A 332,272-nucleotide genomic window follows, 5' to 3' on the forward strand; every position below is an offset into this window, starting at 1 on the left:
TGCCTTTGGCTCTTTTTCTGATCGTTGCCCGGCTTTAGTGGCCTTTGATGCCGCCCAGCCCCCTAAAAGCCTGAAAGACACGCCACTTTTAAATTCGTAAATTCACAATCACGGTCAACTAGCGGCTATGCGTAAACATACGGTTATTAACACTATGTGCGAAGGTGAACTTGTATCTCGTTAGCTGTCTTTCGGCTTAGGCAGCTTAAGTATACTACAAGATAAACAAAGTATAGTAGTTTTGCTATTCTTCAGGGTGGCTGTGTTTAAAAGGTTGTGTTATAGAGAGTAATATAGTATTTAAATGCAAATACAGAGGTTTGGGAGCTGAATATACATGGTGTCTGCAGCCCCAGGCTTTCTTAATGTATGCGTTATAACCAGAATATACTCGTTTATACACGTCTACAAACAAAAGCCCCTGCTAAGTATACTTGGCAGGGGCTTTTGTTTGTAGACTTTATTTAGCGAATTATGCTTGTCGCCACTTTATGGTGCAGCCAATGGCTTTTGTGTTAGGCTGGCTAACGGTTTTTCCAGCTACCATCTCGTCGAGGGCTTCCTCAGCATACTTCTTCTCCACTTTAGAAGCGTCGCGGCTATTATCGTCTATAGTGCCAATGTAGGCTACTTTATATTTGCCGTCTTTCTGCTTCTGTACAATATACAGGTGTGGTGTGCGGGTGGCGCCGTAAGCTTTTGTTATCTCCTGGCTTTCGTCGTGCAGATAGGCAAACGGGAAGCTCTTCTCTTTGGCACGCTGCTGCATGTGGGTATAAGAGTCTTTTGGCGACACGTTTACATCATTCGGGTTAATAGCAATAACCGGGTAGCCTTTAGGTGCATACTTTTTATGCAGGTCTATGATGCGGTCTTCGTATGCTACAGAGTAGGGGCAGGTGTTGCAGGTAAAGGTAACGATAAAGCCCTTGGCATCTTTGTAGTCGGCCATGGATACCATTTTGCCGTCTACGTTCTTCAGTTTAAAGTCGCGGGCAGTGTCGCCAACCTGGTAACCGTTGTCGGCAGGAGCAGCTGCCAGAAGTACGCCCACAAACAGCAGGCAGATAAAGTACACGAAAGGTAGTTTAGACTTTCTCATAGAGGTTAAGGTTATGGTTTATACTTAGTGATCAGTTTCTGCAATTCTTCCTGCGATAGCTCCTTCTCTACAAACTCGTACTGCTTACGCTTGTTGTTGAACACTATGGTGGCAGGTATAGCCCCACTCCACTTCGGCTCCAGCTTATCTATCCAGGTGTTGGCATCTACTTCATCGAGCAGCATCACATCAGACTTTAGACTACGTTTCTTCACAAAGGGTTTAACGCGGGTGTTCAGGTCTTCGGCGTGGTCCATACTTACCAGAATTACACGCACGGGCTTGTTTTTGTATTGCTCGGTAAGCGCCTCAAAGTATGGCATCTCTTTAATGCAGGGTTTGCACCACGTGGCCCAGAAATTTACCACATACAGGGTATCATGGGGGGCGTTGCGAATCTTTTGCAGATCGTTATACTTTATCACCTTCACCTCCTGGGCAAAGGCAGGTGCAAGGGCAAGTATAAATAGTGCTGTGGCGGCTGTCAGTTTTTTTATAAAAGTGAAGTTCATGCTTATAAAACGAAGATTAGGCTAAGGCTATTGCTTATACGATACTTTAACAATTTAGCTTTTAGTTCGTTATTGTAAAAACAAATTTTAACCTATAAACAAACTTAAACATGGGTAATACATTAGAAGGAAAGAAGATTGCTATACTAGTGGAAGAGGGATTTGAGCAGGTAGAACTTACTGAGCCGCTAAAGGCGCTGAAAGAGGCAGGTGCCGAAGCGCATATTATCTCCCCGAATAAAAACAGCGAAATAAAAGCCTGGAACCGCACCGAGTGGGGTGATAAGTTTACAGTTTATAAGAAACTGAGCGAGGTAAATGCCGATGATTACAACGGGCTGGTATTGCCAGGCGGCGTAATGAACCCCGACAAGCTGCGCACAAACAAAGATGCCGTTAGCTTCGTGGATAAGTTTATGACATCAGGAAAACCGGTAGCAGCCATATGCCACGCCCCCTGGACACTGATAGAAACAGGCAAGGTAAAAGGCAAAAAAATGACCAGCTACCATACTTTAAAAACCGACCTAAAAAATGCCGGCGCTGAATGGGTAGACGAGGAAGTAGTGGTGGATAACGGATTAGTAACTAGCCGCAACCCCGACGATATACCTGCCTTTAACAAGAAGATGATAGAAGAGTTTGCTGAGGGCAGGCACGACAGGTAAAATCTCATCAGCTATACTTCACCAAGAGCCGCACTTTATACTTTAAGGTGCGGCTTTTTTATTGTCAGGATTTTAAGATGAGCAGGATTGCCTTAGGAAGAGGTTATTTACTGTCATCTTGAATACTCTTGAGGCGAGAGCCGAAGAGAGCCAGCGGAACTGTGAGAGATCTCTTTAGGATCAGGGTATTAACCTAAAGAAATCCGAGGCTAAATTCTCCAGCATCACCACCAGCACTACATCCAGCAGCAGCAGGAAAAAGCCCTGCAAAAAGATAGACCTGCCCCAGCCCATTAATCGCTCCGGCCTTAAGTGTGCCGTTTGGGAGCGTTGTTTCAGGTAAGCCCCCAACAACAGGTAAGCTACATCTAAGCCCACGTTCAGGTACAACACCTTTTTATACCACACATGTTGTTGTATACTTTCCACCACATCCATAGCCGCCTCGTTCAGCGATATAATGTTGTGTAGGGCAATGCCGGCAATGATCAGGTTCACGATGTTCCAGTACAGGTTCATCTGGTAGAAATACTTAGGAGAGCGGGTAGTGGTGGTTAACTTAAAGCTTGCCAGTAGGATGTTCAGGATTGCCCAGCCGCCAAGCACCAGCATGCCCACCCGAAGTATACTTTTCTGCTCCAGGTTTACAGTTGCCAGTGCGCCGGTTTGTGCCTGCGCAGCTAAGGCAAGCAACAGCAACGGCAGCAAGCAGAGGTATTTTCTCATTCTTTATACTTTGTTGTTTAGGGCTTGAAACGAACTTTATGCGTGTTTAGCATAAAACCCGTGCAAAAGAGCAAAGTATAGGGTGGCTTTTTAAGGCTGGTTTGCCTGTGGTTTGGCTACAATATCAAACCCAATGTTTACTTCCGGCCGGATGGTCTGGTCGCCAAGCGATTTGTCGGAGCGGTACACCAGGCCCCACTGGGTGCGGTCTATGTTAAAGTTGGCTTTGGCTTTGAGCAGGCTGTCTTCCAGAGTAACTTTAGCCGGAAATGTAATGCTTTTTGTCTGGTCTTTGATCGTAAGGTTGCCGGTGATAAAGTGTGTTGGTTTCTTTACGCGCAGGGCATCGTCGGAGGTAGGTCTGGCAGCTGGCTGTTTTACAAGTGTGCTGTCGTAGGGGGCAATGCCAGTCAAATCGAACCTAGCGGTGTTATACTTCTCCACGTCAAAAAAATCAGCAGACCGGAGGTGTTTGGTAAGTTTGGCGTTGCCGTTCTCGTCTATGCTTTTGTCGTCGGAGCGCAACAAGGTCATGTCTATCATAATGGTGCCGCTAGTAAGCAGGCTGTCGTCCATGTGCAGTTCGCCCTCTTTTATTTTAAAGATGCCGTTGTGGCGGCCTGTCATCTTAGCGCCGATCCAGGTTAGCTGGCTTTTAGCGGTATCAATGGCATAGGTAACAGAGGGAGCCGCAGTAATGTTTTTAGGAGCAATAGCTTCGCCGATCAGGGCTTCGTCTGTTTTAACAGATGTGTCGCAGGCGGTAAGGGCTGTAAAGCTGAAGAGCACAGTAAAAAGACAGTACTTTAATATGTTCAGGTGGTTTGGACTCATATAATTATGGGTTTTACAGGCCATGCCAGGCCATATGCGCCTGCATATAGTACGCTATTACGGTTTAAAACGATATTTAGAGCCTTTTAGTACCCTTAAGCAACAAGTACACTTGGTGTTACATCAGAAGATGCCGATGCCTAAGTATACTTCTATGGCCCCTGCTTTTATGTCTTGGTTCACGTCTCGCCCAGCCTTATCGGTTTTGATCAGGTCTGCCAGCCCGAGGCTGTAGCGGGCACCTAGCCTGAAGCGGCTTATGCGACCTTCAAACCCTGCGGCCACACCATAATCAAAGGTATTGTAACGCTCCAGGTTTACCTCTTTATCTTCTTCATGTGCCTGTATCATAGTGGAAACCTGTGGGCCCAAGTGTATGCTCACGTTGTCGGTTAAGTTGAAAACTGCCAGGATAGGCACCTCTATGTAATCGAACCTGAAGGTAGAGTCGTTGCGCTCATAGCCTCTGCGGGAGTAAAGCGCTTCTGGCTGTATAGAGAAAAAGTCGCTAAGCGGAAACTGTAAGAACAGCCCGGCATGCCATGTGGTATACCTGTCTATGTTGCCCAGCAGGTCTTTGTCGCTTCCGTTTATCTCGGCAAAGTTAACACCACCTTTTATACCAAATCCGCCATTTGGTCCGCTTAGTCCGCTTAGCATATTATGGTCTTGCTGTTGGGCAGTAGGTCCTCCGCCTTCCTGTGCCTGGGCCGCGAAAGTATATAAGAGTAAGAACAGTGCGGTAAGTAGTTTTTTCATAGTATAGCTTCTTATTAAGGTTTATAAGCAGGTATAGCTTATACCTGATACACCATATACTCTGATAGTTACCTATAAAGTTGCACAACGTGTAAAAGCTGTTCCGGAAACGAAATAACGCTCCACAGATACGGCACCGCTTTGCATGGTTAAGGCTTAAAGAGTTTAAGAAAGTCCGGGTAAATTTTTTAGCAATCGAAACCTGTAAAGTATACTTTTTGACCTGATAATATGAAATTGTTAAGAATTGTTGTGTCGCTTTACATAGATTTAACAGCAAATGGTGGATAACTTTTGTTAATAAACATAGTTATCCACATTTATCCACAACTAAAGTTATTGATACTGATGCAAGGGAGAGGCTGTGTAAAAGGTTATCCACTTTGCACTTTTCTGTTGCTAAACAGCTTAGCTTTTGCACACTTTTGTAGAGGCGCAGGCGCTAAGTATAAACCTGCACTGCCGGATAATTGTTAGCTTTGTGTTATGCTAAAAATTGCCTGGTCAGAGATATTTGCGCACAGCCTGCCAGAGGGGCACCGCTTCCCGATGGCGAAGTATGATTTGCTTCCCGAGCAACTGCTCTACGAGGGCACCATTACCAGTGCCAACCTGTTTGAGCCGCAGCCCTTAGCCGAGCAATTTATACTTGATACCCACGACGCAGATTACTGGCACCGGCTAAAGCACCTGCAACTAACCCCGTCTGAAATCCGCAAAACAGGCTTTCCGTTGTCTGAGGAGTTGGTAAACCGCGAGGTGGTTATCATGAACGGTACCTTGCAGGCGGCATTGTTTGCGCTGCAGTATGGAGTAGGCATGAACATAACTGGCGGCACGCACCATGCTTTTACCAACAGGGGAGAGGGCTTTTGCCTGCTAAACGACATCGCCATTGCCGCCAATTACCTGCTCAAGTATGAAAATATAAACAGGATTTTGGTAGTTGATCTGGATGTGCACCAGGGTAATGGTACGGCACAGATTTTCGAACACGAGCCACGTGTGTTCACCTTCAGCATGCACGGTGGCCACAATTATCCCTTCCATAAAGAAAAATCAGATCTGGATGTGCCTTTGGCCGAGGGAACAGACGACAAAACATACCTGAGTTTGCTGCAGCATCACTTGCCTCGCTTGCTAGACAAGCATGAACCGGAGTTTGTGTTTTTTCAGTCGGGGGTAGATGTGCTGGCGACAGACAAACTAGGAAAGTTGGGTATGAGCATAGCCGGCTGCAAAGAGCGCGATCGCATAGTGCTGGAGCTGTGCCATCGCCATAAATTACCGGTGGCTATAAGTATGGGAGGCGGCTACTCCAAACAAATTGCCCACATCGTAGAAGCCCACGCCAACACGTTCAGGTTAGCTCAGCAAGTATACTTTTAGGAGGTAAGAGTTTTGAATAAGTGATTGAATGAATTATGCAGGTGTTCATTCTGCCTGTCTTTTCTGCTCCTGGAAATCCTGATTCAAAAATCAGACAACCAATAACCGAATTACTCCCTAGTTTTGAGTTTATCGTCGTCGCGTTTGCGGCCGGGTATGATGCTGCGGAGCATAATGTAGATCACCGGTGCTAGGGCCAGCACAAGTATAACATACAGCACCAGCTTCAGTGCCTTCACAAAAAGAGAGATCACCACAGCTGATATCGCAATTGAAACTATGAACAGGAGCCAGAACCTGATATTGTCTTTTGTCATACTTAGCTATACCTTAAAAGCTATGGATAAGTTGATTTTGACTGGAGAATGAACTGAGCTTATAGATGATGAGTGAAAGAGTAGTTGCTAAAAGTTTTCCTTTGAAGAGGTTAGGAAGATGAACGGCAACCAGAGCAAATAACCAGCTATACTTTCTCTAGTACCAGCTGCCATCTGAATGCCCACATCCATTTCAGGCTATACTTGTCGATGCCTGCCTGCTCCACTAAATGCTCCAACTCCTCGCGTTTAAAAGCTCGCCACACTGAAAGCGGCGCATCGTTCTTCACAAGCCTTGAGCCAGAAAAAGCGGACGTGATATATTTGATAGAATAGTAGGCCAGCCAATGCCGGTGCAGGTCGTTGATAATAACGGCCATACTTGCCTGCTGATAGAGTTGCCGGAACAGCCGCACGAGCTGCTCATCAGTAAAATGATGGCAAAACAGGCTGCATACGATCACATCATACTGCTGCGCTGCAAATGCCTCCGAGAAAACATCATACTGGGCTACACTTATCTCCGGGAAATCGGCGCAGTGACTGCGGGCATACTGCACCATAAAGTCGTTGGCGTCTATTCCCTCCAAATCAACTTTTATACTTCTACGCCTGGCCCACTTAGCTATACTTTTCAACGTGTCGCCGCCGCCGCAGCCAATATCAGCAATGCGTAACGTGTAATTTTCTGGTAGCTGCAGTTTATCCAACGCATCCAATACCACTTTATGCCCACCCAACCAGTTATTGATAACCTCCAGCTCCGTCAGGTTACGGCGCAGTTCCTCACCGGATAGGGTCAGGTCGTCCATCAGTTCCAGCTCATTAGACCTATACTTTAGCATAGTGCACCTTTAGCAGCATAGATTCTAGGGTAAGGCCAGGGCCGAAAGCGAAGCTGAGCACAGGCTCGTTCTGCTCTTTTGGAGTTAAGTTTTGCATCAGGGCCTTCAGTACAAACAGCACCGTTGCCGACGACATATTACCGAAATCGCGCAGCACCTGGTAAGCAAAGCGGTTGTCGTCTCGGGTCATACCTAATTCCTGCTCAATCACTTCCAGAATGCGTCTGCCGCCAGGGTGTATGGCAAAAAGATTTATTTCTGAAATAGTTGTTTTGAGCCCCTGCAACAGCCGCTCCGTCAGTTCTTTTATTCCTTTTTTGATGAGATCGGGCACGTAAGAGGAGAGGGTCATCTCAAAGCCGGTATCGCCGATGTGCCAGGCCATATCGCTTTTTCCGGCAGGAGCCAGGTCGCAGTGGAAAGACTGCAGCTCCAAGCACACTTCCTTGCAAGGTAAACCCTGCATCAGCACGGCTGCGGCGCCGTCGCCGAACAAAGCATTGGATAGCAGGTGATCAGGCTCGTCGTGTTTCTGAAAATGGATGGTACAGATCTCTGTGCATACCAGCATCACTTTTGCCTCCGGGTTGGCTCTGCAAATAGAATCGGCAAGTTTGATGGCGTTAAAGGCGGCATAGCAGCCCATAAAATTTACGGCAGTGCGCTGTACACAAGAAGATAGTTGTAGCCGCTCTACCAGGTCTATGTCCAGGCCGGGGGCGTACATGCCGGTGCAACTAACCGTAATCAGGTGCGTGAGGTCCTGCATGGCAACAGAAGATTGCTCCAGGCACTGGCGTATTGCTTCCTCCGATAGGTTAACGGCATGCTTCCGATACATCTCCATGCGCTGCTGCACGGTTGGGAAGGGCTCCAGTGTTGGGGTGTTAGGGTAAAAGGTAAACTCTCCGTTGCGGCGGGTATAATCCTCCAATACGCTGTAGCGCTGGCCTATACCAGATACTCTGTAAAGTGCCTTTAGTTTTCGTGTTTCCTGCTCGTTAAATTGCAGCGCCTCGGCCATAAAATCAGCTACCTGCATCTGAGGTATTTTGTGGGGTGGGTTGGCAGTGCCTATGGCGCAAATGTAGCTCTTCATGTTTGTGTCGTTTTCGCGTTCTGTTTATCGGCAGGGAAGTATAAGCTCTGGCTGATATGCTTACGTGTATAAGCCGATTAAGAGACCAAATGTTTAAAGTAGGCAAGCAAGCCAGAAGCATTAACGGCTCTTTCGCTTAAAAGCACCAAAACAGAACATGCCATTAAGTACGCAAGCAAACCTGTATTAGATGTATTCGGCTAAAAAGGCTGGCCATGTGTCTGGCGCATAATATACTTTACAGCAGCAGGCAGGCGCTTAAGCACACCAATTGCCACTTCAGACAATACCGGGGCACCAAATAATTGCTGCACGGTGCGGCCCACCTGCAGGCGTCTTTCAAACTGTTTTTTCCAGGCTAAAGTATACCGCTGCTCCAACTGCTGGCGGTTGCGGCCATTGCTAAAATAACGCACCACCTCTTCTGCTGCCAGTTTACCCGAATGAATGGCCATGGCCATGCCGTTGCCGCACAAAGGTGTGATCATGCCGGCTGCGTCGCCACACATGAGCATGTGCTCCTCCACGCAGGTTTTTGTTGCAAAGGAGATTTCGTTTATCACCTCTGGTTTAGCATACAGAAAATCAGCCTCAGTAAAAATGCGTCGCAGGTGTGGGTTTTGGTAAAGTATGGCCTGCTCCATGGCGGGTATGGTGCCATGCTGCTGCAGGTTACGGCGGGTGGTAAGGTAGCAAAAGCAGTAGCGGTTATCTTCTACAGCCGATATGCCTGCGTACCCGTCTTTGAAATTGTGAAGCGCGATCTGGTCTTTGGGCTGGTGGTAGTGCAGGTGGTATTTTACGCCAATATACGGAGAGCGGGAAGTAAAGAAATTACGTGCCAGTTGCCTGTCGAGGTTAGTACGTTTGCCATATGCCCCCAGCACCACTTCTGCTTGCATACTTTCTCCGTCTGATAGTTTGAGATTAAAATAGTTATCTGCAAAAGTGACATCCTGTACAGAAGTATTAAGCTTAAAGGTTACCCCCTGCTGTTGTGCCAGCTTATACAGGTAATTATCCAACGTGAAGCGGCTCAGCCCAAAGCCTCCTAAATCCAGGTTGGCCTCCAAAATTTTCCCGCTTGGTGAGGTAAGAAAAAATTTAGAGATAGTTGCCGGCGAAAGTTGTTCAATTTCTGCACCTAGACCAGCCAGGTAAGGCAATACCTCATTAGAAACATACTCGCCGCACACCTTGTGGAACGGATATTCCTTTTTTTCGATAACAGTTACGGAAACACCATGACGTGCCAGATGCAGAGCACTGGTAAGTCCGGCTAGTCCGCCACCGATAATAATTACCTGCTTCAATGGTTTATTCTTTTGCTTTATTGTTTAAGTACAATTTAGTATACCGAATTTTAGTGAATGCACCTTTTTTATAGTGTATAATGCAAGAACAATTTATTGTGTAAGCCGTTAATTAAATTGGAACGACTTTTGTAACTTTGAAGGAGAATATACATTACGTACATGAAGAAACTTATACTTACGCTTTTTACAATTTCAACAGTGCTTTTAGCGCAGGCACAGGCCAGGACAGGTGTTGCTGGGCCGGTGCAGGAGACCGAAAAAGCACTGCAGGTAGACCAGCAGGATGAAGAGCTTGCAATCTATCCAAACCCTAGTAATGGCGTTTTCACCATATCTGTTGCAAACCTGCCAGCCAAAAAGGCAGAGTTACGCATCATAAACGTTATCGGTAACGAGATTTACCGCGAAACGTTGACACGCGGCGATGGTCAATTCTCTAAAACAATTGACCTTACTGGAAAAGCAAAAGGCCTTTATTACGTGAAGCTCGAAACAGACAATTACAGTTCTGTGAGAAGAGTTGTGGTAAAGTAATGGATATAGACTCGTGAAAGAGGCGGCGGTTTCTGCAAAGAGGCTGCCGCTTTTCTATTTAACTAAAATGTAACACCAGAAGCGAGAAATTAGCAACTCGCTTTTTTTATATTTGCCTGAATCAAATCCTATCACTGCTACTGTTATGCTTCATAAGTATACTTATTTCCGGTTGCTGGCCTTTACGCTGCTCCTCTTAAGTGCCTGCCAAAAGCCTGCCACTACTACACAAACCCAAGATTCACTTACCACGCTTGCCTTCGGGTCTTGCAACCGCGAAGATCTGCCACAACCGCTGTGGCAGCCAATCATCCAGAACAAACCACAGGTATGGGTATGGTTAGGCGATAACATTTACGGAGACTCTGATACCATGGTAGTGCTGCAGCGCAAGTATAACATGGTGCTACAGGAGCCCGGTTATCAGCAACTGCAGCAGGAGGCAAAAGTAATTGGCGTTTGGGACGACCACGACTATGGTAAAAACGACGCTGGCAAAGAGTATAAGATGAAAGAGGAAAGTGCGCAGTTGTTCTGGGATTTTATAGGTGAGCCAGCTAACAGTCCGCGCCGCCGGCAGGAGGGCGTTTACAGTGCCCATACGTATGGTCCTGCCGGAAAGCAGGTAAAAGTAATATTGCTCGATAGCCGTTATCACCGCGATTCGTTGGTACGCATTAACAGGGTATACCAGACAAACTATACCGGCGATATACTTGGCGAGGAACAGTGGCGCTGGCTGGAGCAGGAACTTCGCAACAGCACCGCCAGCATCAACATAATCGGCAATGGCATACAAATACTACCCGAGGAGCAGGTATTCGAAAAATGGGCTAACTTCCCAAAAGCACGCAAGCGCCTGCTAGATCTGATTGCTGCCTCTAATGCCAAAGGGGTTATACTTGTAAGCGGAGACCGGCACATTGCAGAGATATCTAAAACTACACCACCAGGTATGAGCTATCCGCTGTACGAAGTAACCAGCAGCGGCATGACGCATGTGTACAGCGGCAATGTGGTGGAGCCAAACAAGTATCGGGTAGGAGATCTGATCAAGCAATTAAACTTTGGCGTTTTAAACTTCCACTGGAACGACAAGCAGGTGAAAGTGGAGATGCTGATAAAAGGCGAAGAGAACAAAAACCTTCTAGAGCATACGGTAACTTACTAAGCACAACAAGTATAAATAAAGGCGGCTTTGCGTAGCAGGGTCGCTTTTTTTTGTGCTTATAGATTTAACTTTTGTGAGCAGCTTGTGTCAAAAGCAAAATAACGGAAAACACTATGAGACAGAACATCCTCTTAAAAACTTTACTGGTAGCAAGCTTCGGATTTATAGCAGCTGGAGCCATGGCGCAGGAGCAGCAGCAGGGACCTGCCAACCGGCAGGAGATGGAAGCACAGCAAACAGAAAGACTTACCAAACAGCTAAGCTTAAATGCCGAACAGGTTACAAAACTGCAGGAGATAAACAAAAGCTCCAGAGAAGCCATAACCGCTTTGCGCAACGACCAAAGTATGGCACGAGAGGACAAGATGGAAAAAATGAAAAGCCTGCGCGCTGAGCGTGAAGCCGCCATTAAAGCTATACTTACCGCAGAGCAAGTGCAGAAGTTTGAAGCTATACAGCAGAACCAGCAAAACAGGCAAGGGCAGCAACAGCAGCAGGGAGGTAGAAGAAGAAGGGCTAACTAACTTATGCCCTGTTAAGCTAAGCGGCCTGCCAAGTTTTACTTAGCAGGCCGCTTATTTTTATATACAATGGCAAGGTAAAGCTTTGTTTTTAGTAGTTCTTCTCCGGAAGTATAGTTTTAGGAACATAGCCTGTTAACACGGCAGTGTCTTTGCGGATGCGGGCATGCACAAAAATAGCATGCGTAGAGTCCAGCACATGAATGCTCTGAGATGTATCAAAACTTGTAAGGGATGGGCTCTGAAAATCGGGCTTCGCATACAACTCACCCCCGATAAGTGGCCTGGTTGCAAAAAGTACATCAGCCGGAAGTGGAGCATCTATACCTGTTTCGCTTGCCATGGTAGCCTCCGAAGCATCCTGTTCAACAGCATTGCGCTTGTTTTCGCGGCAAGATGCAGCAAGTATGATAACAAAGAATCCTGAGAGTAGAAGTATCCTCATGTAGGGTAGGTGTACTGGTAGTGCTCTGATAAGTTACATTAAATTAGAATCTTATCAAAACTTGTGATGGTTAACCGAGGACGTAAGTAAAGTGGCCCTCACAGTTCAATTATCGAACTCGCTAAAGCAAGAGTTCAGTCAAATCTACGAATTAAGCTCTATTCTGTCAGTAAGCCCGTTAATGCCTACAAAACATAAAAGTGTTTTAAACGTGCTACAACGCTAATTACATCCTTTACTATACCCGAACCAGTTAACTACTTTAAAATTATTGAAAGCAATAACTGAGGTCAGACCCAAACTGGTAAGGATAGACATAAAACAGCACAATAGGTGAGGAGGCGCGAGCCTCTTCTACGGAACTGCGTCCGCGTGAAATTTAACCGTTTTTAAATCCTATAAAAAAGAACTTTCCTTCGTGCCTGTATCTGCCTTTGTGGACAATAAGGCTTATGAGGGATGGGTCGGCAAATCGGTTTCCCCTCCCTTGCTTTTGTAGCAGCCTCAAGGCAGCGTGGCCGATTTTAATAATTTTTTGCCAACGTGTTCGTGTATACCCTGTGCGAGGCTGTCAGCCGAAGCATAAGGTATAAACCCTGTTGGGCTATCGTTATTCTTCTTTTTCTTCTGATTCTTTTGTGTTATTGGAAGCATAGGTATCAATTAATTCTCTGCACTTCCTAAGAACATCGGCTTTGAATATCCTGTTGGTTTCGTCAAACTCTTTCTCAAATTCAATGAGCTTTTCAATATTCCATTGGAGCCTTTCTGTTCCAACAGGTAAATCATCAACATTTAAATCATAGTCTCGGAAAATGCTCACATCTACATCATCAGTCTTTTTGTAGGGCTCTAACCAACTGATGATTTGATTCATTTTATAAACTCCTAAAGGTATAGCCACTTGATTGGAAATAATTGCTCGTGCATTAGATACCATCTTGTTAATGAACCTTTGCCTTTCCTTTTCTTCTGGAGTCATTCGAGATTTCTATGATTGTAATGCAGCCCAACGGATTAGTACATGCTGTGAACGAGGCGTAGCCGAGTATGGAGCATGTGCCGGGTTACAACCTGTTGTTTAATAAAAAATAACTTCACCGTTTCTGATGCCTTCTTCATAGTTTTGAACTATGGCTTTCATTAAGTCAGCAAAATCGTTAGCAAATATTTCATATTCTTCTTCATTCTCGTGGTCCCATCTGATAATTTGGTACTCTCCATTCTTATCTTTAGTATTTGTATCAAAACACAGTATTCCCCAGTCTGAGTAATTCGCAAAGGGTATCATTCCTTTGTTAAAGAGGTACTCTTTTGGCCAACCATTAAACACATTTTCAAGCATTACCCTTTTCCATTCTTTCGGTACAAGTGGAGTAAACATCCACACATTACTTATTGGAGCAAGTTCATAGAAGTTCTTATACTTAAGGTATTGTTTGAAAGAGTTTGGCAGTGGGTGTTTGATTTCAGATTCCAACGCCTCAATTTCTGAGTCTTTTATCAAACTGTCAGATGGTTGCCACGGAATCATATCTCCCTTTTCAGGTCTGGATTCATCCACCAATAAATTGTCAACAATCTCTGATTTGCTTACATAGAATGAGTCAAACTCAGGACTTGTCATGTTCTGAATAGAAAAGTCTACAAACTTTCTTATATAGTCGAAATTCATGTTTTCAATTTGTTGTAACGTGTTCGTGTATACCTTGTGCGAGGCCATCAGCCGAAGCATATGGTATAAACTGTGTTAGCTGTTGGACTTTATTATTTCATTTATCACGTGTTCTTGGTGACCCATTGCGACTTGCCTTCTTATGGCTTCTATCAGCTCTACTGCTTCACTAATAGAGAGGTTCTTGAACAATTCTCGACGGTCACTTACCCCGTAGCGCTTCTGCAGGATAGCGAATCTCTCTTCTAAGGTCTCCGAGAGCTTTGTGTTTAAGGAGAGACTATTTATTTCTTGGTTCAGCCTTTCTAATGTTGCAAAGAAAAACTCGTGGCTGTTGTTTCTGAAAGCTGTCTCGCCGTAGAAGTAGTCATCAACATAGTTGAAGGCTGGCGCATTGTAGTACAATGCTTCTGTAGTATATCCGCCTGCCGCAGAAATTAACTCGTCTTTGATTAACTGCAGGCTATCATCGAACTGCAGAAAGGGTTTGATGGATTCAGCCAGCTCGGCAGAGTTCTTCCCCTTGATAAGCTGTAGGCTCTGCTGGTAAATCTGTTCGGACCTTAAATCCAGTACTCTGATTTTTATGGCTGACTCGTTGATTCTACTTTCTTCATTGGAAGAATCATCCGAATTACACGAAAGGGTGATGGCTAATAGAGGCAAGTAGTAGAAAAACTTCATAAAGTTGAGTGGTTTTTTAATTGGTGTACCAGCTAACGTCTAGTATAGAAGGCGAACAAGGCGTAGCCGAAGAATGCCTTATATGCCTTGTTGGCGTTTGTTGTTCTTATTTTTCTCTTATGATGTTAGCTAAGCCAGTCAGGTTATCTCTTAATTGCCACGCACGGTCTATATAAGAATGAACATCAGAGTCCAGCAGATTGCTTCTTTCTAGCATTGTCTCTTCTATCAATTCACTGAATAAAGCATAAATATTGTGGGTGATATAATTTCTCTGTTTGCAAGTTTCTTCCAGTGCCACAGCTAGATTTTTATCGATAAGATTATGTTTTTTCCCAATTTTAATCAGTTGCCCAAGAGTTGAGCGGCTATTATATTCTTTGATCCCATTACGACTTAAAAAGAGTATCATTTCAGCTTCTAATCTCCCAGCAGCCAAAGCGACTCTGCCTAACTCTGCACTAAATTCTTCACTTTCAAATAGCAAATTAAAGAATTCGATGCCTTCGGCTTGTACACCTTTATACATTGATTTTATACCCATAATTAAAATAAGAGTGCTGATATATGAGGTGAGATAAGTACAGCCGCAATCTTAACTCTGTACTAGTTTATAATCCATTTTGATTATTTCTTCTGCTCGTCCCACATTTCCTGAACCCTGCCCCACCACTCAGCAGCCCATTGCTTCAACTGGTCAAGTGTTAGAGGCTTATCAAATGAATCAAAGATGCGGTAGTCCGTAGCTGTCAAAGTCAATTCGCCACCAGCAATTTCTTTCGAGCTGTTGCAATGAAGCACATAAGAATCTGGTTGGGTATAGGTATAGCTTTGAACTTCAAGTCCCAATTCTTCTATAGTCTGTGGGGCATTTGTTGTTCTTATCTCTGTCTCCCGAAGTGCAAGAGGCTTTAATTTGTTAGCTTCATCGTCTTTGAACACAAAGTACTCACACAGTAAATTCCTACACCCTGACAGCTCAACTTTTATCTGGTATTCTAAAATGGCAGGATTCCATACCTGCCCCCAAGGAATCACAAACTCCAAGGTCAACGCTTCGCCGTCTTTGCTCACGCTCTGTATCTCAAAATCGTGAAACATTGAAAACAGTTCTTCTATCTCTTGTTGTCTATTCATGATTCCAATACACGCCAACTACTGGATATGCGTAAACATACGCTTATTGACACTATGTACGGAACCGTCCTTTCCTGCTTTTGGCTCAGCAGTTGGCTTCTTCCCTGTGTTTCAGCGGTTCCGTGCATCATATTTTGCTCATACAATATAGGAAGTTTTGCAGAAAATCTTAATCAAATCTGACAGCTTTTGACACAGTAGCGGAGAAAAGCAGGCAAAAGCAGGAAAGCTGCTGCTCAACATCTCTTGCTTCAACAACTCGACTGGCGGAATGGGGCGTTAACACCGGCCTGTAACGCCCTTTTGCTGCCTAGGCTGCGCATACAGCCTGCTAGACCTATCCGTGTATAAACGCTTATAAACGCGTATACGCGGCTAAGAGAGCTGACAAGCAGTGAGACTTCGCCCCAAGTAAAACGGGCGCTGGCGGCTTGTACTGGAGGGGTGGGTTGATAATTTGGTTTCCCCTGCCTTGCCTGCGCCATAGCCTCAAACCACCGCGTATTAATTTCTTATTTTTTTAGACGTGCCTGCTTATTTTAAATTTTATTTAAAATTTTCATTAGTATGGCACCTACGCGCCTTCATTGGCAGGAATAATTAAAGTAACTACCCCATTCATTTCCGTCTACATCCTTATGAGTCACTTTGGTGGGATAACCAGCCTCGTTGTACTCGTATCTGGATGTGCCGGAACCTTCGGCTATAACTTGCCCATCCACACCTCTTCTCGTAACTTTCGTCAGGTTATGAATAAAGGGATAGTAAGTCATATGCATCGCACGTACTGCCGCCGATACCCCCAAAAAACTATGCTTGTTGTCGTACTCATACTCGTATGTGTTGCCTTTTTGTCCAGTGTCACTGTAATTAATGCTTCTCCTGATTAAGTTGCCTTCGTACTCGTACAGCGTGTACCCATAAGTCTTGCCCGGTGTAGTCTTGTATGACTTCTTTAATTGATTATTAGAGGTGTATTCATAGTGGCGACTTAAGAACTCAGTAAGTACTCCGTAACTTTTGCTATAATGGGACACTTTAGATACTTGCCCGGTAGAATTATAGGAGTAAGTCAAGTATCCTCCTAGGGTACCGGCTGGGGTATGAGTATTTGTCTTTACCAACCTATCTTGATCATCATATTCGAACAAGTAATAGCCTTCAACTTCCCCTTTTGCATTAATCACCTCTTCTTTAATAGGCTGGCCTTTGGCATCGTAGATAAATTTGTAACTGTAGTCCGAGTTGTCATACCGGAACCCCGTCAACAAGCAGGCCTCTGTGTTGAGAGGACTAGGGTTGGTGTCATCTCCTTCATAGTCTTTTGAGCAGGAGATAAGACACAGTATAAAAAGTAGTAGGAGAGGGGAAAGCTGTTTCATGATCAAAAAAGCATAATTGGTCTTTTTAAATTTATAATATTTAAATTAATTTACGTTGACTAACCAAAGAGGTATATTATACTACAGTTCATTTACAGCCTCTTGTAATTCATATGTCCCTTCACTTTATAGATTTGTGCAGCCAATACCGACTGTACGCGTTTGCCACATACCGCGACATGGCGGCGGCCAAAAGCCATACGGGGCGCGTGGTACTGGGCAAGGCGCTGGAGCGGGAGATAGAAGCCAAGCACTACGTCCGCGATGTGGGCACCGGCTAAAAAAACTACCTCCGCACGGACACGGCAGACCTCAAGCCAACAGCGCTAGCGTCGCTTATAACGGCCTTGCAGGCGCTTTACAGGCTCAACGGCTACTCGGCTAAGTACATTGTAGTAGAACGCCTCCTGTAGCTTAATTTTAGCCGTATGCCCTGTCTTGCTGTTTTTATGTAAATGACAAATGATAAATGCTGCCGTCTAAAGTACAACGCACCTTCCTAACTAATCAAATGCGCTGAAAATAAGATTATCTATTTATTTGAATACTTATTTTTAATTGCTATGTTTATATTGTTTAGCACCAAAGTGCAATATCTGTTCATCCTCGTACCTTAACTTATAGCAAACTTTTATGGACTTTATTGATGTGATCAAGGCATTAGCCGAGAAGGTTAGCCGAATGAAAGAAACAATTCAAACGGAAGAGGCGACGAAAACTGCTTTCGTTATGCCCTTTATCGCTGCGTTGGGGTATGATGTGTTCAACCCTTTAGAAGTAATTCCTGAATTCATCGCGGATTTGGGAATAAAGAAAGGTGAGAAGGTTGACTACTGCATACAAAAAGAAGGGCAGCCAATTATCATAGTGGAATGCAAGCACTGGAAAGAGGAGTTAAACGTCCATAATTCACAGTTGCACCGTTACTTTCATGTTTGTAGTACCCGCTTTGGCATACTTACAAACGGTATTATTTACAGGTTCTATACAGACTTAGAAGAGCCTAATAAGATGGATAACAAACCTTTCTGGGAGTTCGACATAACGGATATGAGCGAGGCTGCTATAGCTGAACTTAAAAAATACCAAAAGAAGACCTTTGATGTAGACCAGATTCTGAGTGCAGCGACGGAGTTAAAGTACACAAGGGAGATCAAGAAGCTACTAGCGTCTGAGTTTAATGTGCCATCTGAACATTTCGTGCGCCTGTTTGCAAAGCAAATATATTCTGGCCCGGTAACGGCAAAAGTAATGGAGCAGTTTACTCCAATGGTAAAAAAGTCGATTCAGCAGCATATTAGTGACCTGATAAGCGACCGACTGAAATCGGCTCTATCCAATGAGACAGAAGCGGCCAAAAAAGAGCAGGAGCAGGCGCTGGAAAATGTAGTAGCAGCTACAGAGGCAGTAAAAGTAGAGTTTACTGAAATAGAGCAGGAGGGCTATTATATCATTAAGTCAATATTACGGGTCAAAATAGATGCAGCAAGATTGTCCTATAGAGATACGACGCGTTACCTGAACATACTTTTAGACGATACTATCAGAAAAACAGTATGCAGGCTGCATCTGAACGGCACGAAAAAGTATATTGGGTTGATGGATGAAGAAGGAAAAGAGACAAGGTTTGAAATCGAAAATATAGATGATATCTATAGATACACAGACCAACTCCTGAAAACCGTTATGCGCTTTGAGGGAAAAGTTGAGCCACAGGAAATTTAATCCAAAGTAACACGCTAAATAAATTGTATAGTAAGCCTCTTGCAACAGTATTGCAGGGGGCTTTTTTATTGCCGTCGAATAAGAAGATGAACTTATTATCTTTTAAATAGATTATACATGTATGTAAGGTTTTATCACAGAGATATGAAGGCATCTAATTTTCAATTAAAGGTGAAGTCGGGTTCTATTTCATTGCCAGTTTTAAAAGTAGGAGATGTTGAAGCCGCAGGTAAAGCGAAGTTGACCGCTAATAGAATTTCAATATTCGACTTATACATTCACGAGAAGACACACCGATTAAATTCTGATGAAATATCCTATAGGGTACTAAATAATTGGGAAGAGCAAGGGTTGGTCAATTCTAAGAGAGACGTGGAAGGAGGATGGAGGTACTATAGTCTAGTAGATTTAATCTGGTTGCACTTAGTCTTAGCTATGAGGAAATTTGGTTTGCCTCTTAAAGATATCCTCAAAGTAAAAAAATCAATCGAAAAGGTATCGCCTAAAGTTAGAGAAGACTTATCATCACTTGACAACGCAATACTAAATGTGATAGAACAGCGTAAGCCTATTTATTTAATTGTGTTAGAAGATGGCACCGGTCACTTGCTGAGTGAAGAACAGTATTTGGCGGACTACCTTTCCTTTAACTGCTTGAAAATAGGAGTGTCAAATATGATTAGGAAACTCATCAGTTTACATGATTTAGAAAACATATCAAAGCTGCAAGAGGAGTTGAGCGATGAGGAGGCAGAGTTACTGCAAGTCATCCGAGAAAACAATTATGAGAAAGTAACCATCCAGTATAAGAGTGGCAAAATAAGCACTGTGGAAGGGTTAGAAAGGTTAGATGCGAATGTTAAGTTAATGGAGGCACTAAAAAATCATCCATATACTGAAATAAAGGCAATAAATAAAAGTGGTAAAACTGTTGCAGTACTGCGTACTGTCAAGCATAAGATAAATAAAAGAGGATAAGGCACCTCAGTAATCTCGTTTTACTCTGATGACCGGACAAGGCACCGGAGCCAGAGTGCAAGATTTTATAAATGCTTTCTATTGAAAAGTGTCAAGAAATATTAAACCAGAATGGTAGAAGTTACACCGTTAATGAGGTAAAGAAACTAAGAGAGACTTTACTGCAACTAGCAAGGCTGGAGGTTGAAGTTCACAGAAAACGAAAAGAGCAGAGCAATAATGGAAAACGTAGTAATCTATACAAGAGTATCGACTGACGAACAGGCTTACGGCTATAGTCTGGGGCATCAGAAAGAACAGCTAGAAAAATACTGTGTTGATAAGGGTTATGATATTGTTGCGCATTATCAAGATGATTGTTCTGCAAAGACTTTCAATAGGCCAGAGTTTAGTAAGATGCTTAGCTACCTAAAGCAGAACAAAGGTAAGGTTTCTAAGCTGCTTGTGTTGAAGTACGATAGATTCTCAAGAGATTTAGCAGGTGGCTCCAGTATGTTACAAGAACTAGCATCTTACGGTGTTGAGTTAGTTGCTATAGAGCAGCCTTTAGATAAAAGCGTACCAGACCATTTAGTGATGCAAGCTGTATATATGGCTATCCCACAGGTAGAAAACATGAGGCGGTCAATGAATACTGCTTCTGGTATGAGGAAGGCTCTAAAAGAGGGGCGTTTTATGGGGAAAGCTCCTTTAGGCTATCGTAATAGCAGGGATGTAAATAATAGGCCGGTAATTGAGGTAGTGCCTGAGAAAGCGAGTTTGGTAAGGGAGGCGTTTGAGCTATTTGCAACAGGAATGTATGATAAAGAGGAGTTGCGTCGTAAACTAAAGCCAAAGGGGCTAACACTTACAAAGACCTGTTTTGCGCAAATGTTAAGACAGCCTGCCTATTGTGGTAAAATAGTAGTTAAAGCAAAGGATAATGAGCCTGAGTTGACAGTTACCGCTATCCACGAGCCAATTATTGATGAAACACTATACAATAAGGTTCAAGAACAGCTTAAAAGGAGGGTAAAGCGTAAAGCAAAACCTAAAAAACTAGTGGCAGAGTTGCCGCTGAGAGGAAATCTTATCTGTCCAGATTGTGGTGGCAATCTTACTGGGAGTGCATCAAAGGGTTCTGGAGGAGTATACCAGTATTATCATTGTCAGTCTCCTTGTAGAGTACGTTTTAGAGCCGATGTAGCGCATTTACACTTTGAACAATGGCTCAGGTCACTGAATATCCCATCAGAGATTGTAGCTCTTTATTTGGCTATTCTAGAGGATGAATTCAACGCACTGGAAAAGGACAGGTTTAAAGAAATACAAGTACTCAAACTCCAACGAGATGAGAAGGACAAGCTATTAACAGAGGCAGCATTGAAACTACTTAAAGGCGAGATTTCATATGAAATATTGTCAAGAGTGGATACATCTCTGAGGCAGGAAATTAATGCGCTGAGTATGCGTATCCATGATTTGGAGGTACAGGAAAGTGGGTTTAAGCACTATATGAGGTACGGTATGACCTTACTTTCTGATTTATCAGGTTACTATACAAGTGCGGAGTTAGATGTAAAGCAAAAACTAGTTAGTTCGATATTCGGAGGAAAACTTGTTTATCAGAATGGAAATTATCGAACTAATGGTCAGAGTGAGGTAATGTCGCTTATAGCTAATTCTAAAGCACTTTTGGGAGGTAAAAAGAGAGGCTCATCGTCTGAGAAAGCAGAGGAGGTCGGTAAAGTGGCCCTGCCAGGAATCGAACCTGGATCTAAAGTTTAGGAAACTTCTATTCTATCCATTGAACTACAGGGCCTGTTTAAACAGGCTGTAAAAGCAAATTTAAGGCAATTAAACTATTGTGCAAAGTATTGTTGCTTATTGCGCAGTACCCGTCTCAGACCCCGGAATAGTATTTGGGCCATAGTATAATACCGCAATGGCAAAAGCAATAACAGTAAGCACCAGCCCTACCATAAAAATAGTGTAGGAAACACGCAGGATTTTATACTTCTTGTTAAGCACCTCTCCCAGGTAATAGATGTCAGTAATCATGTTGTTGTACAGCGATTTTTTATCGCGCATGATTTCATGCATACCACTCTGGAAGTCTTCAAGTGGCAGGCGGGTAAAGTTGCCGAAGAACAGCAGGTTTATCTTACGGCTGTTCATCTTGTCTTTTTTGAAAGAGAAACTCGTAACCTCCGGCTGTGCCGAGATGATGGCAAAAATTACAGAGCCCAGTGTGGTTAGTACAAGCGTTCCTACAGGTATAAGCAGCGTGCGGTGCTGTGCAAACTCGCTGCCGGTGGCCGATGTCTTGGCACTCAGGTAAGTAATGATCACAGAAAGTATAATGGCGTTCAGGCTGATCATCATGTTCGCCTTGTTATCAGCAATAGCACTCAGGTTAAGGTGCGTGCGATACGTGTTGCGGAACATAGTCTCAATGCCACGCTTTGGCTGGGCCAGTGTTTCGCGGTGCTTCTTCTCCTGCTTCTTCTTTTTCTTTACCTCCTTCTTCAGCTGCTTGCGCTGCTCTTGTATATTAAGGCCCAGCTGCCCGGCAAACTTACGCTGCGCCTGGTTTGTATGGAAAGTAGTTGAAAGCAGGAAATCTATCTGGAACTGCGCCCACTCCCTGTCCGTGAAAAACTTATCCTGGAAAATCTCCCACTCTACGCGTAGGAGCTCGGCAGTAGCAAAAAAGGTTTCCTTGCCAATGTTAGACATGTCGGCATCTACCAGAAGCTCTTCGAGCAGGCCCTTTGGCTGCTGGTCGTGCTTTGTAGACATGATAATACGACAAACGCGATCAATGCGCTCCTCAGGGTAATGCTGTTCCTGCAGCCAGGCAGTGGCTATTTTAACGCTGGCAGCTTCATGGTCGGCATAGGTATCAACATAGCCCGCATCATGAAACCACGCTGCCAGCGCCAGGTCCTGTAGTTCGTCCTCTTTTAGTTCGCTTCGTCTGCCCAGGTCCTCGGCCTCTGCTACAGTTTCGTAAGTATGCTTGTAGTTATGGTAAACAAGCTTTTTAGAGAGCCGCTCTTTAAATAGCTTAAAGATAAACTCACCTGCCTGTTTAACAATATTCTGATCTTTCATAGTATAGTATGTGCTGCCATGCCGCACACTGCAACCAATAATGTGAAGGGAGTAGCGCATGAATGGCATACGGTATTCTGCGGTTACGGTAAAAACGTTTTTTTGTTAGTAAACAGTCCGTTTCAAAAAGCGATTGAAACCCAGTTATCGGCAAACAACTAAATATAATTTGGTTTCGTTTATGAAATCCAACCTCGTTTCCCTTTAAAGGTTGTGCGCAGTAACAGTGGCTTAAACTCTGCAGCAGGCACGGTGTTATATACTAGTCCGCTTGGCTGGCTTGAAGAGCTGTTTTAGAAGTTTTAGGATGGATGTTGTTGCTTAGTTGCAGGAGCAAGTGTCGGTGGAGTTTGGCTGCAGATGGCGCACATGCGGGGCATGCTATAGTACTGTAAACCTATGATCAAAAAACTACTCACTAAGCGGCGGCTATACATAAAGTATACTTGGCAGGCGCTGCTCATGTTCGCTCTTACTGCTTGTGTATCTACCGAGCCTTATTACAGCCGCAATGCTCTTAACTGGGAGCAGGAAAAGCCAGATCCTCAAAATAACCTTCTCTATACCGTGTTCCTTATCGGGGACGTAGGAGCTCCTGAACTGGAAGGGGAACCATCAATGCTTCTGATGCGCAAGCAGATGGAAGAGGCAGGCATGAACAGTGCTACCATCTTTCTGGGAGACAATGTATACCATAACGGTTTACCTCCGGTAGGTGCTTATGACCGTGAAATATCAGAAGAGCGCCTTAAAGCGCAGTTAGATATCCTGAAAGGGTATGAAGGCGAGAAGTACATGATACCCGGCAACCACGACTGGAACCATAGTGGCCGCGGTGGCCTAGAGTATGTGATACGGGAGCAGAATTTTGTGAATGAGTACCTGACCGAGGAAAATATAGTAGTTGGCGGCGACTTCTTTGTGCCGGGCAACGGGTGTCCGGGGCCATACGAAGTAAAGATCAGCGACGACCTGGTGCTGATAGCCATTGACTCGGAGTGGTGGCTGCACCCCTTCGACAGGCCGTACGGCGACAACAGCAACTGCGGCGCAGCCACAGAACTGGACTTTTTAGTGCAACTGGAAGACATCATTGAAAAGAACAGCGGCAGCGACATTATGATCGTAGCCCACCATCCGTTGTTTACAAGAGGCAACCACGGAGGGTTCTTCACACTGCGCGATCACTTGTTCCCGTTTACCATGCTCCGCGATTGGATGTACCTGCCTATGCCTGTCATCGGCTCTATCTATCCGTTCGCTAGAAAGTATGGTGGCATCCTACAAGACATTCCGCACCCACGCTACCAGGCATACATAGAGGGGCTGCTAAACATCTTCGATAAGTATGACAACATTGTATATGCTGCCGGTCACGAACACTCGTTGCAGTACTTTAAACACAACAACCTGTCTCATATTGTAAGCGGGTCCGGATGTAAGATACAGCACGTTAAAGGAGGCGGAAATGCCATGTATACACAGGCCGTAAAGGGTTTTTCTAAGGTGCTTTACTATGAGAACGGAGAAGTATGGACGGAGTTCTGGGAGCCGGTTGGTAAAGGCGAAACAGGCAAGATAACTTTCAGGACAGCCCTTTATGCCAAGAAGCCACGCAAAGAAGTACCGCTGGTACAGGATAACACAAATTACGCCGACAGCACCATTACCCTGGCTGCTAACAATGCCTACAAAGTATCGGGGTTACGCGAACAATTGCTTGGGGAGCATTACCGGGAGGAGTGGAGCACGCCAGTGACAGTGCCGCTGCTAGACATGAAGAACGAGCTAGACGGGCTAAGGCCGTACCAGAAAGGCGGTGGCAAGCAAACGGCTTCGCTTAAGGTGCGCAATCCAGATGCAAAGGAGTACACGCTAAGAACCGTTGATAAAGATCCTGCTAAAGTTTTACCGGATTACCTGCAGGAAACAGCTGCACGGGATCTGCTGCAAGACCAGATATCAGCGCAACACCCTTACGGTGCCTTAATTGTGCCGAAACTAGCCGATGCCGCTGGCGTTTTCCACACAAACCCTAAACTGGTTTACATACCCAACACGCCATACTTGCGGCAGTACATGGATGAGTTTGGTAACACACTGGCCTTTTTAGAGGAAGACGCCGACGAGAACCATGAAGAAACAGCTAGCCTTGGCTTTGCAAAAAATCTTGTTGGTACAGATAAGCTGCTGCAGGAGTTGCGCCAGGATAACGACAACGAAGTAGACCAATCAGAGTTTGTGCGTGCCCGCCTGCTGGACATGCTCATCGGAGACTGGGACAGGCATGCCGGCCAATGGCGATGGGTAGAACGCGAAAAAGAGAACGACAAAGGCAAACTGTACATACCCGTACCCGAAGATAGGGATCAGGCCTTCTTCAAGATTGACGGTATACTTCCCTGGCTGGCAACACGCAAGTGGGGTGTTCGAAACGTGCAGAACTTTGACTATGACTTTGATGATGTGGTTGGCCTTAACCTGAGTGGCCTGCCCATGGATCGTACCTTCACCTCCAGGATTACGCGGGAACAATGGCTAAAGCTGGCGCAGGATGTGCAAAAGGGCCTGACGGATAAAGCAATTGAGGCTGCTGTGGCAGAACTGCCGGATGAGGTACAAAAGATTTCTGGTTCTGAGATCGCAGGCAAATTAAAATCAAGACGCGAAAAACTGCCTGCAGCTGCAGAGGAATATTATACTTTTTTAGCGAAGTATGTAGACATTGCCGGTAGCGACAAGCATGAGCGCTTCGAAATACAGCGCCTTAATAATGAGCAGGTGCAGGTAACAGGCTACAAAACCAGCAAAGAAGGCGAGATACTGGAAGAGCTTTACAAACGCACTTTCCTGACGGCAGAAACAAAGGAAATACGCATCTATGGCATGGCCGGCCAGGATCAGTTCATACTTACCGGCGATGTAGAAGAAAGTATATTGGTACGTATTATAGCCGGTGCCGACGAAGACATCATCACCGATTCCTCAAGTGTGAGTGGACTGAAAAAACATACCATTGTGTATGACACAAAAGAGGGTAACACTTTTACGTTTGGGCCAGAGACAAAGGATAAAACAGAGGTATTCCCTGAAGTTAATTTCTATGACCGTGACAACTACCAGATCCCATACTTTGGGCCGCGCCTTTCGGCAGAGTATAACGTAGACGATGGTCTGTTTTTAGGAGCCGGTTTGCTGCTGCGCACGCACAAGTTCCGCAAGGTGCCCTATGCCTCAGAGCATCTACTGGAGGCAAACTATGCCTTCCTGACAAACTCCTTTAATGTTAGGTATGCCGGAGACGTAAAGAAGGTCGTGGGTAACTGGAACATGGCTTTTAACGGATTGCTGCAAGGTCCTAAGTATCAACGTAACTTCTACGGCATAGGCAACTATACAACACAAGCCTCCGACCTAGACGACAGTTACTACAGAGTAAGGTTTGAAAGGTTATCTGCAAATGCATCCTTATACCGTGATTTTACCTCATTCTTTAAAATTGGTATAGGACCTACTTACGATCGCTTTAAAGTAGTATATCCTACTCGCGAAAGTTTTCTGCTGGACCAAGCCCGTGCAGGTAACCTACAACCAGGAACTTATAATCCGGTAGCAGATGAGTTTAACGCGCAGCACTATGCCGGTGTGGCAGCCTATGCTAACATGGAGGTGTTAGGTGGAACTACGTCATCAAATAACCCATACATTGGAATGCGCTGGTACAATAAACTCAGCTTTAATAAAGAGCTCGGAGGCGAAGGGTTAAGTTATACAAACATCAGTTCTGAGTTTAGATTTTATGTGAGTCCTAATTTTCCGTTTCAGCTAACCTGGGCTGGCCGCATAGGAGGCGCGCACAACTTCGGAGATTATCGCTTTTACCAAGCCAACACACTAGGTGGCACAGAAAACCTGCGTGGCTACAGGCGCACCCGCTTCTCAGGGCGCAGCAGTGTGTATGCTAACGGCGAAGCCCGCCTAGAGCTATTTAGGTATAACTTATACTTGGCTCCAGGCAAAATAGGAATACTGGGCTTAGTAGATACTGGCCGCGTTTATACAAAAGAAGACCCTAAACAAGCTTTTTTCCGTAGTCTGCATACAGGCTATGGAGGCGGCGTTTGGGTGGATGCGCTGAACCGATCAGTGTTTTCGCTTACCTATACGATAGGGGAAGAGGATAAACTCTGGATGCTGAACTTTGGATTCTTTTTTTAACACAAAGCAGATTTAAAAGTATAAGAGAAGATGCTAAAGCCACACAGTGCTTTGTCTGTTTTATACCTTGACGCAATTTGAACTATGAAAATACATAAACCACTCCTGCTTTTACTTGCTGTAGTTTTCTTCTTTCCAGATGTTTGGGCACAGGCCCCAGAGACAGAGGCTATCGATATCTTTGCTTCGCCAGGGGTACGCGGTATGGGCAAACCAAGAGGTGTAGTTATAAGCTATGAGCGCCTGCCTAATTTTAGTATAGAGTCAGAGTCTGATGACCCGCGGCTGGGCAATGGAGAAGGGCAGATAAGGCGACACAACAAATTTTCTGTCATAGCTTTGGCGCCACTAATCAACAAGCCCCAAACAAAATTGATTATGGGCTTTAATTATGACCTGGAGGAGTTCAATTTTAAGGGGCTGACAGAATCCTCTTATAGCCTGTACCGGTACCTAGAGGACAAGAATCTAAAGAGCATTGGTTTGCAGCTGGCTTACCTGCATTCACTAAACGAGCGAAACTTTTACTTAATCCGTGTGAAAGGCGAACTTAACGGAGACTACACTCGCGACAATATAAACATAGCAGATTATCTAAAGGCCACCGTTGACCTGGCCTACGGCTGGAAGAAAACAGAAGATTATGCTATTGGTGTTGGTTTACAGTGGGGGTATACATTCGGCCGTCAGAGAGTTTTTCCAGGACTACTTTACAACAAGACATTTAATCCGAAATGGGGTGTTGAATCAATTTTTCCGGCCAATTTCAGGTTACGTTATAACGCGAATGAGAAGACCTTATTTTATACAGGCTACCGCCTGGAGGGCGCCAGTTACGACATTTTTGCAGATGAGACGGAGTTGCAACGGTATAACGAGATAGAATTGCGCCGTACTGACATCAAAGGCTTATTACGTATGGAGCGTGAAATCTATGACTTTCTATGGTTTGCTGTGGAAGGCGGTTATCGACGTTACTACAGGCACCGCATTTTTGATGAGGTGGGCTCAAGGGACGAACTGATTACAAATGATATAGGTGGTGCAGGATACGTATCGGTAGAGCTATACCTGGTGCCACCCCGCAAATGGATGAACAACAGTAATTAGATTTCATCTTCCTATATAACGAGTAAGGGCAGCCATACTTTGGCTGCCCTTACTCGTTTATTCTTTATAAATTACTCACAGACCGGAGACGTGTCTTCAGGTATCAAGCTGCGTAGATAGTCGTAAGAAGCATACTGTGAGCGTATATCCGACTGATTCGTTGATGATAGATAGGTGTTATCAACATTGCGTGCCTTCGTGTCATCTTGCAACTGATAATCTATCAATGTTCTTACCTCATCAATCAGGTCTTGCTGGTACAGGGGGAATCCTACCTCTACACGTCGGCTCAGGTTTCGCGTCATCCAGTCGGCAGAGGCTACGTAGTATTTCTCTTCGCCGTTGTTGTGGAAGATGTATACCCGAGCATGCTCTAGGTAACGATCTACGATGCTACGTACCTCAATATTCTCGCTAATGCCTTCAACACCGGGTAATAAACAACAAATACCGCGCACCAGCAGCTGTATCTTTACTCCTGCCTGGCTTGCTGTATAAAGTTTTTTGATCATGCGTTCGTCTTGCAGCGCGTTCATCTTCAGAATCATACTTGCAGGCAGTCCTTTCTGAGCATTTTTTATCTCTTTATCGATAAGTTTTACAAAGCTCTGCCGCATGTTTATAGGAGCTACCAAGAGGTGTTTGAACTTCTTGTCTGGCTGTCGGTCTATAAAAAATTCGAATACCTGCTCCATGTCTTTTGTAAGGCGCGTGTCTGAGGTAAACAGGGCATGGTCGGCGTAAATCTTGGAAGTATCTTCGTTGTAGTTGCCCGTGCTCAGGTAAGCATAGTTTACTAATTTCCCGTTCTCGTTTCGTGTGATCAACCCCAGCTTAGAGTGTACCTTCAGGTCAGGTACTCCGAAAATAACGTTGGCACCGGCTTTCTGTAGCTTTCCTGCCCAGAATATATTTGATTCCTCGTCGAAGCGTGCTCTTAGCTCTACCACCACCGTTACCAGCTTTCCGTTTTTAGCAGCCTTAACCAGTGCTTTGGCTATCGCAGATTTATCAGCAACACGGTACAGTGTGGCACTCATAGCCGTTACTTTTGGGTCTACTGCTGCCTCGTTAAACAGGCGCAATACATAGTCAAAAGACTGGTATGGGTAATGCACGAGATAATCCTTTTTCTGCATGGCGGCGATCATACTTTTCTCCTTGTGCAGTTCCGGGTGGATTAGCGTAGGCTGTGGCTTATACTTTAGCTCAGGCAGGTTAAAGTCAGGGAAGTTAAAGAAATCCCGGAAGTTGTGGTACTTGCTGCCCTCTACCAGCTCATCTTCTGTGATGGCAGTGTGGATCATCATGCGGTCCAGCAGGTCCTTTGGTGTTTCAGGGTCGTAAAGCAGGCGTGCGGGATAGCCAGTTTCGCGCTTCTTCAGGCTTTTGCGAATCTTAGCCATCAGGTTCCCCGACACTTCTTCCTCAATATCAAGTTCAGCATCGCGGGATACTTTTACGGCATGAGCATGAAACTTGGTATACTTCGGAAACATCAAAGGCAAGCAGAAGCGGATTACATCATCGATGAACATAACATAGCGCTTACCTTTTACAGTTGGAAGCTTCACAAAGCGGCTGCCCAGCTTCTTTGTAGGTATCTCCAGCATGGCAAAACGGTCCGGCCGTTGCTCCTTCTCGGTTGGCTCCAGCATGTGAATACCCAAGTATACTGTCTGGTCTTTCAGGAAAAGGTGCGTGTCAGTTGCGTCAAGTATAATAGGCAGCAGATGCTCTTCCAGTGTCTCGTGGAAGTATGTTTTTACCCACTCCTGCTGCTCATTGTTAAGCTCAGTTTCGGTAAGCAAATGTATATCGTGCTCACGGAGGTCGGCAAGTAAGCTCTCCCGGAACACATGTCCGAATTCTTCCTGCTGGCGCTTTACCTCCTGTATTACCTGGTCAAAGGTGTCAGAGGGGTCTTCGTCCAGCTTTTGGCGCGTCTTCTTTTTAAGCTTGATGAGGCGCTTCAGGGTGGCTACCCTTACTTTGAAATACTCATCTAGGTTAGATGAGAAAATAGCCATGAATTTAATGCGCTCAAGCAGGGGTACGCGTTTGTCTTTTGCCTCCTGCAGCACTCTGTAGTTAAAGGCAAGCCAACTCAGTTCTCTGTTTGTAAAGGGATATTCCGGAGCGGATTTTGGCTCTTTTGTATTATCTTTTTCCATTGTTTCGGGTGCAAATTTTAGGTTGTGCCCCGGCTATTTGTAGTTCTTCGGGAAGTCGTAGAAAAGCAGCGTAGCGTTCTCTTTGCTGATGTCGTACCAGCTGTCGCAGTCGAACTCCAAGGCTACAATGCCGGTGGTGGGTAAGCTGGCAATGTGTTCAGGGCTAAGCATGTTGGCAAATTCAGAAATGGGTTCATTATGTCCCACTAACATCAAAGAGTCTACATCAGCCGGGGTAGTATGAACTACATCTAAAAGATCATGCTTGTCAGCGCCATAAATACTGTCGGCTACCACTATGTCTTCTGCCTCATAGTTCATTTCTCTGCCAACTAAAGTAGCCGTAGAAATAGCACGCACAGCAGAACTGGAGACTATCAAAGCAGGTATAGCGCCCCTGTTATTAAGCTCGTGGCCCATGAGCTGGGCATCGCTGCGGCCTCGCTTGTTCAAAGGGCGATCATGGTCGCTGAGTTCCTCAAAGTCCCAGCTTGATTTAGCGTGCCTCAGGATATATAGCGTCTTCATAAGTTGTTTCTGTTACTGCCATTGTTGCCACAAACGGCAACATTAGTGGCTTTGCTACTTACTGAAACTACGGGTAATTTGTTGTGTTACCTCACCTTAGTGCTCCACTAATAACAGGAGTGGGAGTCTGTGCTGTCGTTTTTTACCTGGTCCAACCACCCTTGCCCCTCCTTATCCAAGGAGGGTAGCCTGCTGCTACTGTATCTTCTTTCATCACCACAGTTAGGATGGTTGAACAAGAGGAAGCAAAAACAAAAAGAGGAAGCTACTGTTGTAGCTTCCTCTTTTTCTAAAGTATAGATTTATACTTTACACGTTGTTAGGGTAACGCTCAAAATGCAGTTCGGCAACGCGGCGCTGCAGCTCTTCGCGCAACTCTTCGATATTGATTTTATTCGTAGCCGAGATAAAGAGGGCAGGGGCATGCTCCTTAGCCATGTAAGTAGCTTTTAAATCGTCGATAGACGGACGAACGTCAGCTTCCTCGTCTTTTAGCTCCTCTTCGCGCTGCTTCAGGTACTGGTCGATTTTATTAAACACCAACAGCACCGGCTTGTCGGCAGAGTTAATGTCTTTCAGTGTCTCGTTTACAACGGCTATGTGGTCTTCAAACGAAGGATGCGAGATATCTACTACGTGCACCAGCAGATCTGCCTCACGGATTTCATCCAGAGTAGATTTAAACGACTCGATCAGCTTGGTAGGCAGCTTACGGATAAACCCTACTGTGTCAGAAAGCAGGAACGGTATATTTTCAAGTACTACTTTGCGTACAGTAGCATCTACAGTGGCAAATAGTTTGTTCTCGGCAAACACCTCAGATTTAGAGAGCAGGTTCATCAAAGTAGATTTGCCCACGTTAGTATACCCCACCAGCGCCACGCGCACAATGCCGGCACGGGCCTTGCGCTGCTCAAAATTCTGTTTCTCAAACTTCTTCAGGCGCTCACGCAGCAACGATATTTTGTCGCGCACAATACGGCGGTCCGTCTCAATCTCCGTCTCACCAGGTCCTTTCATACCGATACCACCTTTTTGCTTGGATAAGTGCGTCCAGAGGTTAGTAAGGCGTGGCAGCAGGTACTGATATTGGGCCATTTCTACCTGGGCGTGAGCCTGTGCTGTTTTGGCGCGTAAAGCAAAGATGTCAAGTATAAGCAAGCTGCGATCTACGATCTTTACCTGCAGCTCGCGCTCAATGTTACGCACCTGCGAAGGACTCAGGTCATCGTCGAAGATCACCATATCAATGTTGTGCTCCTTTACATAGGCGTTGATCTCATCCAGTTTACCGCTGCCCACAAAAGTGGCACGGTCAGGCTTGTCCAGCTTCTGAACAAAGCGTTTTACAGTCTGGGCTCCGGCAGTTTCGGTCAAAAAAGCAAGCTCATCAAGATACTCCTGGGTTTGCTCGTCGGTTTGGCGGTAGCTTGGCACGGCTACCAGCACCGCAGTCTCCTGCGGTTTGGCGGTTTCGTAATATTGTTTCTTACCCATTAATCAATCTTTAAGGTCATAGTATAGGCGGCCAGTGCCTCCACTTCTTGCTCGGATAGCTGGCTTCCGAAGCCCGGCATCAGGCCGCGGCCATTCTCGACTACGTTAATACGGTCTTGAAGGCTTAAGGTACTTACTTTTAAATTGGCTGCACCACCTAACCCTTTTGTACCGTCCGCCCCATGGCATGTTTCACATACCTGTGTATAAATCGCCTTTGCATTAGCTAGTTGTGCATCTTCCAGAGAGGCTACAATTTCTTCGGGTGCACCGGCTGTTGCCGAGTCTATTTCTGCGGTTTCGGTGGCATCTGTAACAGGTGTACTGTTGTAATCTGTGGTAGTGTTCTGTAAAGAGCCTGAGCTGCTAATGGTTAAGCTCTTAGTTTCTGCCAATCCGTAAGTATAAAAAAACAGCAGCAGCGATAGCCCTGTAAACAATTTGTTGTGGCGTTTGATACCAACTATGCCCAAAGGTATAGCCAGTAATACAAGAACGATTTTTATGATCAGCCACCCCGGCATACCCTGGTGCAGGTATAACAGATAACCGCCGGTAACAAGTATAAGTGTACCAAAAACGATGTCTAATGCTTTAGTGTAGCGCTTGGCTTTATTCAATTGCTTGTGTTCGTTCAGGAACAGCAATATGGCCTTATAAGTAAACAGGATCAGGAAAAGTATAACTACCAATACGTGCGTGTGTAGCACGGTGACGGTCTCTTGCATGTTATGGATATGTGCGTATTAAAGATAAAGGGCGCAATTTAATTTAAAATTTCTGATGCTACTGCTAAAATGGCTAACTTACGGCTTTTGACTTAAAGAATCTTATCTTTGCGAGCCTATAGAGCACGTATGCGGATCGCCATTGTTATAAACACTTCTTGGAACATCTTTAACTTCCGGCTGAGCCTGATAAAGGCTTTGCTGGCAGAGGGGCACGAGGTGGTGGCAATTGCACCAAAAGATGCTTACTCGGGACGGCTAAAAGAAGCAGGGTGTAAGTTTGTGCCGGTAGAGATGGAGCAGGGTACTAACCCCCTCACCGATATACGGCTGATCTGGCGCCTTTATCAAACCTATAAGCAAGTAAAGCCGGATGTGGTGTTGCATTACACGATCAAACCGAACATTTACGGAGCTATTGCTGCCCACTGGGCAGGGGTGCCAGCTATTAATAATGTTTCTGGCTTGGGTACTGTGTTTATCACCAAAGATTATATCTCAGGTATTGCCCTTAGGTTATACAAATATTCTTTTAAGTATCCGGCCAAAGTTTTCTTCCAGAACCAAGACGATAGGCGACTTTTCCTCCGCAACAAATTAGTTCGGGCAGGTATAACTGAAGTGCTGCCGGGCTCAGGTATTAATCTGCAGGAATTTGTGCCTGCCGAGAAATATGTCCGAAATGCGCCCTTTGTTTTTCTGATGGTGGCGCGTGTACTCTACGATAAGGGGGTAGTGGAGTTTGTGCAGGCAAGCAAACTTGTGCAGGAGCAATACCCACAGGTAAAGTGCCAGCTGTTGGGGCAGGTGGACGAAAAAAGCCGCTCCGGCATCAAAAACGCTGAGCTGCAGGAGTGGTTAGCAACCGGAGTGATAGAGTATTTAGGAGCAACAGACGATGTAGCCAGCGTGATAGCCAACGCAGACTGTGTGGTGCTGCCTTCCTACCGCGAAGGTACCCCACGCACTTTGTTAGAAGCCGCCGCCATGGCCAAGCCTCTTATCGCTACAAATGTGCCAGGCTGCCGCGAAGTAGTGCAGCAAAGTATAAACGGTTACCTATGCAAGCATCGCAATGCAGAAGATCTTGCAGATAAAATGCTGCAGATGCTGGCATTAAACGATGAAGAACTGGAGCAAATGGGGAGGGCCAGCCGCCAGATTGCCGTTACCCGCTTCGACGACCGCTTCGTGATAGATAAATACCTACATGCCATTGAAGAAGTAACAAGGCAGGTGAAAGTATAAATTAGAATGAGAGACTGAGTGATTGATTTTTCAGAGGGGGGAGTTATCAGCTTACAGTCGTCAGGCACACTAGCAAATGCATTAAAATATTAGAACATTAACCACACATGGATCACACACTTTACCACATAGAGGGACTAATAGAATTTAAACCACGCGTTTTCAGAGATGACAGGGGGTATTTCCTGGAAACGTTTAGCCAAAAATGGTTTGAGCCGTTTGGCATCAATCCAATCTTTGTGCAGGATAATCAGTCCGTATCAGCGAAAGGAGTTTTAAGAGGGCTGCACTTTCAGAAACCGCCACATGCACAGGGAAAATTAGTGAGGGTATCTACTGGCAAGGCCTTGGATATCGCTGTGGATCTGCGTAAAGGCTCTCCGACTTACGGGCAGCATGTAACCTGCCTTTTAGATGCCGAAAAGCATAACCAGTTTTGGATTCCGGAAGGGTTTGCGCATGGCTTTGTAGCGTTAGAGGATAACACCACGTTCCTGTACAAATGCACAGATTTTTACACTCCGTCTGCTGAAGGCGGCCTGCTGTGGAATGATCCAGCATTGGGCATTGAGTGGGGAATAGAAAATCCGCTTGTGTCGCCGAAGGATGAGATTCTGCCAGTAATTACGCAGTTCGATTCTCCGTTCTAGGATTGGTGATCAAGATGGGTGATTGATTAGATAGATTTTCCCTGATATAAATGAGAAAACGCCAGCAGTTTATACTTGCTGGCGTTTTTAATATTATACCTGATAGCTGCCGCTTAACCTCCTTTTACCAATATCCTTACAAGAAGTCAAAATCTGCCTTTTAAAGCACATCCAGCAGCGTTTCCAGTCCCATGCCCCTGGAGCCTTTTACCAGCACGTAGCTATCTGAAACCGGGTGTTCCTGCAGCCATTGTTGTAGCTCAGGTTTGGTTTCAAAGTATAAAAAGTCATCATTTACATCGGCTGCATACTTCATATCTTTGCCACAAAGCAACACCCTGTCAATAGCTTGTTCAGCTACTACCTCTCCTAAAGCTTTGTGTTCTGCAGCGCTTTCTGCACCCATTTCAAACATATCGCCAAGTATAACCATCTTATAAGGGGCCGTCATACTTCCGAAGTTGCGCACTGCAGCAGCCATAGAGGTTGGGTTGGCATTATAAGCATCCAGTAAAATGGTGTTACTGCCTTTATGGACTACTTGGGAGCGGTTGTTTACCGGGCTGTAGTTGGCAATCGCCTCATTTGCTTTGCTAAGCGGTAGACCAAAGTATTTGCCAATGCAAGCGGCAGCGGCCATGTTCTCGTAGTTGTAGCTGCCAACCAGTTGGGTTTTTACCACATTGCCCTCTTCATCTTTATACACTACAAAAGGCGATGCCTCCAGCAGCTCTGAGTGGTAAAAGTCCTCAGGACCCGGATAGGTTACTTTGTTCTGGATGCGGCGGCTCATGCGCATGAGGTGCTCGTTGCCGGTGTTTATAAACACAGTTCCACTGTGGGCATCCAGGTGCAGGTACAGCTCGCTTTTGCCGCGTGCTACACCTTCTAAACTGCCAAAACCCTCCAGGTGCGCCTTGCCAATGTTAGTGATCATACCGTGGGTAGGCATGGCTATGCTGCTAAGCAAAGCGATCTCACCAATATGGTTAGCACCCATTTCAATGATCGCCATCTCATGCTCAGGTGTAATGCGCAATAGCGTAAGCGGTACACCGATGTGGTTATTCAGGTTGCCCTGTGTATAAAGCGTATTGAACTTCTGGCTGAGTACGGCATAGATCAACTCTTTGGTAGTGGTTTTGCCGTTGCTGCCTGTAATGCCGATAACAGGTATACTTAGCTGCCTGCGGTGGTGGCGAGCCAGGTCCTGCAGCGCCTGCAGGGTGTCTTCTATCACAAACACATTGTCAGCTGCCATAGCTGGGTCGTCTACAACGGCATATTTTGCGCCTTTCTCCAGCGCCATAGCTGCAAATTTTGCTCCTTTAAAATTGGGGCCGTTCAGGGCGAAGAACATGCTCTGGTTCTGGTCGGCACGGGAATCTGTGCTAACGTGGCGGCACTCCAGGTACTTTTGGTATAGAAATTCGATGCTGTTTTGCATGAAATAATGTATTTTTAGCGTAACAAGATGCTGTGCAAGTCTAAGTATACGTTAAAAGTATAGCTTGCCTCCTGGTTGGCAATATACACCCAAATCATCAAAGACTAAATACAGCAAACAACTAGAGTTATACCCGGTTAAGCCTATATCAACCTGCAGCGTTATGCCTTTACTATGAAAATCCTGTATGCCCTTCTGCTTATACTTTTAGCCCATGTTCACGTCAGTGCTCAGGGCAATGTTCAGGAAAATGAAAACCTGCAGTTCCGGTTGCGCCAGGATGTACCTGTAACGATTGCTGGTAAACAGTTGTCAGATCCTTGGAGCGGAGGCCTGAATACACCGCAATTCTCTACCATCGACCTGAACACAGACGGGCAGGAGGATCTGTTTATTTTTGACAGGCAGCTTAAGAAAGTATACACCTGGCTGGCTGTGCAGCAGAGTGGGCAGTGGAAGTATAAATATGCACCGGAGTATGAGATTTTTTTCCCGGCAGACCTGGAGAACTGGGCTTTGCTGCGCGACTACAACTGCGATGGTCTGAAAGACATTTTCACCAGCACCCCATTAGGCATAAGAGTGTTTAAGCAAGAGTCTGCAGCAAACGGCAGACTAAAGTTTACCCTATCCGAAAGTGCATTATATTATAACAGCAATCGGGTAAACATGCAGATGACTGGTGCCGATGTGCCTGCCATAGCTGATGTGGACGGTGACGGAGATCTGGATGTGCTGATCGCTGAATTTTCGGTGGGTAAAACCCTTGAGCTTTACCGCAACCAGCAGGTAGAACTAGGCTTAGCCTGCGGCACCATGCAGTATGTGCAGCAAACCAACTGGTGGGGCCGAATTTCGGAATGCGATGGTTGCAACAGCTTTTTGTTTAGTGCCTACTGCCGCGTAGCCGGGCCTATGCACTCAGGGCATAGTGGTTCATCTTTGCTGTTGCTGGATGTGGATGCTGACGGTGACAAAGATTTGGTAATGGGGGCCGTGCAGTGCGATAACCTGGTGCTGATGGAGAACGAAGGAAACACTGGTAACGCCCTAATGACGAGTTTCACACCCACTTTTCCGGCAGCCAAGCCAGCCTCTTTTGCTAAGTTTCCGGCAGCTTTTTACGAAGATGTTACGTTTGATGGGGTGCCTGATATGCTGGTTTCGCCACAGGTAACAGACGACATCTGGAACATGGATTTCCAAACCTCTACCTGGCTTTACAGGAACAGCGGAGCAGCAGATAAACCAACATTCAATTTTGTGAAGAACGATTTCCTGCAGGGGCAAATGATAGACATAGGGGAAGGAGCTTTCCCGGCCTTTGCAGATTTGGACGGTGACGGCGACCTGGATATGCTGGTAGGCAACCATGCCTCTTATAGCGGCAACCTTTACAGCGCTTCCATCAGTTTTTACCGTAACACAGGTACTGCCTCGGCTCCCGCATTCGAACTGGTTACAAACGATTACCTTAACCTTAAGAACCAGCAACTGTACGCGCTTAAGCCGGGCTTCGCTGATATCAACCGAGATAACCTGCCAGACCTCATTCTTACTTATAAAGAGCTGAAAGCAGGTACTAACCGCATCAGCTACATTCTTAACAAGGGCACTAGCGGGCAGGCTGCTTATAACTTCCCGGATGTAAGGGTACTGCAAAGCATCCCCGACGGTGCCAATCCTGCTTTGGAGGATGTAGACAATGACGGAGATGTAGATCTATTAGTAGGTATGAAGGATGGCAGCCTGGCGTTTTACAGGAACACAGGGGCAGCAGCAAATCCGGCTTATACGTTAGAGAACAACAGCTTTGGCGGCATTGGTTTTAACTCCGCACGCAGAACATTATACCCAAGTATAGCAGACATAGACGGCGATGGCAGCCGCGATTTAATTACTGTAGATGACAGCGGCGTGATCAGAATCTACCGTGACTTTACTAAGAATCTGGCAGGCACATTAACGGCAGAAGCACCATTGCTGGAGAACGAGCTTACGCAGGAAGTACAGGAGAGCAGGCTAGGCAAAGGACTAAGTATACATGTAACACTTCTTGGCGGCGAAAACAAGTTATACTTGGTTATTGGTACGCAAGGCGGAGGCATGTACCTGTTGCAGCAGACAGCTGGAAACATGGCTGTTAACAATCCTGATGTTGGCCTAAAGCTGGAAGTTTACCCTAACCCGACTGACAAAACACAACGTGATGCAGTAGTTGTCAGAGCGACAGAGCCTGTTGTACTACAGGTTTTTGATGCCATTGGCAGAAAAGTATACCAGGGCAACAGTGTGTACAGCAGGAGCCATATGTTGCCGCTTCGCAATTTCAAAGCTGGCATGTACATCATCAGGGCAACTTCTAAAACCGGGGGCCATACTTCGGCTAAGCTGGTAATTCAGTAATGCAGGCTTTTTTATACTTTAACGTAACAGCCCCAGGTACTTACAGGCAGCCGCTGCTGGAGCAACTTAAAGCAGCTTTGCCACAGGTTGCTATACTTGACCTGGATGCCCAATCCGGGGAGTTGGTGCAGCATTATGCTTTGCAGTTGCTAAAGGAGGCAGAGCAGGCGGTGGTGTGTATCAAGGCTGATGAAAGTAAAACTGATTTAGGAAGTATGATGCCTTTGCTAGAAGAGCTGTTCCTGGAGAAACGCGGCAGGCTGGTGCTGCTGCAAGGGCAGCATGCAAGACTGCAGCGCATGTTCGGGGCCAGAGAAAACATCAATTATAAAACAGTGGGAGAGGAGGAGGTTGCGCAGGAGGCGCAGTCTTTTTTTGAAACACTAAAGTAAGTCAGGATACTTACCTCATCCCTGGCATCGATAAGACACAAGCGCTCAAAATATTTCACTACGTCTTTCCTATAGTTGCTGCCATACTTAACTGCAACAGCTACCGCAAAATATGGCGTCGCTACAGAAGCAGTTTACATACTAAATGCATCCGCATCCAGGTATGCCGGGAAAGCTTCTCTGAAGTCTTCCAGTTCTTTTTTGCTTAGCGTTAAAGTATTGATTCCTTCTGCCTCACTTGTTTCCAGTAAGTGGTACCCTTTGGGATGAACAATGGCGGAGTCGCCGGAATAAGGGTGGTTATTGCCGTCCGTGCCTACTCTGTTTACACCCACCACATAAGCTATATTTTCGATGGCACGGGCCTGTAACAGTGTGCTCCAGGCATGACTGCGCACCTTAGGCCAGTTAGCAACATACAGCAGCAGGTCGTAGGCGTTGTTGCTGTTGCGGCTCCAAACCGGGAAGCGCAGATCGTAGCATACCAAAGGGCAAATGTTCCAGCCGTTCAGTTCTACCACCAGGCGTTCCTGCCCGGGCTTATACGTATGGTGTTCCTTTGCCATCCTGAAGAGATGCTTCTTATCATACTTTGCATAGTTGCCATCAGGGCGTACCCAATAAAGGCGGTTAAAGTATGACCCATTCTCCTGAACCATCACACTGCCTGTAACTACAGCGTTATACTTTTGTGCCTCCTGCCGCATCCAGTTAAGCGTAGTGCCTTCGGCATCCTCTGCCAGTCCTGCAGCGTTCATACTAAACCCGGTGGTAAACATCTCCGGCAGCACAATCAGGTCTGTGGCGGGTGCAGCGGCAGCTAACTTCTCTGAGAACATAATTCTGTTAGCGTCGGCATCTTGCCAATGCAGCTGAGTTTGTACAATCGTTACGCGCAGGTCCATAGTATAATTATGAATGATGAATTAAGAATGAGAAGTGTTAGCAACAGTATAGCCACTTAGCCTACAGCTTAACCAGTTTTTCTGCGGCTGCTTTTAAAGTGTCTTCGCTCTTAGCAAAGCAGAAACGCAGGTATTTATTGTCGGTTTTATCATGATAAAAGGCTGATACAGGTATGGCTGCTACGCCTGTTTCTACAGTAAGGCGCTTGGTAAACTCTAGGTCATACTCATCAGAGATGCTATCATATTTTGCCAACTGAAAGTATGTGCCGGCTGCTGGTATAATCTCAAAGCGGCTACCTTTCAGCTGCTCGCAAAAGAAGTCGCGCTTAGCCTGGTAAAAGTCCGGTAGTTGCTGGTAGTGTGTCTGGTTGTCCATAAAATCTGCAATGGCCAATTGCAGCGGAGTAACGGAGCAGAACGTGATAAATTGGTGCATCTTTCGGAGCTCTGCTGTTAACGGTGCAGGGGCAACAGCGTAGCCAATCTTCCAGCCGGTGGTATGGTAGGTTTTACCAAACGAGGAGATGACAAAGCTTCTTTCGCGCAGGGCCGTGTGCTGCAGAACACTATAATGCTGTTGCCCGTCAAACACCATGTGCTCGTATACTTCGTCGCTTATTACCAATATGTCGGTGCCGTCGGTTATACTTGCCAGCATGTCCAGGTCTTGTTTCGACATTACGGCACCGGTTGGGTTATGCGGTGTGTTTATGATGATAAGCCTTGTGCGCGACGAGATGCGATTTTTTACCATGTCCCAGTCTACACTAAAGTCCGGGAGTGCCAGGGGAACAAAGATCGGGGCCCCTCCGCACAAACGAATAGCCGGCACATAGGAGTCGTAGCAGGGCTCCAGCACCACTACTTCGTCGCCTGGTTTTACAACGGCTGTAATGGCTGCGTTCAGGGCTTCGGTAGCTCCAGAAGTTACTGTAACCTCTGTGTCGGGGTTAGGGCGATAACCGTATACTTTCTCTGTTTTAATACTGATCTTTTCGCGCAGCTGTGGCATACCCGGCATGGGCGCATACTGGTTAAAGCCCTCTTGCATATACTTGGTAACAAGTTGCATCAGAGGCTCCGGGCAGTTAAAGTCCGGGAATCCTTGCGAGAGGTTTATAGCTTTATGCTCGTTTGCCAAACCAGACATCACCGAAAAGATGCTGGTGCCGATGTCTGGTAACTTGCTGCTCGGGTAATTGATCATGTGTAAAACGTTAGACTGTTTACGGGTAGCTAAAATAGCCGATTTACCCGTTCTTAAACAAATCTTTTACTAATGATTGCAAGGCTGGCACGGCATCGGTTTCGAACCAGGGGTTGCGCCTTAGCCAGAAGTGATTTAACGGCGATGGGTGCGGCATGGGCATGTACCGAGGCAGGTACTCGTGCCAGCTGGCTACTGTTTCAGTAAGGTTGCTTTTGGCTGATTTACCCAAGAAATAATCCTGCGCATACTTGCCAATAAGCAGTGTGAGCTGAATGTTAGGAAGCTGTGCCAGCAGGTTCTGGTGCCAGTGCAAAGCGCATTCAGGCCTGGGAGGTAAATCACCGCTTTTACCTTTGCCAGGGTAGCAGAAGCCCATAGGTACAATGGCTATCTGCTCGCTGTCGTAGAAAAAGTCTGGCTCCATGTTCAGCCACTGGCGCAGGCGCTTTCCGCTCTGGTCGTTCCAGGGTATGCCGGTGGCGTGTACCTTGGTGCCGGGTGCCTGGCCTACTATTAACAATTTTGCAGTTTTGCTGGCTGCCAATACTGGCCGTGGCCCCAGGGGCAGGTGCTCTTCGCAAATGCTGCAACTCCTTATCTGCTTTAATAAATTATCCAGTTCACTCATTCCCTGCTTCTAATCACTAACATGCAAGTTAATACATTACTACCTGCCTTTAAACAATGCTTGTAAATCCGGAACAGGCAGTATTTATACTTGAGTGGTTGCAACAGAAAAGGCCGGAAACATGTGCCGGCCTTGTGTAGTGCTACTTATACTTTTGGTTAGTATTCATTCTCATCCCAGTACCTGTTTCGTGGGTGAGGTCTGTGTTCCCAGTGCTCCGGGTTTTGTGGCGGAGGCATCATAGGAGAGTCATCGTCAAACCAGCGGTCTTCTACGCGCTGGTTACTTTTATCAAAGTGCACATCGCGCTGTCTCCAGATAGGCTCCTGGTGTCGCTGCTCATACTGATTATGGCGTGGGTCGTGCCATTCTTCTCGTTGCTGCCGATAGTGTGGCTGGTCCTCTAAACGGCCCATGTCCTGCGCATGACGGGACTGGTGGTTCAGGTGGATTAGCGGCTCCGGTTCTCCCCAACGGCTAGTAAAATCCTGGAAGTGCTCCTGCCGGTGTGGGTGGTGCATATCGCGGTCGCGTCTGTGGCGCATTTCTCTGTAATGGTGGCGTCTGTGCTCATTTTCTTCGTGATGCATGGTATATCTATTAGGTGAGTTAACTATATTTTGCTGCTATCTTAAATTTACGCGCTCATAGTCAGGAGGTTCTGAAGATGTTAAAACAGGCGCGACAAAAAGCAACAAAGCCGGCATGGGGTGCCGGCTTTGTTATTCACTAACTAAAACTAATCTACTACCAAATCTACCTAATCTGCTATTTATACGGCCTAGCGGCGATATCGTTCTGTTCTGTCGATGTCATCATAATAATTGTCAGATCCAGAATCTGTTTCATCGGCCCAGCGCGGACCGCCTTCGTAGCCTCTGTCAAAGCGGCGGTCGCGGTAAGGTTCTGATCCATAGCGTTTGTGAGAGTCCACGCGGTCTGCCGCACTTCGATATTGCGGATGGCTTGGTCTGTAATCCGGATCGTCAGAATGCCAGATATCATTCCATGTATCTTTTACTTTATCCATAAACCCGCGCTTATCATCGCTTTGGTTTTCATCAGCAGTATAGCGTCCTTCACGGTACCAGTTATGCGATCCGCTGCCGTAGCGGAAGTCAGTTTGCTTATAGCGGCTGCGGGAGTCAGGGCTGTCACGCCACATATCGTTTGGATAGCCTTTTACGTCTGAGGTATTTCCCTGCAGTGAGCCACCTGGTGAGTGAGGCCGGCGCATGCTATGCATGTCGCTGTGCTGGTAGCCCTCTCCGTGGTTCAAGTAAGAATTTTCGTTGCGGTAAGGGCTTTCGCGCTTGCTGCCGTAATGATCTGCTAGATGTGAGTTGCGTTCCTGGGCATATGTTTTGTTGCGGTCGTGGTGATAGTTTTCGCCGTAACGTTTCTCAGTAGAGTCTTGGGCACCACGGGGGCTAGGCCCTGTATGGAAATAATTACCTTCATCCCATTGCCTGTTATCGTGGTCGCCGCCGCGGTAACTGTAACGTTTCTGCTGCTCTTTGTCCTGATCGTATAAGTTGCGTCCCATGCGCCAGTTCTCGGCTCCCTGGTCGCTATAGTTTCCTGTGTTTCCCATTGTTTTATCTTTAATACTAATATGTTACAAAATTGTGTCCCGACAGTATGCGGGTTTATTATGTACGTTATTATAGCGCTATAGTTAGTTTAGGTGCAGGTTATATAGGCGTATGAATAGGACTGAATAAATGCATTGGGAAGTTCGCTGCAGGTATGTTTTAGTTGAGCATATAAATGAGCAGGCCACAAAAAAAGCGGCTCCTTTAGTGGAGCCGCTGCGGTGTCTTGTAAGTATAAAACTGGCTTAAAAATACTCATTCATGATGTCGCGCACATCACCTTCTGCTAAAGGCTTTGAGTAATGCTGGCGCACATCCGGGAACTTCTTTAGTTTTTCAAGGTCATAGAAGCTGGCAGAGGATGTAAGCATTAACATTACAATCCTGCTTTTGTCGTTTTCGCCTAGTTTCTGGTATTCTTCTAAAAATTCAAAACCATCCATCACAGACATTTTAATATCCACAAATATCAGGTCTGGCCTTGGGTGTTCCGGGTCATCGGCGAAGGCTCTTTCCAGGTACTGTAGTGCCTCCTCGCCATTCGTTACCACCCGAATGTCTTCTGCGACCTGCATGCGTGTTAGCAACCTGTGGTTCAGGTAATTGGTTGTTTCATCGTCGTCGATTAGCAGAATTGTTTTAACTGATTTAGTCATGTTAATCCGTGTGGTTGTGCCTTTGGGTGTCTATTGTATAAGTAAAAGTGGGTTAGAATGTTTGCCTTACTCCTAATATTTATACATTCGGCTCCGATTATTTTTAAAATAGTAAAGCTGTTCAAATATAGCTTTTATTTTGGTTTTAATGGCGGGTTGCAGCAGACTGTTGCAGTGTTGGCACACAAATACCTTATTGTGGCAGGCAGGTAAGCAAAGTAGATGATTCAATTGATTTGAGAAGCTACCTCAGAAGCAGGTCAGATTAGTTTAAGAAAGCCGCTGCTTTAACTCCAACGCAAGTTTTTCAGCTTTTCGTTTTGACTTAACAAGCTTGGTTACCTCCACTGCCGAAATAAGAACTCCCTCTACCTGGCCATGATCGCTGTAAATAGGTTGATATTTAAAGTTAAAGAAGGCTTCTCTGGCATCTCCATTCTGGTAACGGTCATACATTACCTTAAACTCGCTTAGCTGTACGTTCTCTCCATGTATGTATACCTGATCAAGCAGCTCTGCAAATCCCATCTGCTCAAACTCAGGCCATACTTCCTGTGCGGGTTTGCCTACGTAAGACCGGTAGCCATACATGCGGTAAACCCCCGGCGACACATAGCGGCATATATGGTTTGGCCCCTCCAGTAAGCAAAGGTAAGCCGGCGACAACTGGAGTATGGTCTGCAGCTGCTGTTCCTTCAGGCGTATGGTTTCAAGTGTTTGCCTCTGCTCTTCTATGTCGGTAAAGGTACCTACCCATAGCTTTACCTTTCCATCGTGGTTTAACATAGGAAAACCGCGCTCCATAAAGTAACGGTAAGCGCCGCTTGCGTGGTCACGGATTCGGTACTCTATTTCATACATACTGCCTGATGCAATGGCTTCATGCCAGGTAGTGATTACATCGGCTGTGTCTTCTGGGTGTATAACGCTGGCTCTGCCATCGATCTGTCCCTTGGGCATTCCGGTAAAAGTGTACCAGTTATCGTTGAAGTATAAAATTTTTCCTTTAGGGTCTGCAGTCCAGGCCATGTGCGGGAGGTTCTCAAGTAGCTGCCTGAAACGTGCATCACTTTCTTTAAGCTCTTCCTCTGCCCTCTTATTATGCGATAGGTCGATGATGGTGCCAAAGGTTCTTAAAGGCCTCTGGTTTTGGTCATACATAAAATACCCTTGGTCTAGCACGTGGGCGTAGGTCCCGTCTGCTTTTCTGAACCTGTATTCACCGGTCCATAGCTTTTGCCCCGAAGCTGTGGCCTGAGCTATACTTTGTTGCACGGCATCAAAGTCATCCGGGTGTACCAATTTATCCCAGGAGGCTCCGCTTAATTCCATCATATCCGGTGAATACCCAAACACCTGCTGCAGCCGCTCATCCCATGTAAGGACATCATTGATGATATCATACTCCCACGATACAGTGTGCAATGCATTAGTTAGCATGGCCAGGCGCTCCTCGTTCTGATGGTTCTGCTGCTCCAAGCGTACGATGTCCGTTATGTCTTCCGGCTGATGAAGAATGTATAATAGCTCTCCTTCGTCATTTAAGATGGGCGTGTTAATAGTTTTCCAAAACCGCTCTTCTAATCCACCGCCCAACGCTGCAGGCTGTGGTATATCGAAGCGGATATGAGACAGCGTGTGTGCCTCTTTGTGAACTATTACATACACCAGCGAATTGTAAACCTCTATTTTTGTGGTTTTATTAAATTCGTTGGCTTCTGCAGGGAAAGTATCAAAAAAGTTTTTACCTATTATCTCTTCAATCTTAAAGTTTATGGATTTTACATAAACTTCAGTAGCATCTATGATGGTGAAATCAGGGGACAGCAGCATGTAAAATCCGGGCAGTGCCCGAAAGACTAATGTTAAATCTGATGTAGTTTTGTTTCCTACAAGATGCATGGCACTGCTGTGATAAAACTGCTAGAATTGAATCGTTAAATTAATAAATAAAATTAAATTGGTGCAATAAGTTTTGTCTTTTGTTTCTACTTGTTAAATCTATCAGGATAAGAAAGTATGCCCAGTAGCAGAACTATGATTGTCAGCATTCAATGTCAAGGAAATTAAACAACTAGAAAAGGTATAAAAAGCAAAACGGAGCACAGTAAATTATGCTCCGTTTTGCTATAGGTTTATACTTTAGTACATTAAGCAGAGGCTAGTTCTTTTACCCCAAACCCTTCAAATACCTCTTTGGCGTCGGCTATACTTTGGATATCTTCTACAATCACAACCAGTTTATCCTTGGCCTCCTTCAGGCGTGAGCGGCGTGGGTGCTGCTGCACATACTTAAGTATGTTGCCAAAAGTGTCGGACTGGAAGTATTTGTCGTTGTTCTCGCTTGGCAAGTAGCCCTTCATGGTTTCTTTTTTGATAGTGAGTTTTTCAAAGCCCAACTGCTGTGCCTGCCAGCGTAGTTTCACGATCTCCACGAGTTGCTGCACCTGTTCCGGCATCGGGCCGAAACGGTCTGTTATACTTGCGCAGATCTTTTCCAGCTCCTCCATACTCTTCACGCTGTCGAGTTTGCTGTACAGATTCAGGCGCTCCGAAATGTTGCTCACATAGCTCTCCGGAATCAGCACTTCCATGTCTGTCTCTATGTTACAGTCGCGCACAGGCTCTACAAATTCTGCCAGGTTATCGCCCAGGAACAACTCCCTAAACTCTGTTTCTTTCAGCTCTTTAATGGCATCGTCGAGCACCTGGTGGTACATCTCAAAGCCAAGGTCAGTGATGAAACCGCTTTGCTCGCCTCCCAGCAGGTTACCAGCACCACGGATATCCAAGTCACGCATTGCAATTTTAAAGCCCTCGCCTAGGTCAGAGAATTCTTCCAAGGTACTTAATCGTTTGCGGGCATCGCTTGGCAAGCCGGCTACAGGTGGTGTAAGCAGGTAGCAGTAAGCCTTTTTGTTTGATCTACCTACGCGGCCACGCATCTGGTGCAGGTCGGATAAACCAAACATATGCGCACGGTTGATGATGATGGTGTTGGCGTTCTCGATATCCAGACCAGACTCAATAATGTTAGTTGATACCAGCACATCATACTCGCCGTTCACGAATTTCATCATGCGTTTTTCGAGCGTCTCGGGGTCCATCTGGCCGTGAGCGTACGTTACTTTGGCATCCGGCACATGGCGCAGGATCATATCAGCCATTTCTTCAATATCCTTGATGCGGTTGTGCACAAAGAACACCTGTCCGCCGCGCTTCATCTCGTTCACTACAGCATCGCGAATAAGCCCTTCGTCAAACACATGCAGCTCCGTTTTTACCGGTTGGCGGTTTGGCGGTGGTGTGGCAATCACACTCAGGTCGCGGGCACCCATCAGCGAGAAGTGCAGCGTCCGCGGAATAGGTGTGGCAGTTAGCGTCAGGGTATCAACGTTCACGCGCATCTCCTTCAGCTTGTCCTTTGTCTTCACGCCAAACTTCTGCTCCTCGTCTATCACCAGCAGGCCGAGATCTTTAAACTTCACGTCCTTGCTCACGATGCGGTGCGTGCCGATCAATATATCTACTTTGCCCTCGGCTACACGTTTCAAGGTGTCCTTGGTATCTTTGGCTGTCTTAAAGCGGTTGATATAGTCGACGGTTACCGGGAACTGCTCCAGCCTGTCGCGGAACGTACGGAAATGCTGCATGGCCAATATAGTAGTTGGCACTAGTACCGCCACTTGTTTACCATCGCAGGCGGCTTTAAAGGCAGCACGTATGGCTACCTCGGTTTTGCCAAAGCCTACGTCGCCGCACACCAATCTGTCCATCGGGTGCGGCTGCTCCATATCAGCCTTTACATCTTCTGTGGATTTCGCTTGGTCTGGGGTATCCTCATATATAAACGATGACTCCAGCTCTGCCTGCAGGAAGCCATCTTTGGTAAAGGCATAGCCCGGCGCGGCCTTACGCTTCGCATAGAGGCTGATAAGTTCGTGGGCAATGTCTTTAACTTTACTCTTAACTTTCTTCTTCTTGTTCTCCCACTCCGGCGAGCCTAGTTTGCTCATACTTGGCGGGCCACCTTCTTTGCCGCTATACTTGCTTATTTTGTGCAGGGAGTGGATACTCACATACAGCAAATCGTCGTCACGGTATACCAGTCTGATAGCCTCTTGTAAGCGCCCGCCTACTTCTACTTTCTCCAGTCCGGCAAAGCGACCGATGCCGTAGTCTACGTGAGTGATGTAGTCGCCGGGCTGTAGCGAACGCAGCTCCTTCAGCGTCATGGCCTTGGATTTGGAATGTCCCTCTTTGGCTTTGTGCTGATAGAACCTGTCGAACAGCTGGTGATCGGTGTAGCAGGTTATTTTGAGGTTCTGATCGATGAAACCCTCGCTCAGGGAGACTGGCAGGTGCTGGAAACGTACATCGTGATCCAGTTCATCGAAAATCATGGTAAGGCGGTTAATCTGGCGCGGCGAGTCGGTGGCAATGATGTTCACAAAGCCATCACCCTGTTGCTCGTGCAGGTTTTTTACCAGCCTGTTAAAGTCTTTGTTAAATGACGGCTGCGGCTTGACCTGCAGCTGTATCACCTCTGCCGTTTTAAAGTGGAAACGCTTGCCAATCTCCAACACGTTAAAGTTATCCAGCAGCTTCTTGAACTGCTTTTGCGTCTGGAACAGCTGCTCAGGGTCCGACACGATCTGGGTGCCGCCGCTGCCTGCCATCAGCTTCTCGAAATTATGCGAGGCTTTATCGAAATACTCATCGATCACATCCAGCGTCAGGCGCACATCCTTAAACCAGATGTTGGTATTCTTCGGCAGGAAGTCGAGAAACGCTTCACGCGTCTCCTGCAGCAGCTTCGTCTGCACATTAGGTATAATCGAGATAGCTTTTTTAGTTTCCACCGACAGCTGTGTGTCCGGATCAAAGGTTCTTATACTTTCAATCTCGTCGCCGAAAAGCTCGATGCGGTAGGGCAAATCGTTAGCATAGGAGAACACATCCACGATGCCACCACGCACAGCGTACTGGCCTGCCTCGTACACAAATTCGGTGCGCTCAAAGCCATACTCTGCCAACATCTCGCTCAGGAAGTTCACATCCAACTTAGCACCTACTTTAGCGCCCAGTGTGTTCTCCACCAGCGATTTTTTGTTGATCACCTTCTCCGTCAGCGCCTCCGGGTACGTCACAATCAATTCGCCTTTCTCAGCTTTGCTGTTGAGGCGGTTCAGCACCTCTGCCCGCATGAGTATGTTGGCGTTCTCGGTGTCGTCGAAACTATAAGGGCGCTTATAAGATGTCGGGAAAAGCAGGATCTCTTTCTGGTCGCCAAGCAGGTTTTTGAGGTCGGTATAAAAATAGGCAGCCTCCTCCTTATCGTGCATCACGAAAAGTTGGTGCTGCGAATTTAAAGTATAAACCGCCGCGGCCATCACAGCGTCTAAGCTGCCTGCCAATCCTTTCAACTGCAGGCGGTGAGGCTCTTGGGATTTTAAACGCTCGGCAATGGTTTGCACCACGCCGTCCAAACGGTATAGTTCTAAAAAATCTGTTACTTTCATTCAGGTCTATTACAAAACAAGAAAGGCAGAACACAGGGCTTTTACCAAGTCGTGTTCTGCTGAGTCTTCTTTACAAAGATACTACAAGTTAATGTTTTATCAGAACAGTGTGCAGGAGCAGAAGGTTGCGGGAGAATTCTATCATTTTATTTTAAATCAGGATTAAACCATAAGTTAAGAATGATAATTTTGAAACAGAGATTAAGTATTGTTTAATATGACTAACAACAAGTTGCATTACGTCACAGAAAGACCATCCTTAGCGATAAAGATATGTGCTTCTTTAATGTTGTTAGGTGGGGTGTATGTAAGTCTAACTTATCCAGTTATAAGCGCAATATTTATATTGATGGGTTTGCTGCCATTTACCATGCACAAGTGTGTTGAATTTAAATTATATGAAGGCGTATATAGAGAAGGATATTGTATTGTTGGTAGGGCACTGGGTAAAGAAGAACCATTTTCCGGATTAGATTTTATCTTCCTTAAGAAAAATCGCTATACACAAATCACTCATGGTGAGGTTGCTGAAGTGGTTTCTCGAAATATATCTTTTGATGGATATTTAAATCTCTGTGACGGTACTAAAATTTTGGTGGTACAAGAGAGTGACAAGGAACAAGCATTAAAAAAGTTAAGTGCGATAGCCCAGGATTTTCAGGCTGAGATTAAGGATTTGACTTAGTTTACTACCCGTATTGCCCCTGTAGGAATGATTACATTTTGAGTAATCTCGAAAAGTGGCCGGAAGATGTATTTTACCAGCAAGTATAAAGGACTATAAATAATACTTCACTTGTGATAAGTATAGATTAATCTGCATATTTGCCGCACAAAATTTACACCTCATACTTATCACAAAATGAAACTATACTCCTCCATTAGCTGCATTATACTTGCGGCGGCATTTGTATTCACGGGATGCAACACAGCTGAAACAGCTGTGCTAGAAGAACCAAAAGCTGACTTTACACAGGTTATCCCAACACTTGAGGCCATTACTACCGACTGGAACAAAGGTGACTTAGACGAGTTTATCACTGTTTATGATAGCGCTGCCACCTTTATGTTGCCGAAAGGCCCGATCGGAGTAAATGAGATGAAAGGATACTACCAGGAGGCTTTTACCGAAACCGGCACACCTACCTCTACCTTAAGCTTTGACAGTTTAGAGATGCGCCCATTGGGCAATAGCCATGCATTGGTAACTGGGCGTTACATCCTCACAAACCAAAATTCTACAGAGCAAAGCGGCCGCTATACCTTGGTGTTTGAGCACTCTGCCAAAGGTTGGAGAATACTGCACGACCATTCAAACTAAAATACAGCGCAGCGGCTACTCTACCAGACACTCGTAGGTTTTGCAAGCACTGCGAGGTTTTGGATTAATAACCTTACTTCAGCAACACCCTGATCATCTGTGGATCAGTTTGCAAGGTGCGGAGGTTTTGCTTTAGCTGCTCCAGTTCCTGGGTCAGGTTCTCTTTGGCAGACTTAAACTTCTGGTCCATCTGCTTTGAGGTACCGCAGAAGCGGGTGTAAAAGATCGAATTGGGGCCGGATGAGAATTCTTGCAGCTCTGCCTTTAACTCATCTACCTGGTCAGCGAGTATTTGTACGTAGTACTGCAGTTGCTCATCCGGCATCATATCCAGTGCTTGGCCCTGCTCCTGCATAAACTCCATCTGCAGGCGCAGCAGCTCAAAAAAGTCGTCGTGGTGGTAGGCTTGGGTTACGCGTTTCATCGCTTCCTCCTTCCAGGCACGCATAGTTTCGTCGCGCTCTTTGTCGGGGTGCAGTTGTTTGGCTAGCTCAGTGTACACGCGGCGGCTGGCTTTGCTGATGTTGCTGAGTTCTGCTTTTGCCTGTGCTTCTTTGGCTAGCTGTGCTTTTGTTTTTCGGCTTTTCTGGCGGTTCTGCTTCTCCCGTTCCCGCCTTTCCATCTCCCTGTCCAGTTGCGCCTGTATACGCTCATATTCATCCAGGTCACCGAAAGCATCTTCTGTCTCGGGCTCATCATCTGCTATGCTCTCATCTAAATTCTGTTCGTCTTCCTGATCATAAACTGTTTTTTCCTTGTAGGTGAACTCCGCATACCTGTCGTGCAGTTCCACCATGTCCCGGCGCTCGTAATTGGCTATCAGGTCGAAGGTGATATTTTCTATTAGCGCGGCCAGTTTCTCTTTTTCCCGGAAACTGAAGAGCGGAAGCGCAAAAGCTTCGTCTAAAAGCTGTGCCAACTCCACCCGCTTCTCAAGTTGCTGGTCAATTATAGGGCGTAATTCTTTCTCAATGCGTTTCTGCGCCAGGTTTATACTTTCATGCTTAGCCGCAAGCTCCTGTTTGAGCTGGTCTATCAGCGCTGTCTTTTGGTTGAACTCCTCCTGCAGCTTACTGAGTTTACGCTTATCGGATGAGGTGATTTGGGGCGTGAGTTGGCGGGCAGGTTTATTTGATTGGGGCATGTGAAAAAGTATAAAGGTAGTCGCAGTTACGGGTTAAGGATACGAAAGTATACTTTTTTCTGTGTCGCAGCTAACTCTCAACCTGCTCCTGCTTTATCAGGAAAGTTTCGTTTAAATATTTGGCAAGCAAATATCTAAAACTAACAGCACTGGTTGTGGTGTTTGCTATAGAGTAGCTTCATATTTTAGTGTTCTGTATATTTTAACCCATGAAAGAAAGTATATTATTCGGTTGGTTTTACCTGCTGCTAACGCTGCGCTATGTGTTTATAGCGGGACTGGCTTTCCTGCTGTTTTACATCCTGTTACCTAAAAAGTTTGCCCGCTTCAAAATACAGTCCTTGTTTCCGAAGCAAAAGGATTATGTGCGGGAGGTAGGGTATTCCTTTTTTACGTTCATTGTTTTTGCGCTGGTAGGGGTAATCATTTCTTCGAAGGCCGTGCTGCCGCACACACAGATTTACAGCGACCTTAATGAGTACAGCTGGGGATACTTTATATTTAGCGTGGTGCTGGCCTTGGTTATACATGACACTTACTTCTACTGGACGCACCGCCTGATGCACCACCCACGGCTGTTCAAACTATTTCATCTTACCCACCACAAGTCTACCAATCCTTCGCCCTGGGCGGCTTTTGCCTTTAGCCCTTTGGAGGCCGTGGTAGAGGCCAGCGTTATATTCGTGATCGCGTTCCTAATCCCGATACATGAATATGCTATTATACTTTTCCTTTTCCTGATGACGGTATATAACGTGTATGGGCACCTGGGCTATGAAGTATACCCGCATTGGCTTGTGAACAGCAGGGTAGGCAAATGGCTGAATACCTCTACCAACCATAACATGCACCACAAGTATTTTAAGGGCAACTACGGTTTATACTTCAGGTTCTGGGACGAGTGGCTGCACACCACGCACCCGCAGTACGACCAAACCATAGCCGACCTGGTAAGGCCAGTGCCGGAGAAGCCGGAAATACAACAGGCGTAGCAGGAAGTTAAATCTGATCTATGTGGTGCGGTAAGTCTGCCAGGCTGAACCTCTCCAGGAAACTCTGCGCGTCAGTAACACCTGCATCTTTCCATCCCAACGTGTAAGCGATTTTTTTCCAGAGCGCCTCCGAAGTGAGTCCATCGTTCCGCATTTCTGTGATCGATAGTGCATCGTCAGACTTAGATAACTTGTTACCTGAGTCGGTAAGAATAATGGGGTGGTGCACAAATTGCGAATTGGTGAAGGCCGTAGCATTTAGTTGCTGTGCCAGGAACAGCTGCGCCGCCGTAGAGAGCATCAGGTCCTCTCCGCGCACTACCAGGTTAATTCTCATCGCCAGGTCATCTGCAAGCGAGGCAATCTGGTAAGCCGGTATTCTATCTTTGCGCTGGATAACGAAGTCGGGCATCTCTAGTGCCAGTGCTACCGTGCAGTTCCCCACTAGCTCATCATGAAAAGTGATCAAAGTGTCTTCTGGAATACGAATGCGCCAGGCCGTTTCAGGAGTTTCTAAGGGAAGTTCTTCTTCGCGGCAGGTGAGGGGATAAAGACCGTCTGGCGAAACAGCCGCAATCTGAGTGCGAGAGCAGGGGCATGCGTAAACTAATCCTTTTTGCACGAGCTTATCTAGCAGTGCCCGGTACTGCGGCAGCCGCAGGTGCTGCGAGTGGTGCTGCTCAAAATCTTTGGCGTTGCGCGGGCCTTCGTCGTAGTCTATGCCCATAAACTCCAGCGTATCGAAAATGTCCTGAAGGTACTCTGGCCGGAAACGAGTGTTGTCAATGTCATCGATTCGGAGCACCACAGTGCCTTGCTGCTTGCGTGCCAGTGCCCAGGTAATAGCAAACGACATCACATTGCCCAGGTGCAGGTAACCACTTGGGGTAGGGGCGATGCGGGTTTTAACGGATGCTTTCTGTTCGGGTGTTTGCAGCACGTAACTCTGTTCTAAGTTTACTTCAACAGCTTCTGGGTTTATACTTTACAGGTAAAGCAATATACTGATTTTTGATATTTGATGGAAAGAGTTCTTATTCTTCACTGGCGCCGTTGCCGGTAAACTTTGCTTCTACAGGCACACCATCCGGATCAATAAACTGCACCTGCTGCCTTGGGTATACAGGGATAATTTTTTCGAGGTACTCCGGCTTATTTACTTCTTTGGTAACACGTAGCGTTAGCTCGCTTTTCCATTTGCGGCGTTCTCGTGCGCCTACCAGGTAGCGTATAGTAATATTTGTCCAGGAGTCGGTTAAGGACACAAATACCTGCGGTTTTTCAGGAATGTTGTAGTCTAACCCGGAGCGCTTCAGTAGCCTGGAATAATTGCGTGCGGGTTCTATCATATAATTACCCAACAGATCTTCCGCCACCCGCTCCAGCACTTCCATCGATAGCGGCAAATCAGATTCGTTAGCTACGGCTATGGCTAACTCGTCCCATACAAAAGGAAAGTCGCCGGTCAGGTTCGTGACGGTGCCAGTGAGAATTTCGTTGTTCGGGAAAGTGACTAAACGGCCTGTCGGCTGCTCAGCCTGTACAAAACCTGGCTGGTACGGATCGCCTATTTCCCAGACAGTAGTGGTCAGAAAATCTATTCGATAAACATCTCCAAATACATCACCCACTCTTATCCTGTCCCCAACACGATAATAGCCCTTAAACGAGTTCATCAGCCATCCGGTAAAGCTTTCGATAGGAGTCTGCAGCGACCACGACAAGGCCAGACCTATTAGACCCAAAGAGCCTACCAAAGCACGAATATCGCCGGCCACCACACTTAGTGCCACACCTATAGCCAACAGCCACACTGCAATAGACACCAGCGAGATAACAGCACTGGAGCTTTGCCAACGACCAAGGCTTTTGTAAAGGAACGCCTTTATACCTTTTACTAGCAGCCAGGCCAGCACCAGCGTTGCGAGTGCAATCAGAATTTTAGGAAGGTTATAGAAGAAGCTGTCCCAAAGGCTCTGTAAAGCACCTATGGCTTCTCCGGCGGCCTCTTTACTGGAGGCTATGGCAGAAGTATCAGCAGCGGCCTCGGTTATATTTGTGTCTGCGGCAAGCGTATCAGTTGTTTCTGCCTGGGTAGTGTCTCCCTGGGCTAAGGTGGCTTCGCCGGGGGCAAAAAGCAGCATTATGAAACCTGTAATGGCTACTGCCAAAATAGAGGCCTGTCTAAAGTTTTTGAGTTTATTCTCTGCTCCTTTTACAGCCCCAGCCCCGGAAAGCCTTCTTTTTTTAGCCCTGCCGCGGAAGTTGCGCCTGCTTTTTACCGTACGTTGCCGCTGCCTTACACGCTGTTGCGGGTCCTGGCTATAGTCTGTTCTGGTTCTTACTCTCCTGTTTTTGCTATATGAAGGCATGCGCTAGATTCTCTTAAACTAATAACTCACTACAGGTTAAGTTGTTTGGGCAAGTATGGTTACATGCTATACGAAAAAAGCAGGTAGGCATGGTTGCAGCCTTACACTTAGATACACTTATGTTTTTGTGCAGAATTCTGTAAATTGACCACAGCAACGTGTTGTATAGCAGGCACAACTATAAGCATGTCTAAAAACATTTCAGCGATTTTAAGATTGTGCTATATTAGTAGCTGTGGCGCTGGCTCTTTAAAATTACATCACTATACTAGCGCATTGGTTAAATCGTTTATAAACCATTATCAAACCATACAAAATAGATTATGAAAAACACACGAGTTCTGAATTTACTTGCCATGCTGGTGATCGGCATGCTGTTCACAACAACTGTCTTAGCTCAGGAAAAGCAGAAGGCCAGTCCGCCGGCATCGGCTAACGGTAAGATTGGCGATGTAGCTGTTACGGTAAACTACAGCAGCCCTGGCGTAAAGGGCCGCACTGTTTGGGGTGAGCTGGTGCCTTACGGTAAAGTATGGCGCTCTGGCGCCAACGAGGCAACTACAGTTACATTTGATAAAGACGTGATGGTAGAAGGCAAACCTTTGGCTGCCGGTACATACAGCTTCTATACCATTCCTACAGAGGATAAGTGGACGGTAATCTTTAACAAAGCAGCCAAACAGTGGGGCACGAATTACGACGACAGACATGATGCGCTTCGTGTAAATGTAACACCGCGCAAGTCCAAGACCATGAATGAGCGCCTGAAGTATGACGTGACAAAGGATGCGCTGGTGCTAAGCTGGGAAAACATGGAAGTGCCGGTTAAGATCGCAGCCAAGAAATAAGCAAAGTATAAACACTTCAGAAAGCGGCAGTTGCTACAAAGCAGCTGCCGCTTTTTTTGTACTTAATAGATTCAAAAATATGTTTGTTTAGCTATATTTAGGGATGGATGCTTTTGTCCTTTAAAAATTTATCCTGCCTGCATGCTTAAAACATTCACGCAACCACTTCGCCAAACTGCTATCAGCCTCTGGAGCTTTATAAAACAACCTGCCGATGCACCAGCAGATGTAAAGTCATCTGGCAAATTCAAAGTGCTCTTATGGGTGCTGATCATCGATATTTTAGTTAGTACAATACTTGTAGTGCCAATAGAGGCAGTAGAATGGTTGGGGTGGTATAGTGCCGATGAGCATGCTTCCTATGAGATGTTTAATACATTTCCTATGTGGGGTGTACTATTGCTCGGGGTACTTGTGATTCCCATCATGGAAGAGATTATTTTCAGGTATGGCCTGCGGTTCAGGAGAAGTTACTTTGCTGCGTTGTTTGCCGGGCTGTTGGTTGTTTGCGGTGGTTTTGCTTTCTATTTGCTGCCTTTGCTGTGGGCATTGGTTATAGTGGCGGTGCTATTTGTGCTGTATGTTTTATACTTGCTCAATGCGTATGCCATTGGCGATTATCTGGAGCAAATATGGCCACAGAAGTACAGGCTGGTGTTTTATTCGGTTGCCGTTCTGTTCGGCCTGATGCACATCGCTAATTATACGGGTTTTGACTACACCTCTGCGGCAGTGTTGCTTATACCTGTTCTGATCGCTCCGCAGATCTGGGCAGGGTTTGCACTGGGCTACATGCGTGTGAAGTATGGCTTCTTCTGGGGCTTATTTTTGCATGTGGCGCACAACGCATTCTTTTTTTCGGTTGCGCTATTGTTCATGAGCGAGTTGAAAGAGAAGCTGAACGTTAGCAACGACCAGTATACACTAAAGGTAGAGGAGTATATGCGGCCAGTTGCAACCGCTGGAAGCCAAAGCACAATAGACCACGACTCAGTTGCCTTTAAGAACATAAAACTGGAAGAAGTCATCATAGATCTGCTGCAAAAAGAGGAGGATAAAATTCAGTTTGAGGAAAGCGTTTACCTAAAAAGGAACATCAATTTAGCCTTTAAAAGCCAGGTTGGGGACTTAGCACAGAACAGAAAGCTCGTACTCGCAGAGCTGCAAAAACTCTACAAGTTTGATGTAACCACAGTAGGTGTTGAGCAGGAAATGTGGGATGTAGCGCTTGAGGATGGGAGTAGGCTTGCTCCTTATCAGGTTGAAGATAAGGGAGAATCTAAAGTTACAGTTACCCCAGTCGATATTACACTGGAGAACGCCACTATGGAGGAACTGCTGCGAACCATCAAGAGCGAGTTTTACATCAACCTGGAGAACAAAACGCAAAACGAAGGCAAGTATAACCTGAAGATTGCCAAGAATGGTTTTAAGCAGTTGCGGGAGGAACTACTGGATAAGTATGGCATCGTGCTGCAGCCAAGAAAGATCATGGCTGAGCAGGCGGTTATAAGCTTCAGGAGCAAGTGACATGATGTCTGTTTTAAGCAGCCTGGCTAACAGCCAGGGCCGCCGCGACGAAGAGCCGAACAAAGAACTGGCCCGGCACATTGTAGATAAAAATGATACCACAGCCGTTGAGGAACTGGTACAACTGCTACAGCACAAGGATAAGAACATCCAGAGCGACAGCATAAAAGTATTATATGAGGTAGGGGTGGAAAAACCTGAGCTGCTGGCGCCTTATATAAAGGTGTTTGTACAACTGTTGCATATTAAAAATAACCGCTTGGTGTGGGGTGCCATGGCTGCCCTGAATGCTGTAGCAACAGTTAAGGCAGAAGAAGTTTACCAAAACCTGAGCCTGATACTAGACGCAGCTAACAAAGGGAGTGTAATAGCCAAAGATCATGCTGTTAAAATTATGGTGCAGCTGGCTAAAGTGCCTGCTTATACTTCCGATACGCTTACCCTGCTGATAGACCAGCTCAAAGATGCGCCGCTTAACCAGTTGCCTTCCTATGTCGAACTTACTGCCACTGTCGTTACATCAGAACATAAAACGGAGCTTTCTAGGGTGCTGCAGCAACGGTTGCCGGAGGTGGAGCAGGAAAGCAAGTGCAAACGACTGGAGAAGGTGTTGAAGAAGTTGCAGAAGTAAATATATGTCGGCTCTGTATCTTGCTAATATGTTGCAGCTTGCGTAATTTATAGTATATAATTTCTAAACCATGAAAGGCAGTATAACCCGCGAACTGATATACAGCATAGCCCGGCATAGCAACTGGCGGGCAACTGGTGTAGCAGAAAAGCTTCGCAGCGAAAAGATCTACGCCACCCCGCGCGATTGGGCAAGTTTCCTGAGGTTGTTTTTGCTTGGGACAGGGGCGAGCTTTACGTTGGCAGGCATCATTTTCTTTTTTGCTTACAACTGGGCTGAAATGCACAAGTTTCTGAAACTGGGCCTGATTGAGTTTTTGCTGTTAGCCACTACGGCTGCTGCGCTTTTCTGGAAAGGCAGCAAAACCATGCGAAATGTGCTGCTAACGGCAAGTGCTGTGCTGGTAGGAGTGTTGTTTGCAGTATTCGGACAAATCTACCAAACAGGTGCCAACGCCTTCGATTTCTTTTTCGGTTGGACATACTTTGTGGTGCTGTGGGTGCTGGTGGCAAATTTTCAGCCGCTGTGGTTCATCTTCCTGGCATTGCTCAACACCACACTTATACTTTACACGCAACAGGTAGCCACTTACTGGACCTTTAATGCCTTGGCAGATGCACTGTTTATACTTAATGTAGCTGCTGTCATTATTTGGGAGTTTTTGGCTTTTAAAGGCAAAGTAAATGTGCAGCACAGGTGGTTCCCGAGAATCGTAGGGCTGGCAGCTATTACAGCAATAACTATAAGCATGGTTTCGCTGCTGTATGCTGGCTTTAAAGAAGACTATGGCATGGCGTACCTGCTGGGGTTGGGAGTGTATAGTGTGGCTATCTGGTACGGCCTCAGGTCAAGAGATCTGTTCTATCTTTCTGCGATTCCATTTAGTGCCATTGCAGTTGTTACCGCAGTTATATTGCGCATTGGCGAGCACGCCATGGAGATAGTGTGGATGCTGGCTACGTTGTTTGTGATCGGCAGCATTACATTTTTGATTCAGTATCTGAGTAAACTTAACAGGCAATGGCATGGCAAATACTGAAACAACGCACCTGGACGCGCTCCTGCACGATATTACACAGAGGCAGGGAGAGGATTTTACTTACGATAGAGCCAGCATTGAGCAGGAGTCACAGCATAGTGCATTCCATTTAAAGAGCCTCGCTATTAAGGCGCTCACTATTCTGGGAGGATTTTTAGCGGCATCTACTTTTCTGGGTTTTCTGGGTGCTGCCGGCCTATACGAGTCAGGTGTAGCTATGATGGTGGTGGGCGTTATGTTTTTAGTGGGCGCAGAGTGGCTAATCCAGCACAAGAAGGATGCTATGGCCGATTCTATCGGGGTGTCGTTTAATCTTATGGGCTACCTGCTTTTAGCAATTGGTGTAGGGCAGTTAACGGAGAGTACATCTGCGGTTTGTGGGGTGCTGGCCTGTGCTGCCGTTCTGGTATTGTTGTTCTCGGAGAGTGCCATCTGTGTGTTCGTTTCGGTGCTGGTGTTAAATGGCAGTTTGCTAGGCCTTATCTATGACAACAAAGTATACAATGTTGCGCATGGCTTGGTGGTGCTATTGGCAGCTGTATTGACTTACATGAGCCTGTACGAGGCAAAACTAATCACCGCATCTCCTAAAGTAAACCTAAAGTACAGGCCGGTACGAATGGGAGTGGTGTTCTCGCTGGTGGTAACGCTTGCCCTGTTCGTGCATCAGAAGTTTTTATCTTCCCAGATAGAGCACTTCTGGATCTCCAGCCTGTTTCTGATTGCCTGTTTCCTGTACCTGGTCTATCATGTAATGAAGGATGCAGCCATCACAAACATCAAAACGCAAGCTGCTTTTTATACTTGCTGTGTATTGCTGCTGGCTCCAACTATACTTACGCCTTCTATTCCGGGTGCGCTGCTGGTGCTGCTGTCAAGCTTTTACATTGGCCACAGGCCCGGCTTCTGGGTTGGCTTGCTGGCGCTGGTATACTTCGTTATTTTATACTACTACGACCTGAATATGACGCTGCTCGCCAAATCAGGAGTGTTGGTGGCAAGTGGTTTGTTGTTCCTGGGCGGTTTTGTGTTACTGAATAAATTCCTGAAAAGCTATGCTGACTAAAAGCGGATGGATTATACTTGTTAACTTGGTGCTGGTGCTGGCGTTGTTTAACTGGTCGGTGGCAGAGAAGGAAGAGATTATTGAAGAAGGGGAGCTGGTGCTGCTAGAATTGGCTCCTGTAGACCCGCGCTCTCTCGTGCAAGGTGACTACATGCGCCTGAGCTATGCCATCAGCAGGCCGGAAGATAATGAGCTTTTCAGGAACCTGAGCCAGACAGGCTATGCCGTGCTAAAACTAAACAAGAACAATGTAGCGGAAATGGTGCGCTTTCAGGAGGAAGAAACACCGCTTAACCCACAGGAGCATTTGTTAAAGTACAGTAAGGGCAATTGGGGTGTTAACCTGGGGGCAGAGTCATACTTTTTTGAAGAGGGGCAGGCAGAGGCATTTGAGCAGGCAAAGTATGGCGGACTTAAAGTAGATGAAAAAGGCAACAGTATTTTAGTAGGTTTGTACGACGAAAAGCAACAGCTGATAAAACCGAAACGGATAGAGAAATAAGCTATCTGCGTCGCAGTCAAAGTATTTACTTATACCTCATACATATGCAAACCATACTAGGGGCAGGTGGTGCCATTGGCACAGAGCTAGCCAAAGAACTACCTAAGTACACCGATAAAGTCCGTTTGGTGAGCCGTAAACCGGAAAAGGTTAATCCAACAGACGAACTCTTTGCAGCAGACCTGCTGAATACGGAACAAGTAAACCAAGCAGTGGCAGGCTCTGATGTAGTGTATTTAGTGGCAGGCCTAGAGTATAACACAAAAGTATGGCAGGCGCAGTGGCCTCAACTCATGCGCAATGTCTTAAATGCCTGCATCGCCCACAAAGCAAAGCTGGTGTTCTTCGATAACATGTACATGTACGACCCAGCGCACCTGCAGCACATGACAGAAGATACCCCTGTTAACCCCATCAGCAAGAAAGGAAAAGTGCGGGCACAGATAGCCGATATGCTGTTTGAAGAGGTGAAAGCAGGCAAGCTAGAGGCCTTAATTGCCCGTTCCGCAGATTTTATAGCGCCAACTCAAAACAGCTTGCTTTACTCTGCCGTGTACGAAAACCTGAAGAAGGGTAAAAAGGCTATGTGGTTTGCAGATGCCAGTAAAGTGCACACCTTTACCTACACTCCTGATGCGGCCAAAGCCACAGCGCTTCTGGGTAACACCCCGGATGCTTATAACCAGGTATGGCACGTGCCAACCAGCAATGCCCGCCTCACAGCTAAAGATTGGGTAAATTTATTTGCCAAAGCGATGCACACAGAGCCAAAGCTTACTGTGTTGCCAAAGTGGATGGTACCTATACTTGGCCTGTTTATGCCCATCATGCGCGAGTTTAAAGAAATGCTGTACCAGTACGACCGCGACTATGTGTTTGACAGCAGCAGATTTGAAAAGCGCTTTGGCCAGACAGCTACCGCTCCAGAGGCGGCTGTACAGGCGGTGGTCACGAAAGGTTAAATTGAGTAAACCCGGGCGTCATTTATCAGTAAACCATTGTAGCTCAAACTGCAGTGGCTTATGAAAAAGATCTCCCTGTTTCTCTTCTTGTTATTTCTGGCACCTCTTGTACAGGCACAGCAAAAATCGGCAACCCGTCTTGATTCTGTAAAGCTCCATTTACAGGAACTGGTGCAAAAGAACTATGTGCCGGGCATTGTGCTTGGAGTTTATGAGAACGGTAAGACCCGCTACTACACGTATGGTGTTGCTGATAAGCGCAATGGAACAGCCGTTTCCGAAAACACTGTCTTTGAGATAGGGTCTATCACAAAAACCTTTACCACCTTGTTAGCGCAAATGCTGGTAAAGGAAGGGGTGGTAAGCTGGGATGATCCGGTAAACAAATATCTGCCCGACTCACTTAAATCACTTGAAAAGGAAGGGCAGAAGGTAACGCTCCGGCACCTGGCATCGCATACAGCAGGCTTCCCGAAAGTACCAGGTAACCTGAAGCCAAAAGATAATTACGATCCTTATGCAGACTACACAGCCAAAGATCTTTATGCATACCTGAACCAGGTGCCGCTACAAACTGTGCCGGGAGAAAAAATAAACTACTCTAACACGGGTGTTTCCTTGTTAGGTCAGGTGCTGGAAAACGCTACTGGCAAAACGTACCAATCACTACTGCGGGAGCGGGTACTTCAGCCGCTTCAGTTAGAAAGTGCTGTTTTTGATGGTGCAAATCCATCTTATACACGAGCAAAAGGGTATCTGGATGGTGAGCCTGTAAAAGATTGGAGTGCTAAGGCAGTTGCCCCTGCGGGTATGCTGGACATGAGTGCCAAAGACCTGATGCGGTATAACCTGGCTTTTATAGGAGAGACAAAAACAAAGCTGTACCCCCATATGCAGGAAGTGCTGCAGGTGCAGAAAATAATGAGTAACGACAAGGGCTTACAGGGAGGTCTGACACTAGGGTGGCAGATTCAGGTAAAAGACGGAGATACCCTGTATTGGCACAACGGGGGGACCGGCGGGTTCCGAAGCTTTACTGGCTTAATGCCCGGCAAAAACAAAGCAGTGGTGATTTTAACCAACACTGCTTATGACGTAGATCCCATTGCTGCCTATGCCTTAGGTTTTTCGCATAATATGCCCAAGCTTCGCAAAACTGCAGATTTGACTGAGTCTGTGCTAAAGCAGTATATAGGTGTGTACCAATTAGCACCTAATTTCACCATCACAGTTTCTTTCAAAGACGGGCAACTAAAGGCACAGGCAACTAATCAACCTGCCGTTACAATTTACCCTGAATCTGAAACAAGATTCTTTATGAAAGTGACAGATGCAGAGCTTGAGTTTAAGAAAGAGAATGGCACGGTTAATTCACTTGTGTTGTACCAGAACGGCAATGAGATAGAAGGTAACAAAATAAAGTAAGGCCGCAGTGTAGTTCACTTACGCTACAAATCCTTAATCTGCTCTGTTACTTCTGCTTTCTTCCAGCCTTTACGCTCTAACAAGTTAGTAATGTGGGCCAGGTGGTGCTCTCCGTGCCAGGCGTAAAGCCCTATGTGCTGCCTTATGGTACACTCTCCGGTATCCGGATGAATTAGCTTGCGTTCCAGTTGGTCATGCGTCAGGCTTTTAAGCAGCACCACCCACCTCTGATGCAATGCTTCTAATAAATTTATCGAAATTTCAGGGCTAGCCAGCATTGTGTCTGGCAGTAATGCCCACTCCGCCTCATGGTAAGTCCGAATGGTAGGCACTTCCTCTGTCAAGGCCAGCTTTTGCCTGAGGTAGCCGTTCATGTGGCTGTCGGGGATGTGGTGTACTACCTGGCGCAGCGTCCATCCGTCAGGGCGGTAAGGTGTATCTAGTTGCTCCGGTGTAAGGTCTTTTACAGCCTCGCGTATTTTGCCTGAGAGTTGGCCAATAGCAAGTATGTGCTGCTCTACTAAATGCTCATCATGCGGGTACTTAGCGGGGTCATACTTACCGATAGGATACCGAAGTAGGTCCAGTTCTTCTTCTGACATAAGGCTTATACTTTAGGTGGAAGGATGCTGGTTTAATGTACGAGTTTTCCTGCTAAGTAGAGTAGCAGCCGTAGCAAATTAATTGAAGGGTGGTGTAGGTTAAAATTTATAAGAATGTATTGCAGTATCGGGTCCAACCACCCCTGGCCCCTCCTTATCCAAGGAGGGGAGCCTTTAGTTACTGCTCTTACTGCCATCCCTATAGCTACTGTCTCTCACTTCTGTCATCTTGGAAAGATCCTGCAAGAAGCAAGGTCAAGCTGCTGCGATAGAGTTTATACTTTGCTAAAGTAGTGGCAGAGTTCCCCGCCTTGGATAAGGAGGGGCCAGGGGTGGTTGGACCCGGTACTGCTGAAGTATAAACCAGTGCCTCTCAAAACTTACTCTACCTTCTCAACCGCCAGGTTTAAAGCATTATTTAATGTATAAGTAATGGTGCGGGTGCCGCCGGTAGGGCAGCAGTTGGGATCGGTTTCGAGGTAGATAGGAAAGGTGCGGATCAGGCGATCATTTACAACCTTAAACTCATCGTGGCCCATGTAATCCTTTTGTAATTCTGGACTAAGTTCAGGTATGGTAAGTTCACCCCAGTATTCCCGCTCAAACTCATAGCCGTATACTTTGCCGTAACTGCCGCTGCCACTTCCGCTCACAAACACCAGCAGCTCGGGCTTTTTGTTGTCGTTAAGGTCTGCTACCACACTTTTGGTTACTGTGCCTTCTATGGCCTCGTCGATGCGTACAGGAAGTTGCTCGTCGCGCTCTACTATAATGGCAAGGCTGCGCTGTGAGCCAAGGCCGGTGGTGCGCACATCAAAACGCATGCCGCCGCCTTGAAGCCGTTCTTCGTAGCTTACTTCGTTGCTAACTTCTGGCTGTGGCGTTTCGGGTAGTTGCGTGGTGTCGGCTGTTTCTTGAGTTACTGCCTGAGTTTCGGAATCGGAGTTGCAGGCTGTGAGGCAGCAAGCGCAGACTAGTAGGGAAGCAAGTATAAAACGGTGTAGCATGTTAGGCACGAACAAGTATAAATGGTTTTGACTAAGATGCACCTTTTCAGGCTAAAAGCAAAGCGGCAGGCCTAAGCCTGCCGCTGTAGTATGCTAAAACTCGATGCGGTAGTTCAGTACCGGTACCATGCCCATCTGGTAGTAGGTTTTAATGTCCTCTTTCATGCGGTCATAGTACTGGGCAAACATGTTCTGGCGGTTGGTTACGTTCTGTATGTCCAGCGACAGGATATAAGACGCCTTTGGTTTATTTTTGCGGTAGCTTACCCGGATATCCGATCTGTAGTAATCATCAGCTTTTAAACTGAATCGCTTCTCTTCCACGAGCTTTTCTGCAGCCGCTGCTCTGGATTTTTCCAGGTCGATAGGCGTGTAGCGGTTGCCGCCAGCCCACATCAGCTTAAGGTTTGTGCTGATCAGGTTTTGCTTATTCTTGCCCACTTTAAATTCTTTACCTCCCAATAAGTTTACAATATGGTTGCCGTTAAAGCGTGTGTTACGCTCCACACCATCCAGGGCAGTATATTTAGAGTCGTACAGCGATGTTGTTAGCAGGTAATAGAAGTTGTTTGTAAAGAACTTTTCCAGCGTCAGTTCCAGACCATAGTTGCGGCCTGTGCCTTCGTTTATCAAACTGTCGATGGTAAACCCGTCTTCATAGTTAATAGCTGAGAAAGAGCCGTTAGCGGCAGTGCCAACCGGTACATTGTACAGGTGCTGATAGTATGTCTCCACTTTCAGGCGCAGGTCTTCACGCAGCATCTGGTCGTAGCCTAACACAAAATGCGCAGCGCGGGTAAGGTCGAGGTTCTTGTTTGGCTGCACAAAAGTATCGCCCTGGCGCTGCTGTGCAAAGTATGTGGTCATGGACTCGTGGCGGCTGTGCAGGCCAAATCCGGCGCTAAACGAACGGGCAGCGTTTACCTGCCACTTCAGGCCCAGGCGCGGCTCTAAGCTGCTGCTGCCGTTCAAGCCAAAATACATGCCGTGCAAACCAGAGTTAAATGTTAGCTGCTCTGTCAGGCGGTACTTCCACTGTGCATAAGCCTGTGCCACGCTGGTGCTCCCTTCCTGCTCTACAAAGCGGCCTCGTCTGCGGTCTGAGCTCTGTCCTTCGGCAAAGCCTTCGTAACCCAGGCGGCTTAAAATAAATCCGGTTCTAAAAGTATGGCGGTTGTTGACTTTGCGGTTGTACAAGGTAGAGAAGCGCGCTGTATTGTAAGAAAAGCGCTGCCCATAGTATGGAATTACCTCAAAATCGTTGTTAAGCGAATCTACTGTTAGTTCGTTGCTGTTACCTGACAGCACCAGCGAAGATTCCAGGTACGCATCGTGTGGCAGGAACAGCATGTGCGAAACGCCGGCGGCTCCCATTTTAGACTTGTAGCTGTCATCAAAGCGGTCCCAGTAGCCTTCCCAAGCGTTTACATCTCGTTCTGCTTTTCTTTCCTGTTCGCTAAGGCCGCTAATTCCCCACAGCGAGAAAACGCCGGCTTTGGCAGTAGGCAAGTATACTTTGTAAGAGAAATCCTGGAAAACCGGGGTAGCATCGCCTATGATTTCTACGCCAATCTTGTTAAGTATAGCCAGTGTAGAATAGCGATAATTAGCGAGGTAAGAAGCTTTGCTGCCTTGCTTAAATGGCCCTTCTGCTGCAAAGTCAATACCCATCATACCAGCCTGGAAAGCATACTCACGCTTCTCGTTGTTGCCGTTGCGCAACCGGATATCAAACACTCCGGAAAGGGCATTGCCATACTCTGCCGGAAAAGCACCTGTGTTAAAGTCGGAGTTGTCGAGCATGTTTACGCTCAGAATACTGATAGCACCACCTGCGGCACCCTCTTCGGCAAAGTGGCTTGGGTTTGGAATCTCAATTCCTTCCAGGCGCCACAGCACGCCACGCGGCGAGTTGCCACGCACCACAATCTCGTTGCTCATGTCCTGGCTAACGCCTACACCGGCATAATTTTGTGAGGCACGGGCAGGGTCGTTCATACTGGCTGCGTAGCGTTTGGTTTCTTCCACGGCAATGGAGCGCGAGCTGATCATCGCCATCTCGTTCAACGGGTTGCCTTTGCTCTGCTCCTCGGCACTGATCACCACCTCCTGCAGCTTTTTGAAAGACTCGTTCAGGCCGATGTTCAGCACCAGTTCTTTACCGGATCCTAACAACAATTCGGGAAGTACCTGCTCTTCGTAGCCTACATAGCTGATACGCAAAGTATGGCGGCCCACCGGCACTTTGTCAAGCCTGAAGTTGCCGTTCACATCTGTGGTGGCACCCATGGCCGGGTTGGTGGTAAGTATGGCAACGGTAGCGCCGATCAAAGGTTCCTGTGATTCTTTGTCTAAAATGCGGCCGCGAATGGTTTGGGATAAGTTTTGTGCTGAGGCGCTGAGGCACAGTAGGAACAGCACGAGGCTAAGCAGGTGCTTTGTGTGTAATCCAATCTTCATAGTTTTATATAAATAGGTATTTTGGCGTAACAGGGTGCAAAAGTAAGTATAAGATTGGAAAGAAGAAGTATAGTAATAATAATATAACATATCCTTTAAGTAAAGAATTGATAACGAGCGTCAAGAGCAGAAATAGGAGGGATTAACCTTAGCTGTAAATGCACAGAACAGCCAGCCATGTTTAGTTACCGTATGCTTTACTATGACATCAATTTATGCCATACTTTTTACAACATGTATGCTGCTGTCGGCAGCATACCTTCAAAATAAACCCAAACCAATGGACTTAAATAAATATATGTGGGAGAACAGGGTGCTGCTACTGTTTACGCCTGATGCCCAAAACGAAGAATATACAAAACAGAAAACCAATATCAGTACAAATGCCAAAGGCTTACCAGAACGGGATATGGTGTTGATAGATATAGAAGGAGACGATGTACTGCGGGTAAATGGTGAGGTACAAACTGGCGAGAACGGGAAGCACTTGCGTGAGCAGTTCAGTGTTGCACCTGATGCGTTTACCATACTACTGCTGGGCAAAGATGGTACTGAAAAGTACAGAAGCACAAATGCAGTACCTGTTGAAGACATCTACACTATCATCGACCAGATGCCAATGCGGCAACAGGAAATGCGCAAACAGTAAATCTGATAACTACTTATGAAAGACACAGCAAGCGAAAAGTTTAATGTACTGATCACAGGAGCATCAGCGGGTATAGGAAAGGCGTTGGCCGACATTTTTGCAGCGCAGGGGCACAGCCTGGTGCTGGTGGCCCGATCCGAAGAAAAGCTGGATAGTATGGCCGTGCAGTATGCGCTTAAGTATGGCACGCAAACTAAAGTTATCTCCCTAGACCTGACCATGCCCGAAGCACCCGACAGGCTGTTTGAGCAACTGCACAACGAGGGAGTCCAGGTAACGGCTCTGATAAACAATGCTGGTTTTGGCAACTACGGGTATTTTAAAGAAACTGCCCTGCAAAAAGAGTTGGACATGATACAGCTTAACATTACAGCTTTAACACACCTATGCAAACTGTTCCTGAACCAACTCACTCCCGGCAGGTCGGCTAAGATTTTGAATGTTTCGTCTACGGCTGCTTTTCCGCCGGCTGGGCCGCTAATGGCAGTTTACTATGCCAGCAAAGCGTACGTGCAGTCTTTTACAGAGGCGCTTGCTACAGAACTGGAGCAGGATAATGTAACGGTTACAGCCCTCTGCCCCGGACCTACCGAGACTGAGTTTCAGGAGAGGGCAAACCTGCATGGCTCCGGCCTGTTTACCTCCCAGTTTGTAGCCGATGCACATAGTGTGGCCCAGGCTGGCTATGAAGGTATGATGTCTGGAGAAGTAGTGGTGATTCCGGGGGTGCAGAACAAACTGACAGCCTTAACAGCCCAACTGATGCCGCGGAAATTCGTGCGCAACTTGGTAAAGCGGGTACAGGAAAAGCGGGGTTAGTAAGCTACTGAAATAGCAGATAAGTAAGTGATGCGCTAGTTAGTAAAGCAGCGAATGTAAATGTTAAAGAAGGTTAAAATGGGAGCATCTTAAAGAGAAAATATGCACTTTTAAGAAACAACCTTCTGCACTGCATGAAACAAGCTATACTTCTGTTACTCTCTTGGCTGATAGCCCTGCCGCTGCTGGCGCAGCACAAGATACAGGGCCGTGTATTTGATGAAAAAACTGATGAGCCGATTGAGTTTGTATCAGTTTATGTAAATACGACCACCATTGGCGCTACTACCAATGCTAAAGGTGAATTTGTGCTGCAAGTACCTGCTGGCCGTTACGAACTTATTGTATCGTACTTAGGCTATGAGCCAATCATCTATCAGGTAAACACCGACCAACTGCCCAAATCCATACTTTTCAAACTCACGCCTAAAGAACACAAACTGACAGAGGTGGTAGTAGAGGGCAAGCGTGACCCGGAGTGGTACCAGAACCTGGAGGTGTTTAAGCAGAACTTCCTAGGCAAGAGTACGTTTGGGAGGCAGTGTAAATTACTGAACCCGGAGGTGCTGGCCATAACCTTTGACCCAAAAACGGCGCTGCTGGAGGTTAAGTCTGATAGGCCGCTGCTGATAGAAAATCCGGCACTGGGCTATAAGATAGAATACCTGCTTACGGAATTTAAGCTGTACATGCGGGATGGTTATGTGGTGTACCTTGGTTATCCGAAGTATACCTTGATGAAGGGCGGACAAGCCAAACAGCGCCGCTGGAGCCGTAACCGTGAAACAGCCTACCGTGGTTCTGTGATGCACTTTGTGCGGGCACTGCGGCAACAGCAACTGGAGGAGCAGGGTTTTAACCTGCGCCGGCTCTACCGTGTACCAAACCCCAACAGGCCAACTGACGAAGAAATTGCCGCAATCCGGGCAAGCGCAAAAGCAGCAGGAGGAAGTATAACCTTAGATGCCGCCGCTACAGATATTCTTGCACGTGCAAGGTTACCAAAGCTAATAGAGCAATTAGACAAAAATCCTGTTCCTTATGCTGATTACCTGTCTTTTGATGGTGATGAAGTGAAGATGCAATTTGATAATTACATGCAGGTAGTATATACCGGCGAAAAAGAAGAAATGGCTTATGTGCAGCAGCTGAAGCCGTTTAACCCGCCAAAGCCGAGTTACCAAACCTCTGTTATCTCGCTTAGGTCCGACTATGTGTTGCTGGATAAAAACGGGAGTATTTACGAGCCGCTGGGAGTTCTTTTTGAAGGCTACTGGGGTTTCGAGAAGCTAGGCGACATGCTGCCGCTGGATTATACTTTGCCTGAGTAAAGCGTTCAGCTTATTGCGCGCTTCGCGTTTCCTTTGCGTCCTTAGCGGTTGTGTTTGTACCGCTAAGGACGCAAAGGAAACGCGAAGTACGCTAAGACTCCTATAAAGGAATCCTGCTGTATTTTCAAGAAAGATATATGGCTTATTAAAGTGGAGCACCAACCGGCTTTGAGCAGTCGTGGCCAGGCTGGCCATGCGGCGGATTTGTTCCGGCTGCTACGCTTCCCTGCTGCTGCGTCTGTGTTGGCTGCAATGGCGGCGTAATGGTAGTGGTAGGCACATTCAGCTTTGGTTGTGCCGGTGTGTTAAGCGGTGCTCCTACTGGTATATCGCAGCGGTGGTTTGGCTGGCCATGCGCAGGGTTTAACGCAGCTGTTGCACCCTGTGCTGCAGTGCCGGTAACAGGAGTAGCAGTGGTGTTTAAAGGTGCTGCTGTAGTAGCGGTAGGTGTATTGTTTGCTTTCTGATCTTTTTCGGAGCAGGCCACAACACCCAGCACAGCAACAGGTAATATCAAGCGGGAAATTATTTTCATGAGATAAAGGGTTTAAAGTACAGTAGCTACATTAACAGAACTAATTATACTTTCGTTTCCTGTATTAAGTTGATTTATTTTTAGATTTAATTTTGTTTTAGTGTAAGTAAGCCAGTTTTGGTCAAAGCTGCCACAAATCCATGCGGAGCTGATAATTGTTACCCTCTAATATAGCACTTATACTTTAAAGAAGAGGTGTGCTACTGCTTTTGCTGTGTTTTGTGTTCGTAGGGAACATAGTTTTCCCACTGCCAGGGAGTATAGGTGTCGCCAATAGTTATTTCCAGCAACTCTTTAAAAATGCTTTCGGCGTTGTCGCTGTTTGTCATTATCAGCACCCCTGTGCCTGTCTCAGGGAAAAGTATGGAGTAGTGCTTATAACCCTCTGAGCCTCCTTCTTTAAATACTCCTTTGCCATACGGTGTTTCTAACACGCCCCAACCCAGTCCGTAACCCAAAGCTATGTCTTCGTTCTCAGTGGTCTCAACCAGCGAATTTGGGCCAAACTGTTGTTTGCTGCTAATGGCAACCTGTTTCTTAAACAGCTCCTTATACGATTCCTGCTTTAGCAGCTGTTGGTTCAGGACGGCTTCTAAAAATTTAGAATAATCTGCCAGCGTGGTGCCCATACTGCCTGCTGCCCCGGCGTCGTCTACTTCGTCTTTAGGAATCACGTTCTCTTTGCTGTCATGCCCATACACGTACTGCTTCTCTTGCCCTGGCTGCCATACATAAATATAGCTGGTTCTGCACATGCCCAGTGGCTTGAATATTCGCTCCTGAGCGAGCTCCTCCAGTCCCTTTCCTGTTATCTGCTCTATCACAAATTGAAGCAATGCGAACCCTTCTCCGGAATAGCTGTAACGGGCACCCGGCTCGAACTGAAAGTATAGCTTACCATCTTTTTTGTACCCGGTACTGGTAAGGAAGCGCCAGTTCGGAAAACCAGTGGTATGGGTTAAGCACATGCGTGCTGTAATTTTTTCATAGCGCTTATCGCCTTTCAGGTCTAAATACCCATTCCAGCTTTTCGTATTCTTTTTAGTATAACCATATTCCGAAAGAGGCTTTTCGAGGTAGCTCTGCAGGGGAGTATCCCACTCAATCACACCTTCCTCCACCAGCTGCATCACCAGCACTGCGAAAACAGCTTTGCTAAGGGAGGCCCCGTAAAAAATGGTGTTTGCGCTAAGGGGTGTTTTATTAACTGCGTTGCTATAGCCAAATGCTTTCTGGTAAACCACTTCATTGTTGTTGAAGATCGAGATTCCAAGCCCGGTGACGTTAGCCGTGTCCATCAGGCGCGTAATGGTTTTGTCTATGTGACTTGCGGTTGTTTTGCTGCCGTCAACTCTGTAGATGTACTTGCTTTGTCCGAGCGCAAAATTGCAGAGAAGAAGTGCTAGTGAAAGTATAAATGCGGTGTGTTTTAACATGCTGCTTTTGGCTTTGAGTGTTAAACAATGTGTTAGTTTCAAAGCTACGGCATTTAGGTATGTATTCTTGCGACACCTCCCCGACACTTATGCGACAAATGGGCTTAAAGTATGTTTAAAGGCAGTTTTTTGGTATTTGTATCATCTCCCATTTCGGGCAATCAAATGCTACTATTAACCCGTTAGCTTAGATAAACCTGATGGATAATGGATACCTGTAGCCTTCGTTTTTAATGATTTTTTTGGCGTTCCAGAAGATAAGTATAAGTGTGTAGGCTGCCACAAGTATGAGCAGCAGCAGGCCCACCTGAAAGAGCAGCACCAAAAGCACGATACCCAGCATAAAGGCAAGCGTAATTGTGAGGTGGAAGTTAACCACAGCTCTGCCATGCTCCTCGAAAAGCGGGTGCTCGTCACGTTTATAAGCCTAAAGTATAAGGGGAAGCATCAGGTTGGCAAAAGGTATAAGCACACCCATCAAAGGCAACAGGTGAAACAGCAATAGCCATTTTCTTACTGCAGTGTTGCTTTGTGGTGCATCAGCAGGCTCGGAACACGACAGCTCTTTAACCTCAACTTCTAAAGACTGGGCTAACAACGAGAGCGTTTGAAAATGAGGCTCTACTTTAGCATTCTCTATGCGTTGAATGGTCCTTACCGTTACGCCATAATTTTCTGAAAGCTGCTCCTGCGTAAGTCCTTTCCGCTTCCTGTGCCGGAGCAGGTTTTGGGCTATGGTGGCTTTTTTCATGGCTGCTTAGGCTGCTGTGTCTCTTAATGGTAGCCAAAAAGCCTGTGTTTTGCAAGTTTTGCTGTTTGGGATGGGAGAGGTAACGTTACTCGTGCAGCCGATGAGCGAGGCGTAGCCAAGCATAAAGGCTGCACATGGTTGGTTGAAGCTTTATTTTTTGCTCTTTATTTTATGATTTGATGGATTACTTGGTAGGTATAAAATTATTATTTCATCTCCTTTCTTTAGTGTATCATTTTTTACACTATGCTCATAGGTTTTACCATCTACAGCGAACCTGTAATACACATAGTTACCATCATTGCTTGCTCCCTTTCCCCTTGACTCCCAATTTACCTGTTCAACTTTAGATTGCATTAGTTCTCCAGAGCCGTTAAGTTTGTTCTCTTGTTCATCAAACCAATTAGTATAGAATAGTCCTAAGAACACAGTTACTACAATCAAAAAGCATAGGTATAGGTAAGATAAGAATCTGTATCCTTTTTTATAGATTTCTGTAAAATAATTTGCAAGGCTAAAGGGGAAAACGACCCAACCATAGAACACACAAATTAGCCCCACAATCGCAAAAAATCTAAGGGTGGACTGCGTGAATGCAAGTTCACAAGTGATGACAACTCCAACAACTAACGCCATTAGAGGGATAAGAAGTTTTTTCAACTCTCTATGAGATTTTTATAATTTTAAGTTACAACCAACTACCGTATAGCAGGAGTACCTACTCCCTCTATCTGCATTATATGTGAATGTGTTTCCACATGGTTTAAAAATCGCTTTTTCAAATACCCATATAGTACATACACAATACAAGATAAGACTAAAGATCATATCCGGCAAATCCTTTTAATGATTGGATTTAATGGGTTAATATGTTAAAGGTTAGGGGGTTGCGAGTGGTGTTGATGTTGCTGCGGTAGTAATGAACAGACTCAGGTGCGGTACTTCAGACAGCCTTAACAAGTAGTAGCCGTGTTATTACTCGAGTATATCCGTTAATACACAGTTAATTACGGCTAGCAATAATGCCGTAGCAGGCAAAATATAAGAAGTGGTTAACTACAGGTAGCAACTCTGATCCGTCTTCTCCAACTGTTCCACGGGGAAGCCTTTGCTCTTGGCTTGCTGCACCATCAGGTTGTACACGGCATCATCTAAAACAGGCGTGCGGGAGAGGAGCCAAAGGCTTTCACGGTCTGGGGAGCCAACAAGAACGTGCTTGTAATCCGGGTCCAGTTCTAGTATCCAGTAGTCGCCTTTAAAGGGCCAGAAAAACTGTACCTTCAGTTTACTGTTGCTGCTGCCCTCTACCGGAAAAGCCTTACCTCGAATATCTTTCACTTCCCCGTTGGGGCCGTCTTTGCGGCAGTAGTTGTACACCTCCACATAACCGTCCGGGTGTAAGGTATACTCGGCATACACGCAGTGGCAGCCTTTCTCGAAACGTTGGGGCAGGGCAGCAATCTCGTACCAGCGGCCAGCATACTTGCTTAAGTCTACGGTGGGTACAGTTTCTAATGGCGCGTAGTTTTTGCTGCAGCTGCTTATAAGTATGGCCGCTGCGGCCAGAGCGCCTGCAGTAAGTATAAGTCTGGTGTTTTTCTTCATAGCCGGGGCAGTTCTGTTAGAGCTGCCTGGCCATACGGTAATGTTGGATGGTGCCAAACAGCAGGTGCGATTTCTCTTCTATTTCATACCCGTTGCGGCGGTAAAAGTTTACAGCATTTTCGCGGGCCTGCAGCATCATGCGGGTGGCACCCAACTGCCGGGCGCGCTCTTCCTGGTAGTGCAGTAACTGGTCGCCGAGTTTCTTGCCTTGCATATCCTGGCGTATACCCATAAACCGGATCTGCGCCTCTTCCGGCGTAGCCAGGTGCATGCGGCAAACACCCACAGCCTCGCCGGCATCATCCAGCAGCATGGCATGTATGGCGGTGTTGTCGTCTTCTGCGTGTTCGCTACCTTCTGGTTGCCCCCAGGGCTCACGCAGTGTTTGGTAGCGCAGGCGGTAATATTGCTCAAACTGTTCCGGGGTGGTAGGCTCTATTATCTGCATAAGTTTATTCTTTGATTGTTTCACGGCTGAAGTGCCGAAAGAAATAAGGGTTGAATTACAAATTCCTAATTCGGAACTTGTAATTCGTAATTCGTAACTCCAATATGATAACTTTGTCGGCTCAATATAGGTAAAATCAATTCTTAAAGTATAAGGCTAAAAAACTATGGCATCTTTTGATATTGTAAGCAAAGTAGACCCGCAAATTATGGACAACGCCATTAACGTTGCCCGCAAAGAAATTATGAACCGTTACGACTTCCGCGACACCAAAGGCTCGCTGGAGTACGACAAGAAGAACAACATGGTAAACATTTCCATGGAGAACGAAATGCGCGTGCAACACACAGAAGATGTGCTGATAGGCAAAATGGTGAAGCAGGGGCTGGATGCCACAGCGCTGGATTTCTCGAAAGAGGCTTACCAGAGCGGTGCCATGGTAAAGAAAGATATTAAGGTAAAGGCCGGTATCGAGAAAGACACCTCTAAGAAGATCATGAAGATCATCAAAGACAGCAAGCTGAAAGTGTCGGCGGCAATGATGGACGAGACCATTCGCGTTACCGGCAAAAAAATAGACGACCTGCAGCAGGTAATCGCTGTGTTACGCAGCAACAGCGAAGAAATAGGCATGCCGCTGCAGTACGTGAACATGAAAAGCTAGTTTTATCTGCTGATTGTTGAAATGTTTGATTGTTGAGGCGCCTTATTACTGCAGCGCAGCACGCCTGAGAAAATCCTTGGATTAAGGAAAAACAATTTAGCAGGTATTTTTGTAGAAAATCTGACAAGATTAAAACATAACAACAAGCAGCAACTAACAATTAATAATAGAAACTATGGAAATATTTGCGAATCCGGATACCTGGATAAGCTTGCTCACACTAACTTTTATGGAGGTGGTGTTGGGTATAGATAACATTGTATTTATCTCGATTATTGTAAGCAGGTTGCCGAAGGAGCAGCAGGCAAAAGGACGTAACATTGGTTTAATGCTTGCACTCGTATTTCGTGTTATCCTGTTGATGTTTATTGCCTGGATCGTAAGCGCCAGCAAACCGATTTTCTCTATCGACCTGCCATTTTCCAATGATGAGTTTGCGGTTTCGTGGCGCGATATCATACTTTTTGCCGGTGGTTTGTTCCTGCTGGCTAAGTCTGTAACTGAGATCCACAATAAGTTGGAAGGGGAGGAAGAAAGCCACGGAGAAGCAAAGGTATATGCCTCTTTAAATAGGGTGCTTATCCAGATTATCCTCATCGACATTGTGTTCTCCTTCGACTCTATACTTACAGCCGTGGGGCTTGCTCAGGAGATTATTGTAATGATTGTTGCTGTGATACTGGCCATGATTATTATGCTGATATTCGCAAAGTATGTAAGTGATTTCGTGAACAAACATCCTACTGTTAAAATGCTGGCACTGGCCTTCCTGCTCCTGATCGGCTTTATGCTGGTAGTAGAGGCGCTGCACCAGCACATCCCGAAAGGCTACATCTACTTTGCCATGTTCTTCTCACTTTTGGTAGAGATGCTAAACATGCGACTTCGTAAGAAGACCACGCCGGTGCACCTTCGCCAGAACGAGGTGATAAACGCAGAGGAAACAGAGATACTGTAATAAATAAAAGCAAGAAAGGGGGCAACATCTGTAAAAGGTGCTGCCCCCTTTTGTTTTATGCCTCTTGCCGTAAAGAACTATTCCTGGCGCCAACATCTAACTGGTGACTTAGGGTGCGTGAGAGTTTAATAACTCGCTTTTCCGAAGTGCCGGGTCCAACCACCCCTACTAACCCCTCCTTAACCAAGGAGGGGAATTTATACTTACATCTCCTCATGTCTTTCCAAAAGGGTGTTATATCTCTTTTGTCATCCTGAAAGGATCTTGTATGAAGTAAGGTTAAGCAAAACCACAGCGCTTGTAGTTCAACTTTCATAACCTGAGCATTTCCTGTGTTGCATCAGTCGTTAGTAAAGCAGGGTTTATCCACGCCTTACGTGCACCAAAGTATGAAGTGAAAATATAGGAAAATTAGACTGAGGATTAGATCCGAGCAGAACGCGAGAAATATACAGCAACTGATCACTTGCTACATTTTAATCCAGAAAAATCGCTACATTCGAAAAGAGATATATACCCTATACCATGCAATACCGTCACCGCTCCTACGCTGTATTCATACTGCTGGCCTTAACAGGTCTTGCGCTGCTTAGCTTATACTTGCTACAGCCTCCGGCATCTAAACCGGCAAATGCGCCTGTCGATGAGTTCTCAGCTGAGCGGGCTATGCGGCATGTAGTGGAGATAGCAGAGGAGCCACATGCTATGGGCACAGCGGCGCATGCTGAGGTAAGGACTTATCTGCTGGAGCAAATGCAGGAGTTGGGGCTAAACCCGCAGGTGCAGGAAACAACAGCAGCAAACGAGTATGCCGTAGGCTATGTGTATAACCTGTTGGGCAGATTGGAGGGCCGTGGCAATACGGGTAAAAGCATACTTGTGATGGCGCACTACGACTCGCAACCCAATGCACGCGGAGCGGGTGACGATGGCGCAGGTGTGGCTGCCATACTTGAAACGGTGCGGGCTCTGAAACAAACTAAACGGCTGGAGCACGACTTGATCGTGCTGTTTACCGATGGAGAAGAGTATGGTTTATACGGAGCAAAGGCTTTTCTGAAACACCCGTGGGCAAAGGACGTGGAGCTAGTGCTTAACTTAGAGGGCCGCGGCTCGCAAGGCCCAAGTATGACCTTTGAGTTGAGTCCGGAGAATGGTTGGGTAGCTGAACAATACATTGAGCACGCCCCTTATCCGTTCCTGAGTTCGCTGGCATACGAAATCTACAAGCGCATGCCCAACGATACCGACTTTACAGTATTCAAAAATGCCGGCTACAGCGGCCTGAACTCCGCGTTTATAGATGGCTTTGTACACTACCATAAAGCAACCGATTCGCCTGAAAACCTTAGCCTGAATACGGTGCAGCAGCACGGGAGTAACCTGCTGGCGCTGCTGCAGCATTTCGGAAACACCTCGCTTGAGAAAACCAAAGCACCCGATATCGTTTTCTTTAATGCCATAAACGGCTGGGTGATCAGCTATCCACAGTGGATGAGCATATTCTGGGTAGTGCTTGCTGCCTTATTGCTAATTGCTGTTTTTGTTTTGGGCGTTCGCAAGGGCGCTTTTACTATAGCTCAGTCACTTATCAGCTTTGTAGTTTTCCTGGTGCTGCTGATAATCGTGGCCGGCATATCTGTGCCGGTTAATAGCCTGGTGCTGGACCTCCTGCCGCTTACGCACCGCATGAACGGCGTGTATAGTGCCAATGGCTTTTTTGTGGCTTACCTGTTGCTGGCGCTGGGCCTGTTTCTGCTGCTGAGTTGGCTGGCGCTGCGCTGGCTGCAACTGCTGGCTATGGTAATGGGTGTGTTCATACTTCAGTTTATACTTGTTGCGGCACTGTACCTCACCATCCCGAGTGCTACGTACCTGCTCGTGTTTCCGCTGCTGTTTAGCCTGGTAGGGCTACTGGTTATACTTGCAAAAGACCTGCACGAGGTGCCTGAGATAAACCTGACAGTTGTAGTCATACTGGTGCTCGCTGCTATACCAGCCATTTTTATACTTATGCCCATCGTGCATGTGGTTTTTGTAGCATTCAGCCTGCAGTTGCCGATAGGTTCACTGGCTTTGTTTGTGTTGCTGCTGGGTTTCCTGCTGCCTTTGCTGCACCTGGTAGAGCACAGTTTCAGGTGGAGGCGCTGGCCGTTGTTGCCCTTGCTGCTTCTATTGGCCGGTACTGTAGTACTTATACTTGCCCTGCAAAACGAGAAGCCTTCGGCAAAACAGCCGCTGCACAGCCATGTGAGTTATTATGTAGATACGGACAGCAGCAAAGCGTATTGGGCATCATACTATCAGAACACCGACGACTGGAACAGGCAGTTTTTCCAGAATGCGAAGCAGGAGCCGCTTAAAGAGATCTACCCGCATGCCTCGTTGAACTATCTTAAAAGCGAAGCCGAAACCTTTCCGGTAGCAGCACCTGTGGCAGCAGTAGTAACCGATTCTGTTACCGGCGGCGAACGTCTGCTGCGCCTGCGGCTTGCCTCGCAGCGTGGAGCAGCCCACATGGAAATCGTTCTGAAACCAGAAAACCCGGAAGACATCAAAAGTATAAAACTAGCCGGCGAAGCCCTGCAACTAACTCCTGTAGATGCACAGGGCGGCAAAGTATACTATGCCCTGATGCACGGCCTGCCGCAAAGCAAAGAAGTGCAACTGGAGGTACGGTTAGAGGAAAATGCACCGCTTACCTTGTACCTCTACGACCAGTCGATAGGCTTGCCGGAGCAACTGGTAAAAGAGCCAAAGCCAGCACACGTAATTGCCGAGCAGGGGCGAAACAGCAACCTGACGGTGATGCGCAAAAGCTATACTTTTTAGCTGTGTTGCAGGCTATAAAGGTAAGGCTGTATTTTTAGAGGAATCTGCTTTTAGGTAGTATCTATAAACCGGAACGGTAAGTATAGGTAGGTAAAACTTACACTTGTACTTACTTCATGTTTATAGATAAATTACTCTCATTGGCCGTTGGCTTGTTGTTTTTATTGGTGCTGTCCTGCGATGGCCCCTCAAGTAAATCAGGAAATGAAATAAATGCCCTTGCCTCTGAGCCAACACTTGCTGATGACGCCGTTTTCTGGGACTATGCTGCCAGCAGCAACCTGCTGCAGGCCGAGATCGGGCAATTGGCAAAAGAAAAAAGCACCGCACCTCCCATTAAGTTACTGGCCGAAGAAGCTGTGCAGTTCCATATCAGTGCCCTACAGGAGCTAAGGAAATTGTCTAAGAAACATGCATCGGTGCAATTGCCTGATAGCCTGGCCACCGCCGATAGTGATTTGGTAAAGGAACTTGAGCAATTGGAAGGGGAGGAGTTTGATACACGCTACCGCGCCTTCATCAACAGTACGCACCAAACGCAGCTTACTCGCTACGAAGAAGCGCTGCAGAAAACTGAGGTGCCGGAGCTGCGTAACTGGCTGCGCAACATGCTTGCACATTTGCACGAAGAACTGCAGCAGCACAGCCTGCTGGATAGTCTGCCCGCTGGTGAGACTGTAGAGTAAAAAATTATACTTGTTAGATATCGTTTCTCCAGAGCTCGGAGGCTTTGCGTGCCATTCTAAAGAACAGGTCGCGCTCCAGGCCTGCCACCTGGCGGGCTTCGCAGTCAGAGTAGCCGTTTTCGATGGCGTTCAGGTAGTCGTAGTATAGTTGGGCCATCTCCAGCGAATCGTCTTCAAAGCACTCTGCCAATTCTTCCTGTGAGGCTTTTTTAGGCTCAAACACTTTAGATGGGTACAGCTTGTCTAATTGGTAAATGAGGTAGCGCTGCTGCGTCTTGTTCTGGCGACTGTTAAAGAACTGCTCGATATCCATCTCGTCTTCGTCCTCAAAATCCTCGAAGTCATCTTCCACAGCCATCGGCTCATATACAATAATGTCGTGGCCGGTTAGCTCGAGGTACTCATCAAACTGCTCTTTTATCGGGATAATAGTAGGTGTGTCGTAAGGCTTGTTCAAAACATCGGCCATGTGCAGGGCAATCTCCTTGCCTTTGTCGCCGGCGGCGATCAGCATCTGGTTAAACTGCGTGAAATCGCAGCCCATGTAGATAAATTTGTACTCGTCATCCAGCACAGTAAAGCACCACAGCGTGATAAACTCCGTGTCGTCTATCACAACGGTGTCGATGTACAATTCATTAATCTGTACGTAAATCGGCGAATATTCCTGTGCGTCCATAGGCTGGCCCTTATTGAGTACAACGTCTGTTAAGCTGCCTGTACGTGTTTGTACAGGTATGGTTAGTGCGTATACGGAGAATAAATCCTTATGGCGATTTTTCTATATATAATTTGGGCTACTGCTACAACAGTGGGGCTTGAGTGCAAATACTACAAGAATAAAATTCAACTATAATCTCTCTACACTATCCAACTTATATAGATTAACCATATAGCTATGTATTTTATTGTACTCTTTACAGATAGTTTGGTTTCCTGTAAAGGGATGTTTGGTGCAAATTCGGTAGATTTTGCTGAGTGCGATGGAGTATATTTTTAGTGAAGAGGCGAATTTATACCTTAAAAGTACAGGAAGAGCAGCTGAAGGTAAATCAGTGCCGACAAAGGTTAAGCCGAGCTATTGCTTCTACTTAATCTGCCAGATGCGCTCTATAAACTGCTGCGCGTTGCGATAAGCCAGCTTCGCCAGCTGCTCCTGTGGTAAGGTGTTTTTTAGCCTGTCAAGTATAAAGTTGTAGCTGGTGCCTGCCTGCTCGTGCTCTTTGTAGTAAAACGGAAAGCGTGCTGGGTCTGGGTGATCGGCAAAATAGAAGTAGTCGGCCCCAAAGCATATGGCATCCTGCGCCCCTTTATCAAGACCATACAGGATGTGGTTGATCAGGAATTCGGGGTCTTCGGTGTTCAGGAAAGCGCGAAGAAAATTCATGCCAATCAGCCCGTTTCTTCGGATTACCTCCTGCACCAGTTCGTCAGGCAGGTTCCTGCGCTGGTCCCACACCGCCCTGAAGTTGGAGTGACTGGCAATTACAGGCACATCCAGCCGCTCTTTGTCAATATGAGTAAGGATGTCAAAGGCAAGGGCATCGCTGGTATGGGCCAGGTCTATGGCAATCTGGCGGCCGTGCATGTAGTCTATCAGCATTTGGCCGTCGCGGGTAATGCCTTTGTCGGAGAAATTGCCGCCGCCAAAACGGTTTGCATCGTTGTGCGTCATGCTGATGTAGAGTATGCGTCCGCAGGCCTCGATGATCTTCTCCAGCTTTTTGAAGCCCTCCTCCAGTGGCTCGTTCTCCTCGCAAAAGCCAGAGGCGTTCTCTACGGCCGCCACCATGCCGATGCTGCCGGGCTCCTGTATGACCTGTTGCAGCTGTTCTGGTGTTGTGATGTTGTGCAGGTTATTTGTAGGGTCTCGGGCCAGTAGTTCGAACATGTCGCGCTGCAGGGCTGCATACCCGGTGCTGCCGGGTGCCGTAGCCGAGTAAATAGCCATTACCTGTAACTTAACATTCCCCTCGGTTAAAGCTGGCAGTGCACAGCCAATCTCCAGCACGTTGTCAATCCTGGAGCCGGGCACATCGGTTAAGTATACCAGCAGGTCACAATGCAGATCGATGATGGGGTAACGCTGAGAAATGGCTTGTTGGGTCATGGCGAAGTATAAGCGGTGTATAGGTGCAACAGCAAGTACGGTAATTTAAGCAATTGCTTTATACTTTGTAAGCTTATATGTGGTTGGAGTGATTTTGTAAAATGTGTCATCAGTTTGAAGAAGAGACTGGAATGAAACACTTATGAATTGGTCTGAAATCTTCTGCAGATGTTTGCATAAAAAAGGAGCCAGGCAAGTTGCCCGACTCCTTTAAATAGAAAACAGGAAAGTATTAAAATTCGTCTTCATCCATGCCGCCACCTTCGTTGTTGCGCTCACGGCGGTTGCGGTTGTTGTCGTCGCTGTTCAGGCGGTAAGTAAAGCCCAGGTAAATAATACGGCTCTGGCGGCGGTTCTCAGACTCTGTTCTAAAACCAGGACCAAAGCTCAGGAAGTTATATTGGCGGGTGTTAAACACATCTGATATACGCAAGGAGACCGTAGCGTTTTTCTTCAGCACATCCTTCTTCATAGCCAGGTCGGTACTGAACATCTGCTCCATCCGCCCCTGGATATCGGCTGTAGGGGCGCGGTAGAAGCCAGAAATCTGAATATCCAGGTCTTCCCAAACAGTCACGGTAGAGGTAAGTTTAGAGTTCCAGCTGAACTGGGCATTGCTCAATTCTGTGTCGCCTTGTGTGGTACTTAGCTGCGTTCTGAAAGCTGATGCGCTGCCGTTCAGGCTCCACCACTTCGTAGCCGGATAATTAAAGCCAAGCTCTGCACCGTAGGATCTGTTGTCTGAGATATTTAGGAAGGTTGTTTCGTTGGCAGGTACAGCTTCCCCGTCTACAATAATTTCAACCGGTCTTCTGAAGCGCTCAATTTCATCCAAAGTATGGCGATAGAACAGTGTTGCGTTTATAGAGGCAGTGCCCCAGTACCGCAGGTACCCCAGCTCCAGCGAGTTCACAAATTCCGGCTTTAGGTTCGGGTTGCCAAAACGGGTGTTAAACCTGTCTGATCTATCAACAAAAGGGTTCAGGAAACGGCTGCGCGGCCTGTTAATGCGGCGGCTGTAGCTGAACTGCAGTTTATTATCCGGGTTAAAATCCTTGGTTACAAACACTGTCGGGAAGAGGCTGAAGTAGCTGTTGTCGTTCTTAATGTTCTGCGTGCGTTGATCTGATTTGGTTACTGTTTGCTCTGCCCGCACGCCCACCTGATAGCTGATGGATTTATACTTGTTGCTGTAGTTGCTGTACAGCGAGTAGATGTATTGGTCAAACACAAAGTGGTTGCTCTGGTTGCTGTTGTACTCCAGTTGTCCGGATTCATTGTTTTGGTCAAAGAAGCGGGAGTCCTCGTCGAGGCGCTCAAAAGAACTTCTGAAACCGGCTTCAAAGCGGCTGTCTTCTGAAATGGGATGTACGTAGTCTGCCTTTGCTATTACTTCTCTGTTGGCATCATCAACCAGCGTTTGTTGCACCTCTGCAAATTGCCCGGCCAGGCCGCCTGTCTCTCTAAAGTTGCTGATCTCATCGTCTACGTTGGTGTTGTAAACCACATCTGCCGTTAGCTCCTGGCCCTTCTTTTCGAAGGTCTGTCGATAGCCCAGGGTAATGTCCATGGCTTTTTCATCTTCTACTTCGTCGGTGCTGCGGGTGCTGGTGCTGGTTAGCAGGCGGTCCTCATCTAGAAAGCGGTAAAATATACTGCTGTTGCCGGTGTCTTTGCCAAACCGGTAAACACCTGATGCCGAAAGCGTGTGCTTAGGTGTTAGGTAATAATCAGCTCCAAAACGGAAGTTGTGAGAAATGTCTTTGCTGTCGCGCTCCCCGTCTTGTATGCGGAAACTGGTGCTGTCTAACAAGCCTGTTTCTCTGTCGTAGTAGAAGTTCTCTGTAAAGCTGTCGCTGAAGCCAGGGCGGGTGCGTTGCCTGAAATCATAACCCGTGTTAAGCGACCATTTGTTATACCTGTAGTTCAGGAAAAGCGACGTATTGTAGTTGTCGTAAGTACCGGCCGTTACCGAGGCGTTGCCGTTAAAGCCGGGTTTTCTTTCCTTTTTAAGTACCAGGTTAATGATGCCCGATGTACCCTCCGGGTTATACTTTGACGATGGGTTGGTGATCAGTTCTATACTTTCGATCAGGTTGGCCGGTATCTGGTCCAGCGTCAGGTTGGAGAGGGCAGAGCGCTTACCGTCTATAAGTATAGTTACGTTGGAGCTGCCGCGCATACTCACGTTGCCATCAATATCAACGGTAACAGAAGGTAGGTTCTGCATCACCTCGGCTACTGAACCGCTTTCTGCGTTGATGTCCTGGCTCACATTTACCACCCGCTTGTCAAGTTCGAAATCCACCAGCTGCTTCTCGGCCACTACTTCTACCTCTGCCAGTTTGGTAGAGGCTGCGCTAAGTGTAATGTTGCCCAGCTTTGTCTCCGGCTGCTGCGCGTTTATGTTAATGTTAGGAATATACTTTGTTGGATAACCCACCATAGAAGCACGAAGTATAAACCTGCCGTTAGGAATACGCTCCAATATAAATACGCCCTCAATATCGGTGGTGGCGCCTGTTACCAGGCTGGAGTCTTTTGCAGTAAGCAGTACTACATTCGCAAAGCCTATAGGCTTTTTAGTGTCAGCCTCGATTAGTTTTCCGCTTACTTTTCCGCGGGTAGTGCTGGAAAGTACCTGTTGTGCAGAAAGTGGAGGCGCAGTTATTAAGGTAATGACAAAGAGTACTATCGGTAATAAGTATTTATTCATAGTTAAGTAGGTCGCTTAAAATTGATTCGCCAATAGCGGTTTAAACATTGATTTGTAGCAGCTAAGGCTTTTAAAAAGCCTCCAGTATACAAGTGTTTTTGCAAATGGCTTATATACAGGACTATAAAAAGTCGGCAGGGTTTAACGCTGTGGAAAACTCATCTGTTGTTCCGCCATAGCAGCTATGACAGCAACAGGTAGTAGCTGTACTTGTTTAGAAGGGGCAAGTGTAACCGGCAGTTGCTGTTAGCACCAAACCGGTTATACTGATTTATACTTTATTAATGGCATTTGTTAGGCCTGCTGGGCCAGGGTTTTACTCAGGAAATCCCATACTACCACGCCGGTAGCCACTGAGATGTTAAGCGAATGCTTCGTGCCAAACTGGGGTATCTCCAGCACCACATCAGAAATGCTTACTACCTCCTGCTCCACACCAAACACTTCGTTGCCCAGCACAAAAGCGTAATGCTGCCCCGGCTCCGGGTTAAAGTCGTTTAACATGGTGCTGTTCTCGGCCTGCTCTACTGAGCAAACTTTATAGCCATCGGCCTGCAGGCGCTTTATCAGCTCTAAAGTATCCGGTACATGCTCCCACTCCACAGACTCTGTTGCTCCCAAGGCAGTTTTTTCAATATCGCGGTGGGGTGGAGTGCCGGTAATGCCGCAGAGGTACACTTTCTCGGCCATAAAGGCATCGGCGGTACGAAACACTGATCCTACATTATTCAGGCTACGAACATTGTCTAGCACCAAGACTAACGGTATTTTTTTCTTATTTTTGAATTCTTCAACCGAGTCGCGATTGAGGTCATCCATCGAAAGTTTGCGCATTTTTTCAGGACAAAAGTTGTTTTGACAAAAGACATTTGCCGGCTATCTCACAAAGGTCAGGCTGATTTTGGCAAAAGCCAAATAGATTACTGATTCTTGATAGTTAAATGGCTAACTTGATAGATGCTCAGTTCAGGTAAGGTCTTCCGGGTTTGCTCCGAAACGCTTTTGGATAGGCGATCTGGAAGTATAATTGCAGCGGACGGGAAGTACAAAGAGCAGTATAGTATAAATTCCATTTTAGGAAGGTTAGGGATGGGTAAACCATTCTTAATTCATAATTCAGAATTCATAATTAGTACATACAGTATGAAAGGAGAAGGCACAGTAACCCCTTTGATGAAGCAGTACAACGCTATCAAGGCGAAACATCCGGGGGCGCTACTGCTATTTAGAGTAGGCGATTTTTACGAAACCTTTGGCGAAGACGCTATTAAGGCCAGTAAGATCTTAGACATCGTACTGACAAAACGCGGAGCTGGCTCTACATCAGAAACAGCGCTGGCCGGTTTCCCGCATCACTCCCTCGACACATACCTGCCCAAGCTGGTACGAGCCGGTGAGCGCGTGGCCATCTGCGACCAGTTAGAAGACCCGAAAACGGTAAAAGGCATTGTAAAGCGCGGCGTTACAGAGCTGGTAACACCGGGTGTGTCTTTCAACGATCAAGTGCTGGAGCGCCGCAGCAACAACTATTTGGCGGCAGTGCACTTCGGCAAAACCGAAACAGGGGTGTCTTTCCTGGATGTTTCTACAGGTGAGTTTATTACGGCGCAGGGCGATAAAAACTACATTGGCAAACTGCTGCAAAGTCTGGCCCCATCTGAAGTGCTATTCTGTAAGCGCGAGAAAGAAACCTTTACCGAAAGCTACGGTCCCGACTTCAGATACTATGCGCTTGATGAGTGGGTGTTTAAGTATGATTACGCCTATGATAATCTTACCCGCCAGTTTGGTACTGCCTCGCTAAAGGGGTTTGGCATTGAAGGTATGGCCGAGGGCATTATCTCGGCAGGAGCCATACTTCATTACCTTGCCGAAACGCACCATAACGAGATCAGCCACATTTCCACTATTTCCAGATTAGAGGAGGACAAATATGTTTGGCTGGATCGGTTTACGGTGCGCAACCTGGAGCTGATCTTTCCGCAGCACCAGGAGGGTGTACCGCTGATACAGGTGCTGGACCAGACGGTAACACCAATGGGTGCCCGCCTGCTGAAGAAGTGGGTTGTGCTGCCGCTGAAGGATGTAGCACAGATTCGTCGCCGACTGGATACGGTAGAAGCGCTTACCAAGCACCAGGACCTGCTGCAGGAGCTAACGCAGCACCTGAAGCAGATAAACGACCTGGAGCGCCTGATCTCGAAAGTGGCGGTGCGCAGAGTTAACCCTCGCGAGCTGGTACAGCTATCCAAAGCCCTGGATGCTATTGTGCCGATTCAAAAAGCGCTGGCTTTAAGTGATATTCCAGCATTACAGAAATTGGCTGTTCAACTGGCACCCTGCGATGGCCTGCGCGAAGAGATAAAGAACGTGCTGAAGCCGGAGCCGCCGATGCTGACCAATCAGGGCAACATGATCAACGATGGCGTTCATGCAGAGCTGGATGAATTGCGTGCTATTGCCTTCTCTGGTAAAGATTACTTGGCGCAGGTGCAGCAGCGTGAAATCAAGAATACAGGCATCAGCTCACTCAAAATTGCCTATAATAAAGTATTCGGTTACTACCTGGAGGTAAGTAATGCTCACAAAGACAAAGTGCCTGCCTCCTGGATACGCAAGCAGACATTGGTAAATGCGGAACGTTACATTACCGAAGAGCTGAAAACTTATGAAGAGAAGATTCTTAATGCAGAAGACCGCATCTATAGTATAGAGTTTGGCCTGTATAATGAGCTGGTGCTGCACGCGCTGGATTACGTGGCGCAGGTACAGCAAAATGCCAAAGTAATCGGCGTAATCGACTGCCTGAGCTCTTTTGCCAGTATAGCCCTGGCCAGTAATTACGTGAAGCCGGATGTAAGTGACAGTCATGTGCTTGACATTAAGAAAGGTCGGCACCCGGTTATCGAGAAGCAGTTGCCGCTAGGGGAGGCATACGTACCTAACGATATTTTCCTGGATAACGAAGAGCAGCAGGTGATCATCATTACCGGTCCGAACATGGCCGGTAAAAGTGCCTTGCTGCGCCAGACGGCTCTTATCGTGCTGATGGCACAGATAGGATGTTTTGTGCCTGCCGAGGCGGCAAGTATAGGCATCATCGATAAGATCTTTACCCGCGTGGGTGCGTCGGACAACCTGTCTAAAGGTGAATCTACGTTTATGGTGGAGATGACGGAAACGGCAAGTATACTGAACAACCTCTCGGATCGTAGCCTGGTGCTGATGGATGAGATTGGCCGTGGCACGAGTACCTACGATGGTATCTCCATTGCCTGGGCTATTGTAGAACACCTGCACAATCATCCGAAGTTTAAGGCTAAAACGCTTTTTGCCACGCACTACCACGAGCTTAACCAACTGGCCGAAGATTTTCCGAGAGTAAAGAACTACAATGTTTCTGTAAGAGAAGCAGGAGGGAAGATATTGTTTATGCGTAAACTGGTGGCAGGCGGAAGCGAGCACAGCTTTGGTATACACGTAGCCCAAATGGCCGGTATGCCAAACAGCGTGGTACTGCGCGCCGATGAGATCATGCACCACCTGGAGAAGGAGAAAGTATCGGAGCACGCACCGAAGCAACGCATGAAAACCGCTCCAAAAAACAACTTTCAGTTAAGTATGTTCGAGCCAAGCAATCCGCAGCTAGAGCGTGCTAAAGAACTGATAGAGCAGCTGGATATTAATACGATTACGCCGGTAGAGGCATTGCTGAAGTTGAATGAGTTAAAGCTGTTGATGCAGGATAAGGCGCAGGAGGCGTTTAGATAGATTTTTTAGTATAGGCTGTAGGTAGTATGTTTATACTTCTGATGTCTTCTCTTACGTTTAAAAGGTGTTGCAGCAGGCAACTCAAGAAATATTTAAAATTTTCTGCCTGAAAATCAGCTGCAAAGCTGAAATTGCTGGAAAAATTTACAGCAGCCTATTGACAAGTCAGATTTTGTCTATATCTTTGCATCACTAAATCACTACGGCGGTTTGGTAATAACAAAAGCGGGAGTAGCTCAGTTGGTAGAGCGCGACCTTGCCAAGGTCGAGGCCGCGGGTTCGAATCCCGTCTCCCGCTCAGCAAAATATCGGCAGAAGACGTTGTCTAAAACAACGTCTTTGTTTTTTGCAAGAACTACTTCGGAAAACGCTCCGGAGGGTTGCCGGGATGGTGGAACTGGTAGACACGCAAGACTTAAAATCTTGTGAGCGCAAGCTCGTGCGGGTTCGATTCCCGCTCCTGGTACTGATTATAATGCATAAAGCGCTGTAGGGAGTAATCTTACAGCGCTTTATTGTTTTATGGTTGACATACTAACAAAAAATTAATATAATATGATATAGTCCTGCTCTGTGATTATATTCAGCTTCTTTTATATCAAAAGTAAATTGTTTAACCCTTTGTTAGGGGCTACCCTTCAATTGTTGTTCTTTTAGCATCTTCTACAATAATTTTTACTTTTTTCTGATTATTTGATAAAACTTTTCTTTACTTAATATTTTATACTGTATTATCCTTTATGGTTTGTAATATATTACTAAAGAGTTTTGAGCCTGTCTGAATAACATATTATGGAATGCGTTCTGTTTTCAGCTGTATAGACAACTCAAATATGCAGTCTGTAAAGGCTACTTACGCATACAATTTTCACTAATTGAATAAAGCTTTCATTATTAACTTTGTAGTGCTTAGGAGCTGACATAGCTTAGTTTTCAATACTATAGAGAATGGTGATGGGTATAGAACTGTGGAAAAGTAAAACTACTATTACTAGTAGAACACTGTTGGGTATTTTTTATTTTTGATACGAAAAATTATGCTAAAATTGATTTTATAATGTAATGAAAGAAGTTGTTCTTGCTGCTCCAATCTCCAATGTGGTACAACTAGGAGATAAAATTAGGAATTACTCTGTAGATGTATTTCGCTTTTTAGGAGCAATAGCGATCGTTGTTTTACATACTATTGATTCGACTGATTTTCCGCCCCTATTTTACCTTTTTTTAAAGATTAGTACCCGATGGGCTGTTCCCTTCTTTTTCCTTATTAGTGGTTACTTTTTTGAGCAAGATTATAGGTCTTATCCTGAAAAAGCTTTGTCTAAGAGACTTAAGAACCTTATAGGTGTCTTCATTAGCGCCACTATCATATATTTTTTCATTAATCTGTACATAGGTTATCCCTTGTCCTCTACCCTCTCTTTATATGCATTAACAGCAGGTAATTATTTTCATTTGTGGTTTATAGGATCTATGATATTTGGGTATCTGACAATGTGGTTTATCTTAGAGCAGCAACTCAAACAGATAACTTTGATATGCATTATTGTATCCTTTGTGTTACTAATATTGGCCACAGGTTCTTATGCAAGTATTCTAGGTTTAAGTGGCTTGGATATAAGATTTGCAAGACACTTGGCCGCTGTTCCTTTTCTTCTTATAGGCTTTCTTTGCGCCAGAAATAAGATAACTGGTACCATATCTTGGCCTGTTGCAGCCTTATTAGCTTTGTTAGGGCTTGGTATTCAAATAGCGGAAACATTTTATCTTCAGATACAATTTGGCCTAGATCCTGTAAGTCACGATATTCTAATAGGGACCTTTTTATTCTCTTTCTCCATATTTTGCTTGTCAATGGCAATCATTAAAATTAAAGATAATATATTAACAAGGTGGGGGAGGAATTATTCCCTTTTGATTTACTTATATCATCCGATTTTAATTGGTAGCAGACACACGAATCTCCACTTTTTTATTGGCGATTATTCTCTAGGGTGGATGAGACCAATAGGAATATTTTCTTTATGTTTACTCCTTATAATAATGATACATAGGTTTTTGCCTTTATTTTTCCGCTTTGCTAATGGAACAGTTTGGAAGTGATATATTAGTAAAATTGCAGCAGCAATTCCTTTTTTCTCTAGGCCAACCGTTTGTACTCAAGTTTTCTCCTTGCCTATTAATTTATATGTAGATAATGCTTAGGGCTTAGTTAGAAAGCCTTCTAATTAGGTGTTATTTCTAATGGTGTAGGATATGTCGCAGTTCTAAAACCTCAACTAAAGAATCAGTTATACTAGCTCTTCCTATTTTGTGTTTTTTCATCTCTTTAAGCCGCAGGTGCTTCATAATTAAATACCCCGGAATAGTAACAAATTTACCCATACTGGGTATACCCTTTTATCTCACAAGCAGAACTTAAAGTTTAGCTTATCGGCAGCAGGGCTTACCGGCCCTCATGGTGCTGCCATTTTAAGATGTTACATTTATTATGAGAATAAAAGAACTCGACGCCCTTCGCGGCCTGGCCGCTTTTGCTGTCTTCCTTTTCCATTTCCAGTTGTTCGATTACGGTTACTTGGGAGTTCACCTGTTTTTCATTATTTCAGGCTTTGTTATTTTTCTTACCGCCAAAAGCGTTAAAAACCCATCCGATTTCGTAATTGCCCGCTTCTCTAGGTTATATCCAACTTACTGGGTGTGCCTGTTTCTTACATTTGCGGTTTTATACGTTGGGAGAGGAGATGTAACTTTTAAGCAGCTTGCTTACAACCTAACCATGTTCCAAGCTTTTCTGGGCGAGAAGAATGTGGATGGTGCCTACTGGAGTTTAACGGAGGAGCTGGTCTTTTATGTGATCGTGTTTGCTGCCCTGATGTTAGGTATGATCCATCGCGTAAAACTATGGGCAGGGGGGATGCTTTTGCTTGGATTAGGTGGCTTATTCCTAAATCCTGAATCGAGCGGGCTTCAAAATAATATAGAGGCGGTGGTTAAGTACTTCAACCTGTTTGTGGCGGGTATTATCTTCTATCATATCTACCTGGATCAGAAGATAAAATTAACACATGCTGCAGGACTTGTACTTTGCCTCGGTATCGCGTTAATGTATGGCTACGGTAGCTACCTGCCTTACTTTAACCATAGTATAGAAATCGCTGTGATCTGCAGTTTCTTTGCCTTGTTTACTTTGTTGGTTTTAGGTAAGCTGGCTTTTCTGCAAAAGTATAAATGGATGCTTTTTATGGGAGAGATCTCATACCCGTTCTACCTGCTGCACCAGGAGATTGGCCTAACATTCCGGAGATTATTTGCAACGGAGAATTTATATGTACATATAGCGTTAGTCGCTGTGATTTTCGTGGGTATTACTTTGCTGGCAACCTTTATTAATCGCAACATAGAGCACAGTACCTCCAGAGCCTTCAAAAAGAAGTTGCAGGCTTGGTACAACGGCAAAACACTGGTGCCAGAGCAGCAGGCTGTGCCGGCTACAGTTGTTGCAACAGAGGAGGTAGAATCAGAGCCTGCTATAGTTGACGGTCTTTCTGTGTCGCAGGCCAATAAAGCATCTGCGCCATAGGCTAGACTTACCTGGTCAGGTCCTTGGCACGGTTTGCGTCCAGTGCAATAAGTATAAACAGCAGGATGGTAAACGACCACAGCGAAGAACCTCCGTAACTAAAGAATGGCAACGGAATACCTACTACAGGCGCTAAACCGATTGTCATGCCTACATTTACCAGGAAGTGGAAGAAGATAATAGAGGCCACGCAGTAGCCGTAGGTGCGCCCAAACACGGTGCGCTGCCGCTCGGCAATGGCAACAATTCTTATTAGCAGAAACACAAAGAGAGCAATTAAAACAGTGCTGCCAATCCATCCGTGCTCTTCTCCGATGGTACAGAAAATAAAGTCAGTGCTTTGCTCCGGCACGAAGTCAAACTTAGTCTGTGTACCCTCCAGAAAGCCTTTGCCCCAGAAACCTCCGGACCCGATCGCGATCTTAGACTGCGTTACGTTCCAACCATAACCTAGTGGGTCTGCCTCAGGGTTAATTAGCGCCTTTATACGGTTTTGCTGGTGCGGTTGCAGGATATTGTTTACAAAGTAGTCCACGCTAAAGATCATGCCCACTACCAGCAAAAACATAGCAATCATTGTTTTAAGACGACGCATTAGACGATAATCTAACCACACAGCCAAACCCATTAGCAGGGCAATACCGATGATCAGGTACAGCTTTGGCACTAAAAGCGTAAGTATAAATATTGCTGCAGCAGAGCCACCGATTATAAGTATAAGCGGCGACATGCCCTCACGGAAGAAAGCAAGTATAAATGCGCCAAACACCAACGCTGATCCCGTTTCGTTCTGAAGGATGATAATTACCGGAGGCAGAAACGTAATGGCTGCAAGCACCATCTGGTCCTTGAACTTTTGCTGGCGCAGATTTACGGTACTCAGGTATTTAGAAACAGCCAGAGCCGTGGCAAACTTGGCTAACTCGGCAGGCTGCAAACGTATGCCACCGCCCAACTCCAACCAAGATCTTGAGCCGGCAATTGGTTTGGCAATAACCAACGTAACGAGTAGCAGGAGTATGATGCCCCCATAAATAGGGTAGGCCAGGTGTTCGTACACTTTATAATCCACCACCAGCAACACGATGATCAGAATCAGTGAAGCTCCGATCCAAACCAGCTGTTTGCCAGAGTTGATATCAAAGCTCATAATGTTTACAATGTTGTCAGGGCTGTATACCGCAGCATAGATGTTCATCCAGCCTAAGGCTACCAGCAGGGAGTATAGTAGTATGGTTACCCAGTCCATGTGGTGGGTAAGCAGCTTGGAAGTACGGTGGCTGCTACGTGTGGCTACTTTATACTTTTGTAATACTTGTGGCTCTGCACCCATGGCTTACTTCGATTTAATGTTCAGGTACTCGCGGCTAAGCACCCACTTCTCCTGTTCCTTGATCGTTACTGTATCCGTCAGGTACTTTTCGATCATCAGACCCGCAATTGGAGCTGCAGACTGTCCTCCCCATTTTCCATGCTCTACATAAACTGCAATGGCGATTTTAGGGTTCTCTTTTGGCGCAAAGGCTACGAACACAGCGTGGTCAGGACCCTGTGGGTTTTGGGCAGTACCGGTTTTGCCGCATACTTCGATGCCCACTTTCGCCAAATTTGCTCTTCGTGCTGTACCTGCGCGCACCACCTCGGCCATACCTTCTACAATAGGCTCATAGTGTTTAGGATCAACAGAAGTATAATGACGCTCCTGGTACTCCTGTAGCGGTTTTCCGTTCTCGCCTACCGAGCGAATAATGTGTGGTGTTACATAATAGCCTCTGTTTGCCACAATGGCCATAAAGTTAGCCATTTGCAGCGGCGTTACGCCTAGCTCACCCTGGCCTATACTTAGCGAGTAAATGGTAGAGTACTTCCAGCGGTTTTTGCCATATACACGGTCATACATTTCCGGGGAGGCAATAATGCCCTTCTTTTCGCCTGGTATATCGATGCCCAACTGCTGCCCAAATCCGAAAGTAAGCACCTGCTCCCTCCAGTCTCTTAGACCAATAGAGGTATCAGTAAAAGTGTTATTCGATTTGCCTTGGTTTAGCAACAGCCTGTAAGCCTGGAAGAACCAAGGATTGCAGGAGTGCTGTACTGCCCCATAAAGGTCAAGTGGAGACGGGTGCGGGTGGCAATTTACCAGCGCCTTATTACACGCAAACTGTGTTTTCGGGGTTATTACGCCGTCTTCCAAGGCAATCAGGGCCTGTACCAGTTTAAAAATAGATCCCGGCGGGTTCTGGTCTGCCATGATAGGACGGTTGAACATGGTCTTGTCCTTGTCTTGTAGCAGGGCCATGTAGTTCTTGCCGTAGTCTTTGCCGGTGAACAGGTTAGGGTCGTAAAAAGGTGCTGAAATGTATGCCAAGACTTCTCCGGTGGCTGGCTCAATGGCTACTATACTTCCCTTGGCACCATTCATCAGGTGCTCGCCGTAAGCCTGCAGGTCCAGGTCGATGGTGCTTACCAGGTTTTTACCGGCAACAGAGAGCGTATCGTAGGCTCCTTCTTTAAAAGGCCCTTTTTCAACGCCACGCACGTTTACCATTTTATACTTCACGCCGCGCTTACCCATCAGGAATTTCTCGTACTCCAGCTCAATACCACTTTTGCCAATATAGTCGCCGGGGCGGTATCCTACATAGGCAGTGTCTTCTAATTGCTTCGGACTGATCTCAGCAATATAACCTAGTGCATGCGATAAACTTTGGTGCGGATATCCGCGTGCGGTTCGGGCATTGATATAAAAACCAGGGAAATCGATCAGGTTGTCCTGTATGTGGGCCAGATCCTGTGTTGTAAGTTTCTGGTAAAAGATAGATGGCTGCACATAGGAGAAAGTGCGCGCCTTTTTCAAGCGTTCGCGAACATCATCCAAAGGTAGCTCCAGCAGGCTGCTCAGCCTAAGCGTGTCGAGCTGTTTTACCTCTTTGGGCACTACCATCAAATCATAAACGGGAGTGTTCTGTACCAGCAGCTTTCCTTCGCGGTCGTAAATAAGGCCGCGGAACGGATATTGAATGATGGTTTTAATGGCGTTGGTTTCGGCAGCCTGCTTGTAGCTGCTGTCTACTACTTGTATATAGAAAAGGCGAAGGGCATACACCATGCCCACCAGTAAGAAAATGCCCTGAATTACGTACTTTCTGTTTTCTAGGTATTTCATTTAAGCTCTACTTGTTCTCTTAGGTGAAAAGAACAGCAACTGTAGTATAATTATAACCACACCGGTAAACAACACGCTCAGTACAATTTTCAATAGCGTTTGCAGTACATCGTCAAAGCTGATCCTTTCAAGAAAAAATACTGCTGCGTGGTGTATCAGCAGCAACGTGAAAGTATAAGCCAGAAACCAGCCTTTGCCCATTTTGTGTATGTTTACCGAATCACTTATGTCGTAACCGTCACGGGGTGTAAGAAGGTTCAAAAGGAGAGGGCGCAAAAAGGCCATTAACACGCTGGCAGCTGCGTGTATGCCCATGGTGTCGTAGAATATATCTACCGTAAAGCCTACTAAAAAGCCCAGGAAGAGCAGCAGCAGCCTGTTGATGTTGATTGGCAGAAAGAGCAAAAAAGCCACATAGATATAGCAAAAGCCGGTGCTATAGAGCACCAGGTTATCCATGAGCAGGATCTGGAGTGCTACAAACAGTAAAAACTGCAAAATGTTATTTAGGCCAATGCTACTCTTCATTTGGAAGTATGCCTGCGTTTTGTTCTAATTTTTCGCGCTCTGCCGTTTTCCTGTTATCCACTACATACACATAGGATAATTGCGCAAAATCAACTGCCAGTTTTACTTTTATCGTAAAAAAGCTCTTGTCAGGCTCCTTAGCAACCGAGCTGATCGTGCCCACCATGATGCCTTCCGGGAAAACAGTGTTAAATCCGCTGGTAACAACTGTGTCGCCTTTTGCAAGTTTCACGTGTAGCGGCACATAGTCAAGCAGAGCGGTGCGGTAATCGCCACCAGCCCACTTAATAGTGCCCATGGTGTTGTTCTTTTTGATTTTAGCAGATATCAGCATCTGCGAGTGCAGCAGCGAAGTAGCCGTAGAGTAGTTTTTAGACACTGTTTTGATGCGCCCTACCACTCCATTACTTGCAATAACCCCCATACCCGGCTCCACTCCATCAGCTGTGCCAACAGCCAGTGTTAGTGTGTTGTTGGTACGGCGCACAGAGTTGTTTATAACGCGTCCTGCATGTAACACAAAAGGATAGGCTTTAAGCGTATCGGTAACAGCAAAAAAAGTGGTATCCAGGTTGCTGGTGCTATCGATCAGGGAGGCTCTGCGGTACTGCAGCAGTTCCTGGCGCAGCACAGCATTCTCCCGGGCTAATGTACTGTTCACATTAGCCAGCCTGAAATAGTCGGTTATGCCGCTCTGGAACTCCAGTACCTCCCCAACGTATTTGTTTGCCGAGTTAAAAAAGGCTGCCCCCTGGTATGTGTTATAGCGCACAATCAGGAACACGCACAGCACCTCCAGCAACACAAATACCAGGAATGCACGGAACCGGTATATAAAAGCAAAAAGATTCCGCATTTAGTCCCCTTATGTTAGCAGGACGTTCTTAAATCCTTCGATGTTCTTGATAGCCGCTCCAGTACCGCGAACAACTGCTCTAAGCGGATCTTCGGCAATGTGGATAGGCAGCTTGGTTTTAGCAGCCAGACGCTTATCCAGGCCGCGCAGCATTGCACCACCGCCTGTTAAGTGGATACCATTGTCGTAGATATCGGCAGAAAGCTCTGGCGGAGCGATCTCCAATGCCTTCAGAACGGCCTCCTCAATCTTAGATACCGATTTATCCAGGGCAATGGCGATTTCCTGATAAGTTACTTTGATAACTTTCGGAATACCTGTCATCAGGTCGCGGCCGCGAATTTCATAGTCAGCCGGAGGGTTCTCAATATCTGTAAGGGCTGCGCCAACCTCTATCTTGATCTTCTCCGCAGAACGCTCACCGATAAGCAGGTTGTGCTGGCGGCGCATGTAATCCAGGATGTCTTTTGTAAATACGTCACCGGCAATTCTGATAGACTGGTCGCACACGATACCAGAAAGCGCGATTACCGCGATCTCTGTTGTACCACCTCCAATATCCACGATCATAGAGCCGATAGGTTGCTCCACGTCAATGCCGATACCGATAGCGGCTGCCATTGGCTCCTGGATCATCCATACTTCCTTGGCGCCGGCATGCTGTGCAGAGTCGCGTACAGCACGCTTCTCCACTTCAGTGATGCCTGACGGAATACAAATTACCATGCGGTGCGAAGGCTGGAATAAACGGCGGCCAGTGTCGATCATCTTGATCATGCCACGAATCATTTCCTCGGCAGCGTGGAAGTCGGCGATAACACCGTCTTTTAGCGGACGAATGGTTTTGATGTTCTCGTGGGTTTTTTCGTGCATCTGCATCGCATTGCGGCCAATGGCCAGCACTCTGCCCGATGTACGGTCTACTGCAATAATCGAAGGCTCGTCTACTACAATTTTATCGTTGTGGATGATCAGGGTATTGGCTGTACCCAGATCAATCGCTATATCACTTGTTAGAAAATTGAAAAGTCCCATTTGATAAATGTACAGACAAGTTCAGCCTGCTTATATTTTAAATATACAATATTTTTAGTCAAAAACTTGCGGCAAAATTAGTGAAATTCAGCGGAATTAATAACCTTCTTTTATCCACTCCCAAATTAAACGCAAATATTTTCTTCAGATTTTACACCTGGTTAATTTTGCTGGGATGTTTTTGCGCTCTTACAGGCAGCAGGAGGTTGTACAATTTAGTCCATTTCTATTACCTGAACCTCGGATATTGGGTAGTTGCTGATGAGGGCAGGGCGCTGCGTAATTTCATGATAGCAAATCACGTCTTTGGCATAATAGTGAATTACCATACTTTTTCGGGTGCTTTCCGGGTTAAGTACAGGGCTGCCGCCATGCAGCAGGTTTGCATGCCAGATAAAAACATCTCCCTTTTTAGCGTAAAAGGTCTTCTTTTGCAGTTGTTCTTCTTTTACAACCTGCTGTACCTTCTCCTCATACTTTTTGTAAACAAAGTCGCCGATCCTATACTTCGTATTGCCACCTTCAAAGTTATCATTTAGGATGTAAGGGAGTTTATGGCTGCCAGGGTAATAAAACAGCGGACCATTGCTTTTGTCTGTATCCTCCAGAGCTATCCAGACAGCAATAAGATTTCCCAGCGGATGGGTTGTCATGTGGATAGAGTCGGAGTGAGCCAATTGTTCGCTCCCTTTTATAAAGTTGATCGTCTGGAATGGGATAACCTGGCGGCCAAGTATAAACTCGAGTATGCTGGTAAGTGCCGGCGTGTAAAGTATGGCCTTTAGAGCTTCTGAATGCCTGAAGGCAAACATGATTTTTTTGTTTGTATAGTTGAAGTCGACCTTATGCGACTCCAGCAATTTGTCTATTTCGGTGTTTACCTTGTCTACCTCTTCTTCGCCAAAGAAGCCTTCAAGCGAAAGAAAACCATTGTCTGGCCAAGCTTTGATTTTTCCCTGCAATTCCTGCGCGAACTGTTCCAGTTGCTGGCTTACTTTCAGTTTCTGCGCTGCGTCTGGTGCATCCAACCATGGGGATGGCTGAGGTGGGAGCTGCTTAAGTATAGAACTTGAGATGGGGCTGTAGATTGATTGATCGAGCTTATACTTCTTGTACAGGGCCTTGTTATGCTTTAATTTTTTGTACTGCAGGATGTTGTTCAAAGTATAAACAGCCTTGTACGTGCGTAGTTTGCCTGTATATTTATCAATAAAGCCCATGGTGGTCTACTGTGCTATAGTGTTTTAGCAGATATGCAATTTAACTAAACGTTTGGTATAAGCATGAACAAAAAAAGCCCCGGCTTAAAAGTGCCGGGGCTATGGGATTATCATGTAAGGTGAGAATTAATGTTTGAAGTGGCGCACTCCGGTCATGACCATCGCCATGTTGTGCGCGTCACAATAGTCAATGGAATCTTGATCTTTGATAGAGCCTCCTGGCTGTACTACTGCTTTTATACCGGCCTTGTCGGCGATCTCTACACAGTCTGGAAACGGGAAGAAGGCATCTGAAGCCATTACTGTTTTACTCATGTCAAACCCGAAGCTCTTAGCTTTTTCAATAGCCTGACGAAGGGCGTCAACTCTGGAGGTCTGGCCAACGCCGCTGGAGAACATCATTTTATCTGTAGCCAGCACAATGGTGTTAGACTTGGTGTGCTTGCAAACTTTAGCAGCGAAAACAAGGGCCTTTTTCTCCTCAGCGGTTGGCTCACGCTTGGTAACTGTTTTAAAGTCGGCCTCAGTTTCGGTAGCAAGGTCCTTATCTTGTTCAATTACACCGTTCAGCAAAGTTTTAAACTGCTTCTTCGGCATCTCCACATTGTTCTGCTTTAGCAGGATGCGGTTCTTCTTTGTCTTCAGTAATTCCAGAGCATCGGCATCAAAAGATGGAGCGATGAGTACCTCAAAGAAAAGCTTGTTTAGCTCTTCGGCGGCAGCCATGTCTATTGCTCTGTTGGCGATAATCACACCACCAAAAGCAGACACGGGGTCAGAAGAAAGTGCGTTCAGGTAGGCCTCTTTTATAGAATTGCCGGTGGCGCAACCGCAGGCGTTAGTATGCTTTAGTATAGCTACAACAGGCTCCTCAAACTCAGCGGCCAGTGCAACTGCGGCGTCAACATCCACTAAATTATTATAGGAAAGCTGCTTGCCGTTTAGCTGCTCAAAAAGGTCATCTAACTTACCATAGAATGTGCCTTTCTGGTGTGGATTTTCCCCGTAGCGCAACGGAGTAGCCTCACGCACGCTTTGCTTAAACGGCTGCTCCTCGTTGCCGCCGTTCAGGTAGTTGAAGATGTGGGTGTCGTAGTGCGACGAAACATCAAAGGCCTTAGCAGCAAAACGCTTGCGGTCTTCCAGGTCAGTTGAACCTTTCTTCTCCTGCAGCAGGTTTACCACGTCATCATACTGCTCTCTGGACGATACAATCAGCACATCTTTGAAGTTTTTAGCAGCGGCACGTATAAGCGAGATACCACCAATGTCAATCTTCTCAATAATATCAGCCTCTGATGCGCCTGATGCTACAGTTTCCTCGAAGGGATAAAGATCTACCACCACTAAGTCGATTGGCGGAATTTCGTACTGTGCTCTCTCAGCCAGGTCGCTGTCGTTGTCGCGGCGGTGAAGTATACCGCCGAATACTTTCGGGTGAAGTGTCTTTACGCGGCCACCAAAAATAGACGGGTAAGCAGTCAAGTCTTCTACGGCTACTACCTCAGCACCTTGCTCTTCCAGGAAAGCCTGTGTGCCACCTGTAGAGTAAATAGTAACGTTGTGCTTTTTCAGGAGCTCTACGAGTGGCTCCAGGCGGTCTTTATAGTATACCGATATAAGTGCTGATTTAATTTGAACTGGTTGCATGGGTTGTATGGGTTGATGTTGATTTCTATAGTTTGTCTTTCTCGAGCAGCAATTGCTCTACCACCAGCGGCAGGTGCTTGTGCTCCAATTGCAGTACGCGTGCGGCTAGTTCTTCGGGGGTGTCGGCAGGGAGTACCGGGCAGTACTCCTGAAGTATAAACTCGCCTTTATCGTATTCTTCGTTTACGCGGTGAATGGTTATACCCGACTGCTCCTCGCCGGCCTGCACCACCGCTGCGTGCACATTAATGCCGTGCATGCCTTTGCCGCCATATTTAGGCAGCAGGGCAGGGTGTATGTTGATGATTTTATTCGGGAAAGCGTGCAGCAGGTTTTGCGGCACCAACCACAGAAAGCCCGCCAGCACAATTAGGTCAGGGTTGAAAGCTTTTACCTGTTCCAGCACTTTGCCGGAGTGGTAAAACTCATCCCTGGAAAACAAAAGAGCCGGGACGTGGTAGGTCTCGGCTCTTTTAAGGGCATACGCTTTCGGGTTGTTGGAGAACAGGGCGGCCACACGTATTTGTGGATGGTGCTCAAAGTGCTCGAGCAGGCGCTGTGCATTGCTCCCCGATCCGGAAGCGAAAATGACTATATTCTTCTTTTCTGGTCGTTCCAAAAGTATAATCTTGCTTTGAAGCTGCAAATATAGCGGGTTTGGTTTTACTTGCCAGCAAGTATAAGTATAAATGTGAAAGGGTAACTGCGTGCTCTTGGTACCAACAGGGGCTGGGACTATCTAATTTAGACTATAGTTTATGTAGTCAGTTTTTAGCCCAGTGCTTTCTGTAACATCAGCATTATGAGCAGAGCTCTTACAAGTAGGGAGTGTTTACTACAATGAATAACCCCTGTCTTATATTTAAGGAATCAGATAGATCTGATTAATCAGGGTAAATGTGCTGGTAAAAAGTGGAGGCTGCAGCTTCAAGAAGAGGAAAATCAGAGATACGTTCCTGGCAGCGTTTCAAATCAAAATGGCACAATGTACCGAAGGGCTCCCCATCTGAATCTCTTATCAAGACCCCGCAATAAGAAGTAACAGGAGTTATGATTTTGTTTTTTACTCTTATGTCTTCTGATGCGTCAGTTATTTCAAGTTTTTGCTCCTTTTGCAACAGCGAGCAGTAGGTGGCATTCATGGGCGCATCATCTCCTTTCTGTAGCTCTTGGTCATAGCTGTCATATAAGGCTATGTTGCGCAGCGTATCTCCATCGTACCGGTACAAGCCTGTGTAGCGGTGAGGAGTTCTGTTGTTAAGGAACTTCAGAGCAGAGTGCACCCCAAAACTATTTAAGACTGCTTTAAATTCTTCTATTTCTTCTTTAAGGTTTTGAGGTGTGCTCATTAGAGAGGTTGTTTGCTATGTTAGGCAACGCTAACGTATTCTTCTAATTTCCTGCCTTTAGCAATCTTGAATGCTTGTCAGCTAGTATAGAACAGCTGTGTTACCTTTTTGATTCAAGTACAAGCTGTATGCAATTTAGCTAAATAATTACAGGTAATATCTCTTCTGCTATACTTTCTTTGCGCTTTTCGCCTTTAACGACCAGGTAAACCTAAACTCCGCCACCCTATCTCCAACCTCATCAGTGCCTATACTTGTGGCTATTACCGTTACGCCCTCGCCGGTAGCTTTTGTATGGTCAGCGGCTTTTTTTATTTTCTGGCCATCGTTGCAGGTAAAGGTAATTATACCCACAGCTTTCTTGGTGAAGTCGGCCTCCATGTGCATTACCAGCATTGAAACTGATGGGCTAGCTTTGTACACCTGCATCATGCATAGTACACCAGTAGACAGCTCGGCAGCCATACTTAAGCAGGCAAAATAGATTGAGCGAAAGGGGTTTTTGTTCAGGTACTTGTAAGGTATGGTAACAGAAGCGGCATCTGTAGAAAGTGATTTTATGCGTAATCCTGCCAAATAAGCCATAGGCAGCTTTGCCAGCAGAAAAACCCGGAATTTGGTGGGGGAGCTTACCAGCCTTTGAAAAGCAGTAACAGATGCATTTTGATTTACCATAGTTTGGGCACAGTATACGTTGCAGAGTTATACTTTAGCTGCTGTTCAATAGTTAGCGGCGGCCCTAATATACTGATTATTAAATCGGGAAGGGCTCACGGCAAAAGTTGCCTTCTATGCTTTGCGCATTACAGGCCTTGCAGATACCCTGCACCGAAAATTGTACATCGCTTGCCGAATATCCTTCTGGTAAACTTATTGGCCCAAGTCTTACTTCGTTAAGGCAGTAGGTTTGCCCACACTTGCAACAGCTAAAATGGACATGGTCGTGCTGATGCTGTAAATTGCTACAGGCTTCTCGGCAAAGGGCGTACTTGATGATACCATTAAGATCAGTGATGCTGTGCACCAGGCCCTGCTCTTTAAAAGAATACAGCGTGCGGTACAGGGTTACCCTGTCGTAGTCGCTGCCAAGTTGTTTTTCGAGGTCGGCGTGGGCAAGAGCGTAGTTGTAATGCATAAGCAGCTCCAATACACTAACCCTGCAGCTTGTCTTGCGCAAGCCATACTTCAGGAGTAGCTCCTGTGCCTTTCTTCTTATTTCTTTCTGTTGCTGCATCATATAACCTCCAAATATAATTTATCTGCTGTTATATATGCTAACGTTTCTTCTTAATCTTCGCTTTTAACATCGGTTTGTATTGACTGATGCGATATAGTATAAAATATATATGTTGATTATTAAAGGTTTAAACAACTTTTAGTATAAATAATACATCCTTTTTTGATAAACACAGTATTGTACGATACGTGCTGTAACGGACGAAATGCCGTTTGGAGATAACTATTGCGTCAAAAATCTTTTAATCGAAAATTTACTCAAATGAAAACACCTTTACGTTTAGGCATCGCATTGTTGCTTATGGTTGTTATGCAAGGGCATAGCTTTGCGCAAACCATAAGTACAACACTCAACGACTTAACAAATGTTAAAACAGGTATTACTAGAGATTTTAGTGTAACTACTAGTGGTCCTACTGCACAGTCAGTGTTAGGAAAGCTTGACTTCACACCATACAATACAAATGATATTATTCTGCAGTACCAGGCTCCTGGCGCTACAGATTTTACTACTCTTACTATTGATGCAAATGGTGTAGCTACTTTTGGTCCTTTCACGCTTACCCAGACCAATGCTGTACACAACTTTAAAATACTGTTTAACAGAGGCGATACTTACGGCTATACACTAGGAATGGTAGATGCTACAAACACCTCCACTGCCATTGGCTCTTCTGTCTCGGGATCTGTAACTGTAACAACTCTGCAGGAGCCAACCATAAACAGCACACTCGACAATATTGACCAAGATCCTAACGGAGGGCTAGAGACTGGTAGAAATATAGAGTGGCAGATACTTGCGGATGCTAATGACCGCGCAGGCGAGAAAGCAAATATAGAAATAGCGCTGGCCGATCCTGCACAGCGTAACAACTTCACACTGCTTTATGATGTCAGAAGAGCGATCATGAACGGGGGAGAGCCAGATTTCCAGCCGCTTACCTTCAATAGCAATGGTGTAGCTGTTATTGGTCCTGCAGGTGGCGAGACGCTTACAGCAATAGCAAACAACCCGGACATCAACCAGATTCTTAGAATTAACTTTTCGCAGCCAGGTACTTATACTTATACGGTTCGCTTAAGACGCGACGAAGGTAATATTATAGCCTCTGTAAACGAAACTGTAACCGTTACCGGTGTGGCCGGCATAGACGACATGATTGGCAATACGCGCATTAGTGTATATCCAACTTTAGCTAACGGAACGGTTAGAGTAGACTTAGGCGATGTGAGAAGTGCCGATATAACTGTTACAGATATACTAGGTCGCGTAGTAATGCAGGTAGAGAAAGCATCGGGTGCTGTGCAGGTAAATACCAGCCGCATGGCAAAGGGTACTTACTTTGTAAAGATTACCAGCGGAAAAGATGTTGCCGGCAGTCGCTTTGTCGTGAGATAGTCTATAATTTAAAATCACTAGAAAGGCCTACAGAGTAATCTGTAGGCCTTTTTGTTTTTAGTTAGCTGTTCTTAGGTAAGCCATACTACTTTTAATAATATATAATAATGTAGTATAGTTGATGCTGAGTGCAACCTAATATTCAAATATTAGTATATATTTTTTGATGTTTATAAATCGAACTTCTTATCCATTGTCCACATTAAAAACCAATTGATGAAAACACCTTTACGCTTTTTTATGATTGCTTTGCTGGCCTTACTTGGAGCCATGAGCAATGCTTGGGCTCAAACTGCCCCAACCATAACCACCACCCTTCCAGCAACTGCAAAAGCCTACACAGTGGTGCCGTTTGCAGTTAACGTAGCAAAAAATGATGCCACTGCTGAAAATGTTAAGCTGGTACTAAAGCTTAACGGCGATAATGCAGTTACTCAGGTAACGCAGCTAGAGCTTAAAACCAGTGAAGGTGCTGCTATTGCTTTTAGTGGCACAGAGGCAGTTCTTGGTACGTATGCATTTGCTGCAACATTAAGTCCTGAGTTTACAGCAAAATTTAATGCAGTAGGAAATTTTGCTTATACTTTAGAACTGCAAAATGCAGCAGACAATACTGTACTAACAAGCACCAGCAGCGCAACAGCAGTTTCCTTTTTAGAACCTACTGTAAATACTACATTAGATAATGTTAGTATGGGGACGCTAAAAATCAGGACAAATGAAGACGTGCTGTTCTCGCTGTTTGGCAATCCAAATGATAGAACAGGCGATATGGTGAATGTTAAGCTAACACTTTCGGACCCTACGCAGCACGATAACTTTAGCCTGATGTACAACACGACCGGTACTGATTTTGAGAGCCTTACTATAGGCGCTGACGGTGTGCTTGTTTTTGGTCCAGAAGGAGGCTTTTTGTTTAATGAGGAATTTGAGCAACTGCTGAAAATTAACTTTACTGAAGCAGGTACTTATACTTACAAAGTTGAAATTGTAAGAGTTGATGGGAACACACTTGCCCAGGTAACAGAAACAATAACTGTACTGGAAGGCGCAACTGTAGCGAGCACTCTTGACGGTGCCACCATTATAAGAGGACGAACTGTTGACTTTGATGTGACTGTTGATGCAGGCTCCTGGCCGAATGACACAAAGGTGTTGGCTCGCGTAGTGCTGGCTAATCCAGCTCAGGCAGCTAACATTCAGCTATCTTATGAAGCCTCTGCGGGCAACTATCAGCCGCTTACTTTTAACACAGAGGGTGTTGCTTACTATGGCGATCCTGTAAATGGTATCAATCTAGCTGATGGTACGCTTAAGTTAAGAGCAGTTGTTACAGGAAATGGCACTTATAACTACGCAATTGAGCTGGTAAAGAAAATTGACGGGCAGCTTGCGGCTAAGTCTGAGGAGACTGTAACGGTTAAGTTCGACAACGCCACTATCTCCTCTAACCTGAATAACAGAACAGGGGTTAAAGCCACAGTTGCCGAGGAGTTTACTGTAGCTGTTACAGCCGGAGATGTAGATCCAACTACTAAGGTACTTGGCAAGTTTACACTAGCCAACCCTGCACAGGCAGCAAACATCAAAATTGAGATACAGGACCTAACCGGCACTTACATGGAGATACCTATTAAAGCTGATGGTACAGTTACTATAGGTGAAGACGGTGAAATTGCGCTTAGCCAGTTAGGTGAGTTAGACTTTAGAGTAACATTTAATACTGCCGGTACTTACGCCTATAAATTAGAACTGATCAGAGTAGCTGATGACGTTGTTCTGGCGTCCTCTAATGAAAGCGTAACAGTCACTGCCTTCCAAAATGCTACTATTGCTACTACACTAGATGCAAGAGCAAACGTTAAAGCTACAAGAGCTGAAGAGTTTACAATTACAGCTACTGCCGGTGACGTAAACCCTGCAACAATGGTACTTGGCCGTCTTACGTTAACAACAGCCGCTCAGGCAGATGACATTACGCTTGAGTACTTTGACAATACTGATAACACCTACAAGCCAGTTGCAATCGGTACGGATGGTGTTATTACGATAGGACCAACTGGCGGTATGGCACTTAGCCAGATCAATGGCCTTAAGTTCAGAGCTACGTTTGACGAAGCTGGTACTTATGGCTACAAAGTAGAACTTGTAAGAGTATCTGACAACGTGGTTCTTGCTACATCTAATGAGAGCGTAGTAGTAGCTGCCTTCCAAAACGCTACTTTAGCAAGTAACTATACTAATGCCGATAATATTTTGGCAGGAGAGACAACTAACTTTACGTTAACAACAACTAAAGGCGATCTTACAGACAAAACAGCTCGCTTTAAGTTTATACTAGCTGACGCAAGCAAAGCAAACAATGTGATTATCGAGAACACAGATGCTACTGAGCCTGTTAGACTGGTATTTGGCACAGACGGTATTGCTTATTACATGCCGACAGCGGGCCCTGTTACAGTTAGCGACGCAGCCTATAACTTCACAGCGATGTTTAGCGCCTCTGGAGATTACAACTATACAGTGCAATTAGTGGATGCAACAAATTCTGCAGTTGTACTCGCGTCTACAAACGTAAGTGCAGTGGCCAAAACCACAACAGGCATCAAGAAAGGCTTCGAGAAAGGTGGCTTTGCAGTTTATCCTACTCTAACGACAGGCGCTGTTAAAGTCGATCTTATTAATGCAAGAAACGCAAACATTCAGGTTATTGATATGATGGGCCGTGCAGTTGTTGCTAAGAATAACGTAAACGGTGTGGTTGAGCTAGACTTAAGCAAAGTTGCTAAAGGTACTTACATAGTAAGAATCCAGGATGGCAGCAATGTGAATACACAGCGTGTGGTAGTTCGCTAATCATATTTATAATTTACAAAAAGGCCTGGCGAGAAATCGTCAGGCCTTTTTTATTTAGAAGATCATGTACAGGAACATTCATTTATTCCAAAGTTGCTTAGACAAAAAAATAGCAAACCTATATGGCTACAGCTATAGTTTATTGTGTTGTGTCTTTTGTATATGGTGCCAAAGAGTGATTGGTGCAAGTATAAGTTCAGAGGCTTTACTGCTGGAGTAGGCAAAGCAGCAGGTTTATACTTGTCTATCCAACCAACAGCATCGAAAGTATACCTGTCAGCATGATGAACTTGTTCAGGTTACTCAGATAAGTGAAATCCCTTCTGCGGTCGGCCCGGATTAGCTTAAGCAGCAGCCACACACTTGGGGCAAGTACAAGTATAATCATGTAGCTATCCAGAAGGAGAGAGGTTCTGGAGTGAAGTATAACCACTATCAGGAAAGCTTGGAACACGGATATGAGCGGGTAAAGCACGAGCTTTGTGTTTCTGAGGCCCGCTACAATGGGTAACGTGCGGCAATCAAAAGAGGCATCACCTTTTACATCTTCCATGTCTTTTATAATCTCACGAATGAGAGAGATGAGCAGCGCAAAAAGTGCATAGCCTAGGGTAATGTTATTTAGTGTATCGGCGTAAACGGCTACGACCAAAAGCATAGAAGCTGATAAAAGGGATATGACCACATTACCGATTAACAGCATTTTCTTTAACCGAGCAGAGTAGCCCCACAACAATAACACCGCGCCCAAATTAATTAAGCCAACAGGTATGGAAAGTAGAAACCCGCCTGCTACCCCTAAAAAGGAAAGTATAAGGTGCGCGAACATGGCCCTCCTGCGCCGGATTTTACGCCCCACCAGTAGTCTTCTGGGTTTATTTATGGCGTCTATCTTGACATCGTAGTAATCATTAATGATATAGCCGGCAGCTGCGATTAGAACGGTAGAGATGGTAAGTAAAAGGAAATTCGGCTCTAGCACTTTACTCCAACTCACACCTGCTGCCAACAAGCACACCTGTGCAAGTGCCTGGCTTAACACGATAAGCACCAGGTTGGGAAAGCGTATAAGGCTAAGTATAGTTTTCACGAGAAGAAGTAAAGGTGCTATAAAGTTAAGAGGCAGTTTTGTAAAGGCAAGCTATAAAAAAAGCCCTTGCTTTAAACAAGGGCTTTTTCTGTAACGGCAGAGTATATATTTACTATATTCTTTTCACGTTTACAGCGTTGATTCCTTTTTTGCCTTCTTGTGTGTCGAACTCAACGCGATCGTGCTGCTGGATCTGAACACCGTTTAGGCCTGTTACATGCACAAAGAAATCCTCATTTGTTTCATCTTCTGTAATGAAACCGAAACCTTTTGACTCAATAAAGAACTTAACTTTTCCTGTTTTCATAAAAATGAATAAATAATTGTAATTTAAATCTAGCGAAATGTAATTAACATTTTTAATATATGCAATAGTCTATTAAGATAAAATTTATATTGAATTGAAGGAAAAGTATAGTTTCTGTTTACCAAGTATCCTGTGCTTTCATTATAGTTTCGATCAGCTCCCGCACTGCACCTCTGCCGCCTTTCTTAGTAGATATAAAAGTAGAGATTTCTCTTATATCATCTGCAGCGTCTGACGGACAGGCTCTTAGGCCGCAGCGTTGCATTACTTCATAGTCAGGCATGTCATCACCCATGTAAGCAACTGTTGCCGGATGAATGCCTTGGGTGTACAGATAGTCTTCAAACACATCTGTCTTATCATCTATACCCAAAAAGATATTTTCTATGTTAAGCTGCTCCAGGCGATTGCGCACGCCGGGTTCATTTTTGCCAGAGATGATAGCCACATTGTAGCCCTGGGAAATGGCATGCTTAATAGCAAATCCGTCTTTAATGTTAAAGGCCCGCACTTGCTCTCCATCGGCAAAGCAGTACAGCAGTCCATCCGTTAAAACGCCGTCAACATCAAAAACAAAGGTGTTGATACGGGTAAGATCTGTTTGTGTAATTGACATAGGTATAAGGAATAAAAAAAGGTTCTTTGCGAGAAAGAACCTTTAAAAGTATATAATTTATGCGATATATACGAAGCGGGCAGGCTTAAATTAGTCCTGATTGTCGCGCCACTCGTACACCCACGCAGCTTGTATTTGCTCCAGGTGGCCTTCGTTTGCCTCTTCGCGCTTGCCTTCAAAGTTTGGCAGCGATAGTACCCATTCGAGCAGTTCTGTAAAGCGGATGCGGTAAATTTTAGACTCTGTAAAGTCGTCGCCGAATTTTTCATAAAGCGCCATGGCGATGTCTTCGTAATCGTTCCAGTGGATTGGCGGCTCGTAGTTCTTATTCATTATTTAAATGGTTTAATGGTTATAGGGTTAAATGGTTTTGAAGTTGTGTGGGATACCTTGCTTTAGGAAATCAACAATCCAACCATTTAGCCATTCAGCAATTTAAATTAGTGCCCCAGGAAATCCTGCTCCGGTATGGTTACTACAATGTCCTCGTTGCCCTGTATCACACACTGGCAGCCAAGGCGGGAGTTGATGCGCGGGTCAACGGCACGGTCAATGTAGTCTTCTTCTTTGTCAGAGATCTCCGGCAGGTCGTCCATTCCGGCTTCTATGTACACATGGCAGGTACTGCACCCGCACACGCCGCCACAGTTGTGCTGTAATTTTATATCGTTATTCAGCGCTACATCCAAAACTGATTCACCCTCTACGGCTGGGTGTATCTCATCAGGAGAGCCATCTGCAAACTTAAAGGTTATATTTACTACTTTCATTTTGTGCGATCTCAATTTAAAGTGCAAAGGTACAAAGCCTGCCTGCCGAATCAAAGTATACGCTACTAGTTGGCCATTCAGTTTAACCAGTGCCTTTGCAAAAAGTTATACTTGGGTTGCCTGTATACTTTCGGTTAGTTTTTGGTAAAGCTCCTGAAGCCGCGGGTGCTGCTGCAGCATGTGCAGGTGCGTTTGTATTACGTTGTTGTCGTGGCGAATGGCTGGGCCGGTTTGCACCTGGAATGGGGGCTGCTCCGTGGCTTTGGCAATGGTTTCCTGTACCAGCGGATGCAATAGCTCAGTGGGTAAATTCGCTTCCTGTAGTAACTGCTGACTTACGCCTAGCAGATGGTTGGTAAAGTTGCAGGCAAATACAGCAGCCAAATGCAGTTGTCGCCGTGCCTCCGAGTCTACTTTGTGTACTTTGGTGCTTATACTTTGCGCCAGGAGTTCCAGCTGTTGTAAGGTGCTTTGCTGCTCAGCCTCTAAAAGTATAGGCACCTGTTTCAGGTCCAAGGTTTTGGTTTTGGAGAAAGTCTGGAGCGGGTAGAACACGGCTGGTTGTGCACCATGTACAAGGTTAAGTATATTTAAAGGCTGTGAACCAGAAGTATGGGCTACAATAGTGCCTGGTGCAACTTTAATTTTGAAGGCTATACTTTGTAAAGCAGCATCGGGTACGGCAATAAGTATAACATCAACCGCTGAACCAGTAAAATCAAGGCTCTGGACTGGTTTTGCCTCTGGAAGTATACTTGCCAGCTGCTCACTGGTAGCCGTGCTTCGGCTGTAGATTGCCTTTACCTTGTGGCCTGCGCCAGTGAAAGCCTGCGCCAGGTGCCAGGCTACGTTTCCGGCACCAACAAATGCGATATTATACTTCTTTTCTGTGTCAGTCATACTTAGGCGCTATGGCAATACCAAGTTAACGGCTATGGCTTTATAAAACAAAAAGCCTTTGCCGGTGGGGCAAAGGCTTTTCTATACTTTTTAAGGCTATACTATGCAGCCTGTACTTTCTTTGGCTCTTTCTGCTTTCTGGCAGCCTTTGGTGTTCCGCCTTCCTGGTTGCGGCGCATAATAGCCATCACAAAACCAATAGACATCACAATGGTGCCGATCCAAAGTATGTTTACGAACGGTTTCTCCATTGCCTTCAGAATAATGTAATCCTTCTGCGTGGCGTTTACACCAAATTTGAATTTACCCGCTGCCGGATCAACGTTCATCAGCGTCAGTCTCAAACCTAGGTCAGCAACTACTTCAGGGTAATACCCAGCCATACCGTCTTTGTAAATCAGGACAGGGTGTGCGTGGTATGTCTTCTTTTCTCCGAAGATCTTCAAGTCTGCCTGTACTGCCACGTCGCCTTCTTTTAGGGTAATACCTGGCACCGTCTTGATAACTTCGGCACCATTAAACTGCGCTACATAATCATTCAGGATAATAGTGTCGCCGGCAGCCAATTCATACTCTTTCAGGTCTCCCCAGTCTTTCTCCTCGTTCGGGTCTGGTACTGATGAAACGTGCGTGTAAAGGTCTTTGTCTGCGAAGTGCTTGATGTCCGGAGAGGCAAGCAGACCCATGTTCGGGTTAACCTGCGCACGTGGGTAAAGTGTAAAGGTCTTATCGCCTTCGCGCTCTTTGTACTGCACTTCGTAGTAAGTGTTCTCCGGAGACTGCAGGTTCAACGTGTCGCCTGTTTCGAAGTATACTTTGTCTCCTACCTGAATGCGACCACGTGCAATGGCTTTGTATTCATCAGCAGTCGGGAAAAGCAACTCACGGTTTACATAGCCCGGAACGCCTTCTATCTCCTGAAACTGGCCATGGTAGCTAACAGTGTACTTGTCCATCTCAACTGGAGTATTGCGCCATAGCAGCACATTGTCACGGTTAATATCATCAGGAAACTCTCTGGAGTAAACCATGCCTGATGTGTTCTGCGATACGATGTTGGAATAGCCTGAAGAGAAAAGAATACCAATCAGCATCAGGGCTATACCGATGTGAGCCACCGCACCACCTGAAAGTGTAACTTTTTTGTGCAGCAGGTTCAGGATGATGCTCATGTTCGCAAACACAGCAAACAATGAAGCTACCAGTAACGTGATGTAAATAGGGTTGTCGATAGTCTCGTTGCCAATCACACCCAGCTTAGAGAGCACGATGATCAAGCTGGCGAAAAGCAGGGTAAGCATACCCGGCATCATGATGGCCTCTGTAAAGCCACCTTTATCGCCTTTGCGCCACCACAGCAGCTGGCCGATACCTGTAAGTATGGCCACACCCACACCTGCCCAAAGCTGGAACTTCGTATAGTGCGCAATCTGGTCGGCTGGTAAGGCAGCATTGGACTCTATGCCGATAAAGCCCAGGAACGAGTTATAAACCGGGATAGAAGTGGTAAACAACACCTGGAAAGCTGCAAGGCAAAGCACAATGGCACCGATGAACACCCAGAACTCGCCGCTGTAAGTAGAAAGCTCTTTCTCTGTTGTAGGGATCTTTTTCCAGTTGTACACCAGCAGGCCAATAGCCAACACAGCAAAGGCAGCCAGGTAGGTAAATAGCTGGCCTGATAAGCCAAGGTCTGTGAACGAGTGTACGGAGGCATTGCCTAATATACCGCTACGCGTTAAGAAGGTAGCGTAAAGAATAAGTATAAATGAAGTGATTACAAGTATAAACGAGGCTTTTAAGCCAGACTTGCCACGGCGGTAGGCTATCATGGTATGGATAGCCCCGATCAGCACCAGCCACGGAATGTATACCGCATTCTCTACAGGGTCCCAGTTCCAGTAGCCACCGAAGTTAAGTGTTTCGTAAGCCCAGTAAGCACCCATCATGATACCAATACCAAGTGTTACAGCCGCAAAGTGTGCCCAAGGCAGGGCAGGACGAATCCACTCAGTGAAATTGCCTTTCCAAAGACCGGCCATCGCAAAAGCAAACGGTACTAACGTAGCGGCAAAGCCAAGGAACAGGGTAGGAGGGTGAATCACCATCCAGTAGTTCTGCAGCAATGGGTTAAGGCCAGTACCATCCTGTGGCACAAAGTTCGGGTCCATGGCAAACACCGGGGCATCTGTCATGAAATCGCGCATCAGGATAAAAGGAGAGGAGCCAAGCTTGAAATCGCCTATAACTACTCCCAAAATCATAGAAGTAAGGAACAGCTGCACAAACGAGAAAATACCCATCACAGGCGCTTCCCACTCTTTGTTCTTTTTGCCGCCCCTGATCAGGACAAATCCCAGCAGCACATGCCAGAAGATCCACAGCAGGAAAGAGCCTTCCTGGCCCTCCCAGAAGCAGGAGATCATGTAGTAAACCGGCAGGTGGTTAGAGGAGTGGCTCCAAGCGTAATAGTACTCGTAGCGGTGCTCGTAAATAATGTTGAACAGCGCAAATATCACCATCAGTACGGCAAAGCCATGCACGTAAAAAGCACCACGAGCCAGTTTGCGCCAGCTGTTATCGCCGGAAGCAACTATCTTGGCACGAGATGCCATAAAATAAGCGTAAGAGGACACGATAGCCGCCACAAAAGCAACGATCACACTTGCGTGGCCCACATCCCCAATCAGCGTATTAATCATCTTTGAAAGTTAAAGAGTTATAGAGTTAAAGAGTTAGAGAGTTAAATGGTTTAAGAATTATACTTTTTAACTCCTAAACTCTATAACTCCTAAACTTATATTACAGGCTGGCTGTGTTTTGCTGTACTTCTTTTTCGGTATACTTAGAAGGGCACTTCAGCAGGATCTTGTCAGCGATAAACACATCGTTTTGCATGTTACCGGTGATTACCACCTGCTCAGAGCGCTCAAAGTCCTGTGGTTTCGGGTTGTAGTACACTACTTTCTGCTCATAGCGGTTTGTGTCCACCAGCATAAAGGTAAAGTAGTTCGGGTCAACAAGCGGGTCGTATTGCATGCCTACAATGTGGCCCTGCGGGTCTTTTTTAAGGCGGCCCACCACGTGCACTTTGGTCATGTCACCGTCATCAGCGCGCTCTATGGCTTCGCCAAAAGATACGTAAGTGCTGGCATCGCCAACCGACGACATGATAATAACAATTGCTACTGCAATCACTAAAATCCCGATGATGTGTGTCTTTTTCATCTGTGTAAAAAACTGAGTATTCTGCTTTTCTAGTAGCCTAACACACAACAGAAAAATTTAAATCCATTGTGCAGGGCTTATTTTATACTTGCTCTATACACACCACCGGGCACTTGCTACTGCTTGCTGTTATGGCTAAGTTCTTTGCCTGCTAACTGGCTTAAAAAGCTCTCTTTTTTTTCTTCGTCCAGCTTTAAATAAAGCTTATCAGAGTCTAAAAGCTTGTAAGCACGTAGGTGGCGTTGCGAGATAAACCAAATCTCGTTGTGCGTATTGCTAAGTATAAAGTAACACTCCGATGTTTCGCTGGCGCTGTGCAGGCCCAGCACTTTATAAGCATAGGCCGGGTCAAAACGTCCGTCGTTGATCGGGTGCGGTTTTACATTTTCTAAAGGCTGGAGGGTAACGTATAATTTGGGGTTCAGGTAGATGCTCATTTGCTACAAAAATTAAGAGTGTTGAGCTTATTACGTAAACCTTGTTTCCTCCGGCTGTTTAGTCGCGCATTTGTTTTTCAAGTCTCGTTACCTTGCGGTCCAAGGTAACCAGGTAAGCGATCATGCCACCCAAAACGGTAAGCAGCACCACTACCACTACATAAATCTTTCCATCCTGGCGCAGGGTGTCTGCCATTTCAATCTCAGGCTCGGCCACAGTTGTGGCTGTGTTTTCAGCAACCTGAGCCTGGGCCTGCTGTATGCCGGCAGTGGCGAAAAGTATAAAGCAACACACTGCCAGTATTCTAAACAGTTTCATATAAGCGTTGTCTGATTAATTCTAATCTTGATTTTACATTCACGATCCAGATGCCCAGCAGCGTCCAGCCTAATACGGCGGGGTAAAATACCATGCGCAGGCGGCTGTCCAGATCGTAGGAGTTAAAGCCGGGGTTACCGCCATTGCCGGGGTGCAGCGAATCGGTAAGCCTAGGAAGTATGAACAACAGCGGAATAAGCGCTGCAAACGCAAAAATGTTGTACACAGCACTGATGCGGGCACGCTGCTGCTGCTCGTTAAAAGAGCTTCGCAGCACCAGGTAAGCAAAGTAGATGAGCAAGCCAATAGCCGATGCGTTCTGCTTCGGGTCGTTGCTCCAGTACTCGCCCCAGGTAAACTTTGCCCATTCCATGCCTGTAACAATACCCAGCACACCGAAAAGTATACCTACTTTGGCAGCCTCGTAGGCAATTACATCGTTTTTGATCGTAGGATTGCGCAGGTATTTGATAGAGTAGACAACTGACACCAGCAAGATCAGGATCATGCCAAACCACATCGGCACGTGAAAGTATAGGTTACGGATGGTCTCGTTAAGTATAGCCAACCGCGGAACCTCAGATAACATACCGGCCACTACTGTAAATACCAACAGCACGACAGCCAATATTTTCCACCAGTTTTTTTTCATTTTACTTTATAAATCTAAAGCTTTCTGCTTTTCCTTCAGACAATCAACACTTTATTGTATCATTTTGTCTCCATTCCGGCTTCAAAAAAAGCCTTTTATATTTATTCAAAGCTACTTTCGCCTTACGAGCGCCAAAGGTACGGGAATAAGATGTAAGAAACGGTGATAACAATCATGTTTATGGCAAGTAATGTCAGCAGTTCGTCGAGGCTAGTGCTACGGTCAAGCCCATCCAGCGCGTTTTTCGACATCTTTATCAGCATCAGCAGCATGGGTACGATAACCGGAAAACTAAGTACCGCCATTAACGTGCTGCTGTTAGCCGCTTTGCTAGCGATGCCCGAGATCATGGTAAGCGAAGTAGAGAACCCGATAGCTCCTAAAAATATGGTAAGCAGAAACATGGGCACATCCTGCACCGGGTTGCCAAGCACAAACGCATAAAACACAAAGCAAATCAGAGCCAGAATAAGCATCAGCAGCGCGTTGTACACGATCTTGGCAAGTATAACCCCCTGCGGACTCACAATAGAGTAGAAGTATAAAAGCCTGCCTCGGTTCTCCTGCATAAAGCTTTTGGCAATGGCATTTACTGATGTAAACAGAAGTATAATCCAGAGCACTGCATTCCACACTGGTACCGTTAGCACATTAGAGCGCAGCCCAAAGCTGAGGTAGCATACAAACACCGTACTGCTGACGTACAGGATCATGCCGTTAAAGGCATACTTCTGTCGCCACTCCAGTACCAGGTCCTTCTGTATCAGGTATAAAACTTCTTTAAACAGCATCTCAGCCCAAATTTGCTGCAAAGGTACGGCACAAATCGCTGAATTGCTAAAGTGTTAATTTGTTGGCTGGTTGTATGGCTTAATAGCGGATTGCTCATAAATGCAGGCCGAGACATAATAACGTTAATCAAAACTTATCTGCTATCTCGACCTTTAAGATTGATCTCTATAGTATGCTTCCACAACTAATCTTAAATAGATTTCTCGCGATATCGAAATGACAGCTTCATCCTTACACTAAAGCCATAGGATGGTAACCTGTCTCAACAAAAAGAGCATGAACTACTATAGTCCATGCTCTTCTGTTTATACTTTGCTGAATCTTCTGTTTTGCCCCAGCAACTAATCTTTCTTCTTTTTCTTGTCCTGCTTGTGCTTTACAAACTTGGCTTCGCGGTAGAAAATAATCTCTTCTGCAATGTTGGTCACCTGATCACCTACACGCTCTAGTTTTTTAATGATGGAAAGTATAGCTAGTGCCTCAGAGATCTTATTTGGGTTTTCCTGCATAAACTTAGTAGCTACCGCGTCAGACTTACGGTAGATCTTATTCAGCATCTTGTCACGTTTTATCAGCGCCTTAGCCAGTTTCGGATCATTCGAGATAAAAGCAACACGGCACTCAGCAAACATGGCCAGTGCCTCTTCATACATCGGCAGCACCTGTGTCAATTCCAATAGTTGAGAATCAACAGGGGAATCCAGTTTCTGAACAAAACGAGCTATACCCTCTGCTGTATCGCCGATGCGCTCTAGATTGGCATTTATTTTAAGCACAGCCAATACCATGCGTAAATCTACGGCAACAGGAGTAAACAGCGCGAAGAAATTTTCGCACATGCGATCAATTTTCAGGTCATACTGGTTTACCTTCTTATCGCGTTTCACGATCAGCTTGGCCAGTTCCTGGTCTGCATTAAGCATAGCTTCACGGCCACTCTGCAGCTGGTATTCTACCAAATCCCACATCTCCAGGAGTTTGGTTTTAAGGCGTTCTAACTCTACGTCTATATGCGGCATGATATCTTTTAAATTGATGGGTGAGAATGCAAAAGAAAACAAATATAAATAACGGGGTTCTCAGATCAACCGAAACGGCCTGTTATGTAATTCTGAGTGCGCTCGTCTTTAGGACTTGTAAACATGGTTTTTGTTTTGTTAAACTCCACCAGCTCACCCATATAGAAAAATGCAGTATAATCACTAACGCGGCCTGCCTGCTGCATGTTGTGTGTTACAATTACAATGGTATAGTCGTTCTTTAACTCATAAATCAACTCCTCTACCTTTGCTGTAGATATTGGGTCCAGGGCAGAGGCAGGCTCGTCCATCAAAAGCACTGATGGCGAAATAGCCAAGGCGCGGGCAATACACAAACGCTGCTGCTGGCCACCGGAAAGCGCCAACGCTGATTTGTGTAGTTTATCCTTTACCTCGTCCCAAAGGGCGGCTCTTCTCAATGATGTTTCGGCAGCCTCTTCCAGCACAGATTTTTTCTTTACGCCCTGTATTTTCAGGCCATATACCACATTCTCGTAAATGCTCTTCGGGAAAGGGTTAGGCTTCTGAAACACCATTCCCACATTCTTTCGCAACTCATCCACACGAACGTCTTTCTGATAGATGTCCTTGTTGTCGATAAGTATCTGGCCTTCTGTTCTAAAGCCTTCGATGTAGTCGTTCATACGATTAAAGGTTCGCAGGAACGTAGATTTACCACAACCGGATGGACCGATAAAAGCCGTAACAGCCTTCTCTTCCATGGCTATATTTATACTTTTTAGAGCGTGGAAATCGCCGTAGTATGCATCGAGGTCTATTGCCTCTAATTTTGTTTTTTTACCCATGGTGTGTTTACCACTTTATTTTTTTCTGCTGCCTGTTGCGCAGGTAAACAGCAATGCCGTTCAGCATAAAGGTGATGATCAATAGTATAATAATGGCTGCGGCCGCGTTGGTTAAGAATTCCTCCTGTGGCCTCGATGTCCAGTTAAAGATCTGGATTGGCAGTACTGTAAATTCATCTAAAGGCGATGATGGTGTAAAGGGAACATACGCCAGTGCACCGATAACGATAAGCGGCGCTGCCTCGCCCACTGCTCTCGATAATGCTAAGATAATACCTGTAAGTATACCACCAAAAGATGCTGGCAGCACCTGGTTCCAAACAGTCTGCCACTTAGAGGCACCCAGCGCATAAGAGCCGTCGCGGATACTACGCGGAACTGCTTTTATCGCCTCCCGGGTGGTAACAATGATGATCGGAAGTATAAGCAGTGACAGTGTTAATGCACCAGCCAGTAAGCTGCCGCCCAAACGCATCTGGCGCACAAAAATCTCCAATCCAAGCAAACCATAAATAATAGATGGTACCCCGGCCAAGTTGGCGATATTGATCTCCAGGAAATTATTTATCCTGCTCTTCTTAGCATATTCCTCTAAGTATACTCCCGCCGAAACCCCCAATGGGAAAGCAATGAGTGTAGTGAGTACAAGTATCCAGAGCGTACCCACCCATGCAGTAAGTATACCGGCACGGCTAGCCCTACGCGATGGCAGGCTTGTTAGAAAGTCCCAGTTAATGCGCCCAACTCCTTCCACAACAATATCGAAAAGAAAAATGGCAAGAACTACCAGCCCTATGAAGGTGCAAAAGATACCGAAGATGTGAAAGGCTTTATCCTTAAGCCTGTTGATGTCTGAGTTAGTCATACTTTTCCTGGTATTTCTTTTTGATCCAGAAGCTGAGGTTGTTCAGTGCAAACGTGAACACAAACAATGTGATACCTGCGGCAAAAATGGTTTTGTATTCCAAAGAGCCACGCGGCACGTCTCCTAAGCTTACCTGTACAATGTAAGTTGTAATGGTTTCGATGGGCACCAGCGGATTTAGCGTTAGGCGCGGCTGCTGACCTGCTGCAATGGCCACGATCATGGTTTCACCTACAGCCCTGGAAATTGCAAGTATAACTGATACCACGATACCCGAAGATGCCGCCGGCACCATCACCCCAAAGGATGTTTGCAAGCGCGTAGAGCCCATGCCATAAGCTGCCTCACGCAGCGAACGCGGAACTGAGCTAATGGCATCTTCGCTTAAAGAAGAGATCATTGGGATGATCATGATGCCCATTACTATACCTGCTGAAAGTGCATTAAAGCCAGCTAAAGAAGGTATAATGGTCTGCAGAAATGGTGTAACCACTGTTAAGGCAAAGAAGCCATACACTACTGTAGGGATTGTTGCAAGCACCTCTAACAACGGCTTTACAACTAAACGCATGCGATCGTGGGCATACTCGTTTAGGTAAATGGCTATGGTTAAACCAATTGGTAAGGCTACGGCAATGGCTACGCCAGTAGTAAGCAGCGTACCAGCCACCAGTGGCATAATGCCGAATTTCTTATCGGCAAAAAGTGGCGTCCATTCTTTCTCGGTTAAGAACTCTGATAGCGGTACAACCTGAAAAAAGCCAATAGACTCTGAGAGTAGAACCCAGATAATGCCTATAGTGATGAGTATTGTGATTACTGCAGATAACCACAACAAGCCCTCGATAATTTTCTCTGATGCTCTCAAGGTGCTGTATAGTTAAAATGCCGCTGCGCTAGCCAAATTAGCTAGTACAGCGGCATTAATTTAAACTTATTGTTTTTTAGCTGTGCCCTCAGCAAATTGCTTAAACTTCTCTTTCTGCTCTTTGTACATCTCTGCAGGCATTGGAATATAACCAACCTCCTGGCTAAGCTCAGCAGCACTGTCTAAGTAGAAGTTCACAAAATCTACTGTTGCAGGGCTTTGAGTTGCCTTAGAGCTTACATAGATGAACAGCGGACGAGAAAGCGGAGCATAAGAGCCGTCTTTTACAGTCTCTAGCGTAGGTGTGATAGCACCTTTGCCGTTATCGTCTTTCAAGTCGTCTACAGGTACAACTTTAAGTTTGTCTTTGTTCTCATCGTAGTATGCGTAACCGAAAAAGCCAAGCGCATTCACATCAGTAGACACGCCCTGTACCAGTACGTTATCGTCTTCACTGGCAGTATAGTCGCCACGGCTAGCACCGCTCTCGCCTACCACGGCTTCAGTAAAGTAGTCATAAGTACCAGACTCAACGCCAGGGCCATACAAGTGGATCTCTTGGTTAGGCCACTCCGGACGGATCTGGTTCCAACGTGTGATTTTACCTTGTGCAGCTGGCTCCCAGATTTTCTTTAGCTCGTCAATGGTGATGTCTTTTACCCAGTCATTCTCAGGGTTAACTACTACTGTAAGGCCATCATAAGCAACCGGAAGCTCTACATAAGAAATGCCGTTTTCCTGTGCTACGCTTGCCTCAGAATCTTTGATCGGACGTGAAGCGTCTACGATATCGATTTCGCCACGTGTGAATTTTTTAAATCCGCCACCTGTACCAGATACGCCTACTGTTACTTTTACATCCGGAGCCTCGGCACGATATTCTTCAGCTACTGCTTCTGTAACAGGGTAAACAGTTGAAGAACCGTCGATTTGGATACTTCCAGATAGATCACCGCCTGCACCTTCTTCGTTGTTGCCGCCACAGGAGCTGAACATAAGTGTTGCGCCTAGAAGAACCGCAGCATTAAATTTTACACTAGAAAGCTTAAAGTTTAACATAAGCCAGAGTTGGATTTAGTTTTTGATTATTTTTTAGTCTCTTAATTAATCTTACTTTTATCACCAGTTGGTATACTCTAATGGTTATCAACTAGTTGTATTTAGAGGCTTTGATGTACTTCACCTCCCTGTTTTGGACTGCAAAGAGAGACGAAAGCTTTCATAATAAGAAGCCTGCTATATTAAGTTATTGTTAAGCTTTTAGAATTACAGCGCCACTTCCATCTGTACCCTGAACAGAAAAGTGTTCTCTCTGCCAGGTGTGTCTTGTAGCGTTACATCACTTTGTACTTTCAGGCTATGGCCTACAATATACTTTGATAAGCCCAGCGTATATTGCTCTTGTGCATTTAAGCTGGTAACTTCATCAGGATTGTAAGTAGTGTAGCGACCTGCAATCTCCCAATTGCTCGGAAATAGGTAACCGGCCTGAATGTTAAAAGCGTTACCAGTTACAAACGTTTCCTCAACAGCACCCTCGTCTGTTCTAAGTACTACCGGTCCGTTCGGAGCTGATTTGTTAGCATATTCGCCCATAGAAGAGAAGCCTTTGTATTTAAACATATAATCCACAAACACAGTGCTTAGGTCACGCTGATCGCTAAGGAAGTCGCCAAGCTGGCCTCCTTCTCTAGAGGCATTGTCGTTGTAGTTGTATGCTGCAGCAATGGCAAGCTTTGGTGTCTCTTCGCGGTAGATGTCGCTGCCCACGTAAGCGCCACCACCTTCAAACTCGCCAAAAGGCATCACTTCAACTTTAGCAGTGTAATCATAGCCACCGGCATTGTTTACTGTTATGTCGCGGCCTTCGCCCATAGAAATGGAACCAGATTCACGGACAATGGCAGTACCTACAGTATGTGTGTGGTGTAATTGTAAGCCTGCGTCGCGGTCTATGTTAAAGCGGGAGTTAAGTAAGCTGCGGTCTACGAACTGCATTTTCTGAGAAGATATAATACGCTCTCGGTTGCCAGGCAGCTTTGTCTGACCTACCCACAATTCCCAGCCCGGCGCAAAGTTCCACATGGCTACCGCGTCAAGTATGATATTGTCAGCGTTATTAAATCTGGCAGGGTCGTCGTTTCCGATGTCGCTGTTGCTAAGGCCTAATTCTATTTTATATTCTAGCTTAGGAGAGTAAGCAAAACCTTCAAACTTAAGACGTGCTCTGCGGATCAGGAATCTGTCTTCTAGTTGCTCTGAAGAATTATTGATGGCGCCCTGGTAAAGCATCTGGAAACGTGTGCTGAATTTCAGGCTAAAAGAAGAGTCGGCGGCAATAAACTGTAAGCCTTTGCCAAATTTTGATTTGTTGATGCTTTGCGCGCTGGCAAGGTTAAATGAAGCAATACATAAGGTAAGCGCAACAAGTGCACCTAATCTTTTAATTAACACGTCCTTTTAATTTAGGGTGAGAAATAAATTAAAATCTGTTACGACGATAAAGTATAAATGGTAGTCTAAGTCACTTATACTTTATACTTTAAATTGAGAGTGAGGCAGAGCAGTTAGTCAGGCTGCTGTTGCTTTTGCTTTTGCTCTTAAATCGTGGTGCAAAATAACTGGATTAGTATTACTCCTTTATTACCTCAATGTTATTTTAATGTTAAGACACAGAACATGCTTGCTTATGAAACTTAGAATGGCTTTTACTGAAAATTGAGGCTAGTATAAACTAGAAAACAAAATAAGCAGGCCCATTGGCATTTTTGCTAACGGGCCTGCTCATTTAAGTGCCATGTAATTAGAAGTTAAACTGTGCCTGTAGCCTTAGCCTGTTGCCGTGTTGCCTGTTTAAAGGAACCTGCGCATTTTTAACTGTTCTGTCTTCTATTGAGTACATAGCTGTTAGTTCAAGATTCCTAACAATTTGCCACTCTGCACCTATCTCCGTTTGATACACCAAGTAGCTTGCTGCATCTTTCTCATGCTTTTTGCCGCCGTCGTAATACTGAACCCTCAAAAATGGTATCAATACTTGGTTGTTCAGTTTCATCATGTACATCGCCTGAGCATAGCCGCCGTGTAAGTCTTTAACCTTGATAGTTTTTGTGGCGGGGTCGTACTCTGGGCCTTCTCCGATATTATACTCTGCTTGAAACCCTAGTGGCTGTGGATAGATAACCAATGTAGCAGCTATTCGTTGATCGGTGAACCCTTCTTCCAGTTGATTTTCTGCCTCAACGTTTACGCCTGATGAAATTTGATCTTTAGTAACTACATACTTACCTGTGTAGGCCTGTATGCCGGGTTCTATAAATTGACCGTTCTTCAATTTAAAAGGGTAAGACACTCTGGCAACAACATGCAGGTCATCGTTGGCTTCAGGCTTATTTGCTGTTTGTCCGTTATAAACTCCGATGCCTGCCACGCCATAATCGCCGCTACCTTTAAGGCCAAGGCTTGTAAGCTCTTCAAATCGCCTTCTAATTTCTGATGGAGCATAATAAAAGAATACGCCTAGGTCACGCTCATTTGCAATGGCGCTGTTTATTCCGTCGTTACGGTCTAGTGGTAAACGGTTGCTGCTCGATTGTAAGTTCTCAAATCCATATGGGATTTTGCTCTGTCCCACTCTAAACCTATACTCTTTGTTCTTGTCGAGCGCTACGTCGAAGTATGCATCTCTGAGCTGGAAAAAGTTTAGTGTAGTGGAGCTTGGTGAGGAGGCAATGTCAGGCTGTATATATACAAATACCCGCTCGTGCACATTTCCGCTAAAGATCAAACGGGCTCTTCTGATAAACAAACCACCACCTTCACCGAGAGACTTATCGCATTGGTCGCACTTCAGGTCTGGGTTAGTCTCTAGCAGGCGGTTATATCTTATTTGAGCATACCCCCTGATAGATAGAATTTCATACCAGGCTTTTTTCTTGGCTGCTTCTGTTATTACAACAGGTTGTACTAGCGGTGTAACCACTATTGCATTAGTGGTATCAGTCTGTGCTTGTGCTTCTTTGAAAGTAGTTAAGCACATGGCTAAGGCAGTTGCTATAGCAATGCAGCCAAAATTTTTAAGCGTCATTTTGGGTGAGTTTAAAATAACAGTTCAAATAATCTGTGAATGAGAGAGTTAGTTAGGTTGCTCTAATTCGGTATGCAAAGAACGGGTGGTAATATTATCTGGATATTAAGCCAATGTTATTTTAATATTATCACTTGGCTTAGGCTAAAAAGCGCTATATCTGAATTCTTTCACAAGTTTTGCTGATACCAGAGTTACCTGATAATCGAGTTACTGGCAAAAATTCTAGCTGCAGTTAACACTGACTTAATTTTGAGTTAACGCTAACTTAAAGAAACAGCGTGATTCTTAACAGAAGAGTAATTTCTATGTAAAAATAGGGTAACCTAAGCGATCTACTTTTGCACCGAGACTAATAAACAGTAGATCAAATGAAATTCTTACTCACGATTCTCACCATTTTTGCCGCCGCAATTAGTGGTTTTGCCCAACAGGGTGTATTAAAAGGAAAAGTAACTGATAAAACAACCGGTGAAGATGTTATAGGAGCCGTTGTCTTTATCAAAGGTACATCAAAAGGAACTACCACTGACTACGAAGGTAACTACACACTACCCCTTGAGCCGGGTACTTATAATGTGTCGGTTACCTTTCTTGCTTATAAGCCTTTTGAAAGTGCCGGTGTAGCCGTAAAATCTGGCCAGCCAACTACACTTAATATACAGTTGGAAGAAAATGCTACACAACTACAGGCGGTTGAGATTGTAGGTACACGCCAGACAAACACAGAGATGGCGGTTCTGGAGTCGATTCGCCAGAGTGAGGTAGTAGTTAGCGGTGTAGCAGGTGAGCAAATTGCCAAGTCTATGGACCGCGACGCCGCTGAATCAGTAAAGCGTATTCCGGGTGTAACCATACTTAACGACCGTTACGTGGTGATTAGAGGTATGAACCAGCGCTACAATACGGTACTGCTGAACGATGCCCTTACGCCAAGTACAGAACCGGATCAAAAAGCTTTCTCTTTCGATATCCTGCCAACCAGCGTGATAGATCGCATTATGATCTATAAAAATGGTTCTCCTGAACTGCCTGGTGAGTATGGTGGCGGTATCATTAAAATCTATACTAAGAATGTGGTTGATGAGAACAAAACGTCCATTGGTGTTTCGGGTTCTTACCGCGTTGGTACAACTTTCAACAGCTTCCTGACAGACAGCAAAAGCAGCACAGATAAATTTGGTTTTGATAATGGCAAGCGTGCTTTGCCTGCCGGAGTGCCCGCTAATACAAACACAGTAGGTAATCAGGATGAGATAGCCAAGATTGGTAAACTATTCCCGAATAACTGGTCTCCTCTTTCGACAACTGCTACGCCAGATCTTCGCCTTTCACTTGGCCTAAACCGCCGCTTTGATCTTGGTAATATCAGAGTGAGTACTGTGTCTGCAGCGTCTTATAGCAATACACAATCTATCACAGAAGGTACAAGAGATACATACGGCGCCTTTGATGAAGCGGAAGGAAAAAGCTTAAAACTGCAGAGCTACAACGATAACATATATACTAATAATGCGCGTATAGGTGTGATCAGTAACTGGATGGCACGCCTGAACAACAATAATAAAATCGAGTTCAGAAACTTGTTCAACCAGCTGGGCAGCAATGAGGTACTGGAGCGTGAGGGTATAGACTTTGCGAACGATGATCAGCGTCAGCGTAACTACTCGCTGCGTTATGAGAGCCGTACGATCTACTCTGGTCAATTACAGGGTACACACGACTTCAACGACAACAAGTCTACCATTACATGGACAGGAGGTTACAACTACACCAACCGTAATGAGCCGGACTATCGCAGAGTGCGCACAGCAGACGATGATAACGACGGTACCTATCGTTTGCTCTTCCAGCCAATCCCGACCCTAAGAGATGCAGGCCGCTTTTACTCTGACCTGAATGAGCAGGGAGTAATGGCTAACGGACAGTTCGAGCATAGATTTACAACAGCAGACTCAGCGGCTGAGAATGCTCCTAAATTAAGAGTAGGCTTTTATGCAGAGCGTAAGAACCGTGACTACTCTTCCCGCTTCTTCTCTTTTGCGCCATTGAATACAGACACATTTGATGAGAGCATTACCTATAAGCCGCTAAACGAAATATTTGCTCCAGGCAATATCGGTACATCCATAGGCTGGAAACTGCTGGAAGATTTTAACCCACAAAACAATTACAAAGCTCAGAATACTTATTTGGCAGGCTATGTAGGTGGTGCCTCTCCACTAACAGAGAAGCTATCGGTATCAGGTGGTGTGCGTGTAGAGTATAATAACCAGGAGCTATCTACCCTAGGCTTCGACGGTAGCACCATTAACAAAGATAACCCGGTGCTGAGTGTGCTACCTTCAGCTAACTTCACTTACTCGCTTACACCTAGAGCCATGCTACGTGCCGGCGGAAGCGTTAGCGTAAACCGTCCGGAGTTCCGTGAAATTGCTCCTGCGCCATACTTTGACTTCGTGAATTTATTAGAGGTGAAGGGTAATCCAAATCTGGACATTGCAACCATCTATAATGGCGACCTACGCTACGAGTTTTACCCTAACCCAACAGAGCTTATTTCCTTTGGTGGTTTCTATAAATACTTCAATAAGCCGATTGAAACAGTTTTCCAGAATACGTCAGGTGCTAACTCCATCACTTTTGCCAACGCCAAGAATGCTTATAGCTATGGTGTAGAGACAGAGGTAAGAAAGTCACTACTAGATGTGTCAGAATCCAGCTTTGTGCAAAAACTGACGGTTGTACTAAACGCTGCATTTGTACAGAGCCAGGTAGAGCTGTCAGATGAATATGCTTCATTTCAGACAGGCAAACGCCCAATGGTAGGCCAGTCGCCCTATGTAGTTAACACAGGTGTTTATTACCAGGACGATGACCGTCAGTTACAGTTTAACGTGCTGTACAACATAATCGGCAAGCGCATCTTCGCTGCCGGTAGCAACCTAAACCAAACAGTTTACGAAATGCCTCGCCACCAAATCGACCTATCCTTAACGAAGGGTATAGGTGAGCATTTCGAAATAAAAGCCGGTATCCAGGATCTGCTAAACCAGAAAACGCGCCTGATACAGGATTCTAACGACGACCAGAAAATCACAGACCTTGACGAGTCTTTCAGGGCTTTTCGCAAGGGGCAGTACTCTACACTGGGCGTTACCTATAAATTTTAACCAAGAATAAACTTCTAAACCTTTTAACACTTTTTAACAAGCAATTATGAAAAAGTTACTTAATCTAGTGTTTGTAGCCTTGTTCTCTGTAGCATTTTTTGCCTGCGATGATGAGGAAACTACTACACCAACTCCAACAGGCTTACAGTTTACAACTGCCCAGGAAAATGGCATGACTGTAATCTCTGGCTCTACAGAAGAGAATTACACTATGAAGGCAGGTACCAAATACATGCTGAAAGGGTTTGTATATGTAAAAGATGGTGCAACGCTTACTATTGAACCAGGTACTGTTATCAAAGGCGATAAGGCAACAAAAGGTACACTAGTTATTGAGCGTGGAGGTAAAATCATGGCGGAGGGCACTGCTGCCAAACCAATCGTGTTTACTTCTGCACAGCCTGCCGGCTCTCGTGCGGCAGGTGACTGGGGTGGTATCATCATCCTAGGTAAAGCCCCGGTAAACCTTGGTGCTAACGCCATGATCGAAGGTGGTATTGATCGTGCTTACGGTGGTACTGATGCTGCTGACAACTCTGGTGTGCTGAAGTATGTGCGTATTGAGTATCCAGGTATTGCTTTCCAGCCAGATAATGAGATTAATGGTCTTACGATGGGTGGTGTAGGTTCTGGTACAACAATCGATTATGTGCAGATATCTTATAGCGGCGACGACTCTTTTGAGTGGTTCGGTGGTACAGTAAACGCTAAACACCTGATCGCCTACAAAACTGTAGACGATATGTTTGACACAGACAACGGATATTCTGGCAAACTGCAGTACCTGGTAGGTATTTCTGATCCTAATGTAGCGGATGCTTCTGGTTCTAACGGTTTTGAGTCTGACAACGATTCTCAGGGATCTGCAACTACTCCTGTTACATCGCCAACTTACTCTAACGTAACGCTTTTCGGACCACTTGGAGCTTCTTCTTCTCCAAACTCAAACTTTAAGCGTGCCCTGCACCTGCGTCGTAATAACAAGACAAAGCTGCACAACTCAATTGTATTAGGCTTCCCAACTGGTTTGCTGTTGGATGGTACTGCTACTGAGACGAACGCAACAAACAATGAGTTTAAGATCCAAAATACTGTAATTGCTGCCCCATCTGGTAAAGCACTTACACTAGTATCTGGAAGTACTTTCGATATCAACACCTGGTTTAATGCAACTGCTAAAGGAAACGCAGTAGTTAATGATGCTTCTACACTAGGTATAAACGGTGCTTACAATGCTTCGCCAAACTTTGTAAAAGCGACTACATCTGTAACTCCTAGCTTCACTGGTTTAGATAGCTTCTTTGATCAGGTTGATTTTGTTGGTGCTTTTGGTGCTAATAACTGGACTGCAGGTTGGGCGAACTTTAACCCACAGAGCACAAACTATTAAGACTCTAATGATACTGGTTGCACATGTATGGGTGAGAAACATCGTGGCAATCGTTAGCAGGGCGGCTTAGTCTCCCGCCCTGCGTGAAGCCCGCCAACTAGGCGGGTTTCTTTTTTTATCTGTGCTTAAAAAGTAACTGTAGGGGCATCGCCGCCGCAGGAACGTAGCACGAACACGATGATAACAATAATCAATACCAGCCCCAGGCAGCCTGCCCCAAGGCCACAGCCTCCCTTGCCGCCTGCTGTGCCACCACCAAAAAGTTTCCTCAGAAAGTATAGCTTTAGTAGTCCTCTCCACATAAATCCAAATTATGTATAAACAGTAACACCCAACCGGCTACCGGTTGGGTGTTACTGTTACGTTTTGGTATTGACTTACGTTTAGGGATAGCCTAGCAGGCTTTGCAGCTAGCTTATACTTAACTAATAGGTACTTTACGAAGTATGGCTTCGATAAAATCTTTTGCAGTAATACCGTCGGCCTCTGCTTCGTAGTTAAGTATAATGCGGTGGTTCATGATGTCATGCGCTACTTCCTTAATATCTTCTGGCAGTACATAGTCGCGCTCATCAAAATAGGCTACTGCTTTGGCGGCACGATTTAATGCTATACTTGCTCTTGGCGATACTCCAAACTGAATGTAAGGAGCAAACTCAGGCAGGTCATACTCAGCAGGGCGGCGTGTGGCAAATACCAACTCTATAATGTATTTCTCCAAGGTTTCTGAGATCTGCACCTGGTTTATGTCGTTGCGAATGGCAAAGATGTCTTCTTTCGAAAGTACTTTAGCAACAGAATCCTGAAACGACATGTTGGCCATCCGGCGCATAATCTCTAACTCATCGGCTTTTTTAGGATAATCGATGTATACTTTCATCATAAAGCGATCCACCTGCGCCTCCGGTAGAGGGTAGGTACCTTCGTGCTCTACAGGGTTTTGGGTTGCCAGCACCAGGAAGGGGAGGTCTAACTGATAGGTGGTTTCGCCAATCGTTACCTGTTTCTCCTGCATCGCCTCCAGCAACGCCGACTGTACTTTGGCGGGAGAGCGGTTAACTTCGTCGGCAAGTATAAGGTTGGCAAAAATTGGCCCTTTCTTCACCTCGAACGCTGAGGCGTTCTGGTTGTAGATCATGGTGCCGATCAGGTCAGATGGCAATAGGTCTGGTGTGAACTGAATACGCTGGAAGTCGAGCCGGAGCGCTTTGGAAAGGGAGTTAATAGTTAGTGTCTTTGCCAGGCCAGGTACACCTTCCAGCAAAATATGCCCTCCGGTAAATAGCCCGATCAGCAAGCGGTTTACCATGTACTGCTGGCCTACCACTGCTTTGCTTACTTCATCAAATACCTGCTTTATCTTTCTCTGGTGCTCTTTCACCTTATCTTCATACATCAGATCGTCTGCTGCCATGCTGCTTCAGAATTTTTAAACTCTTAAATATAGTAATTATTGTGCATCTGAGGGTAATTCACCTGTAAGTGCGCCACCGGAAATAAAAAAAGCACCTTGTGAGGTGCTTTAAAAGTATTTATGCAAGCTGTGGCAGCTGTTATGCAGCACAGTTCTGTAGTTGCGACTGTCGAGCGTGCTTAGCTTTTCTAACCATTTCAATCAGGTTGCTGATACCCTTTTCCTCGATCTCTAAAGGTAGAATCATTACACCGTCATGAGTTTTAATATGCACGCGGCGGTTTCGCGTCATAAAGAAAAGCATTAGGAAGAAGCCACTTAACAAAGCGAAGGAGTCGTTAAAGTATACCATAAATGCCATACCCATGCTCAACCCAAAGTATAGGCTATTGCCTGCTACTTTTACTTCCCAACCTTCAATATCCTCTAGTTTAATAGAAGAGAATCCTAGCTTAGTCCAGGCTAGTTTCCTCAGGATAAGACGATGAGTGGTAAGAGACAGCTTCTTGTCAACTGTTTGGATAAGGTACTGCTCTCCGTATTCCAGCTTTGAACTAGCTGTAGAGAGCGTAAAATTAAGTTTGCTTAACTTAGGATAAGGTCGTAAAGTCAGTATCACTGTGTTTTCGATAGATGTTTAATAGGTAGATTACAAAAGCGCTTAAATGGTTGCATGAATTATGGCGCAAAGATAAAATTTTTATAGTTATACTTCATTTTGTTGTAAAAAAAGTATTTTATATATGTGCAACTATATAGATAAAGCGAAATATAGCAATAAGTGTGCCGATAAAACAACAAAGCCTCCCTGCATTACAAGGAGGCTTTGTTGTTTTATGGAGGCTTTTGTTAATCGGTTAAATAGAAATCTCCCTCGTGGCCGTGTGCGCGTTGGTTCTTAAAGCGTGCAATATCAGCCTGCATGTTATCATAGATTTCCTGTATTTCTTCTGAGTCAGCTGTAAGTGGCTTTATATGTTCGCTCAAAAGTTTTGCCGCAAGTGGGTAAAACTTAGAGTCATCGGTGTTCTTAGCATTTACTTTAAATGAGCTAACAGCACTCTCCAGCTTCTTCAGGTCCGGATACTTACCCTTAAACTCCTGAATAGTATCCCGAAGCTTTTCCCGTATCATCAGATACACATCTTCTTCGAAGGTCATGCCGAAGTCGTCATCATCCTCGTCGTCGTAGTCCTGGGAAAAATCGTCGTCGTAGTCAAAATCGTCTCTCATGGCTGCTAGTTTCTGTTTTTTTATTTGGTAGTACGGGTTAAGTTTTGGTTTGTGTCGAAGCTTTTTGCTTTTCATCTGAAAATACAAGCTTCTTCAATATAATTACAAAGTGCTTTTACGCATTAGGAATGCATAATTAGCATTTCGCTGTATTATATGCAACAGGTTACGGACTCCCTATCAGAACTGTTTTTATGTTTTTCCCACAGACTTCTATAGCAGGTGCAAGATGAATGCTGAAAATGAGGCTGAAACAGAAAGCCCCGGCTAAAGTATAGACGGGGCTTTCTGTTAGATTCAATTCTATTTTAAGCAAATTTCCTGTCAATCAGGCGCAGCATTTTATTTACGTGCTCCTGTTTTTTGCTCCAGTCGTACTTTATGGCTACTTCCTGTGTAAAATATCGTTTGGCAGACTCGGCGTCGCTGTACTCGTCTAGTTGCTTCACTGTATTATAGTAAGTAAGGTTGTCCCCATCGAATAACTCGTTGATAAAACTAAAGCGCTGGTTAATAGAGATTGAATTCTTGAGCGAGTCTATCTTGCGGTTACTGTGTGCATCGGCAAGCGAAGCAGTGGCAGCCTTGCGGAAATTGTCATTTAATGTTGGACGTAGGTTTACTGTGTTTTCTTCGTCAGCCTCTTCGTCTTCTCTAAACATGGGCTTTGATACCGGTGCAGAGGCTTCGCGCTGGGCATTATGTATAGGGGCCACTACTTCCTTTTCGGCCACAGGGGCGGCTGGTGTAGCTACAGGAGCCGGCGCACTAAACGCAGCTGCAACAGGTGCAGGTTTATCCAGCACTTCGTCTTCGGATATGGCTAACAAAGTATTAAATTGCGTCAGCAGGCTCGACAGCGGTATGAGACTGCCTTGGTTAGCGTTTATATATAGCCTGAAGCGACTCAGGATATAATCTCTGTCGCGATTACCCGGTGAAAGCGTTTCTATAAAGCCGCCGAAAAGCTGCTTGTCAATGTCTACATACTTAAGATTATCCTGCAGCTTTGGCAATGTGATCTCTTCCTGGATGCGCAGGAATTTCTCTTCGAACGTAGCAACAGGATCCAGTATTACTTTAAAAGTATCAAAGATAGCTTTCTGCAGCAAGGGTTCGAAGGCATCTCGTTTCATCAGGATCTTGCGCGAAATCACATTCATGAAATTAAGTAAAGCCTCTTTTACCTCCTCGTGCTCATAGTCAAAGTATGGGCTGCGCAGGTTAGCCATCTCTTGGTGCCACTTTAGCAGGAGCTCTTTTATCACAAAAAGGTTAACCTGCTTTATAGGTGTAAAGCTGATCAGCTGAGGGCCGTTAAGGGAATCGTGCGTGGCAAAATGTCTGTCGCAAAGCAGATTTGCCAACTGTTTACTATACTGCTCTAGGTGTAATTGATTATATTTGTCTTCCATAGGAATCTCTTTCTTCTGTAAAGTTATAAAATTATGCCAATCTTGACGGTGCAAAACCTCTCCGATCTTAAAGTAAAGGTCGAGGAGGGGCAGACGCTGCTAAAAGCCATACAGGCACTGGGCGCGGACTGGATGCACGCTTGCGGAGGCAAAGGCCGCTGTACCACCTGCCGCATAATTGTTACGCAGGGCCTGGAGCACTTTGGGCCGCTTACAGATAGCGAGCTGCGCTACAGAAGCAATGGCCGCCTAAAGGATAACGAACGACTGACCTGCCAATGTACATTAGCAGACGGCGATGCCTTCGGAAATGTGCCGGAGCAAACCAAGTTGCCTCATATGAATTACAGCGGATAGGGAGGAACAGTAAACTAGAGAGCTCAGAAATTGAGGTTGAAGTGAAAAAACGATCAACAATTTAAGCATTCAACATTTAGCCATATAATTACCACATTACAAACCAATGTTTATTGAACCACGCGTAGGCAACGGAAAGCAAGCTACCAGAAGAGGATGGATAGAGGTGATCTGCGGGTCCATGTTTTCGGGAAAGACAGAAGAACTTATCAGGCGGCTGAACAGGGCCAAGATAGCAAAGCAGAAGGTAGAGATTTTTAAGCCTGCCCTGGATAAGCGTTACCACGACGAGGACGTTGTATCGCACAATGCCAACTCAATACGCTCTACACCCATCGATTTTGCCCAGGATATGTTGCTGCTGGGCGGTAGCTGTGATGTAGTGGGTATAGACGAAGCTCAATTTTTTGATGAGGGTCTTGCGGATGTATGTGCAAAGCTTGCCAATAGTGGTGTACGTGTTATTGCAGCAGGCCTGGATATGGATTATCTTGGAAATCCGTTTGGACCTATGCCGGCGTTAATGTCTGTGTCGGAATATGTAACTAAGGTGCATGCTGTTTGTGTGCAGTGCGGCGATATAGCGCATTATTCATTCCGAAACGCGGCCTCTGAACAACAGGTGCTGCTCGGTGAAACAGACTCTTACGAAGCCCGCTGCCGCCATTGCTTTGTAGAAGGAATGAAAGCCAAAAAATAGCTATTCTGTAGTGCCTATGCCAAGATAAAGTATGAGACAACGCAAGCAATATACAAAAACCTTTAAGCTGCTGCTAAGCCTGAGCGTGGTGCTGTGCTTCGTGCAAAGCTACGGACAAAGCAGTTTGCCTATCGGTAACTGGCGCTTGCATCTGCCTTACAATCAAAGCAAAGCCATTGCCGAGACAGCAGACAAAGTATACGTTGCTGCCGACAAAGGCCTTTTTTACTACGATAAGGAATTCAATACTACCCAGACCATGTCTAAAGTAGATGGACTGAGTGAGCAGCAAATTAGTACGATTGCCTATGATCAGGGCTCTAAAACGTTAGTTATAGCCTATCAGAACACGAACCTCGATCTTATTCAAAACAGTAAGATCATCAACATAAACGATGTTCTGCGGAAGGCAATCTCCGGAGATAAAAAGATCAACGATATCACCATCCATAATAAACTGGCCTTTATTTCGAGCTCGTTTGGAGTAGTGGTGCTGGATCTGGTAAAACACGAGGTAAAGGACAGCTATCGTAACCTGGGGCAAAATGGCGAGGCCGTAGGTGTAAGAGCCACGGCTATCTTGCGCGATAGTATCTATTTAACCACAGATGCTGGTGTGCTGGCATCCAGGTACAGCAACACAAACCTGCAGGACTTCCGCAACTGGACACGTTTAAACACAGGCTTGCCGGCCACGGGCACAGCCGCAGATAAGCTTGCTGTTTTTGATAATAAGCTATACTTAAGCCTGTCGTCAGGTGGAATGTATACGTTACAGAACGGAGTCTGGGCTTCCGCTGCGGTTAATGTGGGAGGTGTGGTATCGTCATTCAATGCTACAGCTAATTTTTTAAGTATAGCAACGCCTGCTGGAGTAACGGCCTTAGCCAAAGACGGTTCAGTTAAAAATTACACCCATCAACTCCTAAAAGATCCTAAAGAAGCAGAGATAAGTGCAGATGGTACGGTATGGGTGGCTGATATGCAGTCTGGCCTGGTAAAGCTGAATGCAGCTGGTACAGAGGCCACAGCCTTTATGCCAAACGGCCCTTACAGCTCCAACAGCTTTAAAGTTTATACTTACGGCGGCAAAGTGTATGTGCTTAGCGGGGGGTATGCTGCATCTTATCTACAGAGTGGTACCTGGAATGGTTTTTACGTTTATGACCAGGGCAGTTGGGAAAGCTTTAACCGGTACCTATACCCAGAGCCGTCATTTGCAAAGGGCTATGACTTGGTAGATGCCGTTTATAATCCTGTTACCGAAAAACTTTACCTGGCTAGTTATGGCAACGGTGTAATTGAGTGGACAGGACCTGAGAGCTCAAAGGTATATAATGGACTTAACAGCACCTTGTTAAGCGCTCAGCCATCTTATCCCGATAAAACAGATTGGGTGCGCATAACCAGTTTGGCAGTAGATACAGAAGGTAACTTGTGGGCTGTAAATCGCAATCAGTTTGTTGGTTTCCCGGGCTTGCACATGCTTAAGCCAGACAGCACCTGGAAGTCTTTTGTTCTGCCTAATGTGCCCGATGGAAGTAACCTGGACCAGATAGTAATTGATGATTTCGGGCAGAAATGGCTATCTGTGGCGCGAAGAAATAACCAGCGCAATGGTTTGGTTGTTTTTGATGATGAAAAGAACAGGGTTAGGCAGCTATCTGTAGGCAGTGGATTTGGAGGGTTGCCTAATGGTGAGGTTTTTAGCATGGCTAAAGACCTGAACGGTGATATTTGGGTAGGTACAGCCAATGGTGTGGGTGTATACTACAGCCCTTCGCAGGTTTTTTCGGAGCAGAATTATGATGCCCGCATACCCATTGTAGATCGCCGTCCGATGCTGGATGGACAGATAGTGCGTGCTATAGCTGTGGACGGAGCCAACCGGAAATGGATGGGTACCGATAATGGACTATGGTTGTTTAACCCGGAAGGTGATAAGCTGATCAGGCACTTTAACGCATCTAACAGCCCGCTGCCGTCTAATAAAATATTGTCGGTTGCAGTAGAGCATGCTAGCGGAGAGGTTTTTGTTGCCACAGACGCCGGGGTTGCCTCCTACAGGGCCGAGGCTACTGTTACTGAGGGAACACCTGAATGTGCTACTGTCTTTCCTAATCCTGTCCGTAAGGACTACACGGGTTTAATAGGTGTGTCTGGTCTACCCAATAATGCCGACATTCGAATTACTGACGTTGCCGGTACCTTAGTTTATAAAACCAGAGCAACCGGTGGCACACTTGCCTGGGATGCCCGTGACTATAATGGCAAACGCGTTAGAGCAGGGGTATACTTAATTATGAGCTCGAGCGACGACGGAAGCCAAACCTGTATCAGCAAAATAGCCGTACTGGATTAAATGCTAGTAAAAACAAGGGGCATTGTACTTAACCACATCAAGTACCGCGAGTCTTCTATCATAGCCAGAGTGTACACTGAGCAACTGGGACTACAGTCTTATATTGTGAACAGTGTGCGCAAAAAAGGCAGCGGCTCCCGTATTGCTTTGTTTCAGCCATTCACGCTGCTCGATATGGTGGTGTATACTGCACACAAAGGCGGCCTTACCCGCATTTCAGAATATAAAAGCGCCTACCCCTTTAGCAGCATTCCATTCGATATCCGGAAGAGCAGCATCGTGATGTTTTTGTCTGAGGTTGTTTCTAAAACTATTAAGGAAGAGGAGGAGAATCCGCAGCTGTTCAACTTTCTGTACCAAGCTATCATACTTTTTGATGAGCAACAGGAGCATTTCGAGAACTTTCACCTGGAGTTTTTACTGCAGCTAAGCCACCATCTTGGTTTCGGGCCAAGCTCGGGTGCAGACATCATAGAACAGGTGGCTTTTTCGAGTAATGCGCAAAGCGCTACATCGGCTCCAACAGTATTGGCTATACAGGTGCACGAGGAGTTGTTTAACGAACTGCTTCACCGGGCAGAGCAGGCACACATCCCTAACGGTAAAGTAAGGCGCGATCTGCTGTCTATACTTATCAGGTATTACCAATTGCATGTAGACAGGCTAGGGGAGATAAACTCTTTGGCTATACTTTCGGAAGTGTTGTCAGAGTAAGAGGTAAGCAAGTATAAAACAGAAAGGGCGCTATAATTTAGCGCCCTTTCTGTTTATGAAGTATAAACTACTTCGATCTCAGTACATCAACATTAAAAATGAGTACAGCACTTGGCGGCATTCCATTTTGTGGATAAGGACCGTATGCAAGATGCGAAGGAATGAACAAAAGTGCTTCCTCCCCAACTTTCATAAGCTGAAGACCTTCGTCCCAACCAGCAATAACTTGCTTTGATCCAACTGTCAAAGTAAGCGGCTGGGCTCTTTTCCAGGAGTTATCAAACTCAGCGCCGTTGGTAAACTTACCAATGTAATGCACCTCTACCAAGTTGCCAGCTTTAACCTCAGCACCTGTTCCAGGTTTAACATTAAGATAGTATAGCCCTGACTCAGTTCTAACTACTTTAGTTGTATCAATATTATTGTCGCGGAAGTACTTACGGATAACCTGCTCATCAATCTTCTTCTGCCCCTCTACATCAAACGTATAAGGGTCTACGTCGTCGCCGCAGGCGGAGAAAGATGCAGCCACCAGTACAAACAGGAACACCTTAAGCAGATTGCTGCTTTTGATTGCCCATTGGGTAAGGGTATGCATTTTCATAAAATAAGTATTAAAGGATTACTGCTTGTTTACTTTTACCAGCTCTATATCAAAACGAAGTATAGAGTTGGCTGGCATTTCTGGTCCGCGGTCCTGCTCGCCGTAAGCCAGCGGAGAAGGAACGATAAGGGTAGCCTTGCTGCCTTCTTTCAGTTTCTGGATAGCCTCATCCCAGCCACGGATAACCTGGCCCTGGCCCAGTGTGAATGTAAATGGCTCGCCACCTGTCATTGGGTTGTTGTACGACGACTCCATTTCTTTACCATCCAGCGAAGAAAGTTTGTAGTGCACAGAAACTTGGTCGCCGGCAGCTGCCTGAGGACCTTTGCCCGGAGTATTTACTTTGTAGTATACGCCAGATTCAGTTTTTTGCATGCCAGATAAGTTCTGCGTCTTTACATATTCCTGTATCTTCTGATCGTCTACTTTTATCTGCTTCTCAGCGCGAACCTGTGCCTCTTTCATCTGCTCCTCAAACATTTTCTGCTGGTCAGCAATGGCAGCGTCTCTTGACTGTATTTTATCAGCCTTGATAAAGAAAGTAAGGTCGGTGCCAGGCTTGATGAACGGAGGAAGTGGCTGGTTGAATGTTTTAGCGAAAAGCGAATCGGCGTTTACTTTGAATACACCGCTGTCACCTGCCGACATCATCATCAGAGCATGCTCCAAGCTGCCTTTAAATGTTGGCTCCATCACCGGGATCATGATCGGCTGGTTCTGCGTGCGAGAGTCAAAAAGCACAGAGTCAGCTGCATTTTTGTACATCATGTGCATAGTTACCACCTCGCCAACTTTAGCGCCAGTAGTGTCCTCAGGCGATACTTTGCCTTTGTTCTCATACTCGCCTTCGTCGTTCTTCTCGTAGATTTTATAGGTCAGGCCATCAGCCGTAGTATAAAACTCATCTTTTTTGTCGCAAGACTGCAACAAGAGTGCGCCGGCTATTACTGGCAGCAAAAATTTAGTTTTAGATAGCATTTGTTATAAGTTGAGATAAATTACAAGTTATTGTCTATAGCGCTCAGCAGCTGCTCTTTGTATTCTGGTAACAGGCTTTCGAATTTGGCAACAGTAGCCTCCAGTGTATCCAGAGACATGCCGCCAGCCGCATTTTTGTGGCCTCCACCGTTAAAGTGAGCACGTGCAAACTCATTAGCTGAGAAGCTACCCACCGAACGGAAAGACATTTTAACAGCCTGCGAACGATCTATGATCAGCGCGGCAAAAGCAATGCCTTCTATTGATAGCGCATAGTTCACCAGACCTTCAGTGTCTCCGGTTTTAGAGTCGTATGCTTTTAGCTCGTCTGCTGTAATTGAGATGTAAGCTGTTCTGAACTCCGGCAAAACCACCAGCTTGTCTTTTAAGGCATAACCTAGGAAGCGCAGGCGCAGTTCCGAAGAGCTATCATAAATAAGGCGGTGCACATCGGAGGTGCGTACGCCAATCTGCAGCAGGTCGGCAATAATAAGGTGCACGTTTTGCGAAGTGCTAGGGTGCCTGAAGGAGCCGGTGTCTGTCATGATGCCGGCATACAGCGCTTCACCAATGCCTGCGTCTATCAAATCCTTGTCACCCATTGCCTTGATCAGCTCATACACAATTTCGGCAGTAGCCGCGGCAGATGTGTTGGCATAATCTAAGTCGGCAAAGTTTTCGGGTTGCAGGTGGTGATCGACCAGTACCTTAGTGCCTTTGGCGCCTCGAATGTATTCGCCCATCTCGTTGATACGAGCCAGGTTGTTAAAGTCGAGGCAGAAGATAACCTGCGATTCAGAGATGATTCGCTGCACCAGGGCATCGTTTTTCTCGGAGTATACGATCACATCGTCGTTGCCCTCCATCCAGTTCAGGAACGAAGGATAATCAGAAGGTGTGATAACGGTAACACGGTGTCCTTTTTTCTTCAGGTAGCCCGCCAGTCCAAGCGAAGAGCCCAGCGCATCAGCGTCGGGTTTGTGGTGTGTGGTGATCATCACCTCTTTAGGCTCCTGCAGCAGCTCTTTCAGAGCGTTGATATTGTGCATACTATAGATTTAAATCCTCTGATTAGTAAGGATATAAGGCGCGAATTTCTGAATAAATTAGTTCTAAAGCAATTATATGGCCTTTGAAGCCATACTTTAACAAAATTTAAAACCGCAGCCCCCTGAAAAGAGTTAGCAAGTATATCTTAAAATCGTGCTCAATATTGGCCGAAATCACCTACTTTTGCAAACCAAAACCGAAAAATATAAACCAAACCATTAGATAAACATGGCCGGAAACATCACATTCACTATGATTAAGCCTGATGCGGTAGCAGACAACCACATTGGCGGCATTACTAAAATGATCGAGGAAGGCGGCTTCCGTATTGTGGCAATGAAAAAAACAAGATTGTCTGAGGAGCGTGCCGGTAAGTTTTACGAAGTGCACAAAGAGCGTCCTTTCTACAATGATCTTGTAAAGTACATGTCTAAAGGTCCTATTGTGGCCATGATTTTAGAGAAAGACAACGCAGTAGAAGATTTCCGTACGCTGATCGGTGCTACTAACCCTGAGCAGGCTGCAGAAGGCACAATCCGTAAGAAATATGCTAAGTCTATCGAGTCTAACGCTGTTCACGGCTCTGACTCTGATGAGAACGCACAGATCGAAGGCGATTTCTTTTTCTCTGCTGACGAGCGCTTCTAAGTACTAGAAGTATACTTATTGATCTTAAAGGCCTGTTGAACAATATGTTTTGCAGGCCTTTCTTATAAAACTGTAGTTAATAAAATAAATTAGCCGGCTCCTTTGCAGAAGCCGGCTAATTTATTTTCAACAAAAACAGTGCTAATCGCGTGGTATCACAAAACGCTGGCCCGGACGGATCAGGTCCGGGTTATCACCGATTTTATCTTTGTTGGCATTATATATTTTAGTCCAGGCGTTGGCATTGCCGTAGTGCTTTTTCGCGATTTTAGAAAGTGAGTCACCAGACTGCACAGTATATACATCCTGGTTCAGGCCCGGATCAGTAACTTTGTTCTTGTCGCTTTGGCTGAAAAAGTCATGTGGCTGGCCTTGCTGCCCTGGCGTTCCCGGGTATTTGGTAGGCTCTTTTGCCGGCTCTTCTTTTCCCTTCTTGAAAAAATCTCTCAATCCCATATCTCGATAATTTAAAGTCAAATTAAAAGCGGTGGTTATCAGTGCAATAACCACATACCTAAAATACGCCTAAATAAATACTAAGTTGTGATGTAGATAGTGCAACGGCATACACCGCAGGACCGTAAGTTAAGTCATTACCAAAAGCACGGTAAATAAACACATGAACATAAATGATAAAGCTATGAATACAAAAAAAATAGTATCGCGTACAGTATGGGCCAGATTTATGGCCATGATGCTGGTGGTTGTGCTGTGGAGCTGTGGTGGGAATGAAGAAGTTGGCTCAGAAAGTATGATATCAGGTGCTAACAGCAAAACCTGGAAGGCAGACAAAGAACTAAACGCGGCTGGCGATAAAGATAAACTGTCGGATGCTGAAAAGCAGGAAACCATGCAATTTTACGCTGACGGACGCTTTGCATTAGGCGGAGGCGGTGAATTGCAAACCGGCACCTGGAATTATGACCAGGCTGCAAAGCGCCTTAGCCTGCAGTTTGAAGGGCAGGACGTGACAGAAAATTTTGAGGTAACTACGCTAAAAGATGATAAGATGGTGCTGAAAGCATCGGATGGTTCTACTATGGAATTAGAGGCTGAATAGCAACTAAGTTTGCAGCCTGAAGTATAAGGATAAGTTTCGATTTTGAACGGCAGCCTGTGTAACAACAGGCTGCCGTTTTTTATGTGCGCACAAGCCTGCGAAGAGCTAGTAAGCCCAGGAGCGGGCCTATAGCTAACCACACAAAAGTATGCTCCGGAGAAAGCTGAATTAGCAGCCAGCCTGTAAACTGTATGCTTATAATGGTAATGGCAAAGCCTATACTTGTAACTACTGTTAGCGCTGTGCCAACTAGCTGTGGAGGGGCAGTTCTGGCAGACAAAGCAGAGAACTGAGGTGAGTCGCCGGCTACTACTATTCCCCAGATAATCATGAAGGGCACAATGAAAGCAGGCGCTGAAAGTATAAATACAGATAATACACAGCATAAACCCGAAAGCAGCAGTTGTACAAATGCCACCTTCGCACTTCCCCATACTTGTGACAGATAGCCACCGCCGATGCACCCGACAGCACCAGCCGCAATCACGGCAAAACTATACAGTGACACCTGGCCGCTTGGGAGGTTTGGCAAAGTATACATAAGTATAAAAGGAGTGAAAGCCCATAACGTATACAGCTCCCACATGTGGCCAAAGTAACCAAAAGCTGCAGCACGGAAGTCCGGCACTCGAAACACCTGAAACATATTGCGAACGTCGAATTTAGCGCCCTTGCTTAAGTATGGTCCGTCTGGCACAAGTATAAAAATCACCAGCCCTCCAATTGCGGCTAACATACTTACCCCAATAAGCATGGATTGCCAAGGCAGGGTAGCGCCCAAGCCTCGGAGCAAGTGCGGGAAAGCTGTACCCAATACTAACGCGCCTACTAAATAACCAATAGCTTTGCCTAGTTTGCCGCTGTACCAACTAGCGGCTATTTTCATGCCCACCGGGTAAATGCCTGCCAGCAAAAAGCCAGTAGCTGCGCGAAGTATAAGTACCCCGGTTGTACTTGTAGGTGTAATTACAATTATGGCATTGGCAGCGGCTCCCAGTACAGCGCATATCAAAAACAATAACCTGGGAGATACTCTGTCAGCGAGTGAAAGTATGGCAAAGCAGAGGGTGCCAAGTATAAATCCGAACTGCACCGCCGAAGTAAGCAGGCTGAGCGCGCCTTCCTGCAGATGCAGCGATGCTTGTAACTCTGGCAGCACTGCATTGCCCGCAAACCAGAGCGAGGTGCCCGCAAATTGCGAGAACACAATAGCAGGAAGTATACGCTTAGGAACAGCCGGGTTTGTCTCGCTCATAAAGCTAAAGAATAGAATAAGGGATTCTCCTCTTCAAAGGGGCTAGGGTGGTCAAAGGTATATTGGATACAAATAGATCGCTTAACCATAAATGGTCTCGGCAAATTTCTCGATAGCCTTGCGTGTTTCGTAGGTGCGCTCAAACATACCCATATGCCCTGTTTTACCCAGAAAATTGACCATGCTGTTGTTTGGCAGATGACATTGCTCCAGCGCCTTTTCCAGTGGCACGGCTCCGTCTTCTTTTCCAAAAATAAACAGCACCGGGCATTTGACTTTCTTTAGCACTTCTGTTCTGTCAGGCCTGTCGCGCATGGCAGCCAGACCTCCGGTTATACTTTCTTTGGGTGTGTTTTTACCAATCTCAACCATCATATTGATCTCATGGCGCAGCTTTTTGCGATTGTCGGCGAAGAACAAGGGCTCCACAAATGACTCCATAAATTTGTCTACCCCATGCTTCTCTACAAACTCGATGGTCTTGTTGCGGTTTTCTTTTTTCTCTTCGGTGTCGGGTAGGGCAGAGGAGTGGAAGAGGCAGAGGCCGTTAAGCATCTTTTCATACTTCTCGGCAAAGGCCATACTTACATATCCGCCCATTGAGTGGCCTACAAGTATACATTTTTTTACACCCAGTTCATCCAGCTGCTGCTTCACATACTCTGCCATACTTTCGATGCTGTAGTCGTGTATGTTTTGGGTGTTGTTTCCAAAGCCCGGCAAGTCTAAAAGTATGATCCTGAACTTCTGCTCAAGTGGTTTTGTGAACGCCTCCCATACTTTGGTGCTCTCGCAGAAGCCGTGCAGGAAAACAAGTGTGTCGGTGGGATGTGCTTTTATCATAGTCTTGGGAGTTAATTTCAAATATAAGAATGATCTGCGAAGTTGGCGATAAAGCTTTTCAGAGGTACGAGGTCCAACCACCCCTGGCCCCTCCTTATCCAAGGCGGGGAACTCTGCGACTACTTTAGCAAAGTATAAGTCTCATTGCTGCGCCTAACCCTCGGGCAGGTCACGACCTGCCCTACAAAATACATTTAAGGTACTTTAGTGATGGCGTATTAAACAGTAAGTAAAAATTCCCCGCCTTAGATAGGGTGGTTGGACTACAGGAACTGAAGAATAATCTTGTCTATCCTTTCATATTCTGCAAATTCTGATTTAGACAAAAAACAAAAAGCCCCATAAGTTTAGAACCTGCGGGGCTTATATCTTTTGTCTTATGTCAGGAGTTAAACCAGAAACTATACCTTAACCGGCACACCGATCATCTCACGCACGGTGCGTTCAATGTCTTCCGGGGCAAAGCCAGCTTCGCGGTGCAGTTCCAGCTGGGAGCCGTGCTCAAAAATTTTATCTGGAATACCTAGACGCTTTACCTGCGAAGTATAGCCGTTGTCTACCATAAACTCAAGTATGGCACTACCGAAACCACCTTGTAAGCAGCCGTCTTCTACGGTAATTACTTTGTCATACTTTGAGAAGATGTGGTGTAACAATTCTGCATCCAAAGGCTTGCAGTAGCGCATATCGTAGTGACCTGGGGTAATGCCGTCGTAAGTAAGCTTTTTGCAAACATCCACCGCATAATTACCAATGTGTCCGAAGGTAAGTATAGCTACTTCTTCGCCTTCCTGTATCGTACGGCCTTTGCCTACCTGCTGCAGTTCCAGTGGAGTTCTCCAGTTCGGCATAACGCCTTCGCCGCGTGGGTAACGGATCGTGAACGGACCCATGTCATCCTGAGAGGCTGTGTACATCATGTTGCGCAGTTCCTGCTCGTTCATAGGGGCAGCTACCACCATGTTCGGGATGCAGCGCATGTAAGCAATATCGTAAGCACCGTGATGTGTTGGTCCATCGGCACCGGCAAAGCCAGCTCTATCGAGGCAGAACACCACGTTCAGGTTTTGTAAGGCCACATCGTGCAGCACCTGGTCGTAACCACGCTGCATAAACGTGCTATAAATATTACAGAACGGCACTAAACCCTGCGTAGCTAAACCTGCAGAGAAGGTAACCGCATGTTGCTCGGCAATGCCCACGTCAAACGCGCGGTCTGGCATGGCCTTCATCATAATGTTAAGCGAGCAGCCTGATGGCATGGCAGGTGTTACACCCATCACTTTAGGGTTCTGCTCCGCAAGTTCCACCATTGTATGGCCGAAAACATCCTGGTACTTAGGAGGCTGTGGCTTTTCGTGGTGTGTTTTGTATATTTCGCCTGTAATTTTATCAAATAAGCCTGGTGCGTGCCACTTCGTCTGGTCTTTTTCGGCCAGAGCATAGCCTTTGCCTTTGGTTGTAAGCACGTGCAGTATCTTCGGACCCGGAATATGCTTCAGGTCCTCCATCACCGACACTAGGTGGTTCACATCATGGCCGTCAATTGGGCCAAAATAACGGAACTTCAATCCTTCGAAGAGGTTGCTCTGCTTTAAAATAGAAGCTTTGATGCCGCTTTCAATTTTAGAAGCAATCTGCTGTGCGTTCGGGCCAAACTTGCTGATCTTGCCCAGTACGTTCCAGATCTCGTCGCGCACTTTGTTATAAGTGCGGGAGGTGGTAATATCAGTTAAATATTCTTTTAAAGCGCCTACGTTCGGGTCGATGCTCATGCAGTTATCGTTGAGCACTACCAGCAGGTTGGCATTGGCTACACCAGCGTGATTAAGGGCTTCGAAAGCCATACCGCCTGTCATGGCACCGTCGCCGATAACGGCAATGTGCTGGCGGTTGTCTTCGCTTTTATACTTTGATGCCACAGCCATACCCAAAGCCGCCGAGATAGACGTGCTCGAGTGGCCTACGCCAAAAGTATCGTATTCGCTTTCTTTTCTTTTCGGGAAACCGGAGATGCCGCCATACTTGCGGTTTGTGTGGAAAACCTCACGACGGCCAGTTAAAATCTTGTGTCCATAAGCCTGATGGCCCACGTCCCATACCAACTGGTCGTAAGGTGTATTAAAAACGTAATGCAATGCCGTTGTAAGCTCCACCACGCCAAGGCTGGCTCCAAAATGGCCGCCATGTATCGAAACAACATCGATGATGTACTGCCTCAGCTCCTGTGTTACCTGTAGCAACTGCTCTGGTTTGAGCGCGCGCAGGTCGGCAGGCGTGTGAATGGAGGCAAGCAACTCTCCGGGTTTAATGATCATAGAATTGTCTTTATAGACCTCTAACAAAAATTTTCAGCTAAAGTTTACAAAGCAGAAATTGTACCTTTTTAGCGAACTCGTAAAGTTAATAAAATTAAGAATACAGGCACCTACTATCTTGCATTTAGAGAACGGAAAAACTGTCTGCTAAAGTATAGTGTAACTGCTATATAACCCGAATCTATAAACCTGATTATACTTGCCAACATCTGCCACCGGAAATAAAAACCAGTCGCATTCTCGGTTATACTTCCAACAGCTACAACTTGTTATGAACCAGCCTGCAAAGGTTTGGGTTGTGAGTAGGTGATATGGCGGTAATACGCCGGAAATGTTTATTTTTGTAACCGGCGCAGCTACAAGCGCATACTAAAAAGGCAGAATACGTGAGTTTCGAAATCAGATTACCCTTGTTTGAAGGTCCTTTTGACCTGTTGCTTTTCTTTATCGAGCGCGATGAGCTGGACATCCATGACATTCCGATCTTCCAGATCACGAATGAGTTTGTGGGATACATTCGCCAGCTGGAGAAGCTGAACATTGAGGTAGCCAGCGATTTTATACTTACGGCAGCCACCTTAATGCGCATCAAAGCTAAAATGCTGCTGCCCCGCACCGAGAAAGACGAAGAGGGCAACGAGATTGACCCCCGCCAGGAACTGGTGCAGCACCTGCTGGAGTATAAAAAGTATAAAACAGCCACGCCTATACTTTCGGAGATGGAAGATGTTCGCCTGGCCCAGGAGAACCGCGGTAACATACACGAAGAACTGCAGCAGATTGCCAACGCCAACCACTTTGAGTATGAGTTGCAGGACCTGAGCCTGTACAAGCTGATGCGTGTGTTCGAGAAAGTGATGGTGCGTTTTGAGGAAGAGCAGAACAGGCCGAAGCACACCATTATCCAGTACCCTTACACCATAGAAGAGCAGCGCGAAGTGATCATGAACATGGTAATGCAGCGCAAAAACGTAGCTTTCTCGCAGATCATCGCTGAGTTTCCGGACAAGATTGGTATGATCTTCAACTTCTTGGCTATACTTGACATGCTGCAGCTAAACCTGATCGATATTGAGGTAGGAGAGGGTTTCAACGACTTTATCATCATCAACACGGCAGACAAAGCCAACCAGGTAACACAACTGTTTGTAGAATAATCCGATTATACTTTTATTCACTAACTTGCAAAAGTTAGGCTGCTATAGGCCACAGGCAATAAAACCGTGCCTCCTTACATGGATCAGAACAAAAAGACAATACTTAAAAGCTTTAGCCCTGTTAAAATACTGATCCCGGTACTGCTGGGATTAGCGGCAACGGCGTGGCTTTTTATAAAGGACGACAAGGTAGGGGAGCTGAAAGGTATTGTAGAGGCCAATGTGTGGTGGCTGGCAGCTGCACTTGCAGTGCTTGTTGTTCGGGATCTGGGCTATATGTACCGCATCCGTTCGCTTACCGATAAATTCCTAACCTGGCGCAACAGCCTGGACGTGATCATGCTTTGGGAATTTGCCTCTGCCGTTACACCTTCCGTGGTAGGCGGTACTACAGTGGCTACCATCATTCTAAATAAAGAAGGTATTCCGCTGGGCAAGTCGCTGGCCTATGTTATGCTGACGGCAGTGCTCGATAACATGTTCTTTATTATGGCGGCCCCTATTGCACTCCTGCTAACGCAGGGCGAGGTGTTCCCAACCTTTAACCTAGACCCATCTGATATTGCCAAGCTAAAGTCTGCATTTTATATCAGTTACGGCCTTATTGCGCTGTATACGTTTATCATGATCTATGCGCTTTTTGTAAGGCCAAGAGCATTTAAATGGCTGCTGCTTAAAACTACTTCCCTGGGTTTTCTGCGTAAGTGGCGGGTTAACGCATTCCAGCATGGCAACGAGATTGTGTGGGCATCGGAGCAGCTAAAAGGCAAAGATTTTAACTACTGGGCAAGGGCCATTATCTCTACTATATTCGTGTGGAGCGCGCGCTACTTCCTGCTAAATTGTCTGATCGCCGCCTTTACAGACGTAACGCTCAGCGAACATGCCCTCATCATTTCCCGCAACCTCATCTTCTGGATTGTGATGCTAATTGCCATTACACCGGGTGGTGCCGGTATTGTGGAGATGGCTTTCCCAAGTTTCTTTGGCTTGTTCCTGGGCAGTTTCAGTAATATCGTAGTGGTGCTTTACCGCCTGATCACCTACTATCCATACCTGATCCTGGGTTCTATCTTTCTGCCAAAGTGGGTGGCCAAAGTGTTCGGCCGTCAGGCACAGGAGCAGGAAGAGTTTGCGCCAAGGTACAGAGGATAACAATTTTAATAGAGGCGCAACAGTTTACGTCTCCTTTATATAACAACAGCATCCATACTTCTTATGAAACGATACCTGCTGCCACTGCTGGCCCTTTTATACTTTACAAGCTGCTCCGACAGCAACACCTCTTTAGAACAGAAATTAAGGGAGGCTGTAACGGAAGGTGAGGTAGGCGCAAATGGATATAAAACTATAAACTTAACCGAGCTCACCGATTTTGAGTGGGACAGGCTGTACTACTTTCAGGCCGGTGAAGACAATAAATCAATAAGTGATGCGATTGGCTTTAAGTGGGAGGGCGCTGGTGTAGATGAGGGATACCGCCGCCTGCTGTTTGTAAAGGGCGAGGAAGTAGTGTCTTACACAGACTATAATTACAGTGAGTTTCCGCTGTTTGTGTACGGGTGCCAAGGCGATAAGTGGGTGTACCCAATCAGCCGCAGCTCGTTTGCATCGTTCAAGTACTGTAATGAAGATGTGGAAGTATACACGTTTATACCTGTGCCGTGTGTAGAAGATATAAGGGAATTGATGACGTATAAATGCCCTGCTGGAACTGATGTTGCAGAGTAGATGAAGAAGCCGGTTTAGCCGGCTTTTCTGTTTTTTTTAGCTGCTTATACTTGGCTCTAAATTTGGGTTAGACAGTTTCCAGCGGATAAACTCTTCCGTGGCACTAACCTGCTGCATCCCTAATTTAACGAGTACTCTGGCAGATGGTGCATTATCCAGTAAACACCTTGCTGTAATTACTTTTACGTTTGGCTGCTGAAATGCCCAATTTATCAGGCCTTGGGCAGCTTCTAAACCATAGCCTCTGTTTTGCGCCTGTTCTATTATAGCATATCCAATATCCACTTCTCCATCAGCATTAGGCAAACCTTTAAAGCCGGCATCGCCAATTACAGTCATACTATCCCGATGCACCACCATATACGACTCAAAGCCAGTAGGCGCCTTTACCAGTTCCAGGTTTTTAATGATCTTAGGAAAGGTGTCGATGGCTTCCTGGTCGGGCCAGAAAGGTGTAAGCTGCAGGCCGAGCTTTGGAAGTATACTTGCGTCTCCGGCTATCAATGCTTTCGTAACTTCTAGGGTGAAGGGGATAAGTATGAGCCTGTTGGTGTGGATGTAATGAATGGCCATAGTCTTTTAACTATTGCGACATGTACCTAAAATAGGAATACTTATTTTAAAGTTGTGGCAGGCTTTTTAAAGGATGAATACTTAATAAAAAAGATCACAGGCCCTATAAAAGGCAGAAACATCGTTCCTATTAACCAGAGTATTTTATGAGTAGCATCGAGTCTGTTTGTAACTAGTATCATTACCCATGCTATCAAGAATAAAAGGATTACAGATAATGTTAACGTTTGCCAAAATATCAATCCAATTCCGGGTGTTACTAATTCCATAAGTTTGTTTTTGTTTAGTGCTTATAAAACCTAAATATATAAATTAAACATTATAAACCAATCTGCTGCGGATTCTCGTGGTTCGTATACCATTGTTAAACAAAAACGGGGACTAAGAAGTCCCCGTCAGCTAGCTTTCAGACTGGCAAGTCCGGAATAACAAATGTTATTTATACTTTGTCGTGCTACGTGTGTTGCAAAAACCTACACCAAGTCATGCTTCACTAGGTACTCTGCAATCTGCACAGCATTAGTAGCAGCACCTTTACGTAGGTTATCTGCCACAATCCACATATTCAGGGTTCTTGGTTGCGTTTCGTCTAAACGTACGCGGCCTACAAGTACTTCGTCTTTGCCATGGGCATCCTTCGGCATCGGGTACTGCAGGTTCTTCACGTCATCTACTACCTTCACACCTTCCGTTTCGTTCAGTATACGGTACACCTCGTCAAGGGTAAAGTCTTTCTCAAACTCCACGTTCACAGACTCTGAGTGGCCACCCATTACCGGAATACGCACCGCTGTAGCTGTAACACGGATAGAATCATCACCCATGATCTTCTTTGTTTCGAGGATCATCTTCATCTCTTCTTTGGTATAGCCGTTGTCCTGGAACACGTCGATGTGTGGGAGTACGTTCAGGTCGATCGGGTATGGGTACGCTTTCTCGCCCTCTTTGCCGGCACGCTCATTCATTAGCTGCTCCACAGCCTTTACGCCAGTGCCTGTTACCGACTGGTAGGTGCTAACTACAATGCGCTTCGCCTTCAGCTCTTCGTGCAGCTTGTTTAGGGCCACCACCATTTGTATGGTAGAGCAGTTCGGGTTAGCAATAATTTTATCTTCTTTGGTCAGTTCTCTGGCATTGATCTCCGGTACTACCAGTTTTTTGGTTGGGTCCATGCGCCACGCCGAAGAGTTATCTACTACAACTATGCCTGCTTCGGCAAACCTAGGAGCCCACTCGGTAGAGGTGCTGCCACCAGCAGAGAAAATGGCAATTTGCGGGGCAGCCGCAATCGCGTCCTGCATCCCGATAACCTTTATCTGTTTACCCTTAAACTCCATCTGTTTACCAACAGATCTCTCAGAAGCAACCAACAATAATTCCGTTACCGGGAAGTCGCGCTCCGCCAGTACTTTCAAAATTTCACCGCCAACCAATCCTGTGGCGCCTACTACTGCTACTTTCATTCAGGGTATATAATTAATTTGTTTAAAGCTTAACTGTAGAATCGTTGATTGTTAGTTGGTGGGTGTACGATTCGGACAGGTCGCGACCTATCCCTATAAAAGTACTAACCCAATAATTCTCTAACTCCCAAACTTCCTTAACTAACGCCCCAGCCTCTCGTAAAAGTTCTCAAACTACAAAAGCAGTTGCGTTCATAAGACCTCATATCGTTATCCAAACCTTTGAGTGCCTTATACATTCAGCGTGCCGGCTTTCCCTCACGCGGGTGCAAATTAAGTAAGTTTTTACTACAATTTCAGCCTATGAAGCAAACTTTACTCTTTCTGTTCCTGCTAGTTCCAATGTGGGCACACTGCCAGCTACAGGAAAGTTTCTCCGATGGTAATTTCACTCAAAGCCCCACCTGGGCAGGTGATATTACCAGTTTCATAGTTAATGCACAGAACCAATTGCAAAGCAATGGCCCCGCTGTAACCGGCACCACGCTGCAACTGGTTACACCCTCGCAGGCAGTAGTTGGCACCACCTGGGAGTTTTGGGCAAATCTGAAACTGGCTACCTCCTCTACCAATTACACAGATGTATGGCTGATTGCCGATAATGCAGACCTTAACAGCAGCAGTACGAACGGCTATTTTGTGCGGATCGGTAATACGGCAGATGAAGTGAGCCTGTATCGGAAAGATGCCGGTAAAACTGCAGTTATGATCATCAACGGGCAGGATGGAACAGTTGCCACGAGTAACAACATAGTGCGTGTCCGGGTAACACGAAGTATAAACTATGAGTGGGAGCTAAGTATAGATATAACTGGTACAGGACAGAGCTACAGCGGCCAAGGTATGGTTACTGATGCCACCTACAAGCGCTCTTTATACTTTGGGGTGCTGGTAAAGTATACTTCGGCTAATAGTAAGAATTTTTACTTCGATGATTTTGGCATTACCGACAGCAAGGAGCCTGTGCTGGAGGAGCTACAAACTTTAACTCTTCAGGAATTGATACTTCAGTTTAATGAGCCACTGTTGCAGCCGCAGGCAGAGAACGTTGCCAATTATACTTTAAACGGAAGTACAAAACCCACGATAGCAGAACTAACTGAAGCCGGAACGGTAAGGCTGGTATTTAGCCAGAACTTCAGTTTTGGGAGCAATACGCTAAGTATAGCCAACCTGCAGGACCTGTATGGTAACAGCCTGAGCAGCCCTATTGAGCGCAGCTTCAGTTTTACTCCTCCGGCTGTACTTCCGGGTTACAACGAGCTCATCATCACTGAAATAATGGCCGACGAAACGCCAGTGGTTGGTTTGCCTGCGCAGGAATACATTGAGTTTTTCAATGCCACAAGAGATAAGGTGCTTACGCTACAAGGTATCCGCTACTCCGATGCCACCTCCACTACCACTTTGCCAAACGTGCAGCTGCAGCCGGGAGAGTATGCTGTGGTAGTGCCTAATACACAGGTAGCTAACTTTACAAAGTATGGCAAAGTGATCGGTATCAGCAACTTCCCGAGCCTTAATAACAGCGGTGAATTGCTGCAACTGCTGCAACCTAACGGCAGGCTGATTTACGCGGTAAATTACTCCGATACCTGGTACAAAAACAGCAGCAAAAAAGATGGCGGCTGGAGCCTGGAGATGATTGACGTAACAAATTCCTGTGCGGGCATCGAAAACTGGACAGCCTCTGTTGACCCTCGTGGTGGCACACCGGCTCAGGCTAACTCTGTAGCAGCCTCTAACCCAGATAACACGCCGCCTGCTATTGTAGATGCCACAGCTATTGCTCCGGACAGAATACTGCTCCGCTTCAACGAACGGCTCGACAGCACACAGGCAGCAAGCATAGCCAACTACAGCATCAGCCCAAGTATAAGTATAGCTAGTGTACAGGTGCAGGGGCCACTTTTTACAGATGTTATACTTATACTTAGTGCACCACTGCAGGAGCGGCAATTGTATACCCTCACTGCCAAAAGTATAACCGATTGCTCCGGCAACCTCAGCAGCCAGCTACTTGCAGTAACTTTTGCCTTGCCATCAGCGCCTGCACCCGGCGATGTGGTGATAAATGAAATACTCTTTAACCCACGGCCAAACGGAGTAGACTTTGTGGAGCTGGTGAACCGTAGCGACAAATTCATCAACCTAAAGGACTCGAAACTGGCTAACACCTCCGGCGATACCATCAGCAACATCAGAAATATAACTATGGCCAACTATGTGCTGGCACCGGGACAATACGTGGTGCTTACCTCCAACCCCGAAAACATCAAAAGCAATTACCCTGCTGCCCGCGAGCAGGCCTTCCTGCGCATGAGCAGCCTGCCCAGCTATCCCGATGCTGCCGGTACTGTTGTGGTGCTGCAACCCGATAACCGCACCGCCGACAGGTTTAGCTACACCGATGATATGCATTTTGATTTGCTTGATGATAAGAATGGCGTATCGCTGGAGCGCATAAGGCTGCAGGGGCAAAGTATAGCCAGTAATTTCCATTCCGCAGCTACTACTGTTTTTGCCACACCGGGCTACCGAAACTCACAATCGCAGGCGGAGGTACAGGCGCAGCAGCTGTTTAAAATAGAGCCTAAGGTTTTCTCTCCGGATGGCGACGGCTTCGAAGATTTTACCACGATCAACTACAGCATTGATAATGCAGGATTAGTGGCTAACATCACGGTTTTTGATGCGCAGGGGCGGGAGGTTCGAAAGCTTGTGCGAAACGAACTGATGGCAACAAACGGCTTTTTTAGGTGGGACGGATTGCGACAAGACGGCTCTAAAGCCAATATCGGCACGTACATCCTATACATTGAAATGTTTGGGCTGAATGGCGAGAAAAGCGAGTTTAAAGAACGCGTGGTGGTAGGCGGCAGAATGTAACATATATCCTAAACCCAGTACACGGTATAGCAAAGGCTAAAAGTATACTTCAGCTCTACTCAGTTACAACAAAGTCCTCGGTGCTGGTTATAGTTCTGCCACTGTGTAACACACTTATTTTAACGGTGCCCACAATACCGCTTGGCACCTTTACCACCATGGTAGAACCGGAGTAACTTACTACCTGTGCCGCTGCAGAGCCAAATCTGGCCGCTGTATAGTAATAAGGTGTAAAGTTTGCCACGTTTAATGTTACTGTTGTGCCGGCTGGCCCGATGCCTGGCGTAAAAGAGGTGATCTTCGGTTCTAAAACGGTAAAGTCTTCGGAAGTATACACGCGTTGGTTGCCAAACTGCACTGCAAGTTGGGTTGGGCCTACCGGAGCGTTAAGAGGCACCATCACTTTAATATAAGTAGCCGTGGCAACATGCGAGTTAGCCGCAACCGTACCAAAATAGACAGGGTAGGTGTTGCCCGGTTGAAAGGTGCCATAGATCGTAATCTCTTTGCTTAGTCCGGCAGACGCAGGGGAGAAGGATGTGACAGCAGGAGCAATAACATCGTATTGCTGCTGCGCTTTAACGGTGTGCGTGCCAACTGTAACGGCTACGTCGTTATTGCCGATATAGGCTCCCGGCGGAACAGTAGCATTGATCTGGTTGAAAGAAACATAGCTTATAGTTGCCGGAACATCGCCGACTGTTACACTCACAGAGCTGCTGTAGGGATAAGTTAAAGGAAATCCGCTTCCGTATATTGTAAAGCTGCTCCCTTGCAGGCCAGCAGCCGGAGAAACAGATGTAATACTGTGAGGCAGCAAGGTAAACTCCTCTGGCAGCACTGTGGTAACACCGTCTATCAACACTGATATAGGTACTTTCTCTGTGGTTAAACCAGTAGGCACCGTAACCCGCAGCTCATAAGAGCCATTGGTAATGGTGCTTACCTCTTTCTGCCCGAAAAATACTCTGGCCGTACCATAATATGAATTGTAGATAAAATTATCACCGGAGATCAAAACTATTGTACCCGCATGCCCTGACTTAGGAGAAAAGTCGGTGATGGTTGGGAGTACTTTAAATGTAGACGAAACATTAAATGTCTCATCTTTTAATCTTAGCACTACAGGTACCTGCCTGGTTGCATAATAATAGCCTAAGTCAATTGCAGAGGGAACTTCTACCACAATTTTATTTGGGCTTACTTCTATTTGTTTGGCAGTTCTGTTACCAAAGGTTACCTGTACATCATTCGGGTTGCTGGTATAAAAGCTGCCGGTAATTGTAATTATTTCGCCTGCTTTTCCGGCGTTTGGCGAAATGCCCTGTGTAGTGGTAGAAGGTAGCTTAACAGATACCAGTTGCCCGAATACAGTGCCTTTTTCATTTGCAATGTAAGCTTTGGCATAAAGCATGGCGTTGCTCTTATTTGTAACAAACGACTGTAGCCCTAGCGCTTCTTTGCTATACTTGCCCACTGCTGCATCTCTGCCCATCGATAGCTTATAGCCACTGGTAAGACTTACATCAGAAGTAGAGTTAATCACAAAGCCATAGTCTAGAATGGGGTATTTGCCTTTATTTATGATGTTTCCTTGCAGTAGTGCACTGGAGGGTGAGTTGGCTATGATTTCTTCTGTCTTAATTTCCGGCTGTATTACTTCATCTTCTTTGTCTTTACACCCCTGTATCAGGAGCAGGGCAAACAAAACGAGCAAAAGAGGTGCGCGAAGTATAAGTGGTTTCATAAGGTTTTCACTAGTCTGTTGAATCATAGCGGTTGCCATTCGTGGTAACAGGAGCAATTGGTAAAAGCAATGATGCTAAAGCTGTTAGGATGGCGACTACAATATACTAGAAAATATTTAACATTAGATACATGCTATATAAGTGGGCATAAATGAAAAGCCCCGCAGCGATAAACTGCGGGGCTTAATATTAATTTTTGTACTAGAAAGATTTAATCCAAGGCACCAACGATTGCAGCATCGGCACAAAAGACGTGCTGTGGGTGCCACCGTTTATACTTATCAATTCTGTTTTCGATGCTCCCTTGGCTTTAAACCTCTCATAGGTAAGCCTTGTGTTTTCGAAAGGTACAATGTTGTCGGCAGTGCCATGATAGAGGCGGGTAGGGCTTTGCGGAGCCCAGCCGTTAAAGCTGTTCTCCTGTAACGACTGCTTTAGCAGCAATTCTTTATCCGATGCCTTCAAACCGTTATAGAAAGCAGTAGTGAAGAGCTTCTGTGGATCTGTGGTGAGTTCGCGGTTAATGGCGCTGCCGCCGTTGCTGCCGTTAAACAACTGCGGCAACTTGCTGGCATAAGGCTCCTGGAAAAGCTCGTTCAAAGGCCGGTTCCAGCTGTTGGTGTGGTTGTAAGCCTGCAGTATGTATGCCAAGTAAGCTGGGTAAGAATACATTTGGCCAGATGTGATACCAGAAAGCATATGCGTTAAATCGTAACCACCAGCACCGGCTGCCGAAGCTGTTACCTTTAACTTGTGTTGCGGGTTTGTCTCAATCTCTTTTTGTGCGGCCAGCGTCACATAGCCACCCTCCGAGTATCCCACCAGGAACAGCTGCTCATTTGTACTGATATTTTTCTCTGTATAAAATTTACGACTCGCCTTAATCATATCAACCACAGCCAGGGCAGAGTGCTTTTGGTCGTAGTATGGGTGGAAAATCTGTTTAGATGCTCCAAAGCCAATGTAATCTGGAATAAGTGTTACGTAGCCTGCCGCTGCAAAAAGCTCAAACCCGGATAAACCTGTAAAGCTAGTGGGTGCATCGCTGTGGCTAAAGATGGTGCCATGCTGTGCACTTACAATCGGAGCAGGTGTTGCCATGCCTACTGGCACGCAAACCAAACCAGAGGCTTTTATCTCCTTGCCTTGGTAAGTAGTATAGTACTGCAGCTTGTAAACCGAAACGCCATACTTTATCTCGCTGCCATATATGCCGTAGCCCTCTGCCGCCGCCAACGACTGCAGCATGCTTTTAGGTACAGTGGTAACAAGCTCGGAGGATATATAAAGTTCTTTCTCTGCTACAGGTGCAGCTGCAACTTCTTTATCGCAGCTGGTTTGGGTGGCAATTGTGCCGAAAAGCAGGATATATATAAGCAGTAATCTGATCACAGTCTTCTAATTAAGAGGTTAGATTATTGAGATGTAACATTGGGTGTACAAGAAGAGTGCCATCTGCAACGAAGGTAGTGAAACTGCAATTATTATGGCTTCACCTGCTGCAGATAATGTTGACTTAGCGTATCTTGCGCTACTTTTAGATCATACTATAAAGCACAGGCAGCAACTTGAGAATCAGGATGGTTTATGCTGTTTGCCTGTAGCTGTACTTATTTAGATTACCTGTGGAAATAGAAATTATACTTTACCTGTGCTTCTTTGCTTTCCTGGCCGGGTTTATTGACTCAATTGTGGGTGGGGGAGGCCTGATACAGCTGCCTGCCCTGCTGGTATTTTTGCCCGGCCTGCCGCTGCCTGTAGCGTTTGGTACGGGTAAGTTTGCAGGAATTGCGGGCACCACCGCGGCTATGGTGCGCTACGTCAGAACCGTTAAAATCAATTACCTGGCCATACTCCCGGCTGCCGGGGCGGCTTTTGTTTTCTCGTTTTTAGGAGCAAGGGCACTAGCTCACATAGATGCCAGCTTAATGAAGCCGCTTATCCTGGTGCTGCTGGTGCTGGTGGCGGTATACACATTCATCAAAAAAGACTTCGGATCGTTGCATGCACCCAAGCTTACAGAGCAAAAAGAGCGGCTATACGGGTTGCTGGTAGGGGCATCTATCGGTTTCTATGATGGATTTTTTGGCCCTGGTACCGGCAGCTTCCTGATCTTTATCTTTATCGGGTTGTTCGGTTTTAACTTTCTGGCAGCTTCGGCGGCATCTAAAGTAGTAAATGTGGCTACCAACCTGTCGGCACTGCTATACTTTGCCTACAAAGGATTTGTGCTGTATGAGGTGGCTATACCAATGGCAGTATGCAGTATAATTGGCTCGCAGTTGGGGACACGCACTGCTCTGAACCGTGGCGTAGGATTTGTGCGGGTGCTGTTCCTGGTGGTGGTATCGGGTATTATCTTAAAATTTGCTTACGATACCTACGGCTCCGGCGGAAGCGACTTTGCACAGTTAGCTACTGCCGTACAGCAGTGGTTTGGGAGAAAAGGGTAATTCTGAGCTTGCTCAATAACAAAAGCGCCATCCGCTAAGAGTATAGGGGATGGCGCCTTTGTTTTATAGAATAGTTATACTTATTTATTCGGCAGTTTTCCTTCGGCCTGCATTCGCTGGATAACGCGCATGGCTACTTCCTGTCCGTACTGCTGTCCTTTTACCATCGACTCCTGCATGATAAGCGGTGTTTTCTCCAAAAGCTTTTTACCCAGAGGCGTGCTGTACAGTGCAATAAGGTCTTTTATCTCCTGGTGCGTAAAGTGCTTGTCGTAAACCGGTACAGTTAAGTTTACAATGTCTTCTACTGTAAATGCTTTTTCAAACTCGTCCCATACTTCGGCTGGTAAGGTGTTGTTTGTTTTGCGCATGGCATCCAGGTTGGTTTTAATGGCTGAAAGACCAAGTTCACCTGCTTTTGTTACGCGTAACAGTTCCCGTATGTCTTTTGTTTTGGCGTTGTCTTGTGCGAAAGCCGATGTGCAGCTAATCAGTAGCACAATCAGGAGGGTGTAAAGTTGTTTCATTAGGGTTGTAATTGTATGAGTAATAAATAAAAGTTGCCGCTGGAGTGTCGGGAGCTACTCACAATCGAAAGGCAGATGACTTTATGTGGGACACAAAGCAAATGTTCTGATCAAAGTATGCCAAGTCAAAGTTAGAACTTTAAATTAATACCCTGCCAAAATCAGTGGGCAATTTTTATACTTGTCACAAAGGGTGTACTGCCCCCTTACTCCACCGGAACCTCGCCTGCAGCCCAATAAAGGTATGTTTTAGCTTTGGCATACTTGGTAAGGAGCTCATTCAGTTTTGCCTGCGCCTCCAGGTACTTCACTTCCCGGGAGTTGATCAGGAATAGAGAGCTTTCGCCGTTTTCAAAGCGTGTTATCTCTCCGTTGCGAAGTATAAGAGCATTAGCCACTGCCTGTTCCTGCAGTCTGATCTGCTTTTCCAGTGCCAGCCATTCGTTGTATGCCGCCAGAACAGAGGCCTCTATTGTACGCGCAGACTGTACCAGTTCAAATGCGTTTGCCTGTTGTTTGGCTTTTGTGAGCTGAAGCTTTCCCCGTTCCTGCCGCAAAAAAAGCGGAAGGCTAAAGCTTACGCCCAGCTTATAGTTGTTGCCCATGTACTGCTGGTCCAGTGCCTCCGCATCAAGGTAAAAATCACTTTGCAGTATGTTATAGTCTACATTAAGCTTAGGTTTTAACTTATCTGCAGCAAAGCGTTGTTCGATCTCCAGTTGGTCTCCTTTAAGCTCCAGTTTTCGCAGCTCCGGGTGGTTAGTGCGTGCAAACTGAAGCAATTGCTCCAGCGAGTCTGGTGAAAGCGTGGCAATTTCGCTGCCTAGTAGAGTGGGTACAGTGCCATCCGTTAACTCCAACGGCACTGCATTTTCGGCCCACAGATGCACAGCCACCTGCAAGCGGTTGTTGCTGTATTCCAGCAATGCCTGCTGCAACAGTACTTGCCTGTCCTGCACAGCCATGCGAGCCTCCACAGTATCAATTGCAGCCAGATCTCCTTCCTGTGCTCTTATGGTTACTGCATTTAGCCGGAACTGTGCCAGTTCCAGCGCCTCCTGGTACAGCTGCACGGTGCGGTATTGCAAGAGCCAGTCCCAGTAGTCTTTCGTAGCCTCCAACAACAGTTTATTGATTATTTTTATACGCTCAGCCTCTGCTATGTCCTGCATCAGTTGTGCCTGCCTTAAGGTGGCACGGCGTTCATCAATAAACAATCCCTGCCCTAGCGGCACCGTTATGCCGGCATAGCTTAGCCCATTGGCAGGGGTGTTATTCTCTGGGTTCAGGTACTGGCCCTGGTTTCTCTCATATCCTGCTTTCAAAGCGGGGCCAAACCACAGCGGTACGCGCAGCGTGTTGTCCCAGGTGTTGTAGTACTCTTTGCCGTTAAACTCTTTGCGGTAAAGTTTACTGCTAATTTCTGGGTCAAAGGCTCCGCGGGCCATACGTAGCTCCTGCCTGGCCTGTTCGGTTAAGAGCCTTGCCTGCGAGGCAACCGGGTGGTTGGCAAGTATAACCCTGTGGTACTGTTCCAGTGTTAGTACCTGCACCGAGTCCTGCGCCATAGCTTGCCATCCAAAGAGGCTCATAAACAGGCAAAGTATAAAATACCGGCTGCGCATTATTTTTCTTCCTCCTCTGCTTTGGCGGTAGTAGCTTCTTTTGCGGCAGCTTTGCCTTTCGGGTCGGTATAATCTGGCGGGAAATTGTTCAGCTGACGCCACAACTCATACCAAATTGGCACCGTGTTCAGCATAGCCCAGCCGTACACACCAGAGCCAACACGCAAGGCATCCGGCCATGGCTTCCCGTTAGGGTCCGGCACTACCAGCATACGGTACTTACCATTTGTGGCGGTGTTGTCAATCACTGCTACCACACCTCCAAACGTACCAAAGCTAACATCCGGCCATCCTGAGAAAACGAGTGTAGGCCATCCTTCAAATTCCAGACGAACCGGATCTCCCCGCTGAATGAGTGGAAGGTCCAAGGGGTCTATGTAGAGCTCTGCAGCTAAGTTTGGATTCTCAGGCATAATGGTAGCTAAGGCTTCGCCTTCTTTTATGGTTTCTCCTATGCCTGCTTTTAATGTTTTTACCACGTAACCATCCTGCGGCGCTACAATCTGATAGTATTGGCTTCTAACCTCTGTGCTGCTGTATTCACTCTGCAGCTTGGCCACATCAGCCTGTGTTCCATATATATAAGAACGGGTAGCACTTAGCTCAGCCTCCGCTTTGGCTATTTTGTCGCCATACTCAGCTTGTAGCGAGTTTAATTCGGTGCGGGCGTTCTGTAATTCGGCCTGTGTGGCTTCATACTTGTTGATAAGCGATACTAGCTTAGCCTGCGCCTCCTGGAGTTTCAGACGACGCTGTTCCAGTTCTGTTAGTGATTTTAGCCCCTGTTTGTATAGGTTCTCCTGTCGCGCAAACTGGTCCTCTGCAATCTTCAACTCGGTGCGCTGTGCCACTACATCCATACTATCGCTTTGTAGCTTAAGGCGGGTTTGCTCTACTTTGTTGCGTGCCTTCTGCAGGCTGAAAACCAAGCCTTCACGTAGTGCCTGTATCTGCTCCTGCATGGCTTCAGCCTTGTTTTGGTTAGCCTCTACTGCTCCCTGTTTTGCCGTAACCTGCTCGCCTAAACGTACCAATAGGTTTGGGTCCATGTACTTTTCCTTAATCTCAGATATGCTGGCAATCGTGTCACCTTTCTGCACGTACTCTCCTTCCATTACATGCCACCTCTCTATACGGCCTGCAATGGTTGCTTCTACCGTCTGTGGTCTGTCCTGGGGAGTAATTGTTGTGAGTTCGCCTCTGGAGCGGATGTTCTGAGTCCAGGGCAGGAACAGCGAGAGGAACATGATCAGAAATATTCCTCCTATCCAGTATGTAAGGGTGCGGCCAAGATTTGGCGTCTGCACCTCCGACATAACGTCCAGGTGCGGTTTATCCGTATTATCGAAAACTCTTAATTCTGAAGCCATAAATTAGCTTATTACATCAGTTAATTCCTGCAATATGTCCAGTCGCTTTATTTCATCATAGTTTCCGGAAGCTATCAGATGTCCATCCTGTAGTAGTAATGTGCGGTCACACAGCTGCATTACCTCCCTATCATTTGAAACAATGATCATAGTCCAATCAAACTGCGGGCCTGTAAGCAGACGCAGGAACTCCATTTTATCTTTCTTAGCCATACCTGCCCAGTAATTGTCTATGATCAGGAGCTTAGGGCGCTGCACCAAGCTGCGTGCCATTACTATTTTACGAGCCACACTGCCTGGCAGGCGCATACTACCGCCAGTAAGGTAAGCGTGTAATCCATCAGGCAGGGAATGTACAAACTGGGAAAGCCCGGTGAGCTCGATGGCCCATAAAATATCCTTCATCGGCAGGTCGCGGCCTAGAGTAATGTTATCAATCAGTAAGCCATCGAACACCTGTTCTTTAGAGATATTATCACCAATCAGGCTGCGCAGGCTTCCTGTGTCCAGGTCGCGCATGGATATCCCATTGTAAGCAAGACTGCCCTCATAAGAAGAGAAGAGCCCGAGCAATATATTGATGAAGGTGCTTTTGCCAGAGCTGTTAAAACCTGCCAGGCAAATGCGTTCAGAAGGTTGTATGGTGAAGCTGAGATTTTCTAGGGCAACTTTTTTCGTGTCCATAAACTTGTAACTGAGGTTCTTTGCCTGTATGCTTAATCCTCCGTCCAAAGGTAAATCACTAAGTTTAATGCCCTTCACCTCTTCAAGCGGGAGGTCAGTTACCTGCCCGATTTTATCAAGACTTGTCATTACATCATAAACAGTGTCTAGTTTGATTATGATCTTTTCTACTGCGGTCATCATCAAGATGATAACGATCTCAGAGGCTACAAACTGACCTATATTGATTTCCTGTTGCACTACCAGTATACAGCCTAGCACAAGTAAACCACCTGTAATAAAGGTTTTGAAGCCTACAAAGCTGTAGTACTGCGTCATGAGGATCTTAAAGTGCTGTCTTCGCACATTTAAGTAACTCTTCACATAGTCGTTGGTGCGATCCATGGGCAGGTTTGTGTGGCCCACCAGTTTGAAGGTACTCAGGGACCGTGCCATTTCCTCTAGCCAGGCAACCAACTTATACTTGTATTTAGACTCTTTTATACTTGTGTCGATGCCTTTACCGCCTGTTAACCATATTATAGCTATCAGCACAATAATTAGTATCATGCCGAAGAAGATAAAGTAAGGGTGGTAGAAAGACAGCAGTATAAGGCCGAACACGATCTGGATTACAGCTGTAGAAAAGTCTACCAGAATCTTCGCAATGCCTTTTTGAAGCGTGACTACATCAAAAAAGCGGTTCATTAACTCAGGCGGATAATATTTAAGCAGGGCCTCAGGTTGAATGCGAGGTACCCGGTAAGCAAACTCCGAGGCTGTGCGTGCAAACAGACGCTGCTGAATAAACTCAACCAGCCATAGCTGCATTACCTGCAGGCCGCCTACTATTAACAGGGCCAGTATAATCAGGCTTATAAGTACAACTACCGATACTGAGATTTGCCCGCTAGACACAAAGCCAATAATACTCTGGATACCAAGCGGAAGCGTTAAACTTATAAGTCCCGCGGCAATGGCATATACATACATGTACAATATTTCCCGACGCTCTATAGAGAGTAGCTGCAGGAAACGTTGTATGGGGGTGAGTCTTTTATAATTGGTTGAAGCGTCCATTTTGCTCTGGCGTTAATTATTTGTATTAGCACTATCTATTGCTGCAAAAACCGTCTGTTTCAGGAAGATAACTGTCTCATTGTACTGTTCTGCCTTTATGTCTGTAAGAGAAGGCAAATGGAGAGCGTAAAAAACCTGCTGCTGCGCTGCCTCCAGCATGGTGCTGATAATAGCATGCGGGTAACGGTAATCAGGATTTATCTCCAGTACAATCTGGGCTAAGTAATGGCAGAACCGTTTCATTTCCAGAAAGTATCCATCCTTGTTTTCGGCATCGACTTCCTTTGTATGGTATACTTTAGAAGCCTCTGCGACAATCACACGGTGGAGGATACGTTCGTCGATATATGTTACGCCAGGATCATCTGCCTCGCCAGCTTTAGTGATTATCTCTATAGCACGACCCAGGCGCTCACGCGGACCAGCGATGTTCTGAGTCTGGAAATTGACTGTGTAGTGTAGCCAAGCCCAGTACCAAGACACCAGGTACACCAGCAGCTTGTGCTTGTTTTCGAAATAGCGGTATATAGAAGCCTCCGTAGAGCCAATGTCGTTTGCCAGTTTCTTGAAAGTAAAGTTCTCAAAGCCCAGTTCGTCTATAAGTCTCACGCTTTCAGAAATAATCCTGCGGCCCAGCTCTGTACTTTCTGGTTCGCGGAGGTACGACTTATGATTAAGACTAATATGAATGTTTGTGTTCATTTTAATTTGATAGCTAGTCTATAGTACTACAGAGCATCTTCTTAATGCTTCATAAGCATCTTTTGCTCTAATTGTTTTACAAAGATATAAAAACTTTTAACAATGATAGTAAAACTATCATGCAAAAGTGTGAAACTATTATTTTGTATGGTTATCATATTATGGTTTTAGAGAAGGTATAGGTTGAAGAATTGGAGTTTAGTGGCAATGCAGGTAAAACAGGTATTATAGGCAAGTCAACTTAACAATCAACAATTAGCCGTACCTTTGCACATTGGTTGCGCCGTAAGTATAGGCAAAGCCAAGTATAACACGCACTGCCATGAAATTTGAAGATTACCGCATATCCGACGAAATAAAGAGAAGCCTTAGCAAGTTAGGCTTCCGGAAGCCAACCGATATTCAGTTTAAAGCCATTCCACCCATCATGAAAGGTGAAGATGTGCTGGCTATTGCTCAGACTGGTACAGGTAAAACAGCTGCTTTTGCTATTCCGGTACTCGACAGGCTGCAGTTCAGCAAAAACCGTAAGCGCGGCGATGGTATAAAGTGCATTGTTATGGTGCCTACCCGTGAACTAGCCTTACAAATTACAGAAGTATTCAACGAGATAGGCCAAGGCACTCGTGTAAAAACATTTTGCGTATTTGGAGGTGTGGAGCAGGGGCCGCAGATTGCAAAACTGGAAGACGGAATTGATATACTAGTGGCTACTCCCGGTCGTTTATTCGATTTGGTGAGCCAGGGCTACATACACCTGCACCGCGTAGAGGTTCTGATTTTAGATGAAGCAGACCACATGCTGGATCTGGGCTTTATACATGACATCCGGCAGCTGATTTCGAAGTTGCCGCGCAGCCGCCAGACGCTTTTTTTCTCGGCTACAATTAACGAAAAGATAAAGGAGCTGGCCTACTCGCTGGTAAATAAGCCGGTGCGTATCCAGATCTCTCCCAAAGATCCGGTGTCTAAAAACGTAGATCACTCCGTGATGTATGTGGACATGGATGATAAGCGCTATTTTCTGGAGCGTGTGGTAAAGGAAAATCCTGACAAGAAGATCTTAGCCTTTGTGCGAACCAAAGTACGTGCCGAGCGTGTGGTGGCGGCTATGGAGCGTGCTGGCATACAGGCAATCAGCATTCATGGCGGTAAAGAGCAGAAGGACAGGCTTGATGTAATGCGCAAATTCAAGAAAGGGGAGGTAAAGCTGCTGGTGGCAACAGACGTAAGTGCCCGAGGTATCGATATCCCGAATGTAGAGTATGTGGTAAACTACGATTTGCCTGAGCAGCCTGAGAATTACGTGCACCGCGTGGGGCGTACAGGCCGTGGCACTGAGAAAGGTACAGCGGTCAGCTTCTGTGCTCCCGAAGAGAAACCTATACTTGACGAAATACAGCAGTACCTTACTAAAGAGATAAAAGTACTGGAGGTTGATTTAGAGGACTATGAGGCAACCATCGACTTTAGCGCTGCAGCTACTTATGATTGGAAGTCTCTTATGAAAGAGGCCCAGGAAAACGAGGAAAAAGTAAAAGCTGCGAAAGCGAAAAAAGCAAAGTCCAAGGCAAAGAAAAAGAAATAAGTGCCATGCTTTTAGTTACAATGTAAAGCCTGTGCTATAAAATAATAGTACAGGCTTTATTTATTCGTAAATAATTGTAAATTAACGTAATATGTTCTGATTGTGCGTCGTTTTTCTTTGATTTTTCGTATAATTTAATGTAACGAATTGGTAATATGTGCTGATGTAAATAAGCACAAATCAAAGAAAGGAGTACAAAATGAGATACAGAAGAAGTGGAAGAGATCACCTTTCAGATATTTTTTACAATGTAGGTGACATGAACCTAGGCTCTGTGGATGACAGACTTGGTTTTACCAGAGAATTTACAGATGCTACCCAAGATAGAATGCTTCGGGATGAACGATTAGAGAGGGAGCATAGGATGGAGGAAGAGCGAAGAAGAGAGGCGCAATATCCTAGCTGCAGAATAACTGATAGACCCTACGGATGGCATGCAGAAAGGAGCAGGCCTTCACATTGGGATTACGACAGAGATAGACCACCAAGAGACTACACTGGAAGACGGCCAGAGGGCTACGATGACAGGCAAACAAGATGGTAAAGCCACGATAGTTGATTTTTCTTTGAACCTCAGAAATTCAAGTTGCCTATAGAATTACAACAATGTGCAACTGCCTCGAAGAACCTGTACTTAATAGTTATGGGAGACACCTGCTTTAGCATTTAAGTATAGGTTCCATTTATCCTGACATTTCAAGCTGCACCACATCACCGGCTTATCTCCTTATATGTAAATATAGGCTTGGTATTCTGCTAGGCTTTGTTTTGCTAAAATTTATAAAAGGAGGATGAGATGAAACGGAACAGAGGAGGATAGTTGGGAGACTTGTTTTTAATACAGGTGATCTGAATAAGAGAACAGTAAGTGAAAGCACGAAGGTAAGCAGAGACTACGTCAACTCATTTTAGGAGCCATTGTTCGAAGCAGAAAGAATAAGGCTGAAGAAAGAGGAGGAGATGCGAAGCCCGAGTTCCCCATGCTGCAACCTGAGGGGCAAACCTCTGAACTGAAGGCTTAAATAAGTAGGATTTATACTTGGCACCTCCTGTAGCCAAAACCAAACAGGAGGTAACACTAACTATTTTAATATGAAGTCACTTTGCATGCTGCGGAGTGGCTTTTTAATTGGCGTATAACCGCCACTGCTTTCTGATTGCAAGTCTTTCTAAGCCGTTTTGCTGAGCAAGATCTTATCTATCCTGGAGCCGTCCATATCTATCACCTCCAGTAGATATCCATCATTTTGTAGTTTATCACCGATGTGCGGTACCTGCGCGAGTTGGTGTAACATAAAACCTGCCAATGTAGTGTATAGCTTGCTGTCTTCTGGTATAAACTTATACCCCAAATAATCATTTAACCTGGCAACTGTGGTAATGCCGCTGATCAAAATCGACCCGTCTTCACGCACATATATAGCTGGCTCTGCCTCCTCCCCAATATCTGGAATATCACCTACTATAGCCTCCATAATATCATGTAGGGTTATAATGCCCTCAACAGTACTATGCTCATCCACCACAATTCCCAGGTATTGCTTCTCCTGCCGAAACAAGCGTAGCGTATTAACGGCCAGCATGCTGTCAGATACAAATACAGGAGCTTTTAGTATGGTGTTCAGATCAAAGCCAGGGTTATGCATGTGCGCCAGAAAGTCTTTCGCGGAAAGTATGCCTATAATTTGGTCTATGGTGCCTTCACAAACCGGAAATTTGGAGTGATTGCTTTGCAGTATGGCTTCATGTATAGCCTTCAGTGGTGTGTGCGCCTCTATCCATAGAACACTGGCACGAGGTGTCATTAAACTGCTGTTGCGCTGATCATATAGGCTAAAGATATTTTGATGGATCTGCTCCTCTTCATGTTCCAGTACTCCTTCGCGGCCAGCTACACGCAACATGTGGCGTAGTTCTTCTTCTGTAACTGTTTGGGATGGGTTCTTTGGGTTAATCCTAAATATTTTAATTAAGAAGTTTGTTGTTCCTGACAGCAGGCGCACCAATGGGTAGGTAACAGACGTGAAAAACCTGATGGAGGGAGCTACAAACAGTGCAACGGCAAGTGTGTTGCGCAGTGCCAGCGTTTTTGGGATAAGCTCTCCCACCACAATAGTAAAGTAGGTAATAAAAATTACAAGTAGTGTAATGGCTACTTCAAAAGCATAAGGAGCCAGTGCATCAACTCTGCCAATATATGGCGCTACCTTACCGGCCAGTGTAGTGCCACCATAAGCTCCGGCAACTATACCTATTAAGGTTATGCCAAGCTGAATGGAGGAAAGAAAGTTTTCAGGGTTCTTCTGCAGTTGAAGTATAACTCTAGCCCGTGCGTTGCCCTTCTCAGCCTTATGTTCTACTCTACTCTTCCTAACAGACACTAACGCGGTCTCGGACATGGCAAAATATCCGTTAAACAGTGTAAGTATAAGTATAATGACAAACTCCATGTGCTACCCGGTCAACCTGTTCTTGGTGTATTATAGCAGTACGCACATTTATAAGGCAGGCCTTTATTTTTTAGCAGACCTAAGCTCTTTGAGGTAAGCAACAAGGTTGTCCAACTCCTGATCAGAGATATGATCTTCTTTGAAAGCTGGCATCACGCCCAAGCCATTTCTAATCTGGAACTTCATTAGGAATCCTGGCAAAGGCTTGTTATTAATGGCGGGGCCTAACCCTGCAGCCCCTCCCGGATGACATTTGTTGCAATGCGACATATACACCACTTCTCCCTGTGCTATTGCTTGAGATTCTATCCTTAATGGTGCGTGCGTTGGTGTACCTCGCCTGGCGGAGCCGCAGTAGCTAAGCGATAGCAGCAAAAGAAAAGCAGCGGAAAGTATAAATGGCTTTTTCATGGCTTAGCTTCTGTTTTTAGTTATTTTCCAAATCACACCTGTCTTTAGCTTTGGCTCTGGTCCGTTGTCACCTGTCTCCATTATACCAAAATCCACAATGTATAGGCTTTGGCCATCTGGTGAAAACTTTACACTAACAGGGCGCTCTAGACCACCGGTATTAAGCTTGGAGGCAGGAGCGGTTTTCTTTCCTTTGTTCGCTGCAAAATCAGTGATAACTCCGTTCTCTACATTAACCCGCACCACTTTGTAACCTACCGGCGAGAGCACTTTTCCTACACCCGGGGCCATATCTCCAAACTGTGCAATAAATGCTTCGCCTTGATAGCCAAAACTGCTGTTTCGCGAAAAGTCCATGCCGTTGGAGGAGGAGTGCACACCCAGCGTAGCAGCGGGATTGGGTGGTTTGTTAGGGTGCTGGGCAAGCAAAGGCTGTGGCCCTTTATCACCTGGAGGCGAAAACCTGTAGCCGTTAAAGGCAGTGCCACCCGAAAAGTCGGGCCAGCCGTACCATTTTCCCTGTTCTGCCTTCCAAAGGTAATCGCCTGTGCCCCATATAGGCCTGCTGCCGCGCACATCAAAGGCATTGTCGCTTACAAACAATTTCCCTTTTGGCGAGAAGGCTAACCCAAACGGATTCCGAAATCCCCAGGCCACCAGTTCCATATTGCCGCCTTCTGGAGAGATTTTGAGTACCGCACCTGAACAGGGGATGCTGCCTTTTATAACCTGCCCTTGTGTAGTAGGAGTGCCGTATGCTGAATAGGCACCAGTTGTTTGTTTACCGCTTTTGGATGTAAGCGGTATTTCGCTTGTGTAGTTCTGGCCGGTAAGGGTAATGTCCTGGCAGGGTATATCGTGGAACTCGGGGTGGCGCTTTAGCCAGCCAAACTTGTAATTGTCTGGGCCAACTACGCCGGAGTTGGTGGCTGTGCCGATGCCAAAGTATAGCTGCCCGTCAGGGCCCACCACCGGTCCATTGGTATGGTGGTCTCCCATACTTGGCAGATTCTCTATTAGAGTATTTACAGTGCCATCTTTTGAGATACGCAGCAGTTTACCGCCAGTCATTTGTCCGCCTTCGGCTATGTAAAAGTTGCCATCGTGATAGGTTACTCCTGTCCAGGGGCCATTCTTCTCACCGGTAGCAATAGTGGTAAGGTTTCCGTTTTCCGATACACGCAGCAGCTTTGGTTCCAGGAATACTTCGCCATACGAATACCCGGCTTCAATTACATACAACTGGCCCTGCTCATCAAAAGCTACTGCCGTCGGAAAAGTCAGGCCACTGGCAATTGCCTCAGCTATATAGCCCTCTGGCAGTGCAATGTCGCTTGGGTTAATGTTTCGTGCTTCGCTTTTTATGTCTGTTTGCCCGCCTCCTTCTGAGGGGAGTATTTTATAGCACCCGCTACCTGTAAGTATAAGTATGAGCAGCCAGTATAGTTTTTTCATCGTATAGGTTTTGTAACAGGAATAATATGAGTTAATTACGGCCTTAATGTGCTAATGTTAAGGTTGTCTGAGGCTAGCTGATCGGAGGGAAAGGGAGAGGTGCTGGAAAGGCGTTAAAGGGGAGTAGTTTGCTGTGCGTCAACAGTTCTGGCGTCTTTGTAAAAGATCTTGGTAAGCCAAAAGAAGAAGTTCCTGTTATTACCTACAAGTTTGTATCCAACCTCAAAAACAGTATCGGCTAAAACTACATTATAATATAGCCTGTTCCAGAAATCATTGCCACCTAGTGCCAGTACTTCAAAAACAGCTGCTGCACCACGTAGGCGCCTGTATTGGGTTATCAGGTAAACAGATTGTTTAAATTGTTTGCGAGTAACGCCCTGAAATGTTTCCGGCAACTGTTGAAACGGAGTATAATTTACTTCATCGGCAGTAGTGCGTTGCCACCTGTTCACCCAGAATTTACAAAAGTCGCAGCCCCCATCATAAACCATAACGGGCTTGCTTGTAGGAGGAGGTACCTGATCCTGTCCCTTCTTTACGTCTTCCTCCACCTCATTTTATTTTCTGTATCTATTCATCTCTTGTTCATTCTCACATCCATTGTATCCGATTGCTGCATTTATCGGGCACCACCGCACCATACCGGTAACGATAGGCACTAACCCTAAAAGTGCCAGCGGTTTTGAATTGTAGTATGCACCCACACCTATCATTGCGAGGCCAGCTGCAACTCGTGCCTTTTGTTCTACTAAGCCAACATTACATTCCATATCAAGCAGGTTATCTGTTTATTAATGATATACCATTGCCTATAAATAAGGTTGATGTGCCAGATTTATACTTAGTAGATAGGTGCAAAGTATGTGTAGAAGTATAAGGTGAGCGGGCTGATAAAACTGCTTTTATTTTAATGATTTTCCCGCTGCAGCAGCGGCCGCTCTGTAAAAGAAGGTGCAATTTATAGAGTGTTAGGCCAAGAAAATAGTGCAACTCTGGCTGAAATTAAGTATACTTGTTTAAGCAAGATGAACAGCTTGCTTACACCACCAGGTAAAAGATGAGAATACTTCAAAACATGAAAGTGCTGTATCTTACAGAAGCCGGACTTTGGCTGCTGGGGTTAACACTGCTTGCTTTTATGAAGCCGGATGGTGAACACCTGTTTAGCTTTTGCCCTTACAGCTGGTTTTTGGAGAGTGGTTGCCTTGGCTGTGGCATCGGACATGGGATCTCATACTTGCTGCAGGGCAACTTTCAAGCTTCCTGGCAGGCTCATCCGTTATCAGCGCCGGCTTTGCTGCTGTTGCTGTGGCGTTGTTGGCAGCTTTTGCGCTGGCAGTATCTACATTTTTATTCACTAACCTTAGATAAGCACCATGGCTAACATTCTACACCTTATGCCGGACCTGGAACCGGATGAAATGAGTTATGTACAGACGCTCGTAAACAATATGTCGGAAGAGGAGGCAAGTCAGTTTGCTTCAATTTACCGTAGTCGCCGTCGTGAGCCAATGCTTATACTTGTAACCACTATCATTGGCTTTTTTGGTGTGGCAGGTGTGCAACGCTTTATCATTGGGCAGATTGGCCTTGGATTACTGTACCTGTTTACAGGGGGGCTTTGCGTTATCGGTACAATCATAGACCTTATCAATTATCGTCGGCTGGCTTATGAGTACAATGTGCGGGAGGCACAGCAGGTAATAGCTATGATGCGCTATTAAACGAACTGCGCAGGCAGGTTAACCCTGGCTGCGCAGCTCACTATTAAGCTATTATACTTAGATAACTGGCTAGGGTATTGTTTTGTTTTTTTGTTTACACTTTATTTTTTTAATGAAGTAAGCATCACAATTACTCGTTAACCTTTACAAACCTGCTGCGATAGTGTCGGGTGCCGTTGCTGAGTAATAACTGATAAACCCCTGCTGCCAAGCCTGTTACTGGAACTGTGGCCTCTGATGCAGGTTTAATGTATAGTTGCCGCACCAGTTTCCCTGTCATATCATACACTTCTGCTGTTGTAGGGCTAAAGTCAAGGTTTGTAACTTTTATACTTTGCTCACCAACCGGATTAGGGTATAACTGCGGTTTCCCTAAATCAGGCACCTCTAACAGTTCATTTTTAGCATTGACGACAATGTATTTCAATATCCAGTTGTTAGGATCAGGAGTTATACTTTTTACACTGCTAGGAATTCGAAATAAGAACTTCTGTAATGGTTGATCTTGTGTGACGCGTATGGTGGTGTCGCCGGCAGTGGTGCTGATGCGGTATTCCATATCTGTTTTAAAGAAGGAAGTAGTACCACTGCCCACCATTTCAGTCGCCAGCAGAAGGCGGTTGTCTTCCTGGTTCCATTCAATTTTAAACACTGGAAACCCATTGCCGGCATACCACTGCTCAAAAAAGTAAGCGAGGTCTTTGCCGGTTGTCTGCTCAAATACCTTTTGCAGATCTGCGGTGCTTGCCGTTTTGCCTCCATATTGCTGTTGGTACTGCTGCAACGCCTTAAAGAACAAAGCGTCATCGTTTACTTCGAACCGCAGCATGTGCACCACGCTTGCCCCTTTTTTATAAGACAGCCTGTAATCAAAAATGCGACTTACATTGGTGGTGTCAAGTACTTTCAAGGAGCCCTGTGGTCGCTGGAGAGCCAGGCCCTGCGCATCCACTATCCACTGTTTTGCCTGTGTGGGCGCAAACTTTTGGAGGGCAAGGTACTCCGCGTAAGAGGCAAATCCTTCGTTCAGCCAAATGTCCTGCCAGCTGGCGCAGGTAACGTTGTCTCCAAACCATTGATGCGCCAGTTCGTGGGCTGTCAGGGTAAAGGTAAAGGTGCTTTGCGTGGTCATGGTTTGGTGTTCCATGCCTCCACCCATTGGTGCCATACTATGCCCGTACTTTTCTTTGTAAAACGGATACAGGCTAAACAACTCTGAAAAGTGCTCTAAAAAGCCAGGTGTCCTGTCCATTTCTGCTTTAAATGTTTGCAAGGCGCCCCCACTGTAAACATAATTAAGTATGGGTACCGGCTTGCTTGCTCCGGCGGGGGTTGCCTGCTGCAGGTACTCCTCATAGTTAGACACCGCTACCGAAACCAGGTAATAATCTATAGGATAAGATGATTTCCATTCATAGCGTTTCTTGTTGTTGGGTAAGTCTATCACACGTCTAAGCACGCCATTAGAGCCGACCTTGTTCTCTGCGCTGGTTGTCACAAACACATGCACCGAGTCGGCTTTGTCTGTGAGTACCTGCTTGGTAGGCCACCATTCGTAGGCTGCATAGGGTTCACTTAAACTCCAGGTAACGCTGTTGCCCCAGTTTGGCTCTATGGCAGTGCTAAAGCCGCTGCCAATTGCTGCGGAGGCTCCGGTAGGCGCTGTTCCGCTATAATATATAGTTGCGGATACTTTTTCAGAGGCTTTTGCAGGAGTGTTTAACTGTGCCACTGCATCACTGCCATTGCGGCTTATACTTAGGGCCGGGCTCCCATTAATCATCACAGAAGCAATCTGGAAATTAGGGTGCAGCTCAAAAGCGAAGCCGCTGAGTTCTCCTGATTTTACCTTAGCCTCGATGGTAGCACTGCCGGCAATAAAAGTGGTGTTGCGCTCCAACTGGAGGTCAAGTTTATAAAACGTCACATCATACCTGTTCATCAGCTGTTGGTGCTCCGGAGATGCAACAGCCTGCCTTTGGGTAGCTTGTGAGCGGCTCTCGGCGCAGTAGCTTATACTTTGTGCCGCAACATGCAGATAGCTGAGCAGGAAAAAACTTAAGAAGATAAGAAAAGTGTTCTTTGTCATAGTTTGTGGTGGCGGCTGTGCGACTAAACTATACTTGGTACGAATAAAAGAAGTAGAAGTATTGTGTTGGTGAGGCATTAACCTGATGATGTAAAGGTGTGGCTATACATATACTTATATAGTATAGCTGCTGGAACAGGTTAGTTCATAACAGGCTTCAGTATGTACCCCCGCTGACGCAGTAGTTCTAACACCCCTTTAGGGCCAGTAAGATGTCCGGCGCCTACTGCAAAGAAAGTAGACTTTGCCCTGGCTTCACGTTCCATTGCCGGTATCCAGCGCAGGTTCCTGGCTATAAGAAATGCGTCCTCATAAAGTTTATACTCTTCTTCACTCAAATCTTCTTTAGTAATTCTTGCCAGCCCATCCAGGTCCTGAGCTAAGTATAGCTCTACCATCTCGAGGTACGAAGCTCGTGCTGCCGGTATATCTTTTACGGTTTTTACCAGCATATCAGTTTGCAGTTCCTGTGGTAGCTTGTCCATAGCGGCTAGTTGTTCTCTTACTGTCTCTACGCCGATCACTTCTTTACCCTGCGCATGTGCTAATTCCATCAGGCGCTGCTCATACGACACGGCTTTGCAGTCAGTCAACTGAGACAACAGCAACGATTGCAGCATAAACGGTTTCATATTGTCGAACATCTTCAGGTCCAGTTGCAGCGTTGTAGCCAGGTGCGTTGCCAGCAGCTTATAGTCCTCTGCCTTTAGTAAGGTGCTTAGTGTTTTGCCCTCCGGTAGCGTTGCGCTCTGCATCAGCTCGGCCATAAAATTAGGTGCGTCCATGTCCACTTCCAGCGAGAGTTGCTCTGTCTGCTTTAACTTTTTTTCTACAGCCTGAGGCACGTTAAACTCATCCGGGCACAAGGCATGGATGGTGCCAAATATATAAGATGGTGATTTTAGACCATTGCCTGAGATTTCCCAGAGCAAGGTGCGTGGGGTGTTGTCAGTATTTGCTATACATAATATAGGAGCAAATAATAACAGAGTAACATAAGCTGTAATTAGCTTATAATAGCTGAAGCTATTTGGTAGCAGTTTCATGGCTGGATTAGATATATAAAGCAATTTAAGATTTATCAGCAGGTAATGCTAAAGTTTTTGAATGAGATTGCATTGCTTTAAATTATACTAAGATGGCATTTTTATTTGGAATCCTATTTAAGTGTAATCAGCTGAGTTTAAGTTAGTCGCTTTGCTCTGGTAATACGCTATTGCTCTCTTGTAGCGTACATTTAACTTATCATTGTTTGCCTGGTATATAGCTTTTGAGCATCGGTGTTAGAACAGTGAAATTGAAATTATCCTGTCGTCTGTGTTTAACCTTTAATCTTGGTATACTACATTTAAAATATATGAATTTAGCTAATTATATAAATAAAATTATATTAATAGTGGTCAAACATTGGTATGTGATATGTTATGATGAATTGTAATATACTAAGTATTAAGAGGTGGTTGTTGTTCTTATATAGTGCTTAAAGTCATGATTACTACATGCTTTAGGCCTATAATTAGGTATTTTGAATGCTTTTTTGTCGAAGGGAGATATGACTTTGCTTGAGACGCAAGCTAACTTTGTACGATTTTTTTTGATAAATGTTTTGACATTGAAAACAAATAGTTATATTTGGTTTAATATCTTATCTATTCACAAAAACAATTATCTAACCTAAAATCACAGATGTATGAAGAAGAGTTTACTCTTTAGCCTCTTTTTTGTGCTCGTAATGGCCTTACCAGCCTGGGCGCAACAAAGCAGGACAGTAAATGGAAAAGTGACTGATCAGGCGACTGGTCAGGGATTGCCGGGGGTTGCAGTTTTGGTAAAAGGTACAACAGTAGGTACTACAACAGCAGCAGATGGTGCTTATAGCATTAATGTGCCAGCAGATAAAAACACACTAGTGTTTAGGTATATTGGCTATAACACACAAGAGGTACCAGTAGGAAACTCTGGTTCAGTTAACGTAACATTAAGTGTTAATCAAAAGCAGTTAGAGGAGGTAGTAGTTGTTGGTTACTCAACTACAACGCAGCAGTCGTTTACTGGTACTGCAAAAGTTGTTAGCGCTGAGAAGCTTGAGAGCAAAAGCGTTTCTAACGTATCTCAGGCATTAGCAGGTGAGGTTGCCGGTGTAAGAGTTATCAATACAAGTGGCCAGCCTGGTACTGCATCAACGATTCGTATTCGTGGTATTGGTTCAGTTAACGGTAACAGAGCTCCTTTATATGTAGTAGACGGCGTTCCTTTCTCAGGTGGCTTGAACTCAATTAACCCAGCTGACATCGAATCTACTACAGTGTTGAAAGATGCAGCAGCTACAGCTATCTATGGCTCTAGAGGCGCAAACGGTGTAATCGTTATTACTACTAAGTCTGGTAGAGGCAAAAAGTCTTTTATCGAGGCAGATGCTAACTTTGGTACTAACATGGCTTTGTTGCCACGTTACGAGACAATCAAATCTCCTGAGCAGTACATTGCACTTGGTTGGGAAGGTCTTTACAACCGTGGTGTTGCAATCAATAACGCTGATCCTGTTAAATATGCGAACGATAGATTGTTCTCTACATCAGGTGTTAGAACAGGCTATAACTTGTGGAATGTTGCCAATGGTGGTGAGTTGATCGATCCGCTTACAAGATCAGTTAGACCAGGTGTAACAAGAAAATATGATCCAGAGAACTGGGAAGATTATGCATTCCAGAACTCAGCACGTAGAGAGTACAACGTAAAGTTTGGTGGCTCATCTGGTAAAACAAGCTTCTATTCTTCTTTCGGATACTTGGATGATGTTGGATATTCAATCAACTCTGATTATGAGCGTTTGACAGGTAGAGTAAACCTGCGCCAGGAAATCAAAGAGTGGTTAACTGGTGGTATCAACATCTCTTACGCTAGATCAGAAACCAATACAAACGGTCAGACAAGTGACTCTGGAAGCATTTTCTGGTTTGTAGACAACATGCCTTCTATCTATCCTTTATTCAGAAGAGATGCAGAGGGTAACATCATCGAAGATCCTATTTATGGTGGCCCACAGTATGATTATGGTGCTGAAGGTAACTTTGCCCGTGGCTTCGGTGGTCTTACAAACTCTATCGCGGATGCGACTTATAACACAAGAAGAGACAACCGTGACGAGATCAATGGTAACGCTAACCTTGACTTCACTATCCTGAAAGGCCTTACGTTTGAGAACAGACTAGGTCTGCAGTACTACCACAACAAGTATGGCTGGTTGAACAATAAGTTCTACGGCTCAGCTGCAGGCCAGCAAGGTGCACTAGGTCTTACAAGAACAGACCGTTTCTCTTACAACCTACTAAACATGCTGCGTTATAACACAGCAGTTGGCCAGCATGGCGTAGAAGTATTAGCTGCTCACGAAGCTTCTAACTTTAAGCAGAACGTGTTCTCCGCTTCAGGTTACAGACTAGTAGTTCCTGACCTACTTGAGCTAAGCAATGCGGTTGTTAAAAACCCAACGCAAAACTCTTACACAGATGAGTATGCTCTTGAAAGTTACTTTACTCAGGTAAACTACGATTACGCTAAAAAGTACTTCATATCAGCTACGCTGAGAAGAGACGGATCATCACGATTCAGAGATGACAAATGGAGCAACTTCGGTTCAGTAGGTACTGCTTGGGTAGTATCAAACGAAGACTTCATGAGCTCACAGAATGTACTTAGCAATTTAAAATTAAAAGCTAGCTACGGTTTGATCGGTGATCAGGCAGGTGTAGGCTACTACCCAGGATATGACCTGTACTCTGTAGATAACGTAAACAACCAGCCAGGTTTTGCTTTATCAACTCCAGGTAACCGTGCCTTGACATGGGAAACATCTAAAATGTTCCAGACGGGCGTTGAGTTTGGATTGGGCAACTACTTAGAAGGTTCAATTGACTACTACATCAAAAACACAGATGATCTGATCTTTGATGTAAGAACTGCTCCGTCAACAGGTATCGCTATCATGACATCTAATGCCGGTACACTGCAAAACAGAGGTCTTGAATTTGACCTGGTAGGACACCTAGTTAAGAAAAACGATTTCCGCTTAGACCTGAGCGTAAACGGTGAGAAGTTCACAAACAAAATCACTGAAATGCCAATTGACCCATCAACTGGCAAGCCAAAAGCGATTGACGTGCAGGGTGTATACGCCTGGTCTGAAGGTCACTCTGTATTCGATTACTACCTGCGCGAGTTTGCTGGTGTAAATCCAGAAAACGGAACTAGCTTATGGACTGTGAACTATATAGATGCGAACAGCAACGGTTCTTACGATAAGGGTGAAGGTATCGGTAACTTAACTGATTACTTATCTAGCAACCCTGATAAAGCTAACAGCATTATGCAGTCAACTACAGACACGTATGCGGATGCAACGCTGAAATACAACGGTAAGTCTGCTATTCCTGATGTAAGAGGCGCAGTTAACTTAGATGCTGGTTTCAAAGGCTTCGATCTGAGAGTTCAGATGCTGTATAGCTTCGGCGGTTATGCTTACGATGGTGCTTATGCTAGCTTAATGCACAGTGGCCTAGTGGGCAGCAACAACTGGCATGTTGACATTCTTAACAGATGGCAGCAGGAAGGCGACATCACTGATGTGCCACGTCTATCAAACGAATTAGATAAGAACGTTTCTTCTGCTTCGACTCGCTTCCTTACAAAAGCAAATTACCTGGTACTGAACAATGTTCGCCTTAGCTATACATTGCCATCAAGCTACACAAGTAAGTTTGGTTTAGGAGGACTTTCAGTATGGGTGTCAGGAGATAACCTGTGGATAAATACTGCCCGCAAAGGCTTTAACCCATCAACGGCAGAGACAGGTGCATCAAGCACATACCGTTACTCTCCATTGTCTACAGTGACAGCAGGTTTAAGAGTGAGAATTTAATTTATCGATCGAAATGAAAAAAAGTTTAAATATAATAGCAGCAGCAATTCTTGCTTTCACAATAAGCAGCTGCGAAAAGGAGTTTCTTGATGTTGAGCCAACGAACAATCTTTCGTTGGAGCAGATTGAAGAGGCCGCTAAAACAGACCCTTCGCTGTTAAATTCATTTGTTTCTGGTATGTATGCTACCATGTATAATACAGGAACAGGTGGTACCACAGGTCACGATGACTTTGGACAGAGAGGCTATGACATTTACATGGATATGGTGTCTTCTGATATGGTGCTAGCAGGTACAACTTATGGTTGGTACTCAGGTATAGCTAGGTATCAGGCTACAACAGATAACACTGTTAACCAATCGTATATGCCATGGAGATATTATTACCGCATGATTCGTTCTGCTAACACGCTGATCGACATTCTAGGCGGTAATGAAGCTCCACAAACAGGCGAAAGACTTCATATGATGGGGCAGGCGAAGGCAATGCGTGCATATGCATACTTCTACCTGGCGCAGTTGTACTCTGAAGGATATAAGACAGGCGAAGACAAAATATTGCCTATCTATACAACAACTAAAGATGCTGCTGCACAGCCTAAGAGCACTACAAAAGAAGTATATGATCTGATCATTTCTGATTTGGAGGCAGCGATCACTGGCTTACAAGGATTTAACAGAGTAGGCAAGCACGAAGTAAACCAGAACGTAGCAAAAGGCCTATTGGCTTATGTTTTGGCTGCTCGTGGCACGCAAGCTGACTTACAGCGAGTGGTAACACTTACAAATGAGGTGATCACAACTTCTGGTGCTCGTATCACCAATCCTAATGAAGTTGTTGCTAAGTTTGATGCAGACGGCAAACTTGTTAATACAGAAGCTGGATTTAACAGCGTTACTACTCCAAGCTGGATTTGGGGTGTAGATCTTGTCCTGGATTACGGCCTGAACCTAGTTTCGTGGTGGGGACAAGTTGACGTGTTCACTTACAGCTATGCATGGGCAGGTGACCCTAAAACAATTGACAGAGGCTTGTACGATGCAATTCCTGCGAATGACATTAGAAAGCAGCAGTTTATAGCTCCGGGTAAAACTGGTGCCTTGCAGCCAAGAAACAAGTTCTTTGCTCCTGCCAGAAAAATTGGTGGCCAGCGTTACATCGAAACGGACTATGTGTACATGCGTATCGAAGACATGGTTCTTTTAAATGCCGAAGCAAACGCAAGGTTAGGCCAGGCTGGTCCTGCCAGAGATATGCTGAAGACGCTATTGGCAAAAAGATTTGATGATGCAGCAGATTACAGCTACGTTGATGCTTTAAGCGGACAGGCGCTTCTTGATGAAATTCACCTACAGACAAGAATTGAGCTTTGGGGTGAAGGCAAATCTTATCTATCTGTTAAGAGAAATAAGAGAACTGTAACAAGAGGTGCTAACCACCTATTTGAAGCAGGAAATTCTTTTGCTTGGGATTCTGATGAGTTAACATTCAACATCCCGCAGGCAGAAGTTCTGAATAACCCTGTACTTAACGATTAATTAAACATCTTGATCTTCTGGAGTAAGAAATGATAAGCTAGAAGATCAGATACAGTAAAACAAAGGGCCACTTGCAAGAGTGGCCCTTTGTTTTTTTAAGGCTATAAGCTAAATTGTAAGGGTTAAATATAACTTAAAGGAAGAAGATGCTTAAAAAAGGTGTAGTAGTATTGATAGGAGCAGGATGCTTTATATCCGGTGCATTTATCACTAAAGTTGTTGAAGATAAGATCAGTGTGGGTGTGGTGCGCGAAGCCCAAAAACTAATAGGGCTTAATTTTACAGATGCACAGCTAGATTCAAGTCTAAACAAATTAGAGGAGTTTAAGCAAAATTATGAGGTATTAAGAAAACAGCCTCTGACCAATGATGTAGCACCAGCATTGGTTTTCAATCCAATACCAGTTGGGTATACTTTCGAAAAAACGAACGGTAAGTTTGAGGCTGAAAAAGCTTCTGGTGTAAAGCTGCCAAAGAACAGGGAAGAGCTTGCGTTTTACAATGTGCCGCAACTGGCTGAGTTAATCCGCACAAAACAAATAAGCTCAGAAGAGCTGACGAAATTTTACTTAGAGCGCTTAAAGAAGTATGGCCCAACCCTGGAATGCGTAACTACCTTAACCGAAGAGCTGGCGCTGGAGCAGGCTCGTAAAGCTGATAAGGAGATAAAGGCAGGTAAGTACAAAGGTATGCTGCACGGTATACCTTTTGGCGTGAAAGACCTGCTATCAACCAAAAAGTATAAAACAACCTGGGGAGCTACACCATACAAAGATCAGGTAATAGACGAAGATGCTACGGTTGTAAAGCGCCTGCAGGATGCCGGTGGCGTTTTAGTAGCAAAATTAACCCTTGGTGCCCTGGCAATGGGGGATGTGTGGTACGGTGGCAAAACAAAATCACCTTGGGATATCAAAAAAGGTTCTAGTGGCTCTTCAGCTGGCTCGGCTGCAGCAGTAGCTGCAGGCTTGGTACCCTATGCTATAGGTACAGAAACACTAGGTTCTATTGTGTCTCCGTCCACAGCATGTGGTACAACAGGGCTAAGGCCTACCTTCGGCCGCGTTAGCCGCCATGGTGCAATGGCACTAAGCTGGTCCATGGATAAGATAGGTCCAATCACACGCTCTGCAGAAGATGCAGCTATTGTGTTTAATGCCATCTACGGCCCAGACGGTAAAGACCAGTCTGTGTACAATGCGCCATTCAACTACAATCAAAGTATAGATCCGAAGAAGTTGCGCGTAGGATACCTTAAAAAAGATTTTGAACGCAACTATGGATTTAAGGAGAATGATGAAGCAACACTAGCAGCCTTACGCAATGCTGGAATTGAACTGGTGCCAATAGAGCTTCCAAATTTACCTGCACGTGAACTAACACTTACTGTCTCTGTGGAGGGAGCCGCTGCTTTTGATGATCTGACCCGTAGCAGAAAAGATAGCTTGCTGGTGGCCCAGCATAAAAACGCTTGGCCTAACACTTTTAGGGCAGCACGATTTGTGCCTGCCGTGGAGTATTTGCAGGCACAGCGCGTAAGAACATTGCTTGTGCAGCAAATGCAGGAAAAACTGAAAGACATTGATGTATATATCAGCCCATCTTTCGCCAGTAACAACCTAGTGCTTACTAACCTCACAGGCCATCCGTGTGTGGTGGTGCCAAACGGCTTCCAGAAAAACGGAATGCCAACCACTATCACCTTTATGGGCAAACTGTTTGGGGAGGCCGAGCTGCTAACGTTGGCAAAGTTCTATCAAAGTATAACCAACCACGATGAGCAGCACCCAAGTATGGATTTCGCTGCTAAAAAGAAATCATAAAAATAATCGCCGTCTGCTGTAGGGAACTATAACAGGCGGCGATTTTGCTTAAATAAGTATAATCTTTTATTTTGAAAGATAAACTCTTACAAAACTAAACTACTATTCTAATCTAACATGCTACTACAAAGAAAAGCACTGGCCATATTAGGTTGGCTTATACTATGCGGAGGTGCGGTTCAAGCCCAAAACGGTAAATTAACCCTGAGCGTAGAAAAGATAATGCGCGATCCTAAGTGGATAGGCACTTCACCTAGCAGTGTATTCTGGTCTGAAGACGGAAAGAAGCTATACTTTTACTGGAACCCGGAGGGTAACAAAAGTGACTCGCTGTATTCAGTGAACGCAGAAGGTAAGAACCTGCAGAAAGTAAGTGCCAAAGAACGCAGAAACCTGCCAGGGCAATACGGTACTTATAACTATGCAGAGACAAAAAAGGTGTATGAGAAAAACGGCGACATCTTTTTATATGACATAAAGAGCGGCAAAGCACAGCAGATTACAAACACTGTGGAGCGTGAGAGCAGCCCCGCTTTTAGCCACAGCGAACAGAAAATCACCTATAACAAAGATGGTAACCTGTATGCCTGGAACATGGCAAACGGGCAGACGGTGCAGCTAACAGACTTCAAAAAAGGCAGAAAACCTGCAGGAGAAGGGAAAAACGAGCAACGCGACTGGCTAAAGGAGCAGCAAATCGCATTGCTCCAGATCGTGAAAGACCGTGAGGAGGCGAAGGAGTTGCAACGTAAGCAGCGCCTGGCCGATGCGCCAGCCAGACCCAAAGAGATTTATGTAGAGGATAAGATGGTAAACAGTCTTACCCTTAGCCCCGATGAGCGGTTTATAACTTACCAGTTAATCAGTCGGCCAAAAAACAGCAAAGTAGCTATTGTACCTGATTATGTTACATCTTCTGGTTATACAGAGGATATTAACACCCGCACAAAAGTTGGCGATGCGCAAAATACCTATGAGTTCTTTGTGTATGATACCAACCGTGACACTGCCTTTGCTGTGTTAATGAACGATATAGAGGGAATAACTGATCAGCCGGCTTACCTGTTGGAGAAAGAGGCGAAAGCAAGTACAGCTAAAACAACAGATGCAAAGCCTAAGAAAGCTGAGTTACGCTCAACAGCTATTTATGGCCCGTTCTGGTCAGAAAACGGAAAGCATGCTGTAGTGGTAGCCAGATCACAGGATAACAAAGACCGTTGGATAATGAAGCTAGACCCGGCTACAGGTAAACTTACACTGCTAGACCGCCAGCGTGATGAAGCGTGGATCAATGGTCCGGGTATTGGTTACGGAGCAGGAGAGATAGGCTGGATGCCGGATAATGAAAGTGTATGGTTCCATTCAGAGGAGAACGGCCATTCACACCTGTATGCAGTAAATGTAAATACCGGTAAAAAGAAAGCATTAACAAGCGGTAAGTTTGAAGTATCGGATGTGAAAATGTCTGATGATAAGAAGCACTTCTACTTTACTGCTAACAAAGTGCATCCGGGCGTAAAGCATTTTTACCGCATGCCTGTACAGGGTGGGGAGATGGTGCAACTTACCAGCATGACAGGAGCACATGAAGTACAAATGTCACCTGATGAGAAAACACTAGCTATGCGCTTCTCTACGAGCAACACGCCTTGGGAGCTGTATGTAATGGATAACAAAAAGAGCGCAAAGCCAAAGCAGGTAACTAACTCTTTAACAGATGAATTCAAATCATACGACTGGCGTGAACCTGAAGTAATAACCTTTAAGGCAAAGGATGGAGCTGATGTGTATGCACGTCTTTACCGCCCTGAAAATGCTAAGGCTAACGGTCCAGCGGTAATATTTGTGCATGGGGCAGGCTACCTGCAAAATGCGCATAAGTGGTGGAGCTCATACTTCAGAGAGTATATGTTCCACAATTTTCTGGCAGATCAGGGCTATACTGTATTAGACATAGACTATAGGGGCAGTGCTGGCTACGGCCGCGATGTACGCACAGGCATTTATCGTTTTATGGGAGGTAAAGACCTAAGCGACCATGTTGACGGCGCGAAGCACCTGGTAGAAAAGTATAACGTAGACCCAAAGAAGATCGGTATTTACGGTGGCTCCTATGGCGGCTTTATAACGTTAATGGCCATGTTCACAGAGCCTGATGTGTTTGCAGCAGGTGCTGCTTTACGCTCTGTTACAGACTGGGCGCATTATAACCACGGCTATACTTCAAATATTCTTAACACACCTTATACAGATAGTACGGCCTATGCTAAGAGCTCTCCAATATACTATGCAGAAGGTTTGAAGGGCGCGCTGCTGATTTGCCATGGTATGGTAGATACCAACGTGCATTTTCAGGACGTGGTGAGGCTAACGCAGCGATTAATAGAGTTGGGCAAGGATAATTGGGAACTAGCTGTTTATCCTGTAGAGGACCATGGTTTCGTAGAGCCTGCCAGCTGGACGGATGAGTACAAAAGAATATACAAGCTGTTTGAGGAGAATCTAAAAGAATAAAGCAGAAACGACTTAAACGAAAAGTGGTGCTTGGGGTTTCTCAGGCACCATTTTTTTTTATTATACTTTTCCAATATAACAGCTTCAAATATAAAAATCAATGTTTAAACCTTTGTACAGATATGATTTCATGCTGTACTATTATTAGTATAGGCTTTAAATGTGTTTAAATATAACAAATTCTTCTGCGCGTGCCATGTCTTTTAAAATTCCAACTATTCAATGTTTAGACATCTCTATTTTAAATATTAAAATCAAGCTTTAAGTATACATAAAGCTAATGCTATATAATAATAGAGAGTTATTGAATAATCCCGCTTTATTTAATTTAAACGCATATTCTGCTTAAATAAATTTGTGTAAAAAAATTTTTCGATTTCATTTTTGGAGATATATTTGGCAACTAATAATTATCTAACTAACCAATTATCTAATCTATCTTTATGAGAAAAGTTCTATTGTTGAGCTTTGCTCTGTTGCTAGTGCTGACTAATATAGCACTTGCACAGAGTCGGGCCATCTCAGGGAAAGTACTTGCCGCTGAGAATGGACAACCTCTGCCGGGGGTAAACGTGGTCGTTAAAGGAACGACAGTTGGTACCTTTACAGGAGCTGATGGTAGCTTTACTGTGAATGTATCGAATGACAATGCTGTTCTTTTGTTTTCGTATCTAGGATATGTTGCACAGGAAATCAGCACAAATGGTAAGTCTACTATCAGCGTTCAGTTGAGAGAAGATTCTAAAGCTCTTTCTGAGGTAGTAATTACTGGATACGGTACAGTGGTTAATAAAAGAGATGCAATCGGTGCTATCTCTCAGGTATCAGCAAAGACAATTGAGAACAGGCCGATGCCTTCTCTTGATAAAGCGCTACAGGGGCAGGCAGCTGGTGTGTTAGTACAGGCTAACAACGGTATACCTGGTGGTGCTGTTAACGTACGTATCCGTGGTGTTGGTTCATTAACAGCTGGTACTCAGCCACTATATGTAGTTGACGGTGTGCAGCTAAACACTCGTAATGACGCTTCATTTACTCAGTCTAACCCACTTGCTTTCCTGAACTCTAACGACATTGCTTCTATTGAGGTGTTGAAGGACGCTGCTACAGCTGCTATTTATGGTGCACAGGCCGCAAACGGTGTTGTTTTGATTACTACGAAAAAAGGACAGGGTGGTGCTACTAGATTGAACGTGAATGTTTATGGTGGTGCATCTACTCCTTTAAAAACACTTGATGTTCTTAGCACTCAGGACTACTTAAACCTAAGAGCTGAAGCTCGTGATAACAGACTTCGTACAGGTATGGACACTAACCGTAACTGGATACTTGATAACGAGATGCGCATTTCTGATGCTAAGACTCCTGAACAAATTGCAGCACTTCCTACATATGACTGGCAGGATGCAGCATTACAGACAGGTAGAATTCAGAACTACGAATTATCAGCAAGCGGCGGTAACGATAAAACTACGTTCTACCTTTCTGGTTCATATAACATCAATGAAGCTATCTTCAAGAAAGTTGACTTCACAAGAGGTACAGCTAAGTTAGACTTAACGCACAAAGCATCTAATAAACTAACTATTGCTTCGTCTGTTAACTTGTCATCATTCAACCAGGGTATTCCATTCTCAACTGATGGTTCTTTCTTAGGTAACCCTGCGTTCTCAGCTTCTTTGATGCTTCCAAGCAATAGAATCTATAACGAAGATGGTTCTTACTTCGGTCTATTGGGTAGTGGCCAGGCTTTCCCTGGTATCTTAAACCAGAACATCATTGCTGTAAATGATTTCAACAGCGGTAATCAGCGTAGCAATTTCGTAGTTGGTAACTTGTCAGCTACTTACGAAATTATTCCTGGTCTTTCTTTCAAGACATTCTATGGTTTGGATTACAGACTTGTACAGGGTAAGCAGTATCGTGACCCAAGAACAAATGATGCTTATGCAAGAAAAGGTTTAGGACAGGTAGAAAGTACTTGGAACACAAACTTCCTTACTACACAGACTTTAAACTACAGCAAGAAATTTGGAGAGCACTCTCTTAATGCTTTAGCTGGTTTCGAGTACAAGCACGAGCAGCAAGAAAACATCTCTGCATCAGCTGACGGTTTCCCGTCTCCTGAATTCAGATACTTAAACTCTGCAGCTAACCCACTTTCTGCTGGTGAATTCTTCTCTGAGTTCAAGAGAATCTCTGGCTTCGGTCGCTTCAACTATAACTACAAGAGCAGATACCTTCTGTCTTTGACTACACGTGCTGACGGTTCTTCAAGATTCGGCCGCAACTACAGATATGGTTTCTTCCCTTCTGTACAGGTAGGTTGGAATGTTAGTGAAGAGTCATTTATGAAAGGTATCGATGTATTGTCTTACCTGAAAGTTCGTGCTTCTTACGGTACAACAGGTAACGACCAGATTGGTAACTTCGCATCTAGAGGTCTATATGGATCAGGCGCAGTTTACGGCGGTGTTGCTGGTGTTACGCCAACTCAGTTCGAAAACCCTGAGTTAAGATGGGAGAAAAACATAACTACTAACTTCGGTATTGACTACGGCTTCTTTAATGACCGTATCACAGGTACTGTTGAAGCTTATAACAGAGAAAGCAAAGACCTTCTAATCGGTCAGCCAGTATCATGGACATCTGGTTATGCCGCATTTACTTCAAACGTTGGAGAGCTGCGTAACCGTGGTATCGAGGTTGAGTTAAGAACAGCAAACCTGAAAACAGAATCAGGCTTAAACTGGAATACTAACTTTAACTTCGCTTACAACCAAAACCGTGTTACTAAGCTTTATGGTGGACTTCAGGAGCTTCCTGGTGATAACTCTATCCGTGTAGGACATGCTGTAGGTACTATCTTCACACAAAGATATGCTGGTGTAAACCCTGCAACTGGTAGACCAATGTTCTACGATAAGGACGACAACATTACATACATCCCAGTACTTGATGACAGAAAAGTTATCGGTGATACACAGCCACTTTACTTTGGTGGTTTGAACAACACAATTTCTTACAAAGGCTTTGAGTTAGACTTCCTGTTCCAGTATGAGTATGGCAGAATGGCGAACGATGGTCAGCTAAACTTCCTGATGGAGAATGGTAACCGTGCGTTCAACACCCTACAGCATTTCTATGACAACCGTTGGACAACACCTGGTCAGATTACAAGTGTACCAAGAGCATATGATACTGGTGTTGAGACACGTGGTGTAAACCATGTAACTGGCTCTAGCCGCACATGGAACAAAGTAGATTACATCCGTCTGAAGAATGTGCAGCTTGCCTACAATGTACCTACAGCACTAGCTCAGCGTATCAAGCTTTCTAATGCAAGGATCTATGTTCAGGGAACTAACCTGTACACTTACGATGACTACAGAGGCTATGATCCGGAGTTCTTCGGTTCAGCAACTGGTATCATCCCGCAATCTAAAAATTACACTGTAGGTATCCAGCTTGGACTATAATTAATCAGAAAATGAAAAAGTTTTTAAAATATAAGAAATCATCAGTATTGCTTTTGGCTGGTCTTCTTGCGTTCTCATCTTGTGAGAACGCACTGGATGTGGATCCAAGACAGTCAATTGATATGGCGACAGCGCTTAGCTCACGTGAGACTGTAAATGCCGCGATCGCTTCTGCTTACTCTCGCTTAAAGTCTGCCAGAGCATATGGTAGAGATATGGTTGCTTTACCAGAGGCTTTAGCTGATAACGGTCAGGCGACAAACAGATCAGGACGTTTATTGAACGAATCAAATAACGTACCTGGTGCTCACTTCGCTAGCTGGCAAAACTATTACTACACCATCAATGAAGTTAACTTAGCTCTTGATGCGATCCCGAGTTTAAATCTTGTGCCAGCTGTATCAGAGCAGGAGAGGAATCTTTGGGAAGGACGCCTACAGTTCTTAAGAGCTATTAGTTATTTCGACTTGGTTCGTAGCTATGCCTATATACCAGGAGCAGTAGTACCAAGCCAGGCAAAAGGTGGTGTGCCTTTAGTTCTAACAGGTGTAAAAGAGTTAGCAGACGCTGTTAACCGCTTACCAGAAAGAGCTCCAATTGCAGATGTGTATGCGCAGATTTATGCAGATTTAAAGGCTGCTGAAACTAAACTTGGCAATGCTGGTACTGCTGGTACTAGCGGTACTGCATGGGGAACGAGAGTAGCTGCACAGGCTTTATTAGCACGTGTTGCTCTTTATAATAAGGATTATGCAACTGCGAAAGAGTATGCAGACAAAGTTATTGCTTCGCATGGTAGCAAATTGTTGACTCCAACAAACTACGTAGCAGGATGGCGCAGCGCAGTGAACCCAGAGTCTCTTTTTGAAGTTACTTACTCTATTAACGCAGAGAACATTGGTGTAAACGAGTCGTTACAGACAACATTTACTTCTCTAGTAACTCCTGGAGTTAGAACACAAACAGGTGGATTTGGTGACTTAGTGCCAACAAGTGGTTTATTAACTGCTCTAGGTATAACAGTAACAGGCAACGGTACTAACAGTGCTGCTATTACTGCACGTAACAGTGATGTTCGTAACTTGTTATTCGAGTTAGGTACTTCAGGTCGTGGTGCTCCATTCGTAGAGACAACTAAATACATTGGCAAGAACGGTTTCATAAACCTGGATAACGCACCTGTTCTCAGAATTGCAGAGATGTATTTGATCAGAGCTGAAGTTCAGGCAACTGCTGGTGCTTCAACTTTCAACGAAGTAGAAGCTCTAAAAGACTTAGTGAGAATCAAAACAAACAGATATTCTGATTATGTAGGTTCTGCTATAGCGACAGCTGATGCTGCTCTAACTGGCTCAGCTCTTTATGAAGAAATCATTCGCCAGAGAAGAATTGAGTTTGCTTTCGAAGGACACCGTTTCTTTGATATGAAGAGATTAGGTCGTGATATAGTGAAGTCACCATCTAATCTATTGTTCACAGACTTTAGAATCCTTCCTTCGATTCCTGTAAGAGAGCTTGATGGAAATCCTAACTTAGTTAACAACGTAGGATATTAATTTTTTGAATACAAAATCATGAGAAAGATATTTATATTATTTCTGGCGCTGATATCATTGTCAGTAACATCCTGCATCGAAAACGAAGACATAGTAATAAAAAAGGACTTCGTTGAGTTTGATGCAGCCACGTACAACAGCTTTGGTCTGGATAAAAATTATCCAGTACTGAGCAGACACCAGACAGAAGGTCACTATGGTCGTGGAGTATATACAGCTACAACTAACGGTATTCCAGCCGATCCACTTATTAGCAGAACATCTGGTACTATAAGATTCAGAGTAAATCTTGTAGGTCCTCAGAGATCTACTGAGACTCAGATTGCTTATTCAGTTGTACCTGGTGAGACTTTCCAGACTAAAAATGCTACAACTGGTGCTATAATTATAGATGGCCAGCCTGCTGTGCAGGGCACTCACTTTACAACAACTGGTACTTTAACTATACCAGCTAACTCTAGCTTTGGTATTGTAGAAGTAAATATTCTGAACCCAGGTACTGCTCTTGCTACAGAAAGACTAATTGTTCTTGAGCTGCAAGGAAGTGAAGCTGCAAAATTGCCAGCTAGTGCTAATTACAAAAGAATTGGTATCCTGATCAACAAAGGATAAGGTTAACATTCTATAGTCAAAAAAGGCCTCAGATTTCTGAGGCCTTTTTTATTTTATAAAACAGTTAGAATAATGTTCATTATTATGTACACCAAGCGAAGCAGGTGTTAAGGTAATTACAAAAATGTAAAGGCTAGCATCAAATACATAGTGAGGTTATATCTTTAAATCTGAATGAAGGAGCTTTAGAGCTACTTGGTTTTTGCTAAAATATATAGTTAAACATTGCGCCGTTATATTCTGGTGCAGCAACTGGCAGTAGACTGTAGTTAGCTTTTTTGGACCTTCTGTGTAATTCCGGTACAAGAATACCAAGGCCAGCACCCACAGCATACCCAACTATGTTATCGCTTAAAAAATGCTTGCCAGCTCTGATCCTCAAATAACCCACTGCCACAGGCACAACGGCTGCTGTCGCCCAAATATAAGGCCGGGCAGGAGAGTCTGGATTAAAATCGTGGTATACTTTGGCAACGAAAAAAGTTGCTGCAGCGGTAGCTGCAGTATGGCCGGCATAAAATGAATTCGTTGCTTGCTTATCAGTTTTGATACTTAAAGGAGCATCATCAGCATAGATGTATGGTCGCTTGCGCCTAGAGAGACCAGCTGTTAAGCTGTAAAGTCCTCCTGCTAAGGACATAGTTTGGCCATACAGTAAGAAAACCTGTGGAGCATTCTGCTTAATATCTTCGTCCAATAGAAGCAGAAATGGCGTAAGGAATGAACCGTAAAAAGGAAAGTCACTAACTGTTTCGGCGCTTGTGCTATAGTTGCCTGCAGCAAAACGATCAAACCCATTAACGTCTGCTTTAGTAAGGTTTAGCAGGTTCTGCTGTGTTAATCTGTCTTTATTATTAATAAGAGAACCGCCTACAACCGATGCTCCAATGCCTGCCGCGGTTAAAGCCCCATCTTTGAGCCAACTAGTTTTATAAGGCGAAGTAGCAACCTGTGCGAAAGAACAGTTGATACTAAGGCATATAAGAAAGAAAACCAGCGATAGTTTGCCTTTCATCCTTTACTAAAAGCTATAAGTCAATAAAGCTCCTCTGTAATCTGGTGCGGCAACAGGCGTGAGGCTGAAATTTGTGTTGTTCGTTTTCTTATGAAGTTGCGGAACAAGTATACCTGCAGCTGCGCCTAGAGTATACCCAACTATGTTATCGCTAAGAAAGTGTTTGCCGGCTCTTAGTCTGAGATAGCCGACAGCAGCAGGTATAGCAGCAGCTGCGGCCCATACATATTTTCGTGCAGGTGAATCCGGGTTAAAATCATGGAAGATTTTTGCTGCGAAAAACGTAGCGCTGGCTGCTGCAGCTGTGTGTCCGGCATAAAATGAGTTTCTGGCGTTGGCTCTTGTCTTCTCCGACATCTCTACGTCGGCGCTGTAGATTAAAGGCCTTGTTCTAGGTAGATTGCCATTTGTCATAGTAAACAGAGAGCCTGTTACTGCCATCGTCTCTACATATAGCACAAATACCTGCCCAGCTTTACTGCCAACATTATCATTCAACATCATTAAAAAAGGTAGGCCGAATGATCCATAAAATGGAATATCACTTACCTTTTTTGCGTTTTCAGAATCCCAGCCTGCAGAAAACCGGTCAAAGCCATTTACATCGTCCTTGCTTAATCTGGAAATCTGCTCTGGGGTCAACCCGTCCTTGTCCTGCATAAGTGTAAGGCCATAATAACTAAGACCCATACCAGCTACAATAATAGGAGCGTCTACTTTAAAGCTGGTTTTGTAAGGGGAATCATCCTGTGCGTGCACCTGTCCGGTGAATATGGATAGAATAGCGATAACGCTAAATATTTTTTTCATAGTTGTATTGTCAATTGTATCATTAATTGTACTTGAAACGTGCGTATCAATATCAGGGTTTAGTAATACAAAGCGGCAAAGAGCTATTTATGTTATAACCAAGAGTTGAAGTTAAAGTTATATCATCACTCACTATTACGTTTTAATCTGATGTCTGCTTATACTTCATGTTTCAACTATGGCAGAATTGTCTTAGTTTTGTACCCGCTACTCAAATGTGTGGCGAGGTTTATACTTTGTACCTAAACCCTTACAATCATGCCGTATTTATTTACTTCTGAGTCAGTATCAGAAGGACATCCAGATAAAGTGGCGGATCAGATATCCGATGCGCTGCTTGACGAATTCTTAAAGCAAGACCCGCAGTCTAAGGTGGCTTGTGAAACACTGGTTACAACTGGTTTAGTTGTACTTAGTGGAGAAGTTAAGACAGAGGCCTATGTTGATGTGCAGAAAGTAGCACGTGATGTTATCAAACGCATAGGTTATACAAAATCTGAGTATATGTTTGATGCAGATGCTTGCGGTGTTATCTCTGCGATACATGAGCAGTCTGCTGATATTAACCAGGGAGTGGAGCGTGCTAACCCAGAAGATCAGGGAGCCGGTGACCAGGGTATGATGTTCGGCTACGCTACAAACGAAACTGATAACTACATGCCATTGGCGCTTAGCATTTCGCACCTGCTGTTAGAGGAGCTGTCTGCTATCCGCAAAGAAGGTAAAGAAATGACTTATCTGCGCCCAGATGCCAAGTCTCAGGTTACGATTCGTTACAGTGACAACCATGTGCCTGAAAAGATCGATACCATAGTTATCTCTACGCAGCACGATGAATTTGTGAAAGCTGACAGTGACACAGCAGAGGCAAAAGACAGCGCTGAGAAGGAGATGGTAGCCAAGATCAAAGAAGATGTCGACGCTATACTTATCCCGCGTGTACTGAAGAAGTTGCCGGAGCGTATCCAGAAGCTTTTCAACAACGATATCGTTTATCACATTAACCCAACCGGAAAGTTTGTTATTGGTGGCCCGCACGGTGATACAGGTTTAACTGGTCGTAAGATCATTGTTGATACGTATGGCGGTAAAGGTGCGCACGGTGGTGGTGCTTTCTCTGGTAAAGATTCTTCTAAAGTTGATCGATCAGCGGCTTATGCTGCACGCCATATCGCTAAAAACTTAGTAGCTGCCGGTGTTGCCGACCAGGTGTTGGTGCAGGTTGCTTATGCGATTGGTGTTGCCAAGCCAGTAGGTTTGTACGTAACTACATATGGCTCTACGAAAGTGAAAGATGCCAGTGGCAATATAATGAGTGATGGCGAAATTGCGGAGAAGGTAAGCAAGCTGTTTGACATGCGCCCTTACGCTATTGTACAGCGTTTTGGCCTGCAGAACCCAATTTTCTCTGAGACGGCTGCTTATGGACACATGGGTAGAACTCCAGGGATTAAAAAACTTGAGGTTTCTGTTAACGGCCATAAAGAGAGCAAAGAGTTCGAAACCTTTACTTGGGAGAAACTGGATTACGTTGACCAGATAAAGAAGGAATTTAGCCTATAACCTTTAAGAAGGTATATAAACAAAAAGGCCTGCTAGTGTATAGCAGGCCTTTTTGTTTATGCAGTTGATGAAATTACTTTAGAAATTCATCATTCATAATTAGTAAGCTCTGCTTACACTAGTGCGCCATTTGCTTTTCTTTATACTTTCTTAGCTGGCGTCGCATTGCTTCTACTGCGGCGTCTGCGGCAGCTTCAAAAGAAGGGGCATCTTCTTCAGAGTAGAGGGTGGCACCCGGTACAAAAAGTTTGATCTCTACGGTTTTATTGTCTATACCGTCCCGGTTGTTATGTTTAAGAAACACTTCACCTTCCACTACACGATCGTAGAATGTTTCCAACTTATCTACTTTCTGCTGTATGAAATCGGTAAGCTGCTGGTCAGCCTCGAAGTGGATGGAATGCATCTGTAGCTTCATAGTCGTAATATTTAATGGTTTAACTTATGCTTTAGGATGTGCCTTCTCAAAGACAGACTTTAGCTGCTCTATTGAGTTGTGCGTGTACACTTGCGTTGCCGCAAGACTTGAATGGCCTAGTAAATCTTTAATTGCATTTAAATCTGCCCCCTTGTTTAGTAAGTGTGTAGCAAAGGAATGCCGCAACACGTGAGGGCTGTTATGGTCAGAGGTGGTAATCAAACTAATATACTTTTTGACAACGCGGTAAACGAACTTAGGATAAAGGGGACGAGCTTTATTAGTAACGAGCAGTTTTTCTGAATTGTTATCAGAAAACTCACTTTTCTTGTACTGCAAATACTCCTCAATACAGCTCAGCAAAGAGTCGTTGATAGGAACAACTCGTTCTTTATTGCCTTTGCCCAGCACGCGCACCGTTTTGGCACGCATGTCTATGTCGTTCTCTTCAATTCCGATCAGCTCGGCCAGACGAATGCCGGTGCCATATAGAAATTCAAGTATAAGCCTGTCACGCTGGCCTTCGAAAGACTTTTCAAATTCAAAACTATCAAGGAGCGTGTTAAAAGACTCTTCGGGTACGAAGGCTGGAAGTTTTTTAGGAGCCTTAGGCGCTTTGATGCGCACCATTGGATTAACGCTGATTTGTTGCTGCGAAAGCAGAAACCTATAGTATGACCGTAAACAGGCAATCTTCCTATTGATGGACCTTGGTTTAATATTATTCTGGACAAGCGTAAGTATCCAGGAGCGGATAATAGTATGGTCGGCCTCTGCCGGTTCTGTGATCTGGTATACTTGCTCCAGGTACTGAGAAAACTGTCCCAGATCGGTGTGGTAGGAGGTAAGGGTGTGCGGACTGTACCGCTTTTCGTACTGTAGGTACTTAAAAAATAATTCCATAAACTAGTATCCCTGATGTGAAGATCAGTTACACTAATTTATGGAATTATCGGATATATTGGTATAAAAGACTAGTAGTTTTGTTCAGCAAAAAGCTTCTGCTTGTAAGCAGCTCTCTCTTTTTGCTTTCTCTTAGCTACAGATGGCTTTTCGAAAAAAGTTCTCGCACGCAGCTCTTTCAGAACACCAGTTCTTTCAAATTTCTTCTTGAATCTTTTTAATGCACGGTCTACAGACTCGTTATCTTTTACGTTTACAATAATCATGTTATCTCTCTTCTCTTAGAATTAGGGTTGCAAATTTAACGAAGGTTATACTTAAAAATCAACAGATTGGGCAAAAATTTTATCCAAATCTGTAAAAAATAAATAGTTAGCTACACAGCAACGTATAAAATACTGCCTTTAAGCCCATTATTTAAGTATAGCTCTAGAGATAACAAGCTTTTGTATCTCACTTGTTCCCTCACCAATGGTGCAAAGTTTGGCGTCGCGGTAATACTTTTCAGCCGGATAGTCTTTCGTAAAGCCATAGCCGCCGAAAATTTGTACAGCCTCGTTCGCCACTCTAACCGATACCTCAGACGCATAAAGTTTAGCCATAGCAGACTCTTTGTTCACGTTAAGTCCGCGGTTCTTCATATCGGCAGCCTGGTAGGTCAATAAAGAGGCAGCCTCTATTTCAGTGGCCATGTCTGCTAGCTTAAAGGCAATGCCCTGGAAGCTGGAGATAGGTTTGTTAAACTGGCTACGCTCCTGAGAGTAAGCAAGCGCAGCTTCGAAAGCGCCTTGTGCAATGCCAAGAGAAAGTGCCGCGATAGAAATACGACCACCATCCAGAACTTTCATTGACTGGATAAAGCCTTCGCCTACTTCGCCTAGAATCTGATCTTTGTGTACGCGGCAGTCCTGGAAAATAAGCTCTGTTGTTTCGGAAGCACGCATACCCAGTTTATCTTCTTTGCGACCTGCGCTAAAGCCCGGAGTACCTTTTTCAATAACGAAAGCCGTCATGCCGTGAGAGTCGCCTACTTCGCCGGTACGAACAATTACCACAGCAACATTGCCGCTTTTACCATGCGTAATAAAGTTTTTGGCACCGTTGATCACCCAATAGTCGCCATCCTGTACGGCTACTGTGCGCATGTTACCTGCGTCAGATCCGGTGTTAGGCTCTGTTAAGCCCCAGGCACCGATCCACTCGGCTGTAGCCAGTTTTGGCAGGTATTTCTGCTTCTGCTCTTCGTTGCCAAATTGCAGAATATGGCCAGTGCAAAGGGAGTTGTGTGCCGCCATCGAAAGCCCGATAGAGCCATCAATTTTTGATAATTCAGCGATTGCTGTTACATACTCCAGATAACCGAAACCTGAGCCGCCATATTCGGTTGGCACCAGTACGCCCATTAGTCCCAGTTCACCGAGTTGTTTGAACACTTCCACCGGAAACTCCTGGCTCTCGTCCCACTCACGCATCTTAGGTTTAATGTTCTTTGCTCCGAAGTCACGGACCATGTCCGCAATCATGCGCTGATTTTCTGTAAGTTTAAATTCCATTAAAAGTTTAGTGTGCAGTTTTAAAGTCGCGTATATAACGGTTTTACACCATCTGTTGTTTACAAAGCTAGCTAATTGTGTTTAAAAGCCAACGCATTGCATGTAATTTAAGCTATATTGGTTATGAAAAGGCACAGTCATTGAACAGGCAAATCATATTGTTTGATAGGGGCTATTATTTAGCGTATCTTTGAAGTTAGTTTATATAAAAAGGCAGAATACACCAAACAGACGCTGCTAAGCAACTGGTTAATGAAGAAGTTTCTACAAAGCTTATTTAAGGGAGAGAGCGTGGCTGAGGCATCTTTCAGCGCATTAGCTGTTGATATGCATTCACATATTCTTCCTGGGCTGGATGACGGCGCAGACAGCCTTGAAAAGTCTTTGGAGTTGGTGCAGGCAATGAAGGAGCTGGGGTACAGAAAGCTGATCATGACGCCGCACATTATGAGTGACTTCTATAAAAACACGCCAGATATGATCCGTGAGCGGTTAGCTGTGCTACGTGCGGCGGTGCAGGAGGCTGGTATAGACATGGAGCTTGATTGTGCTGCAGAGCATTACTTGGACGAAGGCTTTCTGGAGAAACTGAGCAGGGATGAAGAGTTGCTGACTTTTGGTGATAACTACCTGCTGTTCGAAACATCTTTCCTGAACGAGCCACTAAATCTGCGCGAAGCTATCTTTAAAATGCGCTCTAAAGGCTATAAACCAGTGCTGGCACACCCGGAGCGCTATTCCTACTTCTACGGTAAGTTCGATGATCTGGCAGAGCTATGGAAGCAGGGAGTGCTTTTTCAGCCTAACCTCAACTCGCTTTCAGGTTATTACTCGCCAGCTGCCAAAACCGTAGCCGAAAAACTTATTGACAGCGGCATGGTTGATTTTCTGGGCTCTGATGTGCACAGCCTAAAACACACTGACTCGCTTAACAGGGTACTGGCAAGTAAGTATTTGCCTAAGGCACTCAGCCTGGCAGTGCGCAACAGTCAATTGTAATCCTTCCAACCTCAAACGTATCAATCCATGACGGTATTTGTGACTGGCGGCAGCGGCCTTATCGGCAGTTTCTTGATTCCTGCCCTACTAGGCAAAGGATATACTGTTAAAGCCAGCTACAGAGAGTATGTGCCATCGATAGAAGGTAAAGAGCAAGTGCAGTGGCTGGAGGGGGATATACTTGACCCAATTTTTCTGAGGGAGGCCCTGCAGGATGCGGAATATGTGTTCCATTGTGCCGGTTTAGTATCGTATGCACCGCAGGATAAAGAGCTGTTAAAACATGTAAACATAGAGGGCACAGCCAACGTGGTTGATGCCTGCCTGGATCATGGAAGTATAAAACTTTGCCACGTTAGCTCGATTGCGGCCATTGGCAAACCCAAAGGAGCCTCTGTACTTACTGAAGAGAACAAATGGGATGCCGCAGAGTATCATTCTGCCTATGCCAGCTCCAAATACCTTGGCGAATTGGAAGTATGGCGCGGTGTATCTGAAGGGCTGGATGCTGTTATCGTAAACCCATCAGTTATACTTGGGCCTGCAGACTGGCACCGCAGCAGCACGCAATTATTTAAATACGTTTACAGAGAGAGGCCTTTCTATACTGAAGGTGGTGCAAATTTTGTAGATGTAAGAGATGTGGTGGAGGCCATGATGCGCTTAACCTTCTCGGATATTACAGGTGAAAGATTTATATTAAGTGCAGCGGAACTGAGCTATAAAGAGTTTTTTCGTGCAGTGGCCGCCTGTTTCGGTAAAAAAGCGCCAGGTATAAAAGTGCCTCCGGCCCTGACGGAAGTGGTGTGGCGCTTGGAGCGGGTTCGAACCTGGTTTACCGGTGGCAGGCCACTTATCACCAAAGAGACAGCGCGTATCACAGGTAAGCATCACTTGTTCAGTAATGATAAGGTGCGAAAAGCCACTGGAATGGATTTCAGGCCAATAAAAGATAGTTTAGAATGGGTGTGCCGAGAGCTGAAGCCTGCGGCGCAAAATGCTGTGTGAACTAAACTATTTAAAGTGTAAATATGTACTAAGACAAAGGCTGTGACCCTTACAGCTTGTTGGATGTTGAGATGAAAGATAATTTTGAAGAACACAGCGAAGAGCTGGAACTGATAAACCGTTTCGAGCAGATGCTCGGCAGTAAAGAGACTGTATTTTTTGATTTGACTGACTTTGAGTCAATTATAGATTATTACACCGCAAATTTCGAATATAAGAAAGCCCTTTTAGCCTGTGATGCCGCACTGGCGCAATATCCTTTTTCTTCTGGTTTGCTTATTGATAAAGCGCAATTGCTGGCTATGTCCGGCAATTTTGAGGAAGCGCTTGTGGTTATAAACCAGGTGGCTGAAGTAGAGCCCGAAAGTGCCGATGTGCAGCTTACACGTGGTATTATTTATACCCAGCGCGGGGAGTTTCGTGATGCCATAGATTATTTTAAAAAGGCGCTTGCCTACTCCGAAGACAGGGATGATATCTACTTTAATATAGCCCTTGCCTACCAGACGTGGGGTAAGTTTAATTCGGCCATCAAGTACTATAAAAAGTGCATTGGGCTTAACGTAGAAAACGAGGCGGCTATGCAGGAGATCATCTATTGCATGGAGCTTACGGGCACCATCCGCGAGCATTTGCCTTTCTTCCAGGAGTTTATCGATAAAGACCCTTATTCGTACGTAGCTTGGTTTAATATTGGCAACGTGTACAACAAGCTCGGCTCTTACGATAAGGCCATTGGCGCTTATGACTATGCCACTATTATCAAACCTGACTTTATTACGGCCTACAATAACATGGCGAACGCCTATGTTTTTATCGGCGAGTATACCAAAGCCATAGAAGCCTTTAACGCAATGCTGGAGCACGGCACACCAAATGCAGAAGTATACTGCAACATAGGTGAGTGCTACGAAAAGCTAAGCCAGTGGGACCTATCGCGCCGCTACTACCAAAAAGCCGTTGACCTGGACCCTGAGATGGATGAAGCTTGGTTTGGCATTGGGGTTATACTGGATGCGCAGGGCAAGTGGTATGAGGCGGTGCACTTCTTTAAAAAGGCCGTTGAGCTTTACGACGACAGCGTGGACTATTGGGTGGCATTGGCCGCCGCAGAGTATAACGTAGGGCATGTGGTGTCGGCATTGGAGAGTTATGCCCGTGCTGCTGAAATTCAGCCGGACGATAAGAACATCTACCTTAATTGGTCCATCATCCTGTACGAGCAGGGCAACTTCGACGAGGCCATCGAAATAATTTTAAATGCGATTGAGCTGCAGCCAGACGAAGCAGAGCTTTATTACAGGGCCTGTGCCTATATGCTTTCGGCAGGAAAATACCGCGAAGCTTACAATTATCTGGAAAATGCGTTAATTTTGGACTTCGATAAGCACAAGCTGTTGTTTGAGTTCTTCCCGGAACTAGAGTCGCAGCGCGCTTTATCAAGACTGATTGATCAATATCGCAAATAAATCTAGATGAACTATACGCTGACAAGTATCCCTGAGCGCGAGACAAAACCCCGTGAGCGCGGCTTTACCATGGCCATGGACAAAGGTCTTAGTGTACGAGAGGTAGAAGACTTTTTAGAAGTAGCCGGAGACTACGTGGACATTGTAAAATTAGGATGGGCCACCTCTTATGTAACTCCAAACCTTCAGCGCAAACTGGATGCTTACAAAGCAGCAGGTATTCCCACCTATTTCGGAGGTACTTTATTTGAAGCGTTTATTGTGCGCAACCAGTTCGACGATTATCGTCGCGTACTGGACAAGTATAACATGACTTTTGCTGAGGTGTCGGATGGTTCGCTGGATATGCCGCATGATGTAAAGTGCGATTATATACAGCAGCTGACAGAACAGGTAACAGTATTATCGGAAGTAGGATCTAAGGATGCGGAGAAGATCATTCCGCCATACATGTGGATCAAACTGATGAAAGCGGAGCTGGATGCCGGTGCCTGGAAAGTGATTGGTGAGGCACGCGAGGGCGGTAACGTAGGTCTGTTCCGTTCTACCGGCGAGGTGCGCAGTGGCCTTGTAGAGGAGATCCTGACGCAGATACCTTTTGAGAAAATCCTTTGGGAGGCGCCGCAGAAAGCACAGCAGGTTTGGTTTATCAAATTACTCGGTACAAACGTGAACCTGGGTAATATTGCGCCAAACGAGGTAATTCCGCTTGAGACAATTCGATTAGGTTTGCGCGGTGATACATTCTCGCACTTTTTGGATACCGAAAAACCTTGCTAATAGCTTAAAGTATAAAACCAAAAGTATAAATTGCCCGTCGGTAAGCCCGAGCGGGCAATTTTTTTAACAGATTTCTATGCCAAGTACAGCCTCAAGAAATACCATGAAACGCAGATCGTTAAGGGAGTATCTTTTATTGTTTTCGAAAGGAGTGGCCATGGGAGCAGCCGATGTTGTTCCAGGCGTATCGGGTGGTACCATCGCTTTTATCACAGGCATTTACGAGGAGTTGCTAAACTCTATCCGCTCTGTAAATGGCGAAGCCGTGAAGCTGTTGATCAAGTTCAGGTTCCTGGATCTCTGGAAGCACATCAACGGCAATTTCTTGGTGGTGCTGGTATCGGGCATACTTTTCTCGATAGCTTTGCTGGCCCGCCTAGTGCTGTTTCTACTTAACGATTACCCGGAGTTGCTGTGGTCTTTCTTTTTCGGATTGATCGTGGCCTCGGCGGTGGTAGTAAGCAAAAAGATTACCCGCTGGACCTGGGGTGTTATACTCGCCGGCCTTTTAGGTACGGCGCTGGCGTACTACATTACAGTAGCCACGCCCACACAGACACCCGAAAGCTACTGGTTTATTTTTCTGTCAGGGGCTATTGCCATCTGCGCCATGATTTTGCCGGGCATCTCAGGCAGCTTTTTGCTGGTGCTGCTGGCCAAGTATGAATTTATACTTAACGCTGTTAAAGACTTCAAATTAGATATAGTAGCTGTGTTCGGCCTGGGATGCGTTACGGGTATACTTGCCTTTTCGCATGTGCTTAACTGGATGCTGAAGCACTACCATAACATCACGGTTGCCCTGCTAACAGGTTTTATGGTGGGCTCTCTAAACAAAGTATGGCCCTGGAAGCAGACCTTAGAAACCTACACTGATCGACACGGAGAAGTAAAGCCATTGGTACAGGAAAATGTAATGCCGGGCACTTACGAGACAGTAGTAGGCCACGAATCATACTTAACCTATGGTATTGCATTGGCACTATTCGGATTTTTCCTGGTGTACCTCATCGATAAGTTCACAGACAACAATTCGACCAAAGTATAATATATGCGCAAGTTCGGGCTGATCGGAAAGAAGTTAGGGCACTCGTTCTCGAAAAAGTATTTCACGGCAAAGTTTGAGGGCGAAGGTATAGCTGATGCACAATACAACCTGTATGAACTGGAGCAGGTGCAGGATCTGAAAGCCCTGCTGCAGCGTGAGCCGGAGCTGGTGGGCTTAAACGTAACCATCCCCTATAAGCAGGAGGTAATTCCCTTGCTGGATGAGCTAGATGATGCGGCTGCCAGGATTGGAGCTGTAAATACCATTAAGATCGAGAACGGCCACACCAAAGGCTACAATACCGACTATATTGGCTTCAAAGACACCTTGCAAGCCTTTTATCCGAAAGAGAAGTATAAAAACGCTTTAGTGCTGGGTACTGGCGGTGCCTCCAAGGCAATTTGCACAGCCCTCTCAGATTTGAGCATACCTTTTACTTCTGTTTCCAGAACTCCGGCGCAGGGCGAGCTTAGCTATGAGCAACTGACGGAGGAGATGCTGCAGGATTATAACCTGATCGTGAATACAACTCCGCTGGGCATGGCACCCAACACAGATACGCTGCCAACCATACCCTATGAAAGTATAAGTACTGATCATTTTGCCTACGATATTGTGTACAATCCTGAAAAAACTTTGTTTTTAGAGCGCTGTGAGGCTGCAGGAGCTAAAATTATGAACGGGATAGGCATGCTGCACGGTCAGGCGGAGGCAGCCTGGGATATCTGGAATTCGTAACATTGGGCGTAAGTGTAAAAAAAGTAATAAAGAGCGCTAAATCAGTGCAACTTTTCGGGGGTGGTTTTCCGTACAAGAGGCAATATAAAACGCCGCCCTATGATACAGATACATACCCTTAAGCAGAAAACACACGCCATCAATACAGAAATCTATGCGTTATACTTGTCTTACCGCGATAATCGCGTGAAGTGGTATGTACGCATGCTGTTAGCTTTTGCCATTGGGTATGCCATTAGTCCCATAGACCTGGTACCGGATCTGGTTGCTGTCTTCGGTTTCCTAGATGATGTAGTGGTAGTGGCGCTGGGCTTTCACTTCTCATACCACCTGCTTTCTAAAAATGTGGTGGGGCAGGCAAAACTGCAGGCTTTTGAGGAGTTAAATAATTCTTCGGCAAGTATGGCCGCGGCTGCTTACCGCATTGTGGGCTATGCCTGGATGTTGGCTTTGGCTATCGTACTAGTGCTGCTCTACAAATTTACGACACTCACCTTATTCTAAAGATATACCCCTTTAAGACAAACTATAATCTAAGAGCCTCCTGTTACAGGAGGCTTTTTTATTTGTATATACCTGCCCTTTTGTTAAGATTATACTTTATGCTGCTAACAGAGTAATGGTACTGCAACTGCCTCATTACTTATGTCTTAAGTAAAATTTTATTTTCGTAGTAGCCTTACTTTAGATAAATTTAATCGTGCTATTTTAATATATTTGCGCCCAATATTGTGAGGGGCAGATGTTCCTTAAAATATCCGGTAATTTTTTTCAGAGCCTTGCAACCCTTTGGCAACTAATAGAATCATAGGATTGAGTAAGGCATAAACAGGCAGCGTTTGAATCTTTTTACAAAACCAAAATCCGAAGAGGACAAGCTTATAGAGGGGTGCATAGCGGGCAAGCGCGATATGCAGCGACTTCTCTATGATCTGTACTCTAAAAAGATGATGGCCGTTTGCCTGCGCTATGCCCCAACGAATTTTGAGGCAGAGGACATTATGCAGGAAGCATTTGTAAAAGTGTTTTCAAACCTGCAGAATTTTAAAAAGGACTGCCCACTGGAGTTCTGGATCAGGAAGATAATGGTGAATACGGCGCTGAAGCATTTGCGCAGCAAGCAACTGCTCACCGTGTCGCATGAGAATGAAGAGGTTACAAACCTGCCTTCGGATGGTGTTAACCTGAGCGGCTACTCCCTAAATGAACTAATGGGTATGATCCAAAGTCTTGCCCCACGTTACCGGATGGTGTTTAACCTCTATGCCATAGAGGGGTACAACCACAAAGAGATTGGAGAGATGCTAGGCATCTCGGAAGGAACATCTAAGTCACAATATTCACGCGCAAGGGCTATACTGCAAAGTATGCTTACGCGCCAGGAAAAACCATTTCAAGAGCATGTCATCATCGGATAGAAAAGAATACGGAGAGCTGGAGCAAAGCATGTGGCAGCGCTTCCAGGATGCAGAAGCTCTGCCATCTTCTGATGTTTGGTCTCGGATAGATCATGAGCTTACACTGGAGGAAAGCAAGCACTACAGAAGCCGGATGGTGCTGTATCGCCAATTGGCGGCAGCATGCTTTGTGCTGTTTATGCTGGCGGGTGCTTTACTCACCTACCATTATAAAACCGAAGCTACTATTGATGCTGGTATCGCCAATATGCAGCTTAACACCAGCACAGGTGTGGAAGAAATAGCAGTTACTGAACAGCCAAGTATAGCGCCACAGGCACAGGCCAGCTTTGAGACTAAACAAAATATAGCCACCGCTTCTGTAGCGGAAGCAAGCCAACCTCAGGCAGATGCAGCAATGCAGAAAAGAACAGGTATGGCAGGCGCAAGTGTAGTAGGTAAAGCTCAAGCTGCAGCTGCAGCTACAACAGGTACAGCTCCGATAGCTAAAGTACGTGCTCAAAAACTGGCTGGCATAGGAGTTGCCTCAGGAACTGCTAAGTATAATTTGAATAGTGCTGTGGCTGCTGCTACTGAAACATCTGCCACAGCCGAAGAACAAAGTATATTCAATACCTATAAGAGCGAAGAAAGTGGCAGTATGTCGGTTTCGTCCCGGTTTAATATAGGTCAATCGTTTTTCCAGACGGCGCGCCAGGCCATCACCTCTGTGCCTCCTTCCTATACAAACAGCTCAGCTCAAAGTATAAATAACGAACCAGGCCGAAGTCGTTCTTTTGTAGAGCTTAGCCAGGCAGCCGTTGCAGATAATCTTAAAGAGCAGAAAAAGGCGGAGGAGTTAGCCATTGCGCTGAATACTCCGGCTCAAGCAGGTGAAAAAGAAGAAAAATCAAGTGGAGAAGACAGCCGTTGGTCTCTGGGCTTAGGGTATGCGCCTTCCTACTTCAACCAGAATATCCAAATGCCGGGGCAGATGATGGATGCTGTAGCACACCGTAGCCTGATTGCAGGTGGCCCTGACTTACTTTCCAGCTCTGCCGACAATATGAATGAGGCGCGCGAAGAATTTGAGGCAAACACAGACCCTGCATTCTCTTTTGCTGCTGAGGCAAAGGCTGGTTTCAACTTGTTTAAAAAGTTTAAGCTGTTAGCCGGGATAGGGTTTACGCAAAATTCAGCCAGAACAAAATCTAGCTATATTGTTAACCAGTTCCTGTATAAGCCAGGCAGCAACAAACGTGTAGAAATGCCAGGTACTACAGTTTTCCTGCCATCACTCAACAATAACTTTACCACAGACTCTCTAAGTGTGGAGAAGACTGATGACTTCTATGTAAACTACCGCTACCGCCATATCACCTTGCCTGTAGGCCTTCAGTATGAAGGCAATGTTAGCAAAGACTGGTTCTGGTATGCATCAGCAGGTATGGCTGCCAACTTCTTAGTGGAAACAGCCGTGATGGCCTCAAACAGCGAGGTGCGAGATGTAAGCTATGATCATAACGATGACTCTCCTTTTCGTAAGGTGCAGTTTTCAGGCAATGCTTCGGTAGGTTTGGGGAAGCGTATATCTAATTTCATTTCGGTAACAGCCGGTCCTGAATTTAGAGGATACCTGAACTCGCTGCTGGCGGAGCCTGACAAAGCATTAGCGCCGCAGGGCAACCCATACACCATTGGCATCAACATGTCGGTTAACTACAGCTTGGGTAAAAAATAAATTTATTTTTTCAGTGATGCCTTGCAACCATTGCCGGTGTAGTAGGGTCATGAAAGTGTAGAAGGCGCCAATTAGTAGACTGCTAACCTCTAAAACTATGAAGATAATACCTAGTAAGTATGCCCCTTTATGGGCAGTCGCTAAATCAAACCTATCCGGTTGGTATGTACTGTTGGCCCTTCTTTTTCTATCTCTTTTTATGTCAGGTTGCGAGAAAGGGGAGGAGATAACCGAGTGCTGGGAGCCGCAAGTTAACTGCAGCGTAGAGGTATCGGCAGAGCGTATCATGTGTGGCTATGGCGCCTTTAACAATGTGTGGCTAAAAACTGCTGATGGTGCATATCTGCAGCCCTGGTACAATTTAACCGAACAGAAAGAGCTTGTGCCTGGACAAAAGTATAAGATTGCCTTTAAGACAGTTGAAAGAGATGACAAGTATAAAGATGTTTTTTATTGTTTAGCAGCAGTTCCTGTATCAGAGGCTATAGTATTAACCTGCATTAGTCCGGCAATCAGCAATAATTAATTACCTAGTGCCTTATCTAAGCTATGAAAAAGACTACTTATGTAGTTTACCTGGGCTTTATTGCCCTTACCACCCTCACTGCTTGTTTTGAAGTGGAGGAACCTGCACCAAGCTTTGACGCTGAGAGCGTGAAAGCTTCTGTGCAGGGTAGGTGGGCTGTTGAGAAAGTAAGCAACAAACTATGCAGAGACAACAGTTGCACATCCAATACAGTAGCGGGTACTCCGCAGGAATACTTTGAGTTCCGGGCTGACAGTGCCTATGTATTAAGAACAGGGGCAAGTATAAATGCTACTCTATGCGATGCCTATAAAGCAGAGTATGATCAAGGGGGAGTAATTTTACTTAGTAATGCCAGCCGTAAAGAACGCTTTAAAATAGTGGAGTTAAAGGCAAACAAAGCTGTGATGGAGAGTACTTTTACTGGCCGTGATCCAGCAGCTGTATTTACTGATACATACTATTTGTACAGGTAACTACCGGAGCTTGTAACATAGGGTGTGTGTTACTGATGCAACCTTTTAGAGCCGTTAGTACAAACTGAAACTGTGAAGAATGTTTTATCTGCTGTGTTGCTTTACCTGGGCTTATCAGTGCTGGTAATAAGCTGTTCTGAGGCAGAGCCTGAGCCTAACTGTATAGCAGCAGAAGTAATAGAAGCAGATTGCGGCAGTGGATGGTATATCCTGAAACTGGAAGAGAAGCAGAGTTCCGATATACTGCCAGGAGGTAGTTATGTGGGGCAGTTGCAGGGCGGCTATGTTACAACTGATAACCTGCCGCAGGCTTATAGGCAGCCTGGCCTGAAGTTGCGATTAGCACTAGAGATTAACGGCGAGTATAGTCCCCTTTGTGTAACCGTTGCCATTATGTACCAAGCAGTGAAAGTTAAGAACGTATGCGTGAGTTCTAGCGCAGATTAATATACGAACCTTTATGATTTATACATAAATGTTGTTTTTTGATTAGGAAGAGAACCCTCTTAAAAGCCTGCTGTTTTTCGGCAGGCTTTTTTCTTTGGCGACATATAAAATATAGAATATTTATGATGCCTCTTGCAACCATATTGCAAATGGTGGGGTCAACTATATAGAAGCTGCTCAAAAGCGCAGCCGCAAAGTATAAACTGTGGCATTATGAAAAACTTAGTACTCATTTTTGCTTTAATGCTGTTAGGCCCTCTTTTAACGGGATGCTCTGAAGAAGATGTGGCTGTTCCGTGTTTGCAGGCACGTGTGGTAGATGTGGCAGACCCATGCAGCGGCGAGATAGTGCTGGAACTGACAAAAGAAGACCAAAATTCCGGGAACGGTTTTTGCGGTACTGCAAACATCTATAAATATGTTGTGGTTAACAATCTACCAGATAATTTAAAGCAGATTGGCGCCACATTTACTTGCCAAATAGAAACGAGAGAAAGTGAAAGAGGCTGTATAGCTATATACCCAATGTATGAAGCTGCAACCATCAAAAATATTTGCAATAGCAATCAGGTACTGCCCCGGTAGTGGCAGCAGGAAGAAATAAAGTTAGACATATAGTTTTCTGCACATTTACTACCGTGAAGCCTGCCGATTTTCGGCAGGCTTCTTTTGTTATAGCCATCAGGTGTGGTTATCTCGTAACAAGCAAATACTATAACTGTTAGCAATTTGCGAGTATGTTTAGCCGTTATACTTTATCTTTACTAGTCCGTAACCAAAACACATGGATTTTAAACTTACATCAGAGTTTCAGCCGACAGGTGACCAGCCAAAGGCCATTGCCCAATTAACCGAAGGTATAAAGAAAGGGGAGCCTGTACAGGTGTTGCTGGGTGCTACGGGTACCGGTAAAACGTTTACCATGGCCAATGTTATACAAAACACAGGAAAGCCAACTCTTGTACTGTGCCATAACAAAACGCTGGCCGCGCAGCTCTACGGCGAGTTTAAGCAGTTCTTCCCTGAAAATGCGGTTGAGTACTTTATTTCTTACTATGACTATTATCAGCCGGAGGCATACATTGCTTCGTCGGATGTTTTTATAGAAAAAGACCTGGCTATAAACGAGGAGATAGAGAAGCTGCGTTTGCATACTACCTCTGCGTTACTTTCCGGCAGGAGGGATATTGTGGTGGTGGCGTCGGTGTCGTGTATCTATGGTATTGGTAACCCAGAGGAGTTTGGTAAAAACGTTTTATACTTAGCGCCGGGGCAACGCTACAGCCGAAATAACCTGCTTTATACGTTTGTTCAGATACTCTACAGCCGAACCGAAGCAGAGTTCACACGTGGAACATTTCGGGTAAAAGGCGATACAGTTGACATTTACCCAGCCTATGCCGACTTTGCTTACAGGCTATACTTCTTTGGCGACGAGCTGGAGCAGATTCACCGCATCGATCCGCAATCGGGTAAAAAGCTTTCGGATGAGAAGGCGGTAACGCTGTATCCGGCTAACCTCTTCGTGACAGGTAAAGACACGTTGCAGCAGGCTATACATGAAATACAGTATGACATGGTGGCACAGCACGACTACTTTTTAAAAGAGGACAGGCCAACAGAAGCAAAAAGAATAAAAGAGCGTACTGAGTTTGACCTGGAAATGATCCGTGAACTAGGTTATTGTTCTGGCATTGAGAACTACTCCCGATATTTCGATCGCAGATCTCCTGGTGCAAGGCCTTTCTGTCTGCTTGATTATTTCCCGGACGATTTCCTGATGGTAATTGACGAGAGCCACGTAACCGTGCCGCAGGTACGCGCCATGTGGGGCGGCGACAGGTCCAGAAAGGTGGCGCTGGTAGAGTATGGCTTCCGTTTGCCGGCTGCCATGGACAACCGTCCGCTTACCTTTAATGAGTTCGAGAGCCTGATGCACCAGGTGGTGTTTGTGAGCGCCACTCCGGGAGACTATGAGATACAGAAGTCCGAAGGTGTAATTGTGGAGCAGATCATCAGACCAACCGGCCTTCTGGATCCAGTAATAGAAGTACGCCCAAGCACTAATCAGGTGGACGACCTGCTGGATGAAATTGATGAGCGTGTAAAAGAGGGTGCCCGAGTGCTGGTAACCACGCTTACCAAGCGTATGTCCGAAGAGCTTACAAAATACCTGGAGCGCCTTAATATTAAAACAAAGTACCTGCACTCCGAAGTGAAAGCCTTGGACCGTGTGGAGATTCTGCGGGAGCTGCGCCTTGGTGAAATAGACGTGCTGGTGGGCGTAAATCTGCTGCGCGAAGGCCTCGATTTACCAGAAGTTAGTTTAGTTGCTATACTTGATGCCGATAAAGAGGGCTTCCTGCGAGACCAGCGTTCACTTATCCAGACGATGGGTCGTGCAGCCCGAAACGAAAAGGGGAAAGTAATCATGTACGCTGACCGTATGACGGGTTCTATGCAGCGTGCTATTGATGAGACCAACCGCCGTCGCGCCACCCAGATGGCTTATAACGAAGAACACGGTATTACGCCACGCACGGTACTTAAATCTAAAGACGAGATCTTTGAGCAGACATCCGTAGCCGACATGAAGAAGAAAGAAGTGAAGATGTATGCTGGTCCGGAGGAGGTTTCTATTGCAGCCGAGCCAATTATCCAGACCATGAAGCGCGACGAGCTGGAGAAGCTGATCAAAAAAACGGAGAAGCAAATGGAGGCAGCAGCCAAAGACCTCGACTTCTTGCAGGCCGCCAAGTATAGAGATGAACTGGCAGAGTTACGAAACTTGCTCAAAACAAAGCGAAATTAAGTATAAAAAAGCACCTATGACCTGAGCCGTGGGTGCTTTTTTATTGTTATCGTTTTACTATTGGGGCAACAGCACCTGGTCCACCACGTGTATTACTCCATTTGAAGTAGGGATAGAGGCTACAATGTTGGCGCCGTTCACAGTTACTTTGCCATCTTTTACACCCATCGTTATACGGCCGCCATTTACCTGGCCAAGGCTCTGCCCGTCTTCAAAACTATCTGCGTTAAGCACACCTACATACACGTGGTACTGCAGTATGTTTCTAAGATCGCCTCTTTTCTCAGGTTTTAGCAACCCTTCTACAGTGCCGGCAGGCAGCTTTTCGAAAGCTGCATTGGTTGGCGCAAATACGGTAAACGGACCTGCATTGGTTAACACATCCACCAGTCCAGCTGTTTTTACAGCAGTTACCAAAGTAGTATGATCAGGAGAGGTAGCTGCCACCTGCACCACGTTTTTCTGAGACTCATTATCTACTACTGAAGACTGCCCTCCTGATGCCTCTGCCTCAGATGAAGTTATTTCCTGTTGCAGGTCGGTGTTTGTTCCTGTTTGCTGTTCTGTTGGGTTGCAAGATGCGAACACGATTCCTGCCACCACTGCTACTGCCAAGTATGCCTTTTTCATGATGTTTGATTTTTGAGTTGGAAACATCACAATGTTAGCGCATTAGCAATTCAGAAAATATGATCTACATTAATAAGAGAAAATGATCTTTTACTCTTTTTTGCTAATAAGAGGGGGAAGCTGATGTTCTTGAATAGAGTTTTTATACTTGCTAAAGTACAGAAGCGATGGAGATGTATATAAGGAAGTGATTTGCAAATAGTGCAGGCAACGATAGATGAGTCTGGTTTTACCCTGTTCCTGCCCCGGGTAGGAGCAGAAACAGGACCAGGAATTTCATAGTTTTATAGGTAGGTTTGGTCGTAGCAAAGCAGTTTTTTGCTGCTTTCTATAACTAAGATGCAGTTTGTTGCAAAAGGGTTGCACGGGGCTGAAAAAAAATTTAAAATATTTTCTCCGGAGAAATAAAAACGATGGACTATTGAATAACTAAATTATTAGTTGTAAGTTTAATCATAGATAACGTTGCTCCAATTTATACCTAACACGCAGACATACTTAAGACCACTATTATGAAAAAAACTTTCTTAATGCTAGCTCTTGCCTGCACCAGCTTAACAGCCGCAGCACAATCCGTAACTGATGCCTTAGACAAGTATAAATCTAAAGAGTATAAAGCCTCTGGCGAGCTATATGACAAAGTGCTGCAGGCAGGTAAAGGCTCCGCATCTGATCATTACAATGCTGCCTGCTCCTGGGCATTGGCCGGAAACAAAAATAAGGCCTTTGCGCATCTGGAGCAGGCTATTGCTAAAGGCTATTTAGCTGTAGCGCACTGGCAGAAGGATACTGACCTTAGCAGCCTACATGCTGATAAGCGGTGGCCGAAACTGGTAGACGACCTGAAAAGGAGTGTGGCAGCCATAGAGGCAAAGTATAACCAACCTTTAAAGGCACAGCTGGAAAGTATATATGAAAAAGACCAGCAGATACGCCGTGAGTTTGTGGCTGCCAGAGAGCAGCACGGTATGGAGTCGGCGGAGGTGAAGGAGCTAGGACAGAAGATGGAGCAAATTGACCAGGAGAACCTGAAGCAGATAATGCCATTGATTGAAACGTATGGCTGGCCTGGGAAAAGTATGGTGGGTATGCACGCAAGTTCAGCTGTTTTTCTGGTGATACAACACGCTCCCAAAGAAGTTATGGAAAAATACCTGCCACTGCTACGTGAGGCTGCAGCCAAAGGAGAAGCATCAAAAAACCATCTGGCCATGATGGAGGACAGGGTGCGGATGAACCAAGGTTTGCCTCAGCTTTACGGAAGCCAGGTGCAAATGGACTCTGATACAAAGCAATGGGTACTCTATAAGGTGGAAGATGAAGCAAACCTGGACAAACGCCGTGCTGAGATGGGGCTCGGGCCAATCAAAGATTATCTCAAAAGTATGGGCGTAGAGTATACTCCACCTACTGGCCAACCTGTAAAGTAATTTAAGTTAGTGATATACTTTCTGGATAAGAGTTTAACCGCTCCTCCGAGCATTGGAATCCCTGCATAGGTAAAATCGCCCTCCCTGGAGGGGGTAGGTTAACGCAGTTGCAGGAAATGCAGCGCGTAGCTTTACAGTCAAGCGCAGTTTTCCTTAAGAAGGGCTACAGCAATAGTAGCCCTTTTTCGCGTAGTTCAAACCAGGTCGGTGACGCCATAAACTCATCAAACGTAAGGTGCGCCTCCGACGGAAAACTCTCCTGTAGTTGTGAAAGTGTTAAGGCTTCATTGCTCTCCGGTACAATCCTCTGTATTACATCAAATAGCCACTGACCTATACTTGCAGTTGTTTTTAGCTCAAAGTCCTCGCCTTTTTCATAAAATGTGAGCACGCAACGTTCAATAGTCTGGCCCTTCTTGGCGTACATAGTAAAATCAATCTCAGGGGTATTACCTAACCAAAGAACGCGCGCGCTAGGGCGAGTGCTGTCGGGACGGTGTGGCTGAGCAATGGCTGTACCGATCAGGTTAGGCTTAACGGTAGTGCGTGGCGTTTTAAAATCGAACCAGAACGAAAGCGGCTCATCCAGTGCAACACCATGCATGTAGTTGTAAATAGCCTTAGCCAAACCCTCTCCAAATAAAGCATGGTCGGTGCCAGTTGGGTCGTCGTGCCACAGGTCGTTGTTGGCAAAGTCGCCTTCCTCAGGGCCTACCTTTACCACTTTATACTTCTCCGGGTTCTTGCCTACAGGGCTGTGTGCCGTCATGCTAAAGCGGTGCCAGTAACCGGACTGTATCACGTTATTCTCGAACAACTGCCGCACTACCTCCAAAGAGTCTATTGTTTCCTGGGTAGTCTGCGTTGGGAAGCCATACATGAGGTAAGCGTGCACCATGATGCCAGCTTGAGTAAAGCTGTCGGTAACGCGGGCCACTTGGCCTATACTTACACCTTTTTCCATCAGGGCCAGTAGCCTGTCCGAAGCCACTTCCAATCCACCCGATACGGCAATACAGCCGGATGCTGCCAGCAGGCGGCACAGGTCCGGCGTAAATGTCTTCTCGAAACGGATATTTCCCCACCAGCTGATCTTCACACCTCGTCGGATAAGCTCTAGGGCCATGTCGCGGAGTGGGGCAGGAGGGGCAGCTTCATCAACAAAATGGAATCCTGTCTGCCCGGTCTGGGCTATGATCTGCTCAATGCGGTCTACCAGCAAGGTAGCTGGTGCCACATCGTAGCGGTTTATATAATCTAAGGTGATGTCGCAGAAGGAGCAGCGTTTCCAGTAGCAGCCGTGGGCAATGGTAAGCTTGTTCCAGCGGCCGTCGCTCCAGAGGCGGTGCATCGGGTTTACTACATCTATCACCGAAAGATAATCTTTCAAAGGCAAGTCGCTGTAATCAGGCGTACCCACTTCGGTGTGCGCAATATCGGGGTCGGTGCAGCCATTCATGTATTTTACCTCTCCGTCCTGAAGTATAAAAGCACGTTGCAGTTGATCTGCCTCACGTTTGCCCTGCAGGTGCTCGAGCAGTTTCAGCCACGGGCCTTCGCCGTCGTCCAGCGTCACAAAGTCAATGTATTTGAACAGGCGTGGCTCACGCAGGCTGCGCAGTTCGGTGTTCGGGTAGCCGCCACCCATAGCCGTTTTTATACCCGGGTGCTTCTGCTTGATGTGTTGAGCAATTCTTAATCCGCCGTACAAATTACCCGGAAACGGAATGGAGAAACCAACTATTCCTGGCTGTGCCTTTTGCAGGTGCTCATCTAGCAGTTCCAGTAGCATCTGGTCTATCAGGCTTGGCTCTTGCTGCAGTGCCTCCTCCATAGGGGTAAAAGATGTAGCCGATAGTGCCAGCTTTTCAGCGTAACGGCTAAAGGCAAAGTATGGCGATATGGTTTCTTTTATCAGGTCACCGAGGTCTTCCAAGTATAAAGTAGCTAGGTAACGTGCCCTGTCGGTGATGCCCATACTTCCGAAGGCCCAGTCAATGTCCTCTACCTGATCAAAGCGGGAAGCCTCAGGCAGAAAGCGGCTAAAGCTGATCTGCTGTGCCAGTGTCAGGTCCTTGTTCTGCAGGAATCTGATAACCGGCTCGATGGTATGCAGGTACTCCCGCTTCAGGCGAAGTATGCGTAGGCTGTTATCCGATAACTCATAGTCACCGTCCTCAATCTTCTTAAAAATACGTGTTAAGCCATCTCTGGAGAACATCTTCAGCACCAGCTCTATACCTAAGTCCGCCTGATGCACCGTATAGCCTCTGCCGGTCAGGAAGCCTTTTAAATAGGCTGTGGCAGGGTAAGGGGTATTAAGCTGGGTAAGCGGAGGGGTTATTAAGAGAATGTTTGGCTGCTCCAAAATTGTATGGCTTTGGTTGTTAGTGCGGCAAAATTAGGCATTCTGCCGATAGGATTTACATTTTGTCTCTCCCGAAACAGTTGCAGGGCAGGAGTGGTTCAGAAGCTGAGTATAACAAGAAAGCCTGCATCAACAGCAGGCTTCCATATATGGGTTAATATTTACTTGCTCTATCTGCCGGCAACCTTATCTACAGCATAGTTAACGCCAGGTACAATGGCCAGGGTTGTAAGCGCCACCAGTGTAAAAACAACAATGAACGAACGGAACCAACGGATCAGAAAATCAGAGGCCAGGCCAAATGTATAAAGCTCCATTGCTGAGGCTAACAAAAGGCTAAGTATGGCGATAATGATCAGTTTGCGCTTTAGCTGGGGCTTAATGTATTTCTTCATAAAGGGTTAACTAACAGCGCAAAGTTACATCTTTATACCTTAGCTTATACTTTACGAGTGACCTTTTTGCGCATCTTCCTCCTCCTTTGTCTGGTTTGTCTCTGGCTTTGCAGGCTCAGGCGGAGGGCTAGACTTCTCTCTCTTTACACGCTCTATATCCGAAGAATCGTCTTTGGTGGTTTCCTCTAATGGAGGCCTGTTGTGCTTTTTCTCTTGCATAGGTTAGTGTTCTATAGTTTATACTGTAAGTACGATAAGCGTTTAAACGAGTAGTGTTTTTAACTCTATACTTATCCTGAACGTACATTTAAAAGCCGCTGGTTATAAATTACCGCTGGCAAATTGTGCAACTAAAACGAAATCAGTAATGAAAATAAACGATATAAAACCACTTACCTGGGCGGCCGCTTTAGGATTGTTTGCAATGGTAGGCCTGGGCGCCTGCGATAAGGGTACAGAGCCTGGAGATACAAATACAGAGCGTAGCGAAATTATTGACGAGGGGGAATTGGTAGAAGAGAACGAGGATCCGATGGCGCCTTATACAGATACCACTGATCTGGAAGACCATTACGACCATGCCGACCATGAAGATCACGACGATAACAAGGCAAAAGCTATAGGTGACGGAGCTTATGACGGAAAAAAGGACGGCGTGCAGCGGGATGACCTAAACAATTAGTAAAGAATACAAACAAAAAAGCCTGCATAATTACATGCAGGCTTTTTTGTTATAAAATTCAGGCTTAATTAAACACGAAACCGTTTGGTGCAATTCCAGCAGTAAAAGAGCCAGCAGAAGTGCCATCTGGGTTGTAAATGTACACGGTTCCATCACCGGCAAATCCATTAGCATCGCCACCGTATATCAAACCTGTCTCAGGGTCTACACCTAAACCATAAAAGCTACGGTTTATAAGAACAGAATTGCTAAGGCTTGAGGCACCAATGTTGTGCGCATAAGTTTTGCCGGCGTAATTGAAGTACAGTTTATCTTTGCCAGAACTGATAGCAAGATTACCAGGCTGGCTTTGGTTGCCAGGGAAGGTAAAAGTTGTTTGTACAGCCTGTGTGCTAGGGTTGATCATGTTTAAAGCCCCAGCTGTAGTTTTGGTATAATCTACCGTCCAATCGGAATTATAAGCTACTTTACCCCCACTTAGCACCCACACGTTATTGTTTTTATCAAGCACAAGGCCATTTGGCGAGTCAGAAACGGTAATACTTTGCTCTACCACATCGGTGTTAGTGTTGATTACAGACACGCTGTTGCCGCCGCCGTTTGTCACATAGAGTTTCCCGTTAACTAATAGTAGCTTCTCAGGCATTACACCTACAGAAATTGTTTTAGTTACGGTTCTGCTAGCTAGGTCGATCACTGAAACACGACCTGCCTGTCCAAAGCTAACCCACTCTGTTACATAGCCTTTAGTGTTGTTAAGGGCTACAAAATAACGCGGTAGTAGCAGGCCTTCAATTACACCTTCCGATTTGAAAGTATAAGTGTTTACTACTTCAATCTTATTGCTATTGTTTGCTACTATATAGGCACGGTCATTTTGGATGGTCATGCTTTGCACCACATCGCCAAGTGGACGGCTATCGTTTTCTTTACTGAAAATGCCATTTTGTACCTGCTTTGCGGTTTTACTGTAATAAGACACTGATCCGGTTGGGGTGCCATAGTTTCCTTCGTTCACCACAAAAACACCTTCTTCAGCATAAGCGCCTGATGGAGCATCATTGTTATTATCGTCGCAGCTGGTAAATCCGAAAGCAGCTACTGATAAGGCTATAGCTGAAAAAAAGCTACGGAATGTATTCAATCGTTTCATTTTAAGTGATTATAAGATATAAGTTAAGGTATGATAAAGCGTAAACTGAATGTGTAGCCGCGCGGAGGCATGGCATGGTACGCCATGGTTTGGTAGGTGGCATTTGTCACGTTATCGGAACGTAGGGTAAGTACAAGGTTGTGGGTATGCAACTGCAGGCGCTTGCTCAGGGCTAAGTCTAGCAGCATAAAATCCTTCAGGTAATTTGACTCTGAGTTGTTGGTGTAGCGGATGCCGGTATAGTTTAGATTGCTTAGCACAGACCAGCCTTTATAAGCAGCAACAGCGCCAAGTACAGCTTTATGGCGTGGCACGTACATTAACTGATTTCCCTTGTTACCACTGCCTTCGTACACTTTTGCCTGCTCCGATGAAGTGTAAGTATAACCTGCTGTTGCGCTTAATTTTGCCTCGCCCAGCGTTATGGTTGCTTTTGTGTTTGCCTCTATGCCCTCTGCAGCTACTCTAAATAAGTTAACAGGCCGCCAACGTCCGCCAGCATCCGGAGACCATTGAATCCAGTCGTCAATTAGCATGTGATAAGCTGTCAGCTCCGTTTCCAATAATAGGGTATTACCAAGTATGAAGAGGTGTCGCAGGCCGCTTTCATAGCTCCAGCCTTGCTCTGGTTTCAGATCTGGGTTGCCGGCACCTACCCAAAAACGGTCATTGAGTGTGGGTGCCCGGTAACTACCTGCCACATTGCCTTTGAGCGAAAGCTGATTTATGTTATCATTATAAAACTTCCAATCGAAGCCAAGTGCTGGCGTTGGCTTAGGATTATAACCTTCGATGATAGCTTGGCGCAGATTTAGGCTCAGTTTAAGGTTTGAGGCTGGGTCGTAACGGAGTAAGGCAAAGGCAGATGCCCTGTTTTCGGACTGCTCTCCAGCGTAACCGCTGTTAGTTGCTGCGAAGTGCTGCAAATTTATCCCTCCTCGCAAGCTCCAGCGGTTGCCATGTGTATAAGCCTGCTCTGCCTGCAGTTGATATGTGTTTACATCTGAAATTGAGCTAGCAGTAGTGTTGCTGGTATATTGTAGGTAGTCGTTAAATAAGGCGGCTTTTACCGCTGTTTGTCCATATCGGCTATTATGTTCCAACTCAGCCATCAAACGCAGGTTTTTATCCTGCAACTGTGCTTTATTTGCCGCCGAGCCCATAGCAGGCTGTACTTCTCTATCTGCAAAAGTATACCACCCGTGCAGGGCAAATTTGGTGGCTGCAGCCAATTGCCAGACCAAGTCCTGTGTGATGCCATACTGCGATACAGCTGCATTTTCCTGCCGCACCTCTGGTGTTTGATACCTGGTTAGGTCTTTATATTTAAAGTTGTTAGCTGCCTGGCCATAGTATAAGCCTGTGCCAGCCTGTACTTTAGTAGTGCCATACTTTACATTACTGCTGCCAAAGTAGCGGCCAAAGCTCCCTGTCTCTGTCTGCACATCTGCGCCAAATCCCTCTCCCTTATAGTCTGGGGAGTTTAACAGCACCGCACCGCCTATGGCTCCACTGCCATAAGTTGCTGCTGCCGGTCCATACTGCACCGCTACATTACCAAAGCCACTAACAGGTAAAGTGGCAAAATCTGTTTGCCCTAAGGTAGGAGAGGAGATATTGAGGCCGTTCCAGAGTATAGCGGTTTGAGAAGCATTAGTGCCCCGAAATGCCACAGTGGAAATACCACTTACACCATAGCTTTTGAGGTACAGCGGAGTACGAGCTTGTAAAGCTTGAGCTAGTGAGCCAGATGCATAAGTATCTAGGTAGCTGCTATCTAATTGCGCGACACGGCTACCGGCAGCATACACTTCAGCGGGTTTGCCAAATACCTCTACAGTATGCAGCTGGTGCCGTGTAGTGTCCTGCTGTTGCGCCAGTGCAATAGGCGCTATACTTAGGCAGCAGCCTAATAGCCATACTTTCAGAAATGAGAATCGTGCCAATGCTTTGTTTGCTTTAGTCCCGAAGCATGCCGGCAGGTATAAGGGCAGAAACAGCAAACGCAGAAATAGCGGAGGCCGTGCAGCTTTTTACCCGAAAGCATACGACAAATCTTGTGTCGGACTGGCAGGTCTCCTGGCTCTCTTCCTTAGTCCGCCTTCCCATGTTGCGGGCAACACAGTGGCATTGGTGAAATGGACTAAGCCTTTTTACGAAGATGACAGTTGCGGGAACAGCGCAGGACTCACACCTGCTTCCCTTTTAAGGCTATAACAACGGTAATTGCTATAGCCACCAATCTGGTGCGAAATTACGAATTTATAATTTTGAATTACGAATTATAAGAGATGAATCGTGAAGGTATTTAACTTTTGATAAGAAGATCTACGTAAATCCAAACACGAACAACGATAAAAGGAAAACGAGACTTTGAAGCTGCCAAAAGAATTTTATACCCGACCTGATGTGGTGCAGATAGCACGGGAGTTGCTGGGGAAACACGTTTATACTTGCATTGACGGAATTATAACCGGAGGCATGGTTGTGGAAACAGAAGCCTATGCCGGTGAGAACGATAAGGCCTGCCATGCCCATCTAAACCGCCGCACCCAGCGCACGCAAATTATGTACAGCGAAGGCGGTGTGGCTTATGTATACTTGGTATATGGCATTTACCACCTCTTTAATATCATCACAAATAAGCAAGACAAAGCTGATGCGGTATTGATAAGAGCCATAGAGCCAGAAGTAGGAGTGGAAGAGATGCTGCTAAGGCGGGGATTCGAAAATATAAAACCTAATTTAACTGCTGGGCCGGGTGTAACAAGTATAGCTTTGGGCATTAGTAAAAAACACTACGGCGAAGATTTAACAGGTAACACTATTTGGCTGGAGGACAAAAACATCGTGCTACCTGAACAAAGTATAGCCACAGGCCCGCGCATTGGCATAGACTATGCAGGTGAAGATGCCCTGCTGCCCTGGCGCTTTTGGGTAAAGGGAAACCCGTGGGTTAGCCGGAAAAAGTAAGGTGCGACTAGACTACTTGTTTTTATAATGCAGTTGCACCAGCGCCGATTTATAGCTTTCAGACCTTACCAGTTGCAATTGCTGCTCCGGCAACCCATCCTGAGATAAGCGGATGCCATCGCCCAGAAGTATAGGTATAATGGAGATGGTATACTCATCGATAAGATTGTGCTGCCGCAACGCAGAGATAACTTGTGCTCCTCCGTCACAGAAGATGGTGCCACCTTCTTCTGCTTTTAGCTTTGTAACCAGCTCGGTTAAATCTCCTGAATAGAACCTGATTTTGCCAGCGGGCTCTTGGGGTGTGCGGGTAATTACATAGCACTCTTTATCACCATACGGATTTTCTACGCCCATACTTAGCACCTTGTCATAAGTGCGCCTGCCAAGTATAATGGTATCTACAGTAGCGATAAACTTTTGATAACCGTAGTCCTCGCCTTTGGTTTCTACTATCGATAACCACGACAGGTCATCATCTTGCCGGGCAATATAACCGTCAAGGCTAGTAGCAATGTAAATGACAAGCTTTCTGGAACTCATAATTTAAATTGGGCTTAGATATACACTCAAACTTGTATAATTATACTTTAAGTATAAAGTACAAGAAAGCAAAAAATACAACGGTAAAAAAGAGGCCTGCAACAATATCATCAGAGCGAATGGGCTTTTTTAAAATGATTTTGTATGCTACCCAAACTACAAAAATCACAGCTAGTATTACGCCTGCTGTAACAAATACCATGGGCTAAATACGTTGGTTTCAATTAAAACAGCTGTAAAAAACAGGAGCCACAACATTGCTGCTGTGACTCCTGCCTTTTAAGTTTTATAAGTTATGCTTTCGCCGCTCACGGTCTTGTTCGTTGTCGGTGCGGCCCTGTGGCGTCTGTTTTTGATTTAGTTTGGTGTCAGTTACATCTCTTTCCAGGCTGTTACTGATGTCTTTTGGGTTGTTCTTATTCTTATCCGTTAACCCGGATTTTTTATTTTTATCTTGATTCTTCATGATTTTACTTTATAAGGTGAGGTGAAATTAATCCTCGTTTTCTTCTTTGGCTTGTTTGCCGCTGTCTTTACGAGTGCCGCCTGAATTAGACCAGCCTTTGCCTTGCGAGGATTTTGATTGCTGTCTGCCTAGGTTACCACTAGTTGTCTCAGCTGTTGAGCGGCTCTTATCTAAAGAAGCCTGAACAGCTAGGCGATCTCCTTTTTTACCGTCTTCAAACGATTTTTGAGGGTTGCTGGCGAAGCCATGAAACTCCCAGTTGGTGTTCTTCTGTCCTTTCATTGTTGTTTTCAATTATAAGTGAAACATATGTCAGGCAATATGCCCAGGTAATTCTTTGGGTTTACGAGTGGCGGTTACCGCTACGCTTGTGACCTTGGCTGCCTACTTTTACATGTGCCTTTGCAGCTTCGTGCCAATCGCGGCCATGTACAATGGCCTTGCCGGAGAGATTTCGATCATACTTAGAAGATGGCGGAATAACCTGCTTTTGCTGATTTCCCGAGCCGGGTTGTATCGTGCGTGAGGTGTTATGAATATCCTGCGACATCCTGTTCTGAAGATCGTTTTTATCTGTCTTCATAGTACTTGGTAAAATAAAAAATGGCCTGTACTTATTCAGGCTCACCAAGTAGTGTACGAAGCTAAGGTGGTGTTGTTCAGGAAAATGGACTTTAATTAAGCCTTCTGGCAAACCAGTACAACTGGCTTCTGGTGCATGTCGGTGGTAAAGAACAAGTATATATCGCCACCCTCTTTTATGCCGGTTTTTCGGCGGATTTCGGCCACTGATTCTGGGAAATTGCGCACAGTTATATTCGCTTTTTTGGTAGGCAGGTGGCGCATGAGTTCTTTTTTGTTGTAGCGGCATACGGCCAGGCACCTGAAGCTGCGGCCCGGAAAATCTGGCACAAGCATGGCCGAGGTATAAAGGTGACTGTTAGGGTGGAGTTTACTCATACCGTACCGCTGACCTGTAGTGCGGAAGGCGCCGGCTTTAAGTATGGCGGCATTGGGTTCGTACACAAACTGCAGCGGATCGGAGTAATTTGGAACGGCGGCATCTTCGGCTGTGCGGGTAAAACTTATACTTTGCGAGGCAGCCCCCGATAATAGGTTTGTGGCTGTACGCGCTGCCTCTGCTGGAGCGGGTGCGTTAGGCTGCAGCAAGTATAAAACTTCCTTCACTTCGTTCTGCACAGCCACAACCCATATCTGGTATACCTGCCCCAGTTGCTCCAGCGCCTGTTCAATGTCAAGCATCGGTGAGGTTTTGAGAAGTATGGCTTTTGATTTTTGCAGCAGGAGAGGCAGTAGGTGCAATACATCAGGCTCACAGTCCTGTAGCAAGTGCAGTTTTTCGTCGCGGTTGCCGCGGCGGGCAGGGTCTAAGTATATTATATCAGCTTTGCCGGTATAGCTTTCTAAGAAGTCCTCTGCGGTAGTGTTTATACTTTGGAGGTTATCAGCGCCCAGCAGCTTAAAGTTATGTGCAGCAATCTGCTGCAACTCTTTGTTCTGTTCCAGGTGCACTACCTGCTTAAATCGTTTGGCAAAGTATAAACTGTCCACGCCAAAACCTCCAGTCAGATCAATCAGTAGATCTCCGGAAATAACCGAGGCCTTGAAAGCTGCTGTAGCCTCAGAAGAGCTTTGTTCTACAGAAAGCGTAACCGGGAAGATTATATCAGGATTTTGCGCCCAGGTAGGTAGCTTGTGCGTAGCTTTTTGCCTTGCTTGTATCTGTTGAACCAACTCCAGTACAGGCAACTGAGGATAGCGTTTAGCCTGTAGCATAAGTGTGGCCGGGGCGTGGTGCAGGTGCTCCTGTATAAATTGCTTCTCTTCTGGTGTAAAAATGCGCATCTTTAGGTTTGCATGAAAAAGCAGGCAATGCCAAAGGTACGGAATTATACTTTGAGTCTATAGTTCGTTAAGCTTACCAATGGTGAAGTATGAGCTAGCTTGATAATCTTTTTGTTTAATGTTTTTAAAATAACTCTAAACAATATCCCTCACTGCTAGTTGTTAAGAGTGTAATCAATTAAGAAGTTAACTAATAGAAAAAATGCTATGAAGAAGAGTCTGAAAATTTTATTGCTAGCTGTTTTGCCAACAGTTTTCCTGGCTGCCTGCGACGATGACGATGACTTGGATCTGCAGGACGACAACGCACAGGTAATGGTAGTGCATGCCTCTCCCAATGCACCTGCTGTAGACCTATATGTAGATGATGCCAAAGTAAACGCTACTGCGCTTAACTACCCGAATAATACTGGCTATCTGGAAGTAGAAAGCGGCAGCCGTAATTTTAAAGTAACTCTTGCCGGAGCCAGTGCAGGAAGTGCCGTTATAAATGCCACTGTGCCCTTAGAAGAAGATCAGGCATATAGTGTGTTTGCAGTTAATACTTTAAGTAATATAGAAGCACTTGTTTTAGAAGACGACCTGACAGAGCCAGCCTCTGGTAAAGCACATGTGCGTTTCGTGCACTTGTCGCCGGATGCGCCAGCCGTAGATATTGCTGTGCAGAATGGCCCGGTGCTTTTCTCCAATATCCAGTTTAAGGGCAGCACGGCTTTTGTGCCTGTTGATGCCGGAAACTATACCTTAGAAGTAAGGCCTACAGGATCAAGCACAGCAGTATTAACTCCCCAGGTGCAGCTTACGAATGGTGCTATTTACACGATTTTTGCCAAAGGCTTCTTAACACCGCCAGCTAACAACAATAACACGCTAGGTGCTGAAGTAATTGTTAACAACTAACCTAGTATTTGAAGAAGACCACTACCCCAGCGCCTGCTTAATGAGCAGGCGCTGTTGTTTTTAGAGTATAATTTTGAGATTCAAGAGTATAAGGTAAGTATAGTTGAACTTGCGCAACAAAATTTGTAATTTTGTGTTTTACCTGAAAAAACATTCATAATGATCGATACACAACTTAAGTACAAAGTAAGAGACATCTCCCTTGCAGAGTGGGGACGTAAGGAAATTAGGTTGGCTGAGGCAGAAATGCCAGGCTTAATGGCTATTCGTGAGGAGTATGGCCCAAGCAAGCCGCTTGCAGGTGCACGCATTGCAGGTTGCCTTCACATGACTATCCAAACAGCTGTTCTTATTGAGACGCTGGTAGAGTTAGGCGCTGAGGTTACCTGGTCGTCTTGCAACATTTTCTCTACGCAAGACCATGCTGCTGCTGCAATTGCCGCTGCTGGCATCTCTGTATATGCCTGGAAAGGTATGACTGCAGAGGAGTTTGACTGGTGTATTGAGCAGACCCTGTTCTTCGGTGAAGACCGTAAGCCACTTAATATGATTCTGGATGACGGCGGTGACCTTACAAACATGGTGTTTGATAAGTATCCTGAGCTTGCATCGGGTATCAAAGGCTTGTCTGAAGAGACTACAACCGGTGTACACCGTTTGTATGAGCGTATGAAGAACGGCACATTGGTAATGCCTGCTATCAACGTAAATGACTCAGTTACTAAGTCTAAGTTTGACAACAAGTATGGCTGTAAAGAGTCGTTGGTAGATGCGATCCGTCGTGCTACTGATGTGATGATGGCCGGTAAAGTAGCTGTAGTTGCTGGTTACGGCGACGTAGGCAAAGGTTCTGCTGCTTCGCTAAGAGGTGCAGGTGCCCGAGTAATCGTAACTGAGATCGACCCGATTTGCGCGCTACAAGCTGCCATGGACGGTTTTGCTGTAAAAAGAATGGTTGATGCCGTGAAAGAGGCTGACATTGTGGTTACTGCAACTGGTAACAAAAACATTATTACAGGCGAGCATTTCCGTTCTATGAAAGACAAGGCTATCGTTTGTAACATCGGACACTTCGATAACGAGATCGATATGGCTTGGCTGAACGGTAACTACGGTGATACCAAGGATGTTATTAAACCGCAGGTAGACCTTTATAATGTAGACGGTAAAGATATCATTGTGCTTGCTGAAGGGCGCCTTGTAAACCTTGGTTGTGCTACAGGCCACCCATCGTTTGTAATGTCTAACTCATTCTCTAACCAGACGCTTGCCCAGATAGAGCTTTGGACAAATGCTGATGCTTACGAAAACAAAGTTTATACTTTGCCTAAGCACCTGGATGAGAAAGTAGCCCGTCTGCACCTTGGTAAGATTGGTGTTGAGCTGGATGAGTTAACTCCTGATCAGGCTAATTATATTGGTGTGGAGGTAGAAGGCCCATACAAGCCAGAGTACTACAGATACTAATAAGTATAAATATAAGAACAGCCGGCGCAGTTTTCTGTGCCGGCTGTTTTGTTTATAGATGTTCTGTAATAGTAGTATTTATCTTTTCATATAATATTGAATCTGGACATCAGGGTTTTCTTATAAGACTTACCTATTGGTACATCGCCTTTGGCAAACACAACTGAGTTTTCTTCTAGTGCCTCAATCTTATCTAAGTTGGCGATATAAGACCGGTGTACGCGCACAAAGTTCTGAGGTGGTAATTTGTGCTCCATGTCTTTTAGTGTAGAGCTAACCAAATACTTTTGGTCGGCAGTTACGATAAAAGAATAGTTGTCGTAGGCCTCTACCCAGATAATCTCACTATAAGGCACTTTAATTATCCGGTGCTTTACCTTTACAAAAATGTAATCAGTGGCAACTTCCTGTTCTTTATTGCTTATCGGCGCTCCGTTTATTTCTTTTTCTTCACGGTGGCCGCTGTCGTGCTTGTATAGCGCAATTTCAATGGCTGAGCGCAGGCTCTTTTCATCAAACGGTTTAACCAGGAAACCATCAGGTTCAGTCTTTTTTGCCCTATCAATAGTCGCATGATCTGCGTAGGCTGTTAGGTAAATAAACGGAATGTCAAATTCCTTGCGGATGCGGTTCCCGATATCCACACCGTCCTGGCCACCTCCTAAATTGATGTCTAGCAGCACCAGGTCTGGTTGAGTCTCTCTGATCTTATCGATTGTGTCCTGGCCTGAGTCAATTGCGCATGTAGTATAGCCTAGCTCTTCCAGGCTCGCTGCAAGATCCTCCGCAATTATGACTTCGTCTTCTGATATAAGAATTTTAGGTTTTGTCATAGCTTTAGGTTCTTACGGAAAATTAATAATTATGATGGTAAAACAAAATACAATATTGAATTAGTGCCATTATTATTTTTAAAGTCTATTCTCCCATTAACTTTTTTGCTAAGTGATGACACTAACTGCAAGCCAAAAGAGTTTTTCATCTTTTGTTCAAAGTCGACAGGCAAGCCCCTACCGTTATCGCTTACGGTTAAAGTGAAGCGGCCGTTATGATCTTGCTTCAAAACTATGCGCAGCTGCCCCTGCTGGTTTCTATCGGTGAAAGCGTATTTTAAAGAATTGGAAACGAGCTCATTTACAATTAAGCCCAGTGTAATGGCTGTGTCAATGTCTACTTTAATAGAGGGCACGCTGAGGTCCAGGTGTACCTGCTCTTCTGTAATACCATAAGCCTCATACAAACTCTCGCATATGCCCCGGAAGTAGTCGTCCAGATCTATTGCACCTAAATCGTCGTGGCGGTAAAGCCGCTCATGAAGTATAGCCATAGAGCGCACTCTACTCTTAAGAGCTCGCATTACATCTGTAGCCTGTGGGTCCTGTACGTACCTCGATTGCAGATTTAGCATACTTATTACTATCTGCAAGTTGTTCTTTACACGGTGGTGAATCTCCTGCAGCAGCATCTCTTTTTCACGGTTCTTTCGCTCTAATAAACGCGTGCGGTGGTTTACCCGCATTTCGAGCAGCGTGTTCATTTTAACAAGGCTGCGCTCCCGCAGTTTCACGATGCTCAGCACCGCCCCGGCAACAACAAGCAGCAATACGCCTATAAACCACTCCCGGCGCCAGATAGGTGGTACAATCGAGAAGGCATACACATAGGGCTTGGGTGTCCAGTAGCCATCGTTGTTTTGGGCAATCAATTCAAAGTTGTAGTTGCCTGGCGTAAGGTTAGGGTAACTGGCAAAAGACTGATCAGTAGCGGCTGACCATTGGTCCTGGTAACCTTTTAGCCGGTATTTATACTTAACCTGCTCTGGCCCCGAAAGGCAAATGGCATGAAAATCGAATGTCAGGTGGTTTTGCGTGTGCGGTAGGCGCAGATTTATAGGCAAGCCCGAAATAGAGTCTGATTTATAGCCCAGCTGTTGCCAGTCGGTAGGCTTCTGGTACAGCATTATTTCGTTGATAGAGACTTTCGGGTAAATTTTGTTTGGTCTGTCCAGAGTTGGCAGGTATTTAGTGAGGCCCTTGGTGGTGCCAAACCATATACAGCCATCAGGGGTTTGCGTTATAGCATTGTTATTAATCTCGATTCCTCTAAAACCATTTGCACCCGAGTAACTCCTGTATGATAGCTTTTGGTGTTGCCGCAGCGGTGGGAGCAGTACTTTGAGAACATTGCGGCTTGTGCCTACCCATAGGTTATCTTTATCATCCACAAAAAGACCTTTAACCCCTTCGTTTGGCAATCCTTCATCTTTTGTGAGCAGCTTTGGCTTTTCCCATTTGTCATTAAGTACGGCTATACCATAGTTAAAGCCTCCAAAGTATAACACTCCATACTTATCTTCTGCTATAGATGTCACCTCTTCTAACTGGAACTGCTCTAACTCAGGAGCCTTAATGATTTCTCCGTTTACCAACTTATAAACACCGGTAGAGGCTGCAATCCAAAGCTGGTTTTTACTGTCGCGGAGCATGTGATGGATTTTGGCAACAGGTAAAATACCTGGCAGTTTATACTTTTTAAAAGCACCATTAGTGTAGCAGACTATTCCGTTAGCTGTTGCCATCCAAATATTCCCCTTCTCATCGGGCATGCATTGATATACTTCATTGGCAGGCAGTCCGTTATCTATTGTAAAGTGTCTGGCGCCAAGCGGAGTAACATTCCAAGCGCCGTTACTGGTGGCCACCCAGGTAGTCTGATCCTCCATTACCGCAATCCGATGTACTGTAGTGCCCTCAGGCCATAGTGTGTTCAGGTTCCAGTTTAAGCGACCTCCATCTAAGTAAGCTGTGTTTCCTTCCTCTGTGCCTACCCATATCCTGCCTTTGTTGTCGCTGGTTAAGGCAGTAACACGTGGCTCATTTAATTCGGCAAAATCAAAGTAATGTATAAACCAAGGCGAAGTATACTGCTGTATGCCATAGCCATTAGTGCCTATCCAGATATTCCCCTCTTTGTCGGCGGCCAGGGTATTGATGCGTTTAGAGCGAAGGCCATTCTGCCTGGCAAAGTAAGTATAACTTTTGCCATCATATTTAACCAAGCCGTTTTGTTTCAGGCCAATCCATAAGTTTCCGTACAAATCATGCAGAAAAGAAGAAACTCCTAAGTCCGGCCGGTTGATCGGTATCTTGAAAGCCGACAAGGTGGTATCCGAAAATATTGCTGCTCCTTCTTCAGTGCCTATCCAGACATCCTGGTTCTTGTCCTGGTAAAGAGTGGTAATATGATTGCTGGGTATGGGGCTGTTTTCTGTATTATAGTGAGTTGTACCGGTGCTGCCTGCTCTGTGTAATCCGTCGGTTTGGCTACCGGCCAGAACCGTGTTGTCGGGCATTACTACAACAGAGGTATAAGGCTGTTCGGGAAGCGTTGTATATTTAGTGAATGAGTTGTTGTTCAGGTAGTATATGCCCTCCTCGGTTGCAAACCATATGTTGCCCCTGGTGTCTTCTGTTATGTCAAAAACGGTGTTAGCCTTAAAGCCCTGCTCTGCCCCATACTTCCTAAACTTGCCTGCAGTATACTTAACCAAGCCACGATCAGAGGTGCCAATCCAGATATTATTTTGCTTGTCTTCGAAAAGAACAGACACATTATTGCTAGTTAGGCCGCTTTCGTTGGTGTAAGTATAAAATTGTTTGCCGTTAAAACGACTTACTCCACCTCGTGTGGCAATCCAAAGGTGTCCTGTGTGGGCCTGGAGGATATCGTTTACCTGCGACTGAGGGAGGCCCTGTTCGAGTGTCCAGTTTCTGAAGTTATACTGCTGCGCCCCCACGTGTATACTTTGCAATACACAGAGCACACTTAGCACTACAGCTATATATAAAGGGCGTTTGATCATGGAAAAGCAGCAAGCTTACGGCTACGAAGGTTGTGTATTAATCGCGCAAATATGTATTGTACTATAATTTAATGCTTTTGTTACGCGATAAGCTTTTAAGTACCTGAGTTTTTAGCGATAAAAGAACGATATTTGCAGCGCGTAAAGAATCAAGATCATTGTACTCCATGCAAGTAAAGCTGTCTGTAACTATTATCACTTTTAATGAAGAGCAAAACATAGAGCGCTGCCTGAAGTCTGTTGAAGATATTGCCGATGAAGTGGTGGTTGTAGACTCTTTCTCAACGGACAGGACGAAAGAAATCTGCTTAAGTTATGGAGTTAAGTTTATACAAAACTCTTTTACAGGCTACAGTGAGCAGAAAAACTTCGCCAATGCAAGTGCATCGTTTGATTATATTCTCTCTTTAGATGCCGACGAGGCATTGACAGACGAACTACGGCAGTCTATCTTAACTGTAAAGAACAATTGGACAGCCGATGCCTACAGAATGAACCGCCTTACTAACTATCGTGGGAAATGGATAAAGCACTCTGGTTGGTATCCTGATAGAAAATTGAGGCTATTTGATAAAACAAAAGGATCTTGGAAAGGACAATTGCACGAGAGTATCGTGACAGAGCCCGGTGCTAAGGTAGAGTATCTAAAGGGAGATATCTTGCATTACTATAGCTATAACGTAAAGCAGCACGTGGACCAGATCAACAAGTACACCGGCATTTACATGAATGAAATGTGGCAGAAAGGCAAAAAGACGTCTGTGCTCGCTGTAGTTGTAAAGCCGCCTTTTCGTTTTTTCAGAACATACTTTTTGCAGCTGGGTTTTCTGGACGGCTTTAATGGGTTCTTTATTGCCGGTTTATCAGCCTATACTGTTTTCCTGAAATATGCTAAGCTATACTTAGCTCACAAAGCAGGCGGCCCTGACAAAGTATAACTGATATCGTTGTTTAATTTTATACTATGGTAGCAGGCATTTCTGTTGTTATTCCTAACTATAACGGGATTCACCTTTTCGAGCATACGCTGCCAACGGTGGTAGAGGCGTTGCAACATGTAAATAAACCCAATGAGATTATTGTAGTGGATGACTGTTCGACAGATACCTCTGTAGCGTACCTCCAGCAGCACTACCCTGAAATAAAAATCATTCAGAACAAGGTAAACAGTGGCTTTTCGGTAACGGCTAACAATGGCATAAAGGCGGCAACTTATGATAAAGTGCTGTTGCTGAACAGCGATGTGAAGCTAACTCCTGATTATTTTGCCAACCAGTACAAGTATTTTGACAAGCCTGATACCTTTGGGGTAATGGGCAGGATTGTAGGTTGGGAAGACGAAAAGATTCAGGACGGGGCCAAATTCCCATACTACCACGGCAGCAAGATTAAAACATCAGGCAACTACTTGTTAAAGGACGAGCGCCTGATGCAGGATGGTTTATACTCTATGTACCTCTCCGGGGCCAATGCTTTCATCGATAAAGAAAAGTTCTTGTTGATAGGAGGCTTTAATGAGCTATTCTCTCCTTTTTATGTGGAGGATTATGAGTTATCATTGCGGGCATGGCGCTTAGGCTTTAAGTGCTACTACGATTACAACAGCGTTTGTCGCCACCAAGTCTCTACTTCTATTAAATCTAAAAGCAAGAAGAGGTACGTAAGCACCATTTACGACCGCAATAAGATGTTTTTGCATGCCATTCACTTAGAAGGAGTGCAACGCCTGCTGTGGTATCTGCAACTTATCCCAGAGGCTCTTGTAAGAATATTCACCTTTAGATGGCACTACCTGAAGTCGCTGTCAATGTTTATGAATGCGTCGGAGCAGGTAAATCAGTCAAGGCTGCAGTTTGAGACCAAATCCAAGGCGCTTGGCACACGGTGCAGCATTGGCGAAATCAAAGAATTTATACTTTCCAGTATCAAAGCCGAAAAAGTCATTTTATAGCCGGCAGCTAACATCGCATCTATACTTTTTTGGAGGCACAACCAGTGCAGTTAGAAAAGCAGGCCCCATGGCTCACCCATAAACTATGCGGTACTAGTTTATTGCACTAAAAAACTACAACAACAAATTTTTTCGGCTGTATTAGCCTTCTCAAGTGTCTGGTATAAACTTTTATCTGTCCTTTTGGTAAAAGTATATTATATCGTGCAGGCTTCGGGCAAAATGTAGAACATTTAGCGGCTATCTGTTGCAACCCTGAAGCGGCAAGCGAGGTATGTAATTAAAATTTCTATATTTGCGTATAAATACGCGATTGAGGACTTCACAAAAGTACAAAATCCAAGTTGATGAGCGAGCAAACAGGTAAACAGCTGAGTAAAGAGGAAAAAGACGCTAGGTTCGAGGCCGAGCTTCTGCCGGTGCTGGACCCTCTGTACAACTTTGCCTACAGGCTCACCCTAGACGAAGACGACGCTAATGACCTTGTGCAGGAGACCTACCTGAAAGCCTATCGTTTTTTTGACTACTTCGAACAAGGAACTAATGCAAAAGCATGGCTGTTCCGAATCCTGAAGAACTCATTCATAAACGAGTTTCGGAAAAAGAGCAAGCAACCTGCCAAAGTAGATTATAGCGAAGTTGAGGGGTATTATAACTCCGAAGACGTTGAAGGTGAGGGTGGGGTAGCTTCTACTACCGATATGCGCACCGAAAGTGTGCAGGATCTAATAGGAGATGAAGTAGCCAGTGCCTTAAATGCCTTGCCAGTCGACTTTAGGACAGTAATTATACTTTGTGATTTAGAAGGCTTTACTTATGAGGAAATGGCCAAGATACTGGACATTCCGATAGGTACTGTAAGATCGAGGTTGCACCGTGCCCGGAACTCTTTGAAGGAGAAGTTGGAAAAATATGCCAAAACAATGGGTTATAACAGTTAGCAAGACATTAAGAGTTTTTAGTTAAGATGGAATCGAAATTTACAGAAGCTTATCAAAAAGCGCCGGACGAGGGCTACGAAACAGATTGTAGCAAAGTCTCCGAGATGCTGGACCTCGTTATCGACGGCGAAGCCACCTCCGAAGAAGAGAAATTTTTTAATACACACCTCGAAGAGTGTGTAAGTTGTTTCGAGAGCCATCAGAAACAAAAACTTCTAAAAGGGATCATCAGCGGCCATCTCAAGCGCGTGATTGTGCCGGAAAGTCTGGCGCTTTCTATCAGAGCGAAGATTCAAGAAACTTTATAATCCCTAATGCAAGGCAAAATCATCATCTTTTCGGCACCGTCAGGTGCCGGCAAAACCACCATTGTAAAGCATCTGCTCAACGTAAATCCAAATCTGAGCTTCTCCATTTCGGCCTGCACACGCGATAAGCGCGGCCGCACCGAAGAGAACGGTAAAGATTACTACTTCATAACACCGGAGGAGTTCAAGCAAAAAATCAAGAACGACGAGTTTGTAGAGTGGGAGGAAGTATACGAAGGCGCTTTTTATGGCACCTTAAAATCAGAAGTGGAACGCATCTGGAAAAGTGGAAAGCATGTGATTTTGGATGTAGATGTTAAAGGAGGGTTAAGTATAAAGCATTTTTACAGAGATAGAGCATTAGCCGTTTTCGTTAAGCCGCCTTCGATTGATGAGCTGGCAAAGCGACTTACCGCACGCGCCACAGATTCAGCTTCGAGTATATCCAGCCGGGTATTTAAAGCAAAATTTGAAATGGGCTTCGAAGATCAGTTTGATACGGTGATCGTGAACGATGACCTGGACAAAGCCTGCCGTGAAGCAGAGAAGCTGGTAAACGAGTTTCTTAACTCAGAGCCTGCCATCGTATGAAAGTAGGGCTGCTGTTCGGCTCCTTTAACCCGATTCACATAGGCCACCTCATACTTGCCAACTTCATGGCGACCAACACCGATCTAGATACGGTTTGGCTCGTGGTGTCTCCGCAGAATCCGTTTAAACCAAGCAACACGCTCCTGCATGAGTTCGATAGGCTGCATATGGTTTCGTTGGCCATTGCCGATAACCCGGTGCTGGGTGTATCTAATATTGAGTTTAGCATGCCCAAGCCCAGTTACACGATTGATACGCTAACATACCTGCAGGAGAAGTACCCGAGTTATGAGTTTGTGTTGCTGATGGGCGAGGACAACCTGCCGCTTTTCCCGAAATGGAAGAACTACGAAAGTATACTGCAATACCACAAAGTATACGTGTATCCGCGCTCAGGATCTATTACCACAGAGCTGCCAGAGATGCCAAACGTTTCTTTTGTAAAGGCACCTATACTTGATATATCAGCAACGTTTATCAGGCAGTGTATTAAGGAAGAGAAAAGTATAAAGTACTTGGTGCCCGATGAAGTAGCAGAGTATATAAAAGTACACAAGCTATATATTTGACTCTGGGATAATAAACGACAGGTACTGGTTTGATCTAACTTCAAGTAAAAAGCCCCGTGATATTTCTATCGCGGGGCTTTTTATATTTTAATATCCTAAGAACTTAGATTGTCATGATTTCGGCTTCTTTCTTAGCCAGTAGTTCATCAATCCTAACAATGAAAGCGTCTGTCAGTTTCTGTACTTTGGCTTCTGCGTCGCGTACGGCATCCTCAGATGTTCCTTCTTTCTGAAGCTTCTTCAATGTGTCGTTTACATCTTTGCGCACGTTACGAACACTGATCTTGCCATGCTCCGTTTCGTTCTTCACCTGCTTTACCAGCTCGCGGCGGCGCTCTTCAGTAAGTGCCGGAATGTTCAGACGGATGGCATCAGCCTCTTGCTGTGGGTTAAGACCAAGGTCGCTGTTCTTGATGGCTTTGTTGATCTCGCCCAGCATGTTCTTTTCCCAAGGCTTGATAAGCAAAGTGCGTGCATCAGGAGCCATAATGTTAGCTACCTGAGAAACAGGAGTTGGAGTGCCATAATAGTCAACACGCAAACCTTCTACCATAGCAGGAGAGGCCTTGCCAGCACGGATTTTAGTAAGTTCAGAGCTGGTGTGTTGCACCGCTTTTTCCATAGACTCCTCTGCTTCGCTGAGGTAAAACTGAATTTCTTCCGTCATATCAATTTATCGCTTTAAAGTTCTTTTGAAACTATACGTATGGTTACGTTGCAAAATTACTAATTTTTCTCTTTTTGCTTGGCGTAGCGTTAGCAGCAGTTTTGCTGCTTATTTTACCGTCTCTGTCAGGTCGTCCATCGTTACCAGCGTGCCAATCTCTTCGCCCTGCACCAGTCGCTTCAGGTTACCCTGTGTGTTCATATCGAATACAATAATAGGTAAGCCGTTTTCTTTGCAAAGTGTAAAGGCTGTCATGTCCATCACATTAAGGCCTTTCTCGAATACATCCTTAAACGAAATGTTTCTGTAGAAGATCGCATCCGGGTTCTTTTCAGGATCAGCTGAGTAAATGCCGTCTACACGAGTGCCTTTTAACACTACATCAGCCTCAATTTCAATGGCTCTTAAGCTTGCAGCTGAGTCGGTAGTAAAGTATGGGTTACCGGTACCGGCACCAAATATTACCACACGGCCTTTTTCTAAGTGGCGCACGGCACGGCGGCGGATATAAGGCTCGCATACCTGCTGTATATTAAGTCCGGAAAGTAAGCGGGTATAAACCCCGAGTTTCTCCAGTGCACTCTGCAAAGCCATACTGTTAATAACTGTGGCCAGCATTCCCATGTAATCGCCCTGCACGCGGTCAAGACCAACCTGCTCGGCCTGCACACCTCTAAAGATGTTGCCGCCACCAATCACTACTGCTACTTCAACGCCAAGCGCTGCTACCTCTTTAATCTCCTGGGCATACTGTATCAACCTGTTCGAGTCGATGCCGTACTGCTGTTCACCCATCAGCGCCTCACCGCTAAGCTTCAGTAATATTCTCTTATACTTCACGATTTATACTATTTAGTTATAAGTTTGGTCTATCGTTTTAGAGGGCAGACAGGTGCTGCCCAACTGGCAACACAAAAAAGTTAAAATAAAATCAATACCTGATTTTTTTCTACGTTCTGGCGGTTCTGTACCTTAATTTCTTTTACCACGCCATCGCCAGGCGATTTCAAGATATTTTCCATCTTCATGGCCTCCAGTATCAGGATAGGGTCTCCCTTTTTAACCTCCTGGCCCGGCTGCACCTTAATGTCAAGTATAAGTCCAGGCATTGGCGCCTTCACATCGTTCACTTTGCTGGCGTTGGCATCGCTCATGCCCAACTGGTCAAGCAGTAGGTCGAAACGGTCTTTAGCCGTAACAGTTTGCTTAATGCCGTTAATCTTAAAAGTGAAAGTCTTGGTCTGGTAATCAGCCTCTACCAACTCTGCAGTATAAGATTTGTTGTCTTTTATGATGTGGTAAGTCTGCGGGCCTATGGGCTGGATGTCCCAGTTAAAAGGTGTTCCGTTTAGAAGTATGGAGTCTTTTTGAATATCAACCTGCCATGTTTTGTCGTTAGCGGTTTTTATCTGGAGCATCTGTTATATGTGGTTTTAGAGCTTAAAGATAATTGATTTCTCACAGTATTTTTAGAACTTGACTTCAAAATTAAAACATTCCACCATGAATCATAGATTTTTGAGTGTAGTTGGCTTGGCAGCTGCTATAGCTTTTACGACAAGCTGTAGCACAAACAAAGCGGCCACAGACAACACATCTTCGAAAGTAGTAACAGGAAAAGCTGCAGCGGCTCAGACTGCAGACAGCATTCCGGTTTGGGCACCTAAACGGCACGGCTTTAATCCTTCCCGCACCCTTGATCACGACCTGCTGCATACCAAGCTGCGGGTAAGCTTTAACTGGGAAAAGCAGCACCTCAATGGCCTTGCCGAACTTACTCTTAAGCCATACTTCTACCCTCAGGATAAACTGACACTAGATGCCAAGGGGATGGACATACACGCCGTTAACCTCATGAAAGGCTATGATGGCACTCCTCTAAAGTATGAGTACAACGGCGAAAAGCTCACTATTAATCTAGGCAAGACCTACACCCGCATCGAAGAGTATACTATAGAAATTGATTATACCGCAAAGCCTAATGAGCTGAAAGTTGGCGGCAGCGATGCCATCACCCAGGACAAAGGTTTATACTTCATCAATCCGCTTGGTAATGACCCTTACAAGCCAAAGCAGATCTGGACGCAAGGTGAGACAGAGGCCAACTCCGCCTGGTTTCCTACCATTGATACGCCTAACGAACGCATGACGCAGGAGATATACATTACTGTAGATCCAAAGTATACCACGCTCTCCAATGGTATATTTATGTACTCACGTAAGAATGCGGACGGTACTAAAACTGATTATTGGAAACAGGAGCTGCCACATGCGCCATACTTAACCATGATGGCAATCGGTGAGTATGCAGTTGTAAGAGACAAGTGGCGCAATAAAGAAGTAAACTACTATGTCGAGCCTGCTTACAAAAACACAGCTAAGAAAGTGTTTGGCAACACACCGGAAATGATGGAGTTCTTCACTAAAAAGCTTGGTGTGGAATATCCATGGGCTAAATATTCGCAGGTGGTCGTGCGGGACTTTGTGTCTGGTGCGATGGAGAATACCTCTGCCTCTACCTTTATGGAGGATCTGCAGATGAACGAACGCGAGCTGTTAGACAAGCATTGGGATAACATCATCGCCCATGAACTTTTTCATCAGTGGTTCGGAGACTACGTAACGACAGAATCCTGGGCAAACCTTCCGCTTAACGAGGCTTTCGCTAATTATTCTGAGTACTTGTGGGCCGAGCACAAGTATGGTCCCGACGAGGCAGCCTATCTACAGATGGACGAGCTGAGCCAGTACCTGGATGAGGCAGAGACAAAACGAGAACCGCTGATACGCTATCAATATGGCGACAGAGAGGATATGTTCGATAGCCACTCCTATGCAAAAGGAGGGCGTGTGCTGCACATGCTGCGCAAGTATGTAGGCGATGAAGCTTGGTGGGCTTCGCTCAATCGCTACCTTACACAGCACAAGTATACTGCTGTTGAAGTAGCTGAACTGAGAATGGCTTTTGAAGATGTAACCGGCCAGGACCTGATGTGGTTTTTCGATCAGTGGTTTTTACAGCCGGGGCACCCGGAGTTAAAAGTAACCCACACCTATGAAAACGGTCAGCTAAACCTGCGCGTGCAGCAGCTACAGGATACCGCCTATATGCCGGTTTACCGCCTGCCTCTTGAGGTAGCGGTGTGGGCAAACGGCAAGCTCACAGACTATCCAATTGTGATAGATAAAGCAGACCAGACCTTTACATTGCCAGCCACAGCACAGCCGCAATTAGTGCTGTTCGATGCAGACCAGCAACTGCTAGGCACAATAGACCATGATAAAACAAAACAGGAGCTGGTGTATCAGTTCAATAATTCTAAACAGTTGTCTCCAAAATTAGAGACAATGGTGCGGCTGCAGGAGCAACTAACTGATCCGGAGGTGCTAAAGCTGTTGCAAAACGCTTTACAGGATGACTACTGGGTGGTACGAAGCGCGGCAATAAGTGCCTTAAGCCAGTTGGAGTCGGATAAGGCAAACTCAGTAAAAGAAGCCATAGCGAAGCTTGCGCGTCAGGATAAAAAAGGAGCAGTTAGAGCAGATGCTATACTTGCACTCGCTAACTGGGAGGGTGAGAAGTATAAACAGTTATACCTGGATGCGATGAACGACAGCTCTTATATTGTAAATGCTGCCGGTATACTTGGCTATGCAGGTACAGGAGCTGCTGACACAAAAGAAAGACTGGCAAAGTTCGAGAAAGAGAAAGGAGAAGAAGTGATCTTGGCACTTTCATCCTTTTATGCTGTGCAGGGAGGCCCTCAGAAGTATGACTGGTTTGTACGTAATATCAGGCAAGGCAAAGGAGGTGCACTATACTACCTGCTGCAGAGCTTTGGAGCGTTTCTGGCAGCCAATCCTCAGACAAACACTCCTGAATCGATAGAATTATTGAAACAACTGGCGCAAAACCACAACATCTACTACGTAAGAGGGGCTGCTTATCAGGCGTTGATGGTAATGTCGGAGAAGCCGGAGGTGCAGCAAATTCTGACAGAAATAAAAGAAAGTGAGACAGATAAGCGATTGTTGGAAATGTATAACTAGCATGTGTTGTGAAGCGCGTGAGAAAAAAATGAACTTTTTTTTCAAGAATATTTGACATGAAAGAAAAAGCGGTTAATTTTGCATCTCCTTAGAACGAAGAACGCTGCTGAAGCGAAAGGTTTTGAGGAGTAAGTTCTGCAGTTTTATTGCAAAATTAACTATTGGGGAGATTCCAGAGCGGCCAAATGGGACGGACTGTAACTCCGTTGTTGTAATGACTTCGCAGGTTCGAATCCTGCTCTCCCCACAATAATTTTATGCCGGAAAGGCTTTTAGTGAAATAAGCGGGAGTAGCTCAGTTGGTAGAGCGATAGCCTTCCAAGCTATAGGCCGCGAGTTCGACCCTCGTCTCCCGCTCTCTCAAAATTTGAGGGAGCTGTATTTGTATTTATAGGGTATTGATCAGAGGAATTTCATGCGTATGGATTTCCTTTTTACTATAGGTGCAAATTGAAGTTCTTTAATAATGGGAAAAGCCGACGTAGCTCAGGGGTAGAGTACTTCCTTGGTAAGGAAGGGGTCGTGGGTTCAATTCCCATCGTTGGCTCTAAGTCCGTTACGTGTAATTAAAAGCGCGACATAAACTTAAACGTTTTAACCTTAATTTAATATCATACAATGGCTAAAGAAACATTTGACCGTTCCAAACCGCACGTAAATATCGGTACTATCGGTCACGTTGACCACGGTAAGACGACTTTGACTGCTGCTATTACAACTGTACTAGCTAAGAAAGGTCTTGCTGCACTTCGTGACTTCTCTTCAATTGACAACGCTCCTGAAGAAAAAGAAAGAGGTATTACTATCAATACATCACACGTAGAGTACGCAACTGAAAACCGTCACTATGCACACGTTGACTGCCCAGGTCACGCTGACTACGTGAAGAACATGGTTACTGGTGCTGCTCAGATGGACGGCGCTATCCTAGTGGTTGCTGCTACTGATGGTCCAATGCCACAGACTCGTGAGCACATCCTTCTTGCTCGTCAGGTAGGTGTTCCTCAGTTAGTAGTATTCATGAACAAAGTTGACATGGTTGACGATCCAGAGCTTCTTGAGCTTGTTGAGATGGAAATCCGTGAGCTTCTTTCATTCTATGATTTCGATGGTGACAACATTCCTGTAATCCAGGGTTCTGCTCTTGGTGGTCTTAACGGCGACGAGAAGTGGGTTAAAACTATCGAGGAACTAATGGCTGCAGTTGATAGCTGGATTCCAATTCCTGCACGTTTAACTGACCTTCCATTCTTGATGCCAGTTGAGGACGTGTTCTCAATCACTGGTCGTGGTACTGTTGCTACAGGCCGTATCGAGCGTGGTGTAATCAACTCTGGTGAGCAGGTTGATATCCTAGGTATGGGTGCTGAAAACTTGAAGTCTACAGTTACTGGTGTGGAGATGTTCCGTAAGATCCTTGACAGAGGTGAAGCTGGTGACAACGTAGGTCTACTTCTTCGTGGTATTGAGAAAACTGATATCCGTCGTGGTATGGTTATCTGTAAGCCAGGTTCTGTTAAGCCTCACACACACTTCAAAGCAGAGGTTTACGTTCTTTCAAAAGAAGAAGGTGGTCGTCACACTCCATTCTTCAACAAATACCGTCCACAGTTCTACTTCAGAACTACAGACGTAACTGGTGAGATCATCCTTCCAGAAGGAGTAGAGATGGTTATGCCAGGTGATAACATCACTATCGAAGTGAAGCTTATCAACGCTGTAGCAATGGAGAAAGGTCTACGTTTCGCTATCCGTGAGGGTGGTAGAACAGTAGGTGCTGGTCAGGTAACTGAAATCCTTGACTAATTACTGATATGTTACAGACCCGTTCTTAAAGTTTTTTAGGAACGGGTTTGTTTTCATAAAAGATTTATATAAATTTGCACTCCATTTGAGAAAAATGGCGTGCATTTTTTTACGGGTGTAGCTCAATTGGTAGAGTAGCGGTCTCCAAAACCGTTGGCTGGGAGTTCGAGTCTCTCCACCCGTGCAATTAAAAAATTAGAAAGCGAAGCAATGAGCAAGGTAACAAACTACATAAACGAGACAGTTGAGGAGATGAAGCATAAAGTTTCATGGCCTTCATATTCTGAATTGCAGAATAGCTCAATATTAGTACTTATTGGCTCGCTTATTTTTGCTCTAGTAGTTGGTGCCATGGATTTTGTTTTTGATTCAGGGCTGACTTGGTTCTACAACCAGTTTTAAAAAAGACTAAAGAATGGCTGATTTAAAATGGTATGTAGTGCGCGCAGTAAGCGGGCAAGAAAAAAAAGCTAAAGCTTACCTCGAGAACGAGATCATCAGGCAAAACCTGGAGGAGTACGTTCCGCAAGTTCTTATACCTGCAGAAAAGGTATATGAGATGCGCGGAGGTAAGAAAAGAATCAGAGAGCGCAATTTCTTTCCAGGATATGTGCTTGTGAATGCTGATCTGTCTCACGGTGAGGCTGAACACATCATAATCAGTACACCAGGAGTAATTGGTTTTCTGGGTTCAAATGAAAAAGACGCTAGCAAGAAGCCAGTTCCTTTGCGTCAATCAGAAGTTAACAGGATCTTAGGTACTGTTGATGAAGCTGAAGAGCAGGCAGAAGTGCTGGATACACCATTTATAGTGGGAGAAACAGTTAAAGTAATGGACGGTCCATTCAGCGGTTTCTCAGGTACTGTAGAGGAGGTGTTTGAAGAGCGTAAGAAGCTTAACGTAATGGTGAAGATTTTCGGAAGAAACACGCCAGTTGAGCTGAATTACATGCAAGTAGAAAAAGAATCGTAGTAAATAAATAATGGCAAAGGAAATAAAAGGTTATCTGAAACTTCAGATAAAGGGAGGTGCCGCGAATCCATCGCCACCGGTTGGACCTGCACTTGGTTCTAAAGGTCTTAACATCATGGAGTTCTGTAAGCAGTTTAATGCTAGAACCCAGGATAAGCCTGGCCAGGTGTTACCAGTATTGATTACAATCTATGCAGACAAGTCCTTCGACTTCGTAGTTAAGACTCCACCTGCTCCAGTATTGTTAATGGATGCTGCTAAAATTAAGGGTGGCTCTAAAGAGCCAAACCGTAACAAAGTAGGTTCAGTTACTTGGGATCAGGTTAAAGAGATTGCAGAAACTAAGATGCCGGATTTAAATGCATTCAAACTGGAGTCAGCTATGAAAATGGTAGCTGGTACAGCAAGAAGCATGGGTATCACAGTATCTGGTAAAGCTCCTTGGAACGAATAATTAGAGTTAAAGGATAATGGCGAAGATTTCAAAAAATAGAAAAGCAGCTTTAGCTAAAGCTGACTTGACAAAGGAATATTCTTTAACAGATGCCGCTTCAGTAGTAAAAGATATCACTTTTACAAAGTTTGATGCCTCTGTTGATATCGACGTTCGTCTTGGTGTAGACCCTCGTAAGGCTGACCAGATGGTGCGTGGTATCGTGACATTGCCGCACGGTACTGGTAAAGACGTAAAAGTTCTTGCATTAGTAACTCCTGACAAAGAGCAGGAAGCGAAAGATGCTGGTGCTGACTATGTTGGTCTTGATGACTACATTCAGAAAATCGAAAAAGGATGGACTGATGTTGACGTGATCATCACTATGCCTGCAGTTATGGCTAAAGTAGGTCGTTTAGGTAGAATATTAGGTCCTCGTAACCTGATGCCAAACCCTAAGTCAGGAACTGTTACACAGGACGTAGCAAAAGCAGTAAAAGAAGTAAAAGCCGGTAAAATCGACTTCAAAGTTGACAAGTTTGGTATCATCCATACTAGCGTAGGTAAGGTATCTTTCTCTGCAGAGCAGCTTGCTGCCAATGCATCGGAAGTTATTCAGACACTAAACCGTTTGAAGCCTTCATCTGCAAAGGGTACTTACATTAAGAGCATCACATTGTCTAGCACAATGAGCCCGGCCGTAATCGTTGACAAGAACGCAACTATCTAAGAAAATGACCAGGGAAGAAAAAGAAATAATTGTACAGGACCTGAGCGAGAAGTTAGCGAACACAAACTACTTCTACATTACCGATGCTTCAACAATGTCTGTTGCTCGTATCAACGCTTTCAGGAGACTTGCATTCGAGAGAGGAATCGAATACAAAGTATACAAGAATAAATTAATTAAAAAGGCTCTAGACACACTAGAGGCTGATACAACTGCACTTGAAGGTGTTTTGAAAGGCGCTTCTGGTATCCTGTTCTCAAATGAGGCGGGCAATGCCCCTGCAAAACTTCTACAGGACTTCAGAAAGAAAGGCAATGCGCTTCCACTTCTGAAAGGTGCATACATCGACGCAGGTTTGTATGTTGGAGATGATCAGTTAGATGCTCTAACTAAGATCAAATCTAAAAACGAGCTTATCGGAGATGTTATTGGCTTACTTCAGTCTCCTGCGAAGAATGTGGTATCTGCACTTCAGAGCAGCGGTGGCAAGTTAGCTGGCATCTTAAAAACTTTATCAGAAAAAGAATAATTCTAAAAACGTAATCAATAAGTAACTTTTAATTTCAATAAAAATGGCAGATTTGAAAGCATTCGCTGAGCAGTTAGTAAACTTAACTGTTAAAGAAGTTAACGAACTAGCTACTATTCTTAAGGATGAGTATGGCATCGAGCCTGCTGCTGCTGCTCCAGTAATGGTTGCTGGTGGTGGTGCTGCTGAAGGAGGAGCTGCTGCAGAAGAAAAAACTTCTTTTGACGTAATCCTTAAGTCAGCTGGTGCTCAGAAACTAGCAGTAGTTAAGCTTGTAAAAGAGCTTACTGGTCTTGGTCTGAAAGAGGCTAAAGAACTAGTTGATGGCGCTCCAAAATCACTTAAAGAAGGTGTTGCTAAAGACGAAGCAGATTCACTAAAGAAATCTTTAGAAGAAGCTGGTGCTGAAGTAGAGGTTAAATAATCTCATTTCATCAACATACCGAAAACAGGTAGACCTGGCAAATTCGTCAGGTCTTTTCCTGTTTGTATACGGATTCAAAATTTGAATCCTTTTTGGCTCACAGCTGTTTTGGACTCTGTGTGCCTGTAACTGATTGTAAACGTAAAACTTCAAGGCTTTGGCTAAGAATAAAACGACAGATCGAATCAATTTTGCCTCTATTAAGCAGGTAATTGACTATCCTGACTTCCTGGATGTTCAGGTTCAGTCATTCCAAGACTTTTTTCAGCTGGAAACTCCGGCTGAAAATAGAGCTCAGGAAGGCTTGTTCAAGGTGTTTGCCGAGAACTTTCCTATCTCAGATTCCAGAGAGAATTTCGTGCTGGAGTTCATCGATTATCATATCGATCCTCCGAAGTATTCTGTTGATGAAAGCATCGATAGAGGTCTTACTTATTCAGTTCCTCTTAAAGCTAAACTTCGCCTGATCTGTAATGATGAGGATAACGAGGACTTTGAGACAATTGAGCAGGAAGTTTTCTTGGGAAATATCCCATACATGACAGAGAAAGGTTCTTTTGTCATCAATGGTGCCGAGCGTGTAATCGTGTCTCAGCTGCACAGATCACCAGGTGTGTTCTTTGCGCAGAGCAAGCACACAAACGGTACTAAATTATATTCTGCCAGAATTATTCCTTTTAAAGGATCTTGGGTTGAATTTGCTACAGACGTGAACAACGTAATGTATGCTTATATCGACCGTAAGAAGAAATTCCCAGTTACGACATTGCTACGTGCTATAGGTTATGGCACAGATAAAGATATTCTGGACTTGTTCGGCCTGTCTGAAGAAGTACCAGCGGATAAATCAACCCTGAAGAACTCTATCGGAAGAAGACTTGCTGCACGTGTTCTAAGAACATGGACAGAAGACTTCGTAGATGAGGATACAGGTGAAGTAGTATCTATTGATAGAAATGAGGTTATTTTAGAGAGGGATTCTGAAATAACACCAGAAGATATTGATGTTATACTTGACTCAGGTGTGCAATCTATCATTCTGCACCGAGAGAATGTAAACATAGCAGACTATGCTATAATCTACAACACGCTTCAAAAAGACAACTCTAACTCAGAGCAAGAGGCAGTAGAGCAGATATATCGTCAACTTAGAAATACTGAAGCACCTGACGTAGAAACAGCGCGTGATATTATCCAGAAGTTATTCTTCTCAGATAAGCGCTATGACTTAGGTGAAGTTGGTCGCTATCGTATTAACAAAAAGCTAGGGTTAGATACAAACTGGGAAGCTAAAGTATTAACAAACGAGGACATTGTCCTGATTGTGAAATACCTTATTGGTTTGATTAACTCTAAAGCTGTAGTGGATGATATTGACCACTTGAGCAACCGCCGTGTTAGAACAGTTGGTGAGCAGCTGTATGCGCAGTTCGGTGTTGGTCTGGCACGTATGGCCCGTACCATCAAAGAGCGTATGAACGTGCGTGATAACGAAGACTTCAAACCAGTTGATTTGATCAACGCGCGTACATTGTCTTCTGTGATCAACTCGTTCTTCGGAACAAACCAGCTTTCTCAGTTCATGGACCAGACTAACCCTCTGGCAGAAGTAACACACAAACGTCGTGTGTCTGCCTTAGGACCAGGTGGTCTATCAAGAGAGCGTGCTGGTTTCGAGGTACGTGACGTTCACTACACACACTACGGTCGTCTGTGTACAATTGAAACTCCTGAAGGACCAAACATTGGTCTTATCTCTTCCCTGTGCGTTCACGCACGTGTTAACCATATGGGCTTTATTGAAACTCCTTATCGCAAGGTGATTGAAGGTAAAGTACAAGTTGACGGATCAGTAGAATATCTGACAGCTGAGGAAGAAGATACGCACCACATCGCACAGGCTAATGCCTTGATCGATGAGCAAGGTAACTTCATAAATGAAAGAGTAAAAGGTAGATTCGAAGGTGATTTCCCTGTGGAAGAACCATCTACTTATACATATATGGATATTGCTCCGAACCAGATTGTATCGGTTGCGGCGTCTCTTATTCCGTTCCTGGAGCATGATGATGCTAACCGTGCCCTGATGGGTTCGAACATGCAACGCCAGGCTGTTCCGCTTCTGAAGCCTCAGGCTCCAATTGTTGGTACTGGTCTGGAAGGTAGAGCTGCAATAGACTCAAGAGCACTTGTAATCGCTGAAGGCGAAGGTGTGATTGACTTTGTTGATGCTACTAAAATTGTTGTGAAGTATGACCTGTCTGATGATGAGAAGCTAGTATCATTTGATGCGGAATATGTTACTTACGATCTGATTAAATTTAGAAGAACTAACCAGGATACATGCATCAACCTGACTCCGATTGTGCGAACAGGTCAGCGTGTAACGAAAGGTCAGCCGCTGTGCGAAGGTTATGCTACAAACAACGGAGAACTTGCACTAGGAAGGAACCTACAAGTAGCGTTCATGCCATGGCAAGGTTACAACTTCGAGGATGCTATCGTAATCTCTGAGAAGGTAGTACGCGATGACGTATTTACTTCCATCCACATCGAAGAATTCGAGCTGGAAGTTCGTGAGACGAAGCGTGGTGAGGAAGAACTTACTTCTGAGATCCCGAACGTAAGTGAAGAAGCAGTTCGTAACCTTGATGAAAACGGTATCATCCGTTTAGGTGCTGAAGTTAAAGAAGGAGATATCCTGATTGGTAAAATCACACCAAAAGGTGAGACGGATCCAACGCCAGAGGAGAAACTACTTCGTGCGATCTTCGGTGATAAAGCAGGTGATGTGAAGGATGCTTCGCTTAAGGCGCCGCCATCACTAAACGGTGTTGTGATTGATACGAAACTATTCTCCAGACCTAAGAAAGACAAAAACCTTCGTGCTAAGTCTAAGAAAGAGGTTGAAGAGTTAAAAGTGAAGTATGGCAAGGAGTTGACAGCTATCAAAAATGTGATGGTGGATAAACTGGTTGCTTTGCTGGAAGGCAAAACTTCACAAGGTATCAGACACAAGTTCGGTGATGAAATACTATCTAAAGGAGTTAAATTCTCAAGAAAGAACGTAATTGAGGCATTGTTCCCGGAGAAGAACCCATATAAGGACGAAAGTAACTATGCGGTTCCGGAAGAGGTGAACATGTTCAAAGATCTGATACTGGAGAACTGGACAACAGACGATAAAGCAAACGGCATGCTGGTTGAGCTTGTTAAGAACTATAACAAGCGCAGAAACATCGTTTCAGCACACTTCAAGCGTGAGCGTTTCACACTAGAGGTAGGTGACGAGTTACCAGCAGGTATTGTACAGTTAGCTAAAGTGTACATTGCGAAGAAGCGTAAGCTGAAAGTGGGTGACAAGATGGCGGGCCGTCACGGTAACAAAGGTGTGGTTGCAAGAATCGTTCGTGAAGAGGACATGCCATTCCTAGAGGACGGAACTCCGATGGATATCGTGCTTAACCCACTTGGTGTACCTTCTCGAATGAACATCGGTCAGATATATGAAACGGTACTTGGATGGGCTGGTCTTAAATTAGGTAGAACATATGCTACTCCAATTTTCGACGGTGCTACTGAGGATCAAGTATCAGCCGAGTTAGCTGAAGCAGGATTGCCGAAGTTTGGTCGTTCATACTTGTTTGACGGCTTAAGCGGTGATCGCTTTGATCAGCCGGTAACAGTTGGTGTGATATACATGCTGAAACTGGGTCACTTGGTTGATGATAAGATGCACGCACGTTCTATCGGTCCTTACTCACTGATTACGCAGCAGCCACTAGGTGGTAAAGCACAATTTGGTGGTCAGCGATTCGGTGAGATGGAGGTGTGGGCGCTTGAAGCATTCGGTGCATCAAACGTACTGCAGGAAATACTTACAGTTAAATCTGATGACGTTATTGGCCGTGCGAAAGCATATGAGGCCATTGTTAAAGGTGATGTCTTGCCGAAACCAAATATCCCTGAATCATTCAACGTATTGATTCACGAGTTAAGAGGTCTGGCCCTGGAGATCACATTAGAATAGTAAAGTATAACACTAAGCGCTAAGGCAGAAGCCGAGGCGCTTAGTGCACTTTATAAGATGTAGCTGTAAGGCATATTCATTGTATCGACATTATTATAATAATATGGCATTTGCAAAAAATAAAAAGCTAACTCAGGACTTCTCAAAAGTAACGATAAGCTTGGCTTCACCAGAGTCGATTCTGGAGCGTTCCAACGGAGAAGTAACAAAGCCTGAGACAATCAACTATAGAACCTATAAGCCTGAAATGGGTGGTCTATTCTGCGAAAGAATATTCGGACCTGTAAAGGACTGGGAATGCCACTGTGGAAAGTATAAAAGAATCAGATATAAAGGTATCATCTGCGACCGTTGCGGTGTAGAGGTTACTGAGAAGAAGGTGCGTCGTGAGCGTATGGGCCATATTGAGCTTGTAGTTCCAGTAGCACACATCTGGTACTTTAAGTCTCTTCCAAACAAAATCGGATATCTGTTAGGCTTACCAACTAAGAAGCTTGACCAGATCATCTATTACGAAAGATATGTAGTTATTCAGCCAGGTATACTTGCGGAAGACAATGTAAATACATTGGACTTCCTGACAGAAGATGAGTACCTGGATATGATTGACAAGCTCCCACGCGAGAACCAGATGTTGGATAACAATGATCCAAACAAGTTCATTGCGAAAATGGGCGCTGAGGCATTGCAAATGCTGTTGGAGCGTACGAATCTAGATGACTTGTCATACGAGCTTCGTCACGCAGCCGCTCACGAGACCTCGCAGCAGCGTAAGGCTGAGGCGTTAAAGCGTCTTCGTGTGGTTGAGGCATTCCGTGATGCTGCAACAAGAATTGAAAACAGACCAGAGTGGATGATCATCCGCATGGTACCTGTTATTCCGCCAGAGCTTCGTCCGCTAGTTCCATTGGATGGTGGCCGTTTTGCGACTTCTGACTTGAACGACCTTTACAGACGTGTTATTATACGTAACAACCGTCTGAAGCGTCTGATCGAGATCAAAGCTCCTGAGGTAATTCTTCGTAACGAGAAGCGTATGCTACAGGAAGCGGTAGACTCTCTGTTCGACAACTCACGTAAAGTGAACGCTGTTCGTGCAGAAGGTAACCGCGCGCTGAAGTCACTTTCTGACATGCTGAAAGGTAAGCAGGGACGTTTCCGTCAGAACTTGCTTGGTAAGCGTGTTGACTATTCTGGACGTTCAGTAATTGTGGTTGGTCCTGAACTGAAGCTGCATGAATGCGGTCTGCCTAAGAACATGGCAGCTGAGCTTTTCAAGCCGTTCATCATCCGTAAGCTGATCGAAAGAGGTATAGTTAAGACTGTAAAGTCAGCTAAGAAAATAGTAGATCGTAAGGACCCTGTAGTATGGGACATCCTGGAGAACGTGCTGAAAGGCCATCCGGTACTCCTTAACCGTGCCCCTACACTACACAGATTAGGTATTCAGGCATTCCAGCCTAAACTGATCGAAGGTAAAGCGATTCAGCTGCACCCATTGGTGTGTACGGCATTCAACGCCGACTTTGACGGTGACCAGATGGCGGTGCACGTTCCACTAGGACCTGCTGCTGTACTGGAAGCCTCTATGCTAATGCTTGCTTCGCACAACATCCTGAACCCTGCTAACGGTGCTCCAATTGCGGTACCTTCTCAGGACATGGTACTTGGTTTATACTATGTATCTAAAGGAAAGCGTAGCACAGAAAATGAGAAGATCGCCGGTGAAGGCATGAGCTTCTACTCTGCGGAGGAAGTAATCATCGCCATTAACGAAGGCCGTCTTTCTAAGCAAGCCTACATTAAGGTAAGAACAAAGGTTAAGAACGAAAAAGGTGAACTGGAGCTAAAGCTCATCGAAACAGTAGCCGGCCGAGTTCTGTTCAACCAGTTCGTACCAGAAGAAGTTGGTTTCGTAGACGAGCTTCTAACAAAGAAAAAACTTCAGCAGATTATATCAAGAGTGTTCAAAGAGACAGGTATGGCTCGTACGGCTCACTTCTTGGATGATATCAAAACGCTAGGATTCCAGTCAGCTTACAAAGGTGGTCTGTCAATGGGTCTAGGTGATATCAACATTCCTGCTGAGAAAGATATACTTGTAGAGCAGGCCAAGAAAGAAGTAGATGCTGTATGGCAAAACTACTCTATGGGTCTGATCACAGATAACGAGCGTTACAATCAGGTAATTGATATCTGGACGCGTATCAACAACCAGATTACTGAAACGTTGATGCGCCGTCTGGAGAATGATGATCAGGGCTTCAACTCGATCTTCATGATGATGCACTCAGGAGCCCGTGGTTCTAGGGAGCAGATCCGTCAGCTGGGTGGTATGCGTGGTCTGATGGCTAAGCCTCAGAAATCATTGCAAGGTTCAGTTGGTGAGATTATCGAGAACCCAATCCTTTCTAACTTTAAAGAAGGTCTAGATGTAATCGAGTACTTTATCTCTACTCACGGTGCTCGTAAAGGTCTTGCCGATACAGCTCTTAAAACTGCGGATGCGGGTTATCTAACTCGTCGTTTGGTAGACGTTTCGCAGGACGTAATTGTGAATGAGGAAGATTGCGGTACATTACGTGGTTTGGAAGTAAGCGCACTTAAAGACAACGAAGATATCGTAGAGTCTTTATCAGAGCGTATCCTAGGTCGTGTAACAGTTCACGATGTATATGATCCAATTACAAATGAGCTGATTGTAGAATCTGGTTTAGAGGTAACGGAAGAAGTAGCTCGTGCTATTGAGAACACAGCCATCGAAGCTGTAGAGATTCGCTCGGTACTTACTTGTGAGTCTAAGAGAGGAATCTGCGCGAAGTGCTACGGACGTAACCTTGCTACCGGATTTATGGTGCAGAAAGGTGAGGCCGTTGGTGTAATCGCTGCACAGTCAATTGGTGAGCCTGGTACTCAGCTGACACTACGTACATTCCACGTGGGTGGTACTGCTTCTAACATCGCTGTAGAAGCTACTATACTTGCTAAGTTTGGCGGTAAGATTGAGTTCGAGGATGTTCGTACTATCGATACGGTGAACAATGAAGGTGAGCCGGTAAAAGTAGTAATGGGACGTTCTGGTGAGGTGAAAGTAGTTGATCCTAATACAGGTAAACTGTTTATCTCTAACCACGTGCCATATGGTTCATTCATCAGTGTGAACGAAGGCCAAATAGTAGAAAAAGGAGAGAAACTTTGCCACTGGGATCCATATAACGCTGTTATCCTTTCAGAATTTGACGGTGAGATATCTTACGAGTCGATCATTGAAGGTATAACTTACCGCGAAGAGTCGGATGAGCAGACAGGTTACCGTGAGAAAGTAATTATCGATACAAAAGATAAGACACAGAACCCGGCAATCATAGTGAATCCGAAGAGTGGTGAGTCTAAAGGCTATAACATACCAGTAGGTGCACACCTGACAGTAGAGAACGGGGAGAAAATCAAAGCTGGTCAGATCCTGGCTAAGATCCCGCGTGCTATCGGTAAGACTCGTGACATTACAGGTGGTCTACCACGTGTTACAGAGTTATTCGAGGCGCGTAACCCTTCTAACCCAGCGGTTGTGTCTGAGATTGATGGTGTAGTAACATATGGTAGCGTGAAACGCGGTAACCGTGAAATCTTCATAGAGTCTAAAGACGGCGTGAAGAAGAAGTACATGGTACCTCTTTCTAAGCACATTCTTGTTCAGGATAATGACTTTGTTCGTGCAGGTATGCCGTTATCAGATGGTGCTATCACTCCTACAGATATTCTGAATATTCAGGGACCTGGTGCAGTACAAGAGTACCTGGTAAATGAGATTCAGGAAGTATACCGTCTGCAGGGTGTGAAGATCAACGACAAGCACATTGAAGTTGTTGTTCGCCAGATGATGCAGAAAGTGGTTGTAGTTGACGCAGGTGATACAAGCTTCCTTGAGCACCAAGTGGTTGACAAAGTGAACTTCATGGAAGAGAACGACAGAATCATCGACATGAAAGTTGTTGAAGAAGCTGGAGACTCTACAAGCCTGAAGCCAGGACAAATTGTAACAGCAAGAAGGCTGCGTGACGAGAACTCAAGCTTGAAGCGTCGTGACCTGAAACTAGTTACTGTTCGTGATGCACAACCAGCGGTTTCAAGGCCAACATTGCAAGGTATTACGCAGGCGTCACTTGGTACACAAAGCTTTATCTCAGCTGCGTCGTTCCAGGAAACAACTAAGGTACTAAGCGAGGCTGCTATCAAAGGTAAAGCGGATGAGCTACTAGGCTTGAAAGAGAACGTAATCGTAGGACACCTGATTCCTGCAGGTACAGGTTTAAGAGAATACCAGAACCTGATCGTAGGTAACAAAGAGGAGTACGAGTCACTTGTAGAGTCTAAAAGAACATCTTCAAGAACTAAACAACAGGAGTTACAAAACAGATAAGTATAATGGCTGAAGATCTGCAAAAGCAAAACCAAATTAACATTGAGCTAACGGAAGAAATTGCGGAAGGAGAGTATGCAAATCTTGCTATGATAGCTCATTCAAGTAGTGAGTTTGTGATTGACTTTATAAGATTGATGCCAGGATTGCCTAAAGCAAAAGTTAAATCAAGAATAGTTATTACCCCAGAGCATGCCAAAAGACTTTTGGCTGCTCTGGCGGATAATATCAATAAATTTGAGGCGAGTTTTGGCGATATAAAGCAATCGCAGGAGGCACCATCTTTCCCTATGAACTTCGGAGGAACAGTAGGGGAGGCATAAGGTGCTAAGAATTAATGAATTAAAATTTTGAATTTGCAAAGTGATTTTCCTACCTTTGCAGACCAAATTTTAGAGTGGAAAAAATCTATAATTAACAAATTATAAATGCCTACTATACAGCAATTAGTAAGAAAGGGAAGAGAGAAACTAACTTCGAAGTCGAAGTCTCCAGCCCTAGATTCATGCCCACAACGCCGTGGAGTATGTACAAGAGTATATACTACTACGCCTAAGAAGCCAAACTCAGCTATGCGTAAAGTAGCTAGGGTAAGACTTACAAACGGCAAAGAAGTAAACGCCTATATCCCTGGTGAAGGTCACAACCTTCAGGAGCACTCAATTGTGCTTATCAGAGGCGGTAGAGTAAAAGACCTTCCAGGTGTACGTTACCACATCGTACGTGGCGCTCTGGATACTGCAGGTGTAAACGGACGTCTTCAGTCACGTTCTAAGTATGGTGCTAAGAGACCAAAACCAGGTCAGGCTCCAGCTGCTGCAGGTAAAGGTGGAAAGAAAAAGTAATTCATAGAGTTTAAATACAATGAGAAAAGCAAAGCCTAAAAGTAGAATCCTCCTCCCTGACCCAAAGTATAAAGAGACGTTAGTAACACGTTTCGTTAACTACATGATGGTTGACGGTAAGAAAAGTGTTGCTTACGGTATCTTCTACGATGCTGTAGAACTAGTAGAGCAAAGAACAAAAGAAAACGGTCTTGAAACTTGGAAGAAGGCATTGAACAACATCATGCCTAGCGTAGAAGTTAAAAGCCGTAGGGTAGGTGGTGCTACTTTCCAAGTGCCGACTGAGGTTCGTCCGGACCGCAGAGTATCTCTTGGTATCAAGTGGATGATATCATACGCTCGCAAGAGAGGTGAGAAAACAATGAAGGATAGATTAGCAGGTGAAATTATTGCAGCTGCTAAAGGTGAAGGTGCTGCCGTTAAGAAAAAAGACGACACGCACAGAATGGCAGAAGCAAACAAAGCATTCTCACATTTTAGATTTTAATAATGGCTAGAGACTTAAGATATACCAGAAACATTGGTATTGCTGCGCACATTGATGCTGGTAAAACCACTACAACAGAACGTATTCTTTACTATGCCGGAAAGTCACATAAAATTGGTGAAGTACACGAAGGTGCTGCCACTATGGACTGGATGGAGCAAGAGCAGGAGCGTGGTATTACCATCACATCTGCTGCAACAACAGTAAGCTGGCCGTACAGAGGCAATGAGTATCATATCAACATTATTGATACGCCTGGTCACGTTGACTTTACTGTAGAAGTAAACCGTTCATTACGTGTACTGGATGGTCTAGTATTCTTGTTTAGTGCTGTTGACGGTGTTGAGCCTCAGTCAGAAACTAACTGGAGACTTGCAGATAATTATAAAGTTGCTCGTATTGGTTTCGTTAACAAAATGGACCGTTCTGGTGCTGATTTCCTTGCTGTATGTAAGCAGGTGAAAGAAATGCTGGGCAGCAACGCTGTAGCTTTACAGTTACCAATTGGCGCTGAAGATAACTTCAAAGGTGTTGTTGACCTAGTAAACTTCCGTGGCATTATCTGGAATGAAGAAGATAAAGGTATGACCTTTACAGAAGTTCCGATTCCAGACGATATGATGGAAGAAGCTGAGGAGTACAGAGAGAAACTTCTAGAAGCAGTAGCTGAGTATGATGAGTCTTTAATGGAGAAATACTTCGAAGATCCTACTTCAATTACTGAAGATGAAATTCTTGCTGCTCTACGTGCTGCAACGATAGACATGGCAATTGTTCCAATGCTTTGCGGTTCTTCATTCAAGAACAAAGGTGTTCAGACTATGCTTGACTACGTGATGGCCCTTTGCCCTTCTCCATTGGACAAAGAAAGCATCAAAGGAACAAACCCAGACACAGGTGCAGAGATTGCACGTAAGCCAAGTGAAACAGAGCCTTTCGCAGGTCTTGCATTCAAAATTGCAACTGACCCTTATGTAGGACGTCTTTGCTTCGTAAGAGCTTATTCAGGTGTACTGGAGTCTGGTTCTTATGTATTCAACACAAGATCAAATAATAAAGAGCGTATCTCTCGTATTTTCCAGATGCACGCTAACAAGCAGAACCAGATCGAAAGATTAGGTGCAGGTGACATTGGTGCGGTAGTAGGCTTTAAAGATATCAAGACAGGTGATACGCTATGCGATCAGAACGCGAAAATCGTTCTTGAATCAATGGAGTTCCCTGAACCAGTAATTGGCTACGCGATCGAACCGAAGTCACAGGCTGACTCTGATAAAATGGGTATGGCTATTGCCAAGCTTATTGAAGAGGATCCAACACTTCAGGTAAATACTGATGAGGAAACTGGTCAGACTATTCTTCGTGGTATGGGTGAGCTTCACCTGGAGATCATCATCGACAGAATGAAGCGTGAGTTCAAAGTTGAGCTTAACCAGGGTGCTCCTCAGGTTGCTTACAAAGAGACCATCACTAAAACAGTTGAGCACAGAGAAGTATTCAAGAAGCAGTCAGGTGGTCGTGGTAAGTTTGCAGACATTGTGTTTACAATGGGCCCACGTGAAGATGGCAAGCAGGGACTAGAGTTCGAGAATGCAATTGTTGGTGGTGTTATTCCAAAAGAATTTATACCAGCTATTCAGAAAGGTTTCGAAGAAGCAATGAAGAATGGTATACTTGCAGGTTTCCCAATTGACTCAATGAAAGTGCGTCTGTTCCATGGGTCATTCCACGATGTAGACTCTGATTCACTTTCATTCGAACTAGCTGCACGTCAAGGTTTCAAAGAGGCTGGCAAGCAGTGCGCGCCGAAGCTTCTTGAGCCAATCATGGCAGTTGATGTTGTTACTCCAGACGAGTACACAGGTCCAGTAACGGGTGACTTGAACAGAAGAAGAGGTATCATGAAGGGTATGGATACTAAAGGAACAGCTACTGTAGTTAAAGCAGACGTTCCACTTTCAGAACTGTTCGGTTACGTAACTGATTTACGTACTATCACTTCTGGTAGAGCAACTGCATCGCTTACTTTCTCTCACTATGAGCAAGTACCGCAAAACCTAGCAGACGGCATCGTTGCTAAAGTAAAAGGAACAGCAGCTAAATAATTAGTAAAGAAATGAATCAGAAAATTAGAATAAAGCTTAAGTCTTACGATCACAACTTAGTTGACAAGTCATCTGAGAAGATTGTGAAAGCTGTTAAAGCAACAGGTGCTATCGTAAGCGGTCCAATTCCTCTTCCAACAGAGAAGGATAAATTCACTGTACTACGCTCACCACACGTGAACAAGAAATCACGTGAGCAGTTCCAGCTTTGCACTTACAAAAGATTAGTAGATATCTATTCTACTAGCTCTAAAACTGTAGATGCTTTAATGAAGCTAGAACTTCCAAGTGGAGTAGATGTTGAGATCAAGGTTTGATAACCTCAGCTGATAAAATAAAAAGGAGAGTCGAAAGGCTCTCCTTTTTATTTTATCAGCTGATAATAAATAATTTAGAAAAGGTTTGTTAAAGAAGCCGAAAAATTATTAACTTTGCACTCCCTTAGCAAAAATGAGGGCTAATATTATTGTATCCATCTTAAATAAAAGTTGAATGCCTGGAATTATCGGTAAAAAAATCGGAATGACAAGCCTCTTCACATCAGATGGTAAATACACGCCAGTTACGCTTATACAAGCTGGTCCATGTGTAGTTACTCAGGTGAAGACGGTAGAGACTGATGGCTATGAAGCTGTACAGCTTGGCTATGGCGAGAAGAAGCTAAAAAGAGTAACGAAAGCGGAAGCTGGACATTACAAAAACGCTAAAACTTCTGCAAAGAAAAAAGTTGCTGAGTTTGATGTGGAAGGCACATCTTATAATCTTGGTGACACAGTTGATGCGACCTTGTTCGTAGAGGGTGAATTCGTTGACGTAGTAGGTACATCTAAAGGTAAAGGCTTCCAAGGTGTAGTAAAGCGTCACAACTTCGCCGGTGTAGGTGGGCAGACTCACGGTCAGCACAACAGAGCCAGACACCCTGGTTCAATCGGTGCTTGCTCTTGGCCATCAAGAGTATTCAAAGGTATGCGCATGGCAGGTAGAATGGGAGGTAACAGAGTAAAGATTCAAAACCTTACTGTTGTTCGCGTTATTGCAGATAAAAACCTGCTAGTAGTTAGTGGCTCAGTACCTGGTGCCAAAAATTCTTATGTGTTAATTGAGAAGTAAAATGGAGCTTTCTGTATTAAATATCAAAGGTGAAGATACAGGCAGAAAGGTAAACCTTTCTGATGCTATATTTGGTCTTGAGCCAAATGAGCATGCAATGTATCTTGACGTAAAGCAGTACCTGGCTAATCAGAGACAGGGTACGCACAAGTCAAAAGAGCGTAACGAAGTAGCAGGTTCAACTAAGAAGATTAAAAAGCAAAAAGGTACAGGCGGTGCTCGTGCTGGTAGCTTGAAATCTCCTGTGTTCATCGGTGGTGGCCGTGTATTTGGTCCTAAGCCAAGAAACTACAGCTTTAAGCTAAACAAGAAGCTGAAAGAAGTAGCTCGTCTGTCTGCTCTTTCATTGTTAGCAAAAGATAACAAAGTTGCTTTAGTAGAGTCTTTCAATTTTGAGGCTCCTAAAACAAAAGAGATGATCTCTTTACTAAACAACCTGAAGACAACTGGTAAAACATTAGTTGTAACTCCTTCAGTTAATCAGAATGTAGTATTGTCAAGCAGAAACATTCCTAAGTTGAAAGTTGCAACTGCTGCTGATGTAAATACTTACGACCTGCTTAATACTGACAGGTTGATTTTAGTAGAAGAGTCTGTTAATGTATTGGAAAACCTCTATAGCGCATAATCATGAACGTTCTAAAAAGACCACTAATCACTGAGAAGTACGCTGCCATGAATGAGGTTGGTAAATATGCTTTTGAGGTTGATAAAAAAGCCAACAAAGTAGAAATCAAGAAGGCAGTAGAAAAGATGTATGGTGTTACTGTAGCGAATGTTGCTACAATGAGATCACTTGGTAAAGTAAAAACAAAATATACTAAGTCAGGTGCTGTATCAGGTCGTACGTCTTTGATCAAAAAAGCAATCATCACCGTGAAAGAAGGTGAAGTTATAGACTTTTATAGCGGTATATAATTAAGTAGAAATGGCTTTAAAAAAGTTAAGACCAACAACACCAGGTCAAAGATTTAGAGTAGCGCCAGCATTCGACGAGATTACGACGTCTACTCCTGAAAAATCTTTGTTGGCACCTATTAAAAAATCTGGTGGACGCAACAACTCTGGTAAAATGACAATGCGCTACATTGGCGGCGGTCATAAGAAGAAGTACAGAGTTATCGATTTTAAGCGTACAAAGCATGGCGTGCCTGCTACTGTTAAGACGATCGAGTATGATCCGAACAGAACAGCGCGTATTGCACTAGTGTACTATGCAGATGGCGAGAAGAGCTATATCATTGCTCCAGCTGGGCTACAAGTAGGTACTGTAATCGTATCTGGTCCAGGTAACGCTCCTGAAGTAGGCAACTGCTTACCTTTATCTGAAATTCCTCTAGGTACTATCATTCACAACATTGAACTACAGCCAGGTAATGGTGCAACACTTGCACGTAGTGCTGGATCTTATGCTCAGTTAGTGGCTCGTGAAGGAAGATATGCAACTATCAAGTTGCCTTCTGGTGAGCTAAGAATGGTATTAGCTAACTGCTATGCAACTGTAGGAACTGTTTCTAACTCTGACCACATGAACGTAAAGCTTGGTAAGGCTGGACGTAACAGATGGTTAGGTAAGCGTCCAAGAGTACGTGGTGTTGCGATGAACCCTGTCGATCACCCTATGGGTGGTGGTGAAGGTAAGTCTTCAGGCGGTCACCCACGTTCACGTAAAGGCTTATATGCTAAAGGTCTTAAGACGAGAAACAAGAATAAGTATTCTGAAAAACTTATAGTTAATAGAGGAAAGAAATAATAAATGGCTAGATCATTAAAAAAAGGGCCTTATATTGACTATAGGCTCCAGAAAAAAGTAGATGTAATGAACGAGTCTGGTAAGAAAACAGTTATCAAGACTTGGTCAAGAAGATCAATGATTTCTCCTGATTTCGTTGGTCATACATTCGCAGTTCACAATGGAAATAAATTCATCCCTGTTTATGTTACTGAAAACATGGTAGGTCATAAGCTTGGTGAATTTGCTCCAACAAGGAACTTCAGAGGTCACATTGCTAAAAAAGATAAAGGCAAGCGTTAATCATGGAAGCAGTAGCAAAATTAAATAATGTGCCTACTTCTCCTCGTAAAATGAGATTAGTAGCAGGCTTGATTCGTGGTAAAAGCGTTTCTAAAGCCTTAGGTATCCTAAAGTTCGAACCTAACGCTGGCGCGGCTAAACTTGAGAAGCTTCTTTTATCTGCTTTATCAAACTGGCAGCAAAAAAATGAAGATGCTCGCATCGAAGAAGCAAACCTTTTTATCAAAGAAATCTTTGTTAACGAGGGTAAAATGTTAAAGCGTCTTCGTCCTGCTCCACAGGGCCGTGGTTATAGAATCAGAAAAAGATCTAACCATGTAACTCTAGTTATTGATACAATGACAGAGGAGCAGATCGAGAAGCAATCAAAGAAGTCTAACAAAGCCAGCAAGTAAGAAATGGGACAGAAAGTAAATCCAATTGGTTTTCGCCTCGGAATCGTTAAAGGTTGGGATTCTAACTGGTATGGCGGTAAAGATTTCGCTGAAAAGCTGATCGAGGACGAGAAAATCAGAAAATATATCTTAGCGCGTATTCCAAAAGGCGGTATTTCTAAAATAATAATTGAAAGAACGCTTAAGCGCATTACTATCACTATCAATACTGCACGTCCAGGTGTTGTAATCGGTAAGGGTGGACAGGAAGTAGATAAAATTAAAGAAGAGCTTAAGAAGCTTACTAACAAAGATGTTCAAATCAACATTTTTGAGATTAAGCGTCCAGAGCTTGATGCTAAACTAGTTGGCGAGTCTATCGCTCAGCAGTTACAAGCGCGTATCTCTTTCCGTCGCGCCATGAAACAAGCGATTGCTTCTGCTCTGCGTGTTGGTGCTGAAGGTATCAAAGTTCAGGTATCAGGTCGTTTGGGCGGTGCTGAAATGGCAAGAACAGAGCACTACAAAGAAGGAAGAACTCCACTTCATACTTTACGTGCTGATATTGATTATGCACTTTCTGAAGCACAGACAGTTTATGGAAAACTGGGAATAAAAGTGTGGATCTTTAAAGGCGAAGTTTATGGTAAGAAAGATCTTACTCCAAACGCAGGCCTTGAGAGCAAAGGTGGCCCTGGTGCACAGGGTGGTGGTGAAAGAAGAGGCCGTGGCGATCGTAAAAAGCCTGACGGTGCTCCTAAGCGTAAGCGTCGCCAATAATCGTTCTTTAACATTATTAAGTTTTTAGAAAATGTTACAGCCTAAAAGGACTAAATATAGAAAAATGCAAAAAGGCCGAGTGAAAGGTCTGGCTCATAGAGGCAGTACTATTTCCTTTGGTTCTTTTGCAATCAAATCTCTAGAGGCATCCTGGATCACCAGCCGCCAGATAGAGGCTGCTCGTATCGCGATGACGAGAGCAATGAAACGTGAGGGTCAAGTTTGGATCCGTATCTTCCCTGATAAACCTGTTACCAAAAAACCAGCCGAAGTTCGAATGGGTAAAGGTAAAGGTTCCCCAGAGTATTGGGTAGCAGTAGTTAAGCCAGGCACTATCATGTTCGAATCTGATGGTGTTTCTTTAGAAGTAGCTAAGGAGTCATTAAGACTAGCTGCTCAGAAACTGCCAGTTAAAACAAAGTTTGTAGTACGTAGAGATTACGTTGAGAAATAGTATATGAAAAATTCAGAGATAAAAGCTTTGTCTTTAGAAGAGTTGAAAGAGAAGCTTAACACTGAGAGCTCCAACATGCAGAACATCCGTTTTGCACATGCTATATCTCCGTTGGAGAACCCGATGAGAATTCGTGAGACAAAACGTCTTATTGCTCGTCTGAACACAGAGATTCGTCGTCGTGAAATTGAAGCTAACTCTTAATACTTAAATTAATCATGGAAGAGAGAAATCTTAGAAAAGAAAGAAGTGGTAAGGTTGTTAGCAACAAGATGGACAAATCTATCACTGTGGTAGTGGAAAGCAGAATGAAACACCCGATTTACGGTAAGTTCGTTAGCAAGTCCACAAAGTTCATGGCTCATGATGAGAAGAACGAGTGCAACATAGGTGACTATGTTAGAATTCAGGAGACTCGTCCACTAAGCAAGAACAAGAACTGGCGTTTAGTAGAAATAATAGAAAGAGCGAAATAAAATGATACAGCAGGAATCAAGACTTACTGTTGCGGATAACAGCGGTGCTAAAGAGGTGCTTTGTATCCGTGTATTGGGTGGTACTGGTAAGAAGTACGCTTCAATAGGAGATAGAATTGTAGTTACTGTTAAGTCAGCTCTTTCTTCTGGTAACGTTAAAAAAGGTACTGTTTCGAAAGCAGTAATCGTAAGAACTAAAAAAGAGGTAAGAAGAAAAGACGGCTCATATATCAGATTTGATGATAATGCTGCAGTTCTTCTTAATGCGAACAACGAACCACGTGGAACCCGTATCTTCGGACCAGTTGCACGTGAGCTTCGTGAAAAGCAATTCATGAAAATTGTTTCGTTAGCTCCTGAAGTTCTATAATCCCTAATTCAGATTAAGATGAATAAGAAAAAACTTCATGTAAAGACTGGCGATACAGTTAAAGTACTAGCCGGTGACGAGCGTGGCAAGACAGGCCGCATAATCGCTGTTAACATTGAAAAGCAGAAAGTAACTATTGAAGGACTTAACCTGGTAACGAAGCATTCGAAACCAAGTGCGAAGAACCCTCAGGGTGGAATCTCTAAAGTTGAAGCTCCTATCCATGCAAGCAATGTTGCTTTAGTTGATGCTAAAGGTGAGACATTAAAAGCAGGAAGCAGAAAAAACAGCGAAGGAAAAACAGAGCGTTATTCTAAAAAAACAGGAGAAGTAATCTAAGATGGCAACTACAAGACTAAAAGAAAAATACCAGAATGAGGTAGTGCCTGCCCTGAAAGAGAAGTTCCAGTATAAGAACGTAATGCAGGTGCCTAAAATCACTAAAATCTCTATCAATAAAGGTATAGGAGCTGCTGTCGCTGACAAAAAGTTAGTGGACATAGGTGTTGATGAATTATCAACAATTACTGGTCAAAGAGCTGTTGCTACAATCGCGAAGAAGTCAGTTTCAAACTTCAAGCTTCGTGAAGGTATGCCTATTGGTGCAAGAGTTACTTTAAGAGGCGAGAAAATGTACGAGTTCCTTGACCGTCTTTTGACTATAGCACTACCACGTGTTCGTGACTTTAGAGGTGTAAGTGAAAAAGGTTTTGATGGCCGCGGTAATTATACTTTAGGTATCAAAGAGCAAATCATTTTCCCGGAGATCAGCATCGACAAAATTAAATCCATCACAGGTATGGATATTACTTTTGTTACAACTGCAAATACTGATGAAGAGAGCTATGAGTTGCTCAAAGCATTCGGTATGCCTTTCACCAATATTAAGAAATAAGAAAAATGGCTAAAGAAGCAGTAAAAGCTAGAGAGCTTAAAAGACAAAAATTAGTAGCTAAGTATGCTGCTAAAAGAGCTGAACTTAAAGCTAATGGTGATTATGATGCGCTGGACAAATTGCCACGCAATGCATCGCCTGTTAGGTTACATAACCGTTGCAAGTTATCTGGACGTCCAAGAGGATATATGAGAAAATTCGGTATCTCACGTGTTCTGTTCAGAGAACTAGCTGTTATGGGTAAAATTCCTGGAGTAACAAAGTCGAGCTGGTAATTATTTTCTTACAAGAGTAAGAAAGTAAAAAAGATATTCGTATCTTTGCCGCTCGCTTAGAGTAAGCATTCATTATTTAAGTGTTTCGTAATGAACTCAGATCCAATAGCAGATTATTTAACTAGAGTGCGTAATGCCATAAAAGCAAACCACAGAATAGTTGAAATACCATCTAGCAAGATAAAAAAAGAGATAACAAAAGTATTGTACGACAAAGGGTATATTCAAAGTTATAAATTTGAAGACTCTGCGGTACAAGGTACAATCAAAATAGCTCTGAAGTATAACCCTAACACTAAGCAATCTGCTATTGTTAATTTAGAAAGGGTAAGTAAGCCAGGGCTACGCAAATACGCTGGAAGTGAGACTTTGCCAAGAGTATTAAATGGCTTGGGTATCGCTATATTGTCTACTTCTAAAGGCGTGATGACAGAGAAAGAAGCTAAGTCACAGAAGATCGGTGGCGAAGTGTTGTGTTACGTTTATTAATAGGAGGATAGACAATGTCACGAATAGGAAAATTGCCAATCACTCTGCCTAATAATACTGAAGTTAGCGTTGCTAATGATAATGTGGTAACAGTTAAAGGGCCAAAAGGCTCTTTAAGTACTGCAGTTGACAAAGATATTATTGTTAAGCAGCAGGATAACCAAATTATAGTTGAGCGTCCAACTGAGCAGAAGCGTCACAAAGCTATGCATGGCCTTTACAGATCACTGATCAACAATATGGTTGTTGGTGTTAGTGAAGGATACAAAGAGCAGTTAGAGCTTGTAGGTGTAGGTTACAAAGCAACGGTACAAGGAAGTGTTCTTGAGCTGGCTTTAGGTTACTCACATAATATTTTCATGACACTTCCTTCTGAGGTTTCAGCAACTGCTGTGACTGAGAAAGGTAAGGCTCCAGTGATCACTTTGGAGAGTAATGACAAGCAGTTGTTAGGTCAGGTTGCTGCAAAAATCAGATCACTACGTAAAGTTGAACCTTACAAAGGTAAAGGTATACGCTTCGTTGGTGAAGTAATCAGAAGAAAAGCTGGTAAGACAGCATCTAAATAATCATCATCATGTCTGCTAATAAAGTAACAAGAAGACTTAGAATTAAGAAAAGTATCAGGAACAAAATATCTGGTACTGCTGAAAGGCCAAGACTGTCTGTATTTAGAAGCAATAAAGCTATCTATGCACAGATAATAGATGATACTACTGGTAAAACTTTAGTAGCTGCTTCTTCAGCTAAGCTAGATGATGCAAAGGCGAACATCGAAACTTCTAACCAAGTAGGAAAAGACCTAGCTGCCAAAGCCCTTGAGAAAGGTATTACTCAGGTAGTGTTCGATCGCTCAGGTTACCTATACCACGGTAAAGTAAAATCATTGGCAGAAGGCGCTCGTGAAGCTGGCCTTAAATTCTAAAAATTATGTTGAAGAATAATATACGTAGTGTAAAAGCTAGCGAAATCGAATTAAAAGAGAAAGTAGTAGCTATTAATCGCGTTGCCAAGGTTGTTAAAGGTGGTAGAAGATTTAGCTTTGCAGCCATCGTTGTTGTAGGCGACGGAAACGGTGTTGTAGGTTACGGATTAGGTAAGGCTAACGAAGTAACTGATGCTATTGCAAAAGGTATTGATGATGCTAAGAAGAACCTTGTAAAGGTTCCAGTATATCATAACACAGTGCCTCATGCAATGGAAGGCAAATACTCAGGGGGCTTCGTATTAGTTAAGCCAGCTGCGCCAGGTACTGGTGTAATTGCTGGTGGTGCGATGCGTGCTGTATTAGAGAGTGCCGGAATTAAGGACGTACTTTGTAAGTCTAAAGGTTCATCTAACCCACACAACGTAGTTAAAGCTACATTCGATGCATTATCTAAGATGCGTGATCCTTTGGCTGTTGCACAGCAAAGAGGTGTAAATCTTCAGAAAGTATTTAATGGTTAATTGAAATGGCTCAGGTTACAATAACACAAATCAAAAGCATTATTGACAGACCTAAGAACCAGAAGCTTACTATTAAAGCTTTAGGTCTTGGCAAAATCAATAAATCAGTAACTGTTGAATATACACCACAGATTGCTGGAATGGTAAACAAGGTTCATAACTTAGTAGTAGTAAAAGATATTTAAAATGTATTTAAACTCTTTAAAACCTGCAGAAGGGGCTATCAAGTCTCGCAAAAGGATTGGTAGAGGTACTGGATCAGGTAGAGGCGGTACTTCTACAAGAGGTCATAAAGGTGCTAAATCTCGTTCTGGATATTCTCAGAAGTCTGGTTTCGAAGGTGGTCAAATGCCACTTCAGAGACGTGTTCCAAAGTATGGATTTAAAAACATCAACAGAGTTGAGTACAAAGCTATCAACTTAGATGTTATTCAGTCTCTTGCAGAGTCAACTAACGAGACAGTGTTTAACTTTGATTTCTTCAAAGCACACGGTCTAGTATCCAAGAACGATAAAGTTAAAGTTTTAGGTAGAGGCGAGATCAATAAAGGTGTTGAAGTACATGCTCACGCTTTCTCTCAGTCAGCTACTGAATCTATTGAAAAGGCAGGCGGAAAAACAGTAGCGATCTAGTAGATATGAAGAAATTTCTAACAACTATTAAGAACATTTGGACAATTGAAGATCTAAGGGTAAGGATTTTAAATACTCTTGGTTTCATAGCCATATTTAGACTTGGTTCTTTTGTAGTTCTTCCTGGCGTTGATCCTAACCAGTTACAAGCTAATACGGAAGGCTTATTTGGTTTGTTAGATACTTTCTTAGGTGGAGCATTTAGCAATGCTTCCATCTTTGCTTTAGGCATTATGCCTTACATATCTGCTTCTATTGTGTTGCAGTTATTAACAATCGCTGTACCTTATTTCCAAAAGATGCAGAAGGAGGGTGAGTCTGGTAGAAAGAAAATCAACCAAATCACCCGAGTTCTAACTATTATAATAACACTAGCACAGGCTGTTGGCTTTGTAGCTACAATTAATGCAGAGGCAATTGCTATCAATACCACTTTATTCACGATCACTTCAATGATTGTACTGACTTCAGGTACTATCTTCTGTATGTGGTTAGGTGAAAAGATTACTGATAAAGGAATTGGCAATGGTATTTCCATGCTGATCATGATTGGTATCATATCCAGATTCCCAGGTGCAATTTTAGCTGAAGCTCTATCTAAGCAGATAAATGGAGCTTTATTGTTCCTGTTCGAAATTATTGTGCTGTTCTTTGTTGTGATGTCTGTTGTTATGTTAACACAGGCGATAAGAAGAATTCCAGTTCAGTATGCTAAGCAGGTCGGAGGTAACTCCTTATACAGCGGCCAGCGTCAGTTCATTCCATTAAAAGTGAATGCTGCAGGTGTAATGCCAATTATTTTTGCTCAGTCTCTGATGTTCTTGCCATCTATGATAGCATCAATATGGGCTGATTCTAACGATACTGCTAATTACATTGGCGCTACTTTCTCAGATTTTACATCTTGGCAGTATAACCTTGTATTTGGTATCATGATCTTACTGTTTACTTATTTCTATACTGCGATCAGCGTTAATCCTAACCAGATAGCAGATGATTTAAAGAGAAGCGGTGGATTCATACCTGGTGTAAAACCTGGTCGTGCTACATCAGAATATATAGATACAATCTTAACTAAGATAACTCTGCCGGGTGCCATTTATTTAGCACTTGTAGCCATCTTCCCTTCCATTGCTATGTTGTTGGGAGTGACTAGAGAATTCGCCCAGTTTTTTGGAGGTACTTCTCTTATCATTATGGTTGGTGTTGTACTTGATACATTACAGCAGATCGAGAGTTATTTACTAATGAGACATTACGATGGTATGATGAAGTCTGGAAAGCTTAGAGGCAGAACAGAGAACATTGCCATGGTTTCTTAATAAATGATATTTTACAAAACTGAAGAAGAAATTGAGCTAATTCGCCAAAGTGCTTTGATTTTAAGCAAAGCACATGGCGAAATAGCTCTTCTTGTGAAAGAGGGTGTATCTACACTTGAATTGGACAAGCGAGCTGAGGAGTTTATACTTGATCATAACGCTAAGCCCTCTTTCAAGAACTATAACGGTTTCCCATACAGCTTGTGCATTTCTGTAAACTCTACAGTAGTTCATGGAATGCCAAGTGAATACATCATAAAAGACGGAGATATTATTTCTGTCGATTGTGGTGTTTATCACAAGGCTTATCACAGTGACTGCGCTTACACGCATGCTGTAGGTAATGTTAATGATGAAGTGAAGGAGCTATTAACAGTAACGGAAGAATCCTTATACAAGGGGATTGAAAAAGCGACTGTTGGATCCAGACTAGGAGATATCAGCTTTGCCGTACAGCAACATGCCGAGAATAAGGGCTATGGTGTTGTGCGCGAACTTGTTGGACACGGGTTAGGAAGGAACTTACACGAGGCTCCGGAGGTTCCTAATTACGGTCGTCGTGGTCAGGGCATCAAATTGCAGAATGGTTTAGTTATCGCCATCGAACCTATGATCAACTTAGGCACACGAAATATAGTGCAAGAGGATGATGGATGGACGATCAAAACCAGAGACAATAAACCATCTGCTCACTTTGAACATACTGTTGTAGTGAGAAAAGATAAAGCAGAGATTTTAACAAGTTTTGAATATATAAAACAAGCTAAACAATAATTAATGGCGAAACAGTCATCAATCGAGCAGGACGGAACTATAGTTGAAGCTTTATCAAATGCAATGTTCCGTGTAGAGCTTGAAAACGGTCATCAGGTGATAGCTCACATTTCAGGAAAGATGAGAATGCATTATATCAAAATTCTTCCTGGAGATAAAGTAAAATTAGAAATGTCACCTTATGATTTAACTAAAGGAAGAATTGTTTATCGATATAAATAAATACAATGAAAGTTAAAGCATCAGTAAAAAAGAGAAGTGCTGAATGTAAAGTTATCCGCCGTAAGGGGAAGCTTTATGTAATCAACAAAAAAAATCCAAGATATAAACAAAGACAAGGATAATTATCAATTATGGCTAGAATAGCAGGAGTAGATATTCCGGATAACAAAAGAGGCGAAATCGCACTAACTTACATTTATGGTATTGGTCGCAATTTGTCTCAGACTATCTTACAAAAGGCCGGGGTGGATCTTGACAAAAAGGTGAAAGACTGGACTGAAGATGAAGCAAATGAAATTAGAAATGTCATTGCTGCTGATCACAAGACAGAAGGTGTTTTAAGATCAGAAGTGCAATTACATATTAAGCGTCTTCTTGACATTGGTTGCTACCGTGGCTTAAGACACCGTAAAGGTCTTCCAGTACGTGGACAGCGCACGAAGAACAACTCGCGCACTAGAAAAGGCAAGCGTAAGACAGTTGCAAACAAGAAGAAAGCTTCTAAATAATCATTAATCATGGCTCAGAAAAGAAAAGATAAAGCTAAAAAGCGTGTCGTAGTTGTAGAACCAACTGGCCAAGTACACATTAAAGCTTCTTTCAATAATATTATTATATCTGTAACCAATAACGCAGGACAAGTTATCTCTTGGGCTTCTGCTGGTAAAATGGGTTTCAAAGGTTCTAAAAAGAACACTCCTTACGCTGCACAAATGGCAGCTTCAGATTGCGCTAAGGTTGCTTATGACCTAGGCATGCGTAAAGCTGAAGTTTTCGTTAAAGGTCCTGGTGCAGGTAGAGAGTCCGCCATCCGTACTGTTCAGAATTCAGGAATCGAAGTAACAGCTATCAAAGACGTTACTCCACTTCCTCACAACGGATGTCGTCCTCCTAAACGCAGAAGAGTTTAATTTTTAAAGTAGATTAAATAAAATGGCAAGATATACTGGTCCTAAAAGCAAGATCTCCAGAAAATTCAATGAAGAGATCTTTGGCCCAAGCAAAGCACTTAAAAAGAAAAGCTATCCTCCAGGGCAGCACGGTCGTGGCCGTCGTAAGAAGCAGTCTGAGTACGCTGTTCAGTTAGCGGAGAAGCAGAAGGCTAAATACATCTATGGTGTTTTAGAAAAGCAATTTGCTAACCTATTTGATAAAGCTCATAGAAAAGGCGGTATCACTGGTGAGAACTTATTGATCCTTCTTGAATCTAGATTAGATAATACAGTTTACCGTTTAGGTATTGCTCCTACAAGAAGAGCTGCTCGTCAGCTTGTTCTTCATAAGCATATTACTGTTAATGGCGAGGTGGTAAACATCCCATCATATAGCTTAAAAGTTGGTGATGCTGTAGCTGTAAGAGAGAAGTCTAAATCTCTTGAGGCTATTACAACTAGCTTATCTGTACGTAACCCACGTGCATTTAGCTGGTTAGAGTGGAACGCAGCAGAAATGGTTGGTAAGCTAGTAGCTACTCCGGACCGCGAGCAGATTCCTGAGAAAATTCAGGAGCAGCTTATTGTCGAGCTTTACTCTAAGTAATCAGCTTAATCAATTTTTAACCTTTAACACTGCAAGTATGTCAATATTAGCATTTCAAATGCCAGAGAAAGTTGTAATGGAAAAAGCTGACGACTTTCATGGTTTATTTGAATTCAAGCCGCTTGAAAAAGGTTACGGTGTAACCATTGGTAATGCGTTACGCAGAATTCTGCTTTCTTCTCTTGAAGGATATGCAATTTCTAGCATCCGCGTACCTGGTGTACTGCATGAGTTTTCGTCTGTTGAAGGCGTGGTTGAGGATGTTTCTGACATCATTCTGAACCTGAAAATGGTTCGCTTCAAAAAAGTAAGCGAAGTTATCGATGATAAAATAACAGTTACTATTAGCGGTCAGGATACTTTCACTGCTGGTGATATTAATAAGTTTACTTCTAGCTTTGAAGTACTTAACCCTGATCTGGTAATCTGTCATTTAGATAAGAACATTACACTAGAGATTGAGCTAACTATTCAGAAGGGACGTGGTTACGTTCCAGCTGAAGAGAACAAAGCTCAGGATCAGGTATTCGGTCTTATCTCTATCGATGCCATCTTTACTCCAATCAAGAATGTTAAGTTTAGCGTTGAAAATACGCGTGTAGAGCAGAAGACTGACTACGAAAAACTTATACTTGATATACAGACTGACGGTTCTATTCACCCAGAAGATGCATTGAAAGGTGCGGCTAACATTCTGATTCAGCACTTTATGCTGTTCTCTGACAACACAATGACGTTTGAGACTGCTAAGCCAGAAGAAGAGGAGGCCGTTGACGAAGAAATGCTTCATATGCGTAAGGTTCTAAAGACCTCATTGCAGGACATGGATCTTTCTGTTAGAGCTTACAACTGCTTAAAGGCAGCCGACATCAAAACTCTTGGCGACCTGGTGCAGCTGGATATTTCTGACATGATGAAATTCAGAAACTTCGGTAAGAAGTCTTTAACTGAACTGGAAAACCTAGTGCAGGAGAAGGGTTTAACCTTCGGTATGGACCTTTCTAAGTATAAATTAGAAGAAGAATAATTAATTTACGGCATAATTCCCGATCCCGCTTTAGGTTGATCGACGGTATGCCCGTGCACAAATCATAACAATGAGACACGGTAAAAAAATCAATCACTTAGGTAGAACAGCTTCTCACCGCAAGGCAATGCTTTCAAACATGGCATCGTCTTTAATTTTACACAAGCGTCTTTCTACTACGGTAGCTAAGGCTAAAGCATTACGTAAGTATGTAGAGCCTCTGCTAACAAAGTCTAAAAACGATACTACTCACTCAAGAAGAACGGTATTTGCTTACCTGCAGAACAAAGAGTCTGTAAAAGAGCTTTTTGATGAAGTATCTTCTAAGATTGCAGGAAGACCAGGTGGATACACTCGTATTCTGAAGACTGGCTACAGACTAGGTGACAATGCAGAAATGTGTGTTATCGAGCTAGTAGATTACAACGAGGATATGCTGACATCAGCAGCAGCAGCTACTACAGGTGCTAAGAAAACTCGTCGTCGTTCTTCTGGTAAGAAAAAGGATGAAGCTTCTGCTACTGAAACAAAAGCAGCTGCTACTGAATCAAAAGATGAGGCAAAAGATGCTGAATAAGGATCGCCTTTAAATATTTTGAAAGGGACATGACGTTAGTCGTGTCCCTTTTTTATTTTTGTAGTAAATCTTTAAAATGAAAAAGCATATATCTTCTGAAGCTGTTCTTCTTTTAGAGGACGGTACAATTTTTAAGGGCAAGAGCCTTGGCCGCACAGGTACCACAGGTGGTGAACTTTGCTTCAATACTGGCATGACCGGTTACCAGGAAATATTTACTGATCCGTCTTATTATGGGCAGCTAGTTGTTAACACAGTTTCTCATGTGGGCAACTATGGTGTGCAGCACGAAGAAGTAGAATCGGATAAGGTACAAATCAGTGGATTGGTATGTAAAGACTTTTCTCATCACTATTCAAGAAAAACTGCTGAAGGATCTCTTCAGGAGTATTTTGAGAAAGCTGGTATTGTTGGTATATGTGAAATTGACACCCGCGCACTTGTACGCCACATCCGGGATAAAGGCGCGATGAATGCCATCATATCATCTGAAATAACTGATGTCGAAGAATTGCGTAAGAAGTTGGCTGATGTGCCATCTATGAACGGTTTAGAGCTTGCTTCACATGTTAGTACTCCTGAAGTATATGAGTTCAAACCAGAAGAAGTAAAGTATAGAGTTGCAGTACTCGACCTTGGCGTAAAGCGTAACAGCTTAAACAATCTGATGGCCAGAGGCTGCGAAGTGAAGGTATTCCCGTACAATACTCCTTTTGAAGAGATGGAGAAGTGGAACCCTGATGGCTACTTTATCTCTAATGGCCCGGGAGACCCCGCTGCTACGAAAGTTGCAATTGACAGTGTGAAACAAATTTTGGAGAAGCACAGGCCAATGTTTGGTATTTGTATGGGGCATCAGATGTTGGCTCAGGCAAATGGCATAGCTACTTACAAAATGCACAACGGGCACAGGGGACTAAATCATCCTGTTAAAAATTTGCTGACAGGCAGAAGCGAAATTACAAGCCAGAACCATGGCTTTGTGGTGGATGCAGAACAGCTTAAAAACCATCCGGAGGTAGAGGTTACACACATTAACTTGAATGATAATACTATCGAAGGTATTCGAATGAAGACGAAACCTGCCTTCTCTGTACAGTACCACCCGGAGTCTTCGCCGGGGCCGCACGATTCAACATATTTGTTTGATGATTTTGTGGCTCTTTTAGAACAGAATAAAAACAAGTAGAACTATAGTTAAAAACAATCCAATGAGCTTAATAACAGATATTAAAGCAAGACAGATCTTTGATTCTAGAGGTAATCCTACTGTAGAGGTAGATGTAATAACTGAAAACGGTATACTTGGCCGTGCTGCTGTGCCTTCTGGTGCATCTACGGGTGTGCATGAGGCAGTAGAACTGCGCGACAATGACAAGAGCAAGTACATGGGCAAAGGTGTAATGCAGGCCGTTAAGAATGTAAACGAGAAGATCGCTGAAGAGCTTGTTGGTTTTCCTGTGTTTGAGCAGAACCTGCTTGACAAGATCATGATCGAGCTGGATGGTACGCCAAACAAAGGTAACTTAGGTGCAAATGCCATACTTGGTGTATCGTTGGCTATGGCCCGTGCAGCTGCGCTAGAGCTTAACATGCCACTTTACCGCTATATAGGTGGTGTTAACGCCAATACATTGCCTGTACCGATGATGAACATCCTGAACGGTGGCAGCCATGCAGATAATTCTATCGATTTCCAGGAGTTTATGATCATGCCGGTTGGCGCTCCTTCTTTCTCGGAGGCACTTCGTATGGGTTCAGAGGTGTTCCACCACCTGAAGAATGTACTGAAGAAGAAAGGCTTATCTACAAACGTAGGTGATGAAGGTGGCTTTGCTCCGAACATTGCTTCTAACGTTGAGGCTATTGAGGTAGTATTGCAGGCAATTGAAGCTGCTGGATACAAGCCTGGCGATGATATGTTGATCGCTATGGACGCGGCTAGCTCAGAATTCTACGATGCTTCTACAGGTAAGTATACTTTCAAGAAATCTACAGGAGATCAGTTGTCTTCTTCTGATATGGTTAGCTACTGGAAAGAGTGGACTGAGAAGTACCCAATTGCCTCTATCGAGGATGGTATGGCTGAAGACGACTGGAATGGCTGGAAAGAACTGACTGAGAAGATCGGAGACAAAGTACAGCTTGTAGGCGATGACCTGTTTGTAACGAACGTAGAGCGTCTGCAGCAGGGTATAGATAAAGGCGTAGCAAATTCTATTCTGATCAAAGTAAATCAGATCGGTACACTTACTGAGACTATCAACGCAATTAACCTTGGCCTTCGCCACGGCTATAAGAGTGTTATGAGCCACCGTTCTGGTGAGACAGAAGACAACACTATTGCTGACCTGGCAGTAGCTCTAAACACTGGCCAGATCAAAACTGGTTCGGCGTCTCGTTCAGACAGAATGGCTAAGTATAACCAGTTGCTTCGCATTGAAGAGGAGCTTGGCGAGGTAGCTTATTATCCTGGTAAAAAGTTCTAATATACTGGACATAAAATTTTTATGGCTAAGGCTGTGGGTTTTCTGACTCACAGCCTTATTTTTGTATAAGTACCTCTGTAGTTTTAGTCCATGATCAAGCGCATTCCGAAATTCTTCCGCAATTACTATTTTATTACCACGGCTGCGTTCCTGGTATGGATGCTCTTTTTCGATTCCAATGATTTTGTAACACAGTTCCAGATGCGCCAGCAACTAAGAGAGCTGGAGAAAGAAAAGGAACATTACCTAGAGAAGATGGCCGAAGTTGAGAAAGATCGTCGTGAGCTGATGGGAAACCCGGAACTACTGGAGAAGTTTGCTCGTGAAAAGTATCTGATGAAGCGTCCTAATGAGGATGTATTTATTATAGTGCCAAAAGAGGAGTAGCAGGAGAATTGTGAGACTCGGGTTCTGATACAAATTTATACTTCACATACAGAGCGGTTCAATTGGGCCGCTTTTGCTTTTTATACCTGTCCATACTTTGCTCTGGGCCTTGGAAGTAGAGTAACAGTTGCTCATCCTTAAACCCTCCCCAAATTATTCGTAACTTTGTGCTGTAAGCCACTGTTCAGTTAAACAGAGGCCTCATGAAAAAGAAAAACTATGGCAAAAGTTGCAATAAACCTTTCAACGGGTTCCATACAGCAAGAAGAAGTAATTGTAGGTATAGATTTAGGCACAACCAACAGCTTAGTGGCCTACATTCATCCTGAAGATAAAACGCCTATCGCAATAAATGACCAGGGCCGCGGTACAATTGTGCCTTCTGTTGTGCACTTCAGTCCAAATGGCGAGACTGTAGTAGGTACAGAGGCTAAAGATTACCTTACTACCGATCCGGCAAACACCATTTATTCTGTAAAGCGCCTGCTAGGTAAATCTTATAAGGACCTTGGCGAGCACAAAGATTATTTTGGATACAAGATCATCGACGATAATAGCGAGGGGCTTGTAAAAGTACGTGTGCAGGATAAGTTCTACTCCCCAATTGAGCTATCAGCAGAGATACTGAAGGAGCTGAAAGAGCGCGCAGAGCATTCGCTTAAAACCCCTGTTAACCGTGCTGTAATTACCGTACCGGCATACTTTAATGATTCACAGCGTCAGGCAACCCGCGATGCCGGTAAGCTGGCCGGACTAGAAGTACTGCGAATTGTAAACGAACCAACAGCCGCGGCACTTGCTTATGGTATAGGTATAGACCCAGCAGAGGAGAAAACAGTAGCTGTGTATGATTTAGGTGGCGGTACATTTGATATCTCAATACTCAGCATACACCAAGGCATTTTTGAAGTGCTCTCTACTAACGGTGATACTTACTTGGGTGGCGATGACTTTGACCGTGCTATCATCAACCATTGGATACAAGAGAATGAGCTGATTGCAGACACGGTAAACGAAGACAAGCACCTGCAACAGGAACTGCGTCTTAGAGCCGAGGAAGCAAAGAAAGCGCTAAGCTCACAAGAAGTATACACCAGCAACATCGATGGTAAAATTGACTGCCACATAGAGCGCCATACCTTTGAAACACTGATAGCGCCAATTGTAGCCAGAACTATAGAAAGCTGCCGTATGGCCATGACTGATGCGAAGCTACAGCCGGAGCAGATTAATGCTGTGATCATGGTGGGTGGCTCTACGCGTGTGCCAATGGTATACGATGCAGTGTCAGAGTTCTTCGGTAAGCCTGCCAACAACTCACTTAATCCGGATGAGGTAGTTGCCCTTGGCGCTGCCATACAAGCTGATATACTGGCTGGCAACCGTAAAGATATCTTGCTGCTGGACGTAACACCGCTTACACTGGGTATCGAAACTATGGGTGGGCTAATGGACCCAATCATCCCGCGTAATTCTAAGATCCCAACCAAAGCAGGTCGCCAGTATACTACTTCTATAGATGGGCAGGTGAACATGAAAATCTCGGTTTACCAGGGAGAGCGTGATCTTGTAAAGGAAAACAGAAAGCTAGCCGAGTTTGATCTAAAAGGTATACCTGCCATGCCAGCCGGTTTCCCGAAAGTAGATGTGAATTTTATACTTAATGCTGATGGTATATTGAAGGTAGAGGCCGTTGAGTTACGATCAGGAGTGCGCCAGGAGGTAGAGGTTAAGCCGCAGTATGGCCTAACAGACGAGCAGGTAGAGCAGATGCTGATGGACTCGCTGATGAATGCTAAAGAAGACGTTGCCGCTCGTATGCAAATCGAGGCACGTTCTACTGCGGAGCAGATGCTGTACCAGGTAGAGCGCTTTATCGAAAAAAATGGTGAGCACCTGACGCAGGAGGAGATAGAACTAACGCGTAAGAATTTGCAGAACCTAAGAGATGTGTTAGCAGCCGGAGGCGACAAAGATGCCATTTATGCCGCAGTGGATACTTTGGAGGAACAGACCAGCCCATTTGCCGAGCGTGTGATGCAGATCTCCATTAAGCAGGCTATGCAGGGTAAGAAGATCGAATAAGATTTAGATTGCCCTTATCTAAAAGGCTAGGGGCATTTATAATATACTTAAACAAAAGCGCCGGCAGTAGATTCTGTCGGCGCTTTTGTTTAAGTATTTAAGTGCTAGAGGGAGTTAAGCCAACTAATGGTTTTATCCACCTGTAGTATAGACCAAGCATGTGGATTTAAAGTGCCATCTGCTCGTCGGCCTTTACCTGTGGTAAGTATAAGTGTAGCCTTGCCGTTTCCCATACTCTGCAAGTCAGCAATCATAGCGGTACAGTCGGCGGTGTTTAAGTCGTAGAGGTCGCGGTGGTTCGCATTAAACTGGTTTTCTGCATCTGGCTCAGAGAAAATAAGTATAGGTAAGTGCCGCAGCGGTTTAATGGCCGTACAGGTAGTATCGGAGTAGGCATACGGCGAAATGTTGTAGTATTTTTCTGGTGTTTGTAGCGGTGTCGAGCCAAAGTCGGCTATCAACATGCTTTGTAACATTCCCATCATACGCTTCGAACCACTCGCTTTGCTACGATGTACTGCTTTTTGAACAGCTCGTTCGAAGCGTTCCAAATCCAGAAGCGGGTCAACAGCAAACAGCGCGTGTACTTTTGGACTTGTGCTGGTTGTAAGGCTATACTCTGCAAATTTAACTGCCGCCGTACCACCCATCGAAAAGCCTCCCACAATCAATTTTCCTCTTTGTAGTTTATACTTTTGCTTTAGATTTTGGATCAATTGGTCTACTTGCTTTTGCTTTGCATCAGTTAAGGATAGAGCTGTGTTATTGCTGATATAAGGTATGGCCACCACGTAGCCGGCATTGGCGGCTTTCGTGGGTAAGCTTGTCTCTTTTAACACATCAGCAGGCTTTTCTCCAAATCCAGGGAAAATCAAAATCATGCCTTGAGTTTTCGAGGCCGGTTTGATAACCAACGTGTAGTTGCTGGCCGTATCTGTCGGGCTAATATTGTACAGGCGCTCTATTGTTTGGGCCGTTGCAATTTGAAATGAAAATACAAAAGCCAGCAGGAGTAATTGAAAGCAAGAGCGCATAATAGAACGAGTTATTTGTCTAAAGCCCGCAGTACAATCTGCAGCAACTCAAAGTTAAAGTATAGCAAGGTAAGCGCTACAATTATTCCCACCATCAGGTTTGCGTAGGGAGCCTCTTTCTCCCGTACATCGCGCACGCCCCAATAAATGTAGGCGATGAGCGCTGCAACGGCATAGGCCAGAGAAAGTATAAGTACTGCCAACAGCACATCAACAGAGGCTAACCTCCAGAAATAATTAAGCCCCAGCCACGCTACATTAAGAATCCACACCAATACCAGCATCAGCATACTTCGCTTGCCTGAGCCTAGGCCTATTGTCTTAAAAACAGATGCTGGTGCAGATGCCATGCTTTAGTTAAATTTCAGTTTAAACTTCTTAGCCAGAGACTTCAGGTCACGCTCTACTGGTGAAAGTAAGGGTATGCCTTTTTTCAAGCGCTTCTCCGTCATCTCACGTTCAGGGTCGCCGGGAATCACCACGTTTTTCTGGCCTTTCACTACATTGGCTTTACGGAAGGTCTCAATCCAGTTATCCATATGCTCTTTAAAGTCATCAGCCGGACGGAACGCATCGATGCGCATAGCGCCTAAAAAGTGACCTATACCTTCACCTACCGGATTTTCAGGAGGAGAGAGGAAGCTAACAAACGGTGGTACCCATGGGCCATAGTTGGCACCTGATAGCACAGCAGAGAAAATATCAACGATAGAAGCCAGTGCATATCCTTTATGGCTGCCGTGTGTTTTGTCGCTGCCGAGTGGCAACAACGCTCCGCCATCTTTTAACTCATTGGCATTAGTAGAGCGCTGGCCTTCTTTGGTCTGTATCCAGCCTGCGGGCGCTTTTTTCTCTTTGCGCTGCAGTATCTCCAGTTTTCCGTTGGCGGCAGAGGCGGTGGCAAAATCGGCTACAAACGCAGGTTGGTTTTTAGTAGGAACGGCTACGGCAATAGGATTAGTACCCAGCATTCTGTCTGTAGAGAAAGTAGGGGCCACAAGCGGCGAAGCATTTGTCATGGCCATGCCTATCATATCGTGGTTAAGTGCCTCCATGGCATGTATGCCGGCAATACCAAAGTGGTTCGAGTTCTTTACCGATACCCAGCCGGTACCAACTTTTGTAGCTTTCTCAATAGCGATGAGCATAGCCTGAGGCGCTACAACCAGACCCAAGCCTCCGTCTCCGTCTACAGTCGCGGTGCTGGGTGTTTCGTGTACTACGCGCACTTTAGGCTTAACATTGATACGGCCTGCTTCCCATAGGCGAACATAACCACTTAGGCGAGCCACTCCATGTGAATCAACTCCGCGTAAATCGGCCTCTAAGAGCACTTCTGAGGCTAGTTTAGCATCCTTAGCCGGGCACCCCATGCTCAGGAAGACCTGCTCTGTAAAATCAAAAAGCTGTTTATATGAATACATAAAGTATAAGCGCTGTTAAAAGGCGGCAAATTAAGAAATAATCAAACCAATGGCTCAATTTTATACTTCGCCTTTCTGTAACTAAAAGATTTACAGAAGTTTTAAAGCCTGATAGCGAGTTTAATATATACTTTTTATATACTTTCGCAGCTTAATTCTATTTTATGGAACAGATTTTGTCTTTGGCAAATCAGGTTCTAACACATTAGCTTTATGAGACAAGCTCTACTTCTTTTATCGCTGCTGCTGGCTGTAAATACGGTACAGGCGCAAACCAAAATTGTTTTTGAGGAAACTACTTCTGATACCTATCTGATGAAGTATGGCAACAGCAGCCAAGCCTCCCTCAACAGCATTATCATCTTATTAGAAAATGCTCAGGTAACCGCCCAGGGTGGCGGCCGCCCAAACCGCAAACCGGAGTTTACCGTGCGCCTGGAGCAGCATGCCCGCATCACCGATACCGGCGATCAACTGCTGCTGCAGGTTAACCTGAAGAATGTGACGGTTACCGGTGATATCAATAACAAAGGATTTGATTTAGCAGATGTACTGAAGCCAGAAGAACTAAAGTATAAAGTATGGCTGCTGAACAGCAAAAACGAAAAGGTAAAGGAGTTCACAAACCAGCGCCTCGGCTTGCACGGTGATAACCAGAATATGCTGCAGGCAACTATACCGGATACAGCGGCTAACCAGAATTTTAAGCTGAAGATAGAGGAGAAGCAGGTAAACTATACTTACGAGAGTGAGAACCGTGTAAAAGAGCGCTTGAATCTCGTAAAGGAATACTTCGCAGCAGAGGCTAAAATACAGCGTGCGTTGCAGGAGGTAGCGCATATTCGTCCGGATGACGTGGACAGAATTGAGCTGCAGGACCGCAACCTGAAGGAGATGGAGGTGCTGCACGCTAACCTGAAGGGCCAGTTGGCAGAGAAGCTAAACCTAGAGAAGAACGATCCGCAGCGCCTGAACTACAAGCTAACACAGCTGCAGGAAACCCTTCAGGACCGCCGTCGCGCTATTAACCATACCTTAGCCACTCTGGACCAGCAGTTCTTTAACCGTGGCTTGAGCTTAATGCAGCGTGGCAACCGTTCTGGGGCACAAGTATACTTTATGAAAGCTGTGGAGGCTAACCCACGTTTTGCGCCTGCACACGTAGAACTTGCCCGTCTGGATTTTATGGGAGGCTACATACGTGAGGCATCCAACCGCACCCGCGATGTGTTTACAAGTATGCGCGTAGACCGTGAGACAGAAGCCATCGCCCTGGAGCTGATGTACGATATCTACGGTGCCTACATTAGCAGCGGCAACACCTTAACTACCCGTGGCGATTATCATAATGCGCTGGCGTCTTTTGCAGAGGCTCGTGAGTTGTGTAGCACCGTTCGTGGCCTGCGCTGCAATACAACAGCCTTAGCCGAAGGGGAGGGCAGAGCCGCTTTGGGTGTTTATCGTGCTTTGGTAGACAATGGCAAGCGCCTGCTTGATCGTAACGATTTAAGAGAAGCGGAGCGTGTGGCAGGTGAGGCTTTAGCTTTCCAGAGAGACTATGATTTTGCGCTGAGCCGTGAGCAGGAGGCAACTGAGTTGATGGGTCAGGTAAAGTTCCAGTACTACCTGCAGCACATAGACCTAGGCAAACGCTACCTGAGCCAGCAAAATTATGATGCCGCTTTACGTGAATTTGAGGGTGCCCTTGAGTTAGAGAGCCGTTATACTTTTAAACCTGTTCAGGAATTAGGTGCTTTGGCCCAGAAAGCCGCCAAACCTATACTTATAGCTAAGTTAACAGAGGGCTATGAGCAGGCCATGCAAAACAGGCTGAGCAATGCACGTGCTACTGCCTCAGCAGCCACAGCCATGCAGGAACGCTATGGTTTGAAAAATGATGCGGAAGTGCTGAACAAGTATAACCTGCTGCGTGAGCGTATCTTTACCCAGGAGTGCGTAAATACCCAGGTTGCTTACGACAAACACTACCAGAATGCAAGAGACCTGATCAGCCAAAGAAAATACGTTGCCGCTGACCAAGCATTTATGGCTGCGATTAAAGCGGCTGATGAAAAAGCAGATTGCAATGTTGCCACTTTCACAGCCAAAGATGGCCGTAACGAGATTTTGGTCGCAGCAACTTACCAGCGCATGCTGGAGGATGCAAACCGCCACGTATCTACCAAACGTTATGCTGATGCGGTGCAACTATATGAGCAAGCGCGTGCTTATTATGTAGATAAGGGTGTAGGTAAGTTTGGCCTGAACCACGTGTCGCTCTTTAATTTTGCAAAGGAAAACAACAGGCAAGATTTTACTGCGCACGTCGTATCATACTTTGCCAGCATCCAGGAAGAAGAGGTAGCGGTGCAGTTACTAACGTCTCTGCTGGACAGAGGCTACGCCAAACGCAAAACTAAGAAGGTGCAGGAGCAACTAGGTAAGCAGCTGGCGCTGAAAGATGCCGGAACCGGACCATGGCATGACGCCAAGACTGTAGCTGCCCAGTACACTCAAAGTCACAAAGGTCTTAAGAAGCTGCGCAAGGCTTATGTGAAAGAGCGGAAGCGCTTAGCAAAATTAGGATAGAACTGTTTAATAGATTTGGAAGCCCCGTAAGTTTATACTTTCGGGGCTTTTTATTTTTACCAACACCTGGTCCAACCACCCCTAACCCCTCCTTATCCAAGGCGGGGAACTTTTACTTACTTCTTTTACTGCCATCACAATAGTACCAGAATTCTAGATTTTGTAATCTTGTCAAGGATTTTGGTAGAAGGTGGGTTAAGCAGAAGCTACAGAGCCTATACTTAAGCTAGAGTAACAGCAGTATTCCCCGCCTTGGATAAGGAGGGGTTAGGGGTGGTTGGACCCGGTACTGAAGGCAATCATAAAAATCGTTTAAACCCAGAATACCATGGTTCTGGCAAAAATAACTATGACATACTAGCCAGCGCCTGCTGCAGCACACCCTCTTTTAAGGCATAAGCCGATACACGAATCTCCTGCAGGTTATATTTTTGCAGCACGAAGTCTACCACTATACTTGCCAGCACGATCATATCCACACGCATCTCGAGCATACCCGGTATAGCAAGACGCTCTTCGTGGTTTTTACGCAGCAGGTCGTGGTGAATATTATAGTAATCGGTAATAGCTAAGTAAGTGGCAGCGGGTTGTGCCTGCTGTCTGGAGGTGTCGCCTTTGCTGAGGGCATCTATGTCGCAGATGGTATCGAAGGTGCCGGAGGAGCCTGCCAGTACGGTTGGTTTATACTTTTCTACAGCAGCAGTTAACGGCTGTAGCTTTTCTTCAATATAAGACTTTTCGGCGGCTATACTTTGCGGAGCAATCGGGTCTTCGGTAAAGAATTGGTCCATCAGGCGCTGTGCACCTACCTCGAAACTCTGCTTCCAAAATATCTCCTGATCATTGCAGATGATAAACTCTACGCTACCACCGCCAATATCCATGATCAGAGCCGTTTTCCTGTCCAGCACACCTGCTGAGCGTACGCCGTAGTAGATCAGTTCTGCTTCGCGGGCTCCGTCTATTACTTCAACTTGTATATCAGTTTGCTTGTAAATGTCTTTCACAAAATCGTCGCCGTTGGATGCGTTGCGCACCATGCTGGTAGCCATGGCCCGAACCGTCTCTACGTTATACTCATCTATCTGCCTCCTGAAATCCTTGAGCGTATGAAGTGCTCGTTCCGCTGCTTCTGGTGTTATAGCTCCGTTGCTGATGCCGCCTTTGCCCAACCGCACCGGTACCTTGGTTCTTACAAAATCATGTAGCTTTCCATCTTCCTCTACTTCTGTAATAAGCAGGTGAAAAGTATTTGTGCCCATGTCGATTAGTGCGAGGCGTTGTTTCATGAGGGAGGTGAGGTATAAGTTTAAACTGTTGTTTCGGGTTACGTTTTGTAATAGAAAACTTGCTTCTATATTCAGCAGCCTTTCAAAATTTACCGGTACAAGTTAAGATGCTTTACTGTGGCTTCAAGCACGAAATTCATCATAAGAGCTATTTATACTTAATTATAGAAGCTTCTCCTGTAACCACATGTCAGTATAGCATTTTTGATCTTATTGTTTTTCAGGTATAAATCGCTGTAACTCCTGTTGCCATAAGGGAGTCTTAATTACTCGGAGCAAAGCCAAGTTTATAGGTTCTCTCAAAGGACTATCAGGGGCTAAGGCAAAAGCGTAGTATGTTGGATCAATCTGCACTGGCTGTACCTGAAGCGAAAGGTCAGGATCACTGCTGATGGTATACCTTAGAGCAGGAACACTATGTAAAACAGCGTCTAGTTTCTGCTTTTTTATTGCTTCCAAGGATTCTGTTAAATCAGAAAACTCCTGAAAAGAAACCCTTTCTTCCCGCATATATTTTGCAGCGCCAGAGCCTACTACAGCTGCAATTTTCATGTTTCGGAGGTCTTGTGGTACAGATATTTTTTTCGCTGCACTACCCATAACTGCCGAAACAAGGGAGGCAGTGAGTACAGCTGTAACAGCCATGGCTATCAACATCCAAACTAAGGCAATAGCACGTCCCCAAAAAGTAATAGGTGCCTTGTCGCCATAGCCTATGGTGGTCATTGTTACGCCTGCCCACCAGAATCCGGAGCCAATGCCTTCTGCTACAGACCGATCTCCTCCGAAATTATCTTCATTTTGTTTTCGCTCTACAAAGTAGATAATTGTACCTACGATGAGCAGCAGTACCGACAACATAGCCGCAATATACCAGAAGCGTTTGCTGAAGAAGGATTTTGCAATAGAGGACAGGTTATTTGTTTGTGACAAGGCAGCACCCATTTGAGCTGTGTGGTAAATGTGGCTAAAGTCTACCTGTTTATCAGCTTCTTCGGTTACATCTCCTAACAGAAACACGTCTACTTCCTCCTGTAGCAACACCTTACTTGCCGAATCAGGTGTTATCTCCACAAAGCGATAGGTAATTTCCATGTCTTCGGCTACATCACGCCATAAGCGTACACTGATACCATCCCAAGAACCATTATCACCTTTGATGATATAGGGCGGTTGCGGATGTACGCCAACTATAAGCTGACGCCCCGCTTGCATGTCGGTAGTATCTGTCTGGCCAAAGGCAGTAACTGGGGCTGCAAAACCAATTAAGATATGGATAAAAGCTAAAAGGTATCTGATACGCATAGAACTATCATTGATTAACTAGCTGTCAGAAAATGACAACGGGTGTTCACAACTAATAGTTTGGTTTACCTTGTCTAGCCAACCAGCATCTTATTACAGAGTTATTTCTTTATTGAAGTAAATCTAAAGAATGTACCTAAAGGTAGTTTACGCTTGCCACCATCCAGCAGGTATAACTCCCCCAGTTCCTCATTCTTCACCATCTCTCCGAACGTCTCCCGCATCAGGTTGTCCAGTACCAGCGCCGAGAAACCCATGGAGTAGAGATTTATCAGCAGGAAGTAATCCGTGCCGTCCAGCATTTCGCGGCAGAGTTTTATCATCTCATTCAACTCATCTTCTAGTTGCCATTTCTCACCGTTGGGGCCACGACCGTAGCTTGGCGGGTCCAGGATAATGCCGTTATACTTGTTGCCACGTTTTACTTCGCGGCGGGCGTACTTCATGGCATCCTCTACAATCCAGCGCACGTTGTCCAGGTTGCTGGCTTCCATGTTATCACGGGCCCAAAAGTTAACTTGCTTAATAGAGTCAAGGTGGGTAACGTCGGCTCCGGCGGCTTTGGCAGCAAGGGTGGCGGCACCGGTGTAGGCAAACATGTTCAGTACTTTTGGCTGCGGTGTCTTCAGGCTGCGGGTGGTGTTATAAATAAACTTCCAGTTACTGTCCTGCTCCGGAAACAGACCTACGTGTTTAAACGACGACAGCCCCAATCTGAAGCGCAGCTTCAGCTCATTATACTTATAGTCGATAAACCATTGTTCGGGCATTCCTTTTTTCAGTTTCCACTGGCCTTTCTCCTGGCTGCCTTTGTCGCGGGTAAACACCGCATTGGCCATGCGCTGCCATTCCTGCTCGGGCAGGTGCTTGTCCCAGATGGCTTGTGGTTCGGGGCGAGCTACATAATACTGGCCAAAACGCTCCAGCTTTTCAAAATTTCCGGAATCAACCAACTCATAGTCAGCCCAGTTTTCTGTTGTTAAAAAGGAATACATATCTTTGTCGTTTATTTCAGGGCGTGCCCCGCTTAAGCAGCAAAATTACTCATAATCCGCTTAACCTTAAAAGGTGCACGTTCCCGATGTCATATTTGTTACTTATACATGCCAATCAGCTTTTATAAATACCAGGGCACGGGCAACGACTTCGTGATGGTAGACAACCGTAAACTTACCTTCCCGGCAACCGACGAAGCGTTAGTGAAACACCTCTGCGACCGCCGCACCGGCATCGGTGCCGATGGGCTTATACTTTTGCAGGACCATCCGGACTACGATTTCGAGATGGTGTACTTTAATGCTGACGGACGCTTAGGCTCTATGTGCGGCAACGGAGCACGCTGCACTGTTCGTTTTGCAAGGCATTTGGGAGTAATAGAGGATGTAGCTTATTTTCTGGCTGCAGACGGGGAGCACCAGGCTAGTGTAGAACGCGACCTTATCCACCTTAAAATGAATGACGTGGAAGGCATGGAGCAAATTGGCAACGACTACTACCTTAACACTGGCTCGCCGCACTACATACGCTTTGTAGATGACGTAGAGAACCTGGATGTTTATGAAGAGGGAAGAGCCATACGCTACAACAATCGCTTTAAAGCGGAAGGCACTAACGTGAATTTTGTGCAGCGGCTTAGCGATACAGAGCTATTTGTTAGAACCTATGAACGTGGCGTAGAGGACGAGACTTTATCCTGTGGCACAGGCGTAACAGCAGCCGCGTTGGTGGCAGGCATGTTGGGTATGCAAAGCCCGATAAAAGTAAAGGTGCTGGGAGGTAACCTGGAGGTTTCTTTTGAGCAGGATGGCGATGGGTTTGAACAAATCTATTTAATAGGTCCGGCTAAGCAGGTTTTCACAGGCACAATTAGCGCTTAAAGTACAAACCAGTATTTATAGTAAGACTTCCGGCAGGTAAGATTGCCGGAAGTCTTTTCTTTTTGTAGCTTGGCTAAAGTATAAATCAGAAAAAGCGTGTTCCTTAAAACAGATAATACTTCCCTGCGCGCCCTGGAGCCAACTGACCTGGAGTTCCTTTATATTTTGGAAAACGATGTGTCGGTGTGGCATGTGGGCAATACCCTTGTGCCCTACTCTAAATTTGTGCTGGAGCAGTACCTGGAGAATGCTGCCCTGGACATTTATACTGTAAAACAGCTGCGGTTGGTGATTTGTAATACAGACAGTGAGGCCGTTGGAGCCGTTGACCTGTATGATTTTGATCCGATGCACCGCAGGGCAGGAGTTGGCATAGCCATAGCAGCAGGACATCGCAGAAACGGGCATGCAGCCCATGCTTTACAGTTGCTGTTGGAATATTCTAAAAACACACTACAGCTGCACCAACTGTACTGCTCTGTTACCGCCACTAACCTCGAAAGTATAAACCTATTCTCCAAAGCAGGCTTCCAAAGTATAGGTATCCGCAAAGACTGGCTGCGCACCCCTGATGGCTGGGAAGACGTGGTGGAATTTCAGAAGGTGTTTTAACTATTGATTAACAGGGAATAATCAACAATTAACAACTCCTGCCACAATGCCACTGCTTTACCTGATTATGGCATAGGTATTTAAGTAGCTGAAGTATAAATAGTAAAAATCCTATGCTTTGTCGGTAAATATGGCAGATAACCTATGCACACATTATTATGGTATTGTTTTAGTACAGAACGTTAGATATATCGGAAAAACCCCTATTTTTGACGATATTGCAAACAGAAGATTTCATTTAAGCATAACAGACACAGATGTTTGATTTTTTCGGTAAAACCGTTGCGAAACTATTCGGAACCAAATCCGACAGAGATATAAAAGAGGTACTGCCTTATGTATCTAAAGTAAACGAAGAATACGCCAAGTTAAAGGACCTTACTGACGACCAGCTTCGCCAGAAGACCTACGAGATAAAAGGCATTATTGATGAGCGCCTGAAGTCCATCGATGAGCAGATTGCAGCCCTGCACAAGCGCATCGCCGACGAGCCGGAGCTTAATATCGTGCAGAAGGAGAACATTTTCTCTGAGATAGACGAACTCGAAAAGCAGCGTAACAAAGAACTGGAAGTAGTGCTGATGGAAGTGCTGCCAACTGGTTTTGCCGTTGTGAAAGAGACAGCCCGCCGCTGGAAAGAGAACGGCCAATTGGTGGTTACGGCTACTGACATGGACCGTGAACTGGCTTCTTATAAACCGAACGTTCAGATTGAAGGCGATAAAGCTACCTGGGCTAACAGATGGATAGCTGCCGGCAACGAGATTACCTGGGATATGCTGCACTACGATGTACAGCTGATCGGTGGTATTGTGCTGCACCAGGGTAAAATTGCCGAGATGGCGACCGGTGAGGGTAAAACCTTGGTAGCAACCCTGCCTGCTTACTTAAATGCCCTTGCCCGGCGCGGTGTGCACGTAGTAACAGTTAACGACTACCTTGCCCGCCGTGACTCTGAGTGGATGGCACCATTGTTCGAGTTCCACGGCCTTTCTATCGATTGTATCGACAAGCATCAGCCAAACTCTGAGTCTCGCCGCAAAGCGTACCGTGCCGACATCACATATGGTACTAACAACGAATTCGGTTTTGACTACCTGCGCGATAACATGGCCCGCGAGCCACAAGACCTGGTACAGCGCAAGCATCACTATGCTATGGTGGATGAGGTTGACTCTGTATTGATTGACGATGCCCGTACACCATTGATCATTTCCGGCCCTGTGCCGCGTGGCGATGAGCACGAGTTTTACCAACTGAAGCCACGTATTGCCATGCTGGTAGAGGCGCAGCGTAAGGTGGTAACTAACTTCCTGACCGAAGCTAAGCGTTTGATCAAAGAAGGAAACACACAGGAAGGTGGCCTTGCCCTGTTTCGTGCATACCGTGGTCTGCCAAAGAGCAAGCCGTTGATCAAATTCCTGAGCGAAACCGGTAACCGTGCTATCATGCAGAAAGTAGAGAACTTCTACCTGCAGGATAACTCACGCCAGATGCCGGAGGCCGACGAGCCGCTATTCTTTACTATCGACGAGAAGCACAACCAGATCGAGCTGACCGAAAAAGGCATTGACCTGATCACAGGTCAGGGTGAGGATCCGAAATTCTTCATCATGCCGGACATTGGTATGGAGATCGCCGAAATCGAAAATAATAAAGCGCTAACGCACGAAGAGCAGCTGCATCAGAAAGAGCAGTTAATCGCTGATTTCCAGGAGAAGTCTAAGCGTATCCATACAATTAACCAGTTGCTGAAGGCTTATACTTTGTTTGAGAAAGACACAGAATATATCGTAACGCCAGATCATAAGGTAAAGATCGTAGACGAGCAGACTGGCCGTGTAATGGAAGGGCGTCGTTACTCTGATGGTTTACACCAGGCCATTGAGGCGAAGGAGAACGTGAAGGTTGAAGATGCCACACAGACCTACGCTACGGTTACGCTTCAGAACTACTTCCGTATGTACCACAAGCTTTCTGGTATGACGGGTACTGCCGAAACAGAGGCAGGCGAGTTCTGGGACATCTATAAACTGGACGTAGTAGTTATACCAACTAACCGCCCAATCTCCAGAAAAGATGAGCACGACAAAGTATACAAAACAGTTCGCGAGAAGTATAACGCTGTTGCCGATGAGATCGTAGCCTTAACAGAGGCAGGCCGTCCGGTGCTGGTGGGTACAACTTCGGTTGAGATTTCGGAGCTGTTAAGCCGTATGCTGAAGCTGCGCAATATCAGGCACCAAGTACTTAACGCGAAGCTTCACCAGAAAGAGGCTGAGATTGTAGCCGAAGCAGGTAAGCCAGGTACAGTAACCATTGCTACCAACATGGCAGGTCGTGGTACCGACATTAAGCTTACACCAGAGTCTAAGGGTGCGGGTGGTCTGGCTATTATCGGTACAGAGCGCCACGAGTCTCGCCGCGTAGACCGCCAGTTGCGTGGTCGTTCAGGTCGCCAGGGTGACCCGGGTTCTTCTCAGTTCTTCGTGTCTCTGGAAGATAACCTGATGCGTTTGTTCGGCTCTGACAGAATTGCCCGCCTGATGGACCGCATGGGTCTGGAAGAAGGTGAAGTGATTCAGCACTCGATGATCACGAACTCTATTGAGCGTGCGCAGAAAAAAGTAGAGGAGAACAACTTTGGTATGCGTAAGCGCCTGCTGGAGTATGACGACGTAATGAACGCACAGCGTGAGGTAGTTTACAAGCGCCGCAGAAACGCCCTTTACGGAGAGCGCCTGGAGCTGGATATCTGGAACATGATCTATGATATAAGCGAGGATGTGATCGTAAGCTACAAGAACATCAGCGACTACGAGAACTTCCAGCTGCATGTGCTGCGCGTATTCGGAATCGAGTCTTCTATCACAGAGGATGAATTTAAATCAACGCAAGCTAACCAGCTGGTAGAAAGGCTTTATAACGAAGCCCTTAACCATTACCTGACCCGAAATAAGCAGACTGCTGACCAGGCATACCCGATCATTTCTGACATTCACCAGAACCGTGGGCCGATGATTGAGAACGTTGCCGTACCGTTTACAGATGGCAAACGCCAGCTGGCAGCGGTGGCTAATCTTACAAAAGCGTACGACACCCATGCCATGGAGCTGATCCGTGCGATGGAGAAGATCATCACACTAGGTACCATTGACCAGGCCTGGACAGACCACCTGCGTGAGATGGATAACCTGAAGCAGAGTGTTCAGAATGCGGTTTACGAGCAGAAAGATCCACTGTTGATCTACAAGTTTGAGTCTTTTGAGCTATTTAAGCGCATGATCGGAAAAGTGAACGAGCAAACAATTCAGTTCCTCTTCCATGCGTTTATACCGGTGCAGGCACCAGAGCAGGTACAGGCGCCGCGTCCGCAGCAAATGCCTAAGCCGCCGGTGCTAAAAGAGCAAAAGCAGGAGGTGCACTCTTCTTTAGAAGACGAGTCAGGTCATACTGCTGCCCAGGCTCCGGAACCAGAGCGCATTATGCCGGCACACTCACAAAAAGTAGCAGGCCGCAACGACAGAGTAAGCGTGCAGTACATGGATGGCCGTGTGGTGAAGGACGTAAAGTATAAAACCGTAGAAGACGATCTGTTGCACAACCGTTGTGTACTGATTGAAGAATAAAAACACTGCAGCCACTAAATATTTTTAGTGGCTGCTTTTTGATACCTCATTAAGTGTGCAGCATAAAAAGCCTGCGCATAAACTGATTGTACAACCAAAAACTATGGCCGGAGAAGAACTAGCCACTTACATAGACCACACGCAGCTGAAGCCAGATGCTACAGCCGAGCAGGTATTACAGCTATGCGATGAGGCGCGCAATTATGGCTTTGCCGCCGTGTGCATTGCCCCATGCTATGTGCAACTGGCAAAAGAGCGTCTGGGCCCCGGCTCACTTGTAAAGGTTGCCACAGTTATTGGTTTCCCACTCGGGTACCAGCACAGCAAAGTAAAGTTTTTGGAAACTCACCAGGCTATTTCCGACGGAGCCAACGAGATAGACGTAGTGATGAACATATCCGCGTTTAAATCTGGGAAGTATGATGAAGTGGAGAACGAGCTAGGTGACCTGGCGAAATTCTGCCATTTAAAAGAAGCAGAGCTGAAGGTAATCATCGAAACTGCGCTACTTTCTGAAGAAGAAATAATCAAGGCCTGTGAACTGTGCGCAAATGCCGGAGTCGATTTTGTGAAGACCTCTACTGGCTTTGCCCCGCGCGGTGCAACTGTAGAAGACATTAAGCTGATGCGCCAGGTGCTGCCAAATTCTATGAAAATAAAGGCTTCGGGGGGTATACGAACATATGAAGATGCAGAAGCATTAATCAAAGCTGGAGCTGATAGATTAGGCTGTTCGGCCAGCATTCAAATTGTTACTCATGAACAACAGAATTCTTAACCTTATCCTGTCGTTGCTCGTGCTGCTCTCAACAGCATGCGCACCTTCTGCAGGAAAATCAACTACAACAGACACAGGCAAGTTTCCGGGCAAAGAAAAAGTAACCGAAGATTTAAGTGTGTACCGGCCAAAGTATGAAGCCCCAGAAACTACAACTGCTGCGCGTGTGGAGCCGACAAATCATGTTAACAATAAGGTTGCTGTGCTGATGGATACAGTGGCCAGCGTTAACAAGAATTTCAAATACATGCAGGGCTACCGTATTTTGGCTTATAACGGATCGCAGCGCCAGGATGTAATGAATCTGCGCAAATCCATCCTGACAAGAGTGCCCGAGGTAAAGGACTACCTGACGTATCAGCAGCCAAACTTCAGGCTCAAGATAGGTGACTTCTCTACACGCATCGAGGCACAAAAGGTGCTAAACCGTGTGTCAGACCTGATTCCAAACGCACAGATTGTGCAGGACCAGATAAACATTGATAAAAGCTATTAAGTATCAAAGCTGGTTCGTCAGGAGACAAAATAACAAAAGCGTTGTGGTCTAAAGCAGGTCGCAACGCTTTTTCATGTTTGATGCTATTTCGTTAAATTAAAGCCTTATTTATACTTTGTAAGAGGTATAACAAGTGATATTTCAAAGCTAAAAATGAGTAATCTAAATAAAATCAAAGAACTCGCGCAGGCCTACGCGCCTGATACCGTACAAATACGCCGTCACATACACGCCAACCCAGAGCTAAGTTTTGAAGAACATAACACAGCAGCCTATGTAAAGCAGGTGCTGGAGCAGTATGGTATTGCCTCTGAAAGTATGGCTAACACAGGTTTGGTTGCTTTGATAAAAGGAAACAACCCTGAAAAGAAAACCATTGCCCTGCGCGCTGATTTGGATGCCTTGCCAATTGTAGAAGCGAACGAAGTAGAGTATAAATCAAAGAACGAAGGTGTGATGCATGCCTGCGGCCACGATGTGCACACGGCCTCGTTGCTAGGTGCTGCACGTATTCTTCAGGACATGAGGAAAGAGTTTGAAGGCACGATAAAGCTAGTCTTTCAGCCAGGTGAAGAGAAGTTTCCGGGTGGTGCCTCTATCATGATAAAAGAGGGTGTGCTCAAAAATCCTGAACCGGTTGGCATTGTGGGGCAGCACGTGTTTCCGATGCTTCCTGCTGGTAAAGTAGGCTTTAAATCCGATATGTATATGGCCAGCGCCGATGAAATTTACATCACTGTAAAAGGCAAAGGAGGCCACGCTGCATTGCCAGAAATGAATATAGACCCAGTACTTATCTCGGCGCACCTGATTGTAGCGCTGCAGCAGATCGTGAGCCGCCATGCCAGCCCGAAGGTGCCGTCGGTACTGTCGTTTGGTAAAGTGGAGGCCAAGGGAGCTACCAATGTAATCCCGAACGAGGTAAAAATAGAGGGCACCTTTAGGACGATGAACGAAGAGTGGCGCAGAGAGGCACATAAAAAGATCAAGAAACTAGCCGAAGGCCTCTGCGAAAGTATGGGCGGCAGCTGCGACATCGACATCAAGAATGGCTACCCGTACCTGAAGAACGACCCAGAGCTAACCGCCATTGCCCGTAAAGCTGCAGTTGATTATTTAGGAGAAGATAATGTAGTAGACCTGGATCTGTGGATGGGAGCTGAGGACTTCGCCTACTACTCGCAGGAGGTACCAGCCTGTTTTTACAGACTTGGAACTCGTAACGACGAACGCGGCATCACTTCAGGCGTACATACACCAACCTTTGATATTGATGAGGCTGCAGTAGAAACCGGTATCGGTTTAATGGCCTTTGTAGCCTTACAGGAACTGAACGAAGTATAAACTAACTGTGCCCGATTTCTGCCGCACTTAATTATCATACCTAAGCAATGCCACCCATGAGAAAGCTATCCCTTCTACTTCTGCTGCTGTTGCCCCTGATCACACTGGGGCAAAGCAAAGTTACCGCGCCAACTGCCATTTGGCCTGAATGGCAGGTAGTATATGGCGTAGGGGATGAAGGCGTACTTTTCTTCAGGAACCAGTACCGCATCAATACCAACGGCGACTACAACGATCTGAAGCAATCAGGAGTGCTGAGCAGCTTTGAGCGGGTAGAGATAAGCCTAGGTTACGAACATACTTTTACCGAGCATTGGAGAGGCGGAGCCATACTTCGCTATGCGGCAGAAGACTTTCCAAAGACCATGTTTTATGCTTTGTTCTTGCGGCATAATGGCAACCTAGGCAGCCTATATTTTAACAAACAGTTGCTGGCAGAGTATGTAAACCAGGAGGAACGTGATGCTTTCGGCAGGTTTAGAGGCATGGCAGAACTTGGCAAGCGGCTGCCGGTTAAGAGCAAGTTTATAACCCCAAGTATAAGTTACGAGGGTATGGTTATCTCCACTTTTAGTAAAGAGAACCACAGCCAGACACAGGAACGCACCATAGACCGCACACGCTTTCGCCTAAACGTGAACTATGAGTTTAACGATAAGCTTCGCATTAACCCGTATTTTATGCGCCAAACAGATTACTATTATGTACTGGTGCCGCCGGTTTACGATGAGCAGGGAAAGCTGGTGAAGGATGGCTATACTACAAAGCGCAACCGAATTTCTCCTGTGTTTGGCTTAGAGATAAAGTATAACATCAACCGCTCAGCACAAACTGCCAGTATTACTTATTAGTGCTACTGGTTAACTGTCATTCAGACAGCTTGTTAACTTTTGTTGTTAATTTTTTATGACAATATTTCACGAAAATTAAGGATTATTCGGTTGGTATAATTTTTACTTAGTTATAGCTGTAAATCAATTTTGTAAGACATAAAAGGTATACAACTATGGCACTTAATAGATATAGCGGCATGCAGGAGGGTATGCCAAACTCATTTAGCTCAATGTTAGACAGGTTCTTTAATGAGTCTGTAAACTCAAAAAATGTTTCTGGTTTCACACCTCACGTAGATGCCTGCGAAACGGAGAAAAGCTACGAAATAGAAGTAGCGCTGCCGGGCGTAAGGAAAGAAAACATAAACATTGATTTTCATGAAGGCAGACTAACCATTACTGGCGAACGCAGCCTGGAAAAGAAAGAAGAAGGCAGACGCTACCATATGCTGGAAACGCAGTATGGCTCGTTTAGCAGAACATTCTACCTGCCAGACAAAGTAAGTCCGGACAAAATTTCTGCACACCTTGAGGATGGCGTGCTAATGGTAACGGTCCCGAAAGACGAGCACAAGACCATGCGACGCCAGATCAATATCAGCTCTGCAAACGACAATAAGAATAAAGGCTCTGAGGGAAAAGCATCTGAGGGGAAAGGAAATGTGGCCGTAGAGAGTGGTAAATCTAAAAAGTAATAACTTATAAAAATATAAAGAGAGGCCAGGTAACTTTGGCCTCTTTTTTGTTAAATAGGTATATGTATTTGCCTTACTTATCAGTATATTAGATACTAACGTATATACAGTTATCGTTACTACTATATAAGTATAGAGAAACATTAATATTTACCAAAGCTTAAAATACTAAAACTAATCACATGAAGACGAAACAGTTTATCGTTGGCTTAACGCTTTCTGCCATGTTGGGTGGCGGTGTTGCCGTTGGTAGCTATAAGCTGCTGGAAGACGACACCGCTACTACGAGTAATACCGAAGAAACTAACCAGTACCCTACAGTGCGCTACACAAGCAATATGCGTAGCAGCGATGTAGAGGCACCTGCAGGCTTAAATTTTGTAAAAGCAGCACAGGTTTCTACACCAGCTGTAGTACACGTAATGACGGAGTATAGCCCTAACGTTGCCAGCCGTAGCAGCAGCCCAATGGACCCGTTCCTGCGTGAGTTCTTTGGCGATGGCTTTGGCCAGCGCGTGCCGCGCGGACCACAGGTTGGTTCTGGCTCAGGTGTAATTATTGCATCTGACGGCTATATTATCACAAACAACCACGTAATTGCCGATGCCTCCAAAATAGAGGTAGTAATGGATGATAAGCGCAAGTTCGAAGCAACCTTGGTAGGAACAGATCCAACCACTGATATCGCCCTTTTAAAGATCAATGCAGATAAATTGCCAACCATCCGCTACGGTAACTCCGATGAGTTGAAGGTAGGTGAGTGGGTGCTGGCTGTTGGTAACCCTATGAACCTTACCTCTACGGTAACAGCGGGTATCGTAAGTGCCAAAGGACGTAATATTAACATATTGCGCACAAGCCAGAACAAAGACCTTAGTATAGAATCGTTTATTCAGACGGATGCGGCTGTAAACCCGGGCAACTCTGGTGGCGCCCTTGTAAACCTAAATGGTGATCTGGTGGGAATCAACACTGCCATTGCTTCACAGACAGGATCTTTTGCAGGATACTCTTTTGCAGTGCCTTCTTCTATTGTAAGCAAAGTGGTAGACGACCTGATAAAGTATGGCGAAGTACAGCGTGCCTTGCTTGGTGCCCAGATCCAGGAGATCGATGCGACGTTTGCGAAGGAAAACGACATTAAAACGCTTAATGGCGTTTACATTGCCAGTGTAGAAGAGAAGAGTGGAGCTCAGGAAGCAGGGCTTAAAGCCGGCGACGTTATTACATCAGTAAACGGTGTTAAAGTAGCTAAGTCGTCGCAGTTACTGGAGCAGATTGCCCGTTACCGCCCAGGCGATAAAGTAAAAGTAGAGTACCTGCGCGATAACAAAGAAAGAAATGCCACAGTTACACTTAAAAATGTGAACTACAGCACAGAACTTGTAAAACGTAGCACAGCTAAAACTATCACGTTTGATGGTGCTACTTTTGAAGCCGTTAGCAAGCAGGAAATGAACAGACTTGGTATTGACGGTGGCGCTAAAATAAGCGACGTGCGCAGCAGCAAGTTCCGCGATACAGGTATGAAAGATGGCTTTATCATCACCCGCATAGATAAGTATGCTGTAAACCAGCCAACAGATGTGGAGAAATACCTGAAAAACATCGACAGCGGTGTAGTGTACATTGAGGGTGTTTACCCTGATGGCCTGAAAGCTTATTATCCTATCGGAAAAGGTTAATCCAAGATAAACTATACTTACAGAAAGCTTCTGCAACCTTGCAGAAGCTTTTTTATTTTTTAGATTTGTAAAGAGTACATTCTTTCACCATTGTTAAAAATAGAACTGATGAAACAAACCATAGATGAACTTCCGCTTACAAAGGCAATTACTGATGTGCTGCACCAGCTTGGCATTAAACAGTTAAACCCTGCTTACAGCACTGGCCTAGCCTGGGGAGGACAAGAGGAAAGAAAAACAAAAGAAATATACTCACCTGCTGATGGGAACCTGATTGCGGCCGTGAACATGGCTAATGCCGAGGATTATGAGCAGGTGGTAAAGCAGGCAGAAGAAGCGTTTAAAGTATGGCGTAAGGTGCCTGCCCCAAAGCGCGGCGAAGTTGTAAGACAGATAGGCAATAAACTGCGAGAGCATAAAGAAGCGCTTGGCAAGCTTGTAAGCTACGAGATGGGTAAGATTTTGCAGGAAGGCTTAGGCGAAGTGCAGGAGATGATCGACATCTGTGATTTTGCTGTAGGCTTGTCGCGCCAGTTGCATGGCTTAACAATGCACTCGGAGCGTCCGCAGCACCGCATGTATGAGCAGTACCACCCGCTGGGAATTGTAGGCGTAATCTCTGCATTCAACTTTCCGGTAGCGGTTTGGAGTTGGAATGCTATGCTGGCTGCCGTTTGCGGCGATGTAACCATTTGGAAACCATCTGAGAAAACTCCGCTTACCGCCATTGCCTGCCAACACATCATCCGAGATGTGTTAGCGGATAACGAATTACCAGAAGGTATCTTTAACCTAATTATTGGAGATGCCGAGGTGGGTAGCCTGATGAGCCATGATACGCGCGTTCCGCTGGTGTCAGCTACAGGTTCTACGCGCATGGGTAAAAAAGTAGGAGAGGCTGTTGGGGCCCGCTTAGGTAAGTCATTACTAGAGTTGGGTGGTAACAATGCCATTATACTTACAGAGCATGCCGATCTGGAGATGGCTCTTCGTGCTATCGTATTTGGAGCAGTGGGTACCTGTGGCCAGCGCTGCACCTCTACCCGCCGCCTCATCATCCACGAAAATATTTATGAGCAGGTAAAAGAGCGCTTGTTAAAAGTATATCCTAACCTGCCAATCGGACACCCATTGGATAGCACCACGCTGGTAGGGCCGCTTATTGACAAAGATGCCGTTAATGCCTTTACCAATGCACTGGAGAAAGTACAGCAGGAGGGTGGAACCCTTTTGACTGGCGGCGAGGTGCTAAATGGCGAAGGCTACGAAACAGGCACTTATGTAAAGCCGGCGATAGTGGAGGCAGACAACAGCTATGAAATGGTGCAGGAAGAAACCTTTGCGCCAATTTTATACCTGATCAAGTATAGCGGCGATGTAGAAAGTGCCATTGCTATCCAAAATGGAGTACGCCAGGGGTTGTCTTCGGCTATATTCTCTACTAACATACTTGAAACCGAAGCATTCTTGGGCCACTGGGGATCTGATTGCGGTATTGCCAACGTGAACATTGGTACATCAGGAGCAGAAATAGGTGGTGCCTTTGGTGGTGAGAAAGAAACAGGAGGCGGCCGTGAGTCCGGATCCGATGCCTGGAAGATATACATGCGCCGACAGACAAATACCATAAACTACAGCCGTGAACTGCCACTGGCTCAGGGTATCAAATTTGATATTATGGATTAAAGCAGAACAGAGCTCGTAGCTCCTGCGGGCATTTTCAAGTATAAAAACAAAAGCCAGTTCTAAGTCAGGGCTGGCTTTTGTTTTACAACACCGGGTCCAACCACCCCTACCCCTCAGGGCTAAGCTCGTTAGTTTCGAGGTTGAGGGAGGTGTGGCCCGGCTGCATTAAAACATAACTAATCATAATGCCAAACCTCCTCAAAACCAGGACATAAAAATATTAGAAAAATTTTTGCAACTTCATGCAACCTACACGCAGCACCTTTGTCTTTAGTTCGGAAGTTGGATAAAGAGAAAGGGAGTTATTGTAAAGCCAGAGAAGAATAAAACAGCAAAACGTTAATCAGAGTCAGTTTGGAAACTATCAGCTACCAGGACGTTAACAGCCAAGTTATAGATAAATGCAAGGAAGGTGATAACCGTGCACAGTACGAGCTGTACAAGCTGTATTCCAAAGCTATGTTTAACGTGAGCATGCGCATCACCAACGATTACTCTGAGGCTGAAGATGTATTGCAGGAGGCTTTCATCAGTGCATTCAAAAACCTGCATACCTACAAAGGAGAAGCATCGTTTGGCAGCTGGCTAAAGAAGATAGTGGTAAACGCAGCCATTAACGCAATCCGCAAGAGAAGGTCTGAATTGGTGCCGATGGACGAAAGAACGATCGGTGACATTGCCGAAGAAACTTATGACGACGATTCGGAGTGGAAAGTGGAGAAAGTGCGAAAAGCCATTATGAAGCTGCCAGACGGCTACAGAGTTGTGCTGAGTTTATACTTGCTGGAGGGCTTCGACCATGCTGAGATTGGAGATATTTTGGGGGTTACAGAGTCAACATCTAAATCGCAGTACAGCAGGGCGAAGAAAAAATTGTTAGAGATAATGAAAGAGCCGCAGTTTGCGGTCTGATTATAAAGAGAGTACATGAGGAGACCTATACCATGAGAGATAAATTAGAGGATTTTGTGAGCGAACACCGCGATGAGTTTGACGTGTTCGAGCCCCGTCCGGACCTATGGCAGAATATCTGTCAGGAGATTCCGGCTCCTGAAAAAGAGGCGAAGGTAATTAACATTAAGTTTGGCGAGCGGGCCAGCTTCAGCGCAGATTTCTTATTTATGCGTATTGCGGCGGCAGTTGTGCTGCTATTGGGTTGTGGCCTTACGCTTTTCCTGATGAAGCAAAATGCACCGGATGCCAACACCATGATGGCTGCCTCACAACAGCAGGTTATTAGCAACATAGCCCCTGAGATTGTAGAAGTTGAAGCTTATTATGTGAGCGAGATAGAGGAGATGAAGGGAGAGCTTAGCGAGTACGACAAAAAGATACTCGGGCTGAGTGGCCAGAAAGAGATTGACCGCGAACTGGCACGCCTCGATAGCAGCTACATGCAACTGAAAAAGCAACTATACACCACACCAAATACAGAAGAAATTGTTGAGGCCATGGTCCAGAACCTGCAGATACGGATCGAGGTGCTTAACAGACAGCTGGAAGTTCTCCAGAACATTAAGAAAATGGAAAAAACCATTAACGCTGAACTTAAAGAAAATGAAACTACGAATATTTAACACCATCTGCTGCCTTGCCCTACTAACAGCTGCGGCACCCAGCATGGCTCTGGCTCAAAAAAGTAAGCCAGCTCCATGTCCGTCCGACATTCAAGTCAATGTTGATTTGAAAGATGTCGCCTCTCTTGCCAACCTCGCATCTTTGGCTGATCTGGCAGAGGTAAAACAACTTGCTGGCCTAACCGAATTAAAAGATTTACCTGAACTAATGCGGCTTTCTGAACTGGAAGCTATTGCAGACGAGCTGGATATTGACCAAGCAGGCGCTGTAACACACATAAACCAGGATGCAGATGCCGCTGCCTACGACGTCGAGAAACGCAAAACGTTTGAGAAGACCTACAAGGTAAACAGCTCCGATGCCTTAAGCATTGTAAACAAGTTTGGTAAGGTGAGTGTGAACACTTGGAACAAGAGCGAGATACAAGTTAAAGTAGACATAATTGCAAGGTGTGCTACAGAAGCGAGAGCAGTAGAACTGCTGGACAAAATCAATGTTGTTGACAACCGTGAAGGCAATACAATCTCGATAGTTACTAAAATGGAACCGATGCGCGTGTCCGGCAACAATAACAGAAGCTTTGAGATAAATTACACCATATACATGCCAGAGAGTAATAGCCTTGCAGTGAAGAATAGCTTTGGCGATGTACAATTGGCCTCACTTAAAGGCAAAACAAATGTAAACGTGTCTTACGGCGCGCTTAAAACAGAAAGGCTGAGCAACAGCGACAACTACGTGAAAGTTGCCTACGGCTCCGGAAACTGTGGCTACATAAACGGAGGCAATGTTAACCTAGCTTATGCAGATGTTTTTGTAGGCGGAGCCAATGGTTTAAAAGGCAGCGCCAGCTATGGAAACTTCAAAATAGGCCAGCTAACCGAGGAAATGGACATAGATTTCAAGCATGGTACATTTAAGGTAGATAATGTGAGCAAGGACATTAAAAAGATAGCGCTAAACAGTAACTATGGTAGCGTAAGCCTGAACTTTGCTGATAACTCCTCCTTTAACTTTGATGTGAATGTTTCGTTCGGAGACTTTAAAGTGGATAGGTCGCTTATTAATTTGACTACGATGGAGAAAGGCTATACATCTGCTGAGTATAAAGGCAAATTTGGAGGAACATCTCCTAAAGGTATGGTTAATATTACCTCTAAGTTTGGCGATGTGAAATTTACGAAATAAGTGTTTGTTAGATAAGTTTGTTTAAGGTGAGAAAGGCCAGCAGTAGCTGGCCTTTTACTTTTTAGGGGTGTCTGGTTCTGCTTCTACACAGCGGTTTTGCGCAGAACAAGCTAAACTATTAATATGGTAGCTGGTTGCATTTTGCGGTTAATGCTTAATTTTAAGTTGAACTTAGCATCTATAAGTATAAGCCTATGGCAACAGACAATAAAGAACTGCTTAATTCCTCAAAAGCACCAGAGCCGGTGGGGCTGTACCCGCATGCACGGCGCGTGGGTAACCTGCTGTTCCTATCGGGAGTGGGACCCAGAGAGCGTGGCTCTAAAGCGATACCTGGCGTAGAACTGGATGAGGAGGGGAATATTCGCTCTTACGATATTGAAAAGCAATGCCACTCCGTTTTTCAGAATGTGCGTTACATTTTAGAAGATGCCGGCTCCAGTTGGGGTAACCTGGTGGATGTGACGGTGTTTTTGACGAATATGAAAGATGATTTCGCAACTTACAATAAACTATACGCGGAGTACTTTAAGGACAATCAGCCTTGCCGTACTACCGTGGAGATAAACAAACTACCGACACCCATTGCCATAGAACTGAAGTGTATCGCTACGATTGATACACCTGCAAAAGGCTAAAGTATAAATTCAGAAGTTTTGAGCAACAACAGGAAAGAGTTTTACAGGCAACGTGCCGAGGCACTGGCTGCGCAGGAAAGCCGTGCCGCTACCAAATCAAGATGGGTATCGTGGCTTCGGGTTGGAGTATTTTTAGCAGGAGCCGGTACTGCCTACCATTTTTTTAGCACCGATAATCAGGAAGCTGGTGCTGTAGCCATACTTGTTTTTTATACGCTGTTTATACTTGTGATGCGCTGGCACAGCAGACTGGAATTTACACACCAGCAATTCCTGCTACTGCGCAAGGTAAACGAAGAAGAGATCGAGAGACTGCAGGGTAAACTGCAACACTTTGATGGAGGTGCCACCTTCGTCGATGATCATCATCCTTACACTTCTGATCTGGATATCTTTGGGCAAAACTCTTTGTTCCAGCTGATTAATCGCTCCGTTACAAGTATAGGGAGACTAAAGTTGGCCCGGTGGTTTAGGGTAGCTGCGCCTACACCAGTTATACTTCAACGGCAGCAGGCCATAGCAGAACTGGCCGCAGAAAACCAGCTGGACTGGCTACAGGACCTGCTGGCACTGCCACGCCACTTCAAGCACGATGAAGTAACGGCAGCGGTCTTTATCCGGTGGTTCTCAGAAAGATCATTTTATAAGCAGCACGGCTGGGTAAAAGTGCTGGTTTTTGTGTTGCCTATAGTTACCCTTGCCGCCATTGCCGCATGGGCCTACGGAGCAGTGTCAGGTTTTGTGCCTTCAATTTTTCTGATTGTGCAGTTTATACTTGCTTACAGGTTTAGGGTAGAGCGCGACGAGTATTACGACAAAAGTATAGGTATTTACGAAGCCATGCGCAGCTACACCAGGCAGCTGCAGCACATCGAGCAAAAGCATTTCTCGTCGCCATTGCTGCAGGAGCTGCAGGCAAGGCTGCAGCAATCTGGTACTAAAGGCTCTGTTATCATTCACAAGCTGGCTAACATTATAGACTTCTTCTCCTGGAGACTGAGCACACTGATGGCCTTTTTCCTGAATTCAATTTTGATGTGGGACTTTGTATGGATGTACCGCCTGGAGAACTGGCGCGACAGGTACCTGCCGCAGTTGGAGGAGATGCTGGACACGCTGGCCCAAATTGAGGCGCTGGCAAGTATAGCTTCCTATCAACATGCAAATCCAGATTATGCCATTCCAGTACTGTCGGAGCAGCCGTTTGAGTTGCATGCAAAAGAACTGGCGCACCCGCTTATCTTCTCTGTTACACCGATAGCCAATGATTTCGAGATGCAGGGAGCAGGCAAAACGATGGTAGTAACAGGCTCTAACATGTCGGGTAAAACCACCTTTCTTCGTACAGTAGGTATAAATATGGTTCTGGCGCAGATGGGAGCACCTGTTTATGCAGACTCTATGAAGCTGGCTCCGGCACAAGTATACACCGCCATGCGTACTGCCGATAACCTGGCTGAAAATACCTCATCGTTCTACGCTGAGCTCAAGCGCCTGCGCATGCTCCTGGAGCTGACAGAGAAGGGCCAGCCGGTTTTATACTTTCTGGACGAGATACTCAAAGGCACTAACTCCCGCGACCGCCACGCCGGCGCTATGGCCCTTATACGCCAGCTGCACAAGCGCAACGCATCCGGGTTTATCTCTACCCACGATCTGGAACTAGGAGCAATGGAGCAGGAACTGCCCGGCAGCGTATACAACTACAGCTTCAACAGCGATATTATCGGAGATGAAATAAAGTTCGATTACAAACTACACCAAGGTATTTGCCGTAGCTTTAACGCCAGCAAGCTGATGCAGCTGATGGGCATTGAGATAGAGGAGAAGGTATAGTTTATTTTGACAAAGGAGTTTTTGACGAATTACCAAAGAGCTTTCTGAAATAACCAAAGTCTCTCTAAGTTGTCATCTCGACGTTAGGAGAGATCTTTTCAGAACTCTTTTATGAACACTCTAAAGAGATTTCTCTAGAAAGTCACGATGACAACTTCTTTCTAATTTCCCTCCTCAGTGGGGCAGGGTGGGTTGATCTCCTCCCAGATTTATACTTTATACTTTAACACATTCATAAAAATAGAACCATGAGAGTAATAGCAGATATACCAAACCCAGATGTTAAAATTACCTTGCATTCCTATAACGGCAAGTATATTCTAAAGCTTGAGAAAGCCAACCTGGAGCAGATTTACAAGATAGAGGAAACTGAAGTAAACGGTGACGAAGGCGTTAAAGCCTTGATAGATGATGAATTTATTGCAGCCGTACTTAACCGTTTTCAGGATATGCGTGATGCGTTTGTGAGCACGATTAGGAGGAATGAGTAGTATTACTTAAATTGAAATATTCTTTTCAATAATAAGTCTAATAAATATCCTTCTATGCGAAAGTATGTTCTAACCAATCCTGTTTTTCCGTCTTACCTGATATACGGCGGACTTTTACTGGTTTTCCTGAGGACTCCTTTAGCTGCCAACGATCTGGTTGAGCCGGAAAGTTTTCTGAGTGGTGCATTATTAGGAGCAGGAAGTGTATTTGTTTTGGCTGGATTTATACTGCGATTCTATCATGCGAGGCAGAACGGACAGCAGAAAAACTTTTTGTTTAGCATAGCCCTTGGTGTTGCCGTACTTGTTGCTTTAATGGCGACTGGTATTATACATACTCCAGACTTATTGCAGAATATACTCTAGGATTTGTGCCTCTGAAAGTACAAGTTCATACCAATATTATAACACATAAAAAAGCCCCTGATTTCTCAGGGGCTTTTCCTTTATACTTCAGCTTATACTTAAGCGATAGCTACACGCTTGAAGTTGTTAACTGTCATGCCTTTGCTAGTTTTGTCAAGCAGCTGCGCGATAGTTAAAGAAGAGTCTTTTACAAACTCTTGGTTAAGCAGCGTGTTCTCTTTGTAGAACTTGTTCAGCTTGCCCATTGCAATTTTCTCAAGCATAGCCTCTGGCTTGCCTTCAGCACGAGCCTGATCTTTACCGATCTCGATCTCACGCTCAACAGTAGCAGCGTCAACGCCATCTTTGTCAAGAGCAACCGGGTTCATAGCAGCAATCTGCATCGCTACGTCTTTACCAACTTCAGTTGCATCTGTACCGTTTGTATTTACAAGACCTACCAATACACCTAATTTACCAGTAGAGTGCGTGTAAGCAACAACCTGGTCAGCGTTTACAGTCTCATAAGAAACTACGTCAATTTTCTCACCGATTTTACCCATCAGGTCAGTGATGTGGTCCTGAAGTGAACGGCCATCTTCCTGGTTTGCAGCGAGAAGTTCTTCTTTAGTAGCAGCGTTAGTAGATACTGCAGTATCCATAACTCTTTGTGCTAAGCTCTTGAAATCAGCAACTTTAGAAACTGGCTCAGTTTCGCAAGCTAGTGCAACTACTTTACCGTTCTTGTTGTCATCGCTAACCTGCGTTAAAACGATACCCTCAGAGGTTACGTTCTCAGCACGCTTGCTGGCAATTTTCTGGCCCTGCTTACGAAGAATATCTTTAGCTGCTTCGAAATCGCCGTTAGCTTCTGTAAGCGCCTTCTTGCAGTCCATCATACCTGCTCCGGTTTCCTGACGGAGTCTGTTAACGTCTTGTGCTGTAATAGCCATGATCTTTATAATTAAGAATTATGAATTATAAATTATGAATTTTATCTGAATGAGGCTGAAATGGTAACATACTGTTTACATACTCAGAGCCCCTAAAACAAACTGAACATTGAAGCAGCAAAGCCCAATGTTCAGTTCGTTGTTATTGCAATATGAACAATTGATTATTGCTCGTCAGCTTCTTGTTTAGCCTTGATGCCTTCTTCCTCAGAACGCTTACGCTCAGTCTCCTCTTTGTCAACTTTGCGCTCTGACAAACCTTCTTCGATAGCCTTACCGATCAGAGAAACGATAAGTGCTACAGACTTAGATGCGTCGTCGTTTGCAGGGATTGGGAAATCTACCAGCTCTGGGTTAGAGTTAGTATCGCAAATAGCGAAAACCGGCAGGTTAAGTTTCTGAGCCTCTTTTACTGCGATGTGCTCACGCTTAACGTCAACGATGAAAAGAGCTGCTGGCAGTCTTGAAAGGTCAGCGATACCGCCAAGTACTCTTTCAAGTTTCTCACGCTCACGAGAAAGCATTAATCTCTCACGCTTTGCGATAGCTGCATAAGCAGTGTTGTCTTTCACCATCTTATCGATAGTAGACATTTTCTTAAGAGACTTACGCACAGTAGCGAAGTTAGTAAGCATACCGCCTAACCAACGATCAGTAACGTAAGGCATTTTAAGACGACGAGCCTCTTCCGCTACGATGTCCTGCGCCTGCTTCTTAGTAGCAACGAAAAGGATCTTACGGCCAGACTTCGCGATGTTCTTGATAGCGGCAGAAGCCTCATCAAGCGCAACTAATGTCTTATTTAAGTCAATGATGTGGATACCATTCTTCTCCATGAAGATGTATGGAGCCATTTTCGGATCCCACTTGCGGGTAAGGTGGCCAAAGTGAACACCTGCCTCAAGTAATTCTTTATAATTAGTACTTGCCATGTTGTTGATACACCTTTAATATTAACGTTTACTGAACTGGAATGAACGACGTGCTTTACGCTTACCGAACTTCTTACGCTCCACCATACGTGGGTCACGAGTGATGAATCCTTCTTTACGAAGGGCTGACTTAGTCTCGGCGTTCTCAACTACCAGTGCTTTAGATATAGCAAGTCTTAGTGCCTCAGCCTGGCCGCTTACACCACCACCTTTTAGATTAGCAGTAACATCGTACTTGCCAATTAGATCTAAGGTTTGAAACGGCTGATTTACTATAGTTTGCAATACTTCGTTAGGGAAGTATGCCTTGATATCTTTACCGTTAATAGTGATATTCCCTTGCCCGGCCGTCATGTAGATACGAGCCACCGAGGTTTTTCTTCTACCAGATGTATTGATAACTTCCATTAAAATTATAAGTTGAAGGTTAATTCTTTAGGCTGCTGAGCTGCAAATGGATGCTCGCTTCCTGCAAAAACATGAAGATTTCTGAATAGCTCGCGACCTAGTGGGCCTTTAGGCAACATGCCACGAACTGCGCGCTCTACTAGCAGCGTTGATGATTTCGCCTTTAGCTCACGTGGAGAAGTTTTTCTCTGACCGCCTGGGTAACCAGTGTGTGTCAGGTAGTACTTCTGATCCCACTTACGGCCTGTGAAACGTACATTATCAGAGTTGATAATGATCACGTTGTCGCCGCAGTCAGCATTAGGAGTGTATGAAGGCTTATGCTTGCCTTTCAGGATCTTGGCAACTTCCGATGCCACGCGACCCAAGCTTCCTTGACCTGCATCAACAATCACCCAGCCTTTGTTGGCTGTCTGCTTGTTGACAGTAAGGGTCTTATAACTTAAATGATCCATTTTTAGTGGTTGTAAGCGATTTATTTATTTAATTAATGATTTTTCGGTCTTTGAAAAATGGTCACAAAGATAGAAAGACTTTATTTGATATGCAATACATAGGGTAGAAATATCCTGTGTAACAGGGAGGTAGCTAGAGGTTGAGCTATTTATATTAAACAAGACAGCCCCTAAAGTATAAGTGTTATACCTTAGGGGCTGTGTCAGAAGTTGTTCTGTTAGTTCTTCTTTATCATCACTGGCGGCGGCGGAGGAAGCAAACCTGGCAACTCACCATACTTGCTTTTTGCTTTAGCCATACTTTTCGCATCGTTCAGTTCATAAAGTTCAGTACCGCCAGATTTTAGGAAGAGCACGATTTGTTCATCCTTTTGTTCATTCATAGTCCAACCTACTTTTTTTACTGTGGGATTTCTTTTTAAGAAGTTCGTGTACTCCACGGGTAAGTTGTTTCTGTCCTTGTAGTATTCTATCTCTTCTGGAATAAATATCTTTTGTTTTGTCTCCTGTATTACTTTTTGAGAGCGGGCATCAAATTCTTCCTGTGTCACAACTTCTGCCGGAGGAGGTGAAGAAGGCAACTTACCATACTTTTTCTCTGCTGCAGCTCTGCTTGCTTTGTCTTCCAGGTTATAAATCTCTTCTGTTTTCTCCAGTCTTACTATTATCTGGTTTGCTGTAGTCCAAAAAAGCTTTCGTACCTGTGGGTTACGGGCATAAAATTCTTTGTACTCATCTACTACCTGTGGTCTTTTTTCCTGAGCGGCACCTGGAATACTGGCCATTACTTTGTCGTATAGCTCGTTATCTGGTAAGTATAAGCCATACTTTTTATATGCCTTCGCTATATCCTGCTCATTGTCCAGCTGGTATTCATCCACATCTCCGGCAATTGGAGTTATGGTTAACGTATGGGGAGCTGTCCAACAGGCGTTTGTAAACGTTGGCTCTTTTTTAATGTAGATGTCAGGACCTACTTTAGTGTATTGGCTAATTTCTACAGCATCACCTGCCTTAGGTTTTGCTATACCATTAAACGTCAGGAGCAGCACGGCTGCAACTGGTATTACTGCCAGAAATTTCAGCAGATGCGCTTTGGTGCTTGGTAATTTGTTCATCATGGCTATTCTTGTTTTAAGTGGTGAGAGATTAAATTGGTTAGCTATTTGCGGCTCTGAGATGCCGGTAACTTTAAGCAGGAGGTACTGGTAGTCTTTCCGGTCTACGCCAGCGGTAAGTACATTTTGGTCGGCAATAAACTCCAGGTTCTCTTTAATAGCTTTTTTCATAAGCCATCCACCCGGGTTAAACCAGTAGAAAAGTGCGCTGAACTCAGTAAATAAAACATCCAGTGTATGCCAGCCTTTTACATGCACCAGCTCATGGCTAAGTATGGCATCGAGTTCCTGCTGCTTGTGTTGCTCCGGGTTAAGGTAGATAGACTGCCAGAACGAGAACGCGTGGCTTATACTTTTCACTTGTCTGTAGCCTATGCCTCTGTACAAAGCTGGTTCCGATGAAGTATGGATCTTGTAGAGCGATGTAAACTGCATCACCAGCCTGACAAGTATAACTGCTGCGCCCAGCCAGAACAGGTATACAGGTAGAAGCCAGTAGTCGAACGCCGTTGCCTGTTCGGGTGCTGCAGGCGCCACGGTAAAGGCAGGTATGGCGGCAACATAGGTATTTACTACCGCCAGTTCCTGGTGCTGGCTAAACCAACCGGACAGGTCTACGAGTGGGTACAGCACAGAAAACATTATCCCGAACAGCAGGAAAGCACGGTTCAGGTTATAAAAAGTTAGCCGGCGCAGCACGAAATGATAAGCCAGGTAAAACAGGACCAAGGCAACGTTTGCTTTCAGGAGGTATAGGAGTAAGGCTGGCATATTATTCAGATTTTTTGTTTTCGATCATGTCAATAATCTCTTTCAACTCTGCAGCGCTTATCTGCTTTTCTTTCGCAAAAAAGGCCACCAGTTCTTTGTATGAGCTTTTAAAGTAGTCGCCTACAAAACCTTTCATGAACTTCTTCTTGTAATCCTCCTCTTTTAAAAGGGGCAGGTAACGGTAAGAATTGCCCATCTTCTCACTTTTCACAAAGCTCTTTTTCTCAAGGTTCTTAACCGTTGAGGCCAGCGTAGTATAAGGTGGCTTTGGCTCGGGCAACTTCTCCAGGAAATCCTTTATAAAGCCGCCGCCGGTTTCCCAGATCACCTGCATAGCTTCTTCTTCTTGTTGTGTCAGCTTTTCCATACTTTTACGATGTTTTCGTATAGTTACGAAATATTCGTAATTAAAGCTACGAAATGTTCGTAAATATTTTTTTAATCCTGAAAAATAAGCTCCTGGGATTAACAGCAAGTATAGGCTGGCCGCAGGTGTAAACGGTAGTTAAGGCTTAAAATGGCGGCTTATTAGGAAATCTTAATATTATTTCTGAATATAAAGTATCTATACTTGCTACTATGCTAAAGAAACTATTCATCTCCTTTTCGCTGGCGCAGCAGAACATCCGTAGCAGGCTGTTCCACACACTACTGTCTATACTTGGTATTGTGATTGGGGTAGCTGCCCTGGTTACGGTGCTCTCGCTGATAGATGGTTTGGAGGAGTTTGCGCAGCAGGAGATAACAAAAACAACCGATCTAAAAGCAGTTGTCATTACCACAAGCACCTACAAGCGGGTGGATGATGTCGCGCTGCCTAAAACTGATTATGGTTACCTCAACTACAAAACATTTAAGGAGCTAGAGGCATCTTCACCAAAACCAGCCAGAGGATTTATACAGGCAAAACATAACAGCGCGGTTACTGTAGAGGGTAAGCAGCAACCAATGGGTGCTTCATTGGCGGCAATCAATGCTTACTATCCAACTGATACGAAGATCAAGTATGGCCAATTTTTTACGACGAATGATTTGCAGCAGCAAAATCCTGTTGCCATTATCAGCCATGGTTTTGCAGTGAATGCCTTTGGCAAAGACTCTGCAGAATACCTGTTGGGCAAAACGGTAGCTTTTGATAGCCTGGAGTTGAAGATTGTGGGTGTATTGCCGGAGGAGGATGATAAGTCTCCGCGCCTGTTTTACCCCTTCACACTGCTTACTGAAGAGCAGTTAAAAGCAAATCCGCCTATGGGTGCACTGGAAGCACAGGATATTATGGACGTTACTACAATTAAAAGCCACACAGAAGCCTGGCTGAAGGCAAAGTTTCCGGCTGATACGACAGATTTTCGTGTAATGACGAACGAGGGCAGAGTAGAGCAGGCCGCAAAAGGATTTTTGCTATTCAGAGTAGTGATGGGCATGATCGTGGGTATTTCGGTAATAGTGGGTGGTATAGGTGTTATGAACGTGCTGCTGATATCTGTAACAGAACGCACCGTAGAGATTGGTGTGCGCAAAGCCATGGGAGCCAAAAAGCGTGACATCCTGCTGCAGTTCCTCGCTGAGTCTATAACGGTGTCTCTGTTCGGAAGTATACTTGGTTTGCTGCTGGGTATTCTTGCCACGCTGGGCATTGTGCCTATAATCAAAGCCTTTGTGGATGTGCCTTTTCAGGCAGCTTATACTTTAGATACGTTTATGGTTATTGCCGGTATTGCTGTAATAGTAGGCATCGTTTTTGGTACCTATCCGGCCACCCGCGCCTCTAAACTAGATCCTGTAGAGGCCATCAGGAGAGAGTAAAGTATAAAACTTTATACTTTGTAAACCTTTGCGTCCTCTGCGGTAGACAAAGTGTTTACATCCTTCTGGGCGTAACTTTCGTCTACAAGAGCAGCCAAACGATAAACCATGAAAGCCATACTTGTAAAACAACCCGGAGGCCCCGAGCAACTTGTGCTGGGGGAGTACGAAAAACCGTTGCCAAACCCATACGAACTACTGGTAAAAGTACACGCTACTGCATTAAACCGTGCCGATACCTTGCAGCGCCAAGGCAAGTATCATCCACCTAAGGGTGCCAGTCCATTGTTAGGTTTAGAGATAGCAGGGGAGGTAGTAGAGGCAGGGTATAACTGCACACGCTTTAGCAAAGGCGATAAGGTGTTCGGACTGTTACCAGGAGGCGGCTATGCAGAATACGCCATCATCGACGAAAACATGGCCATGCCTTTACCTGAAAGCTTAACCATGGAAGAGGCTGCCGCGATACCCGAAGTTTTCATGACGGCATATCAGGCGCTGTTCTGGCTGGGCAAGCTACAGCCGCAGGAGCGGGTGTTGATACATGCAGGAGCCAGTGGCGTAGGTACGGCAGCTATTCAGTTGGCGCGCGTGCACAAAGCCGAGATACTTACAACAGCGTCAGAATTTAAAGTACACGCCTGCAAAGAGCTTGGTGCGCACAAAAGTATAAATTACCAGGAAGTGCCTTTCGAAGACGAGGTGCTGGCGTTCACCAACAACGAAGGGGTAGACCTTATCGTGGATTTTATTGCCGGCCCATACTTTAACCAGAACATCGATTGCCTTAGAACAGACGGCCGCCTGGTTATACTTGCCAGTTTAGGAGGCGGTAAAGTAGATGAGTTTGATTTGCGTAAGATATTAGTAAAGCGTTTGCAGGTAATCGGCTCAACCCTCCGCTCAAGAACAAAAGACTACCAGATCAAGCTAACTAAGGAAATGAGTCAATTTGCAATACCATATTTTAATGATGGTACCATTAAGCCTGTTATTGATTCTGTTTACGATTGGCAGGATGCGGCAGAAGCTCACCGTTACATGGAGCAGAACAAGAATATCGGAAAGATCGTGTTGCGGGTTAGTTAGTCTTAAAAAGTACGTTGTTTCTGTAGCAAGTTTAGGGTTAGTGTTACTAGTAGCTATGCATGATACCGGTATTCAATTGGCTTTCTGCGGAGCAGAAAAAAGTATTAGAGCAGAAGATTCTCTATTGTGAGGGTCTAAAGGCAATGACGTTGACTTAAACTTAAATTGTCATCTCGAACAGCGTGAGAGATCTTTTTAAAATTATTCCAGGAGAATTCTATAGAGATCTCTCACGCTGTTCGAGATGACAGCTTCTTTAAAATTAGTGGGCGCGCAGCTGTTTAACCAGAACCGCAAAATCTTTCGGGTAAGGCGCCTCGACTTTTATAGGCTCCCCGTTTAGCAATGTAAACCCGATATTGAAGGAATGTAGTGCAAAGCGCTTGATCAGTGGCTGCTCTTCTGTGTCCTTTTTCAGGTTAAACTTTCTTTTCAGGCTGCTCAGGTATAAGTTTTCACCCCCGTACAGTTCATCACTCACAATAGGGGCACCCAAAGATGCCAAATGCACGCGTATCTGGTGCAGACGACCAGTAACAGGCACACACTCTATCAAGCTGTGGCGGGCGTAATTTTCTACAGTGGTAAAGTATGTTTCAGCGGACTTGCCCTGTGGTGTTAGTTTAGCTACACCTTTGGCCCCTGCAAGTATGGATTTGTTCACCAGTTCGTCCTCGAAATGGTGTACTCCCCACACTACAGCATGGTATACTTTGTATACTTCGCGGTGCTCAAACTGCATTGCCAGGTGGCGGTAAGCTTCAGCGTTTTTAGCAAAGACTAGGCAGCCGGATGTGTCCTTGTCCAGGCGGTGGCAGGCTTGCAGGTCTGGATTGTACTGGCGGGCTATCTTAAGTAAGTTAGTGGTGTTGGGTGTTCTGTCCTCGAGGGTAGCCAGAAAAGGAGGTTTGTTCACCACCACGTAGTCCTCGTTCTCAAATATAATCAGGTCTTTAAAAACCGGGTATTTCATGTGTTGCTATACTTTGTAAACTGCGCTTTATACTTTACTCTGTGCAGTGCTGCAAAGATACTAATTTAATTTGCTGATTGTTGATTGGTGAAGATTGACGGGAATATGGATACCGAAGTATACTAAGGTCTGTTAGCACTTGATGAGTAATCCCGCTATAACGTAAGTGTTAAGCGAGGCATTATTTATGCTGGCGCATAGTGGTAAGTCTTCACACTTGCGGAAGTATAAAATGTAAGATTATAATTTGGCAGATGTCGGAAGTGCTCGTACGGCTCACGGAAGCCTGAAGACTGCCTATCGTGTTAAAATACAAGTTACGCTTCGCTTAAGACTTGCGTCAGGTTATTGCAAATTTTAGGATGTTAATGGCCAACCATGAATAACCGATAACTAAGCAACTTTTGCCTTCTGTAGCTTAAAGCGGAGAGTAGTGCCTTTTTCTACTTCGCTTTTAACGGCAATAAACGATTTATGCGCTTCTACAATATGTTTACAGATAGCCAGACCAAGTCCGGTGCTGCTGGTGTCGCGGGCGCGGCTCTTATCGATTCTGTAAAAGCGTTCGAAGATTCGGTTGATGTGCTCTTGGGCAATACCTCTGCCGTCGTCTTTTACCGTTACAGTATACTTCTTACGGCCTTCATCAAACATAACCCAGATATTTCCGCCTTTGCGGCCATACTTAATAGCGTTGTCAATCAGGTTAATAAAAACCTGGCGCATGCGGTTAGGGTCAGCGAAAAGGATCACCTGTTGGTCGGAGCTTGTTTCCAGGTGCAGGCTTACCTGGTGTTGCGCGGCCTTCTGCTCTAGTTGTTCAAAAACCTCATGCATCAGCTGTACCGCATCAAAATTACGCTTAGCCATTTTAGCAACGCCCTTCTCAAACTGCGATATACTGATCAGGTCCTGCACCAGTGCATCTAAACCATCCAAGCTTTTAGCAGCTTTCTCCAGAAACCTTTCCCGAACATTTGGATCATCCATCGCGCCATCAAGCAAGGTATGTATAAAGCCCTGCGCGGCAAAAATGGGAGTTTTTAACTCATGCGATACATCGGCCAGGAATTCACGGCGCATTGCCTGTAATCGTTTTAGTTCGTCAATTTCCTGCTGCTTACGCTCTGCGATCATGTAAATCTCGTCTTTAATCTTGGTGAGCGGATCAGAGGTGAAGCTGGATTTGCTCTCAATCTTTTTGAAATCCTGCTTCTTTACCTTCTCCAGGCTGGTGTATACGTTCTTGATTTCGCGTAGTACTAGTGCCTCGTAAGAAAAGTAAACCAACAAAAAGCAGCTGATAAAAACGATCACCAATGCTACCTTAAATCCCTCTGAAGAAAAGTAACTGGCTAAAGCAAGAAAGGCGGTAAGCACCAAAGCCACCGCCAATGAAATTAATAATGTAAGCGAACGGGAGGTGAAATTCATCTATTAATCTGTGTTGAACTTGTAGCCCACGCCTTTTATGGTCTTGATATGATCTTCTCCAATCTTCTCACGCACTTTGCGAATATGCACGTCAACGGTGCGGGCAATCACATAAACATCATTTCCCCAAACGTTGTTCAATAGCTCTTCGCGGCTGAAAACCTTGTTAGGGGTAGCTGCAAGAAAAGCCAAAAGCTCGAATTCCTTTTTAGGCAACGTTATTTTTTCCTCGCCTCTGTACACGGCAAAGCTGTTGCGGTCTATGCGCAGGCCTCCGGCCTCTACCACCTGATTTTGCTCTTCCTGCTGCGAATCGCGACGGGCAAAAGCTGCTAGGCGGCTAAGTAAAGCGCGCGGCTTTATGGGCTTTGTTATAAAATCGTCGGCGCCGGCCTCAAAAGCGGCTACTTCAGAGAACTCCTCGGCACGGGCAGTTAAAAAGATAATGTGTGTATTACGGAAGTCTCCCATATCGCGCAGCTGGCGGCAGGCTGCTATCCCGTCCAGCACAGGCATCATCACGTCCATCAGGATCACATCGGGTTTTACCGACTGGGCTACTTCAATGGCTTTTTTTCCATTGTCGGCTACAGACACATCGTATCCTTCTCGGGTCAGGTTATACTGTAGTAGCTCTACAATATCCGGATCGTCGTCTACTACTAGAACTTTATAATTTGCTGCTGTTTGCACAAATTTCAGGATTAGTGTTTGTAAGTGCGGCCAAGATTCTTGCTCCAGGCTTCTTCTAATTTAAATCAGTTTGCCAACATATTGTTTTATGGCTAATCTGATTTACAAGACAAATATATTACTCCTGATCCAATTTAATTCCTGATAATCAAATCTTAATACATTCTTAACATTACACTATAAGTATGTGATTATCCTCAGGCACAAAAAAAGCCAGCATTAAACTGGCTTCTCTTGTTAGTTTTGGGCTAGCAAAATCTTATGTTTTAAGTTTTTATACTCGTACAGGTTTACTTTAACAGAACCCACAAACATTTCAGCTTCTATTAGCACAGGTATCTTGTTCTGGTCGTCTGATAAGTATACAAAAATAGAATTACCGTCTTTAAACATTTCGTTTTTTGGCATCTTAGGCGTGAGCTTAATTGCCTTAATGTTGCCGGCCTTTGTGCTAACAACCTCTTTTCCTCGGTAGGTTACTTCCATATTAAAGTTCTCCTCGTCAAAGAAACCCTGAATATTAAACTTGTCGCCTACACGCATTTTATCATAGTCTAAGGTACGCATATAGTAGAAGCCACTTACGATGTCCTGCACGTTAGTCGGCACCTTGAAGTTTTTAGACTCCTTATTTTTGTTTCGCTTTTTCTTTTCTACAAAGGCGGTATTGTTATAGTGGTTAAAGTCGACTGTTTCGCGTTTGCGATAATTGCCTTCTTCTATGTTTCTGAAAGAGCGTTGCGGTATAATGGCCGCCGTGTCGATGTATGATTGCCAGGTATCGCGTATTCTAATGAAAAGGTCAAAAGAGCTGTTAGTTTTTCCTGTAACAGTAGCGCGGTAGCAAGGCCTGCCATTTATCGTGTGCAGGTTAGGAGCAACATCAATAACAGCTTCTGCTGCTGTGATAGGACCATAATGCACTTTATACTTCAACACTTCACCAGACGAAAAGCTCTCATTAGGAATAGTCCGCATTCGGTCTTTGGTGACAAAGCCAAAGGCGATAACCGTTAGTATAAGTATAACCGGGAAAAACTTCTTCATAATTTACACTTAGCTTAGTTGTACAAACCTCTAAAACAAGTTTTATACCAACTGCTGTTTTGTCACTAAGTTAAACAGTTCTCCAAAGCAAATCAATTCATTATCAGGTAAAAAAATAAAGGAGCTACATTTTGCAGCTCCTTTATTTTACTTATAGTTTGGGAAAAGTGTTCACTCGGTTGCAGCGGCTGCATCGTCTAGGGCAGCTGCTACTTTCTCAGGCTCTCCTTTTACAATGGCTCTGATCTTACCTTCGATCTCTTCCTGCAGTTCAGGGTTGTCAAGCAGAATCTGCTTCACGCCGTCACGGCCCTGGCCTAGCTTATCTCCGTTGTAAGAGAACCAAGAACCAGACTTCTGTACGATACCTAGTTCAACGCCCAGGTCAAGGATTTCGCCTACTTTAGAGATACCCTCGCCATACATGATGTCGAACTCAACCACTTTAAACGGAGGCGCTACTTTGTTCTTCACAACCTTCACGCGGGTGCGGTTACCTGTGATGTTATCAGCAGACTCTTTAATCTGACCAACACGACGGATATCTAAACGCACAGAAGCGTAGAATTTAAGTGCGTTACCACCTGTAGTTGTCTCTGGGTTACCGAACATCACACCGATCTTCTCACGAAGCTGGTTGATGAAAATACAAGTACAACCAGTTTTGTTGATCGTACCTGTCAGCTTACGAAGTGCCTGCGACATCAAACGTGCCTGCAGACCCATTTTGCTGTCACCCATGTCGCCTTCAAGTTCGCCTTTCGGTACAAGGGCAGCAACAGAGTCAATTACAATGATATCGATAGCACCAGAACGGATCAGGTGATCAGCAATTTCAAGGGCTTGCTCACCATTGTCTGGCTGAGAGATCAATAGGTTTTCAGTATCAATGCCTAATTTCTGGGCGTATACTTTGTCAAATGCGTGCTCTGCATCAATAAAAGCTGCCAGGCCGCCTTTCTTCTGGGCCTCGGCGATGCAATGCATGGTAAGTGTGGTTTTACCTGATGATTCCGGTCCGTAGATCTCTACAACACGGCCACGTGGTAAACCGCCAATACCCAAAGCAATATCCAGCCCAAGCGAGCCTGTAGAGATAGCTGGAATATCTTCTACTTTATTGTCGCTCAACTTCATTACGGTTCCTTTACCGTATGTTTTGTCGAGCTTATCCATAGTCAGCTGCAGGGCCTTAAGTTTTTCGTTGCTTACGCTCATGTGTGTTTAATTAATTTGCTTTATATTGAAGGTGAAATTACTACTTTCGACAGCTATTTGCAAGAAAGCCAAAAACTATTTTACTAATTTTTTTAGCTGTTTGCTGCGGTCTGGTTATAACAACAGCGGCTGCTCTTTTGTCCCATTTTTGCACACTATTTATGCGTTTTTTTAAGCTTATTTTTGCTATTACATGCTTGTTTAGTAGTGCTTTGTGCTATGGGCAATTAGACAACCGGGTACTCACGCAAACCATACCGGTAAAACCTGAAAATGCTAATGAAATTAGATTTGGTTTGCATGCTTTTGGCTTCTCTAAGAACAACGAATACTTTAATAAGATTGCAGACGGCTATACTTTATTTGGCTATCACCTTAACCCAAAACTAATCTACCAGCCAGCCCCAACGGTTCGTATAGATGCCGGCATTTTTCTCTGGAAAGACTTTGGCAGCTCCGGCTACGAAGATATTGCACCCACCTTCTCAGTTAAATTCCTGAAAGAAAACTGGAGCCTGACCTTTGGAACCTTAGAGGGTAACTTGGCACATGGTTACATAGAGCCGCTTTACGATTTTGAACGGGTGATGCTTAACAGGCTGGAGAATGGATTGCAGTTTAAGATGCAAACACACCGCTTAAAAGTAGATGCCTGGCTAAATTGGGCCAACATGCTGTACCGCGGCGAAGACGACCAGGAGCAGGTAGATGGTGGTGCTGTCACTGCTTTTACGCTACTGGAGCAGGAGGGAAGGGGTAACCTGGCTGATAGTATAAAATTAACCCTGCCTATACAGTTTACCGCGCAGCACAAGGGCGGGCAAATAGATGCCTCTGATCTGCCTTTGCTAACGGTTGCCAATATAGCTGTTGGCCTGGAGCTAGAGAAGAAATATAACCGAAAGGTACTGCACCGGCTGTACACTAAAAACTATGTGCTGGGCTACAAAGACTTCTCTAACAGGCTAAGGTTGCCCTACGAGCAAGGTCACGGCTTATACTTAAATGTGGGTGCCGATACAAAGTACCAGGACGTGATGTTGAGCTACTGGAAAGGCGATGGCTACATTACAGAGTTAGGAGGCAAGCTCTACCAATCGGCCTCAACCACTTTCAAAAACCCTGACTACCTGCAGGAAGAGTGGGAGGTACTTATTCTGCGCCTGATGAAAGATGTAGAGATTGTAGATAATCTATACTTAACCTTGCGGTTAGAACCCTTTATTAACTTAGATGATCCAAAGCTGGAGTTCTCCAATTCTATTTACCTCACCTTCGATACAGACTTCTTCGTTACCAAGCCAAGGCGGTAGGCTCTATGCCAATGATAGTAACTCAATATCTCACTCGCTGATAAATTTGCTAAGCCATGGCTGTAGAATTCGTTTCGGCCTGTTGCTGCTCTATTTGTTCAAAATCCTGTCTCGTAATACCATAATAGTTCAGATCAAGCAGTTCGTCAGAATCTGCTCCCCTGTAGTCGCTGCGGATAACCCCCTCTTTTAAAAAGCCGAACTCTTCTACCAGCTCTCCATAGCAAAGGTTTGTGGCAGTGCAGCGCATGTATACTTTATTTAAATGTAAGGTATGAAAGGCGAAGTTAAGAATGGCATAAAGTCCTTCCAACGCCAGTTCTTTGGTCTCTGGCCAGCTGGTAAAGTATAACCCAAGTTCTGCCTTTGGCACCCGGTGGTCCAGGTTTTTTAGGGCAATGTCGCCTATGTACTCTTCCGTATCCTTTAGCCATACACCAAAGTCAAATGCCTTGCGGTTATCCCACTCCGTGCGAAGCTGCCTCACCTGTGTTTTGGCATCATCCAGCACGCGCACACGCGATAGTCTGCCGCTAAACGCTGGATTAAGTATGGTGGAGCTTTCTTGTAGCAGGCGCATAAAATCGTTTTCATCACCTTGCTGGTAAGGGCGCAAAATAAGGTTAGCTGTTTCGACTCTTTCTTCAAAAGACTCGGGTAGCGTTTCGTGTAAGAGATTCATGGTAGCTGGTAAATTATTTAACTCATACTTTATTATGGGGCTTTGTTATCTAATACGCTAACTATAGAAAAATGTGTGGCTCCTGATTAATCATCACATCATATTAACTGCAAAGCGACGTTTGCCGTTAACAGTTAGCACACTACAAAACATTAAAACGCTATGATTACAGGAAACAGACTTAAAGATAAAGTAGCCATCGTTACAGGTGGTGGTACAGGTATCGGCGAAGCCATTTGTAAAAAGTTTGCCCAGGAGGGAGCACGCGTAGTTGTGGCTGGCTTCCCAGACGATCCCGTTGCCAAAGTAGCTAAAGAGATTAAGGAGAAGGGAGGCACTGCGATAGATTTTACCGGAGATCTTTCGACCATGGCCGATGCGCAAAGCTGTGTAAAGCTGGCCGTGAAAGAGTTCGGAAAGCTGGATATCCTCATCAACAATGCGGGCGTTTTCCCTGAGGTTAACTTACTGCAGGACTATTCTGAAGAGGCTTTTGACTACATGATAAAAAACAACCTGCGATCTGCTTTCTTGATGAGTAAAGTTGCTTTACCGGAGCTTCACAAGACAAAGGGCAACATTATATCGGCTGGCTCTGAGGCTGGCAAAATAGGTATAGCCCAAAACGCACCCTATGGCGGTACCAAAGGTTTTATGCATGCATTTATAAAAGGCCTGGCCGTGGAGCAGGCGCAGTTTGGCGTACGCTGCAACTTAGTAGGCCCAGGACCCATCGATACCGCCTGGACGCACGCCAGTACCGGCCCAATGGACAGTAAAATGGTGAAGACTATGAAAGAGGCAACGCCTATGGGACGGCGCGGCACTCCGGAAGAAGTCGCCAATGTATACTTGTTCCTGGCCTCAGAGGAGGCATCTTATGTAACAGGTGCCTTGTATATGGTTGATGGCGGCATTACTGTAGCCAAAGGCGGTGTAGGTGGCCAGGCAGATTCAAGTATGAAAGATGAGCCAGACGGAGAGCTGAAACTCAAGCATTCCAAGGAAGGGCATACAGAGATAAGGGAGTAGTGGTTTTGAAGGGCAGTTATATAGCTGCTCTTCCTCAGTTTTAATTGTCTATACTTTCACCTTCGGCTTTGGTGCTCTCAAACTAAGGGCCCGGATGGACACTTCTTAACTGGCTGTTATTGCAAAAGAAGCAAAACATGAGTTTTGTAGGGACAGGTCGCGACCTGTCCTTTGAACGGCTGAGGCTATGAAACTATACTTCTGCTAAAGCAATAACAGAAAGTCCCCCTTCGAAGGGGGCGTAGGGGGATGACTAACGGCTGCTACGGAGCTTATACTTTAGCCAATAGCAACGCCAAAGATCCCTGTCTTGGATAAGGAGGTAAGGGGTGATTGGCCCCGGTAGCTAATAACCTCTGATACTGACAGAAATATTTAAGACCTCGCGGCGTCTTTATGACCCGCGAGCGTCTAGGACTAAAAGGCAAGAACCTCTACATCCCAGACACTCGCGGGACCTCCAGACGCCGCGAGGTCTTTTAGTAAAATATGCAGAAGACGTGGAGTGGGAAAGCGCTTCAGGGATAGTTCAAAAATTTGAAGCCCGGAACAGCAGGTTAATTAGAGTCTTGGCTGCTCAAAGTAGAAATAAAAGCTGCAGCGGTTTTACACGAAGAAGTATAAAGCTGCTTACCAAACAAGCAAAAAGCCTCTGCCATACTTTTATGGCAGAGGCTTTTTATATCGCTACAAGTATAATTTATACTTACTGATTTAGGAATGGATAACTAAAGTGCTTAGGGCTGTGCAGTTGCTGCTGCGCCATCATCACATCTAATGTATGAGCCGTTTCTTTGAAGAACTCCAGTCGGCGGTACAGCATTTCTTTCTGAAGTACAGTACCAGTAGCTGTTTTCATATAAGCTCTTTTGTCCTCCAACACATGGTGCATTACTTCATTTGCCTTCTCCTCGTTTTGCGCATACCACTGCTGAAAGTCAAACAGGCGGGCAGCACCCGGTGTAGACGACTGGAAATCCAGGCCGTGCAGGCGAAGTACATCTGCCAGTAAATCTATCTCCAGTGGGATAGAGGTATTATATGGCATAGAGCGCACTTCCAGTTTACTGTTAAGTGCACCAGCTATAGTTGCCAGGTTATCTTTAAAGCGAAAGTATAAAGCAGCCGCCTCCATAAAATCTATTGGTAATGTGAATAAAATTGAACGGGTGCAAAATTACACCAATAAGGTTGAATTGCTAAATTGTTTGATGGTTAATTGTTGAAAGCACAGAAAGGGCCAAAATAACAATCAACAATTATAACAACTCTCGGATAATCTGCTCTTCGGTAATTCCCTCTGCCTCTGCTTTGAAATTGCGCACGATGCGGTGGCGAAGTATAGGCATAGCCACGGCCTGAACGTCTTCGATGTCGGGGCTGTACTTGCCGTTAAGGATGGCGTTACACTTAGCTCCTACAATAAGGTGCTGAGAGGCTCTTGGGCCTGCGCCCCATTCCAGATACTGGTTTGCCTGATTCGAAGCCATTGGCTGGCCAGGACGGGTTTTGTGTACCAGTTGCACGGCATACTCCACCACATTGTCAACTACAGGCACGCGGCGCACCAGTTGCTGAAAAGCCATGATGTCGTCGGCGTGTAAAATCTTGTTAAGCTGAGTGGTGAAAGCGCCGGTTGTGTTTTTTACGATCTGCAGTTCCGACTCATAGCTCGGATAGCCAAGCGTAATGTTAAACATAAAGCGGTCTAGCTGCGCCTCGGGTAGGGGATAGGTACCTTCCTGCTCTATTGGGTTTTGGGTGGCCAGTACAAAGAACGGACGAGGTAAAGTATACCTGTGGCCTGCAACTGTAACGGCATGCTCCTGCATCGCCTCCAGCAAAGCTGCCTGTGTTTTAGGCGGGGTTCGGTTAATCTCGTCGGCCAGTACAATGTTGGCAAACACAGGGCCGGTTACAAATTTAAAGTTACGGTCTTTGTCCAGGGTTTCAGCACCTACAATGTCGGAGGGCATAAGGTCGGGCGTAAACTGCACCCTGCTGAAGGACATATCCAGGGAGTTGGCGATGGTCTGGATCAGGAGCGTTTTGGCAAGCCCCGGAACACCCACCAGGAGGCAGTGCCCCTGACAAAAAACAGCTGTGAGTACTAATCTTACTACTTCTTCCTGGCCTACAATAACCTTCGATATTTCGGAGGTGAGGGTGCGGTAAGCATCGTGTAGTGCGTCGGCTGCTTCTTTGTCAGAGGAGAACTGCGTCATAGTTTTTTTATTGGGTTAAATCGAGAACATTGCAATCCTTGTATTCCGGATCAATCTCTATAAATACAGTATCGATATTCTTCCGGAACCAATCTTCAACGGCTTTTCCCTTCTTCTGGTTTAGCGCCGCTGTAGCTATTTTTTGATAATCGTCTTGTAGGTTTGCCAAGTGCGGTTTAGACTTAGACTTTAATGAGATAATGCGCACAGCCTCCTGGCCATCTTCCGTACGGAAAGGAATCGGTTTAGATATCTCGCCTACCTGCATGGTGTCGATCACGAAGAAGATAGATGGGTCTACCTGGTCCATCGGGATGTACATGCTGCCAGTGGCACGGCTTGTAATAGAGCCGCCGTTGTCTTTTGTCTGCTTATCGTCAGAGAAATCTTTTGCAGCTTTTGCAAACGTAATGCTGTCGTTTACAATAAGTGTGCGCACGCTATCGAGTTCGGCAGCAGCAGAGGCAATATCTACTGTGGCAGTAGCTGGTTTAAGCAGGATGTGACGCGTATTAAATTCCTGGCCTTTACGCTCGATCAACTGGATCAGGTGAAAACCAAATTGAGATTCAACTACGTTCGACATTTGACCTGGCTCCAAGCGCATAGCTGCAGCCTCATATTCTGGCACCAACTCTTTTTTCTTGAAGAAGCCAAGCTCTCCACCAGCCGATGCAGAACCCGGGTCTTGTGAGTACTGGCGTGCAAGGGTTGCGAAATCTTCTCCTGCAAGAACACGCTTACGCAGCTCTTCCAGTTTCTGGCGAGCTGCTAATTTTTGCTGCTTACTTACCTGTGCATACTTTACGATCTGGGCAAGTTCTACTTCGCTGGAGAAGTATGGCAAGCTGTCGGTAGGGATGGTATTAAAGTAGCGTTTAATTTCTTTTGGCGTTACCTTGATCTTGCCGGCAATTTCCTGCTGCATTTTCTCGGCCACCATCTGCTCTTTAACCGTTTTGCGCAACTCATCTTTAAGCTGCTTTATACTTTTGTTGTAATACTGCTCCAGTCGCTCCACGCCACCTACCTGAGCGGTAAGGTATTCAATGCGTCGGTTAAGCTGATCCGTAACCATGGCGTCGTCTACCACTACAGAGTCAATCTCGGCGCGGGCAAGCAAAAGCTTCTCCTGCACCATAGAACGAAGTATGTCGCACTTCAGCGCCTCGTTAGGCTGCTGTTTAGATTGGGCCAGGTACTGCAGATAGCTGAACTCCAAATCGGAGCGAAGTATGATCTGGTTGTCTATTTTGGCGATGATGCCATCCACTTTACGCTGAACTGGCACCTGGGCCATAGCAGAAAGTGAAGAAATGATAAAGCAAATTGCGACAAAGGCTAGTTTGCCAAAATTGATTGTCTTTCTCAAGGTTATACTACTTATTTTGAACACGCTGCTTAAACAACGTGCAAGATACTGCTTTATTCTGAGTTTCGGGATTTTGCTTTTACTGCATCAAAAAAAGGACCAACTGTGGCAGTCTTACTTCTTAACTAATTTATCAAGCTCGGCCTGGTTCACGTTTACCGGGTACTTTTCGCGCAACTGATTTACCCATTGCTGTTCTAAGTAATTCTGATAGTCTGAGATAACCAGGCCGCGTGTTTCGTTTAGCTCTTTATAAGCAGGCTCCAGCACCTCGTCAATAATGATCAGGTACTCGCGTCCGTTCTGCTGCAACGTATAAGTGCCTTTTTCCCACTTCACAGAATCCAGTACCTTGTTTTCGCCTTTCTGGAATTTCTTCTCTGTTATCTGCACATCAAGCGGGTTGCTTGCATTTAGGTTATCTGCAAGGGCGCTTACATCAGATGAATACAGTGTAAAGGATGCACGGCGGTTACGGCGGCGGCCTGTCTCGGTATTATCTGGTCCGGCCTGTTTTGTTTTACCAAGTGCATTCGTTTTCAGCTGTGAGGCTGGCACACCTTCATCTGTCAGGTACTTCACGATGCGCTGTGTACGCAGGTTGGCAATGTTGTCTTTTGCTGCTGCCTCACGCGCATCGGCGTGGCCATTTACATCTAACGATAGTGTTGGGTTGTTTTTCAGGATCTCTGCGAACTCATTCAGCTTTAACGTAGCATCTTTTGTAAGCTCTGCTTTATTCTGTTCAAACAGCACGTCTGGCAGGTTAGCAGATTTAACAGGATAACGACGAACAGACAGTTGCTGCTGCGCTTTGTTTAGCAGGTCCTTGTTTGCGGCGCTTATTACAGTAGCCTGAGCACGTGGGCCCCACTTATACTTTTCTTTATTCTGCTCAAAGTAAGCTTTCAAACCAACAGAGTCTTCCACAGCCTTAGACCATACTTTCTCGTCCATCAGCTGGAAAAGCAGGATGCCGTCGTGATACTCCTTCACCAGCATTCTATAGTCTGTATACTTGTTCTCCAGGTTGGCCTTTTCGTAATCAACCAGGCTCTTGTCTACAAAGGCATCGTAAAGCGTTTGCATCGCATACTCCGGTGTACCTGTTGCGCGCGGTCGCTGCTGCTCTTTTGCAAAGGCATAAAAGTCAGCAACTGTATAAGGCTTGCCTTGTATTGTGAAAAGTGTCTGGCTAAGCGTTTTATCGTTCGTGTCGTAGTTCCACTTGCCCTGCAGCAACTCTGCATTTGCTTTGCCGAACGCGGCAGTTTTGGCAGCGGCAACCTCTGTAAAATTATTCTCTGCTTTAACGCGCTTCAGAAAAGCTGTGCGGTTAAGCTCAGAGCGGGAGTCTTTGGCTATTTTATTACGCAGGTTCTGCTCCATGTCCTCGAAAGGAGGCAGGCCACGCTTATCAATCAATTTAATAATGTGCCAGCCGTAAGGTGTAAGCAAAGGCTTGGCAACCTCGCCTTCCTTGTTCAGTGCAAAAGCGGCATCTTCGAAGTTAGGAATCATGCGGCCTGTGCCAAACCAAGGCAGTTCACCACCGTTCTGGGCAGAGTTGGCATCCTCAGAGAACTCTGCAGCCAGCTTGTCCCAGTTTTCGTTGCGTTGCAGGCGCTTGTAAATAGCATCAATGCGCTGCTTTGCAGCCAGCGAGTCGGCTTTAGGCATGCCCGGTGTAGCACGCACCATAATATGCGCTACTTTTACCTCGCCACGTGCCTGGCGCTTATCATGTACTTTAATTAAATGATAACCAAATCGGGTACGCACCGGCATCGAAACCTGACCGGCAGGCGTTTTATAGGCCGCATCCTCGAAAGGATACACCATCTGCATAGAGGTGAAATACCCCAGGTTTCCTTTGTTGTCGGCTGCAGATGGATCCTGTGAGTAAGTTTGAGCTAATTTGCCGAAGTCTTCGCCGCTAAGAGCGCGCTGGCGTATCTCCATAGCCTTATTGTAGGCTGCAAGCGTATCTTCTGGGGCAGCTTCTGGCTGTAGCGTTAATAGTATGTGTGATGCATTTACCTCTTGGCCCAGGCGGTCGTATGCCTGCTTTACCAGCTGGTCTGTTACACTTTTCTCTGATAAGTATGGCTGGGCAAGCTGCTCTTTGTAACCTTCCAATTCCCGCTTAAAGGCCATGGTGGTATCCAAGCCACGGCTCTCGGCTTCTTTTACCTTTAGCTTGAAATTGGTGTACAGTTTAAGGTAATCGGTTACGCTTTCGCGGGTGTAGGCATCTTCGTTCCCGGCATTGTTCTTCTCATAAACATACTGGAACTCCGATGTGGAAATAGGCTCAGAGCCTAATGTGGCGATAGCTGGTTCTTTGGAGTCGTTCTTCTTGGTTGCAGTGCACCCGGCCATTAAAAGGGCGGCTGCAACAAGTAGGTGGTTGCTGCGCATAAGTTGATTAAAAACAAACTATTAGTATAGCTGATCTGATTCAGACCATGCAATTTTAACTAAATTTTCTGACAGATTTGGCAAAAAGTATATCTATAATCCAATTGCTCCCGGATTTGTTCCGGATAACGGCTAATGCGCTGTAAAAGTGTGCCGAAGCACCTTATTTTATTTTTTTGTAGAGCACGCAAACGTTCTGGGTACCGTTTGACTCGAACTCTACCTTATCCATAATGCGGTTTACCAGGGCAATGCCCACACCGCCTTTTTTCCCCTGCCTGATGTTGTCCTCAATGTTGGGCTCCTTATACTTGGATCGCTGAAATGCCAGTCCGTTGTCTGTTATCTCAAACTTTAGCATTCCGTTTTGCTTTTGTACAGCAAGGTGAATGTACTTGTCGGGGTTTTCGTGGTTAGCGTGGATGATGAGGTTTGCGCATATCTCATCCACGGCTAACACGATCTGGTTTGTCATGATATCTGATAACGCAAAGGCGTTCAGATACTCTATGACAAAGTCACGTATTAACTTCAGGTTCTTTTTAGTACAATTTACCCGGATCGAGTTATTCATTTGAAACAGTCCTTGCCTCTTCGTAATCCGACACGATGGTCATGAGCAGGTCAAGACCTAGTATCTCAAATACGTTGCGCACTTTGTCCTGCATGTTGTAAAAAATAAGTTTAATCTGGGCGTCTTCGAAGCGCTGCAGGTGCGAAATAAACACGCCAAGACCAGCAGAGGAAATATAGTTTAGCTTGGCGCAGTCTACCAGAATTTTGCTGTAGCTCATGATCTTAGGATCAGAAAGCTCCTCGTCAAGTATAACAGAAGAGCTGGCATCCAGTTCACCATCCAGGGTCATGATGATGGTATTGTCTTTGATTTCTTGTGTAATTTTCATCGGCTTATGTACGACTTGGTTCGTCGTTTTGTTGAGTCGGTTTAAATTTAATAACAAGCAACGTTTGGTCATCATATAAGTTGCCCGGCCCGGTAAAATCTTCCAGGTCATTAATAATGGCGCACTTGATGTCCTCGGCTTCGAGGTGATATGTCTGTGTGAGCATGTACTTCAGGCGATCCTCGCCATATTCTTCGTTGTCCGGACTGCGTGCCTCTACAATCCCGTCGGTGTAGATTACCATCACATCGTTCGGGTTATAGTCGTAGTACATCTCGCGCACGTGATTGTTGTAGCTCTTATCCCGGATAATGCCTAGCCCCAGTCCCTCTGTCTGAAAGTAAAAAACGTCTTCCATCATCGAGTTATAGTATAAGGTATGGCAGTGGCCAGCGCGGGCAAACATAAAGCCCTTCATCCTGTAATCGATGATGTAGAGGGCTGATGTAATAAAGGATGTCTTCTCGATACAGCGACTCAGGGCACTGTTGGCCTGCTTCATAAACTCACTTGGCGGCATGTCCTGCTGCATAAGCCCATGGAAAATACCCTTCATCTGCGCCATATGGAAGGCCGCCGAAATACCCTTGCCCGACACGTCTCCTATTATAATAGCAATACGTGACTCGCTTAGTTGCAGGAAGTCGTAAAAGTCGCCTCCTACTTCTTTCGCTGCCACAGCATGCGTGCTGATTTCAAACCAGCTGTCAGTAGGGAATGTTTTCGGGATAAGGCTTTCCTGTACCTGCGTGGCAATTTTTAACTCTTCCTTGTAGCGTTCGTTCAGCAGCGACTCATTTACCAGGCGCAGGTTTTCAATAGTAAGTATGGTCTGACTGGTAAAGGTGCGCAGCACGTTTGTGGTTTCACGGTCAAAGCCCTGCTCAATATCCTTCAGCAAGTATAGAATTCCGAATAAGTGATTCTTAGATTTGATCGGAAGTATGATCAGTGATTTCCAGGGCAACGTAAGGTCTCTGAAGCCGGGGTTGCGGTCCAGGTTATTGTTAATGTAATCGATGTTCTGGATGTTGTAGGCCAGCAGCAAATGCCGGATGCGGGTAATCTGCTCTGCATTTATACTTAGCAGGTGCGTTACTTGCGGCTCACTGTTGCGGATAAGCTCGAACCAAGCAGCGCTTGCATCAGATGCTTTAATGGTGCTCTCGAACAGCATATCATACACCTGCGACTCGCTTTGCCCTTGCTGTATAGACTGGCTCAGGCGCTGGAAGTTTAGCAGGTCTTCGCTCTTCTGCTCGAACACACTGGATGTTGGCAAACTGAACAACGACACCAAGAAAGCAGCTAAAGTATAAAGCCCTACGAACAGCATGGCTAGCAATAGGAACCCAACATCTGTGTAGTCAATTACCAGGTCAGGGCTATCAGCAAACTGTCGGAAAAAGTTTATGAAAATGTAGCAGCTGAGCAGTATGGCTCCCAGCAGTACCAGCGATCTGCTTTTGTTGTTGAAGGTGAGGTACGCTACCCACTTTAAGTTTGTGCATAGAAACAGGATATAGAAACTGAGCAGCGCCAGCAGCGGCAGGAAAATATAGCTGGTGTAGTTAAAGTTAAGCAGCGTGAGCAACAGTGTGCCAAAGATCAATAGCTCAAACCAGTCCCAGGCTATCTGCAGGAACTTGTTTTTGTGGTACAGCAACAATTGTCGCCAAATATAAAATGCCTTTGCCAGGAATATGATCAACAAGCCAAAGTTGATCTGGTACATTAAGTGCAGCAACGATGGAGAATCGATGTTGGTATAGTTGGATATCAGCCGATAGCCCAGAAACAAGGCCACACTCAGGTAAGCCGCTACACCCGCCTTTGAGAACAAATGCCAGAGATAGCCAATAAAATCTATGCCTTTGAGGTTCTCGGAACTTAGCCGCTGGTACAGAAACACAGAGACGATAAAGATAACAATGAGGATGTTGTTAATAAAAGGCAGCGAGAACTTAACAGCGCCAGGTTGATTGATTGCCTCCGCCGTAATAAGAATATTAAGCAACAGCAGCATCCAGCTAACTACAGCCGTGGTTACTAATATGGATTTTGCGTTTGTCTTGTATAGCATAAAACGGAAAACCGTGCCCGTTGGAAAGGCGTTGCCTGATTGCTGCTTTTGATTGATTTTATAATGAAAGGTAATAATTTTTTCTATCCCGCCTGTGCTCACGGTGAAAATCACATAGCATAACGTAAATATAATGGTTTTGGTTAAATAAGTTTAACGGGTAATGCAGCGGTTTCTTGCACTGCCACCACAACTATACTTCAATGTTCAAAGGCTGATCTGCGGGTTGCACGCGAATGATTAAATTCTGTGAAGTTTAACTGCCTCAGGTACTGCTTTAAAACAAAAGCACCGCTGCATCATTACAATCCAGCGGTGCTTTTTATACTTTAACCTATACTTATCGGCTGTAATTTGGAGCTTCACGCATAATCTGCACATCATGCGGATGGCTTTCGCGTAGGCCTGCACCGGTAATCTTCACCATTTTGGCACCTTGTAGGTCTTCTATACGTGGTGTGCCGCAGTAGCCCATACCTGCCCGTATGCCACCTACCAATTGGTAAATTACTTCGTTTACTAAACCTTTGTAAGCAACACGACCTACAATGCCCTCTGGCACCAGCTTTTTAGAGTCTTTCTCATTCCCCTGGAAGTAGCGGTCTTTAGAGCCTTCTTCCATGGCCTCTACAGAACCCATGCCACGGTAGGTTTTATACTTGCGTCCTTCATAAATGATCATCTCGCCAGGAGCCTCTTCAGTACCGGCAAGCAGCGAGCCCACCATTATTGTGCTCGCACCACCGGCAAGCGCCTTCACAATATCTCCAGAAAACTTAATGCCACCGTCCGCAATTACTGGTACACCTGTGCCTTTCAGGCCTCTTGCTGCCTCCATTACTGCAGAAAGCTGTGGTACGCCTATGCCAGCAATAACGCGGGTGGTACAGATACTACCCGGGCCAACCCCAACTTTTACGGCATCTGCACCGGCATCTGCCAATGCTTTTGCACCTTCGGCGGTGGCAATGTTTCCGGCAATCAGATCTACATTCGGAAACGTGTCTTTTATTTTACGAACAGCCTCCAGTACACCTCTTGAGTGGCCATGGGCTGTGTCAACGCTGATTACGTCTACGCCGGCATCTACCAGGGCCTTCACACGATCCAGTACATCAGGAGTAACGCCTACAGCGGCGCCTACTCTTAAGCGACCATACTCATCTTTACAGGCAAAAGGACGGTCTTTCTTTTTAAGGATGTCTTTATAAGTTATCAGACCTGCCAATTTGCCGGCATCGTCTACTACAGGTAACTTTTCTATTTTGTACTCCTGCAGAATGTCTTCGGCTTTGGCCAGGTCAGTGCCTATTTTAGCAGTAATCAGGTTGTCGCTGGTCATTACCTCCGATACCTTTTGGGTGAGATCTTTCTGGAAGCGAAGGTCGCGGTTAGTAATAATGCCAGTTAGCTTGCCGTTATCATCCACAATCGGAATTCCTCCGATCTTGTTTTCCGTCATAATCTGTACGGCATCGCCTAACGTAGCATTTTCGTTCAGGGTGATCGGATCCAGGATCATGCCGCTCTCAGAACGCTTTACCTTACGCACCTGAGCCGCCTGCTTTTTAATCGACATGTTCTTGTGTATAATGCCGATACCGCCTTCCTGTGCCATGGCAATAGCCAGGTCTGCTTCTGTAACGGTGTCCATGGCAGCCGAGAGCAGCGGAATGTTAATGCGGATGTTGCGCGTTAACTGAGTTGATGTATCTGTTTGGTGTGGAAGTACCTCGGAGTAAGCCGGGAGAAGAAGCACATCGTCGTAGGTAAGTGCCTCAAATAAAATGCTTGACTGTTCAGAGAGCATGGCAAATAAATTAGGGGTTGTTATTTGCCGCGTAAAACTACGAAAATTAGTTGGGATTATTTGCCATGGGGTGGAGGAAAATTTATTTTACCACTATTGGAGCTACATTAATAAGTTAATACGATGAGCAGGTTTCTTTTAGTATCGTGGACCAACCACCCCTAACCCCTCCTTAACCAAAGAGGGGAGTTACAGCAATACCTTAGCAAAAGTATAAGCTCTGCGGCTCCTGCCAAACCTTTCTTCCACATAAAGTCTTACAAAAAGGTTAGCGGAGAGTTGAGAGTATACCGTTATAGAAAGTCATATGAGAAGAAGCTAGCTATTATGCTGGCAGAAAAAGAAGTAAGAACAAAGCTCCCCTACTTGGTTAAGGAGGGGTAGGGGTGGTTGGCCAACGGTATTGAAAGAAGTATAAACTCTAATACACCGCCATCCCTGGGTCTACCTGCGTGGCCCAGGCATGTATACCGCCTTTTAGGTTGAGCAGGTTGTCATAGCCGAGGCGCTGCGTGAGGTAATTAATAGCCTGTGCGCTTCTGAAACCATGATGGCAGATAACCACAACAGGAATGTCGCGCCGAACACGGCTAGATTGCTTTGGTAATTCGCCCAACGGTATAAGCTCACCGCCAAGGTTGCATATCTCAAACTCAGATGGCTCACGCACATCTACCAGTTGTATTTTATTATTCCGGGCAAGCCGTTCTTTTAGCTCTATTGCTGTAATTTCGTCCATGGTACTAATATGCCAAATGCTGTACTATGATAGCGTGCCTTTGGCAGAGTTAAATTGATTTACAAACTTAGCAACGAATTTTCCTTTTTATAGCACCGCTGCACCAGGTATTACGCAATGGATACAACAAATATTTCACAAAGTATAATGGAAGCACTTAGCGCCATGAGCCTGTACGAACTTATTGGCGCCCTGACAGGTGTGGTTGGCGTGTGGCTGGCTGCCCGCCAAAGCGTCTGGACCTGGCCGGTAAGTCTTGTAAGTGTAGCCATGTATGTTATTGTGTTTTACGATGCCCGCCTTTATGCCGACATGGGCTTGAATGCCTTTTATGTGGTAACAAGCCTGTATGGATGGTATGTATGGCTCTATGGTGGCAAAGGCCACACCGAGCGCAAAGTAGGCCGTGTGGGCAAGCTGGAGATGCTGGTACTACTGGCTTTAGGTATTGCCTTTACATTAGGGCTGGGTTACTTCCTGGAGAATTATACCGATGCAGATTTATCTTACACCGACTCTGCTACAACCGCAGTAAGCCTGATCGGCTACTGGATGATGGCCAAAAAGCAAATTGAAAACTGGATTGTTTGGCTGGTAGTGGATGTGGTATACGTGGGAGTTTACACATACAAAGATCTTTATATCACTGCAGTGCTTTACTTTATATTCCTGATTCTGTGTGTGGTTGGCTACCTGGACTGGAAAAAATCTCTGGAAGAAGACAAGAAAATGCAGCTTGTTCCCTAAATAAGTATTTTTGTACTATTTATACTGCAGATAAGTATAATCTGGCTGCAGACGCACTACGTACATATAGGTGATTTGAAAAACACCCTACGTTCAAGGGATGTATGTGTAACGATTAAATGTGACCGGATATGAAGCAAAAGAAGTTACAATTACCCGAAGAATTGAAGTACGAGAACCGTCTGAAGTGGGGCTATGAATCGCCTGACGAACGGCCGAAGAAGATGCGGTTAAAACAACACGGTAATACAGTAGAAACAGAGCTGGAGGTTTATAACTTTTATGACTACAGTTTTTCAGAAAATTAAGACTTATTGCTGATAATATTGTACTTATGTTATTGTTTTTAACGTCATAACACTTCTGTTCCCCACCTTTTTTACCCTCTTTACTCTAAATTTCTGTAAAAATTATCCAATAACAGGTAGCTTTCGTTACAAATAACAAGCTACCTGTTTTTGCTGTTGCTGGGTTGCAACTTATTAAGAGCCAGTAGTCTATAAACAGTGGTTGCATCGTTTTTATGCAATCTGATACGGTAAAGCTTGTCAGGCCCTTGACTGGCTGATGAATGGTACACGCGAAGTAGAACACTAACAAATTTATTGCACCCGATACAAAACTGTACGCCCTTTAACAACAGGTGTGCGAAGCCACTGGTACTGTTGCAGCTCTGATTCACCCCCTCAAGAGCTAAAATTTAAACAATAGCTAAAAATAGCACCATGATAAAATTCTGCCTTTTTAAAAAGGCAGGCTGTACTTCTTTTTGCCTATTTGCGCAGCCTCCTTAGTCAAACATGCCAGCTATCAATCTGGCCTTATCTCAGCTTTTGTAGAATCAATAGCGGTGTGACAGTCAGTTGTTTGTCATCTTAACCAATTTAGGAAGCAACATTTAGCCGGAGCCTCACACCTCTAATCATTAAACAAACTTTTATGTCAACAAAACATTTACAATTATGAAGAACTTTTCATGTTACACGAGTAGAACGGATCACGTTCTCTCGAAGCAGCTGCAGTTACTATGGCGTTATGCTATGGTTTTTGTAGCTGCTTTTTTCGTTATGAGTAATTATGCAGTAGCTCAGAATGCAACGACAGACCTTACTAACTGCTATGGCAGCTGTACATCCAATGATTTTACAATCACTGAGGTGTTTTTAACTACTGATGCTGCTGGAACAGATAGAGTGGAAGCTGATGATTGCCTTGAAGGTGGAACAATACCTGTTTATCTAAATTTTACTTTTAGGAATAACACAAATAGTGACAGAACAGGCATCTTCCTATCGGCTAATGTAAATGGAACCCCCTATAAGATATGCTTTCCAGGTTTACTGCCGAAGAAGCAGTCAACAACATACACTTATAGTACATCTATAGATTGGGTATGTGGAACTAACCTTGTTTTGGAGAATACATTTGTGGGTTGGGGTAGTGCTGGTGAACAAGTTTGTTCAAATAGCTGCTCTCAGGCTACTCCATCAAAATGTAGAATGTTAGGAGATGTTATTGTAAATACACCGCTTATACCTGATTTCAGTTATGTACCTGAATGTGTAACAGGAGGCCAATTTGAAAGAGTTTGCTTTACAAACGAAACCACTGGAGGTTATCAAAACTATAGCTATGTATGGAACTTTGGAGATGGTACAACAAGTACACTAGAAAATCCTTGTCATACCTACACTTCAGAGGGGACATTTACTGTTAGTTTAACAGTTACTGACATAAGGTATGAGCTTGATGCCGATGGTAATGAAACGACTACTGAGATTAGTAGAACAGTAAGGACTGAAACAAAACAAGTCGAGGTAAAGAGTTGCTGCCAGTTCTCAGTTACCTGCCCTAGTACAAATACTGATTTAGGAACGTTTAGCTGCTCAAACTTCAGTAGTATTCCTGCTCTTCCTACGACAGTAGCTGCAGCTAAAGCAGCTCCTTATAACATAGTGATAGGAGACAATCCATGTGAAGTTATTAAAGTTTCTAGTTCGGATAGCGAAACACCTAGCACTTGTAGTAGTGAAGATCAGAATATTACCCGTACTGTTACAATCTGGGATGATCTTAATGAAAATGATATAAAGGATGCAGGTGAGCCATCACAGGCCTGTACGTTTACATACACCGTTGTGGCTGACAAAACACCCCCAGTGATTTCGGTGACTGGCCACACAGCAACTCTAGGCTGTAACCCGACTGCTTCAGAGATTACTGCTGCCTTCGGTACAGCAACAGCTTCTGACGGTTGCAGCGGCACAGCTTCCGTGACT

313 protein-coding genes, 7 tRNA genes, 1 pseudogene and 1 riboswitch are annotated in these 332,272 nt (G+C 45.2%); of the genes and pseudogenes, 166 read left to right on the forward strand and 155 right to left on the reverse strand.

The genetic code is table 11. The features are described from left to right. Positions 1-472: 472 nt before the first annotated feature. Positions 473-1,102, reverse strand: a complete 630-nt coding sequence (locus H8S84_RS07570) for a thioredoxin family protein (RefSeq protein ID WP_187066734.1) — start codon at positions 1,100-1,102, stop codon at positions 473-475. Positions 1,103-1,113: 11 nt separating this feature from the next. Next, positions 1,114-1,614, reverse strand: a complete 501-nt coding sequence (locus H8S84_RS07575; RefSeq protein WP_187066735.1) for a TlpA disulfide reductase family protein — start codon at positions 1,612-1,614, stop codon at positions 1,114-1,116. A gap of 110 nt (positions 1,615-1,724) precedes the next feature. On the opposite strand from H8S84_RS07575, the gene H8S84_RS07580 reads away from it, so the two are divergent. Continuing rightward, positions 1,725-2,282 carry a type 1 glutamine amidotransferase domain-containing protein gene (locus H8S84_RS07580; protein WP_187066736.1) on the forward strand — a complete coding sequence of 186 codons (558 nt, stop codon included), beginning with the start codon at positions 1,725-1,727 and terminating at the stop codon, positions 2,280-2,282. 180 nt (positions 2,283-2,462) lie between these two features. Here the strand turns inward: H8S84_RS07580 and H8S84_RS07585 are convergent, their stop codons facing one another. The 3 genes from H8S84_RS07585 to H8S84_RS07595 all read right to left on the reverse strand — a co-directional run bounded on the left by H8S84_RS07585 (position 2,463) and on the right by H8S84_RS07595 (position 4,601). Next, complete coding sequence (locus H8S84_RS07585) at positions 2,463-3,008, reverse strand: DUF6992 family protein (RefSeq protein WP_230407106.1); 546 nt, start codon at positions 3,006-3,008, stop codon at positions 2,463-2,465. Between the two features lie 90 nt (positions 3,009-3,098). Continuing rightward, a complete protein-coding gene (locus H8S84_RS07590) occupies positions 3,099-3,842 on the reverse strand; it encodes a YceI family protein (protein ID WP_187066737.1) in 744 nt (247 codons plus the stop codon). A 123-nt stretch (positions 3,843-3,965) separates the two neighbouring features. Further along, positions 3,966-4,601: a porin family protein gene (locus H8S84_RS07595; protein ID WP_187066738.1), complete on the reverse strand. Its 636-nt coding sequence runs from the start codon at positions 4,599-4,601 to the stop codon at positions 3,966-3,968. Between the two features lie 486 nt (positions 4,602-5,087). Between H8S84_RS07595 and H8S84_RS07600 the strand changes: the two genes are divergently transcribed. Next, the gene (locus tag H8S84_RS07600; RefSeq protein ID WP_187066739.1) at positions 5,088-5,990 is read left to right on the forward strand and encodes a histone deacetylase family protein; all 903 of its coding nucleotides are present in this window, start codon (positions 5,088-5,090) and stop codon (positions 5,988-5,990) included. Positions 5,991-6,100: 110 nt separating this feature from the next. Here H8S84_RS07600 and H8S84_RS07605 read toward each other — a convergent pair whose 3' ends face one another. The 4 genes from H8S84_RS07605 to H8S84_RS07620 all read right to left on the reverse strand — a co-directional run bounded on the left by H8S84_RS07605 (position 6,101) and on the right by H8S84_RS07620 (position 9,564). Then, entirely contained in the window at positions 6,101-6,307 is a 207-nt protein-coding gene (locus H8S84_RS07605; protein WP_187066740.1) for a hypothetical protein, read from the reverse strand. A 146-nt stretch (positions 6,308-6,453) separates the two neighbouring features. Beyond that, positions 6,454-7,152 carry a methyltransferase domain-containing protein gene (locus tag H8S84_RS07610; RefSeq protein WP_187066741.1) on the reverse strand — a complete coding sequence of 233 codons (699 nt, stop codon included), beginning with the start codon at positions 7,150-7,152 and terminating at the stop codon, positions 6,454-6,456. After that, positions 7,139-8,251 carry a type III polyketide synthase gene (locus H8S84_RS07615; RefSeq protein ID WP_187066742.1) on the reverse strand — a complete coding sequence of 371 codons (1,113 nt, stop codon included), beginning with the start codon at positions 8,249-8,251 and terminating at the stop codon, positions 7,139-7,141. The genes H8S84_RS07610 and H8S84_RS07615 overlap by 14 nt, the downstream gene beginning before the upstream one ends. Before the next feature lie 200 nt (positions 8,252-8,451). Beyond that, positions 8,452-9,564: an NAD(P)/FAD-dependent oxidoreductase gene (locus tag H8S84_RS07620; RefSeq protein ID WP_187066743.1), complete on the reverse strand. Its 1,113-nt coding sequence runs from the start codon at positions 9,562-9,564 to the stop codon at positions 8,452-8,454. A gap of 162 nt (positions 9,565-9,726) precedes the next feature. On the opposite strand from H8S84_RS07620, the gene H8S84_RS07625 reads away from it, so the two are divergent. From H8S84_RS07625 to H8S84_RS07635, 3 genes are all read left to right on the forward strand, one after another. Continuing rightward, the gene (locus tag H8S84_RS07625) at positions 9,727-10,101 is read left to right on the forward strand and encodes a T9SS type A sorting domain-containing protein (RefSeq protein WP_187066744.1); all 375 of its coding nucleotides are present in this window, start codon (positions 9,727-9,729) and stop codon (positions 10,099-10,101) included. A 145-nt stretch (positions 10,102-10,246) separates the two neighbouring features. Then, positions 10,247-11,272 (forward strand): alkaline phosphatase D family protein, encoded by a 1,026-nt coding sequence (locus H8S84_RS07630; RefSeq protein ID WP_187066745.1) that lies wholly within the window; start codon positions 10,247-10,249, stop codon positions 11,270-11,272. A gap of 113 nt (positions 11,273-11,385) precedes the next feature. After that, the gene (locus H8S84_RS07635; protein WP_187066746.1) at positions 11,386-11,796 is read left to right on the forward strand and encodes a hypothetical protein; all 411 of its coding nucleotides are present in this window, start codon (positions 11,386-11,388) and stop codon (positions 11,794-11,796) included. 88 nt (positions 11,797-11,884) lie between these two features. On the opposite strand, the gene H8S84_RS07640 is transcribed toward H8S84_RS07635, so the two are convergent. The 7 genes from H8S84_RS07640 to H8S84_RS07670 all read right to left on the reverse strand — a co-directional run bounded on the left by H8S84_RS07640 (position 11,885) and on the right by H8S84_RS07670 (position 17,116). Then, positions 11,885-12,238 carry a hypothetical protein gene (locus H8S84_RS07640; protein WP_187066747.1) on the reverse strand — a complete coding sequence of 118 codons (354 nt, stop codon included), beginning with the start codon at positions 12,236-12,238 and terminating at the stop codon, positions 11,885-11,887. A gap of 610 nt (positions 12,239-12,848) precedes the next feature. After that, positions 12,849-13,220, reverse strand: coding sequence for a hypothetical protein (locus H8S84_RS07645; RefSeq protein WP_187066748.1), 372 nt, complete (start codon positions 13,218-13,220; stop codon positions 12,849-12,851). Between the two features lie 99 nt (positions 13,221-13,319). Next, complete coding sequence (locus H8S84_RS07650; protein WP_187066749.1) at positions 13,320-13,913, reverse strand: SMI1/KNR4 family protein; 594 nt, start codon at positions 13,911-13,913, stop codon at positions 13,320-13,322. 75 nt (positions 13,914-13,988) lie between these two features. Then, positions 13,989-14,597, reverse strand: coding sequence for a hypothetical protein (locus tag H8S84_RS07655; RefSeq protein WP_187066750.1), 609 nt, complete (start codon positions 14,595-14,597; stop codon positions 13,989-13,991). Between the two features lie 106 nt (positions 14,598-14,703). Beyond that, on the reverse strand, positions 14,704-15,141 hold the full coding sequence (locus H8S84_RS07660) for a hypothetical protein (protein WP_187066751.1): 438 nt from the start codon (positions 15,139-15,141) through the stop codon (positions 14,704-14,706). A gap of 83 nt (positions 15,142-15,224) precedes the next feature. Then, the gene (locus H8S84_RS07665; protein WP_187066752.1) at positions 15,225-15,734 is read right to left on the reverse strand and encodes a hypothetical protein; all 510 of its coding nucleotides are present in this window, start codon (positions 15,732-15,734) and stop codon (positions 15,225-15,227) included. Positions 15,735-16,318: 584 nt separating this feature from the next. Next, positions 16,319-17,116, reverse strand: coding sequence for a hypothetical protein (locus H8S84_RS07670; RefSeq protein WP_187066753.1), 798 nt, complete (start codon positions 17,114-17,116; stop codon positions 16,319-16,321). A 633-nt stretch (positions 17,117-17,749) separates the two neighbouring features. Here H8S84_RS07670 and H8S84_RS07680 point away from each other — a divergent pair. The 3 genes from H8S84_RS07680 to H8S84_RS20370 all read left to right on the forward strand — a co-directional run bounded on the left by H8S84_RS07680 (position 17,750) and on the right by H8S84_RS20370 (position 21,586). Beyond that, positions 17,750-18,841 (forward strand): type I restriction endonuclease, encoded by a 1,092-nt coding sequence (locus tag H8S84_RS07680; protein WP_187066754.1) that lies wholly within the window; start codon positions 17,750-17,752, stop codon positions 18,839-18,841. A 144-nt stretch (positions 18,842-18,985) separates the two neighbouring features. Further along, positions 18,986-19,819: a MerR family transcriptional regulator gene (locus H8S84_RS07685; protein ID WP_187066755.1), complete on the forward strand. Its 834-nt coding sequence runs from the start codon at positions 18,986-18,988 to the stop codon at positions 19,817-19,819. 219 nt (positions 19,820-20,038) lie between these two features. After that, positions 20,039-21,586 carry a recombinase family protein gene (locus tag H8S84_RS20370; RefSeq protein ID WP_394367995.1) on the forward strand — a complete coding sequence of 516 codons (1,548 nt, stop codon included), beginning with the start codon at positions 20,039-20,041 and terminating at the stop codon, positions 21,584-21,586. Here the strand turns inward: H8S84_RS20370 and H8S84_RS07695 are convergent. Both H8S84_RS07695 and H8S84_RS07700 read right to left on the reverse strand, forming a co-directional pair. Beyond that, positions 21,549-21,620 (reverse strand) — tRNA-Arg (locus tag H8S84_RS07695). The two genes, H8S84_RS20370 and H8S84_RS07695, sit on opposite strands and share 38 nt — an antisense overlap. A gap of 62 nt (positions 21,621-21,682) precedes the next feature. Next, positions 21,683-22,915 (reverse strand): Pycsar system effector family protein, encoded by a 1,233-nt coding sequence (locus H8S84_RS07700; protein WP_187066756.1) that lies wholly within the window; start codon positions 22,913-22,915, stop codon positions 21,683-21,685. Between the two features lie 399 nt (positions 22,916-23,314). Here H8S84_RS07700 and H8S84_RS07705 point away from each other — a divergent pair, with 399 nt between their 5' ends. Further along, entirely contained in the window at positions 23,315-27,133 is a 3,819-nt protein-coding gene (locus tag H8S84_RS07705; RefSeq protein ID WP_230407107.1) for a metallophosphoesterase, read from the forward strand. A gap of 84 nt (positions 27,134-27,217) precedes the next feature. Further along, positions 27,218-28,243: a DUF6268 family outer membrane beta-barrel protein gene (locus H8S84_RS07710; protein ID WP_187066757.1), complete on the forward strand. Its 1,026-nt coding sequence runs from the start codon at positions 27,218-27,220 to the stop codon at positions 28,241-28,243. Between the two features lie 71 nt (positions 28,244-28,314). Here H8S84_RS07710 and ppk1 read toward each other — a convergent pair whose 3' ends face one another. The 4 genes from ppk1 to H8S84_RS07730 all read right to left on the reverse strand — a co-directional run bounded on the left by ppk1 (position 28,315) and on the right by H8S84_RS07730 (position 33,170). Continuing rightward, positions 28,315-30,417 (reverse strand): polyphosphate kinase 1, encoded by a 2,103-nt coding sequence (gene ppk1 / locus H8S84_RS07715; protein WP_187066758.1) that lies wholly within the window; start codon positions 30,415-30,417, stop codon positions 28,315-28,317. 33 nt (positions 30,418-30,450) lie between these two features. Continuing rightward, positions 30,451-30,945 carry a SixA phosphatase family protein gene (locus H8S84_RS07720; RefSeq protein ID WP_187066759.1) on the reverse strand — a complete coding sequence of 165 codons (495 nt, stop codon included), beginning with the start codon at positions 30,943-30,945 and terminating at the stop codon, positions 30,451-30,453. Between the two features lie 309 nt (positions 30,946-31,254). Further along, complete coding sequence (gene hflX, locus H8S84_RS07725) at positions 31,255-32,442, reverse strand: GTPase HflX (RefSeq protein ID WP_187066760.1); 1,188 nt, start codon at positions 32,440-32,442, stop codon at positions 31,255-31,257. Continuing rightward, positions 32,442-33,170 (reverse strand): SirB2 family protein, encoded by a 729-nt coding sequence (locus H8S84_RS07730; protein WP_187066761.1) that lies wholly within the window; start codon positions 33,168-33,170, stop codon positions 32,442-32,444. Before H8S84_RS07730 ends, hflX begins: the two co-directional genes overlap by 1 nt. 129 nt (positions 33,171-33,299) lie before the next feature. Between H8S84_RS07730 and H8S84_RS07735 the strand changes: the two genes are divergently transcribed. Beyond that, positions 33,300-34,418: a glycosyltransferase family 4 protein gene (locus H8S84_RS07735; protein ID WP_187066762.1), complete on the forward strand. Its 1,119-nt coding sequence runs from the start codon at positions 33,300-33,302 to the stop codon at positions 34,416-34,418. 107 nt (positions 34,419-34,525) lie between these two features. Beyond that, on the forward strand, positions 34,526-35,068 hold the full coding sequence (gene rfbC / locus H8S84_RS07740) for a dTDP-4-dehydrorhamnose 3,5-epimerase (protein ID WP_187066763.1): 543 nt from the start codon (positions 34,526-34,528) through the stop codon (positions 35,066-35,068). Positions 35,069-35,228: 160 nt separating this feature from the next. Here the strand turns inward: rfbC and H8S84_RS07745 are convergent, their stop codons facing one another. Then, complete coding sequence (locus H8S84_RS07745; RefSeq protein ID WP_187066764.1) at positions 35,229-36,515, reverse strand: UDP-N-acetylmuramoyl-tripeptide--D-alanyl-D-alanine ligase; 1,287 nt, start codon at positions 36,513-36,515, stop codon at positions 35,229-35,231. 174 nt (positions 36,516-36,689) lie between these two features. On the opposite strand from H8S84_RS07745, the gene H8S84_RS07750 reads away from it, so the two are divergent. Together H8S84_RS07750 and H8S84_RS07755 are read left to right on the forward strand one after the other, a co-directional pair. Continuing rightward, a complete protein-coding gene (locus H8S84_RS07750) occupies positions 36,690-38,921 on the forward strand; it encodes a T9SS type A sorting domain-containing protein (RefSeq protein WP_187066765.1) in 2,232 nt (743 codons plus the stop codon). Next, complete coding sequence (locus H8S84_RS07755; protein ID WP_187066766.1) at positions 38,921-39,313, forward strand: hypothetical protein; 393 nt, start codon at positions 38,921-38,923, stop codon at positions 39,311-39,313. Before H8S84_RS07750 ends, H8S84_RS07755 begins: the two co-directional genes overlap by 1 nt. Before the next feature lie 134 nt (positions 39,314-39,447). Here H8S84_RS07755 and H8S84_RS07760 read toward each other — a convergent pair whose 3' ends face one another. From H8S84_RS07760 to mfd, 8 genes are all read right to left on the reverse strand, one after another. Further along, entirely contained in the window at positions 39,448-40,218 is a 771-nt protein-coding gene (locus H8S84_RS07760) for an amidohydrolase (RefSeq protein WP_187066767.1), read from the reverse strand. 61 nt (positions 40,219-40,279) lie between these two features. After that, a complete protein-coding gene (locus H8S84_RS07765) occupies positions 40,280-41,428 on the reverse strand; it encodes a methionine aminotransferase (protein ID WP_187066768.1) in 1,149 nt (382 codons plus the stop codon). A 43-nt stretch (positions 41,429-41,471) separates the two neighbouring features. Next, on the reverse strand, positions 41,472-42,059 hold the full coding sequence (locus H8S84_RS07770) for a uracil-DNA glycosylase family protein (RefSeq protein ID WP_187066769.1): 588 nt from the start codon (positions 42,057-42,059) through the stop codon (positions 41,472-41,474). A 158-nt stretch (positions 42,060-42,217) separates the two neighbouring features. Continuing rightward, a complete protein-coding gene (locus tag H8S84_RS07775) occupies positions 42,218-42,649 on the reverse strand; it encodes a hypothetical protein (protein WP_187066770.1) in 432 nt (143 codons plus the stop codon). Between the two features lie 191 nt (positions 42,650-42,840). After that, entirely contained in the window at positions 42,841-43,653 is an 813-nt protein-coding gene (locus H8S84_RS07780) for a hypothetical protein (RefSeq protein ID WP_187066771.1), read from the reverse strand. Positions 43,654-43,899: 246 nt separating this feature from the next. After that, the gene (locus H8S84_RS07785) at positions 43,900-44,310 is read right to left on the reverse strand and encodes a response regulator (RefSeq protein WP_187066772.1); all 411 of its coding nucleotides are present in this window, start codon (positions 44,308-44,310) and stop codon (positions 43,900-43,902) included. A 270-nt stretch (positions 44,311-44,580) separates the two neighbouring features. Next, positions 44,581-46,212 carry a PAS domain-containing protein gene (locus H8S84_RS07790; protein ID WP_187066773.1) on the reverse strand — a complete coding sequence of 544 codons (1,632 nt, stop codon included), beginning with the start codon at positions 46,210-46,212 and terminating at the stop codon, positions 44,581-44,583. 248 nt (positions 46,213-46,460) lie between these two features. Then, positions 46,461-49,832 (reverse strand): transcription-repair coupling factor, encoded by a 3,372-nt coding sequence (gene mfd / locus H8S84_RS07795; protein ID WP_187066774.1) that lies wholly within the window; start codon positions 49,830-49,832, stop codon positions 46,461-46,463. A 217-nt stretch (positions 49,833-50,049) separates the two neighbouring features. Here mfd and H8S84_RS07800 point away from each other — a divergent pair, with 217 nt between their 5' ends. Both H8S84_RS07800 and H8S84_RS07805 read left to right on the forward strand, forming a co-directional pair. Continuing rightward, complete coding sequence (locus tag H8S84_RS07800; protein ID WP_187066775.1) at positions 50,050-50,517, forward strand: hypothetical protein; 468 nt, start codon at positions 50,050-50,052, stop codon at positions 50,515-50,517. Positions 50,518-50,694: 177 nt separating this feature from the next. Further along, positions 50,695-51,153 carry a YybH family protein gene (locus H8S84_RS07805; RefSeq protein WP_187066776.1) on the forward strand — a complete coding sequence of 153 codons (459 nt, stop codon included), beginning with the start codon at positions 50,695-50,697 and terminating at the stop codon, positions 51,151-51,153. Between the two features lie 73 nt (positions 51,154-51,226). Here the strand turns inward: H8S84_RS07805 and H8S84_RS07810 are convergent, their stop codons facing one another. Then, positions 51,227-52,297: a J domain-containing protein gene (locus tag H8S84_RS07810; RefSeq protein ID WP_187066777.1), complete on the reverse strand. Its 1,071-nt coding sequence runs from the start codon at positions 52,295-52,297 to the stop codon at positions 51,227-51,229. Between the two features lie 209 nt (positions 52,298-52,506). Between H8S84_RS07810 and H8S84_RS07815 the strand changes: the two genes are divergently transcribed. Further along, positions 52,507-53,289 (forward strand): sterol desaturase family protein, encoded by a 783-nt coding sequence (locus tag H8S84_RS07815; protein WP_187066778.1) that lies wholly within the window; start codon positions 52,507-52,509, stop codon positions 53,287-53,289. A gap of 7 nt (positions 53,290-53,296) precedes the next feature. On the opposite strand, the gene H8S84_RS07820 is transcribed toward H8S84_RS07815, so the two are convergent. After that, the gene (locus tag H8S84_RS07820; RefSeq protein ID WP_317175431.1) at positions 53,297-54,229 is read right to left on the reverse strand and encodes a glutamate--tRNA ligase family protein; all 933 of its coding nucleotides are present in this window, start codon (positions 54,227-54,229) and stop codon (positions 53,297-53,299) included. 94 nt (positions 54,230-54,323) lie between these two features. Then, positions 54,324-55,661 (reverse strand): mechanosensitive ion channel family protein, encoded by a 1,338-nt coding sequence (locus H8S84_RS07825; protein ID WP_187066779.1) that lies wholly within the window; start codon positions 55,659-55,661, stop codon positions 54,324-54,326. Positions 55,662-55,984: 323 nt separating this feature from the next. On the opposite strand from H8S84_RS07825, the gene H8S84_RS07830 reads away from it, so the two are divergent. From H8S84_RS07830 to H8S84_RS07865, 8 genes are all read left to right on the forward strand, one after another. Next, positions 55,985-56,509, forward strand: coding sequence for a DUF2911 domain-containing protein (locus H8S84_RS07830; RefSeq protein WP_187066780.1), 525 nt, complete (start codon positions 55,985-55,987; stop codon positions 56,507-56,509). 141 nt (positions 56,510-56,650) lie between these two features. Next, positions 56,651-58,039: a CPBP family intramembrane glutamic endopeptidase gene (locus H8S84_RS07835; RefSeq protein WP_187066781.1), complete on the forward strand. Its 1,389-nt coding sequence runs from the start codon at positions 56,651-56,653 to the stop codon at positions 58,037-58,039. A 1-nt stretch (position 58,040) separates the two neighbouring features. Beyond that, positions 58,041-58,670 carry a hypothetical protein gene (locus tag H8S84_RS07840; protein WP_187066782.1) on the forward strand — a complete coding sequence of 210 codons (630 nt, stop codon included), beginning with the start codon at positions 58,041-58,043 and terminating at the stop codon, positions 58,668-58,670. A gap of 70 nt (positions 58,671-58,740) precedes the next feature. Continuing rightward, entirely contained in the window at positions 58,741-59,709 is a 969-nt protein-coding gene (locus tag H8S84_RS07845) for a DUF2157 domain-containing protein (protein ID WP_187066783.1), read from the forward strand. Continuing rightward, positions 59,696-60,775 carry a DUF4401 domain-containing protein gene (locus H8S84_RS07850; protein WP_187066784.1) on the forward strand — a complete coding sequence of 360 codons (1,080 nt, stop codon included), beginning with the start codon at positions 59,696-59,698 and terminating at the stop codon, positions 60,773-60,775. The genes H8S84_RS07845 and H8S84_RS07850 overlap by 14 nt, the downstream gene beginning before the upstream one ends. Beyond that, positions 60,765-61,277: a GDYXXLXY domain-containing protein gene (locus tag H8S84_RS07855; protein WP_187066785.1), complete on the forward strand. Its 513-nt coding sequence runs from the start codon at positions 60,765-60,767 to the stop codon at positions 61,275-61,277. Before H8S84_RS07850 ends, H8S84_RS07855 begins: the two co-directional genes overlap by 11 nt. Positions 61,278-61,321: 44 nt before the next feature. Next, positions 61,322-62,239, forward strand: coding sequence for an NAD-dependent epimerase/dehydratase family protein (locus tag H8S84_RS07860; RefSeq protein WP_187066786.1), 918 nt, complete (start codon positions 61,322-61,324; stop codon positions 62,237-62,239). Between the two features lie 60 nt (positions 62,240-62,299). Continuing rightward, entirely contained in the window at positions 62,300-63,664 is a 1,365-nt protein-coding gene (locus tag H8S84_RS07865) for a serine hydrolase (protein ID WP_187066787.1), read from the forward strand. 23 nt (positions 63,665-63,687) lie between these two features. On the opposite strand, the gene H8S84_RS07870 is transcribed toward H8S84_RS07865, so the two are convergent. From H8S84_RS07870 to H8S84_RS07880, 3 genes are all read right to left on the reverse strand, one after another. Next, positions 63,688-64,266 carry a YfiT family bacillithiol transferase gene (locus H8S84_RS07870; protein WP_187066788.1) on the reverse strand — a complete coding sequence of 193 codons (579 nt, stop codon included), beginning with the start codon at positions 64,264-64,266 and terminating at the stop codon, positions 63,688-63,690. A 380-nt stretch (positions 64,267-64,646) separates the two neighbouring features. Then, positions 64,647-65,315, reverse strand: a complete 669-nt coding sequence (locus tag H8S84_RS07875; RefSeq protein ID WP_187066789.1) for a hypothetical protein — start codon at positions 65,313-65,315, stop codon at positions 64,647-64,649. 51 nt (positions 65,316-65,366) lie between these two features. Next, positions 65,367-67,733 (reverse strand): TonB-dependent receptor, encoded by a 2,367-nt coding sequence (locus H8S84_RS07880; protein ID WP_187066790.1) that lies wholly within the window; start codon positions 67,731-67,733, stop codon positions 65,367-65,369. Positions 67,734-67,935: 202 nt separating this feature from the next. Between H8S84_RS07880 and H8S84_RS07885 the strand changes: the two genes are divergently transcribed. From H8S84_RS07885 to H8S84_RS07895, 3 genes are all read left to right on the forward strand, one after another. Next, positions 67,936-68,382, forward strand: coding sequence for a DUF4174 domain-containing protein (locus H8S84_RS07885; RefSeq protein ID WP_187066791.1), 447 nt, complete (start codon positions 67,936-67,938; stop codon positions 68,380-68,382). 15 nt (positions 68,383-68,397) lie between these two features. Further along, positions 68,398-69,201, forward strand: coding sequence for an SDR family NAD(P)-dependent oxidoreductase (locus H8S84_RS07890; RefSeq protein WP_187066792.1), 804 nt, complete (start codon positions 68,398-68,400; stop codon positions 69,199-69,201). Positions 69,202-69,335: 134 nt separating this feature from the next. After that, on the forward strand, positions 69,336-70,532 hold the full coding sequence (locus tag H8S84_RS07895; RefSeq protein WP_187066793.1) for a carboxypeptidase-like regulatory domain-containing protein: 1,197 nt from the start codon (positions 69,336-69,338) through the stop codon (positions 70,530-70,532). 145 nt (positions 70,533-70,677) lie between these two features. Here H8S84_RS07895 and H8S84_RS07900 read toward each other — a convergent pair whose 3' ends face one another. The 7 genes and pseudogenes from H8S84_RS07900 to H8S84_RS07930 all read right to left on the reverse strand — a co-directional run bounded on the left by H8S84_RS07900 (position 70,678) and on the right by H8S84_RS07930 (position 75,307). After that, positions 70,678-71,067, reverse strand: coding sequence for a hypothetical protein (locus H8S84_RS07900; protein WP_187066794.1), 390 nt, complete (start codon positions 71,065-71,067; stop codon positions 70,678-70,680). Between the two features lie 200 nt (positions 71,068-71,267). Next, positions 71,268-72,503: a serine hydrolase domain-containing protein gene (locus H8S84_RS07905; RefSeq protein WP_187066795.1), complete on the reverse strand. Its 1,236-nt coding sequence runs from the start codon at positions 72,501-72,503 to the stop codon at positions 71,268-71,270. A 187-nt stretch (positions 72,504-72,690) separates the two neighbouring features. Beyond that, positions 72,691-72,915, reverse strand: a pseudogene (locus tag H8S84_RS07910) (DUF4870 domain-containing protein); the annotation flags it as partial. Positions 72,916-72,930: 15 nt separating this feature from the next. Then, on the reverse strand, positions 72,931-73,254 hold the full coding sequence (locus H8S84_RS07915; RefSeq protein WP_187066796.1) for a helix-turn-helix domain-containing protein: 324 nt from the start codon (positions 73,252-73,254) through the stop codon (positions 72,931-72,933). Positions 73,255-73,404: 150 nt separating this feature from the next. Further along, positions 73,405-73,890, reverse strand: coding sequence for a DUF3592 domain-containing protein (locus H8S84_RS07920; RefSeq protein WP_222621615.1), 486 nt, complete (start codon positions 73,888-73,890; stop codon positions 73,405-73,407). Between the two features lie 420 nt (positions 73,891-74,310). Then, on the reverse strand, positions 74,311-74,859 hold the full coding sequence (locus tag H8S84_RS07925) for a lipocalin family protein (protein WP_187066798.1): 549 nt from the start codon (positions 74,857-74,859) through the stop codon (positions 74,311-74,313). Between the two features lie 16 nt (positions 74,860-74,875). Then, entirely contained in the window at positions 74,876-75,307 is a 432-nt protein-coding gene (locus H8S84_RS07930; protein ID WP_187066799.1) for a GNAT family N-acetyltransferase, read from the reverse strand. A 166-nt stretch (positions 75,308-75,473) separates the two neighbouring features. On the opposite strand from H8S84_RS07930, the gene H8S84_RS07935 reads away from it, so the two are divergent. The 4 genes from H8S84_RS07935 (at position 75,474) to H8S84_RS07950 (ending at position 80,447) form a co-directional block, all read left to right on the forward strand. Continuing rightward, complete coding sequence (locus tag H8S84_RS07935) at positions 75,474-75,971, forward strand: YajQ family cyclic di-GMP-binding protein (protein WP_187066800.1); 498 nt, start codon at positions 75,474-75,476, stop codon at positions 75,969-75,971. A gap of 175 nt (positions 75,972-76,146) precedes the next feature. After that, positions 76,147-76,929: a TerC family protein gene (locus H8S84_RS07940; RefSeq protein WP_187066801.1), complete on the forward strand. Its 783-nt coding sequence runs from the start codon at positions 76,147-76,149 to the stop codon at positions 76,927-76,929. Positions 76,930-77,454: 525 nt separating this feature from the next. Then, the gene (locus H8S84_RS07945) at positions 77,455-79,761 is read left to right on the forward strand and encodes a M20/M25/M40 family metallo-hydrolase (RefSeq protein ID WP_187066802.1); all 2,307 of its coding nucleotides are present in this window, start codon (positions 77,455-77,457) and stop codon (positions 79,759-79,761) included. Between the two features lie 116 nt (positions 79,762-79,877). Continuing rightward, positions 79,878-80,447, forward strand: a complete 570-nt coding sequence (locus H8S84_RS07950; RefSeq protein ID WP_187066803.1) for a DUF4142 domain-containing protein — start codon at positions 79,878-79,880, stop codon at positions 80,445-80,447. A gap of 13 nt (positions 80,448-80,460) precedes the next feature. Here the strand turns inward: H8S84_RS07950 and H8S84_RS07955 are convergent, their stop codons facing one another. The 4 genes from H8S84_RS07955 to H8S84_RS07970 all read right to left on the reverse strand — a co-directional run bounded on the left by H8S84_RS07955 (position 80,461) and on the right by H8S84_RS07970 (position 86,092). Continuing rightward, positions 80,461-81,126 (reverse strand): hypothetical protein, encoded by a 666-nt coding sequence (locus tag H8S84_RS07955; RefSeq protein WP_187066804.1) that lies wholly within the window; start codon positions 81,124-81,126, stop codon positions 80,461-80,463. A 408-nt stretch (positions 81,127-81,534) separates the two neighbouring features. After that, positions 81,535-82,557, reverse strand: coding sequence for a dipeptidase (locus H8S84_RS07960; RefSeq protein WP_187066805.1), 1,023 nt, complete (start codon positions 82,555-82,557; stop codon positions 81,535-81,537). Positions 82,558-82,789: 232 nt separating this feature from the next. Next, complete coding sequence (locus tag H8S84_RS07965) at positions 82,790-85,273, reverse strand: outer membrane beta-barrel family protein (protein ID WP_187066806.1); 2,484 nt, start codon at positions 85,271-85,273, stop codon at positions 82,790-82,792. A gap of 294 nt (positions 85,274-85,567) precedes the next feature. Further along, positions 85,568-86,092 (reverse strand): RNA methyltransferase, encoded by a 525-nt coding sequence (locus H8S84_RS07970; RefSeq protein ID WP_230407108.1) that lies wholly within the window; start codon positions 86,090-86,092, stop codon positions 85,568-85,570. Positions 86,093-86,416: 324 nt separating this feature from the next. On the opposite strand from H8S84_RS07970, the gene mutS reads away from it, so the two are divergent. The 5 genes from mutS (at position 86,417) to H8S84_RS07995 (ending at position 92,627) form a co-directional block, all read left to right on the forward strand. Next, positions 86,417-89,044 (forward strand): DNA mismatch repair protein MutS, encoded by a 2,628-nt coding sequence (mutS, locus tag H8S84_RS07975; protein WP_187066808.1) that lies wholly within the window; start codon positions 86,417-86,419, stop codon positions 89,042-89,044. Between the two features lie 225 nt (positions 89,045-89,269). Next, positions 89,270-89,342: transfer RNA gene (locus tag H8S84_RS07980), tRNA-Gly, on the forward strand. Positions 89,343-89,426: 84 nt separating this feature from the next. Continuing rightward, positions 89,427-89,510 (forward strand) — tRNA-Leu (locus H8S84_RS07985). 596 nt (positions 89,511-90,106) lie between these two features. Continuing rightward, positions 90,107-91,147: an acyltransferase family protein gene (locus tag H8S84_RS07990; RefSeq protein WP_187066809.1), complete on the forward strand. Its 1,041-nt coding sequence runs from the start codon at positions 90,107-90,109 to the stop codon at positions 91,145-91,147. A 388-nt stretch (positions 91,148-91,535) separates the two neighbouring features. Then, positions 91,536-92,627: an acyltransferase family protein gene (locus H8S84_RS07995; protein ID WP_187066810.1), complete on the forward strand. Its 1,092-nt coding sequence runs from the start codon at positions 91,536-91,538 to the stop codon at positions 92,625-92,627. A 7-nt stretch (positions 92,628-92,634) separates the two neighbouring features. Here the strand turns inward: H8S84_RS07995 and rodA are convergent, their stop codons facing one another. The 11 genes from rodA to H8S84_RS08050 form a co-directional block, all read right to left on the reverse strand. Next, positions 92,635-93,960, reverse strand: a complete 1,326-nt coding sequence (gene rodA, locus H8S84_RS08000; protein WP_187066811.1) for a rod shape-determining protein RodA — start codon at positions 93,958-93,960, stop codon at positions 92,635-92,637. 3 nt (positions 93,961-93,963) lie between these two features. Beyond that, entirely contained in the window at positions 93,964-95,793 is a 1,830-nt protein-coding gene (gene mrdA, locus H8S84_RS08005) for a penicillin-binding protein 2 (RefSeq protein ID WP_187066812.1), read from the reverse strand. Then, positions 95,794-96,321 (reverse strand): hypothetical protein, encoded by a 528-nt coding sequence (locus H8S84_RS08010; protein WP_187066813.1) that lies wholly within the window; start codon positions 96,319-96,321, stop codon positions 95,794-95,796. It abuts the gene before it with no gap. Next, complete coding sequence (gene mreC / locus H8S84_RS08015; RefSeq protein WP_187066814.1) at positions 96,311-97,177, reverse strand: rod shape-determining protein MreC; 867 nt, start codon at positions 97,175-97,177, stop codon at positions 96,311-96,313. Before mreC ends, H8S84_RS08010 begins: the two co-directional genes overlap by 11 nt. Positions 97,178-97,186: 9 nt before the next feature. Continuing rightward, a complete protein-coding gene (locus H8S84_RS08020) occupies positions 97,187-98,212 on the reverse strand; it encodes a rod shape-determining protein (RefSeq protein WP_187066815.1) in 1,026 nt (341 codons plus the stop codon). A 215-nt stretch (positions 98,213-98,427) separates the two neighbouring features. Continuing rightward, complete coding sequence (locus tag H8S84_RS08025; RefSeq protein ID WP_187066816.1) at positions 98,428-99,432, reverse strand: phytanoyl-CoA dioxygenase family protein; 1,005 nt, start codon at positions 99,430-99,432, stop codon at positions 98,428-98,430. Positions 99,433-99,558: 126 nt separating this feature from the next. After that, positions 99,559-101,082, reverse strand: coding sequence for a bifunctional phosphoribosylaminoimidazolecarboxamide formyltransferase/IMP cyclohydrolase (purH, locus tag H8S84_RS08030; RefSeq protein ID WP_187066817.1), 1,524 nt, complete (start codon positions 101,080-101,082; stop codon positions 99,559-99,561). 25 nt (positions 101,083-101,107) lie between these two features. Beyond that, positions 101,108-101,701: a phosphoribosylglycinamide formyltransferase gene (purN, locus tag H8S84_RS08035; protein WP_187066818.1), complete on the reverse strand. Its 594-nt coding sequence runs from the start codon at positions 101,699-101,701 to the stop codon at positions 101,108-101,110. A 265-nt stretch (positions 101,702-101,966) separates the two neighbouring features. Next, a complete protein-coding gene (locus H8S84_RS08040; protein WP_187066819.1) occupies positions 101,967-102,431 on the reverse strand; it encodes a hypothetical protein in 465 nt (154 codons plus the stop codon). Between the two features lie 168 nt (positions 102,432-102,599). After that, on the reverse strand, positions 102,600-103,106 hold the full coding sequence (locus H8S84_RS08045) for a DUF4442 domain-containing protein (RefSeq protein WP_187066820.1): 507 nt from the start codon (positions 103,104-103,106) through the stop codon (positions 102,600-102,602). Positions 103,107-103,185: 79 nt separating this feature from the next. Continuing rightward, positions 103,186-103,668, reverse strand: a complete 483-nt coding sequence (locus tag H8S84_RS08050) for a Fur family transcriptional regulator (RefSeq protein WP_230407109.1) — start codon at positions 103,666-103,668, stop codon at positions 103,186-103,188. 261 nt (positions 103,669-103,929) lie between these two features. Between H8S84_RS08050 and H8S84_RS08055 the strand changes: the two genes are divergently transcribed. After that, positions 103,930-105,066, forward strand: a complete 1,137-nt coding sequence (locus H8S84_RS08055) for a T9SS type A sorting domain-containing protein (protein ID WP_187066821.1) — start codon at positions 103,930-103,932, stop codon at positions 105,064-105,066. Positions 105,067-105,282: 216 nt separating this feature from the next. Next, complete coding sequence (locus H8S84_RS08060; protein WP_187066822.1) at positions 105,283-107,922, forward strand: T9SS type A sorting domain-containing protein; 2,640 nt, start codon at positions 105,283-105,285, stop codon at positions 107,920-107,922. Between the two features lie 244 nt (positions 107,923-108,166). On the opposite strand, the gene H8S84_RS08065 is transcribed toward H8S84_RS08060, so the two are convergent. The 19 genes from H8S84_RS08065 to H8S84_RS08155 all read right to left on the reverse strand — a co-directional run bounded on the left by H8S84_RS08065 (position 108,167) and on the right by H8S84_RS08155 (position 124,699). Continuing rightward, positions 108,167-109,012: a geranylgeranylglycerol-phosphate geranylgeranyltransferase gene (locus H8S84_RS08065; protein WP_187066823.1), complete on the reverse strand. Its 846-nt coding sequence runs from the start codon at positions 109,010-109,012 to the stop codon at positions 108,167-108,169. A gap of 112 nt (positions 109,013-109,124) precedes the next feature. Continuing rightward, positions 109,125-109,319 (reverse strand): cold-shock protein, encoded by a 195-nt coding sequence (locus H8S84_RS08070; RefSeq protein WP_187066824.1) that lies wholly within the window; start codon positions 109,317-109,319, stop codon positions 109,125-109,127. Positions 109,320-109,437: 118 nt separating this feature from the next. Continuing rightward, positions 109,438-109,935, reverse strand: a complete 498-nt coding sequence (locus H8S84_RS08075; protein ID WP_187066825.1) for a KdsC family phosphatase — start codon at positions 109,933-109,935, stop codon at positions 109,438-109,440. A 90-nt stretch (positions 109,936-110,025) separates the two neighbouring features. Beyond that, the gene (iscX, locus tag H8S84_RS08080; protein ID WP_187066826.1) at positions 110,026-110,268 is read right to left on the reverse strand and encodes a Fe-S cluster assembly protein IscX; all 243 of its coding nucleotides are present in this window, start codon (positions 110,266-110,268) and stop codon (positions 110,026-110,028) included. Between the two features lie 107 nt (positions 110,269-110,375). Continuing rightward, a complete protein-coding gene (locus H8S84_RS08085) occupies positions 110,376-110,705 on the reverse strand; it encodes a 2Fe-2S iron-sulfur cluster-binding protein (protein ID WP_187066827.1) in 330 nt (109 codons plus the stop codon). A 105-nt stretch (positions 110,706-110,810) separates the two neighbouring features. Continuing rightward, entirely contained in the window at positions 110,811-111,605 is a 795-nt protein-coding gene (locus tag H8S84_RS08090; RefSeq protein WP_187066828.1) for a Rossmann-like and DUF2520 domain-containing protein, read from the reverse strand. 101 nt (positions 111,606-111,706) lie between these two features. Further along, on the reverse strand, positions 111,707-114,307 hold the full coding sequence (ccsA, locus tag H8S84_RS08095; protein WP_187066829.1) for a cytochrome c biogenesis protein CcsA: 2,601 nt from the start codon (positions 114,305-114,307) through the stop codon (positions 111,707-111,709). 100 nt (positions 114,308-114,407) lie between these two features. Continuing rightward, positions 114,408-114,833, reverse strand: coding sequence for a cytochrome c maturation protein CcmE domain-containing protein (locus tag H8S84_RS08100; RefSeq protein ID WP_187066830.1), 426 nt, complete (start codon positions 114,831-114,833; stop codon positions 114,408-114,410). 116 nt (positions 114,834-114,949) lie between these two features. After that, a complete protein-coding gene (locus H8S84_RS08105) occupies positions 114,950-115,270 on the reverse strand; it encodes a hypothetical protein (RefSeq protein ID WP_187066831.1) in 321 nt (106 codons plus the stop codon). A gap of 58 nt (positions 115,271-115,328) precedes the next feature. Next, entirely contained in the window at positions 115,329-115,589 is a 261-nt protein-coding gene (locus H8S84_RS08110; protein ID WP_230407110.1) for a CcmD family protein, read from the reverse strand. Continuing rightward, complete coding sequence (gene ccsA / locus H8S84_RS08115; protein ID WP_187066832.1) at positions 115,576-116,241, reverse strand: cytochrome c biogenesis protein CcsA; 666 nt, start codon at positions 116,239-116,241, stop codon at positions 115,576-115,578. The genes H8S84_RS08110 and ccsA (H8S84_RS08115) overlap by 14 nt, the downstream gene beginning before the upstream one ends. 122 nt (positions 116,242-116,363) lie before the next feature. Continuing rightward, entirely contained in the window at positions 116,364-117,032 is a 669-nt protein-coding gene (locus H8S84_RS08120) for a heme exporter protein CcmB (RefSeq protein WP_187067352.1), read from the reverse strand. Between the two features lie 342 nt (positions 117,033-117,374). Further along, positions 117,375-118,052: a phosphate signaling complex protein PhoU gene (phoU, locus tag H8S84_RS08125; RefSeq protein WP_187066833.1), complete on the reverse strand. Its 678-nt coding sequence runs from the start codon at positions 118,050-118,052 to the stop codon at positions 117,375-117,377. Positions 118,053-118,117: 65 nt separating this feature from the next. Continuing rightward, positions 118,118-118,879 (reverse strand): phosphate ABC transporter ATP-binding protein PstB, encoded by a 762-nt coding sequence (gene pstB, locus H8S84_RS08130; RefSeq protein ID WP_187066834.1) that lies wholly within the window; start codon positions 118,877-118,879, stop codon positions 118,118-118,120. Between the two features lie 7 nt (positions 118,880-118,886). Further along, complete coding sequence (gene pstA, locus H8S84_RS08135; RefSeq protein ID WP_187066835.1) at positions 118,887-119,744, reverse strand: phosphate ABC transporter permease PstA; 858 nt, start codon at positions 119,742-119,744, stop codon at positions 118,887-118,889. Next, positions 119,737-120,612 carry a phosphate ABC transporter permease subunit PstC gene (gene pstC, locus H8S84_RS08140; protein ID WP_187066836.1) on the reverse strand — a complete coding sequence of 292 codons (876 nt, stop codon included), beginning with the start codon at positions 120,610-120,612 and terminating at the stop codon, positions 119,737-119,739. The genes pstA and pstC overlap by 8 nt, the downstream gene beginning before the upstream one ends. Positions 120,613-120,678: 66 nt before the next feature. Next, positions 120,679-121,671 carry a PstS family phosphate ABC transporter substrate-binding protein gene (locus H8S84_RS08145; protein ID WP_187066837.1) on the reverse strand — a complete coding sequence of 331 codons (993 nt, stop codon included), beginning with the start codon at positions 121,669-121,671 and terminating at the stop codon, positions 120,679-120,681. 207 nt (positions 121,672-121,878) lie between these two features. Beyond that, positions 121,879-123,066, reverse strand: a complete 1,188-nt coding sequence (locus H8S84_RS08150) for a porin (RefSeq protein ID WP_317175432.1) — start codon at positions 123,064-123,066, stop codon at positions 121,879-121,881. Positions 123,067-123,415: 349 nt separating this feature from the next. Continuing rightward, on the reverse strand, positions 123,416-124,699 hold the full coding sequence (locus H8S84_RS08155; protein ID WP_230407111.1) for a porin: 1,284 nt from the start codon (positions 124,697-124,699) through the stop codon (positions 123,416-123,418). Between the two features lie 371 nt (positions 124,700-125,070). On the opposite strand from H8S84_RS08155, the gene H8S84_RS08160 reads away from it, so the two are divergent. Both H8S84_RS08160 and H8S84_RS08165 read left to right on the forward strand, forming a co-directional pair. Then, positions 125,071-127,872, forward strand: a complete 2,802-nt coding sequence (locus H8S84_RS08160; protein WP_187066838.1) for a TonB-dependent receptor — start codon at positions 125,071-125,073, stop codon at positions 127,870-127,872. A gap of 46 nt (positions 127,873-127,918) precedes the next feature. Next, the gene (locus H8S84_RS08165; protein ID WP_187066839.1) at positions 127,919-129,262 is read left to right on the forward strand and encodes a T9SS C-terminal target domain-containing protein; all 1,344 of its coding nucleotides are present in this window, start codon (positions 127,919-127,921) and stop codon (positions 129,260-129,262) included. A gap of 125 nt (positions 129,263-129,387) precedes the next feature. Here the strand turns inward: H8S84_RS08165 and H8S84_RS08170 are convergent, their stop codons facing one another. The 5 genes from H8S84_RS08170 to H8S84_RS08190 form a co-directional block, all read right to left on the reverse strand. Continuing rightward, positions 129,388-129,564 carry a hypothetical protein gene (locus tag H8S84_RS08170; protein ID WP_187066840.1) on the reverse strand — a complete coding sequence of 59 codons (177 nt, stop codon included), beginning with the start codon at positions 129,562-129,564 and terminating at the stop codon, positions 129,388-129,390. A gap of 119 nt (positions 129,565-129,683) precedes the next feature. Next, positions 129,684-130,676 (reverse strand): AAA family ATPase, encoded by a 993-nt coding sequence (locus tag H8S84_RS08175; protein WP_187066841.1) that lies wholly within the window; start codon positions 130,674-130,676, stop codon positions 129,684-129,686. A gap of 139 nt (positions 130,677-130,815) precedes the next feature. After that, positions 130,816-131,295 carry a hypothetical protein gene (locus H8S84_RS08180; RefSeq protein WP_187066842.1) on the reverse strand — a complete coding sequence of 160 codons (480 nt, stop codon included), beginning with the start codon at positions 131,293-131,295 and terminating at the stop codon, positions 130,816-130,818. Positions 131,296-131,525: 230 nt separating this feature from the next. After that, positions 131,526-131,909 carry a hypothetical protein gene (locus tag H8S84_RS08185; RefSeq protein ID WP_187066843.1) on the reverse strand — a complete coding sequence of 128 codons (384 nt, stop codon included), beginning with the start codon at positions 131,907-131,909 and terminating at the stop codon, positions 131,526-131,528. A gap of 308 nt (positions 131,910-132,217) precedes the next feature. After that, the gene (locus H8S84_RS08190) at positions 132,218-133,324 is read right to left on the reverse strand and encodes a hypothetical protein (RefSeq protein ID WP_187066844.1); all 1,107 of its coding nucleotides are present in this window, start codon (positions 133,322-133,324) and stop codon (positions 132,218-132,220) included. 33 nt (positions 133,325-133,357) lie between these two features. On the opposite strand from H8S84_RS08190, the gene H8S84_RS08195 reads away from it, so the two are divergent. The 4 genes from H8S84_RS08195 to recO all read left to right on the forward strand — a co-directional run bounded on the left by H8S84_RS08195 (position 133,358) and on the right by recO (position 137,457). After that, the gene (locus H8S84_RS08195; RefSeq protein WP_187066845.1) at positions 133,358-133,681 is read left to right on the forward strand and encodes a 2Fe-2S iron-sulfur cluster-binding protein; all 324 of its coding nucleotides are present in this window, start codon (positions 133,358-133,360) and stop codon (positions 133,679-133,681) included. Between the two features lie 106 nt (positions 133,682-133,787). Then, a complete protein-coding gene (locus H8S84_RS08200) occupies positions 133,788-134,381 on the forward strand; it encodes a thymidine kinase (RefSeq protein WP_187066846.1) in 594 nt (197 codons plus the stop codon). A gap of 31 nt (positions 134,382-134,412) precedes the next feature. Then, the gene (porZ, locus tag H8S84_RS08205; RefSeq protein WP_187066847.1) at positions 134,413-136,743 is read left to right on the forward strand and encodes a type IX secretion system anionic LPS delivery protein PorZ; all 2,331 of its coding nucleotides are present in this window, start codon (positions 134,413-134,415) and stop codon (positions 136,741-136,743) included. Further along, a complete protein-coding gene (gene recO, locus H8S84_RS08210; protein ID WP_187066848.1) occupies positions 136,744-137,457 on the forward strand; it encodes a DNA repair protein RecO in 714 nt (237 codons plus the stop codon). A gap of 67 nt (positions 137,458-137,524) precedes the next feature. Here the strand turns inward: recO and H8S84_RS08215 are convergent, their stop codons facing one another. The 3 genes from H8S84_RS08215 to H8S84_RS08225 are packed head-to-tail and all read right to left on the reverse strand — an operon-like array spanning position 137,525 to position 140,088. Then, positions 137,525-138,061 carry an FKBP-type peptidyl-prolyl cis-trans isomerase gene (locus H8S84_RS08215; RefSeq protein ID WP_230407112.1) on the reverse strand — a complete coding sequence of 179 codons (537 nt, stop codon included), beginning with the start codon at positions 138,059-138,061 and terminating at the stop codon, positions 137,525-137,527. A gap of 18 nt (positions 138,062-138,079) precedes the next feature. After that, the gene (locus H8S84_RS08220) at positions 138,080-139,039 is read right to left on the reverse strand and encodes an FKBP-type peptidyl-prolyl cis-trans isomerase (RefSeq protein ID WP_187066849.1); all 960 of its coding nucleotides are present in this window, start codon (positions 139,037-139,039) and stop codon (positions 138,080-138,082) included. 20 nt (positions 139,040-139,059) lie between these two features. Beyond that, positions 139,060-140,088 (reverse strand): DHH family phosphoesterase, encoded by a 1,029-nt coding sequence (locus H8S84_RS08225; protein WP_187066850.1) that lies wholly within the window; start codon positions 140,086-140,088, stop codon positions 139,060-139,062. A 229-nt stretch (positions 140,089-140,317) separates the two neighbouring features. On the opposite strand from H8S84_RS08225, the gene H8S84_RS08230 reads away from it, so the two are divergent. Beyond that, positions 140,318-140,737, forward strand: a complete 420-nt coding sequence (locus H8S84_RS08230) for a nucleoside-diphosphate kinase (RefSeq protein ID WP_187066851.1) — start codon at positions 140,318-140,320, stop codon at positions 140,735-140,737. Positions 140,738-140,878: 141 nt separating this feature from the next. Here the strand turns inward: H8S84_RS08230 and H8S84_RS08235 are convergent, their stop codons facing one another. After that, entirely contained in the window at positions 140,879-141,193 is a 315-nt protein-coding gene (locus tag H8S84_RS08235; protein WP_187066852.1) for a LysM peptidoglycan-binding domain-containing protein, read from the reverse strand. Positions 141,194-141,377: 184 nt separating this feature from the next. Between H8S84_RS08235 and H8S84_RS08240 the strand changes: the two genes are divergently transcribed. Beyond that, positions 141,378-141,797 carry a lipocalin family protein gene (locus H8S84_RS08240; RefSeq protein WP_187066853.1) on the forward strand — a complete coding sequence of 140 codons (420 nt, stop codon included), beginning with the start codon at positions 141,378-141,380 and terminating at the stop codon, positions 141,795-141,797. A 79-nt stretch (positions 141,798-141,876) separates the two neighbouring features. On the opposite strand, the gene H8S84_RS08245 is transcribed toward H8S84_RS08240, so the two are convergent. From H8S84_RS08245 to dxs, 3 genes are all read right to left on the reverse strand, one after another. After that, entirely contained in the window at positions 141,877-143,052 is a 1,176-nt protein-coding gene (locus tag H8S84_RS08245; protein WP_187066854.1) for an MFS transporter, read from the reverse strand. Positions 143,053-143,133: 81 nt separating this feature from the next. Beyond that, positions 143,134-143,895, reverse strand: coding sequence for an alpha/beta fold hydrolase (locus H8S84_RS08250; RefSeq protein ID WP_187066855.1), 762 nt, complete (start codon positions 143,893-143,895; stop codon positions 143,134-143,136). Positions 143,896-144,296: 401 nt separating this feature from the next. Then, positions 144,297-146,213 (reverse strand): 1-deoxy-D-xylulose-5-phosphate synthase, encoded by a 1,917-nt coding sequence (gene dxs, locus H8S84_RS08255; RefSeq protein ID WP_187066856.1) that lies wholly within the window; start codon positions 146,211-146,213, stop codon positions 144,297-144,299. A 386-nt stretch (positions 146,214-146,599) separates the two neighbouring features. On the opposite strand from dxs, the gene H8S84_RS08260 reads away from it, so the two are divergent. The 3 genes from H8S84_RS08260 to H8S84_RS08270 all read left to right on the forward strand — a co-directional run bounded on the left by H8S84_RS08260 (position 146,600) and on the right by H8S84_RS08270 (position 149,101). Then, the gene (locus H8S84_RS08260) at positions 146,600-147,370 is read left to right on the forward strand and encodes a segregation and condensation protein A (RefSeq protein WP_187066857.1); all 771 of its coding nucleotides are present in this window, start codon (positions 146,600-146,602) and stop codon (positions 147,368-147,370) included. Between the two features lie 78 nt (positions 147,371-147,448). Next, positions 147,449-148,525, forward strand: coding sequence for a lysylphosphatidylglycerol synthase transmembrane domain-containing protein (locus H8S84_RS08265; protein ID WP_187066858.1), 1,077 nt, complete (start codon positions 147,449-147,451; stop codon positions 148,523-148,525). A gap of 63 nt (positions 148,526-148,588) precedes the next feature. Next, on the forward strand, positions 148,589-149,101 hold the full coding sequence (locus H8S84_RS08270) for a hypothetical protein (RefSeq protein WP_187066859.1): 513 nt from the start codon (positions 148,589-148,591) through the stop codon (positions 149,099-149,101). 36 nt (positions 149,102-149,137) lie between these two features. Here the strand turns inward: H8S84_RS08270 and H8S84_RS08275 are convergent, their stop codons facing one another. Together H8S84_RS08275 and H8S84_RS08280 are read right to left on the reverse strand one after the other, a co-directional pair. After that, entirely contained in the window at positions 149,138-149,674 is a 537-nt protein-coding gene (locus H8S84_RS08275) for a GNAT family N-acetyltransferase (protein ID WP_187066860.1), read from the reverse strand. A 473-nt stretch (positions 149,675-150,147) separates the two neighbouring features. Beyond that, positions 150,148-151,137 carry an aspartate-semialdehyde dehydrogenase gene (locus H8S84_RS08280; protein WP_187066861.1) on the reverse strand — a complete coding sequence of 330 codons (990 nt, stop codon included), beginning with the start codon at positions 151,135-151,137 and terminating at the stop codon, positions 150,148-150,150. A gap of 303 nt (positions 151,138-151,440) precedes the next feature. Between H8S84_RS08280 and H8S84_RS08285 the strand changes: the two genes are divergently transcribed. Further along, positions 151,441-154,026 carry a lamin tail domain-containing protein gene (locus tag H8S84_RS08285; RefSeq protein ID WP_187066862.1) on the forward strand — a complete coding sequence of 862 codons (2,586 nt, stop codon included), beginning with the start codon at positions 151,441-151,443 and terminating at the stop codon, positions 154,024-154,026. Positions 154,027-154,081: 55 nt separating this feature from the next. Here H8S84_RS08285 and H8S84_RS08290 read toward each other — a convergent pair whose 3' ends face one another. Both H8S84_RS08290 and H8S84_RS08295 read right to left on the reverse strand, forming a co-directional pair. After that, positions 154,082-155,773: an IPT/TIG domain-containing protein gene (locus H8S84_RS08290; protein ID WP_187066863.1), complete on the reverse strand. Its 1,692-nt coding sequence runs from the start codon at positions 155,771-155,773 to the stop codon at positions 154,082-154,084. Positions 155,774-155,975: 202 nt separating this feature from the next. Then, complete coding sequence (locus tag H8S84_RS08295) at positions 155,976-157,166, reverse strand: lipase family protein (protein WP_317175433.1); 1,191 nt, start codon at positions 157,164-157,166, stop codon at positions 155,976-155,978. 233 nt (positions 157,167-157,399) lie between these two features. Between H8S84_RS08295 and H8S84_RS08300 the strand changes: the two genes are divergently transcribed. After that, positions 157,400-158,227 (forward strand): sulfite exporter TauE/SafE family protein, encoded by an 828-nt coding sequence (locus H8S84_RS08300; RefSeq protein ID WP_317175434.1) that lies wholly within the window; start codon positions 157,400-157,402, stop codon positions 158,225-158,227. A gap of 80 nt (positions 158,228-158,307) precedes the next feature. On the opposite strand, the gene H8S84_RS08305 is transcribed toward H8S84_RS08300, so the two are convergent. From H8S84_RS08305 to H8S84_RS08325, 5 genes are all read right to left on the reverse strand, one after another. Further along, positions 158,308-158,754, reverse strand: coding sequence for a DUF2059 domain-containing protein (locus H8S84_RS08305; RefSeq protein ID WP_187066864.1), 447 nt, complete (start codon positions 158,752-158,754; stop codon positions 158,308-158,310). Between the two features lie 206 nt (positions 158,755-158,960). Beyond that, positions 158,961-160,379, reverse strand: a complete 1,419-nt coding sequence (locus H8S84_RS08310; RefSeq protein ID WP_187066865.1) for a TolC family protein — start codon at positions 160,377-160,379, stop codon at positions 158,961-158,963. After that, positions 160,379-161,749, reverse strand: coding sequence for an HlyD family secretion protein (locus tag H8S84_RS08315; RefSeq protein ID WP_187066866.1), 1,371 nt, complete (start codon positions 161,747-161,749; stop codon positions 160,379-160,381). Before H8S84_RS08315 ends, H8S84_RS08310 begins: the two co-directional genes overlap by 1 nt. Before the next feature lie 3 nt (positions 161,750-161,752). Next, on the reverse strand, positions 161,753-163,492 hold the full coding sequence (locus H8S84_RS08320; RefSeq protein ID WP_222621617.1) for a peptidase domain-containing ABC transporter: 1,740 nt from the start codon (positions 163,490-163,492) through the stop codon (positions 161,753-161,755). 12 nt (positions 163,493-163,504) lie between these two features. Then, positions 163,505-164,194, reverse strand: coding sequence for a TetR/AcrR family transcriptional regulator (locus tag H8S84_RS08325; RefSeq protein ID WP_187066867.1), 690 nt, complete (start codon positions 164,192-164,194; stop codon positions 163,505-163,507). Between the two features lie 322 nt (positions 164,195-164,516). Between H8S84_RS08325 and H8S84_RS08330 the strand changes: the two genes are divergently transcribed. Together H8S84_RS08330 and H8S84_RS08335 are read left to right on the forward strand one after the other, a co-directional pair. Next, on the forward strand, positions 164,517-165,782 hold the full coding sequence (locus tag H8S84_RS08330) for a DEAD/DEAH box helicase (protein ID WP_187066868.1): 1,266 nt from the start codon (positions 164,517-164,519) through the stop codon (positions 165,780-165,782). 199 nt (positions 165,783-165,981) lie between these two features. After that, on the forward strand, positions 165,982-166,326 hold the full coding sequence (locus tag H8S84_RS08335; protein ID WP_187066869.1) for a hypothetical protein: 345 nt from the start codon (positions 165,982-165,984) through the stop codon (positions 166,324-166,326). A gap of 625 nt (positions 166,327-166,951) precedes the next feature. On the opposite strand, the gene H8S84_RS08340 is transcribed toward H8S84_RS08335, so the two are convergent. The 5 genes from H8S84_RS08340 to H8S84_RS08360 all read right to left on the reverse strand — a co-directional run bounded on the left by H8S84_RS08340 (position 166,952) and on the right by H8S84_RS08360 (position 170,871). Then, positions 166,952-168,232 (reverse strand): hemolysin family protein, encoded by a 1,281-nt coding sequence (locus tag H8S84_RS08340; RefSeq protein WP_187066870.1) that lies wholly within the window; start codon positions 168,230-168,232, stop codon positions 166,952-166,954. Positions 168,233-168,295: 63 nt separating this feature from the next. Next, positions 168,296-168,643, reverse strand: coding sequence for a c-type cytochrome (locus H8S84_RS08345; RefSeq protein ID WP_187066871.1), 348 nt, complete (start codon positions 168,641-168,643; stop codon positions 168,296-168,298). 3 nt (positions 168,644-168,646) lie between these two features. Continuing rightward, the gene (locus H8S84_RS08350; RefSeq protein ID WP_187066872.1) at positions 168,647-170,098 is read right to left on the reverse strand and encodes a PQQ-dependent sugar dehydrogenase; all 1,452 of its coding nucleotides are present in this window, start codon (positions 170,096-170,098) and stop codon (positions 168,647-168,649) included. Positions 170,099-170,211: 113 nt separating this feature from the next. Then, a complete protein-coding gene (locus tag H8S84_RS08355) occupies positions 170,212-170,652 on the reverse strand; it encodes a thiol-disulfide oxidoreductase DCC family protein (protein ID WP_187066873.1) in 441 nt (146 codons plus the stop codon). A 6-nt stretch (positions 170,653-170,658) separates the two neighbouring features. Next, positions 170,659-170,871 (reverse strand): YgaP family membrane protein, encoded by a 213-nt coding sequence (locus H8S84_RS08360; protein ID WP_187066874.1) that lies wholly within the window; start codon positions 170,869-170,871, stop codon positions 170,659-170,661. A 305-nt stretch (positions 170,872-171,176) separates the two neighbouring features. Between H8S84_RS08360 and H8S84_RS08365 the strand changes: the two genes are divergently transcribed. Both H8S84_RS08365 and H8S84_RS08370 read left to right on the forward strand, forming a co-directional pair. Then, positions 171,177-171,485, forward strand: a complete 309-nt coding sequence (locus tag H8S84_RS08365; RefSeq protein WP_230407113.1) for a DUF2752 domain-containing protein — start codon at positions 171,177-171,179, stop codon at positions 171,483-171,485. Then, complete coding sequence (locus tag H8S84_RS08370) at positions 171,478-171,825, forward strand: TM2 domain-containing protein (RefSeq protein ID WP_187066876.1); 348 nt, start codon at positions 171,478-171,480, stop codon at positions 171,823-171,825. The genes H8S84_RS08365 and H8S84_RS08370 overlap by 8 nt, the downstream gene beginning before the upstream one ends. Positions 171,826-171,955: 130 nt before the next feature. Here the strand turns inward: H8S84_RS08370 and H8S84_RS08375 are convergent, their stop codons facing one another. Then, entirely contained in the window at positions 171,956-173,914 is a 1,959-nt protein-coding gene (locus tag H8S84_RS08375) for a M1 family aminopeptidase (RefSeq protein WP_187066877.1), read from the reverse strand. A gap of 140 nt (positions 173,915-174,054) precedes the next feature. Next, positions 174,055-174,846 carry a TraB/GumN family protein gene (locus tag H8S84_RS08380; RefSeq protein ID WP_222621618.1) on the reverse strand — a complete coding sequence of 264 codons (792 nt, stop codon included), beginning with the start codon at positions 174,844-174,846 and terminating at the stop codon, positions 174,055-174,057. A gap of 758 nt (positions 174,847-175,604) precedes the next feature. Here H8S84_RS08380 and H8S84_RS08385 point away from each other — a divergent pair. The 7 genes from H8S84_RS08385 to H8S84_RS08415 all read left to right on the forward strand — a co-directional run bounded on the left by H8S84_RS08385 (position 175,605) and on the right by H8S84_RS08415 (position 190,356). Beyond that, positions 175,605-178,832 (forward strand): SusC/RagA family TonB-linked outer membrane protein, encoded by a 3,228-nt coding sequence (locus H8S84_RS08385; protein WP_187066879.1) that lies wholly within the window; start codon positions 175,605-175,607, stop codon positions 178,830-178,832. 13 nt (positions 178,833-178,845) lie between these two features. Next, positions 178,846-180,372, forward strand: coding sequence for a RagB/SusD family nutrient uptake outer membrane protein (locus tag H8S84_RS08390; protein WP_187066880.1), 1,527 nt, complete (start codon positions 178,846-178,848; stop codon positions 180,370-180,372). Positions 180,373-180,518: 146 nt separating this feature from the next. Beyond that, positions 180,519-182,195 (forward strand): amidase, encoded by a 1,677-nt coding sequence (locus tag H8S84_RS08395; protein WP_187066881.1) that lies wholly within the window; start codon positions 180,519-180,521, stop codon positions 182,193-182,195. A 117-nt stretch (positions 182,196-182,312) separates the two neighbouring features. Then, positions 182,313-184,709 carry a prolyl oligopeptidase family serine peptidase gene (locus tag H8S84_RS08400; RefSeq protein WP_187066882.1) on the forward strand — a complete coding sequence of 799 codons (2,397 nt, stop codon included), beginning with the start codon at positions 182,313-182,315 and terminating at the stop codon, positions 184,707-184,709. Positions 184,710-185,152: 443 nt separating this feature from the next. Further along, entirely contained in the window at positions 185,153-188,188 is a 3,036-nt protein-coding gene (locus H8S84_RS08405; RefSeq protein WP_187066883.1) for a SusC/RagA family TonB-linked outer membrane protein, read from the forward strand. Positions 188,189-188,199: 11 nt separating this feature from the next. Then, entirely contained in the window at positions 188,200-189,744 is a 1,545-nt protein-coding gene (locus H8S84_RS08410; RefSeq protein WP_187066884.1) for a RagB/SusD family nutrient uptake outer membrane protein, read from the forward strand. A gap of 18 nt (positions 189,745-189,762) precedes the next feature. Beyond that, the gene (locus H8S84_RS08415) at positions 189,763-190,356 is read left to right on the forward strand and encodes a hypothetical protein (RefSeq protein WP_187066885.1); all 594 of its coding nucleotides are present in this window, start codon (positions 189,763-189,765) and stop codon (positions 190,354-190,356) included. Positions 190,357-190,561: 205 nt separating this feature from the next. On the opposite strand, the gene H8S84_RS08420 is transcribed toward H8S84_RS08415, so the two are convergent. Together H8S84_RS08420 and H8S84_RS08425 are read right to left on the reverse strand one after the other, a co-directional pair. Further along, complete coding sequence (locus H8S84_RS08420; RefSeq protein ID WP_187066886.1) at positions 190,562-191,371, reverse strand: phosphatase PAP2 family protein; 810 nt, start codon at positions 191,369-191,371, stop codon at positions 190,562-190,564. Between the two features lie 6 nt (positions 191,372-191,377). Continuing rightward, entirely contained in the window at positions 191,378-192,181 is an 804-nt protein-coding gene (locus H8S84_RS08425; RefSeq protein WP_187066887.1) for a phosphatase PAP2 family protein, read from the reverse strand. Between the two features lie 258 nt (positions 192,182-192,439). On the opposite strand from H8S84_RS08425, the gene metK reads away from it, so the two are divergent. Then, positions 192,440-193,744 carry a methionine adenosyltransferase gene (gene metK / locus H8S84_RS08430; RefSeq protein WP_187066888.1) on the forward strand — a complete coding sequence of 435 codons (1,305 nt, stop codon included), beginning with the start codon at positions 192,440-192,442 and terminating at the stop codon, positions 193,742-193,744. A 118-nt stretch (positions 193,745-193,862) separates the two neighbouring features. Here the strand turns inward: metK and hpf are convergent, their stop codons facing one another. The 4 genes from hpf to H8S84_RS08450 form a co-directional block, all read right to left on the reverse strand. Then, a complete protein-coding gene (gene hpf, locus H8S84_RS08435) occupies positions 193,863-194,162 on the reverse strand; it encodes a ribosome hibernation-promoting factor, HPF/YfiA family (RefSeq protein WP_187066889.1) in 300 nt (99 codons plus the stop codon). 24 nt (positions 194,163-194,186) lie between these two features. Beyond that, positions 194,187-195,065 (reverse strand): tyrosine-type recombinase/integrase, encoded by an 879-nt coding sequence (locus H8S84_RS08440; RefSeq protein WP_187066890.1) that lies wholly within the window; start codon positions 195,063-195,065, stop codon positions 194,187-194,189. 71 nt (positions 195,066-195,136) lie between these two features. After that, entirely contained in the window at positions 195,137-195,331 is a 195-nt protein-coding gene (gene rpsU, locus H8S84_RS08445; protein WP_187066891.1) for a 30S ribosomal protein S21, read from the reverse strand. 147 nt (positions 195,332-195,478) lie between these two features. Next, positions 195,479-196,618, reverse strand: a complete 1,140-nt coding sequence (locus H8S84_RS08450) for an acyl-CoA dehydrogenase (protein WP_187066892.1) — start codon at positions 196,616-196,618, stop codon at positions 195,479-195,481. A gap of 252 nt (positions 196,619-196,870) precedes the next feature. Here H8S84_RS08450 and H8S84_RS08455 point away from each other — a divergent pair, with 252 nt between their 5' ends. The 14 genes from H8S84_RS08455 to uvrB all read left to right on the forward strand — a co-directional run bounded on the left by H8S84_RS08455 (position 196,871) and on the right by uvrB (position 210,059). Continuing rightward, positions 196,871-197,617: a tyrosine-protein phosphatase gene (locus H8S84_RS08455; RefSeq protein ID WP_187066893.1), complete on the forward strand. Its 747-nt coding sequence runs from the start codon at positions 196,871-196,873 to the stop codon at positions 197,615-197,617. 27 nt (positions 197,618-197,644) lie between these two features. Further along, positions 197,645-198,625, forward strand: coding sequence for an NAD-dependent epimerase/dehydratase family protein (locus H8S84_RS08460; protein ID WP_187066894.1), 981 nt, complete (start codon positions 197,645-197,647; stop codon positions 198,623-198,625). A 71-nt stretch (positions 198,626-198,696) separates the two neighbouring features. After that, positions 198,697-200,094 (forward strand): tetratricopeptide repeat protein, encoded by a 1,398-nt coding sequence (locus tag H8S84_RS08465; protein WP_187066895.1) that lies wholly within the window; start codon positions 198,697-198,699, stop codon positions 200,092-200,094. Positions 200,095-200,100: 6 nt separating this feature from the next. Next, the gene (locus tag H8S84_RS08470) at positions 200,101-200,874 is read left to right on the forward strand and encodes a phosphosulfolactate synthase (protein ID WP_187066896.1); all 774 of its coding nucleotides are present in this window, start codon (positions 200,101-200,103) and stop codon (positions 200,872-200,874) included. 103 nt (positions 200,875-200,977) lie between these two features. Beyond that, positions 200,978-201,922, forward strand: coding sequence for a DUF368 domain-containing protein (locus H8S84_RS08475; RefSeq protein WP_222621619.1), 945 nt, complete (start codon positions 200,978-200,980; stop codon positions 201,920-201,922). Between the two features lie 3 nt (positions 201,923-201,925). Continuing rightward, entirely contained in the window at positions 201,926-202,660 is a 735-nt protein-coding gene (locus H8S84_RS08480) for a shikimate dehydrogenase family protein (RefSeq protein WP_187066897.1), read from the forward strand. Between the two features lie 99 nt (positions 202,661-202,759). After that, a complete protein-coding gene (locus H8S84_RS08485; protein ID WP_187066898.1) occupies positions 202,760-203,164 on the forward strand; it encodes a YkvA family protein in 405 nt (134 codons plus the stop codon). 335 nt (positions 203,165-203,499) lie between these two features. Beyond that, positions 203,500-204,078 (forward strand): RNA polymerase sigma factor, encoded by a 579-nt coding sequence (locus H8S84_RS08490; protein WP_187066899.1) that lies wholly within the window; start codon positions 203,500-203,502, stop codon positions 204,076-204,078. Then, on the forward strand, positions 204,062-205,798 hold the full coding sequence (locus H8S84_RS08495) for an outer membrane beta-barrel protein (protein WP_187066900.1): 1,737 nt from the start codon (positions 204,062-204,064) through the stop codon (positions 205,796-205,798). Before H8S84_RS08490 ends, H8S84_RS08495 begins: the two co-directional genes overlap by 17 nt. Before the next feature lie 97 nt (positions 205,799-205,895). Then, positions 205,896-206,324: a hypothetical protein gene (locus tag H8S84_RS08500; protein WP_187066901.1), complete on the forward strand. Its 429-nt coding sequence runs from the start codon at positions 205,896-205,898 to the stop codon at positions 206,322-206,324. Between the two features lie 23 nt (positions 206,325-206,347). Then, entirely contained in the window at positions 206,348-206,800 is a 453-nt protein-coding gene (locus tag H8S84_RS08505) for a hypothetical protein (RefSeq protein WP_187066902.1), read from the forward strand. A gap of 72 nt (positions 206,801-206,872) precedes the next feature. Then, positions 206,873-207,247: a hypothetical protein gene (locus tag H8S84_RS08510; RefSeq protein ID WP_187066903.1), complete on the forward strand. Its 375-nt coding sequence runs from the start codon at positions 206,873-206,875 to the stop codon at positions 207,245-207,247. Between the two features lie 213 nt (positions 207,248-207,460). After that, entirely contained in the window at positions 207,461-207,832 is a 372-nt protein-coding gene (locus H8S84_RS08515) for a hypothetical protein (RefSeq protein WP_187066904.1), read from the forward strand. 199 nt (positions 207,833-208,031) lie between these two features. Beyond that, on the forward strand, positions 208,032-210,059 hold the full coding sequence (gene uvrB, locus H8S84_RS08520; RefSeq protein ID WP_187066905.1) for an excinuclease ABC subunit UvrB: 2,028 nt from the start codon (positions 208,032-208,034) through the stop codon (positions 210,057-210,059). A 57-nt stretch (positions 210,060-210,116) separates the two neighbouring features. On the opposite strand, the gene H8S84_RS08525 is transcribed toward uvrB, so the two are convergent. Then, positions 210,117-210,689 (reverse strand): fasciclin domain-containing protein, encoded by a 573-nt coding sequence (locus H8S84_RS08525; protein ID WP_187066906.1) that lies wholly within the window; start codon positions 210,687-210,689, stop codon positions 210,117-210,119. Positions 210,690-211,201: 512 nt separating this feature from the next. On the opposite strand from H8S84_RS08525, the gene H8S84_RS08530 reads away from it, so the two are divergent. Further along, complete coding sequence (locus H8S84_RS08530) at positions 211,202-212,119, forward strand: DUF6624 domain-containing protein (RefSeq protein ID WP_222621620.1); 918 nt, start codon at positions 211,202-211,204, stop codon at positions 212,117-212,119. Positions 212,120-212,282: 163 nt separating this feature from the next. Here the strand turns inward: H8S84_RS08530 and H8S84_RS08535 are convergent, their stop codons facing one another. From H8S84_RS08535 to H8S84_RS08545, 3 genes are all read right to left on the reverse strand, one after another. Then, the gene (locus H8S84_RS08535; protein ID WP_187066907.1) at positions 212,283-214,487 is read right to left on the reverse strand and encodes a B12-binding domain-containing radical SAM protein; all 2,205 of its coding nucleotides are present in this window, start codon (positions 214,485-214,487) and stop codon (positions 212,283-212,285) included. Positions 214,488-214,657: 170 nt separating this feature from the next. Next, positions 214,658-214,882, reverse strand: coding sequence for a DUF2798 domain-containing protein (locus H8S84_RS08540; protein WP_187066908.1), 225 nt, complete (start codon positions 214,880-214,882; stop codon positions 214,658-214,660). Positions 214,883-214,933: 51 nt separating this feature from the next. After that, positions 214,934-215,101 carry a hypothetical protein gene (locus H8S84_RS08545; RefSeq protein ID WP_187066909.1) on the reverse strand — a complete coding sequence of 56 codons (168 nt, stop codon included), beginning with the start codon at positions 215,099-215,101 and terminating at the stop codon, positions 214,934-214,936. Between the two features lie 148 nt (positions 215,102-215,249). Between H8S84_RS08545 and H8S84_RS08550 the strand changes: the two genes are divergently transcribed. Beyond that, positions 215,250-215,564 (forward strand): hypothetical protein, encoded by a 315-nt coding sequence (locus H8S84_RS08550; RefSeq protein WP_230407114.1) that lies wholly within the window; start codon positions 215,250-215,252, stop codon positions 215,562-215,564. Positions 215,565-215,628: 64 nt separating this feature from the next. Here H8S84_RS08550 and H8S84_RS08555 read toward each other — a convergent pair whose 3' ends face one another. Both H8S84_RS08555 and H8S84_RS08560 read right to left on the reverse strand, forming a co-directional pair. Then, positions 215,629-216,717: a DUF5074 domain-containing protein gene (locus H8S84_RS08555; RefSeq protein WP_187066910.1), complete on the reverse strand. Its 1,089-nt coding sequence runs from the start codon at positions 216,715-216,717 to the stop codon at positions 215,629-215,631. A gap of 23 nt (positions 216,718-216,740) precedes the next feature. Next, positions 216,741-218,663, reverse strand: coding sequence for a TonB-dependent receptor plug domain-containing protein (locus tag H8S84_RS08560; protein ID WP_187066911.1), 1,923 nt, complete (start codon positions 218,661-218,663; stop codon positions 216,741-216,743). A gap of 106 nt (positions 218,664-218,769) precedes the next feature. Further along, a riboswitch (cobalamin riboswitch) is annotated at positions 218,770-218,975 on the reverse strand. Positions 218,976-219,090: 115 nt separating this feature from the next. Here H8S84_RS08560 and H8S84_RS08565 point away from each other — a divergent pair. Beyond that, positions 219,091-219,690: a DNA-3-methyladenine glycosylase gene (locus H8S84_RS08565; RefSeq protein WP_187066912.1), complete on the forward strand. Its 600-nt coding sequence runs from the start codon at positions 219,091-219,093 to the stop codon at positions 219,688-219,690. Positions 219,691-219,702: 12 nt separating this feature from the next. On the opposite strand, the gene H8S84_RS08570 is transcribed toward H8S84_RS08565, so the two are convergent. The 5 genes from H8S84_RS08570 to H8S84_RS08590 form a co-directional block, all read right to left on the reverse strand. Beyond that, positions 219,703-220,233 (reverse strand): dihydrofolate reductase family protein, encoded by a 531-nt coding sequence (locus H8S84_RS08570; protein ID WP_187066913.1) that lies wholly within the window; start codon positions 220,231-220,233, stop codon positions 219,703-219,705. A 286-nt stretch (positions 220,234-220,519) separates the two neighbouring features. Next, complete coding sequence (locus H8S84_RS08575) at positions 220,520-220,699, reverse strand: hypothetical protein (protein ID WP_187066914.1); 180 nt, start codon at positions 220,697-220,699, stop codon at positions 220,520-220,522. Between the two features lie 27 nt (positions 220,700-220,726). Further along, positions 220,727-220,981 carry a hypothetical protein gene (locus H8S84_RS08580; protein WP_187066915.1) on the reverse strand — a complete coding sequence of 85 codons (255 nt, stop codon included), beginning with the start codon at positions 220,979-220,981 and terminating at the stop codon, positions 220,727-220,729. Positions 220,982-221,042: 61 nt separating this feature from the next. Further along, positions 221,043-221,282 carry a hypothetical protein gene (locus tag H8S84_RS08585; protein ID WP_187066916.1) on the reverse strand — a complete coding sequence of 80 codons (240 nt, stop codon included), beginning with the start codon at positions 221,280-221,282 and terminating at the stop codon, positions 221,043-221,045. Between the two features lie 95 nt (positions 221,283-221,377). After that, positions 221,378-222,565 (reverse strand): THUMP-like domain-containing protein, encoded by a 1,188-nt coding sequence (locus tag H8S84_RS08590; protein ID WP_187066917.1) that lies wholly within the window; start codon positions 222,563-222,565, stop codon positions 221,378-221,380. Between the two features lie 207 nt (positions 222,566-222,772). On the opposite strand from H8S84_RS08590, the gene H8S84_RS08595 reads away from it, so the two are divergent. Further along, entirely contained in the window at positions 222,773-223,465 is a 693-nt protein-coding gene (locus tag H8S84_RS08595; protein ID WP_187066918.1) for a DUF4397 domain-containing protein, read from the forward strand. A 159-nt stretch (positions 223,466-223,624) separates the two neighbouring features. Beyond that, a complete protein-coding gene (ahcY, locus tag H8S84_RS08600) occupies positions 223,625-224,932 on the forward strand; it encodes an adenosylhomocysteinase (RefSeq protein ID WP_187066919.1) in 1,308 nt (435 codons plus the stop codon). 86 nt (positions 224,933-225,018) lie between these two features. On the opposite strand, the gene H8S84_RS08605 is transcribed toward ahcY, so the two are convergent. Both H8S84_RS08605 and H8S84_RS08610 read right to left on the reverse strand, forming a co-directional pair. Next, entirely contained in the window at positions 225,019-225,765 is a 747-nt protein-coding gene (locus tag H8S84_RS08605) for a LytR/AlgR family response regulator transcription factor (protein ID WP_187066920.1), read from the reverse strand. A 29-nt stretch (positions 225,766-225,794) separates the two neighbouring features. Continuing rightward, entirely contained in the window at positions 225,795-228,794 is a 3,000-nt protein-coding gene (locus H8S84_RS08610; protein WP_187066921.1) for a ligand-binding sensor domain-containing protein, read from the reverse strand. 128 nt (positions 228,795-228,922) lie between these two features. Between H8S84_RS08610 and H8S84_RS08615 the strand changes: the two genes are divergently transcribed. The 6 genes from H8S84_RS08615 (at position 228,923) to nadD (ending at position 233,154) form a co-directional block, all read left to right on the forward strand. Then, positions 228,923-229,732, forward strand: a complete 810-nt coding sequence (locus H8S84_RS08615) for a glycosyltransferase family 2 protein (RefSeq protein WP_317175437.1) — start codon at positions 228,923-228,925, stop codon at positions 229,730-229,732. A gap of 26 nt (positions 229,733-229,758) precedes the next feature. Beyond that, positions 229,759-230,745, forward strand: a complete 987-nt coding sequence (locus H8S84_RS08620; protein ID WP_187066923.1) for a glycosyltransferase family 2 protein — start codon at positions 229,759-229,761, stop codon at positions 230,743-230,745. 347 nt (positions 230,746-231,092) lie between these two features. Beyond that, entirely contained in the window at positions 231,093-231,686 is a 594-nt protein-coding gene (locus H8S84_RS08625; RefSeq protein ID WP_187066924.1) for a sigma-70 family RNA polymerase sigma factor, read from the forward strand. Positions 231,687-231,712: 26 nt separating this feature from the next. Further along, a complete protein-coding gene (locus H8S84_RS08630; RefSeq protein ID WP_187066925.1) occupies positions 231,713-231,994 on the forward strand; it encodes an anti-sigma factor family protein in 282 nt (93 codons plus the stop codon). A 6-nt stretch (positions 231,995-232,000) separates the two neighbouring features. Next, positions 232,001-232,585 carry a guanylate kinase gene (gene gmk / locus H8S84_RS08635; RefSeq protein WP_187066926.1) on the forward strand — a complete coding sequence of 195 codons (585 nt, stop codon included), beginning with the start codon at positions 232,001-232,003 and terminating at the stop codon, positions 232,583-232,585. Continuing rightward, on the forward strand, positions 232,582-233,154 hold the full coding sequence (gene nadD, locus H8S84_RS08640; RefSeq protein WP_187066927.1) for a nicotinate (nicotinamide) nucleotide adenylyltransferase: 573 nt from the start codon (positions 232,582-232,584) through the stop codon (positions 233,152-233,154). Before gmk ends, nadD begins: the two co-directional genes overlap by 4 nt. 103 nt (positions 233,155-233,257) lie before the next feature. On the opposite strand, the gene frr is transcribed toward nadD, so the two are convergent. From frr to H8S84_RS08655, 3 genes are all read right to left on the reverse strand, one after another. Then, entirely contained in the window at positions 233,258-233,821 is a 564-nt protein-coding gene (gene frr, locus H8S84_RS08645; RefSeq protein WP_187066928.1) for a ribosome recycling factor, read from the reverse strand. Positions 233,822-233,929: 108 nt separating this feature from the next. Continuing rightward, positions 233,930-234,661 carry a UMP kinase gene (pyrH, locus tag H8S84_RS08650; protein WP_187066929.1) on the reverse strand — a complete coding sequence of 244 codons (732 nt, stop codon included), beginning with the start codon at positions 234,659-234,661 and terminating at the stop codon, positions 233,930-233,932. Between the two features lie 80 nt (positions 234,662-234,741). After that, positions 234,742-235,239 carry a biotin/lipoyl-containing protein gene (locus H8S84_RS08655; protein ID WP_187066930.1) on the reverse strand — a complete coding sequence of 166 codons (498 nt, stop codon included), beginning with the start codon at positions 235,237-235,239 and terminating at the stop codon, positions 234,742-234,744. Positions 235,240-235,324: 85 nt separating this feature from the next. Here H8S84_RS08655 and H8S84_RS08660 point away from each other — a divergent pair, with 85 nt between their 5' ends. The 52 genes from H8S84_RS08660 to hscA all read left to right on the forward strand — a co-directional run bounded on the left by H8S84_RS08660 (position 235,325) and on the right by hscA (position 274,415). Next, the gene (locus H8S84_RS08660) at positions 235,325-237,871 is read left to right on the forward strand and encodes a M1 family aminopeptidase (protein ID WP_187066931.1); all 2,547 of its coding nucleotides are present in this window, start codon (positions 235,325-235,327) and stop codon (positions 237,869-237,871) included. Positions 237,872-238,034: 163 nt separating this feature from the next. Continuing rightward, positions 238,035-238,118 (forward strand) — tRNA-Tyr (locus tag H8S84_RS08665). Positions 238,119-238,155: 37 nt separating this feature from the next. Then, positions 238,156-238,228 (forward strand) — tRNA-Gly (locus H8S84_RS08670). 118 nt (positions 238,229-238,346) lie between these two features. Next, positions 238,347-238,418, forward strand: a tRNA-Thr gene (locus tag H8S84_RS08675). A 71-nt stretch (positions 238,419-238,489) separates the two neighbouring features. Then, a complete protein-coding gene (gene tuf, locus H8S84_RS08680; protein ID WP_187066932.1) occupies positions 238,490-239,677 on the forward strand; it encodes an elongation factor Tu in 1,188 nt (395 codons plus the stop codon). 111 nt (positions 239,678-239,788) lie between these two features. Continuing rightward, positions 239,789-239,861: transfer RNA gene (locus H8S84_RS08685), tRNA-Trp, on the forward strand. 26 nt (positions 239,862-239,887) lie between these two features. Beyond that, positions 239,888-240,079: a preprotein translocase subunit SecE gene (gene secE, locus H8S84_RS08690; RefSeq protein ID WP_187066933.1), complete on the forward strand. Its 192-nt coding sequence runs from the start codon at positions 239,888-239,890 to the stop codon at positions 240,077-240,079. Positions 240,080-240,092: 13 nt separating this feature from the next. Continuing rightward, positions 240,093-240,650, forward strand: coding sequence for a transcription termination/antitermination protein NusG (nusG, locus tag H8S84_RS08695; RefSeq protein ID WP_187066934.1), 558 nt, complete (start codon positions 240,093-240,095; stop codon positions 240,648-240,650). A gap of 10 nt (positions 240,651-240,660) precedes the next feature. After that, positions 240,661-241,104, forward strand: coding sequence for a 50S ribosomal protein L11 (rplK, locus tag H8S84_RS08700; protein ID WP_187066935.1), 444 nt, complete (start codon positions 240,661-240,663; stop codon positions 241,102-241,104). Positions 241,105-241,120: 16 nt separating this feature from the next. After that, entirely contained in the window at positions 241,121-241,813 is a 693-nt protein-coding gene (rplA, locus tag H8S84_RS08705) for a 50S ribosomal protein L1 (RefSeq protein ID WP_187066936.1), read from the forward strand. 4 nt (positions 241,814-241,817) lie between these two features. Beyond that, positions 241,818-242,342, forward strand: coding sequence for a 50S ribosomal protein L10 (gene rplJ / locus H8S84_RS08710; RefSeq protein ID WP_187066937.1), 525 nt, complete (start codon positions 241,818-241,820; stop codon positions 242,340-242,342). A 43-nt stretch (positions 242,343-242,385) separates the two neighbouring features. Next, complete coding sequence (gene rplL, locus H8S84_RS08715) at positions 242,386-242,766, forward strand: 50S ribosomal protein L7/L12 (protein WP_187066938.1); 381 nt, start codon at positions 242,386-242,388, stop codon at positions 242,764-242,766. Between the two features lie 157 nt (positions 242,767-242,923). After that, entirely contained in the window at positions 242,924-246,796 is a 3,873-nt protein-coding gene (gene rpoB, locus H8S84_RS08720; protein ID WP_187066939.1) for a DNA-directed RNA polymerase subunit beta, read from the forward strand. Positions 246,797-246,899: 103 nt separating this feature from the next. After that, a complete protein-coding gene (gene rpoC, locus H8S84_RS08725; protein WP_187066940.1) occupies positions 246,900-251,216 on the forward strand; it encodes a DNA-directed RNA polymerase subunit beta' in 4,317 nt (1,438 codons plus the stop codon). A 5-nt stretch (positions 251,217-251,221) separates the two neighbouring features. Continuing rightward, the gene (locus H8S84_RS08730; protein ID WP_187066941.1) at positions 251,222-251,539 is read left to right on the forward strand and encodes a DUF3467 domain-containing protein; all 318 of its coding nucleotides are present in this window, start codon (positions 251,222-251,224) and stop codon (positions 251,537-251,539) included. A 105-nt stretch (positions 251,540-251,644) separates the two neighbouring features. Next, positions 251,645-252,061 carry a 30S ribosomal protein S12 gene (gene rpsL, locus H8S84_RS08735; protein WP_187066942.1) on the forward strand — a complete coding sequence of 139 codons (417 nt, stop codon included), beginning with the start codon at positions 251,645-251,647 and terminating at the stop codon, positions 252,059-252,061. 19 nt (positions 252,062-252,080) lie between these two features. Next, positions 252,081-252,548: a 30S ribosomal protein S7 gene (gene rpsG / locus H8S84_RS08740; protein WP_187066943.1), complete on the forward strand. Its 468-nt coding sequence runs from the start codon at positions 252,081-252,083 to the stop codon at positions 252,546-252,548. Positions 252,549-252,550: 2 nt separating this feature from the next. Beyond that, entirely contained in the window at positions 252,551-254,653 is a 2,103-nt protein-coding gene (gene fusA, locus H8S84_RS08745) for an elongation factor G (RefSeq protein ID WP_187066944.1), read from the forward strand. A gap of 11 nt (positions 254,654-254,664) precedes the next feature. Beyond that, complete coding sequence (gene rpsJ, locus H8S84_RS08750) at positions 254,665-254,970, forward strand: 30S ribosomal protein S10 (RefSeq protein ID WP_007654312.1); 306 nt, start codon at positions 254,665-254,667, stop codon at positions 254,968-254,970. Positions 254,971-255,145: 175 nt separating this feature from the next. After that, entirely contained in the window at positions 255,146-255,763 is a 618-nt protein-coding gene (rplC, locus tag H8S84_RS08755) for a 50S ribosomal protein L3 (RefSeq protein ID WP_187066945.1), read from the forward strand. 1 nt (position 255,764) lies between these two features. Further along, positions 255,765-256,391 (forward strand): 50S ribosomal protein L4, encoded by a 627-nt coding sequence (rplD, locus tag H8S84_RS08760; RefSeq protein ID WP_187066946.1) that lies wholly within the window; start codon positions 255,765-255,767, stop codon positions 256,389-256,391. A 2-nt stretch (positions 256,392-256,393) separates the two neighbouring features. Continuing rightward, on the forward strand, positions 256,394-256,681 hold the full coding sequence (rplW, locus tag H8S84_RS08765; protein ID WP_187066947.1) for a 50S ribosomal protein L23: 288 nt from the start codon (positions 256,394-256,396) through the stop codon (positions 256,679-256,681). A 10-nt stretch (positions 256,682-256,691) separates the two neighbouring features. Then, positions 256,692-257,516: a 50S ribosomal protein L2 gene (gene rplB / locus H8S84_RS08770; RefSeq protein WP_187066948.1), complete on the forward strand. Its 825-nt coding sequence runs from the start codon at positions 256,692-256,694 to the stop codon at positions 257,514-257,516. Between the two features lie 3 nt (positions 257,517-257,519). Then, positions 257,520-257,798 (forward strand): 30S ribosomal protein S19, encoded by a 279-nt coding sequence (rpsS, locus tag H8S84_RS08775; RefSeq protein ID WP_187066949.1) that lies wholly within the window; start codon positions 257,520-257,522, stop codon positions 257,796-257,798. A gap of 2 nt (positions 257,799-257,800) precedes the next feature. Next, entirely contained in the window at positions 257,801-258,193 is a 393-nt protein-coding gene (rplV, locus tag H8S84_RS08780) for a 50S ribosomal protein L22 (protein ID WP_187066950.1), read from the forward strand. Positions 258,194-258,196: 3 nt separating this feature from the next. After that, entirely contained in the window at positions 258,197-258,952 is a 756-nt protein-coding gene (rpsC, locus tag H8S84_RS08785) for a 30S ribosomal protein S3 (protein WP_187066951.1), read from the forward strand. Positions 258,953-258,983: 31 nt separating this feature from the next. Then, positions 258,984-259,406, forward strand: a complete 423-nt coding sequence (gene rplP / locus H8S84_RS08790; RefSeq protein ID WP_187066952.1) for a 50S ribosomal protein L16 — start codon at positions 258,984-258,986, stop codon at positions 259,404-259,406. 3 nt (positions 259,407-259,409) lie between these two features. Next, entirely contained in the window at positions 259,410-259,610 is a 201-nt protein-coding gene (gene rpmC, locus H8S84_RS08795; RefSeq protein ID WP_187066953.1) for a 50S ribosomal protein L29, read from the forward strand. 14 nt (positions 259,611-259,624) lie between these two features. Beyond that, positions 259,625-259,882 (forward strand): 30S ribosomal protein S17, encoded by a 258-nt coding sequence (rpsQ, locus tag H8S84_RS08800; protein ID WP_187066954.1) that lies wholly within the window; start codon positions 259,625-259,627, stop codon positions 259,880-259,882. A gap of 1 nt (position 259,883) precedes the next feature. Then, a complete protein-coding gene (rplN, locus tag H8S84_RS08805) occupies positions 259,884-260,252 on the forward strand; it encodes a 50S ribosomal protein L14 (protein WP_147920494.1) in 369 nt (122 codons plus the stop codon). Positions 260,253-260,270: 18 nt separating this feature from the next. Beyond that, a complete protein-coding gene (rplX, locus tag H8S84_RS08810; RefSeq protein ID WP_187066955.1) occupies positions 260,271-260,591 on the forward strand; it encodes a 50S ribosomal protein L24 in 321 nt (106 codons plus the stop codon). 1 nt (position 260,592) lies between these two features. After that, entirely contained in the window at positions 260,593-261,147 is a 555-nt protein-coding gene (rplE, locus tag H8S84_RS08815) for a 50S ribosomal protein L5 (RefSeq protein WP_187066956.1), read from the forward strand. 5 nt (positions 261,148-261,152) lie between these two features. Beyond that, positions 261,153-261,422 (forward strand): 30S ribosomal protein S14, encoded by a 270-nt coding sequence (gene rpsN / locus H8S84_RS08820; RefSeq protein ID WP_187066957.1) that lies wholly within the window; start codon positions 261,153-261,155, stop codon positions 261,420-261,422. A gap of 90 nt (positions 261,423-261,512) precedes the next feature. Continuing rightward, on the forward strand, positions 261,513-261,911 hold the full coding sequence (gene rpsH, locus H8S84_RS08825; RefSeq protein ID WP_187066958.1) for a 30S ribosomal protein S8: 399 nt from the start codon (positions 261,513-261,515) through the stop codon (positions 261,909-261,911). Positions 261,912-261,925: 14 nt separating this feature from the next. After that, a complete protein-coding gene (rplF, locus tag H8S84_RS08830) occupies positions 261,926-262,480 on the forward strand; it encodes a 50S ribosomal protein L6 (protein ID WP_187066959.1) in 555 nt (184 codons plus the stop codon). Between the two features lie 8 nt (positions 262,481-262,488). Further along, positions 262,489-262,836, forward strand: a complete 348-nt coding sequence (gene rplR / locus H8S84_RS08835) for a 50S ribosomal protein L18 (protein ID WP_187066960.1) — start codon at positions 262,489-262,491, stop codon at positions 262,834-262,836. 5 nt (positions 262,837-262,841) lie between these two features. Continuing rightward, positions 262,842-263,360 (forward strand): 30S ribosomal protein S5, encoded by a 519-nt coding sequence (gene rpsE, locus H8S84_RS08840; protein WP_187066961.1) that lies wholly within the window; start codon positions 262,842-262,844, stop codon positions 263,358-263,360. Positions 263,361-263,365: 5 nt separating this feature from the next. Next, on the forward strand, positions 263,366-263,545 hold the full coding sequence (gene rpmD, locus H8S84_RS08845) for a 50S ribosomal protein L30 (RefSeq protein ID WP_187066962.1): 180 nt from the start codon (positions 263,366-263,368) through the stop codon (positions 263,543-263,545). 1 nt (position 263,546) lies between these two features. Next, positions 263,547-263,993 carry a 50S ribosomal protein L15 gene (gene rplO, locus H8S84_RS08850; protein WP_187066963.1) on the forward strand — a complete coding sequence of 149 codons (447 nt, stop codon included), beginning with the start codon at positions 263,547-263,549 and terminating at the stop codon, positions 263,991-263,993. A 5-nt stretch (positions 263,994-263,998) separates the two neighbouring features. After that, on the forward strand, positions 263,999-265,315 hold the full coding sequence (secY, locus tag H8S84_RS08855) for a preprotein translocase subunit SecY (RefSeq protein WP_187066964.1): 1,317 nt from the start codon (positions 263,999-264,001) through the stop codon (positions 265,313-265,315). Positions 265,316-265,318: 3 nt separating this feature from the next. Next, positions 265,319-266,089, forward strand: coding sequence for a type I methionyl aminopeptidase (gene map, locus H8S84_RS08860; RefSeq protein ID WP_187066965.1), 771 nt, complete (start codon positions 265,319-265,321; stop codon positions 266,087-266,089). Positions 266,090-266,092: 3 nt separating this feature from the next. After that, entirely contained in the window at positions 266,093-266,311 is a 219-nt protein-coding gene (gene infA, locus H8S84_RS08865; RefSeq protein WP_187066966.1) for a translation initiation factor IF-1, read from the forward strand. A gap of 5 nt (positions 266,312-266,316) precedes the next feature. Beyond that, positions 266,317-266,433, forward strand: a complete 117-nt coding sequence (gene rpmJ, locus H8S84_RS08870) for a 50S ribosomal protein L36 (RefSeq protein WP_007654264.1) — start codon at positions 266,317-266,319, stop codon at positions 266,431-266,433. Positions 266,434-266,442: 9 nt separating this feature from the next. After that, on the forward strand, positions 266,443-266,820 hold the full coding sequence (gene rpsM, locus H8S84_RS08875; RefSeq protein ID WP_187066967.1) for a 30S ribosomal protein S13: 378 nt from the start codon (positions 266,443-266,445) through the stop codon (positions 266,818-266,820). A 9-nt stretch (positions 266,821-266,829) separates the two neighbouring features. Further along, entirely contained in the window at positions 266,830-267,222 is a 393-nt protein-coding gene (gene rpsK, locus H8S84_RS08880; RefSeq protein WP_187066968.1) for a 30S ribosomal protein S11, read from the forward strand. 22 nt (positions 267,223-267,244) lie between these two features. Continuing rightward, positions 267,245-267,850, forward strand: a complete 606-nt coding sequence (rpsD, locus tag H8S84_RS08885) for a 30S ribosomal protein S4 (protein WP_187066969.1) — start codon at positions 267,245-267,247, stop codon at positions 267,848-267,850. A 37-nt stretch (positions 267,851-267,887) separates the two neighbouring features. Then, complete coding sequence (locus tag H8S84_RS08890; protein WP_187066970.1) at positions 267,888-268,877, forward strand: DNA-directed RNA polymerase subunit alpha; 990 nt, start codon at positions 267,888-267,890, stop codon at positions 268,875-268,877. A 70-nt stretch (positions 268,878-268,947) separates the two neighbouring features. After that, complete coding sequence (rplQ, locus tag H8S84_RS08895; RefSeq protein WP_187066971.1) at positions 268,948-269,454, forward strand: 50S ribosomal protein L17; 507 nt, start codon at positions 268,948-268,950, stop codon at positions 269,452-269,454. 76 nt (positions 269,455-269,530) lie between these two features. Continuing rightward, positions 269,531-270,643: a glutamine-hydrolyzing carbamoyl-phosphate synthase small subunit gene (gene carA, locus H8S84_RS08900; protein WP_187066972.1), complete on the forward strand. Its 1,113-nt coding sequence runs from the start codon at positions 269,531-269,533 to the stop codon at positions 270,641-270,643. 22 nt (positions 270,644-270,665) lie between these two features. Beyond that, the gene (eno, locus tag H8S84_RS08905; protein ID WP_187066973.1) at positions 270,666-271,943 is read left to right on the forward strand and encodes a phosphopyruvate hydratase; all 1,278 of its coding nucleotides are present in this window, start codon (positions 270,666-270,668) and stop codon (positions 271,941-271,943) included. A gap of 90 nt (positions 271,944-272,033) precedes the next feature. Beyond that, on the forward strand, positions 272,034-272,330 hold the full coding sequence (locus H8S84_RS08910; RefSeq protein ID WP_187066974.1) for an FtsB family cell division protein: 297 nt from the start codon (positions 272,034-272,036) through the stop codon (positions 272,328-272,330). A 219-nt stretch (positions 272,331-272,549) separates the two neighbouring features. After that, entirely contained in the window at positions 272,550-274,415 is a 1,866-nt protein-coding gene (gene hscA / locus H8S84_RS08915) for a Fe-S protein assembly chaperone HscA (RefSeq protein WP_187066975.1), read from the forward strand. A gap of 104 nt (positions 274,416-274,519) precedes the next feature. Here hscA and H8S84_RS08920 read toward each other — a convergent pair whose 3' ends face one another. From H8S84_RS08920 to H8S84_RS08930, 3 genes are read right to left on the reverse strand one after another with little or no spacing between them, the layout of a single operon-like run. Further along, a complete protein-coding gene (locus H8S84_RS08920) occupies positions 274,520-275,449 on the reverse strand; it encodes an alpha/beta hydrolase (protein WP_187066976.1) in 930 nt (309 codons plus the stop codon). Positions 275,450-275,460: 11 nt separating this feature from the next. Then, entirely contained in the window at positions 275,461-275,799 is a 339-nt protein-coding gene (locus tag H8S84_RS08925) for a hypothetical protein (protein ID WP_187066977.1), read from the reverse strand. Between the two features lie 3 nt (positions 275,800-275,802). Beyond that, a complete protein-coding gene (locus H8S84_RS08930) occupies positions 275,803-276,873 on the reverse strand; it encodes an Ldh family oxidoreductase (protein WP_187066978.1) in 1,071 nt (356 codons plus the stop codon). Between the two features lie 213 nt (positions 276,874-277,086). On the opposite strand from H8S84_RS08930, the gene H8S84_RS08935 reads away from it, so the two are divergent. Next, entirely contained in the window at positions 277,087-279,462 is a 2,376-nt protein-coding gene (locus H8S84_RS08935) for a tetratricopeptide repeat protein (protein ID WP_187066979.1), read from the forward strand. A gap of 347 nt (positions 279,463-279,809) precedes the next feature. Here H8S84_RS08935 and H8S84_RS08940 read toward each other — a convergent pair whose 3' ends face one another. The 3 genes from H8S84_RS08940 to H8S84_RS08950 form a co-directional block, all read right to left on the reverse strand. Beyond that, positions 279,810-280,751 carry a Ppx/GppA phosphatase family protein gene (locus H8S84_RS08940; protein ID WP_187066980.1) on the reverse strand — a complete coding sequence of 314 codons (942 nt, stop codon included), beginning with the start codon at positions 280,749-280,751 and terminating at the stop codon, positions 279,810-279,812. A gap of 210 nt (positions 280,752-280,961) precedes the next feature. Continuing rightward, complete coding sequence (locus H8S84_RS08945) at positions 280,962-282,056, reverse strand: ion channel (protein ID WP_187066981.1); 1,095 nt, start codon at positions 282,054-282,056, stop codon at positions 280,962-280,964. A 101-nt stretch (positions 282,057-282,157) separates the two neighbouring features. After that, positions 282,158-283,051: a class I SAM-dependent methyltransferase gene (locus tag H8S84_RS08950; protein ID WP_187066982.1), complete on the reverse strand. Its 894-nt coding sequence runs from the start codon at positions 283,049-283,051 to the stop codon at positions 282,158-282,160. A gap of 108 nt (positions 283,052-283,159) precedes the next feature. Between H8S84_RS08950 and dapF the strand changes: the two genes are divergently transcribed. From dapF to H8S84_RS09035, 17 genes are all read left to right on the forward strand, one after another. Continuing rightward, complete coding sequence (gene dapF, locus H8S84_RS08955) at positions 283,160-283,933, forward strand: diaminopimelate epimerase (protein ID WP_187066983.1); 774 nt, start codon at positions 283,160-283,162, stop codon at positions 283,931-283,933. A 96-nt stretch (positions 283,934-284,029) separates the two neighbouring features. Next, positions 284,030-284,545 carry a GNAT family N-acetyltransferase gene (locus H8S84_RS08960; RefSeq protein ID WP_187066984.1) on the forward strand — a complete coding sequence of 172 codons (516 nt, stop codon included), beginning with the start codon at positions 284,030-284,032 and terminating at the stop codon, positions 284,543-284,545. A gap of 257 nt (positions 284,546-284,802) precedes the next feature. Continuing rightward, positions 284,803-288,174, forward strand: a complete 3,372-nt coding sequence (gene secA, locus H8S84_RS08965) for a preprotein translocase subunit SecA (protein WP_187066985.1) — start codon at positions 284,803-284,805, stop codon at positions 288,172-288,174. A gap of 103 nt (positions 288,175-288,277) precedes the next feature. Next, positions 288,278-288,952, forward strand: coding sequence for a deoxyribose-phosphate aldolase (deoC, locus tag H8S84_RS08970; protein WP_187066986.1), 675 nt, complete (start codon positions 288,278-288,280; stop codon positions 288,950-288,952). Then, the gene (locus tag H8S84_RS08975) at positions 288,933-289,448 is read left to right on the forward strand and encodes an SPOR domain-containing protein (RefSeq protein ID WP_187066987.1); all 516 of its coding nucleotides are present in this window, start codon (positions 288,933-288,935) and stop codon (positions 289,446-289,448) included. The genes deoC and H8S84_RS08975 overlap by 20 nt, the downstream gene beginning before the upstream one ends. 153 nt (positions 289,449-289,601) lie before the next feature. Next, complete coding sequence (locus tag H8S84_RS08980; protein ID WP_187066988.1) at positions 289,602-290,792, forward strand: M20 metallopeptidase family protein; 1,191 nt, start codon at positions 289,602-289,604, stop codon at positions 290,790-290,792. A gap of 56 nt (positions 290,793-290,848) precedes the next feature. Further along, a complete protein-coding gene (locus H8S84_RS08985; RefSeq protein ID WP_187066989.1) occupies positions 290,849-291,643 on the forward strand; it encodes a DUF2490 domain-containing protein in 795 nt (264 codons plus the stop codon). Positions 291,644-291,798: 155 nt separating this feature from the next. After that, on the forward strand, positions 291,799-292,320 hold the full coding sequence (locus H8S84_RS08990; protein ID WP_187066990.1) for an Hsp20/alpha crystallin family protein: 522 nt from the start codon (positions 291,799-291,801) through the stop codon (positions 292,318-292,320). A gap of 182 nt (positions 292,321-292,502) precedes the next feature. Next, positions 292,503-294,005 carry a Do family serine endopeptidase gene (locus H8S84_RS08995; protein ID WP_187066991.1) on the forward strand — a complete coding sequence of 501 codons (1,503 nt, stop codon included), beginning with the start codon at positions 292,503-292,505 and terminating at the stop codon, positions 294,003-294,005. A gap of 108 nt (positions 294,006-294,113) precedes the next feature. Beyond that, positions 294,114-295,691, forward strand: a complete 1,578-nt coding sequence (gene amaB, locus H8S84_RS09000) for an L-piperidine-6-carboxylate dehydrogenase (RefSeq protein WP_187066992.1) — start codon at positions 294,114-294,116, stop codon at positions 295,689-295,691. Positions 295,692-296,045: 354 nt separating this feature from the next. Further along, positions 296,046-296,603, forward strand: coding sequence for an RNA polymerase sigma factor (locus H8S84_RS09005; protein ID WP_187066993.1), 558 nt, complete (start codon positions 296,046-296,048; stop codon positions 296,601-296,603). A 32-nt stretch (positions 296,604-296,635) separates the two neighbouring features. Further along, on the forward strand, positions 296,636-297,268 hold the full coding sequence (locus H8S84_RS09010; protein WP_187066994.1) for a hypothetical protein: 633 nt from the start codon (positions 296,636-296,638) through the stop codon (positions 297,266-297,268). After that, positions 297,249-298,457, forward strand: coding sequence for a DUF4097 family beta strand repeat-containing protein (locus H8S84_RS09015; RefSeq protein ID WP_230407115.1), 1,209 nt, complete (start codon positions 297,249-297,251; stop codon positions 298,455-298,457). The genes H8S84_RS09010 and H8S84_RS09015 overlap by 20 nt, the downstream gene beginning before the upstream one ends. Before the next feature lie 194 nt (positions 298,458-298,651). After that, entirely contained in the window at positions 298,652-299,095 is a 444-nt protein-coding gene (locus H8S84_RS09020) for a RidA family protein (RefSeq protein WP_187066995.1), read from the forward strand. 18 nt (positions 299,096-299,113) lie between these two features. Further along, entirely contained in the window at positions 299,114-300,931 is a 1,818-nt protein-coding gene (locus H8S84_RS09025) for a MutS family DNA mismatch repair protein (protein WP_222621621.1), read from the forward strand. 248 nt (positions 300,932-301,179) lie between these two features. Then, positions 301,180-301,422: a hypothetical protein gene (locus tag H8S84_RS09030; protein WP_187066996.1), complete on the forward strand. Its 243-nt coding sequence runs from the start codon at positions 301,180-301,182 to the stop codon at positions 301,420-301,422. A gap of 54 nt (positions 301,423-301,476) precedes the next feature. Continuing rightward, positions 301,477-301,788: a hypothetical protein gene (locus H8S84_RS09035; protein WP_187066997.1), complete on the forward strand. Its 312-nt coding sequence runs from the start codon at positions 301,477-301,479 to the stop codon at positions 301,786-301,788. A gap of 98 nt (positions 301,789-301,886) precedes the next feature. Here the strand turns inward: H8S84_RS09035 and tsf are convergent, their stop codons facing one another. From tsf to H8S84_RS09065, 6 genes are all read right to left on the reverse strand, one after another. Next, positions 301,887-302,720, reverse strand: a complete 834-nt coding sequence (gene tsf / locus H8S84_RS09040) for a translation elongation factor Ts (RefSeq protein ID WP_187066998.1) — start codon at positions 302,718-302,720, stop codon at positions 301,887-301,889. A 164-nt stretch (positions 302,721-302,884) separates the two neighbouring features. Next, complete coding sequence (rpsB, locus tag H8S84_RS09045) at positions 302,885-303,652, reverse strand: 30S ribosomal protein S2 (protein WP_187066999.1); 768 nt, start codon at positions 303,650-303,652, stop codon at positions 302,885-302,887. A 21-nt stretch (positions 303,653-303,673) separates the two neighbouring features. Next, positions 303,674-304,060 carry a 30S ribosomal protein S9 gene (gene rpsI / locus H8S84_RS09050; protein WP_187067000.1) on the reverse strand — a complete coding sequence of 129 codons (387 nt, stop codon included), beginning with the start codon at positions 304,058-304,060 and terminating at the stop codon, positions 303,674-303,676. A 5-nt stretch (positions 304,061-304,065) separates the two neighbouring features. Further along, complete coding sequence (gene rplM, locus H8S84_RS09055; protein WP_187067001.1) at positions 304,066-304,515, reverse strand: 50S ribosomal protein L13; 450 nt, start codon at positions 304,513-304,515, stop codon at positions 304,066-304,068. 218 nt (positions 304,516-304,733) lie between these two features. Continuing rightward, a complete protein-coding gene (locus tag H8S84_RS09060; protein WP_187067002.1) occupies positions 304,734-306,404 on the reverse strand; it encodes a M56 family metallopeptidase in 1,671 nt (556 codons plus the stop codon). Position 306,405: 1 nt separating this feature from the next. Further along, positions 306,406-306,771: a BlaI/MecI/CopY family transcriptional regulator gene (locus H8S84_RS09065; RefSeq protein WP_187067003.1), complete on the reverse strand. Its 366-nt coding sequence runs from the start codon at positions 306,769-306,771 to the stop codon at positions 306,406-306,408. A 212-nt stretch (positions 306,772-306,983) separates the two neighbouring features. Between H8S84_RS09065 and H8S84_RS09070 the strand changes: the two genes are divergently transcribed. Both H8S84_RS09070 and H8S84_RS09075 read left to right on the forward strand, forming a co-directional pair. Then, complete coding sequence (locus H8S84_RS09070; RefSeq protein ID WP_187067004.1) at positions 306,984-308,210, forward strand: ABC transporter permease; 1,227 nt, start codon at positions 306,984-306,986, stop codon at positions 308,208-308,210. Positions 308,211-308,318: 108 nt separating this feature from the next. Then, positions 308,319-309,299, forward strand: a complete 981-nt coding sequence (locus H8S84_RS09075; protein WP_187067005.1) for an NAD(P)H-quinone oxidoreductase — start codon at positions 308,319-308,321, stop codon at positions 309,297-309,299. A 262-nt stretch (positions 309,300-309,561) separates the two neighbouring features. Here H8S84_RS09075 and H8S84_RS09080 read toward each other — a convergent pair whose 3' ends face one another. The 5 genes from H8S84_RS09080 to recA form a co-directional block, all read right to left on the reverse strand. Beyond that, positions 309,562-310,272, reverse strand: a complete 711-nt coding sequence (locus H8S84_RS09080; RefSeq protein WP_187067006.1) for an RluA family pseudouridine synthase — start codon at positions 310,270-310,272, stop codon at positions 309,562-309,564. Positions 310,273-310,665: 393 nt separating this feature from the next. After that, positions 310,666-311,706, reverse strand: coding sequence for a sensor histidine kinase (locus H8S84_RS09085; RefSeq protein WP_187067007.1), 1,041 nt, complete (start codon positions 311,704-311,706; stop codon positions 310,666-310,668). Between the two features lie 3 nt (positions 311,707-311,709). Further along, a complete protein-coding gene (locus H8S84_RS09090; RefSeq protein ID WP_187067008.1) occupies positions 311,710-312,399 on the reverse strand; it encodes a response regulator transcription factor in 690 nt (229 codons plus the stop codon). A gap of 237 nt (positions 312,400-312,636) precedes the next feature. Further along, entirely contained in the window at positions 312,637-313,446 is an 810-nt protein-coding gene (locus tag H8S84_RS09095) for a DUF3108 domain-containing protein (RefSeq protein ID WP_187067009.1), read from the reverse strand. A 171-nt stretch (positions 313,447-313,617) separates the two neighbouring features. Beyond that, on the reverse strand, positions 313,618-314,664 hold the full coding sequence (gene recA, locus H8S84_RS09100; protein WP_187067010.1) for a recombinase RecA: 1,047 nt from the start codon (positions 314,662-314,664) through the stop codon (positions 313,618-313,620). 161 nt (positions 314,665-314,825) lie between these two features. On the opposite strand from recA, the gene H8S84_RS09105 reads away from it, so the two are divergent. Beyond that, on the forward strand, positions 314,826-315,977 hold the full coding sequence (locus tag H8S84_RS09105) for a hypothetical protein (protein ID WP_230407116.1): 1,152 nt from the start codon (positions 314,826-314,828) through the stop codon (positions 315,975-315,977). A 49-nt stretch (positions 315,978-316,026) separates the two neighbouring features. Here H8S84_RS09105 and H8S84_RS09110 read toward each other — a convergent pair whose 3' ends face one another. After that, a complete protein-coding gene (locus H8S84_RS09110; protein ID WP_187067011.1) occupies positions 316,027-316,659 on the reverse strand; it encodes a GNAT family N-acetyltransferase in 633 nt (210 codons plus the stop codon). A gap of 162 nt (positions 316,660-316,821) precedes the next feature. Here H8S84_RS09110 and H8S84_RS09115 point away from each other — a divergent pair, with 162 nt between their 5' ends. Further along, on the forward strand, positions 316,822-317,691 hold the full coding sequence (locus tag H8S84_RS09115; RefSeq protein ID WP_187067012.1) for an SDR family NAD(P)-dependent oxidoreductase: 870 nt from the start codon (positions 316,822-316,824) through the stop codon (positions 317,689-317,691). Positions 317,692-318,397: 706 nt separating this feature from the next. On the opposite strand, the gene H8S84_RS09120 is transcribed toward H8S84_RS09115, so the two are convergent. The 9 genes from H8S84_RS09120 to H8S84_RS09160 all read right to left on the reverse strand — a co-directional run bounded on the left by H8S84_RS09120 (position 318,398) and on the right by H8S84_RS09160 (position 329,246). Next, positions 318,398-318,826 (reverse strand): hypothetical protein, encoded by a 429-nt coding sequence (locus H8S84_RS09120; RefSeq protein ID WP_187067013.1) that lies wholly within the window; start codon positions 318,824-318,826, stop codon positions 318,398-318,400. Positions 318,827-318,950: 124 nt separating this feature from the next. Next, complete coding sequence (locus tag H8S84_RS09125) at positions 318,951-319,916, reverse strand: AAA family ATPase (protein ID WP_187067014.1); 966 nt, start codon at positions 319,914-319,916, stop codon at positions 318,951-318,953. Positions 319,917-319,923: 7 nt separating this feature from the next. After that, the gene (locus H8S84_RS09130; protein ID WP_230407117.1) at positions 319,924-321,288 is read right to left on the reverse strand and encodes a peptidylprolyl isomerase; all 1,365 of its coding nucleotides are present in this window, start codon (positions 321,286-321,288) and stop codon (positions 319,924-319,926) included. Positions 321,289-321,402: 114 nt separating this feature from the next. Then, positions 321,403-323,709 carry a peptidylprolyl isomerase gene (locus tag H8S84_RS09135; RefSeq protein ID WP_230407118.1) on the reverse strand — a complete coding sequence of 769 codons (2,307 nt, stop codon included), beginning with the start codon at positions 323,707-323,709 and terminating at the stop codon, positions 321,403-321,405. Between the two features lie 163 nt (positions 323,710-323,872). Then, a complete protein-coding gene (locus H8S84_RS09140) occupies positions 323,873-324,283 on the reverse strand; it encodes an ATP-binding protein (protein WP_187067015.1) in 411 nt (136 codons plus the stop codon). Next, a complete protein-coding gene (locus H8S84_RS09145) occupies positions 324,276-324,614 on the reverse strand; it encodes an STAS domain-containing protein (protein ID WP_187067016.1) in 339 nt (112 codons plus the stop codon). The genes H8S84_RS09140 and H8S84_RS09145 overlap by 8 nt, the downstream gene beginning before the upstream one ends. 4 nt (positions 324,615-324,618) lie before the next feature. Continuing rightward, entirely contained in the window at positions 324,619-326,697 is a 2,079-nt protein-coding gene (locus tag H8S84_RS09150) for a GAF domain-containing SpoIIE family protein phosphatase (protein WP_187067017.1), read from the reverse strand. A gap of 340 nt (positions 326,698-327,037) precedes the next feature. Further along, positions 327,038-328,507, reverse strand: coding sequence for an IMP dehydrogenase (gene guaB / locus H8S84_RS09155; RefSeq protein WP_187067018.1), 1,470 nt, complete (start codon positions 328,505-328,507; stop codon positions 327,038-327,040). 421 nt (positions 328,508-328,928) lie between these two features. After that, on the reverse strand, positions 328,929-329,246 hold the full coding sequence (locus H8S84_RS09160) for a rhodanese-like domain-containing protein (protein ID WP_187067019.1): 318 nt from the start codon (positions 329,244-329,246) through the stop codon (positions 328,929-328,931). Between the two features lie 117 nt (positions 329,247-329,363). On the opposite strand from H8S84_RS09160, the gene pnuC reads away from it, so the two are divergent. From pnuC to H8S84_RS20305, 3 genes are all read left to right on the forward strand, one after another. Beyond that, complete coding sequence (gene pnuC, locus H8S84_RS09165) at positions 329,364-329,993, forward strand: nicotinamide riboside transporter PnuC (RefSeq protein ID WP_187067020.1); 630 nt, start codon at positions 329,364-329,366, stop codon at positions 329,991-329,993. A 131-nt stretch (positions 329,994-330,124) separates the two neighbouring features. Continuing rightward, positions 330,125-330,301: a hypothetical protein gene (locus tag H8S84_RS09170; protein WP_187067021.1), complete on the forward strand. Its 177-nt coding sequence runs from the start codon at positions 330,125-330,127 to the stop codon at positions 330,299-330,301. Between the two features lie 732 nt (positions 330,302-331,033). Continuing rightward, positions 331,034-332,272 (forward strand): PKD domain-containing protein (locus H8S84_RS20305; protein WP_317175435.1); only part of this gene is annotated, 1,239 nt, incomplete at its 3' end.

The organism is Pontibacter cellulosilyticus (assembly GCF_014306105.1).
GTDB lineage: Bacteria > Bacteroidota > Bacteroidia > Cytophagales > Hymenobacteraceae > Pontibacter > Pontibacter cellulosilyticus.

Bases quoted from the DNA above. Each gene is read 5' to 3' on its own strand.
- H8S84_RS07710 (WP_187066757.1), top strand. From the start codon at position 27,218: ATGAAAATACATAAACCACTCCTGCTTTTACTTGCTGTAGTTTTCTTC.
- infA (WP_187066966.1), top strand. From the start codon at position 266,093: ATGGCGAAACAGTCATCAATCGAGCAGGACGGAACTATAGTTGAAGCT.
- H8S84_RS07645 (WP_187066748.1), bottom strand. From the start codon at position 13,220: ATGACTCCAGAAGAAAAGGAAAGGCAAAGGTTCATTAACAAGATGGTA.
- rplE (WP_187066956.1), top strand. From the start codon at position 260,593: ATGGCAACTACAAGACTAAAAGAAAAATACCAGAATGAGGTAGTGCCT.
- rplA (WP_187066936.1), top strand. From the start codon at position 241,121: ATGGCGAAGATTTCAAAAAATAGAAAAGCAGCTTTAGCTAAAGCTGAC.
- H8S84_RS08455 (WP_187066893.1), top strand. From the start codon at position 196,871: ATGAAGAAGTTTCTACAAAGCTTATTTAAGGGAGAGAGCGTGGCTGAG.
- H8S84_RS07605 (WP_187066740.1), bottom strand. From the start codon at position 6,307: ATGACAAAAGACAATATCAGGTTCTGGCTCCTGTTCATAGTTTCAATT.
- H8S84_RS08660 (WP_187066931.1), top strand. From the start codon at position 235,325: ATGAATCATAGATTTTTGAGTGTAGTTGGCTTGGCAGCTGCTATAGCT.
- H8S84_RS08280 (WP_187066861.1), bottom strand. From the start codon at position 151,137: ATGAAAGTAGCAGTAGTAGGCGCCACAGGATTGGTTGGCGGTGAAATT.
- H8S84_RS08630 (WP_187066925.1), top strand. From the start codon at position 231,713: ATGGAATCGAAATTTACAGAAGCTTATCAAAAAGCGCCGGACGAGGGC.
- H8S84_RS08980 (WP_187066988.1), top strand. From the start codon at position 289,602: ATGAGTAATCTAAATAAAATCAAAGAACTCGCGCAGGCCTACGCGCCT.
- H8S84_RS07920 (WP_222621615.1), bottom strand. From the start codon at position 73,890: ATGGCGTTAGTTGTTGGAGTTGTCATCACTTGTGAACTTGCATTCACG.
- H8S84_RS08235 (WP_187066852.1), bottom strand. From the start codon at position 141,193: ATGGGATTGAGAGATTTTTTCAAGAAGGGAAAAGAAGAGCCGGCAAAA.
- rpsI (WP_187067000.1), bottom strand. From the start codon at position 304,060: ATGGAAGTTATCAATACATCTGGTAGAAGAAAAACCTCGGTGGCTCGT.
- H8S84_RS07745 (WP_187066764.1), bottom strand. From the start codon at position 36,515: ATGCAAAACAGCATCGAATTTCTATACCAAAAGTACCTGGAGTGCCGC.
- H8S84_RS08495 (WP_187066900.1), top strand. From the start codon at position 204,062: ATGTCATCATCGGATAGAAAAGAATACGGAGAGCTGGAGCAAAGCATG.
- H8S84_RS09035 (WP_187066997.1), top strand. From the start codon at position 301,477: ATGCGAAAGTATGTTCTAACCAATCCTGTTTTTCCGTCTTACCTGATA.
- H8S84_RS07805 (WP_187066776.1), top strand. From the start codon at position 50,695: ATGAAACTATACTCCTCCATTAGCTGCATTATACTTGCGGCGGCATTT.
- rpsL (WP_187066942.1), top strand. From the start codon at position 251,645: ATGCCTACTATACAGCAATTAGTAAGAAAGGGAAGAGAGAAACTAACT.
- H8S84_RS07730 (WP_187066761.1), bottom strand. From the start codon at position 33,170: ATGCAAGAGACCGTCACCGTGCTACACACGCACGTATTGGTAGTTATA.
- H8S84_RS08360 (WP_187066874.1), bottom strand. From the start codon at position 170,871: ATGGAATGTAATGTTGGCTTAGTAGAACAAAAGGCACGAGTTGCAGCT.
- H8S84_RS08910 (WP_187066974.1), top strand. From the start codon at position 272,034: ATGATCAAGCGCATTCCGAAATTCTTCCGCAATTACTATTTTATTACC.
- H8S84_RS08945 (WP_187066981.1), bottom strand. From the start codon at position 282,056: ATGCGTATCAGATACCTTTTAGCTTTTATCCATATCTTAATTGGTTTT.
- H8S84_RS09135 (WP_230407118.1), bottom strand. From the start codon at position 323,709: ATGCGCAGCAACCACCTACTTGTTGCAGCCGCCCTTTTAATGGCCGGG.
- ahcY (WP_187066919.1), top strand. From the start codon at position 223,625: ATGATCGATACACAACTTAAGTACAAAGTAAGAGACATCTCCCTTGCA.
- pstB (WP_187066834.1), bottom strand. From the start codon at position 118,879: ATGGGTAAAAAAACAAAATTAGAGGCAATAGACCTCGATGCATACTAC.
- H8S84_RS08050 (WP_230407109.1), bottom strand. From the start codon at position 103,668: ATGATGCAGCAACAGAAAGAAATAAGAAGAAAGGCACAGGAGCTACTC.
- H8S84_RS07905 (WP_187066795.1), bottom strand. From the start codon at position 72,503: ATGTTAAAACACACCGCATTTATACTTTCACTAGCACTTCTTCTCTGC.
- H8S84_RS08085 (WP_187066827.1), bottom strand. From the start codon at position 110,705: ATGAAAGTAGTAAATATAACCTTTAAGTTTGCAGATGGCTCTCCTGAT.
- H8S84_RS07845 (WP_187066783.1), top strand. From the start codon at position 58,741: ATGAAAGGCAGTATAACCCGCGAACTGATATACAGCATAGCCCGGCAT.
- H8S84_RS08575 (WP_187066914.1), bottom strand. From the start codon at position 220,699: ATGAAGAATCAAGATAAAAATAAAAAATCCGGGTTAACGGATAAGAAT.
- H8S84_RS07835 (WP_187066781.1), top strand. From the start codon at position 56,651: ATGCTTAAAACATTCACGCAACCACTTCGCCAAACTGCTATCAGCCTC.
- rplN (WP_147920494.1), top strand. From the start codon at position 259,884: ATGATACAGCAGGAATCAAGACTTACTGTTGCGGATAACAGCGGTGCT.
- ppk1 (WP_187066758.1), bottom strand. From the start codon at position 30,417: ATGGAAAAAGATAATACAAAAGAGCCAAAATCCGCTCCGGAATATCCC.
- rpmJ (WP_007654264.1), top strand. From the start codon at position 266,317: ATGAAAGTTAAAGCATCAGTAAAAAAGAGAAGTGCTGAATGTAAAGTT.
- H8S84_RS08055 (WP_187066821.1), top strand. From the start codon at position 103,930: ATGAAAACACCTTTACGTTTAGGCATCGCATTGTTGCTTATGGTTGTT.
- H8S84_RS08045 (WP_187066820.1), bottom strand. From the start codon at position 103,106: ATGGTAAATCAAAATGCATCTGTTACTGCTTTTCAAAGGCTGGTAAGC.
- rplM (WP_187067001.1), bottom strand. From the start codon at position 304,515: ATGGATCATTTAAGTTATAAGACCCTTACTGTCAACAAGCAGACAGCC.
- H8S84_RS08170 (WP_187066840.1), bottom strand. From the start codon at position 129,564: ATGTGGAGAGGACTACTAAAGCTATACTTTCTGAGGAAACTTTTTGGT.
- dxs (WP_187066856.1), bottom strand. From the start codon at position 146,213: ATGATCATTAAACCCGGAGAGTTGCTTGCCTCCATTCACACGCCTGCC.
- H8S84_RS07855 (WP_187066785.1), top strand. From the start codon at position 60,765: ATGCTGACTAAAAGCGGATGGATTATACTTGTTAACTTGGTGCTGGTG.
- H8S84_RS07955 (WP_187066804.1), bottom strand. From the start codon at position 81,126: ATGGACGCACAGGAATATTCGCCGATTTACGTACAGATTAATGAATTG.
- H8S84_RS08275 (WP_187066860.1), bottom strand. From the start codon at position 149,674: ATGGCCATTCATTACATCCACACCAACAGGCTCATACTTATCCCCTTC.
- H8S84_RS09125 (WP_187067014.1), bottom strand. From the start codon at position 319,916: ATGACGCAGTTCTCCTCTGACAAAGAAGCAGCCGACGCACTACACGAT.
- H8S84_RS09095 (WP_187067009.1), bottom strand. From the start codon at position 313,446: ATGAAGAAGTTTTTCCCGGTTATACTTATACTAACGGTTATCGCCTTT.
- H8S84_RS09150 (WP_187067017.1), bottom strand. From the start codon at position 326,697: ATGCTATACAAGACAAACGCAAAATCCATATTAGTAACCACGGCTGTA.
- H8S84_RS09140 (WP_187067015.1), bottom strand. From the start codon at position 324,283: ATGAATAACTCGATCCGGGTAAATTGTACTAAAAAGAACCTGAAGTTA.
- H8S84_RS07935 (WP_187066800.1), top strand. From the start codon at position 75,474: ATGGCATCTTTTGATATTGTAAGCAAAGTAGACCCGCAAATTATGGAC.
- secY (WP_187066964.1), top strand. From the start codon at position 263,999: ATGAAGAAATTTCTAACAACTATTAAGAACATTTGGACAATTGAAGAT.
- H8S84_RS08345 (WP_187066871.1), bottom strand. From the start codon at position 168,643: ATGAAAAAGCCATTTATACTTTCCGCTGCTTTTCTTTTGCTGCTATCG.
- rpmD (WP_187066962.1), top strand. From the start codon at position 263,366: ATGGCTCAGGTTACAATAACACAAATCAAAAGCATTATTGACAGACCT.
- H8S84_RS08500 (WP_187066901.1), top strand. From the start codon at position 205,896: ATGAAGATAATACCTAGTAAGTATGCCCCTTTATGGGCAGTCGCTAAA.
- H8S84_RS08195 (WP_187066845.1), top strand. From the start codon at position 133,358: ATGCCAATCTTGACGGTGCAAAACCTCTCCGATCTTAAAGTAAAGGTC.
- H8S84_RS07680 (WP_187066754.1), top strand. From the start codon at position 17,750: ATGGACTTTATTGATGTGATCAAGGCATTAGCCGAGAAGGTTAGCCGA.
- H8S84_RS08120 (WP_187067352.1), bottom strand. From the start codon at position 117,032: ATGCTGTTTAAAGAAGTTTTATACCTGATACAGAAGGACCTGGTACTG.
- recO (WP_187066848.1), top strand. From the start codon at position 136,744: ATGCTAGTAAAAACAAGGGGCATTGTACTTAACCACATCAAGTACCGC.
- H8S84_RS07790 (WP_187066773.1), bottom strand. From the start codon at position 46,212: ATGCATCTTGTAGGAAACAAAACTACATCAGATTTAACATTAGTCTTT.
- H8S84_RS08240 (WP_187066853.1), top strand. From the start codon at position 141,378: ATGAATACAAAAAAAATAGTATCGCGTACAGTATGGGCCAGATTTATG.
- H8S84_RS07665 (WP_187066752.1), bottom strand. From the start codon at position 15,734: ATGAATAGACAACAAGAGATAGAAGAACTGTTTTCAATGTTTCACGAT.
- H8S84_RS08325 (WP_187066867.1), bottom strand. From the start codon at position 164,194: ATGAACACAAACATTCATATTAGTCTTAATCATAAGTCGTACCTCCGC.
- H8S84_RS08330 (WP_187066868.1), top strand. From the start codon at position 164,517: ATGAAATTTGAAGATTACCGCATATCCGACGAAATAAAGAGAAGCCTT.
- H8S84_RS07970 (WP_230407108.1), bottom strand. From the start codon at position 86,092: ATGGATGACCTCAATCGCGACTCGGTTGAAGAATTCAAAAATAAGAAA.
- H8S84_RS09080 (WP_187067006.1), bottom strand. From the start codon at position 310,272: ATGAAATACCCGGTTTTTAAAGACCTGATTATATTTGAGAACGAGGAC.
- mutS (WP_187066808.1), top strand. From the start codon at position 86,417: ATGAAAGGAGAAGGCACAGTAACCCCTTTGATGAAGCAGTACAACGCT.
- H8S84_RS08110 (WP_230407110.1), bottom strand. From the start codon at position 115,589: ATGAAACTGTTTAGAATACTGGCAGTGTGTTGCTTTATACTTTTCGCC.
- rpsJ (WP_007654312.1), top strand. From the start codon at position 254,665: ATGAATCAGAAAATTAGAATAAAGCTTAAGTCTTACGATCACAACTTA.
- H8S84_RS08145 (WP_187066837.1), bottom strand. From the start codon at position 121,671: ATGTTAAACTTTAAGCTTTCTAGTGTAAAATTTAATGCTGCGGTTCTT.
- H8S84_RS07890 (WP_187066792.1), top strand. From the start codon at position 68,398: ATGAAAGACACAGCAAGCGAAAAGTTTAATGTACTGATCACAGGAGCA.
- H8S84_RS07735 (WP_187066762.1), top strand. From the start codon at position 33,300: ATGCGGATCGCCATTGTTATAAACACTTCTTGGAACATCTTTAACTTC.
- H8S84_RS08320 (WP_222621617.1), bottom strand. From the start codon at position 163,492: ATGGACGCTTCAACCAATTATAAAAGACTCACCCCCATACAACGTTTC.
- H8S84_RS07760 (WP_187066767.1), bottom strand. From the start codon at position 40,218: ATGGACCTGCGCGTAACGATTGTACAAACTCAGCTGCATTGGCAAGAT.
- hscA (WP_187066975.1), top strand. From the start codon at position 272,550: ATGGCAAAAGTTGCAATAAACCTTTCAACGGGTTCCATACAGCAAGAA.
- H8S84_RS08075 (WP_187066825.1), bottom strand. From the start codon at position 109,935: ATGTCAATTACACAAACAGATCTTACCCGTATCAACACCTTTGTTTTT.
- H8S84_RS07580 (WP_187066736.1), top strand. From the start codon at position 1,725: ATGGGTAATACATTAGAAGGAAAGAAGATTGCTATACTAGTGGAAGAG.
- gmk (WP_187066926.1), top strand. From the start codon at position 232,001: ATGCAAGGCAAAATCATCATCTTTTCGGCACCGTCAGGTGCCGGCAAA.
- rpsN (WP_187066957.1), top strand. From the start codon at position 261,153: ATGGCTAAAGAAGCAGTAAAAGCTAGAGAGCTTAAAAGACAAAAATTA.
- rpoC (WP_187066940.1), top strand. From the start codon at position 246,900: ATGGCATTTGCAAAAAATAAAAAGCTAACTCAGGACTTCTCAAAAGTA.
- pnuC (WP_187067020.1), top strand. From the start codon at position 329,364: ATGGATACAACAAATATTTCACAAAGTATAATGGAAGCACTTAGCGCC.
- eno (WP_187066973.1), top strand. From the start codon at position 270,666: ATGAGCTTAATAACAGATATTAAAGCAAGACAGATCTTTGATTCTAGA.
- H8S84_RS09145 (WP_187067016.1), bottom strand. From the start codon at position 324,614: ATGAAAATTACACAAGAAATCAAAGACAATACCATCATCATGACCCTG.
- H8S84_RS07660 (WP_187066751.1), bottom strand. From the start codon at position 15,141: ATGGGTATAAAATCAATGTATAAAGGTGTACAAGCCGAAGGCATCGAA.
- iscX (WP_187066826.1), bottom strand. From the start codon at position 110,268: ATGAATAAGAACTACGAGCCGCCAATCCACTGGAACGATTACGAAGAC.
- secA (WP_187066985.1), top strand. From the start codon at position 284,803: ATGTTTGATTTTTTCGGTAAAACCGTTGCGAAACTATTCGGAACCAAA.
- H8S84_RS08350 (WP_187066872.1), bottom strand. From the start codon at position 170,098: ATGAAAAAACTATACTGGCTGCTCATACTTATACTTACAGGTAGCGGG.
- H8S84_RS07825 (WP_187066779.1), bottom strand. From the start codon at position 55,661: ATGCCTTCATATAGCAAAAACAGGAGAGTAAGAACCAGAACAGACTAT.
- purH (WP_187066817.1), bottom strand. From the start codon at position 101,082: ATGCAACCAGTTCAAATTAAATCAGCACTTATATCGGTATACTATAAA.
- H8S84_RS08405 (WP_187066883.1), top strand. From the start codon at position 185,153: ATGAGAAAAGTTCTATTGTTGAGCTTTGCTCTGTTGCTAGTGCTGACT.
- nadD (WP_187066927.1), top strand. From the start codon at position 232,582: ATGAAAGTAGGGCTGCTGTTCGGCTCCTTTAACCCGATTCACATAGGC.
- H8S84_RS08940 (WP_187066980.1), bottom strand. From the start codon at position 280,751: ATGAAACAACGCCTCGCACTAATCGACATGGGCACAAATACTTTTCAC.
- H8S84_RS08305 (WP_187066864.1), bottom strand. From the start codon at position 158,754: ATGAAACAACTTTACACCCTCCTGATTGTGCTACTGATTAGCTGCACA.
- H8S84_RS08390 (WP_187066880.1), top strand. From the start codon at position 178,846: ATGAAAAAAAGTTTAAATATAATAGCAGCAGCAATTCTTGCTTTCACA.
- pstA (WP_187066835.1), bottom strand. From the start codon at position 119,744: ATGACTAACTCAGACATCAACAGGCTTAAGGATAAAGCCTTTCACATC.
- H8S84_RS09170 (WP_187067021.1), top strand. From the start codon at position 330,125: ATGAAGCAAAAGAAGTTACAATTACCCGAAGAATTGAAGTACGAGAAC.
- H8S84_RS08245 (WP_187066854.1), bottom strand. From the start codon at position 143,052: ATGAGCGAGACAAACCCGGCTGTTCCTAAGCGTATACTTCCTGCTATT.
- rplR (WP_187066960.1), top strand. From the start codon at position 262,489: ATGTCTGCTAATAAAGTAACAAGAAGACTTAGAATTAAGAAAAGTATC.
- rpsC (WP_187066951.1), top strand. From the start codon at position 258,197: ATGGGACAGAAAGTAAATCCAATTGGTTTTCGCCTCGGAATCGTTAAA.
- H8S84_RS08040 (WP_187066819.1), bottom strand. From the start codon at position 102,431: ATGAGCACACCTCAAAACCTTAAAGAAGAAATAGAAGAATTTAAAGCA.
- rpsU (WP_187066891.1), bottom strand. From the start codon at position 195,331: ATGATTATTGTAAACGTAAAAGATAACGAGTCTGTAGACCGTGCATTA.
- H8S84_RS09105 (WP_230407116.1), top strand. From the start codon at position 314,826: ATGCGTTTTTTTAAGCTTATTTTTGCTATTACATGCTTGTTTAGTAGT.
- H8S84_RS08395 (WP_187066881.1), top strand. From the start codon at position 180,519: ATGCTTAAAAAAGGTGTAGTAGTATTGATAGGAGCAGGATGCTTTATA.
- H8S84_RS08090 (WP_187066828.1), bottom strand. From the start codon at position 111,605: ATGACTGACACAGAAAAGAAGTATAATATCGCATTTGTTGGTGCCGGA.
- H8S84_RS08375 (WP_187066877.1), bottom strand. From the start codon at position 173,914: ATGACAAAGAACACTTTTCTTATCTTCTTAAGTTTTTTCCTGCTCAGC.
- carA (WP_187066972.1), top strand. From the start codon at position 269,531: ATGAAAAAGCATATATCTTCTGAAGCTGTTCTTCTTTTAGAGGACGGT.
- H8S84_RS08590 (WP_187066917.1), bottom strand. From the start codon at position 222,565: ATGCGCATTTTTACACCAGAAGAGAAGCAATTTATACAGGAGCACCTG.
- H8S84_RS07685 (WP_187066755.1), top strand. From the start codon at position 18,986: ATGAAGGCATCTAATTTTCAATTAAAGGTGAAGTCGGGTTCTATTTCA.
- H8S84_RS08995 (WP_187066991.1), top strand. From the start codon at position 292,503: ATGAAGACGAAACAGTTTATCGTTGGCTTAACGCTTTCTGCCATGTTG.
- H8S84_RS08105 (WP_187066831.1), bottom strand. From the start codon at position 115,270: ATGAGCATCTACCTGAACCCCAAATTATACGTTACCCTCCAGCCTTTA.
- H8S84_RS08175 (WP_187066841.1), bottom strand. From the start codon at position 130,676: ATGGCAGCAGACGATCTGATGTATGAAGATAAGGTGAAAGAGCACCAG.
- rplQ (WP_187066971.1), top strand. From the start codon at position 268,948: ATGAGACACGGTAAAAAAATCAATCACTTAGGTAGAACAGCTTCTCAC.
- H8S84_RS08365 (WP_230407113.1), top strand. From the start codon at position 171,177: ATGAAAGTGCTGTATCTTACAGAAGCCGGACTTTGGCTGCTGGGGTTA.
- H8S84_RS07615 (WP_187066742.1), bottom strand. From the start codon at position 8,251: ATGAAGAGCTACATTTGCGCCATAGGCACTGCCAACCCACCCCACAAA.
- H8S84_RS08410 (WP_187066884.1), top strand. From the start codon at position 188,200: ATGAAAAAGTTTTTAAAATATAAGAAATCATCAGTATTGCTTTTGGCT.
- H8S84_RS08475 (WP_222621619.1), top strand. From the start codon at position 200,978: ATGAAACGCAGATCGTTAAGGGAGTATCTTTTATTGTTTTCGAAAGGA.
- H8S84_RS08340 (WP_187066870.1), bottom strand. From the start codon at position 168,232: ATGGAGTTTGTCATTATACTTATACTTACACTGTTTAACGGATATTTT.
- H8S84_RS07775 (WP_187066770.1), bottom strand. From the start codon at position 42,649: ATGCATCACGAAGAAAATGAGCACAGACGCCACCATTACAGAGAAATG.
- rfbC (WP_187066763.1), top strand. From the start codon at position 34,526: ATGGATCACACACTTTACCACATAGAGGGACTAATAGAATTTAAACCA.
- rpsD (WP_187066969.1), top strand. From the start codon at position 267,245: ATGGCAAGATATACTGGTCCTAAAAGCAAGATCTCCAGAAAATTCAAT.
- rpsM (WP_187066967.1), top strand. From the start codon at position 266,443: ATGGCTAGAATAGCAGGAGTAGATATTCCGGATAACAAAAGAGGCGAA.
- H8S84_RS07610 (WP_187066741.1), bottom strand. From the start codon at position 7,152: ATGCTAAAGTATAGGTCTAATGAGCTGGAACTGATGGACGACCTGACC.
- H8S84_RS07800 (WP_187066775.1), top strand. From the start codon at position 50,050: ATGACTAACAACAAGTTGCATTACGTCACAGAAAGACCATCCTTAGCG.
- H8S84_RS07705 (WP_230407107.1), top strand. From the start codon at position 23,315: ATGATCAAAAAACTACTCACTAAGCGGCGGCTATACATAAAGTATACT.
- phoU (WP_187066833.1), bottom strand. From the start codon at position 118,052: ATGCCGCATATAGACGTAGAGTTAGAACGCCTTAAAACCAAACTCCTG.
- secE (WP_187066933.1), top strand. From the start codon at position 239,888: ATGAGCAAGGTAACAAACTACATAAACGAGACAGTTGAGGAGATGAAG.
- H8S84_RS08220 (WP_187066849.1), bottom strand. From the start codon at position 139,039: ATGCTATCTAAAACTAAATTTTTGCTGCCAGTAATAGCCGGCGCACTC.
- H8S84_RS08310 (WP_187066865.1), bottom strand. From the start codon at position 160,379: ATGCGCAGCCGGTATTTTATACTTTGCCTGTTTATGAGCCTCTTTGGA.
- H8S84_RS07590 (WP_187066737.1), bottom strand. From the start codon at position 3,842: ATGAGTCCAAACCACCTGAACATATTAAAGTACTGTCTTTTTACTGTG.
- H8S84_RS07965 (WP_187066806.1), bottom strand. From the start codon at position 85,273: ATGAATAAATACTTATTACCGATAGTACTCTTTGTCATTACCTTAATA.
- H8S84_RS08990 (WP_187066990.1), top strand. From the start codon at position 291,799: ATGGCACTTAATAGATATAGCGGCATGCAGGAGGGTATGCCAAACTCA.
- rplF (WP_187066959.1), top strand. From the start codon at position 261,926: ATGTCACGAATAGGAAAATTGCCAATCACTCTGCCTAATAATACTGAA.
- H8S84_RS08890 (WP_187066970.1), top strand. From the start codon at position 267,888: ATGTCAATATTAGCATTTCAAATGCCAGAGAAAGTTGTAATGGAAAAA.
- H8S84_RS07815 (WP_187066778.1), top strand. From the start codon at position 52,507: ATGAAAGAAAGTATATTATTCGGTTGGTTTTACCTGCTGCTAACGCTG.
- H8S84_RS08950 (WP_187066982.1), bottom strand. From the start codon at position 283,051: ATGTATTCCTTTTTAACAACAGAAAACTGGGCTGACTATGAGTTGGTT.
- H8S84_RS08655 (WP_187066930.1), bottom strand. From the start codon at position 235,239: ATGCTCCAGATAAAAACCGCTAACGACAAAACATGGCAGGTTGATATT.
- H8S84_RS09020 (WP_187066995.1), top strand. From the start codon at position 298,652: ATGGCAACAGACAATAAAGAACTGCTTAATTCCTCAAAAGCACCAGAG.
- H8S84_RS08930 (WP_187066978.1), bottom strand. From the start codon at position 276,873: ATGTATTCATATAAACAGCTTTTTGATTTTACAGAGCAGGTCTTCCTG.
- rplX (WP_187066955.1), top strand. From the start codon at position 260,271: ATGAATAAGAAAAAACTTCATGTAAAGACTGGCGATACAGTTAAAGTA.
- rplK (WP_187066935.1), top strand. From the start codon at position 240,661: ATGGCAAAGGAAATAAAAGGTTATCTGAAACTTCAGATAAAGGGAGGT.
- H8S84_RS07770 (WP_187066769.1), bottom strand. From the start codon at position 42,059: ATGAGTGAACTGGATAATTTATTAAAGCAGATAAGGAGTTGCAGCATT.
- hpf (WP_187066889.1), bottom strand. From the start codon at position 194,162: ATGAAGCTACAGATGCATTCCATCCACTTCGAGGCTGACCAGCAGCTT.
- H8S84_RS08440 (WP_187066890.1), bottom strand. From the start codon at position 195,065: ATGGAATTATTTTTTAAGTACCTACAGTACGAAAAGCGGTACAGTCCG.
- H8S84_RS09010 (WP_187066994.1), top strand. From the start codon at position 296,636: ATGAGAGATAAATTAGAGGATTTTGTGAGCGAACACCGCGATGAGTTT.
- H8S84_RS07930 (WP_187066799.1), bottom strand. From the start codon at position 75,307: ATGCAGATAATAGAGCCTACCACCCCGGAACAGTTTGAGCAATATTAC.
- H8S84_RS08545 (WP_187066909.1), bottom strand. From the start codon at position 215,101: ATGCAAGAGAAAAAGCACAACAGGCCTCCATTAGAGGAAACCACCAAA.
- H8S84_RS07700 (WP_187066756.1), bottom strand. From the start codon at position 22,915: ATGAAAGATCAGAATATTGTTAAACAGGCAGGTGAGTTTATCTTTAAG.
- rpsB (WP_187066999.1), bottom strand. From the start codon at position 303,652: ATGGCAAGTACTAATTATAAAGAATTACTTGAGGCAGGTGTTCACTTT.
- H8S84_RS08470 (WP_187066896.1), top strand. From the start codon at position 200,101: ATGAACTATACGCTGACAAGTATCCCTGAGCGCGAGACAAAACCCCGT.
- H8S84_RS08020 (WP_187066815.1), bottom strand. From the start codon at position 98,212: ATGGGACTTTTCAATTTTCTAACAAGTGATATAGCGATTGATCTGGGT.
- H8S84_RS08605 (WP_187066920.1), bottom strand. From the start codon at position 225,765: ATGACAAAACCTAAAATTCTTATATCAGAAGACGAAGTCATAATTGCG.
- rodA (WP_187066811.1), bottom strand. From the start codon at position 93,960: ATGGGTGCAGAGCCACAAGTATTACAAAAGTATAAAGTAGCCACACGT.
- H8S84_RS07915 (WP_187066796.1), bottom strand. From the start codon at position 73,254: ATGAAAAAAGCCACCATAGCCCAAAACCTGCTCCGGCACAGGAAGCGG.
- H8S84_RS08060 (WP_187066822.1), top strand. From the start codon at position 105,283: ATGAAAACACCTTTACGCTTTTTTATGATTGCTTTGCTGGCCTTACTT.
- rplO (WP_187066963.1), top strand. From the start codon at position 263,547: ATGTATTTAAACTCTTTAAAACCTGCAGAAGGGGCTATCAAGTCTCGC.
- H8S84_RS07925 (WP_187066798.1), bottom strand. From the start codon at position 74,859: ATGAAGAAAAACACCAGACTTATACTTACTGCAGGCGCTCTGGCCGCA.
- metK (WP_187066888.1), top strand. From the start codon at position 192,440: ATGCCGTATTTATTTACTTCTGAGTCAGTATCAGAAGGACATCCAGAT.
- H8S84_RS07575 (WP_187066735.1), bottom strand. From the start codon at position 1,614: ATGAACTTCACTTTTATAAAAAAACTGACAGCCGCCACAGCACTATTT.
- H8S84_RS09110 (WP_187067011.1), bottom strand. From the start codon at position 316,659: ATGAATCTCTTACACGAAACGCTACCCGAGTCTTTTGAAGAAAGAGTC.
- H8S84_RS09120 (WP_187067013.1), bottom strand. From the start codon at position 318,826: ATGGAGGCGGCTGCTTTATACTTTCGCTTTAAAGATAACCTGGCAACT.
- H8S84_RS07640 (WP_187066747.1), bottom strand. From the start codon at position 12,238: ATGAGGATACTTCTACTCTCAGGATTCTTTGTTATCATACTTGCTGCA.
- rplJ (WP_187066937.1), top strand. From the start codon at position 241,818: ATGACCAGGGAAGAAAAAGAAATAATTGTACAGGACCTGAGCGAGAAG.
- H8S84_RS08585 (WP_187066916.1), bottom strand. From the start codon at position 221,282: ATGAAGACAGATAAAAACGATCTTCAGAACAGGATGTCGCAGGATATT.
- tsf (WP_187066998.1), bottom strand. From the start codon at position 302,720: ATGGCTATTACAGCACAAGACGTTAACAGACTCCGTCAGGAAACCGGA.
- H8S84_RS07900 (WP_187066794.1), bottom strand. From the start codon at position 71,067: ATGAAAATAATTTCCCGCTTGATATTACCTGTTGCTGTGCTGGGTGTT.
- H8S84_RS08250 (WP_187066855.1), bottom strand. From the start codon at position 143,895: ATGATAAAAGCACATCCCACCGACACACTTGTTTTCCTGCACGGCTTC.
- H8S84_RS07670 (WP_187066753.1), bottom strand. From the start codon at position 17,116: ATGAAACAGCTTTCCCCTCTCCTACTACTTTTTATACTGTGTCTTATC.
- H8S84_RS08515 (WP_187066904.1), top strand. From the start codon at position 207,461: ATGAAAAACTTAGTACTCATTTTTGCTTTAATGCTGTTAGGCCCTCTT.
- rpsS (WP_187066949.1), top strand. From the start codon at position 257,520: ATGGCTAGATCATTAAAAAAAGGGCCTTATATTGACTATAGGCTCCAG.
- H8S84_RS09160 (WP_187067019.1), bottom strand. From the start codon at position 329,246: ATGGACGAAATTACAGCAATAGAGCTAAAAGAACGGCTTGCCCGGAAT.
- H8S84_RS07830 (WP_187066780.1), top strand. From the start codon at position 55,985: ATGAAAAACACACGAGTTCTGAATTTACTTGCCATGCTGGTGATCGGC.
- H8S84_RS08485 (WP_187066898.1), top strand. From the start codon at position 202,760: ATGATACAGATACATACCCTTAAGCAGAAAACACACGCCATCAATACA.
- recA (WP_187067010.1), bottom strand. From the start codon at position 314,664: ATGAGCGTAAGCAACGAAAAACTTAAGGCCCTGCAGCTGACTATGGAT.
- ccsA (WP_187066832.1), bottom strand. From the start codon at position 116,241: ATGAAAAAAAACTGGTGGAAAATATTGGCTGTCGTGCTGTTGGTATTT.
- rpsH (WP_187066958.1), top strand. From the start codon at position 261,513: ATGAACTCAGATCCAATAGCAGATTATTTAACTAGAGTGCGTAATGCC.
- H8S84_RS07595 (WP_187066738.1), bottom strand. From the start codon at position 4,601: ATGAAAAAACTACTTACCGCACTGTTCTTACTCTTATATACTTTCGCG.
- hflX (WP_187066760.1), bottom strand. From the start codon at position 32,442: ATGGGTAAGAAACAATATTACGAAACCGCCAAACCGCAGGAGACTGCG.
- dapF (WP_187066983.1), top strand. From the start codon at position 283,160: ATGCCAATCAGCTTTTATAAATACCAGGGCACGGGCAACGACTTCGTG.
- H8S84_RS08465 (WP_187066895.1), top strand. From the start codon at position 198,697: ATGAAAGATAATTTTGAAGAACACAGCGAAGAGCTGGAACTGATAAAC.
- H8S84_RS08620 (WP_187066923.1), top strand. From the start codon at position 229,759: ATGGTAGCAGGCATTTCTGTTGTTATTCCTAACTATAACGGGATTCAC.
- H8S84_RS07570 (WP_187066734.1), bottom strand. From the start codon at position 1,102: ATGAGAAAGTCTAAACTACCTTTCGTGTACTTTATCTGCCTGCTGTTT.
- H8S84_RS07785 (WP_187066772.1), bottom strand. From the start codon at position 44,310: ATGACTAAATCAGTTAAAACAATTCTGCTAATCGACGACGATGAAACA.
- H8S84_RS07655 (WP_187066750.1), bottom strand. From the start codon at position 14,597: ATGAAGTTTTTCTACTACTTGCCTCTATTAGCCATCACCCTTTCGTGT.
- H8S84_RS08215 (WP_230407112.1), bottom strand. From the start codon at position 138,061: ATGAAAATGCATACCCTTACCCAATGGGCAATCAAAAGCAGCAATCTG.
- H8S84_RS08160 (WP_187066838.1), top strand. From the start codon at position 125,071: ATGAAATTCTTACTCACGATTCTCACCATTTTTGCCGCCGCAATTAGT.
- H8S84_RS07625 (WP_187066744.1), top strand. From the start codon at position 9,727: ATGAAGAAACTTATACTTACGCTTTTTACAATTTCAACAGTGCTTTTA.
- H8S84_RS08155 (WP_230407111.1), bottom strand. From the start codon at position 124,699: ATGACGCTTAAAAATTTTGGCTGCATTGCTATAGCAACTGCCTTAGCC.
- rplC (WP_187066945.1), top strand. From the start codon at position 255,146: ATGCCTGGAATTATCGGTAAAAAAATCGGAATGACAAGCCTCTTCACA.
- rplW (WP_187066947.1), top strand. From the start codon at position 256,394: ATGAACGTTCTAAAAAGACCACTAATCACTGAGAAGTACGCTGCCATG.
- H8S84_RS09070 (WP_187067004.1), top strand. From the start codon at position 306,984: ATGCTAAAGAAACTATTCATCTCCTTTTCGCTGGCGCAGCAGAACATC.
- H8S84_RS07990 (WP_187066809.1), top strand. From the start codon at position 90,107: ATGAAAGAAGTTGTTCTTGCTGCTCCAATCTCCAATGTGGTACAACTA.
- H8S84_RS08370 (WP_187066876.1), top strand. From the start codon at position 171,478: ATGGCTAACATTCTACACCTTATGCCGGACCTGGAACCGGATGAAATG.
- guaB (WP_187067018.1), bottom strand. From the start codon at position 328,507: ATGCTCTCTGAACAGTCAAGCATTTTATTTGAGGCACTTACCTACGAC.
- H8S84_RS09075 (WP_187067005.1), top strand. From the start codon at position 308,319: ATGAAAGCCATACTTGTAAAACAACCCGGAGGCCCCGAGCAACTTGTG.
- rplD (WP_187066946.1), top strand. From the start codon at position 255,765: ATGGAGCTTTCTGTATTAAATATCAAAGGTGAAGATACAGGCAGAAAG.
- rpsQ (WP_187066954.1), top strand. From the start codon at position 259,625: ATGGAAGAGAGAAATCTTAGAAAAGAAAGAAGTGGTAAGGTTGTTAGC.
- H8S84_RS09015 (WP_230407115.1), top strand. From the start codon at position 297,249: ATGAAACTACGAATATTTAACACCATCTGCTGCCTTGCCCTACTAACA.
- H8S84_RS08230 (WP_187066851.1), top strand. From the start codon at position 140,318: ATGGCCGGAAACATCACATTCACTATGATTAAGCCTGATGCGGTAGCA.
- fusA (WP_187066944.1), top strand. From the start codon at position 252,551: ATGGCTAGAGACTTAAGATATACCAGAAACATTGGTATTGCTGCGCAC.
- frr (WP_187066928.1), bottom strand. From the start codon at position 233,821: ATGACGGAAGAAATTCAGTTTTACCTCAGCGAAGCAGAGGAGTCTATG.
- H8S84_RS07755 (WP_187066766.1), top strand. From the start codon at position 38,921: ATGCAGGCTTTTTTATACTTTAACGTAACAGCCCCAGGTACTTACAGG.
- H8S84_RS07840 (WP_187066782.1), top strand. From the start codon at position 58,041: ATGATGTCTGTTTTAAGCAGCCTGGCTAACAGCCAGGGCCGCCGCGAC.
- H8S84_RS07950 (WP_187066803.1), top strand. From the start codon at position 79,878: ATGTTTATAGATAAATTACTCTCATTGGCCGTTGGCTTGTTGTTTTTA.
- H8S84_RS07585 (WP_230407106.1), bottom strand. From the start codon at position 3,008: ATGAGAAAATACCTCTGCTTGCTGCCGTTGCTGTTGCTTGCCTTAGCT.
- H8S84_RS07895 (WP_187066793.1), top strand. From the start codon at position 69,336: ATGAAACAAGCTATACTTCTGTTACTCTCTTGGCTGATAGCCCTGCCG.
- H8S84_RS07850 (WP_187066784.1), top strand. From the start codon at position 59,696: ATGGCAAATACTGAAACAACGCACCTGGACGCGCTCCTGCACGATATT.
- H8S84_RS07870 (WP_187066788.1), bottom strand. From the start codon at position 64,266: ATGTCAGAAGAAGAACTGGACCTACTTCGGTATCCTATCGGTAAGTAT.
- H8S84_RS08525 (WP_187066906.1), bottom strand. From the start codon at position 210,689: ATGAAAAAGGCATACTTGGCAGTAGCAGTGGTGGCAGGAATCGTGTTC.
- H8S84_RS07635 (WP_187066746.1), top strand. From the start codon at position 11,386: ATGAGACAGAACATCCTCTTAAAAACTTTACTGGTAGCAAGCTTCGGA.
- H8S84_RS09085 (WP_187067007.1), bottom strand. From the start codon at position 311,706: ATGAATTTCACCTCCCGTTCGCTTACATTATTAATTTCATTGGCGGTG.
- H8S84_RS08985 (WP_187066989.1), top strand. From the start codon at position 290,849: ATGAGAAAGCTATCCCTTCTACTTCTGCTGCTGTTGCCCCTGATCACA.
- H8S84_RS08530 (WP_222621620.1), top strand. From the start codon at position 211,202: ATGAAAAAAACTTTCTTAATGCTAGCTCTTGCCTGCACCAGCTTAACA.
- H8S84_RS08285 (WP_187066862.1), top strand. From the start codon at position 151,441: ATGAAGCAAACTTTACTCTTTCTGTTCCTGCTAGTTCCAATGTGGGCA.
- H8S84_RS09060 (WP_187067002.1), bottom strand. From the start codon at position 306,404: ATGCCAGCCTTACTCCTATACCTCCTGAAAGCAAACGTTGCCTTGGTC.
- H8S84_RS07780 (WP_187066771.1), bottom strand. From the start codon at position 43,653: ATGGGAAACACAGGAAACTATAGCGACCAGGGAGCCGAGAACTGGCGC.
- H8S84_RS08730 (WP_187066941.1), top strand. From the start codon at position 251,222: ATGGCTGAAGATCTGCAAAAGCAAAACCAAATTAACATTGAGCTAACG.
- H8S84_RS08625 (WP_187066924.1), top strand. From the start codon at position 231,093: ATGAGCGAGCAAACAGGTAAACAGCTGAGTAAAGAGGAAAAAGACGCT.
- rplV (WP_187066950.1), top strand. From the start codon at position 257,801: ATGGAAGCAGTAGCAAAATTAAATAATGTGCCTACTTCTCCTCGTAAA.
- nusG (WP_187066934.1), top strand. From the start codon at position 240,093: ATGGCTGATTTAAAATGGTATGTAGTGCGCGCAGTAAGCGGGCAAGAA.
- H8S84_RS07750 (WP_187066765.1), top strand. From the start codon at position 36,690: ATGAAAATCCTGTATGCCCTTCTGCTTATACTTTTAGCCCATGTTCAC.
- deoC (WP_187066986.1), top strand. From the start codon at position 288,278: ATGGCCGGAGAAGAACTAGCCACTTACATAGACCACACGCAGCTGAAG.
- H8S84_RS08200 (WP_187066846.1), top strand. From the start codon at position 133,788: ATGTTTATTGAACCACGCGTAGGCAACGGAAAGCAAGCTACCAGAAGA.
- H8S84_RS08935 (WP_187066979.1), top strand. From the start codon at position 277,087: ATGAGACAAGCTCTACTTCTTTTATCGCTGCTGCTGGCTGTAAATACG.
- H8S84_RS07600 (WP_187066739.1), top strand. From the start codon at position 5,088: ATGCTAAAAATTGCCTGGTCAGAGATATTTGCGCACAGCCTGCCAGAG.
- H8S84_RS07865 (WP_187066787.1), top strand. From the start codon at position 62,300: ATGAAAAAGATCTCCCTGTTTCTCTTCTTGTTATTTCTGGCACCTCTT.
- rplL (WP_187066938.1), top strand. From the start codon at position 242,386: ATGGCAGATTTGAAAGCATTCGCTGAGCAGTTAGTAAACTTAACTGTT.
- H8S84_RS08540 (WP_187066908.1), bottom strand. From the start codon at position 214,882: ATGAAGAAATACATTAAGCCCCAGCTAAAGCGCAAACTGATCATTATC.
- H8S84_RS07810 (WP_187066777.1), bottom strand. From the start codon at position 52,297: ATGCCCCAATCAAATAAACCTGCCCGCCAACTCACGCCCCAAATCACC.
- H8S84_RS08265 (WP_187066858.1), top strand. From the start codon at position 147,449: ATGGATCAGAACAAAAAGACAATACTTAAAAGCTTTAGCCCTGTTAAA.
- H8S84_RS08415 (WP_187066885.1), top strand. From the start codon at position 189,763: ATGAGAAAGATATTTATATTATTTCTGGCGCTGATATCATTGTCAGTA.
- H8S84_RS07960 (WP_187066805.1), bottom strand. From the start codon at position 82,557: ATGACCCAACAAGCCATTTCTCAGCGTTACCCCATCATCGATCTGCAT.
- H8S84_RS08920 (WP_187066976.1), bottom strand. From the start codon at position 275,449: ATGCGCTCTTGCTTTCAATTACTCCTGCTGGCTTTTGTATTTTCATTT.
- H8S84_RS07940 (WP_187066801.1), top strand. From the start codon at position 76,147: ATGGAAATATTTGCGAATCCGGATACCTGGATAAGCTTGCTCACACTA.
- H8S84_RS08165 (WP_187066839.1), top strand. From the start codon at position 127,919: ATGAAAAAGTTACTTAATCTAGTGTTTGTAGCCTTGTTCTCTGTAGCA.
- H8S84_RS08335 (WP_187066869.1), top strand. From the start codon at position 165,982: ATGAGATACAGAAGAAGTGGAAGAGATCACCTTTCAGATATTTTTTAC.
- mrdA (WP_187066812.1), bottom strand. From the start codon at position 95,793: ATGAAATACCTAGAAAACAGAAAGTACGTAATTCAGGGCATTTTCTTA.
- H8S84_RS08460 (WP_187066894.1), top strand. From the start codon at position 197,645: ATGACGGTATTTGTGACTGGCGGCAGCGGCCTTATCGGCAGTTTCTTG.
- H8S84_RS08290 (WP_187066863.1), bottom strand. From the start codon at position 155,773: ATGAAACCACTTATACTTCGCGCACCTCTTTTGCTCGTTTTGTTTGCC.
- rplB (WP_187066948.1), top strand. From the start codon at position 256,692: ATGGCTTTAAAAAAGTTAAGACCAACAACACCAGGTCAAAGATTTAGA.
- rpsG (WP_187066943.1), top strand. From the start codon at position 252,081: ATGAGAAAAGCAAAGCCTAAAAGTAGAATCCTCCTCCCTGACCCAAAG.
- H8S84_RS07880 (WP_187066790.1), bottom strand. From the start codon at position 67,733: ATGAAGATTGGATTACACACAAAGCACCTGCTTAGCCTCGTGCTGTTC.
- H8S84_RS08225 (WP_187066850.1), bottom strand. From the start codon at position 140,088: ATGCACAATATCAACGCTCTGAAAGAGCTGCTGCAGGAGCCTAAAGAG.
- H8S84_RS08400 (WP_187066882.1), top strand. From the start codon at position 182,313: ATGCTACTACAAAGAAAAGCACTGGCCATATTAGGTTGGCTTATACTA.
- H8S84_RS08190 (WP_187066844.1), bottom strand. From the start codon at position 133,324: ATGGAAGACAAATATAATCAATTACACCTAGAGCAGTATAGTAAACAG.
- uvrB (WP_187066905.1), top strand. From the start codon at position 208,032: ATGGATTTTAAACTTACATCAGAGTTTCAGCCGACAGGTGACCAGCCA.
- H8S84_RS08420 (WP_187066886.1), bottom strand. From the start codon at position 191,371: ATGAAAGGCAAACTATCGCTGGTTTTCTTTCTTATATGCCTTAGTATC.
- H8S84_RS08595 (WP_187066918.1), top strand. From the start codon at position 222,773: ATGAAGAAGAGTCTGAAAATTTTATTGCTAGCTGTTTTGCCAACAGTT.
- H8S84_RS08555 (WP_187066910.1), bottom strand. From the start codon at position 216,717: ATGAAACGATTGAATACATTCCGTAGCTTTTTTTCAGCTATAGCCTTA.
- H8S84_RS07650 (WP_187066749.1), bottom strand. From the start codon at position 13,913: ATGAATTTCGACTATATAAGAAAGTTTGTAGACTTTTCTATTCAGAAC.
- H8S84_RS08385 (WP_187066879.1), top strand. From the start codon at position 175,605: ATGAAGAAGAGTTTACTCTTTAGCCTCTTTTTTGTGCTCGTAATGGCC.
- map (WP_187066965.1), top strand. From the start codon at position 265,319: ATGATATTTTACAAAACTGAAGAAGAAATTGAGCTAATTCGCCAAAGT.
- H8S84_RS07860 (WP_187066786.1), top strand. From the start codon at position 61,322: ATGCAAACCATACTAGGGGCAGGTGGTGCCATTGGCACAGAGCTAGCC.
- H8S84_RS08185 (WP_187066843.1), bottom strand. From the start codon at position 131,909: ATGAGAGACGATTTTGACTACGACGACGATTTTTCCCAGGACTACGAC.
- H8S84_RS08010 (WP_187066813.1), bottom strand. From the start codon at position 96,321: ATGAAGAGTAGCATTGGCCTAAATAACATTTTGCAGTTTTTACTGTTT.
- tuf (WP_187066932.1), top strand. From the start codon at position 238,490: ATGGCTAAAGAAACATTTGACCGTTCCAAACCGCACGTAAATATCGGT.
- rplP (WP_187066952.1), top strand. From the start codon at position 258,984: ATGTTACAGCCTAAAAGGACTAAATATAGAAAAATGCAAAAAGGCCGA.
- rpsK (WP_187066968.1), top strand. From the start codon at position 266,830: ATGGCTCAGAAAAGAAAAGATAAAGCTAAAAAGCGTGTCGTAGTTGTA.
- porZ (WP_187066847.1), top strand. From the start codon at position 134,413: ATGAGACAACGCAAGCAATATACAAAAACCTTTAAGCTGCTGCTAAGC.
- H8S84_RS07885 (WP_187066791.1), top strand. From the start codon at position 67,936: ATGACATCAATTTATGCCATACTTTTTACAACATGTATGCTGCTGTCG.
- H8S84_RS08025 (WP_187066816.1), bottom strand. From the start codon at position 99,432: ATGGGCTTTATTGATAAATATACAGGCAAACTACGCACGTACAAGGCT.
- H8S84_RS08550 (WP_230407114.1), top strand. From the start codon at position 215,250: ATGAAAATAAACGATATAAAACCACTTACCTGGGCGGCCGCTTTAGGA.
- mfd (WP_187066774.1), bottom strand. From the start codon at position 49,832: ATGAAAGTAACAGATTTTTTAGAACTATACCGTTTGGACGGCGTGGTG.
- H8S84_RS08580 (WP_187066915.1), bottom strand. From the start codon at position 220,981: ATGAAAGGACAGAAGAACACCAACTGGGAGTTTCATGGCTTCGCCAGC.
- rpsE (WP_187066961.1), top strand. From the start codon at position 262,842: ATGTTGAAGAATAATATACGTAGTGTAAAAGCTAGCGAAATCGAATTA.
- H8S84_RS08480 (WP_187066897.1), top strand. From the start codon at position 201,926: ATGCGCAAGTTCGGGCTGATCGGAAAGAAGTTAGGGCACTCGTTCTCG.
- H8S84_RS08425 (WP_187066887.1), bottom strand. From the start codon at position 192,181: ATGAAAAAAATATTTAGCGTTATCGCTATTCTATCCATATTCACCGGA.
- rpmC (WP_187066953.1), top strand. From the start codon at position 259,410: ATGAAAAATTCAGAGATAAAAGCTTTGTCTTTAGAAGAGTTGAAAGAG.
- H8S84_RS08925 (WP_187066977.1), bottom strand. From the start codon at position 275,799: ATGGCATCTGCACCAGCATCTGTTTTTAAGACAATAGGCCTAGGCTCA.
- H8S84_RS08570 (WP_187066913.1), bottom strand. From the start codon at position 220,233: ATGAGTTCCAGAAAGCTTGTCATTTACATTGCTACTAGCCTTGACGGT.
- H8S84_RS20370 (WP_394367995.1), top strand. From the start codon at position 20,039: ATGGAAAACGTAGTAATCTATACAAGAGTATCGACTGACGAACAGGCT.
- H8S84_RS07720 (WP_187066759.1), bottom strand. From the start codon at position 30,945: ATGAAGACGCTATATATCCTGAGGCACGCTAAATCAAGCTGGGACTTT.
- H8S84_RS08450 (WP_187066892.1), bottom strand. From the start codon at position 196,618: ATGGAATTTAAACTTACAGAAAATCAGCGCATGATTGCGGACATGGTC.
- H8S84_RS07765 (WP_187066768.1), bottom strand. From the start codon at position 41,428: ATGATCAATTACCCGAGCAGCAAGTTACCAGACATCGGCACCAGCATC.
- H8S84_RS07630 (WP_187066745.1), top strand. From the start codon at position 10,247: ATGCTTCATAAGTATACTTATTTCCGGTTGCTGGCCTTTACGCTGCTC.
- H8S84_RS09115 (WP_187067012.1), top strand. From the start codon at position 316,822: ATGATTACAGGAAACAGACTTAAAGATAAAGTAGCCATCGTTACAGGT.
- H8S84_RS07945 (WP_187066802.1), top strand. From the start codon at position 77,455: ATGCAATACCGTCACCGCTCCTACGCTGTATTCATACTGCTGGCCTTA.
- H8S84_RS09065 (WP_187067003.1), bottom strand. From the start codon at position 306,771: ATGGAAAAGCTGACACAACAAGAAGAAGAAGCTATGCAGGTGATCTGG.
- ccsA (WP_187066829.1), bottom strand. From the start codon at position 114,307: ATGATTAATACGCTGATTGGGGATGTGGGCCACGCAAGTGTGATCGTT.
- H8S84_RS08315 (WP_187066866.1), bottom strand. From the start codon at position 161,749: ATGGCTTCAGAATTAAGAGTTTTCGATAATACGGATAAACCGCACCTG.
- H8S84_RS08100 (WP_187066830.1), bottom strand. From the start codon at position 114,833: ATGAAAAAGACACACATCATCGGGATTTTAGTGATTGCAGTAGCAATT.
- H8S84_RS08975 (WP_187066987.1), top strand. From the start codon at position 288,933: ATGAACAACAGAATTCTTAACCTTATCCTGTCGTTGCTCGTGCTGCTC.
- H8S84_RS08070 (WP_187066824.1), bottom strand. From the start codon at position 109,319: ATGAAAACAGGAAAAGTTAAGTTCTTTATTGAGTCAAAAGGTTTCGGT.
- H8S84_RS07995 (WP_187066810.1), top strand. From the start codon at position 91,536: ATGAGAATAAAAGAACTCGACGCCCTTCGCGGCCTGGCCGCTTTTGCT.
- H8S84_RS08610 (WP_187066921.1), bottom strand. From the start codon at position 228,794: ATGATCAAACGCCCTTTATATATAGCTGTAGTGCTAAGTGTGCTCTGT.
- H8S84_RS09030 (WP_187066996.1), top strand. From the start codon at position 301,180: ATGAGAGTAATAGCAGATATACCAAACCCAGATGTTAAAATTACCTTG.
- H8S84_RS08270 (WP_187066859.1), top strand. From the start codon at position 148,589: ATGAAACGATACCTGCTGCCACTGCTGGCCCTTTTATACTTTACAAGC.
- amaB (WP_187066992.1), top strand. From the start codon at position 294,114: ATGAAACAAACCATAGATGAACTTCCGCTTACAAAGGCAATTACTGAT.
- H8S84_RS08505 (WP_187066902.1), top strand. From the start codon at position 206,348: ATGAAAAAGACTACTTATGTAGTTTACCTGGGCTTTATTGCCCTTACC.
- mreC (WP_187066814.1), bottom strand. From the start codon at position 97,177: ATGCGGAATCTTTTTGCTTTTATATACCGGTTCCGTGCATTCCTGGTA.